This is a genomic window from Mycobacterium sp. IDUB_9, from assembly GCF_055419505.1.
Map to the genome: position 1 here is coordinate 1,308,569 of NZ_JBVAXU010000001.1, position 455,322 is coordinate 1,763,890.

Annotated in this window: 421 protein-coding genes, 7 tRNA genes, 1 other RNA gene, 7 pseudogenes and 1 riboswitch (2 of these 437 only partly in view); of the genes and pseudogenes, 229 read left to right on the forward strand and 207 right to left on the reverse strand. The window is 66.5% G+C overall.

From position 1 onward, the window contains the following. Positions 1-1,105: the 5' portion of a MocR-like pyridoxine biosynthesis transcription factor PdxR gene (pdxR, locus tag ACZY08_RS06350; RefSeq protein ID WP_463743700.1), read on the reverse strand. The gene continues 308 nt to the left of window position 1, outside the view; only the first 1,105 of its 1,413 coding nucleotides appear in the window; the start codon lies at positions 1,103-1,105; its stop codon lies beyond the left edge, outside the window. 49 nt (positions 1,106-1,154) lie between these two features. Between pdxR (ACZY08_RS06350) and ACZY08_RS06355 the strand changes: the two genes are divergently transcribed. Then, positions 1,155-1,625, forward strand: coding sequence for a carboxymuconolactone decarboxylase family protein (locus tag ACZY08_RS06355; protein ID WP_463743701.1), 471 nt, complete (start codon positions 1,155-1,157; stop codon positions 1,623-1,625). Positions 1,626-1,645: 20 nt separating this feature from the next. Continuing rightward, positions 1,646-2,425, forward strand: coding sequence for a phosphotransferase family protein (locus ACZY08_RS06360; RefSeq protein WP_463743702.1), 780 nt, complete (start codon positions 1,646-1,648; stop codon positions 2,423-2,425). Here the strand turns inward: ACZY08_RS06360 and ACZY08_RS06365 are convergent. After that, the gene (locus ACZY08_RS06365) at positions 2,383-2,718 is read right to left on the reverse strand and encodes a TFIIB-type zinc ribbon-containing protein (protein ID WP_463743703.1); all 336 of its coding nucleotides are present in this window, start codon (positions 2,716-2,718) and stop codon (positions 2,383-2,385) included. The two genes, ACZY08_RS06360 and ACZY08_RS06365, sit on opposite strands and share 43 nt — an antisense overlap. 624 nt (positions 2,719-3,342) lie before the next feature. Here ACZY08_RS06365 and ACZY08_RS06370 point away from each other — a divergent pair. Together ACZY08_RS06370 and ACZY08_RS06375 are read left to right on the forward strand one after the other, a co-directional pair. Then, entirely contained in the window at positions 3,343-3,978 is a 636-nt protein-coding gene (locus tag ACZY08_RS06370; protein WP_463743704.1) for an MspA family porin, read from the forward strand. A gap of 139 nt (positions 3,979-4,117) precedes the next feature. Beyond that, positions 4,118-4,537 carry a pyridoxamine 5'-phosphate oxidase family protein gene (locus ACZY08_RS06375; RefSeq protein WP_463743705.1) on the forward strand — a complete coding sequence of 140 codons (420 nt, stop codon included), beginning with the start codon at positions 4,118-4,120 and terminating at the stop codon, positions 4,535-4,537. Between the two features lie 4 nt (positions 4,538-4,541). Here the strand turns inward: ACZY08_RS06375 and wzm are convergent, their stop codons facing one another. The 5 genes from wzm to ACZY08_RS06400 all read right to left on the reverse strand — a co-directional run bounded on the left by wzm (position 4,542) and on the right by ACZY08_RS06400 (position 9,673). Then, positions 4,542-5,372: a galactan export ABC transporter permease subunit Wzm/RfbD gene (gene wzm, locus ACZY08_RS06380; RefSeq protein ID WP_463743706.1), complete on the reverse strand. Its 831-nt coding sequence runs from the start codon at positions 5,370-5,372 to the stop codon at positions 4,542-4,544. Then, on the reverse strand, positions 5,369-6,271 hold the full coding sequence (gene glfT1, locus ACZY08_RS06385; protein ID WP_463744176.1) for a galactofuranosyltransferase GlfT1: 903 nt from the start codon (positions 6,269-6,271) through the stop codon (positions 5,369-5,371). The genes wzm and glfT1 overlap by 4 nt, the downstream gene beginning before the upstream one ends. Before the next feature lie 88 nt (positions 6,272-6,359). Continuing rightward, positions 6,360-7,154 carry a galactan export ABC transporter ATP-binding subunit Wzt/RfbE gene (wzt, locus tag ACZY08_RS06390; protein ID WP_463743707.1) on the reverse strand — a complete coding sequence of 265 codons (795 nt, stop codon included), beginning with the start codon at positions 7,152-7,154 and terminating at the stop codon, positions 6,360-6,362. An 8-nt stretch (positions 7,155-7,162) separates the two neighbouring features. Next, positions 7,163-7,681 (reverse strand): bacterial proteasome activator family protein, encoded by a 519-nt coding sequence (locus ACZY08_RS06395; RefSeq protein WP_463743708.1) that lies wholly within the window; start codon positions 7,679-7,681, stop codon positions 7,163-7,165. 30 nt (positions 7,682-7,711) lie between these two features. Continuing rightward, entirely contained in the window at positions 7,712-9,673 is a 1,962-nt protein-coding gene (locus ACZY08_RS06400; protein WP_463743709.1) for a DUF6541 family protein, read from the reverse strand. A 125-nt stretch (positions 9,674-9,798) separates the two neighbouring features. Between ACZY08_RS06400 and ACZY08_RS06405 the strand changes: the two genes are divergently transcribed. After that, on the forward strand, positions 9,799-10,995 hold the full coding sequence (locus ACZY08_RS06405; RefSeq protein ID WP_463743710.1) for a cysteine desulfurase-like protein: 1,197 nt from the start codon (positions 9,799-9,801) through the stop codon (positions 10,993-10,995). Here the strand turns inward: ACZY08_RS06405 and ACZY08_RS06410 are convergent. After that, positions 10,962-11,969, reverse strand: coding sequence for an NAD(P)H-quinone oxidoreductase (locus tag ACZY08_RS06410; RefSeq protein WP_463743711.1), 1,008 nt, complete (start codon positions 11,967-11,969; stop codon positions 10,962-10,964). The genes ACZY08_RS06405 and ACZY08_RS06410 overlap by 34 nt on opposite strands. Before the next feature lie 67 nt (positions 11,970-12,036). Here ACZY08_RS06410 and ACZY08_RS06415 point away from each other — a divergent pair, with 67 nt between their 5' ends. The 6 genes from ACZY08_RS06415 (at position 12,037) to ACZY08_RS06440 (ending at position 16,432) form a co-directional block, all read left to right on the forward strand. Continuing rightward, on the forward strand, positions 12,037-12,549 hold the full coding sequence (locus ACZY08_RS06415) for a MarR family winged helix-turn-helix transcriptional regulator (RefSeq protein ID WP_463743712.1): 513 nt from the start codon (positions 12,037-12,039) through the stop codon (positions 12,547-12,549). Positions 12,550-12,568: 19 nt separating this feature from the next. Further along, positions 12,569-12,658 (forward strand) — tRNA-Ser (locus tag ACZY08_RS06420). 320 nt (positions 12,659-12,978) lie between these two features. After that, complete coding sequence (locus ACZY08_RS06425; protein WP_463743713.1) at positions 12,979-13,257, forward strand: hypothetical protein; 279 nt, start codon at positions 12,979-12,981, stop codon at positions 13,255-13,257. Beyond that, on the forward strand, positions 13,254-15,533 hold the full coding sequence (locus tag ACZY08_RS06430) for a hypothetical protein (protein WP_463743714.1): 2,280 nt from the start codon (positions 13,254-13,256) through the stop codon (positions 15,531-15,533). The genes ACZY08_RS06425 and ACZY08_RS06430 overlap by 4 nt, the downstream gene beginning before the upstream one ends. A 17-nt stretch (positions 15,534-15,550) precedes the next feature. Further along, positions 15,551-16,273: a hypothetical protein gene (locus ACZY08_RS06435; RefSeq protein ID WP_463743715.1), complete on the forward strand. Its 723-nt coding sequence runs from the start codon at positions 15,551-15,553 to the stop codon at positions 16,271-16,273. Between the two features lie 30 nt (positions 16,274-16,303). After that, positions 16,304-16,432, forward strand: a complete 129-nt coding sequence (locus ACZY08_RS06440; RefSeq protein ID WP_463743716.1) for a hypothetical protein — start codon at positions 16,304-16,306, stop codon at positions 16,430-16,432. 102 nt (positions 16,433-16,534) lie between these two features. On the opposite strand, the pseudogene ACZY08_RS06445 reads toward ACZY08_RS06440, so the two are convergent. The 4 genes and pseudogenes from ACZY08_RS06445 to ACZY08_RS06460 form a co-directional block, all read right to left on the reverse strand. Then, a pseudogene (locus ACZY08_RS06445) lies at positions 16,535-17,095 on the reverse strand (hypothetical protein); the annotation flags it as partial. Between the two features lie 103 nt (positions 17,096-17,198). Next, positions 17,199-17,480 (reverse strand): hypothetical protein, encoded by a 282-nt coding sequence (locus tag ACZY08_RS06450; protein WP_463743717.1) that lies wholly within the window; start codon positions 17,478-17,480, stop codon positions 17,199-17,201. 60 nt (positions 17,481-17,540) lie between these two features. Then, a complete protein-coding gene (locus ACZY08_RS06455) occupies positions 17,541-17,819 on the reverse strand; it encodes a hypothetical protein (RefSeq protein ID WP_463743718.1) in 279 nt (92 codons plus the stop codon). A 142-nt stretch (positions 17,820-17,961) separates the two neighbouring features. Next, complete coding sequence (locus ACZY08_RS06460; protein WP_463743719.1) at positions 17,962-18,270, reverse strand: hypothetical protein; 309 nt, start codon at positions 18,268-18,270, stop codon at positions 17,962-17,964. 115 nt (positions 18,271-18,385) lie between these two features. Between ACZY08_RS06460 and ACZY08_RS06465 the strand changes: the two genes are divergently transcribed. Beyond that, entirely contained in the window at positions 18,386-19,015 is a 630-nt protein-coding gene (locus tag ACZY08_RS06465) for a hypothetical protein (RefSeq protein ID WP_463743720.1), read from the forward strand. A 6-nt stretch (positions 19,016-19,021) separates the two neighbouring features. On the opposite strand, the gene ACZY08_RS06470 is transcribed toward ACZY08_RS06465, so the two are convergent. After that, positions 19,022-19,534 carry a DUF1990 family protein gene (locus tag ACZY08_RS06470; RefSeq protein WP_463743721.1) on the reverse strand — a complete coding sequence of 171 codons (513 nt, stop codon included), beginning with the start codon at positions 19,532-19,534 and terminating at the stop codon, positions 19,022-19,024. Further along, the gene (locus tag ACZY08_RS06475) at positions 19,531-20,553 is read right to left on the reverse strand and encodes a linear amide C-N hydrolase (RefSeq protein WP_463743722.1); all 1,023 of its coding nucleotides are present in this window, start codon (positions 20,551-20,553) and stop codon (positions 19,531-19,533) included. The genes ACZY08_RS06470 and ACZY08_RS06475 overlap by 4 nt, the downstream gene beginning before the upstream one ends. A 230-nt stretch (positions 20,554-20,783) precedes the next feature. Here ACZY08_RS06475 and ACZY08_RS06480 point away from each other — a divergent pair, with 230 nt between their 5' ends. From ACZY08_RS06480 to ACZY08_RS06490, 3 genes are all read left to right on the forward strand, one after another. Then, positions 20,784-21,701 carry an acyl-ACP desaturase gene (locus ACZY08_RS06480; protein WP_463743723.1) on the forward strand — a complete coding sequence of 306 codons (918 nt, stop codon included), beginning with the start codon at positions 20,784-20,786 and terminating at the stop codon, positions 21,699-21,701. A 140-nt stretch (positions 21,702-21,841) separates the two neighbouring features. Further along, positions 21,842-22,567, forward strand: a complete 726-nt coding sequence (locus tag ACZY08_RS06485) for a cutinase family protein (RefSeq protein WP_463743724.1) — start codon at positions 21,842-21,844, stop codon at positions 22,565-22,567. 58 nt (positions 22,568-22,625) lie between these two features. Continuing rightward, positions 22,626-22,775, forward strand: a complete 150-nt coding sequence (locus ACZY08_RS06490) for a hypothetical protein (RefSeq protein WP_463743725.1) — start codon at positions 22,626-22,628, stop codon at positions 22,773-22,775. Between the two features lie 13 nt (positions 22,776-22,788). On the opposite strand, the gene pdxR (ACZY08_RS06495) is transcribed toward ACZY08_RS06490, so the two are convergent. Continuing rightward, on the reverse strand, positions 22,789-24,186 hold the full coding sequence (pdxR, locus tag ACZY08_RS06495) for a MocR-like pyridoxine biosynthesis transcription factor PdxR (protein ID WP_463743726.1): 1,398 nt from the start codon (positions 24,184-24,186) through the stop codon (positions 22,789-22,791). A 46-nt stretch (positions 24,187-24,232) separates the two neighbouring features. Between pdxR (ACZY08_RS06495) and ACZY08_RS06500 the strand changes: the two genes are divergently transcribed. After that, positions 24,233-24,655: a hypothetical protein gene (locus tag ACZY08_RS06500; protein WP_463743727.1), complete on the forward strand. Its 423-nt coding sequence runs from the start codon at positions 24,233-24,235 to the stop codon at positions 24,653-24,655. Next, on the forward strand, positions 24,656-25,564 hold the full coding sequence (locus ACZY08_RS06505; RefSeq protein WP_463743728.1) for an NAD-dependent epimerase/dehydratase family protein: 909 nt from the start codon (positions 24,656-24,658) through the stop codon (positions 25,562-25,564). Here ACZY08_RS06505 and ACZY08_RS06510 read toward each other — a convergent pair. Beyond that, positions 25,551-26,366, reverse strand: a complete 816-nt coding sequence (locus tag ACZY08_RS06510; RefSeq protein ID WP_463743729.1) for a crotonase/enoyl-CoA hydratase family protein — start codon at positions 26,364-26,366, stop codon at positions 25,551-25,553. The two genes, ACZY08_RS06505 and ACZY08_RS06510, sit on opposite strands and share 14 nt — an antisense overlap. A gap of 19 nt (positions 26,367-26,385) precedes the next feature. On the opposite strand from ACZY08_RS06510, the gene ACZY08_RS06515 reads away from it, so the two are divergent. After that, positions 26,386-26,931 carry a TIGR03086 family metal-binding protein gene (locus ACZY08_RS06515; protein ID WP_463743730.1) on the forward strand — a complete coding sequence of 182 codons (546 nt, stop codon included), beginning with the start codon at positions 26,386-26,388 and terminating at the stop codon, positions 26,929-26,931. On the opposite strand, the gene ACZY08_RS06520 is transcribed toward ACZY08_RS06515, so the two are convergent. Both ACZY08_RS06520 and hisC read right to left on the reverse strand, forming a co-directional pair. After that, a complete protein-coding gene (locus ACZY08_RS06520; protein WP_463743731.1) occupies positions 26,928-27,389 on the reverse strand; it encodes a DUF4334 domain-containing protein in 462 nt (153 codons plus the stop codon). The two genes, ACZY08_RS06515 and ACZY08_RS06520, sit on opposite strands and share 4 nt — an antisense overlap. Then, a complete protein-coding gene (gene hisC / locus ACZY08_RS06525; RefSeq protein WP_463743732.1) occupies positions 27,386-28,468 on the reverse strand; it encodes a histidinol-phosphate transaminase in 1,083 nt (360 codons plus the stop codon). The genes ACZY08_RS06520 and hisC overlap by 4 nt, the downstream gene beginning before the upstream one ends. Before the next feature lie 88 nt (positions 28,469-28,556). On the opposite strand from hisC, the gene ACZY08_RS06530 reads away from it, so the two are divergent. Both ACZY08_RS06530 and ACZY08_RS06535 read left to right on the forward strand, forming a co-directional pair. Beyond that, positions 28,557-28,648 (forward strand) — tRNA-Ser (locus ACZY08_RS06530). Positions 28,649-28,685: 37 nt separating this feature from the next. Continuing rightward, a tRNA-Arg gene (locus ACZY08_RS06535) sits at positions 28,686-28,758 on the forward strand. Positions 28,759-28,910: 152 nt separating this feature from the next. Here ACZY08_RS06535 and ACZY08_RS06540 read toward each other — a convergent pair. Both ACZY08_RS06540 and ACZY08_RS06545 read right to left on the reverse strand, forming a co-directional pair. Continuing rightward, the gene (locus ACZY08_RS06540) at positions 28,911-29,324 is read right to left on the reverse strand and encodes a hypothetical protein (RefSeq protein WP_463743733.1); all 414 of its coding nucleotides are present in this window, start codon (positions 29,322-29,324) and stop codon (positions 28,911-28,913) included. A 107-nt stretch (positions 29,325-29,431) separates the two neighbouring features. Continuing rightward, positions 29,432-29,788, reverse strand: a complete 357-nt coding sequence (locus ACZY08_RS06545; protein WP_463743734.1) for a Fe-S protein — start codon at positions 29,786-29,788, stop codon at positions 29,432-29,434. A gap of 94 nt (positions 29,789-29,882) precedes the next feature. Here ACZY08_RS06545 and ACZY08_RS06550 point away from each other — a divergent pair, with 94 nt between their 5' ends. Continuing rightward, positions 29,883-30,383, forward strand: a complete 501-nt coding sequence (locus tag ACZY08_RS06550) for a metallophosphoesterase family protein (RefSeq protein WP_463743735.1) — start codon at positions 29,883-29,885, stop codon at positions 30,381-30,383. A gap of 17 nt (positions 30,384-30,400) precedes the next feature. On the opposite strand, the gene ACZY08_RS06555 is transcribed toward ACZY08_RS06550, so the two are convergent. After that, the gene (locus tag ACZY08_RS06555) at positions 30,401-30,739 is read right to left on the reverse strand and encodes a winged helix-turn-helix transcriptional regulator (protein ID WP_454792813.1); all 339 of its coding nucleotides are present in this window, start codon (positions 30,737-30,739) and stop codon (positions 30,401-30,403) included. Between the two features lie 103 nt (positions 30,740-30,842). On the opposite strand from ACZY08_RS06555, the gene ACZY08_RS06560 reads away from it, so the two are divergent. From ACZY08_RS06560 to ACZY08_RS06580, 5 genes are all read left to right on the forward strand, one after another. After that, positions 30,843-31,718 (forward strand): NAD(P)-dependent oxidoreductase, encoded by an 876-nt coding sequence (locus ACZY08_RS06560; RefSeq protein WP_463743736.1) that lies wholly within the window; start codon positions 30,843-30,845, stop codon positions 31,716-31,718. Continuing rightward, positions 31,715-32,590 (forward strand): NAD(P)-dependent oxidoreductase, encoded by an 876-nt coding sequence (locus ACZY08_RS06565; RefSeq protein ID WP_463743737.1) that lies wholly within the window; start codon positions 31,715-31,717, stop codon positions 32,588-32,590. Before ACZY08_RS06560 ends, ACZY08_RS06565 begins: the two co-directional genes overlap by 4 nt. Before the next feature lie 88 nt (positions 32,591-32,678). Next, complete coding sequence (locus tag ACZY08_RS06570; protein WP_463743738.1) at positions 32,679-33,821, forward strand: TIGR03364 family FAD-dependent oxidoreductase; 1,143 nt, start codon at positions 32,679-32,681, stop codon at positions 33,819-33,821. A gap of 29 nt (positions 33,822-33,850) precedes the next feature. Continuing rightward, positions 33,851-34,549, forward strand: a complete 699-nt coding sequence (locus ACZY08_RS06575) for a phosphonatase-like hydrolase (RefSeq protein ID WP_463743739.1) — start codon at positions 33,851-33,853, stop codon at positions 34,547-34,549. A 176-nt stretch (positions 34,550-34,725) separates the two neighbouring features. Further along, positions 34,726-36,060 carry an MFS transporter gene (locus tag ACZY08_RS06580; RefSeq protein WP_463743740.1) on the forward strand — a complete coding sequence of 445 codons (1,335 nt, stop codon included), beginning with the start codon at positions 34,726-34,728 and terminating at the stop codon, positions 36,058-36,060. Between the two features lie 50 nt (positions 36,061-36,110). On the opposite strand, the gene ACZY08_RS06585 is transcribed toward ACZY08_RS06580, so the two are convergent. Together ACZY08_RS06585 and ACZY08_RS06590 are read right to left on the reverse strand one after the other, a co-directional pair. Then, a complete protein-coding gene (locus tag ACZY08_RS06585; protein ID WP_463743741.1) occupies positions 36,111-36,857 on the reverse strand; it encodes a GntR family transcriptional regulator in 747 nt (248 codons plus the stop codon). A 59-nt stretch (positions 36,858-36,916) separates the two neighbouring features. Further along, positions 36,917-37,672: an SDR family NAD(P)-dependent oxidoreductase gene (locus ACZY08_RS06590; RefSeq protein WP_463744177.1), complete on the reverse strand. Its 756-nt coding sequence runs from the start codon at positions 37,670-37,672 to the stop codon at positions 36,917-36,919. 48 nt (positions 37,673-37,720) lie between these two features. Here ACZY08_RS06590 and ACZY08_RS06595 point away from each other — a divergent pair, with 48 nt between their 5' ends. Together ACZY08_RS06595 and ACZY08_RS06600 are read left to right on the forward strand one after the other, a co-directional pair. Continuing rightward, positions 37,721-38,362 (forward strand): histidine phosphatase family protein, encoded by a 642-nt coding sequence (locus ACZY08_RS06595; protein ID WP_463743742.1) that lies wholly within the window; start codon positions 37,721-37,723, stop codon positions 38,360-38,362. A gap of 9 nt (positions 38,363-38,371) precedes the next feature. Continuing rightward, on the forward strand, positions 38,372-39,394 hold the full coding sequence (locus ACZY08_RS06600; protein WP_463743743.1) for a phosphotransferase family protein: 1,023 nt from the start codon (positions 38,372-38,374) through the stop codon (positions 39,392-39,394). Between the two features lie 4 nt (positions 39,395-39,398). Here ACZY08_RS06600 and ACZY08_RS06605 read toward each other — a convergent pair whose 3' ends face one another. After that, positions 39,399-39,797, reverse strand: coding sequence for a LapA family protein (locus tag ACZY08_RS06605; RefSeq protein ID WP_463743744.1), 399 nt, complete (start codon positions 39,795-39,797; stop codon positions 39,399-39,401). Between the two features lie 118 nt (positions 39,798-39,915). On the opposite strand from ACZY08_RS06605, the gene ACZY08_RS06610 reads away from it, so the two are divergent. Genes ACZY08_RS06610 through ACZY08_RS06630 form a run of 5 tightly spaced genes read left to right on the forward strand, consistent with a single transcriptional unit; the run spans position 39,916 to position 43,992 of the window. Continuing rightward, a complete protein-coding gene (locus tag ACZY08_RS06610) occupies positions 39,916-40,848 on the forward strand; it encodes an ABC transporter substrate-binding protein (protein WP_463743745.1) in 933 nt (310 codons plus the stop codon). Next, a complete protein-coding gene (locus ACZY08_RS06615; RefSeq protein WP_463743746.1) occupies positions 40,845-41,951 on the forward strand; it encodes an ABC transporter ATP-binding protein in 1,107 nt (368 codons plus the stop codon). Before ACZY08_RS06610 ends, ACZY08_RS06615 begins: the two co-directional genes overlap by 4 nt. 3 nt (positions 41,952-41,954) lie before the next feature. Further along, positions 41,955-42,626, forward strand: coding sequence for an ABC transporter permease (locus tag ACZY08_RS06620; protein ID WP_463743747.1), 672 nt, complete (start codon positions 41,955-41,957; stop codon positions 42,624-42,626). Further along, a complete protein-coding gene (locus tag ACZY08_RS06625) occupies positions 42,623-43,405 on the forward strand; it encodes an ABC transporter permease (RefSeq protein ID WP_463743748.1) in 783 nt (260 codons plus the stop codon). The genes ACZY08_RS06620 and ACZY08_RS06625 overlap by 4 nt, the downstream gene beginning before the upstream one ends. Beyond that, positions 43,402-43,992, forward strand: coding sequence for a putative glycolipid-binding domain-containing protein (locus ACZY08_RS06630; protein WP_463743749.1), 591 nt, complete (start codon positions 43,402-43,404; stop codon positions 43,990-43,992). Before ACZY08_RS06625 ends, ACZY08_RS06630 begins: the two co-directional genes overlap by 4 nt. On the opposite strand, the gene ACZY08_RS06635 is transcribed toward ACZY08_RS06630, so the two are convergent. Continuing rightward, the gene (locus tag ACZY08_RS06635) at positions 43,955-44,899 is read right to left on the reverse strand and encodes a prephenate dehydrogenase (RefSeq protein ID WP_463744178.1); all 945 of its coding nucleotides are present in this window, start codon (positions 44,897-44,899) and stop codon (positions 43,955-43,957) included. The genes ACZY08_RS06630 and ACZY08_RS06635 overlap by 38 nt on opposite strands. Before the next feature lie 98 nt (positions 44,900-44,997). Here ACZY08_RS06635 and ACZY08_RS06640 point away from each other — a divergent pair, with 98 nt between their 5' ends. From ACZY08_RS06640 to ACZY08_RS06650, 3 genes are all read left to right on the forward strand, one after another. Further along, complete coding sequence (locus ACZY08_RS06640; protein WP_463743750.1) at positions 44,998-45,504, forward strand: tRNA adenosine deaminase-associated protein; 507 nt, start codon at positions 44,998-45,000, stop codon at positions 45,502-45,504. Then, the gene (locus ACZY08_RS06645; RefSeq protein WP_463743751.1) at positions 45,501-45,956 is read left to right on the forward strand and encodes a nucleoside deaminase; all 456 of its coding nucleotides are present in this window, start codon (positions 45,501-45,503) and stop codon (positions 45,954-45,956) included. The genes ACZY08_RS06640 and ACZY08_RS06645 overlap by 4 nt, the downstream gene beginning before the upstream one ends. A 71-nt stretch (positions 45,957-46,027) precedes the next feature. Further along, positions 46,028-46,118 (forward strand) — tRNA-Ser (locus tag ACZY08_RS06650). A gap of 180 nt (positions 46,119-46,298) precedes the next feature. Here ACZY08_RS06650 and ACZY08_RS06655 read toward each other — a convergent pair. Further along, a complete protein-coding gene (locus ACZY08_RS06655) occupies positions 46,299-47,171 on the reverse strand; it encodes an SAM-dependent methyltransferase (protein WP_463743752.1) in 873 nt (290 codons plus the stop codon). Between the two features lie 106 nt (positions 47,172-47,277). On the opposite strand from ACZY08_RS06655, the gene ACZY08_RS06660 reads away from it, so the two are divergent. Beyond that, positions 47,278-47,835: a TetR/AcrR family transcriptional regulator gene (locus ACZY08_RS06660; protein ID WP_463743753.1), complete on the forward strand. Its 558-nt coding sequence runs from the start codon at positions 47,278-47,280 to the stop codon at positions 47,833-47,835. A 24-nt stretch (positions 47,836-47,859) separates the two neighbouring features. Here the strand turns inward: ACZY08_RS06660 and ACZY08_RS06665 are convergent, their stop codons facing one another. The 6 genes from ACZY08_RS06665 to ACZY08_RS06690 are packed head-to-tail and all read right to left on the reverse strand — an operon-like array spanning position 47,860 to position 53,718. Continuing rightward, positions 47,860-48,324 (reverse strand): DoxX family membrane protein, encoded by a 465-nt coding sequence (locus ACZY08_RS06665; RefSeq protein WP_463743754.1) that lies wholly within the window; start codon positions 48,322-48,324, stop codon positions 47,860-47,862. After that, positions 48,321-49,736, reverse strand: coding sequence for a Dyp-type peroxidase (locus tag ACZY08_RS06670; protein ID WP_463743755.1), 1,416 nt, complete (start codon positions 49,734-49,736; stop codon positions 48,321-48,323). Before ACZY08_RS06670 ends, ACZY08_RS06665 begins: the two co-directional genes overlap by 4 nt. Next, positions 49,733-51,082 (reverse strand): hypothetical protein, encoded by a 1,350-nt coding sequence (locus tag ACZY08_RS06675; protein WP_463743756.1) that lies wholly within the window; start codon positions 51,080-51,082, stop codon positions 49,733-49,735. Before ACZY08_RS06675 ends, ACZY08_RS06670 begins: the two co-directional genes overlap by 4 nt. Before the next feature lie 5 nt (positions 51,083-51,087). Further along, positions 51,088-51,558: a hypothetical protein gene (locus ACZY08_RS06680; RefSeq protein ID WP_463743757.1), complete on the reverse strand. Its 471-nt coding sequence runs from the start codon at positions 51,556-51,558 to the stop codon at positions 51,088-51,090. After that, on the reverse strand, positions 51,555-53,348 hold the full coding sequence (locus ACZY08_RS06685; RefSeq protein WP_463743758.1) for a peroxidase family protein: 1,794 nt from the start codon (positions 53,346-53,348) through the stop codon (positions 51,555-51,557). The genes ACZY08_RS06680 and ACZY08_RS06685 overlap by 4 nt, the downstream gene beginning before the upstream one ends. Then, positions 53,308-53,718 (reverse strand): hypothetical protein, encoded by a 411-nt coding sequence (locus tag ACZY08_RS06690; protein WP_463743759.1) that lies wholly within the window; start codon positions 53,716-53,718, stop codon positions 53,308-53,310. Before ACZY08_RS06690 ends, ACZY08_RS06685 begins: the two co-directional genes overlap by 41 nt. 122 nt (positions 53,719-53,840) lie before the next feature. Here ACZY08_RS06690 and ACZY08_RS06695 point away from each other — a divergent pair, with 122 nt between their 5' ends. From ACZY08_RS06695 to ACZY08_RS06710, 4 genes are all read left to right on the forward strand, one after another. Further along, complete coding sequence (locus ACZY08_RS06695; protein ID WP_463743760.1) at positions 53,841-55,196, forward strand: WS/DGAT/MGAT family O-acyltransferase; 1,356 nt, start codon at positions 53,841-53,843, stop codon at positions 55,194-55,196. A gap of 87 nt (positions 55,197-55,283) precedes the next feature. Beyond that, positions 55,284-57,503 carry a propanediol/glycerol family dehydratase large subunit gene (locus tag ACZY08_RS06700; protein WP_463744179.1) on the forward strand — a complete coding sequence of 740 codons (2,220 nt, stop codon included), beginning with the start codon at positions 55,284-55,286 and terminating at the stop codon, positions 57,501-57,503. Next, positions 57,500-57,832: a diol dehydratase small subunit gene (locus ACZY08_RS06705; protein WP_463743761.1), complete on the forward strand. Its 333-nt coding sequence runs from the start codon at positions 57,500-57,502 to the stop codon at positions 57,830-57,832. Before ACZY08_RS06700 ends, ACZY08_RS06705 begins: the two co-directional genes overlap by 4 nt. A gap of 2 nt (positions 57,833-57,834) precedes the next feature. Beyond that, positions 57,835-59,535 carry a diol dehydratase reactivase ATPase-like domain-containing protein gene (locus tag ACZY08_RS06710; protein WP_463744180.1) on the forward strand — a complete coding sequence of 567 codons (1,701 nt, stop codon included), beginning with the start codon at positions 57,835-57,837 and terminating at the stop codon, positions 59,533-59,535. On the opposite strand, the gene ACZY08_RS06715 is transcribed toward ACZY08_RS06710, so the two are convergent. The 3 genes from ACZY08_RS06715 to ACZY08_RS06725 form a co-directional block, all read right to left on the reverse strand. Continuing rightward, the gene (locus ACZY08_RS06715; protein ID WP_463743762.1) at positions 59,532-61,304 is read right to left on the reverse strand and encodes a penicillin-binding transpeptidase domain-containing protein; all 1,773 of its coding nucleotides are present in this window, start codon (positions 61,302-61,304) and stop codon (positions 59,532-59,534) included. The two genes, ACZY08_RS06710 and ACZY08_RS06715, sit on opposite strands and share 4 nt — an antisense overlap. Positions 61,305-61,326: 22 nt before the next feature. Further along, the gene (locus ACZY08_RS06720; protein WP_463743763.1) at positions 61,327-62,583 is read right to left on the reverse strand and encodes a PE-PPE domain-containing protein; all 1,257 of its coding nucleotides are present in this window, start codon (positions 62,581-62,583) and stop codon (positions 61,327-61,329) included. Between the two features lie 105 nt (positions 62,584-62,688). After that, positions 62,689-63,189 carry a lipoprotein LpqH gene (locus tag ACZY08_RS06725; RefSeq protein ID WP_463743764.1) on the reverse strand — a complete coding sequence of 167 codons (501 nt, stop codon included), beginning with the start codon at positions 63,187-63,189 and terminating at the stop codon, positions 62,689-62,691. Positions 63,190-63,326: 137 nt separating this feature from the next. Between ACZY08_RS06725 and ACZY08_RS06730 the strand changes: the two genes are divergently transcribed. After that, on the forward strand, positions 63,327-64,235 hold the full coding sequence (locus ACZY08_RS06730) for a haloalkane dehalogenase (protein ID WP_463743765.1): 909 nt from the start codon (positions 63,327-63,329) through the stop codon (positions 64,233-64,235). On the opposite strand, the gene ACZY08_RS06735 is transcribed toward ACZY08_RS06730, so the two are convergent. Continuing rightward, a complete protein-coding gene (locus ACZY08_RS06735; RefSeq protein WP_463743766.1) occupies positions 64,222-64,674 on the reverse strand; it encodes a lipoprotein LpqH in 453 nt (150 codons plus the stop codon). The two genes, ACZY08_RS06730 and ACZY08_RS06735, sit on opposite strands and share 14 nt — an antisense overlap. Positions 64,675-64,740: 66 nt before the next feature. Between ACZY08_RS06735 and tgt the strand changes: the two genes are divergently transcribed. Beyond that, on the forward strand, positions 64,741-65,985 hold the full coding sequence (gene tgt / locus ACZY08_RS06740) for a tRNA guanosine(34) transglycosylase Tgt (protein WP_463743767.1): 1,245 nt from the start codon (positions 64,741-64,743) through the stop codon (positions 65,983-65,985). Here the strand turns inward: tgt and ACZY08_RS06745 are convergent. Continuing rightward, positions 65,915-67,126: an MFS transporter gene (locus tag ACZY08_RS06745; RefSeq protein ID WP_463743768.1), complete on the reverse strand. Its 1,212-nt coding sequence runs from the start codon at positions 67,124-67,126 to the stop codon at positions 65,915-65,917. The genes tgt and ACZY08_RS06745 overlap by 71 nt on opposite strands. A gap of 119 nt (positions 67,127-67,245) precedes the next feature. On the opposite strand from ACZY08_RS06745, the gene ACZY08_RS06750 reads away from it, so the two are divergent. From ACZY08_RS06750 to ACZY08_RS06760, 3 genes are read left to right on the forward strand one after another with little or no spacing between them, the layout of a single operon-like run. Further along, positions 67,246-68,559: an acetyl-CoA hydrolase/transferase family protein gene (locus tag ACZY08_RS06750; protein ID WP_463743769.1), complete on the forward strand. Its 1,314-nt coding sequence runs from the start codon at positions 67,246-67,248 to the stop codon at positions 68,557-68,559. Positions 68,560-68,618: 59 nt separating this feature from the next. Beyond that, positions 68,619-69,968, forward strand: coding sequence for a hydroxysqualene dehydroxylase HpnE (gene hpnE, locus ACZY08_RS06755; RefSeq protein ID WP_463743770.1), 1,350 nt, complete (start codon positions 68,619-68,621; stop codon positions 69,966-69,968). Continuing rightward, complete coding sequence (locus ACZY08_RS06760) at positions 69,965-70,552, forward strand: TetR/AcrR family transcriptional regulator (protein ID WP_463743771.1); 588 nt, start codon at positions 69,965-69,967, stop codon at positions 70,550-70,552. The genes hpnE and ACZY08_RS06760 overlap by 4 nt, the downstream gene beginning before the upstream one ends. Here the strand turns inward: ACZY08_RS06760 and ACZY08_RS06765 are convergent. The 4 genes from ACZY08_RS06765 to ACZY08_RS06780 are packed head-to-tail and all read right to left on the reverse strand — an operon-like array spanning position 70,549 to position 74,090. After that, positions 70,549-71,313 carry an amino acid ABC transporter ATP-binding protein gene (locus ACZY08_RS06765; RefSeq protein ID WP_463743772.1) on the reverse strand — a complete coding sequence of 255 codons (765 nt, stop codon included), beginning with the start codon at positions 71,311-71,313 and terminating at the stop codon, positions 70,549-70,551. The two genes, ACZY08_RS06760 and ACZY08_RS06765, sit on opposite strands and share 4 nt — an antisense overlap. Next, positions 71,310-72,782, reverse strand: coding sequence for an ABC transporter permease subunit (locus ACZY08_RS06770; RefSeq protein ID WP_463743773.1), 1,473 nt, complete (start codon positions 72,780-72,782; stop codon positions 71,310-71,312). Before ACZY08_RS06770 ends, ACZY08_RS06765 begins: the two co-directional genes overlap by 4 nt. Before the next feature lie 44 nt (positions 72,783-72,826). Beyond that, positions 72,827-73,708, reverse strand: coding sequence for a tRNA glutamyl-Q(34) synthetase GluQRS (gene gluQRS, locus ACZY08_RS06775; protein WP_463743774.1), 882 nt, complete (start codon positions 73,706-73,708; stop codon positions 72,827-72,829). 13 nt (positions 73,709-73,721) lie between these two features. Continuing rightward, a complete protein-coding gene (locus tag ACZY08_RS06780; RefSeq protein WP_463743775.1) occupies positions 73,722-74,090 on the reverse strand; it encodes a hypothetical protein in 369 nt (122 codons plus the stop codon). Positions 74,091-74,140: 50 nt separating this feature from the next. Between ACZY08_RS06780 and ACZY08_RS06785 the strand changes: the two genes are divergently transcribed. Further along, a complete protein-coding gene (locus ACZY08_RS06785) occupies positions 74,141-75,442 on the forward strand; it encodes a carboxylesterase family protein (protein ID WP_463743776.1) in 1,302 nt (433 codons plus the stop codon). A 73-nt stretch (positions 75,443-75,515) separates the two neighbouring features. Continuing rightward, entirely contained in the window at positions 75,516-78,323 is a 2,808-nt protein-coding gene (locus tag ACZY08_RS06790) for an ATP-binding protein (RefSeq protein WP_463743777.1), read from the forward strand. Here the strand turns inward: ACZY08_RS06790 and ACZY08_RS06795 are convergent. Further along, positions 78,320-79,593 (reverse strand): annotated as a pseudogene (locus tag ACZY08_RS06795) (HNH endonuclease signature motif containing protein). The gene ACZY08_RS06790 and the pseudogene ACZY08_RS06795 sit on opposite strands and share 4 nt — an antisense overlap. A 100-nt stretch (positions 79,594-79,693) precedes the next feature. On the opposite strand from ACZY08_RS06795, the gene ACZY08_RS06800 reads away from it, so the two are divergent. Then, entirely contained in the window at positions 79,694-80,545 is an 852-nt protein-coding gene (locus ACZY08_RS06800; RefSeq protein WP_463743778.1) for a hypothetical protein, read from the forward strand. Here the strand turns inward: ACZY08_RS06800 and ACZY08_RS06805 are convergent, their stop codons facing one another. From ACZY08_RS06805 to ACZY08_RS06835, 7 genes are read right to left on the reverse strand one after another with little or no spacing between them, the layout of a single operon-like run. Then, positions 80,546-81,619 (reverse strand): ATP-dependent DNA ligase, encoded by a 1,074-nt coding sequence (locus ACZY08_RS06805; RefSeq protein WP_463743779.1) that lies wholly within the window; start codon positions 81,617-81,619, stop codon positions 80,546-80,548. Between the two features lie 47 nt (positions 81,620-81,666). Continuing rightward, a complete protein-coding gene (locus ACZY08_RS06810; protein WP_463743780.1) occupies positions 81,667-82,911 on the reverse strand; it encodes an NADH:flavin oxidoreductase/NADH oxidase family protein in 1,245 nt (414 codons plus the stop codon). Continuing rightward, on the reverse strand, positions 82,908-84,374 hold the full coding sequence (locus ACZY08_RS06815) for a class I adenylate-forming enzyme family protein (protein WP_463743781.1): 1,467 nt from the start codon (positions 84,372-84,374) through the stop codon (positions 82,908-82,910). The genes ACZY08_RS06810 and ACZY08_RS06815 overlap by 4 nt, the downstream gene beginning before the upstream one ends. Continuing rightward, positions 84,371-85,291, reverse strand: a complete 921-nt coding sequence (locus ACZY08_RS06820; RefSeq protein ID WP_463743782.1) for an alpha/beta hydrolase — start codon at positions 85,289-85,291, stop codon at positions 84,371-84,373. Before ACZY08_RS06820 ends, ACZY08_RS06815 begins: the two co-directional genes overlap by 4 nt. Next, a complete protein-coding gene (locus tag ACZY08_RS06825) occupies positions 85,288-86,253 on the reverse strand; it encodes an enoyl-CoA hydratase/isomerase family protein (RefSeq protein ID WP_463743783.1) in 966 nt (321 codons plus the stop codon). The genes ACZY08_RS06820 and ACZY08_RS06825 overlap by 4 nt, the downstream gene beginning before the upstream one ends. Beyond that, positions 86,250-87,170 (reverse strand): SDR family oxidoreductase, encoded by a 921-nt coding sequence (locus ACZY08_RS06830; RefSeq protein WP_463743784.1) that lies wholly within the window; start codon positions 87,168-87,170, stop codon positions 86,250-86,252. Before ACZY08_RS06830 ends, ACZY08_RS06825 begins: the two co-directional genes overlap by 4 nt. Next, a complete protein-coding gene (locus ACZY08_RS06835) occupies positions 87,170-88,684 on the reverse strand; it encodes an amidase (RefSeq protein ID WP_463743785.1) in 1,515 nt (504 codons plus the stop codon). The genes ACZY08_RS06830 and ACZY08_RS06835 overlap by 1 nt, the downstream gene beginning before the upstream one ends. Positions 88,685-88,782: 98 nt before the next feature. Here ACZY08_RS06835 and ACZY08_RS06840 point away from each other — a divergent pair, with 98 nt between their 5' ends. Next, positions 88,783-89,352: a TetR/AcrR family transcriptional regulator gene (locus ACZY08_RS06840; RefSeq protein ID WP_463743786.1), complete on the forward strand. Its 570-nt coding sequence runs from the start codon at positions 88,783-88,785 to the stop codon at positions 89,350-89,352. On the opposite strand, the gene ACZY08_RS06845 is transcribed toward ACZY08_RS06840, so the two are convergent. Then, a complete protein-coding gene (locus tag ACZY08_RS06845; RefSeq protein ID WP_463743787.1) occupies positions 89,337-89,894 on the reverse strand; it encodes a TetR/AcrR family transcriptional regulator in 558 nt (185 codons plus the stop codon). The genes ACZY08_RS06840 and ACZY08_RS06845 overlap by 16 nt on opposite strands. A 91-nt stretch (positions 89,895-89,985) precedes the next feature. Here ACZY08_RS06845 and ACZY08_RS06850 point away from each other — a divergent pair, with 91 nt between their 5' ends. The 6 genes from ACZY08_RS06850 to ligD all read left to right on the forward strand — a co-directional run bounded on the left by ACZY08_RS06850 (position 89,986) and on the right by ligD (position 95,741). Further along, on the forward strand, positions 89,986-90,825 hold the full coding sequence (locus ACZY08_RS06850; RefSeq protein WP_463743788.1) for an SDR family oxidoreductase: 840 nt from the start codon (positions 89,986-89,988) through the stop codon (positions 90,823-90,825). A gap of 29 nt (positions 90,826-90,854) precedes the next feature. Beyond that, positions 90,855-91,724 (forward strand): alpha/beta fold hydrolase, encoded by an 870-nt coding sequence (locus ACZY08_RS06855; RefSeq protein ID WP_463743789.1) that lies wholly within the window; start codon positions 90,855-90,857, stop codon positions 91,722-91,724. Next, complete coding sequence (locus ACZY08_RS06860) at positions 91,721-92,413, forward strand: SDR family oxidoreductase (RefSeq protein WP_463743790.1); 693 nt, start codon at positions 91,721-91,723, stop codon at positions 92,411-92,413. The genes ACZY08_RS06855 and ACZY08_RS06860 overlap by 4 nt, the downstream gene beginning before the upstream one ends. Further along, complete coding sequence (locus tag ACZY08_RS06865; RefSeq protein ID WP_463743791.1) at positions 92,410-93,411, forward strand: NADP-dependent oxidoreductase; 1,002 nt, start codon at positions 92,410-92,412, stop codon at positions 93,409-93,411. Before ACZY08_RS06860 ends, ACZY08_RS06865 begins: the two co-directional genes overlap by 4 nt. 217 nt (positions 93,412-93,628) lie before the next feature. Continuing rightward, positions 93,629-94,687, forward strand: coding sequence for an ATP-dependent DNA ligase (locus ACZY08_RS06870; RefSeq protein WP_463743792.1), 1,059 nt, complete (start codon positions 93,629-93,631; stop codon positions 94,685-94,687). A 1-nt stretch (position 94,688) separates the two neighbouring features. After that, the gene (gene ligD / locus ACZY08_RS06875; RefSeq protein ID WP_463743793.1) at positions 94,689-95,741 is read left to right on the forward strand and encodes a non-homologous end-joining DNA ligase; all 1,053 of its coding nucleotides are present in this window, start codon (positions 94,689-94,691) and stop codon (positions 95,739-95,741) included. Between the two features lie 5 nt (positions 95,742-95,746). Here ligD and ACZY08_RS06880 read toward each other — a convergent pair whose 3' ends face one another. The 3 genes from ACZY08_RS06880 to ACZY08_RS06890 form a co-directional block, all read right to left on the reverse strand. Beyond that, positions 95,747-97,414, reverse strand: coding sequence for a hypothetical protein (locus tag ACZY08_RS06880; RefSeq protein ID WP_463743794.1), 1,668 nt, complete (start codon positions 97,412-97,414; stop codon positions 95,747-95,749). Between the two features lie 123 nt (positions 97,415-97,537). Next, the gene (locus ACZY08_RS06885) at positions 97,538-98,554 is read right to left on the reverse strand and encodes an aldo/keto reductase (protein ID WP_463743795.1); all 1,017 of its coding nucleotides are present in this window, start codon (positions 98,552-98,554) and stop codon (positions 97,538-97,540) included. Next, entirely contained in the window at positions 98,551-99,417 is an 867-nt protein-coding gene (locus tag ACZY08_RS06890) for an SDR family NAD(P)-dependent oxidoreductase (protein ID WP_463743796.1), read from the reverse strand. Before ACZY08_RS06890 ends, ACZY08_RS06885 begins: the two co-directional genes overlap by 4 nt. A 152-nt stretch (positions 99,418-99,569) precedes the next feature. Here ACZY08_RS06890 and ACZY08_RS06895 point away from each other — a divergent pair, with 152 nt between their 5' ends. Continuing rightward, positions 99,570-100,142, forward strand: coding sequence for a TetR/AcrR family transcriptional regulator (locus ACZY08_RS06895; RefSeq protein ID WP_463743797.1), 573 nt, complete (start codon positions 99,570-99,572; stop codon positions 100,140-100,142). 21 nt (positions 100,143-100,163) lie between these two features. Here ACZY08_RS06895 and ACZY08_RS06900 read toward each other — a convergent pair whose 3' ends face one another. The 7 genes from ACZY08_RS06900 to ACZY08_RS06930 form a co-directional block, all read right to left on the reverse strand. Next, positions 100,164-100,727 carry a TetR/AcrR family transcriptional regulator gene (locus ACZY08_RS06900; protein WP_463743798.1) on the reverse strand — a complete coding sequence of 188 codons (564 nt, stop codon included), beginning with the start codon at positions 100,725-100,727 and terminating at the stop codon, positions 100,164-100,166. Between the two features lie 25 nt (positions 100,728-100,752). Continuing rightward, the gene (locus ACZY08_RS06905) at positions 100,753-101,217 is read right to left on the reverse strand and encodes a GreA/GreB family elongation factor (protein ID WP_463743799.1); all 465 of its coding nucleotides are present in this window, start codon (positions 101,215-101,217) and stop codon (positions 100,753-100,755) included. 98 nt (positions 101,218-101,315) lie between these two features. Beyond that, the gene (locus tag ACZY08_RS06910) at positions 101,316-102,566 is read right to left on the reverse strand and encodes an NAD(P)/FAD-dependent oxidoreductase (RefSeq protein ID WP_463743800.1); all 1,251 of its coding nucleotides are present in this window, start codon (positions 102,564-102,566) and stop codon (positions 101,316-101,318) included. Positions 102,567-102,641: 75 nt separating this feature from the next. Then, positions 102,642-104,210, reverse strand: a complete 1,569-nt coding sequence (locus tag ACZY08_RS06915; protein ID WP_463743801.1) for a PucR family transcriptional regulator — start codon at positions 104,208-104,210, stop codon at positions 102,642-102,644. 3 nt (positions 104,211-104,213) lie between these two features. After that, the gene (locus ACZY08_RS06920; RefSeq protein WP_463743802.1) at positions 104,214-105,236 is read right to left on the reverse strand and encodes a S1C family serine protease; all 1,023 of its coding nucleotides are present in this window, start codon (positions 105,234-105,236) and stop codon (positions 104,214-104,216) included. 50 nt (positions 105,237-105,286) lie between these two features. Further along, complete coding sequence (locus ACZY08_RS06925) at positions 105,287-106,063, reverse strand: hypothetical protein (protein ID WP_463743803.1); 777 nt, start codon at positions 106,061-106,063, stop codon at positions 105,287-105,289. An 84-nt stretch (positions 106,064-106,147) separates the two neighbouring features. After that, positions 106,148-106,233: transfer RNA gene (locus ACZY08_RS06930), tRNA-Ser, on the reverse strand. 69 nt (positions 106,234-106,302) lie between these two features. On the opposite strand from ACZY08_RS06930, the gene ffs reads away from it, so the two are divergent. Then, positions 106,303-106,397, forward strand: an RNA gene (ffs, locus tag ACZY08_RS06935) — signal recognition particle sRNA small type. A 34-nt stretch (positions 106,398-106,431) separates the two neighbouring features. Then, positions 106,432-107,712 (forward strand): aspartate aminotransferase type Ic, encoded by a 1,281-nt coding sequence (locus tag ACZY08_RS06940; protein ID WP_463744181.1) that lies wholly within the window; start codon positions 106,432-106,434, stop codon positions 107,710-107,712. Between the two features lie 51 nt (positions 107,713-107,763). Here the strand turns inward: ACZY08_RS06940 and ACZY08_RS06945 are convergent. Further along, positions 107,764-108,655, reverse strand: a pseudogene (locus ACZY08_RS06945) (DUF559 domain-containing protein). A 198-nt stretch (positions 108,656-108,853) separates the two neighbouring features. Here ACZY08_RS06945 and ACZY08_RS06950 point away from each other — a divergent pair. Then, positions 108,854-110,917 (forward strand): DNA polymerase III subunits gamma/tau, encoded by a 2,064-nt coding sequence (locus ACZY08_RS06950; RefSeq protein ID WP_463743804.1) that lies wholly within the window; start codon positions 108,854-108,856, stop codon positions 110,915-110,917. Here ACZY08_RS06950 and ACZY08_RS06955 read toward each other — a convergent pair. After that, positions 110,914-112,227, reverse strand: coding sequence for a class I SAM-dependent methyltransferase (locus ACZY08_RS06955; RefSeq protein WP_463743805.1), 1,314 nt, complete (start codon positions 112,225-112,227; stop codon positions 110,914-110,916). The genes ACZY08_RS06950 and ACZY08_RS06955 overlap by 4 nt on opposite strands. A gap of 13 nt (positions 112,228-112,240) precedes the next feature. Beyond that, positions 112,241-113,632 (reverse strand): FAD-binding oxidoreductase, encoded by a 1,392-nt coding sequence (locus tag ACZY08_RS06960; protein ID WP_463743806.1) that lies wholly within the window; start codon positions 113,630-113,632, stop codon positions 112,241-112,243. 65 nt (positions 113,633-113,697) lie between these two features. Between ACZY08_RS06960 and ACZY08_RS06965 the strand changes: the two genes are divergently transcribed. Further along, complete coding sequence (locus tag ACZY08_RS06965; RefSeq protein WP_463743807.1) at positions 113,698-114,138, forward strand: SRPBCC family protein; 441 nt, start codon at positions 113,698-113,700, stop codon at positions 114,136-114,138. Between the two features lie 24 nt (positions 114,139-114,162). Here ACZY08_RS06965 and ACZY08_RS06970 read toward each other — a convergent pair whose 3' ends face one another. Continuing rightward, positions 114,163-114,951 (reverse strand): Rv3717 family N-acetylmuramoyl-L-alanine amidase, encoded by a 789-nt coding sequence (locus ACZY08_RS06970; RefSeq protein ID WP_463743808.1) that lies wholly within the window; start codon positions 114,949-114,951, stop codon positions 114,163-114,165. Between the two features lie 114 nt (positions 114,952-115,065). On the opposite strand from ACZY08_RS06970, the gene ACZY08_RS06975 reads away from it, so the two are divergent. From ACZY08_RS06975 to ACZY08_RS06985, 3 genes are all read left to right on the forward strand, one after another. After that, the gene (locus ACZY08_RS06975; protein WP_463743809.1) at positions 115,066-115,398 is read left to right on the forward strand and encodes a YbaB/EbfC family nucleoid-associated protein; all 333 of its coding nucleotides are present in this window, start codon (positions 115,066-115,068) and stop codon (positions 115,396-115,398) included. Next, entirely contained in the window at positions 115,399-116,010 is a 612-nt protein-coding gene (gene recR, locus ACZY08_RS06980; RefSeq protein WP_463743810.1) for a recombination mediator RecR, read from the forward strand. Between the two features lie 114 nt (positions 116,011-116,124). Continuing rightward, entirely contained in the window at positions 116,125-116,832 is a 708-nt protein-coding gene (locus ACZY08_RS06985) for an MBL fold metallo-hydrolase (protein WP_463743811.1), read from the forward strand. On the opposite strand, the gene ACZY08_RS06990 is transcribed toward ACZY08_RS06985, so the two are convergent. Together ACZY08_RS06990 and ACZY08_RS06995 are read right to left on the reverse strand one after the other, a co-directional pair. After that, positions 116,829-117,563, reverse strand: a complete 735-nt coding sequence (locus tag ACZY08_RS06990; protein ID WP_463743812.1) for a type 1 glutamine amidotransferase — start codon at positions 117,561-117,563, stop codon at positions 116,829-116,831. The two genes, ACZY08_RS06985 and ACZY08_RS06990, sit on opposite strands and share 4 nt — an antisense overlap. Continuing rightward, positions 117,560-118,780 carry a MurT ligase domain-containing protein gene (locus ACZY08_RS06995; RefSeq protein ID WP_463743813.1) on the reverse strand — a complete coding sequence of 407 codons (1,221 nt, stop codon included), beginning with the start codon at positions 118,778-118,780 and terminating at the stop codon, positions 117,560-117,562. Before ACZY08_RS06995 ends, ACZY08_RS06990 begins: the two co-directional genes overlap by 4 nt. Before the next feature lie 73 nt (positions 118,781-118,853). Between ACZY08_RS06995 and ACZY08_RS07000 the strand changes: the two genes are divergently transcribed. After that, complete coding sequence (locus ACZY08_RS07000; protein ID WP_463743814.1) at positions 118,854-119,843, forward strand: DEDDh family exonuclease; 990 nt, start codon at positions 118,854-118,856, stop codon at positions 119,841-119,843. A gap of 38 nt (positions 119,844-119,881) precedes the next feature. On the opposite strand, the gene ACZY08_RS07005 is transcribed toward ACZY08_RS07000, so the two are convergent. Together ACZY08_RS07005 and leuA are read right to left on the reverse strand one after the other, a co-directional pair. Continuing rightward, positions 119,882-120,268, reverse strand: coding sequence for an SHOCT domain-containing protein (locus ACZY08_RS07005; protein ID WP_463743815.1), 387 nt, complete (start codon positions 120,266-120,268; stop codon positions 119,882-119,884). Between the two features lie 126 nt (positions 120,269-120,394). Next, entirely contained in the window at positions 120,395-122,233 is a 1,839-nt protein-coding gene (gene leuA, locus ACZY08_RS07010) for a 2-isopropylmalate synthase (RefSeq protein ID WP_463743816.1), read from the reverse strand. 321 nt (positions 122,234-122,554) lie between these two features. On the opposite strand from leuA, the gene ACZY08_RS07015 reads away from it, so the two are divergent. Beyond that, positions 122,555-122,770: a hypothetical protein gene (locus ACZY08_RS07015; RefSeq protein ID WP_463743817.1), complete on the forward strand. Its 216-nt coding sequence runs from the start codon at positions 122,555-122,557 to the stop codon at positions 122,768-122,770. A gap of 14 nt (positions 122,771-122,784) precedes the next feature. Here the strand turns inward: ACZY08_RS07015 and ACZY08_RS07020 are convergent, their stop codons facing one another. The 7 genes from ACZY08_RS07020 to ACZY08_RS07050 form a co-directional block, all read right to left on the reverse strand. Then, positions 122,785-123,429 (reverse strand): helix-turn-helix domain-containing protein, encoded by a 645-nt coding sequence (locus ACZY08_RS07020; RefSeq protein ID WP_463743818.1) that lies wholly within the window; start codon positions 123,427-123,429, stop codon positions 122,785-122,787. 11 nt (positions 123,430-123,440) lie between these two features. Next, positions 123,441-124,634 carry an NAD(P)/FAD-dependent oxidoreductase gene (locus tag ACZY08_RS07025; RefSeq protein ID WP_463743819.1) on the reverse strand — a complete coding sequence of 398 codons (1,194 nt, stop codon included), beginning with the start codon at positions 124,632-124,634 and terminating at the stop codon, positions 123,441-123,443. Next, the gene (locus tag ACZY08_RS07030; protein ID WP_463743820.1) at positions 124,631-125,923 is read right to left on the reverse strand and encodes an FMN-binding glutamate synthase family protein; all 1,293 of its coding nucleotides are present in this window, start codon (positions 125,921-125,923) and stop codon (positions 124,631-124,633) included. Before ACZY08_RS07030 ends, ACZY08_RS07025 begins: the two co-directional genes overlap by 4 nt. Continuing rightward, positions 125,923-126,621 carry a protein glxC gene (locus tag ACZY08_RS07035; protein WP_463743821.1) on the reverse strand — a complete coding sequence of 233 codons (699 nt, stop codon included), beginning with the start codon at positions 126,619-126,621 and terminating at the stop codon, positions 125,923-125,925. The genes ACZY08_RS07030 and ACZY08_RS07035 overlap by 1 nt, the downstream gene beginning before the upstream one ends. Continuing rightward, positions 126,609-127,478: a class II glutamine amidotransferase domain-containing protein gene (locus tag ACZY08_RS07040; RefSeq protein WP_463743822.1), complete on the reverse strand. Its 870-nt coding sequence runs from the start codon at positions 127,476-127,478 to the stop codon at positions 126,609-126,611. The genes ACZY08_RS07035 and ACZY08_RS07040 overlap by 13 nt, the downstream gene beginning before the upstream one ends. Positions 127,479-127,489: 11 nt before the next feature. Further along, on the reverse strand, positions 127,490-128,803 hold the full coding sequence (glnT, locus tag ACZY08_RS07045) for a type III glutamate--ammonia ligase (protein WP_463743823.1): 1,314 nt from the start codon (positions 128,801-128,803) through the stop codon (positions 127,490-127,492). Between the two features lie 133 nt (positions 128,804-128,936). Continuing rightward, complete coding sequence (locus ACZY08_RS07050; protein ID WP_463743824.1) at positions 128,937-130,190, reverse strand: ammonium transporter; 1,254 nt, start codon at positions 130,188-130,190, stop codon at positions 128,937-128,939. Between the two features lie 188 nt (positions 130,191-130,378). On the opposite strand from ACZY08_RS07050, the gene ACZY08_RS07055 reads away from it, so the two are divergent. The 3 genes from ACZY08_RS07055 to ACZY08_RS07065 are packed head-to-tail and all read left to right on the forward strand — an operon-like array spanning position 130,379 to position 133,079. Further along, positions 130,379-131,674 carry a cytosine permease gene (locus ACZY08_RS07055; RefSeq protein WP_463743825.1) on the forward strand — a complete coding sequence of 432 codons (1,296 nt, stop codon included), beginning with the start codon at positions 130,379-130,381 and terminating at the stop codon, positions 131,672-131,674. Continuing rightward, a complete protein-coding gene (biuH, locus tag ACZY08_RS07060) occupies positions 131,671-132,360 on the forward strand; it encodes a biuret amidohydrolase (protein WP_463743826.1) in 690 nt (229 codons plus the stop codon). The genes ACZY08_RS07055 and biuH overlap by 4 nt, the downstream gene beginning before the upstream one ends. After that, entirely contained in the window at positions 132,357-133,079 is a 723-nt protein-coding gene (locus ACZY08_RS07065; RefSeq protein ID WP_463743827.1) for a GntR family transcriptional regulator, read from the forward strand. Before biuH ends, ACZY08_RS07065 begins: the two co-directional genes overlap by 4 nt. A 1-nt stretch (position 133,080) precedes the next feature. Here ACZY08_RS07065 and ACZY08_RS07070 read toward each other — a convergent pair whose 3' ends face one another. Genes ACZY08_RS07070 through ACZY08_RS07080 form a run of 3 tightly spaced genes read right to left on the reverse strand, consistent with a single transcriptional unit; the run spans position 133,081 to position 137,499 of the window. Beyond that, positions 133,081-134,451, reverse strand: coding sequence for an alpha/beta hydrolase (locus ACZY08_RS07070; protein ID WP_463743828.1), 1,371 nt, complete (start codon positions 134,449-134,451; stop codon positions 133,081-133,083). After that, positions 134,448-135,620 (reverse strand): lipase family protein, encoded by a 1,173-nt coding sequence (locus tag ACZY08_RS07075; protein ID WP_463743829.1) that lies wholly within the window; start codon positions 135,618-135,620, stop codon positions 134,448-134,450. Before ACZY08_RS07075 ends, ACZY08_RS07070 begins: the two co-directional genes overlap by 4 nt. Further along, positions 135,613-137,499, reverse strand: a complete 1,887-nt coding sequence (locus ACZY08_RS07080) for a hypothetical protein (protein WP_463743830.1) — start codon at positions 137,497-137,499, stop codon at positions 135,613-135,615. The genes ACZY08_RS07075 and ACZY08_RS07080 overlap by 8 nt, the downstream gene beginning before the upstream one ends. A gap of 338 nt (positions 137,500-137,837) precedes the next feature. On the opposite strand from ACZY08_RS07080, the gene ACZY08_RS07085 reads away from it, so the two are divergent. The 5 genes from ACZY08_RS07085 to ACZY08_RS07105 are packed head-to-tail and all read left to right on the forward strand — an operon-like array spanning position 137,838 to position 144,759. Beyond that, positions 137,838-139,343, forward strand: a complete 1,506-nt coding sequence (locus tag ACZY08_RS07085) for a sugar transferase (RefSeq protein WP_463743831.1) — start codon at positions 137,838-137,840, stop codon at positions 139,341-139,343. A 32-nt stretch (positions 139,344-139,375) separates the two neighbouring features. Further along, positions 139,376-140,626 (forward strand): hypothetical protein, encoded by a 1,251-nt coding sequence (locus ACZY08_RS07090; protein ID WP_463743832.1) that lies wholly within the window; start codon positions 139,376-139,378, stop codon positions 140,624-140,626. 24 nt (positions 140,627-140,650) lie between these two features. After that, positions 140,651-141,868, forward strand: a complete 1,218-nt coding sequence (locus ACZY08_RS07095; protein WP_463743833.1) for an MATE family efflux transporter — start codon at positions 140,651-140,653, stop codon at positions 141,866-141,868. Between the two features lie 31 nt (positions 141,869-141,899). Beyond that, positions 141,900-143,186 carry a hypothetical protein gene (locus tag ACZY08_RS07100; protein ID WP_463743834.1) on the forward strand — a complete coding sequence of 429 codons (1,287 nt, stop codon included), beginning with the start codon at positions 141,900-141,902 and terminating at the stop codon, positions 143,184-143,186. Positions 143,187-143,235: 49 nt separating this feature from the next. Beyond that, complete coding sequence (locus ACZY08_RS07105) at positions 143,236-144,759, forward strand: glycosyl hydrolase family 28-related protein (RefSeq protein WP_463743835.1); 1,524 nt, start codon at positions 143,236-143,238, stop codon at positions 144,757-144,759. 39 nt (positions 144,760-144,798) lie between these two features. On the opposite strand, the gene ACZY08_RS07110 is transcribed toward ACZY08_RS07105, so the two are convergent. The 5 genes from ACZY08_RS07110 to ACZY08_RS07130 all read right to left on the reverse strand — a co-directional run bounded on the left by ACZY08_RS07110 (position 144,799) and on the right by ACZY08_RS07130 (position 150,223). Continuing rightward, a complete protein-coding gene (locus tag ACZY08_RS07110; RefSeq protein ID WP_463744182.1) occupies positions 144,799-145,908 on the reverse strand; it encodes a glycosyltransferase in 1,110 nt (369 codons plus the stop codon). Beyond that, the gene (locus ACZY08_RS07115; protein WP_463743836.1) at positions 145,908-146,849 is read right to left on the reverse strand and encodes a UTP--glucose-1-phosphate uridylyltransferase; all 942 of its coding nucleotides are present in this window, start codon (positions 146,847-146,849) and stop codon (positions 145,908-145,910) included. Before ACZY08_RS07115 ends, ACZY08_RS07110 begins: the two co-directional genes overlap by 1 nt. A gap of 34 nt (positions 146,850-146,883) precedes the next feature. Next, positions 146,884-148,368, reverse strand: a complete 1,485-nt coding sequence (locus ACZY08_RS07120; RefSeq protein ID WP_463743837.1) for a glycosyl hydrolase family 28-related protein — start codon at positions 148,366-148,368, stop codon at positions 146,884-146,886. Positions 148,369-148,457: 89 nt separating this feature from the next. Further along, on the reverse strand, positions 148,458-149,588 hold the full coding sequence (locus ACZY08_RS07125; protein WP_463743838.1) for a glycosyltransferase family 4 protein: 1,131 nt from the start codon (positions 149,586-149,588) through the stop codon (positions 148,458-148,460). Between the two features lie 35 nt (positions 149,589-149,623). Beyond that, on the reverse strand, positions 149,624-150,223 hold the full coding sequence (locus ACZY08_RS07130; RefSeq protein ID WP_463743839.1) for a nitroreductase family protein: 600 nt from the start codon (positions 150,221-150,223) through the stop codon (positions 149,624-149,626). Positions 150,224-150,310: 87 nt separating this feature from the next. On the opposite strand from ACZY08_RS07130, the gene ACZY08_RS07135 reads away from it, so the two are divergent. The 12 genes from ACZY08_RS07135 (at position 150,311) to egtE (ending at position 161,592) form a co-directional block, all read left to right on the forward strand. Continuing rightward, a complete protein-coding gene (locus tag ACZY08_RS07135; RefSeq protein ID WP_463743840.1) occupies positions 150,311-151,576 on the forward strand; it encodes an aspartate kinase in 1,266 nt (421 codons plus the stop codon). Position 151,577: 1 nt separating this feature from the next. After that, positions 151,578-152,612 (forward strand): aspartate-semialdehyde dehydrogenase, encoded by a 1,035-nt coding sequence (locus ACZY08_RS07140; RefSeq protein WP_463743841.1) that lies wholly within the window; start codon positions 151,578-151,580, stop codon positions 152,610-152,612. A gap of 74 nt (positions 152,613-152,686) precedes the next feature. Then, entirely contained in the window at positions 152,687-153,754 is a 1,068-nt protein-coding gene (locus ACZY08_RS07145; protein ID WP_463743842.1) for a DUF4185 domain-containing protein, read from the forward strand. A gap of 182 nt (positions 153,755-153,936) precedes the next feature. After that, a complete protein-coding gene (locus ACZY08_RS07150; RefSeq protein WP_463743843.1) occupies positions 153,937-154,380 on the forward strand; it encodes a hypothetical protein in 444 nt (147 codons plus the stop codon). A gap of 50 nt (positions 154,381-154,430) precedes the next feature. Then, positions 154,431-154,871, forward strand: coding sequence for a Fur family transcriptional regulator (locus tag ACZY08_RS07155; RefSeq protein WP_463743844.1), 441 nt, complete (start codon positions 154,431-154,433; stop codon positions 154,869-154,871). Positions 154,872-154,994: 123 nt separating this feature from the next. Then, positions 154,995-155,531 (forward strand): LppU/SCO3897 family protein, encoded by a 537-nt coding sequence (locus tag ACZY08_RS07160; protein WP_463743845.1) that lies wholly within the window; start codon positions 154,995-154,997, stop codon positions 155,529-155,531. Positions 155,532-155,548: 17 nt separating this feature from the next. Beyond that, a complete protein-coding gene (locus tag ACZY08_RS07165) occupies positions 155,549-156,190 on the forward strand; it encodes a sensor domain-containing protein (RefSeq protein WP_463743846.1) in 642 nt (213 codons plus the stop codon). Positions 156,191-156,265: 75 nt separating this feature from the next. After that, positions 156,266-157,537, forward strand: a complete 1,272-nt coding sequence (egtA, locus tag ACZY08_RS07170; protein WP_463743847.1) for an ergothioneine biosynthesis glutamate--cysteine ligase EgtA — start codon at positions 156,266-156,268, stop codon at positions 157,535-157,537. Then, positions 157,534-158,823 (forward strand): ergothioneine biosynthesis protein EgtB, encoded by a 1,290-nt coding sequence (gene egtB, locus ACZY08_RS07175; RefSeq protein ID WP_463743848.1) that lies wholly within the window; start codon positions 157,534-157,536, stop codon positions 158,821-158,823. Before egtA ends, egtB begins: the two co-directional genes overlap by 4 nt. Beyond that, positions 158,823-159,518, forward strand: coding sequence for an ergothioneine biosynthesis protein EgtC (gene egtC, locus ACZY08_RS07180; protein ID WP_463743849.1), 696 nt, complete (start codon positions 158,823-158,825; stop codon positions 159,516-159,518). The genes egtB and egtC overlap by 1 nt, the downstream gene beginning before the upstream one ends. Further along, positions 159,515-160,480 (forward strand): L-histidine N(alpha)-methyltransferase, encoded by a 966-nt coding sequence (gene egtD, locus ACZY08_RS07185; protein ID WP_463743850.1) that lies wholly within the window; start codon positions 159,515-159,517, stop codon positions 160,478-160,480. The genes egtC and egtD overlap by 4 nt, the downstream gene beginning before the upstream one ends. Beyond that, positions 160,477-161,592 (forward strand): ergothioneine biosynthesis PLP-dependent enzyme EgtE, encoded by a 1,116-nt coding sequence (gene egtE, locus ACZY08_RS07190; RefSeq protein ID WP_463743851.1) that lies wholly within the window; start codon positions 160,477-160,479, stop codon positions 161,590-161,592. The genes egtD and egtE overlap by 4 nt, the downstream gene beginning before the upstream one ends. 140 nt (positions 161,593-161,732) lie before the next feature. Here the strand turns inward: egtE and ACZY08_RS07195 are convergent, their stop codons facing one another. Both ACZY08_RS07195 and ACZY08_RS07200 read right to left on the reverse strand, forming a co-directional pair. Beyond that, positions 161,733-162,416: a class I SAM-dependent methyltransferase gene (locus tag ACZY08_RS07195; protein WP_463743852.1), complete on the reverse strand. Its 684-nt coding sequence runs from the start codon at positions 162,414-162,416 to the stop codon at positions 161,733-161,735. Between the two features lie 18 nt (positions 162,417-162,434). Next, positions 162,435-163,904 (reverse strand): glutamate-cysteine ligase family protein, encoded by a 1,470-nt coding sequence (locus ACZY08_RS07200; RefSeq protein ID WP_463743853.1) that lies wholly within the window; start codon positions 163,902-163,904, stop codon positions 162,435-162,437. A 48-nt stretch (positions 163,905-163,952) separates the two neighbouring features. Here ACZY08_RS07200 and ACZY08_RS07205 point away from each other — a divergent pair, with 48 nt between their 5' ends. Next, positions 163,953-165,110, forward strand: a complete 1,158-nt coding sequence (locus ACZY08_RS07205; RefSeq protein ID WP_463743854.1) for an acyltransferase family protein — start codon at positions 163,953-163,955, stop codon at positions 165,108-165,110. On the opposite strand, the gene ACZY08_RS07210 is transcribed toward ACZY08_RS07205, so the two are convergent. Then, positions 165,084-165,782 carry a DUF5336 domain-containing protein gene (locus ACZY08_RS07210; protein WP_463743855.1) on the reverse strand — a complete coding sequence of 233 codons (699 nt, stop codon included), beginning with the start codon at positions 165,780-165,782 and terminating at the stop codon, positions 165,084-165,086. The genes ACZY08_RS07205 and ACZY08_RS07210 overlap by 27 nt on opposite strands. Positions 165,783-165,797: 15 nt before the next feature. Beyond that, positions 165,798-167,516: a type VII secretion protein EccE gene (gene eccE / locus ACZY08_RS07215; RefSeq protein ID WP_463743856.1), complete on the reverse strand. Its 1,719-nt coding sequence runs from the start codon at positions 167,514-167,516 to the stop codon at positions 165,798-165,800. Positions 167,517-167,578: 62 nt separating this feature from the next. Here eccE and eccB point away from each other — a divergent pair, with 62 nt between their 5' ends. Continuing rightward, on the forward strand, positions 167,579-169,078 hold the full coding sequence (gene eccB, locus ACZY08_RS07220; RefSeq protein WP_463743857.1) for a type VII secretion protein EccB: 1,500 nt from the start codon (positions 167,579-167,581) through the stop codon (positions 169,076-169,078). Positions 169,079-169,087: 9 nt separating this feature from the next. On the opposite strand, the gene eccD (ACZY08_RS07225) is transcribed toward eccB, so the two are convergent. After that, positions 169,088-170,593, reverse strand: a complete 1,506-nt coding sequence (gene eccD / locus ACZY08_RS07225; protein WP_463743858.1) for a type VII secretion integral membrane protein EccD — start codon at positions 170,591-170,593, stop codon at positions 169,088-169,090. A gap of 45 nt (positions 170,594-170,638) precedes the next feature. Here eccD (ACZY08_RS07225) and eccCa point away from each other — a divergent pair, with 45 nt between their 5' ends. The 13 genes and pseudogenes from eccCa to ACZY08_RS07290 all read left to right on the forward strand — a co-directional run bounded on the left by eccCa (position 170,639) and on the right by ACZY08_RS07290 (position 198,929). Then, a complete protein-coding gene (eccCa, locus tag ACZY08_RS07230; protein ID WP_463743859.1) occupies positions 170,639-174,676 on the forward strand; it encodes a type VII secretion protein EccCa in 4,038 nt (1,345 codons plus the stop codon). Continuing rightward, positions 174,673-176,115, forward strand: a complete 1,443-nt coding sequence (eccD, locus tag ACZY08_RS07235; protein ID WP_463743860.1) for a type VII secretion integral membrane protein EccD — start codon at positions 174,673-174,675, stop codon at positions 176,113-176,115. Before eccCa ends, eccD (ACZY08_RS07235) begins: the two co-directional genes overlap by 4 nt. Next, positions 176,115-177,497 (forward strand): type VII secretion-associated serine protease mycosin, encoded by a 1,383-nt coding sequence (gene mycP, locus ACZY08_RS07240; RefSeq protein WP_463743861.1) that lies wholly within the window; start codon positions 176,115-176,117, stop codon positions 177,495-177,497. Before eccD (ACZY08_RS07235) ends, mycP begins: the two co-directional genes overlap by 1 nt. Positions 177,498-177,614: 117 nt before the next feature. Further along, positions 177,615-179,042: pseudogene (locus ACZY08_RS07245) on the forward strand (MinD/ParA family ATP-binding protein); the annotation flags it as partial. A gap of 255 nt (positions 179,043-179,297) precedes the next feature. Then, on the forward strand, positions 179,298-179,762 hold the full coding sequence (locus tag ACZY08_RS07250) for a YbaB/EbfC family nucleoid-associated protein (protein WP_463743862.1): 465 nt from the start codon (positions 179,298-179,300) through the stop codon (positions 179,760-179,762). Positions 179,763-179,766: 4 nt separating this feature from the next. Further along, a complete protein-coding gene (locus ACZY08_RS07255) occupies positions 179,767-180,063 on the forward strand; it encodes a WXG100 family type VII secretion target (protein ID WP_463743863.1) in 297 nt (98 codons plus the stop codon). 56 nt (positions 180,064-180,119) lie between these two features. Next, positions 180,120-195,089, forward strand: a complete 14,970-nt coding sequence (locus ACZY08_RS07260; RefSeq protein WP_463743864.1) for an alpha/beta hydrolase — start codon at positions 180,120-180,122, stop codon at positions 195,087-195,089. Continuing rightward, on the forward strand, positions 195,086-195,343 hold the full coding sequence (locus tag ACZY08_RS07265; protein WP_463743865.1) for a DUF7161 family protein: 258 nt from the start codon (positions 195,086-195,088) through the stop codon (positions 195,341-195,343). Before ACZY08_RS07260 ends, ACZY08_RS07265 begins: the two co-directional genes overlap by 4 nt. Positions 195,344-195,345: 2 nt before the next feature. Then, positions 195,346-195,582: a hypothetical protein gene (locus ACZY08_RS07270; protein WP_463743866.1), complete on the forward strand. Its 237-nt coding sequence runs from the start codon at positions 195,346-195,348 to the stop codon at positions 195,580-195,582. Between the two features lie 5 nt (positions 195,583-195,587). After that, positions 195,588-197,126 (forward strand): hypothetical protein, encoded by a 1,539-nt coding sequence (locus ACZY08_RS07275; RefSeq protein WP_463743867.1) that lies wholly within the window; start codon positions 195,588-195,590, stop codon positions 197,124-197,126. Between the two features lie 116 nt (positions 197,127-197,242). Then, the gene (locus tag ACZY08_RS07280) at positions 197,243-198,187 is read left to right on the forward strand and encodes a WXG100-like domain-containing protein (protein ID WP_463743868.1); all 945 of its coding nucleotides are present in this window, start codon (positions 197,243-197,245) and stop codon (positions 198,185-198,187) included. 2 nt (positions 198,188-198,189) lie between these two features. After that, positions 198,190-198,636: a YbaB/EbfC family nucleoid-associated protein gene (locus ACZY08_RS07285; protein ID WP_463743869.1), complete on the forward strand. Its 447-nt coding sequence runs from the start codon at positions 198,190-198,192 to the stop codon at positions 198,634-198,636. Continuing rightward, on the forward strand, positions 198,633-198,929 hold the full coding sequence (locus ACZY08_RS07290) for a hypothetical protein (RefSeq protein WP_463743870.1): 297 nt from the start codon (positions 198,633-198,635) through the stop codon (positions 198,927-198,929). Before ACZY08_RS07285 ends, ACZY08_RS07290 begins: the two co-directional genes overlap by 4 nt. A 4-nt stretch (positions 198,930-198,933) precedes the next feature. Here the strand turns inward: ACZY08_RS07290 and ACZY08_RS07295 are convergent, their stop codons facing one another. The 13 genes from ACZY08_RS07295 to ACZY08_RS07355 form a co-directional block, all read right to left on the reverse strand. Then, positions 198,934-200,703, reverse strand: coding sequence for a hypothetical protein (locus tag ACZY08_RS07295; RefSeq protein WP_463743871.1), 1,770 nt, complete (start codon positions 200,701-200,703; stop codon positions 198,934-198,936). Between the two features lie 2 nt (positions 200,704-200,705). Next, a complete protein-coding gene (locus tag ACZY08_RS07300; protein WP_463743872.1) occupies positions 200,706-201,038 on the reverse strand; it encodes a hypothetical protein in 333 nt (110 codons plus the stop codon). Between the two features lie 21 nt (positions 201,039-201,059). After that, the gene (locus ACZY08_RS07305; RefSeq protein ID WP_463743873.1) at positions 201,060-202,004 is read right to left on the reverse strand and encodes a 3-oxoacyl-[acyl-carrier-protein] synthase III C-terminal domain-containing protein; all 945 of its coding nucleotides are present in this window, start codon (positions 202,002-202,004) and stop codon (positions 201,060-201,062) included. A 76-nt stretch (positions 202,005-202,080) separates the two neighbouring features. Next, positions 202,081-202,869, reverse strand: coding sequence for a hypothetical protein (locus ACZY08_RS07310; RefSeq protein ID WP_463743874.1), 789 nt, complete (start codon positions 202,867-202,869; stop codon positions 202,081-202,083). 96 nt (positions 202,870-202,965) lie between these two features. Then, positions 202,966-203,256, reverse strand: a complete 291-nt coding sequence (locus ACZY08_RS07315; protein WP_463743875.1) for a hypothetical protein — start codon at positions 203,254-203,256, stop codon at positions 202,966-202,968. A gap of 20 nt (positions 203,257-203,276) precedes the next feature. After that, positions 203,277-203,546, reverse strand: coding sequence for a hypothetical protein (locus ACZY08_RS07320; RefSeq protein WP_463743876.1), 270 nt, complete (start codon positions 203,544-203,546; stop codon positions 203,277-203,279). 76 nt (positions 203,547-203,622) lie between these two features. Continuing rightward, a complete protein-coding gene (locus ACZY08_RS07325; protein WP_463743877.1) occupies positions 203,623-204,435 on the reverse strand; it encodes an ESX secretion-associated protein EspG in 813 nt (270 codons plus the stop codon). Continuing rightward, positions 204,432-205,514 (reverse strand): PPE domain-containing protein, encoded by a 1,083-nt coding sequence (locus ACZY08_RS07330; RefSeq protein WP_463743878.1) that lies wholly within the window; start codon positions 205,512-205,514, stop codon positions 204,432-204,434. Before ACZY08_RS07330 ends, ACZY08_RS07325 begins: the two co-directional genes overlap by 4 nt. A 48-nt stretch (positions 205,515-205,562) precedes the next feature. After that, entirely contained in the window at positions 205,563-205,856 is a 294-nt protein-coding gene (locus ACZY08_RS07335; protein ID WP_463743879.1) for a PE domain-containing protein, read from the reverse strand. Positions 205,857-205,881: 25 nt separating this feature from the next. Further along, positions 205,882-206,946, reverse strand: coding sequence for a hypothetical protein (locus tag ACZY08_RS07340; protein WP_463781776.1), 1,065 nt, complete (start codon positions 206,944-206,946; stop codon positions 205,882-205,884). Between the two features lie 249 nt (positions 206,947-207,195). Continuing rightward, positions 207,196-207,366, reverse strand: a complete 171-nt coding sequence (locus tag ACZY08_RS07345; RefSeq protein ID WP_463743881.1) for a hypothetical protein — start codon at positions 207,364-207,366, stop codon at positions 207,196-207,198. Between the two features lie 382 nt (positions 207,367-207,748). Continuing rightward, a complete protein-coding gene (locus ACZY08_RS07350) occupies positions 207,749-208,102 on the reverse strand; it encodes a YbaB/EbfC family nucleoid-associated protein (RefSeq protein ID WP_463743882.1) in 354 nt (117 codons plus the stop codon). Next, a complete protein-coding gene (locus ACZY08_RS07355; RefSeq protein WP_463743883.1) occupies positions 208,099-208,416 on the reverse strand; it encodes a hypothetical protein in 318 nt (105 codons plus the stop codon). The genes ACZY08_RS07350 and ACZY08_RS07355 overlap by 4 nt, the downstream gene beginning before the upstream one ends. 67 nt (positions 208,417-208,483) lie before the next feature. On the opposite strand from ACZY08_RS07355, the gene eccA reads away from it, so the two are divergent. Together eccA and ACZY08_RS07365 are read left to right on the forward strand one after the other, a co-directional pair. Beyond that, positions 208,484-210,292: a type VII secretion AAA-ATPase EccA gene (gene eccA, locus ACZY08_RS07360; RefSeq protein WP_463743884.1), complete on the forward strand. Its 1,809-nt coding sequence runs from the start codon at positions 208,484-208,486 to the stop codon at positions 210,290-210,292. A 55-nt stretch (positions 210,293-210,347) separates the two neighbouring features. Continuing rightward, a pseudogene (locus ACZY08_RS07365) lies at positions 210,348-211,337 on the forward strand (MinD/ParA family ATP-binding protein); the annotation flags it as partial. Positions 211,338-211,343: 6 nt separating this feature from the next. Here the strand turns inward: ACZY08_RS07365 and ACZY08_RS07370 are convergent. Further along, entirely contained in the window at positions 211,344-212,108 is a 765-nt protein-coding gene (locus tag ACZY08_RS07370) for a class I SAM-dependent methyltransferase (protein ID WP_463743885.1), read from the reverse strand. 101 nt (positions 212,109-212,209) lie between these two features. Here ACZY08_RS07370 and glpK point away from each other — a divergent pair, with 101 nt between their 5' ends. Next, entirely contained in the window at positions 212,210-213,676 is a 1,467-nt protein-coding gene (gene glpK / locus ACZY08_RS07375) for a glycerol kinase GlpK (protein ID WP_463744183.1), read from the forward strand. A gap of 1 nt (position 213,677) precedes the next feature. On the opposite strand, the gene ACZY08_RS07380 is transcribed toward glpK, so the two are convergent. The 3 genes from ACZY08_RS07380 to ACZY08_RS07390 all read right to left on the reverse strand — a co-directional run bounded on the left by ACZY08_RS07380 (position 213,678) and on the right by ACZY08_RS07390 (position 215,698). Next, the gene (locus ACZY08_RS07380; protein ID WP_463743886.1) at positions 213,678-214,358 is read right to left on the reverse strand and encodes a hypothetical protein; all 681 of its coding nucleotides are present in this window, start codon (positions 214,356-214,358) and stop codon (positions 213,678-213,680) included. A 19-nt stretch (positions 214,359-214,377) separates the two neighbouring features. Then, the gene (locus ACZY08_RS07385) at positions 214,378-215,109 is read right to left on the reverse strand and encodes a PadR family transcriptional regulator (protein ID WP_463743887.1); all 732 of its coding nucleotides are present in this window, start codon (positions 215,107-215,109) and stop codon (positions 214,378-214,380) included. A 70-nt stretch (positions 215,110-215,179) separates the two neighbouring features. Then, the gene (locus ACZY08_RS07390) at positions 215,180-215,698 is read right to left on the reverse strand and encodes a PadR family transcriptional regulator (RefSeq protein ID WP_463743888.1); all 519 of its coding nucleotides are present in this window, start codon (positions 215,696-215,698) and stop codon (positions 215,180-215,182) included. A gap of 59 nt (positions 215,699-215,757) precedes the next feature. Between ACZY08_RS07390 and ACZY08_RS07395 the strand changes: the two genes are divergently transcribed. The 3 genes and pseudogenes from ACZY08_RS07395 (at position 215,758) to ACZY08_RS07405 (ending at position 218,521) form a co-directional block, all read left to right on the forward strand. After that, entirely contained in the window at positions 215,758-217,068 is a 1,311-nt protein-coding gene (locus tag ACZY08_RS07395) for a carotenoid oxygenase family protein (protein ID WP_463743889.1), read from the forward strand. Between the two features lie 9 nt (positions 217,069-217,077). Beyond that, positions 217,078-217,360, forward strand: a pseudogene (locus ACZY08_RS07400) (hypothetical protein). 9 nt (positions 217,361-217,369) lie between these two features. Then, positions 217,370-218,521: a cation:proton antiporter gene (locus ACZY08_RS07405; protein WP_463743890.1), complete on the forward strand. Its 1,152-nt coding sequence runs from the start codon at positions 217,370-217,372 to the stop codon at positions 218,519-218,521. A 65-nt stretch (positions 218,522-218,586) separates the two neighbouring features. On the opposite strand, the gene ACZY08_RS07410 is transcribed toward ACZY08_RS07405, so the two are convergent. Then, positions 218,587-219,513: an AraC family transcriptional regulator gene (locus tag ACZY08_RS07410; RefSeq protein ID WP_463743891.1), complete on the reverse strand. Its 927-nt coding sequence runs from the start codon at positions 219,511-219,513 to the stop codon at positions 218,587-218,589. Between the two features lie 16 nt (positions 219,514-219,529). After that, positions 219,530-220,282, reverse strand: coding sequence for a class I SAM-dependent methyltransferase (locus ACZY08_RS07415; RefSeq protein ID WP_463743892.1), 753 nt, complete (start codon positions 220,280-220,282; stop codon positions 219,530-219,532). A 97-nt stretch (positions 220,283-220,379) separates the two neighbouring features. Between ACZY08_RS07415 and ACZY08_RS07420 the strand changes: the two genes are divergently transcribed. Next, a complete protein-coding gene (locus ACZY08_RS07420) occupies positions 220,380-220,859 on the forward strand; it encodes an anthrone oxygenase family protein (RefSeq protein WP_463743893.1) in 480 nt (159 codons plus the stop codon). Here the strand turns inward: ACZY08_RS07420 and lfrA are convergent. The 3 genes from lfrA to ACZY08_RS07435 are packed head-to-tail and all read right to left on the reverse strand — an operon-like array spanning position 220,850 to position 223,860. Next, a complete protein-coding gene (gene lfrA, locus ACZY08_RS07425) occupies positions 220,850-222,376 on the reverse strand; it encodes an efflux MFS transporter LfrA (protein WP_463743894.1) in 1,527 nt (508 codons plus the stop codon). The two genes, ACZY08_RS07420 and lfrA, sit on opposite strands and share 10 nt — an antisense overlap. A gap of 25 nt (positions 222,377-222,401) precedes the next feature. Beyond that, a complete protein-coding gene (locus tag ACZY08_RS07430; protein ID WP_463743895.1) occupies positions 222,402-222,977 on the reverse strand; it encodes a TetR/AcrR family transcriptional regulator in 576 nt (191 codons plus the stop codon). 52 nt (positions 222,978-223,029) lie between these two features. After that, entirely contained in the window at positions 223,030-223,860 is an 831-nt protein-coding gene (locus tag ACZY08_RS07435) for an RDD family protein (protein ID WP_463743896.1), read from the reverse strand. Positions 223,861-223,892: 32 nt separating this feature from the next. Here ACZY08_RS07435 and ACZY08_RS07440 point away from each other — a divergent pair, with 32 nt between their 5' ends. Next, positions 223,893-224,885 (forward strand): stage II sporulation protein M, encoded by a 993-nt coding sequence (locus tag ACZY08_RS07440; RefSeq protein ID WP_463743897.1) that lies wholly within the window; start codon positions 223,893-223,895, stop codon positions 224,883-224,885. On the opposite strand, the gene ACZY08_RS07445 is transcribed toward ACZY08_RS07440, so the two are convergent. Genes ACZY08_RS07445 through ACZY08_RS07465 form a run of 5 tightly spaced genes read right to left on the reverse strand, consistent with a single transcriptional unit; the run spans position 224,882 to position 229,859 of the window. Next, complete coding sequence (locus tag ACZY08_RS07445; RefSeq protein WP_463743898.1) at positions 224,882-226,204, reverse strand: DUF58 domain-containing protein; 1,323 nt, start codon at positions 226,202-226,204, stop codon at positions 224,882-224,884. The two genes, ACZY08_RS07440 and ACZY08_RS07445, sit on opposite strands and share 4 nt — an antisense overlap. Beyond that, entirely contained in the window at positions 226,204-227,178 is a 975-nt protein-coding gene (locus ACZY08_RS07450) for an AAA family ATPase (RefSeq protein ID WP_463743899.1), read from the reverse strand. Before ACZY08_RS07450 ends, ACZY08_RS07445 begins: the two co-directional genes overlap by 1 nt. Next, a complete protein-coding gene (locus ACZY08_RS07455) occupies positions 227,175-228,302 on the reverse strand; it encodes a DUF4350 domain-containing protein (protein ID WP_463743900.1) in 1,128 nt (375 codons plus the stop codon). Before ACZY08_RS07455 ends, ACZY08_RS07450 begins: the two co-directional genes overlap by 4 nt. Next, on the reverse strand, positions 228,299-228,886 hold the full coding sequence (locus ACZY08_RS07460; RefSeq protein WP_463743901.1) for a DUF4129 domain-containing protein: 588 nt from the start codon (positions 228,884-228,886) through the stop codon (positions 228,299-228,301). Before ACZY08_RS07460 ends, ACZY08_RS07455 begins: the two co-directional genes overlap by 4 nt. Position 228,887: 1 nt before the next feature. Next, entirely contained in the window at positions 228,888-229,859 is a 972-nt protein-coding gene (locus ACZY08_RS07465) for a DUF7847 domain-containing protein (protein WP_463743902.1), read from the reverse strand. A 40-nt stretch (positions 229,860-229,899) separates the two neighbouring features. Between ACZY08_RS07465 and ACZY08_RS07470 the strand changes: the two genes are divergently transcribed. From ACZY08_RS07470 to ACZY08_RS07480, 3 genes are read left to right on the forward strand one after another with little or no spacing between them, the layout of a single operon-like run. Beyond that, on the forward strand, positions 229,900-230,577 hold the full coding sequence (locus tag ACZY08_RS07470) for an SIMPL domain-containing protein (RefSeq protein WP_463743903.1): 678 nt from the start codon (positions 229,900-229,902) through the stop codon (positions 230,575-230,577). 19 nt (positions 230,578-230,596) lie between these two features. Next, positions 230,597-231,061, forward strand: coding sequence for a GatB/YqeY domain-containing protein (locus ACZY08_RS07475; protein ID WP_463743904.1), 465 nt, complete (start codon positions 230,597-230,599; stop codon positions 231,059-231,061). A gap of 52 nt (positions 231,062-231,113) precedes the next feature. Continuing rightward, positions 231,114-231,278: a hypothetical protein gene (locus ACZY08_RS07480; protein WP_463743905.1), complete on the forward strand. Its 165-nt coding sequence runs from the start codon at positions 231,114-231,116 to the stop codon at positions 231,276-231,278. A 31-nt stretch (positions 231,279-231,309) separates the two neighbouring features. Here the strand turns inward: ACZY08_RS07480 and ACZY08_RS07485 are convergent, their stop codons facing one another. The 3 genes from ACZY08_RS07485 to ACZY08_RS07495 are packed head-to-tail and all read right to left on the reverse strand — an operon-like array spanning position 231,310 to position 233,337. After that, positions 231,310-231,972: a phosphodiesterase gene (locus tag ACZY08_RS07485; RefSeq protein ID WP_463743906.1), complete on the reverse strand. Its 663-nt coding sequence runs from the start codon at positions 231,970-231,972 to the stop codon at positions 231,310-231,312. 42 nt (positions 231,973-232,014) lie between these two features. After that, positions 232,015-232,803, reverse strand: a complete 789-nt coding sequence (locus ACZY08_RS07490) for an acyl-CoA thioesterase (RefSeq protein ID WP_463743907.1) — start codon at positions 232,801-232,803, stop codon at positions 232,015-232,017. Positions 232,804-232,839: 36 nt separating this feature from the next. Next, positions 232,840-233,337 (reverse strand): SRPBCC family protein, encoded by a 498-nt coding sequence (locus ACZY08_RS07495; RefSeq protein WP_463743908.1) that lies wholly within the window; start codon positions 233,335-233,337, stop codon positions 232,840-232,842. 77 nt (positions 233,338-233,414) lie between these two features. Here ACZY08_RS07495 and ACZY08_RS07500 point away from each other — a divergent pair, with 77 nt between their 5' ends. Beyond that, positions 233,415-234,545: a serine/threonine-protein kinase gene (locus ACZY08_RS07500; RefSeq protein ID WP_463743909.1), complete on the forward strand. Its 1,131-nt coding sequence runs from the start codon at positions 233,415-233,417 to the stop codon at positions 234,543-234,545. Positions 234,546-234,664: 119 nt separating this feature from the next. Then, on the forward strand, positions 234,665-234,919 hold the full coding sequence (locus tag ACZY08_RS07505; RefSeq protein WP_463743910.1) for a hypothetical protein: 255 nt from the start codon (positions 234,665-234,667) through the stop codon (positions 234,917-234,919). Between the two features lie 270 nt (positions 234,920-235,189). On the opposite strand, the gene ACZY08_RS07510 is transcribed toward ACZY08_RS07505, so the two are convergent. The 4 genes from ACZY08_RS07510 to ponA2 form a co-directional block, all read right to left on the reverse strand. Further along, positions 235,190-235,263: transfer RNA gene (locus ACZY08_RS07510), tRNA-Pro, on the reverse strand. Between the two features lie 264 nt (positions 235,264-235,527). Further along, entirely contained in the window at positions 235,528-236,634 is a 1,107-nt protein-coding gene (cds1, locus tag ACZY08_RS07515; RefSeq protein ID WP_463743911.1) for an L-cysteine desulfhydrase Cds1, read from the reverse strand. Further along, on the reverse strand, positions 236,631-237,575 hold the full coding sequence (locus ACZY08_RS07520; RefSeq protein WP_463743912.1) for a metallophosphoesterase: 945 nt from the start codon (positions 237,573-237,575) through the stop codon (positions 236,631-236,633). The genes cds1 and ACZY08_RS07520 overlap by 4 nt, the downstream gene beginning before the upstream one ends. Positions 237,576-237,602: 27 nt before the next feature. Beyond that, positions 237,603-240,053, reverse strand: coding sequence for a transglycosylase/D,D-transpeptidase PonA2 (gene ponA2 / locus ACZY08_RS07525; protein ID WP_463743913.1), 2,451 nt, complete (start codon positions 240,051-240,053; stop codon positions 237,603-237,605). A gap of 325 nt (positions 240,054-240,378) precedes the next feature. On the opposite strand from ponA2, the gene ACZY08_RS07530 reads away from it, so the two are divergent. Next, the gene (locus ACZY08_RS07530; RefSeq protein WP_454792607.1) at positions 240,379-240,708 is read left to right on the forward strand and encodes a WhiB family transcriptional regulator; all 330 of its coding nucleotides are present in this window, start codon (positions 240,379-240,381) and stop codon (positions 240,706-240,708) included. A 39-nt stretch (positions 240,709-240,747) separates the two neighbouring features. On the opposite strand, the gene bagB is transcribed toward ACZY08_RS07530, so the two are convergent. After that, positions 240,748-241,851 carry an ATPase BagB gene (bagB, locus tag ACZY08_RS07535; protein WP_463744184.1) on the reverse strand — a complete coding sequence of 368 codons (1,104 nt, stop codon included), beginning with the start codon at positions 241,849-241,851 and terminating at the stop codon, positions 240,748-240,750. A 26-nt stretch (positions 241,852-241,877) separates the two neighbouring features. Then, positions 241,878-242,909: an ATPase BagA gene (gene bagA, locus ACZY08_RS07540; RefSeq protein ID WP_463744185.1), complete on the reverse strand. Its 1,032-nt coding sequence runs from the start codon at positions 242,907-242,909 to the stop codon at positions 241,878-241,880. A gap of 44 nt (positions 242,910-242,953) precedes the next feature. Between bagA and ACZY08_RS07545 the strand changes: the two genes are divergently transcribed. Genes ACZY08_RS07545 through ACZY08_RS07555 form a run of 3 tightly spaced genes read left to right on the forward strand, consistent with a single transcriptional unit; the run spans position 242,954 to position 244,370 of the window. Next, positions 242,954-243,115: a DUF4177 domain-containing protein gene (locus ACZY08_RS07545; RefSeq protein WP_075908995.1), complete on the forward strand. Its 162-nt coding sequence runs from the start codon at positions 242,954-242,956 to the stop codon at positions 243,113-243,115. Then, positions 243,112-243,567, forward strand: coding sequence for a RidA family protein (locus ACZY08_RS07550; protein WP_463743914.1), 456 nt, complete (start codon positions 243,112-243,114; stop codon positions 243,565-243,567). Before ACZY08_RS07545 ends, ACZY08_RS07550 begins: the two co-directional genes overlap by 4 nt. Further along, the gene (locus tag ACZY08_RS07555) at positions 243,564-244,370 is read left to right on the forward strand and encodes an MBL fold metallo-hydrolase (RefSeq protein WP_463743915.1); all 807 of its coding nucleotides are present in this window, start codon (positions 243,564-243,566) and stop codon (positions 244,368-244,370) included. Before ACZY08_RS07550 ends, ACZY08_RS07555 begins: the two co-directional genes overlap by 4 nt. A gap of 67 nt (positions 244,371-244,437) precedes the next feature. Here the strand turns inward: ACZY08_RS07555 and crp are convergent, their stop codons facing one another. Further along, positions 244,438-245,112: a cAMP-activated global transcriptional regulator CRP gene (gene crp, locus ACZY08_RS07560; RefSeq protein ID WP_003883807.1), complete on the reverse strand. Its 675-nt coding sequence runs from the start codon at positions 245,110-245,112 to the stop codon at positions 244,438-244,440. A gap of 504 nt (positions 245,113-245,616) precedes the next feature. On the opposite strand from crp, the gene nth reads away from it, so the two are divergent. From nth to marP, 4 genes are read left to right on the forward strand one after another with little or no spacing between them, the layout of a single operon-like run. Beyond that, complete coding sequence (nth, locus tag ACZY08_RS07565) at positions 245,617-246,297, forward strand: endonuclease III (RefSeq protein WP_463744186.1); 681 nt, start codon at positions 245,617-245,619, stop codon at positions 246,295-246,297. A 7-nt stretch (positions 246,298-246,304) separates the two neighbouring features. Continuing rightward, the gene (locus ACZY08_RS07570; RefSeq protein ID WP_463743916.1) at positions 246,305-246,958 is read left to right on the forward strand and encodes a TlpA family protein disulfide reductase; all 654 of its coding nucleotides are present in this window, start codon (positions 246,305-246,307) and stop codon (positions 246,956-246,958) included. Between the two features lie 10 nt (positions 246,959-246,968). Next, positions 246,969-247,754, forward strand: a complete 786-nt coding sequence (locus tag ACZY08_RS07575) for an NUDIX hydrolase (RefSeq protein ID WP_463743917.1) — start codon at positions 246,969-246,971, stop codon at positions 247,752-247,754. Positions 247,755-247,765: 11 nt separating this feature from the next. Further along, positions 247,766-248,956 (forward strand): acid resistance serine protease MarP, encoded by a 1,191-nt coding sequence (marP, locus tag ACZY08_RS07580; RefSeq protein ID WP_463743918.1) that lies wholly within the window; start codon positions 247,766-247,768, stop codon positions 248,954-248,956. Here the strand turns inward: marP and ACZY08_RS07585 are convergent, their stop codons facing one another. Together ACZY08_RS07585 and ACZY08_RS07590 are read right to left on the reverse strand one after the other, a co-directional pair. Beyond that, the gene (locus tag ACZY08_RS07585; protein ID WP_463743919.1) at positions 248,957-249,967 is read right to left on the reverse strand and encodes an alpha/beta fold hydrolase; all 1,011 of its coding nucleotides are present in this window, start codon (positions 249,965-249,967) and stop codon (positions 248,957-248,959) included. Then, positions 249,967-250,473 carry a phage holin family protein gene (locus ACZY08_RS07590; protein WP_463743920.1) on the reverse strand — a complete coding sequence of 169 codons (507 nt, stop codon included), beginning with the start codon at positions 250,471-250,473 and terminating at the stop codon, positions 249,967-249,969. Before ACZY08_RS07590 ends, ACZY08_RS07585 begins: the two co-directional genes overlap by 1 nt. Positions 250,474-250,629: 156 nt before the next feature. Between ACZY08_RS07590 and ACZY08_RS07595 the strand changes: the two genes are divergently transcribed. Continuing rightward, positions 250,630-251,283 (forward strand): S1 family peptidase, encoded by a 654-nt coding sequence (locus ACZY08_RS07595; RefSeq protein WP_463744187.1) that lies wholly within the window; start codon positions 250,630-250,632, stop codon positions 251,281-251,283. A 15-nt stretch (positions 251,284-251,298) separates the two neighbouring features. Here ACZY08_RS07595 and acs read toward each other — a convergent pair whose 3' ends face one another. Then, positions 251,299-253,260, reverse strand: a complete 1,962-nt coding sequence (gene acs, locus ACZY08_RS07600) for an acetate--CoA ligase (RefSeq protein ID WP_463743921.1) — start codon at positions 253,258-253,260, stop codon at positions 251,299-251,301. Positions 253,261-253,386: 126 nt separating this feature from the next. On the opposite strand from acs, the gene ACZY08_RS07605 reads away from it, so the two are divergent. Then, positions 253,387-254,127: a Fic family protein gene (locus ACZY08_RS07605; RefSeq protein ID WP_463743922.1), complete on the forward strand. Its 741-nt coding sequence runs from the start codon at positions 253,387-253,389 to the stop codon at positions 254,125-254,127. Between the two features lie 427 nt (positions 254,128-254,554). Here ACZY08_RS07605 and ACZY08_RS07610 read toward each other — a convergent pair whose 3' ends face one another. After that, positions 254,555-255,412, reverse strand: a complete 858-nt coding sequence (locus ACZY08_RS07610; RefSeq protein WP_463743923.1) for an HAD-IB family hydrolase — start codon at positions 255,410-255,412, stop codon at positions 254,555-254,557. 420 nt (positions 255,413-255,832) lie between these two features. On the opposite strand from ACZY08_RS07610, the gene ssd reads away from it, so the two are divergent. The 7 genes from ssd to ACZY08_RS07645 are packed head-to-tail and all read left to right on the forward strand — an operon-like array spanning position 255,833 to position 260,338. Further along, complete coding sequence (ssd, locus tag ACZY08_RS07615) at positions 255,833-256,912, forward strand: septum site-determining protein Ssd (protein ID WP_463743924.1); 1,080 nt, start codon at positions 255,833-255,835, stop codon at positions 256,910-256,912. Beyond that, a complete protein-coding gene (locus ACZY08_RS07620) occupies positions 256,909-258,069 on the forward strand; it encodes a TadA family conjugal transfer-associated ATPase (protein ID WP_463743925.1) in 1,161 nt (386 codons plus the stop codon). The genes ssd and ACZY08_RS07620 overlap by 4 nt, the downstream gene beginning before the upstream one ends. Continuing rightward, positions 258,066-258,851: a type II secretion system F family protein gene (locus ACZY08_RS07625; RefSeq protein WP_463743926.1), complete on the forward strand. Its 786-nt coding sequence runs from the start codon at positions 258,066-258,068 to the stop codon at positions 258,849-258,851. Before ACZY08_RS07620 ends, ACZY08_RS07625 begins: the two co-directional genes overlap by 4 nt. Continuing rightward, positions 258,848-259,429, forward strand: coding sequence for a type II secretion system F family protein (locus ACZY08_RS07630; protein ID WP_463743927.1), 582 nt, complete (start codon positions 258,848-258,850; stop codon positions 259,427-259,429). Before ACZY08_RS07625 ends, ACZY08_RS07630 begins: the two co-directional genes overlap by 4 nt. A 27-nt stretch (positions 259,430-259,456) precedes the next feature. Further along, entirely contained in the window at positions 259,457-259,660 is a 204-nt protein-coding gene (locus tag ACZY08_RS07635; RefSeq protein ID WP_463743928.1) for a DUF4244 domain-containing protein, read from the forward strand. An 8-nt stretch (positions 259,661-259,668) separates the two neighbouring features. Further along, complete coding sequence (locus ACZY08_RS07640; RefSeq protein ID WP_463744188.1) at positions 259,669-259,995, forward strand: TadE family type IV pilus minor pilin; 327 nt, start codon at positions 259,669-259,671, stop codon at positions 259,993-259,995. Positions 259,996-260,038: 43 nt separating this feature from the next. Beyond that, positions 260,039-260,338 carry an Rv3654c family TadE-like protein gene (locus ACZY08_RS07645; RefSeq protein ID WP_463743929.1) on the forward strand — a complete coding sequence of 100 codons (300 nt, stop codon included), beginning with the start codon at positions 260,039-260,041 and terminating at the stop codon, positions 260,336-260,338. Between the two features lie 11 nt (positions 260,339-260,349). Here ACZY08_RS07645 and ACZY08_RS07650 read toward each other — a convergent pair whose 3' ends face one another. Both ACZY08_RS07650 and ACZY08_RS07655 read right to left on the reverse strand, forming a co-directional pair. Further along, the gene (locus tag ACZY08_RS07650; protein ID WP_463743930.1) at positions 260,350-261,375 is read right to left on the reverse strand and encodes a PAS domain-containing protein; all 1,026 of its coding nucleotides are present in this window, start codon (positions 261,373-261,375) and stop codon (positions 260,350-260,352) included. A gap of 293 nt (positions 261,376-261,668) precedes the next feature. After that, the gene (locus tag ACZY08_RS07655) at positions 261,669-264,005 is read right to left on the reverse strand and encodes a DEAD/DEAH box helicase (RefSeq protein ID WP_463744189.1); all 2,337 of its coding nucleotides are present in this window, start codon (positions 264,003-264,005) and stop codon (positions 261,669-261,671) included. Between the two features lie 301 nt (positions 264,006-264,306). On the opposite strand from ACZY08_RS07655, the gene ACZY08_RS07660 reads away from it, so the two are divergent. The 3 genes from ACZY08_RS07660 to topA all read left to right on the forward strand — a co-directional run bounded on the left by ACZY08_RS07660 (position 264,307) and on the right by topA (position 268,113). Beyond that, positions 264,307-264,510, forward strand: a complete 204-nt coding sequence (locus tag ACZY08_RS07660; protein ID WP_006243848.1) for a cold-shock protein — start codon at positions 264,307-264,309, stop codon at positions 264,508-264,510. A gap of 95 nt (positions 264,511-264,605) precedes the next feature. Further along, a complete protein-coding gene (locus ACZY08_RS07665; protein WP_463743931.1) occupies positions 264,606-265,199 on the forward strand; it encodes a hypothetical protein in 594 nt (197 codons plus the stop codon). 103 nt (positions 265,200-265,302) lie between these two features. Beyond that, positions 265,303-268,113, forward strand: a complete 2,811-nt coding sequence (topA, locus tag ACZY08_RS07670) for a type I DNA topoisomerase (protein WP_463743932.1) — start codon at positions 265,303-265,305, stop codon at positions 268,111-268,113. Between the two features lie 6 nt (positions 268,114-268,119). On the opposite strand, the gene ACZY08_RS07675 is transcribed toward topA, so the two are convergent. Next, positions 268,120-269,727: an adenylate/guanylate cyclase domain-containing protein gene (locus tag ACZY08_RS07675; RefSeq protein ID WP_463743933.1), complete on the reverse strand. Its 1,608-nt coding sequence runs from the start codon at positions 269,725-269,727 to the stop codon at positions 268,120-268,122. Positions 269,728-269,809: 82 nt separating this feature from the next. Between ACZY08_RS07675 and ACZY08_RS07680 the strand changes: the two genes are divergently transcribed. From ACZY08_RS07680 to ACZY08_RS07690, 3 genes are all read left to right on the forward strand, one after another. Beyond that, the gene (locus ACZY08_RS07680; RefSeq protein ID WP_463743934.1) at positions 269,810-271,018 is read left to right on the forward strand and encodes a DNA polymerase III subunit delta'; all 1,209 of its coding nucleotides are present in this window, start codon (positions 269,810-269,812) and stop codon (positions 271,016-271,018) included. A 92-nt stretch (positions 271,019-271,110) separates the two neighbouring features. Beyond that, positions 271,111-271,186: transfer RNA gene (locus tag ACZY08_RS07685), tRNA-Thr, on the forward strand. A gap of 52 nt (positions 271,187-271,238) precedes the next feature. Further along, a complete protein-coding gene (locus tag ACZY08_RS07690) occupies positions 271,239-271,769 on the forward strand; it encodes a hypothetical protein (protein WP_463743935.1) in 531 nt (176 codons plus the stop codon). On the opposite strand, the gene ACZY08_RS07695 is transcribed toward ACZY08_RS07690, so the two are convergent. The 4 genes from ACZY08_RS07695 to ACZY08_RS07710 form a co-directional block, all read right to left on the reverse strand. Continuing rightward, entirely contained in the window at positions 271,766-272,131 is a 366-nt protein-coding gene (locus ACZY08_RS07695) for a carboxymuconolactone decarboxylase family protein (RefSeq protein WP_463743936.1), read from the reverse strand. The two genes, ACZY08_RS07690 and ACZY08_RS07695, sit on opposite strands and share 4 nt — an antisense overlap. A gap of 287 nt (positions 272,132-272,418) precedes the next feature. Next, positions 272,419-272,901, reverse strand: a complete 483-nt coding sequence (locus ACZY08_RS07700) for a hypothetical protein (protein WP_463743937.1) — start codon at positions 272,899-272,901, stop codon at positions 272,419-272,421. A gap of 225 nt (positions 272,902-273,126) precedes the next feature. Then, positions 273,127-275,496 carry a TPR repeat domain-containing protein gene (locus ACZY08_RS07705; RefSeq protein WP_463743938.1) on the reverse strand — a complete coding sequence of 790 codons (2,370 nt, stop codon included), beginning with the start codon at positions 275,494-275,496 and terminating at the stop codon, positions 273,127-273,129. Between the two features lie 56 nt (positions 275,497-275,552). Continuing rightward, complete coding sequence (locus tag ACZY08_RS07710; RefSeq protein WP_463743939.1) at positions 275,553-277,316, reverse strand: hypothetical protein; 1,764 nt, start codon at positions 277,314-277,316, stop codon at positions 275,553-275,555. 56 nt (positions 277,317-277,372) lie between these two features. On the opposite strand from ACZY08_RS07710, the gene ACZY08_RS07715 reads away from it, so the two are divergent. Genes ACZY08_RS07715 through ACZY08_RS07725 form a run of 3 tightly spaced genes read left to right on the forward strand, consistent with a single transcriptional unit; the run spans position 277,373 to position 280,719 of the window. After that, positions 277,373-278,314 carry a GDP-mannose 4,6-dehydratase gene (locus ACZY08_RS07715; RefSeq protein ID WP_463743940.1) on the forward strand — a complete coding sequence of 314 codons (942 nt, stop codon included), beginning with the start codon at positions 277,373-277,375 and terminating at the stop codon, positions 278,312-278,314. Positions 278,315-278,353: 39 nt separating this feature from the next. Further along, complete coding sequence (locus ACZY08_RS07720) at positions 278,354-280,135, forward strand: N-acyl-D-amino-acid deacylase family protein (protein WP_463743941.1); 1,782 nt, start codon at positions 278,354-278,356, stop codon at positions 280,133-280,135. Positions 280,136-280,137: 2 nt separating this feature from the next. Beyond that, complete coding sequence (locus ACZY08_RS07725; RefSeq protein ID WP_463743942.1) at positions 280,138-280,719, forward strand: TetR/AcrR family transcriptional regulator; 582 nt, start codon at positions 280,138-280,140, stop codon at positions 280,717-280,719. Here the strand turns inward: ACZY08_RS07725 and ACZY08_RS07730 are convergent. The 5 genes from ACZY08_RS07730 to ACZY08_RS07750 form a co-directional block, all read right to left on the reverse strand. After that, the gene (locus ACZY08_RS07730) at positions 280,716-281,057 is read right to left on the reverse strand and encodes a DUF2304 domain-containing protein (protein ID WP_463743943.1); all 342 of its coding nucleotides are present in this window, start codon (positions 281,055-281,057) and stop codon (positions 280,716-280,718) included. The genes ACZY08_RS07725 and ACZY08_RS07730 overlap by 4 nt on opposite strands. Continuing rightward, positions 281,054-281,752, reverse strand: a complete 699-nt coding sequence (locus tag ACZY08_RS07735; RefSeq protein ID WP_463744190.1) for a glycosyltransferase family 2 protein — start codon at positions 281,750-281,752, stop codon at positions 281,054-281,056. Before ACZY08_RS07735 ends, ACZY08_RS07730 begins: the two co-directional genes overlap by 4 nt. Before the next feature lie 57 nt (positions 281,753-281,809). Continuing rightward, positions 281,810-282,994, reverse strand: a complete 1,185-nt coding sequence (locus ACZY08_RS07740) for an MATE family efflux transporter (RefSeq protein ID WP_463744191.1) — start codon at positions 282,992-282,994, stop codon at positions 281,810-281,812. A 128-nt stretch (positions 282,995-283,122) separates the two neighbouring features. Further along, the gene (locus ACZY08_RS07745) at positions 283,123-284,460 is read right to left on the reverse strand and encodes a M1 family metallopeptidase (protein ID WP_463743944.1); all 1,338 of its coding nucleotides are present in this window, start codon (positions 284,458-284,460) and stop codon (positions 283,123-283,125) included. Next, positions 284,457-288,389, reverse strand: a complete 3,933-nt coding sequence (locus tag ACZY08_RS07750; protein WP_463743945.1) for a Pls/PosA family non-ribosomal peptide synthetase — start codon at positions 288,387-288,389, stop codon at positions 284,457-284,459. The genes ACZY08_RS07745 and ACZY08_RS07750 overlap by 4 nt, the downstream gene beginning before the upstream one ends. Before the next feature lie 228 nt (positions 288,390-288,617). Between ACZY08_RS07750 and ACZY08_RS07755 the strand changes: the two genes are divergently transcribed. Further along, complete coding sequence (locus ACZY08_RS07755; protein ID WP_463743946.1) at positions 288,618-289,586, forward strand: TerC family protein; 969 nt, start codon at positions 288,618-288,620, stop codon at positions 289,584-289,586. A 55-nt stretch (positions 289,587-289,641) separates the two neighbouring features. Next, positions 289,642-290,061, forward strand: coding sequence for a hypothetical protein (locus ACZY08_RS07760; RefSeq protein ID WP_463743947.1), 420 nt, complete (start codon positions 289,642-289,644; stop codon positions 290,059-290,061). Here ACZY08_RS07760 and ACZY08_RS07765 read toward each other — a convergent pair. The 4 genes from ACZY08_RS07765 to ACZY08_RS07780 all read right to left on the reverse strand — a co-directional run bounded on the left by ACZY08_RS07765 (position 290,043) and on the right by ACZY08_RS07780 (position 293,598). Beyond that, positions 290,043-291,182, reverse strand: a complete 1,140-nt coding sequence (locus ACZY08_RS07765) for a serine hydrolase domain-containing protein (protein ID WP_463743948.1) — start codon at positions 291,180-291,182, stop codon at positions 290,043-290,045. The two genes, ACZY08_RS07760 and ACZY08_RS07765, sit on opposite strands and share 19 nt — an antisense overlap. A gap of 298 nt (positions 291,183-291,480) precedes the next feature. Then, positions 291,481-292,431 (reverse strand): 2-hydroxyacid dehydrogenase, encoded by a 951-nt coding sequence (locus ACZY08_RS07770; protein ID WP_463743949.1) that lies wholly within the window; start codon positions 292,429-292,431, stop codon positions 291,481-291,483. Positions 292,432-292,516: 85 nt separating this feature from the next. Next, on the reverse strand, positions 292,517-293,032 hold the full coding sequence (locus ACZY08_RS07775) for a 2-oxo-4-hydroxy-4-carboxy-5-ureidoimidazoline decarboxylase (protein WP_463743950.1): 516 nt from the start codon (positions 293,030-293,032) through the stop codon (positions 292,517-292,519). A 77-nt stretch (positions 293,033-293,109) separates the two neighbouring features. Further along, positions 293,110-293,598, reverse strand: coding sequence for an inorganic diphosphatase (locus ACZY08_RS07780; protein ID WP_463743951.1), 489 nt, complete (start codon positions 293,596-293,598; stop codon positions 293,110-293,112). Between the two features lie 127 nt (positions 293,599-293,725). On the opposite strand from ACZY08_RS07780, the gene dacB reads away from it, so the two are divergent. Genes dacB through ACZY08_RS07805 form a run of 5 tightly spaced genes read left to right on the forward strand, consistent with a single transcriptional unit; the run spans position 293,726 to position 300,006 of the window. Then, positions 293,726-295,108 (forward strand): D-alanyl-D-alanine carboxypeptidase/D-alanyl-D-alanine endopeptidase, encoded by a 1,383-nt coding sequence (dacB, locus tag ACZY08_RS07785; protein ID WP_463743952.1) that lies wholly within the window; start codon positions 293,726-293,728, stop codon positions 295,106-295,108. Further along, positions 295,096-296,172, forward strand: a complete 1,077-nt coding sequence (locus ACZY08_RS07790) for a zinc-dependent metalloprotease (protein WP_463743953.1) — start codon at positions 295,096-295,098, stop codon at positions 296,170-296,172. Before dacB ends, ACZY08_RS07790 begins: the two co-directional genes overlap by 13 nt. Continuing rightward, positions 296,151-297,110: a tRNA lysidine(34) synthetase TilS gene (tilS, locus tag ACZY08_RS07795; protein WP_463743954.1), complete on the forward strand. Its 960-nt coding sequence runs from the start codon at positions 296,151-296,153 to the stop codon at positions 297,108-297,110. Before ACZY08_RS07790 ends, tilS begins: the two co-directional genes overlap by 22 nt. Positions 297,111-297,156: 46 nt before the next feature. Continuing rightward, a complete protein-coding gene (gene hpt, locus ACZY08_RS07800; RefSeq protein ID WP_463743955.1) occupies positions 297,157-297,735 on the forward strand; it encodes a hypoxanthine phosphoribosyltransferase in 579 nt (192 codons plus the stop codon). A gap of 45 nt (positions 297,736-297,780) precedes the next feature. After that, complete coding sequence (locus ACZY08_RS07805; protein WP_463743956.1) at positions 297,781-300,006, forward strand: molybdopterin oxidoreductase family protein; 2,226 nt, start codon at positions 297,781-297,783, stop codon at positions 300,004-300,006. An 81-nt stretch (positions 300,007-300,087) separates the two neighbouring features. Here ACZY08_RS07805 and ACZY08_RS07810 read toward each other — a convergent pair whose 3' ends face one another. The 4 genes from ACZY08_RS07810 to ACZY08_RS07825 are packed head-to-tail and all read right to left on the reverse strand — an operon-like array spanning position 300,088 to position 303,945. Further along, positions 300,088-300,816: an SIMPL domain-containing protein gene (locus ACZY08_RS07810; protein WP_463743957.1), complete on the reverse strand. Its 729-nt coding sequence runs from the start codon at positions 300,814-300,816 to the stop codon at positions 300,088-300,090. Positions 300,817-300,836: 20 nt separating this feature from the next. Beyond that, positions 300,837-301,847 (reverse strand): zinc-binding dehydrogenase, encoded by a 1,011-nt coding sequence (locus tag ACZY08_RS07815; protein ID WP_463743958.1) that lies wholly within the window; start codon positions 301,845-301,847, stop codon positions 300,837-300,839. Then, complete coding sequence (locus tag ACZY08_RS07820; RefSeq protein WP_463743959.1) at positions 301,847-303,022, reverse strand: LLM class flavin-dependent oxidoreductase; 1,176 nt, start codon at positions 303,020-303,022, stop codon at positions 301,847-301,849. Before ACZY08_RS07820 ends, ACZY08_RS07815 begins: the two co-directional genes overlap by 1 nt. Next, positions 303,019-303,945, reverse strand: a complete 927-nt coding sequence (locus ACZY08_RS07825; protein WP_463743960.1) for an alpha/beta fold hydrolase — start codon at positions 303,943-303,945, stop codon at positions 303,019-303,021. Before ACZY08_RS07825 ends, ACZY08_RS07820 begins: the two co-directional genes overlap by 4 nt. A gap of 194 nt (positions 303,946-304,139) precedes the next feature. Between ACZY08_RS07825 and ftsH the strand changes: the two genes are divergently transcribed. The 17 genes from ftsH to ACZY08_RS07910 all read left to right on the forward strand — a co-directional run bounded on the left by ftsH (position 304,140) and on the right by ACZY08_RS07910 (position 320,837). Beyond that, the gene (gene ftsH, locus ACZY08_RS07830) at positions 304,140-306,470 is read left to right on the forward strand and encodes an ATP-dependent zinc metalloprotease FtsH (protein ID WP_463743961.1); all 2,331 of its coding nucleotides are present in this window, start codon (positions 304,140-304,142) and stop codon (positions 306,468-306,470) included. A 19-nt stretch (positions 306,471-306,489) separates the two neighbouring features. After that, positions 306,490-307,107 carry a GTP cyclohydrolase I FolE gene (gene folE, locus ACZY08_RS07835; RefSeq protein WP_463743962.1) on the forward strand — a complete coding sequence of 206 codons (618 nt, stop codon included), beginning with the start codon at positions 306,490-306,492 and terminating at the stop codon, positions 307,105-307,107. A gap of 44 nt (positions 307,108-307,151) precedes the next feature. After that, a complete protein-coding gene (folP, locus tag ACZY08_RS07840) occupies positions 307,152-307,961 on the forward strand; it encodes a dihydropteroate synthase (protein WP_463744192.1) in 810 nt (269 codons plus the stop codon). Next, entirely contained in the window at positions 307,954-308,325 is a 372-nt protein-coding gene (gene folB / locus ACZY08_RS07845; RefSeq protein WP_463743963.1) for a dihydroneopterin aldolase, read from the forward strand. The genes folP and folB overlap by 8 nt, the downstream gene beginning before the upstream one ends. Beyond that, complete coding sequence (gene folK / locus ACZY08_RS07850; RefSeq protein ID WP_463743964.1) at positions 308,322-308,858, forward strand: 2-amino-4-hydroxy-6-hydroxymethyldihydropteridine diphosphokinase; 537 nt, start codon at positions 308,322-308,324, stop codon at positions 308,856-308,858. Before folB ends, folK begins: the two co-directional genes overlap by 4 nt. Then, positions 308,858-309,334: a DUF3180 domain-containing protein gene (locus ACZY08_RS07855; RefSeq protein ID WP_463743965.1), complete on the forward strand. Its 477-nt coding sequence runs from the start codon at positions 308,858-308,860 to the stop codon at positions 309,332-309,334. Before folK ends, ACZY08_RS07855 begins: the two co-directional genes overlap by 1 nt. Before the next feature lie 79 nt (positions 309,335-309,413). Further along, positions 309,414-310,886, forward strand: coding sequence for a DUF6779 domain-containing protein (locus ACZY08_RS07860; protein ID WP_463743966.1), 1,473 nt, complete (start codon positions 309,414-309,416; stop codon positions 310,884-310,886). A gap of 80 nt (positions 310,887-310,966) precedes the next feature. After that, entirely contained in the window at positions 310,967-311,938 is a 972-nt protein-coding gene (locus ACZY08_RS07865; protein ID WP_463743967.1) for a Rossmann-like and DUF2520 domain-containing protein, read from the forward strand. After that, positions 311,935-312,879, forward strand: a complete 945-nt coding sequence (gene panC / locus ACZY08_RS07870; protein ID WP_463743968.1) for a pantoate--beta-alanine ligase — start codon at positions 311,935-311,937, stop codon at positions 312,877-312,879. Before ACZY08_RS07865 ends, panC begins: the two co-directional genes overlap by 4 nt. Further along, positions 312,879-313,295 carry an aspartate 1-decarboxylase gene (gene panD / locus ACZY08_RS07875; protein ID WP_463743969.1) on the forward strand — a complete coding sequence of 139 codons (417 nt, stop codon included), beginning with the start codon at positions 312,879-312,881 and terminating at the stop codon, positions 313,293-313,295. The genes panC and panD overlap by 1 nt, the downstream gene beginning before the upstream one ends. After that, positions 313,295-314,107 carry a type III pantothenate kinase gene (locus ACZY08_RS07880; protein WP_463743970.1) on the forward strand — a complete coding sequence of 271 codons (813 nt, stop codon included), beginning with the start codon at positions 313,295-313,297 and terminating at the stop codon, positions 314,105-314,107. Before panD ends, ACZY08_RS07880 begins: the two co-directional genes overlap by 1 nt. A gap of 134 nt (positions 314,108-314,241) precedes the next feature. Next, entirely contained in the window at positions 314,242-315,765 is a 1,524-nt protein-coding gene (gene lysS / locus ACZY08_RS07885; protein ID WP_463743971.1) for a lysine--tRNA ligase, read from the forward strand. 131 nt (positions 315,766-315,896) lie between these two features. After that, positions 315,897-316,238, forward strand: a complete 342-nt coding sequence (lsr2, locus tag ACZY08_RS07890) for a histone-like nucleoid-structuring protein Lsr2 (protein ID WP_036442478.1) — start codon at positions 315,897-315,899, stop codon at positions 316,236-316,238. A 291-nt stretch (positions 316,239-316,529) separates the two neighbouring features. Continuing rightward, entirely contained in the window at positions 316,530-319,058 is a 2,529-nt protein-coding gene (clpC1, locus tag ACZY08_RS07895; RefSeq protein ID WP_463743972.1) for an ATP-dependent protease ATP-binding subunit ClpC, read from the forward strand. Between the two features lie 208 nt (positions 319,059-319,266). Next, positions 319,267-319,482, forward strand: coding sequence for a CbtB domain-containing protein (locus ACZY08_RS07900; protein ID WP_463743973.1), 216 nt, complete (start codon positions 319,267-319,269; stop codon positions 319,480-319,482). A 25-nt stretch (positions 319,483-319,507) separates the two neighbouring features. Beyond that, positions 319,508-320,272: a CbtA family protein gene (locus tag ACZY08_RS07905; protein WP_463743974.1), complete on the forward strand. Its 765-nt coding sequence runs from the start codon at positions 319,508-319,510 to the stop codon at positions 320,270-320,272. Positions 320,273-320,288: 16 nt separating this feature from the next. Continuing rightward, on the forward strand, positions 320,289-320,837 hold the full coding sequence (locus ACZY08_RS07910; protein WP_463743975.1) for a histidine phosphatase family protein: 549 nt from the start codon (positions 320,289-320,291) through the stop codon (positions 320,835-320,837). An 18-nt stretch (positions 320,838-320,855) separates the two neighbouring features. Here ACZY08_RS07910 and ACZY08_RS07915 read toward each other — a convergent pair whose 3' ends face one another. Then, complete coding sequence (locus tag ACZY08_RS07915; protein ID WP_463743976.1) at positions 320,856-322,220, reverse strand: serine hydrolase; 1,365 nt, start codon at positions 322,218-322,220, stop codon at positions 320,856-320,858. After that, positions 322,195-322,512 (reverse strand): antibiotic biosynthesis monooxygenase family protein, encoded by a 318-nt coding sequence (locus tag ACZY08_RS07920; RefSeq protein WP_029108325.1) that lies wholly within the window; start codon positions 322,510-322,512, stop codon positions 322,195-322,197. The genes ACZY08_RS07915 and ACZY08_RS07920 overlap by 26 nt, the downstream gene beginning before the upstream one ends. 39 nt (positions 322,513-322,551) lie before the next feature. Between ACZY08_RS07920 and ACZY08_RS07925 the strand changes: the two genes are divergently transcribed. Further along, positions 322,552-323,313 (forward strand): alpha/beta fold hydrolase, encoded by a 762-nt coding sequence (locus tag ACZY08_RS07925; protein ID WP_463743977.1) that lies wholly within the window; start codon positions 322,552-322,554, stop codon positions 323,311-323,313. Here ACZY08_RS07925 and ACZY08_RS07930 read toward each other — a convergent pair. Beyond that, entirely contained in the window at positions 323,296-323,526 is a 231-nt protein-coding gene (locus ACZY08_RS07930) for a hypothetical protein (protein WP_463743978.1), read from the reverse strand. The genes ACZY08_RS07925 and ACZY08_RS07930 overlap by 18 nt on opposite strands. A 71-nt stretch (positions 323,527-323,597) precedes the next feature. Here ACZY08_RS07930 and ACZY08_RS07935 point away from each other — a divergent pair, with 71 nt between their 5' ends. Beyond that, positions 323,598-324,569 (forward strand): helix-turn-helix domain-containing protein, encoded by a 972-nt coding sequence (locus ACZY08_RS07935; protein WP_463743979.1) that lies wholly within the window; start codon positions 323,598-323,600, stop codon positions 324,567-324,569. A 4-nt stretch (positions 324,570-324,573) separates the two neighbouring features. On the opposite strand, the gene ACZY08_RS07940 is transcribed toward ACZY08_RS07935, so the two are convergent. Both ACZY08_RS07940 and ACZY08_RS07945 read right to left on the reverse strand, forming a co-directional pair. After that, positions 324,574-324,840 (reverse strand): hypothetical protein, encoded by a 267-nt coding sequence (locus ACZY08_RS07940; protein WP_463743980.1) that lies wholly within the window; start codon positions 324,838-324,840, stop codon positions 324,574-324,576. A gap of 100 nt (positions 324,841-324,940) precedes the next feature. Further along, positions 324,941-325,813 (reverse strand): HhH-GPD family protein, encoded by an 873-nt coding sequence (locus ACZY08_RS07945; RefSeq protein ID WP_463744193.1) that lies wholly within the window; start codon positions 325,811-325,813, stop codon positions 324,941-324,943. A gap of 25 nt (positions 325,814-325,838) precedes the next feature. Between ACZY08_RS07945 and ACZY08_RS07950 the strand changes: the two genes are divergently transcribed. Then, a complete protein-coding gene (locus ACZY08_RS07950) occupies positions 325,839-326,459 on the forward strand; it encodes a carbonic anhydrase (protein WP_463743981.1) in 621 nt (206 codons plus the stop codon). A gap of 73 nt (positions 326,460-326,532) precedes the next feature. Continuing rightward, a complete protein-coding gene (locus ACZY08_RS07955; protein ID WP_463743982.1) occupies positions 326,533-327,297 on the forward strand; it encodes a hypothetical protein in 765 nt (254 codons plus the stop codon). A gap of 3 nt (positions 327,298-327,300) precedes the next feature. On the opposite strand, the gene disA is transcribed toward ACZY08_RS07955, so the two are convergent. The 3 genes from disA to ACZY08_RS07970 all read right to left on the reverse strand — a co-directional run bounded on the left by disA (position 327,301) and on the right by ACZY08_RS07970 (position 330,514). Beyond that, positions 327,301-328,380, reverse strand: coding sequence for a DNA integrity scanning diadenylate cyclase DisA (disA, locus tag ACZY08_RS07960; RefSeq protein WP_463744194.1), 1,080 nt, complete (start codon positions 328,378-328,380; stop codon positions 327,301-327,303). Positions 328,381-328,480: 100 nt separating this feature from the next. After that, the gene (gene radA / locus ACZY08_RS07965; protein ID WP_463743983.1) at positions 328,481-329,872 is read right to left on the reverse strand and encodes a DNA repair protein RadA; all 1,392 of its coding nucleotides are present in this window, start codon (positions 329,870-329,872) and stop codon (positions 328,481-328,483) included. A 66-nt stretch (positions 329,873-329,938) separates the two neighbouring features. Next, positions 329,939-330,514 carry a copper chaperone PCu(A)C domain-containing protein gene (locus ACZY08_RS07970; RefSeq protein ID WP_463743984.1) on the reverse strand — a complete coding sequence of 192 codons (576 nt, stop codon included), beginning with the start codon at positions 330,512-330,514 and terminating at the stop codon, positions 329,939-329,941. Positions 330,515-330,787: 273 nt separating this feature from the next. On the opposite strand from ACZY08_RS07970, the gene carD reads away from it, so the two are divergent. Genes carD through ACZY08_RS08000 form a run of 6 tightly spaced genes read left to right on the forward strand, consistent with a single transcriptional unit; the run spans position 330,788 to position 335,455 of the window. Then, positions 330,788-331,276, forward strand: coding sequence for an RNA polymerase-binding transcription factor CarD (gene carD, locus ACZY08_RS07975; RefSeq protein WP_003930663.1), 489 nt, complete (start codon positions 330,788-330,790; stop codon positions 331,274-331,276). A gap of 3 nt (positions 331,277-331,279) precedes the next feature. Further along, positions 331,280-331,960, forward strand: a complete 681-nt coding sequence (gene ispD / locus ACZY08_RS07980) for a 2-C-methyl-D-erythritol 4-phosphate cytidylyltransferase (protein ID WP_463743985.1) — start codon at positions 331,280-331,282, stop codon at positions 331,958-331,960. Further along, positions 331,957-332,433, forward strand: a complete 477-nt coding sequence (gene ispF, locus ACZY08_RS07985; RefSeq protein WP_463743986.1) for a 2-C-methyl-D-erythritol 2,4-cyclodiphosphate synthase — start codon at positions 331,957-331,959, stop codon at positions 332,431-332,433. The genes ispD and ispF overlap by 4 nt, the downstream gene beginning before the upstream one ends. Positions 332,434-332,452: 19 nt before the next feature. Further along, positions 332,453-333,889, forward strand: a complete 1,437-nt coding sequence (cysS, locus tag ACZY08_RS07990; protein WP_463743987.1) for a cysteine--tRNA ligase — start codon at positions 332,453-332,455, stop codon at positions 333,887-333,889. Further along, positions 333,890-334,831, forward strand: a complete 942-nt coding sequence (rlmB, locus tag ACZY08_RS07995; RefSeq protein WP_463743988.1) for a 23S rRNA (guanosine(2251)-2'-O)-methyltransferase RlmB — start codon at positions 333,890-333,892, stop codon at positions 334,829-334,831. 3 nt (positions 334,832-334,834) lie between these two features. After that, positions 334,835-335,455, forward strand: a complete 621-nt coding sequence (locus ACZY08_RS08000; RefSeq protein ID WP_463743989.1) for a GIY-YIG nuclease family protein — start codon at positions 334,835-334,837, stop codon at positions 335,453-335,455. 10 nt (positions 335,456-335,465) lie between these two features. Here ACZY08_RS08000 and ACZY08_RS08005 read toward each other — a convergent pair whose 3' ends face one another. The 4 genes from ACZY08_RS08005 to mrf are packed head-to-tail and all read right to left on the reverse strand — an operon-like array spanning position 335,466 to position 339,063. After that, positions 335,466-336,707, reverse strand: coding sequence for an SLC13 family permease (locus ACZY08_RS08005; protein WP_463744195.1), 1,242 nt, complete (start codon positions 336,705-336,707; stop codon positions 335,466-335,468). Beyond that, the gene (locus tag ACZY08_RS08010) at positions 336,698-337,618 is read right to left on the reverse strand and encodes an MBL fold metallo-hydrolase (RefSeq protein ID WP_463743990.1); all 921 of its coding nucleotides are present in this window, start codon (positions 337,616-337,618) and stop codon (positions 336,698-336,700) included. Before ACZY08_RS08010 ends, ACZY08_RS08005 begins: the two co-directional genes overlap by 10 nt. 15 nt (positions 337,619-337,633) lie before the next feature. Continuing rightward, entirely contained in the window at positions 337,634-337,888 is a 255-nt protein-coding gene (locus ACZY08_RS08015; RefSeq protein ID WP_463743991.1) for a type B 50S ribosomal protein L31, read from the reverse strand. Next, complete coding sequence (mrf, locus tag ACZY08_RS08020; RefSeq protein WP_463743992.1) at positions 337,885-339,063, reverse strand: ribosome hibernation factor-recruiting GTPase MRF; 1,179 nt, start codon at positions 339,061-339,063, stop codon at positions 337,885-337,887. The genes ACZY08_RS08015 and mrf overlap by 4 nt, the downstream gene beginning before the upstream one ends. Positions 339,064-339,135: 72 nt before the next feature. On the opposite strand from mrf, the gene rpmB reads away from it, so the two are divergent. The 8 genes from rpmB (at position 339,136) to ACZY08_RS08060 (ending at position 343,712) form a co-directional block, all read left to right on the forward strand. Continuing rightward, entirely contained in the window at positions 339,136-339,372 is a 237-nt protein-coding gene (gene rpmB / locus ACZY08_RS08025; RefSeq protein WP_463743993.1) for a 50S ribosomal protein L28, read from the forward strand. Continuing rightward, entirely contained in the window at positions 339,372-339,536 is a 165-nt protein-coding gene (gene rpmG / locus ACZY08_RS08030; protein WP_029108302.1) for a 50S ribosomal protein L33, read from the forward strand. The genes rpmB and rpmG overlap by 1 nt, the downstream gene beginning before the upstream one ends. After that, a complete protein-coding gene (gene rpsN / locus ACZY08_RS08035) occupies positions 339,536-339,841 on the forward strand; it encodes a 30S ribosomal protein S14 (RefSeq protein ID WP_463743994.1) in 306 nt (101 codons plus the stop codon). Before rpmG ends, rpsN begins: the two co-directional genes overlap by 1 nt. Then, positions 339,841-340,104 (forward strand): 30S ribosomal protein S18, encoded by a 264-nt coding sequence (gene rpsR / locus ACZY08_RS08040; RefSeq protein WP_463743995.1) that lies wholly within the window; start codon positions 339,841-339,843, stop codon positions 340,102-340,104. Before rpsN ends, rpsR begins: the two co-directional genes overlap by 1 nt. Continuing rightward, a riboswitch (cobalamin riboswitch) is annotated at positions 340,105-340,237 on the forward strand. It begins immediately after the preceding gene. 43 nt (positions 340,238-340,280) lie between these two features. Further along, complete coding sequence (locus tag ACZY08_RS08045; RefSeq protein WP_463743996.1) at positions 340,281-341,252, forward strand: ABC transporter substrate-binding protein; 972 nt, start codon at positions 340,281-340,283, stop codon at positions 341,250-341,252. Continuing rightward, positions 341,252-342,268, forward strand: a complete 1,017-nt coding sequence (locus tag ACZY08_RS08050; RefSeq protein WP_463743997.1) for a FecCD family ABC transporter permease — start codon at positions 341,252-341,254, stop codon at positions 342,266-342,268. The genes ACZY08_RS08045 and ACZY08_RS08050 overlap by 1 nt, the downstream gene beginning before the upstream one ends. Continuing rightward, positions 342,265-343,050, forward strand: coding sequence for an ABC transporter ATP-binding protein (locus ACZY08_RS08055; RefSeq protein WP_463743998.1), 786 nt, complete (start codon positions 342,265-342,267; stop codon positions 343,048-343,050). Before ACZY08_RS08050 ends, ACZY08_RS08055 begins: the two co-directional genes overlap by 4 nt. Then, the gene (locus ACZY08_RS08060) at positions 343,047-343,712 is read left to right on the forward strand and encodes a (2Fe-2S)-binding protein (RefSeq protein WP_463743999.1); all 666 of its coding nucleotides are present in this window, start codon (positions 343,047-343,049) and stop codon (positions 343,710-343,712) included. Before ACZY08_RS08055 ends, ACZY08_RS08060 begins: the two co-directional genes overlap by 4 nt. Positions 343,713-343,715: 3 nt before the next feature. On the opposite strand, the gene ACZY08_RS08065 is transcribed toward ACZY08_RS08060, so the two are convergent. From ACZY08_RS08065 to bluB, 4 genes are all read right to left on the reverse strand, one after another. Next, positions 343,716-344,444 (reverse strand): TIGR03943 family putative permease subunit, encoded by a 729-nt coding sequence (locus ACZY08_RS08065; RefSeq protein ID WP_463744000.1) that lies wholly within the window; start codon positions 344,442-344,444, stop codon positions 343,716-343,718. Next, on the reverse strand, positions 344,441-345,400 hold the full coding sequence (locus ACZY08_RS08070) for a permease (protein WP_463744196.1): 960 nt from the start codon (positions 345,398-345,400) through the stop codon (positions 344,441-344,443). The genes ACZY08_RS08065 and ACZY08_RS08070 overlap by 4 nt, the downstream gene beginning before the upstream one ends. 67 nt (positions 345,401-345,467) lie before the next feature. Next, positions 345,468-346,229 carry a LamB/YcsF family protein gene (locus ACZY08_RS08075; protein WP_463744001.1) on the reverse strand — a complete coding sequence of 254 codons (762 nt, stop codon included), beginning with the start codon at positions 346,227-346,229 and terminating at the stop codon, positions 345,468-345,470. A 9-nt stretch (positions 346,230-346,238) separates the two neighbouring features. Next, positions 346,239-346,898 carry a 5,6-dimethylbenzimidazole synthase gene (bluB, locus tag ACZY08_RS08080; RefSeq protein ID WP_463744002.1) on the reverse strand — a complete coding sequence of 220 codons (660 nt, stop codon included), beginning with the start codon at positions 346,896-346,898 and terminating at the stop codon, positions 346,239-346,241. 98 nt (positions 346,899-346,996) lie between these two features. Here bluB and aztD point away from each other — a divergent pair, with 98 nt between their 5' ends. Further along, positions 346,997-348,178 (forward strand): zinc metallochaperone AztD, encoded by a 1,182-nt coding sequence (gene aztD / locus ACZY08_RS08085; RefSeq protein ID WP_463744003.1) that lies wholly within the window; start codon positions 346,997-346,999, stop codon positions 348,176-348,178. Positions 348,179-348,386: 208 nt separating this feature from the next. Here aztD and ACZY08_RS08090 read toward each other — a convergent pair whose 3' ends face one another. Next, positions 348,387-349,517 (reverse strand): GTP-binding protein, encoded by a 1,131-nt coding sequence (locus tag ACZY08_RS08090; protein ID WP_463744004.1) that lies wholly within the window; start codon positions 349,515-349,517, stop codon positions 348,387-348,389. 57 nt (positions 349,518-349,574) lie between these two features. Here ACZY08_RS08090 and ACZY08_RS08095 point away from each other — a divergent pair, with 57 nt between their 5' ends. The 4 genes from ACZY08_RS08095 to ACZY08_RS08110 are packed head-to-tail and all read left to right on the forward strand — an operon-like array spanning position 349,575 to position 353,294. Continuing rightward, a complete protein-coding gene (locus ACZY08_RS08095) occupies positions 349,575-350,525 on the forward strand; it encodes a metal ABC transporter solute-binding protein, Zn/Mn family (RefSeq protein ID WP_463744005.1) in 951 nt (316 codons plus the stop codon). Further along, on the forward strand, positions 350,525-351,301 hold the full coding sequence (locus tag ACZY08_RS08100; RefSeq protein ID WP_463744006.1) for a metal ABC transporter ATP-binding protein: 777 nt from the start codon (positions 350,525-350,527) through the stop codon (positions 351,299-351,301). The genes ACZY08_RS08095 and ACZY08_RS08100 overlap by 1 nt, the downstream gene beginning before the upstream one ends. After that, positions 351,301-352,182 (forward strand): metal ABC transporter permease, encoded by an 882-nt coding sequence (locus tag ACZY08_RS08105; protein ID WP_463744007.1) that lies wholly within the window; start codon positions 351,301-351,303, stop codon positions 352,180-352,182. The genes ACZY08_RS08100 and ACZY08_RS08105 overlap by 1 nt, the downstream gene beginning before the upstream one ends. Before the next feature lie 11 nt (positions 352,183-352,193). Continuing rightward, the gene (locus ACZY08_RS08110; RefSeq protein WP_463744008.1) at positions 352,194-353,294 is read left to right on the forward strand and encodes a LacI family DNA-binding transcriptional regulator; all 1,101 of its coding nucleotides are present in this window, start codon (positions 352,194-352,196) and stop codon (positions 353,292-353,294) included. A 39-nt stretch (positions 353,295-353,333) separates the two neighbouring features. Here the strand turns inward: ACZY08_RS08110 and otsB are convergent, their stop codons facing one another. Then, a complete protein-coding gene (otsB, locus tag ACZY08_RS08115; RefSeq protein ID WP_463744009.1) occupies positions 353,334-354,113 on the reverse strand; it encodes a trehalose-phosphatase in 780 nt (259 codons plus the stop codon). A gap of 3 nt (positions 354,114-354,116) precedes the next feature. After that, positions 354,117-354,722, reverse strand: coding sequence for a cholesterol catabolism transcriptional regulator KstR (gene kstR, locus ACZY08_RS08120; RefSeq protein WP_164480958.1), 606 nt, complete (start codon positions 354,720-354,722; stop codon positions 354,117-354,119). 273 nt (positions 354,723-354,995) lie between these two features. Between kstR and ACZY08_RS08125 the strand changes: the two genes are divergently transcribed. Then, positions 354,996-357,137, forward strand: coding sequence for an acyl-CoA dehydrogenase (locus ACZY08_RS08125; RefSeq protein WP_463744010.1), 2,142 nt, complete (start codon positions 354,996-354,998; stop codon positions 357,135-357,137). An 89-nt stretch (positions 357,138-357,226) separates the two neighbouring features. On the opposite strand, the gene ACZY08_RS08130 is transcribed toward ACZY08_RS08125, so the two are convergent. Then, entirely contained in the window at positions 357,227-357,844 is a 618-nt protein-coding gene (locus ACZY08_RS08130; RefSeq protein ID WP_463744011.1) for a TetR/AcrR family transcriptional regulator, read from the reverse strand. A gap of 60 nt (positions 357,845-357,904) precedes the next feature. Here ACZY08_RS08130 and ACZY08_RS08135 point away from each other — a divergent pair, with 60 nt between their 5' ends. After that, positions 357,905-358,366: a hypothetical protein gene (locus ACZY08_RS08135; RefSeq protein ID WP_463744012.1), complete on the forward strand. Its 462-nt coding sequence runs from the start codon at positions 357,905-357,907 to the stop codon at positions 358,364-358,366. Positions 358,367-358,373: 7 nt separating this feature from the next. On the opposite strand, the gene ACZY08_RS08140 is transcribed toward ACZY08_RS08135, so the two are convergent. Continuing rightward, positions 358,374-358,943 (reverse strand): hypothetical protein, encoded by a 570-nt coding sequence (locus ACZY08_RS08140; protein ID WP_463744197.1) that lies wholly within the window; start codon positions 358,941-358,943, stop codon positions 358,374-358,376. Between the two features lie 28 nt (positions 358,944-358,971). Beyond that, a complete protein-coding gene (locus ACZY08_RS08145; RefSeq protein WP_463744013.1) occupies positions 358,972-360,033 on the reverse strand; it encodes a 2Fe-2S iron-sulfur cluster-binding protein in 1,062 nt (353 codons plus the stop codon). Positions 360,034-360,201: 168 nt separating this feature from the next. Between ACZY08_RS08145 and hsaA the strand changes: the two genes are divergently transcribed. The 6 genes from hsaA to ACZY08_RS08175 all read left to right on the forward strand — a co-directional run bounded on the left by hsaA (position 360,202) and on the right by ACZY08_RS08175 (position 366,429). Continuing rightward, a complete protein-coding gene (gene hsaA, locus ACZY08_RS08150; RefSeq protein WP_463744014.1) occupies positions 360,202-361,392 on the forward strand; it encodes a 3-hydroxy-9,10-secoandrosta-1,3,5(10)-triene-9,17-dione monooxygenase oxygenase subunit in 1,191 nt (396 codons plus the stop codon). A 3-nt stretch (positions 361,393-361,395) separates the two neighbouring features. Beyond that, the gene (gene hsaD / locus ACZY08_RS08155) at positions 361,396-362,262 is read left to right on the forward strand and encodes a 4,5:9,10-diseco-3-hydroxy-5,9,17-trioxoandrosta-1(10),2-diene-4-oate hydrolase (RefSeq protein WP_463744015.1); all 867 of its coding nucleotides are present in this window, start codon (positions 361,396-361,398) and stop codon (positions 362,260-362,262) included. Between the two features lie 3 nt (positions 362,263-362,265). Then, positions 362,266-363,165: an iron-dependent extradiol dioxygenase HsaC gene (gene hsaC, locus ACZY08_RS08160; protein WP_463744016.1), complete on the forward strand. Its 900-nt coding sequence runs from the start codon at positions 362,266-362,268 to the stop codon at positions 363,163-363,165. Between the two features lie 13 nt (positions 363,166-363,178). Next, the gene (hsaB, locus tag ACZY08_RS08165) at positions 363,179-363,748 is read left to right on the forward strand and encodes a 3-hydroxy-9,10-secoandrosta-1,3,5(10)-triene-9,17-dione monooxygenase reductase subunit (protein WP_463744017.1); all 570 of its coding nucleotides are present in this window, start codon (positions 363,179-363,181) and stop codon (positions 363,746-363,748) included. 171 nt (positions 363,749-363,919) lie between these two features. Then, a complete protein-coding gene (locus ACZY08_RS08170) occupies positions 363,920-365,419 on the forward strand; it encodes a hypothetical protein (RefSeq protein ID WP_463744018.1) in 1,500 nt (499 codons plus the stop codon). 170 nt (positions 365,420-365,589) lie between these two features. Continuing rightward, the gene (locus ACZY08_RS08175) at positions 365,590-366,429 is read left to right on the forward strand and encodes a mycofactocin-coupled SDR family oxidoreductase (protein ID WP_463744019.1); all 840 of its coding nucleotides are present in this window, start codon (positions 365,590-365,592) and stop codon (positions 366,427-366,429) included. Here ACZY08_RS08175 and ACZY08_RS08180 read toward each other — a convergent pair. Beyond that, positions 366,422-367,015 (reverse strand): TetR/AcrR family transcriptional regulator, encoded by a 594-nt coding sequence (locus tag ACZY08_RS08180; protein WP_463744020.1) that lies wholly within the window; start codon positions 367,013-367,015, stop codon positions 366,422-366,424. The two genes, ACZY08_RS08175 and ACZY08_RS08180, sit on opposite strands and share 8 nt — an antisense overlap. Before the next feature lie 141 nt (positions 367,016-367,156). Here ACZY08_RS08180 and ACZY08_RS08185 point away from each other — a divergent pair, with 141 nt between their 5' ends. Together ACZY08_RS08185 and ACZY08_RS08190 are read left to right on the forward strand one after the other, a co-directional pair. After that, on the forward strand, positions 367,157-367,393 hold the full coding sequence (locus tag ACZY08_RS08185) for a ferredoxin (RefSeq protein WP_463744021.1): 237 nt from the start codon (positions 367,157-367,159) through the stop codon (positions 367,391-367,393). A 3-nt stretch (positions 367,394-367,396) separates the two neighbouring features. Continuing rightward, positions 367,397-368,674, forward strand: coding sequence for a cytochrome P450 (locus ACZY08_RS08190; protein WP_463744022.1), 1,278 nt, complete (start codon positions 367,397-367,399; stop codon positions 368,672-368,674). Here the strand turns inward: ACZY08_RS08190 and ACZY08_RS08195 are convergent. From ACZY08_RS08195 to ACZY08_RS08215, 5 genes are read right to left on the reverse strand one after another with little or no spacing between them, the layout of a single operon-like run. After that, complete coding sequence (locus tag ACZY08_RS08195; RefSeq protein ID WP_463744023.1) at positions 368,671-369,225, reverse strand: ankyrin repeat domain-containing protein; 555 nt, start codon at positions 369,223-369,225, stop codon at positions 368,671-368,673. The two genes, ACZY08_RS08190 and ACZY08_RS08195, sit on opposite strands and share 4 nt — an antisense overlap. 12 nt (positions 369,226-369,237) lie before the next feature. After that, the gene (locus tag ACZY08_RS08200; protein WP_463744024.1) at positions 369,238-370,623 is read right to left on the reverse strand and encodes an aldehyde dehydrogenase family protein; all 1,386 of its coding nucleotides are present in this window, start codon (positions 370,621-370,623) and stop codon (positions 369,238-369,240) included. Further along, the gene (locus tag ACZY08_RS08205) at positions 370,620-371,417 is read right to left on the reverse strand and encodes a carboxymuconolactone decarboxylase family protein (protein WP_463744025.1); all 798 of its coding nucleotides are present in this window, start codon (positions 371,415-371,417) and stop codon (positions 370,620-370,622) included. Before ACZY08_RS08205 ends, ACZY08_RS08200 begins: the two co-directional genes overlap by 4 nt. Further along, positions 371,414-372,217: a mycofactocin-coupled SDR family oxidoreductase gene (locus tag ACZY08_RS08210; protein ID WP_463744026.1), complete on the reverse strand. Its 804-nt coding sequence runs from the start codon at positions 372,215-372,217 to the stop codon at positions 371,414-371,416. Before ACZY08_RS08210 ends, ACZY08_RS08205 begins: the two co-directional genes overlap by 4 nt. Continuing rightward, entirely contained in the window at positions 372,214-373,044 is an 831-nt protein-coding gene (locus tag ACZY08_RS08215; RefSeq protein WP_463744027.1) for a mycofactocin-coupled SDR family oxidoreductase, read from the reverse strand. Before ACZY08_RS08215 ends, ACZY08_RS08210 begins: the two co-directional genes overlap by 4 nt. Before the next feature lie 86 nt (positions 373,045-373,130). Here ACZY08_RS08215 and ACZY08_RS08220 point away from each other — a divergent pair, with 86 nt between their 5' ends. Then, on the forward strand, positions 373,131-373,697 hold the full coding sequence (locus tag ACZY08_RS08220; protein WP_463744028.1) for a TetR/AcrR family transcriptional regulator: 567 nt from the start codon (positions 373,131-373,133) through the stop codon (positions 373,695-373,697). Here ACZY08_RS08220 and ACZY08_RS08225 read toward each other — a convergent pair. From ACZY08_RS08225 to ACZY08_RS08240, 4 genes are read right to left on the reverse strand one after another with little or no spacing between them, the layout of a single operon-like run. Continuing rightward, a complete protein-coding gene (locus ACZY08_RS08225) occupies positions 373,694-374,464 on the reverse strand; it encodes an alpha/beta fold hydrolase (protein ID WP_463744029.1) in 771 nt (256 codons plus the stop codon). The two genes, ACZY08_RS08220 and ACZY08_RS08225, sit on opposite strands and share 4 nt — an antisense overlap. A gap of 57 nt (positions 374,465-374,521) precedes the next feature. Then, entirely contained in the window at positions 374,522-374,950 is a 429-nt protein-coding gene (locus tag ACZY08_RS08230) for a TA system VapC family ribonuclease toxin (protein ID WP_463744030.1), read from the reverse strand. Beyond that, positions 374,937-375,185 carry a ribbon-helix-helix domain-containing protein gene (locus tag ACZY08_RS08235; protein ID WP_463744031.1) on the reverse strand — a complete coding sequence of 83 codons (249 nt, stop codon included), beginning with the start codon at positions 375,183-375,185 and terminating at the stop codon, positions 374,937-374,939. The genes ACZY08_RS08230 and ACZY08_RS08235 overlap by 14 nt, the downstream gene beginning before the upstream one ends. A 28-nt stretch (positions 375,186-375,213) precedes the next feature. Further along, positions 375,214-376,002, reverse strand: a complete 789-nt coding sequence (locus ACZY08_RS08240) for an IclR family transcriptional regulator (RefSeq protein ID WP_463744032.1) — start codon at positions 376,000-376,002, stop codon at positions 375,214-375,216. 163 nt (positions 376,003-376,165) lie between these two features. Here ACZY08_RS08240 and ACZY08_RS08245 point away from each other — a divergent pair, with 163 nt between their 5' ends. From ACZY08_RS08245 to ACZY08_RS08255, 3 genes are read left to right on the forward strand one after another with little or no spacing between them, the layout of a single operon-like run. Continuing rightward, positions 376,166-376,933, forward strand: coding sequence for a CoA transferase subunit A (locus tag ACZY08_RS08245; RefSeq protein WP_463744033.1), 768 nt, complete (start codon positions 376,166-376,168; stop codon positions 376,931-376,933). Then, positions 376,930-377,586: a 3-oxoacid CoA-transferase subunit B gene (locus tag ACZY08_RS08250; protein ID WP_463744034.1), complete on the forward strand. Its 657-nt coding sequence runs from the start codon at positions 376,930-376,932 to the stop codon at positions 377,584-377,586. Before ACZY08_RS08245 ends, ACZY08_RS08250 begins: the two co-directional genes overlap by 4 nt. Positions 377,587-377,625: 39 nt before the next feature. After that, a complete protein-coding gene (locus ACZY08_RS08255) occupies positions 377,626-379,002 on the forward strand; it encodes an MFS transporter (protein WP_463744035.1) in 1,377 nt (458 codons plus the stop codon). 10 nt (positions 379,003-379,012) lie between these two features. On the opposite strand, the gene ACZY08_RS08260 is transcribed toward ACZY08_RS08255, so the two are convergent. From ACZY08_RS08260 to fadD3, 5 genes are all read right to left on the reverse strand, one after another. Further along, positions 379,013-380,170, reverse strand: a complete 1,158-nt coding sequence (locus tag ACZY08_RS08260) for a pyridoxal phosphate-dependent aminotransferase (RefSeq protein ID WP_463744036.1) — start codon at positions 380,168-380,170, stop codon at positions 379,013-379,015. Between the two features lie 105 nt (positions 380,171-380,275). Beyond that, a complete protein-coding gene (ipdE2, locus tag ACZY08_RS08265; protein ID WP_463744037.1) occupies positions 380,276-381,211 on the reverse strand; it encodes an acyl-CoA dehydrogenase IpdE2 in 936 nt (311 codons plus the stop codon). Then, positions 381,208-382,164: an acyl-CoA dehydrogenase family protein gene (locus ACZY08_RS08270; protein WP_463744038.1), complete on the reverse strand. Its 957-nt coding sequence runs from the start codon at positions 382,162-382,164 to the stop codon at positions 381,208-381,210. Before ACZY08_RS08270 ends, ipdE2 begins: the two co-directional genes overlap by 4 nt. Beyond that, positions 382,161-383,303, reverse strand: a complete 1,143-nt coding sequence (locus ACZY08_RS08275) for an acyl-CoA dehydrogenase family protein (protein WP_463744039.1) — start codon at positions 383,301-383,303, stop codon at positions 382,161-382,163. The genes ACZY08_RS08270 and ACZY08_RS08275 overlap by 4 nt, the downstream gene beginning before the upstream one ends. Continuing rightward, positions 383,294-384,877 (reverse strand): 3-((3aS,4S,7aS)-7a-methyl-1,5-dioxo-octahydro-1H-inden-4-yl)propanoate--CoA ligase FadD3, encoded by a 1,584-nt coding sequence (fadD3, locus tag ACZY08_RS08280; RefSeq protein ID WP_463744040.1) that lies wholly within the window; start codon positions 384,875-384,877, stop codon positions 383,294-383,296. The genes ACZY08_RS08275 and fadD3 overlap by 10 nt, the downstream gene beginning before the upstream one ends. A 47-nt stretch (positions 384,878-384,924) precedes the next feature. On the opposite strand from fadD3, the gene ipdE1 reads away from it, so the two are divergent. The 12 genes and pseudogenes from ipdE1 to ACZY08_RS08340 all read left to right on the forward strand — a co-directional run bounded on the left by ipdE1 (position 384,925) and on the right by ACZY08_RS08340 (position 396,129). Beyond that, positions 384,925-386,073 (forward strand): acyl-CoA dehydrogenase IpdE1, encoded by a 1,149-nt coding sequence (gene ipdE1 / locus ACZY08_RS08285; protein WP_463744041.1) that lies wholly within the window; start codon positions 384,925-384,927, stop codon positions 386,071-386,073. Beyond that, complete coding sequence (gene ipdF / locus ACZY08_RS08290) at positions 386,073-386,864, forward strand: (5R,7aS)-5-hydroxy-7a-methyl-1-oxo-2,3,5,6,7,7a-hexahydro-1H-indene-carboxyl-CoA reductase (protein WP_463744042.1); 792 nt, start codon at positions 386,073-386,075, stop codon at positions 386,862-386,864. Before ipdE1 ends, ipdF begins: the two co-directional genes overlap by 1 nt. Before the next feature lie 464 nt (positions 386,865-387,328). Further along, positions 387,329-387,994, forward strand: coding sequence for a response regulator transcription factor (locus ACZY08_RS08295; RefSeq protein WP_463744043.1), 666 nt, complete (start codon positions 387,329-387,331; stop codon positions 387,992-387,994). Between the two features lie 19 nt (positions 387,995-388,013). Further along, a complete protein-coding gene (locus ACZY08_RS08300) occupies positions 388,014-389,033 on the forward strand; it encodes a HAMP domain-containing sensor histidine kinase (protein ID WP_463744198.1) in 1,020 nt (339 codons plus the stop codon). Next, positions 389,030-390,586, forward strand: a complete 1,557-nt coding sequence (locus ACZY08_RS08305) for a DUF4153 domain-containing protein (RefSeq protein WP_463744044.1) — start codon at positions 389,030-389,032, stop codon at positions 390,584-390,586. Before ACZY08_RS08300 ends, ACZY08_RS08305 begins: the two co-directional genes overlap by 4 nt. Before the next feature lie 65 nt (positions 390,587-390,651). Then, on the forward strand, positions 390,652-391,410 hold the full coding sequence (locus ACZY08_RS08310; protein WP_463744045.1) for a cysteine hydrolase family protein: 759 nt from the start codon (positions 390,652-390,654) through the stop codon (positions 391,408-391,410). Next, complete coding sequence (locus tag ACZY08_RS08315; protein ID WP_463744046.1) at positions 391,410-392,057, forward strand: AmiS/UreI family transporter; 648 nt, start codon at positions 391,410-391,412, stop codon at positions 392,055-392,057. The genes ACZY08_RS08310 and ACZY08_RS08315 overlap by 1 nt, the downstream gene beginning before the upstream one ends. Before the next feature lie 185 nt (positions 392,058-392,242). Then, positions 392,243-392,572, forward strand: a pseudogene (locus ACZY08_RS08320) (DNA alkylation repair protein); the annotation flags it as partial. A 32-nt stretch (positions 392,573-392,604) separates the two neighbouring features. Continuing rightward, positions 392,605-393,222, forward strand: a complete 618-nt coding sequence (locus ACZY08_RS08325) for a TetR/AcrR family transcriptional regulator (protein WP_463744047.1) — start codon at positions 392,605-392,607, stop codon at positions 393,220-393,222. Next, entirely contained in the window at positions 393,215-394,363 is a 1,149-nt protein-coding gene (fadA6, locus tag ACZY08_RS08330) for a steroid 3-ketoacyl-CoA thiolase FadA6 (protein WP_463744048.1), read from the forward strand. Before ACZY08_RS08325 ends, fadA6 begins: the two co-directional genes overlap by 8 nt. An 83-nt stretch (positions 394,364-394,446) precedes the next feature. Continuing rightward, positions 394,447-395,421 carry a cation diffusion facilitator family transporter gene (locus ACZY08_RS08335; RefSeq protein ID WP_463744049.1) on the forward strand — a complete coding sequence of 325 codons (975 nt, stop codon included), beginning with the start codon at positions 394,447-394,449 and terminating at the stop codon, positions 395,419-395,421. A 72-nt stretch (positions 395,422-395,493) separates the two neighbouring features. Continuing rightward, positions 395,494-396,129: a DUF1345 domain-containing protein gene (locus ACZY08_RS08340; RefSeq protein ID WP_463744050.1), complete on the forward strand. Its 636-nt coding sequence runs from the start codon at positions 395,494-395,496 to the stop codon at positions 396,127-396,129. 3 nt (positions 396,130-396,132) lie between these two features. Here ACZY08_RS08340 and narI read toward each other — a convergent pair whose 3' ends face one another. The 10 genes from narI to echA20 form a co-directional block, all read right to left on the reverse strand. Next, positions 396,133-396,876, reverse strand: coding sequence for a respiratory nitrate reductase subunit gamma (gene narI, locus ACZY08_RS08345; protein ID WP_463744199.1), 744 nt, complete (start codon positions 396,874-396,876; stop codon positions 396,133-396,135). A gap of 11 nt (positions 396,877-396,887) precedes the next feature. Beyond that, complete coding sequence (gene narJ / locus ACZY08_RS08350) at positions 396,888-397,559, reverse strand: nitrate reductase molybdenum cofactor assembly chaperone (protein WP_463744051.1); 672 nt, start codon at positions 397,557-397,559, stop codon at positions 396,888-396,890. Beyond that, positions 397,556-399,151 (reverse strand): nitrate reductase subunit beta, encoded by a 1,596-nt coding sequence (gene narH, locus ACZY08_RS08355; protein ID WP_463744052.1) that lies wholly within the window; start codon positions 399,149-399,151, stop codon positions 397,556-397,558. Before narH ends, narJ begins: the two co-directional genes overlap by 4 nt. Before the next feature lie 12 nt (positions 399,152-399,163). Further along, positions 399,164-402,811, reverse strand: a complete 3,648-nt coding sequence (locus tag ACZY08_RS08360) for a nitrate reductase subunit alpha (protein WP_463744200.1) — start codon at positions 402,809-402,811, stop codon at positions 399,164-399,166. A gap of 352 nt (positions 402,812-403,163) precedes the next feature. Next, a complete protein-coding gene (locus tag ACZY08_RS08365) occupies positions 403,164-403,289 on the reverse strand; it encodes a hypothetical protein (protein WP_463744053.1) in 126 nt (41 codons plus the stop codon). 433 nt (positions 403,290-403,722) lie between these two features. Further along, entirely contained in the window at positions 403,723-404,427 is a 705-nt protein-coding gene (locus ACZY08_RS08370; RefSeq protein WP_463744054.1) for a class I SAM-dependent methyltransferase, read from the reverse strand. 130 nt (positions 404,428-404,557) lie between these two features. After that, a complete protein-coding gene (gene ipdC, locus ACZY08_RS08375; protein WP_463744055.1) occupies positions 404,558-405,628 on the reverse strand; it encodes a (3aS,4S,5R,7aS)-5-hydroxy-7a-methyl-1-oxo-octahydro-1H-indene-4-carboxyl-CoA dehydrogenase in 1,071 nt (356 codons plus the stop codon). A 3-nt stretch (positions 405,629-405,631) separates the two neighbouring features. Continuing rightward, positions 405,632-406,381: a cholesterol ring-cleaving hydrolase subunit IpdB gene (gene ipdB, locus ACZY08_RS08380; RefSeq protein ID WP_463744056.1), complete on the reverse strand. Its 750-nt coding sequence runs from the start codon at positions 406,379-406,381 to the stop codon at positions 405,632-405,634. Beyond that, positions 406,378-407,265, reverse strand: a complete 888-nt coding sequence (ipdA, locus tag ACZY08_RS08385; RefSeq protein ID WP_463744057.1) for a cholesterol ring-cleaving hydrolase subunit IpdA — start codon at positions 407,263-407,265, stop codon at positions 406,378-406,380. Before ipdA ends, ipdB begins: the two co-directional genes overlap by 4 nt. Continuing rightward, on the reverse strand, positions 407,262-408,020 hold the full coding sequence (gene echA20, locus ACZY08_RS08390) for a (7aS)-7a-methyl-1,5-dioxo-2,3,5,6,7,7a-hexahydro-1H-indene-carboxyl-CoA hydrolase (RefSeq protein ID WP_463744058.1): 759 nt from the start codon (positions 408,018-408,020) through the stop codon (positions 407,262-407,264). The genes ipdA and echA20 overlap by 4 nt, the downstream gene beginning before the upstream one ends. 59 nt (positions 408,021-408,079) lie before the next feature. Here echA20 and ACZY08_RS08395 point away from each other — a divergent pair, with 59 nt between their 5' ends. Then, positions 408,080-408,862 carry an SDR family oxidoreductase gene (locus ACZY08_RS08395; RefSeq protein WP_463744059.1) on the forward strand — a complete coding sequence of 261 codons (783 nt, stop codon included), beginning with the start codon at positions 408,080-408,082 and terminating at the stop codon, positions 408,860-408,862. A gap of 21 nt (positions 408,863-408,883) precedes the next feature. Further along, the gene (locus ACZY08_RS08400) at positions 408,884-409,789 is read left to right on the forward strand and encodes an SDR family oxidoreductase (RefSeq protein ID WP_463744201.1); all 906 of its coding nucleotides are present in this window, start codon (positions 408,884-408,886) and stop codon (positions 409,787-409,789) included. Positions 409,790-409,859: 70 nt separating this feature from the next. Here the strand turns inward: ACZY08_RS08400 and ACZY08_RS08405 are convergent, their stop codons facing one another. From ACZY08_RS08405 to ACZY08_RS08430, 6 genes are all read right to left on the reverse strand, one after another. Then, positions 409,860-411,149 (reverse strand): histidine phosphatase family protein, encoded by a 1,290-nt coding sequence (locus ACZY08_RS08405; RefSeq protein ID WP_463744060.1) that lies wholly within the window; start codon positions 411,147-411,149, stop codon positions 409,860-409,862. 211 nt (positions 411,150-411,360) lie between these two features. Then, on the reverse strand, positions 411,361-412,782 hold the full coding sequence (locus tag ACZY08_RS08410; RefSeq protein ID WP_463744061.1) for a histidine phosphatase family protein: 1,422 nt from the start codon (positions 412,780-412,782) through the stop codon (positions 411,361-411,363). Between the two features lie 248 nt (positions 412,783-413,030). Continuing rightward, positions 413,031-414,494, reverse strand: coding sequence for a histidine phosphatase family protein (locus tag ACZY08_RS08415; RefSeq protein ID WP_463744062.1), 1,464 nt, complete (start codon positions 414,492-414,494; stop codon positions 413,031-413,033). A gap of 196 nt (positions 414,495-414,690) precedes the next feature. Further along, complete coding sequence (locus ACZY08_RS08420; RefSeq protein WP_463744063.1) at positions 414,691-415,170, reverse strand: nitroreductase family deazaflavin-dependent oxidoreductase; 480 nt, start codon at positions 415,168-415,170, stop codon at positions 414,691-414,693. A 10-nt stretch (positions 415,171-415,180) separates the two neighbouring features. Next, positions 415,181-415,579: a DUF8021 domain-containing protein gene (locus ACZY08_RS08425; protein ID WP_463744064.1), complete on the reverse strand. Its 399-nt coding sequence runs from the start codon at positions 415,577-415,579 to the stop codon at positions 415,181-415,183. Then, complete coding sequence (locus tag ACZY08_RS08430; RefSeq protein ID WP_463744065.1) at positions 415,579-416,730, reverse strand: steroid 3-ketoacyl-CoA thiolase; 1,152 nt, start codon at positions 416,728-416,730, stop codon at positions 415,579-415,581. Before ACZY08_RS08430 ends, ACZY08_RS08425 begins: the two co-directional genes overlap by 1 nt. A 167-nt stretch (positions 416,731-416,897) precedes the next feature. Between ACZY08_RS08430 and ACZY08_RS08435 the strand changes: the two genes are divergently transcribed. The 8 genes from ACZY08_RS08435 (at position 416,898) to ACZY08_RS08470 (ending at position 424,919) form a co-directional block, all read left to right on the forward strand. Beyond that, a complete protein-coding gene (locus tag ACZY08_RS08435) occupies positions 416,898-418,148 on the forward strand; it encodes a cytochrome P450 (protein ID WP_463744066.1) in 1,251 nt (416 codons plus the stop codon). A 53-nt stretch (positions 418,149-418,201) separates the two neighbouring features. Next, on the forward strand, positions 418,202-419,206 hold the full coding sequence (locus tag ACZY08_RS08440; RefSeq protein WP_463744067.1) for an acyl-CoA dehydrogenase family protein: 1,005 nt from the start codon (positions 418,202-418,204) through the stop codon (positions 419,204-419,206). Continuing rightward, positions 419,206-420,369, forward strand: coding sequence for an acyl-CoA dehydrogenase FadE29 (gene fadE29, locus ACZY08_RS08445; RefSeq protein ID WP_463744068.1), 1,164 nt, complete (start codon positions 419,206-419,208; stop codon positions 420,367-420,369). The genes ACZY08_RS08440 and fadE29 overlap by 1 nt, the downstream gene beginning before the upstream one ends. Before the next feature lie 14 nt (positions 420,370-420,383). After that, positions 420,384-421,361: a bifunctional MaoC family dehydratase N-terminal/OB-fold nucleic acid binding domain-containing protein gene (locus tag ACZY08_RS08450; protein ID WP_463744069.1), complete on the forward strand. Its 978-nt coding sequence runs from the start codon at positions 420,384-420,386 to the stop codon at positions 421,359-421,361. Continuing rightward, positions 421,358-421,768, forward strand: a complete 411-nt coding sequence (locus ACZY08_RS08455) for a MaoC family dehydratase (RefSeq protein ID WP_463744070.1) — start codon at positions 421,358-421,360, stop codon at positions 421,766-421,768. The genes ACZY08_RS08450 and ACZY08_RS08455 overlap by 4 nt, the downstream gene beginning before the upstream one ends. Before the next feature lie 2 nt (positions 421,769-421,770). After that, positions 421,771-422,925 (forward strand): lipid-transfer protein, encoded by a 1,155-nt coding sequence (locus tag ACZY08_RS08460; protein ID WP_463744202.1) that lies wholly within the window; start codon positions 421,771-421,773, stop codon positions 422,923-422,925. A 75-nt stretch (positions 422,926-423,000) separates the two neighbouring features. Next, on the forward strand, positions 423,001-424,110 hold the full coding sequence (locus ACZY08_RS08465) for a hypothetical protein (protein WP_463744071.1): 1,110 nt from the start codon (positions 423,001-423,003) through the stop codon (positions 424,108-424,110). After that, positions 424,107-424,919 (forward strand): hypothetical protein, encoded by an 813-nt coding sequence (locus ACZY08_RS08470; RefSeq protein WP_463744072.1) that lies wholly within the window; start codon positions 424,107-424,109, stop codon positions 424,917-424,919. Before ACZY08_RS08465 ends, ACZY08_RS08470 begins: the two co-directional genes overlap by 4 nt. Positions 424,920-424,925: 6 nt before the next feature. On the opposite strand, the gene ACZY08_RS08475 is transcribed toward ACZY08_RS08470, so the two are convergent. From ACZY08_RS08475 to kstD, 4 genes are all read right to left on the reverse strand, one after another. Next, positions 424,926-425,663: an ANTAR domain-containing protein gene (locus ACZY08_RS08475; RefSeq protein WP_463744073.1), complete on the reverse strand. Its 738-nt coding sequence runs from the start codon at positions 425,661-425,663 to the stop codon at positions 424,926-424,928. A gap of 58 nt (positions 425,664-425,721) precedes the next feature. Further along, the gene (locus ACZY08_RS08480) at positions 425,722-426,330 is read right to left on the reverse strand and encodes an ANTAR domain-containing protein (RefSeq protein WP_463744074.1); all 609 of its coding nucleotides are present in this window, start codon (positions 426,328-426,330) and stop codon (positions 425,722-425,724) included. A gap of 659 nt (positions 426,331-426,989) precedes the next feature. Further along, entirely contained in the window at positions 426,990-427,850 is an 861-nt protein-coding gene (locus tag ACZY08_RS08485) for a MaoC family dehydratase (RefSeq protein WP_463744075.1), read from the reverse strand. Then, positions 427,851-429,533 carry a 3-oxosteroid 1-dehydrogenase gene (gene kstD / locus ACZY08_RS08490; RefSeq protein ID WP_463744076.1) on the reverse strand — a complete coding sequence of 561 codons (1,683 nt, stop codon included), beginning with the start codon at positions 429,531-429,533 and terminating at the stop codon, positions 427,851-427,853. A gap of 73 nt (positions 429,534-429,606) precedes the next feature. On the opposite strand from kstD, the gene ACZY08_RS08495 reads away from it, so the two are divergent. The 3 genes from ACZY08_RS08495 to dmpG are packed head-to-tail and all read left to right on the forward strand — an operon-like array spanning position 429,607 to position 432,373. Next, positions 429,607-430,392 (forward strand): 2-keto-4-pentenoate hydratase, encoded by a 786-nt coding sequence (locus ACZY08_RS08495; protein ID WP_463744077.1) that lies wholly within the window; start codon positions 429,607-429,609, stop codon positions 430,390-430,392. Positions 430,393-430,403: 11 nt separating this feature from the next. Next, complete coding sequence (locus tag ACZY08_RS08500) at positions 430,404-431,324, forward strand: acetaldehyde dehydrogenase (acetylating) (protein ID WP_463744078.1); 921 nt, start codon at positions 430,404-430,406, stop codon at positions 431,322-431,324. Further along, a complete protein-coding gene (gene dmpG, locus ACZY08_RS08505) occupies positions 431,321-432,373 on the forward strand; it encodes a 4-hydroxy-2-oxovalerate aldolase (protein WP_463744079.1) in 1,053 nt (350 codons plus the stop codon). The genes ACZY08_RS08500 and dmpG overlap by 4 nt, the downstream gene beginning before the upstream one ends. On the opposite strand, the gene ACZY08_RS08510 is transcribed toward dmpG, so the two are convergent. After that, positions 432,370-434,256 carry an alpha/beta hydrolase gene (locus tag ACZY08_RS08510; protein WP_463744080.1) on the reverse strand — a complete coding sequence of 629 codons (1,887 nt, stop codon included), beginning with the start codon at positions 434,254-434,256 and terminating at the stop codon, positions 432,370-432,372. The genes dmpG and ACZY08_RS08510 overlap by 4 nt on opposite strands. A 158-nt stretch (positions 434,257-434,414) precedes the next feature. Between ACZY08_RS08510 and ACZY08_RS08515 the strand changes: the two genes are divergently transcribed. The 3 genes from ACZY08_RS08515 to ACZY08_RS08525 all read left to right on the forward strand — a co-directional run. Continuing rightward, positions 434,415-436,490 carry a RecQ family ATP-dependent DNA helicase gene (locus ACZY08_RS08515; protein WP_463744081.1) on the forward strand — a complete coding sequence of 692 codons (2,076 nt, stop codon included), beginning with the start codon at positions 434,415-434,417 and terminating at the stop codon, positions 436,488-436,490. A 1,260-nt stretch (positions 436,491-437,750) separates the two neighbouring features. Next, the gene (locus ACZY08_RS08520) at positions 437,751-437,966 is read left to right on the forward strand and encodes an MbtH family protein (protein WP_463744082.1); all 216 of its coding nucleotides are present in this window, start codon (positions 437,751-437,753) and stop codon (positions 437,964-437,966) included. A 60-nt stretch (positions 437,967-438,026) separates the two neighbouring features. Beyond that, positions 438,027-455,322 carry the 5' portion of an amino acid adenylation domain-containing protein gene (locus ACZY08_RS08525; protein WP_463744083.1) on the forward strand. Its footprint extends 2,315 nt past the window's final position, so 17,296 of the gene's 19,611 nt are visible here — the first part of the coding sequence; its start codon is at positions 438,027-438,029; the stop codon falls past the right edge of the window.

The window sequence follows — 455,322 nt, forward strand, 5'->3', positions numbered from 1 at the left end:
TGCGCATCCGCCGGATGTGCCGGTCGTAGCCGCCGCTGTGGATGAAGTCGGCCAGGGTGAGAGCGCTGAGCGCGTCGACGTGGTACTGCGCTCCGCCTGCCGCTGCGATCACCGGATCGATCAATGCGTCGGGCAGCACCATCCAGCCCACCCGCATCACCTGGGCCATGCTTTTGCTGGCCGAGCCCAGGTAGACGACCCGTTCAGGGTTGAGTGTCTGCAGGGCGCCGACCGGCTGGCGGTCGTAGCGGAACTCGCCGTCGTAATCGTCGTCCACCGCATATCCGCCGGTGCGGTGCGCCCAGTCGACGACCGCGGTGCGGCGCGCCGGGTGCAGGGCCATCCCGAACGGGCTCTGATGTGCGGGGGTCAGCAGCACTGCCGGAGTGTCCAGCCCGTCCAGATCGGTGATCACCGCGCCGTGTTCGTCGACGCCGATCGGCGTGGTCGGTACGCCCAGAGATGCGAGCGCGTCGCGAAAGATGAACAGCCCATAGGCCTCCACAGCGATCGGCCGCCGGGCGCCCAGCACCCGGCCCAATAGGTCGACGCCGTCGCGAACCCCGGAGCAGATCACGATCGACTCCGGGGTGGCCCGCACTCCACGCGCCCGGCCGAGATATTCGGTGAGAGCCTCGCGTAGTGCCAGCGGTCCGCGTGGATCGCCCATTCGCAGTGCGGAGACCGGCGCGTTCGTGATGGCCCGGCGGGCCGACGCCAACCAGGCCGACCGCGGAAATTCAGACACGTCGGGCGAGCCTGGCATCAGGTTGTGCCGTGGGACGGCAGGAATGCGGCGCGGGCGCACCACCGGTCGCGGGCCGGTGGTGCGCGCGACCCAGGTGCCCGCGCCCTGGCGCGAGGCCAGCCAGCCTTCGGCAACCAGTTCGGCGTATGCCTCGGCGACCGTGTTGCGGGCCAGCCCCAAATCGGAGGCCAGCACGCGTGACGGCGGCAGCCGCGTGTCCGTGCTCAGTCTGCCGCTGCGAATCCCGTCCCGGAGGGCGGTGATCAGCTGCTCGCGCGCGGTGCGGCTGCCGGGCTCGATGCTCGCGCGCAGCTCGAGATGCAGGTCCCGGCTCCCTGAATTGGCCCGCGAAGTCACGGCAATATTGAACCATCTAGGCGGTGTTTTCCCGTCTAGCGTTGAGGGCATGACACAGACACTCGAACCCACCAAGGCGATCGACCGGCTCAAGATCTACAAGGTCTCGCCCGAGCTCTACGACGCGATGATGACGCTCTCGAACGCCGCCGCCAAGGATGTCGATCCCACGATCGGCGAGCTCGTCAAGATCCGGGCGTCGCAGATCAACCACTGCGCGTTCTGCCTCGACATGCACACCCACGACGCCCGCAAGCTGGGCGAGACCGAGCAGCGGCTCGCGCTCATCGCAGCCTGGCAGGAGGCGGGTGACCTGTTCACCGAACGTGAGCAGGCCGCGCTGGCCCTGACCGAGGCCATCACCGAACTGGGCAACGGCCACGTTCCCGACGCCGTGTACGCGCGTGCGGCCGCCGTGTTCACCGAACGCGAGCTCGGTCAGGTGATCGCGATGGCCGTCACCATCAACGCGTGGAACCGGATCAACGTCACCGTGCGGATGCCTGCCCCGCGGCGTTGATCTCGCGGGAAACTGGAGGTGTGGAGACCCGGTCAGGTGCAGACATCACGGTGCACGGCGCCGTGGTGCACAAGCTGCACCGGCCGGGCACCGATCCGCGCGCATTGCGGGTCCGGCTCCACGCCGCCGGCCGCATCGATGCCCTGCTGAGCCCGGTTTCAGAAGTACCCGATGCGGTGGATGGCCGCTGGTTGACCCGTTGGCCGCGTGTCGAAACCGTTGTGGTGCAACCGGAATGCGTGCCATGGGCCGACATCGGGCGGCTGCTGGCGGCGTTGCACCTCGAACCGGTCACCGAAGGTCTCCCACCGCACGGCTGGCCGGCGAGGCTGCGGCGGGCGGTCGACCGGGCGCGGCGCCACGGTCACCGCGTGGTGTTGCGGGCCGCGGCGGGCCTACCCGTCGATGCGTGGCGGCCGGGTTCACCGGACCGACCACGCACCCTCGTGCACGGCGACTTTCACCTGGGCCAGGTGGGGCGGCGGGACGGGTGCTGGCAGCTCATCGATGTCGATGACCTCGGATTGGGCGATCCGGCTTGGGATTTGGCGCGTCCGGCCGGGTTCTGGGCGGCCGGGCTCATTCCCGATGCCGATTGGTTCCAGTTCCTCGACGCCTACCGGGCAGCCGGTGGACCCGCCGTGCCGCCCGGGGATCCGTGGCCTGTGCTGGAACCGTTCGCCCGGGCCGCCGTCATCCAGTCCGCCGCCGGCGATCCCGACGACGAACTGCTGGCGGCGGCCTGTGCGCGGATGCCTCAGCTGGAGAAGAACAGCCGGCCGAAGCCCTGCTTGCGGTAGTGCTTGTTGCCGCGGTGACCCCAGCCCGGCCCGTAGTCCGAATAGCCCTGGTTGTATCCCGGTTGCGCCGGCGGCGGCGGTGGCGGCGCCTGGACGAACCGGTTCTCCATTTGGGTCAACGACTCGAGCTCGCCGAAATCCAGGAAGATGCCGCGGCACGTGTCGCATTGCTCCAGGTGGATGCCGTTGCGCTCATAGGTCGTCATCACCCCGGCACACTTCGGACACAGCAGGGTATTGCCGACGCCAGGCGACGGAGGAGACTTCGGGGGCTCATATGGCGGGATGCTCATATCGCCATAACGTCCAATCCCGCTGTGGAGTGCCTGTGAGGAAGGCGCTCCCGCCACCGCTTCAAGTGTGATGTCGGTCACAAATCGGAATATCGGTCGCGGCACCATCGAAGGATCTTCGGCGGTTCAGTTAATCCCGGCGTTGGGTAGCGCGTAACGGGCCGTTTACACAGCAAGCGCAAACCCGGAGTGGCCGGCGGGCCGGTTCGCGATATTGACGATAGTGACGGCAATCTTTCCGCTCAGCGTGATTGACTGGCAGACCTTCCGTGGAAATGGCGAAACAGCAGTTGGGGCGCCATGGCAATGTCTTGCCTCGGTCTCCTTGCGCCGGTGACATGCGGCCGGGACGCCCCGCGCTCACAGGTGACGGACAGCGAAGGTGTGACGCAATCCGATGTGGTTCTAGCAAATATTGTACCGAGGTTTGTCTGCTCGATGGCCGGAAACCGTTGCCGTTGCTGCCCCGGTGTTGCCCGGTTACGTTTTCTCCTGCCAATCATGAGCAACGCATGAGAACCGGATGTGACCTCCCTAATCGGGAGTGGATCGCCCAAGTATCTCTGGGGTCGGGACCCTGGTTGGTGAAGAACGAATCGGATCACCGACACAGCTAGGGAGAACATGAAGGCATTCAGTCGGGTGCTGGTCGCCATGGTGGCAGCCATCGCGGCGCTGTTTACGAGCACGGGTATTTCTCATGCGGGTCTGGACAATGAACTGAGCCTGGTCGATGGTCAGGATCGGACTCTGACTGTTCAGCAGTGGGACACCTTCCTCAATGGTGTGTTCCCGTTGGACCGCAACCGGTTGACCCGTGAGTGGTTCCATTCCGGCCGCGCCAAGTACGTGGTGGCCGGCCCGGGGGCCGAGGACTTCGAGGGCACCTTGGAGCTGGGTTATCAGATCGGCTTCCCCTGGTCGCTGGGTGTGGGGATCAACTTCTCCTACACGACCCCCAACATCCTGATCGACGATGGTGACATCACCGGCCCGCCCTTCGGCTTGGAGTCGGTCATCACCCCGAACCTGTTCCCGGGTGTGTCGATCAGTGCCGATCTGGGCAATGGCCCGGGTATTCAGGAAGTGGCGACGTTCTCGGTGGACGTCAAGGGTCCGGCCGGTGGTGTGGCGGTGTCCAACGCGCACGGCACGGTGACCGGTGCTGCCGGTGGTGTGTTGCTGCGTCCGTTCGCCCGTCTGATCGCCTCGACCGGTGACAGTGTCACCACCTACGGCGAGCCCTGGAACATGAACTGAGCACATGAACTGAGCAACGTTCTGAACGCCACGTTCTGAACGCCCGTAGTCGGTTTCCCAGTCGGCGCGTCCCGCTTCTCGAAGAGCGGGGCGCGCCGATTGCCATTTCTGCTTGCCATTTCGGCGCTACGGTGGCCTCATGACGCCGCAGGGCCCGGTCTCGGTGCTCGGGGACGACGAGTGCTGGCAGCTGTTGTCCAGCGTGACCCTGGGTCGGCTGGTCACGACGATCGGCACCCGGCTGGAGATCTTCCCGGTCAACTTCGTCGTTCAGCGCCGCACCGTGTTGTTCCGAACCGCCGAGGGCACCAAGCTGATCAGCGCCCTGTGGAACAACCGGGTGCTGTTCGAAGCTGACGATCACACCGTCTCCGATGGGTGGAGTGTGATCGTGCGGGGTGAACCGCAGCTTCTCGAGACCCCGGACGAGATCGCCGAGGCCGAGAATGGCCAACTGCTCTCGTGGATCGCCACCACGAAACGCCGCTACGTACGGATCCACCCGAAAGAGATCTCCGGACGCAGTTTCGTGTTCGGCTCCGAACCAGAGGATATGTAGCGGCCTACACCCAGTACGGGACGCGGGCCCGGTACTGGCGCATCGCGATCGCCGCGAAGCCCCAACCGATCGCTGTCAGGACCAGCACCACAATCCAGTGCCGCGCCTCCTGATCGGCGCCCAGCAGCGGCGCACGCACGATGTCGAGGTAGTGCAGCAGCGGATTGAGCTCGACGATCTTGGCCCACGAGCCGGCGCCCTGCTGCTGCAGTGTCGACTCGTTCCAGATGATCGGAGTCATGAAGAACAGCAGCTGCACCACCGAGGCCAGCAGCGGACCGATGTCGCGGTAGCGGGTGGCAAGGATGCCGAAGCAGATCGATACCCATACGCAGTTCAGCACGATCAGCGCCAGGGCCGGGATGACCGCCAGGTCGATCCATTTCCACGGCTTCGGATACACGATCGCGATCACCACGAAGATGACGATGTTGTGGCCGAACAGGATCAGCTGCCGCCAGACCAAGCGGTACACATGGACCGACAACGGGGTCGGAAGTTGTTTGATCAGACCCTCGTTGGCGATGAACACCTCGGAGCCCTCGAGGATCGAGGCGTTGATCAGGTTCCAGATGATCAACCCGAGCGTCACGTACGGCAGGTGCTCTTCGAGGGGGAGCTTGAACAGTTTTGAGTACAGCAGGCCCATCGCCACCGCGGTGGTGCCGGTGGCGATCGTGATCCAGAACGGCCCGAGCACACTGCGGCGGTAGCGCTGCTTGATGTCCTGCCAGCCCAGGTGCAGCCACAGCTCGCGCTTGTGGAAGCCGTCGGACAGATCGCGCACAGCCCGGGCCATGGTCTTGGAGTCGGACGCCGCGTCGGTGAACGTCATCGGGAGAACCTTTCGCGTCTGCCCAACCGCCGCAGGCGGATCCATTCGCGCAGACCTGCCGGGTCGCGGCGTGAGACCAGAAAGTACCAGCCGAACCGCAGCCACTCCTGCGGCAGCAGTTTGCGCAGACCTGGCTGGGACAGCAGATAGCCGCGGTTGCGGTAGGTGAAGTACCGCTTCGTCTCGTCGTCGGGATACTGGGTGTGCATCCGGCCGCCGAGGATCGGTTTGAACTCATCGGTCCCGCACGGGTGCAGATAGCTTGCGGTCAAACAAGTTCCGAACGGCAGGCCGGAGCGCGCCAGACGCCGGTGCAGTTCGACCTCGTCGCCGCGGACGAACAGGCGCAGATCCGGGACACCGACGGACTCCACCGTCGCAGCCCGGAACAGGGCGCCGTTGAACAGTGAGGCGATACCGGGCAGCAGGTCACCCTCACCCTCGGTGCGTAACTCGCTGACCAGTCGCCGCCACACCAGCCCGCGGCGCAGCGGGAATGCCAGGCGGTCGGGGTCATCGAGGTTGCACACCATGGGTGAGACCTCGGCCAGGCTGTACTGCTCGGCACAGGCCAGCAGGGTGGACAGGACGGTGTTGTCGGCGGGGCGGCCGTCGTCGTCGGCCAGCCAGATCCAGTCGGCTCCCTGAGCCAGGGCGTGCAGCATACCCAGCGCGAAACCGCCTGCGCCGCCGAGATTTCGGCGGGAACCGAGATAGGTCGCCGGTACCGGCTGGTCGAGGACCAGATCGCGTACGGCCTCGTCGTCGTCGTTGTCGACCACGATCAGGTGATCGGGTTTACGGTCCTGGTTCACCACGGCGGTCAACGACGTGGTGAGCAGTTCACGACGTCGGTGCGTGACGATCACGGCAACTACTGACTCAGGCGCTGTGCTGATCGGATCCTCGCGCAAGCGCTCGTCAGTGTTTGTCGGTTCCTCGCGCAAGCGCTCGTCAGTGTTTGTCGGTTCCTCGCGCAAGCGCTCGTCAGCCACGGGCCGTCTCTTCCAGCACCTCACGCACATGCCGGGCCGCATCCGGACCTTCGTAGGCGCCGACGACCTCCTCGATGCCACCCGTCATCTTGATGGTGCCGTGGTCGATCCACATCGCGGTCTTGCAGAGTCTGGCCAGGAACTCGTTGGAATGGCTTGCGAACACCAGGATTCCGGACCGCTCCACCAGACTTTGCAGGCGTGACTGCGCCTTCTTGAGGAATTCCGCGTCGACAGCGCCGATGCCTTCGTCGAGCAGCAGGATCTCGGGGTCGATGCTGGTGACCACGCCCATCGCCAGGCGCACCCGCATACCGGTCGAGTAGGTGCGAAGCGGCATCGACAGGTATTCGCCCAGTTCGGTGAACTCGGCGATCTCGTCGACCTTGGCCAGCATCTGTTTGCGGGTCTGCCCGAGGAACAGACCGCGGATGACGATGTTCTCGAATCCCGAGATCTCGGGGTCCATCCCGACGCCGAGGTCGAACACCGGAGCCACCCGGCCGCTCACCGTGGCTGAGCCTCGTGTCGGCTCGTAGATGCCCGAAAGTAGCCGCAGCAGTGTGGATTTACCGGCACCGTTGTGGCCGACCAGTCCGACCCGGTCACCCATTTTCAGCGACATCGTGATGTCGCGCAGCGCTTCGATGACGACGACGTTGGACTCGTTGCGTCCGATGGCGCCGCCGGCCTTGCCGAGGAACGCCTTCTTCAGCGAGCGCGTCTTGGCATCGAAGATGGGGAACTCCACCCATGCTTCGCGCGTCGAGATAAACGGATCAGACAACAGGCAACCTACAGATACTGGCCGGTGCCGGGGTGCGAGCCGCCGCGCTGACCGCCCGGGACCTGAATTCCTGGCGGAAGGGCGCCCTGGCGCATCTGCTCGAGCTGGGCACGGGCCGCCATCTGCTGGGCGAACAAGGCTGTCTGGATACCGTGAAACAGGCCTTCGAGCCAGCCCACCAGCTGTGCCTGCGCAACGCGGAGTTCGGCATCGGACGGCACGCTCTCCTCGGTGAAGGGCAGGGTCAGCCGCTCGAGTTCTTCACGCAGTTCGGGGGCCAGGCCGTCCTCGAGTTCGCGGATGCTGGTCCGGTGGATGTCGCGCAACCGGTTGCGGCTGGCATCGTCGAGCGGTGCCGCGCGCACCTCCTCGAGCAGCTGCTTGATCATGGTGCCGATGCGCATAACCTTCGCCGGTTGTTCGACGAGGTCAGTCAACGCCTTGCCGTCGGCGTCGGCATCGGCATCGGTCTCTTCGGCCGCCCTGGCCAGGATCTCGATGTTGTCATCGTCGGGGTTGATGGTCATCGCCTTTCCTTCAGTCAGTTCTGGGTCGTGTCAGTTCGCCGCTTTGACCGCCGCGTTCTCGCCGTTCCAGCGGTAGATGCGGTCCTCACCGTTGTCGTAGATCTTCTCCCACGACCGTGAGCTGTCTAGCGACACTAGTCCGTCGGGCATGACGAACCCTCGCACCACCGGTGTACTGGTGATCACGTAGCGAATGTTGAGCGCCTCGATCGCTTGGGCAACTCTGGGATCGGTATCGGCATCATCTGCGTATGCCCAGAAGATGAACCGGTGATACCCCGGCCCTTGTTGTACGGGGTAGTCGTAGTGGGTCCACAGCGGGTGCAGGCCCGAAACCGCGTACATCCAGGCGGTGCCGTCGGTGTTGGCGTCGCCGATGAGTGTGGTCCGGGCGTCGGGGAGCTCGGCCAGGTAGGCGAAGGCCTCGAGGTCCTTGGCGCCGATCATCACCGAGTCGTACTTCTGTCCCAGCAGGTACTTGTGCCGGGGGAAGTAGTGCCAGGCCAGCCCCACCGTGGTGGCGATCAGTGCGACGGCAGCCGTCGCGCGGATCCACACCGGCCGGGCGCCGGTCCGGCGCAGGGCAGCGGCACCCAGCAGGACCAGCGCGCCCAGACCGATGGCCGCCATCGGTGCGTACAGCATGGTGACCACCGCCGACAGTCGACGCGGATCGCTGTAGAACAGGTCGCTGAACTTGCCGGTGAGGGCGCCGAGCGGCCCGCCGAACGGGGCGCCGGAATGCACGATCGACGCGATCAGGAGCAGCCACACCGCCAGCGGCCACCAGATCTTCCTCACCAGCATGACCAGTCCGCCGATGGCCGCCAGCGCGATGAGTGCGTTCTGGATCGGGAAGTCGTTGAGGTGACGGGTGTGCTGGACGATGGCTGCGAACAGCGAGTGTTTCTTGCCGAGGTGGTTGACGAAGGCGTGGCCGACGATGATGTCGGCCTGCTGAAGGACCCCGAGAAACTGGGGCAGCAGGATCAGCAGGGTCGGCACCGCGACGCCGGCCAGTGCCAGGAAGTCGGACAGTCGGCCGCGCACCGGCCGCCACAACGCATCCGCCAGCCACCAGACGGCCACCAGCAGCGCCGTCACCACCCCGCCGGTGAGGTGTACCGAGAAGACACCGACCGTGGCGAGTACGGCCAGGCCGATGCGGTCGCGATGGGCCGGCGTCGAGGCGATCAGGACGAACACCGGTACCGCGAGCCCGTAGGCCACCAGATTGGGCATCGCCGCGACATCGAATTCGACGTAGGGCACCGCGGTGAACGACGCGGCGAGTGCCGCGGCTGTGCCCGCTGCGACTGCGGTGTGCATCTCGCAGGTGTGCGGGCGGAGCATCTTCCACGTCAGCACCGCGGCGCTGACCGGGAACAGCCACACCGCAGCGGTGACCGAACTCACGGTGTACGCGGTGGTCGCGGCGGCGCCGGTGAGCTGGCAGTAGACGGCGGCCAGCGCGTGGAAGGCCGACGGGTAGTAGAGCGCCTCGTGGGTCTCGACGTTGCGCAGTTCGCCCATGTGGGTCGGCGAGGCCTGACCGGTGTCGAGGATCCATCGGATGGTGTTGGCGTGCCACACCGAGTCCCAGGTGCTGGGGATGGATTGCCAGTGCACCAGGCCGGCGAAGGCCGCGGCAGCAATCAGTGCGGCGCCCAGCAGCACTCCCACCGCAACCACCGCTGCGGGCCGCCGCGCCATGGCGGACGCCTCGGCGTCGCGGTCACGGAAGCGGGCAAGGAGCCGGCGCAGGCCGGCCGCAATGGCAGCAACGACAGCTACAGCAAACAACGCCGTCCACGCGTTCCACGGCACGCCGATGGCCCCGAGGGGAACGATCGTCAATGCGACGGTGCCGTAGGTCAAGGCTGGACCCACTGCGACCGCCATCGAAACGGTCAGTCCGCCCGCCCTGGCTATCAACGCCCCGGGTATCACCAGCAACAACAGTGCGATTAGCACTCCGAACCCGAAGCCCACTGGACTAGTATGGCTGCCCAGGGTGACCCGGTCCGAGCACGGTCTCTTCTAGTGGAAACGTGCGGTCGGGCACCCACCAAATCGTGTCGGTTTGTGATATCCGCGGACGCTCTAAGGTGGCTGGCATGGCATACGACGTCGCCCGGGTGCGGGGGTTACACCCGTCATTGGGCGATGGGTGGGTCCACTTCGATGCCCAGAACGGCATGCTGGTGCCCGATTCCGTCGCGACGACGGTATCTACTGCCTTCCGCGGCTCGATGCCGTCCGCTGTCGGACCCCACCCATCGGCACGCCGCAGCGCGGCTGTCCTCACCGCTGCCCGGCAAGCAGTCGCAGACCTGGTCAACGCCGATCCGCGGGGGGTGGTTCTGGGTGCCGACCGCGCCCAGCTGCTGACCGCGCTGGCCGAGGCATCTTCGAGCCGGGTCGGGCTCGGCTACGAGGTGGTGGTCACCCGCCTGGACGACGAGGCGAACATCGCGCCCTGGTTGCGGGCTGCGAATCGCTATGGCGCCAAGGTGAAGTGGGCCGAGGTCGACATCGAGACGGGTGAGTTGCCGTCCTGGCAGTGGGAAGGGCTGATCGACAAGCCGACCCGACTGGTGGCGATCGCGTCGGCGTCATCGACGCTGGGGACGGTCACCGATCTGAGCGAGGTGACAAAGCTCACGCACGAGGTCGGCGGAATGGTGGTGGTCGACCACTCGGCTGCGGCCCCGTACCGGCTCATCGACATCAACGAGATCGACGCCGACGTCCTCGCCCTCAACGCGGTGCCGTGGGGTGGCCCGCCGATCGGTGCCCTGGTGTTCCGCGACCCGTCGGTGATCGACTCGCTGGCCTCGGTCTCGTTGAATCCCCAGGCGACCGGTCCGGCCCGCCTCGAGGTGGGCATGCACCAGTACGGCCTGCTGGGTGGCGTGGTGGCCAGCATCGAGTACCTGTCGAACCTCGATGATTCGGCCAGCGGCTCGCGGCGCGAACGGTTGGCCGTGTCGATGCAGTCGGCGAATGCGTACCTGGACCGGCTGTTCGAGTACCTGGTGGCCTCGCTGCGCTCGTTGCCGTTGGTGATGGTGATCGGCAGGCCGGAGTCGCAGATTCCGGTGCTGAGCTTCGTGGTGCGCGACATCCCGGCCGAGCGGGTGGTGCAGCGGCTGGCCGACAACGGCATTCTGGCCATCTCGAACGCCAGCTCCCGCGTGCTCGACGTGATCGGCGTCAACGACATCGGCGGCGCGGTGACGGTCGGGCTGTCGCATTACTCGACGGGCGCCGAGGTCGATCAGCTGGTGCGGGCGCTGGCCTCGCTCGGCTGAACCGTCAGCACGATCTTCCCCGACACCTCGCCGGAGGCCAGCAGTTCGTGGGCGCGCTGCGCCTGCTGGATGGGCAGTTCGGCGCCGATGATGGGCCGTACCCGCCCGTCGGCGATCATCGGCCAGACGTTGTCGAGCACAGCCCGCACGATCTCGCCCTTGCCGCCGGGTCCGTCGACGGGCCGCGGGCGCAGCGAGGTGGCGATGACGCCGGCCCGTTTACCGAGCAGTTTGGCGATGTTGAGTTCGGCCTTGATCCCGCCCTGCATTCCGATGATCACCAGGCGCCCGCCGGTGGCCAGGGCGTCGACGTTGCGGTCCAGGTAGGCGGCTCCCATGATGTCGAGGATCACGTCGGCGCCCGCGCCGCCGGTCTCGGCCCGGACCCGCTCGACGAAGTCCTCGTCGCGGTAGTTGATGGTGACGTCGGCGCCCAGGTCGCGGCAGAGGGCGAGTTTGTCGGCGGAGCCCGCAGTCACCGCCACCCTGGCGCCGAGCGCGCGGGCCACCTGGGTGGCGTGGGTGCCGATGCCGCTGGCGCCGCCGTGCAGCAGGACGAGCTGACCGGCCGTCAGGCCTGCGGTCATCACGAGGTTCGACCACACCGTGGAGGCCACTTCGGGCAGTCCTGCGGCGTCGCTCAGAGCAACGCCATCGGGCAATGGCAGCACCTGGGCGGCGGGTACCGCGACGTATTCGGCGTAGCCGCCGCCGGCGAGCAATGCGCATACCGGTTGCCCAACTGACCAGTCGGTAACATTCGCGCCGAGCTCCGCGACGGTGCCTGACACCTCCAGTCCGATGACCTCACTGGCCCCTGGCGGGGGCGGATACTTGCCCGCCGCTTGCAGCAGATCGGCCCGATTGACGCCCGCAGCGTGAACCCGAATCAGAATCTCGTCGTTTGCTGGAGTGATATCAGCGACGTTTTCCCAGGTCAGATGGCCATCGGCGGAAGCGGCGATTGCATGCATTTATTCAACGCTACAAGCCTGCTAATTTGCGCGCGCAGCAATACTGACGTCGCTTACGATTGCGCCCATGGTGGGGATGATTGCGGGGCGCACGGCGGGTGACATGCCGGGCCTGGACATCGCCGAGCAGAGGTCATGGCAGAACTACCTCGATTCGGCTTTGCGAATGTATGCGACTTTGAACCGGTCGCTGGTAGATGCGCATCATCTGACGCTGAATGATGTGCGCCTGCTCGACATCTTGGACAAGTCGTCGACCGGGTCGGCGCGGATGGGCGACTTGGCCGAGCGGCTGATGTCTCTGCCCAGCCGGGTGACCCGGCAGATCCGACGGCTGGAAGTTCAGAACCTGGTGACCAGGTGCGCCAGTCCCGACGACGGGCGCGGAGTGGTCGCCGCCATCACCGAAGAAGGCAGGGTCGCGGTCCGCGAGGCGATGGTGACGTACGGGCAGGGCGTCCGCTCGCACTTCCTCGGCAGGCTCTCACGTCCGCAGATCGCGGCGATGGGGGAGAACTGTCGCCGCATCAGCGTCGCGCTGAAGAACGGATCGCCTCCCGCCCACATCGGCAGGGTGTGAAACCCGTACGCTTGTCGGCGGTGGCGTGGCAGAGCGGCCTAATGCACTCGCCTTGAAAGCGAGAGACGGCTAACACCGTCCGGGGGTTCAAATCCCTCCGCCACCGCCATCAGGGTGGTTTCCGGCGTTGAGCCTCACGCCGGGCACGCCTTCAAGGTGCATCGGCTCGCAACGGCTGTTACAAGTCGTGGCAGGCGCGCCGTGATCTGCTTGAAGGGCTGTTCGCCCCAGTTCAAGCGGAGCTGGATCGGCAGGGGGACGCGCAGTTCCGCTCCGTGAACGCCGAGGCTGTATCGCCGCACACGACGACGGGCTGGCCGAAGGTGGACGAGGAGCTCGCCGAGCTTCGTCGGCGCGCTTCCGCACCGGCACCACGACGCAATCCTGAGGTAGCCTCACGGCCAGGTGTTCGCCGGTTGGGGGATTGGCATGGCAAACGGATTGGAAGTCGACGCACGCGGTCTGCGGGTAGCCGCTGCCGCCAGTGACGGTTTCGCCGCGGGGCTCACGAGTGGGTCCTTCGACTCCGCGCTCTCGACACAGCCGAGCGGCGCGGGCGTGGCCGCCGTGAACGCCGCGCTCACCTCCGTGCGTAGCCGCCAGTCGGCGCGGATGACCGGCCAGGCCGATGACCTCTCGGTGAGTAGCGCCCGCTACGACAGCACCGACACCGATGGCGGGGACGCCATCACCGCGGTGTCGGTGTGAGCCCTGCGGCCTTGCCCGCTCCCTTACCCACGAAGTCGGAGATCGAGGAGTGGAGCACCTCGCACCTCTCCGAGGCGGCAACCACCTGGCGGACCGCGGCCACAGGATCCGAGAACGCCTTCGATGAGCACCGGCAGAACGTCTCGTCTCCCGGCGGCACCACGTGGGAGGGCAACGCGAAGGATGCCGCCCTCGACCGGGTGACGGCGGATATTGGCGTGGTGGGCCGTCAGAGCGGTGTTCTGCGTGAGGCTGCCGACCTAGCCGAGAACGGAAGCTACGACGTCCAGGCCGCCCAGGACAAGGCCGTCGAGGCGATCACCGCCGCCGTGGACGACGGGTTCAACGTCGCCGAAGACTTGTCGGTGACCGACTCCCGCAGCTACGACATCAACACGGTCGCCGACCGGAACAAGGCTGCCGCGGAGCACGTCGAAGACATCCGCTGGGCAGCCCAACAACTCGTGCAGGCAGACCAGCTCGTCGGCAACCAATTGGAGGCGAAAGCCGCTGATCTGGAAGGGATCCGGTTCGACGGCGAAGGTGAGGACAACTCGTCCGGCCGTGTGTTTCTGGCCGACCACGAGGTCAAGCACGACGCTGAGGGCAAGGGCCAGCCGGGCGAGAAGAAGCCTGAGGTTCCCGCTCAGACACCCGGTCAGATCGGTCCGTTCGCGGTGCCCAAGTCGGTGCAGGATGCGGCGAAGAAGCCCGGGGACAAGCCCGCTACCACCGGGGACGTCGGGGGCGACCTCGGAGACCTGCTGGGCGCCCACGATCCTGCGACCGCAGGGGCAGAGCCGAAACCCACCGCGGCGGCGCAGATAAGCCCGCAGCAGGTCGAGCAGTTCAAGAGTCAGGCTCGGAACCTGTTGCGGCAACAGGGTGTACCGCCCGACCAGATCGAGTCGCGGGTCACCGCGATGGTTGCCGATGCGCAGCGGGTGAACGCCGCGCTCGCGGACTCAGCTGCTCACACGCCGACCAAGCCGGACACCACGCCGGGTCCCGCGCCCGCCGACACTCGCAGCTTGGGCGAGAAGCTCGGCGACAAGTTCAACAACTTCGTCAACGAAGCCCACGACCAGTTCTACAACCGGCTCGACTCCACGGTGGAGACGCTGCAGAACCTCACCGGCACCGGAGGGGAGGGCCACCCCGGCGTCGCCGAGTCGTGGCAACAGCTGGGGGAAGCGGCCGTCCAACACCAGAAGGAAGACCCGCTGCATCTGCGCAGCCCGATCGGGCCGCTGGGACCGTGGGGCGCCGTCAACGACGTCGTGCACGACATACCGGAAATGATCGACAACCCAGGAAAATACGCCGGCGACAAGATGTTCGACGCCACCGCCATGGCCGCCACGGCACCTCTGGGGGCGGAGGGGTTGCTGGGCAAGTCGGTGCTGCCCGAGCTCGGTGCGCTGGAACGTGGTGCGCTGCCGGGGGCCGCGCACACCCTGGAACATGGGGCGCCACCGGTCGTTCCGCACACACCCGAGTCGCCGGTGGTCCCCCGCACTGCCGAACCGGTCGTTCCCCACACCGCGGAACCGCCTCCCGTCCCGTACACGGTGGAGCCGGTGGTTCCCCACAGTGCGGAGGCACCTCCCATCCCGCACACGGCAGACCCGCCTGCCGGGCACCACACGCCTTCCGCCGACGCACCGGTGGAACACCCTGCCCCGGCGCCTGACACCGCGGCACACCACGTGCCCGACGCGGTGCCGTCACATCCGCTCCCTCCTCCGGACGTGTTCGACCCGCACCAGGGGATGCACTACAACTCTGGTGATCCTTACCACCCTGGTGGATGGCCCCCAAGCACTCCTGATCCGACGTGGACCAAGGGCGACACCACACCTGGCTGGGATCACATGAACCGCGGGCCGGAGAAGCCGTGGATGCCCTACCAGGAGCAAATCACCGGTATCGAACGGACGCCCGACGGACGGATCCCTGAATACGTTCTGATCGACCCGGATACGGGCGCACCGGTCAGAATGGACAGCGGCCCGATCATGCGGGGCGATCAAGAGGTGTTCCTCGACGCAAAGCGTGAATACGAGCCGCTGTTCAAGCACCCGGAAGCGACGTGGGTCGCCAGCATCCGCGAGGGTCTTGTCGACGAGGCACAGCGGCAGCTCGATGCGTTGCCCGCTGGGGCGATTCTGGAGTGGCATGTCGCGAATCCGCAGAGCGCGGCGATCATGCGCGACCTCCTGGAGAGCCGCGGGCTGTACGACGTCCGCGTCGTCTACACCCCTCAGAAGCCATGAAAGTAGGGTCGACAGCCATGACATCCACGTCTCCCGTACAGCCCGTGTGGGCGGGCGCCGCGTTCGTGAACTCTGCTTGGGTCGCGACCGGTGAGTCTCCCGAGTGGATCGCCGGGCGCACTGATGCGCTTCTGACGCAAATGGGGGAAGCCCTGGGGATCACGCGGTGGGACACCGCTAGGGGTGATCGCTGGGAAGGTACCGCCGAGGCGTTGGCCGACATCGTCCGCAGAAACCCGGTGCACGAGGCGCTCCCCGAAGGCGAGGAGGGTGGTGAGGTCCTTCCAACCGAGGGCTACTCAATGGTTCTGATCGGTGCCAGTCCGTCGGTCTCCGTGAACGTATCGGTACATGCCGGGTCCATCGGTGTCGGCAGAAGGGTGCCCAAGCACAATCTCCATATCGACTTGCGGGAGATCTCGTCCGGCGGCATCACCAGCGAAGTGGGCGACGCGGTATGCGCGGCCGTCGCGTCCGCCTGGCGACCTGCGACGCTGACACTGACCGACTCCGCCGCCAATCGCCTTGCGCGCCGCGGCGGTTGGAAGATCGGAGCCGGCTACCGCACCTGGATCAGCGCCGAGGTGGGAACCGTCAGTCGGGTCGCCAGTGGGCTGACGGCAACGGAACTGGCTGGGGGAACGTTGATCTCGGCGCCTGACGACTGGCCGGCCGAGCGGGTCGTCACCGCGATGGTGGAGACGCTGAGCGCCAACGGTCTCGACGACGTGCCTCACTGATCTGCTCCGAGGGGGATGACGATGGCCTACATGGCGGGACAGCTGCTCTTCTTCGCGCTGATCGCGGCGCTGATCGGCGGCGTGATCTGGACGGTGTCGGTGATGCGAAAGCCGCGCCCGCCGCTTGAGGAAGCGGACGACGAAGACGACGAGTGGTGACGCGGGTGGTGTCGGTCGCATACACGAAGTTGATGCAGACACTGTCGGATCCGGGTTCGGACGCGCAGGCGTTGTTCGAGGACGCCCGGGAGTTGTCGGCGTCGACCCCCATGCGTTCTCCGCGGCGGAGGCGGCTTCTTTGTCGGCTTCGAGCCGGGCCAGCCAGATCCGGAACGCGGCCGCGATCCTCGACGCCTGCTCGTCCGGGGTCCGTGCATCGATAGCGACTGACGTGCCGCAGTAGCCGTCGCCGTCGCCGATGCGGAATGTCGTCGGATAGATCTCGCACAGGACACCGCGGGCCGGCGGGAAACCTCGCCGCTCCTGACGGGTTCTCCACTGCCTATGCGTGATCCACAGCGCCGGTCCCGAGACCAGCAGCACGATCCCGGAGATCCACTGCACGACCGCGGAAGTGCTGCGCCCGCTCAGCGGGAACACCCCGGCGAGCAGTCCTCCGAGGAGGACCGCCCCGACCACCGTGAGGACGAGCGCGATGGTCGGTACGAACACGCGCTGTCGGCGCATGTTCTCCGCAATCTTCTCAAGCGGCTTGATCGACGGGGGATCGCCGTACCGTGCCGTGGGCACCGGAGCTGCGACTGCCTGTGCCCATGCGGACGCGGGATCGGCGGGCCAGTGTTGTGGCTCAATCGGACTCATCTCGTACCGCCGTCCTCCCATGCCTTCACCTACCACGACGAGTCACCAACGATGCGGGCGACTCTCGCAGTGGCGAATCGCCTCCCGGGAAGCTCGACGAGCCTCACCCGAACACTGGCACGCCGTTCGGCCCGATCTGCAGCGGCGGCATGAAGCACGGCGGGATGCCCGGCGCGTACGGTGGCACACACGGCTGCGGGAAGCACGGCTGCCCATTCCAGTACGTCGACTGGTTCGGCGGGCACACCGTCATCGGTTCAGCATCGGCTGGGGCGGCAACGGGTAGGGCCACGGCAGCGACGAGCGCGGCGGTGATCACTGCGATGACTGCGCGCGGCTTTGCCGCAAAGGCGCGAAACGGCCTAACCCACGTCGTGGGACGCATGTTGTTGAACAATAGCGGGTAACTGCTTCGCGTCGGCGCGCTCGGGGGGGGGGGGGGCAGTTAGATCGCGTCCCCGGGAACGTTTGTGCCGACCTGGAGGCCATCCTCGTTGAACCCGCCGCCACCGTGATACTCGTTGAGGTACTCCCCGTGCCACCGGGGCCAGTCCAGGTAAACGGCTCCCGCGACCGCACGGTAGCGCCGGTACTGCCCGCGAGCAGTGCGCAGCGAACGTCGAGCCTCCCGCGCAGCTCGCCGGGCCGCGTTCCTGGCCGAGGACTCCTGCGCGGAAGTTAAATCGATGGGCGAGTCCCGGAAGATCTGTACGTTGCTGAACATAGGTTGGAGTGTATGTCTCTGCACTTAGAATCGCATGACGGAGCGAATAGCAACGTTGCTGTCTATGGTGGTGTCCCACCGTTCGACGTTGTCCCGCGACTTCTGCGCCCGAGTGCGCGCTGCGCCTGGACGTCCCCGTCGATCAGAACACCAAAAGCAGTGTGAAGAGTGACAGGAACCCGAACGGTGCGGAGGCGATGAGCACCAAGACGATCGGGATCACCGCGCGGCCCGCGATCACGGACGCCCACGCACCTACAGCGGCGAGGACACTCGCGACGGCCGTGACACGAAGGCCCATCACGTCAGTCCCCGGCGGCGCGACACCGTTCTCGAACTTCGACGCCAAGCCCGTATCGGAGAGCACGGTGAAGGCCAGCAAGTATGCGATGACCATCGCCACAAACCCCATCATCGATAGCCCAGGGTTGCGGCGCCGTTCGGGACTCATGGCTCCATCCTGGGCCGCGCGGACGGCCTGCCGGATCAGTAGAACTACGTGAACCTAGGCGAGTCACCGTCGGCGACGCAGCCGCGTCACGCATGTCCTGTGGAAGCATTCGGTGATGACCGCGATGGAACCCGAACCGGACGCATCACAACCGGACCACCGGGCGAAGTACGTCGCTGTCGTCGTCGCCTCGGTTCTCGTGGCCATCGCCGCGGTGGTCGTGGTCGTCGGCGACGTTCCCGGCCGGATCAGCCGTGCGCTAGGCGGCACCAGCGAGGACCTGTTCTCCTCGCAGCGGATGGACGCGGAGCTGGACTTGGTGCGCGCACGGCTCGGCGACCTGCCGCTGCGGCGAGTGGACGTGACCTCGAACTTGGTCTCGGTCGAGGCTGTCGCCACCGACGGCCAGCTGCACCTCTACTGGGTGCGCGACGGCGAGGTGGAGGACATGAACTCGATGCCCGACCTGCACGCGGGCGAGACGGCGTTCACCGCGGCGGATCTGTCGGGGCAGCGGATACGAGCAGCGGTGACCGATGTGCGGGCTCTCGGGAAGCCCGGTGACATCGAACTCGTCTCCTACATTTTCCGCCCGGGGCATCCGTTGTCGGTGGCCGTGTGGATCCGGCACGACCCCGTCAGCTCGATATTGCACTTCGATCCGCGGGGCGGCAGCGCCGTGGTGCGGGAGGAATCGATCGAGACCGATGAGCACACCTCATCGTTCGGCGGCTGCTGGTGTTGACAAGGTTCAGGCGGTGAGTGCCTGCAGGTAGCGGTGACGGAAGTACCGCTGTGCGATCAGCAAGGCCGGAAACAGCAGCCGCCAGGGGCCATCGGGTGCTGGTCGCGTGAGGGAACGTAGTGTCAGAAATACTGTGCCGGTGGTGTTTCGGTGCACGATGAATGCCTCTTCGCCGCTGACCGGGTGGCCGCGTTTGGTGCCGTAGGCGAACCCGCAACGATCGTTTTCGTTGACGACAGCGACCACCCGTACCGGCTCACGCACGACGACTGGCCCCCACCTTGCCGTGATGAGGTAGTCGGCACCCTCAGATGCAACATTGTCCGGGGTGACCTGAAAACCGCTGCGCCGCTTGATGCCCCATCTCATCAGTTCGGCCGTCGCGAAATTCCACACGTCATCTCCGTGGCCGACGACGATCGTGCATTCGAAGCGGCGGAAGCCCGGTGGGCTGGCTGTCCAGTTTTCGCACGCTGGATCGGTGAGGCCTGCCCAGCCATACGTCAGTTCGGCACTCACCCCTTTTTCGCCGCCGCCTCCAGCGTCTCCATGATCTTCGCGGACAGGAAGGTCATGGGGCCCTTGTCCACGAACTTGTCGGCCACGTTGCCGGCGATTCCGCCCTGCACCGCGAGCTCGCCGATCAGGTCGAGCTTGAGCTGCGGGCTGCCCTCGGAGAAATCGAGATCCGCCAGGTCGATCCACACGATGTTGGGCCGGGTCGTCGACTCGTAGACGTAGCGCTTGTTGGTGAGGTCGAGCACCACCTGCCAGATGGTCTGCGAGGCATCGGGTTTGCCCGGGTCCGGGATGCGGAAGGGCTGCGCGGCGTTGCGGATCACCGAGAACATGCTCGCGATGGCCTCCACCTGGCTGGACGGTGTGGGCAGCCGGCTCGCGTAGTAGGTGGCCCGAGCGAAGCGGTCACTGGCCAGGGTCGAGCCCGGGATCGGTTGGTCGCCGCCGAGGCCGGTGAACGACTTCACCAGTTCCAGCTGTTGGTCGAAGGTCGGTGAATTGGTCATCACTGTGTAGGCCTTCGAGTGATAGACCCTGGCCTTGCCGTCGACGTACTCGATGATCGCCGAGTCGCCGGCCGCGTCGTCGAGAGCCAGGTGCAGGCCGGGCCGGACGCCGCCAGTGGGATCGTCCATCTGCACCACCTGTACATCGGTCTCCTCGACCCACGCGACGGCCTCGGCGACGGTGGTGAAGTTGTCCAGGAAGTACTGCAGCCAGATGGCCTGGCCGAGCTGGGTGCGCGAGGCATCGGGTTCGCCATAGGTCGATTCGGCCAGCCACAGGATGTGGCCGGCCAGCCCGGCCTCGTTCATGCCGTCCACCGAGGTGAGGTCGAACGCGGTCGCGATGACGCTGCCGTACTTCGAGGTCCAGGTGAGCTTGCCGGAAACCGCGTCGTCGCGCTCGACGCCCCGGGGTTGCTTCCACAGGTTGGTCATCAGGTCCTTGTGGAAGTCCATGTTCCTGCCGACCAGGACGGCATCGCCCGCTTCGGGCCAGATGACTCGTGTGCACATGCCCGCGAGCCTAGTGCGGCGCTCTGTCACCGGCGGTATGTCACCGAAACATAAAGTGTGGCAGGCATTTTCGCTGGTCCCGGTCGTCGGCGGCGCTGATTGCCCATGGTGGCCGAAAACTGAGGACCATTCTTACCGAAAATTAACCTACGGTTCCGTAACCTACGCTACCGTAGGTTACGGATGTCTCGCTGACGTCGACGCGCTGCCACACACGTTGGGAGGACTGAATGGACACCGAGAGCGGAGTGCTCCACGAACTGGAGCCGGTTGTCGCGAGCAACCTCGACCGTCATCTGTCGATGGCGCGGGAGTGGTTTCCCCACGACTACGTTCCGTGGAGCCGCGGACGCGACTTCGCCTTCTTGGACGGAGAGGACTGGCAACCCGAGGATTCGCCGTTGAGCCACGTCGCCAAGGTGGCCATGACGGTCAACCTGCTGACCGAGGACAACCTGCCTTCCTATCACCGTGAGATCGCCACGCGGTTCTCCCGTGACGGCGCGTGGGGCACCTGGGTCGGGCAGTGGACAGCCGAAGAGGGCCGCCACAGCATCGCGTTGCGCGACTACCTCGTCGTCACACGTGGAGTGGATCCCGTTGCCCTGGAACGTCTTCGCATGACCCATACCGTGGCCGGGTACGACTCTGGTGACAAGACGCCGCTTGCGGCGATGGCGTATGTGTCGTTCCAAGAGCTGGCCACCCGGGTGTCGCACCGCAACACCGGGCGGGCGTCCGGTTGCCCCATCGCCGATCAGTTGCTCGCGCGGGTTGCCGCCGACGAGAACCTGCACATGGTCTTCTACCGCAATCTCATGGCAGCGGCGCTGGATATTTCGCCGGACGCCTCGATGACCGCGATCCGCGACGAGGTGATGAACTTCGCGATGCCGGGTATCGGGATGGCCGACTTCGCGCAGAACGCGATCACCATCGCCAAGGCCGGCATCTACGACCTCCGTGTCCATCACGACGACGTGGTGCAGCCGGTGCTGCGCTTCTGGCGGATCTTCGATCGCACCGATTTCGGGCCCGAAGGTGAGAAGGCGCGCGACGAGCTAGCTCAGTTCCTCGAGGCGGTCGACGAACGGGCCCGGTTCTACGAGGAGAAACGCGAGCGTCAGCGCGTCGGGGCCGCGTCGTAGCAACGAGAACACCTCCGCCGCGTCCGCTAAACGTGTCGTACATCACACACCCGGGTGGATTCGCCCGGCCTTGATCTTGGGTATCGAGGAGTAGTCGGTACGAAAAGTTGTCGCGGGTCGGAACGAGTGTGGGGTCGAGAATGAACCGGATTGGTCGTTGGTTGGCGGTGGTGGCATCGTCGGCGTTCGTGGCGGGTGGGTGCATCGCCGCAGCCGGTCAGGCTTCCGCGGAATCGTGTGCGGACGTGCAGGTCGTCTTCGCGCGGGGGACGTTCGAGCCACCGGGCGTCGGTGGCGTCGGGGACGCGTTCGTGAATGCGCTGCAGGCCAGGACGGGCGGGAAGTCCATCGATGTCTACGCGGTGAATTACCCAGCGTCACTTGACTTTGCGACTGCAGCAGACGGCGTCGCCGACGCGAGCAACAAGGTCAGAGCCACGGTGGCCGCGTGTCCCGACACCAAGATCGTGCTGGGCGGTTTCTCGCAGGGTGCTGCGGTGGCTGCTTACCTTACCGAGGATGCCGTGCCGCAGGGGTTCGTGCTGCCGCCGAGCATCAGTGGCCCGCTGCCCGCGGACGTGGCCGATCACGTCTCCGCAGTGGCCCTGTTCGGCAAGCCGTCGAGTGGCTTCCTGCAGATGATCTACACCGGTGCACCGCCGATCACGGTCGGTTCCCGGTACACGGGCAAGACCGACGATCTGTGCATCCCGGAGGATCCGGTGTGCTCGCCCACTGGCAGTGACAACAATGCGCACAACTTGTACGCCGCCAATGGGCTGACCGATCAGGCTGCCGATTACGTGGTCGGCAAACTGGGCATCAAGCCCGCCGACCGCAGTGTCGATCAGGCCGCCGGGCGGTAGGAGCTCCCAAGCTGACGCACGCTAGTGTTCGGGCACGTTCTCGGATAGGGGAGAGTCAGTGACGGAACAAGAGCAGCAGTTGACGCCGGGCCAGAAGGCCAAGCTCTACCTTCAGGCCGCAGGTGCGTTCGCGCGCAATCCCAAGGCGTTGGTCGCTCTGGTGAAGTACAAGCTGGCAGAGCGGAAGTCGGCCAAAGAAGCAGGCTGACACGGCGTTACGGTCAGGCCGCGCCCAATTGGCGCGCGGCCTGACCGAGCATTTCCACACCGGTCGCGATCTGGGTTTCGGTGAGGTTGGCATAGCCCAGGATCAGCCCGGGTGGTGCAGTGGTGGGATCGGCGTAGCACGGGGCCAGGGGCTCCAGCCGGATGCGTAACTCGGCCGCGCGACGCGTCAGGTCGTCGATGGGGAAGCCGGCCGGGAACCGCACGGTCAGGTGTAGGCCTGCGGCCGCACCGAGAACCTCGGCCTGCGGTAGGTGCCGCGCCAAGGCCGCCAGCAGCGCATCGCGTCGGGCCGGATAGCGCCGGCGCATCTGACGTAGGTGACGGTCGTAGCCGCCGGAGGTTACGAACTGGGTGAATGCGATCTGATCCATCACCGAGCTCCCGGTATCGGCCAGGCTTTTGGCGGTTCTGACCCGGTCGATCAGATGGGCGGGCACCACCATCCAGCCGATGCGAAGGCCGGGCGCCAGCGTCTTGCTGGTCGAGCCGAGGTAGACCACCCGGTCCGGCGCGACCCCCTGCAGTGCGCCCACCGGCGCCCGGTCGTAGCGGTACTCGGCGTCGTAGTCGTCCTCGATGATCAACCGCCCGGGCTGGGCCCATTCGAGAAGCGCGGTGCGCCGCGCGGTCGAGAGCACCACCCCGGTAGGTGATTGGTGGGCAGGCGTGGTCAGCACAGTGGTCGTGGGACTGGCGGCCAGCGCCCCGACGTCGATGCCGTTGTCGTCCACCGGGATCGGCGCCGGATCGACACCGTGGTGCCGTAACACCATTCGATGCAGCCAGAATCCGGGATCCTCCGTTGCTACCGGGCCGTCCAGGCTTTGGGCGAGCAGGGCGATGGCTTGCGTTGCGCCCGAGCACAACACGATGAGGCGGGGGTCGGCGACCACGCCACGGGTACGGCGGAGGTAGTCGGCCACCGCGGTCCGGGCGGCCGGCAGTCCGTGTGGTGCCACGTAGCCGAATGCGCTGGATTCGATCTCGGCCAGGCCCTGACGCATGGCCCGAAGCCAGGCCTGACGCGGGAAGCTGGCGAGATCCGGTGAGCCCGGGGCGAAGTCGGTGTCGAAGCGGGGGCGTGCGCGATCGGGATCGGAGCGGCCTGCGGGGACGGGGTCGACGGCGGCGACGCGGGTGCAGCCACCCTGGCTGCTGTGCAGGAACCCCTCGGCGGCCAACTGGCTGTAGGCCTCGACCACCAGGCGGCGTGACACCCCGAGGTCGGCCGACAGCACGCGGGTGGACGGCATGCGGGAGGCGGGGGTCAGGCGGCCGGAACGGATGGCGTTGCGTAGCCCGTCGGCGAGTTGGCGATGCAACGGCTGCTTACTGTCCCGGTCCAGTTCGACCAGCAGCTCCGGACCGGCACTGGTACCCGAAATTGCCATGGAATTGGAGCCTACTCGGAGACCACCTCGGCGTTAGCGTGATGACATGGCCAACGCCGTGCCGCCGGTGACGCGCACCCGGCGCTACCCCGAAGTGGTCCTCGCCGTGTTCGGCATCTACTCGGTGACCCTCGGTCTGTTCATGCTGTTGGCGCCGGGCGTGTTTTTCGACACGATCGGCGCATTCGGCGTGCGCAACGATCACTTCATCCTCGACAACGCGTCGTTCGAGTTGCCGCTCGGGTTGATGATGCTCGCGGCGCTCAAGTGGCCGCGCTGGCGGGTGCCCGCGCTGGCTTTCGCCACTGCGCACTGGGCCCTGCATTCGTTGAGTCACCTGATCGACACCAACCACGCCGCCGGCAGTTGGGTCGGCTGGCTGGAGGCCGCGGGCCTGGTGGTGACCACGGTGCTGTTGGCAATTGCGTTGCGTACCAGTGTGTCCGACGAGAAAGCGGGAGAACGATAGATGCGTGTCCTGGTGGCCGGTGCGACGAGTGTTCCCGGAATCCCGTTGCTGCGTGAGCTCAACCGGCGCGGCCACGAGGTGATCGGGGTGACCCGCTCAGCCGGCAAGACCGCCCAGATCTCTGAGGCCGGGGCCAAGCCCGTGGTGGCTGATGTACTCGACAGAACGCAGATCGATGCCGTGCTCAGCGAGTTCGCGCCCGAGACGGTGGTGAGCCTGCTGACGACGCTGCCCAAGTGGGGACCGAAGCGGCCCAAGGATTTCGGCCCCGCGACGCAACTGTGGAGCCGCGGAGCCCCGAACCTGGTGGCAGCGGCCCAACGCGCGGGCGTGCGCCGCGTGGTCGCGGAATCGGTGGTCTTCGCCTACGGCTATGGCGCAGGCGGGCCGGCGCTGATTGACGAGACCGATCCCTATCCCGGGCCGCCACCGCCGCACGGAGCTGAGTTCCTTGAGGCGTTGCGGGGGATGGAACGCACCGTGCTGAGTTCGGGTGAACACAGCGGCACCGAGGGAATCGTCTTGCGCTACGGCGTTTTCTACGGGCCTGGCGTCACCCACGACGAACTGTTCACCCGGCTGGCGAAATGGTGGGCGATGCCCGCGCTGACCGGCCCCGGAATCGTGTCGTGGGTACACATCGATGACGTCGCCCGGGCCACCGCGGACGCCCTCGACCGGGGACGCGGTGGCCAGATCTACAACATCGTCGACGACCGTCCGCAGTCGTTCGGCGACTACGTCCGAGAGCTGAGCCGCAAGCTGCACCGGCCGCGACCGGTGCCGATCTCGCATCGGCTGGTCGGATTGGTCGCCTCGTACCCGGCCACCGCGTTCGGGCGGGCCTGGCTGCCCTTGTCGAACGCGAAGGCCAAGGCCGAGCTCGGCTGGACGCCTATTCCCCGGTGAACTGGGGCGGGCGTTTCTGGAACATCGCGGTGACCGCTTCGGCCAGATCCTTCGACGGCAGGAACGCCGAATTCCACGCGGCCACGTACCGCAGGCTCTCGGCGACGCGGGCGGTGCGCTGCTGGTCCAGCACGTCCTTCACCCCCGCGACGGTCAGCGGCGGGTTGGCGGCGATCTCGGCGGCCGTGGCGTGCGCGGCCGCTAGCGAGGCGTCGGCGTCGGGGTGGACTTCGTTGACCAGGTTGATGCGCGCGGCATGCGCGGCGTCGATGTCCTTGCCCGTCAGGACCAGCTCCCGCAGATGTCCGTCGGACAGGATGAGCGGCAGGCGGGCCAGGCTGCCGACGTCGGCGACGATGGCCAGCTTGGTCTCACGCACCGAGAACTTGGCATCGGTGCTGGCGTAGCGGATGTCGGTGGCACTGATCAGGTCCACACCGCCACCGATGCACCAGCCGTGGATGGAAGCGATGGTCGGGGTGCGGCAGTCGGCGACGGCCGTGATGGCGCCCTGCATCTTTCGCAGCGTGGCGTGGAAATCGGCCCGGGCCTTCGCGCCGGCGTCCAGACCGGGCAGCGTCGCACCCATGGCAGGCAGGTCGAGGCCGTAGCTGAAGTTCTTGCCGGAACCGGTCAGCACGATTGCGCGCACCTCGGGGTCGGCGTCGAGGGTGCCGAACACGTCGGGTGTCTCGGACCAGAACGCCGGGCCCATCGCGTTGCCCTTGCCGGGACCCAGCAGCGTCACCTGGGCGACGTGGTCTTTGATCTCGACGGAAACGGACTCGTACGTGTCAGACATGGGGTGGACACTACCGAGTATGGATGAACTCGATAGTGCCGAGGCCACCCTCGACGTGCTGCAACGCGTGCTGAGTGGTGTCACCGCGGATGATCTGTCCCGTCCGACACCGTGTCGCGAGTTCGACGTGGCGGGGCTGACCGACCATCTTCTGAACTCGATCACGATGATCGGCTCGGCCGCGGGTGCGCAGCTTCCTGAACGCGACGCCGCCGCCTCGGTGGAGGATCAGGTCCTCAGCGCGGCGCGGCCGGCCGTGGCGGCATGGCGACGACGCGGGGTCGACGGCACTGTGCCGTTCGGGCCGGGCGAGGCGCCGGCGCAGATGATGGCTCGGATCCTGTCACTCGAATTCCTGGTGCACGCCTGGGATTACGCCGCGGCCACCGGGCAGACGGTCGACGTTGCCGATCAGCAACCGGAGTGCGTCCTGGGGTGGGCGCGGGAGATCATCACGCCGGACGGGCGCGTGCGCGCCGGTTTCGATGACCCGGTCGAGATCGGCGCAGACGCACAGCCGCTGGATCGACTGCTGGCCTTCACCGGCCGCAGGCCAACGCTTTAGACGCGCTGCAGGTAGAAGTACAGGTAACGACCGTCGGCCACGGCACCCTTGCCGTTCATGATGCCCATGACGGTGTTGTCGTCGACCACCTTGAAGTGGTCGTGCACGGGCCGGCCGTCGTAGACCATGGTCGCGGTCACCTCGCCGCGGAACTCCTCCAGCCACAGGCTGGCCTCGCCGTTCATGGCCTCGGTGTTGGAGAACTTGTTGCCGTCGGCATCCAGGCACACGAGTGGCTGGGCCTCGGTGGCCGAGCGGAACGTCTTTCCGAACCAGTTGAGCCGGTTCATGAATCCGTTGGCCTTGTGTCCGGTCTGGAACTCGCCGCCCTTCCACTCGCCCAGCATGAAGTCGATGCCGGCGGGCCGGAGCAGCGCCCAGAACGCGTCGAGTTCAGCGTCGGGGATCTGCCCCTCGCGGCTGACGAATCGGTCGAACGTGCCGCCTGCGTCGCTCACTTGGTATCTCCTGTCCGAGTCCCGGCGTCACCCGCGATCCAGCGTCGGGCGAACTCCAGAAAGGCGTCGTTCTCGTGCGGGGCCCCGATGGTGACCCGCACGCCGTCCTCACCGTACGGGCGCACGATGATGCGGTTGTCGGCGGCCCTGGCCACGAAGTCCAGGGTGCGTTCGGCCAACGGCAACCAGACGAAGTTGGCCTGCGAGGGCGGGAGCTCGAATCCCGCGTCACGCAGGGCCGTGCTGACGCGGATGCGCTCGGCGACGACGGCGTCGGTGCGGGCCAGGAGTTCGTCGGCGGCCTCCAGGCAGGCGATGGCGGCGGCCTGGGACACGCTCGTCGCACTGAACGGCACGTAGACCTTGCCCAGCGCGGTCACGATCTCAGGGTCGGCGACCGCGTACCCGACCCGCAGGCCCGCCAGCCCGTAGGCCTTCGAGAAGGTGCGCAGAACAACCACATTGCGGTGCGAGCGGACCAGGCCGAGGCTGTCGGGCAGCAGCCCGTCGCGGATGTACTCCACGTAGGCCTCGTCGAGCACGATCAGGATGTCGTCGGGCACCGCCGCCACGAACCGGGCCAGCGCCTCGGGTTCGACCACGGTGGAAGTCGGGTTGTTCGGGTTGCAGACGAAGATCAGCCGGGTGCGGTCGGTGATGGCCGCGAGCATGGCGTCGAGATCGTGAGTCTCGTCACGCAACGGCACGGGGACGCCCGTCGCGCCGGCGGTGCGGATCTGCAGCGGATAGATCTCGAAACTGCGCCACCCGTACACGACTTCGTCGCCGGGAGCGGATGTGATTTGTATCAACTGCTGGCACAAGCTCACCGAACCGCAGCCCACGGCGATGTTCTCCGGCGCGAAGCCGACGTGCTTGGCCAGGTGTTCGCGCAGGTCAAGATAACCGTTGTCGGGGTAGCGGTTGATGTTCTCGGTGGCCCGCAGGATCGCTTCGCGCACGCTGGGAAGCGGCGGGAACACCGTTTCGTTGCTCGCGATCTTGATTGCGCCGGCAACGGTTTTGCCTGGTGCGTACGCCGGGAGGTCGGCCATTTCGGGGCGCAATCGGATACTCACTTGGCCAGAATAGGGGAGGCTGTGTACTGTGTGCCCTCGGCGGTTTCGGGCGACAGGACGGAGTCCGGTACCCTCACAGAAGTTCGAAGGAGGCGTGCCAGAGCGGCCGAATGGGACTCACTGCTAATGAGTTGTCCCCCTTAAAGGGGACCGGAGGTTCAAATCCTCTCGCCTCCGCCACGGTTGACTTGTCAACCGCACAACTGAATAACGCTAGGCGCCCGTAGCTCAACGGATAGAGCATCTGACTACGGATCAGAAGGTTAGGGGTTCGAATCCCTTCGGGCGCACTTTAGAAAAATCGAGGCGCGGTCATCAGACCGCGCCTCGATTTGTTTGTTCGACGGCCTTGGTGCATCGAGATCGACATCAGGGCTGCGATTTCGGCGACACAACGACCCTGGCGTCGATCTCGGCGCATCGGCGCCAGGGACCGCCGGGCTTACTCGGAGGCGACGGCTGCCGCGATGTCGACGGCCATCTCGCGCAGTACGTCGTCGGTGACGAACTGACGCGCGGTCTGACGGTCCAGCCGCAGCACGGAGACCAGGAGTTCGATGTGGCCGGCCACCTGGACCCGGGCCAGCTCCGGCGGGAGGTGCAGCCCGTGCAGATCGGCGAGGAAGCCGCGCAGCACGGTGACGCGATCGTTCATCCACGGGGACCGGCCCGCCACTGCGAATGTCGAGGTCTTCAGCTGCCCGATGTAGCGCCGTTGCCGAGGCCTCTCGAACACGCCGTGGTGGGCTTGACGTGCGGACTCCGCGGGACGCGTCCTGGCCCGGGCATGGATCTCACCGCGCGGTGTATCGCATCCGGTGAATGCCGCCGTGCGCATGACCCTGGCGGTTGCCATGGCGTGTCTGTGACCCATCGTTCCCGTACCTGCCGACAATTGTTGTTTGCCAGTTAACTTTACGGGAAGGTCTCAGGTTCAGCTCAGGTTCGGCCCTGGCCTGGGGCTCAGTTCCACAGCACCGCGATCGCCGACGCCAGTAGTGGCAGCACGCCGGCGGCGACGAACAGTCCCATGACCGGTTGGCCGCCTGCGCGACGCTGCCGTGCGGTGCCGATGCCCAGTACCGCGCCGAGCGCGATCAGGATGACCAGCTTGGTGCCGAGCTTGGGGTAGTTCAGGACGATGCCGGCGGGCCACGGCGCGGCCAGGGCCAGGCCGGTGATGAGAGACAGCGTCATGCCGTACGTCATCACCGGGGTGATCAGGAATCGTCGGGCCGCAGCCTCGGCGATCCAGGCGCCGACCATGACTGCGAAGCCGAGCAGATGCGCATAAACAACTACGTTGCGTAGTAGATCCATGGTCGGAGTGTAAGCGCCGCGACAGCGCGGGACGCTCGAACCCGCCGATCTGCTTCCCGGGCCCGTTGGCCGCGGTCACGTAGGCTCGGCTGGCATGCGGCTGCTACTGATCGCCGACACCCATGTACCTAAGCGCGCCAAGGATCTGCCGGCTCAGGTATGGGACGAGGTGGACCAGGCGGATGTCGTTGTCCACGCCGGTGATTGGGTCGACCTCGCCCTGCTCGACGCGCTCAGCTCGCGTGCGGCGCATCTCGTCGGCTGCTGGGGCAACAACGACGGAGCCGAGTTGCGCAGGCGACTGCCCGAGCGTGCCGACGTGACCTTGGGCGGGCTGCGGCTGACCGTCGTGCATGAGACCGGTGCGGCCACGGGGCGGGAGGCCCGGATGGCCAGGGACTACCCCGGAACTGACGTCCTGGTCTTCGGGCACAGTCACATTCCGTGGGACACGACCGCGAAAACCGGTCTACGCCTGTTGAATCCGGGATCGCCGACCGACCGCCGACGTCAGCCGTACTGCACGTACATGACGGCCCGCATCGCCGCCGGAGTGTTGTCCGACGTCAGCCTGCACACTCTCGACCGGCCGTGACCGAACCCGGCGCCCACCTATCCGGCCTCGTCGGCGCAAATGAGTTCGATGTGCTTGGTGGCCCAATCGCCCAGTGGTTCAAGTGATTCGAGTAGCTCCTGGCCCGCGGGCGTCATGGAGTACTCCACCCGAGGGGGCACCTCGTGGTAGCTCTCCCGATGCACCACGCCGTGACGCTGGAGTTCCTTGAGGTGCTGCGTCAGCATCTTCTGGGATACCCCGGGCAGGCTGCGGTGCAGCGCGTTGAACCGCTTCGGTCCGGCTTGAAGTTCCCAGAGGATGAGCGGTTTCCACTTTCCGTCGACCACGGCGAACGCCGCATCGAGTCCGCAGGTGTACTTGCCCAGCTGGCTCATGACAGAATCCTCGCAGTTCAAGGCCAATAGTTTCAAAAAGGTAAGTATCCCACTTTTTAGTGGGTACTTGTCCTGCAGTCAGTGGCTCTCCAACGATGGTGGCATGACAACCACACGCCATTCGGTCAGTTTTCTCGGTCTGGGTGCGATGGGCTCAGAGCTGGCCCGCAGAGCCATCAACGCGGGGCACCCGACCGTCGTCTGGAACCGCACGGCCGCGCGGGCGGGCGCGCTCGTCGAGGAGGGCGCCACCTCAACGGACGATCTGGCCGAGGCTCTCGACGCGGACCTCGTGGTGGTCTGCCTGTTCGACCAGGCTTCGGTGCACGAGGTTCTCGATCCGATCGCGCACCTGCTGGCGGGGCGCCGGCTGGTCAACCTGACGACGACATCGCCGGAAGGTGCGCGCGAGCTGGCCGGGTGGGCTGCCGGCCACGGGGCCGACTACCTCGACGGGGGCATCATGGCGACGCCCGAGATGATCGGAACGGCGCAGTCGGCGATCCTCTACAGCGGCTCGGCAGCGTTGTTTGAGGACTATCGCGCGTTCCTCGAACTGTGGGGTAGCACTGAGTATTTCGGTGACGACGCGGGCATGGCGTCGTTGTACGACCTGGCACTTCTTTCCGCGATGTACGTGATGTTCGCCGGGTTCTTCCACGGTGCTGCGATGGTGGGGGCGGCCGGAGTGCCGGCGAAAGAGTTCGCCGCGCGCACCGCCGCGTGGCTGCCGGCGCTGATGCCCTCCATCGCTGAGTACGCGACCGTCATCGACGGTGGGGATTACACCGTGCCCGGCCAGCAGAGCCTCAATTTCTCCGACATCAGCGACATCGTCAACGCGAGCCGGGACCAGGGCATCAGCACAGAAGTCGTCGATGTCGTGCAGCGGCTGATCCACCGACAGATCGATGCGGGCCATGGCAGCGACGGCTTCGCCCGGGTGATCGAGAGCATCAAGAACGGGACCGCCGCATGACCACCACTGTCAGCGTGCTCGGCCTCGGGCCGATGGGACAGGCACTCGCCGCGGCACTGTTGGAGGCGAATTACCCCACCACCGTGTGGAATCGGACGGCTGCCAAAGCCGGCGCATTGCGTACCCGCGGCGCGGTGTGGGCCGACACACCTGCCGAGGCGGTCGCCGCCGGCGATCTCATCCTCATCAACGTCGTCGATCAGTCCGTGGTGGATGCGGTGTTGGACGCCGCGGGAGACGCGGTCGCGCGCCGGGTGATCGTGGGCCTGGCCTCCGACATTCCCGATTCGGCACACCGTACGGCGGAACGGGTGGCCGCGCGCGGCGGACGCTACCTGGACGGCGCGATCATGACACCCACCGACACCATCGGAACGCCCAGCGCCAGTATCCTTTTCGCCGGACCACGAGATCTGTTCGAAGCGCACCGGCCGGTCTTCGATGCGCTCGCGACTGTCAGCTGGGTCGGTGCGGACGTCGGACGTGCCGCAGCTTTCGACATGGCGCTGCTCGACGTGTTCTGGACGTCGGTCAGCGGTTTCGTGCATGCCTTGGCGGTGGCCGGTGCACATGGCATCGCGCCCGTTGAGTTGCTGCCGCATGCGGGGAACATCGCCGCGATCCTGCCGCCGGTATTCGGTGAGATCGCCGAGCGCATCGAGGCGGATCGGCACGGTGATGCCAGTGCGTCGGTGTCCTCGGTGGCTGCCTCGGTCCGGCATCTGATCGCGGCGTCACGGTCGGCAGGCTTCGATGCCGGTGCGTTGGAGGCATTCCGTGGCTACGTGGACGCCACTGTCGCCGCTGGGCACGGCGCCGACGAGATCAGTCGGATCATCCCGACCCGAACTTCAACGTCGTCACGCCGCTGAGGTGAACGGGACTTTACATATATAGACACGAGGTAAAAACAACAAACTTGTATTGACAAGTTGTGGTGATGTGGACCACAGTATCCGCATGGGAAATCACAGCTACGACGTCGTCGTCGTCGGTGCAGGCATCGTCGGCCTGGCGCACGCCTATCACGCGCGTCAGCGGGGACTCAGCGTCGCCGTTGTCGATCACGCCGACGGTGTCGTCGGTGCGTCGGTCCAGAACTTCGGTCACGCCTGCATCACCGCCCAGTCCGGCGAAGCGCTCGAATACGGACGTGCCGGGCGTCGGCACTGGCTGGACCTGTCCCGCAAGGCAGGGTTCTGGTCGGCGGAGGCCGGAACCTTCTGCATCGCCCGCCACGACGACGAACTCGCCGTGATGGATGAGTTCGCCGCCACGCGAGAGGCCGACGAGGTGCGGCTACTGAGCCGCGAGCAGATCCTCGAACAGATCCCGGTACTGGCGTCCGGCGTCACCGGTGGTATGTACCTGCCGAACGACCTGCAGGTCGACCCGCGCACGGCAGCGCCGTCGATCGCGCGGTGGCTCGCCGGTGAGGGCGTCGACTTCCATTGGCGGACCGCGGCTTCCGGATTCGAACCGGGAATCGTGCACACGTCGCGCGGACCGCTCCGCGCGGGAACGACGTTCGTCACGGTCAACTACGACGTAGACAGATTGTTCCCGGCGCTGGCCGAACGCGACGGCCTGCTGAGATGCCGGCTGCACATGTTGCGGGCTCGGCTACCGCTGGGCTTCGCCCTTCCCGCGCCGCTGTTCACCGGCTGGTCGTTGCTGCGCTACGCCGGTTTCGAGAACCTGCCTGCCACCGCGGCCGTGGCCGAGCGGTTGCGCGCCGAACATCCCGACTACGTCGCCATCGACCTGCATCAGATGTACACCCCGCAGCCCGACGGTTCACTGCTCATCGGCGACACCCACTACCGTGACGTCTCCGCGCCGCCGTTCCAATCCGAGGAGGGGTTTGCCGTTCTCCTCGAAGAGGCCCGGAAACTGTTCGGGGTCAATGACATCGAGGTCACCGAGCGCTGGCAGGGCGTCTACACCTCCGCGCCCGGAAAAGAGTTCCTGATCGAACAGCCCATCGAGGGCACCCACGTCGTCACCGTCACGACCGGCATCGGCATGACCACCAGCATGGGCCTCGCCTACAGCACCGTCGGCAATGCCCTGGACCGCGACAAAGTTGTCGCACACGCCTGAACGATCCACCTGAACAGAAGGGACAACCAATGAGCATCAACGCAACTGACTCAATCAGCCTCGTCGTATTCGACATGGCCGGAACCACTGTCGAGGACACCGGGCTGGTCCAACAGTCGTTCCTGGCGGCCGACAAGCACGCTGGTCTGTCGAAGACCGACGCCGACCGCGAGGAGATGCTGCGTTACGTCTCCGACACCATGGGGCAGTCGAAGATCGTGGTCTTCCGTCATCTGGCGAAAGGCAACGAGGAGCAGGCGCAGGCCGCGAACAAGGAGTTCGAACGCTGCTACGCCCAGCTGGTCGCCGAGGGTAACTGCAGCCCCATCCCCGGCGCCGAAGATGTCATTACATCTTTGCGCTCCAGCGGCATCAAGACCGCGCTGACCACCGGATTCGCCAAGGAGACGCAGTCGGCCATCATCGAGACGCTGGGCTGGCAGAACCTCGCCGACGTGGTGCTGTGCCCGTCGCCGGGAGTGCGGGGCCGGCCCTACCCGGACATGCCGCTCACCGCACTGATGCAGACCGAAACCGATTCGGTGCGTTCGATGATCGTGCTGGGTGACACTTCTTCCGATGTCATCAGCGGATTGCGCGCGGGCGCGCGGGCCTCGATCGGCGTGCTGACCGGTGCGCACAACCAGGCCCAGCTCTCCGAGGCGGGCGCCACGCACATCCTCAACAGCGTCGCCGATCTTCCATCGCTGGTGGCAGCGCTGCGGTAACTCAACAGAACAGCTCTTGCGGCGGTCGGTCGTAGGCCTGCCTCCCGACCGCCGCACCGCTCTCACGTCGTTCTCTTTCGAGAAACCTGCTCTTGACGTTCGGCCACAGTCTCTCGGCAATCTGCCCCGGCCCGTCAGCACACCGCCTGCAGCACGCCCACATTAGGTGCATTCTCATGACCCAAATAACGACGCCCGCCAGTCCGACTATCGCTCCGCGCTACAAGCGCTGGCGTATCCAGATCTTCGCCGTCACCTGGATCGCCTACGCCGGCTTCTATTTCACCCGGCAGGCCTTCTCGGTCGCCAAGCTGGGCATTCTCGAAGATCCCATCCTCTCTATCAGCCTGACCAAAAGCACCCTGGCCAACCTCGACGCCGCCTACCTCGCGGCCTACGCCGCCGGCCAGTTTGTGTGGGGCCAGGTCTCGGACCGCTTCGGTCCGCGAGTGGTCATCCTCGGCGGCCTGGCGATATCGGCCATCGCCACGGTGTTCATGGGCCTGCTGCCCGCGCTGGTGTTCCTCTTGCCGCTGATGATCGTGCAGGGCCTGGCCCAGTCCACCGGCTGGTCCCCGACTCTGAGCAATATGGCCCAGTTCTTCTCGATCGGAGAACGGGGTCGCGTACTCGGATTGTGGAGCACCAACTACGCATTCGGCGGCCTGGTGGCCGCTCCGATTCTGGGCTGGGCCGCCTACGACGTGTTCGGCTCATGGCGCGCGTCGTTCTTCACTGGTGCCGCCGTGGTGGTCGGGGTGTTCGTGCTCGTGCTGTTGTTCCAGCGCAACCGGCCGCAAGATGTCGGGTTGCCGCCGATCGAGGAGTACCGGGCCTCGGCGGACGCTCGAGAGGGTGTCGAGCTCGATGACTCGCCCGAAGCAGAGGCTGTTGCCGAGCCGAAGCCCTCGTGGCAGGAATCGCTGAAGGCGGTGCTGAGTGACCGGATGGTGAGAACCCTTGGCGCGTCGTACTTCCTGCTCAAGCCGGCCCGCTATGCGATCCTGCTGTGGGGCCCGGTGATCGTCGCCGAGCGCCTGGTTGACGGCGACAAGTTCCAGGCCGTCGCCATCCCGGTGGCGTTCGGTGTCGCGGGTGTGGTCGCCCCGATCCTGCTCGGCCGGATCTCCGATCGGGTGTTCAGTGCGCGCCGGGTGCCGGCCTGTGTGATCAGTCTGGGAATCCTGGTGGCGGTGCTGGCACTGTTCGGTCCGCTCACCGCGACCGGTAGTCCCTGGGTCATGGTCGTGGTGCTCGGTCTGATCGGCCTGAGCGTCTATGGCGCCGACGCGATGATCTCGTGTGTCGCGGCGGTCGACTTCGGTACCTCCAAGCACGCCGGGACCGCGGCCGGTCTCATCAACTGCTGTGGTTCGGTCGGCGCGATCCTGGGCGGGTTGCTGCCCGGCTACCTGAACACGTCGACACTGTTCTACGGATTCGCCGGCGCCGCTCTGCTTTCCATGCTGCTACTGATCCCGCACTGGAATCGGATGCCTGCCGCCGACTGATCCCGCGAGCAGACACAAAACTGTCCCTTTCCGACGTGAAAGGGGCAGTTTTATGTCTGTTCGGCGGAGGAAAATTTGGTGCGGGCGTTGACGATACTGAACGCCACCATGTCCGGCCGGTAGCGGTCGTCGGCGCATTCGAAGACGACGCCGTGCTGATCGCGTGAGACGCGGCGCTCACGGAGCAACGGGCTGCCCGGCGCGATGCCGAGGTTCGCGGCATCGTCGGGGCCGGCGGCCACGGCGTCGAGCACGTGCTCCATGGAGTCGAAGTAGACGCCGCGGCTGGCGAGGTAGTCGGTCATCGAGCCCGAGTCGGTGTCGAACTCGAACAGCAGGGAACCCACGGAATCGATGAACGTGCTGCGTTCGAGCATCGCGGGCTCGCCGTCGAGCAGGCGTACGCGCAGCACTTCGACCACGAAGTCGTCGGCCGTCAAACCCAGTGCCTCGATGGTGGTTTCGGAGGCGCGTCGGCGCGCCACCTCAATCGTGCGGTTACCCGCGGTACGTCCGGCGCGCTCGGCCCACTGGGTAAACGGTGTGAACGTGTCGAGCGTCTGTGTGGCATCGTGGCTGCGCACCACCGCGGGTTTGCCGCGCGAGACCCGGATCAGGCCTTCGTTCTTCAGGGTGGCCAGGGCCTGGCGTACCGGACCGCGGGACACGTCGAACTCGGCGCACAGCGCACTCTCGGTCGGCAGCGGCGCTCCGATGGCGTAGTCCCGGCGCCTGATGCGCCGGCGCAGTTCGGCGGCGACGTGCTCGTGGCGCGAAACCGGCCCCGCCATCCGCATCACCCTTCGGTCAAGTTGTCATGACAAGTTTGCTATCCAGCTACATTACCGTGCCGCGCTCAGGGCAATCCGCCGTCCACCCGCAGGACGGATCCCGTGGTGAAGCTGGACGCATCCGACATCAGAAACAGTGCGGCGCCGACGATCTCGGTGGGGTTGCCGGCCCGCTGTAGGGCGAGGTGTCCGAACGGGTCACCGGCCATGTCCCAGGCCTTGCTGACATCGGTGAGGAACGGCCCGGCCATCAGGGTGTTGACCCGCACGGTGGGGCCGAATGCCTTGGCCAGCCCTTCGGTCATGGCGTTCAGCCCGGCCTTGGCCGCGGCGTAGGGCAGCATGTACTGGTCGGGCCGCAGCGATCCGGATGAGCTGACGTTGATGATCGCCCCGCCGCCGTCGGCCACCATGCGATCACCGAGCAGGGCCGAAAGCCGGAACGGCCCTTTGAGATTCAGATTGAACACCGAGTCGAAGAGCTTCTCGGTGACCGATCCCAGCGACTCGTACAGCGGTGACATGCCGGCGTTGTTCACCAACACGTCCACCTTGCCGAACCGCTCGTAAGTGGCCTCGACCAGACCGTCTAGTTGATCCCACCGGCCCACATGAACCTGATAGGGCAGGGCGGCGCGGCCGGTGGCGGCGGTGATCTCGTCGGCCGCGGCCACACAGGAGTCCAGATTGCGGCTGGCGATCACGACGTCGGCGCCGCAGCGCGCGGCACCCATCGCGATCTCACGGCCCAGTCCGCGGCTGCCACCGGTGACCAGCACCACCCGATCGGTGAGATCGAACAGTTCGTCGGCATAGCCCATGTCGCAGCCCTCTCCGGCCGTCCCGCACCGCGGCCCTATGGTGACACGGTGCAACTGCTTCTCGTCCGACATGCTCTACCGCTCCGCAGCGAGCCCGGTCAAGGGTCCGATCCCGATCTGTCCGCCGAGGGCATCGCCCAGGCGCAGCGCCTGCCCGCCGCCCTGGCCCGGTTTCCCATCAGCCGGCTGGTCAGTAGCCCACAGCGGCGCGCAATCCAGACCGCGGGACCGCTGGCCGAGGAACTGGGGCTGCAGGTCGAGGTCGACGAGCGGCTCGCCGAGTACGACCGGGACATGTCGCACTACGTGCCGATCGAGGAGATTGCCAAGGAGAACCCCGAGGAGCTGGCTCGACTGGTGAACGGTCACCTGCCCAGCAGCGTGGACGAGGATGCCTTCATGGCGCGGATCGGCGCGGCGGTCGAGGACCTGGTGGCAGCCGGCGACCATGACGGCACCGTCGCGGTGTTCAGCCACGGCGGGGTGATCAACGTGCTGCTGCACCAGATCCTGCAGACCCAGCGGCTGCTGTCCTTCCACGTCGACTACGCATCGGTCACCCGGCTGCTGTCGTCGCGCTCGGGCAAGCTGGCCGTCGCGTCGGTCAACGGCACCGAGCATGTGTGGGACCTGCTGCCCAGAAATCGTCCCGATGAGCGCTCGCGCGAAGAGCAACAAGCCGAGTGGTAAACAGTGACGGTGACAAATCTGGAGGGCCTCGACCTCACCGCCCTGGACCGGCATCTGCGTTCGGAGGGCATCGCCCGCAGCGGTGATCTCCGTGCCGAACTGATCGCCGGTGGTCGCTCCAACCTGACCTTCCGGGTGTGCGACGACGCGTCCGCATGGGTGCTGCGCCGCCCGCCGCTACATGGGCTCACCCCATCCGCGCACGACATGGCCCGCGAGTACAAGGTGGTGGCGGCGCTGGCCGGCACCGCCGTTCCGGTGGCCCGTGCGGTGACGATGAGCAACGACGACTCCGTGTTGGGTGCTCCGTTCCAGATGGTCGAGAACGTAGACGGCCTGGTGGTCCGCAGCGCCTCGGAACTTGAGGCACTCGGTGACGAGCAGGTGATCAGCGACAGCGTCGACGCCCTGATCCGGGTGCTGGCCGACCTGCACGCGGTGGACCCCGAGGCGGTCGGTCTCGGCGATTTCGGCAAGCCCGCGGGTTATCTGGAGCGCCAGGTGCGCCGGTGGGGTTCGCAGTGGGACCTGGTCCGGCTCCCCGACGATCCCCGGGACGACGACGTCAAGCGCCTGCATCAGGCCCTGGCCGATTCTGTTCCGGCGCAGAGCCGCAACTCGATCGTGCACGGCGACTACCGCATCGACAACACCATCCTGGACACGCAGGATCCGACGAAGGTCCTTGCGGTGCTGGACTGGGAACTCTCGACGTTGGGCGACCCGCTCAGCGATGCCGCGCTGATGTGCGTCTACCGCGACCCGATGTTCAATCTGATCCTGAGCATGGAAGCCGCGTGGAGTTCACCGCAGATGCCGCCGGCCGACGAGTTGGCCAACCGCTATTCGCTGCAGTCCGGCCAGGAGCTGGCGCACTGGGACTTCTATATGGCGCTGGCCTACTTCAAGGCAGCGATCATCGCCGCGGGTATCGACTTCCGCGCCCGCCAGGGTTCTGAATCGCCGGGTGGTTCCAGCGTCGGCGAGGCGGTGGCCCCGGCGATTGCCTCGGGTCTGCGCGCCATCGGCTGACGCGTCAGCTGCGCTGGGCGGCCTTGAAGTTCTTCTTGGCCGCGCGGCGCAACTGGAAGATCCGTGCCGACCCGGCGGCGACGGTCAGTAACCCGCCGGCCACGGCGGCACCGAGGATCGCCACGCCCGTCGGCAGCGACCAGTGCCAGCTGAGGAACGTCATCGGCACCGGATCGGTGTTCTGCGCGATGAAGATCAACAGCACGATCAGCACCAGGAAGCCCAGGATCAGTGCTGACCACAAAGCTCCGGCGCGGGTGAGTTTGGGCTCGGTGGCCTTACCCGTTTTGGCCGGGGTGTTCTTACCGGGTTCGGGCGCTTTGGCCGGGTCGGGCGCCGCCGGGTCCGGTATGGCCGCAGTGGGCTCGGGCAAATCGGGCGATGCAGACGGATCGCTGGTCATGTAGTCATCTTTGCCCGTCGAGGCGCCAAAGCAAACCACCGTGGGTTAAAGCGCGGCGGCATGTCGGGTGTGCCGTTAGGGTCTGGAGAAAGGCTGAACACGCCGAAAGGACGTGCGGATGCAGCGCAAAACCCTGGCAATACTGGCGACTTTGCTTGCACTTTTGTTGTCTGCCTGCGGAAGCTCCAATCCGCTCGGCGGCGGAGAAATCTCAGGTGACCTGAAATCGATCGTCGTCGGATCGGCTGACTTCCCGGAGTCCAAGATCATCGCCGAGATCTATGCCCAGGCTCTGGAGGCCAATGACTTTCAGATCAGAAGGCAGTTCGGTATCGGTAGCCGCGAGACGTATGTTCCTGCGGTGCAGGATCATTCGATCGATTTGATCCCTGAGTACACCGGAAATCTCCTGCAGTACTTCGAGAAGGACACCACTGCCACCACCCCGGACGAGGTGCTGATCGCCCTGTTCAAGGCCCTGCCCGGGGATTTGTCGATTCTGTATCCCTCACCGGCCGAGGACAAGGACACCCTCGCCGTCACCGCCGCGACCGCCCAGCGCTGGAACCTGAAGACCATCGCGGATCTGGCCGCGCATTCGGCGGAGGTGAAAGTCGGTGCCCCATCGGAGTTTCAGACCCGCCAGACCGGGCTGGTAGGCCTGAAGTCCCGGTACGGCCTGGACATCGCGCCGGTCAACTTCGTCGCGATCAGCGACGGTGGCGGGCCGGCCACCGTTGCGGCGCTGAACAGCGGTGCCGTCACGGCCGCGAACATCTTCAGCACGTCACCGGCGATCGGGCTGCACCACCTCGTGCCGCTGGAGGATCCCGAGAACGCTTTCCTGGCCGCCAATGTCGTTCCGTTGGTGGCTTCGCAGAAGATGTCGGATGAACTCAAAACCGTGCTGGATGCGGTGTCGGCCAAACTCACCACCGCAGCCCTGATCGAACTGAACACGGCGGTCGAGGGCAATGCCGGCGTCGACCCTGACGAGGCCGCCGAAAAGTGGATCAGGGACAACGGATTCGACAAGGCGATGATCAAGTGATCACCTTCGAGAACGTCAGCAAGCAGTATCCCGACGGCACGCTCGCGGTCGACAACCTGAATCTGGAAGTGCCGCAGGGCACGCTGACGGTGTTCGTCGGCCCGTCCGGCTGTGGCAAGACGACCTCCATGCGGATGATCAACCGGATGATCGACCCCACCTCCGGAACCCTCACGGTCAACGGGGAAGACGTCAGCACGGTCGACCCGGTCAAGCTGCGCCTCGGCATCGGCTACGTCATCCAGAGCGCCGGGCTGATGCCACATCTGCGGGTGGTCGACAACGTGGCGACGGTGCCGGTGTTGCGAGGCGAGTCACGGCGTAACGCCCGCAAGGCTGCGATCGGGGTGATGGAACGGGTGGGGCTCGACCCCAAGTTGGCCGACCGCTACCCGGCCCAACTGTCGGGCGGGCAGCAGCAGCGAGTCGGGGTGGCCCGCGCGTTGGCCGCGGACCCGCCGATCCTGTTGATGGACGAGCCGTTCAGTGCGGTCGACCCGGTCGTGCGGGAGGATCTGCAGGCCGAAATCCTGCGATTACAGAGCGAATTGCAGAAGACCATCGTGTTCGTCACCCACGATGTCGACGAGGCGATCAAGCTCGGGGACAAGGTCGCGGTGTTCGGCCGTGGCGGAGCGTTACTGCAATATGCCGATCCCGCCTTTGTGTTGTCGAATCCGGCCAACGAACTCGTATCGGGGTTCGTGGGCGCCGACCGCGGGTATCGCGGGCTGCAGTTCTTCCACGCAACCGGCCTGCCACTGCACGAGATTCAACACGTCGACGAGAACGACATCGATGCGCTGAACCTGAGCCCGGGGGAGTGGCGGCTGGTCATCAAATCCGGCACGCCGTTCGCGTGGATCAACGCCGAGGGTGTCGAGGTGTATCGCAGGGGCAACGAGCTCTACGACAGCACCATCGGCGGCGGTTCGTTCTTTCCACCCGACGGCAACCTGCGGCAGGCGCTGGACTCCGCACTGTCCTCACCGAGCGGGCTCGGGGTGGCGGTCGACGAAGACGGCAAGCTCGTCGGGGGCGTGCGTGCCGACGACGTGCTCGCGGCACTCAAGGAGCAGCGCCGCGTCCCGGAGCTGAGGTAGCTCGTGCGATATCTGCTGAACCACCTCGACGACCTGTGGGTGCTGACCATCGTGCACCTGCGGTTGTCACTGGTGCCGATCGTGCTGGGGTTGTTGATCGCCGTTCCGCTGGGCGCGGCGGTTCAGCGCACCACGGCACTGCGTCGGATGACCACGCTCACCGCGAGCATCATCTTCACCATTCCGTCGCTCGCATTGTTCGTGGTGCTGCCGTTGATCATTCCGACCCGCATCCTGGATGAGGCGAATGTCATTGTCGCCCTGACGCTCTACACCACTGCACTGTTGGTGCGGGCGGTGCCCGAGGCGCTCGACGCGGTGCCCGAGCACGTGCGTGACGCGGCGACGGCGATCGGATACCGGCCGCTGGTGCGGATGCTCAAGGTGGAACTCCCGCTGGCCATCCCGGTGTTGGTGGCGGGCCTGCGGGTCGTCGCGGTCACCAACATCTCGATGGTGTCGGTGGGTTCGGTGATCGGTATCGGCGGCCTCGGTACCTGGTTCACCGAGGGTTATCAGTCCAACAAGAGTGACCAGATCATCGCCGGGATCATCGCGATCTTCGTGCTCGCTGTCGTCATCGACACCCTGATCATGTTGGCCGGCAGGGCCATCACACCCTGGACCCGGGCGTCTCACGCACCGAGGATCTCCCGGCTGAAGGCGGCCGCATGAACTTCCTGCAGCAGGCACTCGACTTCATCTTCACCGCCGCCAACTGGGCCGGGCCAGCCGGCCTGACCGCCCGCATCGTCGAGCACCTGCAGTACACGGTCATCGCGGTGGTGGCCTCCGCGGTGATCGCGATCCCGGTCGGACTGCTGATCGGGCACACCGGGCGCGGTACCTTCCTCGTCGTCACCGGGGTCAATGCGTTGCGTGCCCTGCCCACGCTCGGGGTGCTGCTGCTCGGGGTGCTGTTGTGGGGGCTGGGGTTGGTGCCGCCGACGGTCGCCCTGATGCTGCTGGGCATTCCACCGCTGCTGGCCGGGACCTACGCCGGCATCGCGAACGTCGACCGCGCCGTCGTGGACGCGGCCCGGTCGATGGGGATGACCGAGCGGCGGGTTCTGCTGCGGGTCGAGGTGCCCAATGCGCTGCCGTTGATCGTCGGCGGCCTGCGCACCGCGACGCTGCAGATCGTGGCGACGGCGACGGTGGCCGCATACGCGAGCCTCGGTGGGCTGGGCCGCTATCTGATCGACGGCATCAAGGTGCGGCAGTTTCACATCGCGCTGGTGGGTGCGCTGATGGTCACGGCGTTGGCGTTGATTCTCGATGCCGCGCTGGCGTTCGCCGTGTGGCTGTCGGTGCCCGGGAGTGGCCGTTTGAGCGGTCGACGACGGATTCCGCAGCCGTTGCTCGGTGACGAGGTGGAGCTCGAGTCACGCTCGGCGGGGAGTTCCGGAGTCGGCTACGAACGCCGAGCGTCGTCGCATACGGTAGAAGGGTGAGCGACCAGAAGGACGGTGCCTGGCCAGCGGTGTTGACGTGGCAGGCGCACGATGAACCCCGGATGGAGTCCGCGCGGGTTCAGCTGTCGGGCAAAAGGATCAAGGCCTACGGCCGGATCGTGGCCGCCGCCACCGAATCCCACCCGGCGTTCTCGGCCTCCTATGACCTGGTCACCGACGAGACCGGCGCCACCAAGCGGCTTTCGCTCACCGTCACCCTGGCCGAGCGGGAACGCCAGCTCTCCATCGCCCGCGACGAGGAGAACATGTGGCTGGTTCAGGATCACACCCAGACCAAGCGCTCGGACTTCGGTGGTGCGCTCGATGTCGATGTGGTGTTCAGCCCGTTCTTCAATGCCCTGCCGATCCGGCGGACCGGCCTGCATGAGATCGCGACGTCGATCACCGTGCCGGTGGTCTATGTGCGGTTGCCCGACTTCGCGGTGGAGACCGCGAGCATCAGCTATACGAGTGGTGGACCCGACGTTCCCGGGGTGAAGTTGCGCTCACCGCTCTCCGACACCACCGTCACGGTGGATTCCGACGGTTTCATCCTTGATTACCCAGGACTGGCAGAGCGGATCTGATCACCCCGCCGGCTCGTCCGGCGGCAGCGAGCTCGGCCCGCCAGTTGTCCGTGCCCACGACGGTGGTGATGATCTCGGGGCGGCTGAAGCTGTCGTAGCGCATCCGCGCGGCGTGGCCGGTGTCGACCAGCTCGGCCACCGATCCCGTGGCCGCCAGTGTCTTCTTGGCACGGGTCAGCAGTTCGATGCCGTGCTCGAGCGCGGGCAGCAGTTGGTCGACGTTGGCCTCACACATCGCCCGCACCAGGTCCGGCGCGGTGGCTGCGACCCGGGTGCCGTCGCGGAAAGATCCGGCAGCCAGGGCGAAGGCCAGCGGCACCTCGCCGGCGATCACGGCCAGGGTTTCGGCGAACAGGTGGGGCAGGTGCGAGATCGTGGCCGCGGCGGCATCGTGCTCATCTGAGCGGGCCGGCACCACGACGGCATGGCAGTCCAGGGCCAGCTGGGCCACCTGTGACCAGATGTCCGCGTCGACGTGGTCGTCCACGCTGACCACCCACGCGGCGCCGGTGAACAGGGCGGCATCCCCGGCGGACCAGCCGGAGTGCGCGGTCCCGGCCATCGGATGCCCGCCGACGAAGTTCTGCAGCAACCCGAAGTTGCCTACTTCGGTGAGCACCGCGCCCTTGACGCTGGTGACGTCGGTCAACGGGCACCGGGGTGCGATGCTGCGGATGTGGTCGAGCATCTGCGGCAGCGCGGGCATCGGCACCGCCAGCACGATCAGCGCGTTGCAGTCGGCGGCCCGGCGCAGCGCCTCATCGAGGTTCGCCGTGGCATCGAACCCGTCGAACTTGGCCGCCGCGACAGCCTCCATCGACCGGTTGTAGCCGAAGACTTCACGGCCGGCCCCGACGGCGGCGCGCATCAGCGAGCCACCGATCAGGCCGAGGCCCACCACGCACACGGGTGTGTTCGTCACGCATCAAGGTTGGCACACCGGCCCAGCCGGGGCCGAGGGTGTTCCCTGTCAAAATCGCTGGTCGGCGACTACCGTAGGCGGGCATGGAGGCACAGCGTGCACCGGCAGACCTTCCCGATGGCTTCGGGGTGGCCGTTGTCCGGGAGGACGGCAAGTGGCGGTGCGCCCCCATGCGGTCGTCCTCGTTGAAGAGTTTGACCGCAGCCGAGACCGAGCTTCGTGAGCTGCGCAGCGCCGGGGCGGTCTTCGGGCTGCTCGATGTGGACGACGAGTTTTTCGTGATCGTTCGGCCCGCGCCGGCCGGAACCCGGCTGCTGCTGTCGGACGCCACGGCGGCCCTGGACTACGACATCGCCGCCGAGGCGTTGGAGAATCTGGACGCTGACCTCGACGAAGAGGATCTTGAGGACGCGGACCCGTTCGAGGAGGGCGACATGTCGGTGCTGTCCGATATCGGTCTGCACGAGGACGTGCTCGGCGTGATCCTGTCCGAAACCGATCTGTATGCCGACGAGCAGATCGGGCGGATCGCCCGCGAGATGGGCTTCGCCGATGAGCTGTCGGCGGTGCTCGACCGGCTCGGTCGGTGAGTTCTTCCGACGAAACCCTGATCCGCGCTGCGCTTGATGCTGCCCGGACGGCCGGTCCGCGTGACGTACCGATCGGCGCGGTGGTGTTCGCCGCCGACGGCACCGAACTGGCCCGGGCCGCCAATGTCCGCGAGGCGTCCGGCGATCCCGCCGGGCATGCCGAGATCGTCGCGATACGGGAGGCCGCTCGGGTACTCGGAGACGGGTGGCGGCTGGAAGGCGCGACGCTGGCCGTGACCGTCGAGCCGTGCACGATGTGTGCGGGCGCGCTGGTGCTGGCCCGGGTGGCGCGGGTGGTGTTCGGCGCGTGGGAGCCCAAGACCGGGGCGGTCGGCTCGCTGTGGGATGTGGTCCGCGATCGCCGGCTCAACCACCGCCCCGAGGTGGTCGGGGGAGTGCTGGCCGACGAGTGCGCGGCCCTGCTGGAGGAGTTCTTCGCCGCCCAGCGGTGAGTTCTGTGCGTCGCAGCACCCGTGCCGAGCACGATTAGGGCTTGCGGCGCTCGCCCGGTAAGCTGCCACACGGTGGCGTGTCCGAGCGGCCTAAGGAGCACGCCTCGAAAGCGTGTGACGGGTAACCCCCGTCCGAGGGTTCAAATCCCTCCGCCACCGCCATAAACCCGCTTCCTGTTATCGCAGGTAGCGGGTTTTTTCATGCCGACGGATGTGGGTCGCAACCATCGTCCGGCGCACTGTGCCGAACGTGCAGTCTTTGCCGCCTCAGACCCCAGACATCGCGATAATAAGCTGCACGCTCGTCACAGGGACCCGAGCACGACATCACCGACGAGCCCGTTATCGCGCCGGCGCCTCCAACCGCGTGGCGGTGACGGTTCCGCTGCCGGTGTCTGAACCGACGTTGCGGGGATAGCGCGCGGCAAGGTCGGCGAAGCTGTTGAAAGACGTTGACCATCCCAGGCTTTCGATCCAGGGCCGGGCGTCGTCGCCGAGGCCGCGGTCCACGTTGGGCATGTTCCGGTAGAGCTCGGCGGCCCCCTCGACCGATTTCAGGGTGGTGTTGAAGCTCTGGCCGCCCATCGTGGGGTATTCGTAGCGACTGCCCGGTGCGGACAGGCGCGTGACCGACTCGACCCCGGCGCGAGCCGTGGCCCTCGGCAGTGTCATCAGTGCATGGTCGACCCAGTGCGTCGGGATGGCGGGATCAAACCCGTTGGACACCAGGGATTCCGCCCAACCCTCGTCGGAGAGGTCGGCTTCGATGATGTGGCGTTCGCACGTGGCGACGGCGTCGCGCAGTAGCGGCTCCTTGAATGCGAACAGCTGGGGTAGGTCGACCTCGAACAGGCGCACGGGTTCGGGCCAGGTCAGCCGGAACGCGTGGGTGTCCAGCCCGGCCCCGATCAACACGATCTGGGGGCGCCCGGCCGCTGCGGCTTCGGTCAGGGCGTCGTCGACGAGGCGGACGCCGACGGTGCGGGATTCGTACATCACATCGGCCAGCTGCATCACGGTCGCCCAGGTATCGGCGGCGCCCTCCGGCGCGGTCGGGGCGAGATATGCCTGCTGTGCCGCCTCGACGAACCGGGCGGCATACGGATCGGCGTAGAGGCGGTCGTCCCGTTCGGTTTCCCGAGCCCGGATGACGGCGACCCCAACGGCGGTGAGCGGGGGGCCAGTCAGGGTTGTGGGCAGCTGTGATCCGTGCATTGATCCCCCTCGATGCGGCGTATTCATTACTTGACGGCCGGTAAGTAATCGTGCGACCACGCTAAGCTCATCCCTTACCGGGCGTCAAGTAATGAAAGAGGTGCCGATGGCAGGTCGACGGACCGATACCCGCGACAAGATTCGGGCCGTGGCGCTCGAACTGTTCTCCGTCCACGGCTATGACCAGACTTCGATCCGGCAGATCGCTGAGCGCCTCGGGATCACGAAAGCCGCTGTCTACTATCACTTCCCGGCAAAAGAAGACATCGTGGTGAGCCTCGCTGACGATCTGCGTACCGGTGTGGACGAGATCCTGCGCTGGGCCGCCGACCAACCTGCGGGGAAGGAAACGGGCCATGAGGTCCTGCGGCGTTACGGCATGGTGCTGCACGGCACCGGCCGGGCAATGACTCGGTTCATGCACGAGAACTACGCGGCGTTCAATCGGCTCGGGGTGGGAGCTGACCTGCGCTACCAGTTCCGGACCGTGGCGGATGCCATGACCGGCCCCGACCACGATCCTGTCGCGGTGTACCACGCTCGGCAGGCGCTGCTGACGATCTCGTGGAGCGTGGCGATGATGGGTGATCTGCCCCTCACCGACGAGCAGTGCAATGACACTGCCCTCGCGATCGCCTCGGACATCTACGAGCGCAGCGATTAGCTCTGCGGCGGCCGGGGCCTGTGCTCAAGCTCGACCCGAGGTATCCCATTCAGGCTGTCGCTGCGCATGGTGACCTCCTAACTTCCCGGTCAGCGAAAGCCGGCCCGGTCCACTGAGCAACAGGCTGGCCACGCCCGCGAGGATCAGCAGTGCCTCGCGGAAACCGGGCAGCGGGTCACCGCCCGGTAGCGGTTCGGGAATGCCGCCGGCACTGAACCCGAGCACCAGCAGGCCCGCGACGTTGAGAGCGTTGACCACCGTGGCGAGCCGGAAGAAAACACCCAGCAGGATGCCGAGCCCGCCGCCGAACTCGACGACGCCCACGATCCAGCCGACAAAATCGGCGAACGGCACTCCGAGCTGCCCGACGAGGTAGGCGATGTTGGCGTGCCCACCGGACGCGAAGAGTTTGATGCCGCCGTGCAGGATCAGCCCGCCACCGAGGAACAATCGCAAAGGCAGCGGAGCCCATTCCCGCCAGGACGTCATGGCAGGGCCGCGAGATAGCGTGTGGCGGCCACACCGGGCATGAAGAAGTACGCGCCGCCGACGGTGTGAACAAAGCGGGGCAAGCCGGTGACGCGCCGGCGGATCGGCTCCTGCTGGACCGTGAATGTCCCGTTGCCGTTACCGTTTCCATTCCCGCGGGCGCCGATGATCGGATCGTCCTCGGTGTAGCCGCCGTCGAACTTGGTGCTGTTCACCCAGGTGTGCTGGATGAACTCGAACTGGCGCCCGAGTTGGGTGTTGAAACAGATGAAGTGCAGACCGCGCTCGACGCCGTCGTCAGCCGCCCCGATCATGTCGGCGGGCTCCATGGAAGGCGCCAACGGCGGCCCGTAGGCCCGGCCGCGGCGAATGATGCGGTGGCGCTTGCCCACATCGATCGAGCGGTCGGATCCGGGTACGGGATCGAGCGCATCGCGTGGGTTGGACCGCCGCAGGTGCGAGCCGATCGGGCAGCTCAGACCGTCGGAATCTCCAGACCGGAAGTACATGAAGTCGTTGTCGTCGGCAAGTGCCGGATTGTCGGCGGTGGGCGCCTTCACCAGCGGCGCGCCGCTCGGCCAGCGACCCACCATCTTGGTCGCCAACCCCACGCAGGCCGGCACCCGGTCGAGCGTATCGCCGGATCGTTCGGCGAGGCTGTTCCAGAATCCGGCCACATCCTGCTCGAGCTGCCGGAAGACCAGGTAGCTTCCGCTCTTGCCGAGGTCGCGCTGCGCCGGCACGTCGGCAGCGGCGGGCAACAGGTCTTGCGGGTCGGCGGACGGATCGACCAAAACCCGGTCGGTGTACTGCCCATAGGCGTTGGGATACCCGAGCACGAATTCGCCTGGGGCCACCGTGTTTCCCGCCGGTCCGCTCTCGTCGTAGCCGTCGATCAGGGGTTGCGAAATGCCGTCTCGAAAACCGAAGTGCTCCTTGCGTCCAGGGAGCGTCACCGAATCGAGCCGCCTGACGACGCGCATCCCTGAGCCGGGCAGGTCGTGGCTGTCTTCGAGCGCCCCGACCGCGGCAGCGTCACGCGCATAGAGCAGCAACAGCGCGTGGATGTCGTCACCGTTCCATCGCCAACTCGACGGGGAGCTGTCACCGTGGTCGCCGAGAATGCGACGGCGATGCTCGGTGCCGGACATCCCCTCGCGGAACTCACCGGCCAGCATTCCGAGGTGTTCGGGCCCCAGCCCCAGCCGCGCCAGGCCCGACGGCGTGAAGGCGATGTTGGTGCACGTGTCGGTAACCTCGGGCCGGACTGTGCCGTTGCGCAACTCCAAGCTCGACAGCCACCGTTTGGCCGCCGCGACGTCGTCGATCGTCATAAGCAGGAACGCCGCGTCGTCCAGCGCGCCATAGCCATGCAGGATGACGCCCTGAATGTCGTCCAGTTGGAGTGTCATAGCCGGTCCCAGGGAATGCTGTCGAGCTTTCGGGCCGCCCAGTTGGACTCGGGAAGGTCATTGCCGCAACCGAACCGGCGCAACCAGCGCCGCGTCCCGGCATCGTCCATGTGGTCGGAGAGGCCCTGCCGGATGGCTTCGTTGTTGGCGATGTTCTTGGTGGTCAGATGTGGGTAGGCGCTGTACCAGACATTGCTCGGGGCTTGACGGGTGGGCAGCAGCTTCTTGTAGGCCTTCTCGTCGGTGATGCCGCCGAGGAACAAGAATCGTGTGCGCGGGAAACCGTCGCCGTTGCTGAAGATGGCGTTGAGCCCCCAGAACGCCTTGTCGATGAAGTCGTTCATGTAGCTTTCCAGGCTGCCGTCGTAGTTGCTCGAGAAGAACAGGCCGCGGTTGCCGTTCATCCGTACCCACCGCGCGAAATGAATTGTGTTGAGCCCGGACAGCGTTCCGCGGTTGTAGATATGGCGGGTTGCGTAGTCGGTGAGAAACAGGATGGCGGTCGTGGTCAGCCGCCGGAACATCCCGGGTTTGAGAAATCCGACGGCCACGATCTGGTTGTGCGCCCAGTAGTCCTCGTCGTCGCGATAGGCCCGGACCACCTCGGGTGCGGCCCCGCGGGTGTCGGGGATGTCGCGCTTCTCGTGGTGGCGCAGCGCGAGGACGAACACCCCGAGCCCCAGCAGCACCAGCGGCAGGAACAACACCGTCGCCACGGCCAGTACCGCGATCCAGAAGTACTGGTGGAACGTCTCTTTGGCCCGCCACCGGAGGGACGGCCCCTCCGCCTGTTTCAGGGCCCAGGCCAGATCCTTGCGGTCGCGCACAAAGTCGACGATCGCGCTCTTGATCTTCCCCGGATCCAGCGACCCGAGGTCGCCTGCATCCAGGAACCGGTTGATCTCACGCTGCAGCAGATCCTCCTGCCGGATCTGGCTGACTGATCTGCCCCGTCGGTTGATGTGTGCCGCAGCGGTTTTGACCTGGTGCCCCCGCAGGAACGCCCGCCGCGCAGATTCTGACGTGACGTCCGGGTATCCGACGCAGTGGGAGAACACCGCGTCGAGCCCGGCGCCGCAGAGGGTCGTGAGTTCGTCGAGATGCCCGCGCAGTGGCGCGTCGACATCGGTCAGCAATGCGAGTTGAGCAGGTACCGGACGGCCGTCGAGATCCTCAGCTGGGTCGAACAGGACGAGTCTGGCGAAGTGCAGACCACTCAGCTTCTCGAACGGCAGCACGTCCCACCGTTCGACGTGGTCGGGGATGCGTCCCAGCAGGTCTCGCAGTGATGCCAGCCGGTCGCCGCTCACCTCGGCGAGCACGGTGAAAGCTTCCTGGTGTGGCATCGGGATCACCCGGTCGATGCAATGGTGAACCACCCGATGCGTTTCCGCCCCAGCCATACGACGCCGAGGTAGAAGCCGGGACCGACCTGGCGGATCTCGTCGCGCACCATGCGGGCCAGGAACGACGTCTCGGAGTAGTCGATGAGCACGCAGTCACCGCAGTCCACCCAGCTCGAAGCGATCGAGAGCCGGGCTTTGACAAGCCGCAGGCCGAACGGGGTGACCTTGTTGCGCAGTACCCCCTCGCGACGGTCGAGCACCTTGCCCTGCCAGATGAGCACGCGGACCAGCCGGGCAAGTGGCTTCGCCAGCCACGTCCCCGGCCAGGCCAGCAGCGTGCCCCGGGTATCCCCGTCGGGGATGGGTCCGGCCTTCGACTGCCGGAACAGCAGGTCCAACGCGCTGTTGGGGTAGGCGAGCAACAGCGACTCGTCGAGGCTCGCCGCCCGGCTCAGCTCCGGATCGGGTCGTGTCATCGTCGTTCCTGACTCAGGCGGGGCCACGGTGCGAATGCGTTGCCGTGCCCGCGCAGCACCGGTTCCAGCTCGGGATAGTGGCGGATGAGCACCGAGCACATATCGTTGTCGGCAATCCACGCGATGCCCTCTGGTGTGTAGACCCGCGGGGTGAAGTCGGTCGTGAAGAACCGGTCACTCTTCAGTCGCCGGGTCGCCATCAGCACGAAGATGCGGAATGCGGTGTCGCTGAAGCCGAATCCGGCCGGCAGCTTCTCACCGAACATGCCGACCATGGCATCGACCTTCTCGATGTCACCGCCGTAGATCTCGCTCATCTTGAGGGCGGTGTCGCGGTCCCCTCCGCTGACCTCATCGAACGATGTCGCCGGGTTCAACCGCAGCCTGCGGCGGAACTCGTTGTAGCGCGGCACGCCCCGCTCGCGGGAGCGGATGATGTCGGTCGAGATCATGTCGATGACGTGGCCGTCGGTGCGGTCCAAGCGGCGCATGAAGTTCGGGCTGTTGTGCAAGGTGACCGCGCCGGGATGCGCGACGCCCAGCGAGTAGATGCAGTTCGACACCCCCATGCTCTTGAGTGCGCCGCGCGAGTTGGCGCCGCCGTGGATGCTGTCGAACGAAAGCTGCTGCGGCTCGGCATTTCCGGCGAGGTTGAGAAATTCGTAGTCGTCGGGCACCAGTGGGTGCATGCGATAGACGGTGACGAAGTCTTCGGTGATGGAGTACGGCGCGGTGTGGTGATCGGTGGCCGATCCGACGACGCCGCTGATCGCCTCGCTCGAGCTGATCCGCCCGAACAGTTGCTTGACGCGTTCGCCGGCGAGCCCGAACCAGTTGGCCCGCATACCGATCTGCAGCGTCGGGTGGCCGAGGATCGCCGGCGTCCACTCGATGGTGTGGATCTTGGCGATCAATGCGGCGTTGATCATCCGCGCCTTGTTGAAGATCTGGTCGCCGGTCCACGTCGGGTAGGCGGCCTTCAGCCGGTCACAGATGGCGTTGTGTTCACGCAGGAAGATCGTGCCCATGAGCTCCAGGCCGAGCCACCATCCGTCCGCACCGCCGGAGGCACCGAGCATCGCCGGATCCAGATCGATGAAGCCGTCGGCGTCGATACGTACCTTGCCGTCATTCGAGTTCTGCGTGCGGATCGCGTCCTGGAACAGCTGGTTGCTGCCGTAGATCTGCGACGCATCCCACCAATGGGTCTCGGTGTTGATGAACGTGGTCTCGCCGGGTGTCGGGTTCGGGTCCGCGGGTGTGGACGGAATCCGGATTGTCGCCTCGTCCCAGTCATCGCCCTCGGGCACGGGGATCTCGATCATCTTGCTGGGGTCGGTGTCGTGGCTGAACCAGTCGCGGGTCTCGAACTGCAGCCAGGCCGCCGCCAGGACGTTGAGTGTGGTGGCCGGCTTGAACGTGTCGCGGCGCAGCAACTCGTTGCTGATGGTGCGCGGGTTCGGATCCATCAGGTGTGGCGGTTGCTCGGCGTGCCCCTCGTCGAGCGGCACGTTGCGGCCGAACCGGGTCGTGGCCATACCCATCGAGGGGGCGGACAGGTCGTTGTAGGAGCCGTCGACTGTCCGGACGGTGAGGTACTCGGCTGGGGTGTGGCTCGGCGCCGCCGGGGGTTTGCCCCGATACGCGTCGTAGAGGTTGTGTTCGCGCAGTGCGTCGCGAACCCCGATCAGAACGCCGAGTCCGAGCCAGGGCGGGAGCTTGTCCCACCCGATCCGGCGGTCGACGACCTCAGTGGCTTTGAGGAACCACCTCGTGAGTAGTGACGGCATCCCGGCCTCCTTTCCATGCGGTGACGGCAAGTGTGGTGTTGATCGCGGAGATGACGATGGTCATCAGCCCTTGTTTGCGGGGCAGGTCGCCGCGGGCGGCGGTGACGGTGGCCGAGACGGTGTCGGCGGCGTGGATGAGAACCGCGAGCCTTTCGGCGCGACGCAGTTCCTCGCCGTGCAGCACCAGGAGGTCGAGCCCGATGAGGACGGTTCGGATTCCGAACATCCGGAAGGGGTAGGTGCCAGAACGATCCTGGGCCGTATCGACGCCCAGGCGGCCGAGCAGTTTCTCGGGCGCGAACAATCCGGCCGCTCCGTTGACGATTCGGATCACGGCGAGCGCCTTGCGTGCTGCGGTTGGGACCTGCACCGTGACACCTCCACTCAACGACGGGGCTGTGGATAGATCGTGCTGCTGATTCCGGGTGCGTGCGCGAGTAGTCGGCTACTTGTTTTGTCGCCCCGCGACCCGGGTGCGCGTTGAATGGGTCCATGGACCTGATGTCGCCGACCGATTCGATGTTTCTGATCGCCGAGACACGGGAGCACCCGTTTCACGTCGGCGGCCTCGCGCTCTATGAACCACCGGCGGGTGCGGGCCGCGAATTCGTGCGGGAGTTGTACGACGAGATGGTCGCCCACACCGACGTCGAACCGGTGTTCCGCAAGCACCCGGCGACGATTCTGGGCGGCATCGCGAACGTCGGCTGGACCTACGACAACGAGGTCGATCTGGACTACCACCTGCGCCGCTCGGGGCTGCCGTCGCCGGGCCGGGTCCGTGACCTGCTCGAGCTGACCTCGCGCCTGCACGGCAGCCTGCTCGACCGGCACCGTCCACTGTGGGAGGCGCATCTGATCGAGGGGCTTGCCGACGGCCGGTTCGCGGTCTACACAAAGATGCACCACTCACTGATCGACGGGGTGTCGGCGCTCAAACTGTTGACGCGCACGCTGTCGGAGGATCCCGGTGACACCGAGGTGCGGGTGCCGTGGGCGCTGCCGCGCAGGAAGCGTCCGCGTCAGAGTTCGTCGCTGCTGCGGACGGTCACCGATGCGGCCGGGTCGGTCGCGGGGCTGGCGCCGTCGACGCTGCGGCTGGCCCGGTCGGCGCTGCTCGAACAGCAGCTCACCTTGCCGTTCGCGGCACCCAAGACCATGTTCAACGTGAAGATCGGCGGTGCCCGTCGGGTCGCGGCGCAGTCCTGGCCGCTGGAGCGGTTCCAGCGGATCTCACGGGCGGCCGGGTTCACGGTCAACGATGTGGTGCTCGCGGTGTGCGCCGGTGCGTTGCGCGCCTACCTGTTGGAGCAGGAGGCACTGCCGGACCAGCCGTTGATTGCGATGGTTCCGGTGAGCCTGCGCACCGAACACGAGGCGGACGCCGGCGGTAATCTGGTCGGCACGGTGCTGTGCAATTTGGGTACCGACATCGAAGATCCAGCGGATCGGCTGAACGCGGTCGCTGAGTCGATGCGGGGCAACAAGAAGGTGTTCTCCGAGCTGCCGCGGGTTCAGGCTCTGGCGCTGTCGGCGATGATGATCGCCCCGCTGGGCCTGGCTGCGGTCCCCGGGTTCGTCAGGGCCACGGCGCCGCCGTTCAACCTGGTCATCTCCAATGTGCCCGGGCCACGACAACCGTTGTACTGGAAGGGCGCTCGGCTGGACGGCAACTACCCGCTGTCGATCGCCCTGGATGGCCAGGCCATGAACATCACCTTGGCCAACAACGCCGACAACCTGGATTTCGGTTTGGTCGGCTGCCGGCGCAGTGTGCCGCATCTGCAACGCATGCTCAGCCATCTCGAGGACTCCCTCAAGGCGCTTGAGGTCGCGTCCGGGGCCTGATTCAAAAGGCGTAATGGGTAGACCAAATAGCGTTCGTCCCGCAAAATGGTCGCCGTGACGGATGACGGCGGGGCCTACCTCGGCAGGATGCGGATCCTCGATGCGAAACCGGTGAACCTCGACGGGTTCAGTGTCGCGAACCCTGAGCTCGGCCTGGTCGCGATGCGCAGTCCGAACGATCCGGAACCGTCGCTGGTCATCTGTGACGGAAAGGTCGTGGAGCTGGACGGCAAGGCCGCCGCCGACTTCGACGTGATCGACGAGTTCATCGCCCGCTACGGCCTGGACCTCGACGTCGCGGCCGAGGCCATGGCCTGCTCCGACGTCGAACTGGCGCGCAAGACTGTCGACCTCAACGTGCCGCGCGCCGAGGTGGTCCGGTTGATCGGCGGCACCACGCCCGCCAAACTGGCGAGGGTCATCGCCGTACTGACGCCGGTCGAGATGCAGGTGGCGATGACAAAGATGCGGGCGCGGCGCACCCCGAGCAATCAGGCCCACGTCACCAATCAGCTCGACGATCCGATGCTGATCGCCGCCGACGCGGCCAGCGCGGTGGCCTACGGGTTCCGGGAGGTCGAGACGACGGTGCCGGTGCTCGGCGATGCCCCGTCGAATGCCGTTGCGTTGCTGATCGGTTCGCAGGTCGGGACCCCGGGTGCGATGGCGCAATGCGCGATCGAGGAGGCGCTGGAACTGCGGTTGGGTATGCGCGGGCTGACCAGTTATGCCGAGACCATTTCCATCTACGGCACCGAGCAGGTGTTCGTCGACGGCGACGACACCCCGTTCTCCAAGGCGATCCTGACGAGTGCGTACGCGTCGCGTGGCCTGAAGATGCGGGTCACCAGCGGCGGCGGCGCCGAGGTGCTGATGGGCGCGGCCGAGAAGTGTTCGATCCTCTACCTGGAATCGCGTTGCGTGTCGCTGGCCCGGGCGCTCGGTTCGCAGGGTGTGCAGAACGGCGGTATCGACGGGGTCGGTGTGGTGGCCTCGGTGCCCGAGGGCATGAAGGAACTGCTCGCTGAGAACCTCATGGTGATGATGCGCGACCTGGAATCGTGCGCGGGCAATGACAACCTGATCTCCGAATCCGACATCCGCCGCACCGCCCACACCCTGCCGGTCCTGCTGGCCGGCGCGGATTTCATCTTCTCCGGGTTCGGCTCGATCCCGCGCTACGACAACGCCTTCGCACTGTCCAACTTCAACTCCGACGACATGGACGATTTCCTGGTCCTGCAACGGGATTGGGGAGCCGACGGCGGTCTGCGCACCGTATCGCCCAAGCACCTGGCCGCGGTGCGGCGGCGGGCCGCGACGGCCGTGCAGGCGGTGTACCGCGATTTGGGCCTGGCGGATTTCGCCGACAGCCACATCGAGGAGGTGGTGGTCGCCAACGGGTCACGCGATCTGCCACCTGGCGACCCGAAGGCCGTGGCGGAAGCCGCCAATGCCATCGAGGCCAAACAGCTCACGGTGTTCGACGTGGTGGCCTCGCTGAAGCGCACCGGTTACGACGACGAGGCCGAGGCCATCATGCGGCTCACGGCAGAACGTCTGCGCGGCGACCAGTTGCAGACCTCGGCGATCTTCGACGAGCAGTTCCGGGTGCTGTCCAAGATCACCGATCCGAACGATTACACCGGTCCCGGAACGGGTTACACGCTGACCGACGCGCGCCGCGCCGAGATCGACAACATCCGCCAACAGCGCAACTCCACCGAACTCACCGCCGACCAGACCGCGCATGCCGGCCACATCACGGTCACCGACCTCGAACCCGCCCGGCAGGGCAGCGATCCGCGGGAAGTGTGCATCGGCCTCTCGCCGGCGCTGGGCCGCAGTGTGTGGCTGAGCCTGTGCGGCCTGCCGATCGGGGAGGTGATCCGCCAACTCTGCGCCGGACTGGAGGAGGAGGGCTGTGTGCCACGGTTCGTGCGGGTGCGCTCGACCATCGACGTCGGCCTGATCGGCCTGACCGCGGCCAAGCTGTCCGGGTCCGGGATCGGAATCGGATTGCAGGGCAAGGGTACTGCGCTCATCCATCGTCGGGATCTGGCGCCCCTGGCCAACCTCGAACTGTTCAGCGTGGCCCCGTTGCTGACCGGGCGCAACTACCGCGAACTGGGCCGTAACGCGGCCCGTCACGCCAAGGGCATGGCGCCGGTGCCGATCCTCACCGGCGGTACCGACGAGTCGATCTCGGCGCGCTATCACGCCCGCGCCGTCGCGCTGGTCGCATTGGAGCGTGAGGCCAGTGAACCGGGCCAGGCACCGGTCACGGTGGAGGTGACGCGGGCATGAGCGACAAGATATCTGTTGCGGCCGCCGTTGACGGCAAGCTCGACCTGTCGGATCTGCGGATGGACCCGACGACGCTGGCGCACCAGGCCGTCGTCGCCGAGGAGAACGGCAACCCTCAGCTGGCCGAGAATTTCCTGCGCGCGGCGGAATTGGCGACCATCGACGACGAAGAGGTGATGGGGCTGTACGAGGCGCTGCGCCCGCACCGCTCCACGGCCGCCGAACTCGATGCATTGCAGGCATCGCTGGAAACCCGTGGAGCCGCGCGGTGCGCGGAACTGGTGCGGCAGGCGGCCGCGGTCTACGCCCGGCGGGGCCTGTTGCGGTGACGGTGCCCGAACGCATCGTCGCCGGGATCGACGTCGGCAACCACACCACCGAGATCGTGCTGGCCCGCATCGTGGACGGCGGGGTGCAACCACTGAGCCACGGACAGGCACCGACTCGGGGCCGCAAGGGATCCCGGGACTCTCTGGAGGGGGCGGCTGCGCTGCTGCACCGCATCGAAGTCGAGGCTCAGGTATCGGCCGATGAGTTGGCACTCTCGGCGATCCGGCCGGTCGACACCGAAACCGCCCCGCTGGCTCCGGCAGCGTCACCGCGCTCGCCGGTGCGCAGCCTGCGCCGGCCCGACGCCAGTACCCCGGCCGGTGCGGGTTACGCGGTCGGGCGACATGTGGCGCTGGCGGAACTGGCCGGCCAGGCCCAGCCCGGCCCGGTGGTCGTCTCGGTGGACGGCGACACCGATTTCGAGGTCGCGGCGGCTGCGATCACCCAAGCGGTGTCGCGGGGTTGGACTATCGCGGGTGTGCTGGCCGCCCAGGACGATGCGGTGTTGATCCGCAACCGGATTCCGCTCGACGTTCCGGTGGTCGATGAGGTGATCCTCGACGGTTTGGCGGCCGGTGCGCTGGTCGCGGTGGAGGTGGTGGCCGAGGGTCGCGCCTACCGGGCCCTGGCGGATCCGATCGCGCTGTGCGCGGCATTGCAGCTCGGGCACGATCAGATCCACGATGTCGCCGAATTCACCAGGGAGCTCTCGGATTCTCCGGCCATCGCCGTCACGGCGCGGACCGAGCTGCCGGAACCGCCTGCGGTGGACGATGACTATGTCGAGTTCAGGATCAACGGCGCGCCCGTACGGTATTCGCCGGCCCAGGCACACGCCATCCTGCGCCGCGAACCGCCGGGCAGCGTGGTGCGGATCCGGTTGCGCTCCGTCCCGACCACCGATCATGAGATCGCCGTCGACGACGCCTTTTTCACCGATCTTGCTGCCCTCGACAGCGGAACGTGGCTGCGCCGTGGCGTTGCCGATGCCCGCGGCACGGTCGTGGCGCTGCTCGCCGCCGATCACGTCGAGGATGCCGCGTCGACGCTCACCGAACTGACCGGGCGTCTGGCCCGCACCATCGCCACCGAACCCGAAGCGGCTGCCCGTGGCGCGCACACCACGCCGGGCCTGCCGCCGGATTCGGTGGTGTGCGATATCGGCGGCGGCACCATCGATCTGATCGGTGCCGATCGCACGGTGACGGCCGCGGGCGCGGGGGAGACCATCACCGTGGCGGTGGCGCGGATGCTCAACATCCCCCGGGCCCTGGCCGAACGGGTCAAGCGCACCCCGGCGATCCGGGTCGAGGGCCCGCACGTGGCGCACGAGGAGGACGGGCGGCGGCTGTTCCTCGACACGCCCGCCCCGGCTGATGCGATCGGCAGGCTCTGCACCCGCGGCACCGCCGGGCTGGTGCCGTTCTCCACCAAACTGGCTGCCGAGGAATGGCGCAGCCTACGGCTGGCGATCAAACAGGAGACCGTGGCAGCGAACATCGCCCGCTGCCTGGCTGCCTTCGAGAAACCCCCGACGGCGTTGGTGCTGGCCGGCGGCGGCGCGCTCGATGACGAGCTGCTGCGCACGGTCGGCGAATCTCTGCGTAGCGCGGGAGTTGTGGTGGGGCGAGCCAACATCGACGGGGTGCACGGTCCGCGGTTTGCGGTGGCATCAGGGCTGGTGCACCTCTCCGCGATCTAGCGGGTAGCCCGCAAGAAATCGCCCGAGATCTTCACCGCGGGTGTCGACGAGTCCCCGCCGACCACCAACGTGGCGAACGCGATGTCCCCGGCAATCCCGGCGAACCACCCATGCGAGTGTGTGTTGTCGCCGAATTCCGCCGTGCCTGTCTTGCCGCCGAGGTCGGGGACGTCGCTCAATTGGCTTGCGGTGCCCTCGGTCACGGTCTTGCGCATCATGTCCCGCAGCGCGGTGGTGACCGGGGCCGGCAGCGGCTCGGAGGCGGTATCGGCGGTCACCTTCTCGCCGTCGACCAGGCTGGGCAGGATGGTCGAGCCGTGCGCCAGGCTGGCCTCGGCGACCGCGAGTCCGAACGGGCTGACGGTCACGGTGCCCTGGCCGATGCCGTTTTCCACTCGCTGGGCGGCGGTGTCGGCGTTGGGAACCCGGCCGGTCACCGTGGTGAGTCCGGGAATGGTGAAGTCCACCCCGATGCCGAATGCGCGGGCCGTGTTGGTCAGCGCATCAGCGGGCAGCTTGTCCGACAGCGCCGCCATGCTGGTGTTGCACGAATGGGAGAACGCTGACGACAAGGGCACTGTGCCGAGGTCGAAGTCGTCGTCGTTGGGAATGGTGCGGTTCTCGATGGTCAACTGCCCCGGGCAGGCCACCGGAGTGTCCGGGGTGGCCAGACCGGCCTCCAGCGCGGCCGCGGTGGTGATGGTCTTGAATGTCGACCCTGGCGGGTAGAGCCCCGAAAATGCAATGGCACCTTGGGGATCCGCGGCCGTGTTCTGCGCGGCGGCCAGAATGCCGCCGGTCGTACCGGAGATCGCGACCAGCACCGCGGGCCGGGCCTCCTGGGCGACGGCCTGTTGGGCGAGCAGTTGCAGCCGCAGGTCCAGGGTGGTGCGCATCGGGTCGGTCGGCGCGGGCGGTTGGGCAGTGAGCCGCTGCGCGGGTGCACTGTCCCCGGCGACCAGGTAGACCGACCACCCGGCAGCTTTGGTGATCCGGTCGTGCCACAGCTGGGCCAGCCCGCCGATGGCCGGCGACGACAGCTGGCGGTCCGTGGTCAGCAGGTCGCCCTGCTCGGCGACGGTGATGCCGGGAATCTGGGTCAGTTGGTCGCGTACCTGGGCGAGGTCGTCTTCGCGCAGTTTCATCACCGTCACGCGATCGTCGGTGTTCGACGTGAACTGTGCGCCGATGGAATCCGCGGTAGTGCCGGCATCGAAGCGGTTCAGCGCCGCGGCGAGCGGCGCGGCGGAATCGAGGTGGGCGCGGTCCAGCGAGATCACGCCGACGGTCTGCCACGTCATCAACGGCTGGCCGGCCCGGTCGAGCACCGGAGTCTGCAGGTCGCTGTCGGTGCTGTATTGAAATCGCAGGCCGTCCCGCAGGTCTCGGTGCAACAGCGTCGGCGTCCAGGTGATGAGCCAGTCGTCACCGGTCTTGGCCGCGGTGCCGGCGGTGTCGTAGCCGAAATCGTGGCCCTCACCCCAGGACCACTGATACTTCAGGGTCGCGCCGTTGCGATCATCGGGTTCGGCGCTGACCTTGACCGAGGCGGCGTCGCCCATGCCGTTGAACATCGAGGTGATTGCCGGCTCGGCCGCTGCGGGGTCGTTGGTCTGCGCGGCCGCCCCGTGGGCGTCTTTGCGTTGCACGGCATCGGCAAAGGCGGCGAATCGGTCAGCCGGATCCGGGGCAGACGAGCATCCGACGACCGGGAGGAACAGGCCGAGCAGCAGGAACCAGACGATGGCGGGATGGTGCCGTCGAGTCATGTCCCCAGCATGACATCAGAGCCTAAGCGGCCTTGTCCGTGCCCGACGCCCGGTGCGGCTTGGCCCGGTGCTTGGGCTCGGACTTGGGCCCAGGCTTGAGTCTGTCCTTGACGGTCTTCCCGACGTCGGACATGGCGTTGCGCACGTCGTCGTGCCGCTGTGTCGGGGTGCGTTTGACGGGCTTCTTCGGGGCCTCGGCCTTGTCTGTCACCGAAGGTGATGTCTTAGAAGGCAATCCGCCCCTGAAGTTGTCCGCACCCTGTTGCAGGGCGTCGGGCAGCTGATTCAGGGTTTCGGCAATCCGCTTCGGTGGCGTGATCAGCGAGAAGCGCGTCGGTGTTGCGGGGTCGGAGTAGTCGCGATCGGTGTAGCCCATGTCGACGGCGAGCTTGAGCGTCGGCTCGATCGCGCCGAGCACCGGCTCGGTGAATTCCGTGGTGTGCAGCGCGGTCGACACGTCGCGGATCGGCTGCAGCAGGGGCAGATGTTCGGTCTTGACCAGGATGTAGGTGTCGTTGCCGCCACCCGGTGTGTTGACCGTCTTCACGATGACTGCGTCCGGGTCGTTGAGGTCGGTGGCGTCCGGGGTCGGATCGCCGTGCAGATAGAAGAAGCCGGCCGCGGCGTTGGCCACAGACAGTGGGTTGGCGTAGGCCGGGAAGTCGCCGACGGGGTCGTACTCGATGGTGATGAAAGTTTCGTCGTACGGCGACTGTTCGGCTGCGCCGGTACTGGTGAATCCGAGCAGACCGAGTGGTCCCAGATCGGGGAAGCGGGCGTAGATACCGCCGTTGGGAACCGTGGGCGCTGCGATGTACACGAACTTCAGCGCGTCGGTGCCGTGGCCGCCCTGGGCGTCGAGTTCGCGCTTGTATTTCTCGGCGAGGATGGTGCCCTCGGAGTAACTGACGATATAGACGGTGCCGTCCTCGCCGACGTGGTCGCGCGCCACGCCCACTTGCTGGATCAACGGCTCACGGCCCTGCGCCACACTGTCGTCGATCGGCAACGTGGCCGGATAGTTGACGCCGTAGAAGCGACCGTCAGCCGGTTCGGCGTACCCACCGTTGTACGGCACGTAGTTGCGCTGGAACTTGTTCTGGATCCGGTCGCTGGTCGGATTGTTCGCCCCGCCGACGCCGACGACGGCATAGCTGCCCGGAAGGGTGGCCGCCAGCGCGTCGGCGACATGTCCGAACGTGAGTACCGCCGCCAGGCCCGCGGTGGCACCCGCCACTACGGCGGCGGATGAACGCGCGCGCTTCCGGTGACTGGCCACGTTGCTCCTCATGTCGTCCGGGTGAAACGACTGAGAACGGAGCGTGGGCCCGGGATCAGTCCGGGCCCACACTATGCCAGATGTTTGCCAAAAATGACCCGATCGCTACGGGCAGGAGACTTCCAGCTCGAAAGGCTTGGTCACCTGGTTCATTCCGTCCAGACCCGTTGCCTCACCCTTGACCGTGTACTTGTTGCCATCCTTGGTGGCTTCGGCGCTGCCGCCGGGCACACCGGGCGTGTAGCCGAGGCTGACGCCGTCGATATTGCCGAGTGCCACTGCGGTCACCGACGGCTGGTCGCCCTCGCTGAGCGTGGCGCTGACTCCGGACATGCCCTGTCCCACCGTCAGGCTGACATTGCCCGCAACCGTGGCGCACACGACCGTGCCCTCGAGCTTGTGGTCCGTGCCGTCGATGGAGACCCGCGCGGTGCCCGCACCTGTGGTCGCCTTGGCATCGCCGGCCTCGACCGATGCGGTCGCCGACGCCGATGCGGTCGCCTTCGTGTCGCTGGAGCTGTCTTTCTTGTCGCTCGATGAACAGCCGGACAGGCCGGCGATGACGATCGCGGCGCCGCCGACGGCTACCAGGAACTCACGCTTCACCAGGATCTCCTCAGGGTTGCGCAGCCCGCTTTCAGTGGCGGGCTGTCAGGCAGAAGTATTGGGGTTCGTGCAGGTCGTGGGCATGCGATTGGTCGAATTGTTCGCAACGGCCGCGGGCTGGTCGTAAGTTCAGCACCATGCAGACGTTGCGCACTCCAGACGACCGGTTCGGTAACCTGCCTGAGTTTGCTTATCTACCAGAGTATTCCGAGGTCGATGACGGCGACGGTGGTCGATTGCGGGTGGCCTGGGTGCAGGCCGGTCCACCGGAGGCCGACCCGGTGCTGTTGTTGCACGGGGAACCATCCTGGTCGTTTCTGTACCGGCGAATGATCCCGATCCTGACCGCGGCGGGCCATCGCGTCGTATGCCCCGACTTGGTCGGCTTCGGCAGATCGGACAAACCCACGCGCATCGAGGATCACACCTATGCCCGGCACGTCGAGTGGATGCGGACGCTGGTCTGCGATGTCCTGGACTTGCGGCGGGTGGCCCTGGTCGGTCAGGACTGGGGTGGTCTGATCGGGCTCCGCCTGGCGGCCGAGAATCCCGACCGGTTCGCCAATATCGTCGTCGCCAACACGGGACTGCCCAGCGGTGACATTCCCATGCCGGAGATCTGGTGGCAGTTCCGCACGGCCATCCAGAACCTGCCGACGATCGACGTCGGCAGGTTCGTGGAGGCGGGGTGCCGTCGCCCGGTCAGCGACGAGGTCAGGGCAGCGTACGGCGCCCCGTTCCCGGACGACACCTTTTGCGCGGGTCCGCGCGCGATGCCCGGTCTGGTTCCCACCACACCCGACGACCCTGCTGCCGCCGCCAACCGGTCAGCTTGGAAAGCGTTGGCGGCCAGTGAAACCCCGATGCTGGTGGCGTTCAGCGACGGTGACCCGATCACCGGAGCCATGGCGCCCATCTTCCAGCGGGAGATGCGCGGCGCGCAGGGTATCGAGCACCCGGTGATCGCGAATGCCGGTCATTTCCTGCAGGAAGATGCCGGCGAGGAGCTCGCCGGGGCGATAGTGACCTTCCTCAGGGGCAGGTGACGGCGATGTCGAACGGCATGTCCACCGGCGCGCCCGGTTCGTTGGGATCGATGCCCATGCCGTTGCCGGTGATGGTGTAGCCCTTGCCGTCGCGCGCGGCCACGACCGGCGCGCTCGACAGGCCGGAGAGGTAGGTCAGCGAAGCGCCTTCACCGTTCACATCGCCGATGTTCACCGACTGCACCACCGGTGCTTCCCCGTCGGTCAGCGCCACGGAGGCCGGCATGTTGCCGTTGATGCTGATCGTGGTCAGTCCTTCCTTGGTCTCACAAGCGACGCTGGTGACCGGGCCGGCGTCGTTGGGACCGAAGGTGACCCGGCCCCCGCCGGATTTCCCTGAAGAAGAACCCGATTCCTGCGACGAGCATCCGGCGACTGCGGCCAGACAAACAGCAAATCCGGCGGCGATGACAATGGGGCGGCTCAGGACCAAATTCACGTCCGCAGTATGGACGCGTCCGCCCCCGTGACGGAAATCGGACGCGCATCCGGTTGAATACCTGGTGTGGACCAGCCGTATTTCACCGTGGAGGCCGAGTTGCCCGGCCGACTCGGCCGGGTCGGGACCATTCACACTCCGCATGGCGATATCCGCACCCCGGCGTTCGTTGCGGTCGGCACCGCGGCCACCGTGAAATCGGTCCTTCCCGAGACCATGAAACAGCTTGGTGCCCAAGCGGTCCTGGCCAACGCCTATCACCTGTACCTACAGCCGGGCCCGGACGTCGTGGCCGAGGCCGGCGGGCTCGGGGCGTTCATGAACTGGCCAGGCCCGACCTTCACCGACAGCGGCGGCTTCCAGGTGATGTCGCTGGGTGTCGGGTTCAAGAAGGTCCTGGCGATGGACACCGCACGGCTGAAGAACGACGACATCATCGCCAAGGGCAAGGAACGGCTGGCTGTCGTGGACGACGACGGCGTCACGTTCCGCTCCCACCTGGACGGTTCGAAACACCGGTTCACCCCGGAGGTGTCGATCGGCATCCAGAACAAGCTGGGTGCCGACATCATCTTCGCGTTCGACGAGCTGACCACGCTGGTCAACACCCGGGCCTACCAGGAAAGCTCGGTGCAGCGCACCCATGAGTGGGCGGCGCGGTGCCTGGCCGAGCATCACCGGCTGCAGGCTCTGTCGCCGGAGCGGCCGCGTCAGGCGTTGTTCGGGGTGGTGCAGGGTGCCCAGTACGAGGATCTGCGCCGGCAGGCCGCGAGTGGCCTGGCCGCGATCGGGCAGGAGGCCGGGCCGGCCGAGGGGCTCAGCTTCGACGGCTACGGCATCGGCGGCGCGCTGGAGAAGCAGAATCTGGCGACCATCGTCGGTTGGGTCAGCAGTGAACTGCCCGCTGACAAGCCCCGGCACCTGCTCGGTATCAGCGAGCCCGATGACCTGTTCGACGCGGTGGCCGCCGGGGCCGACACCTTCGACTGTGTGTCGCCGTCGCGAGTGGCGCGCAATGCGGCGGTGTACTCGGCGACGGGGCGGTACAACATCACCGGGGCCCGGTACAAGCGGGACTTCACCCCGATCGACGCCGAATGCGATTGCTACACCTGCGCCAACTACTCGCGCGCCTATATTCGCCACCTGTTCAAGGCCAAGGAGATGTTGTCGGCGACGCTGTGCACGATCCACAACGAGCGGTTCGTGATCCGGCTGGTCGACCGGATCCGGGCGTCGATCATCGCTGGTGAGTTCGATGAGCTGCGGGCTGATGTGCTGGGTCGGTACTACGGGACGTCTGTGCGCTGAGCAGTATCGCGAGAGCGATCGCCGCGGCGGTGACACCTGCGGTCGCCGGCCAACCCAGCCAACCGACGGCGGCTGCGCCGAAGGCCGTACCGAGGCTGCCGCCCACGAAGTACACCACCATGTAGGCGCTGTTGAACCGGGCGGGCGCGGCAGGGTCGATTGCCAGAACAGTGCTCTGATTGGCCACCTGGGCGGCGAACAGTCCGGCGTCGAACACGGCGAGACCGGCAAGAGTGACCACCGGATTCGACAGATCTACGGCGAGGACGACCGCGGCCGAACCGGCGAGGATCAGCCCGACCATCGTGACCAGTCGTGCGCCGACCCGGTCGGTCCAGACACCGGCGATGCGGGTGGCGACAATGCCGAGCAGGCCGGCAAGGGCGTACAGGCCGATCCGTTCGGCCGAGTAGGAGTACGGCGGTTGTGCCAGCGCGACTGCGAGGCCGGCCCACACCGCGCAGAAAGCGAAGAACCAGAGCGCGCCGCGCACCGCGGCGATGCGCAACGTCGGGAACCTCAGGTACAGGCCGGGCAGACTACGAAGCGTCTCCAGGTAGCTGCTGGTGGCCGAACCGGCCGTGGCGGGCAGTGTCCGCAATGCGACCACCGCGGCGGCAGCGCATGCGAGCGCGAAGGCGAGCAGGCCGCCACGCCATCCCGCCACTTCCGTCAGCCAGCCGCCGGCGATTCGGCCACCGATGATCCCGGCCGAAATGCCCGCTGTCACAACGCCCAGCGCAGTTGCCCGACGGCCCTCCGGGACGAAGCGCGCCGTGATCGAACTCAACTGTGCGCCGACGGTGGAACAGGCACCGATGATGCCGACCGTGAGCCCCAACATCCACAGACCGCCTGCGGCGGCGTTGGCCGCCAAGGCTGCGGCCAAGGCGCCGAACTGTGCAGCCAGAAGGTAGTTCGGTCGGAATCGGTCGACGAGCGGTACCAACGTCGCGAGCCCCAGCAGGTAGCCGACGGGACCGCACGCCAGCGCGACGCCGACCTGGGCCACCGAGATGTCAAGACTGCCAGCGACATCGGATATCGCCGGTTGCAGAGGATAGCTGGCGGCGGTGCCCAGTGCTGCGGCAATCGCCATGAACCACACGGTGATTCGGCGCATTTCAGGCTGCGGTGTCATGCCGCTGACGTTATGAGTCCACGCGCGGGGGTGCTGGCGGGATTCGGACGATGCGGTGTGGCAAGCCTGAGGCGTTCGGGCGGGTGTACAAATGCGGTGGCTCACGGAAGAGTGACGCCATGCCGGAAGAGCTCACCGCCCAACAGGCCGCCACCCGCCTGGCGCCCGCCGACACGCTCGGGATCCCACTGGGGCCCGGCCAGCCTCCGGCGTTCCTGCGGGCCCTCGGCGAGCGCACGGATTGGACGGACCTGCGCGTCTACGGTGCGCTGCTCGGGGTCGGCACCGAACTGTTCACCCGTCCGGGCGTCCATTACCTATCCGGCTTCTACGGTCCTTTCGAGCGGATGCTGCGGGATATGGGCGCCGATGTGGAGTTCGCGCCGGCGGACTTCCGTCGGTTCGCCCCGCTGCTCCAGAGCCAGGCGCCGCGCGTGGTGACGACCGTTGCGGCGCCGCCCGACGCGGATGGTTGGTGCTCCCTGTCGCTGCACGCGGGGGCCACGGTCGGCGAATTGCGCCGCGCGGGTGCCGATCCGCAACGGCTACTCGTCGTCGAGGTGTCCGATGCCTATCCACGAACGTTCGGCCTCGACGATTACCGCCATGCACTGCACGTCGACGAGATCGACATCCTGGTGCAGTCCACCGACGCACCGCTCGCGCTGCCCGCGGCCTCGCCCACCGACGTCGACAGGGCGATCGCGAGGCACGCCGTCGCGTACATCCCGTCCGGCGCGACGCTGCAGACGGGTATCGGCTCAATTCCCAGCCAGATCGCGGCACTGCTCGCCGACGGGGACGGGGGAGGTTACGGGCTGCACAGCGAGATGTTCACCGATGGGTGCATGCAGTTGCACCGTGCGGGCAAGGTCACCAACGTCGGGAAAGGCCTGTACGAGGGTGTGAGCGTGACGACCTTCGCGTTCGGCTCGACCGAGCTCTACGCGTGGCTGGACGGCAACTCCGACGTCGCGTTCCTGCCGGTCGAGATCGTCAACGCGCCGGAGGTGATCGGCGCCAACAACGACATGGTCACGATCAACGGCGCGCTCGGGGTCGATGTCCACGGCCAGGTTGTCGCGGACACCATCGCCGGCGACCAGTTCAGCGGGATCGGTGGCGCCGAGGATTTCGTGGCCGGTGCCGGCCTTGAGCTGTCGGATCGTTCGTTGATCTGCCTGCCCTCGACGTTCGAGAAGGACGGGGTGCTCCAGTCGCGGATCGTGCCGTGGTTCGGCCCCGGGGCGGTGATCACCACTCCGCGGCATCAGGTCGATGTGATCGTCACCGAGTACGGCGCAGCCGAACTGGAGGGCAGGACGGTCCGCGAGCGCGGCGAGGCCCTGGCCGCGATCACACACCCGCGGTTCCGAGACGAAATGTTGGCCGCCGCTGAGCGTGCGGCGCAGGGACGTTCGCCCGTCCGATAACGCCCGCGTGCCCGGCGACTAACTTACAATTTGTAACTTAGTCGACGGAGGGCTGCAGCATGGGCGAACGCTATGTGGTGATCGGCGGTGGGCTGGCGGGATTGGCTGCCGCGGTGTGGCTGAGCGAAGCTGGAAAAAACGTCACCCTGCTCGAGCGCCGTGGCCGGCTGGGCGGACGCACCCACGCGATGCGGGCCGACGAGGTCGACGATGTCCCCGACAACGGGCAGCACGTGATCGCCAGCGGCTACCAACACCTTTACCGATACCTGACCAGCGTCGGCACCCGGCAGCACATCGCCTTCCCGAAATCGTCGACATTGCGGTGGCCTGACGGGCGCAAGGTCACCATGCAGACCACGGGCGCCGGGGCGGTCCGCACCCTGCTCGGGGTTCACCCCGACGCGAGCTGGGCCGACCGGTTGCGCGCCGCCCGTGCCACCTTGCGGCTCGGCTGGCAGGCCCTGCATCAGCCGGCAGACATGGCCGACCTCACCACGGAACAGTGGTTCGAGCGCGTCGGCATGCCCGCCCCCGCACGAGAAGCTTTGTGGGACTGGCTTGCCCTGGGTATTGCCGCCGAGCCGGTGGCCCGCGAATCGGCCAAGGTCTTCGCCAACGTGATGGCCACCGGTATCCGCCTCGGGATCGCCCACCGCACGCCCGTCACCATCGGCTACCCCACGGTCGACCTCGACACCCTCTACGTCGACGGAGCGTTGAAGGTCTTCGCCGAACGCGGTGTCGACGTGCGCTACCGCGCGGTCGCACGACGGATCCGCATCGAGAACGGCACCGTCACCGGCGTGCTCCTTGCCGACGGTACCGAGGTACCCGCCGACGCCGTGGTCTGCGCGGTTCCGAACTCCAACATCGGCGGCCTGCTCGACGACCTGCCGGAGCATCCCGAGATCTATGCGGCTGCAGACAAACTCGGTTACACACCCATCGTCAGCACCAATCTCTACCTCGATCGTCCGTTGGGCACCGAGTCGGCGTTCGAGGGGCTGATCGGCGGAACCGGGGTGATCGACGAGGTGTTCGACCGCCAGATCATGCATGGCCGTAACACCGACCGGTCCTGGCTGTACTGCCTGACCACCAGTGGCGCCTACGAGCAGATCCACAAGAGCAACGACGAGATCGTCGACGAGCAGGTGGCGTTGTTGCGCCGGTACTACCCGGCGGCACGGGAGGCGAAAGTGCTTCAGGCTCAGGTGGTCAAGATGCCGAAGGCGACCTTTTCGCAGGTGGTCGGCACGGACGGGCTGCGCCCGCCGCAACGGACCTCGGTGCCGTCGTTGGTGCTGGCCGGCGACTGGACGGCCACCGACTGGTCGGCGACCATGGAGAGCGCGGTGCAGAGCGCGGCGAATGCGGTAGCCCTGTTACTGGAATTCCGGCAATGACCCGCCGCCGGCTCAGCGGCGCGGACCGCAGGGCACAGCTGCTCGACGTCGCGCGCGACATCGTCGCCGAAGGTGGCTACCCCGCATTGACCGTCGAGCAGGTTGCGAGCCGGTCGGGGATCACCAGAACCGTTGTCTACCAACAGTTCACTGATCTGGCCGGGCTCACCACCGCGCTTCTGGACCGTGAGTCGGCGGTCGCGTTCGCCGGCATGAGTACCGTGGACCAGCCCGACCTCGATCCCGAGCAGCTCGGCAGGGGGATTCTGGCCTACCTGCATGATGCGCCGACGAGTTGGCGCATCATCTTGCGGCCGCCCGACGGCGCGCCCCCGCAGGTGCGCGAACGCATCGAAGTGGGCCGCCGTTACGCCAGGAAGGTCGCGGCGCGGCCGCTCTCGGTGGCTGCCGGCGTGGACGTCGACCCGGACGGGACCACGGTGCGAATCCTGTTGTCGGCGATCGAGGAGCTCGCCCGCGTACACCTGGAGGATCCGGGCGACCATCCTGACGACGAGGTGCTGAGCTATCTGCGCTCGATTGTCGAGTGGGCGGTCGCCGTTGAACGGGTACCGAACGGCTAGAGCGGATTGAGGATCCGCTGCAGGAACTGGCGGGTGCGCTCTTCCTTGGGGTCTCCGATCACGGCGGCCGGTGGCCCCTGCTCCAGGATCACGCCGCGGTCGGTGAACAGCACCTGATCGGAAACCTGTCGGGCGAACTGGATTTCGTGCGTGACGATCACCAGCGTCCAGCCTTCGACGGCCAGGTCCCGGATCACCGCGAGCACCTCGCCGACCAGTTCGGGATCCAGTGCCGAGGTCGGTTCGTCGAACAGCACCACTTTCGGTTTCAACGCGAGTGCCCGGGCGATCCCGACGCGCTGTTGCTGGCCACCCGAGAGCTGGTACGGATACTTGTCCTGGTGGTCGGACAGCCCGACCTGACGCAATAGCTCGGTAGCCTCGGCCAGCACCTCCTCCCGCGGCCGTTTCTGCACGACGAGCGGCCCCTCGGTGACGTTCTGCAGCACGGTCTTGTGCGGAAACAGGTTGTGGGACTGGAACACAAAGCCGCTCTGCGCCCGGTAGCGACGCAGCTGATCCTTGGGTACCGGCTTGGCGAAATCGAGTTCGCTGTCACCGACCCGGATCACGCCGGAGTCGGCGACATCGAGCGCGTTGAGGGTGCGCAGCAGCGTGGTCTTCCCCGAACCCGAGGGGCCGATGACCGTCGTCACCGTGCCGCGCGGCACGGTGAACGAAACACCCTTGAGCACCTGGACGTCGCCGAACGCCTTGTGCACGTCGGCGGCGACGATCCGGTCTTCGCGTTCTGTGGTCATCGCGCAACGTGCCTTTCCAGTCGGCGCTCGAGGCGACTCTGGCCGAACGACAATACGAGGCAGATCACCCAGTAGTAGATCGCGGCCGTGCCGTAGAGGGCGAAGAACTCGAACGTCGGTGCCGCGACGATCTGGGCCTGCCGCAGCAGTTCGGTCACCAATATTGTTGAGGCCAGGGAAGTGTCCTTCACCAGCGAGATCAAGGTGTTCGACAGCGGTGGCACCGCGACCCGGGCCGCCTGCGGCAGAATGATGCGCCTTAGGGTGCCGGTGTAGTTGAGGCCGATCGTCTCGGCGGCCTCCCATTGTCCCTTCGGGATGCTCTGGATCGCCGAGCGGATGATCTCGGCCGCGTAGCCGCCGACGTTGAGGCTGAACGCGATCACCGCCGCCGGGAACGGGTCGATCTTGACCCCGAACTCGGGCAGCGCAAAGAACACGATGAACAACTGCACCAGCAGTGGGGTGCCGCGGATGATCGAGATGTAGAAGCGGGCGATGTTGCTCAGCACCACATTCGGCGACAGCCGGGCCAGTGCCACGGCCAGGGCGATGACCAGGCCGATGGCGAAGCTGATGATCGTCAACGGAATGGTCATCGTCAGAGCCGCTTTGGCCAGCGGCCACAGGTTGTCGGCGATCAGCTGCCCCGTCGAATGTGTGCGCGCGGGTGCACCTTCTTCGGGTGCCCCCGAAGCGTTGGCCTTGAGGTATTTCTGCGAGATGGCGGCCAGGGTGCCGTCGGCCCGCAACTGGTCGAGTGCGGTGTTGAGTTCGGGCAGCAGGCCGCTGTCCTTGCGCGCGGCGAAGCCCTGTTCGCTCTTCTCTCCCACGGTGCCTGCGATCTTCACCGACTTGTCGTTGGTCTCGGCCAGATATGCGTAGACGGCGATGCTGTCGTTGACCACGACATCGACCCGGCCCTGGTTGAGGAGCTTGATGGCCTGGGTGAACCCTTCGACCGCTTCCACCCGGGCGCCGGCCTTACGAGCGATCTCCGACCAGTTGCTGGTGGCGTTCTCGGCGGCGACCTTGCCTTTCAGGTCCGCGAGCGACTTGATCGTGTTGTCGTCGGCGCGGGTGACGATCACGCCTTCGCCGATCGAGTAGGGCTGGGACAGATCATATTTGGCCTGCCGTTCGGGCGTGATCGTGACCTCGTTGGCCACCACGTCGAACCGGTTGGCCTCGAGCGCGGCGAAGATGGAATCCCACGGTGTCTCGACGAATTCGACTCTTACGCCGAGTTTGTCGCCAACCGCGCGGGCGACGTCGACGTCGTAGCCGACGAGTTGACCCGTGGCGGTGTCGTGGTAGCTGAACGGCGAGTACACGCCTTCGGTGCCGACCCGCAGCACGCCGGCCGAACTCAGCGGTTCGTCGGTATTGCCCGTCTTCGGCCCGCAGGCGGCCAGCAGTACCGCGACGATCAGCAGGAGCCCCAGCAGTGGAATTCGTCGGGAGCGCACTGCCGGACGCTAACAGGGGCGCGAGCTGTTCTGCAGGTTTCTGCTCAGCCCGGCTGGTATATCCACGGATGCCGTGGCAGCGCGCCCGGGTCGAACCGGTCGAGCATGCCGTCGACGTCTAGCGCGGGCCATCCCAGCGACGCGCTGATCTGCTCCAATGCCCGGTCGACGCCGATCTCGGCCAGGGTGACCGCCCCGTCGCGTTTGGCCAGCCGGGCGCCGTCTTCGTTGAGCACCAGCGGAACGTGGGCGTAAAGGGGTTCCGGGTAGTTCAGCAGCCGGGCCAGATATGCCTGGCGCGGGGACGAGCTCAACAGGTCGTCGCCCCGCACCACCTGGTCGACGCCGGAGGCGGCGTCATCGACCACCACGGCCAGGTTGTAGGCGGGCACGCCGTCGCCGCGACGTACCACGAAGTCGTCGATGATCCCGGTGTATGTGCCGTGCAGCAGGTCGGTCACGGTGCCGACGAATGTTTCGGTGCGGAGCCGCAGCGCGGGCGGACGGCCGGTTTCGGCTCGGCGCTGTGCGCGTTCGGCCTCGGTGAGGTCCCGGCAGGTACCCGGGTACGCGCCTTCGGGGGCATGCGGAGCCCGCGGCGCTTGCGCGATATCTTTTCGGCTGCAATAGCATTCGTACACCGCGCCACGTTCGGACAACTCGCCGATCACCGCGTCGTAGCGGTCCTGGTGGCCGGTCTGCCACTCCGGTGGCTCGTCCCACGTCAGCCCGATCGCGGCCAGGTCGGCCACTTGCCGCGTACCGATCTCGGGAAACGTGCGGTCATCGAGATCCTCGACCCGCAGCAGGAACCGGCGCCCGGTGGACCGGGCGAACAACCAGGCCAGCACCGCGGTGCGCAGGTTGCCGATGTGCAGGTCGGCCGACGGGCTCGGCGCAAACCGCCCGGCGGGGGTTGGGCTCACGCCCGCAATCTAGCTAATCGCGGTCCCAGGGCGCAGTCTCGCCCATCTTCTTGTAGTACTTCGCCAGGTGGCTTTTCACCCGGTCGATGTCCTCCTTGGGAAGATCGACACCACCGCGGGCGCCGTCCATGATTCCGCCGGCAGCCATCACCCCACGCGGCACGGCCTCGAGCTTGCCGCCGACCACGTCGGCGATCAGCAGCTTGTACGCGGTGAAGTTGTCCTTCTCGTCCTTGTCGTACCAGACATGCGCGTCGCGGTATTTCTGGTTGGGTTCGTCCTGCGCATCGGCCCATTTGCGGACCCGTTTGTCGGCGGCGTCGCCGTCCCACTCCCGGTCCCGATCAGCCAGCGGCAGGTCCTGAAATGCGGTTACAGACATGCTGTTGGCATGCCCGGCTACGGGCGCCGGTAAACGCTAGCGTTGGGCGGGTGCGGGAGCGACACATCACAGGCGGCACGATCCAGGTTGAACACGAGGACGGGCTGGTACGTGCGCGGGGCGTGCGCTACGGCACGGCCAGACGATTCGCGGTCGCCGAACCGCCCGCTGCCTGGTCGGGGGTTCGGGACGCCACCCAGTCGGGTCCGGCCTGCCCGCAGCGGCCGTCGCGGCTGGGTTGGGTGACCGGCAACGTGCTCGATGGCCTGTCGACGGACGAGAACTGTCTGGTGCTGACCGTCACGGCACCGGCCGATGCGCAGCGGCTCCCGGTCATGGTGTGGTTCCACGGCGGTGCCTACGTCGCGGGCAGTGGAGAGTCGGCCAAGTACGACGCCGGTGCCCTGGCCCGCGCCGGCGACGTGGTGGTGGTCAATGTGAGTTACCGGCTCGGCATCTTCGGCTATCTGGCGCCACCCGGGGCAGGTGAGGACAACCTGGGTCTGCGTGACCAGATCCTGGCGCTGCGCTGGGTGCACGACAACATCGCCGCGTTCGGCGGCGACGCAGCCAACGTCACCGCATTCGGTCAGTCGGCGGGCGCCCACTCCGTGTGGTCGTTGATGTTGTGCAAGGACGCGGCCGGGCTGTTCCACCGCGCGATCCTGCAGAGCGCCCCGCTGGAACTGGACCGCGGGCGCGACGACATGGCGCAGAAGATGGGCGCGGCCATGGCCACCTCGCTCGCCGGTGCCGATCCGGCCGAGGTGAGCGTCGACCGGTTGCTGGCCGCCGAAGGCGCTGCAGTGGCCGCCGCGCAGGGGTTGGGTCTCCTCAGCGGTCTCGCGTTCTCGCCGCGGCTCGGCCGGGGGCCGCTGCCGGACCCCGGGGACGTGCCCGACGCCATCGCCGACGCTGCCGGTCGCATCGAGCTGCTGATCGGCTATACGAAGGATGACGCCGCGCCGTTCGTCGCGATGGATCCTCGGGTGGCCAGGCTCAACCGGGTGCCTGTCCTCGGCAGGGTCGCGGTCCGGGCCGGTTCGAAATCGATCACGAAACAGGCGTTCGCCGGCCCCTCCGAACGCCTGGCCGAGGCGTGGCAGACGCACGGCGGCCGGGTGGGCACCTATCGTTTCGACTGGACACCTGAGGGTGCCCCGCTGGGCGCCTGCCATTGCATGGAGTTGCCGTTCCTGTTCGGTTCACCCCAGACCTGGGCGGATGCCCCGATGCTCGGCCCGCAGCGGGCGATCGACAAACAGCTTTCCACCGAGATGCGTACTCGCTGGACACAATTCGCTCATCACGGCGTCGAATCGTTGAGCGCGCCGTCGCTGCGGTTCGGCTGAGCCGGTGGTCGCCGGATCGGCTGAACCTCTCCTGCCTTGATAAGGTCACCGCAAAATTCGGAGCGGTGGTGTGATGGCGATTATGGGCGCAGTCCCGTCACTACGTGGCCGCGTCAGCGAATGCGCAGCACTTCGGGCACTGGTATCGGGTGGCCGTTCGGGCGGCAGCGCGGTGCTGGTGGTGCGTGGTGAGGCGGGCGTCGGTAAGACGGCGCTGCTCAACTATGTCGTCGAACAGGCGCCGGCCTTCCGGGTGACCCAGGTCGGTGGGGTCGAGTCCGACATGGAACTGGCCTTCGCGGGGTTGCATCACCTGTGTGCGCCGCTGCTGAACCATCTCGACAAACTTCCCGAACCGCAGCGCGACGCGCTCTCGGTCGCTTTCGGTCGTGGTGTCGGGCCGGTGCCCGATCGCTTTCTGGTCGGCCTGGCGGTGCTCAGCCTGCTGGCCGCCGCTGCCGAGGACCAGCCGCTGCTATGTGTGGTCGACGACGCGCAGTGGCTCGATCAGGTTTCGGTGCAGACCTTGGGTTTCGTCGCGCGGCGGCTGCTGGCCGAGCCGGTTGTCTTGGTGTTCGGGGTCCGCGATGGTCATGACGGACCCGCCGACGTGCTGCCCGGTCTGCCCGGCCTGCCCGAGCTGCGGCTCGAAGGTCTGTCGGACAGCGATGCCAGAGACCTGCTGGACGCAGTCGTTCTGGGGCGGCTCGACGAGCGGGTACGCGACCGGCTCATCGCCGAATCCCGCGGTAATCCGCTGGCCCTGTTGGAAGTGCCGCGCAATGTCTCGGCTGCGGAGCGGGCCGGTGGCTTTTGGATTGCGGGGACGCGGCCGTCGGTCGGGCAGGTCGAGGAAGGCTTTGTCCGCAGAATCCAGGCGCTGCCCGCGGATACTCGTCAGTTGGCGCTGCTCGCGGCGGCGGATCCGGTCGGTGATCCGGTGGTGTTCTCGCGTGCCGCAGGGCATTTGGGTATCGGAATGGATGCGCTCGCGCCGGCCGAGGCCGCGGGGTTGATCGAGTTCGGCCCCCGTATGCGGTTTCACCACCCACTGGTCCGGTCGGCGGCCTACCGGGCCGCGGACGTGGCCGACCGCCGGGCGGTGCACCGGGCGCTGGCCAGTGCCACCGATCCCGAACTCGATCCCGATCGCCGCGCCTGGCATGCGGCCAATGCAGCAGCCGGCCCCGACGATGCGGTGGCCGCCGAGCTGGAAGCCTCGGCGTGGCGCGCACAGGGCCGCGGCGGAATTGCCGCTGCGGCAGTCTTTCTCGAGCGTGCCGCGGTCCTGTCCGCCGATCCGGCCCTGCGCAGTTCCCGCGCGATCGCGGCGGCCGAGGCGAAACGCGAAGCTGCCGCGCCGACAGCTGCCTACGAGCTGCTGGCACTGGCCGAACTGATCCCGATGACCGAATTGCAGCAGGCCCAGGTGGGCCGGCTACGGGCGCAGATGGATTTCACCAGCAGCCGGGGCGGCCTGCCCGGATCGCCGCCGGTCCGGCATGCGGCCGCGCTGCTGCTAGAGGCCGCCAAGCGGCTGGAGAACGTCGACGACGAGTTGGCACGGGAGACGTATATCGAGGCGCTGGCGGCCGCGATGTTCGCCTCGCGCAGCGAACCGAAGGCCCTGGTCGTGGCCGCCGAGGCGGCACGTGCGGCGGTCGAGGGAATCGTGGCGCCCTCCAGACCGATCGACTTCCTGCTCATCGGGATGGCCAATCTGATCACCGACGGCCTGCCCGCGGCGGTCGATCACCTGCGTAGCGCGCTGGAGCTGTGGTGTGAGCACGCCCGGCGCCATGACGGTAGGGCGCTGCGCTGGTTGGCGTTGGCCTTCCCGATCGTGCAGGAATCCGCCGGCCACGAGATATGGGATGACGAGTTGGTCGAGCGGCTCGCCACCGACATGATCGGCTATGCCCGAGCCACCGGAGCATTGGCCGTCTTGCCGCAGGCGATCGCCTATAAATCCGGCGTGCACGTTCACAAAGGCGAATTCATCACGGCGGCAAGGCTTATGGAAGAGGCGGGCTCGATCTCGGAGGCCATCGGTCATCGCCCGATGAGGTACCACAAGGTGGAGCTTGCGGCCTGGCGCGGTGATCTGGACGAGGCCGGCAGTCTGATCGAGGCCGGGATCGCTGAGGGCACCGCCAAGGGCGAGGGCCGGCTGCTGGGAGCCGCCGGGTATGCCGCCGCGGTGCTCTACAACGGGCTGGGCCGGTATCAGGAGGCGTTTGACGCCGCCCAACAGGTCTGCCAGTACAACGATCTGGGGTTCTACACCTGGACGCTGATTGAGCTGACCGAGGCGGGAGTTCGCGTCGGCGCGCGGGATGCCGCGGAGGATGCGGTACGCCGGTTGGAGACGGGCGCACGCGCCAGTGGTACCGATTGGGGTCTGGGTGCGCTGGCCAGTGCACGGGCCCTGATCGTCGACGACGCCGAAGCCGATGCGCTGTTCAACGAGGCTCTCGATCGGTTGGGCCGCACTCGGATCCGGGTTCAGTTGGCCCGAACCCACCTGCGCTACGGGGAATGGTTGCGTCGCCAGAAGCGGCGCACCAGCGCGCGTGAGCACCTCAACACCGCCTACGAGATGTTCACCAAGATGGGCGCGGACGCGTTCGCCGAGCGTGCCCGTCGTGAGCTGACCGCCACCGGGGAGAAGGTGCGCAAACAGCCGTTGGCCTCGGGCGATCAATTGACCGCGCAGGAGGCACAGATCGCCCAGTTGGCCCGCGACGGGCTGACGAATCAGGAGATCGGTGCGCAGTTGTTCATCAGCACGCACACCGTCGAATGGCACCTGCGCAAGGTCTTCGTCAAGCTCGGGGTCCGGTCGCGCAGGCAACTGCGCTCGGTGTCGTGGAGTAGCTAGTTCGTCGACGGTGGGGGTTGGGGTTGGAAGGGTGTGTACCACCACCAGTCGGCGCGTTCTCCGGTGGGTCCGGGGCAGGGTGGGACGTCGGGTGGGGGTGTGGTCGGTGGTCGGGCCAGGGATCCGCCCGGTAGGGGTTTTCCGGCACTGTCGGTGACGACGAGTTGGTCGGCGGGCCCGGTGATAGTGATGCCGCCGTGGTGGTGCAGGCGGTGGTGATAGGGGCACAGCAGCACGAGGTTGTGTAGTTCGGTAGGGCCGCCATTTTCCCAGTGCACGAGGTGGTGGGCGTGCAAGCCGCGGGTGGCCGCACAACCGGGGACCACGCAGCAGTGGTCGCGGTGCTCCAGCGCGCGGCGTAGCCGGCGGCTGATGGTCCGCGTACTGCGTCCTACGCCGATGGGTTGGCCGTGGCGTTGGAACCAGGCTTCCAGGGTGGCTTCGCACAGCAGGTACTGGCGTTCGGCGTCGGTGAGCAGTGGCCCCAGGTGTAGCGAGGCGACGGGCGTGTCAGCGTCGAGGTTCAGGTGCACGTTGACGGTGGTTTGTTGGCCGTGGGGGCGGCGGGCGGCCTCGTTGTCCCAGCCGGCCTCGATGAGGCTCATGAACGCGTCGACTTGGTTGGGAAACGGCCGCACCTGCTCGTCCTCGACCTGAGCACCGGTGTCGTCGGTGTCGTGGTCGCGTTTCCAATCCGCGACCAGCCTGTCGTGATGCGACCGCAGGCCGGCGTCGAATTTGGCGGCTTCGAGGCGGGCCAGGCGGATGGTGTAGGTGGTGTAGTCGTCGGCTTCGGTGCGGGTAAATGACCGTGGCGGTTCGGGTTCGGGTTTGGGCGTGGTTGGGGGCGTGGTTCGAGTTTGACTGCGGTGCGTAGTTGTTCCACCGTGGCTACGGGGGCGAGTTGCGCGTAGTGCTCATCGGATCCGTCGGCGGCTTTCGTGGCGATCACTCCGACCTGATCCAGGGATAGGCGTCCTTCGCGCAGGGCTTGGGTGCAGCGGGGGAATTCTTCGATGCGGCGGGCGATGGCCACGGCGGTTTCGGCGTTGCGGGGGCTGACCCCGGTTTTCCAAGCCACCAACGCTTTCATGGAGCGGGCACCGGTCGCTCCGCACAGTTCGTCGCGGTCCAGTTCGGCGACGATCTCCACGACGCGGCCGTCGATCGCGTTGCGTTGACCGCACAGCTCCGACAACTCCGCGAACAACACCTCCGTACGCTGCGCCGGGCTCGCCTCGGCGGCGAATGTGGCTGCGGTGGAGGACATGACCCCATCATCACAGAGGGGTACGACATCAAATCCACACGACGCCAGACCACGGGTTTTCAAGGGTCCCAGACATGACTGCAGCCGTCAGGCTCATCAAATGGCGACCATCCTGCTGCAGACCACGATCACGGAGAGTTCCGACGATTGGGATGTCAGCCGATTCTCGATGCTGGCCGCCGAGCTTCGCGCCGACGGGCACGAGGTCCTGGCCCGTAATCGGCCCGATCGCGTCGTGCAAGATCCGGTGCTCAGCCATCTCGATGAGCTCGGATTCGACCAGCTGTGGTTGATGGCGGTCGACGTCGGCAACGGTCTGACAACTGACGAATGTGCGGCGATCGGCAGGTTCCGCGGGCTCGGTGGTGGGGTGCTCACCGCGCGTGACCACCAGAACCTGGGCAGCTGCCTGCTTGGGCTGGGCTCGTTGGGGCAGGTCAACGAGTTCCACGACACCAGCCTGGACCCCGCGTCACGGTGCGACGACCAGGACAATCCCGACATCTCGTGGCCCAACTACCACTCGGGCGCCAACGGCGACTACCAGCCGGTGTTGGCCGAGGAGCCGGTGCACCAGCTGCTGCGCACCAGCCGGACCGCCAGTGGGCGCATCGAGTGGTTCCCGGCCCATCCTCACGAGGGATTGGTGGCGGCGCGAGTGCCGTTCGCGACGGTGGTGGCCCGGGGGCGCAGCACCGCCACGGGCAGGGAATTCAATCTCGCGGTGGCGCTGAACGGTGAGCGCACGCCGGCGGGCAGACCGATGGGCCGGGCCGTGGCCGAGTCGACGTTCCACCACTTCGCCGATTACAACTGGGATCTGGACTGTGGCGCGCCGTCGTTCGTCACCGATCGGCCCGGCTGGCAGATACGGGCCGATCCATCGCGTCTGGGGGTGTTCAAGGATTACGTCCGCAACATCGCCACCTGGCTGCAGCCGCCGGAGCACTGACTAGCGGTGACCCAGACCGGGAACGATGTCGTCGAGCCGGAAGGTGACCGGTTGTTCCAGTTGGGCGTAGGTGCACGACCGCGGGTCGCGGTCGGGCCGCCAGCAGTTGAACTGGGCGGTGTGACGGAAACGCCGGCCCTCCATGTGGTCATAGCGGACCTCGACGACGCATTCGGGTCGCAGCGGCACGAACGACAGGTCCTTGCCGGCGTTCCAGCGTGACCCGCCGCCATACCTGCGCGCGAGGTCCGGATCAGCGGCCACCTGTGCGGCCCAGTTCCAGGGGTGGTTCTCGAACTCGGTGACCAGGGGCTGCAATTCGGCGAACAGGGCCCGTCGTCGCTCCATCGGGAACGCGCCGATGACGCCGACGGATGCCAGCTCGCCGTCCTCGGTGTACAGCCCGAGCAGTAGCGATCCGATCGCATCAGGGCCCGACTTGTGGAGCCGATAACCGGCGACCACACAGTCGGCGGTCCGCTGGTGCTTGATCTTCACCATCACCCGTTTGTCAGGCTCATAGGTGAGGGTGAGCGGTTTGGCGATCAGCCCGTCGAGCCCGGCTCCTTCGAACTCGTCGAACCAGCGCCGCGCGGTGGCCACGTCGGTGGTCGCCGGGGTGACATGGAACGACGGGCCTGAACCCAGCGCATCCACCAGGGCGGCGCGACGTTCACTGAACGGTCGGCCCATGAGATCCTCCTCCCCGAGGGCGAGCAGGTCGAACGCGATGAAGCAGGCCGGTGTCTGTTCGGCCAGTAGACGCACCCGGGACGCCGCCGGATGCAGACGCAATTGCAGGGCCTCGAAATCCAGGCCACCATCAGTGGGCAGGACGATCTCGCCGTCGACAACGCATCGGGGTGGGAGCTCGGCCTTGGCGGCCTCGACGAGTTCGGGGAAGTACCGCGTCATCGGGCGCTCGTTACGGCTGCCCAACTCGACTTCGTCGCCGTCGCGGAACACCAACGCCCGGAAGCCGTCCCACTTGGGTTCGTAGGACGCGTCCGGTGGAATCACAGTTGCCGGCTTGGCCAGCATCGGCGAGACGGGCGGCATCACGGGTAACCGCATGAGACCAGTATTCACCCAGCCGGCGGCCGGCTCCGGTCCTCTCCACGTCAAAGACCACGCTTGCGTCCGACTGACACAGTGCCGTTACGGCGCAGCATCGCAAACATGGTGGCGATGCGACCCCGCTTGAGGTCGGGCTTCAGGCCGGCGCCAACCCGGTGCAATTGGTCTGTGTGCCAAGAAAGTTCGAGAATCCCGTCGAGAGACTTCAGATCGATGAACCGGCCGAGGACACCCCGCATTCCGGCGCGCAGTGAGTGTGAAGCCAGTGTCTCGGCGCGGCCGGCCAACACCGCATCTGCGGCGTCGGGCGTGGTGGCGGTGGGCCGGCCCAAACCGATGACGTCACACTCACCGGAATCGACCGCCTCTGCCATCGCGCCACGTGAACGGAAGCCACCTGTTACCGCCAGTGGGATATCGCCGGCAAGGTCGCGGACCGTGCGGGCATACTCCAGGAAGTAGGCCTCGCGCGCCCGGGTGCTGTCGGCGGCCTTGCCCATCATGGCGGGCTGCTCGTAGCTGCCGCCGCTGACCTCGATCAGGTCGAGGCCCTCACGTGCCAACGCCGCCACCACCAGGCGTGATTCGTCTTCGGTGAACCCGCCACGCTGGAAGTCGGCCGAGTTGAGCTTGATGCCTACCGCGAAGCTCGGTGCCACCCGCGCGCGGATGCGGCGCACGACTTCGACCACGAAACGCATCCGGCGCTCCGTGTCACCGCCCCATTCGTCGGTGCGCTTGTTCGACAACGGCGACAGAAACTGTGCGACCAGGTAGCCGTGCGCGCCATGGATCTGCACGCCGTCGAAGCCCGCCGTCTCGCATACCGCCGCCGTGTTCGCGAAACGTTCGATGATGTCTTCGATCTCGCCGGCTGTCAGCTCCCGCGGTGTGGTGGCGCCGGGGAACTTGAGCGCCACCGGACTGGGCGCGACGGGCGTGTGGCCGAGCGCGAGTGGGTTTGACTGCCGCCCTGGATGGTTGAGCTGAACCCAGATCGGAACGCCGGCGTCCTTGGTGGTCTTGGCCCAACGTGACAACGCATCCAGGTCGCGCTCGTCTTCGATGACGACATTGCCCGGCTCCCCGAGCTGTGTGCGGTCGACCATCACGTTGCCGGTGACGATCAGACCGTAGCCGCCGTGGCTCCAGCTCGTGTAGAGCCGCTCCAGGCGCTCGTCGGGGGCGTTGTGCTTGTCGCCGAGCCCTTCGCTCAACGCGGCCTTCATGATTCGGTTGGGCAGTACCTGGCCGCACGGTAGTGTCAGCGGGTCGTGCAGGGAAGTCATATGGATGTTCCTTTCAGGTGGGCAGCGCGCAGCGGTGCCTTGTCGGGCTTGCCGACAGCGTTCTTGGGGATGGCGTCCACCGCGGTGATCGAGGTGGGCCGCTTGTAGCCGGCGAGTTTACGAGAGCAAAGGTCTTGCAGCGCTGCGAGATCGATGGCGAGGCCAGGCCGGGGTTGGACGTACGCGGCGACGGTCTCACCCCATTTGTCGTCGGGAACACCGATGACGGCGGCCTCCAGGACATTCGGGTCACCGGTGAGGACGTCCTCGATCTCCTTGGGGTAGATGTTCTCGCCACCGCGGATGATCATGTCCTTGGACCGGCCTACCAGTGTCAGGTAGCCGTCGGTGTCGACATGACCGATGTCACCGGTGTGCAACCAGCCGTCGATGACGACGCGGGCGGTCTCGTCGGGGCGACCGAGATAGCCGCGCATGACATTCGCGCCGGCGATGAGCACCTCACCATCGGCCCCCGGCGCCACATCCGTGCCGAGTTGGTCGACGATGCGGATCTGCTGGCCCGGAAACGCGATTCCCACTGTGCCGGCGCGTCGTTCGCCGGCGACCGGGTTGATGGTGGAGGCACATGTCGCTTCGGACAGGCCGTAGCCCTCGACCAGCGGAAAACCGAAGCGCGCCTCGAAGCGGTCCAGCAATTCTGCTGACGCTGGGGCGGCCCCACAGATGCCGAACCGCAACGACGATGTGTCGGGTGTGACGTCGTCGGGCAGTGCCGCCAGCATGCGGTAAATGGTCGGCACTGCCGAGAAGAACGTCGGCCTGTGGCGTTCGACGACGCCGAAGAAGGAGTGCGGATCGAACTTCTCGGCGATGACGACGCTCGCTCCCGCGAGCAGCGGCATCAGGACACTGACCACAATGCCGTTGACGTGGAACAGCGGCAGGATCAGCAGACAGCGATCCGTTGGGTCGATGTGAAGCGCCTGCCGTCCCATCTCTGCCATGGCATCGAGGTTGGCGTGGTCGAGCATCACGCCCTTTGGCACACCGGTGGTGCCACTGGTGAAGATCAGCAGGGCCAGCGCCGAAGGATCAACCAGCGGTGGCTCCTCCTGCCCCGGCGCCTCCGGGTAGAGATCCCCGACGGTCAGCGTCGCAACCCCGGCCGGTCCGCTGTCCCCGTCCTCGACCACGAGCAGTCGCGTCCCGGAGGTGTGGATCTGCAGCGTGACCTCGCCGTCGGTCAGGCTCGGGTTGACCGGTGTGACAGTGGCGCCCAACCGCCACGACGCGAACAACAGCACCACGAACTCAACCCGATTACGCAACTTGAGCGCCACCACATCATCGGCGCCGACGCCCAGCTTGTGAAGATGGTGCGCTGCCGCCCGCACCCGCTGCAGCAGCATGGCATTGGTGAGCGGCCGGATGCCGTCGGACACGGCGGCCCCGTCCGGATCCAGATCTGCCCGTCGGTCGGGCAACGACGCAAAATTCATGAAACGTGCGCTCTCGCCGGCTGCAGGTGGCGAGTGAGGAACTCGACCTGATCACGGACCAGCGCGTCGAAGGGCGCACCGAGGTAGAAGTCGAAATGGCCGGCGTCGTATCGCTTGATCTCGCCTCTGGGTGCGGTGCGTGCGTACCGCAGGGTTTGGGCCGGAGGCGTCACGCTGTCGGTATTGCTGACGCAGAACAGGATCGGAAACTTGATCTTCTTCGCCGAACGGCCGGGCCGATACGTCGCTATCGTTGGAGCGACCCGTGCGGCTACCTCGTTCCGGAAAGTCGTGTCAGGCGGTAGTAACGCCTGGTAGCCGGGAAGCGCGTCGGGTGCATTCATGAGGGCCACGGCGCCCGGGGAACCGGCGAGGGGAATCATCGCGGGCGGCCTGCGCAGGACGATGGCGGCGTAATCTTTTGCGACCAACGGCAACACCTTCAGGGATTCAGCCGGGCCCAGTGCGAGCGCGGAGGCCAAGCCGTCGGTGAACGGGCATTGAGCCAATGCCGCCTTGAGCTCTGGATGGCGCGACGCGACGGTGATGGCGTGCCCCCCGCCGAAAGAGCTGCCCCAAACGGCAACCCGGGAGCTGTCCAGGCCGTCACGATTCTTCACCCACGCGATGGCGGCATCCCAATCGGCGAGCTGTCGTTTGATCGACAGAAGCTGGCGGGGTTCGCCGCTGCTGTCGCCGAAGTGGCGGTAGGTGAACGCCAAGGCGGCGATCCCGGCTTGCGCGAACCGCTCGGCGAAGGCGTCCAGGCGCATCTCGCGTGTCGCGCCGAGACCGTGCCCGAGAATGACCACGGGCGGTGACGTCACTCCGGTGGGCAGGTAAAGCCACGCGGCACAGGTGTCCCCGCCGGAAGTGAACGATACGTCGTGGCGGGTGAAAGGCTGTGCGGCGCTCACTTCTTCACCGCTCCATTGGCCGTATCGACCGCGGGCACCCGGCCCGATGCGAGCGCTTGTGCGTAGGTGTCGGGGCGGTAGAGCGGCAGCTCGCCGGTGGTGTCGGTATCCGCAAGGTACTGCACCATCAGCTCCTGACCGGCCGTGGACTGATCGGTGGGGAAGAACTCGGTCCGCTCGACGTGGAGACCTTCGGCCAGTGACATCGAGCCGCCGAAGTAGACCGCCCTCTTGATGCCCTCGACCGACGCTTTCGTCCTCTTTCCGAAGTACTCGGCCAGCTCGGTCGCCCGCGCGAGCACTTCGTCAGGTACGACGACATCGTCGACGGCACCATTGGCCAGCGCCTGCGCAGGTGTGAACGGCTTGCCCTCGAGGATCGCGACCAATGACCTGTGGGTGCCGATCAGGCGTGTGAGCCGTTGCGAGCCACCACCGCCCGGCATGATGCCGAGGAGGACTTCCGGCTGGCCGATGAAGTAATCCCCGTCGGCCATGACACGCAGATCGCACGCCCACGCGAATTCCGCTCCCAGGCCCAGGGCCGAACCGTTCAGCGCCGCCACGAAGATGACGCCGCTGGCATTCATCTTCATGAACGTCGCGTGCAGCCGGTCGAGCTGGCCGGCGCCGCTCAGCGGAGTCTTGTCCACAACCGGGCCCGGGACACCGGCACGGTCGATGCCTCTGGCCAGTCGCAGGGCGGCCGAGGCGCCGCGCCGGCCCAGCTTCGGTTTCACCGCTCCGCCTTCTTGCAGCCACCGGACGTCGGCGTGGCTGACGAACCGGCCGGGGCGTGCCCCGGTGAACACGACGGCGTGGACGCTTGGATCACGGTCGACCCGGTCGACCAATTCGTCGAGCTCGTTGGCGATCTCGACTCCGAACAGGCTGTGCGGGCCGCCGTCGACTCGCACGATCATGGTGGCGCCGCGGTCTTCGATCTGGAGGTGCTGTGTCATGGCTTTGCTTTCGTTGTGATTTCGCCGGGAGGAAAGATCAGCGCGGGTGACTGCGGGGACGGCACGAGTTGGTCGTGCCTTCCCAGCGCCGCGACCTCACGCTCGAGCGCCGGTGCCACCTCGGCTGCGAAGCGCCTCATCCATGGCCACGCGGCCGGCGAGTTCAGCGCAGCCTTCGCCCAGTTGGCCGCGACAACAGCACGCGGCACGTATATCCGGCTGCGCCGGCGCACCAGTCCGCGCACGATTGCAGTAGCCGCGCGATCGACACTCGTAGTGACATTGCCTGGGTAGGGGAGCCGCCTGCGAAGCTCTTGGAACGACGGGAGATCCGTCTCGGCGCCTCGGACCAGATCGGTGTCGATCCACGAGGGATGGACAAGTCCCACGGTCACTCCGAGGTGTGCCACCTCTTGACGGTAGGCGAGGGCGAGCATCTCGACGCCTGCCTTGCTTGCGGCGTAAGAGGCCAGCCCGGCAATCGGCGTGAAGGATATCGCCGAGGCGATGACCATCGCATGGCCTCGACTCTGTTCCAGGTGAGGTGTCGCGTACTTGAGCGTGCGGAAAACGCCGTTCAGGTTGATGTCCAGGACTCGCTCGAACGACGCCTCGTCAGCCTGGCGCACCGTTCCGTACGCGGCAACCCCGGCATTGGCGACGACGAAGTCGATGCCCCCCATGGTGATTGCGCAATTGTCGATCGCCGACCGCAAAGCGGTGCCGTCGCGCACATCGGCTTCCTCCCATGACGCACCAGGGCCAAGATCGTCGGAAAGTGCGCGCAGCCGTTCGGGCTCGAGTCCGATGAGGGCGACGCGAGCACCGCGGGCGGCGGCAAGACGTGCGACCTTCTCCCCGATACCCCGTGCGGCTCCGGTGATGACCAGCTTCTGGCCCGACAAGTTGCGCCGCATCAGGCGACGCTCGTCACGTGTGAGCGGTAGTTCTGCGGGATGCGGTAGCCGCCGAGAGCCTCGGTGAGCAGGGCCGCGAATTCGACGGTGGTGCGGTCGCCGCCGGCGGGGCCCATCGCCTGGATGCCGACGGGTAGGCCCGTTGCGGTGGTCGTGATGGGCATCGTCGTGGCCGGAGCTCCGGCGATGTTGGCCAATGCGCTCCATTTGGTTTGGTCCCAATAGGAGCGGGTGACGCCGTCGACGTCGATGGTGCGGCCGAAGCGGTCGTGGTCCTTGTTGTGGTGGCCGGGGGCCGCGGTGGGCGTGACGGGTAACAGTAGGACGTCGAATTCCTTGAAGAATCCCACCCATCGGTGCGCGGTTTCCCGTCGCGCCGCATCGCGGAACAACCACGCCCGGTGGCTTTGGATCGTCCCGCGCAGCGCGGCGGCAGCGTCACCGCGCGGGCTCATCAGTGAGCGTAGGGCAAGGGCACCGGCGAACTGCGGGCTCATGGTCGACCGGTCAACCGAGAACGCGGCCATCACCAAGCTCAGGAACAGGTCATGTGACGCGGTCAGGTCCACCGGGATGCTCGCGGGTTGCTCTGTGACCCGAGCCCCCGCGTCGCGCAGGGCGGTGACGGCGTCGTCCATGGCTCGACGGGTGTCTGTGTCGATGGGGCAGGCGGGATCGTCGGCCCATACCGCGACGCGGAAATCCTTGAGCGCGCTCGCGCGCGGCGGGGCGAGTGCGTACGAGAATCCGCCGTCGGGGTTCAGCGGCCCGACGGTGGCTTCCAGTGCAGGGATGATGTCGCGGGCGCCGCGTACCTGCACTCCGGCGCAGGCCATGTCGGCCTCGCCCCACCGCCCGGGATTGCCTGGCGCGCTGGGGATATGGCCGACCAACGGAACAGACTGCCAGGTCGATTTGTGGCCGTAGAGGCCGCAGAAGTGGGCCGGAATCCGGGTGGAGCCACCGATTTCGGACCCGAAGTCGAAGCTCGTGAGACCGGCCGCGGTGGCGGCGGCCCCACCACCAGCAGAACCACCGGAGGTGCGTGACAGATTCCAGGGGTTGTTCGTCCGGCCGAACACCGGATTACTGGCCTGCACGTCTGCGTTGCCGGTCGGCATGTTGGTCTTGCCGAAAACGATGGCCCCTGAGCGGCGTAGCCGGGCGACGGCCTCAGCGTCCTGCGTCGGTACGTAATCGGCGAGGTCCGGCCGGCCGCAGACCGTGCGCATGCCTGCTGTCTCATAGCTGTCTTTGACGGTGATCGGCAGGCCGTGCAGCGGACCGAGCGCACCTCCACGCGAGCGCGCCGCATCGGCCTCTTTTGCGGCCAGCCGCGCTGCAGCCGCGTCGATCGTGACGATCGCGTTGAGCGACGCGTTGTGTGCATCGATACGCGACAGGTAGAGGTCGACCAATTCGGTGCTGGATACCTCCCGAGCGTCCAGGGCCGCCAGTTGTTCGGTCGCCGGCAGCCAGGCGAAATCGTCAGGAGCCATGGAGGACACAGTCATCTCTTTTCTTTGGCAGAGTTGGCCAGAGATCCGCGAGGTATACCAATCGGTCTACTGGCAATAGCGACGGTAGTACACCGAATGGTATAGTGCAAGACATGAGTGCGCGGGAACGTCTGATGTCGGCCACGGCCACCCTGATGCAGAAGCAAGGTGTGGCCGGGACTGGGATTGCGGAGATCCTGTCGACCAGCGGCGTGACGCGACGATCGATCTATCTGAACTTTCCCGGCGGCAAGTCCGAATTGGTGGCCGCTGCAACGCGTGCCTCGGGGGACGAGTTGACCGCTGTATTGCGCGACTGCATCGCGCAGCGTGATCCGATCGGCGCGTTTACCCGTGTGTGGACCGAGATGCTGGTCACCACGGACTTCGAGGGCGGCTGCCCCATTGTGGCGGCGGCGTTCAGCCGTGGCGAAGCTCCCGAGGCTGCCGACACCGCGGCCGATGTGTTCGCCGAGTGGGGTCAGCTGCTGGCTGACAGGCTGACCGAAGACGGCATCAGCCGGGCTGTGGCGCAGTCATTGTCGACGACTGTCGTGGCCGCGCTCGAAGGGGCGGTCATCCTGTCCCGCGCCGCGCGTTCGACCAAGCCGCTGACGCAGGCCGCCCGGCACCTCAAGGAACTGATCGCCCAGCACCGCCCACCTGGTCAGCGCACCGCCTGATCGAGCAGCGCCGCAGCGGCCTTACGTGCATGTGTCCAGCAGGCGGGGTCGTCGAGTGAGGTCGACAGTGCGGCTGCACCTTCGTACAGAAGGGCGAGTTGATTGCCCAGCAGTGTCGGGTTGGTGGCACCGGCTTGGCGGGCCAGCTTGATCAGCCCCTGGATGTAGCTGCGCTTGTGTTCGTGGACGATGTCGTGAATTTCCGGCATCGCCTCGGCGGCTTCGACGGCCGCGTTGTGGAAGGGGCAACCGCGCATCTGCCCGTCCGGAGACGGGGTGGCGAACAGCGCGAGAATGCGCTCGCGAGGTGTGCGGTTCGAGGCATCCGGTCCGGGTCGGATTGGGTCGTCGACGAGTTGCCGGATGCACCGTAGGTACTCTTCGACCACCGCGGTCTTGCTCGGAAAGTGTTGATACAGAGTCCGTTTGGAGACCGATGCTTCATTGGCGAGTCGCTCGACGCCGGTGGCATTGATGCCTTCGCGGTAGAACAGGTCGATGGCGGTGTTGAGGATGCGCTCCCGAGCGCCGCGGCCGGTCATGACTCAAGTATACCGATAGGTTTACATCGCCGGCAAAGGCGTGTAGCGTCAGCGATCAGCAAGTACACCGATCGGTATACGAGGAGTCGGTATGAATCAGCAACGTCCCGGTTCGGTACTGGTTACCGGAGCAGGCCGGGGAATCGGTCTGGCGATCACCGAGCATATGAGCCGACGAGGTTGGGACGTGTACGCCACGGCGCGATCCGAGGCTGCCCTGCGCAGCCTCGAGCGCTTGCCCAATGTGCACGCGGTAGCGCTCGACATCACCGACAGGTCTGCGATCGCCGCGCTTCCCGATAGGCTTCCCGCTGAGCTCAACGGCGTCGTCAACAACGCGGGGATCATCGTCAACGGGCCGGTCGAGGGGCTGTCCCTCGATGATCTGACGCAGCAGTTGAACGTCAATGTGATCTCGCAGATCGCAGTGACCCAGGCGGTGCTGCCGAACATCCGTTCCGCCGGCGGCCGAGTGGTGTTCATGTCCTCGGTCAGCGGGTTGATCACCACACCGGGCACCGGTGCCTACACCGCATCGAAGTACGCGATCGAATCCCTGGCCGATGCGCTCCGGATGGAGTTGCGCCCGTGGCGAATTCCGGTGTCGCTCATCGAGCCGGGTCCGATCCGGACCGACATGTGGGCTGACGTGCTCGACGACTACGACCACATGACCAAACAACTCAGCGACGAGCATCGCCGACTGTATGCGTCGCACCTCGCCGGCAGCCGGAAATTGCTGGGACGTCTGCAGAAGCTGGCTGCTGATCCCAGCAGGGTCACCAAGGCCGTCGACCACGCGCTGACATCGAGGCGTCCGAAGCGTCGCTATCTACTCGACATCGTCAGCCGGACCCAGAAAGCCGTCGCCGCAATCGCGCCCACCGCGGTCAACGACGCGGTACTGGCCGCGGCAACCACATCCAGATGAAGCACACCGGTTTACCAAGGAAGGCAATCATGGCAGGCAATCGAAGTACCCGAAATGGCGTGTCGTACAAAAACGCGCCGACGAAATCGGTGTCCGTGAAGGGCGCTCGATTCGTCTACCGGGAGCTGGGCATCGATACCGGGGTGCCGGTGGTCTTCCTCCATCACCTGGCGGCCAACCTCGACAACTGGGACCCGAGGGTCGTCGACGGTATCGCGGCGAAACACCGCGTGATCACCTTCGACAATCGCGGTGTCGGTGGTTCCGAGGGCAAGACGCCCGACACCGTCGAGGCAATGGCCCACGACGCCGTGGCGTTCATCCGTGCGCTCGGACTCGAGCAGGTCGATCTCCTCGGGTTCTCGCTCGGCGGCATGGTCTCGCAGGTGATCGCCCAACAAGAGCCCGCACTGGTGCGGAAGATCATCCTCGCGGGGACGGGACCTGCGGGAGGCGAAGGCATCGCCAACGTGACAAGACTGACCTACCTCGACACGCTTCACGCATTCGCCACGTTCAAAGATCCCAAGGAACTTCTCTTTTTCACGAGAACAGACCACGGCAAGTCGGAAGCCAAGGCATTCATCAAGCGGCTGAAGGAACGCACCGACGATCGGGACAAGGCGATGGCGCTCGGAGCATTCCGAACACAGCTCAAGGCGATTCACGCCTGGGGCCTTGAGAAACCGGCCGATCTCGCGACCATCCGTCAGCCCGTCCTGGTGGCCAACGGTGATGACGATCGCATGGTACCCACGCGGAACTCCTACGACCTGGCTCAACGGCTGCCCGATGCGACGCTGCGCATCTACCCCGACGCAGGACACGGCGGCATCTTTCAGGCCCACGAGCGGTTCGTTCCCGAGGCGCTCGAGTTCCTGGGAGCATCGATCTCATGACCTCACTCACCGAGCAGACCGTGTTGGTCACCGGAGCCAACCGCGGCATGGGCCGCGAATACGTCGCGCAGCTCCTCAACCGTGGCGTGACGAAAGTGTATGCAGCTGCCCGTGATCCGCGGACGATCGACGTCATCGATCCGCGCGTCGTCCCGCTTGAACTCGATGTCACCGATGCGACGTCCGTGGCCGAGGTGGCTGAGGCAGCGTCCGATGTCAGCGTGCTGATCAACAACGCCGGCATTGTGCGCGCAGCCTCGGTGCTCGACCACGACAGCTCCGGTCTGCGGGAACAGATGGAGACCAACCTCTTCGGTCCGCTCGCGATGGCTTCCGCTTTCGCCGATCGGATTGCGGAAAAGTCCGGCGCGATCGTCAACGTATCGTCGGTGCTCGCGTGGATGCCCATCGGCGCCAGTTACGGGGTGACCAAGGCCGCGCTGTGGAGCGCCACCGACTCGATGCGGCTTGAACTCGGGTCACGTGGCGTGCAGGTGGTCGGCGTCTACATGGGCCTGGTGGACACCGATATGGCCACGTTCGCCGATGCTCCCAAGTCCGACCCGGCCGACGTGGTGCGTCAGGTTCTCGACGGAATCGAGTCCGGTGCGGACGAGGTGCTGGCCGATGAAATGACCCGCGGTGTCCGGGCGCAGATGGACAAGCCCGTCCAGGAGCGTTTGCGATGAGAGCCTTCGCGATCGACCGATACAAGAGCAAGGACGGCGGCCGTATCGTCGACCTGCCGCAACCCGACGTCGGCGACAAAGACGTACTCGTCCAGGTCCATGCGGCCGGGGTGAACGTCCTGGATACAAAGATCGCCGCCGGCGAATTCAAGATTTTCCTGCCCTATCGATTCCCGCTTGTTCTCGGCAACGACGTGGCCGGCGTCGTGGTGCAGGTCGGAGCCCAGGTGCGGCGCTTCAAGCCCGGCGACGAGGTGTATGCGCGGCCGGACAAGGACAGGATCGGCACCTTCGCGGAGTTCATTGCGATGGACGAAGCCGACGTCGCGCTCAAGCCCAGAGAGCTCAGCATGGTGGAAGCGGCGTCCGTTCCGCTCGTCGGCTTGACCGCGTGGCAGGCGCTCGTCGAGAAGGCGAACGTACAACCCGGGCAGAAGGTCTTCATCCAGGCAGGCACCGGCGGGGTGGGGACGTTCGCCATCCAGCTGGCCAAACACCTGGGTGCCACCGTCGCCACCACAGCCAGTGCCGCCAACTTCGAACTGGTCAAAGCCCTCGGGGCAGATGTCCTGATCGACTACAAAACCGAGGACTTCGAGACGAAACTGCGGGGCTACGACGTCGTTCTGCACAGTCAGGACTCGAAAACCTTGGACAAATCCCTGCGGGTACTCAAGCCAGGCGGGGCCCTCATCTCCATATCCGGGCCACCAGACCCGGCCTTCGCGGACGAAGTCGGCGTGCCCTGGTATGTCAATCCCATCATGCGCGCGTTGAGCTTTGGGGCGAGGCGAAAGGCCAGGCAACGCAACGTGACGTTCTCGTTCCTGTTCATGCGGGCCAACGGCGAACAGCTGAGCGAGATCACCTCCCTCATCGACCAAGGCATCATTCGCTCAGTTGTCGAAAAGGTTTTCCCGTTCGAATCGACCAAGGAAGCCCTGGATTACATCGAACGAGGACGGGCAAAAGGCAAGGTCGTCGTCAACCTGATGTAGCGATGCCCACGGAGGGTGTGAAATACCGGCGTTTTGGCTACTCGTATGGTGCGACAACGCCGGCCGAGTCGCGAGGCAAGAGCGGGAACACAGGGTTTCAGGCGGCCCCCACGGCATGCGTCAAGCAGAGCGTGACTGGTCCCACCCGCCGCCGGCGTCGGCGCGATGAGTTGGTGGCGGCGCGGCGGTCTAGATCCAGGACACCCGATGAACCAGGATGGAGCCCGTGGACCTACCCGTAGAGCCGCCGATCGAACCGATGCTCGCCAAAGCCCAGGTGAAAGTACCCGACGAGGGCGGGGTGTGGTCCTACGAGCCGAAATGGGACGGCTTCCGCGCGCTGGTCTTCCGTGACGGCGACGAGGTGGTGCTGCAGTCGCGCAGCGGAAAGGAACTCGGGCGATACTTCCCCGAACTGCTCGATGTGCTGCGTGACGAACTCGCCGACCGCTGTGCCCTCGATGGCGAGGTGGTGGTGCCTCGACAGATCGACGGGCGGGTACGTCTGGACTGGGAGTCGTTGTCACAGCGCATCCATCCCGCCGAGTCGCGGGTGCGGATGCTCGCCGAACAGACACCGGCGCACTTCATCGGTTTCGACGCGCTGGCAACCGGCGACCGGTCATTGCTCGACGAGCCGTTCCGGGTGCGCCGTGAAGCCTTGATCGACGCCGTCAAATCCAAGCAGTGGTGCCACGTCACGCGAACCACCACCGATCCCGAACTCGGGGCGCAGTGGTTGCAGACCTTCGAGGGTGCGGGGCTCGATGGGGTGATCGCCAAGAAGCTCGACGGGCAGTATCTGCCCGGGAAGCGCGAGATGATCAAGGTCAAGCACCATCGCGACGCCGACTGCGTGGCCATCGGCTACCGCATCCACAAGAGCGGGGAAGGTATCGGCTCGATCCTGCTCGGCCTTTACCGCGCCGACGGCGAGCTGCAGATGGTCGGTGGCGCAGCGTCGTTCAGCGTCAAGGACCGGCTCAAACTGCTGGCCGACCTGGAACCGCTGCGCGAGGGCGACGAAGTCCGCGACGGTGACCCGAGCCGCTGGAACTCGGCCGCCGACAAGCGCTGGATTCCGGTGCGCCCGGAGCGGGTGTGTGAGGTGGCCTATGACCAGATGGAGGGTAACACCGTGAACGGCAGGCGATTCCGGCACGCGGTGAAGTTCATGCGCTGGCGCCCCGACCGGGGACCCTCGAGCTGCACGTTCGACCAGCTCGACGTGCCGCTGAACTACGACCTGTACGACGTGCTTGAGGGAGACAGTTGACATGGCTGAAAAAGCTGGAGGAGCAACCGAACTCGACGTCGACGGGATCAAGGTGCGGTTCACCAGCCCGGACAAGGTGTACTACCCGAAGCTCGGCTCGGCCGGGACCAAGGGCAAGTTGATGGAGTACTACCTGTCAGTGGCCGACCGGATGGTGACGCTGTTGAAAGACCGGCCGACGCACTTGCAGCGCTTCCCCGACGGCATCGAGGGTGAGGAGATCTATCAGAAGCGAGTGCCGCAGAAGCACCCCGACTATCTGGAGACCTGCGTCGTCACGTTCCCGTCCGGGCGCACCGCCGACGCGCTCAAGGTGACTCACCCGGCGGCCATTGCGTGGGCCGCGCAGATGGGCACGATCACGTTGCACCCCTGGCAGGTTCGATGCCCGGACACCGAACATCCCGACGAGCTGCGTATCGATCTGGACCCACAGCCCGGCACCGGTTTCGCCGAGGCCGCCGCGGTCGCGTGCGATGTGCTCAAGCCGCTGCTCGACGAACTCGGCCTGGTCGGCTATCCCAAAACGTCGGGCGGTCGGGGCGTGCACATCTTTCTGCGGATCAAGACCGACTGGGATTTCATCGAGGTGCGCCGGGCCGGGATCGCCTTGGCCCGCGAGGTCGAACGCCGTGCGCCAGACGCGGTCACCACCTCGTGGTGGAAGGAAGAGCGGGGCGAGCGGATGTTCATCGATTACAACCAGAATGCCCGCGACCGCACGTTCGCCTCACCTTATTCGGCGCGCAAAACCCCGATCGCGACGGTGTCGACGCCGTTGTCCTGGGACGAGCTCCGCACGGCCAATCCTGACGACTACACCATCGCCACCGTGCCGGATTTCCTTGCCGGACGGGTTGATCCATGGGCCGGCATCGACGACGACAAGCAGTCCCTGCAGCCGCTGCTGGACCTGGTGGCCGCCGATGAGGAGCGCGGCCTCGGGGATCTGCCGTACCCGCCGAGCTATCCGAAGATGCCGGGCGAGCCGCCGCGGGTGCAGCCCAGCAAGAAGGTCGCCGAGAACTGGGACGAGCAGGGCAATCGTCGCTGACGCAGTCAGAGCAGCCGGAGCAGAGCGAAGTCTGACGGTGGCCGGGGAGCCACCGGCGCGGTGGCAAGCATCGGCTGGAATGCGGTGGTGATCAGTGCCGGGGCGGAACTGCCGATCACGACGGCGCTGGTAGGTCCGGCCGGTGTCGGCAGGTTGAGCGTCTGGCCCGGCTCGCCGTAGATGCCCGAGCAGTCAACGCCTTCACAGGCTCCGGTGGACGCATCGATCCGGCCCGCGAACATGTCATCCACCCAGCCGGTGATGAGGGTCTGTGAGGCCGCCTTGTTCGGCTCCGTGGAGAACCCGTAGAACAGGTACGACAGGAGCTGGATGGCCGGGCTCCCACCCTGCATGGCATCCAGGTGTTGGCCGTCAGCCAGCACTACGCCGTTGAACATGTCCGGTCGATGCTCGATCAGCGCCGCATCGACCCGGCGTACTTCCTTGGGTGCACCCAGTTCCAGTACCGGGACGTAGGTATCCAGCCCGTCCAGTTTGTCCAACGCATCCGGCAGTACGTTCTCCGGCGGCGCCCCGTCGAGCAGTACCACGCCGGCCAGATGGTTCTCTGCCCCAGTCGATTTGACGGCATCCGCGTAGTAGCCCGCGGCGCCGGCCACCACACCCGCGCCCAGCGAGTGCCCCACCAGGACGAACGTTTCCGGAAGGGGTACGTCGGCACCGTACCTTGCGGCGTATCCGGCTGCCTGCGCGCTGGCGGTCAACGCCTCGCGGTCACCGAGGAACAGCTCGGCCGTTGCGCGATAGACCTGATCGTCACCCAACCAGAACCCGTCCCGGACAAACCGATTCGACGAGTAGGTCGGCACCACCACGACGCTGTTGGTGCGCTCGGCCAGGTTTGCCGCGGTGTAGCTGTACATCGCACTCACGCCGAGGAACCCGTGCTGCAGCAGGATGATCCGCTCTGGCGGTTCGTCGCCCTCCGGGTAGTACCAGTCAGCGGGTACGTTGCGGCCTTCCGTGATCTCCAACGAGGAACTTCGTACCGTGACGTTGCTGCCGGCGGGAACCCTGGGCGGACCCGCGATGGCGGTGACGGCCACACCGACGAAGTCGAAGACGAATGACTGGATTTGGTCGGGCAGTGACAGCGACGGCGCCGCGGTTGGCGGCACCGGCAAGGTGGGCGCCGCGGCCTGTGGATCTGGCGCTGCGAACGAGGCCGCGACGCGCTTGAAGACGTGTCGCAGCATCGGCGCGGCTTGCTGCTCATTGGTTTCGACGGACTCGACGGGCTCCGCGGACGCCACCGGTGCGGTGGGTGCAGCGCTCGGCTGTGCCTTCGAGAGGAAGTTGACCAATGCGGTCTTGCGTTGCGTGGCACGGGTTTCGCGTCCGCTTGCGCCAGGTACTGCCGCCGGGGTGGGCCGGGACGCGGCTATCTTGGCGGGCTTGATCGCCTTCTTGCCCATGACGTCCCGATCGGCGTCAGCTGACCGGGCTGAATGACGTGTCCGGTTGGGGCTGCGACGTGGACCGGCCCGGTGGCCCTTGCTCGACGGACTTGCGCTGGCAGCGGACTCGGATGCCTTCGGGCCGTCGGAACCTGATCCAGTGTCGGCAGTCGCCACATCGGCTCCGGCGACCATTGCCGCAGAAACCCCGGCCGCCACCGCGCCTGCCCCGAGCCAAACCGATAGTCGCGCCACAGTGTCTCCTGCCCCGAGAAGCGTCGATTCTCGAGCGTCAATGTATGACACGCGCAGGTCGCAGTAGACAGTTTTCGCAATCTGCGCACGATCGGCTCGGAACCGTTCAACGTCCCAGCGGCCTCATCGAATGGTTCGGGCGTGAACCGGGGCGTAGCGCTCGCCGGCGACTCGGTCCGGTGCGAAGATCTTGGCCAGAAGCGCCACTTCGTTTGCGCTGATCGCAACATCGGTGGCAGCGATGTTCTCCCGGACGAACGGAATCCGCTTGGTTCCGGGAATCGGCACTACATCGAGCGGCTGTGCCAGCAGCCAGGCCAACGCCAGTTGTCCCGGGCTGCAACCCTTCTCCGTCGCGATGGCCTGAAGTTTCTCGACTGGCTCGAGGTTGACCGCGAGGTTCTCGGCGGAGAACCTCGGGTTCGTGGCGCGGAAGTCGCTTGCAGCGAAGGTGCTACCGGCCTTCACGGATCCGGTGAGCGCCGAGCGGCCCAGGGGGCTGTAGGGCACAAGGGTGATGTCCAATTCCCGGCATGTCGATGTGATGCCGTCCTCTACGTGCCGTTCCCACAGTGAGTACTCGGATTGCAGCGCGGTGATCGGGTGGGTGGCGTGTGCGCGACGGATCTGATCTGGGCCGACCTCGCTGAGTCCGATGGCACGGACTTTGCCCGCCGTGACGAGTTCGGCCATCGCTCCCACGGTTTCCTCGATCGGCACGCTCGGGTCGAGGCGATGGTAGTAGTACAAATCGATGACGTCGGTACGCAAGCGGCGCAGACTGGCCTCACATGCCGACCGCACATACTCGGGCCGGCCGTCGATCGCGATCCCGTCGGCAGAGTCGTTGACCTTCGCCGCGAACTTGGTAGCCAACACGATCTCGTCCCGGTGCCCGGCGATCGCGCCGCCGATCAGTTGCTCGTTGTGGCCGAAGCCATGGATCGGCACACCGAAGGTGATGTCGGAGGCGCCATAGACATCGGAGGTATCGAGGAAATCCACCCCGAGCTCAAGTGCGATGCGAATAGTGGCTGCCGATTCGCTGTCGTCCGCTTCGCCGTAGGACTGCGACATTCCCATGCAGCCCAGGCCGATCGGGCGCACCGTAAGATCGGAATGCCCGAGGGTTGTCCTCATTTGGCCGCTCCCAGGGGGTCGACCTGATCGGCGGTGACATCGTCGGCCGCGGTGGAAAGGCTGAGGGACTCCCACTTCTCGTCGTCGGCGAGCAGGTCGTGTCCGGCGGAGGTCGCGTAGCGGTAGGCATCGGGTCCGACGAGCAATCGCTCTGGGGGATCACTCATCTCGGCGATGGTGAGGACGAGTCCGGCCACCTTGGCGGGGTCGCTGGCACCGAGGTTCTCCGGTGTGCTCTGAGCGATCGACGCACCGACGGTGCCGGCGTACTCCTCGCGGACCGAGGCGGCCCGCATCGACGATCCGGCCCAATCAGTGCGCATACCACCGGGTTCGAGCACGGTGACCTTGATTCCGAGAGGCTCGACTTCTTTTGCGAGCACGCCGGAGAATCCGGTGACTGCCCACTTGGCGGACTGGTAGGCGCCCAGGCCGGCGCGCACGAGTCGCCCGCCCACCGATGAGATCTGGACGATGTGGCCGGCGCGCTGGGTGCGCATGACGGGCAATGCGGCTTGGGTCAGCCGTACGACGCCGAAGAAGTTGGCGTCGATCTGGGCACGGAAGTCGTCGAATTCGAAGTCCTCGATGGCGGCCATGTTCGCGTAGCCCGCATTGTTGACCAGCACGTCGAGTCGGCCGAACCTCTCGACCGCGGTGGCCACGGCCGCGTGTACCTGGGCGTCGTCCGTCACGTCGAGTTCGACGACGGCGAGGCGATCCGGCTCCTGCTCGGCAAAGTCGGCCAGGGCAGTGGCGGAGCGGACTCCGGCGACGACGCGGTGCCCTGCGTCCAACGCGGCTTCGACGATGGCGCGACCCAGACCCCGGGATGCGCCGGATACCAGAAACACGTTCGACATTGCGTTACCTACTTTCGGTTGACATATCTGGGTGGAGTAATGGTTCAGGCGACAACCCGAGATCCATGACCCACTCCCATGTCTACGTCTGTATACATTCGATAGGTATACAGACGTAGACTTGCGCCCGGATATTCCCTAGCGTTCTCGGCATGGGTTCCTCACGACCACGCAATGCTGCAGGCACGCGCGAAGCGATCCTGCAATCGGCGATCCGCCACTTCGCGCTGTCCGGCTATGACGGTGTCGGCGTTCGTGAGATCGCACGAGACGCCGGGGTCACCGCGATGCTGGTGAACCGCTACTTCGGGTCCAAAGAGCAGCTGTTCGCCGAGGCGGTCGAAACCTCCTTCGCACCACCGGCGATCGTCGCCGAGGAACCGGACGCCCTCGCGCGCGACATGGCCACCGCGCTGGTCCAGCGCTCCGACCCGGATGCAGACCCACTGGAGCCGTTCCTGATCATGCTCCGCTCTGTCTCGAACCCGGTCGCGGTGAACATCGTGCGCGACGCGATCGCGCGCCACGTCGGCCGGCGGTTGGGCCGCCAGCTCCCCGAGCCCGGACGGCAGCTCCGCACCGACGCGATGCTGTCGGTGGTCAGCGGTGTCCTTCTGATGCGCCGGGTGATGCGAAGCCCGGGCTTGACCGACTGCGATACCGGCCAATTGACCGCTCTGTTCGAGCGCCTGTTCGCCACGATCATCGATGCTGACCTGGACTGAGCCCGGCGCCAAGGCCGAGCGTCAGCTCCCCAGCATCAGATCCAGAAAACGCTCGTACCTGTCGGCGGTGGTCAGGGCGTCGGCCGAGTCCATCAGATGCAGCACTCCGATACCCGTCGCGAAGGTGGCCTGGCCGCGCAGCGCCGCGTTCTCGGGGCTGAACCCGTAGTCGGCATACGCCTTGGTGACCGCGACCAGAACGCGATGGTCGGCCGCCCGCACATTGGCCGCGGCGACGTCGTCGGATCTGGCCCACTCCCGCATCGCGCGCTCCAAGGTCCAGTGGCGCGGGGACAGCAGTTGCTTCATCATCGTCGACAGCCGCTCGCGCGGCGGCAGGTGTTCGAGTTCGGCAAGTGAGCGCCGGTCCTGTTCCAGGAACACATTCCACGACGCGACCAGGGCGGCCCGATAGCCCTTCATATCGGTGAAGTGCCAGTAGAAGCTGCCCCGGGTCGCGCCGATCTGCTCGCAGAGGCGTTCGATCTTCAGTGCCCGCATCCCGTCGGAGGCCAGCAGGGCGTACCCGGCCTGCACCCAGTCATCGGCGGTCAAGCTGCCGGGCGTGCCTTTGCGTTCGGCCATCCGAACAGGGTAGGACGGATGCGCCCTATCCCGCGGCCGGCAGGTGCATCCCGAACGGCACCGCGCTGATCAGAGTGACCGGCACGGCCTCGCCGCTGGGCACCGGGTAGCTGCGGTGCTCGCCGGGACGCGCACCGACGATGGCCTCGCCCAACGGTGAGTTCACCGAATAGACCTCCAGGTCGCCGTATTCGGCGCCCCGGACACCCAGCAGGAATGTCTCGATCTCACCGGTCTGGTCGTAGCGCACCGTCAGCACCATGCCCGGCTCCGCCACTCCGTCGTCCGGCGGATCCTCACCGACGACGGCGTTGAGCAGCAGATCGTGGATCTGCTGGATGCGGGTCTGCCGGGCCCGCTGGATGGCCACCTCGTTCTCGTCGGAGTCGGAGGCTGCTTCTCCTGCGATCAGATCACGTAGCGTCGACAGTTCGACCTGCAGGCGCTCGTAGGCCTGCGGTGATAACCAAACACGTTGGCTGACAGTCATTGTGGTTTCCTTCCGATGATGCTCCAGTTGCCGTCAGGGGCGGGTTGTGCACCGCCCCTGACGGCTTTGGGGGCCCGTCAGGGCAAGGTCGTGAATCGTCAGCGCAGGGGATCGAATTCCCGCAGCGCCTCGGGTTGCTTCCCGGTGGTCATGTATTCGGCGAGCAGTCGGCCGGTGACGGGGCCGTGCGCCAGCCCCCACATACCGTGCCCGCCTGCCACGTAAATGCCTTGTGCCACTGCGCCTATCAGTGGACGCCCGTCGGGGGTGACGGGCCGCGGGCCCACCCACGCATCGGTGCGGGCTTCCCAGTCCACCCCATCGAGCAGCGGGGCGGCCGCGGCGATGATCGCGTCGACCCGCGGCGGTTGCAGCGGATCGTCGGGGGAGCGGAACTCCATAGTTCCGGCCACCCGCAACCGGCCTTGATACGGCGTGCAGGCGACACGGGCGTCGGGCAGATAGATGGGACCGAGAACCGGGCGGTCCACCGGCACAGTGAACGAGTAACCGCGTCCGGCCTGCACCGGCGTGTGGACCCAGGGCTTCGCCAGCTTCGACAGCCACGCCCCGGTGGCGATCACCGCGGTCTCGGCGCTCAATGTTCGGTCCGTCAGGTCTACCTTCACGTCGGCACCCACAGCGCGCACGTCGGTCACTTCCCCGATGACCAGCTCCGCGCCCCTGGCGGTGACGGCGTCGCCGAGCGCCTGGACGAACCGGCCCGGGTCCACGAAGCGCTGGCCTTCCACACTGATGCCCGCGGTGATCGCCGACGACGCCAGCGGGACATGGTCGCGCAGCATCTCACCGGACAGGCCGGTGACCGTGACGGTCTGTCCGACGGCGGCCATCCGGCGCAGTTCGGTCATCAGATGTTCGGCTTGGTGGGAGTCTTCGAACAGCGCGGTGATCGGACCGTCAGTGGTGGGTACCGACACCCCGTTGGAAGTCAGCACGTCGTAGGCCTCGAGGCATTCCTCGTTGAGCGGCACGTTGGCTCTGGCGACCCTGGTCCAGGTCGAGAGCCGGCAGTTCATGGCGAACCGGGCCAGGAACGCCAGCAACCGGGGGCCCGATGTCAGCGGGATGTGCAGGGGAGCGGCCGGGTCGAAAAGGGACCGGAGGCCGTAACGCAGCACTGCCGGATCGTTGAGCGGGATCGTCAGCGTCGGCGAGACCCAGCCGGCATTGCCCCATGACGCACCTGCGGCGACCCCGGTGCGGTCGACAACGGTGACCTTGACCCCATGCTCCTGGAGAAACCATGCGGTGGACAGGCCGACGATGCCTGCACCCACGACAACCGCTGACCGCGGTGCACCGTCAATGCGCTCGACCCCATACATGTCTTCCATGGTGGGGCCGCTCACCCGTTCGGTATTTGCGCCAGCTCGACAAACAGCAGGTGAGAGATTGTCGAGCTACGACAACTCTTCGGTCGCGGCCAGCTCGATCATCATCGCCAGCCGCTTGCGTGCATCGGCCAGGTCCAACTGGGTGAGTTCGATCATCTTGCGTAACCGGTAACGCACGGTGTTCTCGTGCACACCCAGCGTCCGCCCGGCCGCGGCCAGATCGCCCTGGGCTTCCAACCAGGCCCGCAGCGTGGCCGCGTACTGCGTGCCATTGGCCTGGTCGTGGGCCCGTAGCTCGGCAACGGGTCCGCGCTGCGGCGCCCGGCCGGCGCGGGCAGCGATCCGCAGGCGCTGCAGCAGGATCTCGTCCCAGGCCTCGTCGTAGACCGGCACCCTGTCATCGAGGCCGAGGGCACCTTCGTGCCGGACCTCGTGCAGGACTTCGTGCAGGGCCAGGCATTCGTCGGCCTCACTGCGGGCCAGCGCCAACTCGACGGCAGTGGCCGGACCGCTGATGCCGGCCAGCACGGTCACCGGCTCGGGCAACGCGGCGCGCAGCCCCGCCACCCACCGGCTCGCGGCGTCGGCCTCGGCGCCGGGCAACACGGTGTAGACGGTGTTGCCGGCCAGGGCGCTGCGCCCGGGACGTGACCAGCCGAAGCCCGCGGTCGCCCGCTCGAAGGCCAGCAGCAGCGCGGCGTGCCGCTCGTCGGCGGTCCGGGCACGCAACGCGATCACCCGCAACGGCGTCTGCGGCAACCCGAGCCGGCTGGCTGCCGTGGTGGCATCGGCGGCGCCCTCGAGGAGACGGATGACGAGCTCCGACTCCACCTGGCGTTCCAGATCGGCGCTGGCGCGGGAGCGAAGCAGATGCAGGGCGACCATGCGGGCACCGTCGGCCAGCGCGGCCCGGCGCGCGTCGGGCAACGGAGCGGTACAGGCCACCCAGATCGAACCGAGCAGTTCGCGACCAGCCCGGGCAGCCACCACCATCCGCCCGGTCAGGCCGAGCTCGTGATCGCCGTCGACGAACATCGGCTCGTCCGATTCGGCCAGGTGCCGGAACACCCCACGGGTCTCGAACAGGGTGCGCAGCGGTTCGGGTGCCCCACGGCTCAGGATCGTCTCGGCGCGAGCCGGATCGGCATGCTGCTGCAGCCGCGAGTACGCCAGCACCGCGCTACGCCGGTCTTCGATGGTGACCGCGCCACCCACCGCATCGGCGAGGCTGTCGGCCAGTGCGAACAAATCGGTTGGGCCGCGCCCGGATTCGGTCTCCCGGCCTTCCAGCACGACGCCGTAGACCACGGCCGCCAGCTCGCTCCAGGAGACTTCGGGCTCGACCGTCATCACCGCGATGCGGTCGTCGGCTGTCAGTCCGTCGTCATCGGCGGGGCCGTTCGAGCCGCGGACCAGGACGACCACGGCGCGCGCTGCCTTCGCCCACCGCACCGCCTCGGCCACCGACCCGGCCCCGACCGCCAGCAGGACATCACCGATGACCTGGCCGGGTTCGTGCATCACCACGCTGCGCAGCTCGGTCGAGCGCGGCGCCGGACCGAGTCCGTGTGCCGGGGCGCGCAGCCGCACCCCGTAGCCGCCCAGGACGTTGATCAGGCGGTCGAGCGTGACCACGGATTACGGCCCGGCCGCCAGCGTGGCCTTGCCGGTGTGCTGCTGGCCGCCCTGGTCGAACCAGGTCAGGCCGATCACGTCGCCCGGGTAGTGCCGATCGAGCACCAGCGTCAGAGTGCGCGCCGAATCCAGCGGGGTGCTGTCGATATTGGTGAGCACGTCGCCCGGGATCAGGCCGGCCGCATCGGCCGGGCCGCCGGCGATGACGTCCTGGACGATCACGCCGCCGCTCTGGCGCTGCGCGGTACGGACGCCGACGCCGAGCAGGGTCGGCGGTCCGATGTGCACCGAGCCCGACGGGGTGCGGGCGCGGATCTGCCCGGCGATGGCCATCGCGTCGTTGATCGGAATCGCGAACCCCTTGCCGCCGGGGCCCATCCGGAAGTTCACCGACGCGGCAGTCGTCATACCCACGACCTGGCCGGCGTCGTTGACCACGGGTCCGCCGGAGTCACCGGCACGCACCGGTGCGGCGAACTCGAACAGGCCGTTGATCTCGTCACTGGTGCCGGTCAGCTCGTCTTCGGCGTTGACGGTGCGGTTGAACGCGCTGACGGTGCCGACCTCGTGGGTCAGGGGCGAGCCGGTGCCTCCGGCATTGCCGAGTGCGACGACGGGGTGGCCCGGTGCCAGTGCGGCCGAATCGCCGATCGGTGCCGGCGCGAGGCCGGCCGCACCGTGCAGTTGCAGCACCGCGATGTCGTTCTGACGGTCGTATCCGACCAGGTCCGCGGGGAATCTCTGGCCACCGACCGTGGCGCTGATCGAGTTGGCCCCTTGCACGACGTGATAGTTGGTCAGCACCTCGCCGTTCGGCGACAGCACGATGCCGGTGCCGATGCCGTAGGCCTGTTGGTAATCCACAACGGTGTCGATGCGGGCCACCGACGGTTCGACCTGGGCGGCCACCGTGTCCGGATCACCGGGTGCGGCGGCGGCAGGTGCAATAGGGGCGATAACGGCCGTCGCGGCGGCCACTGCCACCGCGACGATCGTTCTGAACGGATGTGAGCTCACTTTGCTCATATACCCATCTTGGCTGGATAAGTACCCGATGTCGACGCGATTGGCGTGCGTCAGTCCTCGGCAGTGACTTCGCCGCGCGAGCGCCGGCCCCGCCGCTTGGTGCCGCTCTTGCTCGACGGCCGCCGGTTGCGCAGGGAGTTGCCCTCGCTCGGCTCGGCTTCCTCGGCCGTGGACTGAGGCTCTTCGGCGCCGGACTCTTCGGCCTGGTCCTCGGTCTCTTCCGCCTCGTCAGCGTCGTCCTCGGACTCGACCTCAGTGGACTCTTCGGTCTCGTCGACCGCTTCGGCCTCTTCAGTCTCCTCGGACTCGTCCGCCTCATCAGCTTCTTCATCCTCGGCGACGGCCTTCTTGCGCCCGCGGCGTTCGGCCTTCTCGCGGGTCTTGACCGGCTTCGGCGGCGGGGGCGGCAGCTCGGCGACAAAGGCCAGGTAGAAGGCGAAGATGCCGAGGAGCGCGATCGCGGCGGCGGCGCCGTAGATTCCGAACAGCCACGGCCCGAAGCTGTCCAAGGACAGCCAGATCTCGGAGACCGCGGTACCGACGATCAGCACTGCGGCCAGCACGTGCAGGGCGATCGAGGCGGTCCGCAACCGCAGCGCCATCTCGGGGGTGGACAGCTCGGGACGCTTGGTCCGCTGCAGCGTGAACACCACCGGCAGGGCCGCGAGACCGATCAACGCACCAGTGACGATGCGCAGGATCAGCCCGAGCGTCGGCGAGGTCTGGCCCATGAGTTCGGGCCAGCGCGGAAGAACGAAAAAGAAGAACAGGCCGGCGGCCACGATCGAAAACGACACGTGCCAGATCACCGCGACGGTGCGGCCCATACTCCTCCTCGGGGTACTTAATTGGGCCGGGGTGCGAGCTGCTGATCAGGGTTGATTCAGCAGGTCGCACCCCGGACCCGAGCGCGGAGGATAGGGGATTTGAACCCCTGAGGGCTGTTAACCCAACCCGCGTTCCAGGCGAGCGCCATAGGCCACTAGGCGAATCCTCCGTCGGCAATCGTAGCCGACGCTCGAACCGGTCCCGTAAACGCGGGGGACAGGGCGGGTATTACACTCGCCTTGGACCCCGCGCGGCGTCCATCCTGTGAACTCCCCCAGGGCCGGAAGGCAGCAAGGGTCAACGGGCTCTGGCGGGTGCGCGGGGTCCCCTTATGTCCAGCTCGTTCCGCTTCTGTGAAAGGCGCGCGGTGTCGTTCCAGTCTCTTGGCCGCGACGATCTGCTCGCGCAGCACGAAGTCCAACGGCGCAACTACACAGAGCTGCAGGCGAAGAAGCTGAGCTTGGACCTGACCCGCGGCAAGCCGGCCCCCGAGCAGTTGGATCTGTCCAATGCGCTGCTGTCGCTTCCCGGCTCGGAAAAAGATTCCTTCCGCGACCGCACGGGCACCGATACCCGCAACTATGGCGGCCTGCACGGCCTGCCTGAGCTGCGGGAGATCTTCGGCGAGCTGCTCGGCATCCCGGTGCAGAACCTGATCGCAGGCAACAACGCGAGCCTGGAGATGATGCACGACGTAATCGTGTTCTCGCTGCTGCACGGCGGGGTGGATTCGGTGCGGCCCTGGATAAAAGAACCCGTCGTGAAGTTCCTGTGCCCTGCACCGGGCTACGACCGCCACTTCGCGATCACCGAGTCTTTCGGTATCGAGATGATCCCGGTGCCGATGCGCGAGGACGGACCCGACGTCGATCTGATCGAGGAACTCGTCGCGGCCGACCCTGCGATCAAGGGCATGTGGTGCGTCCCGGTGTACGGCAACCCGACGGGCGTCACCTACGCCTGGGAGGTCGTCCGGCGCCTCGTCCAGATGCGGACGGCGGCAAACGATTTCCGGCTGATGTGGGACAACGCGTATGCGGTCCACACCCTCACCGGCGAATTCATCCGTCAGGTCGACGTGCTGGGGCTGGCCGAGGCGGCGGGCAACCCGAACCGTCCGCTGGTGTTCGCCTCGACCTCCAAGATCACCTTCGCCGGGGCGGGGGTGAGCTTCCTGGGCGGCTCGCTGGGCAACATCGCCTGGTACCTGCAGCACGCGGGTAAGAAGTCGATCGGACCGGACAAGATCAACCAATTGCGCCACCGGATCTTCTTCGGCGACGCCGATGGCGTGAAATTGCAGATGCAGCGTCACCGCGAGTTGATCGCGCCCAAGTTCGCTCTCGTCGCCGAGATCCTCGAGGACCGGTTGGGTGAGTCGAAGATCGCGTCGTGGACGGATCCCAAGGGCGGCTATTTCGTCAGCCTCGACGTGTGGCCCGGCACGGCGAAGCGCACCGTCGCATTGGCCAAGGACGCCGGGATCGCGGTGACCGAGGCGGGTGCGTCGTTCCCGTATCGCAAGGACCCCGAGGACAAGAACATCCGCATCGCCCCGACGTTCCCGTCGCCGTCCGATCTGCGTGAGGCGATCGACGGTCTGGCCACCTGCGCGCTGCTGGCGGCGACCGAGCAGCTTCTGCGTTGACTTAGAACTGACGGTGCATTTGTGCGAGTAGCGGTGTGCGTGGTTTCAAAGTCAACAACCGAGTTCCAGCGGGGGACCGCCGAGGGGCGGCCTCCGCGGCGTGATCCCGAGCTCTGGCCGCCAAAGTCGATCCCATTCACGCTCTACCCGGATGAGGATGGCGGGCCGTCGGTGTCCCGCGGCCACTCTCACGTGGGTCCAACCGGCTCGCGTGATGTAGTCGGCACGCACGATGTCATAGCCGAGCTGATCGGCGTGCTGCGCACCCTCGTATTCGACCGCCAGCATCAGTTCTTCCCAACCCATATCGAGGAAGTACCTCCGGTAGCCGTCGGGCCCGGGCACCGGTATCTGTGTCTGCGGCCGCGGAAAACCTGCGTCGACGAGCATCAGCCGCAGCCAGGTCTCTTTCGGGGACTGTCCGCCGGGGTCGAACAGGTCCAGCGCCCGTTCGAGTTGCCGCAGGCCACGGGCGTGGGTGCGCGGCGAGCGTCAGCACGTCGCCCGCCGTTACTCCGGTGGCACGAGCAAGTGCGTCGAGCCGCGCGACGGCCGCCCCGATCAACCCGCGGCGCCCAAGGTCAAAAGCAGTGCGCTCGACGCTCGTGACCGACAGACCGTCGATGCGCACAACCTCCCGGTCGTAGATCAGGTCCTGTCGCGTGATCACCTTCTCGGGTGGCTTGGTCTTGGCGCTGATCAACTCGATGGGAACGTCGTCGGCCACCCACTTCGCGCCGTGGAGCGCCGATGCGGCGGCTCCTGCGATCACCGCGTTACGGCCTGACCACAACCATGCCGCAGTACTTCGTTGCCGCAGCGACACGGCAGTTCGCTTGTCCACGTAGATGTTGGGCAGGATCGTGCGGTGATAGCGGCTGAGCTGGTAGCGGTTGACGACGCCGGCCGCCAGGGCTTCGGTGCCGATGAAGGGCTCACTCATTCGGCGAGAGTCGCTGGTATCGGGGACAAAGATGGGTGTGTGCCAGCGCCGGCGTCGCCACCTGTGGATGAATCGAACTCTGTGCAGAACTCTGCGTCGACATTGAACTGACGCTGAATTTGTGCGAGTAGCGGTGCGCGTGGTTTCAAAGTCAACGGGCACCCGCGCGGCGTCAGAGCCAGTCGGTAGCCTTCTCCCGTGGCTCTCTACCGCAAATACCGGCCGGCAAGCTTCGCGGAAGTCGTTGGCCAGGAACATGTCACCGAGCCGCTATCGACCGCGCTGACCGCCAACCGGATCAACCACGCGTATCTGTTCTCCGGACCGCGCGGCTGCGGTAAGACATCGTCGGCCCGTATCCTGGCCCGCTCGCTCAACTGTGAGCAGGGGCCTACGCCGACCCCGTGCGGGGTGTGCGATTCGTGCGTTGCGCTGGCGCCCAACGGCCCGGGCAATGTCGACGTGGTCGAACTGGACGCGGCCAGCCACGGCGGTGTCGATGACACCCGTGAACTGCGTGACCGCGCGTTCTACGCGCCGGCCCAGTCGCGGTACCGCATCTTCATCATCGACGAGGCGCACATGGTCACCACGGCCGGCTTCAACGCGCTGCTCAAGATCGTCGAGGAGCCACCCGACCACCTGATCTTCGTCTTCGCCACGACCGAGCCGGAGAAAGTGCTGCCGACCATCCGGTCACGCACCCATCACTACCCGTTCCGGCTGCTGGCTCCGCGCACCATGCGCCCGCTGCTGGAGCGCATCTGCGCCGAGGAGGACGTCGACGTAGATGACGCGGTCTATCCGTTGGTCATCCGCGCCGGCGGCGGTTCACCCCGCGACACCCTCTCGGTGCTCGATCAGCTGCTGGCGGGCTCCGAGCAGGGGGCCAACGGCAACCACATCACCTATCAGCGGGCGCTGGCCCTGCTCGGCGCCACCGACATGGCGCTCATCGACGCCGCGGTCGAGGCACTGGCCGCCGGGGACGCGGCCGCGCTGTTCGGCGCCGTGGAGGCCGTCATCGATGCCGGCCATGATCCGCGGCGGTTCGCCGTCGATCTGCTCGAGCGCTTCCGCGATCTGATCGTGCTGCAGGCCGTGCCCGACGCGGCCACCCGCGGTGTCGTGGATGCACCGGCCGACGTGCTGGAACGGATGCGTGAGCAGGCCGCCCATGTCGGCGCCGCCACGCTGGCCCGCTACGCGGAGGTGGTGCACGCCGGCCTCGGCGAGATGCGTGGCGCGACCGCCCCACGGCTGCTGCTGGAAGTGGTGTGCGCCCGGCTCTTGCTGCCCTCGGCGCATGACACCGAATCGGCGCTGCTGCAGCGCATCGAACGCATCGAGACCCGGCTGGACATGTCGATCCCGGCCGGCGAGGCATCGTCGTCATCGGCGGCTCGGTCTGTCGAGCCCGCCGAGCCGGCCAAGACCTTCACCCGCCGCAGCCAAGCCGCCCCGGACGCCGCCCCGGACGCCGCCCCCGCTGAGGCTGTTGCGCCTACGCCTGCACCTGAGCCGCCCCCGGCTGCTCCTGAACCAGAGGCCGCGCCGCAGCCGGTGGCCACCCCAGAACCGGTCTCTGCGCCCGAACCTGTTTCCGCACCTGAACCTGTCTCCGAGCCCCCGCCTCCGCCCCCGGCGCCGGAACCCGAGCCCACGCCGCCGTTGCCGCCCGAGCCCGACTTCGAGCCCGAGCCCGCCCCGGAACCTGAGCCTGAACCCCAGCAGGCGCAGCCACCGGTGGCCACCGGTGGTGAGCCCAACGCAGCAGCGGTGCGCTCGATGTGGACCACCGTGCGGGAGAAGGTGCGCGAGCGCAGCCGTACCACCGAGGTCATGCTGTCGGGTGCCATCGTGCGGGCGGTCGAGGACAAAACCCTTGTGCTGTCCCATGACTCGCCGCCGTTGGCCAAGCGGCTCACCGAGTCGCGCAATGCCGATGTGATCCGCGATGCGCTGAAGGATGCGCTCGGGGTGGACTGGCAGATCCGGTGCGAGGTGGGCACCGCGGAGGCGGCCCCGCCGCCCCCGCCGAAAGCTGCGAAGCCCCCGCCTCGGGTGCCGACCCGGCCGGGCCGAGTCATTCCCGAACCTGAACCGGTGCCGGATCCGGAACCGCCCTCGTCCCCCGAGGAGGAAGAAGAAGCGATGCTCGCCGAGGCTTCACAGAGCGAAGCCGGGCCGCGTCGTGACCCCGAAGAGGTCGCGCTCGAGCTGCTGCAGAACGAACTGGGCGCGCGGAAGATCGAGAGCTAAGGCGTCCACCACGGCCGCAGCGGCAGGCCACCGTCGCTCCCGCGCTCGTCGAGTTTGACGGCCAGAACCTGGTGCAGCTGAACCACATTCGTCTCGAAGCCGAGCCGGGATCCGGCCATGTACAGGCCCCATACCTTGGCGGTGGGCAGCCCGACCTCGGCGACGGCCTCATCCCAGTGCTCGACGAGGTTGGCGCACCAGTCGCGCAGCGTCATGGCGTAGTGGTTACGCAGGTTCTCCTCGTGCATGACCTCAAGGCCCACGTCCTGCACCTCGGCGATGATCCGCCCGGAGCCGGTCAGCTCACCGTCCGGGAACACGTAGCGGTCGATAAAGCCTCCGGCAACCGCGTTCGACCGGTTGTCGTGGCGGGTGATGCAGTGGTTGAGCAAGAGCGCGCCGGGGCGCATCTTCGACTTCAGGAAGCCGAAGTACGCCGGGTAGTTGTGCACACCGATGTGTTCGGTCAGGCCGATCGAGGACACCGCGTCGAACCCGGTCTCGGCGATGTCGCGGTAGTCGCCGTGGCGCACCTCGGCCAGGTCCTCGAGCCCCTCTCTGACGATGGCTTCCTGTGCCCAGCGCGCCTGCTCCTTGGACAGCGTCACACCGAGGGCCCTGACGCCGTGGCGGGCCGCGTAGCGCACCATGCCACCCCAGCCGCAGCCGACATCGAGCAGCCGGTCGCCCGGCTCCAGCCGCAGCTTCTCCAACACCAGCCGGTACTTGTTGTCCTGTGCCTCTTCCAGGCCGGCATCCGCATCCGGGTAGCACGCGCAGGTGTAGGTCATCGACGGCCCGAGCACCCACTCGTAGAACGTGTTCGACACGTCGTAGTGGTGGTGGATCGCCTCGGCATCACGGGTTTTGCTGTGCCGCAACCCCTCGACCACCCGCCGCCACCTGGGCAGCGCCTCCTGGGGAGGCGGAGCGATGGGCTTGAGGTGCTCGATGCCGATGGATCGCACAATGTTCGCCAGCACCAGGGCCGACGGACGCTTGAACGCCATCTTCTCAGCCAGTGCGCACAGGAGCGGGTAAGGATCACCGGGGTGCACCCCGTACATTTCCAGGTCGCCGGAGATATAGGCGCGCGCCATACCCAGATCACCCGGGGCTGTGGCCAGGTACGTGGTGCCGCGTGGGGTCTTGAGGTCCAGGCCCAGCGTGGCATCGGCGGGGCCGGCCGAACTGCCATCGTAGGCAGTGAATTTCAGTGGCAGCCTGCCTGATGCGAAGATTTCCAGGATCTCGGCCAGACTCAGCTTGCCGTCGGTGGGGTGCGTCGAGTGCTCTTTGAAGGTGGTCATCGCTGTTCTCCATTCATCGGCGCAAAACGGCTTTCGAATACAGGTCAAACAGGCGTGAATCGGGGTCGTAGGATTTCTTGACCGTCTTGTAGGCCTCGCCGCCGTAGAGTTCGTCGAAATCCTCACGCGCATAATAGGAATCCGAATACAGGGACTTGTGACCTTCGAGCTCGCTGACCTTGGTCTCGATCAGCTTGTTGGTGTGGCCTTCGACCGGGCCGACCGGCACCGATGACCAGAATCCGACGTTGACGTATGTGTGGTGGGGCCGCAGCGGGTACAGCGGCCAGCCCGCACCCTTGCGGTCATCGTCGCGTAACCGCAGAGGGCACAGCCAGATCGGTTCGATCGGTACATTCCCCAAGAACCACGCCAGGAAACCTTCGCAGTTCTCGAGTGGCACCTCGATGTCCTGCACCACCCGCTCGCGGGGTGGGCGGCCGTGCCGTTTCTCGATCCGGTCGGCGATGTTGAACCGCTGGTCGTAGGCGATGAGCTTCCAGTAGAAGCTGCTGCGACGCAGCTTGCGCGGCCAGAATCGCCGGATCGTCGGGTTCTGCGCGCCGAATGCCCGTGAGCACCAGAACCAGTCGGTGTCCCACCGCCACAGATAGTCGTGGATGGTCAGCCGGTCGTGCTTTTCACCCTGCGCGTGTTGGATCGAGCGGTAGTAGATGTCCTGGCCGGTGTAGTCGCTGACCGGTCCCGGTGTCGTCGTCTTGAACCCGACGCACAGATAGCTTTCGTCGGCGCTGAACACGACGCCGTCGAGGTAATCGACCGGCTCGCCGTCGAGGCCGCCGGTCTCGATGATCCGATCCATCGCCGAGACAAGCTCGGTCAGCGAGTGAAAGCGCAGGTGGCGCAGTGCCACAAACGGTGTGACGGGCTCCAGCTCGATGCGTAGCCGGGTCGAATAGCCCAGCGTGCCATAGGAATTGGGGAAGGTTCGAAAGAGTTCGGAGTGCTTGTGGGGTGTTGCGGTGACTATTTCGCCTGCCCCGGTGAGGATGTCCATCTCGAGCACCGATTCGTGTGGCAGACCATTGCGGAACGACGTCGACTCGATGCCGAGCCCGGTGACCGCGCCCCCCAGCGTGATGGTCTTGAGTTGCGGCACCACGAGCGGGGCCAATCCGTGCGGCAGCGTCGCGGCCACCAGATCCTCGTAGGTACACATACCGGCCACGTCGGCGGTGCGGGCTTCGGCGTCGACAGCGATCACATTGGTCAGACCCGTTACGTCCAAACCTTTGACATCGCTGCGATCGCGCGCACGGAAGAGGTTCGACGTGGGCTTGGCAAGCCGCACCGTCGAATTGGGCGGTATGGCGCGGTAACTGTCCAACAGGCGCTGCACGCCCATGGCATGGACAGCTTGTGCGTCAGTCGCAACAACAGACACACATATACGCTAGTCGGAGGTTGCCGACGATGCGACCGCAGACACGAGTTGAAGGAGTTTCATTCATGGGACAGGTCAGTGCGGTCAGCACGGTTCTGATCAACGCCGAGCCGGCCGCTGTGTTCGCCGCGATCGCGGACTACCAGACCGTGCGCCCGAAGATCCTCTCCTCGCACTACCGCGACTTCCAGGTGCTCGAGGGTGGCCAGGGCGCGGGCACGGTGGCCAGCTGGAAGCTGCAGGCCACCGAGTCGCGGGTGCGTGACATCAAGGCCTCGGTGGACGTGGCAGGCCACACGGTGATCGAGAAGGACGCGAACTCCAGCCTGGTGACCAACTGGACTGTCGCCCCGGCGGGCAGCGGGTCCTCGGTCAACCTCAAAACCAGCTGGACCGGTGCCGGCGGGGTCAAGGGCTTCTTCGAGAAGACGTTCGCACCGCTGGGCCTGCGCAAGATCCAGGACGAGGTGCTGGCAAACCTGAAGAAGGAAGTGGAGGGCGCGTAGCGCCCGACCATCTGGTGCGGCGGGCTAGCGCGCCGGGGTACCGGCCTGGGTTCCCAGATAGGCCACGACGCCCCGGGCGATGGCCTCGGCGTACTTCTGCTGGCCGTCCGGGGTCTTCATCAGACTGGAGTCGACCGGGTTCTTCATGTTGCCGCACTCGACGAGGATGGACGGGAACTGCGCCAGGTTCAGCCCGGCGATGTCCGAGCGGGCGTCGAGGCCACCCGACCCGATGTAGGTGGCGGGCGGGATACCCGACGCGGACAACTGATCGCGCATGGTCTTGGCGAACTGCACCGACGGTCCGGCCTGCACATTGTTCAGCGGCGGCGACGAGTAGAGCACGTGGAAGCCGCGACCGTTGGCCGGGCCGCCGTCGGCGTGGATGGAGACGATGGCGTTGGGTCGCAGCGCGTTGGCCATCGACGCGCGTTCGTCGACGCACGGTCCCAGCGCGTTGTCGTTGCCGCGCGACATCGCGGTGCGCACACCCATCTGGGTCAGGATGGCGCGGACCCGCAGGGTGGTGTCCCACGTGAAGGTGTGCTCGGGGAATCCGTCCTCGGTGGATGTGCCGCTGGCCTGGCAGTCCTTGGTACCGCCGCGGCCGGTCGGCACCTGGCGGCTGATCGACCCGTCGTTGGCGCCGTTGTGGCCGGGATCGAGGAAGACGATCATGCCGGCGACGTTCGAGGGGGCGGCGGTGGCGTGGGGGGCGTCGACGATCGCGGAGGCGGTCGCAGCGACAAGAACGCAGATGGCTGCTCGGCTTGCTCGGGCGGCGCCGACACGCACGCGGACTGGAACTCGCACGGGCGTCACGCTAGCCCGCACGCCGACTAGGCTGAAAGCTCAAATCGCCGCCGACAGGCGAGAGCAACCAAGTCGAGACCAAGACGCAATCAACACGGCAAGGGGATCCAGTCGATGCAACCCGGAGGCACGCCCGACATGTCGGCCCTGCTGGCGCAGGCGCAGCAGGTACAGCAGCAGCTCATGGAGGCGCAGGAGGCGCTCGCCAATTCCGAGGTGCACGGTCAGGCCGGTGGCGGATTGGTGCAGGTCACGGTCAAGGGCAGCGGTGAGGTGGTCGCGGTGGCCATCGATCCCAAGGTGATCGATCCGTCCGACCCGGAGACCCTGCAGGACCTCATCGTCGGCGCGCTCGCTGATGCCTCCAATCAGGTGAACACTCTGGCGCAGAGTCGGCTGGGACCGCTGGCCGGCGGTTTGGGCGGATTCGGACTTCCGGGACTGTGAGTGTTTGAGGGCCCGGTTCAGGATCTGATCGATGAGCTCGGCAAGTTGCCGGGGATCGGGCCCAAGAGCGCGCAGCGGATCGCTTTCCATCTGCTGAGCGTCGAGCCGCCTGACATCGACCGGCTGACCGCGGTGTTGGGCCGCGTCCGTGACGGTGTCACGTTCTGTGCGGTGTGCGGCAATGTCTCCGATGAGGAACGCTGTCGCATCTGTAAAGACCCGCGCCGGGACGCGTCACTGGTGTGCGTGGTCGAGGAGCCCAAGGACGTGCAGGCCGTCGAGCGCACCCGTGAATTCCGCGGTCGTTATCACGTGCTGGGCGGGGCGCTGGATCCGTTGTCCGGCATCGGGCCCGATCAATTACGCATCCGCGAACTGCTGAACCGGATCGGTGAACGCGTCGACGGCGTCGACGTGGCCGAGGTGATCATCGCGACCGATCCGAACACCGAGGGTGAGGCCACCGCCACCTATCTGGTGCGGATGCTGCGCGATATCCCTGGATTGAGCGTCACCCGCATCGCCTCGGGCCTGCCGATGGGCGGTGACCTGGAGTTCGCCGACGAGCTCACCCTGGGCCGGGCCTTGGCCGGCCGCCGCGCCATGGCCTGATTCGCGGCTCGCCGCGGTGGCTTGATTCGCGGCTGATCGCCTGCACGTTCGCCCTAGTGCGCTGTGAGCGAAGTGGGAACCTGTACTGGCCACGGCGCCACTAACGTCGGAGTCATGCCCGACCTACTCCAGATGGCGGATTCGCTCTATCGACTGCGCATCCCCGGCGGCCAGGCTCATCTACTCAACAGTTACCTGTGGACCGAGCCGGACGGGGTGACGTTGATCGACACCGGCTGGCCGGACAGTGCCGAGTTGATCGACGACGCGCTGACCGCATTGGGCCGGCGTCGCATTCACGTCAAGCGCATCGTGCTCACCCACTTCCACGAGGATCACTGCGGTGCGGCCGCCGAAATCGCCGGCTGGTCCGATGTCGAGGTCATCGCCGGCTCGGGCGACGCCGAGTTCGTACGCGGTGCGCCGGGTCCGGTGCCGGTGTTGACTGCGGGTGAGCGCACGCTTCGTCCCGACCTTGTCGAGCCGCCGAACGGGCCGCCGTGTTCGGTGGACCGCGTGGTCGGTGACGGCGATGTCCTCGAATTCGCCGACGGTGCCCGGGTCGTCGGCGTGCCCGGGCACACTCCGGGCAGTATCGCGCTGTATCTCCCCGCTGCCGACACCGTGCTCACCGGCGATGCGATAGCCGAGTTCCACGGACAGGTGATCCTCGGGGTGTTCAACACCGACCGGGCGGGCGCCTCACGTGCGGCGGGGATTCTCGCCGCCACGGGTGCGCAGCGCGCCGGGTTCGGGCACGGCGAGCCGATCCTCGCCGACGCCGCAGCGCGTATCGGCGCAGCTGTCGACGCTTTCGCCTAGGCCCGACGCGGGGCCGTCAACCGTTCGCGGCGCAGCAGATCCACCTCGGGCAGCTCCAGCGGCGGCAGTTCACCGACGACCTGAGCGAGCAGATGGTCGGCCAGTTCCGGATTGCGCGCCAGACACGGTCCGTGCAGGTAGGTGGCCATCACGCTGCCCTGCACGGCCCCGTCGTATCCGTCGCCCAAGCGGTTGCCCGCGCCTTTGGTGACTGCCGCCAGCGGCCTGGCATCGGGGCCCAGAACCGTTCCGCCACGGTGGTTTTCGAATCCCGTCAACGGCTGCGTCAGCCCATCCAGGAGAGGTCTGGAGGCTACCTCGCCGATGGTGCGGGTCTCCTGCGGTGACGTCGTGACATCGAGCAGCCCGACACCTTCGACCCGTTCACCGGCCGAGGTCTCGTACCAGTGGCCGAGTACCTGGATGGCCGCGCAGATGGCCAGCACCGGTGCGCCCCGCGAAACCGCCTGTTGCAGACCGGGATACCGGATCAGGTGTTTGGTGGCCAGCCGCTGCGCGTAGTCCTCGGCCCCGCCGAGGGTGTAGAGGTCCAGGGAGTCGGGCACGGGATCGTCCAGCGTGATCTCCACGATCTCGGCGTCGATACCCCGCAGCCGCAGCCGTTGCCGCAGGACCACCGCGTTGCCGCTGTCGCCGTAGGTGCCCATCACGTCGGGCAGCACCAGCCCGATGCTGACCGTTGAACTGCTCCTCGCGTGCACACCCGTCATGAGATCCGCCGATTCAGTTGCAGGAATGCGGTGTAGTTGGCGATCACCTCGACGTGCCCGGGTGGGCAGGCGTCGATCGCGCCGACGGTGTCGTGCACCAGGGAGTGTTCGACGCCCGCGTACCCGAGCCGCACCGCGAGGTCGGTACCGCGCTCGCCGGCGGCCACCACTTGAGTGTCGTCAAAGTGCTCGAACCGAACATCCCACAACCAGGACAGATCCTCCCCGTCGGGGACCTGCCCGTTGACCGAGATGACGACGCCGGCCGCGTGCTTGTCGACCATCGACAGCGCCTCCTGCCACCCGGCCGGGTTCTTGGCCAGCAGGATCCGGGCGGTGTGTGAGCCGATCTGCACCGTGCGGTACCGCCCGGCAACCTCGTCGACGCCGGAGACCGCAGCCACCGCGGCGGCCGGGTCCGCGCCGAGTGCCACGGCGGCCGCGACAGCCTGGGTGGCGTTGCCGCGGTTGACGGCGCCGGGCAGGGCCAGCGTCATCGGCAGCGCGAGGCCGTCGGGCCCGTGGATGTGGGTGTCGTCGAACCACCACTGCGGGCTGGGACGCTTGAAGTCGGTGCCCGTCGAGTGCCAGTCCCGCCCGTCACGCACGATGATCTCGCCGGACCGTGGGCAGCTCACCGAGTCACCCGACCAGCTGCCGCCGGCGGCCACCCACACCACGTTTGGGCTGTCGTAGGCGGCCGAGGTCATCAGCACGTCGTCGCAGTTGGCCACGATCACCGCGTCGCGGTGGCGGGCCAGGCCGCCGCGCAGGGTGCGCTCGATGTGGTTGATCTCACCGACCCGGTCGAGCTGGTCGCGGGACAGATTCAGCAGAACGATGACCGACGGGTCCACGGCGTCAGACACATGTGGGACGTGCATCTCGTCGACTTCCAGGGCGGCCAGCTCGGCGTCGCGCGCCGAGGCCAGCGCCGCCACCAGCCCGGCGTCCATGTTGGCGCCCTCGGAGTTACTGGCCACCGGGCCGAGCGTCGCCAGGGCGGCCGCGGTCATGCGGGTGGTGGTCGACTTGCCGTTTGTGCCGGTCACGACCACGCTGCGGCGGCCCTGGCCGAGCTGGCTCAGGATCGAACGGTCCAGCGTGATGGCGACCAGTCCGCCGATCATCGCGCCCGCACCGCGGCCGGTAACCCGCGACGCCCAGCGTGCGGTTGCTCCGGCGGCCAGTGCGGCGCGCCCACGGATGGTCAGCATCCGGCGATTTTAGGGGCACGACACGCAAGCGTGCCGGGCGACTCTGTCGGGCCCGCGTGCCATCCTGGCGAATATGAGCAGCGCGTGGGGCAGGCCGGCGGAGGAGCCGGGAGCGGGCTGGGCGGTCGTCGACGTGGAGACCACAGGGTTTCGGCCCGGGCAGGCTCGCATCGTCAGCGTCGCCGCACTGGCGGTCGGGGATGACGGCAATGTCGAGCGCAGCGTCGCCTCCCTGCTGAACCCGGGTGTGGATCCGGGGCCCACCCACGTGCACGGGCTGACCGCCGAGATGCTGGAAGGCCAGCCGACCTTCGGCGACGTCGTCGGCGAGCTGAGCGACATCCTGCGCGGACGCACGATGGTCGCGCACAACGTGGGCTTCGACTACAGCTTCCTGGCCGCCGAGGCCGAACTGGTCGGGGCGGAGCTGCCCATCGACAGCGTGATGTGCACTGTGGAACTGGCCCGTCGGCTGGCTCTGGGTACCGAGAATCTGCGGCTGGAGACGTTGGCGGCGCACTGGAGCGTGAGCCAGATGCGGCCGCACGATGCGCTCGACGACGCGTTGGTGCTGGCACAGATCCTGAAACCGACGCTGGCCAGGGCCCGCGACCGCAAGGTCTGGCTGCCGCTGCGCGAAGTGAGCCGACGCCGTTGGCCCAACGGCCACGTCACCCACGAAGAATTGCGGCCGCTCAAGGTGCTGGCCTCGCGGCTGCCGTGCGAGTACGCCAACCCGGGCGTCTACGTGCCGGGGCGGCCGCTGGTGCAGGGCATGCGGGTGGCGCTGTCGGCGGAGGTGGTGCGCACCCACGAGGAGCTCGTCGAGCGCATCCTGCACGCCGGGCTGTCCTACACCGACCTGGTGGACCAGCAGACCTCACTCGTGATCTGCAATGAGACCGCACCGAGTCAGGGCAAGGGTTACCAGGCCGCCGAGTTGGGGGTGCCGCTAGTCGACGACGAGACGTTCATGGGTCTGCTGACCCACATCGTCGGTGGCGCCGATATCGAGGAGTTCTGCGACACCCCCGCAGAGAGCGATCAGTACACGCTCTTCTGATTCGCGGCTCGCCGCGGTCTTCTAACTCGGCTCGTCTTTCAGCCCAGCGCCTTCGCCTTCAGCCCGTCGAACTCCGCCTGCGTGATCGTGCCGGCGTCCAGCAGAGCCTTGGCGTCGGCGATCTCCTGAGCCGGAGACCGGCCTGCGGCCTGCTTGATGTAGTCGTCCGTCTCCTTCTTGGCCGCCAGCGCTGCCGCCTGGGCGCGTTCGGACATGCCCTTGCCCCGGGCGATCAGGTACACCAGCGCGGTGAGCCACGGAATCAGGATCAGGAAGATCACCCACACGGCCTTGACCCAGCCGGAGGTCTTGTGATCACGCCAGAACAGGTCCGTGAGGATTTGGAACAGGACCAGCAAATAGGCGATCCAGGCGAAGATGATCAGGAAATGCCACAGGAAATCCCAGGTCGAACCCCAGTCCATAACCGCTCCTTGACGTTGTCGTTCGCGTAGTGATCTACGCGAACGTCAGCTAACCACGCGCGGATGGCCCACGCCGGGCGACTCGGCGCGCGATTCGGTGGTGAGAGGTGGTGAGGGGTTGTGGAGTCAGCCCTGCGCCGCGCGGTTCACCGCGGACACCACGGCCCGCAGCGATGCCGTGGTGATCGACGTCGCGATGCCGACGCCCCAGACGGTCTTGCCACCGATCGACGCCTCGACGTAGGCCGCGGCCTGGGCTTCTTCGCCCGAAGACATGGCGTGCTCGGAGTAGTCCAGGACGTTGATGTCGTAGCCGATCGCCCCCAGGGCATCGACGAACGCCGCCAACGGGCCGTTGCCCGCACCGACGATCTCGCGCTCGACACCGTCGATCTTCACGATCGCCGTGATGGTGTCGGTGCCACCGTCGACCTCGGAGGCCACCACCTTCTGGCGGATGCGCTCCAACGGGGTGATCGGGGCCAGGTACTCCTCGGAGAACACGTCCCAGATCGCCTTGGGCGACACTTCGCCGCCCTCCCCGCCGGCCCCTTCGGCGAGCTGCTGGACTGCGCGGCTGAACTCGATCTGCAGCCGGCGCGGCAGGACCAGACCGTGGTCGGCCTTCATGATGTAGGTGACGCCGCCCTTGCCGGACTGCGAGTTCACCCGGATCACCGCCTCGTACGTGCGGCCGACGTCTTTGGGATCGATCGGCAGGTATGGGACCTGCCACAGGATTTCATCGACGTCCGAGTCCATGTCGTCCGCGTCGAACTTCATCTGGTCCAGGCCCTTGTTGATCGCGTCCTGGTGACTGCCGGAGAACGCGGTGTAGACCAGGTCACCGCCGTAGGGGTGACGTTCGTGCACGGGCAGCTGGTTGCAGTACTCGACGGTGCGACGGATTTCGTCGATGTTTGAGAAGTCGATCTGCGGATCGACACCGCGGCTGAACATGTTCAAGCCCAGGGTCACCAGGCAGACATTGCCGGTGCGCTCGCCGTTGCCGAACAGGCAGCCCTCGATCCGGTCGGCGCCGGCCTGGTAGCCCAATTCTGCTGCGGCAACACCGGTTCCGCGGTCGTTGTGCGGGTGCAGGCTCAGGATGATCGAGTCACGTGGGGTCAGGTGCCGGCTCATCCACTCGATCGAGTCGGCGTAGACGTTCGGGGTGGCCATCTCCACGGTGGCCGGCAGGTTGACGATCAGCGGCCAATCCGGAGTGGGCTTGACCACGTCGGCAACCGCGTTGCACACCTCGACGGCGTACTCCAGCTCGGTGCCCGTGTAGGACTCGGGGGAGTACTCGAAGCGCCAGCGGGTCTGCGGGTACTTCTCGGCCTCCTCGACGCACATCTGGGCGCCGTCGGTGGCGATCTTCTTGACGGCGTCGCGGTCGGCGCGGAACACCACGCGGCGCTGCAGGATCGACGTCGAGTTGTAGAAGTGCACGATGGCCTGCGGGGCTCCCGCGCACGCCTCGAACGTGCGCTCGATCAGCTCGGGCCGGCACTGCGTCAGCACCTGGATTGTCACGTCGGCCGGGATGGCGCCGTCCTCGATGATCTCGCGGACGAAGTCGTAGTCGGTCTGGCTGGCCGAGGGGAACCCGACCTCGATCTCCTTGTAACCCATCCGGACCAGCAGGTCGAACATGCGGCGCTTGCGCGCCGGGCTCATGGGATCGATCAGCGCCTGGTTTCCGTCGCGCAGGTCGACCGCACACCACATGGGGGCCTTGTCGATGACGCGGTCCGGCCAGGTGCGGTCGAACGGAACGTCGGTACCGAAGGCCGGGCTACCGCCGGGGACCTCCTCGGCGAAGCTGCGATAGCGGCTGACCGGCATGGACGAGGCGCGCTGGGTGTTCCAGACGGGCTGACCGGGGTTGGGTGCACCGGCCGGCGTATTGATCGCGCGAACCGAACTGAAGGCATCTGCAGAGATGTCGGGCGTGGTCATGATGTTTGCTCCGGGAGTTTGAGTGGGGGACTCGACCGGCGCATCGCAAAAACCCGCGACGGGAAGCCGGTCTGGTCAGACCCCGTCGCGGCGTCCGAGAAGGAGCACCCGCTGCACGCGGTCAACTGTACTCCGCGTCAAACCCAGGCCAAAACCCACGGCTGACGTGCACTTCCCCCGATTGGGGGAACGCAACTTCACCCACCGCACCGCCCGATCGACGGACAGACTCCGAGCCGTCCGAGCCGCACTCTTGTCTCAGTGGCCGAACAAGCCGCCAAGCAAATCGAAAAGCTAACTGAGACAGAAGGATTCACGATCATGACGAAGTTCACCAAGGCTCTGGCACTGCCCATCCTGTCCGCAGGCGTCTTCGGCGCCGTCGCGCTCGGCCTGGCCGGCACGGCCGTGGCTCAGACACCGCAGGGCTCGGGCAACCTCTACAGCCCGGACACCTACGCCACCCCGGCCCCCGGAATGAAGCCCGGCTGGCACAACCACCACGGCCCGCAGCGGATCACCAGCATCTACGAGTAGACCGAAGCGTTGACTCACACCTGCGAATCGGGGAAGGCGATCACCGAAAGGAACCGGATCGGCAGTTCGATCAGGTCAACCGGTCCGTGAGCGCCTTCCCCGTCAATCTGTAGCGAGTCGCCCGGCTGCAGCCGATACACCGAGCGGCTGTGGCTGTAGTCCATGACGCCTTCGAGCATGTAGAGGAACTCGGTACCGGGATGCTGGAAGAGCGGGTAGGTCTGGCTCTTCTCGGTCAGCGTGACGTGCAGGCATTCCAGGCGTTTGTGCTCACCGCGCAAAGAGCTGAGCAGTTGATATTCGTGGCCCTGTTTGGTGCCGTTGCGCACGATCTCCGGGCCGGTGCCCGCCTTGACGAATGCCGCCGGCCGTTCGACGTCGGCCCCACGGAACAGGCTGGTCACCGGGACGTCGAGACCTTTGGCCAGCAGTGCCAGGGTAGACAGGCTGCACGAGGTCTGGGCGTTCTCGATCTTGGACAGCATCGCCTTGGAGATGCCCACCCGGGCGGCCATGTCGGCGACGGTGAGCCCGTGCTGCTGCCGCAGCTGACGCACATTGCGTCCGATCGCCGCCTCGAATTCCAGTTCCTCGACGGGCGCGTGCGGATCCCGCTCGCGGGCCGTGCCGGCATTGCGGAGCAGGGGCAGGTCGCTCACGGCACTCCTGTCTAGCGCATCTCCCCGGCACCGACGTACGGATACCGGCTCTTGAGCAAATTGTCCTCCGCGAACCGGGTCAGCCGGAAATCCGTCTCAGGTATCCGCGGGTCGGAGCTGCGGCCCTCGGTCACCAGGTCGGCGACGAGCCTGCCGACGGCGGGCGCGATCTTGAAGCCGTGCCCGCTGAATCCGGCCGCCACGATCAGGCCGTCGATACCGGTCGCGGAGATGACCGGGTTCCAGTCCGGGGTGACGTCGTAGCAGCCCGCGTAGCTGCCGGTGATCGCCGCGTCGGGGAAGCCGGGAAACCGGGTACCGACCTTGTCGACGGTCAGATCGATGAACCCGTCGGTCGCCCGGTTCAGATAGTCGTCGGGGTCGGCGGGCTCGCAGTGCGCCAGATCGCTGTTGCCGAACAGGATCTCCCCGCCCAATTCGGGGCGGACGTACTGCAGTGACACCAGGTCGGAGAACACCGGGACCGCTCCGATCGGCACTCCGGGTTTGATCGTCACGATCTGCTCCCGAACCACGCGGATCGGTACGTCGAGGCCGTAGCGGGTCAGGAACGGCCGGGTCCATGCGCCGGTGGCCACGACGACGGTGCCTGCCGAAACCTTTGTGCCGTCGGCCAATCGGACGCCGGTGACCCGGTCTCCCTCGAGTACCAGTTCGGTCACGTTGGCGCCCTGGCGGATTCGCACTCCGGCGGCCCTCGCCGACACCGCGAACGCCTGCGCGGTCTGGTAGGCGTCGCCGTATCCGCCGCGAGCCTCCCAGCCGAAGGCGGCGAACGGTTCCAGATCGGCCCACGGCCAGAGTTCGGCCACCTCGGAGCGGTCGATCTCCTCGGTCTGCACCCCGACCTCGCGTTGGGCGGCCAGGCTCCTGCGCATCGCCTCGACATTGGGTTCACCGACGCCGACGACATAGCCGGTCTGCCGGAATCCGATGTCTTGTACCTGATCTGCCAAAAATTGTTGAGGGTTCTCGAACACCTCGAGGCCGACGGTGGCCATGGCGGCCAGCGAGCTGACCCCGTAGTGGCAGCGCACGATCCCGCTGGATTTCCCGGTCATCCCGGAGCCGACGGTATTGCGTTCCAGGACAGTCACCTCGGTGACGCCACGTCGACTCAACGCCCAGGCCGCGGCGGCCCCCTCCAGGCCGCCGCCGACGATGACGACGTCGGCAGTACTCATGTCCCAGGTATCCAGTTCGTGCCGGCCAGCGGAACCCGCGCCATCGCCGCAGCCTCGATGGTGATCGCCACCAGGTCCTCGGGCTCCAAGTGGCACACATGGGCCTTCCCGCAGGCCCGGGCGATGGTCTGTGCTTCCATGGTCAGCACCCGTAGGTAATTGGCCAGCCGCCGGCCGCCCTCGACCGGGTCGAACCGGGCCGACAGTTCCGGGTCCTGGGTGGTGATGCCGGCCGGATCGCGTCCCTCCTGGAAGTCGTCGTAGAAACCTGCCGCGCTGCCGAGCTTTTCGTACTCGGCGGTGTAGCGGGGGTGGTTGTCGCCCAGTGCGATCAGTGCGGCGGTGCCGATCGCCACGGCGTCGGCACCCAGTGCCAGTGCCTTGGCGACGTCGGCGCCGGAGCGGATGCCACCGCTGACGATGAGCTGGACTTTCCTATGCACGTCCAGTTCCTGCAGCGCCTGCACCGCCTGTGGGATCGCGGCCAGGGTCGGGATACCCACGTGCTCGATGAACACCTCCTGGGTGGCGGCCGTGCCGCCCTGCATTCCGTCGACCACCACCACGTCGGCCCCGGCGTGCACGGCCAGCTTCACGTCGTAGTACGTGCGGGTGGCGCCCACCTTGACGTAGATGGGCTTCTCCCAGTCGGTGATCTCCCGTAGCTCGTTGATCTTGATGGTGAGGTCGTCGGGCCCGGTCCAGTCCGGATGACGGCACGCGCTGCGCTGGTCGATCCCTTCGGGCAGGGTCCGCATTTGCGCGACGCGAGGGGAGATCTTCTGCCCCAACAGCATTCCGCCGCCGCCGGGTTTGGCGCCTTGGCCGAGCACCACCTCGATGGCGTCGGCCTTGCGCAGATCGTCGGGATTCATCCCGTAACGCGAGGGCAGGTACTGGTACACCAGGTGCTTGCTCTGCCCGCGCTCTTCGGGTGTCATGCCGCCGTCGCCGGTGGTGGTCGAGGTGCCGGCCTCGCTGGCCCCGCGGCCCAGGGCCTCCTTGGCCGGCCCGGACAGCGCGCCGAAGCTCATGCCCGCGATGGTGACCGGAATGTCGAGGTGCAAAGGATGTTTGGCGTGCCGGTCACCGAGGATCACGTCGGTGCCACAGCGTTCCCGATAACCCTCCAAGGGGTAACGCGACATCGACGCGCCCAGGAACAGCAGATCATCCAAATGCGGCAGCCGACGCTTGGCTCCCCAGCCGCGGATGTCGTAGATGCCGGTCTCGGCGGCCCGTTGGATATCGGCGATCGTGGATCGATCGAAGGTGGCGGATTCGCGCATCAGTACTCGCTCGCATTGTCGACGTGGAAGTGGTAGAGGTTTCGGGCCGAGCCGTAGCGGGTGTAGGACGCGGTGTCGTCGTCACGGAATCCACTGGCCGCCAACAGCTCCGCCAGCTCGGCATGGTGTTCGGCACGCATCGGCTTGGCGATGCAGTCCGCACCCAGTGAAGCCACCTCGCCGCGCACGTAGATGCGGGCCTCGTAGATCGAATCGCCCAGCGCCTCGCCGGCGTCGCCGCGAACCACCAGCCGGCCGGCCTGCGCCATGAATGCGCTCATGTGGCCGATGTTGCCGCCCACCACGATGTCCACGCCCTTCATCGAGATTCCGCAGCGGGCAGCCGCGTCGCCCTCGATGACCAGCAGCCCGCCGTGCGCGGTGGCGCCCGCGGACTGCGAGGCGTTCCCGGTGACGCGGACCGTGCCGCTCATCATGTTCTCGGCGACCCCGGTCCCGGCGTTGCCGTTGATGGTCACCTCGGCGAGTTGGTTCATCCCGGCGGCGTAGTAGCCGACGTGGCCCTCGACGGTCACCCGCACAGGGGCGTCGAGGCCGACGGCCACGTTGTGCGCGCCGTCGGGATGGGCGATGACGTACTCGCCGTCGACGCCCGGCCGGTGCAGCGCCGCATTGACCTCACGTAAAGGCGTTGTGCGTAAATCGAACCCAACTAAAGTGGCTGTTACCTGGTCCATGCGTAGACCACCTCCGGTTCCGGTTCCCAAATGCGTGCCTGCTCGACCCCTGGTAGCCCGGCCAGGGCCCGGTACTCACTGGCCATCGCCACCCAGTCGGCGGTTTCGGCGATCACGGCGGGCTTGCAGGCGATGGCGTCACGCACCACTGCGAACGAGTCGTGATCGGAGACCAGCAGGGTGTAGAAGCCGTCAAAGGTGGCGCACAGTTCCTTGAGCGCGGTGGCCACATCGCGGCCGGCGGCCAGCTGTTCGGCCACGAACCGGGCGCCCACCTCCGTGTCGTTCTCGCTGTCGAACGCCACGCCGGCCCGGCGCAGCTCGCGGCGGATGGTGGCGTGGTTGGCGAAAGATCCGTTGTGTACCAAGCACTGTCCCGGGCCGACGGTGTACGGATGGCAGCCCGACGGCGTCACCGCAGACTCGGTCGCCATCCGGGTATGGCCGACGCCCTGCCAGCCCTGCGCTTTCGACAGGCCCCAGGCGTCGGTGAGCGAGCGGGGATGACCGACTCCTTTGAGCACCGCCAGGTCGGCGCCGAACCCGGAGATCAGAGCGGTCGGGTACGCGGCCCGGACGAGGACGAGCAGTTCCTCGGAATCCATATCGGCCGACAGCAGATAGGTCGAATCAACCTGCACCACATCCACATCCGGACCCAGGTCGGGTGGTTCCGGGACATCTGTCACCGAGACGCAGCCCTGTCCGTACGGCGACCACTCCGGGTCTCCGTAGACCGCGATCCCCGCCGAATCGGCACCGCGGTCGGACATCTCGCCCAGCATGGCGGCCAGCAGTTCGCCGAGGCGCGGATACAACTCTGGGCTACGCAGATGCAGCCCGACGATTCCACACATAATTTCTCCTCTCAGAACGCCGTCAGGTATTGGTCGATTTCCCACGGTGAGACGGTGCCGTGGTAGGCGAAGAACTCCGCGCGTTTGACGTCGGCGAAGTAGGAGGCGACGCCGTCGCCTGCGACGTCGAGCACGCCGGTGACGATCGAATCGGTTTCCAATGATTCGATGGCATGCAGCAGCGTGGGTGGCAGTGCCGCCGGTCCCTGGGCGCCCACCGCCCCCGGGTCGAGGCTGCGTTTGACGCCGTCGAGCCCCGCGCCCAGCGACGCGGCGATCGCGAGATACGGATTGGCCGACCCGTCACCGCCGCGCAATTCGATACGTTGACTGTCGGGCACCCGGATGTAGTGGGTGCGGTCGTTGCCACCGTAGCTCGGCTTGCGTGGGGCCCACGAGGCGCCCGACGCGGTCGAGGTGGCACCGGTTCGCTTGTAGGAGTTGACGGTTGGGGCGACGACGGACTGCAGCGCACAGGCGTGGTCCAGGATCCCGCCGATGAAGGCGTACGCCGTCTCGGACAGGCCGAGGCCCCGCTCGTCGGAATCGGCAGATCCTGCAGGGAACACCGGATTCCCACCGCTGGTCAGCGACATGTGCAGGTGCAGGCCGCTGCCGGTGCGATCGGAGAACGGTTTGGGCATGAAGGTGGCCACCATGTCGCGTTGGGCAGCGATCATCGACAACAGGTAGCGCAGGGTGATCACCCGGTCGGCGGTGGTCAGAGCGTCGGAGAATTCGAAGTTCTGCTCGAACTGTCCGTTGCCGTCCTCGTGGTCGTTGGCGTAATTGGACCAGCCCAGCGTGTTCATCGCGGTGGAGATCGCGGTGAGGTGGTCATACATCCGGGTGACGCCGCGCGCGTCGTAACAGGGCTGGGCGGCCGTGTCCGCAGCGTCGGCCGTGGCCAGCGCGCCATCGGCGTTGCGGCGCAGCAGGAAGTACTCGACCTCGGCGCCGACCCAGGGTTCGAATCCGGCGTCGGCGGCACGCTGGATCAGTCCCTTGAGGATGACCCGCGGTGCGTACGGCCACGGTGTGCCCTCGACGTGGGGGTCGCAGTGCACCAGGGCCAGGCCCTCTTTGATGAACGGTATCGGGGTGAAGGACGCCGGATCGGGGATCGCGATGAGGTCGGGGTCTTTGGGTTCCTGGCCCATGGCGCCGACCGCGTAGCCGGCGAAGCCGACGCCGTCGGTGGCCAGCAGCTCTACCGATTCAACGGGAACCAGTTTGGCGCAAGGCTTTCCGCGCAAGTCTACGAACAGCGCGAGGATGAACTTGGTGCCGGATTGTTCGGCGAGGGTGGCGAGATCGGAGGGCATAGCACCAGCACTTTCGTCTCTTTATATGAATCAAAGTATCACAGTAGGAAACATCGGCAAGCCGAGGAATCCCCGGTCACCGGCTGCCGTGGGAGCGGTCCACGGCAGCCGGGCCGGGGAATCGAACTGACTGTCAGGCGAATTCGAGCTCGTAGGCCGAATCTCGGTGGAACGCGGCGTCGATACCCTTCTCCTCTTCCTCGGAGGAGATCCGGATACCTATGGTCTTCTTGAGGACGAACGCGATGGCGAAGGCGACCACGAACGAATAGGCCATTACCGCACCGGCCGCGATCGCCTGCTTCCACAGCTGGTCGAATCCGCCGCCGTAGAACAGGCCGTTGGTGGCGTTGGGCATGCCCTCGCTGGCGAAGAAGCCGATCAGCAGGGTGCCGACCACGCCACCGACCAGGTGTACACCGACCACGTCGAGCGAGTCGTCGTAGCCCAGCTTCTCCTTGAAGCCGACGGCGTAGACGCAGATCGCCCCGGCGATGGCACCGACGAAGATCGCGCCGATCGGGGTGACCGCACCGCAGGCCGGGGTGATGGCGACCAGGCCGGTGATTGCGCCCGAGGCGGCGCCCACGCCGGTGACGTGGCCGTCCTTGAGCTTCTCGACGCCGATCCAGGCCAGGGTGGCCGCACAGGTGGCGACGAAGGTGGTCACCATTACGATCGCCGCGGAATTGCCTGCGGCCAGGGCGGACCCGCCGTTGAAGGCGTACCAGCCGGCCCACAGCATGCCGGCGCCCAGCAGGGTCAGCGGAACGTTGTGCGGCTTACGCAGCTGGCCGAACATCGCGGACTTGCCGAGCACGATCGCCACGGCCAGGGCGGCCGCGCCGGCGTTGATGTGCACGGCGGTGCCGCCGGCGAAGTCGATGGCGTGCAGCTTGTTGGCGATCCAGCCGCCGACCGAGTTCTCGGTGACGACACCGTCGAAGGCGAACACCCAGTGGGCGACCGGGAAGTACACCAGGACCGCCCAGGCGGCGGCGAAGATCATCCAGGCGCCGAACTTCATCCGGTCGGCGACCGCGCCCGAGATGAGCGCGACGGTGATGGCCGCGAACAGGGCCTGGAAGATGGAGAACAAACTGACCGGAAGCCCTGCGACCGTGGTCATGGGTTCCATGAGGTCTTTCATGCCGGCGAATTCGGTGACGCTGCCGACGAATCCGCCGTAGGACGTCCCGAAGACCATCGAGAATCCGAACAGCACCCACAGCACACCCACCAGGGCGACTGCGCCGAACGTCATCATCATCATGTTGGTCGAGCTCTTCACCGAGACCATGCCGCCGTAGAACAGGGCAAGGCCGGGGATCATCAGCGTGAGGCCGATGATGCAACACAGCATGAACGCCGTGGTTCCTGTATCCATCAACATCTCCTGGGGGTGGCGGCCCGGGCGGGCCGATCACTGGGAGTTGACGACGTTTCTGTTACGTGGACCGGCTCGTTGTGTTGCGGTGACGTAAAGCTCGGTGCCGCGCGGCGGTGAGCACCCCGTTACGGAACGTTCATCGACAGAAACGCCGGAGAAATCCGTATACCGCACCGTATACAGCCATGGATACAGCGCACGCCGAACAACACTCGGCGCTCGGTGAGGAGTACGAGAACCAGCCCGTCCCGGTGTCGGCCCGCAAGTCACTGTTCGCGGTGTCCGCGGTGTGGGTCGGGTTTCCGATGATCATGACCTCGGCCGTGTTCGCCGGCATCGTGGTCTACAACCTGGGCTTCGCCATGGGCATGGTCGCCATCGCAGTCGGCGACCTGATCCTGATGGGTTATGTGGGCATGCTGAGCTACCTCGCCGGGCGCTCGGGCAAGAACTTCGCACTCACTGCGGCGGACACCTTCGGAACCAAAGGCTTTCGCATCGTGTCGGCGTTCCTGTCCGCATTGGTGATCGGCTGGTTCGCCTTCCAGACCGGCATGGTCGGTTCCACGCTCAACCTGTCCATGGGGTGGAGTGCACCGTGGATCACCCTGCTGGCGGGGGTGTTGTTCGTGGCGCTGACGTTCGTCGGGATCCGGGCCATCTCGTGGATCGGGGTGGTGGCGTCGGTGCTGTTCATCCCGCTCGGCATCGTCGCCGTGGTGTTGGCGGCGGCCGATCACGGTATCGGCTCCGCGCGCTCCTATGGCGGCGGCGCCGGGGTGGGTGCCTTCGGCTTCGGTGTCGCCGTGACAATGGTTTTCGCGTGCTTCGCCGATTCCGGGACCATGACCGCGGACTTCACGCGATGGGCGCGCAACGGCAGGGAAGCCGCGCTGGCGGCGTTCTCCGCTTTTCCGATCGCCTACCTGATCGCTCAGTTGGCCGGGGCGTTCGTGGTCGCACTCGGTGCCGCGGCCGCACCAGGTACGGCAGGTGGTGACTTCCTGCACGTGCTGGTCGGTGGCGGCGGCATCCTGGTGCCTCTGGCGATCGTGTTCGTGTTCGTCAACCTCGGGAGCGTGTGCGCGCACTGCCTGTACAACGGTGCAGTCGGATTCGGCAACATCACCGGAAAGACCATGCGCCAGTTGACGATCGTGCTCGGTGTGGTGGGAACCGTCGCGGCCGTCGCCGGCATCTGGGCCTACTTCGCTACGTGGCTCAACATCCTCGGTGTGCTGGTGCCCCCGATCGGCATCGTGCTCATCCTCGACCAGCTGGTGTTCGCGCACCGGCGGGCCATCGCACCGCTGTGCTGGAAACCGTTCGCGGCGTGGGCAATCGGAGCTGCAGGAGCGTTGCTGACGCACTTCTATGCGCCTCAGCTCTCCGACGCGGTGGTGGCGATGGTGATCGGCGGCCTGGCATTCACCGCCCTCACCTATCTGCCGGTACGGTCGGCCGTGGTGCAGCCGGCATGACCGTCACCATCAAGGCCGCGCCCTATGTCTGGCCGTACGACGGCGATATCCCCGCCGGCCGGACCGCATTGATCAACATCGACTGGCAGGTCGACTTCTGTGGGGAGGGCGGCTACGTCGACACCATGGGGTATGACCTGTCGCTGGTGCGAACCCCGCTCGGTCCGGCGCAGGAGGTATTGGCTGCGGCCCGCGCGGCGGGATTGTTCGTCATCCATACCAGGGAGGGGCACCGGCCCGACCTGTCCGATCTGCCGGCCAACAAGCGCTGGCGTTCGGCCCAGATCGGAGCCGAGATCGGATCGGCGGGCCCGTGCGGCCGGATCCTGACCCGCGGTGAACCGGGTTGGGAACTGGTCCCCGAGATGGCCGCCCTGCCAGCCGAACCCGTGATCGACAAGCCGGGCAAGGGCAGCTTCTACGCCACCGATCTGGAGCTGGTGCTGCGCAGCCGCGGCATCACCCACATCATCTTGACCGGCATCACCACCGACGTGTGCGTGCACACCACCATGCGCGACGCCAACGACCGCGGATACGAATGCCTCGTCGTCTCGGACGCCACCGGCGCCACCGATTACGCCAACCACGTTGCGGCGCTCAACATGATCACGATGCAGGGCGGTGTCTTCGGGGCGCACGCCCCGAGCTCCGATGTGGTGGCCGCGCTCAAGGAACTGCAGTGACCGGCACGCGGGTCGAGCAACCGGTATCGCTGCGCGACCGGGTCTATGTGGACCTGGGAAAGAAGCTCATGGTCGGTGAGATCGACCACTGCACCCGGCTTGTCGAGTCCCAACTCTGCGGGACGCTCGACGTCAGCCGAACACCGCTGCGTGAAGCCCTGGTCCGGCTGCACGCCGATGGCATGCTCGAGCGGCGCTCCGACGGGTACTACCCGGTGGCCCTGGACATCGCGGGCGTCCGAGACCTCTACGAGCTGCGCATCACGATCGAACTTCGCGGCATCGCCCGAATTCTGGAAACCGACGAGCTGCGCTACGACAAGGACCGGTTGGCCGCGCTGCGGGCCGAGTGGGCCGTACTGGAAGCCAGTCCACCACCGCCAGAGGCAGACATGGTGTTGATGGACGAGTCGTTCCACATCTCGTTGTGCACTGCATCGGGCAATTCGGCGATGGTCGCCGCGCTCGACAACGTCAACCGGCGCATCCGGCTCATCCGGATGTACGACTTCGTCACCGAGGAGCGGGTGGCCGCCACCATCACCGAACACCTCCAGATCGTCGATCTCCTGTTGGACGATCAGCTCGATGCCGGCCGCAAGGCCTTGCACGAGCATGTCGGGGCGAGCTTCGAGGTCGTCGAACGGCGTGCCCTGCGGGCCTTGAGTGCCCGAGCACTCGGTCAGTCGGTCACCTCGCTGGAGGTGTTGTGGGGGTGAGCTACTTTCCGTCCGCCCCGGGCAGCGCCCTGTCCCGCGCATAGGGAGTGCCGAGCTCACTGGCTAGCCAGGGCAGGGATGCCTCGAAGGCCGCGCCGGCCGACTGGAAGTCATGGTCGCCGGTGTAACCCACAACCGAGCATTCGATGTTGTAACCGCTGAGCAGGGTGCACAGCTTATTGGCGTTGGGAGCGTGTTCCTCCGAGAAGGTGTCCCAATCCTCGACGGCGTCAGGGGGCGGTGGAGTGGTACCGGCGTCGCGGTGGACGGTCGGCGTGTCATCGGCGACGCCGAGCCAGGCCGCCATGTTGTCGTACGGGCCGTGTTGGGTGATCACGGTCTTGGGGTCGTACGCTGCCCAGGCCTTCTCGTCTCCACCGAAAAGCCGTGCGACAGTTTGGTCCTTGGTGCCTGCGTTGGGGCCGAGGGTGCCGTCGAGCCAGACGATGGCGCTGAACATGTCGGGGTTCCGAACCGCAGTGACCAGGGAGCAGGTCGCGCCCGATGACCAGCCGGCCAGACCCCAATTCTCGGCCTTCGGGCTGACCCCGAAACGCGAGATCATGTACGGAACCAGGTCTTTGGTCAGATGTGAGGCAGCATTACCGCGGGTGCCGTCGACGCATTCGGTGTCATTGCTGAACTTACCTGAGATGTCGGGAAATACGAAGATGGGCGCGTTGCCGTGATGCAGCGCGGCGTAGTCGTCCAGTGTTTGCAGGGCGCTTGTCGACTGGAGCCAGTCGTTGGGATGATTGAACTCGCCACCCATCATGATCACGGCCGGCAATTGCGGTGGTGGATTGCTGGCGAACCAGGCCGGCGGGAGATACACCACTTCGGTGCGGTGCGCGAAACCTGATGCATCGGCGGGAATGTCGACTCGCACCACGGTTCCGCGGGTCGGTACCTCTCCCTTCTGTTGAAGTGCGGCGAGCTGGGATTCATCGATCCACTGTTCGGGCTCGGTTTGAGTAATCCGAAGCCAAGCTGCCTTGACGGTAGGCAGGTAGCCGGTGGCGGTGTTGAGCGCGGCGAACCCGCACACGACAACCAACACCACGGACAGCACCGATACCAGCCGGCGCCACCACGCACTGCCGCCCCAGCCGGCGATCAGGATCGTTGCGCTGAATCCCAGCATCGCCGTCCAGAACACGGTTCCGAAAGCGATGGCCTCGGCGGACCAGCCTTGGTCGCGTACGAAAAGTCGAGCGGCGGCGGCGAGGCCCACGCCGACAAGTACGGCTGTGAGCAGCCAGCGCCGCATCCACTCCCGGGACCGGCCGCGGCCGATCGACACCACGATCGCGATCAGGGCAAGCAGTTGGAGGGTTATCGGGATCAAGCCGTTGGTCAGGGACAGGTTCATTTGGTTCGGCCCTCACAATCGTTCGGGGCTGCCTCCGATTTGAATCGGTCACCGATCCAAGCCAGTGTCTCGGCTGAATCAGGCTGTGGCTGTGGGTTTTTCCGGATCGTGATGGTGTCGCCCAACTTGCACGCCGCCGTGAGCGCGGTATCGGTCCACGTACCCGGGCTGAAAGGATCGCCATCGTTGTAGACCACGAGCATCGGCGCTCGTGTCGGCCCCTGCGGCAGAGTGGCCTTGGATAGGAAACCCTGCAGCGTAGATGCGGCATCTGCGTCGGCCGGTTGCAGGTCCGTGGCCGGGATCTGTCCGGCGACCTGCTCCGCGGTCGGATCGGACTGGCAGGCTAGAAGCGCGTCCCAGTGCTGTTGGGCGGCGCCGCGGCGAAACTCGTCGAGGTGGATCGCGTCCGGGTACGCGGCTTCCAGGCCGGCAAGGAATCTCGCGAGCATCACCTTCTGCTCGTTACTCAACGTGGCGTTCTTCGCGGCTTCCAAGAGTCCGTCGATGTCAGATATCGGCGAAATGCTGACTGAGCCGGCGAGTTCGAGCTCGTAGGAGTAGTTGTCCGCGAGCTCATTGGCCGCCCAGGCGGCTTGCCCGCCCTCTCCGATCCCCATCGGCAGCCAGGACGCCGACGACTGCGGCACCGCGACATGGGCTGCCTGGACCGCGTCAACAATGTTGTAGCCGGCGGTAGTCGAATCCAGATACGGGTTGTATTGGTTGCCGTCGTCCTCATCGGAAGGCTTGCCCAGACCCTGGAAGTCCGGAACCGCCACGACATAGTGTGCCTTCAGCAACGCCTCTATCGTTGGCGCGAGACCCAGCAGCGTGGGTGAAAGAGACGGCGCGCATTCCGGTGCAATGCCGGTAGTTCTGTTGGACAGCGCGACGATCGGGAATCCGCCCTCCGGCGCATCGCCCTTTGGGACGAAAACCGAAGTTGTCACCTGGGATTGAGTGTCATCGATGCCCGAGCGCGAGATGTGAGTGACGACGTCCATCGATGCAGCGGCGTTGCGCACAGGGTCGACGACATTCGTCAGCGGAACAGAGCCGAGGTTGTGCGGCGCCTCCTCCCCGGAATCCGAATTGGGTTTGGACGGCGATCCACAACCAGCGAGCACCACCATGGCGGCGGAGAGCAACACCAATCCCTTACGCATCAACAGATCTCCTTGTTCTGCGCCGCCACAACCCAATTCCGGCAATCGCCGCCAGCGCGACCAGTGCTACGCCCCCGGCGATCTCGAGTGCGTGGCTTCGGCCATCCGACGGGGTGAGCCTGGATCCGTTGTCATCATCGCGGATGGACGCGGCGACCGGGACGCCCGCCGCCCCGGCGGCCAGCACATCCCCGGTGAGGTGCGACCAGCCGATGTCCGGTCTGTCGAGGTAGTCGATCAGTGGATCCACCAGGGTCCACGCATCAGTGGTCGTGATCAGCGCGACGGTTCGGTTGCGAGGTTCGTCGGCAAAAACCTGAATCGAGCCGAGGCCCCGATTGATGTCCGCGCGCAACTGCGTAGGCAGTTCGACGGTGATCGCCGAGCCCGTGCCGCCCAACGGTGGGTTCAGCGTTGTCTGCTTGAGGGTGTTGGCGTTTGCCACGATCAGCGCCGAGTCGGAAGCTCCGGCGGCCGCCTTGATGTCCACGACCTGAGGCATCAGTTGGGCTTTCGTTTGGCGAGCCAGATCAGTGAGCACGCGCGTGGCGTAGCTGAGCTGGTTCGGACTGGTCCCGTCGAGCGCCACGTAGAACTTCGGGCTGAACTCTGATGGCAGGGAATCGAACCCGCCGGGCGCCGGCCCGCCGCGCTTTACGGTCACGCTCGACTGCTGGTCGACCTGAAAGGTGAGGGGCGCGATCATGGGCCCACACAACTGACGGGGGCTGTAGGTGAGGGCGAAATCGAGGGCGACCTGTTGTGTGAGCGTCCGCTGTGGCAGGTCGAAGGTTGTATCGAGCCTGCCGGTTGGATCGAGGGCCTGGGTGTGGACGACGATGCCGTTGGCGCGCACCAGCACCGTCGCGGCGTCTTCTTTGGCCACCGGTGTGTAGTGGGCGAGCAGATGCACCCGGGCACTCTCGATACGGCCGGCGCCCAGGGCGGCGCGATCGGTGCTGACGGCGATGTTCCCGGACCGGAGCACCTCGGCCCGACCCTTCATGCCCAGTTGGTCGAACGTCATGGTGTCGATGGTGGGCTTGGCGTCGCTGCCTGCTTGGTAGACCCTGGCGGTGTCGACCTGCGCCAGCGCCTGCAGTTCGTTGACGATCAACGATGTCTGTGCGGTCAATTCATCGCCGCGACCTGACAACCGGAGAAATACTCCGGGGGTACCGGGATTGGTGACAGTGAGGCCGGCAGGACCACGTTCGACGACAACGGCGCGGGTGAACTGACCGGACGGCGGCGGGGTCGCCCCGCGCGCTTGGCTGACGACGGTGATGCCGAGGGGTTGGGGCGCGTATTCCCGCACCAGGGCCGACGCCAGGGTGAGCACTGCTTGTTGTTCGGAAGCGTCGGCGTCGTTCGGCGCATAGACCGTGACGCGCTGTAGCACGGGCGGAAAGAACGTGCCGACCGTCGCGGGCGCCGGCTCCGTTCCGGTGAAATCGGCCTCCAGATCGCTGATCTGCAGCTGTTGCATGGGTCCACAGATCTGGCCGGTGCCATCCACCTGGCGCACCGTGAACGACAGTCCGATCGCTGAACTCCGAACGCGCGCAGCCGAAATGTCAACGGTGAAGGGCGTGACGGCCTGATTGGCCGCCACCGGCGGCAAATTCACCGCACCCAGAAAGCCGCCGTTCGGGTCGGAGACCTCCAGGAAACCTGCGCCGAGATTCACCGGGGCATGGATCAGGCCGTGCAGCCTGACGGCGGCGAGCCCGGCAGGTACCGGCACATCGAAATCTTGGTTGCTGTTCGGGGCGTTGAGGTTGATGGTGCGGGGCAGGCCCAGGGACGGCCAGGACAGTGTGACGGTGCCGGGCTCGGTGTCCGCCGCCGCCGGCGCGGCGAGGGCACTCGCGGCCACGAGCAGCGCGAAGATCAGCCGGAATGTTTTTATCGGGAGCGTAAACCGCCGCGGAGCGGCGGTCCGCCCAATGTGCGGCAGGTAATCCGAATCGGGCGAGGACGATGTACGGATCGGATTCACGATTCTCCCGTTTTGCGGAAACCCACACTGGCGTCGGACTATACCGGCGAGTGGCGGGCCAAGCGGTCGGGTTCGCCCGGATGTTCGGCAACCGAAATCGTTGTCGAGCCAAAACTTACGGGCCATAATCACGGGACGTAATGTGGCGGGTGAAGGAGACGGCCACATGTCATATGCCGAGTTTTCGTCCCGACCCAACGTCTGGTGGACCGCCGATGAATGAGCATCTGACCACGTCACCCGAGGTGAAGGCCAACTCTTTCGGCAGTCCGGATGTCGCACCCGCGCAGGCGCGGGCCCAAGCCCGTAGGTGGCGAACCGCGTATCACCGGCGGGTGGTGCTCGCCGACGTGTTGGTCCTTGTGGCTACCGGCATTCTTGCCGAATGGCTCGGATCGTTGCGGCATACCCGCGGGTTCGCTGACACTCTGCATTCAACGATTTTTGCCGCGTTCGTCGGCATCCTGTGGTTCGCTGCGCTCAGTTACACGCAGTCGCGTGATCTTTCGTTGGTGGGTCAGCAGGCCGAGGAGTTTCGGCGTGTTGCGGTGGCCACGTTCGCGACCTTCTTCTTGACCGCGACGGCCGACGTATTCCTCTCCAACCCGGTTTCGCGTCTGCAGTTCGCCGCGTTCGCGTTCGGGGCCCTCGGCCTGACCCTCGCCAGGTTTCTGTTGAGAGCCGACGTGCGCCGACGCAGGAAACACGGCGAGTACATCTCCCGCGTCGTGGCGTTGGGCGAACCCGGCGCGGCGCGTACGTTGAGTGAATACTTTGCTCGTTCGCCGAGTGCCGGGTACCGGGTGGTTGGCGTATGTTTCCCCGACGCCGGTGATCGGATCGGACAAAATGTCGATTTGCCCGCCGGATCCGTTCCCATCCTCGGTTTCAACGACGACAGTGAGATCGAGGCCGCGGTGGAATCCGCGGGAGCCGACACTCTCGCGGTGGTCTATTCCGGGCATTTGGCGCCCGAGCGGGTCAAGTTCTTGGCGTGGCGAATGCAGGCGATCAACACTGAATTCATCGTCGTCCCAGGATTGACCGAGGTGGCCGCCCACCGGCTGCACTTGCGACCGCTTGAGAATTTGCCGTTGTTCGTTGTCGAAGAGCCCACCCATGACGCCATGTCGATGGTTTCCAAACGAGTGCTGGATGTCGTCCTGTCGGTCATTGGATTGGTAGTGGCGCTTCCGGTCATCGCGCTCGCCGGGCTGGCCATCAAACTCGATGACCGGGGCCCCGTCTTCTACAAACAGCAACGGGTGGGAATGAATGGCAAGCCGTTCAAGATCATCAAGTTGCGAAGCATGTACGTGGATACGGATAAGACGGCGCAGCCGGAAAGCCACCGGCACGGCAGCATGTTCCACAAACGAACCTCCGATTCATGTGTGACGAGGGTCGGCAAGGTTCTCCGAGCCACGAGTATCGACGAGTTACCCCAGCTGTTCAATGTGCTCGGGGGGTCGATGAGCGTCGTCGGGCCCCGGCCGCTGGCCGTCGGAGAAGCGGGATCGGACGCGGCCTTCATCGAGCACCGGGAACATGTCAAACCTGGAATGACGGGGTTGTGGCAGGTGTCTGGGCGGTCGGACCTGGAGGACAAGGACCGGGTCCGGCTCGATGTGTCGTATGCCGGCAACTGGTCGGTCGTTGGGGATCTGGTGATCATCTGGCGTACCGTTGGCGCTGTTCTGAAGCGTAAAGGTGCATATTGACCGCAGTGAACGTATCGGCCTCAGCAAATGCTTTGACGACTGCCAAGAAGTTCGAGGCACGCGACTGGTTCACGCAGTTGCTTGCCGGGGCACTCGTCGGCGTTGGAATTGGTGCGATTCTCGGTGCCTTTCTGTTCGGCGCGATGGCGGCGGACACGACGGCAACGGCGCTCGTGCGGATCAAGGAACCGCCGGACCTGGTGGCCATTGCCGGCGGGGCGGTCCAATCGACACCCGTCCTTCCCGACAACACAGAACGGTATGTGGCAGGCGAGGTGGCCTACCTGACAGGCGATGGGTTTGCGCAGGCGGTCGGCGCGCGGCTCGGCCTCACCAAGCCCCCGAAACTGAAGGTGGTGCAGGAGGGGCGCTCATCGGTGGTGTCCATCACCAACACCTCCCCTTCGCGCCCCGACGCGATCAGGGCAGTGCAGACAACCATCGACCTGTATGGGCAACAGGTGGCGGCGCGAACCGATCGGCAGCTGCAGACCATCCTTCCGCGACTGGACCAGTCGGAGCAGGCCGCGAACAATCCGGACGAAATCCAGAAAATACGGGAGGTGCGCGACCGGATTCGGCTGCAGGCCGCGCAGGCCGGCACGCTGCCAGTGCTGGAGCCGCCGACACCTGACTATGTGAGCTCCCACCGGTTGCTGATCGGTGCGGTCCTCGGCGGCTTCTTGGGTGGCGCGCTGGCCCCGTTGATACTTATGGCCCGCAGAAAGCGGTCCGGACGCGTGACGCTGGCTTCGGGTGCATCTGGCCTGGCCGATTCTGTCGACCGCATCCTCATTCCGGTGGTCGATCTCCAACAGCCACCCCGCTCGGAGTGGGGCGACAACCAAATCACCCTCGGTCGCAAGCTGTATGCGCAACTGGGCGCACCGGCCGCAGGCCGGACGATTGTCCTCATCGGCGCTTCGCCTTCGTCGGGGACCTCCACAGTGGCGGCAGTGCTGGAATTGGCCGCAGCCGAGCGCGGGCCGGTGCATCTGACGAACGTTCTGGGCACCCGGCCGGATCCCGAGACGACCGTCATCGTGAAGGCCGGGCCGATAGGTGCATCGGAATCGATTCCCGAGGCGATCGCCTCGGCCACCGACCTTGTCCTGGTTTCCCGCCTCGGCGTCGACACCGATGAGCAAGTTCACCTCGCCCTCTCGTCGGCGGCATCGAGCGACGCCCCCCTGAGCGCAGTCTTCACCTCGCTGCCGTGGTGGTACTTCCGCCGTATGTCGGATCGGGGACCGGTACACCATGCTGACAGCCCCGACGACTAAGTGTCCGGCCGCTCGTAACGGGAGGTGTCCTTGACCGGAAGGTTGCTTGAGAGCAAGGCGTTCCATGCAGTGGTGCAGGTCATCGCCGGACTGGGCCTGAACATCTTTCCCGCTATCTTCATCGCCGTCTACGCCCGGCTCGCGCCGATCGAGGTGCAGGGTTTTCTGGCGCTCGCGCTGACCGTGGGCGTATATGTAGCCCAGTTGATCAATGCGTTCATCATCGAAGGACGTCTCGCCACACCGGGAGCCGACCAGAACTTCTGCCTGCCGATATGGGTCGCCTTGGTGAGCGTGGGATCGGGGGCGCTACTGATCTTCGGGCCAGCTGTCGCGATACCGGCCGTGCTGATCATCAGCGCGATCGGGTTGATGACCGGCATGCTGGTGGGCCGCTCGATCGGAATGGTCAGCGGCAGATGGAAACGCGAAGCGGTGGCCTCGATGACCCTGATCGTCTCCGGTGTGATTGCGCTGGTACTCGCTATCGGACACAACGGCCACAGTGTTCGGGTATTGGCGGCGGGTGCCGTTGCCGCGACATTGATGCGCTACCTGCCACGTACCCCGTTCGGGCGTTCGGGGATGCCACCTGACCTCGGCAAGGCCAGTTGGGTCACGGCAGAGACGGCGGTGGTGGGCGCCGTTGTGCCGGCCATGACGTCTGCCGTGCTGGTTGCCATGGGCCCGGCGTCCTCGGTGGCGTTTCGAGTCATCTCGACGGTGTCGGGTGCCTTGGAACCGATCATCGCCTACGGCAGATACCGCCTGCTGTCCCACGCGAACATGCGTGAGGCAGCCATGGTCGGCGTGATCTTCGTGGCGGGTCTTGTCGCTGTCCTCATCGCAGCCTTCGGTGGGTTCGGTCGGCTCGTCTTCGGACCCGCCTGGAGCAATGTCGGAGTGATCGCCCTGCTGCTGGCTTGCCTGTGGAAGGGCTTGATGCTGCTGTCCACCGTTCCGTTCGCTGCCTTGCGAAAAGCGGGGGAGACCACCGTCGTCTTCTGGTGCCGCGCGGTCAGCACAGTGGCATATCTCGCGATCGGGCTGGCGTTCATGTTTGTCTGGCACTCGACTATCGCCATCTTCCTCGCGTTCGTGATCGCCGAGATCTTCACCGGCATGTTGTACCGCCAGGTGGCGCGCAGATATATCGCTGATTTCGAAGGGGCCGTCGATGTGGTGGCCCGCAAGCTGCGATCCGGTCGGCGGTCGGCAAACGGCGGCGATGGTGTTCAATAGTGAATTAGGCTCGGCTGCAACAACTTCGGTCATGCCGAGGTGGTTCACCCCAGCCTTGTTCATCCTGGGCCCGGTCGCAATGTCCTTCACCGCATGGGTAGCGTTGGCGGCCTGGCGCAACCGCTCATACCGCTTCGGTCCGTTCGACGAGCTCTCAGGCTGGCAGATACCCTCATCGGTCGAGCCGAAAGGTATTGTCCTGCTGGTGCTGTGGTATGCCACCATGGTCGCGGTGGCGACCCTGGGCTGGCGGATCGGTTCGGCGGGCCGGCCACCCAGCCAAAGGGTGATGGCAGCGACGGCCAGTCCACGCTTCGAAAAGCGATACTTCCTGCTGATATCGGCCATCGCAACCGTCGGCGTCGGCTACACCTACGTCCAGATCGCGAGCGCCACCTCGATCCTCGGCGCACTGACCTCCCAGCAGGCAAATGCGTTCAGCCAGTCCATCTCCCAATCCGCTGGCATCGGAACACTTCGCTACGCCCCTATCCTCGCCGCTCCACTGGGCATCTACCTGTGGCGGAAGAAAGTCATCGGTTGGCCGTTGATGACCGCTGGTGTAGCTCTGCTGTTGTTGGACGCGGTGATATCGAGTCGGTTGTCGTTATTGATGGCAACCGTCGTTTACCTCGTGATCTGGGCAAAGACAGCGAGTCCCTCACGCCGGCCCGGTGGCCGGCGTCGCCTTTGGATGGCGATGATCGCGATTCTCGTCGTCGGGTTCTCTCTCCTGGCGGCGCTCAACTATTTCCGTAATGCCAATTACTATCGCGATGCCGGCATCACCAATCCGGCGGAGATGAACTTCTTCCAGATGGGTGCATACCTGTCTGTTCCCGCACAGGTGTCGCTCGGGGGTGCGGGTGCGATCATGCTGGGAACCTGGGAGAAGAACGGTGATCCGGTCGATTCCTTCAACGCAATCGAGCCGACGTTCCTGCAGTTCAACAAGGTGTCCAAGGACAACAGCTGGAAAGGTGACGAGGTCTACGGCTACTCCGCGTCATTCGGACCCAGTTTCTTCACGAACTCCGTATTCGCCGACACCTATGCCGATTTCGGGGCATGGGGCTGGTACTACACATTTCTCCTCTACGGATTCTGCGGATTCCTGTTGGCCAAGATTGTCCGCTACAACACCATGATCGCAGCATCGGGCGGCGTCTTGGCCTACTGCTTCTCCGAGGTATGGCGCATCCAGATCGTGAGCTACGGCTTCGTCATCTTCCTGCTGCTGTCGACGGTGGGCTGTGCGGTGATCGCGGCACGCTGGCCGTTCGGGTCGAAGCGGAACACAGCCGCTGGTATGAGTTGACAGACGGAGCGAAGCGGTGAGCATCCCCCGACGATCGGTGCTATCCGCGGTGGCGTTGGCAGCATTGGCGGGGTATGTGCCGGCAACGAGGGAGTTTTCAGTCAACGTGCGCGACTACGGCGCCACCGGAGATGGTGAGACCGACGACTCAGCGGGAATCCAGGCGGCGGTTCGAGTGCTGAGGTCGGGCGACACCCTGTACTTCCCGAGCGGGAAGTACAGGTTCGCCGAGCAGAACCCGCCCGGCATGGCCGCGATTTCGATCACCGGAATCTCCGATGTAGCGATCGAATTCGACAGTGGTGCAGAACTGGTCATGGACAACCTCGATGAGGACGACGGCACAGGGACCAGCCACGGAATCCTGATCACCGGTCCGGCTTCGCGCATCGCACTACGCAATGTGAAGATTCGGTGGTCATCCCGGCCGCCGCGCTCACTGGGCGACGGGATCAGGATCATCGGCTATCCGATCGGGCTTGACAGCCCACCGCGCGGCTGGAGTGGAGAGCCGGCGCCAGTCAGCAATGTGGTCGTATCTGGTTGCGAGATCCGATCCAGTCCTCAGGCAGGGATGATCCTCATCGGCGTGTCGGAAATCGAGATGACCGATGTGCAGGTGCATGACACAGCGGCCGACGGGCTGCATTTCAACGCGTGCCGTCGCGCGCGCATCCAGCGACTGACCGTCACCGACAACGGGGACGACGGACTCGCGCTGGTGACTGAGTATTCCGATCCACCTCTCTTCAAAAAGGATGAGCAGACCTTCGCCTTCCCGGAACTGACGGATTGGTCTAATGCCGATTTCGAGATCACGGATGTCAAAATTTCCGGTGGACGAGCCAACGGAGCTCGACTTTCTGGGGCCAATCGAGTGCAGCTCCGGAAGCTGAACGTGTCCGAGAAGCGCGGCGGAGCAGGTGTCATGGTCGACTCGACGGCAGCCATCACCGCGGAAAGCGAGTGGCAGCATGTGGCCTCTCGCCGCGTGCGGCTGGAAGCCATCTCCGTTTCCGGCTGTGAGATGGGTATCCAGGTGCTTGCGCGTCCGGGTTCCCGCGCGGACGACCGGTTCACGGATTTCGACGTGACCGCGAGCAACGTGGATATTCGCGATTGCACCAACTGGGCGGTACGGGCGGAATCACTGACGGCGCAACCTGTCACCGGATTTGGACTCTCCACATGTACCGTCGGCGCGAAATCGGTGTCCGAGGGCAACGGTGGCGTGGGACTCGGCAACACGCGTGGGCTGACTCTCGACAGAGTTTCGGTTACCCATTCCCAACTAGCCGTCTTATTCCTTGCGGAGAACACACACGGCCTGGCGGTCGACACCCTGAAGCTGGCCGTTACCCAGTCCACCCAACCCGAGGATCTCTCGATACCGTGCGCGTACTTCGACAATTGCGAGGGCAGGATCACCTCGATGGAGGTCAGTTGGCCGCAGGCACCCGCATCCTGGATTCCGGTTCAGCTCACCATGGAGACGTTCAAGGCGCATTCGTTGGAGATAGCGGCGCTGATGGTGACACCGGCCTCGGTCACCAATCATCTGGGCATCGGTTAGGGCTTGGCGCGGCTCACTCGACGCCCGAAGGTGGATACGTCAACCCAGCACTTCGTCCAAGACTTTTTGCATCTTCGCCCGGAAGTTGGCCTCCGAGAATCCTTCTGCCCACTTTCGGATATGGGCGCCGTCGTACGCCGAAGGATCGAAAGTCTTCATGGCCGAGACGAATCCGTCGATGACTTCGTGATCACTACCCGGAGTGACGAGCGCCCCAGTGGACTCCGGGATGACGCTGTCGAGTGCGCCCCCTGCCCCGAGTGCGATCACGGGCGTGCCGGTTGCCATCGACTCGACCGGCACGATCCCGAAGTCTTCGATCCCCGGCATGAGCAATGCGCGCGCACGGCGGTGCAAGCTGAGCAACTGGTCGTGTGGGACTCTGCCGAGGAACGTCACGTTGGGACCCGCAAGGTCTTGGCACTGCTTCATCGATCGCCCGTCTCCGGCGACCACGAGCCGCGCACCAGCTCGGGTTGCCGCGGCGATCGCGAGGTCCGGTCGCTTGTACGGCACCAGCCTCCCGGCGAGGAGGAAGAAGTCCTCGCGTTCGACCGACGGGTCCGGGGTAAACCCCTCGGTGTCGACAGGTGGGTGAACCACCGTCGAATCACGGTTCCACCATTGGCTGATTCGCTGGGCTACCGCCGTCGAATTGGCGACGATGTGGCGCAACTTCGGTGCGGCCGCACTTTCGCCTCTCTTGGCAATGCGACCCAGAACAGCGAGGGCGGCCGCGCCGGCCCGCCCGCCCGCCTCTTGGGCGCGCATGGAGGGTTCCCATGCCCACCGAGCCGGGCTGTGCACGTAGGCGATGACCGGAGCATCCGTTGCGAACACCGCTTGAGTGGCAAAGGCATGATGGCTCACCACCACGACGTCGAAGTCGTGCAGATCCATGTGGCGGAAAGCTGCCGGAATCAGCGGCGCAAGCGGCGCATACGAGCGTTGCCCGAGAAGGCGGTAGCCGGAGTTCAGCCACGTTGCATGCGGAGGTCGGGTGATGCCGTCCGGGATACTGCCTGGTTTGGTTATCGCGGCGAAGATTTCAGCATCAGGCCATTGCAGCGCTAGTTGTTCGACTACTTGCTCCGACCCGGCGATCTCGGTGAAGCGCTCGTGGACAATGGCGATTCTGCTGTCCGACATCACCTGTCCCCTCCGATTTCGTGTGCGATCGTGTGCAACAGCGGTCCGTCGAGTTGCGACGCCAGATCGCGGAGGACCGGGCCGTATTCGGGGTGGGCCAACGCGAAAGCGAACTGGGCGACCAGATAGTCGGCGGGGTTGCCGGTATCGCACCAATGTCCCTGGATCACTTGGCCGTAGACGGCACGGTCCTTGGCGTACGCGTTGATGGCGTCGGTCAGGTAGATCTCCCCGGTCTGGTCGCCCTCGTACCAGCGTTTGGTCTGCTCGCGTAGTTCGTCGATGACGCCGGGCGTGATGACGTAGCCACCGATTGCGGCGTAGTCGGACGGAGCCTCGTTCGGCTGCGGCTTTTCGACGATGCCGGTGATCCGCAGCAGCCCGTCGTCCAGATCCTCTTTGATGACCGGCACGCCGTACCGGCGTGAGTCCTCGGGGGCCATAGGCATCAACGCCAACACGGGGGATGCCGTCTGCTCGTAGGCCCGGATCAGCTGCTGGGCGCGGGGCACTTCGGCGACGAACACATCGTCGGGCCAGAGCACGAGCACCGGCTCATCGCCGAATGAGCGTGAGGCGTTGAGCACTGGGGTGCCGTTGCCGTATGGACCGTGCTGATGGAGATAGGTGATGTGGCCGCGGGCGGACAGCTGCCCGACTTCTTCGACGGCGTCGGCGTATGCGTCTTTTCCGTCTCTTCGCAGCTGGTCCCTGAGCGTCGCATTCGGACGAAAGTGCTCCTGTATCAATGTTTTCTCACCGGAGACCACGATGGTGATGTCGGTGATGCCGGAGTTGATCAGCTCTCGCACCGTGTGTTCGATGACAGGCTTGTCGCCGACCGGCAACATCTCCTTGGGGATGGCTTTGGTCAGGGGCAGCAGGCGTGAACCGATGCCGGCCGCGGGAATGACGGCTTTGCGGATGGTCTGTTGTGCCATGTGTTTCCTCTCCGTCAGGTGTCGTGGGGACGACCTAGGTCGTGCGCACGTGGTTGACCACAGTGGTCGGATGCACCAAGAGCTTCCTGATGGCGACCGGCTGTGCCGTAACTGTCCGGTCGACAACATTGGCTTGTTTCTTGATCTGTACGGGCGTCCATGACGTGGGCGCCCCTGGCCAACTGACTCGCATCGTGTGGATCGCGCCTTCGCAATTGTCGAAGATCGCGCTCGGCGTCGGAGCGTCGTCGGATTGACCGACCCGGCTGATGGAGAGTTGCAGTGCGGAGATCGTCAGATTGCTCGTGTCGTTCGCGCTGAAGGTGACAATCGGCTGAGAGTGCGTGACCGAGATCTTGCCGAAACTGATGTCTCGGGTGTGGCCCAAGCCGATTCCACCGTTGCCGCCGGTGGTGGACGTAGCGTCCACGACACAGTCGGTCAGTCGGAAGCCGGTGATCGATTGGTCGGTAAGGGACTCGGCCCGCACGGCCCAATTGCTGCAATTGTGGATGCTCGCGTCGACGACGGAAACGCCGAACTCGGTGAATCTGCTGTCGCCGCCAGCCCCTGACCGTGCCAGTACCTGTACGCCCATTTCGCAGTCGGCGATTGTGACTCCCTCAAGTTTCAGGCCGCGGGAAGCCACGTACCGCCAATCGGTGCCGGAGTCGATCTCTGCACTTGAGTCCACTACGACTCCGGCTCCATACGTCTTTCCCCGAACGGTCAGGCCGCGGAGTACCACACCGTTGGCGCCTGCGAATCGAGCGCCGTTGGCGCGTCCGCCGGAAACGGTGACATTTTTGATCGTGAAATCGGTATTTGACCACGCGGTGAGGCCCGGGAAAGCAAACGTCTGTGCTGCGCTGTCGTATGCCGGCTGATCGGAATAGTAGGTGACCAGTGCCAGGCCGTCGTCCCCATTGTCGGTGACCGTATAACCGTCGACATGTCCCCGGCGGCACGCGTTGAAATGCAAACCGTCGGCAGCTGTGTCGTGGACCCGCAGGTCGGTGACGCTGACGTCGGAGACCGCCATGAGGATGACGCCTGCCTGCGGGCTGGACTGGACCTCGCAGTGGGAGATCCGGACGTTGCCAACCGGTGCAGGCGGACCGGTCCAGCCAATGGGCGACGTGTTGTCGACGGGGTATCCGACGATACGGATGCCGTCACCCATCGACCGGGGCGCCTTTGTCGCCCAACGAATCTTTACGTTGCTCAGAGAGATGTGCGACGCCGGACCCTGTATCAGGATTGCGTGGCCTGCTCCCATGCCCTTGTCGTCCAGGTTGTCCATGAGGAGCTCGGCACCGGTATCGAATTTGATCTCTACGTTCGAGATTGCCGAGATGGCAACTGCGGCCGCACCATCGGGATTTGGCTCCGCGAACCGGTAGCGCCCCTTAGGGAAGTACAAGATGCTGCCCGGTCGCACTGCCCGGACAGCGGCCTGGATTGCGGTTGAATCGTCGGTATCGCCGTCACCTTTGGCCCCATAATCACGGACGTTCACCACGGACCGCGCGGCCGACGCCCTCGGTGCCAAACCCGCCATTGCTGTCAGAGCTGGCAGGACGGAGAGGACCGATCGCCTGGGAATGGTCACCGCCCCGTCCCGAGAAGTTCTGCGCAGATGGTTTCCGCCGCGGTGGTGGGCTTGATCTGACACTGCCTGCTGTTCACGTGAGCCCACCCCCGCTCAACCAAACCTGACCTGGCGGTGTCGTCGCGGCAGTATGTGCGGAGAAGCTCAGCCAGTGTTCGGTAGGCGTAGGGGTCGAAGTACTCGGCGCCATCGCCGCAAGTTTCCCGCAACGAAGGGATGCTCGACGCCAAAACGGCTGTGTGGGATGCCATCGCCTCGAGCGGTGGTAGTCCAGCACCCTCGTAAAGGGAGGGCATTACCAATAGATCTGCGCCTGCGACCATCGCCCGTAGCGTCTCGAACTCCAATCTCCCGATCATCTGAACCCGGTCGGCCAGCTCGGTCGCGTAGCCCACAAGGCGCTCGTCGAGGTTTCGGACCGACTCACCTGCGCCTGCGATCACCAGCTTTTGCGGGATCTCCGAGGCGATCTCTCGAAACGCCTCGAACAGGATAGGAAGGTTCTTGTGCCATTTGGCATTGCCGACGAAGAGGATGTACCTGCCCTCCACGGGGGTCAACGCAGCGTCCGAAGAGGTGAGCCAGGCTTCTCCGACCGGGATCGGCGTCACTACCGTCTGCGCTTTCGGCGATACCTCGGCCAAAGCCTTCGCGGTCGCCTGTGACGGTGTGAAGATCTTTCTGCACCTCCGTGCATCCATGGAGATCATCGCGCGCGCGTAGGCGCGGTACGCGAAATTCTTCCCGGAGACACTCTGAGGTTGCAGATGCAAGATGTCGTGAATCGTGACAAATAGTTTCGTATGGCTGTTGCCACGGCCGAGAATTGCAAGTGGAAAGGGGTAGTGCGGTAGCCACAACGCCCTCGGGCGAAGGCTTTTCAAGGCGTGACGCCACACCTGCTGCTCGCCCGCCGAGTACATCCCCGCGTTCGACGGCTTCGCGAATGCCACTGTGGTGCCGCCGTCCAGTGGCGGTTCCTTACCCTCGTCGATGAGCACGCCGAGCGAAAGACCTTGTTGGGCCAGCGTCTTCTCTACGGTCGGCAACTCGGTCCGGATATATGTGCCGATACCGCTCTGATTGATATGTCGGGCGTCGAGCAGTAGGTCGATGTGCTCTGCCATGGATCCAACGGTAGCGTCAATCCTGTACGAATTTGTCAGTCGAGCGGAATTCCCCAACGCGTGCCAAATGTGATCTGCTCCAGCGGCAACCGCTCCCGGGGTCGGCCGTCGCGCTCGGCAATTTCTTCTCCCATTTCGGAATAGTCACCCAACGTCCCCACCGCAACCACGGCAAGCGGTCGCACGCCTTCCGGGATGCCGAACGCTGCCCGGGCGCCCTCGACGTCGAAGCCGGCCATCGGATGGACGACGAGCCCGCGGGACACCGCCTCGACGGTCAGTTGCGCGATCGCCGCTCCGGCGTCGACTGCCGCATATAAGGCCGTCCTCGCATCTTCTCCCTGGTCCGTACACACCAGAACCAGCGCCGAGGCCGCATGGGCGTAGCTGTTGCCGCGCTTGAGCAGGCCGGCCAGTGTGGTGAATGTCTCGTCATCTCTGATCCCGACCACGAACCGCACCGGCTGGCGGTGGCCCCAGCTGGCTGCCCAGCGCGCGGCCTCCAGAAGTGCGGTGAGCTGGTCAGCGTTGATGGAGGCGTCGGGGTCGAAGGCCCGGGGGCTCCAACGGGCCGCGAGGTCGGGGTGGATCGGCACGCTGGTGCTGGCCAGGCGGCCGTTCGGCGTGTCAGGCACATCAGCCAAGCTACCGGCGGGGAAAACCGCGTGCGCGTCTCCCTTATCCTGTGTGGGACTCAATCCAGCTTTCTGAAGGGTTAGACAGTGGCGCTCGTCGTACAGAAGTACGGCGGATCCTCGGTATCGGATGCCGATCGGATCCGCCGCGTGGCCGAGCGCATCGTCGAGACGAAGAAGGCCGGCAACGATGTCGTCGTCGTGGTCTCCGCGATGGGCGATACCACCGACGACCTCCTCGACCTGGCCCGTCAGGTCTCCCCGGCCCCGCCCGCGCGTGAGATGGACATGCTGCTCACCGCGGGTGAGCGCATCTCCAATGCTCTGGTCGCGATGGCCATCGAGTCCCTGGGCGCGCAGGCCCGCTCGTTCACCGGCTCGCAGGCCGGCATTGTCACCACCGGCATCCACGGCAACGCCAAGATCATCGACGTCACCCCCGGCCGCCTGCGCGATGCGCTGGACGAGGGCGTCATCGTGCTGGTCGCCGGGTTCCAGGGCGTCAGCCAGGACAGCAAGGACGTCACCACCATGGGCCGCGGCGGCTCCGACACCACCGCCGTCGCGCTGGCCGCCGCCCTCAAAGCCGACGTCTGCGAGATCTACACCGACGTCGACGGAATCTTCACCGCCGACCCGCGCATCGTGCCCAATGCCCGCCACCTCGACACCGTCTCCTTCGAGGAGATGCTCGAGATGGCCGCGTGCGGCGCCAAGGTGCTCATGCTGCGCTGCGTGGAATACGCCCGCCGGTACAACGTTCCGATTCACGTGCGCTCGTCGTACACGGACAAGCCCGGCACCATCGTCAAAGGATCGATCGAGGACATCCCCATGGAAGACGCCCTTCTGACCGGAGTAGCCCACGACCGCGGGGAGGCCAAGGTCACCGTCGTCGGCGTCCCGGACGTGCCCGGCTATGCCGCCAGGGTGTTCCGCGCGGTCGCCGACGCCGACGTGAACATCGACATGGTGCTGCAGAACATCTCCAAGGTGGAGGACGGCAAGACCGACATCACCTTCACCTGCCCGATGGACAACGGGCCTGGCGCGGTGCAGAAGCTGACCTCGCTGCAGGACGAAATCGGGTTCAGCCAGGTGCTGTACGACGACCACATCGGCAAGGTGTCGCTGGTCGGCGCGGGCATGCGCAGCCATCCCGGCGTCACCGCGAAGTTCTGTGAGGCGCTGGCCGAGGTCGGCGTCAACATCGACCTGATCTCCACGTCGGAGATCCGCATCTCGGTGCTGGTGAAGGACACGGATCTCGACACCGCTGTCTCCGCCCTGCATGACGCCTTCGACTTGGGCGGCGACGACGAGGCCGTGGTCTACGGCGGAACGGGGCGCTGAGATGGTTTCGATCGGTGTCATCGGTGCTACCGGCCAGGTCGGCCAGGTCATGCGCGCCCTGTTGGAGCAGCGGAACTTCCCGGCCAGCTCGGTCCGGTTCTTCGCTTCAGCCCGTTCCGAGGGCAAGAAGCTGACGTTCCGCGGCCAGGAGATCGAGGTCGAGAACAGCGAGACCGCCGACCCGTCGGGTCTCGACATCGCCCTGTTCTCCGCCGGTGCGACGATGTCGCGCGTGCAGGCCCCGCGGTTCGCCGCGGCGGGCGCCGTCGTCGTCGACAACTCGTCGGCGTGGCGCAAGGACCCCGAGGTACCCCTCGTCGTCAGCGAGGTCAACTTCAAGCGCGACGGCGGCAACCGCCCCAAAGGCATCATCGCCAACCCGAACTGCACCACCATGGCCGCGATGCCGGTGCTCAAGCCGCTGCACGAGGAGGCCGGGCTGACCCGGTTGATCGTGTCGAGCTATCAGGCGGTGTCGGGCAGTGGGCTGGCCGGTGTCGAGGAGCTCGCGTCGCAGACCCGCGCGGTGGTCGACGGTGCCGAGCAGCTGGTGCATGACGGCTCGGCTCTGCAGTACCCGCAGCCGGTGAAATACGTCGCGCCCATTGCGTTCAACGTGATCCCGCTGGCCGGTTCACTGGTCGACGACGGCTCCGGCGAGACCGACGAGGACCAGAAGCTGCGCAACGAGAGCCGCAAGATTCTCGGCATCCCCGAGCTCTTGGTCAGCGGTACCTGTGTGCGGGTTCCGGTGTTCACCGGACACTCGCTGTCGATCAATGCCGAGTTCGCTCAGCCGCTTTCGGTCGAGCGCGCCAAGGAACTGTTGGGCGCTGCGCCGGGTGTGAAGCTGGTCGATGTGCCGACCCCGTTGGCCGCCGCCGGTATCGACGAGTCCCTGGTCGGCCGGATCCGGCAAGACCCGGGTGTGCCCGAGGGGCGTGGCCTTGCATTGTTCGTGTCCGGCGACAACCTGCGAAAAGGTGCTGCGCTGAACACGATTCAAATCGCCGAGTTGCTGGCCGCCGAGCTCTAAGCGTCGCCTTGCGCCGAAACCGCATTCCAGCAGGCGTTCTCTCGATCTTTCTCTGCTGGAATGCCATTTCGGCGATGCCGGCAGCAGGTGCGACCCCGGGCTTCGGGGATCTCGTCGTGCCGCCGCTGGCTCCGGGTCAGGTGTTGCGGATCGGCCCGAGTGCCGGAACCGGTACGCCCACCCGTGATTACGGTATCGGCGCGACGGATCTGTGTGAGTTCATGGAGTTCCCCAGCCGGGTGCTCCAGGTGTGCGGTGACAGCTTCGCGGGACAGGCCGTGGGCTTCGGCGGCTGGCACTCGCCGGTGGCGTTGCACGTCGATGCCGATTCGATCGAGGATGCCGGCGGCGTGCGCTACCGGGGCGTTACCGGGGTGGACAAACCGCTGCTGGCCGACGCCGCGCCGGCCGGTTCGTCGCAGTTGCCTGCCGGCGTGATCTCCATCAACCGCGAGAACTACATGTTGGTGACCACCACCAAGGATCTCCGGCCGCAGAGCTCCCGATTGGTGAAAGCCGATGCAGCGCAGCCAAATTGGCCGACGGTGCCCGGTTCGGTACGTGATGCCAAGTACCAGGGCGGGGCCCAGACGCAGATCACCGGTTACTACGACCCGGTCCCGGCGCCGGACTCACCGAGCGGGTGGGTGTACATCGTGGCCAACAATTTCGACCGCAGCGGTCCGCCTTTCCTGTACCGGGCCAGCCCGAAGACCTTCACCGACCGTGCGAGCTGGCAGGGTTGGTCGTCGGCGGGTGGCTGGGGCAAGCCCCCGACCGCGTTGTTCTCCGACCGGGTGGGCGAGATGAGCATCCGCCAGATCGATGGCAAGCCGGTGCTGTCCTACTTCAACGCCACCAACGGAAACATGGAGGTGCGGGTCGCCTACGACCCCACGGGTTTGGGTACCGCACCCGTGACCACAGTGGTGTTCGCCAGCGCCTGGCCTGACCCTGTCGACGCGTTGCCCCCGCCGGAGATCAACGAGTTGGCCCAGCCCTACGGCGGCTACATCTCACCGGGATCCACGCTGGATCAGGTCAGGGTCTTCATCAGCCAGTGGAACACCATGGCCCGCGGCGGCACCCCGTACCGCGTGATCCAGTACGCGGTGAATCCGTTCAAGCCTTGGGGGCAGTAGCCGGGCACGCTTGGCACGCCTTACGCCGTTTTCTACCGTGGGGCTGTGGTTCGTGCGTCCGCGCAGCCGTGGTGTGGAAAGCGGCGGCGCGGACCCACCTGAGCAGTAGCTCCCGGGACTTTCAAAGCTGATTCACAGCCAATTCTTGATCTGCACCTCAGCAGTGCTCGCATGCTCGTGACATGACTGAAACACCTTCCGATCCTGCGACCGAACCAGTCGCGGCAGCGCCGGCGACCGTGGTCGTCCCTCCCGCCCCGCCCGCCGAGAACAAGCCGAGCCGGCTCATGCAAGCGCTCGCGTGGGTGGGCATTGCCGCCGGCAGCGTTTTCATCGTGGCTGTCGTCTTCGGCACCGGCTTCTTCCTCGGCGCACATTCCGGTGGGGGCGGGCATCACCATCGCGGCGGCCATGACCGTGGCGGCATGATGATGTTCCACCACGGTGGACCCGGAGGTGGTCCGGGGCAGATGGGGCCGCGCCACGGAATGATGCCGCCGTGGGGTCCGGGTGGCCCCGGCGGGTTCGGTCCAGGTGGGCAGGGTGGTCCCGGTGGACCTGGTCCGGGCAACGGCTCTGAGCGCACTGAGACCCCGCCGACACCCGGGCAGCCCGCGCGACCATAATCACAGCCCACTCTTTTGGACTGACTCCAAAGAGCGCGCATACTGGAGCCGTGACCACGGTGCATCAACACGACCCCAAGGCCCTGTTGCGGGCTGCTGGGCTGCGCGTGACTGCACCGCGGGTCGCGGTTCTCCAGGCGCTGGCCGACCATCCGCATTCGACTGCAGACGATGTGGCCGGGCTGGCCCGCGAGAACCTCGGTTCGGTGTCGACCCAGGCGGTCTACGACGTCCTGCGGGCCTGCGTCAACGCGGGCCTGGTCCGTCGGATCGAACCGGCCGGTTCCTCGGCACGTTATGAGACGCGCGCCGGCGACAATCATCATCACCTGGTTTGCCGGGTGTGTGGTGTGGTTGCCGATGTCGACTGCGCGGTGGGGGAGGCGCCCTGCCTGGAGCCGTCTGACCTGGCCGGTTTCGCCGTCGATGAGGCGGAGGTCGTGTTCTGGGGAATCTGTGCCGATTGCCAGAAGGCCGCCGTCACCACATAAGACCACTCTGCAGCCCAACGGACGCCCCGGCCACCTCCCCTTGTGGCCGGGGCGCCTTGGTATTCGGCGGTATTCGGCCAAGCGCTGGGCAGGCGACTGGGAATCGTGAGATTCTCGCTAACCATGACGCGCAATCGGCTGGTGGTGGTTGCCGCACTGGTCGCGGTGCCGGTGCTGGCCGCCGGCTGCGGTGCGGGCGCCGAATCCGAACCCGAGCGCGGCGCGGCCATGGTCTTCGCTGTGGGTGATTGCGTGAGTGTCCCGGCCACCACACCAGCAGCCCCCGAAGTGACCCGGGCCGGCAAGGTGTCCTGCAACGTCGACCCCAGCTACACCGTCGGGGCCATCGCCGACGGCACCGGGGCCTGCCCGAGCGCCGAGTATCAGCATCTGCCTGCCGAACTCGCCGACCCGTCGACCGCGCGGCTGTGTCTGGTTCCCAATCTGGTGGCCAATCACTGTTATGAACTCGGCATGCCCGCGGGCGTGGTGGAGCTGGCTGATTGCGCGGTGCGCTCCGACCGTGGCCCGGGTGTGATGGTCGAGGTGACCAGGCGTCTCGACGTGCGGGACGGTTCGGCCTGTCCCGCCGAAACCGGGCACTACGCCTGGCCTTATCCGTCGCCGGCGCGAACCTACTGCACGCGCACGGTTCACTAACTGGCATGATCGAGGCCATGCGTGCCCTGACTGTCGGTTTCGGGCTGGCCGGTCTCGCGCTGGCATTGGCTGCACCTGCTGGTGCGCGTCCCTCGGATCCTGGTGTGGTGTCTTATGCCGTCATGCCGAAGGGTTCGGTGGGCAACATCATCGGTGCCCCGATGACGTGGGAGTCCGAGTTCACCGTCCCCTTCCAAGGCTTCTCGGTCGAGAACCCGGTGTGCAACAACTGGGCCGATATCGGCCTGCCCGAGGTGTACAACGATCCGGACCTCGCCTCGTTCAACGGCGCCACCACGCAGACGGCGGGTGACGACCAGAGTCATTACGTCAAGCAGGCCGTCGGGGTGTTCGCCACACCGGAGGCCGCTGAGCGCGCGTTCCATCGGGTGGTGGACCGCACCAACGGGTGCTCGGGCCAGACCACCGCGATGCACCTGGACAACTTCGTCACCCAGGTGTGGACCTTCACCGGCGGCCCGGCGAGCGCCACCGACGCCGATTGGGTGAAACAGGAAGCCGGCACGGACCGTCGCTGTTTCAACACCACCCGCAAACGGGAAAACGTCCTGCTACAAGCCAAGGTATGCCAGTCCGGCAACGCCGGCCCCGCGGTCAATGTCCTTGCCGGTGCCATGCAGAACACCTTGGGGCAGTAGAAGTTGTCGGTGCTATCTGGATGATGGAACACAACCGAGCCGTTTGAGACGGTGACGTCCGGGAGGGTGGTGGCCATGGCAGAACCCGTCAGGGCTGGTCCGGCTCGGCTCACTCCCGTCGAGTTCACCAGCGCCGAACAGGCCGCTGACTTCATCGAAGCCTGCTGTCTGGACGACGTACCGGTCGGGCAGGTGGGTCTGGAGATCGAGGCGCATTGTTTCGACGTCGAGGATCCGCTGCGGCGCCCGGGCTGGGATGAGCTCTCCGAGGTCATCGCTTCGATTCCCGCGCTGCCCGGTGGCAGTCGCATCACCGTCGAGCCGGGCGGTGCGATCGAACTGTCCGGACCGCCTGCCGACGGTCCTTCGGCAGCGATCACCGGACTGCTGGCCGACCGAGCCGTGCTGCGTTCGGAGTTCGAACACCGCGGTCTGGGCCTGGTCCTGCTGGGCGCCGATCCGGTACGGCCCACCCAACGGGTCAACCCCGGCCCGCGCTATGAGGCCATGGAGCAGTTCTTCGCGGCCAGCGGATCGGCCGATGCGGGCGCTGCGATGATGACGTCGACCGCGTCGGTTCAGGTCAACCTCGACGCCGGCCCGCGGGACGGCTGGGCTCAGCGGGTACGGCTGGCCCACGCGCTAGGTCCGACGATGATCGCCATCACCGCGAACTCGCCGATGCTCGGCGGACAGTTCACCGGCTGGCAGTCCTCTCGGCAGCGGGTGTGGGGGCAGCTGGATTCCGCGCGCTGCGGGCCGATCCTCGGCGCCGACGGCGATGATCCGGTCAGTGACTGGGCGCGCTATGCGCTGCGGGCGCCGGTGATGCTCGTCAACACCCCGGATGCCGTCCCGGTGACCAACTGGGTCCCGTTCGCCGACTGGGCCGACGGACGCGCGGTGCTCGGCGGCCGCCGTCCCACCGAAGCGGACCTCGAGTACCACCTGACCACGTTGTTCCCGCCGGTGCGGCCGCGGCGCTGGCTGGAGATCCGCTATCTCGACAGCGTGCCGGACGCCTTGTGGCCCGCCGTGGTGTTCACGCTGACCACTCTCCTCGACGATCCGGGGGCCGCCGCGATCGCGACCGAGGCGACGGCGCCGGTGGCCACCGCATGGGACCGGGCCGCCCGCATCGGACTGGCCGATCGCCGGCTGCAGGAATCGGCGGTCGCATGTGTGTCGGCCGCGGCGCAGCGGGCCCCGGCGGGGTTGGCGGAATCGATGGCGCAGTTGACGCGTTCGGTCCAGGAGGGACGCTGCCCGGCCGACGATTTCGCCGATCGGGTGGTGGCTCACGGAATCGCTTCTGCGATGGGCCTACTGGTGAAGGGTGAGCTTTGACCACACGCGAGGCGCTGGCTCAGCAGCTCACCAGAGCGCGGGAACGCACCCTGCGCCTGGTCGACTTCGACGATGCCGAACTGCATCGCCAGTACAGCCCGTTGATGAGCCCGTTGGTCTGGGATCTCGCCCACATCGGTCAGCAGGAGGAGTTGTGGCTGCTGCGGGGCGGCAACGCGGACCGTCCGGGCATGCTGGCCCCGGAGGTGGACCGGCTCTACGACGCCTTCGTGCACTCCCGCGCCAGCCGCGTCGAACTTCCGCTGCTGCCACCGACAGACGCACGAACCTATTGCGCGACGGTCAGATCGCGTGCACTCGACGCGCTCGATTCCCTGGACGCCGATGACTCCGGGTTCAACTTCGGTCTGGTGATCAGCCATGAGAACCAGCACGACGAGACCATGCTGCAGGCACTGAACCTGCGGTCCGGGCCGCCGCTGCTCGACGCCGGCAGCGCGTTGCCCACCGGCCGGCCCGGGCTGGCCGGCACCTCGGTGCTGATCCCGGGCGGGCCGTTCGTGCTCGGCGTCGACGAACTGACGGAACCGCATTCACTGGACAACGAGCGTCCGGCGCATATCGTCCAGCTGCCTCCCTTCTATATCGGGCGCGTCCCGGTCACCAATGCCGAATGGCGCGAATTCATCGACGACGGCGGCTATCAGCAGCCCCGTTGGTGGTCTTCGCGCGGGTGGGCGCATCGCCAGGAGGCCGGTCTGACCGCACCTCAGTTCTGGGGTCCCGACGGCACCCGTACCAGGTTCGGCCACATCGAGACCATCCCGGCCGACGAACCGGTCCAGCACGTCACGTTCTTCGAGGCCGAGGCGTACGCCGCCTGGGCCGGAGCCCGGCTGCCCACCGAAGTCGAATGGGAGAAGGCCTGCGCCTGGGATCCGGTGGCCGGCGCGCGACGCCGGTTCCCGTGGGGCACTTCCGAACCCACCGAGGCGCTGGCCAACCTCGGGGGTGAGGCGCGTCGGCCCGCTCCGGTGGGGGCGTATCCGGCCGGCGCGTCAGCCTACGGCGTCGAGCAGATGTTGGGTGATGTCTGGGAGTGGACCACGTCGCCGCTGCGGCCGTGGCCAGGCTTCACCCCGATGGTCTATGACCGCTACACCGAGCCCTTCTTCGACGGCAATGGGGCCGGCGACTACCGGGTCCTGCGCGGCGGTGCGTGGGCGGTGTCCGCCGATATCCTGCGACCGAGCTTCCGCAACTGGGACCATCCGATCCGGCGGCAGATTTTCTCGGGTGTACGCCTGGCCTGGGATGCTCTCTGATGTGCCGGCATATCGGGTGGCTGGGCGCGCCGCGATCGGTGGCCTCGCTGGTGTTGGATCCGCCGCAGGGACTCCTGGTGCAGTCGTATGCACCGCGTCGCCAGAAGCACGGGTTGATGAACGCCGACGGTTGGGGTGCAGGGTTTTTCTCGCCTGACGGTGTGGCGCGTCGGTGGCGCAGTGACAAACCGCTGTGGGGCGACACGTCGTTCGCCTCGGTGGCGCCGGCGTTGAGCAGTGGATGCGTGGTCGCGGCCGTGCGTTCGGCGACCATCGGCATGCCGATCGAACCCTCGGCCTCGGCGCCGTTCACCGACGGGCAATGGCTGCTGTCGCACAACGGAGTGGTGGACCGTGCGGTTCTGCCGCTGACCGGGGAGGCCGAATCCGTCGTGGACAGCGCGGTGCTGGCGGCGCTGATCTTCGCCCGTGGCCTGGATGCGCTGGGGCAGACGATTGCCGAAGTCGGCGCGCTGGATCCGAATGCCCGGCTGAACATCTTGGCCGCCAATGGTTCTCGATTGGTGGCCACCACCTGGGGCGATACCCTGTCGATGCTGCAACTGCCGGACGGCGTCGTGCTCGCGAGCGAACCCTACGACGACGATCCCGGCTGGTCCGACATCCCGGACCGCCACCTGGTGCACGTCTCTGACTCGCATGTCGAGCTCACCCCACTGAAAGGTTCGGTATGACGCTCAGCCTGTCCAACTATCTGGCCGCCGATTCGGCGGCCACCGCGCTGCGCCGCGATGTGCGCGACGGGCTGGCGCAGTCGCCGAAGATGCTGCCGCCCAAGTGGTTCTACGATTCGGTGGGCAGCGACCTGTTCGACCAGATCACCCGGCTGCCCGAGTACTACCCGACGCGCACGGAGGCGCAGATCCTGCGAGACCGCTCTTCGGAGATCACCGCGGCCGCCGGGGCGGACACTCTCGTCGAGCTGGGTAGCGGCACCTCGGAGAAGACCAGGATGCTGCTCGACGCGATGCGCGACGGCGGGCAGTTGAGTCGCTTCATCCCGTTCGACGTCGACGCCGGTGTGTTGCGGGCTGCCGGCGATGCCATCGGTCAGGAGTATCCGGGAATCGAAATCGATGCGGTGTGTGGTGATTTCGAAGAACACCTGGGCAAGATTCCGCCGGTCGGGCGCCGCCTGGTGGCGTTCCTCGGTTCGACGATCGGCAATCTGACGCCCGGTCCGCGGGCTGATTTCCTCGCATCGCTGGCCGAGACCCTGCAGCCCGGTGACAGCGTGCTGTTGGGCACCGACCTGGTCAAGGACGCCGACCGGTTGGTCCGCGCCTACGACGACAGTGCAGGCGTCACCGCGGCGTTCAACCGCAATGTGTTGTCGGTGGTGAACCGCGAGCTCGACGCCGATTTCGACCTCGACGCCTTCGAGCATGTCGCGAAGTGGAATGCCGACGAGGAACGCATCGAGATGTGGCTGCGGGCAGACGCGCCACAACAGGTCAGGATCTCCGGCTTGGATCTCGACGTCGCATTCGACGCCGGTGAGGAGATGCTGACCGAGGTGTCCTGCAAATTCCGGGCTGACGGAGTTGCCGATGAACTGGCGAAAGCCGGTTTGCGGCAGACTCATTGGTGGACCGATGAAGCCGGTGACTTCGGCTTGTCGCTGGCGGTGAAATGAGCCTCGCCCAGCAGTGGGCCGAAGCCCGCCCCAAGGTCGCCGGCCTGCATTTCGACAGCGGTGCCTGCTCGCGGCAGAGCCTTGCGGTCATCGATGCCGTCGCCGCGCATGCTCGCCATGAGGCCGAAGTCGGCGGGTATGTGGCCGCCGAAGCGGCTGCACCTGTGCTCGCGGCGGGGCGGGCAGCGGTCGCGGCACTGACCGGACTCGACGCCGCCGATGTGGTGTACACGTCGGGTTCCAACCACTCATTGGACTTGCTGCTCGGCAGTTGGCCGGGGGAGCGCACCCTTGCCTGCCTGCCCGGCGAGTTCGGGCCGAACCTCGCGGTCATGGCCGCCAACGGTTTCCAGGTGCGTGCGTTGCCCGTCGACGGGGACGGCCGCGTTGATGTCGACGTGGCGGCCCGCCAGTTCGCCTCTGATTCACCAGCTTTGGTGCACTTCACGGCGCTGGCCAGCCATCGCGGGGTGGCCCAGCCGTTGGCCGCGATGGTCGCGGTCTGCCGCGCGGCGGGCGTTCCTATCGTGGTGGATGCCGCGCAGGCGTTCGGGCATCTGGACTGCAACGTCGGTGCCGATGCGATCTACTCGTCGTCGCGCAAGTGGCTGGCCGGACCGCGCGGCGTGGGATTCCTCGCGGTGGCGCCGGAACTGGTTGCGCGGCTGCAGCGGCGGGTGCCGCCGGCGTCGTGGGACGTGCCGGTGACGGTGCTGCAGAGCTTCGAACACGGTGAGCACAATGCCGCGACCCGCATCGGCTACTCGGTTGCTCTGGGAGAACATCTGGCAGCTGGGCCGGAACTCGTCCGGGGTCGGCTTGCCGAGGTGGGTCGCGCGGCGCGGCAGGTGTTGGCCGGGGTGCCGGGATGGCGGGTCGTGGAACCCGTCGATGAGCCCACCGCGATCACTACTTTGGAACCCACTGCCGGCGCCGATCCGACCGCGGTGCGGGCCTGGTTGATCGCCGAGCGCGGAATCGTCACCACCGCATGTGAAATCGCGCGGGCACCGTTCGAGATGACCAAGCCGGTGCTGCGGATCTCACCGCATGTCGACACGACTGCCGAGGATTTGGAGCAGTTCGCCGGGGTGCTGCGGGACGCACCTTAGAGTCGCGTCGTGATGACGGCCTGATGGTTCCGTCAGATATCGCGAATCGGCGGCAAGCTCCGCGTGAGTAACGCTGTGGCGATTCTGGGCGCGGATCTCCGCCAGTGCGTTACTCACGCGAACACCAAAGGGTGGTGGCCTCAGCCTGCCTTGTGCGCAGTCAGCAGGAATGCCGGGAACTTGATCCGGCCCTTGTCATCGAGGTCGTGTTCGGGCAACTCGAAGGGGACATCGGCGGGCAGTGCCATGGCATTGGCGTGGATGAAGGCCGGCCGGATGTCGTCGACCTCCCAGTACTTCGACACTGCGGCGCGCAATTCTTCTTCGGACACCTCGTTGGGCTTGGTCTCCAACTCGGCAGGGAACGCGCCCTTGGCGAACACCAGCACGTAGTAGTGCGCACCCGGCGCGGAGGCCCGGCGAATCGACTGCAGGTATCCGTCACGGCCTTCGACCGGCAGGGAGTGGAACAGGGTCGAGTCCACGACGGTGTTGAAGCGGCCGTCGTATCCGGTGAACGAGGTGATGTCGGCCTGGGCGAAACTGGCCGTCGACAGCCCGCGCACCTGTGCGGCATTGTTGGCCGCGGCGATCGCTGTCGGGCTCAGATCGAGCCCGACGACGGTGTAGCCGTCGGACGCGAGTGCCAATGACAACTCGGCATGCCCGCAGCCCGCGTCGAGGACATCGCTCTCGAACTTCCCGGCCCGGTGCAGCGCCGCAAGCTCGGGTTGTGGCTCACCGATATTCCACGGCGGCTGACCCTCGAAACCTGCTTCCCCCTTGTACGCGCCGTCCCAGTCCAGAACCTGTTCAGATGACATGATTCCAACGTACGCGTCTCAATCCCAGGTGTGGACGGGCTCATTGCTGTGCATCAGCTGCACATATCGCCGCAGCATCTCGGCCAGCGCCTCGGGCCTGGTCAACCCCCGTGACTGGAGGTCTTGCACCGTCGCGACCTGCCAGGTTGACCCGGTCTGGCCGGTCTTCGCCCGGCCTTCGATGACCCCCAGATAGCGGTCGCACACTTCGCCGGCCACACCCCAGCGGCGTAGCCCGTCGTGCGCCATCGGCAGTAGCCTGCGGAGCACCAATTCGTCCGGTGTCACCTCGCCCAGACCGGGCCAGTACAGCCGCGCGTCCAGGCCGTGCTGGGCGCCCTCGACGAAGTTGTGGTGGGCCGCGGCGAAGCTCATCTTGGTCCACAACGGCCGGTCTTCCTCCGACAGTGTCCGCAGCAGCCCGTAGTAGAAGGCCGCATTGGCCAGCATGTCCACGACGCTCGGCCCGGCCGGTAGCACCCGGTTCTCCACCCGCAGGTGGGGGACACCATCGACCACGTCGTACACCGGCCTGTTCCACCGGTAGATGGTCCCGTTGTGCAGCCGCAGCTCGGCCAGTTGCGGTGCCCGGCCCGCGGCGAGCTCGGCCACCGGATCCTCATCGGACAGCTCGGGCAACAGCGACGGGAAGTACCGCACGTTCTCTTCGAACAGGTCGAAGATCGAGGTGATCCACCGCTCGCCGAACCAGACCCGCGGCCGCACGCCCTGCGCCTTGAGCTCATCGGGTCGGGTGTCGGTGGACTGGGTGAACAGCTCGATGCGGGTCTCGGCCCACAGTTGATGGCCGAAGAAATAGGGCGAGTTGGCGCCCACCGCGAGCTGCGGCCCGGCCAGCACCTGGGCGGCGTTCCAGTTGCGGGCGAAGTCGGCCGGGGACACCTGCAGGTGCAACTGCATGCTGGTGCATGCGGACTCCGGTGCGATGGACGCCGACTGCAGGCTGAGGCGTTCCGGTCCGGAGATGTCGATGGGCATGTCCTCGCCGCGGGCGGTGAAGATCGAGTCGTTGAGGGCCTGATACCGCGTCGATTGGCTCATCCAGCCGTCGGACAGATGCTCGGGCATCAGAGTCGGCAGGATGCCCACCATCACGATGTGCGCGCCGTCCTCGCTGGCCTTGATCTCGGCGGCATTGAGGCTGCGCCGCACCTCGTCCTCAAGGTCCAGCGCCGCCCGGCCCGGCAGTGGACGTGGTGGGACGTTGAATTCGATGTTGTAGGCGCCCAATTCGGTCTGATAGGCCGGATCGGCGATGGAGGCGAGCACCTCCTGGTTGGTCATCGCGGGCTGGTACTCGTTGTCGACGAGGTTGCATTCGATCTCCATGCCGGTGAGCGGACGCTCGAACTCGAAACTCGACTGAGCCAGCATGGTCTCGAATACGTCCAGGCACAGCTGCACCTTGCGCCGGTACTCCTGCCGGTGCGCGCGGCTGAACTCGGTGTTCCGGACCTCTTCACCCACACCGCGATGCAACAACGCGAATGGTGGTGCGCGCAGCAGAATGGCCAAATGGCTTCAGGGGCGGAGGCGGGCCGACCAATGATCACGGAGGACGATCAGGGCGGGCTCGAGCAGGTCTCGCACGCGGATCGCATCGCCGGGCTCACCGGGGTGCGCGCGGTGGCGGCGCTGACGGTCATGGGAACCCATGCGGCGTATGGCACCGGTCTGCTCTCGCAGGGATACCTGGGCCTGATGAGCGCACGCCTCGAGGTCGGCGTGGCAATCTTCTTCGTGCTGTCGGGGCTGCTGCTGTTCCGTCCCTGGGTCCAGGCCGCCGCCACAGCCGCCGATGCGCCGAGCACTCGGCGTTATGTGCGAAATCGGTTCCGCCGCATCATGCCCGCCTACATCGTCACCGTCCTGCTCGTCTACGGCATCTACGAACTCCGGCCCGTGCAACCGAATCCCGGGCACACCTGGACAGGTCTGTTGCGCAATCTGACGCTGACCCAGATCTACAGCGACAACTACTTCACGGCCTACCTGCACCAGGGGTTGAGTCAGATGTGGAGCCTCGCGGTCGAGGTCGCCTTCTACGCGGTGTTGCCGCTGCTGGCCAATCTGTTGCTGGTGGTGTTGTGTCGCAGACGTTTTCGGCCGGTCCTGCTGTTGGTCGGGTTGGCGAGCCTGGCGGCGATCAGCCCGCTCTGGCTGGTACTGCTGCACAACACCGACTGGCTGCCGGTGGGCGGCGGGGCCTGGCTACCGCACTATCTGGTCTGGTTCGTCGGGGGAATGATGCTGGCGGTACTGGCGAGGATGGGCGTGCGCTGCTACGCGATGGCGGCGTTGCCCCTGGCCCTGGCCTGTTACCTGGTGGTCTCGACCCCGATCGCGGGTACCACCACGGCGCTCACCCTCGGCCTGGGCGAGGACGTGGCCAAGACCATGTTCTACGTGCTGATCGCCACGCTGGTGGTGGCACCGCTCGCGCTGGACGGCGACGGACTCTACGCGCGGGTGATGGGTAGCCGGCCGATGGTCGCCCTCGGCGAGATCTCCTACGAGATCTTCCTGCTGCACGTGGTCGCCATGGATCTGGTGATGGAGTTCGTGTTGGGCTGGAACGTGTACACCGGTTCGGCGACCGTGTTGTTCGTCGTGACCTTGGTGGTCACGGTGCCCTTCGCCTGGCTGCTACATCGGTTGACCCGGCCGCGCTGATTCGTCGGCGCGTTGCGGCACGTGCGGGACGGGCGACTGGGCCGGTCCCGCCCCGGCGCGCCCCGGCGGCGCGACGGACGCACTGGGCTGGGCCGGCGCTGCGGCCGCGGCCCGACCGTAATCCTGTTGCGGCGACAGCAGATCGGCGTAATCGCCGTACTGAGGTGTCGCCGGCGCCTGGGCGTGGGACTGGGCATAAGCCTGGCCATAGGCCTGCCCGTAGGCGCTGCGCTGCGCCGAATCCGGTTGTGCCACAGCGCTCTGCTGGTAGTACTGCTGCACCGCCTGGTTGTAGTAGTCGAGGTAGGCCTCGTACCCGCCGTCGGCGGTGGCCGCCGTCGGCTCCGGCGTGAGCCACAGGACCGCGGCGGCGGCCGCCATCTGTAATCCGTTGAGTATCACGATCGTGGTCAGCACCCACCCGGACTGATCGGTCACGACGCGCGACAGCGCGTCGAGGAAACCCGCAGCGGCCAGGAGGACGGTAAGCCATGGGCGGCCGGTCTGCTTGGGCAGCAATCCGAGAGCGGCAGTCAGGCCCGCCAGGACGGCGAACCGGACGTGCCAGTCGTTGCCACCACCGGCGGTCGCCGGTCCGAAGCTCACGCAGTAGCCGGCCAGGCCCAGCACCACCACCAGGATGGCCAGGTTGCGGGGAAGCGGATTGACCACGATCACTCCTTTACCTCAGTCGATGCTGTTCGCGGATGCTCTCAGATAACGCATCTCGTCGTCGGTGGCGACCATCGTGACGACCGCCGAGCCGGCCTGGGTGCTGACCTTGACGGTGTCGTGTTCCAGCGAGATCAGGTCGAGCACCACGTCGGCCTGTTCGGATGCCCGGGTGTTCGGCGGGGCGACGACCATGGCCGTGACCCCGATCCGCACCGACTGCTCCGGTACGCCGTCGAACACCTCGACGGTGTAGTTGCGCTCCGCGCCGGCCTGGATGGTGCGCCGATTGAAGTCGGCGACCCACAGCAGGTCATGGCGCCCGACCGCCTCGACCATGTCGCGCCAGAAGGCCGGACGCCGGCTGTGGACCAGCACCCGGGCACCCAGCGCCAGCGAGCGCAGCACCACCTGTTGGGCCAGGTGCAGGGTTCCCACGATCGCCACGCGGCGGATCTGCGGACCGAACAGTGGCAGTGCCACCGCACGTCCCTCCTGGTCTGCGCCGATCACCTGACCGCAGCCTGAGGCGGGCAGCGCCAGCTCACTCAGCGCGTCGACACGAAGGCCGGACGCCCAGTGCTCGATCTGCCCAGCCCCGGGAACAGCCGGAATCGGCAGGGTGGCGGCCAGTGCCGAGAACTGCTGGCCGTGCAGCGGCGTGAGACCACGCAGCTGGGTGGGGACGCGCACGTCACTGTCGAAGCGCACCAGTCCGCGCACCTGGACCACGTCCTGTTCCCCGCCGTGATCGGGGGCCTCACGCAGCGACAGGCACACCGTGGTGGAGTAACTGGGCACCGTCCACAACAACCCCAGGCCGGCCGTGGTCAGCATGTTCGGCTGCACGGCGAAGCTGGACAGGCGGAACTGACCTTCGCGGCAGTCCTCCCAGGTCTCCTCGACCGTGCCGAGACCCACCCCGTCGCTGAGCTGGTTGGTCGCCGCCGCGATGCCGCTCGCAGACAGGAATTGGGGCTGCAGGCCCGCCTCGGCCAGGCGATTGGCGACGCGCCGGGTGGCGGTGGTCGCGGCGCGCAGGATGCCGTCGCGGTCGCCACCTCGGCGCCGGACGGCCTCTGCGCAACGTGACGGGTTGAACCGCACGGCGATCCACACGGTGCGCTGCGCAATCGCGGGCAGCGGCCCCAGCACGGAGTCATACACCGCGGCGACATCGGTGTGGCCGGCCGAGCGGGCGCCCTGGCTGATGATGTCGATGGATTCCAGCGTGATGTCGAACTGGCGTAGGCAGTCCAGCAGGGCCTGCACCGGGACCATCTCGCCGGAAACGGTGACCCCCGGCTCCAAAACCGTCAGAGCCCTGGGGTTTTCGTCGATCTTGAGCAGCGACAGCAAAGTCGCGCCATTCCAACGGAATCCGATCTGTAGACCGTCGGGGGTGGGAACGTCGAACGGGTCGACAGGTAGGGAAGCGGGCCCGGTCTTACCGGTGCGCTTAGCTGTGCGCCGTCGTCGATTACGCAGAAACCTCCCGCGCACCGCCAGCGCCCGAGGCGCTGTCGCGCCTTTGGCTATCGGGGCGACGAGCAGCAAAGCGATCACCAGACCCGCGACCGCGCCCTGCCAGCCGGGCCGGTGCAGCCCCAGCGCGACGACGATGCCGACGACGACGAGTATTTGCAGGGCGATCAGGTCGGCCAGGGGGACGACCCGCTGCGGACCGGTATCGCCGGCGGCGGTCAGCTTTGCTGCGAAAGCCAATGGACGCATCGCATTTCAAATGGCCCCTCGGTTGTCATGTCGAGGTGGTGCGGACGTGCTATACCCTACGCATGCCAGCGCAAGTTACCACTCGCGCCCAGGTGAACGGCTACCGTTTCCTGCTCCGCCGGCTCGAGCACGCGCTCATCCGGGGCGATTCGCGGATGATCCACGACCCGATGCGGGGCCAGACCCGGGCACTGATCGTGGGGGCGGTGATCGCTGTCCTGATCACCGGGGCGGCGGCCGTGATGGCGTTCTTCAAGCCCGCTCCCAGTCTCGGCGATGCGCAGATCGTGCTGAGCAAGTCCAGCGGTGCGCCGTTCGTGCGGATCGGCGACCAGATCCATCCCGTGCTGAACCTGGCGTCGGCCCGTCTGATCGTCGGCAAGAACGACAGCCCCAAGCAGGTCGATGACAAGTTTCTCGACGCCGTACCCCGCGGCCCCATGGTCGGTATCGTCGGTGCGCCCGCCAGCATCAACCGTGGCGACGACATGGCGAAGTCGTCGTGGACAGTCTGCGACAACCTGCTGAGCCCGGCCGTCACGGAGACCACCGGCGCCCCCAGCCTGCAGACCACCGTGCTGGCCAACGACCCGGTGCTCGATGACGCAATCCGCCCGGTCGATCCCGCCGAGGCGATCCTCACCGAAACCGGCGGGACCACCTACCTGGTCTACCGCGGCGTGCGGGCTCCGATCGACGTGTCAGATCCGGTGCTGGTCAACGGACTTCACCTCCAAGGGGCGGCTACCCGGCCGATGTCGTTGTCGCTGCTCAACACCTTTCCCCTGGCCGATCCGATCCTGCCGGTGCAGATCCAAGGCTCGGGGGAGCCCGGCCCGCTGGGGCCCGACCATCCCGTCGGCGCCATCGTCAAGTCGGTCGACTCCCGAGGCGAACAGCTCTATGTCGTGTTACGCGAAGGTCTGCAGCCGGTGTCGCAGGCCACGGCCGACATCATCCGATACGGCGCGTCCGGCGAGGTGGCCACCGGGCAGGCCGCCGAGATCTCCCCGGCGACGCTGGCCGAGGTGCCGACCGTGCACCGATTGCCGGTCGACCACTACCCGCTGGTGTCCCCCCGGATCGTGTCGCCCAATCCCGATCGGGTGGCATGCATGGGCTGGCAGCGGTCCAACACCGATGCGCGGGCCGAGGTGCGGCTGCTGATCGGGCACCGTCTGCCCACCGCAGAGGGGGCGCAGACGGTCCGGCTGGCCAGTGCCGACGGCAGCGGGCCGGCGGTGGACTCGGTGTACCTGACCCCAGGGGCCGGGGAGTATGTACAGGCGACCGGCAACGACCCGGACAGCCGCTCGACGGGACAGTTGTTCTACGTCTCCGACACCGGAGTGCGGTACCACATCAAGGATTCGCCAACAGCCGAGGCGCTGGGGGTGGGTGGAGTCAAGGTTCCCGACGGCCCCGCCAATGCCCCGCAGTGGGCGCCGTGGCCGGTGGTATCGCTGCTACCGCCCGGGCCGGAACTGTCGCAGGAGGCGGCGCTCGTCGCGCACGACGGCATGGCCGCCGACCCGGACAGCACGAAGGTGTCGGCGGGCTGACCAGCCGTTCTACAGGCGCATCTCGCGGAAGAACGCGTAGACCCGGATTATCCAGAAGCACAGTGGGAAAAGCGATCCGACGGCGATGTACTCGAGTATCTCGACCTGCCGGCGCATCACCGGAGAGAACTCGCGCAATGGCGCGGCCAGCCCGCACGCCAGGATCAGCACCATCAGCGCGAGCAGCACGACCACCGCTCGGACCTGCCAACCCTCGACGGTCACCGCGGTCTTGAGGACCACGACGACCGCGATCGTCAACCCGCTGCCGATCAGTGTCGCCGATTGCACCAGGTCATGGTGGCCGCGGCCGCGCAGACACAGCACTGTCGCCACCATGACGGCGAAAACCGTCCCTTGCCAATAGAACCCATTGCTGACATCCACCGCCAGGTAGCAGCCCACCACGGCGGCCAGTGCGGCGGCGACCAGAATGCCGGTGAGGTGCTGGTTGGCCCGCCGCACCCGGCTGATCAGATCCTCTTCGGTGGGGATGATCTGCTTGCCGATCGCGTTGACGCCCTCGACGGTGGGGCCGCCCTGGGTCTCGATGTCGTCGAGTGGTTCGCCTGCCGTCGGAACCCGCGGGATCGGCAGTTTCGACAAGCCGATCGTCACCCGCGGGGCGAGGTAGACGACGATAACGGCAATGGTTGCGAGCAAAGCGCCCACCGTGCGGAAGGGCGGTTGCCACAGCAACATTGCCGCAGAACTGACGCCGCCGAAAATGCATGCCGCGATGATCGCGGTGTACACGGCGGATCCGGTTCCCGAAACCAGGAGCACCAGCAGGGCACCGAACGCGGTGAGGGCGAACGCCATCGGTAGGGAAGTGGTGCCGGAACCGTCGGGCACCACGAACAGTGCTCCCGCGAAGACCAGCGGCACCGACACGGCGGTGGTCCAGGCCGGTGCTGCGGTCACCGGCGACCGGTGCCCGACCAGGCAGGCCAGCAGCATCCCCAGCACACCGAGGGCCAGCACCGCTGCGGGCACCGCGGGCCGGCCTGCCCAGTGCGACAACACCGAAGCGAGCGTGACGGCGGCGGCCGCGGTGACCCCGAATCCGGCCAACGTGGGCGCATTGCCGGCGAACCAGCGACGTACCGCTCCCTGCTCGACGTCCTGGGTGTCGTCGACGTCGTCGAACAGCAGTGGACTGACCGGCTGGTTTGCCGCGCAGATCATCAGCAGATCGCCGTCGTGGATCCCTGCCTCGCCGAGTGAGAGGTGTGGGGCGATCGGTGCGCCGCCCAGCGGGGCCAGCGTCCACTGCCCGTCGGCAGCGTCAAATTCGATGATCGCGTCATTCGCGGAGATCTGTTCATTCGCGATATCGATGACATCGGGGATGTACTGGGCGATGCTGACGTGTGCAGGCAGCCCGACGTCGAGGTTCAGCTCGCCGACGACCAGCGTCAGCCGGCTGAGTTCGGGTTCAGCTTCGGGTTCGAGCTCTGACTCAAGTAGGGTCACAATCCGGTCGGCCTCCTGCGCAATGGGATTGCTCGACACGAACAATACCCAGCATCCGGCTCCGTGGCTTCCGGGGAGGGCAGGTTGAGTACGCAGGGATTCGTCCGCCGACTTCGGGTGGCGCCGCCGAGGATGCCCGGTGGCGAGGTCAGCCTGGCCCCACCGCCCGAGGTTCCGCGGTCCATCCCGGGCAACCTGGCGATGCGCCTCATGCCGTTCGTGATGCTGGTCGCGGTGATCGGCATGATCGCGTTGATGGTCACCGTCGGTGGCCGCGACATGGCCAGAAGCCCGATGTTCCTGCTCTTCCCGATGATGATGATCATGTCGATGGTCGGCATGTTCATGGGCGGCGGGAAGGGCAATGGCAAAGCCGCCGCCGAGCTCAACGAGGAGCGCAAGGACTACTTCAGTTACCTGGCGAATCTTCGCGAGGAGGCCGATACCACCGGGGCCGAACAACGTACGGCACTGGAGTGGAGTCATCCCGATCCGCGGGCGTTGACCGATGTGGTGGGCACCCGGCGGATGTGGGAGCGGCGGCCCAGTGATGCGGACTACTGCCACATCCGGGTCGGTATCGGGACCCACCGGTTGGCGACCCGGTTGATGGCGCCCGAGACCGGCCCGCCCGAGGACCTGGAACCGGTGTCGACCGTGGCGCTGCGCCGGTTCGTCAAGACCCATTCCGTGGTGCACGCGCTGCCGACCGCGGTGTCGCTGCGGGCGTTTCCGACCATCAGCTTCGAAGGGGAACGCACGCTCGCACGGCAGTTGGTGCGCTCGATGGTGTTGGAACTGTGCGCCTTTCACGGACCCGACCATGTGCAGGTGGCGATCGTCACGGCCAACCCGGATGGTGAGAGCTGGAGCTGGGTGAAATGGCTCCCGCACGCGCAACATGCGTCGACCCGCGACGGCATGGGCTCGATGCGGCTGCTGTTCCCCACGCTGGAGCTGATGGAGACGGCACTCTCGGCGGAGCTGGCCGAACGCGGCCGGTTCACCCGCAACGCGCAACCGACCCAGGGACTCAAACAACTCGTGGTCGTGCTCGACGACGGATTCGTCACCGGCGACGAGCAGCTGGTCACCGATGCCGGGTTGGACAGTGTGACGCTGCTCGACCTCAACGGCCTGCGCCCCGGCGGTTCGGCCCGCCGCAGCCTGCAGCTGGTCGTCGAGGGTGATGACGTGGCCGCGCGCACCGCGGTGGGCGTCGAACGATTCGCCACCCCGGACACGATCACGATCCCCGAAGCCGAGACCACGGCCCGGCGGATCGGGCGCTACCGCCCGGCCAACGCCGCGCACATCGTCAGCCTGGAAGCCGATTCGCGGGCGGTCGACCCCGGCCTGATGTCGCTGCTGAAGATTCCCGACGCCGCCGGGATCGTGCCCGAGCAGGTGTGGCGGCAGCGATCCCCGCGCGAGCGTCTGCGGGTTCCGATCGGTATCACCCCGAACGGTCAGCCCATCGAACTCGACATCAAGGAGGCCGCCGAGGGCGGGATGGGCCCGCACGGGCTGTGTATCGGCGCCACCGGATCGGGAAAGTCGGAATTTCTTCGCACCCTGGTGCTTTCGATGATCACGTCGCACTCGCCCGAGCAGCTCAACCTGGTGCTGGTCGACTTCAAGGGCGGGGCGACGTTCCTCGGCCTGGACGGCATCGCCCACATCGCGGCCATCATCACCAACCTCGAAGACGAGCTGACCATGGTGGACCGCATGCGCGATGCACTGGCCGGTGAGATGAACCGCCGCCAGGAACTGCTGCGCTCTGCCGGAAACTTCCCGAACGTCACTGAATACGAGCGCGCTCGGGCCGCGGGTGCCGACCTCGATCCACTGCCCGCACTGTTCATCGTGGTCGACGAGTTCTCCGAGCTGCTCTCCCAGAAACCGGATTTCGCCGAGCTGTTCGTGATGATCGGCCGGTTGGGCCGCTCCCTGCACATGCATCTGCTGCTGGCCTCACAGCGCCTGGAGGAGGGCAAGCTGCGCGGCCTGGACTCGCACCTGTCCTACCGGATCGGTCTCAAGACGTTCTCGGCCGGTGAATCGCGCAGTGTGCTCGGCGTCCCCGACGCGTACCACCTACCCAGCGTGCCTGGTTCGGCGTTCCTGAAATGCGATGCCTCCGAACCCATCCGGTTCAACGCTTGCTATGTCTCGGGGGACTACGTCAAACCACGGATATCGGCGCGTACCGGGCGGGTGACCCAGTTGGGGGCGCTGGCGCCGAAGCTGTTCACCGCGACACCGGTCAAGAAGGATCCGGTACCCGCGAGAATGCCGTTGCCGCACGATGTTGCGGAGGTCGAGCCGGAAAGGGCGAGTTCCGGACCTAGCAAGACCACGTTGCTGGACATGGTGGTCAGCCGGTTGCGCGGCCACGGCAGGCCCGCCCACGAGGTGTGGCTGCCGCCGCTCGACGACAGCCCCGCGGTGAACGAACTGCTGCCGGAATCGGATTGGTCGGCACCGGCCAACGTCAACGGCCGGTTGTGGATGCCGATGGGCGTGGTGGATCGACCCTACGATCAGCGCCGCGACGTGCTCATGGTGGACCTGTCCGGCGCCCAGGGCAATGTCGCCGTGGTCGGCGGGCCGCAGTCGGGCAAGTCCACCGCACTGCGCACACTGATGCTGTCCGCGGCCGCGACCCACAGTCCCGAGCAGTTGCAGTTCTACTGTCTGGACTTCGGCGGCGGCACCCTGACCAGCCTGGCCAAGTTGCCGCACGTCGGCGGGGTGGCCGGCCGGATGGACGCCGACGCGATTCGGCGCACCGTCGCCGAGGTGGCCGGGGTCCTGAGGTCCCGCGAGCAACTGTTCCGTGAACTCGGTATCGAATCCATGCGGGATTTCCGTCAGCGCAAGGCGCGGCTGGCCACGCTCCCGCCGGCCGAGGCCGCGCAAGATCCGTTGAGCCAGGACAACTTCGGCGACGTGGTGCTTGTCGTCGACGGCTGGGCGTCGATCAAGAGCGACTTCGAGACACTCGACCCCGTGATCCAATCGCTGGCCATCCAGGGCCTCTCGTACGGCGTTCACGTGGCGATCACGGCGTCGCGCTGGATGGAGATCCGGCCTGCGGTCAAGGACATGCTCGGCACCCGGGTCGAGCTCCGTCTGGGCGACCCGATCGACAGCGAGGTGGCGCGGCGGTCCGCTGAGCTGGTGCCGATCGGGCGGCCCGGACGCGGCATCAACTCCGAGCGGCTGCACATCCTGATCGGATTGCCCCGGCTCGACTCCAGTTCTGCGGTGGAGGATCTGCCCGCCGGGGTGGCCGGCGCCGTCGAGGCGGTGCGCGCGCACTATCAGGATCGCGAGGCGCCGAAGGTGCGGATGCTGCCGCATGACGTGAACCGCGACAACGTCGTGCGGGTGGCCCGCGATGCCGGGCAGTTGAGCAAGGCCCGAATTGCGATCGGTATCAACGAAGAAGAACTGGCCCCCGTCGTACTGGACTTCGATTCTCAGCCACACCTGGTGGCCTTCGCCGACACCGAGTGCGGAAAGACCGGTCTGCTGCGCAACATCGCAGCCGGTGTGATGGAGAACGCCAGCCCTGTCGAGGCCAAGATCATCCTGGTCGACTTCCGTCGCTCGATGCTCGGTGTCGTCCCCGACGAATACCTCGGCGGCTATGCCACGGCCCCGCAGTCCTGCAACGATCTGATGACAGCACTGGCCGGTGCGCTCAAAGATCGCCTGCCTCCCGACGACATCACCCAGCAGCAGCTCAAGGAACGCTCCTGGTGGTCGGGGCCGGATCTGTTCGTGATGATCGACGACTACGACCTGATACCCGGCGGATCGCTGAGCCATCCGCTCGGACCGCTGGTGGAGTATCTGCCGCAGGCGCGTGACATCGGTCTGCGCGTCGTGGTCGTCCGACGCAGCGGTGGTGCCGGGCGGGCGATGATGGATCCGATCATCGGGCGTCTGAAAGACCTGTCCTGCAACGGTTTGGTCATGAGCGGCAGCAGAGATGAGGGCGGATTGTTCGGCGGATACAAGGCCGGCCCGATGCCTCCCGGCCGCGGCATGCTGGTTTCCCGGACCACCCGTAGCGGCGTAGTCCAACTGTCCCGGATGCCCGACCTGTGACCGGGGTCGAGGAGCTTCGCGAGCTACACGTGGTATCCGCGGCGCCCGAGGCGATCCGGGTGTCGGTGGTGGGCGGTCGCACCCAACTCGATGTCGCGCTGCCGGCCGATGTCCCGGTGGCGGCGTTCCTGCCGGAGTTGGCCCGGTTGGTCAAATCCCGCGACGCCGAACGCGACGACGACCTGGCCGACCGCGACGAGCGACGGACGTTCTGGGTGCTCAGCCGTGCCGGCGGAGCCGGTGCGCTGGAGCCCGATCGGACTCTGCGCGCCGCGGGTGTGGAAAACGGTGAACTGCTGCATCTCTCGGCTCGCCGGGCGTTGTCCCCACCCACTCTGTACGACGATGTGGTGGACGCGGCCGCCCGGCTGAACCGAGCCTCATACGCGGCCTGGAGTGCCACCGCGGCGCAGACGATGGCCTTCGCCGGGTTGTGGCTGTGCTCGGCGGTATGGGTGGTGCTCCTGCTGGCGCCCGCTTTGTCGGCGCACCGGCCGGTGGTCATGGGCGCGACGGCGCTGACGATCGCGGCGCTGGTCGCAGGCGGCGCACTCGTGCGACGGACGCTGGCCCGGGCCGACATCGCCGCAGCGGTGGGGCCGCCCGTGATCGCCATCGGCGCCGCCGCGGCCTGGGTGCTGGCCGCGCCGCGCGGGGCGATCGGCCTTGCCTGCGGATGCGCAGTGTTGTTGGGGCTCACCGCGATCTGTTACCGCGTGATCGGTACGGGCCACTGGTCGTACGTCGCGGCGGCGGTCGTCCTGGGCTTCGGGACGGTGGCGTTCGCGGGCCGCGCGTTGGGCGCGCCCGTCGCGGCTGTGGCCACGGTCGTCGCGGTGGTTGCGGTGTTCGGCTGCCTGGCCGTGCCGGGGCTGACGGCGCGGCTCGACCAGTACCCGGTGGCGTCGGCCGACACATCACGTACCGACGACCCATTCACGACGTCGGCAGGACAGGTCCCTTCGGGCACCCCGATGCCCAGCGCCGAGCAGGTATGGGCCAGGGTTCACTCGGCTGTGCTGACCCGGTCAGGCCTGTTGGCCGGCGCGGCAACGGTGGCGCTGATCGCCGCGACGGCGCTGATGCGGGTCGAGACAGGTTGGCCGGCATTCGCTTTCGCTCTGATCTGCGCCTCGGTGCCGGCGTTGCACGCCCGCCGGGCGGCCACCTGGCCGGAGCGTGTTGCGCTAGCGGTGCCCGCCCTGGGGCTCGCGCTGATCACCTGCGTGCAGGCCCAGACCGGAGGGTGGCCGTTGCAGCTCACCGGCGTGGTGGTGCTCGCCGCGCTGGCAGTCGGCGGCGTGGGCGCGGTATTACCGGCTGCCCCGCAGATCCGCCGGTTGCACATGGCTGCGGTTTATCTGGAGTATCTGGCCGTGGCGGCGGTGATACCGCTGGCACTGTGGCCGCTGGGGCTGTACGAACGGCTGGGCCGGTAGTGAGCGCCCGACGGTGCGCGGCAGTCGCGACGGTCATCGTGACGGTCGCCGTGGCCGGCTTCGGAGCACCCCCGGCCGGTGCCGTGACACCGCCCGTCGTCGAACCCGGTCCGCCGCCGAGTGGGCCCGTCGCACCGGCGCAGCCCACCGAACTGAAGGCGATCTGCGGTATTCCCACCGGTGTGCTGCCGGGCACCGACTTCACCAAACAGACCAGCGCCGAGGCGATGCTCGAATATCGCCGGGCCTGGCGCTTTTCCCGCGGCGCGGGGCAGAAGGTGGCGGTGATCGACACGGGTGTCAACCGTCATCCGCGACTGCCCGCGCTCGAGCCCGGCGGCGATTATGTGTCGAGCAGCGACGGCCTTGTCGACTGCGATGCGCACGGCACCCTGGTCGCCGGGATCATCGCTGCGGTCCCCGCCGACGGTGACAGCTTCGCCGGGGTAGCCCCGGAGGCCGCGATCCTGTCCATCCGCCAGAACAGCGGTGCCTACAGCGTCGCAGGCACGAGTAGCAGCCAGAACGACGATCCCAATGCGACGTCGATCGGCTACGGCAACACGCACACCCTGGCGCTCGCGATCACCCGCGCGGTGGATCTCGGCGCCACGGTGATCAACCTGTCCGAGGTGGCCTGCGCGCCCGTTTCGGCCGGGTTGGACGACCGCGAACTCGGACGCGCGGTGCGATACGCCTACGAACGCAATGTCGTGGTGGTGGCTGCTGCGGGCAACTTCAACAGCCAGAGCATGTGCAACGCGCAGAACAACATGAACGATCCGAACCAACCGCTGCACAACGGATGGAACAGTGTCAGCACCATTGCCAGCCCGGCCTGGTTCGCCGACTATGTCCTGACGGTCGGCGCAGTGACCACCTCGGCCACTCCCGCTGACTTCAGCCTCCACGGTCCGTGGGTGGCGGTGGCCGCCCCGGGGGAGCGGGTCACCTCCCTGGATCCGGGCGGGCCCGGACTGAGCAATGGACAGCTCGGCCAGCAGGGGCTCGCTCCGCTGAACGGAACGAGCTTCGCGGCGCCGTTCGTCTCGGGTGTGGTGGCGTTGATCCGGTCGCGGTATCCCGGTCTGACCGCCGGCGAGGTCAAAGATCTCGTTGAACGCACCGCCCGTACTCCCGGGAATGGACCCAACCAGGCCACGGGTTACGGAGTTGTGGACCCAGTCGCGGCACTGACCTACCAGCTCTCACCTGCGGCCGACGGTCGCGATGTCACTGCCTCTTCACCGATCAGCGGGCCACCGCAACCTGATCCAGGTAATGTGCGGGCCCGCAGGATCGTCTTCACCGTCACCGCGGCATGTCTTGCGTTGATGGTGGCGGCGGTAGCGGTTGCTGCTGCCCGGCGACGGACCAGGTGAGTTAGGGGAAAGATGCCGGACGAGAATCGGCCGATCGGCGAGCCCAGATCGCTCGACGACTTGGCTCCTGGTGAATTGGACGAGGTGGAGGCCCGGGCCGCCGCGTTGCTGGAACAGATTGCGGCGCAACGATCAGCCCGGCAGATCCATACCGCGACGTCGCCCGCCGATGACGTGACCGATGCCTTTACGAAGCCGGCTCCCGAGCCCGAGCCCGAGCCCCCCGCCGAGCCGCCGGCCGCCGCGCCGGCCCGTAGGCTGGCCCCGCCGCCGTGGCAGATGCACAGCTCGATCGGATCCAGGGAATTCGCCGAGCGGTTCGACCTGGACGAGCCACGGCGCCCAGAGCCGGAACCTGCGCCTGAGCCCCCGGCGCCTGAGCGCCCGGAACCGCTGGTGCCCATTCCGCCGCTGCCGGAGGCGGCAAGACATTCACCGCTGCCGGAGGCGGCAAGACATTCACCGCCGCCGGAGGCAACGAGGCCGCCACTGCCGCCCCCGCCCCTGCCGCCGTTGCCACCGCCACCACCGGGTTTCATGCCGCCATTGCCGCCTCCGCCGCTGCCACAGCCGCCGGGCGCGGTCCAGCCACCGCAGTACTCGCCAGTGCCGCCTTCGCTTGATGACGCCGGGATCCTCAACCGTTCCCGCACCGCGCCGCATTCCGGATGGCGCCGTGCCGTACACCTCGCGAGTGCTGGACGGGTCAGACCTGGTGAATCACGCAAAGAGCGGGAGCACGAAGACCTGCTGGCCCAGATTCGTCAGCCGATTGCCGGCGACTTCCGGATCGCCGTGCTGTCGATCAAGGGCGGGGTCGGAAAGACCACCACCACCTTGGGATTGGGCTCGGCGCTGTCGATGATGCGCCATGACCGGGTGATCGCGGTGGATGCGAACCCGGACCGCGGAACGCTCGCCGAACGGGTGCGGGACGTGTCCAGTGAGTCCACGGTGCGCGACCTGCTGTCGGATCCCGATATCCAGCGCTACGCCGACGTACGGAGCCACACCCGGATGGCGGGCAGCCGTCTGGAAGTACTGGCCAGCGAGCAGGAGCCCGCGGTTTCGGAAGTGTTCGGCGAATCCGACTACCGACGCACCGTCAGCATCCTGCGTCGCTACTACAACATCATCCTCACCGATTGTGGCACCGGCATCATGCATTCGGCGATGGCGGGCGTGCTCGATCTGGCGCATGCGATCGTGCTGGTCAGCTCGCCGGCGATCGACGCGGCCCGCAGCGCGTCGGCAACGTTGGATTGGCTCATGCAGCACGGACACTCGGCGTTGGTCCGCGAAGCCCATGTGGTGCTCAGCGCTTCCCGCCCCGGCTCGGCCAAGCTCAAGCTGGACAAGGTCTACGAACACTTCGAGGCCCGATGCCGCTCGGTGCACATGATCCCGTTCGATCCGCACCTGGCCGAGGGGGCTGACGTCGACTTCGACCTGCTGGAGCCGGCCACCCTCCAGGCCTATCTGGAACTTGCCGCGGCAGTTGCGGAGAAGTTTCCCAGACTCCGTGGCGGACCTCAGTACCGGTGACGGCGCCCGAACCGGCCCGGGGTTGAGGCAAAGAACTCGCGGATCGGTCGACGGCATGAGAGCTATCGCCGGGGGATGCGGACTGTCGAGTAAATCTCGGTTATCTACGCGACGGTGGCAAATTGCGGTGTGAGTGGCGTTGCAACGATGGCAATTTCACAAACGTAATTGTTCATGCACTCAAATATGGTCGGTCGTAATCGAATTCGGCAAAGAACGTGGCGGCGCCTTTGTGGATCTGGAACACTTGTCGGAATGAGTAACGATGCCCTCCGGCATCAGATGACCGAGGTGCTCGCCTTGGTCTCCGAGCAGATGGCCGATATCGCTGCAGTGCAGCGCGAGCAGGCGCAGCTCACTGCGACTGCCGAGGAGGCCGACGGCTTGGTCCAGGTGACGGTCGACGCCCGTGGTCATGTCGTCGAAACCGTGATCGACGAGACATATCTCGACGAATACGAACTCGAAGAGCTCGGTGGCCACGTGACGGCGGCCGCGCAGTCCGCGGCGCACGTCGTGGCGCAGCGGTCGGCCGCGCTGATGATGCCGATCGAAGAACGGCGCCGGATGATGCCGGCACTGTCCGACATCGCCGACAGTGCACCCGATCTGCGCGACCTGACCAGATCCGTGTTCGGCAATGACGATGCAGGTGTCGAGGCGGGCGAGCCAGAGGACACCGACCGGGACGAATCCGCATTCCCCACCGTGAGGAGCTGAATCGATGGCTGACGAGCTCGGTGTCGGACCTTCTGACCTGCGGGCAACCTCGAGGAACCTGAACGATGTCAGCGTCAGGATGAAAAACGTGCTGTCCACCCTGCAAGCCAATCTGGCGGCCGAAGGTGCCGCGTGGGGTGACGACAAGATGGGTGACGGGTACGCGAAAGGCAGTGCGGGGTATTTGGCGCAAAAGGACTGGGTCGACGGCTCGGTGGCGATAAAGACCGATCTGCTCGACTACTACTCGGACGGTTTGAAGGGCTCTGCGGACTCCTTCGAACAGAACGACCAGCCGTAGCCGTCAACCGGACGGGGTGGTGCGCCGCGTAGGCCCGTTGCCACACCAATTCGCCTATGGACATCCAGATCCCACCCGAACTCCAGTGGGTGTCATATCTCGCGGGTGGTGAGTGGCCGCAAGGCAGCGAAACCCGAACCCGCCGAATCGGCGAGCATTATCAAGCTGCGGCCGAAGCACTGCAGGACCTCGTCCCGGATCTGAACAGGGTCCGTGGTGAGACGATGTCGGTACTGACCGGCGACACCGCCGACGCAGCGGATCAACAGTTCGCCATGCTGTTCGACGGCGACTACACGGTGGACAAACTCTCCCAAGGCATCTCGGGAATGGGTGAGGGCGCCACCAATTTCAGCTCCGAGATCGAATACAGCAAGCTGTCGATCATCGTCGGGCTGGCACTCGCCGCCGCCGAGATTTCGTACAGCCTTGCCATGGCGGGTCCCACCTACGGGGCGTCGACGGCTGCGATTCCCGTCATCGAGACAACGACCATCGCGTGGATACGCGCACTCGTGATGTGGGCGATCAGGCGTCTCGGCGAGAAGATGGCCGAACTGCTGACCAAGACGATGATGAAGAGGCTCCTGCACGAAGGCTGGACGGAAGCCTTGGAGGAGCTGGGGCAGGGTCTACTCCAAGAAGGGATTGTCCAGGGCATCCAGGCCAACAACGGACATTCCGCTTACCGGTGGGACCGGTTCCAACAGACGGCGATCTCCTCCGTGGTCGGTGGCGGAGCGGGCGGAGTCACGGCCGTGCCGGTTGCGCATGGGCTCGGACCCGCTCGCAACCGGTTAACCGCGGCGACCAAGGGCGCAACCACCATGTTCACCGCCGGGGTGTCGGGCAACGTGGCCGGCACATTGGCGGTGGGCGGCGAATTCGACACGATCTCGATCCTTGCCAGTTCCACCAGCACCAGCATCGGTGGTCTGAAAGGTATCGGCGGAGGCCACACGCCGCAGCAGAACAACCAGACCAATCCGGCAGGTCCCCCGCGGCCCGATGCCCCGAACGTCGGGCTGCGGGGTGAGAATCCGGATGCGGAGCTCGACACCGGCCGGCAGGACAGCGATGACGACGGTGAGAATGACACCAACCGAACTGCGCCGAACGATTCCGCCGGGCAGCCGGCCGCTCCCGCCAAGTCGAGTCCGGGACGCGCCGGCGCCGGCCAGACGAATAACACCACACCGCAATCGGATTCGAAATCTGCGTCCCGCAACGGCGAACAGCACGCCGCGGCCGGCAAGCCGACGGTCCAGGACTCCGACCAGACGCCGGATCAGGCAGACACCGATACCGACACCGATACCGACACCAAGGACGAATCCGACGATGCGCCCGCCGTCGCGCCGGAAGGGCAGCACTCACCGAATACGCAGCATGACAACAACGACTCGGCTGACATTCCCGCCGATGAGCCGGCGCACACTGCCACGCTGAGCTCGGACCAGGATGTCGCCAATCCCGCGGCCAACGTTGCGACGACGGACGTGCCGCATGCCGCAGTCGCCGCAGAGCCGGTGTCGGTCGATACCGGGCAGGTCGACGGGACACCGGTCGGTAGTACGCAGGATGTCGCTCAGGTCGCAGACGTCGCACAGCAACCTGCTGATCCGGCGCAGCAGGCTTCCGTGCCGGACGCTCCCGAACAGCAGGCCCCGGCTGTCGGTGCCCCCGCCGCACCGTCATCGCCGAGCACGGTGTCGTCGGTGCCCACTTCGCAGACCCCGGTCACCACTACGCCGAAGACACCCGAGCAGAGCGCCAAACCGACTGCAGCGAAACCAGATTCAAAGTCAGCCGACCCCAAGCAGGAAGCTCCGACCGCGCGGCCCGCCGGGCCGGAGGCGCAGGTGGCGGGCGTGCCGGCCGCGCAGGTCCAGGACACCGCCCAGCCTACGAATCAGAGCGCCGCCCAGGACATCAACGAGGACGTCACGCCGGCGGGTGTGGCGCCCGAGGTCACCGACACCGGCGGTCCGCCGCATGGCGATCGGAACTGTCTGCTCGATGCGGCCGACGATCTGTCCCAGCACTTCCGCAAGCAGTACCAGGTCGACGGGGAGCCGACGTCCACCGGAATGCCGGCGCGGTCCCTCTATCAGGCGATCCGGTCGCGGGCCGACTTCGCCACTTACCGCGAGATCGAGGCCACGCTACGCAGCATGAAACCTGGTTCGGCCGCGGTCATCACGTCGGCGTGGGCCGGCGACGGGCAGCGTCAGGGCGGGCACGCCTACGTAGCGGTCTTCGACGGTAAAGACGTGTACCTGCTCCACCGCGGCGAGCGGAAGGGGTGGCCGCCGTCGTGGGGTGAGCACGCGGTATCGACGACCGCGGTCGGTTTCCTTGATTCACAGGGCGATCCGGTCGACGAGCTCGGGCTCCGCCCCGATGATCTCGATGCCGCGATCGCAGTCGGCGACGTACAGGGCACGCCGGACCAGACCCCGGGTGAGCAGTGGCAGGGCGTCACCCGCCAGAGCGATCTCGCCGATCAGGCACTCGCCAAGCGAGATGGCGAGCTGCGAAATCCGTTGGGGTTGATGGAGTCTGCTGACGCGCGGGCGCGCGCCAACGCGGCCTGGTGGGCCGCGCTCTCGGGGGAAGAGCAGCGTGCCGTGATCGACGTGCACCCGCAGCAGATCAGCAACGCCGAGGGGATCTCGCCGAAGGCGCGCCATGAGGCGAACACCAAACTGCTCGAAGGCGAGCGCAACCAGTTGAAGTCCTGGCGTGACAGCGGTCATCGCCTCACCAGAGCGCAGAGCAAGATGCTGGCGCGGCTGGAGCGGATTCAGAGCTCGCTGACCGAGGCGCAGACCCAGGCTCGGGAAGCGGGCATCGACGGTCCGCTGCTGTTGGCTTTCGATGCGTCGGAGTTCGGTGGTCGCGGTCGCGCGGTCGTCAGCTTCGGCACCGATCCGTATCAAGCGAATTCGGTGTCGTGGCATGTGCCCGGCCAGGGGGTGACGATCGACCGGATCGGTGCCACCATGGCCGACGCGCTCAACCACCTACAGGCTGTCCAACAGGGCAATCCGACCCAGACGGCTGCCGCGATCGCGTGGCTCGGTTACGACACCCCCAGCGGCTGGAACCGTTGGCGCGCGGTCGGACACCAGCTCGCCCGTGAAGGCGGAGCGATCCTCTACAGCGATATCCGGGCGTTCAACGCCGCGCGTGACACCTTGGCCGCCGACGGTGGACACTTCAACGAGAACCACATCTTCGCGCAGGACTACGGCACCACCGCGGTCAGTTATGCCGGTCGAGATGGCCGGTTGGCACACGATATTCGCGCCATCAGCTTCACCGACTCGCCAGGGACGGGGCCGGTACGCCATGCCTCCGAGTTCGGCCTCGGTACCGGCAACGTCCGAGTCGCATCGTCGGCGCGAGAGCTGCCCGCCGTGCTCGCCGGGCGCACGCCGATCGTCGAGGTGAATCTCGGCACCGATCCCGCCGGCGAAGCGTTCGGGGCGAATTCTGAGACCGAGACTCCGGCCGATCCTCCCGAGCACACCACCGTTGAACCCACCACTCGCACGACCGCGAATGAGGCTCTGGCGCAACGAGAGCCAGCGGTCGGCATCGACGAGGTGGTCAATCCGCTGGGCCGGGCGGACGATGCCGTGACCCGGGCCGAGGACAACGCCCGGTGGTGGGCGAGCTTGTCCGAAGCGCAGCGCCAAGCGCTGATAGAGACCTATCCCAGGCAGATCGGTAACTCCGAGGGGATCACACCGACGGCCCGCGACAAGGCGAACCGTCTTGCCATGGAGCGCGCCCGAGATTTTGTGCAGAACAAGATCGATCGTGGTGAGAAGCCCACCAAGGGCGAATTCAAATTGCTGCGACGCATGAACAACCTTCGCAACGCGTTGGCGACGATGAAGAGCGAAGCGGCGGCGGCCGGGATCGACCCACCACTGGTCCTGGCGTTCGACTCTCCGGCGTTCGGCGGTGACGGGCGGGCGGTCGTGAGCTTCGGGGCCGACCCGTACGTGGCGGATTCGGTGTCGTGGCTGATCCCTGGGTTCGCGACGACGATCGACAAGCTTGAAGGCAACATGCGCAACGCGCTGAACCATCTGCAGTCGACGCAACAGGAGAATCCGGACCTGGCAGCGGCGTCGATCGCCTGGATCGGCTATGACGCGCCCAATGATGCGGCCATCCCTCGCGTCGCCGCGCGTGGATTGGCACGCAAGGGCGGGGAGATTCTCTACAGCGACATCCGGGCGTTCAATGCTGCGCGCAACACGCTGGCCGGGGACGGGCCTCGATTCAGGAACAACCACATCTTCGCGCACTCCTACGGATCGACCACTGCGAGCTACGCCGGTAAGGGCAGTCGGCTGGCCGAGGACATCAACACGGTGACATTGCTCGGTTCGCCGGGTGCGGGTCCGATACGGCACGCCCGGGGATTCGGGATCGGCGCTCAGAACGTTTTCGTCGCATCGTCGTCGCTGGATCCGGTTACCGGGTTGGGCGGGCGTTCACCGGGACAGAACGGCCGGTTCCTCGGACGGGGACTGGGCCTCGATCCGGCGATGAAAGACTTTGGTGCGGTGCGGATCACCGCGCAATTCCCTGATTCGATGAACGACTTGAGTGCGGTCGGGACGCACCGGAGCTACTACCAGTACATGCCGGGCGACGCCGATCCGCGGGTACGCACCGAATCGCTGGCCAACTTCGGTCGGATCGCCGCCGGGCACGCCGAGAGGCTGCACACGGAGAGATACCGGCGGGTTGTCGATGGGCGCACCGTGGATCCGGCTGCCGGACGGCCGCTGCGGCTGGACAGTGATACAGACACCGAACAGGCGAAGGAACTGCGCCGCTGGAACCCGCGGTGGCATCCGGGCGAGGTCACCCGCACGACCGACCCACTCGTGGCTGACGCTCTGCGACAACGGAATCCGCAGGTATCCATCGACGGGATGACCAACCCGCTGGGAGACGAGCCGCAGGCCGCGGCTCGGGCCCGTGCCAACGCGGAGTGGTGGTCGGGATTGTCGCCGGATCAGCGGCAAGCGCTTCTGAACGCGCATCCCTTCCAGATCGGCAATGCCGAAGGCATCCCCGCCGACGTGCGCAATGACGCCAATCGCCGTGTGCTACAGCGCTATCTGGATCGCGCGGCCGGTATTCAGGAGCTGATCGACGCCGGCACCAAGCCGAACGACGCGCAGCTGGACTTCCTGCTGCGGGTGAAGAAGCTCGAGAGCACCCTGGCGCGCGCGGGCGAGGCGGCCCGGCAGGCCGGGGTGGGAGAGCCGTTGATCCTGGCTTTCGATCCGCCGGCCTTCGGCGGCGACGGCCGGGTGCTGGTGAGCTTCGGGGCCGATCCGTATGTGGCGGATTCGGTGTCGTGGTACGTGCCCGGGTTGGGAGCGCAGGTCGACAAGCTCGACTACGTCATGCACTGCGCATTGAACATCCTGCAGTCGACGCGGAGTGAGAACCCGTCGCTCTCGGCGGCCTCGATCGCTTGGCTGGGCTACGACGCGCCGAACGGTTCGGCGACGCTCAAGGTCGGGAGCACCGATCTGGCGGAAGCCGGCGGTGACATCCTGCACGCCGACATCAGCGCGTTCAACGCGGCGCGGGATGCGTTGGCCGGTGACGGCAGCCATTTCAAGGGCAATCATGTGTTCGGGCATTCGTACGGTTCGACGACGACCAGTTTCGCGGGCCGCAATGGCCGACTGGCCGACCACATCGAGTCGGTGACGCTGATCGGTTCACCGGGTGCCGGCCCGCTGAGCCATGCCCGCGATTTCGGCATCAGCACCGACCGGGTCTTCGTCGCGTCGTCGTCCCGGGATTTCGTCACCGGCCTGGGCGGGCGGACATCGGACTCGCACGGCCGTCTCGGACGCGGGCTGGGCACGGACCCGGCGATGGATACCTTTGGCGGACAGCGAATTCGTGCCGAGTTCCCGGCGTCGATGGACCGCAAGGACACCACCTCCACTCACAACGCGTATTTCGACTTCCAGGAGACGGACGGGCCTGGTACGCGGCAATGGCTGGTCACACCTTCGCGTGCGGTCCCCTCGGAATCGCTGGCCAACCTCGGTCGCATCGCTTCCGGAAACCTGGACGGGCTCCAGTTCGAAGAACACCGCACCGTGGCCGAGCGGCCGGGACGTTTGTTCGGCACTCGCCGCGAGACCGTCGAACCCGCGGCGACCCGCAGCGGTAGCCAGCGGCGCAATTGGTGGAATCCGCGGTGGCGGGCATCCGACATAGACGTCGATCCGCAGCAGACCGTTGCCGAGCCCGACTGGTCGGAGACCGAGGACAGCAGTGAGGCCCACCGCAGGGAAGTCCTCGCGGCTGCAGACAGGTTGTTGCAGCAGCGGATTCCGCCGGTCGCCATCGACGGCATCGTCAACCCGCTGAACGGGTCCGGCGATGCCGTGGCACGAGCCGAAGCCAACGCGCGATGGTGGTCGTCTCTGGACGTCGACCAGCAGCAGACCCTGATCGATGCGTATCCGACCCGGATCGGCAATGCCGAGGGTATTCCGCCGGTGGATCGTGATGCGGCGAACCGTCTTGCGATCGACCGCTTCCAGAACCACATGCAATCGATGATCGATCGTGGTGTTCGGCCGAGCGACGCCGAGCTGAATTACCTGCTGCGGGTCAACCGGTTGGAGGCCGGCTTGCAGCAGATGGGGCGCGAAGCATCGGAGGCCGGACTTGACGCGCCGCTGGTGCTGGCGTTCGATCCCCCGGCGTTCGGGGGCGACGGTCGCGCGATCGTCAGCTTCGGTGCCGACCCGTACCAGTCGGATTCGGTGTCGTGGTTGGTGCCGGGGTTCGCCACGACGATCGACAAGCTCGAAGTGAACATGCGCAATGCGTTCAACCACGTGCAGTCGACGATGCGTGCCGCTCCGGGGCTGACGGCAACCTCGATCGCCTGGATCGGCTATGACGCACCCAACGGTTCAGCTGCCGGTCGGGTGGTCGGCCCTGAGCTCGCGCGCCGTGGCGGCGAGATTCTCCACAACGACATCCGGGCATTCAACGCCTCGCGTAATACCTTGGCCGGAGACGGAAGCAGATTCCGGGGCAACCACGTCTTCGCCCACTCGTACGGTTCGACCACGGCAAGCTACGCGGGCAGTGACGGCCGACTGAAACACGACATCACCACAGTGACACTGGTGGGCTCACCGGGAACGGGACCGATTCGGCACGCAGGCGCATTCGGCCTCGATCCTGGCAACGTGTTCGTCGCGTCTTCCTCGCTGGACCCGGTGACTGCATTCGGCGGGCGTACTCCCGACGAGGATGGTCGGGTCGCCGGGCGCGGGCTGGGTATGGACCCGGCGATGGAAGAGTTCGGTGCCGTGCGGGTGGCCGCTCAGTTCTCCGATGCGATGAACACCCCGCGCACCTTCGGTACCCACAAGAGCTACTTCCACCACCACGCGGATGATGGTGCCGGCCCGCCGGTGCGTACCGAATCGGGGGCCAACTTCGGGCGGATCGCGGCGGGCCGAACCAACGATCTGCAACTGGAAGAACCTCGCCGGTTGGTCGACGGGCGCACCGTGGAACCGGCCACCGGACGCATGTTGCGCCTGGATGGGGACATCCAAGTGGATCAGGGCGAGCGCCGCGCGTGGAATCCCCGATGGCGTCCGGGCGAGGCGCCGCCGTCTGACGTCCAGGTAGCGGCGGATGAGCTACTGCACCAACGGAATCCGCGAATGACTGCCGCGGACCTGGTTCACCCGTTGGGCACCGGTCCCGAGGCAGTGGCGCTGGCCCGGCAGAACGCGGCCTGGTGGGCCGGGCTGGAAGAGGGGCAGCGCCAGATTCTGGTGCAGGCGTACCCGCAGGAGATCGGCAACGCCGAGGGCATCCCTTCCGCCGTCCGAGACCACGCCAACCGCGAGGTACTGCGGCAGCACGCCCGGGAGGCCGCCGAGGTGCAGGCCAAGATCGACGCGGGCCAGAAAGCCACTCCGAAGGAAGAAGCCTTCCTGGTCCGGATCAACCGGCTAGAAACTGCGATGCAGCGGGCCGACGACGCCTCCCAGGTGGCCGGGGAAGGCCGGCCACTGTTGCTGGCACTCGACATGGGTGCGTTCGGCGGTGATGGCCGTGCGCTGGTGAGCTTCGGGGCGGACCCGTACACGGCGGACTCGGTGTCGTGGTACGTCCCCGGCCTGGGCTCACAGCTGGACAAGCTCGACTACATCATGCACTGCGCGTTGAACATTCAGCAGTCTGTGCACGCCGAGAACCCGTCGTTGTCATCCGCCTCGATCGCCTGGCTGGGCTATGACGCACCGAACGGATCGGCGTCGGCACGGGTGGCGGGTACCACTTTGGCGCAGCGTGGCGGCGAGATGCTCTACACCGACGTCAGCACGTTCACCGCGGTCCGGGATGCATTCGCCGGGGACGGAAGCCATTTCAATGGCAACCACGTATTCGGCCACTCGTACGGCTCGACCACCACGAGCTACGCCGGGGTCGACGGGCGCTTGGCTCCCCACGTCACGACGGTGACGCTGGTCGGTTCACCGGGTACCGGCTCCTTGCAGCATGCCGGCGATTTCGGCCTCGACGAGGGCAGGGTTTTCGTGGTCTCCTCGTCGCGGGACTTCGTCACCGGCCTGGGCGGTCGGACGCCGGGTTCGATGGGGCGCTTCGGGACCGGCCTCGGCACCGACCCGGCGATGGACACGTTCGGTGCGCGACGCGTCAGCGGCGAGTTCCCGGCGTCGATGGATCGCAAAGACACCCTGACGACCCACAACGCGTACTTCGACTTCCTCGAAACCGACGGCCCGGGTACCCGGCAGTGGTTGGTCACCCCGTCACACGCGGTGCGTACCGAGTCGCTGACCAACATCGGCCGCATCGCCGCCGGAAACTACGACGACGTTCACACCGAACCGCACCGTACGGTCGACGGAAACCGTTCCCGCACCATCGAACCCGCGGCGGCCCGGCCGGTCATGCGGCTCGACGACGATCCCGGTGTCTTTCACCCGACCGATACCCACCAACGGAACCGCGTCCCACGCTGGGCCCGGGGCGGCGACTGCGCGCAGGTCCTGACACAAGAAGTATCGGCACGGACCGGCCGAAACATCCAGCTCGACGTCGCGCCCTCACGCCGTGGCACGCCCGCGCGCGCGATGTTCAAAGCGTTCGGCTCCAGCGCCCATTTCGCGACGTACGCCGATATCGAACGGACGCTGCTCGGCAGGCCCTCGGGCTCGATGGCGGTGATGGCGTCGCGCTGGAGCGGGGGACAACCCGTCGGGCATGCGTACATGGCGGTCAACATCAACGACCGGGTGTATCTGTTCGACCCGCACACCCGGCAGTATTCGGGTTGGCCCCCGCACTGGGGCCAGGACGCGGTGGCCCAGACCGCCGTCGGCTACCTGGACAAGAACGGCGTTCCCGTGGAACGCGGGCGGTGGTACAACCAGTTCGCCGCGGCCGCCATCGGCCGGGTGCAGGGGCTTCCCGACGGCCTGGCCGACGGAAACATCGACACCAGAACGGCAGTCGACCGGGATACCGCGAGTCGTGCTGCGCTGCAGCACTATCGAGACCGGGCCGACCATATCCGGACAAAGCTCGACCAGTTCGGCTCGACCACCCGTGAAGAGCGTGCCTTCCTGGAGCGCATAGATCGGCTCGACCTCGCGGTGCGAAAGGCCGACGCCGACGCGGCGCGGGCAGGCCTCGACGCCCCGCTGGTGCTCGCGTTGGACACCTCGGCCTTCGACGGCGGTGGGCACGCCGTCATCAGCTTCGGCGCTGACCCGTTCCACGCTTCGAACGTGACCTGGCAGACTGCCCGTGGATCGATCGAGCAGCTGGGCACCGTCACGGCCCGCGCGCTCGACGGGCTGCAGGGATCCCAGGATTCGGCGGCCATCGCGTGGATCGGCTCGGACACCGGGGCACTGCATCAACAACTGGCCGAATTCCACGCCACCCGGCAGTCGTTGGGGGAGCCTGGGCCGTTCACTGGGAATCACGTTGTCACCCAGGCTGACTCGCGGATTCCCGCGGAGCGGCCCGCGACCCAGGTGGTGGCTCATCGGGGAGCGTCCCACGACTTCCCGGAACAGACCCGGGCCGCGTACACCGAAGCGCTGCGGCAGGGGGCGGATGCCCTCGAATGTGATGTCCGGCTCACCAAAGACGGTGAACTGGTGCTCATCCATGACAAGACCGTCGACCGCACCTCGAACGGGACCGGTCGCGTCGGCGACATGACGCTGGCCGAGCTGCAGGCGCTCGACTTCGACGGTCACGGCATTCTCACCCTCGACGAGTTCATCCAGCTCGCCCAAGACGCAGAGCAGCCGGTGACGTTGTTCATCGAGACCAAACATCCTGCGCAGCAGGGCTTGAAGATCGAGCGCGAAGTGGTCGCCGCGCTGGAACGGCATGGGCTGACCAACCCGGGGCCGGACCAGTTGGTCAAGGCGGCGGTGATCTCGTTCAACCCCGATGCGCTGGTGCGGGTCCGCATGGCCGCCCCGAACGTCCCCACCGTCCTGTTGGGCCCGGCGGCCCGGTACCTGGCCGGCATAGTGGGCGCCACGGCGATCGGCCCGTCGATCGAAACGCTGCGTAACAACCCCGAACTCGTCGGGGCGGCGGCCGCGCGAGGATTGGCCACCTACTGCTGGACGGTCAACAACGAAGCCGACGTGCAGTTCGCGCGGGATCTCGGCGTGGACTGGGTCGCCACCGACCACCCGGGCCGCACCGACGCCATCTTGGGGGATGCGCCTATCCGCCCACAGGCGGAGCACGAAAGTACGAACACTGCAACAGAGCCCGCTCACAGCGAGGCGGTTCGGCAGCTGGCCGATGACGCCCTGTCGCGGCGGATACCGCCCGTGCGGCCCGACGAGCTGCGCAACCCACTCGGTCCGGCCGAGGAAGCCTCCGCGCGTGCGACCAACAACGCTCGTTGGTGGGCCGGCCTGAACGAGGAACAGCGCAACGCCCTCGTCGAGACATACCCGCAGCACATCGGCAACGCCGAAGGCATCGCGGCGGCGGACCGTGACCGCGCGAACCGCCATGTCCTGCAGCAGATGCGCGAACAATCGGATGCGGTCCGGTCGAAGGCGGACCGGGGAGAACGGCCGACGCGCGCCGAGCGGCAACTGCTGCGCCGCATGGACAAACTCGACCTCGCGATACGCAAGGCTGATGGCGATGCGGTGCAGGCCGGGCTGAAGCCTCCGAGGCTGCTGGCGCTCGACGTCTCGGCGTTCGGCGGCGACGGACGCGCCGTACTCAGCTACGGTGCTGATCCGTACACCGCGGAATCGGTGTCGTGGCATGTGCCTGGAGTGGCCAGCTCGGTCGACTCGTTGCTGGGCTTCAACACCACGTCCGCACTAAATCATCTGCAGGCAGTGCAGCAGGAGAATCCAGGGTTGTCGGCGGCTTCGATCGCCTGGATCGGATACGACGCCCCGAGCGGCTGGAGCATCTTGCGTGCTGCCGGTCACGGCATGGCCCGCACCGCCGGCGACATCCTCTACAGCGACATCAGAGCATTCAATGCCGCCCGTGACACGCTCGCCGGCAACGGCAGCCACTTCGCGGGTAACCATGTCTTCGGTTACTCCTACGGATCGACCACCGCCGGATACGCCGGGCAGAACGGAAGATTCGCCGGCCACGTCCGAACCGTGTCCCTGGTTGGCTCGCCGGGCGCGGGCCCGGTGCGTACCGCCGGCGAGTTCGGAATCGGCGCCGACAGCGTGTTCGTCGCCTCCTCGGCACGAGATGTGGTCACCGCGTTGGGCGGACGTACCTCGGGCTCCAATGGACGGGTCTTCGGCATCGGTCTCGGCACCGACCCGGCCATGGATTCCTTTGGTGCCGTGCGCGTCACCGCCGAACCGTCGGTGTCGATGAATCGTTTGCTCACGGGCGGCACCCATCACACCTATTTCCTGAACACGGAGGCGACGACAAACCTCGGTCGCATTGCCGCCGGGCGTACTGACGCCGTCACCACCGAGCAACACCGCACCGAGCTGGGCCGGAGTCGGCACGCGCCGGCGCTGCGTACGGTCGAACCCGCCGGAGATCGGGTGGGGGGCAATCGGTTCTGGAATGTGCTGTGGCGTCGACCACCCAACTGTGCGGTCACCGTCACTGAAGAGTTGTCCTCTTTGTTCGAGGGCCGCAAGTTCGGGTTGGATGCCAGGCCGTCACGGCGCGGTGTACCCGCGCGGGCGCTGTTCCAGGCGGTCGGCTCCGATGCGCGGTTCGCGACATACGACGAGGTCGAAGCGACTCTGCTGGGCGATCCGTCGCTGCGGGTGGCCGTGCTGACCTCACAGTGGGCCGGTGGGCGACAGGGCGGTCACGCCTACCTGGCCGTGAAGGTCGACGGTCAGGTGCAGCTGTACGACCCGCACACCCGGAAGTACTCGCCGTGGCCCCCGCACTGGGGACAGCACGCGGTGACGCAGACCGCCGTCGGCTATCTGCAGACCAACGGCGATCCGGTCGGCCCGATGACCGTCGACGTCCCACTGCAGCTGGACGCAGCCGATGCGGTCGGCAATGTGCGAGGCCCGCAGACTGATCCGGACTTCACCCGGCGGCAGGCCGAATACCGCGCACAGGATCCGGCCACCCGTCTCGTGGACACGCGCTACGCCGAACCGCTGGGTGACGTGGTCGACAATGCCGCCGACCGGGCCCGGGTTCATCAGCTCGCCCAGGACCTGTCCGGCAGGTACGGCCCGTACTTCGTTCAGATGGAAGCCGAGGACTTTACCCGTTCGGTCCAGCTGACTGGCGACATCTTCGACGGCAACAAGAAGATCGGCACCATCATCCGGGAGTTCGTGCGGGATCCTGACGGCACCCTCGTCGCCGTGCACAGCGGCCTGCACATTGATGATAAGAAATTGCGTGGCAAAGGGTTCTCCAAGGCCGTGACCTACGAGCTGGAACGCTTGTACGTGCGCTCCGGCTTCGACCGCATCGAGGTGACGACCCACGACAAGGGCACCTTCGCCTTCGCCAGACGCGGCTACGCGTGGAATCCCCGGCCCGACCAGCTGCTGCAATCGCTGGACCGGGTGAAACAGTCGGCCGGCAAGCTACGTGAGACCGTCAGCGACGAAGCCAAGGATCTTCTGGATCAGGTTGTATCACAGTTGGATCCGAGTAATCCGCGCCTGTCGGAACCCATCGACCTGGCAAGCCTGGCCACCCGCGAGGAACCGGATCTGGGCCAGCGCCTGCTGGATGGTGCGGCCGGGAAACACACCAACGCCGTGAACTACGTCAAATACCTGGACTTGGCATCGGTCCCGTCAACCCGGACCGGTCTGAAGGGGTGGCTGCAGAACCTGTTCGGGCGCGACTCTGCTTCGCGTCTGACCGACGACAACTGCGCCTATGACGTGGCCGGCGAGTTGTCGCGGATCTATCCCGGGCGCTTCGATCTGACCTATCCCCCCTCGAGCACCGGCGTGCCGGCCTGGGCCCTGTTCCAGGCGGCGCAGTCCCGCTCCGAGTTCGCGACCCATGACGACATCGAGGCCGAGCTGCTGGGCAGGCCTGCCAGATCGTCGGCAATCGTGGTGTCGCGGTGGGCATCCGATAGTGGCCGACAGGGTGGGCACGCCTACCTCGCCGTCACCGACGGCCGACAGGTGCAGCTCTACGACCCGAAGACCAGGCAGTATTCGCCGTGGCCACCGGAGTGGGGCGACGCGGTGGACCTCACCGCCGTCGGCTACCTCGACGAGAACGGCGAGGCGATCCGACCGCTGCACGACGTGCCGCTGCAGCTGGGCATGCGCGCCGCCGATTCGGTTGGGGATGTCAAGGGGCATCCCGAACCAGGTCCGGACGGTTTCGATACCGATCCGGTCCGCGTCCTCGGCCTGCCCGCCCACGCATCCGGGACGCTGTCGGAGGGCCAGTCAATCGCGGCGTTCAGCCAGGGTGAAGCGCGGATGCGTGACCTCAACGACCAGCTCAGTCGCGACGGCGTCAACGCCGAGGAACGCGCGCGTAGGCTGTCGGAACTGCGGAACTCATTGCGCGCGTGGGCCTATGACCTGATGAGCAACCGAGAGGCCGCGGAGTTCCTGGCGCGCGCCACGGTCAACCCGACCTTCGAGGATCTAGTTGCCCGGAACGTGGAACGCGGTCTGACGGGCGACGCGGTCTTCGAGGCGATCATCGACAGCTCGACGCACAGCCGCCTGGCTCCGGGCAGCCTGACCGACATCGAAACCGGTGCGGTGTACTCGCAGTTCGAGCTCGGACTGCGGGCGCTCAACGAGCAGATGGTCAGTGACGGCGTCAGTGCCGAAGAACGGGCCAGGCAGCTGTCCGGGTTGCGCAGTTCGTTGCGGTCCTGGACCCGGGAACTGATGGAGAACCGCCCGGCGGCGGACTGGATGGCGGCCAACGAGAGCAACCCCAGCTTCGAAGACCTCGTCGCCCGGTACGAACGCAAGGGGCTCACCGGTGACGACGTCTACAACGCCATCATCGACGGGGCCACCCACAGTCACTACTCGGCGGGGACCCTGAGCAACGAGGAGACCCGCACCGTCTACACCAACTACGAGCTGCGGATGCGGGAACTGCGGGACCAACTTCTGCGCGATGGCGTGAGCGTCGAGGAACGAGCCAGGACCATGTATGGGATGCGGGCAACCATCCGCAGCTGGACCCGGTCCCTGATGGCGGACCGCGCGACGGCCGACTGGCTGAACGAGAACGAGCAGAATCCGACGTTCGAGGCGCTCGTGGAGCGAAACCGGGCGAAGGGCCGCGTCGGCGATGAGATCTACGAGGCCATCATCGCCAGCTCCACGCGCAGCCGTGGCAGTGTGAACGAAGATCTCGGCATCGATCCGGAGAATCCGCCCGATCTGCCGCCGATGAGAGGGCCCGACGACGACGGCCCGCAAGATCAAGATCAGGAAGGTGACACGACATGAGCAGCGAGCAGCCCACGCCGTTGCGCTTCGACCAGTCGGGGCTGCGCGGTAGGCGCGCGCGCGTGCTCGTCGACGAGCCCACCGACGAGATCGACTGGCCGGCGAACCTGCCCGCAGGGATCAAAACCGTTGTCATCGTGGACGACACGCCGAACCCGCACCACACGCTGCGGGTGCATCCGGTCGACGATCCCGATCAGGTCGCCCTCGTGGTGTTCGACCAACTGGCGTTGGATCAGGACGGTGGGGAGTAGGCATGGACCCACGAAGAATCGAGCTCAACCGCAGACACAGCCGGGAGATGAGTGCGCTGTTCACGCAGTTCCACGACGCTCATCCTGACATCGAATCCGAGCTCGACGACGGCCAGATGACTCCGGAGCAGGGTGCGGAGTGGACGGCGTTCAGCGCACCCCTCCTGGCCAGACACCAGGCCGAACGCGCTGCACTCGCCGATGTGATCGAAGCCGAGCAGAAGAACACGGGAAGGTAGACGCGATGGAAGCGGTACAGGCGATCTCGTTGGTCGCAGACTGGATCAGGTCGCGGGGGCTCGACTATCCGACCGAAGGTCTGGCAGCCGATCGCTTCGACAAGGGCTGGAGCGTGTACGCACCGGTCGAGATCGACGACAGCGATCCGATGGCGTTCCTGGACATCCCGGTCGGGCGGTCGATCTTCCTGGTGGGTGATTCCGGACGCATCGAAGAGGTGTCGTCGTCGATTCCACCGCAGCAGGCGCGCGAGGCGTTCAGCGCTCAGGAACCCGCGGCCAAGTCGAACGGTGCGGCCAAGCCGAACGGCGACGACTCCGACGAAGCGGCATTCATGGCCGAGTTCGAGCGGCAGTTCCGGCTGGCTGCCGCCGACGACCCGGACGTGATCGCCGACTTCACGATCGTCGACGACGCGCCCACGCCCGTCGGCGACGCGCCGACGAGTGCAGACGCCGCGAGCGCCGAGGAAGCATCCCGCCTCATCGACTCGATCGTGCAGCAGCTGGCTCAGCTCGGCCCAGAAGGTTGGGACGAGTTCTCCGCGGTGTTCGCCTTCACCGTCACCTCCCAGATCGCCCAGCTGCAGTTCTGGGCCCAGGACCGCACCGGCCTGGTCCCGGTGCCGCAATCGATCGCCGACCTGGTGCGCCAACAACGAGAGGTCTCGGCCCGCATGAGTGCCGGACCGTGGTGGCGACTGCTGTTGAACGTCACCAACACCGGTCAGGCGACGGTCGACTACGACTACGGCGACGAGCCGTTCCCGGACGACCAGATCGTTGCGGCAGAGCACTACCGCAACGACCTCGACACCTACCCGCGTAGGCAGGTGCCGGTGTGGTTGGCCGGCTACACCGCCGGGCCCGATGCGCAGGGGCGCGACGCGGCCCGGGCTGCGGATGCGGCCCGGGCCGACGAGGCCGCAGGCCGCGCCGCCGTCGTCACCGACCAGATCCCGCCGCTTCCCGACCTGGTGGCGCGGTGGGCGGTGTTGTCGGCCGCCTACGTCGGAATCGGGTCGGACTGGGGCCCGCGTATCTATCCGGGGTATGCCTGGTTCGAGAGCGATGCCCGCAGCGGGTCGACGCTGTACCTGCTGCCCGGTGACCGTGCGGTGCTCTCCGGTGGCAAGTGGAACTCCGGGTTGCTGGAGGCTGCCTACAACGGCGGTGGTCCGCTACCCGATCTCTACGGCGGAGCCCCTGCGTGGGTCAACGACTCCGTGTTGAACACCCGAAATCGCAACGGACTGCTGAGTTTCTGCTTCTGGTGGTGCAACGGTCAGTGGCATCGCGGTGCGACCGACACCTCCGGCGAACTCGACGTACCGGTTCCGGCTGTCTGGACACCGGAGGAAACAGTCGCGGCCATGGTGTCTCAGACCGGGGCGGACACGCTCGATCGTTGCCAGGCCCTGTTGGAGGTCGCCACCGAGGGCGCCGCCACGGTCGACGACGTGGCGGCAGTGTTCGACGACCACCCCGACGCACAGGTGTACGCCGCGGCCAACCAGTTGAGCCTGGCAGGTCTGTTGACCTAGAACTGGCGGGTAGCTGAACTCTCGGCGAACAAGGCCGTCAGAAATGGCGGTCTGCGGTACTGCGCAATAACGTGAATTGCGATGCTGCACGGAACTTTTCGCCGATGGGGGATCGGATGACCCTGCAGATTCCCGGTCCGCTGCAATGGGTGTCCTACCTGGTCGGCTCGCAATGGCCCAAGGGTGACGAAGACGCCATGTACCGCATCGGCGGTGAATGGGGCAACCGCGCCGAGCAATTGAGAGAGCTGATACCCGAACTGAACCGGATGCGGGCCAGCACCAGTGCTGTCCTGCAGGGCGTGACCGCCGGCACCGCCGACCAGCAGTTCGCGTTGCTGTTCGACGGTGACGCCACGGTCGACAAACTCGCCGATGCGATGGTGGCGCTCGGTGAGCTCGCCGAAAGTACCGGCAAGAACATCGAATACACCAAGTTGCAGATCTTGACTTCCCTGGCGATCGCGGCGTTCGAGATCTCCTGGGCGCTGGCTCAGACCTCGGTGACATTCGGAGCGTCGGCGGCCGAGATCCCGCTCATCGAAGTGTCGACCTCCGCCGCGATCCAGCGGATGGTGTCCGTGCTGCTCAAAGATGTCATGACCGACCTGGGCAAGGCAATGACGAAGACGACGGTGCACCGCATCATCAAGAAGTCCGGCGTCGAGGCCGCTGAGGCTCTCGGGCAGGAACTGTTCATCCAGAACATCCAGCAGTCCAAGGGACATCAGAACGGCTACGACTGGGACCGGCTGGGAACCGTCGCACTCGCCAACTCCGTCGGCGGGGCCACCCAGGGCACGGTCAGCATCTACGGCCAGCGGCTACTGGGTAATTCGGCGGTCAAGGGTGCGGCCGTCGGATACGTCGCAGGCATGTCCAAGAAGGTGACCGGAGCGCTGGCCACCGGCAGCCAGATCGACCCTGTTTCGGTCCTCGGATCGGTGCCTACTGCCGTGACCGGCGGGGTGCGCGGCCGAGCCGCGGCACACAGCAGCAAGGCGTCGACGGCGGACGGGGGCGGTGCCTCCGCGGCGGCCGGCGGGGGAGACGGGGACTAGACATGGACAACGACGCGGCACGCCATGAACTCATCGACGCGCTTGCCCTCCTGCAGGAACAGTTCGCCGATCTTGCCGCAGTAGAGACCGCGCGAGCGGAGTTGTACTCAGCGGCAAGTACCGCTCACGGGACCGTCACGGTGACCGTCGACGCGCACGGCGTCGTCATTGCGACCGCCGTCAGCGAATCCTATTTCGATGAGCACGATCTGGGCGATCTCGGAAGCTACATCACCGCCGCGGCCCAAGACGCCACCCGCGACGTCGAGCGGAAAGTCGCCGAACTCCTTGCACCACTGGCGCAGCGCCGTGCGGAGATGCCTTCCTTGTCGGACATCATCGACGGTGCCCCCGACATCAGGGTGCTGCTGTCCAACCCGGCGCCGCCGCCGGCTGGCGACGGCGTAGAAGAGCCAGGCGGCTACCCCACTGTGAGGAGTGCGCGATGACCGTTCCGCTGGGTGTCACGCCGGCCGACCTGCGTGGCACCGCGCGATACCTCGCCTCTGTCAGCAATGACATGAAAGCCGTGCAGTCGGCGCTGATGCACATGCTCAGCGGTGAAGGCGAGGCCTGGGGGCACGACAAGATCGGCAAGCAGTTCGCCGACGGCGGCAAAGGCTATAAGGCCCAGTTGGATTGGGTCGACGGGTCGATCACCGCGAAGACCGACCTGCTCGACTACTACGCCGACGGCCTTCAGCTCACCGCCGACGCCCTGGAGCAACAAGACAAGCCCTGACGCCTCACTCTGAACGCCCCGGCGTGAATTGCTGCCCCCGGGCCGGACGCGCCGGTCCTGGCTGGACACCCGAGTCGGGCTGCCAGGTGGGGGTGCCCCGCTGCGGAATGCGGCGGCGAGACTCGGGCTGCTCGGGCTTCGCGCCCTCCGACTGCTCGGCTTCCTCGTCGGCGCCGACCACGGGTACCGAGGCCTCCGAGTCGCCCATGACGTCTTTGCCGTTCTTCTTGCGTCGCAACGCCTTGTTGACCTGGTGGCCCTTGCCGTTCTGATCGCCGGCGCGCTGGCCCGCGGCCGGAGCACCTGCTCCGGGGCTGCCCGCGCCCGCACCGAGACCGGCCCCGGCCCCGGCGGCTCCGGCGGGCATCTTCGCCGCCGCAGTCGCGGGTGCTCCCGTCGGAAGGCCACTTGGCAGGCCCCGCAATGGAACTCCGCCACCGGCGCCGCCTGCACCCTTTCCGGCGCCCGCACCACCGAGCCCTTGCGGCCCGAGGCCGAGGACCCCCTCGGGCGGGCCTCCCATCCCTGACCCAAGCGGGTTCTGCTGGGCGGCGTTCTTGGCGGCGTCCATGGCCTGGCCCATCGCGTCCTTGGCGGCGTTGGTTGCCGTGTCCAACGCCGACTTGGCGGGGTCGGTCAGGCTCTCGAGAGCATCCTTCGTGGGGTCGGTCGTGGAATTTTGATCAATGGGCTTTTGGTCGACTGGTTTCAGCTTGTCGAGGTCGGTCGGCTTGTCGGGGTTCAGCTTGTCGAAGGCCGACTTGTCGAAAGGCTTGATGCCTCCGGGGCCGCCGCCCGGGCTGAACGGGCTCGTACCACCCGGTCCGCCTGGCCCGCCGGGGCCGGTGGGATCGCCGGTGGGAGCTTCGAACTTCATGTTCGGCAGCGGAGGAAGATTGGGGAAGTTCTGGGCTACCGCTTCGATGGCCGGCTGGTAGGTGCCTTCAAAGAGTTGCACCGCCTCGGTGTAGTCCTTGATTGATTGCTCGACCCGTTCCTTGTCCTTGACGGCGGTGTCTACGTTCACATACTGGCCATTGTCGAGCCTCAGAGCGCCGTCGGAATCGAAATGGTATCGGTTGTTGTATGCCACAATCTCGGCATTGACCCCCTGCAAATTCTTCGAATCAAAATCCTTGACCACGTCATCGCTTGCAGAGTTGGGGAAATGTTCTTGGACATAGTCGAATGCGGTATAGAGCACCTTCAGCCGGTCGGAGATCTCTTCCGACGACGGCGTGAAATCGTAGATCGAGGTCTTGGTGACCTGCTTGGACGCGGCTTCCGCCGCCGTCGCGCTGTCGCCGGACCACTTTCCCTCGATTGCCTTGTCGACTTTGTCCTTGAAGGTCTCGGCATGTTCCTTCAGGTTGTCCCCGTGAGTTGTCCAGGCCGTGGCCAGGGCATCGATCGCGGTGAGGTTCGACTTCAACGTGGACTTTTCGTCGCGGAGATCTTTGAATGTCCAGCTCTCGAAGTTGATGGCCTTGCCGCCGGTCGTGGCGGCAGTCACCGCATCCTGAACGGTTCGGTCTGGGGTCATTCCCGGAATTGCGTCGAGCGTGGAGGTGTCCGGCGCTCTCTCTTCCGTCTCGATTCCATCTAGCTCGTCCATCCCCTGGACGGGCTTGTTTTCAAATTTGTCGGTTTGGTAGTCGGGCTGCTCCTGGTTGCCCATCAGGGTGTTCCACTCTGATTCGGTCCAAGAAGGGGCATAGGAGGTGAAATACTCGCCGCCGAACACGGCACCCACGTAGTTTCCGAAACCGCTCATGGCTAGTCGGCTTCGTGCTTCTTCAGCGCATCCGCCGCGTCGTGCGCCGTCTTGATGAAATCCGATGTCTGGGCCAGCTGTTCCCTGACGTAGTCGGTCAGCGCCTTGCCCTTTGCGTTGAAGGCGGTCTCCATGGCCTTGGCCAGGTCGTTGTTCGGATTTTTGCCGAAGTAGCCCGTGGTGTCATCCAGGGCATTGTCGATGATCGCCTGCAACTTCGCCTCGTAAGGATCGAAGGCACTCGTCTCGAGTTCGGTGACAACACCCGGTTCGAGGTGGAGGTAGAGCTTTCCGTCGGTGGTAGCAGCGTCCAGGCCGGGCCAGGGACTAGTCATGATTCTCCTCTGCGGCGATCGTCACGGTTGTGCTGAATCTGATTGTGCTGCATTGAACGGCAACGTCACCTCTTTCTCGATTCGAAGCAGGACCGCGGCCGAGTTGACGAAATTCCCGGCAGCGAACAGCATGACCAGGTCGCCCGGTTTGGCGATCTTGTGATTCATCAGATAGGCGAGGCTCACCCCGAAGTCCGAGACCGTCAGATGCCCGAACTGTGCCGCGAAGTCACGCAGACCGGGGGCCGGCCGGAGTCGGGCGTGCATGGCGAGGGCGTCCGTGACCTGTCTCGGCTCGATGAATGACGGTGCGAACCAATCGATGTCGTCTGGCTTGAGACCGGCGCGTTCGTAGCATTCGATCACGGTTCCGACAGCTACCCGAAAACTGGCTATTGCATTGTCTTTCACGGTCCCGGAACCTCGCCGGTCATAGTTCTCCCACCTGGCGATCCAATCCGCCAAGGTCGGAAACGTCGGATCGTCGATGGCGCCGTCAGTTCTGCCGTGCATCATGCCGGCCGACGGATTGTGCGAACGTGCCGCGGCGGACACGATCCGGGCGAACCCTTCGGTTCTGTTCAGAAGTGCGCAGAAACCGCTGTCGCCCAGCAGGGAACCTTCGGTCGCCGGGCTGGCCGCGTACTCGTGCCGGTCGAAGTAGAAGATGCTGTCGCCGCCGGTCACCATCGCGTTGTCCCCGGCCCAACCCGCCTGGAGCACTGCGTCAGCGAGCATCACTCCGTACAGTCCGCCGGAGCAGAATTGCCGGATCTCTGTCGCGGAACCGGTGGATGTCTTGCCCAGCAAGGACTGTTGGAGTGAATTCTGTATCGGCCAGAAATGCTCGCCCTGGTACAACGTGCCGCAATGAAAGGACGCGGCCATGCTGTCGGCCGCCGCAGACAGCGCGGAGCCGTCGATCTGGCGCCCGGCCATCTCCACCATTTCGTGGACCGACTGCATCTCCTCCGCTGCGGTCGCGAGGTGTTTCGGTCGACCGGCGCTGTCCGTGCCGCCGGGTATGTACGTCGAAACGGTGCTAAGGAAGGCCATTGAACTCTTGTTCTGTCCGCGCTGCGGTGAGTCTGTCCTCCGCTGTCTTGACGTGTGCAGTCTCGATCTTCTTGAAGGCGGCCAGCAGGTTCGGGACACTGGCCGGAATGATCTGAAACGAACTGATGCCCTCGTTCACCACGTACGCGCCGTCGTCGGCAACGTTGATCAGGGTCAGGTGGTTCTCGTTGCGCAGGGCGTAATCCTTGGTGAATTCCGAGGAGCCGGACAGCAGAATCGAACCGGTGATTCGCACGTCCCGTAGCACCTGCGCGGGCGTCTCGTCCTCGAACTGACCATCCTTGCGTGGCCTGCTGCCGGGCTTGTAGTCCGGCAAGGCCTCGAGGACCACCTGCGGGAAATCCACGTTCACGCACCCGATGATCTGGACGTCTTCACCGAAGATGGTTTCTTCGCTGGGATCCTGGGTTACGACGGCGCAGTATCCCGACGCTCCGATCACCCCGAACAGGCGATACAAGCGCGTCCCTGCGCGGTCTTCGATCTGTCCGAACCCCTGCAGCAGGAACACCGGCGTGCGCAGAGCGTCGAGTATGCCAAGTCGGGTAGGAGTCATGCCCGCGCGCTGCCGGGCCAGCGCGGTCTGCCGATCGGCCTCGAGTTCAGCCTTGTACTTCTGCTGGCTGTTTCGATAGGCCAGGGGGAACGGCAGCCGGTCGAGGCCGATCACCTCACACAAGCAGCGGAAGTCGAAGCCGCTCATGAACCACGGTTCGACGTCATGGCGGATTGGGGCCACTTTGTCGGTGATCACGTTGAGCTGCTTTCTCTCTGACTGCTGGAAACTGAACGCGTAAGCGGGCTCGGTCGCGATGGAGTCATCGACCGAGCCCGCCGACGAACGGGCTTGCTAGAAGCCGCCCGCAAGATGCCTGTCGAGTGCCGCGGCGTCCTCCTGCGACTGATTTCCCCCGGACCGGGTCTGGGTGATCTCGTTGAGGATCGCGTCCATCTGCTGCAGGATCTGCGTCTGCTGCGTGTGCAGCGTCGCCGCGGCGTCGCCCTCGTACACGCCCTGCAGCGCGGCGAACACCTGGCTGACTTCCTCACGCATCTGCATCGCGTTGTTGGTCGTCCCCTGAATGTCGTCCAGGGAAGCGTAGTTGGCGCCGTACTGGTACCGAATGCTATCCGTATCCATTGATCAAAACCTTTCGATGTCTAGTCGGCGTCGTGGGTGACGAGTGCGTTGATGTCCGACTTTCCTTTGTCGACGATGTGCTGCAGGTTGTTGATGACGTAGTTGAAGTCCTCGTGATGCTGCGTCATGATGCCGCGGAACTTCGCCGCCTTCCCGCCGGTCCACGAGCTGGCCGTCATCGACTCGGTGGAATCGAGGATCTGGGAAGCCAGCCGCCTGACATCCATCATCTGTTTGTCGATGTTCTCGATCTTGCTCTGGGCTTCCGCGGGCGTCAGATGGAGCGTCATGCCTTACCTCTCTTTGTCAGAACCGGCATGAATCGCCGGACGGTGGTTGAGAATTCGCTTTGAACACGGAGCGGATCTAGCAGTCCCCCCATCTGTAGCCGGACAGCTCGACAAGCTGGCCGATGGCCTGCTTGATCGTGTGATCCGACCCTGGCTTGAGGGTGGTCCACAGCTGGCCGCTGGGTGAGGAGCTCGGGGCGCCGACGATACGTCCGCGTTTGGTGTAGAACACGCCGACCGCCCCGGCGGAACGTGAGACGCGGTCCACGTCCTCATCGAGTGCGTAGTAGACGATCTCGGCGAAGGCCAATCGTGCAGCCAGCGCCGAGCCCAGCGTCATCGCGGTTCGGGTGTCGGCTCCGAGGGCCCGGATCCGGTCGGACAACTCGGTGGCGTCATGGGTGTCCGACAGTGCCTGGGCGACCTCGGTCAGTGGGGCGCCGACGGGGCCGATCTCAGCCGGGACCGACGCCGGGAGCCGACGCAGCAGGGCACCGGTGGCGCTGGGCAGCTTCGCTCCGTCGTCGACCAGGTCCAAGGTGATCTCATTGCCGACCCGGCAGGCCGAGATGCATTGTGTGCCATGGCGGACGACCGTGACGCGGGCCAGGCCATCGGGAGTGACCAAACGCATCGCGAGTTCGCGATCGGGCCGTTGCAACGATTGCACGACCACGGCGAGGTCGGCGCTGACCTCACCGGCCGACAGCAGGCCGCGCTCGGTCAGGCTCCGGGCGGCCACACCGGCGGCCTCGCTCTGTGCGGATTCGGTCGGGTGTCGCGATCGGAGGTCCAGCACCAATGGCAGCGCTTGGACTCCCAGACGTAGCGCCAGAACGTGCATTTCATCGTCTGTGACGACGAAATGTGGAGCAAGAGATGTCGTCATAGGTTGAGCCCTCGGTCGACGCCGATCACCGGGGGAGTGACCCAGCGGTTGTCCACCTGTTCGAGCGTGCGCTCCGGTTCGTCGGCAAAGCCCTCGCCGGCGGGCACCTCGGGGGTCGCGAGTTCGTCGAACACCGCGGTGTCCGGGCCCCAACTGACGTTCGACACCATGAACGGTGCATCGTTCTGCTGCGCGGCGGGAAGCCAGGACTGACCGGCGTCGGACACTCCGGCACCCGGTTCGCCGGCCCCGTCCAGGGTCGCCGCGGGTTGCACCGATTCGTAGTCGCGGCTCTGGTCGTTGCGGCCCATGGCGCCCATCGGCGCATAGGGCGCGCCACCCATTCCGCCGTTGCCCGAGGAACCGCCGGTGCCGGCGAATCCGGTCTTCTGCAACGCCTTCGGGTCGGTAGTCGACTTGATGCCCGGTGCGAACATCGGTGCCAGCGGCGGTGGCGGTACCGCAGGAGCGCCGGCTGCCGCGCCGCCGCCACCGGGTGCGCCTTCGCCGCCCTGTTCGGCCGCCAGGGCATTGCCTTTCGACACCTGTGGAGGTGGGGGCTGGTCCCACGGCTGGGCCAGGGGAGCAGCAGCTTCTTCGTACTGCTGCATGACGGCCGCAGCGCTGGCCGCGTCGGCGGTTGCGGCTGCGTCGAACTCGGCGAACGTCCCGGTCAGCACGGCCCCGTTGTAAGCGGACAGGGAGGCCATCATGTCCTGGGCGGTCTTCGCCTCGATGGCCTCCGACACGCTCGGCATGGCCAGCACCGCCACGGTGTTGGCGACCGCGGCTTCCTCGGCGCGTTGGCCGTTGCCTGCCGCGCTGAGACTGATCGCCTGCAGCCACTTGCCGAATTCTTCGAGGCGCTGTGCCGCCGCGCTGGAGGCCTGGCTGTCCCAGGCGGTCCGCAGGCGTGCCACGAGCTTGTCGAAATCAACGGAGACATTGGCCAATTCGTTGGCGACCCGGATCCAGGCCGCGCCGGCACCGCCGACCGATGCCGGACCGGGCCCTTCGGTGAGGTCTCGCGCCAGCTGCTCGGTGCTACGTGACTCCCACGCAACGTCGGTGAACCCCACGCCCAGAAACCTCCCCTCGCAGAACAGAACCAGATGTATGTGTGATGGTCAGCCGGCGAAGTCCTCCGAGGCGGCAATGTTGGACGAATGACCGCGCAGTGTCGCAGCCACCTCGTGGACCTCGGCCATACCCTGATCGGTGGAGGTACCGAACGAGGTGTGGACCTCGTTGAGGGTCTGGGCAATTCGTTGTGACACTTCGTCACGGGCCGACGGCGTCACGGTGAGGTTGGGCGCCTCATCGGTCATCACCCGCTGTACCCGGTTGGCGAGTTCGTCGAGTTGGCGGCTGACCTCCTGCACCTCTGCGGGCTGGATGGACATTCCGTCGCTGTCGGCCATGACCGTTCTCCTTGGTTGGGGATCACTAGATCCGGAGTTCGACGTCCGGAGGCTGATACGGGTCGGCCTCCCCGAGGACCGGGGGTGCCGCAGTGCCGAGATCGCCGACGATCTCGCTGCCTTGGTCGGTGGTGTGCAGGAAGGACGCCGAGGTGTGATTGTTGCTCGACGAGGCGTTCGCGCCCTGGCCGGCGCCCATCGCGCCCATGGGTGCACCCCCCATCATGCCGGGCGAGCCGACACCGCCGACGCGCGGTGCGGCTGATTGTGCTGGTGCGCCGGCACTTTCGGCCTGGAGCATCGCTGACATCGGTAGCGACCGGGGTGCAGGTGTTCCGCTGCCACCGACCCCGCCGCCGAGACCGCCGGCACCCATTCCCCCGCCCGCGAGCGCGGGGTCGCCTTCACCTTCTCCCGCCGCGTCGGCGGTCGGGTCCATTGGATCGATCGCTGGATTCGCGGCGTTCTGGCTGGCTGCGGAGGCCGCTCCGGTGCCGGCCTGCACTCCGGCCTCGGCGCCTTTCATCGCCATCGGCATCAGCGGCGCCAGGCCGGCCAGTGACGACGCACCCTCGGGTGCGGCGGTGACGCCCACCGGCGCACCGGCCGCGGTGACCTCGGCGGCCTGGGTGGCGAGTGAAGTCTGGAGTTCGGTCATCACCTCGGCAGTGGTGGCAATTGCCTTGTTGGCAGCGGCGATTGCCGCGGCCCAGCCCCACGGGAAGATGATCATGGGCCCGATGGCCGCGATGGTGGCGGCGAACTCGGTGATGGTGGCGATGAGCCGGACCCTGGCCTGGCCGACGTTGGCGGCGGCCGCGGTCAGACTGCTACTCAGGGCATCGGATTGGGCACCGACCTCGGCTCCGTTGGAAATGGCGGTCGTCGTCTTGGCTGCCGCGGCAGTGCCGGACGCGCCCTGCCAGGCGTCACCCGCCGCACTGACCGACTTCGCCATGGGGCCGCCGGTGGACTGGAACATCTTGGTGATGGCCGGCAGCATCGTCGTCGGATCCACCCCCTCGAACATGCCGCTGCCCAGCGTGCTGAGCGCATCGGTGACCGGGCTGATCAACGCGCTCGGATCCATGGGGTTGGCGGGGGGCTGCTGCTCGGGTTGGCCTTCGGGAGGCGGTTCTTCTCCCGGCTTTTGATCCGCTATGGGCGGCAAACCCAGGCGATCAAGAATTTGTTGGACTGGCAAATTCAGAAAGTCTTGCAAGTTCTGTTCTTGAGCAGCGATAACCGGTGTGGCGTCGTAGCCGGGAACGCGTTGAGCCAACTGTCCGACCGGTGTTACCGGCTGTGGAGGCAAAACCGTAGGCATGGGGCGTCCGGCCTAAGCGTCGTCGTTGGACAGGACGGCGGACCGGGACACTTCGGTGGCGGCTCCAGTGGCGGCATGCACTCCGCCCACCAGTAGTGTGCCGGCCAAATTATTGGCTTGAGCTGGGCCGAACGCTGCGAGATACACCGCACCGATCGGCCCGAGTGCAGTTGCCGCGGACATCAGCATCGCAGCTGAGTCGGCCGATCCAGCTGTGGTTATCGCGGATGCAGCCGCTTCATTCGCAGCGGAAAAGGTAGCCATCCCCGAGGGTTGGGCGGCGAAAATGTCGCTCATCGTGCTGATACCTTTCCAGCTGGACGCGGGGGCTGTGCGGGCACGAGACCAATAAACTATAGCCGCGCCCACCCCTCCCAGCTAACTGAATTTTCCGCGAATAATGCGTGTAAATCGTTCGGTTTGTTAATTAGCGCAATGGCAAAAATTGCTGGATAAACGATTTTCGTGCGCATCCCGCCGGCGTCACGGGTGTTCCGTTGCAGTTCAGGTGCCAACCGGTTGGTCGGGTCGCTCGGGTTGGTTACGGTTTGCCGGCGAGGGGTCGCTAGCCCCGCGGTTCGAAAGCGGTGCCGTCCCAGCGCGTCAGCGGCGCCTGGTTCAGTTCCTGCATCCGCTGCGCGAATTCCTGGGACAGATACTGCTGGCGGGCCGCCGCGACCTGCGCGGCAGCGCCGGCGGTCTCGACAATCAGCTTGGCCAGCGCGTCCGCACCCAGCTTGTGCGCGGCGGGCCCGAGCCACAGCCCGGTCATCGCGCCCAGGCCGTCGACCTCTGCGCTGACGTTCCCGTCACGGCTGGTGACGCGCGCCGAAATCGATTGGCAGTGCTCATCCATCGCTTGTACCAGGTCACGCTGCTTACGGATGCGGCCGAGGAGGGAGCCGGCGAGCCCGGTCATACCGACCTGCCCCAGGTGGGCGGGAGTTCGCCCTCCTCGCCGAGGACCTCGTCCTCGGCGCGACTCAGCTCCTCCTCGGTCGCCAGCTGCAGCGGATCGATGACCGATGTGCTGTAACCCTTTTCGGCCAGGTCACGCCTGCGCTCGACCTGGGCGCGGGCCGCCGACAGGCGGCACAGCGCCATGATCTCGTCGGCCAGTTGTGTGGGCGGCTTCTTCAACTCGACGGGATCGAGGCGAAGCGCTACCGGCAGACCGCGCTCGGTGGTGTGCACCGAAATCGTTCCACCAGCTGACTGCACCGGCTGTGCCATTCTGCTCAACTTAGTACACTCGCGGGCGTCCGTCCGGACCGTGCAGTGAGGAGATGTGTCACCTCCGATGAGTGGATCCACCGATGCGCAGCGGGTTTTCGATGCCGGAGTGCTGTCGCTCGGCATTCCCATCGACGGATTGGAGACCGAGCGCGACCTGCCGTACGCGGCGCTCGCGTTCCGCCGGGCCACGGAGTATGACCCGGATATGTGCGATGCGTGGTTGGGTCGCGCCGCCACCGGTGACACCAGCTCCGAGGTCATCTATCACCTGTACCGAACCAGCACACTCTCGTTGTTCCGCGAGCAGCGCCGACTCGGTCTGCCGCAACGGTCTTTGAGTGGACGCTTCCAGACCGGCCTCTACCTCGACTATCCGTTGAGCACCAAGACCGAGATGTGGCTCGCCTACGCGGCCAGCATGATCGGGGCAAGGGATTTCGACGAGGCTGAGCAGGTGCTCGACAAGCTGGAGCAGACGACGGCCGGACCGGACGGCGACACCGGCGAGATCTGCGCGTATATCCGTGGCGTACTGCACTTCACGACGCAGCGATGGCCCGACGTACTGAGTGCGCTGAGCCGGTCGGGATCATTCACCGACAACTACATCGGCGCCGGTGCAGATCTGATGGTCGGCTCGGCATGTGCGCAGATGGGATTGTTCGGGGAGGGCATCCGCCGACTCGACCGGGCCATCGAGGGCCCGGTTCCGGGAGCACGGCGGGCCGCGGAGTTCTGCAAGGGGCTGACCCTTCGGGAGATGGGCGAAGAGCAGGACGCCCGGGTGATCTTCGAAAGGATCTACAGCGAGGACCCCGGATTCGAGGCGAACGCCGCAGCATTGGCTGATCCCAAGTACCGGCTGGTGGTCACCTCGAAGGAGATCGTCGACTCACGCTCTGACCGTTGGGACCCGGCCAGCGTGCCGTCGGCGGAGGACCTCCTGGCCGACGATCTCTCGGAGCGGGGCAACGAATACCTGCAGGCGGCGCAGCAGGAACTGGATCGCCAGATCGGCTTGTCAGAGGTCAAACTCCAAGTCGCCAAACTGAAGTCGGCGGCGATGCTGGCAAAGGTCCGTGGGGACAAGGGGCTCAGTTCGGCGGCGCGCAGTCTGCACCTGGCGTTCACCGGCCCGCCCGGCACCGGCAAGACCACGATCGCCCGCGTGGTGGCACAGACGTATTGCGGCCTCGGTCTGCTGCGCACGCCCAACATCGTGGAGGCCAAACGCCACGACTTCGTCGGCCAGCATCTCGGCAGCACCGCGATCAAGACCACCGCGCTGATCGACTCGGCCATGGACGGAGTGCTGTTCATCGACGAGGCCTACACGTTGATCCAGACCGGGCTGTCCGGCGGCGACGCATTCGGCCGTGAGGCCGTCGACACCCTGCTGGCCCGCATGGAGAACGACCGCGACCGCCTCGTCGTGATCATTGCCGGCTACGACGCCGAGATCGATCGCTTCCTGGCCTCCAATGACGGTCTGGCGTCGCGGTTCACGAAACGAATCCGATTCGGCTCCTACGGACCGCACGAACTCGCTGACATCGGCAAGCTCGTCGCCCGCACCCGGGACTCGGAATTGTCCGAGGCCGCCTACGAAGAACTTGTCTCCGCGTGCGTCACGCTGTGCCAGAGCGAGGCGCTCGACCAGTCGGGACAACTGCGCCCCGGGATCGACCTGGCCGGTAACGGGCGGTTTGTGCGCAACGTGATCGAAGCCGCCGAAGAGGAACGCGAATACCGGCTCAGTGAGGTCCACGGCATGAATCTGTCGGATCTCGACGAGGCGCAGCTGATGCGGATCGAACCGGTGGACATGCGGGCCGCGCTCAAACAGGTGCTCGGCATGACGGCATCGAGTTGACAGGAGGGAAGTAGCCATGACCGACAGCGACGACGAGCGGTTGAGCGTCGGGCCCCCGGAGCCGACTCCGTTCACGTCCATCAAGCCGCGGACCGCAGATGGACAGCGCCCGTCCGTGGTGCCCAGCAACGGCGAACTCGGCCTCATCCGTGCCGCGCCCACGCCGAAGTCAGGTTGGCGCAAGGCCGTCTACCGGGCCACCGGTATGAATCCCGGTGTCTCCGAACAGGAGTCGGCCCACAAGACGCTCATGGATCGGGTCAACCAGCCGGTGGTGGGCGGGCCGTTCAACATCGCCCTGCTGTCCCAGAAGGGCGGGGTCGGCAAGACCACCACCACCGTCGGGTTGGGGGCCACACTGGCCGCGACCCGCGGTGATCGCGTGATCGCGGTGGACGCCAACCCGGACTTCGGGACGCTCGCCCAGCGCGGACCCAACGAATGCCATTCCACCGTGCGCGACGTGCTCCTCGACGACGGCATATCGCGGTACTCCGACATCCGCCGCCACACCTCCCAGAGCACCAGCCGCCTGGAGATCCTGGCCTCCGAGCGCGACCCGGCCACCTCGGAGGCGTTCTCGGAGCACGACTATCGCGGCGTGCTGAGTGTCTTGCAGCGCTTCTACAACATCATCCTGACCGACTGTGGCACCGGACTGGTGCACTCGGCGATGGCGGGAGTGCTCGATGTGGCGGACGCGATCGTGATCGTGGCATCGCCTGCCATCGACTCCGCGCGTAGCGCCCTGGCGACGTTGGATTGGCTTGAGCGCAACGGCTATTCACACCTGGTGCCGAAGGCGGTGGTGGTGGTCAGTGCCTCGCGACCCGGTGCCCTGGGGCTCGACATGGGGCAGCTGTCCAACCATTTCCTGCCCAGGGTGCGGGCCCTGCACGTGATTCCGTTCGACGATCACCTCGCCGAAGGTGCCGAGGTGGACCTCGGTTTCCTCAGCCGGCCCACCCGGCAGGCGTTCCTGGAACTGGCCTCCACCGTCGCCGACCTGTTCTCGGTGGCGCCACAGGTCCAGAGGCGCGCCTGACGGGATTCACCGGCCGCGTCTGGCAATGACGATCTGAGGCTGGTTCAGCCCGCTACGCAGCGTGAGCTCGATCGACGGGTCGGCGTGCCGCGCCAGGCTGCGCAATGCCGATGGGCTGTAGCTGCGCAGTGAGCTGATGACGCCGTCGTGCGCGAACGGAAGCAGCACCGCCGCCGGGAGCATCGTCGCCAGGCGCAACAGGTGCAGTGGAGCCGGCGGCCGGGGGAGGTCGATGATCAGCAGCGTGTCGGCGACCCGGGTGCCCTCGGCGAACACCCGCGCGGCCTGCACCGGGTGCAGATGGTGGAACGAGAGCGCGAACAGGACCAGGTCGTAACTGTCGTCGGCGGCGTCGATCGCGGTGGCGTCCAGCTGGCGGACCTCGGCCCGGGGATGGTTGCCGAGATCGCTCGCGGCGATGCGGGCCACCGATTCCGCGTCGAGGTCGGTGACGGTGACCCGCGCCGACGGGTGATCGGCCAGCAGTTGACGCGACACCCCGCCGTGCCCGGCACCCAACTCCAGGATTCGTGGATCGGGCACATCAGCGACCAGGTCGAGCGCGATCGCGGCAAAGCGCTGATGGTTCTTGAAGAACCGTCCGGTCCAGTCCAGGGCCCCGATCACCTGATGCTTGACCGAAACGCTGACGTCGTCGCGGTCGAGGTACTCCAGCCGGTCGGTCTCGAGCAGGCGGTCCAAACACGAGGCGCGGAACCCGCCCCGTGGCATCCGGTCGATATCTGGGGGGTCGGGAGCCATGTAAGCCATGATGGACGTTTCGGAGGGCAGAAGCGACAGCGACCCGGGAAAGGGGCACAGTGGCCGACTTCGTAGCTGCGATCGACCAGGGCACCACCAGCACCCGGTGCATGATCTTCGATCATGCCGGTGCCGAGGTGGGCCGCCATCAGCTCGAGCACCAGCAGATCCTGCCCCGGGCCGGGTGGGTGGAACACAACCCGGTCGAGATCTGGGAACGCACCTCTGCGGCGATCATGACCGCACTGAACAAGACCAACCTGGTGTCCGGAGACCTTGCCGCACTGGGCATCACCAACCAGCGGGAGACCACGCTCGTCTGGAACCGCCACACCGGCCGGCCGTACCACAACGCCATCGTCTGGCAGGACACCCGCACCGACCGCATCGCGGCCGCGCTGGACCGAGACGGCCGCGGGGACGTGATCCGGCGCAAGGCCGGGTTACCGCCCGCGACGTACTTCTCGGGCGGCAAGATTCAGTGGATCCTCGACAACGTCGACGGGGTGCGGCGCGATGCGGAGAACGGCGACGCGATCTTCGGAACGTCCGACACGTGGGTGACCTGGAACCTCACCGGCGGCTACCGCGGTGGCGTGCACGTCACCGACGTCACCAACGCCAGCCGCACCATGTTGATGAACCTGGAGACCCTGGACTGGGACGATGAACTGTTGTCCTTCTTCTCCATTCCGCGGCAGATGATGCCCGAGATCAAGCCGTCGTCGTACCCGGCCTCGTTCGGGATCACCCGGGACAACGGCCCGCTGGCCGGGCAGGTGCCGGTGACGGGAATTCTGGGCGACCAGCAGGCCGCCATGGTGGGCCAGGTGTGCCTGGAACCGGGGGAGGCCAAGAACACTTACGGCACAGGAAATTTCCTGCTGCTCAATACGGGCGAGAAGATCGTGCGGTCGGAGAACGGACTGCTCACCACGGTGTGCTACCAGTTCGGTGACTCGAAACCTGTTTACGCCCTTGAGGGTTCGATTGCGGTGACCGGGTCCGCAGTGCAGTGGCTGCGTGATCAGTTGGGCATCATCAGCGGGGCGGCGCAGAGCGAGGCACTGGCCAGGCAGGTCGCGGACAACGGCGGCGTCTACTTCGTCCCCGCCTTCTCCGGGCTGTTCGCCCCGTACTGGCGCTCGGACGCCCGGGGCGTGATCGTCGGGCTGTCCCGCTTCAACACCAACGCCCACCTGGCGCGGGCCACTCTGGAGGCGATCTGTTATCAGAGCCGCGACGTGGTAGAGGCCATGGAAGCCGATTCCGGTGTGCACCTTGAGGTTTTGAAGGTCGACGGCGGCATCACCGCCAATGCGCTGTGCATGCAGATCCAGGCCGACGTGCTGGGAGTCGACGTGATCAAACCCGTGGTGGCCGAGACCACGGCGCTGGGCGCGGCATATGCGGCCGGGCTCGCGGTGGGATTCTGGGCGAGCCCCGACGATCTACGGGCCAACTGGCAGGAAGGTCAGCGCTGGAGCCCTCAGTGGGATGACGCGCAGCGCTCCGGGGGTTACGCCGGTTGGCGCAAAGCCGTTGAGCGCACCCTGGACTGGGTCGAGATCGACTGACCTACTGCCGCTGACACTTGGCGATGATCGCGTTGAGCTCGTCGAAATACTGCGTGCCGAGAATTGCGTGCGTGGCCTTGTCTTTGTTGCGGACGGCGTCGGTGATCTGCCCGGCGAGCTCGCCTATCCGGTGGGCGTGCTGCGCGGTCTCGCCGTCGGTCACCTGGTCGGCCGCCTCACGGATCAGTTTCGACCAGTTCTCGTAGTCACCCACCGTCGGACCCTGATTGGTGTCGAACGCAGGCATGACCGCGCCGGAGCTCGCGCGGGTGTAATCCACCAGTAGCTGGGCTTGCCGGCAGCCCTTGTTTCCGGTGTACGTCAGTGCGGTCACTCCCACGATCACCAGGACCGCGCACGCGGCCGCGGCGGTCGCGATCGCAATGTTGCGGGGCTCGGCATCGGGGACGCGTCGCCGCCACATCACATGGGCGACGATGACGGCACCCACGCCGACCACCGCCATGATGATGGCTTCCCGCAGGTCGCCGGTGCCGACACCGGACGCCGAGCCGACGGCCCCCATCGTCGCGGCGGCGGCGAGCAGGACCAGAAGCCACTGCCAGATGCCGCGCCGGCGCTCGTAGGCGTCGACATCACGGAATTGAAGTCCGATGACCGCGCCGGCCGCGGTCAGAACTGCGACGACGGCCGGCGCGATGATTGTGACGAGGCTGCTCACACAGGCAGCCTACGGGCCGCTACTCCTCGCCGAGGACCTGGTAGACCTCGCGGCGGGCGTTGTTGACGATGTCGAGGATGCGCTTTTGCTGGTCCTCGCTGGCGGTGAAGCTCGACTGCCCGACGGCGGCCATCAACTGGCCGAGCGCGCCGCGGAGGTTCATCGCAGCCGGGTCGGCGTCTTCGGTGATCTGTTCCCAGGGTGGTGTTTCGATGGCGGCCGCGGCCTGACGCCCTTCGTCGGTCAGCTCGAAAGTCTTCTTGCTGCCCTCGGTTTCGGTCGGGGCGATCAGGCCTTCGTCTACCAGCAGTTGCAGGGTGGGGTACACCGAGCCCGGGCTGGGCTTCCACAGGTTGTGGCTGCGGGCGGCGATCTCCTGGGTCATCTCATAGCCGTGCATGGGCCGTTCGGCCAGCAGGGTCAGGATGGCTGCGCGGACATCGCCGCGTCGACCGCGTCGACCGCCACGTCCGCGGTGCCCGCCGAACGGTCCGCCCAGGGGGCCGCCAAGGGGTCCGCCGAGGGGGCCGGGCCCGAATCCGAAGCCGAGCCCTCGCCCGCCGCGCGGGTCGAAGCCGAATCCGGTCTGGCAGCTGGCGTCGACGCCCTCACGGGCGGCCTCTGCCTGGGCGCGCATCTGTTGGCGCATGTCGCGGCGTGCGGCACGGGCCTGGTGGAACATGAGGCGCGCTTCTTCGCGGCCGAGGGGTACGAAGCCGAAGCCGCCGGGTGAATTGAATGCGTTGGTCATTGGGATAGGTCCTTCGTTGTCGTGGAGGAGCGCTGTCAGCGCTTCCGATGCGTCAACGATATATCGGGATCTATCGGTTGTCGAGTGTCTTCTTGAGCCAATGTGCCCACTCGGCTTGCATCCTGTTGAAGCGCAGGCCGTACTCCAGGGCTGCGTGCCCGTACCGGTCCTCGTCGGTGTCGGCCCAGGAAATGGCTGCTTCCAGTTCTCTGAGCCGTGTCACTTCGGATTCGGACTGGGCGGCCAGTGTGGCGAGATGGTCGAGCGCCTGGTCGCGGGGCAATTCTCCGAGCAGGAACACCCGTAGCAGTCCGGCGCTGCGCTCGGGCGGATCGTCGGCCGGGTTGGTGATCCAGCGCCTCAGTTCGGTGCGGCCGGCCGGGGTGACGCGGTACTCCTTGCGGCCGCGCGGACCGATGGCCGAGACCTCGATGAGGCCGGATTCGGCCAGCTTGTTGAGCTCGCCGTACAGCTGGCTCTGGGTGGCGGGCCAGACGTTCGCCATCGATTTCTCGAACCGCCTGAGCAGGTCGTACCCGCTGCCGGGGTGCTGTGCCAACAGGCCAAGTGCCGCCATGCGCAGACTCATGCCCGCGAGTCTACATTTCACTATTGACATGTCAGTTATGGAATGTCACCGTGGGGTGCATGACTTCAGCCCTGCCCATCGGCGAACGCGACTTTTTCCGGCGCGGCAACTACGCTCCCGTCGCCGACGAACTCACCGAACACGACCTGCCCGTCGAAGGCGCCATTCCCGCCGAACTCGAGGGCTGGTACCTGCGCAACGGGCCCAACCCGCGTCAGGCAGGAGAGCACTGGTTCACCGGCGACGGCATGATCCACGGCATTCGCATCGAGAAGGGCGCGGCCAAGTGGTACCGCAACCGCTGGGTCCGGACCGACAGCTTCATCAAGGACTTCCCGCTGTACAACCAGGACGGCACCCGCAACCTGCGCTCCGCCGTCGCCAACACCCACGTGGTCAATCACGCGGGGAAGACCCTGGCGCTCGTGGAATCCTCACTGCCCTACGAGATCACCAATGACCTGGAAACCGTGGGCGCCTACGACTTCGGCGGCAAGCTCGTCGACTCGATGACGGCGCATCCCAAGATCTGCCCGACGACCGGCGAGCTGCATTTCTTCGGCTACGGCAGCATCTTCGAGCCCTACGTCACCTATCACCGTGCCGACGCCGACGGTGCACTGACGATCAGCCAGCCGATAGACGTCAAGGCGCACACCATGATGCACGACTTCGCGATGACCGCGGACCACGTCGTCTTCATGGACCTGCCGGTGGTGTTCGACCTCGACATCGCGGTCAAGGGTGAAGGTGACATGCCCTACCGCTGGAGCGATGACTACGGCGCCCGGTTCGGCGTACTGCGCCGGGACGATCCCGCCGCACTGATCCGGTGGTTCGACATCGATCCGTGTTACGTGTTCCACGTCGTCAATGCCCACGACGAGGGTAATTCGATTGTGCTGCAAGCAGTTCGCTACCCCGAGCTGTGGCGAAACGACGGCGGGTTCGACGTCGAGGGAGTGTTGTGGGAATGGCGGATCGACCTGAACGCCGGGACGGTGCGCGAACGCCCGCTCGACGACCGCGGGGTGGAGTTCCCGCGCATAGACGATCGGCTGGCGGGTCTGCCTGCGCGGTACGCGGTCTCCGTCGCGGCCAACGCCTGGATCCGTTACGACCTGACCACCGGCGCAGGCGTGCGGCACGAACTCGGATCCGGCGGACCGGGGGAAGCCGTGTTCGTCCCCGGCGCGGGTCCGGCCGACGAGAGCAACGGGTGGTACCTGGGCTACGTCTACAACCCCGAGCGGGACGGCAGTGATCTCGTGATTCTGGATGCATCGGACTTCAGCGGAAAGCCCGTCGCCACCATCAAACTGCCGCGCCGAGTGCCCTACGGGTTCCACGGGAACTGGATCAGCGCCTAATCTGGGCCAATGGCCGTGAAGTGGCTCGATTCTCCCGAGGAGCACGACTATGACGCCGCCGCCGACTATCTCAGCCTGATCGCCGAGACCGCTGCCGTGACGGACACGGTGGCGGCTCTGCAGACGGCGGAGGTGGTGTACCGCAAGGCGAAAGACATCCTGCGAGCCGCGCGGCCAGGCGGTCGGCGGTGTGCTGTTGCAGATCGCCGACGGCTATCACCGGGTGTGCGCGAGCTATGTCACCGACGAGAACACCCCGATACCGTGCCATCTGGTTTCCTGGCAGGTATGACGGGCTGAGGTGGCAGGGTTCGGGTTCGACACACTGGCGCTGGTCGCGGTCATCGGCCTGACCGGACCGGCGCTGGCGACCGTGCCGCGGTTGCGCATCCCCGTGGTGATCGGTGAGTTGATGGCTGGGATCGTAGTTGGCAGAACCGGATTCGGAATCGTCGATTACAGTGACCCGACGTTCACCCTGCTGGCCAACATCGGCTTCGCCTTGGTGATGTTTGTCGTCGGCACCCATGTCCCGGTGCGCGACAGGACGCTGCGTACCGCGATCCCCGGGGCGCTCCTGCGGGCTGTCTTCGTCGGTGTGGTGGCCGCGGTGCTCGGCGTCGTGATCGCGCGCGCGTTCGGCACCGGGCACGCGGCGCTGTACGCCGTGGTCATGGCGTCCTCGTCGGCAGCCCTGGCGCTGCCCGTCATCGACGGGCTACGGCTGGAGGGACCACCCGTGCTGTCCGTCACCGCGCAGATCGCCATCGCCGACACCGCATCGATCATGTTGCTGCCGTTGGTGATCGACATCCAGCGAGCCCCCCGTGCCGCCATGGGGGCGCTGGCCATCGCGGGCTGTGCGGGCGCGCTCTTCCTCGTATTGCGGGCCGGGTATGCGCGGGGTCTGCGTCGCCGCGTGCACCACTACTCAGCGAAGCACAAGTTCGCGCTCGAGCTTCGGTTCAGCCTGATCTTCCTGTTCGGACTTTCGGCGGTCGCGTTGACCACCCACGTCTCGATCATGCTCGCCGGATTCGCGCTGGGCCTGGTGGTGTCGGCGATCGGGGAGCCCCGCCGGCTGGCCAGGCAGTTGTTCGGTATCACCGACGGGTTCTTCGGCCCGTTGTTCTTCGTCTGGCTCGGCGCCTCGCTGCAGGTGCGCGAACTCGGTGACCATCCCGAATTCATCGCGCTCGGCGTGGCATTGGGCCTCGGCGCGGTCCTCGCACACTGCGCTGGCCGGCTGTTCGGCCAGCCGGTGACACTCGCGGTGTTCTCAGCTGCCCAGCTCGGCGTCCCGGTCGCGGCCGCCACTCTGGGCACCGAGCAGCACCTGTTGGCGCCAGGCGAGCCCGCGGCCCTGATGCTCGGCGCGCTGCTGACCATCGCGACCACGTCGATCGCCGGCGCGGTGGCGGCCCGGGCCAATCGGCCTGCAGCTCCTAGTTGATCCCGCCAGAGTGACGCCAGGGTCGCTGCGCGTCGCAAATCGCGACCGTAGCGTCACTTTCGCGATCAAACCGCCCGATGCTCGTTCGGGCTGACTCCGTACGAGCGCTTGAACGCGCTGCTCAACGCGAAAGGTGTGGAGTAGCCGACCTGTCGGGCGACGGCGGCGATCGTGGACTCGCTGCCCCGCAGCAGGTCGGCCGCCAATGCCAGGCGCCAACCGGTGAGGAACGCGATAGGCGGTTCACCGACCTGATCGGCGAACCGACGCGCGAACACCGCACGCGAACAACCCACTGCCGCAGCGAGATCGGACACCGTCCAGGGATGCGCCGGGTTGTTGTAGATCAGCTTGAGCGCAGGCCCGACGACGGCATCCTGTTCGGCCTGCCACCAGCGCGGTGCATTGCCGTCCCGGTCGAACCAGGTGCGCAGGACCGCGATCAGCAGCAGGTCGAGCAGTCGATCCAGATAGGCCTCCTGCCCGGACCCGTCGCGGCCGGCCTCGGCCGACAGCAGATCGATCAGCGGGGTGTCCCACTCTTCGGCGCGCAACACCAGTACCGCAGGCAGCGCGTCGAGGAGGCGGGCGCTGACCTCGCTGCGGCCTTCGTAGGCGCAGACGATCGACTCCGCGGCCCCCTCGACGCTGTTGCCCCAGCTGCGTAGCCCGAGCGACATCTCGAAATGCAGATCCTCCCCGGACAGCGTGGTGCACTGCTGTCCGGGATTGATGATCACGCTGGGCGGCGTGGCCGGATCGTCGGCGAAGACGTAGTTCTCGGTGCCGCGGGTCACCGCGACGTCGCCGGGGCCGAGCCGGAACATGCCGCTGTGCTCGCCGACGATGACGGCGTCGCCGCGCGTCTGGCAGATCAGAGCCAGCGGGGCTTCGTCGCGGATGGCGAGTGACCACGGCGAATCCATGCGGAGCCGCAACACGAATGCGCCCCGTGCGCGTACGCCGTCGAGCAATCCGACCAGGGCGTCCACCCCGGTAGGGTAACGCTCAGTCCGGCTTTCGCGCCTCGATCAGATGCCGCGATGAGTGCGCGACGAACGATCCGTCGGCCTCGATCTGCTGGTGCAGCGCGGCGAGCCTGTCACGATGGGCCGCGACGGTGAAGCCGGGCACGATCCAGATGACCTTGCGCAGGAAATACACCACCGCGCCGATGTCGAAGAACTCCATACGCAGCCGCTCGGCACGCAGGTCGACGATGTCGAGGCCGGCGTCGCGCGCGGCGGCACATTCGACGTCGGGATCACGGGCCCGACGGGCCTGTGGCTGCGGGCCGAGGAAGAACTCGGTGAGCTCGAAAACGCTTGCCGGGCCGACGTGTTGGGCGAAGTAGGTGCCGCCGGGGCGCAGTACGCGCGCGATCTCGTCCCACCACACGGTGGCCGGATGCCGGCTGAGGATCAGCTCGAACGCCGCATCGGCGAACGGCAGCGGCGGCTCGTCGGGATCGGCGACCACGACGACTCCGCGCGGGCCGAGCAGCCGGGTCGCGCGGTCCAGGTTGGGCGGCCAGGATTCGGTGGCCGCCATGGTCGGTGGGAACGCCGCCGCACCGGCGAGCACCTCACCGCCGCCGGTCTGGATGTCCAGCGCCGAGGACACGGTCGTCAAACGACGGCTCATCAAACGCTGATAGCCCCACGTCGGCCGGGCCTCGGTAGCCCGACCCCGCAGCCACGAGAAGTCCCAGCCGTCCACGGATGCCGCATCCGCTTCGGCCACCAACTCGTCGAACGTCATGGACTCATCTTGACACCCGGGTAGTGCGAGACGATCACGTATGGAATCGGGAGTCTCGGCCATGGAACGTCTCGAATCGACGCCGTTGACTGAAACCATGACCAGCACCCCCGTCGTCGTACTCACCGCAGCTGCCGCTCTCGGAAGTGCCGCCGCCGGCGGAATCTTCTACGCGTTCTCCACCTTCGTGATGCGCGGCCTCGACCGCACCGGGCCGGCCGCCGCGATCGCCGCTATGCGCGGTATGAACGCCGAAGCCAACACCAACGCGCCGTTCCTGCTGTTCCTGCTGGGCTCCGCGCTGCTCTCGTTGACCGTCGGCGTGATCGCGGTGGCCCAGATCGGCCGCCCGGGCAGTTGGTACCTACTGGCCGGTGCGGTCTTCGGGGTCCTCGGCATGGTGGTCACCATGGCGTTCAACGTGCCGCTCAACAACCACCTCGACCAGGTCGACCTGGCGGATGCGGCCGCCGAATGGGAGTCCTACTTCGCGACCTGGACGGCGTGGAACCATGTCCGCACCGCCACCGGGTTCGTCGGTTCGGCGCTGATGTTGGCTGGGCTTGCCTACCGCTGAGCCTGCTTGCGGAACGCAGCCGTGACGATCCCGGCAGCGGCCAGCGCGAGCGTTGCCGCGATGATCGCTGTCGGTGCGATGCCGGAGTCGAACGCCGTGCGGGCCGAATCCATCAGCACGTCAGCGGTCTTGGCGGGCAACTCGGCGGCCACCGACACCGCCCCGCCGATGCTCTCACCGGCATCGGCCGCCTGCTCCGAACTCAAGCCGGCCGGTAGCGCAATGTTGTTGCGGTAGAACGCAGTGAAGATGGTGCCGAGCGTGGCGGTGCCGATCACGGCACCCAGCTCGTAGGCGGTCTCCGAGACTGCCGACGCGGCACCGGCTTTGGCGGCCGGCACCGAGGCGACGATGGTGTCGTTGGACACTGTCTGCGAGATGCCGACACCGAGCTCGAGCACGATGAACGAGACGATGATCGCCATCACCGTCAGGTCGTGCCGGAACGTCAGGATCATCAGGAAGCCGAGCGCGACGAAAATCAATCCGGTGGTCATCAACGCCTGCGGGGAGAACCGCTTGGCAGCCTGCACCACCCCGATACCGGCGACCATCGACACCAGGGCGCCGGGCAGAGTCACCAGGCCGGCCGCCAACGGGGACAGGCCGAGCACCAACTGAAGATGCTGCGAGATGAAGAAGATGAAGCCGATCAACCCCACGATGGACAGGAAGTTCGCCAGGATCGACGAGCTGAACGGTGCGTAGGAGAACAACCCGAGGTCGAGCATCGGTGTGGCACTTCGCTTCTGGCGACGCACAAACAGCACGCCCGACGCGACACCCACCACAAGGGCCAACCCGACCAACAATGACAGCCCGTCGTGGGCAGCGGTCTTGATCGCCCACACGATCGGCAGCATGGCGGTGAAGGACAGCGCCACGCTGACCAGGTCCAGCGGACCCGGATTGGGGTCACGGGATTCCGGGATCAGCTTCGGCCCCAGGATCAGCAGCGGCAGCAGGATCGGCACTGCCACGAGAAACACCGAACCCCAATGGAAATGCTGTAGCAAGGCGCCGCCGACGATGGGGCCGAGGGTCGATCCGGCGGTGAAGCAGGACGCCCAGATCGCGATCGCCAGCCGGCGTGCGGAGGCCTCGGTGAAGATGTTGCGGATCAGCGACAGCGTGGAGGGCATCAACATGGCGCCGAACACGCCCAGCACCGCGCGGGCCAGCACCAGGTACTGCGCGCTCGGTGCGAAGGCGGCCGCCACCGACACCACCGCGAAACCGGTGGCGCCGATCAACAGCATCCGGCGCCGGCCCAGCCGGTCGCCGAGGCTGCCCATGGCGACCAGCAGTGCGGCCAGCACCAGCGAGTAGACGTCGACGATCCACAGTTGAGTGGATGCCGCGGGCCGGAAATCCTCGGCGATCGCCGGGAGGGCGAACGCCAGCACGGTGTTGTCGACCGCGATCAGGAGTACCGGCAGCGCCAGTACGGCGAGTGCCAGCCAGGCGCGTTTGGGCGTTGAGTTCACCGACGGTGAGCCGTCGAGGCAGGTGGACATGCGGGGAGCTCCAAGGAAGTTTCGTTCAGCCGCGCGGGAGACGGATGGTGCCCGCGGTCAGGCTGGTCATGATGGCGTCGACGATTTGATGGCGGGGGGTGCCGTCCTGCTTGGCGGCTTCGTAGCCGGCGTCCAGCAGGGCCCAGAACACCCGCCGTGCCCATCCTGGGGGATATTCGGGCCTGTCGACAGAGGCCCGGTTGAGCACCTCGACGATCGCCTCGTCGCCGGTGTCCAGGTAGGCCGCCAGTTCGGGATCGGCCAGGATCGTCGGCTCGCTGTAGACGAAGATCACGATGGGGCCCAGGTCGAGTTGGCTTTCCACGACGCGGCGCAGTGCCGCATCGGCCGGACCGTGAGTGGGATCCGCGCGGTCGATCGCCGCGTTGCTGAGCTCGTGGACATGCCGAGCCAGGGCGCACAGCAGATCGGAGCGTTCCGGGTAGTAGCGGTGCACGGTGCTGCGGCCGACGTCGGCGGCGGTGGCGATATCGCTGAGGGAAGCCGACGGGTTGTCGGCCAGGACCGTCATGGCGGCATCGAGAATCGCCTTGCGGGTGCGCTCACGCGGGCCGCTGTGCGTCGACGCCGAATTGGTCATGAATCAAAATGTAGCACATTTGGGCCAAAATGGGACACATGTGTCCCACTATCTAGCCGGGAGGGGCGAATCCGCTGGTGGGAGGCGACGGATAGGTCGGGTACTGCGAGGGATAGGGCATCGGTTGGGCCTGCGGCATCAGCCGGGCAAGGGCTCGACGGTGCCGCTCGGCCAGCACCGCGGCCAGCACGTATTCGACCGGCGCGCCCGGTGGCGGCGGGGGTGAGATGCGCGAGGCCACCTCGGCGAAGATCCGGTGTCCCATCTCATGGCGTATCCGCGGATCGAGTTGGGCCGAGCGGGACAGGAACTGCCTGGCCAGTTCGGCCTGCTCGGGGCCGAGCCCCGACAGTTCCAGCGAGCCGGCCCACCAGGCCAGCGCCGGCGGCATGACCGGCGGTGGGTTCAGCCTGGGCCCGCGCTCGCTGATCACCACGGTCCCGGCGAAGATGTCGCCGAGGCGTTTGCCCTTGGCAGACACCAGGCTGCAGATCACCGCGGGTCCACCGGTGAGCATCCAGATCTCGATGAATCCGGCCAGGCCGCGAAACAGGGCCTGGCGGAAACGTTCCGGGCCGCCGTCGTCGGCCACCACCCGAAGGCCCAAGGCCATCTTGCCCAGCGACCGGCCACGGGTCGCGGTCTCCATCACCACCGGATACCCCACCAGGGTCAGCACCGTGAAAATGATCAGGATGGCCGCCGACAGCGCGTCGTCGAGCTGACTCAGAGTTATCGACCACAGCACGAGCCCCGTCACATAGCCGACGGCGATCACCAGAATGTCGATCAATGCGGCCAGCGTGCGCACCGGCAACTGGGCGATCGCCACGTCGAGGACGACGGCGTCCCCGGTCACCACCGGCGCGGGCTGCCAAACCATACCGACACACGCTACCGACTACGCTTTGCCACGTGGATGTCGATGCGTTCGTCGTGGCCCATCGCCCCACCTGGGACCGCTTGGAACAGTTGATAAAACGACGCCGACGGTTGACCGGCGCCGAGGTGGACGAGCTCGTCGACCTCTATCAGCGGGTCTCCACGCACCTGTCGATGGTGCGGTCGGCATCGCAGGATTCGGTTCTGGTGGGGCGGCTGTCCGGGCTCGTGGCCCGGGCACGTGCCGCGGTCACCGGAGCGCACGCCCCGCTCTGGCGCGAATTCGTCCGGTTCTGGACCGTGTCCTTCCCGGTGGTCGCCTACCGGTCCTGGCGCTGGTGGCTGGGATCGGCAGTGGCGTTCTTCATCGTGACCGTGGCGCTGGCGCTGTGGGTGTCGGGCAACCCGGATGTGCACGCGGCAATCGGAACCCCCAGCGAGATTGACGAATTGGTCAACCATGACTTCGCGTCGTACTACAGCGAGCACCCCGCCACATCATTTGCCCTGCAGGTTTGGGTGAACAACTCCTGGGTGGCCGCGCAGTGCATCGCCTTCGCGATCCTGCTCGGTCTGCCCATCCCGTACGTGCTGTTCCAGAACGCGGCCAACCTCGGCCTGATCGCCGGGCTGATGTTCAGCGCAGGCAAAGGCGATCTGTTCCTCGGCCTGATCACGCCGCACGGACTGCTGGAGATGACCGCAGTGTTCCTGGCCGCCGCGGTGGGGATGCGGCTGGGCTGGACGGTGATCGCGCCCGGTGACCGACCGCGGTCGCAGGTGCTCGCCGAACAGGGCCGGGCGGTGGTGGCGGCCGCGATCGGGCTGGCCGTCGTCCTGCTGGTATCTGGTCTGATCGAGGCCCTGGTGACCCCGTCGCCGTTGCCCACCTGGATGCGGATCGGAATCGGTGTGGCCGCCGAACTCGCCTTCCTGGGTTACGTGTTCCACTTCGGGCGCAAGGCCGTACGGGCCGGGGAGAGCGGCGACCTCGAGGACGCCCCCGACGTGGTGCCGACGGGTTAGAGCTTGCCCGCGGCCTTCATCGCCAGATAGTGGTCGGCCAGCGCCGGCGCCAGGTCTTCGGGGCGGGCATCGACCACGTCGACGCCGTGGCCGCGAAGCCGCGACGCGATGGCCCGGCGATCGTTGCGGGCCCGCTCGGCGGCAGCAGCGTCATAGATCTGCGCGGCGTCGGAGCGACCCGCCGCCAACTGGTCCACCCGCGGATCGGACACCGCGGCCAGCAGAAGCTGATGGCGCGCCGACAGTAGCGGCAGCACCGTCATCAACCCCTCGTCGAGCGCCGAGGCGTTCAAATCGGTCAGCAGCACCACCAGCGCCCGGCCCCGTACCCGGCGCGAGACCGCCGAAACCATCGCGGTTGCATCGGATTCCACCAGCGCAGGCTGCAACGGAGCCATCGCAGCGACCAGCGCGGCCAGCAGTTCGGTGCGCGAGGCGCCCCATACCCCGGCGCGCGTGACCCGGTCGATGGCCAGGAAGTCGACGTGATCCCCGGCGCGGGCGGCCAGCGCGGCCAGTAGCAGCGCCGCGTCCATCGACCAGTCCAGTCGTGGCCACCCGCCCGGATCCAGTGCGGTCGGATCCACCCCGACCCGGCCCGCCGAGGTGCGTCCGGTGTCGAGCACGATCACCACCCGCCGGTCGCGCTCCGGGCGCCAGGTGCGCACCACCACGTCGGCCCGCCGGGCCGTGGCGCGCCAGTCGATCGAGCGGACATCGTCACCGACGACATATTCACGCAGTGAATCGAATTCGGTGCCCTGGCCGCGGATCAGCACCGGGATTGCACCGTCCAGCTGCCGCAGCCTGGCCAGCCGGGACGGCAGGTGCTTGCGGGACAGGAAGGGTGGCAGGACCCGCACCTGGCCGGGCAGCCGCTGCGCACGCTGGCGGCCGGCCAGCCCGAGCGGGCCGATCGAGCGCACCGTGACCAGCTCGCAGCGCTGATCGCCGCGGCGCACCGGACGCAACCGGGTGACCAGGGATACCTTTTGTCCCGCATCGATGTTCACGCGGTGCTTGCGCGGTTGCGCCGACGCGCTGGGCGGCCAGGCATCGCGAACCGCACCACGCACTGCCCGTCGTCCGGTGTTGTGCACGGTGAGCACGGCGTCGACGGTCTGGCCCAGGCGGGTGGTCGACTCGCCGCCGCGGCTGATCTCCAATCCGCCGATGCGGCCGGCGAGCGCGACATCGGCTGCCACGGCCCCGGCCAACAGCGCCGCCAGCACTACGAAAGCCATTGCCGGCCATGGGGCCAACGCGATCGGCAGCACGCACACCAGTGCCACCAGACCGGCGCGGCCGGTGAGAACCATCAGCGTGGCACCGGGACGGCGGCCAGGATGCCGTCCAGCACTCCGTCGGAGGTGGCGCCTTCGAGTTCGGCCTCCGGACGCAGCGCCACCCGGTGGCGCAGCGTGGACCTGGCCATCGCCTTGACGTCGTCAGGGGCGACGTAGTTGCGGCCGGACAACCAGGCCCAGGACCGTGCCGTGGCCAGCAGAGCAGTCGCACCGCGTGGTGACACGCCGAGTTGGAGCGACGGGGAATGCCGGGTGGCCCCGACGATGTCGACGATGTAGCCCAACACCTCGTCACCGACCAGCACCTGGCGCACCGCCTCGCGCCCGGCGGCCAGCTCGGCAGCCCCGGCCACCGGCCGCACGGCCGACAGGTCGCGCGGGTCGAAGCCCTGTGCGTGCCGGCTCAGGATCGCGATCTCCTGATCCCGCGGCGGCAACGGCACCGTGAGCTTGAGCAGGAAACGGTCCAGCTGGGCCTCGGGCAGCTGATAGGTGCCCTCGTACTCGATCGGGTTCTGCGTGGCCGCCACGATGAACGGATCGGGCAGCAGCCGGGGTGTGCCGTCGACGCTGACCTGACGCTCCTCCATGGCCTCCAGAAGCGCCGCTTGGGTTTTCGGCGGTGTCCGGTTGATCTCATCGGCCAGCAGCAGGTTGGTGAACACCGGACCGGCGCGGAACTCGAACTCGGCGGTACGCGCGTCGTAAACCAGGGAACCGGTGACGTCGCCGGGCATCAGGTCCGGCGTGAACTGCACGCGCTTGAACTCCAACTGAAGGGCCGCCGCCAGGGTGCGCACCAGCAGGGTCTTGGCCACCCCGGGCACACCCTCCAGCAGAACATGCCCGCGGCAGAGCAGCGCGACCACGAGTCCGCTGATCACCGCATCCTGACCGACCACCACCTTGGCGATCTCATTGCGCAGGGCCAGTAGTGCTTCACGGGCGTTTTTCGAGGCGGTGGTCTCCGGGTTGGGCTGAGTCACGACTGCGCGACCTGCCTTTCGATGTCGTCGAGTTGATGTGCGAGGTGGACGAGTTCGGCGTCGGTGGCAGGCGGTGGGCCGAACAGGATGTGACCGACCGTGTTCGACGCGGTGCCGCAGCGCGCGGCGACAGCGGCCGCGACGGCGTGCGGTGCCGCGGCGGAGGTCAGGCCGAGCCTCGGCAACAGGCGACCCAGCACCGCGGTGCGTAACGCGTCGGCGGCGCGGTCCCGCGCGCGGCGGGAGCGGTACAGCCGTCCACGTCCCTCGACCGTCTCCGAAGCGCGGACCACCACCGGCAGGGATTCGGCGACCAGCGGACCGAGGCGTCGCGCCTGCGCCACCGCCAACAGTGCGACCACCAGACACAGCTGCAGTACGATCCACCGGACCTGCGGCGGCATCAGATCCGACAGCGTGCCGTCCCCGGTCGACTCGGCCTCGAAATGCTGTGGCGCATACCAGATCATCCGCGGAGCAGCCCCGGCCAGATTCATCGCCAGTGCCGCGTTGCCCTCTTTGAGCAGGCGCGAGTTCGTCATGAAGGAGCCGGTGCCGATCACGGTGACGGTGCGCCGGCCATCGCGGTAGCGGACCAGCGCGCCGTCGTAGCACGATGTCAGCGGTATACCGTCGGCCGCGGTGTAGGTATCGGTGGTGCCGAGCTGCGTTGTTCCGGCCCGGTTTGCCTCGGGCAGTTCACAATCCGGCTCGTCGCCGCCGAACTCCGTCGGTTTCCCGAGCCGGATCTGCGGGGCCAGCTTCTCCCGCGTGAGCCCGGACGGCGCGATCAGCAGCAGATCCCCGGGGGTATCGATGAGCCGGTCCACGGTCTTGTCGCTGGACAGGAACATCGTCTGCGCCACCACCAGCAAGGTGCCGGGCCGGGCGGCGCGTTTCACCGCGTCGACATCGTCGGCGGTGATCACTTCGACACCGCGATCCCGCAACAGACTGACCAACGCGTGCGTGCCCTCCGGCGACGTCGACTCGGGATCCATCGCGCCACCCGGGCGCGGTGCGGTCAGATACACCGTCGCCACGGCCACCGCGACGATGACGGCGAATGCCAACAGGACCCAGCGTGCCGTGCGGAATCGGTGTTTGACCGAAGCAGTGGTCATGGCACCCGGGCCTCGTCGAGCGCGGCGATCTGCCGGTAGGCCGATTCGGTACCCGGTTGTTCGCCGTAGGTGACGTCGTTGAATGTGGTGGCCGCGCTGAAAAGTTGGGCCGACAGACCCGGTAGCGCCGCCGCGGCGTCGCGCGCGAGTTCGGTGGCAGTACGACCCGGGACCGCGTCGAGAACCCCGGTCTCCTCAAGGCGACGGGCCAGGGTGCGGACCCGGTGGCGAATCGCGGACGACCAATCTCCTTGTGCGGCATATTGTTCAGCGATGGAGCGGTGCTGCGCGGCGCTGAGCTCCGCGCTGCCGAACAGGGCACGGTCCGCGCCGCGCGCAGTACGCATGGTGCGCCGTGCGATCCGCACCGCCACCACGACGGCCACCACGAGCAGGATGGCAAGCACCGAGATGGTGAACCAGCCACCGGGGATCGTGGATCCTGCGGCGGTGATCCGGTACAGCAGATCCTTGAGCCAGTCCCCGATCTGATCGGTCGGTGAAGCCCGGGGGTAGATCGGCTTGGTCAGCTCGTTCTGCGCAGCGTCGTGCGCAGCGTCGCGGTCGATGTCGATGCCTGTCACCTCAGACGTACCGCGGCAGCCATAGTTGGTCGGCAGTTTCCACCGGTGCACCCGCACCCGTCTGCAACATCAGGTCGAACGCCTCGGCCCGGAACCGCCGGTCGGCGTAGAGCAGGACCACCACGCCCGCACTGAACGGCGCGGTGACGATCTGCCCGATCGCGGCGCCGACGGCACCGAGGATCAGCGCCGGCACCGTCGGGCCGTCGGCGACCATCGACATGATCTGCCCGGCCACGTTGAACGGCGCACCCACCCCCCAGGCGATCACCGAGGCCACGATCGAGGACAGCACCCAGATGCCGAAGACGCGCCAGAAGTCCTTGTTCACCAACGCGAATGACCGTTTGACCGCATCGACGATGCCGCGGTGTTCCAGCACGATCACCGCGGGGGCGAACAGCAGAACCGTCGACACGTAGAGCACACCGACCAGGGTGAGCAGCACCAGCGGCGCCCCGACGGCGAACGCCGCCAGCCCGCCGCCGAGCGCGTCTGCACCGACGATCACGACGGCGACCCCGCCGGCGAAGACGACCAGGGCCAGGGCCTGCAGCACCGTCAACCCGATCAGCGCGGGTAACCGTCCGCGGAGCCGCCGCCAGGCCTCACCGATGGTGATGCTCCCGCCGAATACCGAGCGACCGATCACCACCGTGAGCATGCCGCTGAGCAGAAGCGAGGCAAGCGTCGTGACGACGATGCCGACGAACGCGCCGGTGGCGAACACCGCGAGCGTCCCGGGCGACGGCGCCTCACCCTGCACCGTCGAGTCGAATTCGCCGAGTGCCGACAGTGGCCCGACTTGCAGTGCAAGCGTGATGATCTGCGACGCGAGAACGACCACGGTGGCCAGACCCAGCGTCGCTTTCGGATTGGTGCGGACGTAGGCGACGGCTCCGTTGAGGATGTCGGTCAGGCTCAACGGGCGAAGCGGAATGACACTCCCCAAATATGGCCGACCGCTCGTCATCCTTTCACCGTAGTTCCCGCCAGCAACTACGGTGGACCCCATGCCGACCGAGATCATCGTGCAGGGCTCTTTTTCCGCTTTTCAGTCGCCCGAACGTGCAACGGTCCACGCGACGCTCGGCTACGAGGGGCCGGCGATCGAACCGGTCTACGAGCGGGTGGTCCGTGATCTGGACACGGTGAAATCCACTATCACCCCACTGCACCAGCCCGATGCCGGCCCGGTCACGTGGTGGTCCACCGGCCAGGTGCGCACCTGGGCCAACCGGCCCTGGAACAACGAGGGCAAGCAGCTGCCGCTGGTGCACCATGCCAGCGTCGACATCAAGGTCAAGTTCAGCGACTTCACCGCCCTGTCGCGATGGGTCGGCGGCCACGTCACCGAGACGGGCGGCTTTTCGTTGTCGCGGATCGAATGGGCCCTGACCACCGAGCATCGCGATGAGCTCGTCGCCCAGGTACACACCCGCGCCGTGCAGGACGCCGTCATCCGTGCCCAGCGCTACTCCGATGCGCTTGCTCTCGGTCCGGTGCGGCCGGTGGCGATCGGCGACGCCGGAATGTTGGGGCACAGCCCCGCGGGGGCGTCCGGGCCGGGATTCGTGCGGGCCATGGCGGCGCCCGCAGGCGGCGGCGGGGCACCTCAACTCGAATTCGCGCCCGCCGATATCGAGGTCTCGATGTCGGTCGACGCCAAATTCGTGGCGGGCGAGAACTGATCGCAGCTAGGTTGACGCTATGGCCGACCTCAAGGACAAGCTGCGCGCGGATCTGACCGGCGCGATGAAGTCGCAGGACAAACTGCGCACCGCCACCCTGCGCATGGTGCTGGCGGCGATCCAGAGCGAGGAGGTCTCGGGTAAACAGGCCCGCGAACTGTCCGACGCCGAGGTGATCGCGGTGCTGGCCCGTGAATCGAAGAAGCGTGGCGAGGCGGCCGAGATCTACACCCAGAACGGCCGGGGGGAACTGGCGGCTGGGGAACACGCCGAGGCCCGGGTCATCGACGAATACCTGCCCACCCCGCTGACCGATGCCGAGCTGGCCGACGTCGCCGACACCGCCATCGCGCAGGTCGCCGAGCAGATCGGGGAACGGCCGGGCATGCGCCAGATGGGCCAGGTGATGAAGGCCGCCACAGCCATTGCCGCGGGCAAGGCCGACGGTGCGCGGTTGTCGGCAGCGGTCAAGGCGCGGCTTTAGGTCCTGCCCCGGCCATCGGGTTGAAACTCATGGCGACGGGTATCTCAGCTAGATGCCAACGGGTAAAGGGATCTACGACGGAGAGCACGGGGCGGATCACGGCGGCAAAGGCGACAAAGCTGATGCCGCCGCACGGCGGGCTCGGGTCAAGAATGTGCCGGAGGACACCCCGGACGTGGACACCACCGAGAGCACCAGCCAGGAACCACCCGACTGAGCCTGACTCCGGGCAGTGTCACGCCGCGAGGCTATTCAGCGGAACGCCCGACACGGCTGCTGTGATACGCGGTGCGTCGAACGTCGGCCAGCCAGTTGGGCACCAGGCGGACACCGTCGGCCTCGTGCAGCGCGGGGTCGAACGAGACGTCGCGGCCGTGCGGGAGCTTCTCGAGCAGTGACAACCGGGCCAATGGCTCGAATTCGCCGGTGACGGGGGATTGTTCGATGTCCAACTGGACCCCACCACGTTCCAACTGACTGTTGACGCTGTCGAGGCAGAGCCCGCCGCCGTCGAACTCGGTGGTCAGGCGAGCTCGCAGCCACCACAGTGCACCGCCGAAACGCAACGGCATCACGCTCGAGAACGTGATCCCCGCCCAGGAATTGGCCGGCCACAACACAAATCGATTGCCGGCCAGGGTCGAGGCCAGCAGTACATCCCGCGGTGTGCCGGACAGTTGCGGTGGCATCCGCCAGGCCAGGCCGGCAATGTCCGGCACGGAATCGGGTGTACCGATCCCTTTGGACAATCGCCCGACGACGTCACACGAGTAGAGCGGCAGCCCCCTGCTGGAGGGCGCGGTGCGCTCGAGGGCGCCGCGTGCCAGCACGCCGTTCGGGTGGAACAGCCGCCGGTGCCGCACCGCAGCACCGAACTCGATCGGCCAGGACGCGACATCGGAGATCTTCATGCCACCGACTGCCCGCCGCGGCGGCCTTGCAAACGTGCCGGGCTAGATCCGCCAGAGTGCTTCTTGGGTGACGCTGGCGATCAGCGTGGAGTCGGCGTCATAGAGGGAACCGACCGCCAGACCCCGCGAGTCGTTGTGGTTGGCCGGCCGGATCTCATAGCGGTGCCAGTGCTCCGGGTGGAACGGGCGGTGAAACCAGATCGAATGATCCAGGCTGGCGGCGAAGCCGAGGTCCGACCGTAGCGGCACCGTCGGAGGTAGTGCCGAGGGCACCGGACCGAGATCGGACATGAACGTCAGCGTGCAGGCGCGGATCAGCGGATCGTCCTCGATCGGGGTGCTGGCCCTCACCCAGAACGGCGGGATGGCGAACTCCGAGGCGTCGTCGTGAGTGGTGCGCAATTCGAACTTGTCACCGAAATCCAACACCTCGGCCTTGGGGACCGCCGTGGCGAACTCCAGCGCCGGCGGTGCATCCGGGAACCAGTCGAGTCCCGGTTCGGGATGGTGGAACGACGCGATCATCTCCAGGATCACCGCCCCGCCCTGGCTGGCGGTGACATGGCGGGTGGCGAACGCGCGTCCGTCCCGAATGCGGTCGACGTGGAACTCGACGTCGGCGTCGTAGCGTCCGCCGCGGACAAAGTAGGCGTGCAGCGATTGCGGGAGTTTGCCGTCGTCGACCGTGGCTCCGGCCGCCGCCAGTGACTGCGCCGCGATCAGGCCGCCGAACAACCGCTCTACCGCACCTCGGCGCGGCTCGCGAACGCAGAAGTCATCGCCGTGACGATCGAACTGCAACAGTTGGGCGATCCAGCTCAGCGCGGCCATCGGCCGAGGCTATCAACTGCTTGGTTGGGACCGCGCTCACACCTGCTCGGCGAAATAGCGCCGGCCATCGGAGGCCAGCCGCCCGAACGCCGCTTTGACCACCGGCGCCAGCCCCTTGAACGGGATCGCGAACAGCGGCTTCGGTTCGATCGCGACGATCCAGGTGAACTGCGTCTGCCCGTCGCCGGCGGGTTCGACCAGGTAATCCTCGGCGAACCGGCGCAGCGACGGAATGCTGGCGTGATCGACGGTGAACGAATACCGGCGGCCGTCCTCCCACCGGAAGAACGTCTCGTGCACCCGGACCACCCCGGGCGCCAGCGTCACCTCGCGGGAGGTGCCGACGCCGAACGGCCGCGGCGCCAACCAGGTCACGTCCTTGACCGACGGCCCCCAGGCGGCCAGGGACTCATCGGATACGAGCGACTCCCATACCTTTTCCGGCGGTGCCGCGAAACGCTTCCGATAGGTGAAGATGTGCGGCGCGGTCGTGAAGAAGTCCGAGTCGGCGGGTTCCAGCGTGAACCGGGGCATGGTGCCAGCATGCCCTGGAATGCCCCGGCACGTCACTGCGGGATACTCGGATACACGCGCATACCGGAGGGAGACCTATGACGGCGGCGCTCGCCGACCGCTACGAGCTACGTGGCGTGCTCGGCCGCGGCGGCATGGCCGAGGTGCGTGACGGCTGGGACACCAGGCTGTCGCGTCCGGTCGCGATCAAACTTCTCTATCCGGCCCTGGCCGCCGACGAGTTCACGCGTCGGCGATTCGAGGACGAAGCGCGGGCCGCTGCCGCACTCAACCACCCCAACATCGTCGCGGTCCACGACAGCGGTGAAGACCACGGCACGCCGTACATCGTGATGGAACGACTGCCCGGGCCCACCCTGGCCGAAGAGATTGCGGCCGGACCACTTTCAGCCGACCGCGTGCGCTGGGTGCTGGCCGACCTCCTCGGCGCGCTGACAGCCGCCCACGGTGCAGGCATCCTGCACCGCGACATCAAGCCCGGCAACGTTCTCATCACCGCATCCGGCTCCGCCAAGCTTGCCGACTTCGGTATCGCCAAGACCGCCGGAACCGCCCACACCCACGCTGGAACGGTCTTCGGCACACCGGATTACCTGAGCCCGCAACGGATTACCGGACAAGCGGCATCCGCCTCGGACGATCTGTACTCCGTCGGTGTGCTCGGCTACGAGGCGCTGACCGGGCGGCGGCCCTTCGCGCGGGACCACCCGATCGCCACCATGCGCGCCGCCGTCGACGAAGCCCCGGTGCCGATCGGCATGCTGCGCCCCGATGTCGATCCTGCTCTGGTTCAGGCGCTGGAGCGTGCCATGGCGCGGGACCCGGCCTACCGTTTCGCCGATGCTGCCGCGATGCGGGCGGCATTGCACGCCGCGCCGCCTGCGCGACCGGCGACCCTGCTTCTGCCGGCCCCGCTGCCGCCTCGTCGGTCGCCGGTCCGGTGGGTGCTGGCGGCCGCGGGTGTCGTCGCTGCCGTCATCCTCGGGGCGATGCTGCTGATCGCCGATCCGCCGCCGCAGCGTGCGCCGGCCGTGACGCCGGTGATCACCTCTGTCGAGCCGACCGTGCCTGCCGCGACGAGCATCCCGACCGTCACGCCGACGCTGCCCGAGGACGAAGGGGACTGGGGCAACTGGAACGGTCACGGCAACGGAAATGGCAATGGGAATGGCAAGGGCCACGGCAAGAAAGGCCATCCGCATGGCTGACGGCGCCTGACCCGCTTGGCGATCCGTCTGGGGACAGGCCCGAGGTTGGGAATAGACGCCGGGGCCGCGACGTTCCCTGATGCATAGGAAAGCTATGCGTTCAATGGATTGGTTCGATTATGAGTAAACTCGGCATCAAGGTCGCCACCGTGATCGGTGGGTGCGCTGCCGTTGCACTGAGTGTCTTCGGGGTCGTCGGGGGTCAGCAGAGTCATCCCGTCTCTCTTCTCGGGTTCGAGCCGTCATCTCCGATGCAGACCGGGGTAACCATCACGCCATCCAACCCGGCGCAGGCACCCGAGATCCCCATGGCTACTCCGGGAATCAAGGGACCTGCTCCACTGCCGCCGGAAGAACAAGGACTACCGGGATAGGCGAGCTGTACCAGCTGTCGACGCACCGTCGATGATCGGGGCTACCGCGTCGTATATCGGCCAGGCGTCAGGCGCGGCGTAACTGACTGGGTACCTTGCGATTTCGGGAAAGCCGCCCCCGGCGCGGTCTGCATGCACTCACCGATCTCGCCGGCGCAATGGCGAATCAGGAATGCTCTGAAATCCGCTACCGGACCAACTGCGGACCAGAAAGCAAGAAGGCCCTGAACCGGATAACCAGTCAGGGCCTCTCACTTGCGGACACACGAGTCGGGGTGGCGGGATTCGAACCCACGACCTCTTCGTCCCGAACGAAGCGCGCTACCAAGCTGCGCCACACCCCGCGTGAAGCTCCGACAGCGTATCGCACCGGGTACCTCGAAAGCCAAACGGCCATGTCTGCGCCGACGCGCCACGGATCGTAGTCGTTTTCCACTTGAGGGTTGTTGGCGGGACGTTTCACAGCCCTCAGGTAGAAATCGGCGACAAACCGGGAAGCAACGAGCTATCGGTGGCGTTATTCACATCATGACCGTCCTGGGCGCCACCATCTACCTGGGGTTTTTCGCCCTGGCAGCGTTTTGGCTGTTCCTGACGGCCGAGACGGATCAGGACCAGCTGCCTGAGCACTCGAACTCCGAGAGCACCTCCGCGGACTCCGACAGGTCCAGTCCCTGGGCGCTGAGCCAGTCCGCATCGAAGTAGGTATCCGCGTAGCGGTCGCCGCTATCGGCCAGCAGGGTCACCACCGACCCGCTGCGGCCGTGCGCGATCATCTCGGCCAACAGGCCGAACGCACCCCACAGATTGGTGCCGGTCGACGGCCCGACCCGACGGCCCAATACCCGGCTGGCGTGATGCGCCGCGGCGACTGATCCACAGTCGGGGACGGCAATCATCCGGTCGACCACGCCGGGCAGGAACGACGGCTCCACGCGCGGCCTGCCGATGCCCTCGATACGTGAGGACGCACCCGTGACGACGTCATCGCGGCCCTGCGCATAGCCGGGGAAGAACGCCGAATTCTCCGGATCGACGACACACAACTGCGTGGCATGCCTGCGGTAGCGGATGTAGCGACCGATGGTCGCACTGGTGCCGCCCGTGCCGGCCCCCACGACGATCCACTCCGGAACCGGATGTGGTTCGAGACGCATCTGCTCGTAGATCGACTCGGCGATGTTGTTGTTGCCGCGCCAGTCGGTCGCCCGCTCGGCATTGGTGAACTGGTCCAGATAGTGCCCGCCGGTCTCCTCGGCCAACCGTTGGGCCTCGGCGTATACCTGCGAGGACTGGGCGACGAAATGGCAACGGCCACCCTGGGCTTCGATCAATGCGATCTTGGAGCCACTGGTCGAGGCCGGCACGACTGCGATGAACGGCAGCCCCAGCAGCGCTGCGAAGTAGGCCTCGGACACGGCCGTCGACCCCGAGGACGCCTCGATGATCGTGGTGCCCTCACCGATCCAGCCGTTGCACAACCCGTACAGGAACAGGGACCGGGCCAGCCGGTGCTTGAGGCTGCCGGTGATGTGCGTCGACTCGTCCTTGAGATACAGCGCGACGTCAATGTCGTCGCGCCAGACCGTCGGCAGTGGGTAGCGCAGTAGATGGGTGTCGGCGCTGCGCTTGGAATCGGCCTCGATCAGCCGCACCGCATTGTCGACCCACCGGCGTGGCCGGGGACGCGAGGCGGTGCAGCCCGGCTGGCTCACCGGGCCGAGACGGCGGGGCTGGACTGCCCGGCCCTGATCCCGACGTGGCCGCCGCCGGTCGGCGCCGCGACGAGCGTCAACAAGGTGGCCTCGGGACGGCAGCAGAACCGTACCGGTGCGAACGGCGATGTGCCGATTCCCGCCGACACATGCAGCTGCATGTGCGATCCCCACTTCGAGGCGCCCTTGGCCCGGGACCGGTCCAGCTCGCAGTTGGTCACGATGGCGCCGTAGAACGGCAGGCACAGTTGCCCGCCGTGGGTGTGCCCGGCCAGCACCAGCTGATAGCCGTCGGCTGCGAAGCGGTCCAACACCCGCGGTTCGGGGGAGTGCGTGAGCCCCAACGTCAGATTCGCCGCACCGTTGGCCCGGCCGGCGATGGTGTCGTAGCGGTCGCGTTTGAGATGCGGATCGTCGACCCCGCCCACCGCGATGTGCTGCCCGGCCACCTCGACGTCGCGACGGATGTGGGTCATGTCGAGCCAGCCGCGTTCGGTGAACGCCGCGCGCAGGTCCTGCCATGGCAGCGGCTCACCGTGCGTCCGGTGCTGCGGGTTGGTGACGTAGTTCAGCGGGTTCTTCAGGCGCGGCGCGAAATAGTCGTTGCTGCCGAACACGAACAGGCCGGGCGCCGAAAGCAGATCGCTCAGTGACTGCACCACCGCGGGCACTGCCTTGGGATGGGCCAGGTTGTCGCCGGTGTTGACCACCAGATCAGGCTCAAGGCGCGCCAAATCACGCAACCAGGCCTGCTTGCGGCGCTGATTGGGACGCATGTGCAGATCGGACAGGTGCAGCACTCGCAGGGGCGAGGAGCCAGGCGCCAGTACCGGCATGGTCGCTTCCCGCAGCACGAACGCATTGCGCTCGATCACGGACGCGTAGCCGATCCCGGCGACCAGCGAACCGGCGGTGATGGCCGCTGCCTTCTTGACTGACATGCAGGCAAGCCTACTGCGAACGTGTCCTCACGGGGGCGGTGGAGGCCCGAGCACCGGAACGGTGATCGGCGGCAGTCCCGGGATCTCGACAACCGTCTGACCGATCTCGGGCGGCGGGCCGCCGGGGAACGGGAATGCCACTGGGGGCGGCGGTGGGGCCGGCGGAATCCCGTTGCTGATCTGGATCGTGATGATCGAGCCCGGAATCGTCTGTCCGCTGGGCGCCGTGCCGACCACTGTCCCGTAGCGCGAACTGCTGTTGACCGAAGCGGCGCCGTCGGCCACCTGGAATCCGGACTCCTTGAGCCGCTGACGCGCGGCCGTCTCATCCAGTCCCGTCACGGTCGGCACCACCGAGCCGGGGCCGCCGTCGACGTAGCGCGGATCCGTCGGCGGCATGACCACCGGGCCGAAGCTGTTCGCGATCGGTTTCAGCGCCGTGAACCAGGTGCGGGCCGGCTCGTTTCCACCGAACAGGTCGCCGTCCCCGCACTGGCGCAGGGGGAACGAGCACAGCTCGCCGGGACTGGTCGAATCGTCGTAGATGTAGTTGGCCGCGGCGTACTGGTTGGTGAAGCCCAGGAAGCCCGACGAGCGGTGGGCCTCGGTGGTGCCGGTCTTACCCGACATCGGAAGGTCCCAGCCCACCGAACCGGCCGAACCGGAGGCGGTGCCGCCGGCCTGGTCGTCCTTGCTCATCGCGTTGGCCAGCGTGTTGGCCAGGCCCTCGGGCACCGCCTGATCGCAGGTCTCGGTGGTCACCGACACCTCCTGACCGTGGCGGTCGAGCACCTGGGCGATCGGGTTGGGCGGGCACCAGGTGCCGCCGGAGGCCAAGGTGGCCGCCACATTGGACAACTCGAGCGCGTTGACCTCGATGGGGCCCAGGGTGAAGGAGCCGATGTTCTGGCGCTTGACGAAGTCGGCCAGGCTCTCGTTGCTCTCCGGGTCGTAGTCGCGGGCGGTGCCGGGCAACGCGTAGGACCGCAGCCCCAGCTTGACCGCCATGTCGACCGACCGCTGGACGCCGATCTGCGAGATCAGCTTGGCGAATGCGGTATTCGGCGAGGTGGCCAGGGCATCGGTGACACTCATCGAACCCCGGTAGCCGCCGGCGTTCTTCACACACCAGGTGTCCTTCGGGCAACCCGGGGTGTCGCTGCTGCCCAGCCCCTTGGCCTGGAAGAATCCGGGCACCGCCAGTTGGGTGTTGATGCCCATTCCCATATCCATGGCCGCGGCCGTGGTGAAGATCTTGAAGATCGACCCGGCACCGTCGCCGACGAGCGAGAAGGGCTGCGGCTGCATGGTCTCGCCGGCGTCGGTGTTCAGACCGTACGTGCGATTGCTGCCCATCGCCAGGACCGGATGGGATTCTTTGCCCGGCTTGATCACGCTCATCACGCTGGCGATGCCCGGCGCATCCGGGCGGGCGATGCTGTCGATCGACGACTTCACCGAACCCTGCACATCGGGATCCAGCGTGGTCTTGATCAGATAGCCGCCCTTGGCCACCTGCTCTTTGGAAAGCCCGGCGCGGGCCAGGTACTCCAGCGCGTAATCGCAGAAGAACGCCCGGTCACCGGCGGCGATGCAGCCGCGCGGCAACTCGTTGGGCTGCGGCAGGATGCCCAGCGGCTGCTGCTTGGCGGCGCGCAGGGCCTCGGCCTCCTGGGGGATGTTGTCGATCATGGTGTCCAGCACCAGGTTCCGGCGGGCCAAGGCGCCGTCGGGGTTGGTGTAGGGGTTCAGCGCACTGGTGGACTGCACCATGCCGGCCAGCAGCGCGGCCTGCTGCCAGTTCAACTCGGAGGCGTTGACTCCGAAGTAGGTCTGTGCGGCGTCCTGGACGCCGAACGCGCCGTTGCCGAACGAGACCAGGTTGAGATAGCGGGTCAGGATCTCGGGCTTGGTGAACGTCTTGTCCAACGTGAGGGCCATCCGGATCTCACGCAGCTTGCGCGCCGGGGTGGTCTCGATGGCGGCGCGGCGCTCAGCCTCGGTCTGGGCGATCACCAGCAGCTGGTAGTTCTTCACATACTGCTGCTCGATCGTCGAACCGCCGCGGGTGTCCGAGTCGCCGCGCATGTATCCGGTCAGGCCGGTCAGCGTGCCCTGCCAGTCGACGCCGTTGTGTTCAGCGAAACGCTTGTCCTCGATGGAGACCAGGGCGAGCTTCATCGTGTTGGCGATCTGGTCGCTCGGCACCTCGAAGCGGCGCTGCGAATACAGCCACGCAATGGTGTTGCCCTTGGCGTCGACCATGGTCGAGACCTGCGGAACCTCACCGTCGACCAGGGCGGCCGAGCCATTGGCGACCACGTCGGAGGCCCGGTTGGACATCAGGCCGAATCCACCCACCAAGGGGAACATGAACGTGGCCACCAGCACGCTCGCCAGCAGGCAGCACCAGGCGAGCTTGATGATGGTGACCGCTTGGGGTGGCTGCGCGGGCGGTCGTGTCGGCGGCTCCGGCATGGGTACAGAGTAGCCAGCTCGCCGAGCGGCACTTTCTGAGAGCAGGCCCCTGGGCACATCCCGCTTGCCTGCAGAAACACCGCAGTGCGCCCAAATGCCGGTCAGACGGGACGGCCGTCCCAAAAAAGTGGTCCACAAACTGTTGCGTTAATACCCTCTGACCACCTAGCTTGGACACACAGTGCGATCCAGGTAACACGGGCTGGCGCAATGTGGCGTAGATCGCAATGGCGTTCTACACCGGAAGGTTCAAAGCCCGCCATCTGGGGAGATGGCAGGAACGAAGGGATCGCTGGTGTCAGGTACACGAACTGTCGCAGACAACATGAACGCTTCCGCCCCCGCCACCAACCTGGTCCACCGAGGTGAGGGTGAAGCCCGGATCGCGTGGGTTTCGCAGGCGCGCTGCCGTCAGGCCGATCCGGACGAGCTGTTCGTCCGCGGTGCTGCGCAACGCAAAGCCGCGGTGATCTGCCGGCACTGCCCCGTGATCCTCGAGTGTGGTGCCGACGCGCTGGACAACCGCGTGGAGTTCGGCGTCTGGGGCGGAATGACCGAACGTCAGCGTCGTGCCCTGCTCAAGCAGCACCCCGAAGTCAATTCGTGGGCCGAGTTCTTCGCCGCCCAGCGCAAGCACCACCGCAGCGCGGTCTGACCGCGCCGATCCGGCAATCCCCGCAGAGCCCGCCTGATATCAGGCGGGCTCGGCCACTCCGGTGATCTGATCGGCAATCGCGCGCAGCGCGTCGAGATCGGATACATCGAACGGCAGCGACGGCACCCCGACGATCGCCACATGCGGATTGGCCCCGGTGAACCGGGACAGCAGCCGCACCTCGCGCTTGGCGGTGTGTGCCCGGTCGGCGTGGATGCGCAGCACGGCTGCGGCCAGCGAATTCGGATCCTCGGCCGCCAACTCGTCGGCGGCTTCCTCGGCCTTGTCGGCGTGAAGTTCGCACAGCGTGGGATGGGTGCGGTTGAGGATCAGACCGGCCAGCGGCATGTGCTCGTTCGACAGTCGGTCGACGAAGAACGAGGCCTCGCGCAGCGCGTCGGGCTCTGCCGCCGACACCACCACGAACTGGGTTCCGCGGCGCTTGAGCAATTCGTAGGTGCGGTCGGCCTTCTCGCGGAACCCGCCGAAAGTCGCGTCCAGTGATTGGACGAAACCTGCTGCATCGGAGAGCATTTGCGATCCCAGCACAGTGGACAGGGCCTTCATCGCGAGCCCGACGGCGCCGGTGACCAAGCGGCCGATCCCGCGCCCGGGCGCCAGCAGCATCCGCCACAGCCGGCTGTCCATGAAGCTGCCCAACCGCTTCGGAGCGTCGAGGAAGTCCAGCGCGTTGCGTGACGGCGGGGTGTCCACCACCACCAGATCCCACTTGTCCTCGGCCAGCAGCTGGCCGAGTTTCTCCATCGCCATGTACTCCTGCGTGCCGGCCAGCGAGGTCGCCACGGTTTGGTAGAACTGGTTCTCCAGAATCGAATCGGCGCGGTCCGAGCCGGAGTACTGCACCACCATCTCGTCGAATGTGCGGCGCATGTCCAGCATCATCGCGTGCAACTCACCGGTGACCTCCGGGGCCAACGGAACCCGCTGCGGGGTGTTTCCGAGATCCTTGATCCCGAGCGCCTGGGCCAATCGCTTGGCCGGGTCGATCGTGAGTACCACGACGGTGCGGCCGTACTCGGCGGCGCGCAACGCCATCGCGGCCGCAGTGGTGGTCTTGCCGACTCCGCCTGCGCCGCAACAGACTACGACGCGGTTGGCGGTGTCGGACAGGATTGTGTGCATGTCAAGGGCGGGCGGTTTGGTGCTCACTATCTGACCCCCTGCTGTTCGAGTGCTTCGGCGAGTTCGTACAGGCTGCCCAGGTCCACGCCGTCGGCCAGCGCCGGCAACTCCAGGCGGGGTACATCGATGGCGTCGAGCAGTTCGGCACTCTCGGCACGTGCCGAGATCCGGGTGGCGTGCTGGATGGACTCGGTAAGAAGGCCGGCGAAATCGTTGTCCGCCAACGTAATACCGGTCTTCCGCAGGCCTGCCTGGACGGCGTCGGCATCAATGTCACCCTCGGCGGCCTTGGCCAGATCCTCGGCGGGTAGGTACGCCGGGATGTTGCGGTTGACGATGACGCTGCCGATCGGCAGTCCCATCTCGGTGAGCTCGTCGATCGCCTCCAGGGTCTCCTGGATCGGCAGCGCTTCCAGCAGCGTCACCAGATGGATCGCCGTCTGCTCGGAGTGCAGCAGCTTGACCACGCCATCGGCCTGCGAGTGCACGGGCCCACCCTTGGCGAGGTCAGAGACCGCCTTGGTGACGTCCAAGAATCGCGGAATACGGCCGGTGGGAGGGGAATCCACCACCACGGCGTCATAAACGCCGCGCTTGCCCTTTGCGTCCTTGGAAGTGCGCGTCACGATCTCTTTGATCTTGCCGGTGAGCAGCACGTCACGCAGACCGGGCGCGATCGTGGTCGCGAACTCGATCGCCCCGATGCGGCGCATCGCCCGGCCGGCCAGGCCCAGGTTGTAGAACATGTCGAGGTACTCCAGGAATGCGGCCTCGATGTCGATCGCGAGCGCGTTGACCTGGCCACCGCCATCGGCGGTGGCCACCTTGACTTCCTCGTACGGCAGCGGCGGCACGTCGAACAGCTGCGCGATGCCCTGACGTTCCTCGACCTCGACCAGCAGCACCTTGCGGCCGCCGGCCGCCAAGGCCAGTGCCAATGCCGCCGCGACGGTGGACTTGCCGGTGCCGCCCTTGCCGGATACGAAATGGAGCCGGGCCTTTGTCAGCCTTGACGGCCAGCCGACGTGTTTGGCGCCGCTCTCTGTGGTTGCCACCAGTGCATGCTAACCAAGCCTGAGCGTCCGCCCGATAGGCTCGGGTCATGAGCGAACCAACCCGGTGGGAATACGCCACGGTGCCGTTGTTGACCCATGCGACCAAACAGATCCTCGATCAGTGGGGTCAGGACGGATGGGAGCTGGTGTCGGTGCTGCCGGGCCCGACCGGTGAGCAGCATGTCGCCTACTTGAAGCGGCCGAAATGACGGTCACCGCGAAGCTGGCCGAACTCGGGATCGAACTGCCCGACGTGGTCGCGCCGCTGGCCGCCTACGTGCCCGCGGTACGAACCGGCAACCTGGTCTACACCGCCGGTCAACTGCCGATCCAGGCCGGTGAGCTGCTGGCCACCGGCAAGGTTGGCGCGGACATCAGCCCGGAGCAGGGTCACGAACTGGCCCGGGTCTGCGGCCTCAACGCGTTGGCCGCCGTGCATGCGCTGGTCGGCATCGACTCCGTCGTCCGAATCATCAAGGTGACCGGGTTCGTCGCCTCCGCACCCGGATTCAGCGGACAACCCGGCGTCGTCAACGGCGCCTCCGAACTGTTCGGCGAGATCTTCGGCGAGGCGGGCGCTCATGCGCGTTCGGCCGTCGGCGTGTCGGAACTGCCGCGTAACGCGCCGGTCGAAGTCGAGATCATCGCCGAAACGGCGTGACGGCAGCCGAGCACCCGGCCTACGGGCTGTTGCGGCCGGTCATCGAAACGGATGCGGTGTCGGCTTCCGTACTCCTCTGCGACAACCCGGGGCTGATGACCTTGGAAGGCACCAACACGTGGGTCCTGCGCGGCCGGGGCAGCGACGAGATCGTCGTCGTCGACCCCGGTCCCGACGATGAGGCGCACATCGCCCGCATCGCCGAACTGGGCACCGTCGCGTTGGTATTGATCAGTCACAAGCACGAGGACCACACCGGCGGCATCGACAAGCTCGTGGACCTGACGGGCGCCACCGTCCGCTCGGTCGGTAGTGGCTTCCTGCGAGGCCTCGGCGGCCCGTTGAGCGACGGCGAGGTGATCGACGCGGCCGGTCTGCGGATCAAGGTGATGGCCACGCCCGGCCACACCGTCGACTCACTCAGCTTCGTGCTCGACGACGACAACGGACCAGGGGCGGTGCTGACCGCCGACACCGTGCTGGGCCGCGGCACGACCGTCATCGACACCGAGGACGGCAGCCTGCGTGACTACCTGGACTCGCTGCGCCGGCTGCAAGGCCTGGGCGCCCGCCCGGTACTTCCCGGCCACGGACCCGACCTTCCCGATCTTCATGCGGTGACCACGATGTACCTGGCGCACCGCGAGGAGCGGTTGGACCAGATCCGGGCAGCACTACGAGAACTCGGCGAGGACGCCTCGGCCCGTCAGGTCGTCGAGCACGTCTATACCGATGTCGACCAGAAACTTTGGGATGCCGCCGAGAAGTCGGTGCAGGCTCAGTTGGATTACCTGACGGCCTAGCGGACAGACAGAAAACTGCCCCTTTTCCAATGAAAAGGGGCAGTTTTGTGTCTGCTCGGCGGAGAGGCTAGCGCGCGCGGCGCGCCAACCTCTCGCTGTCGCTGATCAGGACGCTCTTGCCCTCCAGCCGGATCCAACCGCGGTGGGCGAAATCGGCCAGTGCCTTGTTGACGGTCTCGCGGGAAGCGCCGACGAGCTGGGCGATCTCTTCCTGCGTGAGATCGTGCGTGACGCGCAGCGCGCCGCCCTCCTGGGTTCCGAACCGCTGGGCCAGCTGCAGCAGCTGCTTGGCCACCCGGCCGGGAACGTCCGTGAAGATCAGGTCGGCCAGGTTGTTGTTGGTGCGGCGCAGACGACGCGCGAGCACCCGCAGCAGCTGCTCGGCGATCTCAGGACGGTCGGCGATCCACGCGCGCAGCGCGTCGCGGTCCATCGACACCGCGCGCACCTCGGTGATGGTGGTGGCGCTCGAGGTACGAGGCCCCGGGTCGAAGATCGACAGCTCACCGAACATGTCCGACGGCCCCATGATGGTCAGCAGGTTCTCCCGGCCGTCCGGTGAACGGCGGCCGATCTTCACCTTGCCGGAAATGATGATGTACAGGCGGTCGCCGGGCTCGCCCTCGGCGAAGACCGTATGCCCGCGCGGAAAGTCGACGGGCTGCAACTGCTTCGTCAGCGCCGAAACGGCGGTCGGTTCGACGCCCTGGAAGATTCCGGCCCTGGCCAGGATCTCGTCCACGTTGCCCCTTAAGCTATTGGGTGTGTTGTCCTCTTACTGATATTTCCTGCTCAGTCTAGAGGTACGCGGTTTCGCGACTAGCCCACGCTACACACGATTGACAGGTCGAGACGCAGGAAACCCGGTATTTATGGCCTGCGGTTCGTAGTAGCGCGTCGGCAAACGCTCACTCTCGACGTCGAGGAGCACCGGCTTGACCCGCGGCACGGCCGCCGCCGGCACGGGCTTTCGGTCCAAACCCGATTCCAGCCGCTCGAGCCCGAACGCCGCCAGCATGAGCAACCCCGGAATGAGCGCTACCAGCAACCACGACACAAGGCAGTAGTTAACACGGCGTAGGTCTCAGTGGGGTCACGAATCATCACCGGTCCGCGCAGGAGAATGTCCGGCGAGGTCAGTACGCTGATCGACGTGACTGAAGCTGCCGCCCCAACAGGGAAAACGCGCCGGTCCAAGAAGTGGGACACCGAAACCCACCTGGGCCTGGTTCGTCGGGCTCGACGGATGAATCGTGAACTCGCTCGGGCATTTCCACACGTCTACTGCGAGCTGGACTTCACCAATCCGCTGGAGCTGGCGGTCGCGACCATCTTGTCGGCACAGAGCACCGATAAACGGGTGAACCTGACGACGCCCGCCCTGTTCCTCAAATACCGCACGGCACTGGACTATGCGCAGGCCGATCGCACCGAGATGGAGGAGCTGATCCGGCCCACCGGGTTCTACCGGAACAAGACCAACTCGCTGATCCGGCTGGGCCAGGAGCTGGTGGCCCGGTTCGACGGCGAGGTGCCCGACAACATCGAGGACCTGGTGACGCTGCCCGGGGTGGGGCGCAAGACCGCCAACGTCATCCTGGGCAACGCCTTCGACATCCCCGGGATCACCGTCGACACCCATTTCGGACGGCTGGTGCGCCGCTGGCACTGGACCGCTGAGGAAGACCCGGTCAAGGTCGAGTTCGCGATCGGTGAGCTCATAGAACGCAAGGAATGGACCCTGCTCAGCCACCGGGTGATCTTCCACGGCCGCCGCGTCTGCCACGCCCGCAAGCCGGCATGCGGCGTGTGCGTACTGGCCAAGGACTGCCCGTCGTTCGGGCTCGGGCCCACCGATCCGCCCACAGCCGCCGCACTGGTCAAAGGTCCCGAAACCGAGCATCTGCTGGCGCTGGCCGGGCTGTGAACACACGATGAGTCGATCGGCCCGCTGGACCGTCGTGGTGCTGGTGATCCTGGTGGCGCTGGGCGCCGCGTTCTGGATGGAATTGCGTGACGAGCCCGCACCGCAGGCCGGGGCCGGGCAGTCCACGTCCCGTGATCACCGCGATGCCGATACGCCCGAGGCCCTGGCCGGCCCCCGGGCCCGCGCGGATCTGCCGCCGTGCCCCGGACCGGGGAACGGGGCCGGGCCCGATTCTGGGGCGCTGCGCGGCATCACCCTGGAATGCGCCGGTGACGGGAAGTCCGTGGATGTGGCCCGCGCGCTGGCCGGCCGGACCGTGGTGCTCAACCTCTGGGCGTACTGGTGCGGGCCATGTGCCGACGAGCTCCCGGCGATGGCCGCATACCAGCGTCGCGTCGGCGACGACGTGCTGGTCGTGACCGTGCACCAGGACGAGAACGAGACGGCGGCGCTGGTGCGTCTGGCCGAACTCGGAGTACGGCTGCCGACTCTGCAGGACGGTCGCCGACTGATCGCGGCCGCCCTCAAGGTGCCCAACGTCATGCCTGCGACGGTGGTGCTGCGCTCGGACGGTAGCGTGGCCGGGACCCTACCCCGATCCTTCGTGAGCGCCGACGAGATCGCGGCGGCGGTCGACGAGAAGATCCGCTCTAGCCGATAGGAGCACCGGGGTGAGATCGACGCGCGATGGGCTGTTCCCGGGTGCCGCTCCGGCCTGGCTCAAACCGCTGGTGGACAACCTCGACCGGGTGCCGGACGCCTACCGGCGACGGGTTCCCCCGGAAGTGCTGGCGGGCATCGTCGAAGCCAACAATCAAGCCGCCCAGGCCGGTGCGCGGCGCGACGCCGCAGTGCTGGTGCTGTTCTCCGGTCCGGCGGGCCCGTCCGGGGGCACGCCCGCGATCCTTCCCGAAGACGCCGACCTGCTCGTGACGGTCCGCGCCTCGACTCTGCGTCACCACGCCGGCCAGGCCGCGTTCCCCGGCGGGGCGACCGATCCCGGCGACGACGGGCCGGTGGGCACGGCCTTCCGTGAGGCGTGGGAAGAGACGGGCATCGACACCAGCCGGCTCGCCCCGTTGGCGACGCTGGAGAAGATGTTCATCCCGCCGTCCGGGTTCCATGTGGTCCCGGTGCTGGCCTACTCGCCCGACCCAGGGCCCGTCGCCGTGGTCAACGAATCCGAGACCGCCGTCGTCGCCCGGGTTCCGGTGCGCGCCTTCATCAACCCGGAGAACCGCCTCATGGTGTATCGGGAGGCCAACACCAGCCAGTTCGCCGGGCCCGCGTTCCTCCTCAACGAGATGTTGGTATGGGGTTTCACCGGCCAGGTCATCTCGGCGATTCTCGACGTCGCCGGTTGGGCCAAACCGTGGAACACCGACGACGTGCGCGGACTCGACGACGCAATGGCCCTTGTCGGGCATCACAACGGTTACGGTGAAGCCCAATGTTGAAGTGGATATAGATGACACCTTCGGTCTGGCTCGATTTCGCCATCCTCGGCATCGGGTTCGTCGCAGCCATCTCCGGCTGGCGTTCCGGCGCACTCGGCTCCCTGCTGTCCTTCATCGGGGTGGTGCTGGGTGCGGTGGCAGGCGTGCTGTTGGCACCGCACGTGATCCCTCACGTCAGCGGCGACCGCACCAAACTGTTCGCCACCCTGTTCCTCATCCTCGCCCTCGTGGTGATCGGTGAGATCGCCGGCGTGGTGCTGGGCCGTGCCGTGCGCGGCACCATCCGAAACCCCTTGTTCCGGGTGTTGGACTCGGCGGTCGGCGTCAGCCTGATGCTGGTCGCCGTCCTCGTCGCGTCCTGGTTGCTGGGTAGCCTGCTGACCTCCTCCGATCAGCCGAATCTCGCTGCGGCCGTGAAGAATTCGCGGGTGCTCACCGAGGTCGACAAGGTGGCGCCGGACTGGCTGCGCTCAGTGCCCAACCGATTGTCGGCGTTGTTGGACACCTCCGGGCTGCCCGATGTGCTCGAACCGTTCAGCCGCACCCCGATCGTCAACGTCGACGCCCCGGACGCCGCGCTGGCCACCGACCCGGTGGTGACGACCTCCCGGGCAAGTGTGGTCAAGATCCGCGGTGTCGCGCCGAGTTGCCAGAAGGTGCTTGAGGGCAGCGGGTTCGTGGTCGCCCCCAACCGAGTGATGTCCAACGCCCACGTGGTCGCCGGTGCGGACAGCGTCACCATCGAGGCCGACGGCAAGACCTACGACGCGGGCGTGGTGTCCTACGACCCCAACGCCGACATCTCCATCCTCGACGTTCCGGATCTGCCGATCACCCCGCTGCAGTTCGCCGAACAACCGGCTCCGAAGGGCACCGACGCCGTGGTGATGGGTTACCCGGGCGGCGGTGACTTCCTGGCCACCCCGGCCCGCGTGCGCGAGATCATCGAGCTCAACGGACCCGACATCTATCGCACCACCACCGTCACCCGTGAGGTCTACACGGTCAGGGGCACGGTGCGGCAAGGCAATTCGGGCGGGCCGATGATCAACCGGGCCGGCAAGGTGCTGGGTGTGGTGTTCGGTGCGGCAGTCGACGACGCCGACACCGGGTTCGTACTGACCGCCAAGGAAGTCGAACATCAGTTGGCCAAGATCGGCAACACCCAGCGCGTCGCGACCGGAACCTGCATCAACTCCTGATCAGTTGGCGTGCAGCTGGGCCAGGAACCGGCTCAGCTGCTCGTTGACCGCGTCCGGCTGTTCTTCATGGCCGAAATGCCCTGCGCCCGTGATCGATACGTACCGTCCATGCGGCGCATAGCGCTGCGTCCGGTGTACCGGGTCGGCAAGCACATACGGGTCGGCGTCACCGCGCATGTGCAGCACCGGCACGTTGACCGGACGCTTCATCGAGCGCATGAACCGTCGGCCCTCGCCGCGTAGTTGGCTGCGCACCGCCCACCGCTGGTACTCCAGTGCACAATGCGCGGCCCCCGGGATCTGGATGGCCTGACGCAGGTGGCCCATGGTGAGGGAGAAGTCTTGGCTGGTCTGCCATTTGGCTCCGGCCCGGCTACGGACCAGATGCTCCAACTCCGCGCCGTCGTGGCGGGTCAGCGCGTGTTCCGGCCACCCGGGCAGCTGGTAGCGCAGCATCGACGGCAACAGGGCGCGCCCCTGGTCACGACGGGTCAAGGTGGAGGCCCGCAGCGCCGCCGGGTGCGGCGAGCTGACGAGGGCGATCGCGTTGACCACACGCGGATGCAGCACCGCGGTCGCCCAGCACACCAGGCCACCGTCAGCGTGCCCCACCAGCGTCGCGGTCTTGTGCCCCAGTGCGCGCACCAGCCCGGCGGTGTCCCCGGCCAGGGTCCAGCCGTCGTAACCGCGAGGCGGTTTGTCACTGTCGCCGTAGCCGCGAAGGTCGACCGCCACCACCCGGGCGCCGGTCAGCCCGGTGAGTTGGTGACGCCACGACCACCAGAACGAGCCGAAACCGTGCAGCAGAATGACCAGCGGGCGGTCCGCCTGAGAGAGCTCACCGGCCTCGCCCTCTCTCACACGGTCGGGCTGCGAGCGCTCGCCCTCTTTCACACGGTCGGGCTGCGAGCGCTCGCCCTCCACCAAATGAAACCGAATACCGTTGGCGTGCACCTGCAGATGCCGCCACGGCCCCTCGATCCTGGCGACCGACGGGGCGGGTGGAGCCATTACCAGCCTGACGGGTCGGAGGCCGGTGTGGTCTGGATAGCGGGCAGCGCGGCCTTGTCATGGCCGGGCGTCAGTGCCTCGCGCGTCTCCTTGACCGATTCGATGGTCTGTTGCGGGCCCTTGATCCGTCGCACCTTCAGGAAGCCGAACACCGCAAGCGCACCGGTGGTCAGCACCATCAGGCCGAACACGATCAGGAAAGCCACCCAGCGCCACAGCCAGGTGTCCAGCAGCTCGGCCAGGAAGAAGAAGAAAAAGAAGGTCGAGTAGAACAGGACCACCAGGGCAGCGATGAAGAACACGCTGCCGGTCAGGCCCTTCTTCACATCCCGGGTGATCTCGGCCTTGGCCAGCTCCACCTCGGCGCGCAGCAGGGTGGAGACCTGCGCGGTGGCGTCCTTGACCAGGTCACCGATCGAGGGGTCCGGCTTGGGGGCATGCGGGTCGACGAGCGGAATCGAGGTCACCGTCGTCGGAACGCCGTCCCTGCGGTCGCCAGTGCTCATGGCGTTCATGTTGCCATGCGGCGAAGCCGTTAACGATCCCGGCCGACATCCGGCTCTTAGTAGACTGACCCCATTCTTGAGTTGCGCGGGTCGGGCGCGTCGATCGGAGGACACTTGACGAGCAGACACCGCTGGCAGTTGCACATTGGTGCGCCGATCATCGCCCTCCTTGCGTTGTTGACTTCGGCCCCTGCACACGCTGATCCGCCGGTGGTACTGGGTGGTGGCTCGGGGATCGTCGTCAACGGCGACGCGTTCTGCACCCTCACAGCGATCGGGCACGACAACGCCGGCCGGCTCATCGGCTTCACCTCGGCACACTGCGGCGGGCCGGGTGCCACTGTGTCGGCTGAAGGTGCCGACAGCGCCGGAGTGGTGGGCACGATGGTGGCCGGCAATGAGGGGCTGGACTACGCCGTCATCCAGTTCGATCCGGCCAAGGTGACGCCGACCAACAACGTCAACGGTTTCCAGATCGACGGGCTCGGGCCGGACCCGGCGTTCGGTGAAGTGGCCTGCAAGCTCGGCCGAACCACCGGCTATTCGTGTGGCGTCACCTGGGGTCCGGGCAAGGACCCGGGCACCATCGTCAACCAGGTGTGCGGCCAGCCGGGAGACTCGGGCGCGCCCGTCACGGTCAACAACCGGCTGGTCGGCATGATCCACGGCGCCTACAGCGAGGAATTGCCCACCTGCGTGGTGAAGTTCGTGCCCCTTCACACGCCCGCAGTGACGATGTCGTTCAACACGCAACTGGCCGACATCACCGCCAAGAACCGACCGGGAACGGGTTTCGTCCCGATTCCGTGATCCCGCTCGGCAGAGTTACTTGCCGGCGCGGATCGCCTCGAACACGCTCGGGTCGACCAGGGTTGAGGTGTCACCGAGTTCGCGGCCCTCGGCCACATCGCGCAGCAGCCGGCGCATGATCTTGCCGCTGCGGGTCTTCGGCAGCTCGGGCACCACGTGGATCTCTCGCGGCTTGGCGATCGGGGATATCTCGGTGGCCACCTGGGCGCGCAGTTCCTCGATCATGGTGTCGGCCCCGCCGTGCGCGGAGGCTTTGAGGATGACGAACGCGCAGATCGCCTGTCCGGTGGTGTCGTCGCTGGCGCCGACCACGGCCGCTTCGGCTACCCCGGAGTGGCCGACCAGAGCTGATTCCACCTCGGCGGTCGAGATGCGGTGCCCGGAGATGTTCATGACATCGTCGATGCGGCCCAGTACCCAGATGTTGCCGTCGGCGTCATAGCGGGCGCCGTCACCGGCGAAGTACCAGCCCTGTTCGGAAAAGCGTGACCAGTAGGTGTCTTTGAACCGCTGGGGATCGCCCCAGATGCCGCGCAGCATCGCCGGCCACGGCTTGTCCAGCACCAGGTAGCCGGTGACGTGCTCGGCTTCGTCGGCGCCGGGCACCAGCTCGTTGCCGTCGTCGTCGACGATCTTGGCCGAGATGCCGGGCAGCGGGGTCATCGCCGAGCCGGGCTTGGCCGCGGTGACACCGGGCAACGGGGAGATCATGATCGCGCCCGTCTCGGTCTGCCACCAGGTGTCCACGATCGGAGTCTTGTTGGCGCCGATGACTTCCCGGTACCAGCGCCAGGCCTCCGGGTTGATCGGCTCGCCCACCGAACCCAGCAGCCGCAGGCTGGACAGATTGTGGTCGGCCGGGATCTGCCGGCCCAGCTTCATGAAGGTGCGAATCAACGTGGGCGCGGTGTAATAGATTGTGACGCCGTACTTTTCGATGATCTCGAAGTGACGGTGCTCGGTCGGCGAGGTGGGGGTGCCCTCATAGACCACCTGGGTCGCGCCGTTGGCCAGCGGGCCATAGGTGATGTAGGTGTGGCCGGTGACCCAGCCGATGTCGGCGGTGCACCAGTACACGTCGGTCTCGGGCTTGAGGTCGAACACGTTGTAGTGGGTGTAGGCCGCCTGGGTCAGGTAGCCGCCCGAGGTGTGCACGATTCCCTTGGGCTTGCCCGTGGTGCCGGAGGTGTACAGCAAAAACAGCGGCTGTTCGGAGTCGAATGCTTCCGGGGTGTGTTCGGCCGACGCCTTGTCGACGGTCTCGTGCCACCACAGGTCGCGACCCTCGGTCCAGTTCACGTCGATGCCGGTGCGGCGCACCACCAGCACATGCTCGACGGACGGCTGGTCCGAGACGGCATCGTCGACGGCGTCTTTGAGCGAGGCGGCCTTACCGCGCCGGTACTGGCCGTCGGTGGTGATGACGAGCTTGGCCTGCGCGTCCTCAACCCGCGCCTTGAGAGCCGACGCTGAGAACCCGGCGAACACGACGCTGTGCATGGCGCCCAGGCGCGCGCACGCCAGCATCGCCACGATCGCCTCGGGCACCATCGGCATGTAGATCGCGACGCGGTCGCCGGCGGTCAGGCCGAGGGCGGCCAGCGCATTGGCGGCCTTGCTGACTTCGTCCTTGAGTTGGGCGTAGGTGATGTCGCGGGCGTCGCCGACCGGCTCGCCCTCCCAGTGGATCGCGACCCGGTCGCCATTGCCCGCCTCGACGTGACGATCCACGCAGTTGTAGGCCACGTTGAGCTTGCCGCCGGTGAACCACTTCGCGAACGGAGCCTCCGACCAGTCCAGCACCTCGGTGAACGGGGTCTGCCAGCTCAGCCGGTTGGCCTGGGCAGCCCAAAACGCCAGCCGGTCCTTCTCGGCCTCGGCGTACAACTCGCCCGTCGCGTTGGCATTGGCCGCGAAATCGGCAGGCGGCGGATAGGCTGACGGAACTTCGATAGGCGTCGCTGGCGCGTTTGACATGGGTGTGAGCGTAGTCACCAAACGTTGCACCGGCGTTGGGACGTCACAAGATGCCGGGTGGGCGGCGGTCCTGATGCGCCCAACGGTCGGCGTGACGGAGTTCAGCGGTCCGCTAGCGTTTCGCGTATGACCGATCCACTCGCACCGCTGGTCGACCTGCCCGGTGTTTCTGCGGCCAGCGACGAGGCGCGTGAGGCCCTGGGCCGGGCGCATCGACACAAGTTCAATCTGCGCGGCTGGCCGCAGACGGCGTCCGAGGCCGCCATGCGTGCGGCGCGGGCCTCCGCAGTGCTCGACGGCGGGGCCCTGCAGTTGTCCGCCGACGGTGAACCCGATTCGGTGACCGCAGGCGCCATCCGCGTCGCCGAGGCGCTGGAAGGTGGCGCTACCTCGCTTGTCGGTGTGTGGCAGCGGGCGCCGATGCAGGCGCTGGCCCGGCTGCACGCGTTGGCCGCGGCCGACCTCACCGATGACGAGCATCTGGGCCGGCCACGGACCGACCCCGACGTCGGACGCCGCCTCGAGCTGCTGACCGAGATCGTGGCCGGCGGCTCCAAGGTGCCTGCTCCGGTGCTGGCCGCGGTCGCCCATGGCGAACTCCTCACCCTGGCTCCATTTGGGACCGCCGACGGGGTGGTGGCACGCGCGGTGTCGCGCCTGGTGACCATCGCCAGCGGGCTGGATCCGCACGGTCTTGGTGTCCCCGAGGTGCACTGGATGCGGAAGTCGGGGGAGTACCGGGCTGCTGCACGGGGATTCGCCTCCGGGACAGCGGACGGGCTGACCGCGTGGCTGCTGCTCAGCAGTGAGGCACTGAAGGGCGGTGCGCGCGAGGCGTTGCAGATCGCCCAGTCGGCGGCAGGCTGAGGCTGCCGCTCGAACTACTGGCAGCAAACGAAAGCGGGCGACGGTCCGAAACAGTGTCTCGGCTCGTCGCCCGCTAGCACGGATACCGGTTACCAAGCGTGCCAACGTGGGTTGCGTGGGTGGCCTCGGCGTCCTTGCGATGCGCTTCGGCTGCAACCCTACCCAAAGGGCCGTCGTGGCCGTCCGCTCCTCGCAATCACGCAGGCCCGCAACACTTTTGCCTATTCCGCGGCATGTGCTCCGCGTGGGTGCCGGACCCGTGCTAGGGAGCCTGGTTCGGGAGATTTAGCCTTCTCTTCCGGCTACACCTTGGCCTCATCCAAGCTTCCGTGGTTCCTTTGTACTACGTGACCACGGTCACAGCAAGGGTGAAATGCACCCGAGTTCCGATCGTTACGCCTGGGTTTCAGCTACTACATGCAGTAGCTCAGGAAGTGAAGCGGCGCAGCAGCGAGTACGTCAGGGCGCCGGCCGCCAAGGCGCTGATGCCGACGGCCGCGGTGGTGGCGACAGCGGCCCCCGACGGCGCCGGGAACCGGTCGCGCAACGACACCGGCCGGGTGAAGGTCAACACCGGCCAGCCGCGTGAAGCGGCCTCCTTGCGCAGTCCCCGGTCGGGATTCACCGCGGTGGGGTGGCCCACCGATTCGAGCATCGGAACGTCGGTGATCGAATCCGAGTAGGCGTAACAGTGGTCGAGGGAGTAGCCCTCACGTGCGGCCAGAGCGCGGATCGCCTCGACCTTGCCCTCGCCGTAGCAGTAGAACGCGATCTCGCCGGTGTACCGACCCTCTTCGACCACCATCCGGGTGGCCATCGCATGGGTGGCGCCCAACGCCCTGGCAATCGGCGCGACGATCTCCTCGCCCGAGGCCGAAACCACCACGACGTCGCGGCCACACAGCTTGTGGTCGGCGATCAGCTCGGCGGCCTCGGCGAACACCAGGGGGTCGACGATGTCATGCAAGGTCTCGCCGACGATCGACTTGACCTGCTCGACATCCCAACCGGTGCACATGTTGGTGATGTAGCTGCGCATCCGGTCCATCTGATCGTGGTCGGCACCGGACATCAGGAACAGAAACTGGGCGTACGTCGACTTGAGAACGGTGCGCCGGTTCAGCAGACCCTGATTGAAGAAAGGTTTGCTGAAAGCGAGTGTGCTGGACTTGGCGATGACGGTCTTGTCGAGGTCGAAAAAGGCCGCTGTGCGTACCGGCCGACCGTCGAGCGGCCCGGATTGCTGTGCGATCAATTCCCCGGCAGCCCGATCGGATGCGGTCACAAGCGCCAGCATAGAGGCACGTGCGACCAGTTATCCGACCGGCAACGCAAAATGGCAGTTCAAGACACATTCTTTCGGACGGTGATTGCCGGATCACCGCGGTAGCCCGCAGCGGTGTCTCTTGCATGTTTTGGCAGTTCCGTGTGTATAGTGAGCATTACTCGGCTTATGCCGAGGGTGTATCAGCCCGACCCCCCGGGGCTGATACACGACGACCTCCGCCTCCTCCCCCCCTGGCGGGGGTCGTCCCTTTTCTGGGGGGAAAATTCTTCCCGGCCCGGCCTCGGTGGTTGCGGAATAGCATTTTCAGCGTGTCGCCCGGCGTGTTCTGCGCTCGGGATTGATCCACAGCGCGCAATTCATCCACAATCCGTGAATTGGTGATGGTGCCGACCCCGTCGTTGCCCGCAGGGTGGGCACATGGCCACTCCGATCGCCTCGATCACCCCGTCCGGCACCGTGCTGGCGCTGATCGGCGACCCCCAGCTGCGTGAGGACGTGTCCCGGGTGGCCGCTGCCGCGGGCGTCGGGCTCGTCGTCCTCGACGACCCGTCCGGGCGCAAGGCCTGGACGGCTGCCGCCGCGGTGCTGCTCGATGCCGCGGCCGCCCTGCGGTGCGCCGCCCGGGGGCTGCCCCGTCGCACCCGGGTGGTCCTCGTCGGTCGTGACGACCCGCGGCCCGACGACTGGCAGGCCGCCATCTCGGTCGGCGCACAACACGTGGTGACACTGCCGGCCCAGGACGCCGACCTGGTGGCGGCCCTGTCCGAGGCGGCCTGCTGCGACGACGGCGGTCGCGGCCCCGCGGTGGCAGTGGTGAGCGCAAGAGGCGGTGCCGGGGCATCGGTGTTCGCGGTGGCTCTGGCTCAATCGGCGCCGGCCGCGTTACTGATCGAGGCCGACCCGTGGAGTGGGGGGATCGACCTGGTGGCGGGCAGTGAGCACCTTGCCGGCCTGCGTTGGCCGGACCTGGCCCTGCAAGGCGGGCGGTTGGGCTATCCGGCACTGCGCGACGCGCTGCCCTGCCGTGACGGGGTCAGCGTGCTCTCCAGCGGGCGCTCGGGAGCCGATATCGAGGCCGGGCCGGTGGCGGCGGTCATCGAGGCGGGGTGCCGGGGCGGCGTCACGGTGGTGTGCGATGTGCCGCGGCGCGCCACGGAGGCGGCCGAAACCGCTTTGAACGCAGCAGATCTCGTGGTGCTGGTGACACCGGCCGACGTGCGGTCGTGTACCGCCGCAGCTGCCGCACGGCCGTGGGTGCTGGCCTGCAACCCGAATGCCGGTGTGGTGGTGCGCGGCCCGTCACCGGGCGGGCTGCGGGCGGCCGAGGTGGCCCGCATCGTGGACCTGCCGCTGCTCGCTGCGATGCGACCACAGGCCGGTATCGCCGAGGTGTTGGAGCGTGGCGGCCTACGGGTGCGGTCACGATCGCCACTCGGCTCGGCGGCGCGGCGGGTGCTGTCGGTCCTGGCCCGGCACCCGGTGCAGGAGCCGGCGTGAACACCTCGCTGATCGACCGGGTACGCGAACGGCTGGTGGCCGAAGCCTCTCCACTCAGCCCCGGCGTGGTGGCCGCGGCGATCCGGGCGGAGTCCGGCGGCCTCCTCGGAGATACCGAGGTGCTGAGCAATCTGCGGCTGTTGGAGACCGAACTGACCGGGGCCGGCGTCCTGGAACCACTGTTGTGCGCACCGACCACCACCGATGTTCTCGTCACCGCCCCCGACGCGGTGTGGGTGGACGACGACAGCGGGTTGCACCGCAGCGCAGTGTGTTTCCCCGACGAGAGCGCGGTCCGCAGGCTGGCCCAACGGTTGGCGCTGCTGGCCGGGCGCCGTCTCGACGAGGCACAGCCCTGGGTGGACGGTCAACTCTGCGGCATCGGCCCGTTCACCGTGCGGCTCCATGCGGTGCTGCCTCCGGTGGCGTCCGAGGGAACCTGCCTGTCGCTGCGGGTGTTGCGCCCGGCCACTCAGAACCTCGACACCCTCACCCGTTCCGGCGCGATCCCTGCACACGCTGCCGATCTGGTGCGGGCGATCATCCGGGCGCGGTTGGCATTCCTGATCTCGGGCGGCACCGGCTGCGGTAAGACCACTCTCCTGGCCGCGGCACTCGGTGCCGTTCCCGCCCACGAACGCATCGTGTGTGTCGAGGACGCCGCGGAACTGGCTCCGCCGCATCCCCATCTGGTCAAGCTGGTGGCCCGGGGCGCCAACATCGAGGGCGTCGGTGAGGTCACCGTGCGCGATCTGGTCAGGCAGGCGTTGCGGATGCGCCCAGACCGCATCGTCGTCGGCGAGGTTCGCGGAGCCGAGGTGGTGGATCTGCTGGCCGCGCTCAACACCGGGCATGACGGCGGGGCGGGCACCGTGCATGCCAACAACCCGGCCGAAGTTCCGGCCCGGCTGGAGGCCCTCGGCGCACTCGGCGGTCTGGACCGTGCGGCGCTGATCAGTCAGTTGGCCGCCGCCGTGCAGGTGCTGCTGCATGTCGGGCGTGACGGCGCCGGGCGGCGCAGGCTCGCCGAGATCGCGGTCCTACGCCGATCGACCCGGGGTGATCTGGAGGTGGTCACTGCCTGGCACATCGACACCGGGTTGGGCTGCGGCGCAGAGACTCTCCATGGTCTCGTCGAACAGCGGGTGTCGCCGTGACGGCGAGTGCACTGGCGTTGGCTGCCGCGCTTCTGCTGTGGCCGGCCACGCCCCGGCGGGCGGCCGCGCTCCGGCGAACGGATGCGCCGGGTCAGCGTCGACTGCGCGCAGCACCCGTCGTCGTGGTGCTGGGAGTCGTTCTGGCCTGGCTGGTTTCACTGCCGCCCGCCGTGGCCACGGCTCTGGTGTCCGGGACGGTCGTGGTACGCCGCAGGCGTCGCGCTGCACTGCGGCAGCGGCAACAGGAATCCGCGGCGCTGCAGGCCGCGTTGGACGTGTTGGTGGGTGAACTTCGCACCGGAGTGCATCCCGTCAACGCCTTCGGCACCGCGGCCGGCGAGGTGACCGGACCGGTACGCCGGGGCATGGGAGCAGTCGCCGCACGGGCCCGCCTGGGCGCCGATGTCGCGGCCGGTCTCGAAGATGTCGCGGCGGCGTCGCAATTGCCGATGCACTGGGAACGGCTCGCGGTCTGCTGGCGGCTGGCCCACGCATACGGACTCTCGATCGCCACCCTGATGCGCACCGCGCAGCGCGACATCGTTGAGCGCGAACGCTTTTCCAGTCATGTCGAAGCGGCGATGGCGGGCCCGCGGGCGACGGCGGCCGTGCTGGCCGGGCTGCCCGTGGCCGGGATTGCACTGGGTCAGCTGATCGGCGCGCAGCCCCTGGCGTTTCTGTGCGGCCCGGGCGCGGGTGGTTGGCTGCTGGTCATCGGAGCGCTGCTGGCCTGTGCCGGACTGATGTGGTCGGATCAGATCACCGAGAAGGCATTGAGATGAGCTGGGCGGCACTGCTTCTCGCTGCTGCACTGCTGATCGGTGCAGATCCGGGCCAGGTGCGATCCCGCGCCGCACCCGCACCGGTGACAAGGGCAAACCCCCGAAGCCGGCGCACCGATGACCCGCTCGCTGCGGCCTCGACATTCGACTTGTTCTCCGCATGCCTGGCTGCGGGGATGGCGGTGTCGACCGCGGCTGCGGCCGCCACCCCATCGGCCCCACCGTCACTGGCGCCGATGCTGCGGCGCGCAGCCGAGCTCCTCGCGCTCGGGGCGGACCCGGCCCGAGCCTGGTCCGGCAGCACTGACGCGGTACCGCAGGACAAAAATGCCGAGGCACTGTTGCGGCTGGCTCGTCGGTCGGCCGCCTCGGGCAGCGCCTTGGCCGACGGGGTGGCCGAGTTGGCTGCCCAGGCCCGACACGATGCCATCGCCGCGGCCGATGCGGTGGCAGAACGTGCCTCGGTACTGGTCGCCGGGCCGTTGGGGCTGTGTTATCTGCCGGCGTTCCTGTGCCTCGGTGTCATCCCGGTAGTCGCCGGTTTGGCCGGTGATGTGCTGGGTTCGGGTTTGTTGTGATTACACATCGCAGAGGGAGGAAATTTCATGGCAGGAAACATGATTCGGCAGACGAATGCCAGGGTGGCGCTGTTGATGCTCGACGAGTCGGGGATGAGCACCGTCGAATATGCGATCGGCACGATTGCTGCTGCGGCGTTCGGGGCGATCCTGTACACCGTGGTCACGGGGGATTCGATCGTGAGTGCGCTGACCAACATCATCAGCCGGGCGCTGAACACGAACGTCTAGATGACCGGCTGGACGACCGGGGTGCGGTCACTGTCGAGGCGGCCTTCGCCATCGCATCGTTGGTGGTTGTCCTGGTGTTGTGCGTCGGCGGCCTCGGCGCGGTGGGCATGCAGATCCGGTGTATCGACGCGGCGCGTGAAGCCGTCCGCCTGGCGGCACGCGGTGAGGGGGAAGCGGCGGCGGCCGCCGCTCGCCGGGTCGCCCCGTCCGGGGCAGTGGTGCACGTCGGCCGCGATGGCGGTCTGGTGGTGGCCCGGGTCAGCGCCGCCACAGCGCTGCCGGGCTTCACGGTGTCGGCCGAGGCGGCCGCGGCCCCCGAACCCGGCGCGCAGTGAGCGCGGGTCGGCCACGCTGCTGGCTGCGGCGATGATCGCGGTGGTGATCGCATTTGCGGCCGGCGGCGCCTATCTGGGCGCCGCCGTCACGGCCCGGCACCGGGCCCAGGCCGCGGCGGATCTGGCCGCTCTGAGCGCAGCCGGCGCCGTGGTCTCCGGGCCGGATGCGGCATGCGCGCAGGCCACCCGGATCGCGGTACGGATGCGTTCGGTCCTCGGCGCCTGCCGGATCGAGAGGCTCGACGTGGTGCTCGAGGTATCGGTTCCGGTCCGCCTCGGGCGGTGGGGCATAGGTCCGGCCCGGGCGGTGGCGCGCGCGGGCCCGGTGGATCTCGTCGTTTAGTCGAAGGTGGCCTAGTCGAGCTGGTCGAGGTCCGCGGCGGCGACCTCGTCGTCGGTCGGCAACCGAAAGGCGATCAGGCCCGCGAAGGTGTCCTCGGCGAGTTCGATCCGGTTGATCGTCATGTGCACCGGTCGCCAGCCGCCGTCGTCGGCGCGCATCCGCAACACAGCCGTGGTGACGCCGTCGGAGAAGTCCGTGGTCATACGCGCCATGTGCCGGGCATCGGCCGGGTTGATGCGCGACGCTCCGCCGTCGCGGTTACTCCAGTCGAAGAACGGTGCCGGCTCGTCGAGCCATTTCAGCAACTTCCAGTCGTCGAGGCCCACCAGGGCCCGGTGCACGCCGGGACAAGCCAGCCCGTCGAGAATGCGTTGGGCCAGGTTGTCGACGGGTGTCGCGGGACCCTCGCGCTCGCTGCGCCAGTTCATCGCCCGGGAGATCAGCCGGTCGGAGCCGTCGTCATGGGGTTCCAGGGTCACCCGGGCCACGAATCCCACCGTGATGGGATCGCCGCGGTGGTCGGTGACATCCCAGGTGGTGCACAAGGTGCTGCCGACGACCGGCTTGACGGTCATGGCCAGCACTTTGGCCTCGCTGCCGTTGAGGTCCCGGGCCGGTAGGTCGTCGGCGAAGGTTCGGCCGTGGGTGGCTTCGGTTTCCGGGTTCATTCCACTGTTGCGCAGTGATTCTGCGGTGTCGGTGGCCACGCCGGCGGTCAGGTCCCAGATCAGTGGGCCGGGAATGGGCCGCTCGGGCGCGTCGACGTCCGTCGGCCCGATCCAGAGGTGCACCCCGTGGATGCGCCCGTCGGACATTCGCACCACTTCGGTGCGGATTACGCGGTCGTGCTTGGGTGTGATGCTGCTGAGGCCCTGGCCGGCCTGCACGGTTTCCCTGATGGCGCTCTGAATAGCCATCAGGTGCGGATTTCGTCGTAGAAACACACTGATGGGGACGAGGTTCTTCGTTTGCAGACCTCGTGCGACCACAACAGGCTCGCTACCCAGTGTCTCCACGAGCAGCCAGTCGTGGGTCATGTGCGGCATTTTACCGGGGTGCGCGTAGCTGTATTCGCGCGCAGCGACGACGTAATCCGCAGCAGAAACCTGCGGATTACGGTCGCGGATATCCGAAGTACGGCCGTTCGGGTTGCAAACATGAGTGAGTTCACGTAATTTGCCACTGCGCCCGGCCTCCGGGATTGGGAACGGATCGCGTTGTCCGACCGTTCGTCGCACCGTCTGTGTGTTCGGCGTGGCCGAATGCAGCCACGCAGTTGTAGATCCGCGTAGTCGGCCGTCGAGGGGTCGGTCGTCAACGCGGTCGGGGGTCACGCTGAGGAAGTACTCAGCGCGCCGAGCACCAGGCGGAGTACTTGTACTGCACCAGATTTGTCCAACGGGTCGTTGCCGTTGCCGCATTTCGGTGACTGCACGCACGAGGGACAACCTTGTGGGCACTCACACGCTTCGATCGCGTCGGCCGTCGCTCCCCACCAGGTACTGAGATTGCGGAATCCGCGGTCGGCGAAACCTGCGCCGCCGGGATAGCCGTCGTAGACGAAGATCGACGGCAGGCCGTCCACCGGTCCGACGGCCGTCGAGACCCCGCCGATGTCACCGCGGTCGCAACTGGCCACCAGGGGCAACAGGCCGATGGCCGCGTGTTCGGCGGCATGCAGGCTTCCCGGCATGGATAGCAGATCAATGCCATTGTCCTGCAATGCTTCCGGGGTGACAGTGCACATCACTGCCATGGTGTCCAGGGTGCTGGGCGGCATGTCCAGCTCCACGAAATCGATGACCTCGCCGTCCATCCGTCGGCGCAGGTAGCCGACCACGGTGTTGGTCACCGACACCGGCACCAGACCGACGGTGACCGGGCCGAAGGTGCTGCGCTCGCCGGGACCGGTGACCGAGATGTCGGTCAGTTCCCTGGCGAACGTGCTGTAGCCGGGATCGGCGGCATACACGAATGCCACCCCGTCCTCGAAGGACAACGACTCGACCAGATAGGTCTCACCTTGGTGCAGGTATACCGCGCCGGGATGCAGTGCCGCCGCCGCTTGCCCGGCGCCGGTGTTGCCCAGCATCCTGCCGGTATCGACCTCCAGGATCGCGATCTGACCGCCGCTGGAGCCGCGGATGTCCACGGCGGGGTGCGGATCGACTCCAGGAGTGGGGAAGTAGCCGCTGGGGCGTTTCCGTAGCAGTCCGTCGTCGACCAGGGTTTCGGCCACTGCCTCGGCGTTCCACAACCGGACCTCGGCCGCGGTGAGCGGAAGCTCGGTTGCGGCACAGAGCAATTGCGGGCCCAGCACGTGCGGATTCGTCGGGTCGATGACCACCCGCTCGATCGGCTTGTCCAACAGCGCCGCGGGATGGTGCACCAGATAGGTGTCCAGGGGATCGTCGCGGGCGATCAACACGATCAGCGCGCCCTGCCCACGCCGGCCGGACCGGCCGGCCTGCTGCCAGAACGAGGTGACGGTGCCGGGAAACCCCGCCAGCACCACCGCATCCAGCCCGGCAATATCGATGCCGAGCTCCAGCGCGTTGGTGGTGGCCAGCCCGCGCAGCTGGCCGTCGGTCAGTGCGTGTTCCAGCTCGCGGCGGTCCTCGGCGAGAAAACCGGCCCGGTAGGACGCCACCAGATCGGCCAACTCGGGTGCGGTGTCTTCCAGCCGGGCCCGGGTTCTCAGCGCGGTGAGTTCCGCACCGCGCCGGGACCGGACGAAGGTCAAGGTCCGTGCGCCCTCGGTCATCAGGTCGGCCATCACCCGGGCGGCCTCGGCGCCGGCCGAACGCCGCACCGGCGCGCCGTTCTCGCCGGTGAGATCGTCCAGCAGCGCCGGTTCCCACAGCGCGATCGTGCGCGCGCCCTGCGGTGAGCCGTCCTCGGTCACCTCGGCGACGGTCTGCCCGATCAATTCCGCGGCGGTCTCTGCAGGTGACGCCGTGGTGGCGCTGGCGAAAATGACTGTCGGGACCGAGTCATCAGGGGAGTATCGCGCGCACAACCTCAGCAGCCGGCGCAGCACCATAGCCACGTTGGAACCGAAAATGCCACGGTAGTAATGACATTCGTCGACAACGACGTACTTGAGGTGACGCAGGAACACCGCCCAGCGGGCATGGTTGCGCAGGAGGGACAGATGGATCATGTCCGGGTTGGAAAAAATCCACCTGGACCGCTCCCGGGCGAACCGGCGCACTTCGGTGGGACTGTCACCGTCATACGGTGCCGGTGCGACGTCGCGCAGGGCAGCGACGGTCTCGGTCAGGCTCTGCGCCGTGCGCAGCTGGTCGTGACCCAGCGCCTTGGTCGGTGACAGGTAGAGCACGCGAGCCTGCCGGTCCTCGGCCAAGGCCGTCAGGATCGGCAGCTGATAGGCAAGGGACTTGCCCGATGCAGTTCCGGTGGACACCACGACATGCCGACCGCCGTGGGCCAACTCGGCGGCGTCGAGTTGATGTGACCACGGCGCGGTGACGCCGCGATCCCGCAACGCCTGCACGATCTCTGGAGGGGCCCATTGCGGCCACTGATGGGGTTTGCCGTGTCGCGGAGGGATATCCGCGACATGGCGTAGCGGATTTTCGTCCGACGGGGTGCCTTCGACAACGCAAGCGAGCAGCTCACGGCCGAAATCTGACCCCTGCTCCAGCACTGTCTGTCCTCCTACGATCCACCCCGCCGTCGTCGGCCCGGATTTGTAAACGAATTGTTCACCACGCGCCGCAAACCGAGACTGTCGCAGTCGCCCCGAACATGATTGACTAATCGCGGTCGCAGCTTCTGTGTTTGTACTCGCACTCGCAGGATCGTCGTTGCGATCGCGGTTCCTGCGAGGGTTGTAGGTCGGGTCAGTTCCGGCGGCTCGCGCGTTGGTATGGCGGTCGGAACGGGCCCGGTGCACCGGAAGTCGGTGGACCGCACCCGGTTGAAAGAGAAGGAAAGAACAAAAGATGCCACAGGGAACTGTGAAGTGGTTCAACGCGGAGAAGGGCTTCGGCTTCATCGCTCCGGAGGATGGCTCTGCCGACGTGTTTGTCCACTACACGGAAATCCAGGGCAGCGGATTCCGCACCCTGGAGGAGAACCAGAAGGTTGAGTTCGAGGTTGGCCAGAGCCCCAAGGGGCCGCAGGCCACGGGTGTTCGGGCCGTCTGAGACAAAAACCCAACACAGACACCCCCGCTGAGTCCGTACCGGACACCGCGGGGGTGTTCTCGTTTTTGCGGCCTGCGCTGGCCTAGTGTCGATTTGTGAGCCAGCTGTCGTTCTTCTCGGCCGAGTCGTTGCCGCCCGCGGTAGCCGACCTGACCGGCGTTCTTGCCGGGCCGGGACAGATCGTCCTGGCGGGCACCGGCGATCGGCAGGCGGCCCGGATCTCGGTGGTCGTCGACGAGCTGTGGCGGGCCCAGGGCCTGGCCGAGATGATCAGTGACGCCGGTCTGGTGCCGGAGATCTCCCGCACCGACGAGAACAACCCGCTGGTGCGTACCGAGCTGGAGCCGCAGTTGATGCTGATCGCCAGGGAGTGGACCCGTGGCGCGGTCAAGACGGTGCCGCCGGGATGGCTGCCCGGCGCCCGTGAGTTGCGGGCCTGGACGCTGGCGGCGGGTACGCCCGAGGCCGACGACCGTTATGTGCTGGGGCTCGACCCGCATGCGCCCGATACCCACGCGGCGCTGGCCGCGGCGATGATGCGGGTGGGAATCGCCCCGACGTTGATCGGGACCAGAGGCGCTCATCCGGCCCTGCGAATCGGTGGGCGGCGACGGCTGTCACGCCTGGTAGAGAACGTGGGGGAACCGCCCGGGGAGGCGGCGGCGTTGGCGCAGTGGCCACGTATTTAATGGTGGACATACGGAGAGCCGGTTTGCGTAGGCTCGTGCGTAATGCGAAATTGTCAGTTGCCGGGCGTGGCGCGGCAACTATAGGAGTGGAGCGTAAGCACAGGTGGCTGGCGATAATGGCGGCAGCGGAAGCAAGGGACCCGTCCGGCGACTCGTAATTGTCGAGTCGCCGACAAAGGCGCGCAAGATAGCCGGCTACCTCGGTTCCAACTACGTGGTCGAATCCTCCCGCGGACACATTCGCGACCTGCCGCGCAATGCCGCTGACGTGCCCGCCAAGTACAAATCCGAGCCGTGGGCGCGCCTCGGGGTCAATGTCGACGACAACTTCGAACCGCTCTATATCGTCAGCCCGGAGAAGAAGAGCACCGTCACCGAGCTCAAAGACCTGCTCAAGGGTGTCGACGAGCTCTACCTTGCGACGGACGGTGACCGCGAGGGTGAGGCGATCGCCTGGCATCTCCTGGAGACGCTGAAGCCCAAGGTGCCGGTCCGGCGGATGGTGTTCCACGAGATCACCGAACCCGCCATCCGGGCCGCCGCGGAAAATCCCCGTGACCTGGACATCGCCCTGGTCGACGCACAGGAAACCCGGCGCATCCTCGACCGTCTCTACGGCTACGAGGTCTCACCCGTGCTGTGGAAGAAAGTGGCGCCGAAGCTGTCCGCAGGCCGGGTGCAGTCGGTGGCCACGCGCATCATCGTGCAGCGTGAGCGGGAGCGCATGGCGTTCCGCAGCGCCGGGTACTGGGACGTCAGTGCTGAGTTGGACGCGTCGGTCTCCGACCCGCAGGCCACGCCACCCAAGTTCACCGCCAAGCTCAACACCGTCGACGGCCGCCGGGTCGCCGCCGGTCGTGACTTCGACTCGCTGGGCCAGCTGCGCAAGCCCGACGAGGTGCTCGTGCTCGACGAGGCCAGCGCCGGGGCCCTGGCCGCCGGTCTGCGTGGCGCCCAGTTGGCCGTCAGCTCCGTCGAGCAGAAGCCGTACACCCGCAAGCCCTATGCGCCTTTCATGACGTCCACGCTGCAGCAGGAGGCCGCCCGCAAGCTGCGGTTCTCTTCGGAGCGCACCATGAGCATCGCCCAGCGGCTGTACGAAAACGGCTACATCACCTACATGCGTACCGACTCCACGACGCTATCGGAGTCCGCGATCAACGCCGCGCGCAACCAGGCCAGGCAGCTCTACGGCGACGAGTACGTGCATCCGTCGCCGCGGCAGTACACCCGCAAGGTCAAGAACGCCCAGGAGGCGCACGAGGCGATCCGCCCCTCGGGGGACGTGTTCCAGACCCCGGGCCAGCTGCACAGCGCTCTGGACACCGACGAGTTCCGGCTCTACGAGCTGATCTGGCAGCGCACCGTGGCCTCGCAGATGGCCGACGCGCGCGGCACCACGCTGTCGCTGCGGATCGCCGGAGCCGCCAGTTCGGGCGAGCAGGTCGTCTTCAACGCCTCCGGCCGCACCATCACGTTCGCGGGCTTCCTCAAGGCCTACGTCGAGAGTCTCGACGAGCAGGCGGGCGGTGAGGCCGACGACGCCGAGAGCCGCCTGCCGAACCTGACCCAGGGGCAGCGCGTCGATGCTGCCGATCTGACGGCCGACGGACACACCACCAGCCCGCCGGCCCGTTACACCGAGGCCTCGCTGATCAAGTCCCTCGAAGAACTCGGCATCGGCCGCCCGTCGACCTACAGCTCGATCATCAAGACCATCCAGGACCGCGGCTACGTGGTCAAAAAGGGCAGTGCGCTGGTCCCGTCGTGGGTCGCCTTCGCTGTGATCGGCTTGCTCGAGCAGCATTTCGGCCGGCTGGTGGATTACGACTTCACCGCGGCCATGGAGGACGAGCTCGACGAGATCGCCAACGGTCAGGAGCAGCGCACCAACTGGCTGTCGAATTTCTACTTCGGTGGTGAGCACGGCGTCGAGGGCTCGATCGCGCGGGCCGGTGGACTCAAGCACCTGGTCGGCGGGAACCTCGAAGGTATCGACGCGCGAGAAGTCAACTCCATCAAGCTCTTCGACGATTCCGAGGGCCGTGCTGTGGTGGTCCGCGTGGGCCGCAACGGGCCGTACCTGGAGCGCATGATCGCCGACCCTGACAATCCTGGGGAGCTGAAGCCGCAGCGCGCCAACCTCAAGGATGAGCTGACCCCTGACGAGCTGACCCTCGAGCTGGCCGAAAAGCTTTTCGCCACACCGCAAGAGGGCCGGGTGCTGGGTGTCGACCCGGTGTCCGGGCACGAAATCGTGGCCAAGGACGGACGGTTCGGCCCCTACGTCACCGAGATTCTCCCCGAGCCGCCCGAGGACCCGGATGCCGGGACGACGGCCAAGAAGGGCAAGAAGCCGACCGGGCCCAAGCCGCGCACTGGTTCCCTTTTGCGCTCAATGGATCTGGAGACCGTGACGCTGGACGACGCGCTCAAGCTGCTGTCGCTGCCGCGCGTGGTCGGCGTCGACCCGTCGAACAACGAGGAGATCACCGCGCAGAACGGCCGTTACGGCCCATATCTCAAGCGTGGCACCGACTCTCGTTCGCTGGCCAACGAGGAGCAGATGTTCACCATCACCCTCGACGAGGCGCTGAAGATCTACGCCGAGCCGAAACGCCGTGGGCGCCAGGCTGCTGCGGCCCCGCCGCTGCGTGAGCTGGGCACCGACCCGGCCTCGGGCAAGCCGATGGTGATCAAGGACGGCCGATTCGGCCCCTATGTCACCGACGGTGAGACCAACGCCAGCCTGCGCAAGGGCGATGACGTTCAGTCGATCACCGATGAGCGTGCCTCGGAACTGCTGGCCGATCGTCGGGCCCGCGGGCCGGTGAAGAAGGCTGCCAAGAAGGCCCCGGCGAAGAAGGCAGCCAAGAAGGCTCCGGCGAAGAAGGCTGCGGCCAAGAAAGCCTGACCTGCTCTAGCCGGTCAGGTCGCTCTCGGCGTCATCGCGCTCCAGATCGCGGGGGAGCACCAGGTTCATCGGCCGGGCCAGCTGGGTGGGCCCGGTGCGCCCACGCAGCTCGACGATCTCGCCGACGTCCCAGCTCAGTGCCTCGGCATCCAGTGCGCCGCTGACCGCGATCGCGGAGGCCAGCACGTGGCCTTCCTCCAGCTTGGCGAGCTCGGTGAGGCGCGCAGCCTCGTTCACCGGGTCGCCGATCACCGTGTACTCGAATCGGGCCTGAGCGCCGATGTGGCCGGCGATCGCGCGGCCGGCCGAGACCCCGATGCCGAACTCGGTATCGGTGCCCAGAACGCTGAGCAGCTCGTCGTGCAGTTCACGGGATGCCGCCAGCGCGCCGCCGGAGGCGTCGGGGTGTTCGATGGGGGCACCGAAGATGGCCAGGGCTGCGTCACCCTGGAACTTGTTGACGAACCCGCCGTGACGGTTGACGGTGTCGACGATGACCCGAAAGAACTCGTTGAGCAGGTTCACCACGTCACCAGCGGGGATCGTCGACGCCAGATGCGTCGAACCCACGAGGTCCACGAACAGCACCGCCACGTCCCGTTCCTGGCCGCCGAGCTCAGTGCCGCGTTCCAGGGCGCGTCGGGCCACGTCCTCACCCACGTAACGGCCGAACAGGTCACGTAGCCGTTGCCGCTCGGCCAGCTCGCGCACCATGTCGTTGAACCCGGCCTGCAGCAGGCCCAGCTCACTGGCGTCGTAGATCTGCATGTGCGCGTTGTAGTTACCGCGCTGCACCTCGCCCAGCGCCCAGCGCAGCTGGCGCAGCGGATCGGCGATCGACATCGCCACCAGCACGGTGCCGGACAATCCGATCACCAGCGCGGCGATGGCCAGCAGCAACAGTGGGGTGATCAGCCGGTCCGCGGATGCGGAGAGGATCGAGAACTTGCTGGCCACCAGGGCCAGGACGATGGCCAGGACCGGCACACCCGTCGAGAGGACCCAGGTCAGCACCTGTCGCAGGATCACCCCGGGGGCGCGGAAGTTCTCCGGCACCCCACCGCGCAGCGCGGCGACCGCCACCGGCCGCAGCACCCGTTCGGACTGCAGGTAGCCGATGATCGCGGTCGCGGTCGCGCCAAGCGCCGTGGCAACCAGTACCACCGGAGCTGACTTGCTGGCCACCGGCCAGCTGGCCACGATGAACACGATCGAGCCCAGGAACCAGTTCGTGACGCTGATCATGGTCCGGTAGAACGGCATTTTCAGCGTCCGCACCCGCGCCAGCTCGGTGATGGCGGGGTCGGACTTGGACAACAAGGTGTCGCGGCGCTGCCACCGGATGATGGGGATCAGCAGCCGCAGTGCCAGGTAGGCGCCGACCGTGAACGACACGAACAGGTACCCCAGGAAGATCGCCAGGTTGGCCACCGGAAGGTCCTGGAGCTGGATGCGGTCCTCCGGCGGCAGGCCGAAGCGCAGGAAGCCCAGCACGAAAAGCGCGCCGATGATGTCGGCCTGCAACATGCCCAGCGTGAACACCGGCCACGGGGTACGCGCCACCCAGCGCGCGAATGCACCGATTCGCGCGACGGGTATCGGCTCCGTGGTCACCCGTTCACCGTATCGGGCCGCAGGGACGTTCAGCGCCTGCTGTGACGTGGTTGTGTCGGCTTGACCACTACTGTTGGGGACGATGAGCGGGGTCTTTACGCGGCTGGTGGGCCAGCACGCGGTGGAACAGGAGCTGGTGGCGGCCGCGTCGGCGGCCCGCGGTGATTCGCCACACAGTGGCACCACGGTCGGGACCATGACACATGCCTGGCTGATCACGGGCCCGCCCGGATCGGGGCGTTCGGTGGCCGCGTTGTGTTTCGCGGCGGCCTTGCAGTGCACGTCAGAGGGGACGCCGGGGTGCGGTGAATGCCGGGCCTGCACGACGACGATGGCCGGCACCCACGCCGACGTGCGCCGCATCGTGCCCGAGGGGTTGTCGATCGCGGTCAAGGAGATGCGCGACATCGTCCAGATCGCGTCGCGCCGTCCCGGGACCGGACGCTGGCAGGTTGTGGTGATCGAGGATGCCGACCGGCTCACCGAGGGTGCCGCCAACGCACTGCTCAAGGTGGTCGAGGAGCCGCCGGCATCGACGGTGTTCCTACTTTGCGCACCGTCGGTAGACCCCGAGGACATCGCGATCACGCTGCGCTCACGCTGCCGACACGTGGCGCTGACCACGCCGTCGGTGGACGCCATCGCCGACGTGCTGATCTCCGGAGACGGGCTGCCGGAAGGCGACGCCCGCTGGGCAGCCTCGGTGAGCGGCGGCCACGTGGGCCGGGCTCGACGGTTGGCGACCGATCCGGAGGCCAGAGAGCGTCGCAAGCGCGCGCTCGGGCTGGCCCGGGACGCTGCGACGCCGGCGCGGGCGTTCGCGGCTGCCGAGGAGATGGTGGCCGTCGCCGAGTCCGAGGCACTGGCATTGACGGCGGGGCGCAACGAGACCGAGACCGAGGAGCTCAAGACCGCCCTCGGCGCCGGCGGGACCGGAAAAGGCACCGCCGCCACCACCCGCGGGACCGCCGGTGCGCTCAAGCAGCTGGAGAATCGGCAGAAGTCACGACGGACGCGGGCCAATCGCGATGCTTTGGACCGGGCCCTGATCGACCTCGCCACGTACTTCCGCGATGCGCTGCTGGTGTCCTCGGGAGCCGGCGGAGTCACCGCGAACCACCCGGACATGGCCGAGAAAGTGGATGCCATGGCCGCCCACGTGCCGCCCGACCGGCTGCTGCGCTGCATCGAGGCGGTGCTCGAATGCCGCGAGGCGCTGGCGATCAACGTCAAACCGAAGTTCGCCATCGATGCCATGGTGGCGACGGTCGGGCAGGCGCTGCGTGGGTGAGGTCCGGCGGGCAGGAGCGCAGCGACTCGGGGATCAAGTTGGGTCCTGGGTGGCGTCTGCCGTAAAGTGGTGCCGCCCGGTTCACCGGGTGCGCCGCCTTAGCTCAGTCGGTAGAGCATCTCACTCGTAATGAGAAGGTCGGGGGTTCGATTCCCCCAGGCGGCTCCATTTTTTTTTCGCGTCGCATGCCACTCGAGCAATCGGCGATAGGCTCACCGCCATGGCACGGATCGTGGTGGGTGCGGCTCTCCTGGCAGCGGTTTCGCTGACAGCTCCGGTGGCGGGGGCTGATCCGGGGCAAATTCCTGATCTCGGTGGTTACACCGCGGTGGATGTTCACCCCTACAGCACGTATTACAACTACCCGACGACCAACGGCGCGCAGTTCGTCAGTCCAGACGGATACCGATGCCGGATCACCTACACCGGCCGCGCCAATCCACCTATGAAGCAGGCCAGCTGCTGGGGCGAGCTGCCTGGTACATCGAGCAACATGGTCAGCGTCTTCGCGGCCATGTCACTTGATCCGGCGACCTTTTCCACCGGAGATCTGGCTGCCATGGAGAAGTACACGGACTACAAGGCGCCGCGTGACCGCACAGTTGATCCGGCCGACTACAAGCTGCTTCCCGCGGGCAGCAAGCTCATCTACCCCGATACCGGAACATGTGCCGTCACCGACGTGAGCACGGTCTGCGTGGTGGGCGACCACGGCTTCGAGCTGTCGGGGCAGGGAAGCCGCGTCTTCTAGTCTCTGGTCAGTACATCGCGGGCGACGTTGCGGGCTGTATTCGCAGCAGGGAATCCCGCGTAACCGCTGGCGTGGTAGATGACTTCGGCGATCTCGTCCTCGGTGAGGCCGTTGCGGAGGCCGATCCTGACGTGCGACTCGAACTCATCGGTGGCACGCAGGGCGATCAAGATGCCCATGGTGACCAGGCTGCGGTCACGCCGGCTCAACCCGTCACGGCTCCACAACCGGCCGAAGACATTGTCGACGCCGATCGCCAGCAGCTCATCGCCGAAGCTGCCGTCGGGTTCGACAACGTCGGCCGGCAGGTGCGGCACCATCTCTCGGAGGACACGCAGACCCTGTTCACGTACGTCAGTCATGCCTGCCAGCTTGGCATGTGCTCCGAATCAGTCGTCAGCCTCCAAGGGAAACGGCGACGGGTGCGCCGGTGCCGGGCTCTGAGGTTCGGTGCCGGGTTCTGCGATCTGTTAGGTACGTGGCCTGCGATCTGTTAGAGAGGGTCGGACGGCGCTGTGCCTGGCTACGCAGAGGACATCGTTCGCTCTGGATTTCCGGGATCTGCCTCTGCGAGTCCGCCGAGCGCACCACGTTCGGCCAGTAATGCCTGTGCATTCATGTGTGTCGTATCGCCGAAGGCTCTCGTTGTTCAGCGCGTGGTCGGCGTTGGTGTCGCGGCGGTCGGGTCAGGTGGTCTCTGGATGAACGGATCGGGTTTGAAGGGATCGCACACGGCGCCGATCTCTTCCTCCGTAATGTCGAGCAGGACCCCGGAATCCACTAAAAGCCATCGAGGCCCAGCAGGAGTAGGACCGGTTGCAGCCTTCTGCGCGGTCCACTTCACCTGCGGACGCCACAGCCCATCACTGCCGCCCGGAGGTTTGACCAAAGCGCCGTCTTTCTTCATGGCGTACAGACCGGGAGTGTCGTACAAGCAGATCGACACCTCGATGGCGCCGTCAGGCAGCTCGCGAGCGGCTACCGCGCGTTGCAGTGCACCACCCGTCTGGCCGACGTAGACGTCATGGATCCGAATCCCCGGGTTGTCGATCTCAGGCACGATCTGGCTGCGATAGCGCTGGTAGAGCTCTTCTTCGTCAGGATCGTTACTTAGTCGACCGTCGACGGTCACCTGTAATGCGAATCTGGCAGCGTCTGCGAGCAGAGGTTGGAGTGGCACCGCAACATCAGTGCGAATCGCAAACGGCGGGTAAGGGAATGGCGGAGGTGTGGACGTGGGGATTTCGGGCGACGCACCGTTGTCCGTCTGACATGCGCTGACAAGGAGCGTCAGCAGGGCGGCTGAGATGACAACCCCTGCCCACTTCAAGATCATGCGCGGTGCCATGCCGGGATCCTATTCATCGTCATCCGATTTGTCGGCCTCTGGTGCAACAGCGTCCGCGTAGCTTTGTCCATAATCCGTGACGTAGTGGGTCAAACCATGGTTGATCAAGTAATTCTGTAGCTCGGTCCACTCCCGGCTCCCGACTGCCATTCCTGCGACATCAATGGGATGTCCGTTGGGGTTCAGAACGGTCGGCAGGAGTCCGGCTCGGTGAGCTGCCTCGACGATCGCCTGTTGCGCTTGCCGAGTCGATGCTGCTTCAAGGTCAGCCGTCTCGGGAACCTCGATCGCCTGATATTCGGGTTTGCCAATCCAGTCTTTGATTACTTTTTCAACGGCTTCGCCGGGATCGACGCCTGTCGCGCCGGTTGCGATATCGGCGTGCGGAATCCTGCCGGCGAGTTCGCCGGTGGCAATTCCGGCGACCTCTGCGCCCAGAAGTTTCGCTCGGTATACCGCATCTTTTGCTTCGAGATCGGACTGAAGTACGTCGTTCTGATGATCGATTGCTCCGAGCATGGCCTGGTCGATGCGACCCGACAAGTGGCCTCCCGGACTGTTTGCGAGCTGGGCGTCGAGTTGGCCTTCTGGATTGTTGCGCAACGCCGCTTCGAGTTCGTCGATGCGCGCCGTCTCGGCAGCACTGGCCAGGGTGACTCTGCCTTCTTCGGAGTAGCTACCAAGCTCGAGTAGCCGGTTGCCGTCGGCGGCGCCGAATACGGGATGCCCGAGCGCGTCCAGCTTCGTTTGCGCGAAGCCTTGCTGACTGCCCGCACCGGCCAAAGAGTCGGTATTAGTCGCGAGGAGCTGGCTCATCTCTGTCGAGATAGCGTCATTGCGTGCGAATGCATCGCGCATGGTCGAATACACCGGATCGTCGGGACCCGGAGCCAGCAGGTCCGGGATCTCGGTCATTGCCAGCCGAGCTCGATCACCCATGGGGTCGCCGATGGCCCGTTGTGAATCCTCGGTCATCCAATCGAGCAGGGTCGCAGCTCCATTTCCCTCACCGCCACTCTGTGACCAATCGTGGCCGATGAGTGTTCGGACCGTTTCCTCGCGGTTGTATCCATCGGGCAACCCGTCGCCGGTTCCAGACCAGATTCGGTACGAGGCTTCATCATTGCGACCGGCAATTTCAGCGAGTGAGCTCGCAGCGCGCTCGTACGACTCCGGCGGAGTATCGGTCATGCCCCACCCGCCTAGAGAGTGCTCGACCATGTCAGCGGATTTCAGATACATCTCGGTGCCTAGTCGTGATCCTGGCTGATATCCGGGATTGGATTCGCCCATGAGCTCACTGAACTGCACTACGTCAGCCACGTGCTGGTTCTTTGCTTCTGCCGGGCCCACGGTCTCCCAGCCTGGATAAGTTGGATCGCCGCGCCGCGTCTCGAGCATGTCCCGCAAATCAGAAGGCAACTGGTCGTATCCCCCACGGGATGCAACTGAGCCGTCCGGATTGCGGTCCACAACGTTTTCGTTGCTGGTTACCGTCAGGCCGTTGGCCAGCCTGTCCCGCTGATCGCTTGCTTCTCGATTGCCCGAGGCTTCCTGCGATTCGAGATGGCGATCCAACAGCAACAATCCATCTTTGCCCGCAGTCTTGAAGAAGTCGCGATAGTAGTCGAGTGTTTCCTTTGGGACGCTGCTGACTTCCTTGCCTTCAGCCAGCGCCTGCATCTCCTCCTCGAGTAGCGGACTTGGTGGGAGATTCTTCGCCACACGGTCCAGGACTTCGGGGTCCCGATTTGCCGAACCGAGCGCCGCCTGGTCGGCTAATGCTTGACCGTCTTCTTTTCCGTTGGGCTTCTTCTCGTCGCCATCGGCTTTGCCGTCTCCGTTCTGGTCCGTCTTTTCGCTACCCGGTCCGAACTTTTGGTTGCCCGTCAGCGCGTCCCACTCACCTTTGAGGCCGGTGATGCGCCCAGCGATGATGTTCATGTCTGTGTTGGCGGTGCTGACGATGGTGTTGACTTGGCCGATGCCTTGGTTGGCAATCGGGATCAGCTTGCGTTCTCGATCTTGGGCGCTGGTAGGGGGCAGTGCCTGGACGGCGCTGTCTACCCAGCTCTTCGCGCTGTCAAGTTTGTTGCGCCCGTTGGTCACCACTTCGGAGGCGTTGGTAACTTCGTTGGCGATCCTGCTGTCGAGGTCTGCGAGTTTCTGGTAGACGGCCGCGTGTTCTTTGTTGGCCGCGGCGTAGGCTTCGGCGCCCTTTCCTTGCCAACCATCGTGCTGGGCGGCCGATTCGACCATGCCCTTCATCCTCAGCAGTTGGGAGCTTCCGTCGTGCTGGGAGCCGTCGACGGGCGTGCCGACTCCGAACGTTGCCCGCGCTTTGTTCCACGTGGAATAGAAGCCATCAAGCGCGCTCACAGAACGTCCCCCCACCAGGATCCCGACAGTCAACCGTCAGTATCTCAGCAGCTGAACTACTTCGGTGCCAGGAATCCCACAGGTCCGGGGGAGATGCAGACCGACAGCGCGGCGGTGTTGGCCTGCACGGCAATCGACTGGCCGGCCCCGGGCAGCCGGACGAAGACCCGGTTGAGCCCGGGGCGCACCGGCACCTTCACCTCGGGGCCTTCGGCCAGGGCCATGGTCAGCGAGCCGTCGCTGTTGGCCAGGTAGTTGATCTCGGCGGTCCAATCGGCAGGCAGCAGTGGCCCGTCGAGCGGCATGACCACGGGTTCGTCGGGCTGCACCAGGAAGCCGCACCTGGGCGCCGGGCCCTCGACGATGGTGCGCACCCAGGTCACTTTGGCGGGGAGAAGCGTGCCGGTCCGGTCGAACATCCGCAGATCGGTTGTCGCCGAGGCAAATTCGGGCCGTGGTGACGCGAGCGCGAACATGTGGCTGGCCAGGTTCTCCGGAGCGGCCACCCGTTGCAGTATCAGCGGATCGACCTCCTGGTCCAGTAGCGGTGCGGCGGATGAGGTGGAAGCCAGAGATGCGCGGGCATTGTTCAGATACGCCGGCACCGGGTTGTCCTGCCACACCTTCAGGAAGGTGAACGTCGAATAGAGACTGCTCACCACGAAAAGTACCGCGACACCGACACATACAGCAGTGCGTGTGCGTGACGCCGAGAGATAGGACGCGAACCGTGAATCCCGGTTCGGCGCACAGAATCCCACCGCCGCCAACAGCGCCAGCACCACCACGAGGTCCGGCAGATAGCGCAGCGTCTGCGCCAGCTCCAACGCCGTGAAACGAGACGAGCGCATCAGATAGATCGGGATCTGGCACGCGACGGCGTAGCCCAGGGCCACGACCAGAACCGGCCAGATGCGGTTCTTGCGCACGAGCACCACCGCGACAGCGACAACGAGCACGACCCAGCCCAGCACCATCACCGAGACGGGCGGGGTGGCCCACGGGGACGCGGGCGCCCAGCGTTGCCAGGACCACGGCCCGCCTACGATCCCGGGCACGATGCCGTGGGTAAACGATCGGCTCAGCAGGTCCCAGGTCATCGCCAGGTCGAAGCTCCACCGCTTCTGATCGACGACGACGAGGTACACCCCGATCCATGCCACGGTCAGTCCCAGGCACCCGACCCACAGCCGAAGGCCGCGTCGCCACACGTCACGCAAGCCGAAAGTCCCCGTGACGTACCCCAGAAGGGCGACGACGGCGAACGCGACGAACGGGATCACCGCGGCCTTCTCGAAGAACAACAGGCCGCCGAAGAACACCAGTATGCCGAGGACCGCGTGCCGGGTAGCTCCGGTCCGCACCAACAGCACGGCCTCACCGCAGACCCACGCGAGGGCGGCCAGCATGGGCAGGGAGTTCAATGCGGCCGCCCACCAGGCGAACCCGGGCAACGCCAGCGGCGTGAACAAGGCAAAGGTCAGCGGGATCAGCAGCACCGGGCGCCAGCCGAGGATCACCCACAGTGCCCGCAGCAGCGCCAGCGAGGCCAGCAGTTGCATCACCACCAGGCTCACCGCTGCCAGCACCCAGGAGAACGGCGCCACCCGCGTGACGGCGCCGGACACCAGGAACGCCGCGGGCATGACGTGGCCGTCGTGATCGTCGAAGAGGTATGACGGCGACAGCAGATCCTGGGTCCCGGCCCGGCCGATCAGGATCAGATCGTCCCAGTAGAAATAGCCGCCGAATGCGAGTACCGCCCGGACCACCAGGTGCAGCGCGATGAGCGCGGCGGCGATGCGGGCGACCTTGTTCACTCTTGCCGACTGTACGGACCCAGCGGGGGCTAATCTGCCGTCGGTATGGTGAGGCCGTGCGAACACTGGTTACTGGAGCGGCAGGTTTCATCGGATCGACGCTGGTTGACCGGCTGCTGGCGGACGGACACAGCGTCGTCGGGCTCGATGACCTCAGCACGGGCCGGGCGGAGAACCTCAGCAGCGCCGACAACAATGACAACTTCGAGTTCGTCAAGGCAGACATCGTCGACGCGGATCTGCTGGGCCTGTTCAAAGACACCCAGCCTGAGGTGATCTTCCATCTGGCCGCGCAGATCTCGGTGAAGCGTTCGGTGGACGACCCGCAGCTGGACTCCACGGTGAATGTGGTGGGTGTGGTCCGGTTGGCCGAGGCAGCCCGGCAGTCGGGCGTGCGCAAGGTGGTGCACACGTCGTCAGGCGGCTCGGTGTACGGCACTCCGCCGTCGTACCCGACGAGTGAGGACACTCCGACGGATCCGGCGTCGCCGTACGCGGCGAGCAAGGTGGCCGGCGAGGTGTACTTCAACATGTTCCGCAATCTGTACGGCCTGGATTGTTCGCACATCGCGCCGGCCAACGTCTACGGCCCGCGCCAGGATCCGCACGGCGAAGCCGGCGTGGTGGCGATCTTCGCGCAGGCCCTGCTCGCCGGGCGGCCCACCAAGATTTTCGGTGACGGCAGCGACACCCGCGACTATGTCTATGTCGATGACGTGGTGGATGCCTTCGTGAAGGCCTCGGGGTCAGCGGGCGGTGGCCAGCGGTTCAACGTCGGCACCGGGGTGGAGACCTCGACCCGCGAAATGCACACGGCGATCGCCTTGGCCGTCGGCGCCGCAGACGACCCGGAGATGCACCCGCCGCGGCTCGGTGACCTGCGCCGTTCCCGTCTGGACATCACGCGGGCGCGTGAGGTGCTGGGCTGGCAGCCCCAGGTGGATCTGGCCGCGGGAATCCCCAGGACTGTCGAATTCTTTCGGAGTAATTCCCGTTAAAAGATTGTGAGTACTCACTTTCTGTTCTAGCGTTGCGTCATGTCCTACGACGTCATCGTTCGCAACGGCCTGTGGTTCGACGGCACCGGCACCCCGCCGCAGGTCCGTACGCTGGGAATTCGCGACGGGGTGGTGGTCGCGGTATCGGCCACACCGCTCGACGAGACCGACTGCCCGGATGTCATCAACGCCGGCGGCAAATGGGTGGTGCCCGGCTTCGTCGACGTGCACACGCACTACGACGCCGAGGTCCTGCTCGACCCGGGCCTGCGGGAATCCGTGCGTCACGGGGTGACCACTGTGCTGCTCGGCATGTGCTCGCTGTCGACCGTGTATGCCGACGCCGAGGATGCCGCCGACCTGTTCAGCCGCGTCGAGGCGGTGCCGCGTCAGTTCGTGCTGGGCGCCTTGGAGCAGCACAAGACCTGGTCGGGTCCAGCCGAGTACGTGAAGGTCCTCGACGACCTGCCGCTGGGCCCGAATGTCGCGTCGCTGCTGGGGCATTCGGACCTGCGGGCCTCGGTGCTGGGACTGGACCGGGCCACCACCCGTGGCGTCACCCCGACCGACGCCGAACTGGAAACCATGGCGGCCAAGCTCGACGAGGCCCTCGACGCCGGCATGCTCGGGATGTCCGGGATGGACGCGGCGATCGACAAGCTCGACGGGGACCGGTTCCGGTCCCGCGCATTGCCGTCGACGTTCGCGACCTGGCGTGAGCGCCGGCGTCTGATCAAGGTCTTGCGTAAGCGCGGCCGGATGCTGCAGAGCGCGCCGAATGTGGCGAAAGTTCATGAGGCACTGAACTTCTTCCTGGAGAGCAGCGGCCAGTTCGGCCGACGCCGGGATGTACGGATGAGCCTGCTGGTATCGGCCGACGCCAAGTCCTCGCCCGGAGCGGTGCGTGTGCTCGGGCCCGGCGTCCGGCTGCTCAACCGGATCCTCGGTGCCAAGGTGCGCTTCCAGCACCTGCCTGTGCCGTTCGAATTGTATTCGGACGGAATCGATCTGCCCGTGTTCGAGGAGTTCGGTGCAGGTACCGCGGCCCTGCACCTCAAGGATCAGTTCGAGCGCAACAAGCTGCTCGCCGACCCCGAGTACCGCCGCCGGTTCCGCAAGTCGTTCGACCGACGGGTGCTCGGACCGACCTTGTGGCACCGCGACTTCCACGACGCCAGGATCGTCGAATGCCCTGACAAGGCGCTGATCGGCAAGAGCTTCGGGCAGATCGCCGACGAGCGCGGCATTCACCCGCTCGACGCCTTCCTCGACGTGCTGGTCGACAACGGTGAACGCAACGTTCGCTGGACCACCATCGTGGCCAACGACCGGCCGAAGTTCCTCGACAAGCTGGCCACGGAACCGTCGGTGCACATGGGTTTCTCGGATGCCGGTGCGCACCTGCGCAACATGGCGTTCTACAACTACCCGGTGAAGCTCCTCAAGCGGGTGCGTGACGCTCAGTTGGCCGGACGGCCGTTCATGACGACCGAACATGCCGTCCACCGGCTGACCGGCGAGGTGGCCGACTGGTTCGGTGTCCCGGCCGGCACGCTGCGTCAAGGTGATCGTGCCGACTTCGTGGTGATCGACCCGGCCGGCCTCAACGACACAGTGGAGGCCTACCACGAGGAGTCGGTCCCGTTCTACGGCGGGCTGAGCCGCATGGTGAATCGCAGCGACGACGCCGTCGTCGCGACCGCCGTCAACGGTGCGGTGGTGTTCCGCAACGGCCAGTTCCGCGATGGCTACGGCGAATCGGTGAAATCGGGCCGGTACCTGCGGGCCGGTGCCGAGCAACTGGACCGCACGCCCGTCTAGTCATGGCGAGAACCCAGCAGCAGCGTCGTGAGGAAACCGTGGCGCGCCTACTCGACGCCGGCATCGACACCATTGTCGAGGTGGGGTACGCGCGGGCGTCGGCGGCGGTGATCGCCAAGCGAGCCAAGGTTTCCGACGGTGCGCTGTTCCGGCATTTCCCCACCATGAGCGACTTCATGGCGGCCACGGCGCGAGAGGTGGCGCGCCGTCAGTTGGAGTTGGGAAGCAAGCTGATAGCAGACATCGCCGCCGAGCAGCCGCCGTTGCCGGCGGTGCTGACGATTCTGCGGGATATCGCGGGCAGCGACACCAACACCGTGTGGCATGAGCTGCTGATGGCGGCCCGCACCGATGAGAAGCTGCGGGGCCCACTGCAAACCGTGCTTGCCGAATACATCGAGAACATCCACGAAGTCGCCAAGACCACGCCGGGGGTCGATCAATTCCCCGAGGACTCGTTCAGCGTCATACTGGCCGTCCTGCTCAACACGTTCGACGGTGCGGCCATGGTGCGCCGCGTGCTGCCACTGCCCGAACTCGAGGACGCCCGGATCGCCATGCTGGCGGCGTTGCTCAGCCGCTAGATTTCGTCGGGCACCCGCACGTTCTGCAGGGCCACGGCCCGGGCCAGCCGGGCATAGCGCAGCTCGAGATCCTTGATCCGCAGGTACGTCGACAGCGTGACGAATACGAACGCGATGATGAGCATGTACTCCATCAGGTCCGTACCGCGGTCCACCCCAAGCCAATTGGCCACCACGGTGGTGTCGTCGGGTCGCAGGATCGCGTAGATTCCCGCCGCCACGAACAACACGAAACCGACCTTCACCCACGCCTTGGAACGGGCGCTGCGCCGCGACCCGAGCAGGTACGCCAACAGCACCAGCACCGCGACGATCAGTAGTGCCTGAATCCAGTTCATCGGGACATCCTTCTGCGTAACAGCCCGTCGAAGAGGATGTTCACCCCGTTGAGCAGTGGTTGCCCCTTGGACTTCGAGTAGTCGGTGTAGAGGATCTCGACCGGTTCCTCGAGTACGCGCCAACGGTTTTCGTACGCCAGCGAGATGAACTCACCCGCGTGGCTCATGCCGTTCATGGTGAGGTTGAGCTCGTCGGCCACCAGCTTGTTGAACACCCGTAGGCCGTTGTGCGCGTCGGTGAGTCCGAAGGCGCGGCTCTGCGGGCTCAGGAATGCCGCTGCCCGCAGGATGATCCGCTTCAGCGGCGGGGTGTGCGTCACCGCGTGGGCATCCGGGTTGGCGAACCGGGTGCCCACGACCAGATCGGCACCGTCGGTGTCGAGCCGGTCGATCATCCGCACCACGTCCTTGACCTGGTGCTGACCGTCGGCATCGAAGGTGGCGAACACGCGGGCGCCGGGCCGGCTGCGCGCGTACTCGACGCCGGTCTGGATTGCCGCACCCTGACCGAGATTCACCGGATGCGGGACGACGTGCGCGCCGGCCCGCACGGCCAGGTCGGCAGTGCCGTCGCGGCTGCCGTCGTCGACACAGACCACGTTAGGGAAAACCGAGCGCACGTCGGAGATGACGTCGCCGATGATGCTCGCCTCGTTGAAGGCGGGGATGATGATCCAAATGTCGTGAAAGCGCATGTCGATGGGCACCAAACTACACCGCGGCCTCATGCCCCGGCCGGAGCCGCTCCGTCATCACCCACGCCCCGCACGGGCGAGCGCGCCCAGGTGAACCGCGATCCCGACGAGCGGTCCGCACAGCAGCGCGATGACGGTACGCATCTCCAGCTCCACCGGTAGCAGCAGCAGTGCGACGGCCGCGACGGTGGCGAGGATCCAGCCCAGGGCGTAGGCCCGGTGCAGGGCAGCGGCGACGGTCGCGGCACCGGTCAGGGTGAGCATCGCGATGGCGACGGCGGCGGCGGTCAGCCAAGCCAGCAGGGGACCGCCGGCGCGGTACTCGTCGCCGAACCCCACCCGCAGCAGCCACGGACCCAGGAGTCCGGCCGCGGCCACGCCCACGGCGCCCAGCGCGGCCACGGCAGCAGCGGGGGCCAGCAACGCCCGCAGTCTTTTGTCGCGTTGGTCGACAAAGTGCGCGATCAGGTTGCCCTGCATCGCGGTCAGCGGAACGAGCAGCGGCGCACGCGTCAGCGTCACGGCCAGGATCACCACACCGCCGGCCGCGCCCAGATCACCCGAGGTGGCCTTGAGCAGCACCGGGAACCCCATCACCAGGATCGCGCCGGCGCCGGCCGCGGCGATCGAATGCGCCGTCCCACGCAGGAACGTCGCGGGGCTGCCCGCGGTGAGCAGCCCGGCGGCCAGACGCGCTGCCGGCGCGGCGATCAGCATGATCAGCCAGGCCACCGCGCCGGCGACAGTGGCCCACAGGAACCCCGCCAGCCCCCAGCCGAGCACGAACGTCGCGGCGGCGACGGCCACCCGGATTCCGGCGTCGGTGACCATCAGGGCGCCGTACTCGGTCCAACGATTCACTCCGGCGAGCATGCCGAGCAGGGTGGCGTGCAGACAGAATCCGGCCAGCCCGACGCTGAGCAGCACGATGCTCAGCGCCCGAGACTCGGCGAATACGTGCGCGCTCCACAGCGGTGAGCTGAGCGCGATCACAATGGCCGCGGCGATGCCGACCAGCGCGGCGATTCGCATCGGGTGGGTGGTGGGTGCGCCGCTCAGGTCCCGGTGCCGAGAGGAACGGACTTCTCGGGTGGCCTCCTGCAAGAGACCGTTTGCGGCGCCGGTCACCAGGCCGAATGCGCCCCAGAACACGCTGAAGATCGAGAAGCCGGCCGGCTCGAGGTCACGGGCGGCCAGGTACAGCACGGCGTAACCGCACAACGCGCTGATCGCCGTCGCCAGTCCGACCCGGGCGACACTGCTGCGCGTGACAGGGCCGGTGGCCGATGAGCCGCTTGCGCGAAGAGCATCGAACTCCGATGAGCCGCTTGCGCGAAGAGCATCGAACCCGGGGGCGCCGCCGGCATCGGTCACAGGTCCGGCAGCTCTTTGGAATACAGCCAGGCCTGCCACAGCGGCTGCAGTGGCTCGTCGGTGTAGCCGGCGGCCAGCCCGGTGAAATCGTCGGTGAATGCGGTGCTGTGGCGGTAGCGGGCCGTCCAATCCCTCAGCAGCGCAAAGAAATTGCGATCACCGATCAGGCTGCGCAGCGCGTGCAGCGTCAGTGCCCCGCGTTTGTAGACCCGGTCGTCGAACATGTCCTCGGGCCCGGGATCGGACAGGAGCAGGTCCTGGGGCTTGTCGCGCAGCCGCGCGTGATAATGCTCGGCCCACTCCGCGGCAGTGTGCCCGCCGCTGTGTTCGGACCACAGCCACTCCGCGTAGCAGGCAAATCCCTCGTGCAGCCAGATGTCCCGCCAGCGTCGCGCCGTCACCGAGTTGCCGAACCACTGGTGGGCCAGTTCATGGGCGATCAGCCGCTCGGCGCCGCGGTGCCCGTCGCAGTGGTTGGCCCCGAAGATCGAGATGCCCTGGGCCTCCAGCGGTATCTCGAGATCGTCTTCGGTGACGACCACGGTGTAGCCGCTGGCCAGCGGATAGGGGCCGAACATCTTGATGAAGAGCTTCATCATCTGCGGCTGATCTTCGAAGTCGTGGTCGAAATTGCGGCGCAAGCGGGCAGGCAACACCGCGTGCATCGGTACCGGCGTCTTGGCCAGCCGCTGGCTCTCGTACTGCCCGATCTGCAGGGTGATCAGGTAGCTCGACGTCGGTTCTGCCTGCTCGTAGGTCCACACCGTGTGGCCGGCGCGGGCTTTCCGGGAGATCAACTCGCCGTTCGCCAGGGCGTAGTACGGGCTGTCGGTGCTGATCTGGATCCGGTAGCTGGCCTTCGAGCTGGGATGGTCGTCGCACGGGAACCAGGAGGCCGCCCCGTTGGGTTGGCCGGCCACCAGGGCGCCGTTCGACAGTTCCTCGAAACCTACTTCACCCCAAAAGGATTCGATGGGGCGCGGGGTTCCGTTGTAGCGGATGACGACGGTCATCGCGGCGCCGGCCGGCAGTGCCGAGGACATGGTGACCGACAACTTCCCGCCCGAACATCGGTACTGGGCGGGGCGGCGGCCGTTCACCGAAACCCGCGACACCGTGAGTGCGTCGGACAGGTCGAGGGTGAAGGTGCGCACCGCGGCCAAGGTCACCGCGGTGATGGTGGCGGTCCCGGCCAGCCGGTTGATCGCCACCTTGTATTCCAGGTCGAGTTCGTAGCGCGACACCCGGTACCCGAAGTTGCCGTTGTTAGGCAGATAAGGATCGATGACTGGTGCGGGCGTCACTTTCTTTGCGGCCTTCTTCGATCGGGTCACGCGGCAGGGTCTTCTGTCTTCTTGGCAGTCTTGTCCGAGGCTTTGTCGGCGGCACGTTTCTTGCCGAACATGTTCCACGGGGCGATCGGGTTGCCCTGCCAGCGGGTCGAAGGTGGTACCTCGTCGCCCCGCATCACCAGTGAGCCCGGCCCGACCGTGGCGCCGGAACCCAGGCGCGCCGCGGGCAGTGCCACGCAGTGCGGTCCCAGCGTCGAACCCTCTTCGAGCACAACGCTGTCCAACCGCATGATGCGGTCATGGAACAGGTGGGTCTGCACCACGCAGCCGCGGTTTACGGTGGACGCGGTCCCCAGCGTCACCAGATCGGCTTCGGGCAGCCAGTAGGTTTCGCACCACACGCCGCGCCCGATCGAGGCGCCCAGCCCACGCAGCCACAGGTTCATCACCGGGGTGCCGCTGGCGGCCCGGGCAAACCAGGGTGCGGCGACGGTCTCGACGAACGTGTCTGACACCTCGTTGCGCCACACGAACGACGACCACAGCGGATGCTCGACCGCGCGAATCCGGCCGACCACCAACCACTTTGCGATCACCGCGATGGTTCCGGCCACCGCGCCGGCGGCCAGCAGAACCACGCCGGCGGACAATGCCGCCCACAGGAAGCCGAACCGGATCGTCACCGCCTGCATCGCACCGAGCACCGCGATGCCGATCGCGAAGGTGACGATCACCGGGATCAACCGGCAGGTCTCGACCGCCGAGCGCATGATCTTGAGCCGGACCGACGGATGGAACGTGCGCAGCGCGTCGGCGGCGGTGGCGTTGCGGCGCAACCGGACCGGTGGGCTGCCCAGCCAGGACGAGCCGGCCTTGGCCTTGTGCGGCGTGGCCGACAGCACGGCCACCAGTCCGTCGTTGGGCACCTTGCGGCCCGGCTGCGTGATGCCGGAGTTGCCGAGGAAGGCCCGCTTGCCGATCGTGGCTTTGGCGACATGGATCCAGCCGCCGCCCAGTTCGTAGGAGGCCACCATGGTGTCGTCGGCCAGGAACGCGCCGTCCTGCACCTCGGTGAACTTCGGGGTGAACAGGGCCGTCGAGATCTCGGTGTCCTTGCCCACTTTCGCTCCGAGCAGGCGCAGCCACCAGGGGGTGAGCAGGCTGGCGTAGATCGGGAAAAGGTAATTGCGGGCCGCGTCCATCAGGCGTTCGGTGGTCCACAGCTGCCAGCCCACCCGGCTGCGCACGGGGTGGTAGCCCTCCGACAGATGCACCGAGAGCAGACGCACCCCGATCACGGTCAGCGCGGCGTAGGTCAGCAGTGAAACCAACGCTGCGGCCGGAGTCCACGCCAGGGCAGGCAACAGGGCATCGGCGGGTGAGGCGGTGCCGTGCACGCCCCACGCGATCACGGCGAGACCGGCGGCCAGTGCCAGCAGCGGCAGGCCGGCCAGCAGCAGGGAGGTCACCCCGTACACCGCGACCCACACCGGAGCGCGGCCCGGCCGGTGATCGGGCCACGGGTGGCGGGCCTTGCCGGATTTCACGGCGGGTGAGCCCTTCCAGAACTGACCGTTCTTGACCTTGCCGGTCACTGCTGAGCCGGGTGCGACATCGGCGTTCTTGCCGATGCTCGCCCCGGGGAGCAGCGTGGTGCGGGCGCCGATCGTGGCGTCGTTGCCGATGGAGACCGGCCCGACGTGGAACAGGTCTCCGTCGATCCAGTGCCCGGTGAGGTCCACCTCGGGTTCGACCGACGCGCGGTGGCCCATCTTGAGCATTCCGGTGACCGGCGGAGCCGAGTGCATGTCGACGCCCTTGCCGACGCTGTTGCCCAGGGCGCGGGCGTAGTAGACCATCCACGGCGCACCGGCGAGGTTCTCCGCGCCGCTGGCGTCGGCCAGTCGCTCGGCGATCCAGACCCGGAGGTGGACCGCGCCGCCGCGGCGGTAGGTGCCGGGCTCGAGCCCGCTCAGCAGCATCCGGGCGAACAGCACCGCGATGCCCATGCGGCCCAGCGGCGTGACGAACAGCAGGAACCCGGCCAGCACCCACCACCAGCTGAGGGGGTGTGCCCACGACACGATTCCCGAGACGGCGGCCAGGTTGTTCAGCAGCGCCAGCCACACAACCCACTGCATGCCGGTCAGGGTGGCCAACGGCAGCGACAGTGCGACCTGTGCGGCCTGGGTCGGCAGCGGGGTCGGTTTCACCTCGCGGGTGTGGATCTGCGGCGGCGCCTTGAGCTCGTCGAGATAGCCGGCCAGTGAACCGAGCCGGGGGTGGTCGTAGAGGTCCGCGACGGTCACCAGCGGGTAGCGCCGGCGCAGCGCGGCCACCAACTGTGCCGCGGACAGTGAGCCGCCGCCCAGCGCGATGAAATCGGCCTCCGGACCTTCGACTGCCGTGCCCAGCACGTCACGCCACAATCCGGCCAGCCAGCCCATGGTGCCGTCGAGTTCGGGGGCGGTCTGATCGGCACCTCCGGGCGGCGGCCACGGCAGTGCGTCGCGGTCTACCTTGCCCGACGTGCGGGTCGGCAGTTCGTCGAGCAGCACCAGGCGGGGCACCAGCGCGGCCGGCAGCGACTCGGACAGTGCGGCCCGCGCCGCGGACAGGTCGAAGTCCGGATCGGCACTGGCTATATAGCCGACCAGTAGCGGGGTGCCGCTCGCGGTCTTGCGCACCGCGGCCGCGCCGCCGCTCACCCCGGGCAGATGCACGAGCGCGTTGTCGACCTCACCCAGCTCGATGCGCCGCCCGCCGACCTTGACCTGGTCGTCGGCGCGGCCCTGGAAGTACAGGCCGTCGGTCTCCAACCGCACCAGGTCGCCGCTGCGGTAGGCCCGGCTCCAGCCCAGTGTCGGCATAGCCGCGTATTTCTCGGCGTCCTTCTCCGGGTCGAGGTAGCGGGCCAGCCCGACGCCGCCGATCACGAGCTCGCCGACGTCGCCGATCGCCACCGGCAGTCCGTCTTTGTCCACCACCGCGAGGTCCCAGCCGGCCAGCGGCAGGCCGATGCTGACCGGGCCCTGGCCGTCCAGCTGTGCCGCGCACGCCACGACGGTCGCCTCGGTGGGGCCGTAGGTGTTCCACACCTCGCGGCCGTCGACCGCCAGCCGGGCGGCCAGCTCGGGCGGGCAGGCCTCGCCCCCGAAGATCAGCAATCGGACCGCTTCCAGCGCCTCGGCCGGCCACAGCGCGGCCAGCGTCGGCACCGTCGACACCACGGTGATGTCCCGGCTCACCAGCCACGGGCCCAGATCCATGCCGCTGCGCACCAATGAGCGTGGGGCGGGCACCAGGCAGGCGCCGTGCCGCCAGGCCAACCACATCTCCTCGCACGATGCGTCGAACGCGACGGACAGCCCGGCAAGCACCCGATCGCCAGGTCCAATCGGGTTGTCCTGCAGGAACATCCGTGCTTCGGCGTCGACGAACGCGGCAGCGCTGCGATGGGTGACGGCCACACCCTTAGGGGTGCCGGTCGAGCCCGAGGTGAAGATGATCCAGGCGTCATCGCGCCCCAGCGGCTCGGCGGCGCGCCAGCCGCGCGACGAACCCGGTCCACGGACCAGCCCCTGCTCGGTGATCACGCCGACCACGTTGGCCTCGCCGAACACCAGCTCAGCCCGTTCATCGGGGTCGTCGGCGTCCACCGGCACGTAGGCGGCGCCGCAGGCCAGCACCGAAAGGATCGCCACGTACAGCGCATAGCTGCCCGAGGGCATCCGGATCCCGAGCTTGTCGCCGCGGCCGATACCGCGCGCCGCCAACCAGGCCACGCTGTCGGAGACATCGGCGATCAACTCGGAGTAGGTGAGCTGCACGGAGCCGTCGTCGAGGGCCGGCGCATCGGGAAAACGCCTGGCCGTGTCCTGCAGGATGTCGACAAGCGTGCGTGGCTCGGGGGCCAGTGGGGATAGCACGTATTGCGGTGGAATCTCGTGTGCACTGGCGGCAGCTGTCACGACTACAAACTACTAAGCCCGTGGCGCGACGGCTCGCCGGTCGGTGCGGCGTGCCGGTTCGATTTCGATTCGAGGGTCCGGTCAGGCAGACTGGTCGGCGGAGGGGAGTATTCCTTCGCTGCGATGTCGTCATCACGTCGGTCGTCTATGGATCGATCGGTGTCGCGGGCCGGTGCCGGTCACCGGTGGAAGAGACCTCCGGCGTTTTGACGACCGGAGGATTTCTCGATGCAGGTAACCCAGCTGGAATGGATCATCACCCTGGCGGTGACGATCGCCGTTCTGCTGTTCGACGTCGTCGTGATCGGGCGACGCCCACACGAACCCACCACCCGCGAGACCGCGACATACCTGTCGATCTACATCGGCATGGCGGTGGCCTTCGGCGTATGGGTGTGGTTCTTCCACGGCAGCCAGTTCGGGCTGGAGTTCTTCGCCGGCTGGCTCACCGAATACAGCCTGTCGGTCGACAACCTGTTCATCTTCTTGATCATCATGGCCAGCTTCAAGGTGCCGAGGATCTACCAGCAGCAGGCCCTGCTGGTCGGCATCATCCTGGCGCTGATCTTCCGCGGCATCTTCATCGCGCTCGGCGCGGTGGCGATCAACGAGTTCTCCTGGGTGTTCTACATCTTCGGTGCGTTCCTGGTGTACACCGCGGTCAACCTGGTGCGCGACACCAACCACGACGACGACGGCGACAACGGTGTGGTGCGGTTCGCCCGTAAGCACCTGCGCACCACCGACAAGTGGGACGGCCTGAAGCTGTGGGTGCATGACAACGGGCAGCGGCTGATGACACCGATGTTCCTGGTGATCGTGGCGCTCGGCACCACCGACCTGCTGTTCGCCCTGGACTCGATCCCGGCGATCTACGGGCTGACCCAGGAGCCGTACCTGGTGTTCACGGCCAACGTGTTCGCCCTGATGGGTCTGCGGCAGCTGTACTTCCTGCTCGGTGACCTGCTCAAGCGGCTGGTCTACCTGTCGCAGGGGCTGGCGTTCATCCTGGCTTTCATCGGCGTGAAGCTGGTGCTGCACGCGCTGCACGAGAACGAGTTGCCGTTCATCAACGGCGGCGAGCCGGTGCATGTACCGGAGATCCCGACCCTGGCGAGCCTCGGCGTGATCATCGTGACGCTGGCGATCACGACCGCCGCGAGCCTGTACAAGACCCGGGTGCGGGACGCCCGGTAGTCCCTTGGATTCCGGCTGAACGTAACTATTCGGCCCGGCACGACGTATCTCTATCGTGGCCGGGGTGCGGATATTCGTGGCTGAGGCCGAGGCGTGGACCGAGCTGACCGATGGTGAGGCGCCGACGGCGCGGATCTCCGCGCCCGACCTGGCCCAGGCGCGCCGGATCCGATCCGGTCTCAAGTCCGAGCACGACGACGTCTCGGTGATCCTCGACGTCACCGTCGCGGTGGCCAGAGAGTTCAGCTCCGCCTACCGCTCGGTGCGCAGATGGCTCGAGCTGGCCGGCCCCGAGGCGCAGGTGCGCTACATCGGGACGGTTGACGGCCTGGCCGGCTTGATCGCCGACATCGAGGCCGCCGAGGTGGCCGACGGCGTCACCCTGATCCCGGCTGCCGGCGGGCAGGATGTGCAGGCGCTGGGCACCGAGGTGTTCCGGCGGCTGGAGCTGCGTTCTCAGGCCAGAGCTTCGTAAAACAGGTTGAGGTAGCGGGCCGTGCGTTCGGATCCTTCGACGCCGGGACCCATCCTGTTCATCACATAAGCGAACGTGGCGCGGTGATCGGGGTTGCACGTCTCCCACGAGCCACCCCAGCCGCCCCAGAAGCAGATCTTGCCGTCAGGGACATAGGACACGGTTTTCGTTTCCGGCAGACCGAACCCCAGTCCCCAGCGCAGCGGGTGGCCGAGCAGCACCAAATCGGGACCTTCGAGCTGCGGCTCGAAGATCGACTCGACGGTCTCGGGTTTGAGCAGGGCGATGCCATCCACCGTGCCACCCAACGAGATGGCCGACAGGATCCGGGCCAGCGACCGCGCATTACCGTGCCCGTTGCCCGCACCGATGTCGGCGGCGCGCCAGGCCGCGGTGTTCGCGATCTCCGGTGACGGCGTCCCCACGAAGGTCTTGAGCGCGATCTCGGAGATCTGGTCGAGTGGAATGTCGAGGGGTTCGTCGGCGGCGATGATGTCAGCAGTGCGGTGGTGGTCTTCGGGTTGCGCGCCGATCTGGAAGTCGGCGCCCAAGGGGCCCGAGATTTCTTCGCGGACAAACTCTTTCAACGTCTTTCCGGTGACCCGCCGCAGCACCTCGCCGATCAGGTGGCCGTGGGTCAGGGCGTGATAGCCCGACGCGGTCCCCGGCTCCCACCACGGCGCCTGGGCGGCCAGCACGGCCGTGGACTTCTCCCAGTCGTAGCTGTCTTCGATGCTGAACGGCTGGTCCCATCCCGACAGCCCTGAGCTGTGGGTCAATAGATGTCGAAACTCGATGTCCTGCTTGCCGTTTGCGGCGAACTCGGGCCAGTGGTCGGCTACTTTTGTGTCGGCGGTGATCAGGCCACGGTCGATCAGCATGAGTCCGGCCAGTGCCGTCACCGTCTTGGTGGACGAGAAGACGTTGACGATGGTGTCGGCGTCCCAGGTGCGGGTCCGCGCAGCGTCGGCGTGCCCGCCCCACATGTCGACTACGAGTTCACCGTCGATGTCGATCGCGATGGCTGCGCCGGTCTCCTCTCCGCCGGCGATCGCCGCTGCCAACGCGTCACGGATCGGAGTGAAGCGGTCGTCGCAGTGGCCGTGTACGAGGTCATCCATCGGGACATCATCGCCGGACCGATAGCCGTCGCGGGCGCGATTGCGGCGAAGACGAATCCGCCTGTGTCGGGGGCGCCGGCAGCATAGCCTCTGTATAGACCGAAGTCAGCGAGGGGAGCCACTCATGCCGCGTCGTGATCGCCCGCGTCGAGACCGGGACGTCGATGTTTTCTACCCGCCGCAGCCCGCGGTCCGGCCGCAGTCCAAGGTCGCCTGCGGGTGTAGCTGTGGCTCGTGCAGTTCCGGCGCGCACTGCCACAACATGGGTACCGGCTGCAACGTGCGCTAGAGCCGCGTTTCAGCGAACCGGCGTGACCAGCTGACCGGATTGCAGAAAACGGTCCAGATTCGCCAGGACCAGGGCCTCCATGGCCGCCCGCGTTTCCACGGTGCCACTGCCGACATGGGGCAGCAGCACCACGTTGTCCAGTTTCGTCAACGCCTCGGGGACGTTCGGTTCGTCGGTGAACACGTCCAACCCCGCGCCGGCAAGCCGGCCCAGCGTCAACGCTTCGACCAGGGCGTCCTGGTCGACCACGGAGCCGCGCGCGATGTTGACCAGATAGCCGTCGGAACCCAGCGCATCGAGCACCTCCCGGTCGACGAGGTGACGGGTACCGGGACCGCCCGCCGCGGCGACCACCAGCACCTTGACCTGGCGGGCCAGCTCGACAGGCGAGTCGACGTAGCGGTACGGGCTGTCGGGGATCTGCCTGCGGTTGTGATAGCTGATCGCACAGTCGAACGCCGTCAGCCGGGTGGCGATCGCCCCACCGATCCGGCCGAGACCGAGAATGCCCACCTGGGATCCCGAAACCTGTTGCGTGAGGGGATAATTACCGTCCACTGCCCAGCGTCCGGCCCGCAGATAACGGTCGGCGGCCGAGAATCGGCGCAGGGTGTCGATGAGCAGGCCCACCGCGGTGTCGGCGACGCAGTCGTCGAGCACGTCGGGGGTGTTGCTGACGCCGATACCGCGGGCGGTGGCCGCGGCCACGTCGATGTTGTCGTACCCGACGCCGAAGTTCACCACCGCTTTCAGATTCGGCAGCGCCGCCATCAGATCCGGGTCGACGCGGGTGACACCCGAGACCACCGCCGCGGTGACCTCGGCAGCGTGTTCGGCCAGAAACGCACCGCGCTCGTCTCCGTTGGGCAGGGAGTAGGCCTGGTAATCGGTGCGCAGGGTCACCGCGAGTGACGGCTTCAGCGGGCCGATCTGCAGGATGCGGTGTGCGGAAATGGGCATGGCTGTCCTCGGTCGGTGCGCGTCTGGCTTGTGAAATCGCCTCTGCTGCACCACGCTACGTCAGACGTCACCGGGGTAGCGCCGGCTACCAGTTGTAGTAGCCGCCCTCGGGCCCGAGCATGCGCTCCAGCCGGGCCCGGTTGATGCGGGCCAACTCGTTGCGGACGACCTTGCGTTCGGTCTCATGGTCGTTGTGCAACCGGTCGGAGATACCGGCCATGGCCCGCTGCGCGCAGCAATCCTCGACGAACATCACGAAGCCGAATCCGAACCGTTCGCCGTAGTGGACGACCTCGGTGTTGAGCTGGGTCATCACCGCGGGATCGTCGTCCCACACCGAGCACTGTTCGCACACCGACTTCGGGCTGCGGGGGCGCCGCCCGATGTGCGGATAGGCCTGCAGTACGCGGTCGATGGAATCCTCACCGAGACTGAACAGCAGGGCATCGGCCTGCCGGAACAGCGCGGCATGGTCGGCGAACGGCCGTCCACCGGCCAGATCGGTCGCGAGCACCACGCTGTAGCAGCACTCGTACACCGCGTGCACCGCACGCCGTGTCGGCAATGCGTTGTACGCCTCAAGCCTCAGGCCCTGATGCATCAACACCTTGTCAATCATCGGGCGCGGATGGGGCGCCCAGGTTACCTCGTGTTACGGCGAGGCTAATTCAGGCCGGATCAGTGGCCTTCGGTCTTGAACCGCTCGATCGAACGCTGCAGCTCGGCTTCGGCCTCTTCGCGGCCCACCCAGTCGGCGGTCTTGACGAACTTGCCCGGCTCGAGGTCCTTGTAGTGCACGAAGAAGTGCTTGATCGCGTCGAGTTCGAACTGCGACACGTCTCCGAGGTCCTGGATGTGGTCCCAGCGCGGATCCCCGGCGGGCACGCACAGCAACTTGTCGTCGCCGCCGGCCTCGTCGGTCATCTTGAACATCGCCACCGGGCGGGCCTCGACGGTGCAGCCGGGGAACACCGACTCGGGCAGCAGCACCAGCGCATCCAGCGGATCGCCGTCCTCGCCGAGGGTGTCCTCGAAGAACCCGTAGTCGGCGGGGTAACCGAACGATGTGTAGAGGTAGCGGTCGAGCTTGACCCGGCCGGTCTCGTGGTCAACCTCGTACTTGTTGCGCGAACCCTTCGGGATCTCGATGACGACGTCGAACTTCACCGTCGCGGCTCCTTCGCATCTGCGGTCAGTCTTTGGTCGTCGGGCGACGACGCGGGTCAACCCTAATCGAGCGATAGTCTGGGCTAAACGGGTGGCTCGTCCCCACCACCGGCAGAGCAGGAGAAATATGCGGCCCACTCGGTGGCGGCAGTCCACCCATGTGGCGGTTGGCGTCGTGGTCCTGGTGCTGGTCGCCGGCGTCGTCGCGCTTGCTGCCGTGCTCACCGGGCACCGCTCCAGCGATGCCGCGGCGGTCACTCCTGCTCCTCCGCCGGCAACCGCCAGCCCGGAGATCGTCCCGGTGGACATGTCGGCGCCGACTCCGACCGTGGGCGGCCTGGCCGCGGCGTTGGCACCGGCGCTGGCGAATCCGGATCTCGGTCAGGTGACCGGCCGGATCACCGACGGCGAGACCGGCGCCGAACTGTGGGAACAGAATTCCGGGCTGCCGATGCAGCCGGCCTCGGTCAACAAGGTGCTGACGACGGCCGCCGCACTCCTCACGCTGGACCGCAACGCCCGGCTGGCCACCACGGTCGTGGCCGTCGACTCGCAGCCCGGGCTGGTGGTCCTCAAGGGCGGCGGGGACACCACGCTCTCGGCGGCGCCCGATGACACCGACACCTGGTACAAGGGTGCGGCCCGAATCAGTGACCTGGCCCAACAGGTACGCGGCAGCGGGGTCACGGTCACCGCGGTGCGGGTGGACACCAGCGACTACAGCGGCCCGATGATGGCGCCCGGCTGGGATCCCGCTGATATCGAGGGCGGCGACATCGCACCGATGGAACCGGTGATGCTCGACGGCGGGCGTATCCAGCCGACGACGGTGGAATCCAGACGGTCGACGACACCGGCGCTCGACGCCGGCAGGGCCCTGGCCACCGCACTCCGGGTGGACCCCGCGACGGTGACGGTGCTGCCCTCCGAGGTCTCGGGCGGCAGGCAGATCGCCGCGGTGCAGTCCGCCCCCCTGATCGAGCGGCTGCGTCAGATGATGAACGAATCCGACAACGTGATGGCCGAGTCGATCGCCCGCGAGGTCGCCGCCCAACTGCACCGGCCGCAGAGCTTCGACGGCGGCGTCGACGCGGTGACGAGCCAACTCGAGGGCGTCGGCATCGACATGTCGGCCGCCAAGCTGGTCGATTCCAGCGGCCTGTCGACCGACGACCGGCTGACCGCCCGGATCCTCGATGAGGTGGTCAATATCGCGGCAGGCAACACCGAACCCGCCATGCGGCCGCTGGTGGATCTGCTGCCCATCGCCGGCGGCAGCGGCACGCTGTCCAACCGCTACCTCGACACCGACGCCGGACGTGACGCCGCGGGCTGGCTACGGGCCAAGACCGGATCGCTGACCGGCACCAATGCGCTGGCCGGCATCGTCACCGACTACAACGGCCGGGTGCTGACGTTCGCACTGATCTCGAACAACGCCGGCCCGACCGGACGTACCGCGATCGACGACCTGGCCGCGGTGCTGCGGTCGTGTGGATGTGGCACGTGAGCGATCGGGTCGAGATGACCGCGGGCCGCGCGGTCGACTGGGACTTCGCCGCGACGGTCGGGGCGAAGCTGGCCCGGTCGTCCCCGCCGTCCACGGACTACACCCGCAACCAGGTGATCGAGCAGCTCTCGGTGAGTTCGAAGGCCGCCGAGCTGCCGGTGCGGGAGGTGACGGGTCTGATCGAGGGCGCGGAGGTACCCGAGGCCCGCGTGGTCGACCGTCCGGAGTGGATCCGGGCGGCCACACGGTCCATGCGGGTGATGACCACCGGAGCCCCATCCGGTGACGAAAGTGACACGCACAAACCAGGATTCATCACCGGGCGGGTGACCGGCGCACAGACCGGTGCGGTGTTGGCCTTCATCTCCACGGGCATCCTCGGCCAGTACGACCCGTTCGGCCCCGACGGTGGCGAGCTGCTGCTGGTGTATCCCAACGTCATCGCGGTGGAACGCCAGTTGCGTGTCTCCCCAGCCGATTTCCGGCTGTGGGTGTGCCTGCACGAGGTCACCCACCGGGTGCAGTTCCGGGCCAATCCCTGGCTGGCCGACCACATGTCACAGGCCCTGGCGGTGCTGACCCAGGATGCCGGCGAGGACGTCACCGAGATGGTGGGGCGACTCGCGGAGTTTGTCCGGAATCAGCGCAATGGGGCAACGCCGGATCCCAATTCGGCCGGTGTGCTCGGCCTGATGCGTGCCGTGCAAGCTGAGCCCCAGCGTCGTGCACTGGATCAGCTACTGGTGCTGGGCACCCTGTTGGAAGGCCACGCCGATCACGTGATGGACGCGGTGGGCCCGGCGGTGGTGCCCACGGTCTCGACCATCCGCCGTCGCTTCGACGAACGCAGGCAGCGCAAACAGCCACCGCTGCAACGCTTGGTGCGCGCCCTGCTGGGCTTTGACGCCAAGATCAGCCAGTACACCCGGGGTAAGGCGTTCGTCGACCATGTCGTGGGAGCCGTGGGCATGGCCCGGTTCAACACCATCTGGTCGAGCGCCGACACCCTCCCGCAGCCCGAAGAGATCGACGAACCACAACGATGGATCGAACGGGTGCTGTAGCCGCGCTGCGGCAAGCGGTGGCGGCCGCCGGCGAGCGGATCGACGGCGAGAACTGGTGCGTGGCGCTGTCCGGCGGCCCGGATTCCCTGGCCCTGGCCGCAGTCGCGGCGGGCCTGCGACCAACCACTGCGCTGATCGTCGACCACCGGCTGCAGGCGGGTTCGGATGCCGTCGCCGACACTGCGCGCGGCCAGGCGTTGGCGCTGGGATGTGTTACAGCTCAGGTTATTTCGGTCGAAGTCGGGCGTGCCGGCGGCCCGGAGGCCGCCGCGCGTCAGGCGCGCTACGCGGCGCTGGACGCGGCTCGTGACGGTGCCCCGGTCCTGCTCGGCCACACCCTCGACGACCAGGCCGAGACGGTGCTGCTGGGACTGGGCAGGGGATCCGGTGCGCGCTCGATCGCCGGCATGCGCCCCCACGACCCGCCGTGGCACCGGCCGCTGCTGGGCGTGCGTCGCACTCTGACCCGTGCGGCCTGCGAGGAACTTCGCCTCAGTCCGTGGCAGGACCCCCACAATGCCGAACCCCGGTTCACCCGGGTGAGGTTGCGGCACGAGGTGCTGCCGCTGCTCGAGGACGTGCTCGGCGGTGGGGTGGCCGAGGCCCTGGCCCGCACCGCCACCGCGCTGCGGGAGGACACCGAGACACTCGACACCCTGGCCGGTGAGGCCCTGGCCGGGACGCGCACCGAGACCGGCGGTCTGGACACGGCCCGGTTGTCGGCATTGCCCGACGCACTGCGGCGCCGGGTGATCCGGGCCTGGTTGCTCGACGGCGGTGCGTGTGATCTGACCGACATCCAGATCCGTGCGGTGGACCGGTTCGTGACGGCCTGGCGTGGACAGGGCGGGGTGGCCGTCGGGTCCGGGCTGCGCAAACAGCGGTTGTTCGCGGCGCGGCGCGGCGGCGTGCTGAGAATGCACACCGAACCGGTCTAGCGATCCGCGTTGGAATGCGGCCCCCTCGCATGGCACGCTGTTCGGTGTGGCTGTCGACTCTGCCGAGCTGTACGCGGGAGACATCAAATCGGTGCTGTTGTCCGAGGAACAGATCCGGACCCGCACCACCGAACTCGCCGAGATGATCGCTGAGCAATATCGAGACAACCTGGGCAACGACGACCTGCTGTTGGTCACCGTCCTCAAGGGCGCGGTCATGTTCGTCACCGATCTGGCCCGGACCATCCCGCTGCCCACGCAGCTGGAGTTCATGGCGGTCAGTTCTTACGGTTCGTCCACCTCGTCCTCGGGCGTCGTACGCATCCTCAAAGACCTCGACCGCGACATCAATGACCGTGACGTGCTGATCGTCGAGGACATCATCGACTCGGGGCTGACCCTGTCCTGGTTGCTGCGCAACCTGGCCACCCGTCATCCGCGCTCGCTGCGGGTGTGCACGCTGCTGCGCAAGCCCGAGGCCGTCAAGACCGAACTCGACGTCGCCTACGTGGGCTTCGACATCCCCAACGAGTTCGTCGTCGGCTACGGTCTGGACTTCGCCGAGCGCTACCGCGACCTGCCCTACATCGGAACTCTCGATCCAAAGGTGTACGAAGGGCCGTAAGCCGGAGGCTTACAAATGGCCGAGGACCGGCGCACAATCGCAGGCATGGCTGATACCCGCACGGCCCTTCGGATCTGCCCCTTTTGTGAGGCCACCTGCGGTCTGACACTCACCATCTCCGACGGTCGGGTGACCGCTGCCCGCGGAGATCGTGACGACGTGTTCAGCGCGGGATTCATCTGTCCGAAGGGCGCCAGTTTCGGCGAGCTCGACAACGACCCTGACCGACTGACGCGCCCCTTGATCCGGCGCGACGGCGCGCTGACCGAGGCCACCTGGGATGAGGCCTACGCCGTCATCACCGAGCGCCTCGGCGCGGTGATCGCCGAGCACGGCGGCGGTGCGGTCGGGGTGTATCTGGGCAATCCGAACGCACACACCATCGCCGGCAGCCTGTATGCGCCGCTGATCATCAAGGGCCTCGGCACCCGGCAGGTGTTCAGCGCGAGCACACTCGATCAGATGCCCAAGCACGTCGCACTGGGCCTGATGTTCGGCAGCCCGGTCGCGTTCACCGTCCCCGATCTCGACCGCACCGACTACCTCGTGATCATCGGCGCGAATCCGATGGTGTCCAACGGGAGCCTGGCCACTGCCGCCGATTTCCCCGGCAAGCTGCGGGCACTGCGCAAGCGCGGTGGCCGGCTCGTCGTCATCGACCCGGCCCGCACCCGCACCGCCGAACTGGCCGACCGCCACCTCGCGCCGCGGCCGGGCACCGACGCGGCACTGCTGTTCGCGATCGTGCACGTGCTGTTCGGTGAGGACCTCGTCGACCTCGGTGAGTTGGCCGAGCACGTCGCCGGTGTCGAGGAGATCCGCGCGCTGGCCGACGAGTTCTCACCCGAGGCCGTCGCCGCGGCCTGCGGGGTGGGCGCCGACGAGATCAGGGAACTGGCCCGCGAGCTCGCGGCAGCTCCGACGGCGGCCGTCTACGGCCGGATCGGGACGTCCACGGTCGAGTTCGGGACCATCGGCAGCTGGCTCGTCGACGTGATCAACATTCTCACCGGCAACCTCGACCGTCCCGGCGGGGCGATGTTCGCACTCGGCGCGGCAGCCCCCGCGCCGCGTCCGCCGAAACCGGGTCGCGGCTTCAGGACGGGACGGTGGGCGAGCCGGGTCTCGGGATATCCCGAAGTGCTCTCCGAGTTGCCGGCCGCCGCACTCGCCGAGGAGATCGACACCGCGGGCGAAGGGCAGATCAAGGCGATGATCACCATCGCCGGAAATCCGGTGCTGTCCGCGCCCGACGGTGACCGGCTGGACAAGGCGCTCGACAGCGTCGAATTCATGCTGAGCGTCGACCCCTACCTCAACGAGACCACCCGCAACGCCGATGTCATCCTGCCGCCGCCCCCGCCGGCCTGCAGCGCCCACTTCGACGTCGCGCTGAACAACCTCGCGGTCCGCAACAACGTGCGGTACTCGTCGCCTGCGCTCCCACTCGACGGCCGGCCCGACGAGCCCGAGATCCTGTCCCGGCTCGCCCTCATCCTCTACGGCATCGGCGCCGACGGTGATCCCGCACTTGTCGACGCACAGGTGATCGCGACGACTCTGGCGAAAGAGACGGGCAACCCCGATTCGCCGGTGGCCGGGCGCGACGTCAAGGAGCTCACCGCCATGCTCTATCCGGGACCCGGGTATGAGCGTCGGCTCGACATGATGCTGCGGCTCGGTCCCTACGGCGACGCCTTCGGCGCCAAACCCGACGGGCTCACCATGGAGCGGCTGAAGGCCACCCCGCACGGCATCGACCTGGGCCCGCTGCGTCCGCGCATCCCCGAGATCCTGCGAACTCCGAGTGGCCGGATCGAACTCGCGCCGGAGCCGATCGTTGCCGATGTGGCGCGGCTACGCGACGCTCTCGACCGCTCTGCGGGGGGCTTCCTCTTGATCGGCCGGCGTCATCTGCGCTCCAACAACAGCTGGATGCACAACCTCCCCGCGCTGTCGGGCGGCTCCAATCGCTGCACGCTGCAGATCCACCCCGACGATGCAGCGGAGCTGGGGCTCACCGAGATCGCGGTGATCAAGGGCCCCGGCGGCGAGCTGCTGGCCCCGATCGAGGTGGACGACGGCATGCGGCGCGGCGTGGTCTCGCTACCGCACGGCTGGGGTCATGACCGGGGCGGTACGGGTCAGGAGCTCGCGGCGAGCCGGCCCGGGGTGAACGTCAATCAGCTCAACGACGGAACTCATCTGGACCCACTGTCGGGCACCGCGGTGCTCAACGGCATTCCCGTCGACATCGCGCCCGCCGGCTGAGCCCCCCTTTTTGCGCCGAAACCGCATTCCAGCCGTGCCTCACTCGCACTTTCGCTGCCGGAATGCCGTTTCGGCGGAAAATTAGGTGAGCTCCCAGATCACCGTCACGGAGAAGTCGACCGTCTGCTGACCGGGTTCGAGCGGGACGGCCTGCATCGCGGCACGCGGCATCGGGGTGGGCGTGGGCGGGGTCGAGCCGCCGGACTGTTCGGAAATCGAGATCACCTTGCCCAGATTGAGTCCGGACAATCCGGCGTACTGCTCGGCGCGGTTCTTGGCGTCGTCGAACGCCCGGGCGCGGGCGTCGCGCACCAGGTCCGAATCGTCCTCGATCGAATAGTCGACCGAGTTGATGCGGGTGGCATCTCCTCCGGTACTCGCGATCAGGGCGAGGGTCTGCGAGGCCTTGGCGGTATCCCGGATCTTGACCTTGATGGCATTGCCGGCGCGGTAACCCGAGATCGTGTTGTCGTTGAATTGAGGTTGCACGCTGACCTGGGTGGTGCTGATGTCCTTGCGGTCGATGCCCGATCCGACCAGCGCATCGATCACGGCCTGCTGCCGTTGGCTGGACTGGTTGAGGGCGCCGGACACATCCGGGGCGATGAACTCCATCGCCACGTCGGCGGTCAGGGTATCCGGCACGCCCTGCACCTGGCCGGATCCGACGACCGTCACTTGCCGGGCCCCGTCAGGTGCGCCCCCGGCGGCAGGACCCGAGGTGGCATCGCACGCGCTTGTGCTGACGGCGATCAATCCCGCGGCGGCAAGACCGAGTACCCGTAATTTCGCATTCCCAGCGATCGGCATGCCCGAACCCTACCGGGACGTCACGGCGTCACCAGGACTTTGCAGTGCCGGTCAAGGGAGGCGAGCTCGTCGAACGTGGCGCTCACCGCGTCGAGTCCCACGTTCCCGGTGATCATCGGTGCGACGTCGATCTCACCCTCGGCGATGGCGCGCAGCGAGTTCGCGAACTCGGTCGGGTCGTAGCCGAAGACGAACTGGATGCTGATCTGTTTGGTGATCGCGTAGAACGGGTGCACGGTATCGGGCTGCATGCACACTCCGGCCACCACCAGCCGGATGCCCGCGGGTGCGCGACGCAATACGTCGTCGATGATCCCGGGTGCGCCGACTGCCTCGAAGACCACCGCGGGCGTGCAGTGATGGAACGGTGAGTCCTCCGTTGGATCCAGCGTGACGTGGGCGCCCATGGTGGCAGCGAGGTCGCGTCGGACGGCGGAGAAGTCCGACGCCACAATCGTTTCCACGCCCCGAAGTTTCAGGGCCGCGATGATCGCGACGCCGACGGGGCCGCAGCCGACGACGAGTGCCGTCTCGCCGGGTTCGATGCGCGACGCATTGACTGCATGCAGACCGACGGCCATCGGTTCGGTGAGTGCGGCGTGTTCAGCGCTCAGTCCGTTCGGGACCGGCAGTAGCAGCGGTGCCGACAGCAGCATCTTCTCGGCGTAACCGCCGACGGTGGTGTTGCTGTACACGATCGGCGCGATCCCGCCGGCGGAGATCAGTACCGGTACCGAGGTCACCAGGGTGCCGGCGGCGGGGGCCTCGGTTCCCGGTCCGGCATCGAGGATCTCGGCGCTGAACTCATGGCCCATGAAGACGTCGCCGGCCAGGTCGATGTCCATGTCGGGCACACCCTCCAGATCGGCGCCTGCGGCCAGCATGTCGGCGCCGTGGGTGGCGAAATGCAGGTCGGACCCGCAGATTCCGCAGGCCTTCACCTTGACCAGCACCTGCCCCGGGCCGGGCACCGGTTCGGGCACGTCATCGCGAACGATCATCCGGCCGTCACGCAGCACCGCGGCGCGCATCAACTCTTCCCCTCGGTGGTGTGTTCGGTGATCGCGTTGACGATGGCCTGTCCGGCGCGACCCAACAGCTGATCCCGCATGCCCTTGGCCCAGTCGTGCGACGCCCGCGCGGCCGTGAGCTGGCCCTTGAAATGCGGGATCACCTCACGGGCGAACAGTTCGTAGGAATGGAAGGTGGCCGCAGGTGGTGCCCAGTCGTGGCCGAGGAGCAGGAGGGTGCCGAACCCGCCGGAGCGGTCCAGCAGGTCCTGGATGTAGGCGATCGCGTCGGCGGTGGTGCCGATACAGCAATTGCCGCCTGCCGCATAGTTTTCCACGAACTCGTAAGCGGAATCCGTCGCCTCGGTCTTCTCGGACAGCGGCACGAAGCCGGCGGCGCCGAAGTAGTTGGCGAAATCCTGCAGGCCGTACGTGCAGTCCGCGATGGCCTGTTCGCGGGTGTCGGCGAGGTGGACGATGCCCAGCACCCGCCAATTGGCTCGGTCCGGTTCGGGCCGATCGGATTTGGCGGCCTGCTCACGCACCGTGTCCCAGGTGGTCTCGATGGCCGCGTAGCCACCGGGCACCGACATCGACAGGGACAGCAACGAGGTGCCCAATGCCCCGGCCAGTCGCGGACCGGAGGGGGAAACCATTGCCGCGGTGGAAATTTCGGGGTAGGGCCAGGTGTAGGGGCGGATGTGCAGCGCGGCGTCGCGCAGGGTGAACCAGTCCGACTTGCGGTCGATCCGCTCATCGGGTGCGGCGCGGAACAACGCCAGGATCGCCTCAAGGGATTCCTGCATCATCGGCCGCTGATCCACCGGGTCGATGCCCATCATGTAGGCATCCGACGGCAGTGCCCCCGGCCCGGTTCCGAACATCACCCGGCCGCGGGTGAGGTGGTCGAGCAACACCCACCGGTCGGCCACCATGAGCGGGTGGTGATACGGCAGCGACACCACGCCGGTGCCCAGCCGGATGTGTCTGGTCCGTTCGGCCGCGGCGGCGATGAACACTTCGGGACAGGCGATGAGTTCGTAACCGCCGGAATGATGTTCGCCGAACCAGGCCTCGTCGTAACCGAGCCGGTCCAGCGCCTCCACCCGGTCCATGTCGTATTGCAGTGCGGTGGTCGGGGATTGGCCGACCGGGTGAAACGGTGTGATGAAAACGCCGAAATTCAACGGACTCACTTCAGGCCCTCCAAGAACTCCAACAGCACCTTGTTCACCTCATCGGGACGTTCCTGCTGCAGCCAGTGCCCGGCGCCGTCGAGCAGCACCTCGCGGTAGTCACCGGTGGCCACGTCCCGCACCCGGTCCCGCGGCGTGAAGCCCAGCACCGGGTCGGCGGTGCCGGCCACGAACAGCATCGGGACCGTGATGGTCTGGTGCGCGGTGGTTCCCGAATCAGGATCCGTGAGCTCCCAGTTCCGGTCGAAGTTGCGGTACCAGTTCAGCGGCCCGGTGAAGCCGGTCTCGGCATAGGCCTGCACGTAGTGCTCGAACTCGTCGGCGGTGATCCAGTCCGGCAGTGGCGGTAGCGGTCGGTCGGACAGGCTGTCCGGGGGAGCGCTGATGCCTTCCATCGCGATCATGCGGCGCAGCGACTGCCGGACATCGGCGCCCAGTGCGGCGTCGGCGACACCGGGCTCCTGGAAGTACAAGATGTAGAAGAAGTTGTCGCCGACGATCTTGCGCCAGATCTGCGTCGGCGGTCCGGACGCCCGGGGGACCGGGGGCACGCTCAGCGCGGCCACCGCCGCGACCCGATCGGGGAAGAACAACGGGAAGTTGGTGACGACGGGCGAGCCCCAGTCGTGCCCGACGAGCACCGCCCGCTCGGCACCGACATCATCGAGCAACCCCGCGATGTCGGCGGTCAGCTCCACGATGTTGTAGGCATCGATGCTCTCGGGCCGCGACGAGCCACCGTAACCCCGCTGGTCAGGAGCCAGGACGTGATAGCCGGCGGCCGCCAGCGCGGGCATCTGGTGCCGCCACGAATAGGCCAGCTCGGGAAACCCGTGGGCCAGCACGACCACCGGATTTCCGGGCTCACCCGCCTCGATCACCTTCAATGTCACGCCATTGGTGTCGACTAACCGCTCGGTCATGCGGACGCGAGGAGCAATAGGGCGGCGCTCACGCGAGGAGCAATCCGGTGAAATGTGAGCACGATCTCACCCAAGCACAGCGGCCCGCGCTCGGCTAGATACCGTCGGGAACTGCCGGACGTTGGTCTAGCGGTAGCCTAAAACCCTCAACTGCGCACGTTGGAAGGACCGGGCCGAACTCGGCCGAGTGATCGATGAACCGCAAAAATGTGATCCGTACGCTGACCGTGATCGCGGTCGTGCTGTTGCTGGGCTGGTCGTTTTTCTATTTCAGCGACGACACCCGCGGCTACAAACCCGTCGACACCTCGGTGGCGGTGGCCCAGATCGGTGCTGACAACGTCAAGAGCGCCCAGATCGACGACCGCGAGCAACAGCTGCGGCTCGATCTGAAGAGCGGCAAGGACGAGACCGAGAACAGCGACAAGGTCATCACGAAGTACCCGACCGGCTATGCGGTGAAGCTCGTCGACCAGCTCGACGCCAAGCACGTCAAGTTCGGCACCACTGTCAACCAGGGCAGCTTCCTCGGCTCGATGCTGATCTACATGCTGCCGCTGCTGCTGCTGGTCGGCCTGTTCGTGATGTTCTCCCGGATGCAGGGCGGCGGCGGCCGGATGGGCTTCGGCTTCGGTAAGTCGAAGGCCAAGCAATTGGGCAAGGACATGCCCAAGACCACGTTCGCCGACGTCGCAGGCGTCGACGAGGCGGTCGAGGAGCTCTACGAGATCAAGGACTTCCTGCAGAACCCGTCGCGGTATCAGGCGCTGGGCGCCAAGATCCCCAAGGGCGTGCTGCTGTACGGCCCGCCCGGAACGGGCAAGACCCTGCTGGCCCGCGCCGTCGCCGGTGAGGCCGGCGTCCCGTTCTTCACGATCTCGGGTTCGGACTTCGTCGAGATGTTCGTCGGCGTCGGCGCCTCCCGCGTGCGTGACATGTTCGAGCAGGCCAAGGCCAACAGCCCGTGCATCATCTTCGTCGACGAGATCGACGCCGTCGGCCGTCAGCGCGGTGCGGGCATGGGCGGCGGTCACGACGAGCGCGAACAGACCCTGAATCAGCTGCTGGTCGAGATGGACGGCTTCGGCGACCGCCAGGGCGTCATCCTGATCGCGGCCACCAACCGGCCCGACATCCTCGACCCGGCGCTGCTGCGTCCGGGCCGCTTCGACCGGCAGATCCCGGTGTCCAATCCCGATCTGGCCGGCCGTCGCGCGGTGCTCAAGGTGCATTCGGCGGGCAAGCCGATCGCCCCCGACGCCGACCTGGACGGCCTGGCCAAGCGCACCGTCGGCATGTCCGGCGCCGATCTGGCCAACGTCATCAACGAGTCCGCACTGCTGACCGCTCGTGAGAACGGCACCGTCATCACCAGTGCCGCGCTGGAAGAAGCCGTCGACCGTGTCGTGGGCGGCCCGCGCCGCAAGGGCCGCATCATCAGCGAGCAGGAAAAGAAGATCACCGCCTACCACGAGGGCGGGCACACCCTGGCCGCGTGGGCGATGCCCGACATCGAGCCGATCTACAAGGTGACCATCCTGGCCCGTGGCCGCACGGGCGGCCACGCGGTGGCGGTGCCCGAGGACGACAAGGGCCTGATGACCCGCTCGGAGATGATTGCCCGCCTGGTGTTCGCCATGGGTGGTCGCGCGGCCGAGGAACTGGTCTTCCGCGAGCCCACCACCGGCGCGGTGTCCGACATCGAGCAGGCCACCAAGATCGCCCGCGCGATGGTCACCGAGTACGGCATGAGTTCCAAGCTGGGGGCCGTGCGCTACGGCACCGAGCACGGTGATCCGTTCCTGGGCCGCACCATGGGCACCCAGGCCGACTTCGGCCACGAGGTGGCCCGCGACATCGACGACGAGGTGCGCAAGCTCATCGAGGCCGCGCACACCGAGGCCTGGGAGATCCTCAGCGAGTACCGCGACGTGCTCGACACGCTGGCCGGTGAGCTCCTGGAGAAGGAGACGTTGCACCGCGTCGAGCTGGAGGCCATCTTCGGCGACGTGAAGAAGCGTCCCCGGCTGACCATGTTCGACGACTTCGGTGGCCGGGTGCCGTCGGACAAGCCGCCGATCAAGACGCCGGGTGAGATTGCCATCGAGCGCGGTGAGCCGTGGCCGCCGCCGGTGCCCGAGCCGGCGTTCAAGGCTGCGATCGCCGCCGCCAGCCGGGAGGCCGAGCGGGCCAACGAGACCAACGGCTCCGGAGCCAACGGAGCGCCGCCGAACGGGGCGAACCAGAACGGTACGACCCAGCCCGATTACGGCGCACCGGCCGGCTGGCACGCGCCGGGCTGGCCGCCCGCGCCGTCGCAGCCGGGATACCAACCGCCTCAGCAACAGCAGGGCTACTGGTACCCGCCGCCGCATCCGTCGGGATGGCAACAGCCCCAGCCGTACCCCTATCAGCCTTATCCTCATCCCGGCCAGCCCAATACGCCGAACGAGGAGGCGGGTCAGGATCGTGCTCCTGAGCGGCCTGACCGGTCCGACCGGCCCAACCCCCCGGCCCACGGCTGATCCGAGAACGGAGGCTTCGATGGCGCAGTCGTTGCGCGAGCATCACAACAACACTGATACGGCCACGCGGGTGTTCGACCAACCCCGTGCCGAGGCGGCCGTGCGTGAGCTGCTGATCGCCATCGGTGAGGACCCCGATCGTCAGGGTCTGGTGGATACCCCGGCCCGCGTGGCGCGTGCGTACAAAGAGCTGATGGCCGGTCTCTACACCGACCCGGATGCGGTGCTCAACACCACCTTCGACGAGGAACACGATGAGCTCGTGCTGGTCAAGTCGATCCCGTTGTACTCCACCTGTGAGCACCACCTGGTGTCGTTCCACGGGGTGGCCCACGTCGGATACATCCCCGGGGTGGACGGCCGGGTGACCGGTCTGTCGAAGATCGCCCGGCTGGTCGACCTGTACTCCAAGCGCCCGCAGGTGCAGGAACGCCTGACCGCCCAGATCGCCGACGCAATGATGCGCAAGCTCGATCCGCGCGGAGCCATCGTGGTGATCGAGGCCGAGCACCTGTGCATGGCCATGCGGGGCGTCCGCAAGCCGGGTGCGGTCACCACCACCTCCGCGGTACGTGGACAGTTCAAGACCGACAAGGCTTCTCGGGCCGAGGCGCTGGAACTGATCCTGCGGAAGTGAACCCAGCCAGGCCGATGGTCCCTCGCGGAGCGCGCGTGCAGGTCATGGGGGTGGTGAATGTCACCGACGATTCCTTCTCCGACGGCGGCAAGTTCATCGACCGCGACCGCGCCGTCGAACACGGGCTGGCCCTGGCCGCTGCCGGGGCCGCGATCATCGACGTGGGCGGGGAATCGACCCGGCCCGGTGCGGTGCGCGTCGACCCCGCGGTGGAGGCAGCCCGGGTCGCCCCGGTCATCGAAGCGCTTGCCGCCCAAGGCATCACGGTCAGTATCGACACCATGCACGCCGATGTGGCGAAGGTGGCCCTGGAAAGGGGTGCGCAGATCGTCAACGACGTGTCCGGCGGCCTGGCCGATCCCAACATGGCACCGCTGCTCGCCGAGGCGAAGGTGCCGTGGATCCTGATGCACTGGCGTTCGGTCGGCGCCGAGCAGCCGCACCGCGCTCCGGGTTACGGCGATGTGGTGGCCGAGGTTCGGGCCGAGCTGCTGACCGCGGTCGACGCCGCGGTCACTGCGGGTGTCGCCCCGGAGCGGCTGATCATCGATCCGGGTCTGGGATTCGCCAAGACCGCGCAGGACAATTGGGCCCTGCTGCACGCTCTGCCCGAATTCATCGCAACCGGGATCCCCGTGTTGGTCGGCGCCTCACGCAAACGCTTCCTCGGTGCCTTGCTGGCTGGGGCGGACGGGACTCTGCGCCCACCGGACGGTCGGGAGACCGCCACCGCGGTGATCTCGGTGCTCGCGGCCCAGCACGGGGCCTGGGGTGTTCGCGTGCACGATGTGGTGGCCTCCGTAGACGCGCTCGCCGTACTGGAAGCCTGGGAATCTGGAGGTCGGGTTGGCTGATCGAATTGAGTTGCGCGGCTTACGGGTTCGTGGCAATCACGGCGTGTTCGACCACGAGCGCCGGGACGGGCAGGACTTCGTCGTCGACATCACGGCGTGGGTGGACCTGCGCCAGGCAGCAGCCACCGACGATCTCGCCGACACCCTCGATTACGGCGCACTGGCCCAGCGGGCAGCGGATATCGTCGCGGGCCCGCCGCGGAACCTGATCGAGACGGTCTCGGCCGAGATCGCCGACGCCATCATGGCCGACGAGCGTCTGCATGCGGTCGAGGTCGTCGTGCACAAGCCGAGCGCCCCGATTCCGCTGACCTTCGACGATGTCGCGGTGGTCGCCAGGCGGTCCCGACGGGGTTCCCAATGACGTCAACCGTTCTCTCGATCGGGTCGAATCTCGGCGACCGACTGGCCCGGTTGCAGTCGGTGGTCGACGGCCTCGGGAGTGCGGTCCGTGCGGTGTCGCCGGTCTTCGAGACCGACGCCTGGGGCGGCGTCGAGCAGGGTCCGTTCCTGAACGCGGTACTGCTCGCCGACGATCCGGGCCTCGACGGACACGGCTGGCTGCGACGTGGCCAGCAGTTGGAACAGGCGGCGGACCGGGTCCGGGAACAGAAGTGGGGCCCGCGCACCCTCGACGTCGACCTGGTCACGTGCCATGACGGTGACGTCGAGGTGCAGTCTCGCGATGCCGACCTGACGCTGCCGCACCCGCTGGCTCACCTGCGCGCATTCGTGCTGATCCCGTGGCTGGCGGTGGATCCGGATGCCACGCTGACGGTGGTCGGCCGGTCCCGCCGGGTCGCGAACCTGTTGGAGGAGATCGACCCGGCCGAGCGAGCCGGTGTCAGGCGCACTGATCTGGCGTTGGACTTCCGCACCGAACCGGCGGCCGACTGATGGGCCCGACGCGCAAGCGCGACCTGGCCGGCGCGGTGGCGGTCGTCGCCATCGTCGGCTACGTGCTGGTCGGTGTGCTCTACCGGTGGTTCCCGCCGCTCACGATCTGGACCGGACTCTCACTGCTGGCGGTTGCGATCGCCGAGGCGGGCTGGGCGTTCTATGTGCGGGCGAAGATCAACGACGGGCAGATCGGAGTCGGTGCCGGCCGGCTGCACCCGCTGACGGTGGCCCGGTCGGTCGTCATCGCCAAGGCCTCGGCCTGGGTGGGCGCCATCGTGGCGGGTTGGTGGATAGGGGTGCTGGTGTACCTGTGGCCCCGGCGCGGCGACCTGAGGGTGGCCGGCGAGGACACTCCCGGCGCGGTGGTTGCTGCCATCAGTGCGCTGGCGCTGATCGTCGCGGCGGTGTGGCTACAGCATTGCTGCAAGTCTCCCGAGGAACCTCAGGACAACGGTGATACCGCGACCGAGTGAACGATTATCGGCCAGGTAGTTGGCCGAATCGCCGCAGCGGTCCCCAGGTTAGATGACCCGTGACGGGTACAGTCGGCGCATGACCGTTCTGCCCCGCGGTGGTCGGCCACGGCGCGGCGGCCGAAGGCCGGGCTGGCTGCTCTTAACGGTATTGCTGGTGCTCGCCATTCTGGCCAGTTCCGCATTGGTGTTCACCGATCGCGTCGAGTTGCTGAAACTCGCAGTCATCCTGGCCCTGTGGGCCGCCGTCGTGGCGGCCTTCGTCTCCGTGATCTACCGGCGCCAGAGTGACCTCGACCAGGCCAAGGCCCGCGATCTGAAGTTCGTCTACGACCTGCAGCTGGATCGGGAGATCTCGGCGCGGCGGGAGTACGAGCTGACCGTCGAAACCCAGTTGCGCCGGGAGCTGGCCTCGGAGCTGCGCGCCCAGGCGGCCGACGAGGTTGCCGCGCTGCGCTCCGAGCTTGCCGCATTGCGGGCGAATCTGGAGATCCTGTTCGACACCGACCTGGTGCACCGCCCGGCCATCGAGACCGACAAGAGCGCGGTGCGTACCGCGGGCCGGGTCACCGCCAGCCGGTTGGACATACCGCCGGTCGAGGTCACCGACATCCGCATGTCGCGTACCCAGGAAAGCCCGATCATCGACGTCCCGGCCGTGCCGCATCCGCCGGAGAACGACTGGGCGACCTCCGGTGGTGTGCACCGGCTGCCGTCGCGGCCGGTGCCCGCCGGTGAGCAGCCGCGTCGCCGCCGGCGCCAAGCGGACACCGCCCGCCAACCGGACACTGCCCGCCAACCCGATACCCCGCGGCCGCAGGAGCCCAAGGCGCCGCCGCGGCCCGAGCCGCAACCGGTGTCTCGCCCCGAGCCGCAACCTCAATCCCGGCCTGAGCCGCAACCGGCCGCCCGCCGGCAGCCCGAACCCCCGTCGACCTGGGCGCCGCCCCCACCGCCACCGGCCATGCCACCGATGCAGCCGTCACCCACCATCGAAGCCCCGGAACCCGAGCCCCCGAGCACGCCGCCCGCCGCCGAACCCGCGGCCACGGGTTGGGAACCGGCGCCGGCCGAGGGACAGTGGATTCCCGCGGGCGCACCGGGCAGCAACTGGGCTACACCGGTAGCCCAGAACGGCGCCGCAAACGAGTACGTCGGCCGGCGACGTGCCCAAGAATCGACACCCACAGCAGTTCCGGAACCCACGGCCGAATCAACTCCGGCGCCCGAGCCGGCACCTGAGCCAGCGCCGACTCCGGCGCCTGCGATGTCACCGGGTCAGGCTCCCGAGCCGCCGCCCCGTGGCCGTCACTCCGCTGCGGGTGAGGTTGCCGACCTCGGCCGGCACACCCCGGCGCAGCCGTCCCCGGCGTTGGCCACCGAATCCTCGCAACCACCCGAACCGCCGCGGCGGGCTTCGCGGCACCGCAGCGACGACGAACCCGAGCCGCCGAACGGGCACCATGCCGATGGGCAGTCGGTGAATGATCTCCTGGCGCGGTTTCAGACAGCTCCCACCGAAGGCGGCCGTCGCAGGCGCCGCGAGGAGTGAGCTAGTCTCGTGGCGACCGTCCGGTACCCGCAACGCGGGACTGGAACGTAAAACCATTTCAACCTGTGAGGTCGTCTGCGATGCAGCAGCCCCCTGCAAACGGGTGGTCCCCTCCTGAGGGATTGCGTCCGGCCAGGCTCAGCGTCGGCATCATTTCCGCTGGTCGGGTAGGTACTGCGCTGGGCTATGCGCTGGAACGCGTCGAGCATGTGGTGGTGGCGTGCAGCGCGATATCCGAGGCGTCACGGCTGCGGGCGCAGCGCCGGCTGCCCGAAACCTCCGTCCTTCCCATCCCCGAGGTGGCGCAGCGGGCCGAACTGTTGCTGTTGGCAGTCCCGGACGCCGAGCTGACGTCCCTGGTGTCGGGTCTGGCCGCCACCGGTGCGGTCCGGCCCGGCACGATCGTGGTGCACACCTCCGGTGCCAACGGGGTCGGGGTGCTGGCGCCGCTGACCGAGCTGGGGTGCATTCCGCTGGCGATCCATCCGGCGATGACGTTCACCGGGTCCGACGAGGACATCACGCGTCTGCCCGATACCTGTTTCGGCGTCACCGCGGCGGACGAAGTCGGCTATGCGATCGGTCAGTCGCTCGTGCTGGAGATCGGCGGTGAGCCGTTCCGGGTGCCCGAGCGCGCGCGGACGCAGTACCACGCGGCGTTGGCGCATGCCAGCAACCACCTGGTCACGCTGGTGCTCGACGCCGTCGACACGCTGCGGGCCGCGCTGCGCGGCCAGGAACTGCTCGGTCAGGAACTCGTCGGCGATGCGCCCGGCGGTCTGCCCGAGCGGGTGGTGGGCCCGCTCGCTCTGGCCGCACTGGAGAACGCGCTGCAGCGCGGCCAGGCCGCCCTGACCGGCCCGGTGGCCCGTGGTGACGCCGCTGCGGTGACCGCTCACCTGAATGCCCTGCGTGCGCTGGATCCTCAACTGGCCCAGGCGTATCGGGCCGATTCACTGCGTACCGCCCAACGTGCACATGCGCCGGCCGCAGTGCTCGCAGCTCTGTCGGAAACAGGCCCGGAAACCAGTCCCGAAACGAGTCACGGATGACCCCAACCACCACCCCCAAGTTCGTCGCCGGTGAGCTGAACGTCTATTCGGCACCCACCGATGTCGCCGCCGTCACCCGCGCCCTGCGCACGAGTGGGCGTCGGATCACCCTGGTGCCCACCATGGGTGCGCTGCACGAGGGGCACCTGACATTGATCCGGGCGGCCAGGCGGGTTCCCGGCGCGGTTGTGGTGGTGTCGATCTTCGTCAACCCGTTGCAGTTCGGAGCGGGCGAAGACCTCGACGCCTACCCGCGTACCCTCGATGAGGACCTGGCTGCGCTGCGGGCCGAGGGTGTCGAAATCGCGTTTACCCCAACCGGTTCGGGCATGTATCCCGACGGCCCCCGCACCAGTGTCCAGCCCGGGGTGGCCGGCAGCGAACTGGAAGGCGCGTCGCGCCCCGGCCATTTCGCCGGTGTGCTCACCGTTGTGCTCAAGCTACTGCAGATCGTCCGCCCCGACCGGGCCTTCTTCGGTGAAAAGGACTATCAGCAATTGGCGTTGATCCGGCAGATGGTCACCGACCTCAACGTCGACGTACAGATCGTCGGAGTGCCCATCGTCCGCGAATCCGATGGACTGGCGATGTCGTCGCGCAACCGCTACCTCGATGCCGATGAGCGCGAGCAGGCCGGAGCGTTGTCGGCGGCCCTGCTGGCCGGCAAGTACGCGGCGGCGGGCGGGGCTTCGGCGGCCGTGGACGCGGCTCGGGCGGTGCTCGACGAGGTGCCCGCCATCGACGTCGACTACCTGGAGGTACGCGACCCGATGTTGGGTCCCGCGCCGGGCGAAGGTCAGGCCCGGCTGCTGGTGGCCGCCCGGCTGGGCCGAACCAGACTGCTGGACAACATATCTGTCGACATCGGAGCGTCGGCAGGCATCGACGGACACCCCCGCGTCGGTGACGGCGACAATCACGAACTGCCCTGGAGGAACTGATGCAGCGCACCATGCTGAAATCGAAGATTCACCGCGCCACGGTGACGCAGGCCGACCTTCACTACGTGGGCTCGGTGACCATTGACGCCGATCTGATGGAGGCGGCCGACCTGCTCGAGGGCGAGCAGGTGACGATCGTCGACATCGACAACGGTGCCCGCCTGGTGACCTACGCCATCACCGGCGAGCGCGGCACCGGGGTGATCGGGATCAACGGCGCCGCAGCACATCTCATCCACCCGGGCGATCTGGTCATCCTGATCGCCTACGGGGTGATGGAGGATGCCGAGTCTCGTGTCTACCAGCCGCGAATCGTGTTCGTAGACGCGGACAACAAGCAGATCGACCTCGGTGAGCACGGCAACGACCCGGCCTACGTTCCCGTGGACGCGTCCGATCTGATGTCGCCGCGCTGATGCTGCTCGCCATCGACGTCCGCAACACCCACACCATCGTCGGGCTGATCTCCGGTTCGGGCGACCACGCGAAGGTGGTGCAGCAGTGGCGAATCCGGACCGAATCAGAGGTGACTGCCGATGAGCTGGCGCTCACCATCGACGGCCTGATCGGGGATGACTCCGAGAGTCTGACCGGCGCCGCCGGACTGTCCACGGTGCCCTCGGTGCTGCATGAGGTGCGCCTCATGCTCGAGCAGTACTGGCCGACGGTGCCGCATGTACTGATCGAACCCGGTGTGCGTACCGGCATTCCGCTGCTGGTCGACAACCCCAAGGAAGTCGGCGCGGACCGGATCGTGAATTGCCTTGCCGCCTATCACAAATACGGCACTGCAGCGATCATCGTCGATTTCGGCTCGTCGATCTGTGTCGACGTCGTGTCGGCGAAGGGGGAATTCCTGGGTGGGGCGATCGCCCCCGGTGTGCAGGTGTCCTCGGATGCCGCCGCGGCCCGCTCGGCGGCCCTGCGCCGGGTCGAGCTGACCCGTCCGCGTTCGGTGATCGGCAAGAACACCGTCGAGTGCATGCAGGCCGGGGCGGTTTTCGGGTTCGCCGGGTTGGTCGACGGGCTGGTCCACCGGATCCGCCAGGATGTCGACGGATTCGCCGGCGACGACGTCGCGGTCGTGGCGACCGGTTACACCGCGCCGCTGGTGTTGCCGGATCTGCGCACGGTCGAGCACTACGACCCCCACCTCACCCTTGACGGCCTGCGGTTGGTGTTCGAGCGCAACCGTGACACCCAGCGCCGGCTCAAGCCCGCCAAATAGGCCGAACCAATTCGCCGTTGTTGTGAGGTTGTGCACACCTGGGCGGCAGTCTGTCCCCGTCAGGATGCGGATAGGCCCCGCCGGCCCGTCGGGGTGCAATTGTGCGCTCGCGTGTTCATTTAAGCTGGCATTTTGTGAGCCCAGCCGATCGTGACGACGCGTCCCAGTCCCAGGCCGACCTTCCCGAGCAGTTCCGGATTCGTCAGGCCAAGCGGGAGCGGCTGCTGGCCGAGGGGCGCGAACCCTATCCGGTGACCGTTCCGCGTACGCATTCTCTGGCTGAGCTGCGCAGCACCTATCCGGACCTGGCCGCCGACACCCAGACCGGCGCGATGGTCGGTGTCTCGGGCCGGGTGGTGTTCGCGCGCAATTCGGGCAAGTTGTGCTTCGCGACGTTGCAGGAGGGCGACGGCACCCAACTGCAGGCGATGATCAGCCTGGCGCAGGTGGGGCAGGAGTCGCTCGATGCGTGGAAAGCCGACGTGGACCTCGGCGACATCGTGTTCGTCCACGGCGAGGTGATCAGCTCCAAGCGCGGTGAGCTTTCCGTGCTGGCTGATTCGTGGCAGATGGCGGCCAAGGCCCTACGCCCGCTGCCCGTTGCTCACAAAGAGATGAGCGAAGAAACTCGGGTGCGTCAGCGCTACGTGGATCTCATCGTGCGTCCTGAGGCGCGCAGTATTGCGCGTCAGCGGGTGGCGGTGGTGCGGGCGGTGCGGTCGGCACTGGAACGCCGGGATTTCCTCGAGGTCGAGACGCCAATGCTGCAGACCCTGGCCGGTGGGGCGGCAGCCCGGCCGTTCATTACCCACTCAAATGCGCTCGATGTGGATCTGTACCTGCGGATCGCGCCCGAACTGTTCCTCAAGCGCTGCATAGTCGGCGGTTTTGACCGCGTTTTCGAGTTGAATCGGAACTTTCGCAACGAAGGTGTTGATTCCACGCACTCGCCGGAATTCTCGATGTTGGAGACATATCAGGCCTACGGCGACTACAACGATTCCGCGGTAGTCACCCGGGAAATTATTCAAGAGGTTGCAGACGAGGCGATCGGCACCAGGCAAGTGCCATTGCCCGATGGCACTATCTACGATCTCGACGGACAATGGGAGACATTGGAAATGTATCCCTCGTTGTCCGAGGCGCTGGGTGAGGAGATCACGCCGGAGACATCAGTGGACTACTTGTGGGCTATTGCCGATCGGCTCGAGGTGGAGATTCCGCGTGACCGCGGCTACGGGCACGGAAAATTAGTCGAGGAACTCTGGGAACACAGTGTAGGCGAGAAGTTGTGGGCCCCGACGTTCGTCCGCGACTTCCCCGTCGAGACCTCGCCGCTCACTCGCGCTCACCGCAGCATTCCCGGGGTTACCGAGAAATGGGACCTCTACATCAGGCGTTTCGAGCTCGCCACCGGATATTCCGAACTCGTCGACCCGGTAATCCAACGTGAACGATTCGAGGCCCAGGCCCGTGCGGCGGCTGCCGGTGACGACGAAGCAATGGTTCTCGACGACGATTTCCTTGCCGCATTGGAGTATGCGATGCCGCCGACCACCGGCACCGGAATGGGTATCGATCGCTTGTTGATGGCGTTGACGGGGTTGTCTATTCGAGAGACGGTTTTGTTCCCGATTGTTCGTCGTCACGGTAACTGAGTCACCGCACTGAACCTCCGCGATCCACGCGTTGTTGGAAATGTGCGCGTTTTGTGGCACATTGGGGCGCGGATGCAGGATACTCAGGCGTAAGTCACCAATGCGTATGCAGAAGGGTTCGGTGCGGGGTAATGGCTAAGAAAGTGACCGTCACGTTGGTCGATGATTTCGACGGCGAAGCCACGGCCGACGAGACGGTCGAATTCGGCCTCGACGGTGTCACCTATGAGATCGACCTTTCCTCCAAAAACGCCACCAAGCTCCGTAACGACCTGAAGCAGTGGGTGGAGGCCGGGCGTCGCGTCGGTGGGCGTCGGCGCGGACGGGCGGCAGGGCCGGCCCGTGGCCGCGGCGCGATCGATCGCGAGCAGAGCGCCGCCATCCGCGAATGGGCCCGCCGCAACGGGCACAACGTGTCCACCCGTGGCCGCATCCCCGCTGATGTCATCGACGCCTTCCACGCCGCAACATAGACGACCGCAACGTAACCGATAGTTGCCAGCTCCGGACCGGTGAGAATTCCCGGTCCGGAGTTTTTCGCTAGTGGCGAACCCGAATCGACCGGTTTTCGGAAACGAATCGTCTACCGGCGGCGTTGCTCATCTGCAGCACTCGATGTGAACAGCTTGTCCTGGGTCCAACCTCCGCACCCGAGACGGCCGCCCATTAGAGTGGACGGTAGGTACTACGTGCGGGCTATGAGGAAAACCGATAGATGCAGCCGTACGCGGGTATCGCTAGCGATGGAGAGCAGGTAACCACCGATGTTTGAGAGATTCACCGACCGTGCCCGCAGGGTCGTCGTCCTGGCGCAAGAAGAAGCCCGGATGCTCAACCACAACTACATCGGGACCGAGCACATCCTGTTGGGTCTGATTCACGAGGGCGAGGGCGTAGCCGCCAAGTCGCTGGAGTCGTTGGGCATCTCACTGGAAGGTGTCCGCAGCCAGGTCGAGGAGATCATCGGGCAGGGCCAGCAGGCGCCGTCCGGTCACATCCCGTTCACGCCGCGCGCCAAGAAGGTGCTGGAGCTGTCCCTGCGTGAGGCGCTGCAGCTCGGCCACAACTACATCGGCACCGAGCACATTCTGCTCGGCCTGATTCGTGAGGGCGAAGGCGTGGCCGCGCAAGTGCTGGTCAAGCTCGGCGCCGAGCTGACCCGTGTGCGCCAGCAGGTCATCCAGCTGCTGAGCGGCTACCAGGGCAAGGAAGCCGCCGAAGCCGGCACCGGTGGTCGTGGCGGTGAGTCGGGCAACCCGTCCACCTCACTGGTCCTCGACCAGTTCGGCCGCAACCTGACCGCCGCCGCCATGGAGGGCAAGCTCGATCCGGTCATCGGCCGTGAAAAAGAAATCGAGCGGGTCATGCAGGTCCTGAGCCGGCGCACCAAGAACAACCCGGTGCTGATCGGTGAGCCCGGCGTCGGTAAGACCGCCGTCGTCGAGGGCCTGGCGCAGGCCATCGTCCACGGCGAGGTCCCCGAGACGCTCAAGGACAAGCAGCTCTACACGCTGGACCTCGGGTCCCTTGTGGCGGGCTCGCGGTACCGCGGTGACTTCGAGGAACGCCTCAAGAAGGTGCTCAAGGAGATCAACACCCGCGGGGACATCATCCTGTTCATCGACGAGCTGCACACCCTGGTGGGTGCAGGTGCCGCCGAGGGCGCGATCGACGCCGCATCGATCCTGAAGCCGAAGCTGGCCCGTGGTGAGCTGCAGACCATCGGTGCCACCACCCTCGACGAGTACCGCAAGTACATCGAGAAGGACGCCGCGCTGGAGCGTCGGTTCCAGCCGGTCCAGGTGGGTGAGCCGACGGTCGAGCACACCATCGAGATCCTCAAGGGTCTGCGCGACCGCTACGAGGCGCACCACCGCGTCTCGATCACCGACGGCGCGCTGGTGGCCGCGGCCACCCTGGCCGACCGCTACATCAACGACCGGTTCCTGCCGGACAAGGCGATCGACCTGATCGACGAGGCCGGTGCCCGGATGCGCATCCGCCGGATGACCGCTCCGCCAGACCTGCGTGAGTTCGACGAGAAGATCGCCGACGCGCGCCGGGAGAAGGAATCTGCGATCGACGCGCAGGACTTCGAGAAGGCGGCAAGCCTGCGTGATCGTGAGAAGACCTTGGTCGCTCAGCGTGGCGAGCGTGAGAAGCAGTGGCGCTCAGGCGATCTCGACGTTGTCGCCGAGGTCGACGACGAGCAGATCGCCGAGGTGCTCGGTAACTGGACCGGCATCCCGGTGTTCAAGCTGACCGAGGAGGAGACGACTCGGCTGCTGCGCATGGAGGACGAGCTGCACAAGCGGATCATCGGGCAGGAGGATGCCGTCAAGGCTGTCTCCAAGGCCATCCGCCGCACCCGTGCCGGCCTGAAGGACCCGAAGCGCCCGTCCGGTTCGTTCATCTTCGCCGGCCCCTCCGGTGTCGGTAAGACCGAGCTGTCCAAGGCGCTGGCCAACTTCCTGTTCGGCGACGACGATGCACTCATCCAGATCGACATGGGCGAGTTCCACGACCGCTTCACGGCCTCGCGGCTGTTCGGTGCCCCTCCGGGCTACGTCGGTTACGAAGAGGGCGGCCAGCTCACCGAGAAGGTGCGCCGCAAGCCGTTCAGCGTGGTGCTGTTCGACGAGATCGAGAAGGCCCACCAGGAGATCTACAACAGCCTCCTGCAGGTCCTCGAGGACGGTCGTCTCACCGACGGTCAGGGTCGCACGGTCGACTTCAAGAACACCGTGTTGATCTTCACGTCGAACCTGGGTACCTCCGACATCAGCAAGGCGGTCGGCCTGGGCTTCACCCAGGGCGGCGGTGAGAACAACTACGAGCGGATGAAGCAGAAGGTCAACGACGAGCTGAAGAAGCACTTCCGGCCGGAGTTCCTCAACCGCATCGACGACATCATCGTCTTCCACCAGCTGACGCAGGACGAGATCATCAAGATGGTCGACCTGATGATCGGCCGCGTCGGAAAACAGCTCAAGGCCAAGGACATGGCGATGGAGCTGACCGACAAGGCCAAGTCCCTGCTGGCCAAGCGCGGCTTCGATCCGGTGCTGGGAGCGCGGCCGTTGCGCCGCACCATCCAGCGCGAGATCGAGGACCAGCTGTCCGAGAAGATCCTCTTCGAGGAGCTCGGCCCCGGTCAGCTGGTGACGGTCGATGTCGAGGGCTGGGACGGCGAAGGTGCCGGCGAGGACGCGAAGTTCACGTTCGCCGGTGCACCCAAGGCGACCACCCCCGAAGGTCCGGATCTGGCCAAGGCCGGAGCCTCCGCGGAATAACGTCCGACGACAAATGCCCCCACCGTTTCGGTGGGGGCATTTTCGCGCCTACCGGTGGAGGGTTTTCCAGCGGGGATAGTTAGGATGCTGGTGTAATCGACAGGCAATGGAATCTGGTGAGAGTCCAGAACGGCCGCGCCACTGTTAACAGTCAGACCCGACCTGTCACGACACGGACTGGGACGCGAATTCCCGGAAAGGCACGTAGATGACTACCACCGAGGCACGCAAGGTCCACGCCCGGCCGCTCGATCTGTCGGCGACCAAGGCGGTGCTCTGGCTGACGCTGACGGCGTTCGTCGCGCTGCTGGCCCTCTACTTCGTCGGGATGGACCAGGGCGCGACCTCGGTTCTGGGCAACAACACCTACGTGCACGAATTCGTGCACGACGCACGTCACCTGCTCGGTTTCCCCTGCCACTGATACGCAGCGGAGATCGAAGAACAAAATGGAAAAGCAACTCATCGGGCGCGGCATTCTGGCCGGCGCACTCGCCGGCGTGCTCGCCTTCATCTGGGCGAAGCTGCTGATCGAACCGGTCATCGGTCGCGCGATCGACTTCGAGAACGGTGTCGGCGCAGCACATGAGGCCGCCGAACATACGCATGGTGCGGGAGGGCATTCCCATGGCGGTGAGGGCGCCGAGGTGTTCACCCGCGGTGTGCAATCCAACATCGGGATGGGCCTTGGTGTCCTGATCTTCAGCGTCGCGATGGGCGCTCTGCTGGCCGTCGTGTTCTGCGTGGTCTACGGCCGGGTCAACCTCTCGGCGCGGGCGCTGGCCGCCCTGACCGCCGGCGGCATGCTGGTCTCCCTGTGGATCGTCCCGGCACTCAAGTACCCGCCCAATCCGCCCGCGGTCAGCCTCGACGAGACCATCCAGCAGCGGACCCTGCTGTACCTGCTGCTGGTTGTGCTCTCGGCGGGGCTGTTGGTCGGCTCAGTCCTCCTGGCACGTCGTCTCACGCCCAAGCTGGGGGCATGGAACGCCAACCTGATCGGCGCCGCGGACTACGTGGTGTCGATGGCCGTGGTCTTCCTGATCCTGCCGGGTATCCATGAGACCCCGTCGACGTTCCCGGCCGACGACCTCTACGAGTTCCGGCTGTACTCGCTCGGCACCCAGGTGGTGATCTGGGCGACGATCGGGCTGGTGTTCGGTGCCCTGGCGGCGAAGGTGCTCGATGAGAAGAAGCAGTCCGTCAGCGCGTGATTTCGGGTGACTTTCGATGAGTGAGGTCGTCCGGCTGACGTTGGTGTCTCATGCCATGACCGGCGCCACAGCGGCCGGACGATTCCCCACCGACGAGCCGCTGAACCAGTTGGGTCATCGCCAAGCCGATGCGACCGTCGAACTGGGCGTCGTCGACGTTGCGTACTCCGGCCCGGAGAAACGGGCTCGTCAGACGGCCGAACTGTTGGGCTTGCCGGCGGTGGTCGAACCCCGGCTGGCCGATCTGGATTTCGGGAGCTGGCGCGGCGGTGTACTGGGCAGGGTGCAGCCTGCGGATCTGGCGGTCTGGTTGACTGATCCGACCCGGGCGCCACACGGCGGCGAATCCGTGGTCGATCTCGTCAAGCGGGTGCGCGGCTGGATGGACAGCCTGGCCTCGGCGCGGGGACGGCTGGTCGCCGTCACCCACCCTGCGGTGATCCGGGCTGCCATCCTGGTGGCCCTCGATGCCCCGCCAAAGTCGTTCTGGCGCATCGACATCGCACCGATGAGCCGGACCGTGATGCACTTCCGCGGTCAGGCCTGGACACTGCGCAGCAGTTAGCCTGCCGCGCTGCCCGAGCTAGCCCACGGGTGCCATGGCGAACGCCCGTTTGGCGATCTGCAACAACCAGCCCGCGGCAGTGGGGCTACGGAACTTCGGCCAGTTCAGCTGAAAACTGAACACCCACGGCTGTCCGGTGTGGTCCACCGCGTACCAGCTGAAGCTCAGGTCGCCGGGCAGGTTACCGCCCTTGGCGCCGATGTAGCCCCACTTCGCCGGGTCGGGATCGATGCCGGGCAGCGCCGAGAGGATGTCCTTCACCGGTGCGGCCGGTCCGACGGCCGAAGCCTGCAACGCGGCGTGCACCCGGCAGATGTCGGCCGCGGTGGCGAACCACTCGAGGCCGTCATTGGAGGCCGGGGTGTGGGTGCGGTACGGATCCGGCTCATACGGTCGGGAATTGGTCTGCTTGAGTAGCGCCACCCGATCGGCGGCCGACGCGTTCTTCCACTGGTCGCGAAGGTTGGGTTCACCCCAGCCGACCGAGAACACCTCGTGCATGGTCGGGAACGGGGTCATGCTGGCCGGGTCGTGGTGACCGGCGGTGACCAGGGCGTGTTCCACCGCGCCCGTGCCCACGCGCCCGATCAGCAGGTCGGTGGCCATGTTGTCGCTGGCCGAGATCATCTGCTGGGCGGCGGTCCGCACGGTGATCTGCGCCCCCGGCGGCAGCTTGTCCAGCCCGGCCGAGCCAAGCTTCTTGCCTTCCTTGGTGATCGTGAGGTGGTCGTCCCACTTCACCGTGCCGGCCTTGACGGCATCTGAAACTGCAAGCAGCACATAGAGTTTGAAGATCGAAGCCAGCGGCAAGGACAGATCGGTGTTGGTGCCGGCTACCTGCTCGCACTTGCCGTCGACCACTTTGGACACCCGGTAGGAGTAGCGCGCGCCCGACTTGGTCAGCTCGGTGTCGATATCGGACCACTTGTCGATCTTCGGCGGCACCAGCGTGACGTCGAAGCGGTCGACCAGTCCGACGTCGTTGGTCCTCAGTTCGATGTCCTGGGCCACGTTGTACGACGTCAGCACGTGCAAAGTCGCCTGCGCGGCCCCGATGTCCACCGAGGTGAGCTTGAACGGTCGATCCCACCAGATCGAGTCCATCTTGGTGCCGACCAGGTCGACCTTTTCGGGAGCGGCCAGGGTGCGAACGCCGATGGGGCCGATCGGCCAGTCGGAGTTCAGCATGTCCATGGTCTGCTTGGCCCGCAGACCGGGTGGGGTGATGGTGTCGATGTGCGCGCCGTAGGACACTTCAGCCGCGGGCGCGACACTCGGCGAACAGCCACAAGCCAGGGCAGCGGCGACCGCTGTGATGGCCGTCAGGCCAACCGTGCGGCGCAGCGTCCGGCCGCGGCTACGCCTGGGCAGCGGGTCCTGCAACGTCCAGCACAACCTCGAACTCCAGCAGCGATGCGCCGGTGGCCACAGGTTTTGCCTGCTGGCCCTTGTGTGCCTCGACCGCCGGGCCCGAAGCCCAGGCTTGGAAGGCCTCTTCGGTTTCCCACTGCGTCACCACGAAGTAGCGGTCTTCACCCTTGACCGGGCGCAGCAACTGGAAGCCGAGGAAACCGGGCTGACTGTCGACGGCATGTGCACGGTTCGCGAACCGCTTCTCCAGTTCCGGGCCGGCGTTTGGCGGGACCTCGATGGCGTTGATCTTCACGACGGGCATGGTGTTCAGGTTACCGTGGCTGCCCGGCAAGATAACGGGATGGTCACAGATCTTCTCACCGACAGAGGGGGGCGCGGCGAGCCCATTGTCCTGGTGCACGGCCTGATGGGCCGCGGCAGCACCTGGTCACGCCAATTGCCGTGGTTGACCGAGTTGGGCGCGGTGTACACCTACGACGCACCGTGGCACCGCGGGCGTGATGTGGTCGATTCCAGCCCGATCAGCACCGAGCGTTTCGTGGCGGATCTCGGTGATGCCGTGGCCGCGCTGGGTCGGCCGGTGATCCTGGTGGGGCATTCCATGGGTGCGTTGCATTCCTGGTGTCTGGCCGCGGCCCGCCCGGAACTGGTCAAGGCGGTGGTGGTGGAGGACATGGCCCCCGACTTCCGGGGGCGTACCACCGGGCCCTGGGAGCCGTGGGTGCACGCCCTTCCGGTGGAGTTCGGTTCGGCTCAAGAGGTTTACGACGAGTTCGGGCCCGTCGCGGGACAGTATTTCCTGGAGGCCTTCGACCGGACGGCCACCGGCTGGCGACTGCACGGACACCCGCAGTGGTGGCTGGACATCGCCGCTCAATGGGGAACTCGGGACTACTGGCAGCAGTGGCGGGATGTGGGTGCGCCGACCTTGCTCATGGAGGCGGGCAATTCGGTGGCGCCTCCCGGGCAGATGGGCCGGATGGCCGAAATCGGTCAAGACGCAAGGTATCTGCACGTGCCCGGTGCGGGTCACCTCATCCACGACGATGCGCCCGAGGTGTACCGGGAAGCCGTGACGGGATTTCTAGCGACGCTCGCCTAGGACACCCGCGCTCGGCCACGAAGGCCGGCGCTCGAAGCGGCTGCGAATCGCGTCGAGATCGTGGTCCGCGCGGTACGTCTCGTAATCGGGCTGGTCGAGATCGAACAGATCCAGGCGGAAACGCAGGACGTTGCTGCGCTGTGCCGCCCAGCTCACCGCGACGGCCACCGCGAAGGGCGAGAGCAGGATGATCAGGGCTAGTGCAACGGTCATGGCAGTAATTGTTGTGAGGAAAATATACCGCCAACAGTGGCAGCGCTGACACCTTACGATAAAATGCTGCCATGCTGAGAAGTGTCTCCACACTGGTGCTCGACGGCCTGGCGGTTTTCGAGTTCGGGGTCATCTGCGAGGTTTTCGGGATCGATCGGTCCGCTGACGGGGTGCCGAACTTCGACTTCAAGGTGTGCGGGCCCGAAGCGGGTAAACCGCTACGAACATCCGTCGGGGCGACACTTGCCCCCGAATACGGCCTGGATGCACTCCAGGGTGCGGACCTGGTCGCGATCCCCGCGATAGGTGGTACGGACTACCTGCCCGAGGCTCTCGAGGCCGTGCGTGCCGCAGCCGACGCGGGATCGATCATCCTGACCGTGTGCTCGGGGGCGTTCCTGGCCGGAGCGGCCGGCCTGTTGGACGGTAGGCCGTGCACCACGCACTGGATGCACGCCGACGAGCTGGCGCGGAAATACCCAACCGCAAAGGTTGATCGCAACGTCCTGTTCGTCGACGACGGTAATTTGATCACCAGCGCGGGCACCGCGGCCGGCATTGATGCGTGCCTGCACCTCGTTCGCCGTGAGCTCGGCAGCGAGGTCACCAACAAGATCGCCCGGCGCATGGTGGTCCCACCGCAGCGCGACGGCGGGCAGCGCCAGTTCATCGACCAGCCGATTCCGGTCCGATGTTCGGAAGGCTTTGCCCCGCACCTAGATTGGATCATGACCAACCTGGACAAGCCGCACACCGTGACCACGCTGGCCAGGCGGTCGGCGATGTCCACGCGTACCTTCGCCCGCCGGTTCGTCGAGGAGACCGGCACCACGCCCATGCAGTGGATCACCGATCAGCGGGTGCTCTACGCACGCAGATTGCTCGAGGAGACGGATCTGGATGTCGACCGGATCGCCGGGCAGGCCGGGTTCGGTACCGCGACGCTGCTGCGACATCATTTCCGCCGCGTCATCGGACTGACGCCCTCGGACTATCGACGCCAATTCGCCTGTGGTGCAGACGAAGAGGCCGTCACGGCATGATGCGTCAGCCGTCGGGCTGGCAGGCGACGTTGACGTAGACCGTGGTGTGCCGGGACGGATCGATCCGGTACCCGCCCTCGTCGATGTTGGAGTCGGCAAGACCGTGCACGCCGGTCACCCGGCAATTCGACAGGCCTGTGTTGGCGTTGGAGTTGATCTGCACGTGATACCCCCGGCTCTCCAGATCGCGCACGGCGTCTAGGGCCGATCCGGGGCCGGACGGTGCCGCGTTGGCCGGCGCCGCGAGGCCCAGGCCCACTCCAAGGCTCATCGCCGTACACGCAAACGTCGCCAGAATTTTGCTTGACATAGATCCGTTCTATGTGAAGCAGCTCCAAAAGGGTGTGCTGCAGCCCGGATTCATGCCGAGCTCATGTAATTTCGCCTTCGCCCGCCAGCGCGAACAGGCCGTCGGCGGTCTGTTCCACCAGGCCGTCCACCAGTAGTGAGTCCAGCGCCCGGTCGCGCTGGGCGGTATCGGTCAGCCAAGCCACGTCCAGTTTGGCGCGGGTGACCGGAGAACTGCTGTCGCGCAAAACATCCAGCAGCTTGCCACGGACCTGGCGATCGGTTCCGGCGTAACGCTGCACCCGCTTGGCGATCGTTCCGGCGGGGTAACCCGCGGTGCGCCAACGGCACTGGCTCAATGGGCAGCCACCACACTGCGGCGCGCGGGCGGTGCACACCGTTGCACCCAACTCCATCAGGGCGGCCGAGAAGATCGGTGCGGTGGTATCGGGCGGCAGCAGTGCGGCCACGTTGTCCAGGTCGCGGGCCCGGGCGGGCGCGTCGGCCTCGCCGTGCAACACCCTGGTGACGACGCGGCGCACGTTGGTGTCGACCACCGGAACTCTGGCCGAATACGCGAAGCATGCCACCGCACGCGCGGTGTAGGCGCCGATGCCGGGCAGCGTCAGTAGCGTCTCGACGTCGGCGGGTACCTCATCGCCGTATTCGCCCGCGATCACCACAGCACACTCGTGCAGGCGCTTGGCCCGCCGCGGGTAGCCCAGCTTGCCCCAGGCGCGCAGCACTTCGGCCGATCCGGCGGCCGCGGTGGCCGACGGGGTGGGCCACCGCGCGATCCAGGCCAGCCAGATCGGCTCGACCCGGGCAACCGGTGTCTGCTGCAACATGAACTCGCTCACCAGGATCTGCCACGCAGAAACGCCTGGTCGGCGCCATGGCAGGTCACGCTGGGCATTTTCATACCAACCTACTAATTCGCCGGGGTCGATGCTCATCGGCGCCTCATGCAGAATGGCTGGCATGCCCAACTCGAATCCGGTGTCCGCTTGGAAGGCACTCAAGGACGGTAACGCCCGCTTTGTGGCGGGCGAACCGCAGCATCCAAGCCAGGACATCACACGCCGGACCAGCCTGGCCCATGGGCAGAAGCCGACCGCGGTGGTGTTCGGCTGTGGCGACAGCCGCGTGGCCGCGGAGTTGCTGTTCGACCAGGGCCTGGGCGACATGTTCGTCGTGCGCACCGCCGGTCACGTCCTCGACAACGCTGTGCTGGGTTCGATCGAATACGCGGTGTCGATCCTCAACGTGCCGCTGATCGTGGTTCTGGGCCATGACAGCTGCGGCGCGGTCAAGGCTGCCATCAACGCTCTCGACGATGGCGAGATGCCCGGCGGCTACGTGCGCGACATCGTCGAGCGGGTGACCCCGTCGATCCTGATGGGGCGGCATTCCGGCCTGACCCGCGTCGACGAATTCGAGGCCTTCCACGTCAAGGAAACGGTTACCCAGCTTCAGGCGCGCTCGTCCGCGATCGCCATGGGCCTGGCCGCGGGCACCCAGGCCATCGTCGGTGCCACCTACCACCTGTCCGACGGACACGTGGAGCTGCGCAGCCACCTGGGCAACATCGGCGAAGCCTGAGAATTTCGCTGCCGCCCCGACACGCCGGGGCGCCTCGGGCAACTGGGTATGACCTGGGCTTACCGTGAAAGCCGTGTTGGATCTCGAACCTCATGGGCCACTGCCCTCGCAGATTTACTGGCGGCGCCGGGCGCTGGCCATCGGAATCGCGGTAGTCGTCGTGGGGATCGTCGCCGCGATCGTCGCGGTGATCATGACCAGCAGCTCCGGAGCCGAGACGAAGCCCGCCGATGAACCGGCGGCCGCCGCGCCGCCCCCGCTGCCGGGAGAGAACCCCGAGGTCAAGACCCCGGTGGTGCCGCCCGCTCAGCATGCGCCGCCGCCGACGGTCACGCCGACGGCCGCGGTCACCCCGCCGCCGTTGCTCAAGGAAGGCGATGACTGCCCGGATTCGACCCTTGCGGTCAAGGGCATCACCAGTCAGCCCCAGTACGTGGTGGGTGAGCAGCCGAAGTTCACCATGGTCGTGACCAACATCGGCCTGGTCGCATGTAAGCGTGACGTGGGTGCCGCGGTGCTGGCCGCCTACGTGTACGCGCTCGACAACAACCGGCTGTGGTCGAACCTGGACTGTGCGCCGTCCAATGAGACCCTGGTCAAGACCTTCAACCCGGGGGAGCAGGTGACCACCGAGGTGACCTGGACCGGTATGAGCTCGGCGCCGCAGTGCCCGATGCCGCGTCAGCCGATCGGGCCTGGCACGTACAACCTGATGGTGCAGCTGGGCAATCTCAGATCGGCTCCGGTGCCGTTCATCCTGGCCCAGCCCAATCCGCAGCAGCCCGGGCCGCCGGCCGAGGGCGACGCACCGGCTGAGGCGCCGGCGCCGGGTAACTAGCGCTCAGGCCAACCGGTCGGCGATGGTCGACTCGGCCAGCAGGGACAAACCTTCGCGGATGTGCCGGGCCCACATCGACCCGATACCGTCCACCGACTGCAGATCGTCGGCGCTCGCGGCCAGCAGGCCCTGCAGCGAGCCGAACGAGCGGACCAGCAGATCGACGTGGGCGAACTGCAGTCGCGGTATCCCCGCCATCGCGCGGTAACCGCGTGAACTCATCGCCGAGTCCTGGGCCTCTGACGTCGACGGGTATCCGAAAACCCTTGCCAGCGTGGTGAAGTCGAGCAAGTCGCTGTCCGTAAGGGCATCCAGCTCATCGAGTGTCGACGCGACCTGTGCGGCGGTCGGTGGGTCCGGCAGGGCATGGTAATCCCGGACGATGAGCTCCCGCGCGGCCTCGTTGTCGCCGAGGAGTTCGTCGAGCTGCAGTTTGAGCTGGCGTCCGTCGGTACCGAGTTCGACTACATCGGCGTCGATCTCCAGGCTGATCCGGCGCACCATCTCCAGGCGCTGCACCACCGTCATGACGTCGCGCAAAGTCACGAAGTCCTCGATCTCGGCGGTGGACAGCTGCCTGCTCACCTCGTCGAGCCGGCCCTTGTAGCGCTCCAGGGTGGCGATGGTCTGGTTGGCCCGCGACAGGATGGCCGCCGAATCGGGCATCACGTGGCGCTCCCCGGCAACGTAGACCGTCACGATGCTCATCGAATGGCTCACCGAGATCACCGGATAACCGGTCTGGATCGCGGTGCGCTCGGCGGAGCGGTGGCGGGTGCCGGATTCGTCGGTGGGGATCGACGGGTCTGGCACCAATTGGACGTTGGCCCGCACGATCCGGCCTCCGTCGCTGGACAGCACCACCGCACCGTCCATCTTGGAAAGCTCACGCAGCCGGGTGGGGGCGTAACGCACGTCGAGGGCGAACCCGCCGTCGCAGATGGCCTCCACGCTGTCGTCGTAGCCGAGAACTATCAGCGCGCCGGTCTTGCCGCGCAGGATGCGTTCCAGGCCGTCGCGCAGCGGGGTGCCGGGCGCCAGGCGGCCGAGCGTTTCCCGCAACGTCGGCCGCGCCAGGTGCACGACGGTGCGGCTGGTTCTGGCACCGGAGTTCACGGCCATCAATTCTCCTTGGGTCGGCCGCTATTGTCCGTGATCCTATTGATTGCCCGCAATCGTGATCCTATTGATTGCTGGCAATCGCGATGTCCTTGAGTGCCCGCAATGCCGCCCCGATGTGATCGACGGTGATGACGCGCAGCCCAGCGGGCGCGCTGGTGACGCCGGGCGGCACCACGGCAATCGTGAAACCCAGCCGTGCGGCCTCGGCCAGCCTGCGGTCGATGCCGGTGACCCGGCGCAGATCACCGACCAGCCCCACCTCCCCGATCACCACGGCGTTCATCGGCAACGCGATGTCGAGGTAGGCCGACGCGATGGCCACCGCCACGGCCAGGTCCGAGGACGGATCGGTCAGCCGCATGCCGCCGACGGTCGAAACGTAAAGGTCGTGGCCGCCGATCGGCAGTGCGCAGCGCGTCTGCAGCACCGCGCTGATCATCGCCGCGCGGGCCGAGTCGACACCGCTGACCGCCCTCCGCGGCGGGCCGGCCGGCTGTACGGCCAGCGCCTGTATTTCGCCGATCATCGGGCGCTTGCCGTCCAGGGTGACGGTGACTGCGGTGCCGGGAACTGCTGCCGGACGCTGGTCGAGGAACAGACCGGACGGATCGCTCACGCACTCGATCCCGTTGTCGTGCATCTGAAAACAGCCGACCTCGTCGGCGGCCCCGAACCGGTTCTTGACCCCGCGCACGATGCGCAGGCTCGACGTGTGATCCCCCTCGAAGTGCAGCACCACATCGACCAGATGCTCCAGGGAACGCGGGCCCGCGATGGCGCCGTCCTTCGTCACGTGCCCGACCAGGATCATGGCCACCGCCGGGTCCCCGACAGCGGTTTTCGCATAGCCGGTCAGCGCCGTGGTCACCGCGCGCACCTGCGTGACCCCGCCGGTCACCCCGTCAGCTTCGGTGGTGGACATGGTCTGCACCGAATCCACCACCACCAGACTGGGTTTGACCTCGTCGATGTGGCCCAGTGCGATCTGAAGATCGGATTCGCCTGCCAGATACACGTTGTCGTGCGTGCAGCCGGTGCGTTCGGCGCGAAGCCGGATCTGGCCCGCGGATTCCTCACCGGACAGGTACAGCGCGCGGCGGCCGGTGTGCGCCCACCGATTGGCGACCTCGAGGAGCAGGGTGGACTTGCCGACGCCGGGATCTCCGGCCAGCAGCGTGACCGAGCCGGCCACCAGGCCGCCGCCGAGAACGCGATCCAGCTCGCTGACCCCGGTCGGGTAATGCCGGGTGATGCCCGGATCGATCGAGGAGATCGGCACGGCGGGTGAGGTAGGGGCCACCGAGCGGCGGACTGAGCTGCCCACCGAAGCGAGCACCGATACCTCGTCGACCGTGCCCCAGGTGCCGCAATTTGCACAGCGGCCCACCCATTTCGGGGTGGCGTGCTGACACTCCGAGCAGCGGTATTGCGAACGTATTTTCGAAGCGGCCACGCCGTGACAGTAACGGCTGCCGCCGACATCGGCGGTCAGGCACCGCCGGTCGGCAGGGGCCTCGGGTCAGTGACCGCCGGCTTCGCCGCCCTCGGCAGGAGACTCGCCGGACTTGTCGCGCCGTGGCGCTTCGCCTGCCGAGATCGGCACGGCGACAGTGGTCTCACCGTTCTCGAACTTGAACGTGAAGTCGTAGAGCAGGCCGTTGGTGAGCGGCTTGGTCAGGTTGACCTTCGCGGTGACGGCGTCGGCGGCCTCGGTCTTCTCCAGCGGTTTCAGCTGGCCGTCGGGCTCGCCCACCACGAGGACGCCGCCCGCCGGGATGGTCTGGTCCCCGGTCAGTGCCACGTCGCCGACAGTGGTTGTGATCGAGACGAGCTTGTTGGCCTTCTCGGTGGATCCGTTGGCCGCGACGAACAGCAGTTCGGCCTCGGAGCCGGGCTCGACGTAGTCCTTCTGCTGCGGCGCGCGCAGGTGCACATTGCGCAGTGCGATTGCGCCGGACTGTGCGCTGGCGCCGTTGACTGCGGGCTCCTGGGTCGCCGTCTGGGAGACCTGGCCTGCGCTGCACCCGGTGAGAACGGCTGCGGTCAGGCCACATGCGGCGAGACCGGCCGAGGCACGCATTGCGAAGCGGTTCACTCAAGCCTCCTGAGCTGGGTCGGCGTACTTCGACTATGCACAGTAGTAGGTGGCGTCGGCCGGCGGAATGCGAGGGCTCGGCTACGGCCGTCTCGGGCCCGCAACGCCTTTGCGGGGGCAGCCGTTTCGGGTGCTCGGCGCGCCGGGTGGTTGCACGGTTTCGTCACCATGTCAACCCCTGTTCTTCACCTGCAGTGCCCCTGACCTGCATAGTTGGTGCACGTGTGATCTGGGCCCGTGTTAGGATGGACTAGCGAAAGGGGCTCGAATCAGATGATTTTTAAGGTCGGAGACACCGTCGTCTATCCACACCACGGTGCTGCGTTGATCGAGGCGATCGAAACCCGGACTATCAAAGGCGAGCAGAAAGAATATCTCGTCCTGAAGGTTTCCCAAGGGGATCTGACCGTTCGAGTACCCGCAGACAACGCCGAGTATGTCGGTGTCCGCGACGTCGTGGGCCAGGAAGGTCTCGACAAGGTTTTCCAGGTGTTGCGGGCTCCGCACACCGAAGAGCCGACCAACTGGTCGCGCCGCTACAAGGCCAATCTCGAGAAGCTGGCCTCCGGTGACGTGAACAAGGTTGCCGAGGTTGTCCGGGATCTGTGGCGTCGCGATCAGGAACGCGGTCTGTCCGCGGGTGAGAAGCGAATGCTGGCCAAGGCCCGGCAGATTCTGGTCGGCGAGCTTGCGCTGGCCGAGAACACCGATGACGCCAAGGCATCGACCATCCTCGACGAGGTTCTGGCCGCCGCGTCCTGACGCGTGGTGGCAACAACTGTCGCGGTCGTCCCGGCCGCCGGCTCAGGTGAGCGGCTAGGCGCGGGTAGACCCAAAGCGTTCGTCAAACTGGGGGGCAAACCGCTCTTGGAGCACGCCCTCGACGGGTTGCTGGCCTCAGGGGTGATCGACAAGGTCGTGGTCGCGGTTCCGCCCGCGCTCACCGATGAGGCCACCTTGGTCTTCGGTGGGCGTGCGCAGATCGTGGCCGGGGGAGCCGACCGAACCGAATCGGTGGCGCTGGCCTTGGATGCGGTAGCAGCCTCAGGCGACGTCGATTTCGTCCTCGTGCACGACGCTGCCCGGGCACTGACCCCTCCTTCGCTGATCGCCCGGGTGGTTGCGGCATTGGCTGAGGGGCACGCTGCCGTCGTACCCGGCCTTCCGCTGGCCGACACCATCAAGGCCGTCGACGCCAACGGCGCGGTGCTGGGTACGCCCGAGCGGGCCGGTCTGCGGGCGGTACAGACCCCGCAGGGCTTCCACACAGACGTATTGCGCCGCGCCTATGAACGGGCGGGGGCCGGTGTGGTCACCGATGACGCCTCGCTCGTCGAACAGATCGGTACGCCGGTTCAGATCGTCGAGGGCGATCCGATGGCATTCAAGATCACGACGCCGCTGGACCTGTTGCTCGCCGAGGCCGTCATGGCGCGTGCCACGTGAGCATTCCCAGGGTCGGGCTGGGTACCGACGTCCATCCGATCGAGCCGGGACGCCGGTGTTGGCTGCTGTGCTTGGAATTCGAAGGCGCCGACGGCTGCGCCGGCCATTCCGACGGCGACGTCGCTGCCCATGCATTGTGTGACGCGCTGCTCAGCGCGGCGGGCCTCGGCGACCTCGGCGGAGTGTTCGGGACCGACCGGCCGGAATGGCGGGGAGTCACCGGCGCCGACATGCTGCGGCATGTCCGCGGGTTGGTCGAGACGGCGGGCTTCGAGATCGGCAATGCCACGGTGCAGGTGGTCGGCAACCGGCCCAAGATCGGGCCGCGGCGGGAGGAGGCCCAGCGGCTGCTCTCCGAGCTGATCAGGGCGCCGGTATCGGTGTCGGCCACCACTACCGACGGCCTCGGTCTGACCGGCCGCGGTGAAGGATTGGCCGCGATAGCCAGCGCTTTGGTGGTTCCTGCGGAATAGGCCGGTAAGCTGGCACGTCGTGACCGATCGCGCTCAAGCCGTCGCGTCGGGGTTTGCCTCCGATTTGCGGCTGTACGACACCATGGCGGGTGCCGTACGAGACTTCGTACCGCTGCGGCCGGGGCACGCTTCGATCTACCTGTGCGGTGCCACCGTCCAGGGCCTGCCGCACATCGGTCATGTCCGTAGCGGAGTCGCGTTCGACGTGCTGCGCCGCTGGCTGACCGCCAATGGATATGACGTTGCGTTCATCCGCAACGTCACCGATATCGACGACAAGATCCTCAACAAGGCTGCCGATGCGGGCCGGCCCTGGTGGGAGTGGGCCGCGACCTACGAGCGGGCGTTCAGCGCCGCGTATGACGCGCTGGGGGTGCTCCCGCCGTCGGCCGAGCCTCGTGCCACCGGCCACATCACCCAGATGGTCGAGCTCATCGACCGGCTGATCGAGAAGGGCCACGCCTATGCCGCGGGCGGCGACGTCTACTTCGACGTCCTGAGCCTGCCCGATTACGGCGCGCTGTCCGGCCACCGGATCGACGATGTACACCAGGGTGAGGGTGCGGCGACCGGAAAGCGCGATCAGCGTGATTTCACGCTGTGGAAGGGCGCCAAGCCGGGCGAGCCGTCGTGGCCGACGCCGTGGGGTCGGGGTCGCCCCGGCTGGCACACCGAGTGCGTGGCGATGTGCGAGGCCTACCTGGGCGCGGAGTTCGACATCCACGCCGGCGGAATGGACCTGGTGTTCCCGCACCACGAGAACGAGATCGCCCAGGCGCAGGCCGCGGGTGACGGCTTCGCCCGGTACTGGCTGCACAACGGCTGGGTCACCATGGGCGGCGAGAAGATGAGCAAGTCGCTGGGGAACGTGCTCTCGATTCCTGCTGTGCTGCAACGGGTTCGGGCTGCCGAGCTACGTTACTACCTGGGCAGCGCGCATTATCGGTCCATGCTGGAGTTCTCCGAGAACGCGCTGCAGGACGCGGTCAAGGCGTACAGCGGCATCGAGGACTTCCTGCACCGGGTGCGTAACCGGGTCGGCGCCGTTGCCGTCGGCGACTGGACGCCGAAGTTCGCCGCCGCACTCAACGACGACCTCGCGGTGCCGATCGCGCTCGCCGAGGTGCATGCCGCGCGGGCCGAGGGCAACCGTGCCCTCGATGCCGGTGATCACGAGGGCGCGATGTCGCAGGCCACCGCGATCCGGGCGATGATGGGCATCCTGGGTTGTGACCCGCTTGATGAGCGCTGGGAGTCCCGCGACGAGACGTCGGCTGCGCTGGCCGCGGTGGACGAACTGGTGCAGTGGGCATTGGCAGGCCGGGCAGAGGCCCGGACCAACCGGGACTGGGCGGCGGCCGACGCCATCCGAGATCGGCTCAAAGCGGCCGGCATCGAGGTAACCGACACCGCTGACGGTCCTCAGTGGGCACTGGTGGACGGGAACGGAGCATAGATGGCCGGGAATTCGCAGCGGCGCGGCGCAGTGCGCAAGCCGGGGACGAAGAAGGGACCGACGGTCGGGTCCGGCGGTGTGCGTCGCCGTGGGCTGGAGGGCCGCGGGGCCACACCCCGCGCGGATCAGCGTCCGCACCATCCGGCTGCCAAGAAGGCCGCCAAGGTGGCGCGTCAGGCGCAGGGCCGGCACAAGAAGACCGACGACACCGAGTTGGTGCTCGGCCGCAACCCGGTGGTGGAGTGCCTGCGGGCCAAGGTTCCGGCCACCGCGCTGTATGTCGCGCTGGGTACCGAAGCCGATGAGCGCCTCACCGAATCCGTCCAGATCGCCGCTGACCGCGGTATCTCGATCCTTGAGGTGCAGCGCCACGACCTCGACCGGATGAGCTCCAATGCGCTGCACCAGGGACTGGCGTTGCAGGTTCCGCCCTACAACTACGCACATCCGGACGATCTGCTGAAGACGGTCCGCAGTTCCGGGGAGCCCGCTCTCATGGTGGCCCTCGACAACATCTCCGATCCGCGAAACCTGGGTGCCATCGTGCGCTCGGTGGCCGCGTTCGGTGGACACGGCGTGGTGATCCCACAGCGACGTTCGGCGTCGGTGACGGCAGTGGCGTGGCGCACCAGCGCCGGGGCTGCGGCCCGTACGCCGGTGGCGCGGGCGACGAATCTGACTCGGACGCTGAAGAGTTACGCCGATGCCGGTCTGCAGATAGTCGGTCTGGATGCCGGTGGCGACACCTCGCTCGACGAGCTTGAGGGCACCGGCCCGATGATCGTGGTCGTCGGCTCGGAGGGCAAGGGCCTGTCCCGGCTGGTGCGGGAGAACTGCGATGCGGTGGTGTCGATCCCGATGGCGGGGCCGACGGAGTCGCTGAATGCCTCGGTCGCGGCCGGTGTGGTGCTGGCCGAGATCGCCCGTCAGCGCCGGAGTTAGCCGATGTCAAAAGGGCGAAGCGCCAGCAGCCCGGCAGGCTTTCTCGCCTCTCGGCCGTTCAGCCGGGAGGAAGTGTTCAGCGAGCCGTGCCCGGTTCCCGACGAATCCGGTGCCTACGGTTGGTGGTTTCGCACCGTACCTGCGGGCATCGACGCTTCGGCGTGTGAGCAGCGCGACGGCCTGACACTTCTCTACGTCGGGATCAGCCCCACCAGACCGCCGGTGAGCGGGAAGCCGCCGAGCACTCAGAATCTGCGCAAGCGGGTGAAGTACCACTACGGCGCCGCCAACGCCACCGCTGAGGGCTCGACGCTGCGTAAGACGCTCGGCATCCTGCTCTCCGACGAGCTCGGCTTCAAGTTGCGCCGTATCGGCGCTGGCGACAAGCGGACCTTTGCCGCCGGAGAATCCGTTTTGACCCAGTGGATGGCCGAGAATGCCCTGGTGTCGTGGATGATTCACCCCGAGCCATGGTTCGTGGAGGACAAACTGATCGCCGCGTTCGATCTGCCGCTCAACGGCCAGGAGGCCAACAAGAGCAATGCCTTCTACCCGGAACTGAAGCGCCTGCGGCGCGTCGCGATGAACAACGCGAACAAGCTGCGCGTGCTCAAAGAGTGGTGAGCCCGACCTGCTAACCGCCGAAAAGGCGCAGGCCGAGCCACAATCCGAATACCGAGGTCACCAGGGTCAACGGCACGGTGACCAGCCCCACGCGGGTGAACTCGGTGAAACGCGCCGGCAGCCCTTCGCGATGAACAACATTGCGCCACAGCAGGTTTGACAGCGAGCCGACGTAGGTGAGGTTGGGGCCGACGTTGACTCCGATCAGCACGGCCAAGACGGCGGCCGGTCCGGCGCCGGCCACCAACGGAAGCAGCACCAGCACTGCGGGCAGGTTGTTGACCAGGTTGGCCAACACGGCCGCCAGTGCCGCCAGGCCCAACAGCGCGGGCAACGAGTCCCCGGCCGGAAGCGCCCCGCGCATGACGTCGCCGAGGCCGTTCTGCACGACGGCGTCCACCACCACACCGAGGCACAGCACGAACGCCAGGAACGGCACGTTTACCGCGCGTGCGATGCCGCCGATCGTGCTGCGGCGCTGGGCCAGACTGCGCACACCGAGCACGACCGCCCCGGCCAGTGCCGCCCACGCGGGGGACACGTCAATGACTGAGGTGATGACGAATCCCGCCAGCGTCAAACCCAGCACCACGAGCACGAACACCGGAACCTCGGGTGGCGGCGGCGCCACCTCGGCGGCCGGCCGATTCAACTCTTGGCGGAAAAGCCAACGCAGTAGGACGAATTCGACGCCGATCGCGGCCAGCCAGGGCAGCGCCATCACCGCACTGAACTGGGTGAAGGACAACCCCGCCACCGTGAAGGCCAACAGGTTGGTCAGATTCGACACCGGGAACAACAGCGACGCGGAGTTGGCCAGATGCGCACTGGCGTAGGCATGCGGCCGGGGCGGTATCGCCAGGGCGCGGGCAGTGGCCAGCACCACGGGCGTCAGCAGCACCACGGTCGCATCCAGGCTCAGCACGGCCGTCGTCGTCGCCCCGATGACGAACACCCGGGTCAGGAGCCGCCGGGAATCGCCCCTGCTGGCGCGCGCCATCAGCGTGCCCGCGGCGTGGAACAGTCCCTCGTCGTCACAGAGGTGGGCGAGCACCAGGACGGCCGCCAGGAAGCCGACCACGGGTAGCAGGTGATTCACCTCGGCCAGGGCGTCGGCTCCCGAGGTCACCCCGAACGCGATGAGCAGTCCGGCGGCGGGCACCGCCGCGACTGCTTCGGGCCAGCCGTTGGGGCGCGCCATCGCGAAAGCCAGGACCACGGCCAGCGCGACGAGCGCGAAGGTCAGCGCCAGGGGTCGGACCGTTCCCACACGGCCGGCAGGTGCAGGCTCACCCCGTCCTGCTCTGCCAGCCTGGTCAGCAGCCGCATCGAAACATCCAGGTCGTCACCGGCATACGGCAAGGCGCGCAACGGCTTGTGCAGCGGGCGGAAGAAGTCGTCCCAGTGGATCAGCACCACCCGACGTGCCCCGACCGCACGCACCGTGTGGGTCCAGTAGCTCTCGAAATACTGCTCGGACTGCAGCCCGAGCTGGCCGATTCCGAGGTACACGACCTCCGCCCGCTGCCCGTCAAGGGCGCCCGGCACCGCGCCGGCGCTTCCGATGATCAGTAGGCGGCGGTCGCTCGGCCGATGGTGCACCAGGGCGGACCAGGCCTCACCGCACTTGTACGCCGAGACCTTCACCGGCGGCACGACGGGTGCGGTGATGACGCCGGGGAAGCGATCTGGTGGGCAGTGCTCGGATTCGAACAGCGTCACGTCGTAGCTGCCCAGGGGGACGGCTTCACCGGAGGTGACCGTGACGATCCGATCGGGTGCCAGTCCGCCCCCGGCGCCGACCTGAGCGGTCGACGTGCCGCCCACCAGTCGGGCACCGGTGCGCTCGGCCACTACAGCCGAATCCATGGCGTGGTCGAAGTGGGTGTGCACCGGCAGCACCGCTTCGAGCTTGTCGACGCCCAGGCGGGCCAGGCTGCCGTCGATGCGGGGCAGTGACGGTGCCAGCTTGCCCAGGACAACGCTCGGCAGCGCCGGCCGGGAGAAGAACCCGTCGGTCAGCACGGCCGAGGAGTCGTCGGTCACCAGCAGGGTGCTGACCCCGGCCCAGGTGACCGTGACCGCGGATTGCGGTGTGGCCGCCGGCGCATCGAAATACCGCGCATAGGGGGCCAGGGCGGGCCTGCCGGGCTTGAGCCGCATGGCCCCACCCTATGGCTAGCGGCGGCCGTAACGCCGCCGGAACTTCTCCACCTGTCCGGCCGAGTCGATATGGCGGGCCGACCCGGTCCAGAACGGGTGTGAATCGCTGGTGACGTCGACGACGATCAGCGGGTAGGCCTGGATCCCGTCCGGGGTGGGCCACTCGATGGTGCGCTCACTGGTTGCCGTCGACCGGGTGAGGAACTGGGTGCCGGTCGAGGCGTCCTGGAACACCACGGGGTGATAGTCGGGGTGGATTGCTGGTTTCACTGGGATTCCCCTTCCTGATATGCGGATGTAGCCGGTTCGTCGATTCCGGGCTGGCAGGGTTCTTCGTGCCAATCGCCGAAGGGGTCGGGGTAGTCGGTCCACTGCTCGGGCCGCGCCAGCTCGTCGTCGGTGAGCAGTGCGCCGCGTAATGCATCGATGACATCGCCGGGCCGGGCGCCGCAGGCCAGGACCGTCAGCGATACGTGACGATCGCCGAACTTGTGGTGCCAATCGATCGCGGCCATTGCCAGGCGTTCCGGGTCGGTATAGGCCAGCTCGGTGGAATCCATTGCCGCCAGCCACTTTCCGGCGTTGCTGAAGTGCATTCCGCCGCCGGCGGATTCGATCCACATGACATCGGCCGGGCGGTTGGCCAGCCAGGCCCGGCCGCGGGTGCGCACCACGCCGTCGAGCAGGAGGTCTACGGCGTCGTGCAGACGCAGCGGGTGAAACGGCCGGCGCGCGGCGAATTCGACGATGATGACCTCGTCGTCGGGTTCCAGCGGGGGTTCGCCGGCCAGGAGTGGATCGTGCGGAGTGGCGGTGCGTCCGCGCCGGCTGTTCGGCTCCAGATGGGCGAGGCCGAGCTCGACGTGGTCGGGGCCCACGGTGATGCGGGCGCGAGGTGCGAGCCGGCGCAGCACTGCCAGTGTGGTGGCGTCGGGCTCGTTGAGTACCAGCATGTCGGCGAACTCGGCCTGACCGACGACCACCTGGGCGACCGTGCGTCCGTCGGGGAGTTCCTCGTCGCCGACGGACTGTTGCAGCCAGACCGTCGCGTCCAGGCACGCGATCACCGCGTCGATCGCGACGTCCCTGGCGGCGGGTCCGTCGATGTAACCGGGCCCGACGTGCACCCGGATGGTGTTGATCGCCCAGCACACCGCCTCTGCCTCGAGCCACGGCATCAACTGCACGACGATGCGCTCCACGTCGCCTCGACGGTGCAGCCGTCGCAACAGGATCAGCAGGTCGTCGCGGACCGTGCAGGACACGCAACCGTGGGCGAGCTCGAGCGCGAGTTCGGATGTCCCACCGTTGTCGGACACGGTCCGCAGGACCACCTGGCCGTCAAAGGCGTGGCGCACCAGCACTGTTCCGGGCCTGCGTGCCAACTCTTCCGCTACGCCGTCGCTGTCACCTTGGCCGGCGATCAGCACCACAGGGGTTCGCACGGCACCTCCCTGAGAATTTGTTGTTGAAAACGATTATCATTATCGTAAGGCTACCCCATCCGAAGGAGACCGATGTCTGCCCACTGCCAAGTCACCGGGCGCTCGCCCGGGTTCGGCAATACGGTGTCGCACTCGCACAAGCGCAGCCGCCGACGCTGGAACCCCAACATTCAGAACAAGACCTACTACCTGGCAGGCGAGGGCCGCCGGATCCGACTTCGGGTCAGCGCCAAGGGAATCAAGGTGATCGACCGCGACGGCATCGAGGCCGTGGTGGCCCGCCTGCGTAGCCGAGGGGAGAAGATCTGATGGCCAGCACCGATATCCGGCCGATTGTGAAGTTGAAATCGACCGCGGGGACGGGCTACACCTACGTCACCCGCAAGAACCGCCGCAACGACCCGGACCGGATCGTGCTGCGCAAGTACGACCCCGTCGTCCGCCGTCACGTCGACTTCCGCGAGGAACGCTGATGGCCAAGCGATCCAAGATCGTCAAGAACGAGCAGCGCCGGAAACTCGTGGAGCGCTACGCCGAACGTCGGGCCGAGCTCAAGGAGACCATCCGGAATCCCGCTACCTCACGGGCGCAGCGGGCCGCCGCCGTATCGGCGCTGCAACGCCTGCCCCGTGATTCGAGTCCGGTGCGGCTGCGCAATCGCGACGCGGTCGACGGCCGCCCGCGAGGGCACCTACGCAAATTCGGGTTGTCGCGGGTCCGCGTGCGCGAACTGGCGCACCGCGGTGAACTGCCCGGCGTGCGGAAGTCGAGCTGGTGATGGCGGCCAATTCCAGGAAGAACAACAAGAAGCGCCCCCCGGCCGCCGATCTCAAGAAGCCGAAGCGCAATCAGCTGACCGCCCTCGGCGTGACCGAGGTCGACTACAAAGACGTCCACCTACTACGCACTTTCATCAGCGAGCGGGGCAAGATCCGGTCCCGGCGCATCACCGGGCTCACCCCGCAGCAGCAGCGCCAGGTCGCCACGGCGATCAAGAACGCCAGGGAGATGGCGCTGCTGCCGTTCGCCGGCCCGGCCTGATCTACCATCGACGGCGATAGGGCGACTGCGGATCGTGGAAGCCGGTGTGAATCCGGCGCGGTCCCGCCACTGTGATCGATCGACCAGCCTTGCTGGTAGTCGAGAGCCAGATACGCACCGCAGTCGCCACCTCGCACGTACTGGGGCGGATCTCCCCGGAGAGGACGGGTACGCCCATGGGTGCTCGTTGGCTGATCGCCGGACTGGCGTCGGCGCTACTGGTATCGGGGTGCGCCTCGACCACAGCGCCTGAGACCGCGGGCAACGTCCCGCCGGGATTCCCGGTGACCGTGGACAATTGCGGTGTCAGCACCACATACGACCGGCCGCCGACCCGTGCCGTCGCGCTCAATCAGCATGCGATCGAGACGCTGCTGGCGCTGGGCCTGGAGCATTCCATGGTCGGCACGTCCTACCTCGACGACCGGATCCTGCCCGAATATCAGGCCGCCTACGACAGCGTTCCGGTGCTGGCCCAGGAGTATCCGTCCTATGAGTCGCTGCTGGCCGTCGAACCCGATTTCATCTACGGCGGCTGGGACAGCGCGTTCGACGAGAAGGAGGGCCGCGGCAGACAACGGCTGACCGACGCCGGGGTTCACACCTACCTCAACATCGAAGATTGCCGGTCCGAGCCCGTCACGATATCCACGGTGGATGACGAAATCCGAAGCATCGGAACAATCTTCGGCATCAACGACCGGGCCGAGCAACAGATCGAGAAGCTTCATCGTGAGCTGACGCAGGCCGAGGCGAAGCTGCGCGGCGTGCAGCCCGTGCGGGTCGCGGTCTACGACAGCGGCGAGGCGACGGTGTTCACGTCGGGCGGCAAGGGCATCGGAAACCTGATGATCGAGGCCGCCGGTGGTGTCAACGTGTTCGCCGATGTGCCCAAGGTGTGGGGCGACGTGTCGTTCGAGCAGTTCGCCGAGCGGGCGCCTGAGGTCATCGTGATCTATGACTACGGAGACCAGCCGGTCGCCGACAAGAAGCGATTCCTCACCGAACACCCTCTGCTGCAGCATGTTCCGGCTGTTGTTCAGCAGCGGTTCGCGGTGCTCCCGTTGTCGTCGGTGGTGGTTGGGGTCCGGGTAAGCCGGGCGGTGGACGCCCTGGCCCGGCAGCTGCATCCGGACCGGTTTGTGTGATGCCCTACCGGCTGACCCTCGCTGCGCTGGCCGGGGTGTTGGTGATGGCGATGACCGCCGGTGTCGCAATCGGTTCGGTGTCCATCCCGCCGGGGCAGGTGTGGGCCATCGTGGTGCACTCCGTGCATCCGGGTCTCGTCGAGCAGAGTTGGCCTGCGGTACGGGAATCCATCGTGCTCGACGCCCGGCTGCCCCGGGTCGTGCTGGGCGCAGTGGTCGGGGCCGGTCTGGCGGCGTGCGGCATGGCACTGCAGGCCGTGGTGCGCAATCCGCTCGCCGATCCCATGCTGTTGGGTGTCTCCTCGGGGGCATCGGTCGGTGCCGTGGTGATTCTGGTGTTCGGCGCCGGTGCGCTGCAGGCGTTCACCGTGCCGCTGGCGGCCTTCCTCGGCGCCTTCCTTGCGCTCGTCGCGGTGTACTTCCTGGCCCGCTCGGGCGGGCGCATGACGACCGCGCGGTTGATCCTGGCCGGCGTGGCGGTGGCCGAAGTGCTGTCCGCGGTGGCCAGTCTGCTGATCGTCACCTCCGACGATCCGCACAAGACCCAGGCGGCCGTGCGGTGGATGCTCGGCGGGCTCGGCGGCACCACCTGGCGCATGGTCTGGGTGCCCGCGGTGGCGGTACTCGTCGGCGTCGTTGTCCTGCTGGCCGTCACCAGGTCGCTGAACCTGCTCTACACCGGTGAGGAGGCGGCGGCCTCGCTCGGGCTGGACGTGCACCGGTTCCGGGCGGGAATGTTCGTCGTCGTGGCGCTCATGGTCGGAGCCATGGTCGCGGTCAGTGGCACGATCGGGTTTGTCGGGCTGATCATGCCGCATGTGGTGCGTCTGCTGGTCGGTGCCGATCACCGCCGGGCGCTGCCGGCCGCCGCGATGTTGGGCGCAGCGTTTCTGGTGCTGTGCGACATCGTGGCTCGGACCGTGGCCGCACCGGAGGAACTGCCGGTGGGGATTCTGACCGCGCTGGTCGGCGGGCCGTTCTTCCTTTGGTTGATGCGGCGGAAGGCGGAGACGTGACGGCGCGGGTGTCGTTCGAGACGGTCTCGGTGTCGGTGCACGGCAGGCCGTTGATCGCCGACGTCTCGTTGTCGGTCGCCCCGGGTGAGATGCTGGCCGTCGTGGGTCCCAACGGCGCGGGCAAGACCACACTGCTGCGCACGTTGTACCGGGCGCAGCGGCCGAGTGCCGGCCGGGTTCTGGTCGACGGCGCCGACGTGTGGAAGCTGCGGGGCAAGCAGGCCGCGCGCCGCGTCGCCGCGGTGTTGCAGGAAGCGACTGGCGATTTCGGGCTCACCGTGTGTGACATGGTGGCGATGGGGCGGACTCCGTACAAGCGATCCTTCGAGGCCGACAACGTCGAGGACCGCGAGATCATCGGTGCGGCGTTGTCGGCACTGGACATCGCCGAATTGGGCGGAACCGATTACGGGCGGCTGTCGGGAGGGCAGAAGCAACGCGTGCTCATCGCCCGCGCGCTCGCGCAGCGCACCGACGTCATCGTGCTCGACGAACCCACCAACCACCTGGATCTGCGTCATCAACACGAGGCCCTGCATCTGCTGCGGCAGACCGGTGCGACGGTGATCGCCGCGCTGCACGATCTCAATCTTGCTGCGGCATACTGCGATCGGATCTGCGTGCTCGACGGTGGCGGGCTGGTCGCCGCCGGCACACCGGCAGCGGTACTCACCGAGGACTTGCTGTCCGAGGTGTACGAGGTCGAGGCCAGGATCGCCCTTGATCCCGATACCGGCAGGCCGCAGGTCACCGTCGCGCCAAAGGTGGCGGTGAGGCGGTGAACATCGATGCGCAACTCGGCGAGATCGCCTCGTACGGAGGGTTCTTCGCGATCACTGTCGGCGGCGATCCGACCGACTGGATCCCGGTGCAACGCTGCTATGACGAGGGCTGCGCCGACCTCGTCGCCAAAACCGCCGCCGGATACCGCACGACGGATCTTCGGGTCGGTGCCTCCCTGGTGCAGTTCAGTCATGCCTCGCGGCTGTGGTCCCCGCTGCTGGCCTGCGCCCTGCGCCACGGCGTGCTGCCCGACCTCACCGATCTGCAACGCCATACTTCCGGCACCGAGCTCAGGCTGCCGGTGCCGGTCGGCGAACCCGTCGAGCCCGGACAGTCCACCGCGCGGGAGCTGTACCGGAGGGTGGTCACTGAGCACCTCGAACCGCTGGCCGACGGGCTGCGGGTCAAGATGGCGCCGCGGCTGCTCTACGGCAATGCCGCGGCCGCTTTGGTGGCAGCCGCGCATGAGCTGACCCGCGTCAGCCCGGAATTGTGCGACGAGGTCATCGCGGTCACCGAAACCCTCTTGTCCACCGAGGATCTGGCCGGCACCGGAGACCTGAGCGGTCTCACTTTCCGGCGACGCAGCTGTTGCCTCTTCTACCGGGTACCCGGCGGATCGAACTGCGGTGACTGTTCCCTCACGAGACCACGCGGTTAGGTATCAGTAGGCGTAGGGATGCGCCGGGGGATCGGTGCGAGTCACGCTGACCGCCGTCATCATCGGGATGGCCTGTCGGCTCGAATCGCTTTGTCCCGCAGGAATCGTGCCGACCACTTTGATCCAGGTGTTGTCCGGATAGCCGGCCAATTGGGCCGCCGCCGGTCCGGAGAGACGAATGCGGGCCAGTTGAGCATCGGCCGCGCAGCAGATGATCACCACCCGGGCCAGGTCGCTCCGGTCGCCGTCGCTCATGGTGAAACCGGTGACGGTGATCGTGCGGTTGTCGAGGGTGCCCGCGGAGTCCTGTGCCACGCGGATCAATACGTCGGGCAGGGAGATCTCCGGAGCAGTGCCGTCGGGCAGGGGCGGAAACGGACGGCGCAGCACATCGGTGGACACCGCGGTCACCGATGCGGCGCCGGGACGTATCGCGGGCGGTACGACGAAGGCCAGCAGCGCGATCGGGATGAGCAGTAGCCATGCGACGCCGGGGGAGTGCGGGTGATCGTGAGCTTGGTGGGTGCCGTCCTCGCTATCGTCGTCGCGGCGGCCGTGCCGGATATCGCGCACGATCGCAGCGAGGGCCAGCGCGATGAGCAGCACCGCCGTGACGGCCAGGTAAGGCAACAGCCCTGGCTTGACGTAACGGGTGAACGTGCCGGTGATGGCGATGATCGCGGTGCTGACCCCGATCAGCAGCAGCAGTGCGTTCTCGGTCTCGCGGCTCACTGCGGTCCCAGAATCAGCAGGCCGACGCCGGTCGCCACCAGCGTGGCGACCACGAAGGTGGTGGGTGCGAACCGGACGGCGAACGCACGGCCGAACATTCCGGCCTGCATCGCGAACAGCTTGATGTCGACCGCCGGCCCAACCACCAGGAACACCAGTCGGGGCAGCAGCGGCAGCATGGTGAGGCTGGCTGCGACGAATGCGTCGGCTTCCGAACACAACGCCAGCACCACCGCCAGCGCCGCCATGGTGATCACTCCCAGCACGATCTGCCCTGCCAGATGCTCGTACACCCAGGGCGGAACCAACACGTGAAGGGCGGCCGCGGCAGCCGCACCCACCACCAGATACGAGGCCGCCGAAAGGAAGTCGTGACGCGCGGCTTCGGTGAAGACGGCCCACCGTGAACCCTCACCGTCGTGCGACCTCGGCAGGCGGCGGGTGATCCACTCCGGGCTGCCGAACCTGGCCCAGAGCGCTCCCATGATCAGCGCGGTGAACAGCGATGCCCCACACCGGGCGGCCACCATCTGCGGGTGGCCGGGGAATGCGACGGCGGTGGCCACCAGCACGACAGGGTTGATGGCGGGTGCGGCGAGCATGAACGTCAGCGCCGCCGCACCCACGGTGCCATCCTGGGTGTCGTCGCCGAAAAGTCGGCGCGCCACCGGCACCGAACCACATTCGCAACCGGGCAGCGCCGCGCCGCCGACACCGGCAGCCAGGATCGCCGCGCTCCGACGTCGGGGAAGCCAGCGGGCCAGCCGCTCGGGCGTGACGAAAACCGCGATCAGCCCGCTGATCACCACGCCGAGTGCCAGAAACGGCAGCGCTTGGACGAACACGCCGCAGAACACCGTGGCTGCCGTCGCCACATCGGGAGTGCCCTCGACGAACGCCCGCAAGGTGTTGCCCGCCAGTGCCAACGCGATGATTCCGAACACGAGAACCTGCATGGAACTCGGCCGCCACCGCGTCACCGCCGGATTCGCCACCACGCGGCCATCATGCCAGGCGAATCTGTCAGGTGAACGCCCTCAGCTCGACCCCTTCGGAGATCATGCGGTCACGCACTGCCGTGGCGATCTCCACCGCACCCGGCGAATCACCGTGCACACAAACAGATTCCAGTTTCACTCCGATGACAGAACCGTCCACCGCAGTCACCTGGCCGGCGACGACCATCGAGGCCACCCTCTCGGCGATCTCTGAGGGTTCGTGCAGCACTGCCCCAGGTTCGCGTCGTGACACCAGGGTGCCGTCGGATCGGTAGGCGCGGTCGGCGAACGCCTCGGCCACGGTGCGCAGCCCGCGTTGCTCGGCCTCCTCGAAGAACACCGATCCCGACAGGCCGAGTACCGGCAGGCCGGCGTCGACGGCGTGCACTGCGGCCGCCACCGCGGCGGCCTGCTCGGGGTGGCTGACAATCGTGTTATACAGCGCGCCATGGGGTTTCACGTACGTCACCGTCGTCCCCGCCGCATGAGCGATGGCCTGGAGCGCGCCGATCTGATAGATCACGTCGGCTGTCAGGTCTTCTGGTGCGACGTCGATGAACCGCCTGCCGAATCCGGCCAGGTCCCGGTAGCTCACCTGGGCGCCGACGCGTACGCCCCTGGCCGCGGCCTCACGACAGGTGCGCAGCAGCAGTGTCGGATCCCCGGCGTGGAAACCGCAGGCCACGTTGGCGCTGGTGACCAGGCTCAGCATGGCCTCGTCGTCACCGAGTTTCCACGCCCCGAAGCTCTCGCCCAGATCGGCGTTGAGGTCGACGGAGGCGGTCATCCGTCCAGCCTAAGGCGATGCGTCGGTCGGCCAGCCGTTCTCGGCCACGAATTCGGGCAGTGGGCGTCCAACGGTCCAGTGCTCGATCTCCAGCACCGGCCGGTCGGGGAACTCGGGCACCGGGCCGAGGCACAGGATCGCCACCGGTTCGGCGCCGTCGGGCATTCCCATCAACTGTGCGAGCGGTAGCGGCTCGAAGATTGACACCCAGCCCATGCCGAGGCCTTCGGCGCGCGCGGCCAGCCACATGTTCTGGATGGCGCAGGACACCGAGGCCAGGTCCATCTGGGGCAGTGTGCGGCGGCCGAAGATGTGCCGGTCACGGTTCTCGCCCAGGGCGACGACGAACAGTTCGGCGCAGTCGAGGATGCCTTCTACCTTCAGGGCGAGGAATTCGTCGCCGCGGGAGCCGAGTGCGTCGGCGGTGTGGATGCGTTCCTGGTCGACGAGGGCGTGGATCTTGCCGCGCAGCGCGTCGTCGGTGATGCGAATGAATCGCCACGGCTGCATCAGGCCGACGCTCGGTGCCGCGTGGGCGGCCTGCAGCAGCCGGCCGAGGACGTCGGGCGCCACCGTGCTGCCGGGGACGAACCGGCGCATGTCGCGACGTTCGGCGATGGCCCGGTAGACGGCGCGGCGCTCGTCGGGGTTGAAGGCGTGCTCAGACACGGGTCCGAGCTTAGGTGGGCCGCCGGATGTGCCGAGCATCCCGTCTTATTGAAAATGAATGTCATTAATGATAAGAGTTTGGGGACTTGATCGACGCGATGCACGAGGATGGAGAACGAGTGCCGAACTCATCGAGGGTTCTCGCAACGGGCGGCGCCCTGGCGCTGGCGGTGGCGCTGACCGGTTGTGGTGGTGGCGAGACGCCGCAGGCAGCGCACGAACCGATAGCCGATCCGCTGGTGGTCACCTACGACGGCGGGCTGTACGTGTTGGACGGCAACAGCCTTCAGGTCAGGGCCGACGTTCCGCTGGAGGGGTTCTTGCGGGTCAACCCGGCGGGCGACGATGCGCACGTGCTGGTGTCCACCGAGCAGGGTTTTCGGTTGCTCGACGCCTCGGCGGGCGAGTTGACCGACACCACGTTCGTGGCCGAAGAGCCCGGTCACGTTGTCGCGCACGGTGAACACACCGTGCTGTTCGCTGACGGGTCAGGCGAGATCACGGTGCTCGATCCGCACGACATCGCGAAGTCGGCACCGGAGATCAGGAAGGCGCCACAGCCTCATCACGGCGTCGCGGCGGTGCTGGACGATGGGAGTTGGGTGCGTAGCGAAGGCAATCACGACGAGCGCAGCGGTGCGGTTGCCTTCGACGCCTCCGATCGTGAGATCGCCCGCAACAACGAGTGCCCGGGCATTCACGGAGGAGCTGTCGTCGACACCTCCACCTTCGTATTCGGTTGCGAGAACGGCGTATTGATCTACGCCGACGGAGCCTTCGCGAAGATCGCCGCTCCGGACGCCTACGGCCGGGTGGGAACGGTTCGCGGACATGAAGGTTCGCCGGTGGCGCTTGGTGACTACAAAGTCGATCCCGATGCCGAACTAGAGCGGCCGAACCGGTTCGCCCTCGTCGACACCCAGACGGGCAAGCTGCGCCTGGTGCCTCTCCCGCAGTCGGTCAGCTATTCGTTCCGGTCGCTGGCGCGGGGCCCGCACGCGGAGGCGCTGATCCTGGGCACCGACGGCAAGCTCTACGTTGTCGACCCGGCATCCGGGCGCACCATCAAAACCATCGCCGTGGCCGGGCCGTGGACTGAACCCGACGACTGGCAGCAGCCACAGCCGAGCGTATTCGCCCGCGGTCACGACGTGTATGTCACCGACCCCGCCACCAGGCAGATACACACCGTTGACGTCGAATCCGGCGAGAAAGGCATCTCGGTGACACTGGAGCACGCGCCCAATGAGCTCGGCGGTGTGATGGGGCACGCGCACTAGCCGCAAGCTTCGCGTGGGTAACGCTGTGGCGGTTCTGGGTGCAGATCTCCGCCACAGCGTTACCCGCGCGTAGGCCAAAGGCTCGACGCGGCAACGAGATTGCACTCAGGGACGGAAACAGCGCCGATGTTGCCCTGGCTTCAGTTTCGATGGGACCCCCGAGTCGGAGGTGGCCGACGCCCGTCGGGCTATGACTGCCCTAAACCGCTCAGTGCGCGTGGGTGACATTCCAGGCCGGTAGCGGATCGGGATAGCCAACCCAGGCCTGCTTGCCCTCCGCCAGTTCGGTATCGGTCAGCAGCGCCCCCTCGAGTAGCCGGTGGACCTTGTCCCGGTCGAGCTTGATTCCGATGAACACGATCTCCTGGCCCGGCGCGATCTCGGTGCCCGACCAGTACTGCGCCGGTTCGATCGCCAGGTTCGGGCCGGCCTGCGACCAGATGGCAGCGATCGTCGGGCGGCTCGCGATCCAGCAGAATCCCTTGCTGCGCAACACCCTTGTCACCTGACCGAGCGCGTTGCCGAGGCGCTGGGGGTGAAACGGCCGATCGGAGCGGAAGGTCATCGAGCTGATGCCGTACTCCTCGGTCTCGGGTGCGTGGCCCATCGCAAGCTCTTCGTCCCAACCCGGGGTCTGGGCAGCGGCCTCCGGATCGAACAATCCGGTTCCCAGCACCTCGCCGATATCGACGACGCCGTGGTCGGTGCGGATCAGCTTGGCGGTCGGGTTGAGCCTGCGAAGCAGCGTTTGGACGGTGTCGAGGGTCGCGGGGCTCACCAGGTCGGTCTTGTTGAGCAGGATCACGTCGGCGAACTCCACCTGATCGGTGAGAAGGTCGGCGATGCTGCGGGCATCGCTCTCGCCGGCAGCCAGATCCCGGTCGGCGAGCCCTTCGCCGCGAACGATCTCCGTCAGAAACGTCGATGCGTCGACGACGGTCACCAGCGTGTCCAACCGGGCCAGCGCGCCGAGGCTGAATCCGTCCTCGAATTCCCAGCTGAAGGTGGCTGCGACCGGCATGGGCTCGGAGATACCGGTCGACTCGATGACCAACTGGTCGAACCGGTTCTGTCGCGCCAGCGCGCCGACCGCCTCCACCAGATCCTCGCGCAGGGTGCAGCAGATGCAGCCGTTGGTGAGCTCGACGAGCTTCTCCTCGGTTCGGTCGAGGTGGCCCTGCCCGGCGATGAGCGCGGCGTCGATGTTGACCTCGCTCATGTCGTTGACGATCACGGCGACGCGCCGGCCGTCGCGGTTGGCCAGGATGTGGTTGAGAAGCGTGGTCTTGCCGGCGCCGAGAAAGCCGGACAGGACGGTGACGGGCAGCAGGTCGGGCATCGCACTCCTTGTTGAAAATGATTTTCAATAAATCATCATGCGGGCGTGCATCGGCTAATGCAAACGGTTATCGTTATCGCCGTGCTCCTGCCCCCGAATCTTCGCGCCGCGGCCGCTGCGTTGCTGCTGGCCACCCCATTCGCCCTCGCCGCTTGCGGCTCCGACGAGGCCCGACAACCTGAGTCCGCCGGAAACTGCGTGACCACACCGGTCAACGTGGTCGTCAGCGTCGACCAGTGGGGCGACATCGTGTCCGCACTGGGCGGTGACTGCGCGAAGGTGACGACTGTGCTGGCGGGTTCGTCGGTAGATCCGCACGACTTCGAGCCCTCGCCCGCGGACGCAGCCAAGTTCGAGGGCGCGCAGCTGGTCGTGATCAACGGCGGGCACTACGACGAGTGGGCGGCCAAGCTGGCCCAGAGCACCGCGCCGAATGCCATCGTCCTGCAGGCCGTCGGACAGTCCGGCGAGCCCTCGGCCAACCCGCACGCCTGGTACAACCCGGCCGCGGTGACCGGCGTCGCCGACACACTGACCGAGGAACTGGGCCAGTTGGCTCCCGACGCGCGCGATTACTTTGCGCAGCGGCGCGCCGAGTTCACCACCTCGATGCAGCCTTACCAACAGCTGATCACCGACATCAAGACCAAGGCCCCCGGTAAGCGCTACGCAGCCACCGAAGCGGTGTTCGACGACATGGCGGCCGCCGTCGGCCTGGTCAACCAGACACCGGCGGGCTACCAGGCCGCCTCGTCCAACGAGACCGACCCCTCGCCGGCAGATTTGGACGCATTCCTGCGTCTGCTCGCCGATCACGGGGTCGATGTGCTGATCTACAACACCCAGACCGAGGGCTCGCTGCCCAAACAGGTACGGGCTGCCGCCGAGAGCGCCGGAATTCCGGTGGTCGATGTCACCGAAACGGTCGCGCCCGGAGCGGATTCGTTCGAGGCTTGGCAGGTGAACCAACTGACTGCGCTCGCCAAGGCGCTCGGGATCCAGAGCTAGTGCCGGACACCGCCCAACCACCGGCCCTCGTCTTCGACGACGTCAGCGCTGTGCGTGGGGGCCGGCTGATCTGGTCGGAGGGCACCTTTGAGATCCCGACCGGTGGCATCGTCGCGCTGATCGGCTCCAACGGGTCCGGCAAGTCCACGATGCTGCAGGTCGTGCTGGGCCTGTTGCCTGCGGCCTCGGGGGCGGTGCGAGTGCTCGGCGGGGCGCCCGGTGAACACAACGATCTGATCGGTTACGTCCCTCAGGATTACGCGGCAGGTGCCGGGGAGGCCATCCGGGCCCGCGGTGCGGTGACCCTCGGGCTCACCGGCCGGCGTTGGGGTTTCACCCGCACCTCGACGGCCGAGCGGGCCCGGGTCGACGAGGCTTTGGAGTGGGTCGAGGCGACCGGGTTCGCGACCATGCGGCTGTCGGAGCTGTCCGGAGGTCAACGGCAGCGCATCGCCCTGGCCAGTGCCCTTGTCGGACATCCGAAGATGCTGATCCTCGATGAGCCGTTGGCCGCGCTCGACCTGCGCAACCAGCACGAGATCGTGCAGTTGCTGGCCAAACTCAACAGGGACCTGGGCGTGACGATTCTCGTTGTCGCGCATGACCTCAACCCTCTGCTGAGCGTGCTCGACAGCGCCATCTATCTGCTCGACGGGCATGCCCACCACGCCGCCATCGACGAGGTGGTGGACGCCGACCTGCTGACGCACCTCTACGGGACCCAGGTGCAGGTGGCCAACACCCCGCTGGGGCAGATGTACATGAGGAGCGTCTGATGCCGGCGGGTCTGATTGCTGCTGGAACGTTCGCCCAAGGCAATCTGGCACTGGGCTACCAGCACAACTGGTGGCAGATCCTGACGTCGGCGTTCATGCGTAACGCGTTGATCGGCGGCACGTTGGTGGCGCTGGCGGCCGGGCTGATCGGCTATTTCGTCATCGTGCGCAATACCGCGTTCGCCGCCCATGCGTTGGCCCACATCGGTCTGCCCGGTGCCACGGGCGCGGCGCTGCTCGGGCTTCCGGTCGGGTTGGGGCTCGGGGCGTTCTGCGTCGGCGGAGCCCTGGTCATCGGGGCGCTGGGCAGCCGGGCCCACGACCGCGAGGTGGCCACCGGCACGGTGCTGGCCCTGGCCACCGGCTTCGGCCTGTTCTTCAACTCGCTGGCCACCAAGAATTCGTCCACGTTGACCAATGTGTTGTTCGGCAACCTGCTGGCCATCACCCATCAGCAGTTGCTGATGTTCACCGCGCTGCTGGTGGTGTTGGCCGCCACGGTCGTATTCGTCTTCCGCCCACTGCTGTTCGCGTCGGTCAACGCACAGGTGGCCGAGGCCAAAGGGGTGCCGGTCCGCGCGTTGTCGGTGCTGTTCATGGTGCTGTTGGGGATCGCGGTGACGATGGCGGTGCTGGCCGTGGGCACGCTGCTGTTGTTCGCACTGGTCGTCACGCCGGCCGCGACGGCAATCATGGTGACGGCCCGACCGATTCTCGCGATGACGATCTCGACCGCGATCAGCGTGCTGTCGGTCTGGGCGGGGCTCGCGGTCTCGGCGATCTTCAACATGCCGCCGAGCTTCGTGATCGTCACGATCGCGTGCGGAATCTGGCTGGCGGTGTGGACGGTTGACCGGGTGAGGGGTTCGGCGATCAACTAGCCTCGGAAAGCATGCCAAGGAGTCCCTACCCGCCACGGCGGGCCACCTTGGCTTCGTTGGCGGCCGAACTCAAGGTTTCGCGGACCACCATCTCCAACGCGTACAACCGACCTGACCAATTGTCCACAGAGCTGCGCGACCGGATCTTCGATGCGGCCAAGAGGCTGGGCTACGCCGGTCCGGATCCGGTGGCGCGCTCGCTGCGAACCCGCCGGGCAGGTGCGGTGGGCCTGATCATCACCGAGCCGCTCAACTACTCGTTCAGCGATCCGGCCGCACTGGATTTCGTTGCCGGACTTGCCGAATCCTGCGAGGCGGTGGGGCAGGGGCTGCTGCTGGTGGCCATCGGGCCGAACCGCAGTTTCGAGGACGGTTCGGCGGCCGTGCTCGCCGCGGGGGTCGACGGATTCGTGGTGTATTCGGCCTCCGACGACGATCCGTACCTGCCGGTGGTGCGTCAGCGCCAGTTGCCGGTCGTGGTGGTGGATCAGCCCAAAGACGTGCCCGGCGTCTCGCGGGTCGGCATCGATGATCGCGGTGGGATGCGGCGACTGGCCGAACACGTATTGGAGTTGGGCCATCGCGACATCGGCCTGCTGACCATGCGGCTGGGCCGAGACTGGCCGCACGAGAGCACGAAACCCGCACTGGCAGATCCGGATCGGATGCTGTCGCCGCATTTCCATGTGCAGCGGGAACGCATTCACGGCGTGTACGACGCGATGACAGCTGCCGGTCTGGCGCCGGACACGCTGACGGTGGTGGAGAGCTGTGAACATCTGCCGACGTCCGGCGGTGCGGCCGCCGAGGTGGCGCTGGACGCCAATCCCCGCATCACCGCGCTGATGTGCACCGCCGATGTACTGGCGTTGTCGGCCATGGATTATCTGCGCTCACGCGGCATCTACGTGCCGGGGGAGATGACCGTGACGGGGTTCGACGGAGTACCGGAGGCGTTGCGGCGAGGCCTGTCCACGGTGGTGCAGTCCAGTGTGGCCAAGGGGCGGCGCGCCGGTGAGTTGCTGCACAGTCCGCCGCGGTCGGGTCTTCCGGTGATCGAGCTGCTGGAAACCGAGGTGGTGCGCGGGCGGACGTCGGGCCCGCCGGCGTGAGCTACCCGCCGTTCGCCGAAACGGCATTCCGGCAGGCCGCTACTCGGACTTTTCCTGCTGGAATGCGGTTTCGGCGGAGGGGCGCGCGCGAAGCAAGTACTTCAGTGCTGCCGCAACATCTTCGGGCTCGTCGACCCGGTAAGCGGCCAGAGTCTCGCCGGGCCCGACCTTGACGCCGACGTCGCCGTCCCGCAGCCGGCGGAACGCCTTCTCGTCGGTGACGTCGTCGCCGAAGTAGATCACCGCGGACGCCTGGTGCTCGTCGCGCAGGATGTCGATCGCCTCGCCCTTGTCGGTGGTGATCACGGCGAATTCGAGGACGGCCTTGCCCTCGGTCAGCTGCGCATCCCAGGCCTGTGCTGATTCACGTGCCCGCACCAGAGCAGCCTCGGCGTCGGCAGGTTCGGCGTTGCGGACATGCAGGGCCACGCTGGCCGGCTTCAGTTCGACGGTCACCCCGGGCCGATCGGCCGCGATCGCCTGCAGCTCATCGGCGATCGTGTCGAGGAGGGCGCGGTCGATGGGATGGGTGAACCCAGAGTCGAATTCGGCGCCGTGGCTGCCGACCATGTGCACGGCCGCGGGCATCCCCGACAGGTCCCGCAGCACCTCCAGTGCGCGGCCGGAGATCAGGGCGGTCGCCGTGCCGGGCAGGTCGGCGAGTGCGATGAGGGTCTCGGCAGCGTTGCGAAGCGGACGCGCGTCGGCCGGGTTGTTCACGATCGGGGCCAGGGTGCCGTCGAAATCGGATGTGATCAGCAGCCGGGGTATGCGTGCGGCCCGGTCGAGTGCGTCCTTGAGTTCGACAGGAAGGCTCACCCGCTAGATCTTAGGTTTGTCCTCGGCGCCGATCAGCAGCCGCACCGCCAGGTCCAGTCGCTTGCTGACGTCGGTGGCGCTGGCCCGCCTGGTCAGCCAGGCCAGCAGGTTCGACAGCCACACATCCGAGATGACCCGGGCGATGTGGTACTGGTCCTCGGTCGGCTCGCCGTCGCTCATCGCTCGGGCGAACATCGAGTCCATCAGCTTGCCGACGTGGTCGACCTCGCCCGCGGCCGATGCGTCGGCGAAGACGAAGGCCCGCGTCATGGCCTCGGTCAGCAGCGGGTTGCGCTGCATGGCCCGGTTCAGCTTGCCGACCATGAAGCTGAGCCGCTGGTAGGGGGTGCCGCCGGCCAGCGCGGCCCGGTCGGTCTTGGCGTCGATGCGCTCGAACTCCCGGCCGAGGGCCGACACCAGCAGATGGACCTTGGAAGGGAAGTAGCGGTAAAGCGTTCCGACGGCGACATCGGCACGCTCGGCCACGGCCCGCATCTGGACCGCCTCGTAACCGCCCTTTGAGGCAATGGCCAGGGTCGCGTCCAGGATGCGCTTGCGGCGCTCGCGCTGGGCTTCAGAGCCGAGTTCGGATTCGGCGAGAACGGCCACGTTCAGAACCTCACGCGGTCGGGTGTCAGACCCGGACGATTCGCTGCCTGCCTGCTGTGGTGCGCTGGACATGCGGTGTGTGGCCCCCTCTCGTCGCGTACCTCATCGAAAACGATACGCACGGCGATCTCCTTCTACGCACCTCCGCGCCGGTAAACACACGGACGTGTCCTGCTGTGATGCGGGTCGACTTGACGGTCGAACACTGTCACCATTAGAACACGTTCTAGTGGGAAGCACGGACTTCTCGCGTTAGGCACCAGGAGGTCCACCATGTCCGGCGCATCTGCCACCATCACCGACGAGCAGTTTGCCGCCCGTGACCTGGTGCGTAGCTGGGCGGCCTCGGCTGCTACAGCCGCCGCCGTCCGCGAGGCCGAACACGATGCCGACGCGTGGCGCACGCCGTTTCGAGGTCTCGCCGAACTAGGGATCTTCAGCGTCGCGGTTTCCGAGGAGCAGGGTGGCGCGGGCGGCACGGTCGAGGACTTGTGCGCGATGGTCGACGAGGCCGCCGCCGCGCTGGTGCCCGGCCCGGTGGCCACGACGGCCCTGGCCACCCTGATCGTCACTGACGAGGCCGTGCTCGAGGCTCTGGTGTCAGGGGAGCGCACCGCCGGCGCGGCGCTGCGCGCGGACCTGACGTTCGACGGCTCCCTCGAAACCGGCACGGTGTCGGGCACCGCCGACTACGTCCTGGGCGCCGACGCGGCCGGGGTGCTGTTGCTGCCGGCCGGCGATCGCGTGGTGCTGGTCGACGCGAGCGCAGCAGGCGTGAGCGTCGAGCTGCTCACCGCCACCGACTTCTCGCTGCCGCTGGCCCGGGTGGTGCTGGACTCGGCGCCTGCGCGGGTGCTCGAGGTATCGCTGCAGCGGTTCGAGGACATCACCGCGACGGTCCTGGCTGCCGAGGCTGCGGGGCTGGCGCGCTGGACGCTGCAGACCGCCACCGAATACGCCAAGGTGCGTGAGCAGTTCGGCAAGCCGATCGGCAGCTTCCAGGCCGTCAAGCACATGTGTGCCGAGATGCTGCTGCGCTCCGAGCGGATCTCGGTGTCGGCAGCCGATGCGGCGCGCGCTGTGTCGGAATCCGATGACTCCCAGCTTTCGGTTGCCGCGGCGGTGGCTGCTGCCGCGGGTGTGGACGCGGCCGAGGCCAACGCCAAGGACTGCATCCAGGTGCTCGGCGGTATCGGCATCACCTGGGAGCACGAAGCGCACCTGTATCTGCGTCGCGCATACGGTATTTCGCATGCGCTCGGCGGCCGGCGCCGGTGGATTCGCCGGATCTCGGCACTCACCCAGCAGGGCGTGCGTCGTGAACTGCGCATCGATCTGGAGTCGGTGGCCGACCTGCGTCCCGAGATCAGCGCGGCCGTCGCCGAGGTGGCTGCGCTGCCGGTGGAAAAGCGGCAGGTGGCCCTGGCCGATTCCGGCTTGTTGGCACCGCACTGGCCACGTCCCTACGGCCGCAACGCAACTCCGGCCGAACAGCTTCTGATCGATCAGGAGCTCGCCGCTGCCGAGGTCGAGCGCCCTGACCTCGTGATCGGATGGTGGGCCGTGCCGACCATCCTGGAGCACGGCAGTCCCGAGCAGATCGACCAGTTCGTGCCGGCCACGCTGCGCGGCGACCTGTCCTGGTGCCAGCTGTTCTCCGAGCCGGGCGCCGGGTCCGACCTGGCTGCGCTGCGCATGAAAGCTGTTCGGGCAGAAGGCCCCAACGGCGAGGCGGGTTGGAAGCTGACGGGGCAGAAGGTGTGGACCTCGGCGGCGCAGAAGGCCCACTGGGGCGTGTGCCTGGCCCGCACCGACGCCGACGCTCCGAAACACAAGGGCATCACGTATTTCCTCATCGACATGAAGACGCCTGGCATCGTGATCCGCCCGCTGCGCGAGATCACCGGCGACGAGCTGTTTAACGAGGTGTTCTTCGACGACGTCTTCGTGCCCGACGAGATGGTGGTGGGCACCGTCAACGACGGCTGGCGGTTGGCGCGCACCACGCTGGCCAACGAGCGCGTGGCGATGGCCGGCGGTACCGCACTGGGCAATCCGATGGAGGAGCTGCTGCGCACCCTCGGTGAGAAGCCAGAGGTCGATCCGGCCGATCTGGACCGGCTCGGTGAGTTGATCCTGACCGCCCAGGAGGGTTCACTGCTGGATCAGCGGATAGCTCAGCTGGCCGTCGGCGGTCAGGACACCGGCGCGCAGGCCAGCGCCCGCAAGCTGATCGGCGTGCGCTACCGCCAGTCGCTGGCGGAGTTCCGGCTGGAACTGTCCGACGGTGGGGGTGTGGTGCGTAACCGCGAGGTGCACGACTTCCTCAACACCCGCTGCCTGACCATCGCGGGTGGAACGGAGCAGATCCTGCTGACCGTCGCCGGTGAGCGGTTGCTCGGCCTGCCGCGCTAGGACTTTCCCCGCGAGTTCTCCCCGCGAGCAGACGCAAAACTGCCCATTTGCACCCGGAAATGGGCAGGTTTGCGTCTGCTCGCGGAGGGTCAGTGACCCCTCAGGTACCCGGCCAGCATCGTGACGATGCCGTCCTCGAGTTGTTCGGCGTCGGCGGGGTTGTCACATGCCAACAGCCGGTGGGTGAGCGACTCGACGGTCGCTACCACCATGCGAGCCGCGAATGCGGTGTCGGCCACAGCCACCTCAGAATGGTTGTCCAGCAAGGCTTTCGCGGCGCTCACCGCCTGTTCCTCGGTGTGGTGCAGCCGGTTGAGCAAGGAGGGCGATCGCGGCGCTTCCTCGAACAGCACGCGGTGCAGGCGGGTGTCGTCGAGGTGGTTGTCGACGGCTGCCCGGACGAACAGCCGCAGCAGGTCGTCGAGCGACTCGGGCAGACCACCGGCAGCGCGCTCGCGTAGTAGTGCCGCACCGGCGTCGACATGTGCGTCGGTGAGCGCCGAGAGGATCGCGTCCTTGTTCGGGAAGTATTGATACAGCGAACCGATCGACAGATCCGCTGCTTCGGCGATGCGGTTGGTGGTGCCTGCGGCGTACCCGTATTGCGCGAAAACGCGAGCCGCTGCCTGGAGGATGGCCTGCCGGGTTTCGAGGGCGCGTTGCTGTCTGGGCTGCTTACGGGGACGAAACCGGTCGGTCGGGGTCATCGTCGCCTCCGCACGAAAAGCGAGTAGTCAGCCGCCGCGCGCCTCTCGAAAATTGATGACATGCAGCGCATCCATGTTGAAACGATTCTGCCCGCCGACACCGAACGAGTGTGGCAGGCCATGCAACAGGTCCCGACGTTTCTCTACGTCTGCCGCGGCTTGTTCGGCGTGCCGGCGCTGGCCGGACGAACCGAACCGTTCCGGGCCGGGGACCGGGGCACCGGTTGGCTGTTCGCCTTCCACCTGATCCCGGCCTACCGGCACACCATCGAGGTTCGCGATGTCGACGACACCACCCGCACGATCCGCACCCACGAGTACGGCGGGGTGCTGCGGTCCTGGGACCACACACTGCACGTCGAAGCGGTCACCGATCAGTCGTGCCGGTACAGCGACAGCGTCGAGATCGACGCCGGGCGGCTCACTGCTGTGGTGGCGGCGCTTGCCCGCGGGATCTACGCCTACCGGCACCGCCGGTGGCTCAAGCTCGTGGGCAAGCACATGTCAGAACACGACGCGTGAGCGCCGGTTAGAACCCGGTCGTAGCGCAGGCGCTCGGCGTGGTGAGGTTGACTCCGCCCCAGGTCACGTGGATGTCCGAGCAGATGATGAATTTGTCCGCGGTGTTCGGCTGTCCCGTCTGCCATTTGGTGGGTGTCGATACGCCGTCGATGGTGAAGCGTTCGATCGGACCGCCGCCGAAGTAGGTCGCCGAGATCTCGACTTTGTTGACCGACCGGTACAACTTCGACAGGACGTTGTCGTGGTTGGAGCCCTTGATCTCCCGCGGCATCCCAGCCGGGGCACTGTAGGACGCTTCCTGCCACGTGTCCTTGTTGGAACTGCGCAGGGTGATCGTCTGCCGCGCCCAGGCGTCACCGGGGAACCCGGTCGGGCCGTCCGGGGTCAGCAGATTCGCCGAGGTGTTGAAGTTGCACGTGGTGCCCGAACAGTCGGCGTTGACGTGCATCTCGATCGTGCCCTGGGGGCTCGGGATCGAGCTGACGGCCGAGTTGGCGGCGGCCGTGGCCGACGCGGGAAACGCCAGCGCAGCCGCGGTCAGCACTGCTGCCGTGGTCGCTGCGGGAAGCCTGTTGATCGTCATCGTCAAGAAAGGTATCCGCTCGTTACTCGTCGTAGGTGACTTCGACTGAATCCGACACCGGCGTGGCCTGGCAACCCAGGATCAGGCCCTCGTCCAGATCGGACGGTTCGAGCACGTCGTTGATCTTCATCTCGACGTCCCCGGACTTCTTGAGCACCGCGCAGGCGCCACAATGGCCTTCGCGGCAGGAGAACGGTGCGTCCAGGCCCTTGTCCAGCAGGACGTCGAGCAGCGTGGCCGACCGTGGCCAGCGGATCTCTTGGGTGGTGCCGTCCAGGGTGACGATCGCGGTGGCCGGGCCCTGGTCGCTGTCGTCGTCTTCCTCGATCACCACAGCGGCGAACGGGTCGGAATCCAGTGACTTGAACACCTCGATGTGGATGCGCTCGTCGGAGGTGCCGGCCTGCTGCAGCGCCTGCTCGGCTGCCGCCATGAACGGTCCCGGCCCACAGATGAAGGCCTCGCGCGCGGCATAGGGGGCGACGATCCCGGCGAGTGCGGTCGGGCTGGGCAGACCCTGCACGGTTTCCAGCCAGTGCACGACGGTGAACCGGTCGGGGTACTTGGCTGCCAGTTCACGGAGGGTCGCCCCGAAGATGACCGAGTTCTCGTCGCGGTTGGCATAGACGAGGACGACGTTGCCGGTGCCCTCGGCGAGCGCGGACTTGCAGATCGCCATCATCGGGGTGATGCCGCTGCCGGCCGCCAGCAGCAGGAAGTCGGTGTCGAGGTCGCGCGGCACGAAGGTGCCCGACGGGGCCAGCACGTGCATCTTCATCCCGGCATGTACGTTGTCGCACAGCCAGTTCGAGGCGTAGCCGTCGACGGTCCGCTTCACCGTGACGGTCAGCTGATCGTCTGTGACCGGCGAGCTGGAGAGTGAATAGCAACGGGCCACTGAGCCGGTGCGATCGCTCGGCACCCGCAGGGTCAGGAACTGGCCCGGGGAGTAGCGCAGGCGCTCGGCGGGGATCTGGGATCCCTCGGGCACGGCAAACACCAGGGAGCGTGCGTCCGCCGTCTCCTCGATGACCGCACTCACCTGCAGTTCGAGCACATGGCTGCCCAATGGCTCATCAGTCACGACTGGACCCTCTCATCCTTCATAACTAGAACATGTTACAAAAACGTACTTGCCCAGGTCCAGCCCTGCATTACAAGGCCCTACTCGACACAAATCGTAACGTGTTCTAATCTCTGTCTAGGCGGTCAGCTCGCGCTCATCGCAGTCCGATTCTTGGGAGGCATTTCCGTGACATCCATTGAACAGCGTGACGTGCAGGCGGTTCTGGCCGGCATCGACGAACTGCTGCCGACGCTGCGTGAGCGCGCTCAGGAGACCGAGGATCTGCGCAAACTGCCCGACGCGAACGTCAAGGCACTGGAGGACATCGGTTTCTTCAAGCTCCTGCAGCCCGAGCAGTGGGGTGGTCTGCAATGCGACCCGACGGTTTTCTACGAGGCGGTCCGGCGGCTCGCCAGCGCTTGCGGTTCCACCGGCTGGGTGGCCGGCATCATCGGTGTGCACAACTGGCACCTGGCCCTGTTCGATCAGCAGGCCCAGGAGGATGTCTGGGGTGAGGACACCGCGGTGCGGATCTCCTCCTCCTATGCCCCGATGGGTGCCGGTGTGGTGACCGAGGCTGCTGACGGCTACATCGTCAACGGCGCCTGGAACTGGTCCTCGGGTTGCGATCACGCCAGCTGGGCGTTCCTGGGTGGCCCGGTCATCAAGGACGGCCGGCCGGTCGATTTCGGCAGCTTCCTGATCCCGCGCACCGACTACCAGATCGACGACGTCTGGAACGTCGTCGGCCTGCGTGGCACCGGCAGCAACACCGTCGTGGTCAAGGACGTGTTCGTGCCCAAGCACCGCTTCCTGTCCTACAAGGCGATGAACGACGGCACGGCCGGTGGGTACCAGACCAACACGGCTCCGGTGTACAAGATGCCTTGGGGCACAATCCACCCCACCACCATCTCGGCCCCCATCGTCGGTATGGCCTACGGCGCCTACGACGCGCACGTCGAGCATCAGGGCAAGCGTGTCCGCGCCGCCTTCGCCGGTGAGAAGGCCAAGGACGATCCGTTCGCCAAGATCCGGATCGCCGAGGCCGCGAGCGACATCGACGCCGCCTGGCGTCAGCTGTCCGGCAACGTCGCCGACGAGTACGCACTGCTGAAGGCCGGCGAGGAGATCCCGTTCGAGCTGCGTGCCCGCGCCCGTCGCGATCAGGTGCGTGCCACCGGCCGCGCCATCGCCTCGATCGACCGGCTGTTCGAGGCCTCGGGTGCCACCGCGCTGTCCAACGATGCTCCGGTGCAGCGCTTCTGGCGTGACGCCCATGCCGGCCGGGTGCACGCGGCCAACGATCCCGAGCGCGCCTACCTCATCTTCGGCAACAACGAGTTCGGCCTGCCCCCGGCCGACACGATGGTCTGATACATGACTGCTACGCAAGAGATTACGTTCGAATCCACCTCGCGGTACGCGCAGGTCCGCGATGACATGCGGCTGCACTACCACGAGGCCGGTGACCCGAATGCGCAGACCATCGTGCTGTTGCACGGCGGTGGGCCCGGCGCATCGAGCTGGTCGAACTTCGGCCGCAACATCGCGGTGCTCGCCGAGCACTACCACGTGATCGCGGTCGACCAGCCCGGCTACGGACACTCCGACAAGCACACCGAGCACGAGCAGTACAACCGCTACAGCGCCAAGGCACTGCTCGGTCTGTTCGACCACCTCGGCCTGCAGGGCCGGATCCCGCTGCTGGGCAACTCGCTCGGCGGCGGCACCGCGGTCCGCTTCGCGTTGGACTACCCGGACCGCGCGGGCAAGCTGATCCTGATGGGCCCGGGCGGCCTGTCGGTCAACCTGTTCGCGCCGGACCCGACCGAGGGCGTCAAGGCGCTCGCCAAGTTCAACTTCGAACCGACGCGTGAGAACCTCGAAGCCTTCATCCGGATCATGGTGTTCGACCAGAAGCTGGTCACCCCTGAACTGGTCGACGAGCGGTTCGCGATCGCCAGCACGCCGGAGTCGCTGGCCGCCACCCGAGCGATGGGTAAGTCGTTCGCCGGTGCCGACTTCGAGCTCGGCATGATGTGGCGCGAGGTGTACAAGCTGCGTCAGCCCGTGCTGCTGATCTGGGGCCGCGAGGACCGGGTCAATCCGCTCGACGGTGCATTGGTCGCGCTGAAGCAGATTCCGCGGGTTCAGCTCCATGTCTTCGGGCAGTGTGGACACTGGGCTCAGGTCGAGAAGTTCGACGAGTTCAACAAACTCACCATCGATTTCCTTGGGGGTTAGCAGATGAGCATCAAGGCACTCGGCTACATGCGCATCGAGGCCACCGACGTGGCGGCGTGGCGCCAGTTCGGCGTGAAGGTTCTCGGCATGGTGGAGGGCGAGGGTTCCATCCCGGACGCGCTCTACCTGCGGATGGATGACTTCGCGGCTCGTCTGGTGATCGTGCCCGGCGACCAGGACCGGCTGTTGATCTCCGGCTGGGAAGTTGCCGACGCTCCTGCCCTGCAGAGCTTGCGCGAGAGCCTGTCCAAGGCGGGCGTCGATTTCGTCGAAGGCACAAGGGACGAGGTCCGTGAGCGCCGGGTCGAGGGTCTCATCCGGTTCTCCGATCCCGCCGGCAACGTGCTCGAGGCGTTCTACGGTGCGCAGTATCTGGGTCGCCGGTTCGTCAGCCCCTACGGCCACAAGTTCGTCACCGCCGAGCAGGGCCTCGGGCACGTGGTTTTGACGTGCAACGACGACGCCGCGGCCCAGGCGTTCTATCAGGACGTGCTGGGCTTCAAGCTGCGCGATTCGATGCAGCTGCCCCCGCAGCTCGCGGGTCGCCCGGCCGACGGCGATCCGGTCTGGCTGCGCTTCTACGGCTGCAACCCGCGCCACCACGCGCTGGCGTTCATGCCGATGCCCAACCCGACCGGCATCGTCCATCTGATGGTCGAGGTGGAGAACTCCGACGACGTCGGCCTGTGCCTGGACCGTGCCAACCGCCGGAACGTGAAGATGTCGGCGACACTCGGCCGGCACATCAACGACAAGATGCTGTCCTTCTACATGAAGACCCCGGGTGGGTTCGACATGGAATTCGGTTGTGAGGGACTGGAAGTCGAGGATGAGAGCTGGATCGCCCGCGAAAGCGTGGGGATCAGCCTCTGGGGCCACGACTTCTCCGTCGGATTCAAGTGACACAGGCTTTTTCATGACACAGGCTCAGCCGCTCGACCCGCGCACCTTCCGAAATGTGCTCGGCCAGTTCTGTACTGGCGTCACGGTGATCACCACCGTTCACGACGACGTGCCGGTCGGCTTTGCCTGCCAGTCGTTCGCCGCGCTGTCGCTCGACCCGCCGCTGGTTCTGTTCTGCCCCACCAAGCAGTCCCGCGCCTGGCAGGCCATCGAGGCCAGCGGGAAGTTCTGTGTGAACATGCTGCACGAGAAACAGCAGCACGTGTCCGCGCAATTCGGCTCCAAGGCTCCGGACAAGTTCGCCGGGATCGACTGGACGCCCTCGGAACTCGGCTCCCCGGTGATCGACGGGACCCTCGCCCACATCGACTGCAACGTGCACTCCGTGCACGACGGTGGAGACCACTTCGTGGTGTTCGGTTCGGTGCATTCGCTGTCCGAAGTGCCCAAACTCAAGCCTCGGCCGCTGCTGTTCTACCGCGGCGAGTACACCGGGATCGAACCGGACAAGAACACTCCGGCGCAGTGGCGTGATGACCTGGAAGCGTTCCTCACCACCACCACGTCCGATACCTGGCTCTAACTTTTCTTCGTTGACACAGGCTGGGCCCTCTCCTCACGGAGGGGGCCCAGTTCGTGTTTCAGCACATATTTACGTGCCAGAAAGTCAGGGTAGGCATACCTATTGATATTTAGGGAAACCTAAGCTAATTTTTGGTCGTTCCTCAGTCAATTATCAGTTTCAGGAGATTTCGTGCCCCTACCTGCCCTCTCCTCCGGCGACACCCCAGTGGTGAGTCGGAAGGATCGGTTCCTTCTCGCCGGCGTCGCAATGGTGAGTGCCAGCGCTATCGCGGTCACCCCGGTGGCCCAGAACAGCACGGTCATTCAGCAGGCGCAAAGCTTCGCCTATGACCTGACGGCGGCGACGATGGACGCAACCGCCTCGCCGATCGACGTCTACGGGACCCTGGTCAGCAACACATTCGGCAACCTCCAGTCTCTGGGTGCCGCACTCGCGGCGAACCCGGCGCCGTTGCTGAACCAGGTGCTGGAGAACCAGCTGGGTTACGCCGGGAAGTTCGGCGCCGCGTTCGAGGCGATCCCCACCAACCTGCAGAACTGGTACAACGGCCCCAACGGGCAGGAGCGGTTGGCACAGGCCCAGGCCGCACTCGAGGCCGGCGATATCGGTGAGGCGTACCGGTGGTTCAACCACTCCATGCTGTACGCGTTCCAGGGCGCCTTCGGTTCGCTGATCGCTCCCGGATTCATCCTCTCGGGCATTCCGCGTGGCGGGACCGAGTACCTGACCGGGATCCCGGAGCAGATCGCGCAGAACTTCACGAATCTGATCGGCGCGACCTTCACCTCGAGCGTGGTCGTGAGCGCCTTGTTCCAGGGCGCCTTTGCCTCGGTCAGCGGCCCGGCGTTCGAGCTCGCCCGCGTTGCTGAGGCGATCAGCACCAGCGTGGCCGCCGGAGACGCGCAGGGCGCCTTCAATGCCGTCGTCAACACGCCGGGGATCCTGGTCAACGCGGCGCTCAACGGATTCAAGTACGCCGATCCCGACCCTGAGTCGGGAACCGGGGGCTACACCGAGTGGCCGGCCCTGCTCACCTGGGCCGAGCCCGGCGAGCAGGGAGGTGCCCGGGTGGTCGCGGGTCTTCTCCAGAATCTGCTGGTGAACCTGCCGAAGAGCTTCGCCGATGCCATCGACAACACCCCGGAGGTCCCCGCCCCGTCGGCGGTGCCGACGAGTGTGGCGGCGCAGCTGGTTTCCGCGGTTACACCCAAGGCGGCGCTGACTGAGTCGGTCGTCGAGTCTGCGAAGGAAGCGACTCTGGCCGTCGAGGCTCCGAAGGCCGAGACCCCGGCAGTGGAGTCTCCCAAGGTCGCCGTCGAGACCCCGAAGGTCGCAACCCCCGTCGTCGAGGCCGTGAAGGTTGAGACCCCGGTCGCCAGTGCTGTTCCGGCAGCCACGGAAGAGGCCGCCGACAAGTCTGTCGCCACGCCTGCTGCCGACAAGACGGCCGACGCCGATGCCGATGCGAAGACCACGGGCAAGGCCAAGATCACGGACCGGATCAAGGCCAAGGTCCACGAGGCCAAGGAAGCCCGCCAGGCCAAGGCGAAGGAAGCCAAGGAGGCGAAGGCCAAGTCGAAGGAAACCAAGGCCAAGGCCAAGGCGACCAAGGCCGGCGATGCCGGCAAGTCCGGCGACTCCAAGGGGAGCTCGGGCTCTGACTCGTAACAAGTAGCACGATGCGTAGCTGGGCCCCACCCGCCAGGGTGGGGCCCAGTTTCGTTTGCGCCTCGACACGACCGACTATCAGCTTGACCAACTGATCAAAGATGCCATTGACAACCAGGCCCGCGAATGTAACGGTTTGATCGAACGATCAAATCATCGAAAGGATGGCCATGGCAGGCAGAGTCGAGGGCAAGGTAGCCCTCGTTACCGGAGCGGCACGCGGGCAGGGGCGCAGCCATGCGCTGCGATTGGCGCAGGAGGGCGCCGACATCATCGCCGTCGACGTCTGCAGCCCGATCACAGACACCAGTGCGATCCCGGCGTCGACCCCGGACGATCTGGCCGAGACGGCTGATCTGGTCAAGGGGCTGAACCGCCGGATCGTCACGGCCGAACTCGACGTGCGGGATTTCGATGCACTCAAGGCGGCGGTAGACAGCGGTGTCGAGCAGCTTGGCCGCCTCGACATCGTGGCGGCCAACGCCGGTATCGGCAACGGTGGCGATGTGCTGCACGAGACCAAGGAATCCGACTGGGACGACATGATCGGCGTCAACCTGTCGGGTGTTTGGAAGACGGTGAAAGCCGCGGTCCCCCATGTGATTTCCGGCGGCCGGGGCGGATCGATCATCCTCACCAGCTCGGTCGGCGGGCTCAAGGCCTACCCCCACACCGGTCACTACATCGCGGCCAAGCACGGGGTGATCGGCCTGATGCGTAGCTTTGCCGTCGAGTTGGGTCAGCATTCGATCCGGGTGAACGCGGTGTGCCCGACGAACGTGAACACCCCGATGTTCATGAACGAGGGCACTATGAAGCTGTTCCGTCCCGACCTGGAGAACCCGGGCCCCGACGACATGGCCGTCGTCGCACAGCTCATGCACGTGCTTCCGGTCGGGTGGGTGGAACCGGTCGATATCAGTAACGCGGTGCTGTTCCTGGCTTCCGACGAGGCTCGCTACATCACCGGTCTGCCGGTCACCGTGGACGCCGGGAGCATGCTCAAGTAGCAGCCCGGCCGGTGCCGAAGCGGCGGAGGAATCGTTCGACGAAGGCGCGGAACTCGGCGTGGCCCTCGGTCACGCCGACCGCCTCTTCGTTGCACAGGCTGCGGGCGGACTGGGTGAGCAGCATCGACATCACCACCGGCGGAAACTCCTCCATGTCCACGCCGTGGGCGCGCAGCACTCCGGCCATGGCCGTGGCTTCGATGTCGCGGACCCGTTCGGAGTAGGCCTTGAGTTCGGCACCAATTGCCTTGCGGTGATTGGCCAGCGCCATGAACTCCGTGTTCAGCCCCGTCACCCGCGAGTCGGAGTTGATCAACCACAGCGCCCGGAGCGGATCGTCGGTGGTGATGGCCTCGCGCAGTCGCGCCAGGGCGGCGTCGGCGCCGCTGCGCAGCACCGAGATGAACAGGTCGTCGAGGGTGTCGAAGTAGTAGTAGACCAGCGCCGAGCGCACGCCGGCCACGGCCGCGATGCGCCGGGTGGTGGCCGCCGCGTAGCCCTCGTCGCGAATCACCTGGGCGGTCGCCTCGATCAGGCGCTTGCGGGTGCCCGCGTCCTTGTCCTTGACCGCGCGTGCCCCGGCCATCAGCCCAGCCTCCGAAAAACATTGCCGGACAAAGGATGTTTCTGGCCGTCCAAGAACCTTGACCGCCAAAGGCCGGGGGTGGTAAGCATGAGCCATCCTAACGGTTTGATCGATTGATCAAATTCAGAACTGAGGAAACAGATGCCCGATGACGTGAGCGCGGTCCAGGTCCGGGTCGACGCCGGCCTGTGCGAGGGCCATGCGCTGTGCATCCAACTTGCCCCCGAGGTGTTCGACCTGTCCGACGACGAGGTGGCCAGTGCTGCCCGGCCGGAAGGGCAGTGGAGTCAAGGCACCTGGGACAACGTCAAATCCGCCGTCGACGCCTGCCCGCGTCAGGCGATCAGCCTGCTCAACACCAGCATGAAAGGCCAGTGAGCCATGACCGATCTCGCCGCAGTCGACTATTTCGCCGATCCGGCCGTCACTCAGGATCCGTACGACTACTACGAGTACCTACGCAGCAACGGGCCGGTGTTCGCCGAACCGCATCACGGTGTGGTGGCGGTGACCGGTTACCAGGAAGTGATGGCGGCTTTCAAGGACCATGGGTCGTTCTCGGCGGTGAACGCGATCGGTGGCCTGTTTCCGCCGCTGCCGTTCGAGCCCGAGGGCGACGACATCAGTGAGCAGATCGAGGCGCACCGCCACCTGTTCCCGATCCACGAGCACATGGTGGTGATGGACCCGCCGCAGCACGAGCGGGCCCGCTCACTGCTGAGCAGGTTGCTCACGCCGCGGCGCCTCAAGGAAAACGAGGACTACATGTGGCAACTGGTCGATCACCAGATCGACCAGTTCATCGGCAACGGCAAATGCGAGTTCCTGTCCGAATACGCCAAACCCTTTGCGACCTCGGCGATCATCGACCTGCTGGGCGTTCCGGAGCAAGACCGGCCCGAGTTCCTCGCCGAGTTGGGCGCGGGGCCTCCGGAGGGCAACCATGTCGGAGCCCTGGACGGGTCGGCCGTGGGCCGCGATCCGCTGGGGTATCTGGACGACAAATTCGCCGGGTACCTCGCCGAGCGTAGACGCGAGCCGCGCGGAGATGTGCTGTCCGGCATGGCCACCGCCACCTATCCCGACGGCTCGACCCCGGAGCTGCTCGAGGTGGTCAAGCCGGCGACCTTCCTGTTCGCGGCCGGGCAGGAAACCGTCACCAAGCTGCTCACTGCCGCCGTGCAGACGCTGGGTGACTATCCCGAGTACCAGCAGAAGCTGCGCGAGAATCCGGACGGCATACCGACTTTCATCGAGGAAGCCCTGCGCATGCACGCGCCGACGAAGGTCGACTTCAGGCTGGTCCGCAAGACCACCACACTCGGGGGAGTGCACCTGAAGGCCGGCACCATCGTGATGTTGTGCCTGGGTGCGGCCAACCGCGATCCCCGTAAGTTCGAGGATCCACAGGTGTTCCACCCGGATCGCAAGAACGTCCGCGAGCACATCGCCTTCGGCCGCGGCATCCACACGTGCGCCGGGGCGCCGTTGGCGCGGGTCGAAGGGCAGATCACCGTCCGTCGTCTGCTGGACCGCATGCGCGACATCACCATCGATGCATCCGTACACGGCCCGGCCGGGCAACGGAACTACAACTACGAGCCGACGTTCCTGTTGCGGGGACTCACCGAACTGAACATCGAGTTCACCCCAGCCTAGGACTCACCGGAGTACCCGTACTCGGCCATGATTGCCTGCAGTTGGGCATCTCCCACGCGGGCAATGAATCTCAGCACTGCCGGTCCGTTGCCGTCCTCGACCGCGGGGTCGGCCCCGGCCGCCATCAGAGCAGTCACGATGGCGGCACGTTTCCCGGTCGTGTTCCGGACCGCCTGATACAGCGGCGTGTGGTTGTCTTCGGCAACGGCATTCACGTCGGCGCCGGCGTCTAGCAGGATGGTCACGATGTCGACGCTGTCGCTCTGGGCGGCGAAGTGCAACGGTGTCATCCCGACGTTGTCGACGGCGTTGACGTCGGCGCCCAACGCGAGCAGTCGCGTCGTGTTCTCGATCCGAAACTGGTTGCCGATCCGGAAATTCTCGGCCGCAAGCTGAGGGTCCTTCAAAGCGGCGGTGTAGTTCAGGCCGACCGGATCGCTCGTCACGGCGTAGTGCAGTGCCGTCCGGCCCGCACGATCGGTACCGACCGGATCATCGCGCGGCACCACTCGGCGGTCGTTCCGGCGGCCAGGAGTGAACCTGAACTTCACCGGCAAACCGTATCAACGCACGGCGATACGGATGTTCTTCACTTGCTGGAACTCGTTGAGCCCTTCGATGCCTCCGGTCCTGCCGGACCCGCTCTGCTTGTAGCCGCCGTAGGGGCCCTGCGGAGAGATCTGGCTGAACTGGTTGATCCACACCGACCCGGATTCCAGCCGGCGGGCCACGCGATGCGCGCGGTTGAGGTCGGTCGTCTGGACGAATGCGTTCAGACCGTACGGGGTGTCATTGGCGATCCGTATAGCCTCGTCCTCGTCGCGGAACCTCATCACGGAGACCACGGGCCCGAACGTCTCCAGCTGCGCAAGATCCGATGAGTTGTCCACGCCCCCGAACACCGTCGGCTCGACGTAGTAGCCATCGGAGAGATCGCCACCGATCCGCTTGCCGCCCAGCAGCAATTCACCCGCACTACTCGATACCGCGGTGTCGACGGCGGCCAGGATCCGGTCGGCGGCGGCCTGGCTGATCACCGGCCCGAATGTGGTCGAGGGATCCATCGGATCGCCGATCCGGGCCGCACCGACCACCCGGAGAAACCGCTCCACGAATTCGTCGTACACCGCGTCGTGCACCAGTATCCGGCTGGCGCACGCGCAGCTCTGTCCCGCTTGCATCAGTGGGCCCTGATGCGCCGACAGCGAGGCGGCCAGGTCCAGGTCGGCATCGGCGAAGATGAGGTTGGCCGATTTGCCGCCCAGCTCGGTCACCACCGGAGTCAGATTCGTTGCGGCGGCCTGTAATACCTTGCGCGCGGTCGCGCCTCCGCCGGTGAAGGCGATTTTGCCGATACCGGGATGACGTACCAGGGCGTCGCCGCCCTCGGCGTCGGCCGGGACGACGGTCACCAGCCCCTCCGGTAGTCCCGCCTCGAGACACAGCTCGCCGAAGCGTAGCGCCGCGAACGGTGCGAGCTCGGACGGCTTCAGAACCACGGCGTTGCCGGCGGCCAGTGCCGGGGCGACACACGATGCCGTGACGACCAGAGAGCCGTTCCACGGCGTGATGACGCCGACGACCCCGTACGGCTCGCGTTCGACGAGATTGATGTCGAATGACCCGTCGACCGGCGTGGTCACCCCGTGCGGCTTGTCGGCGTAACCCGCGAAGTGTCGGAGGAACCGTTCGAGAAGCGTTGCGGTGCCGGCGAACGAGACCGGCACCGCGTAGTCGGCCACGTTGAGCTTCGCAAGTTCGTCGAGGTGCTCGTGCACCACGTCGGCCAGGTCGATCAGCATGTCCCGACGCCGGTCGACGGTCAGTGAGACCCACTCGCGCTGCGCCTTGGCCGCCGTCTGTACCGCCTGGTCGATCTCGGCCGCGCCGGCCAGATCCACGGTCCCGTTCGGTTGGCCGGTGGCGGGGTAGATGTGCTCGAACTTCATGCTTCGGCTTCCCACCCCTCGAGCGCTCGTTGCTTCTGCTCGCCGATCACCTGGTTCAGGTGCGAGGCCTTGGGCCACCCGTAGTAGGCCGCGAAATGCAGTGCCAGCTCGTCCATTTCCTCGAAGGACACGTCGCGACTCTTCAATGCGGCGTAGACGTGGCTGATGATCGGAATGGGTGCGTCCTGAAACGCCACACATGCCACGGTCACCAGGCGGCGTTCCTTCATGCCGAGCCCGGGACGCAGCCACATCTCCCCGAAGACGAAGTTGAGGATGCCGGCACCTGAAAACGGATTGTCCCGAGTCGGCGTGTATGGCATGCAGTTGACGTCCCGGAAGGACTGCTCGCCGCACAGCAACCGGTCCTCCGGATCACTCGGCGTCGTCAACGGCAGCAACGGCTCGGGCGCAGGCGGGGTCAGGCCACGTTCGCGGTGGATTCTGGCCCACTCCTCGTCGACCACGCCGTTGAACCGTGATGCCTTGGGCCAGCCGGCGTAAACGGCGAAATGCAGGACGGTTTCCCGCATTTCGACGATAGAGACGTCGCCGCTGTTGAGTGCGGCATAGACGTGGTCGCGCAACGGCTCTTCCGCATCGGCATCCGCGACACACGCCAGCGTGACGAATCGCCGGTCCCGACGGCTCAATGCGGTGCGCGGCCAGACCTCGGCGAACACGAAGTCCACGAGGTTGGTGGTCGCCGGGGAATCATCCTCGGGTGCGGCGAACGTCATCACCTCGGCGAACTCGCGGCGTCCGCGCTCGGTCCGGGTATCGGATGCGGTCATCGGATCGTCGCCCCGGCGTCGACCTTGAATTCCAGCCCGGTGACGTGTCGGGCCTCGTCGGAGATCAGGAACAGCACCGCGTTGCTGATATCCAGCGCGTCGGTCATCTGGATCGGCAGCGCGTTCTGGAAGATCGCCCCGAGGTCCTGTCGGGTCTCGTGGATCAGGGTGTGCAGGGTATCCGGCCGCAAGCCCGTGGCGACTCCGGTGGGATGCACTGTGTTGACCCGGACATTCACCGCGGCAAGCTCATTGGCCAAGGCGCGACTGAGGCCGACCACACCGTGCTTCGATGCCGTATACGGGGTATGTAGCGGTGAGCCCTTGATCCCGGCCACCGAACTGACGTTGATCAGGCTGCCGCCGCGTTCCACCAGGTGCGGCAGTGCGGCCGAGCAGGTGTTCCAGGTGCCGATCAGGTTCACGTCCACGACGGTGCGCCATTGCTCGGCGGTGGTGGTGTCCCAGGTGCCCGCGGTCAGCACCCCGGCGTTGGCGATCGAGGCATCCAGACCGCCCAGCTTCTCGACGCCGTCGGCGACCGCGGCGCTCAAAGCCTCGCCGTCACGCACGTCGACCACGTAGGGCAGTGCCTGACGGCCGAGTTCCCGGACGAGACGCGCGGTTTCGTCCAGATCATCGCGGGTCGCCAGTGGGTACTCCACCTGGGGTAGCGACTCACAGATGTCGACGAGGATCACGTCGGCACCTTCCTCGGCCAGGCGTACCGCGTGACTTCGGCCCATGCCGCGTGCGGCGCCGGTGATCAGCACGCGCTTGCCGGCTACTCGCCCGCTCATAGCTTGTTGGTGAAGCCGGCGTCGACGGGAAGAGTGACCCCGGTGACGTACTTGGCGGCGTCGGACACCAGGTAGCTGATGGTCGCGCTGATGTCCTCCGGTTCCAGCAGCGAGACCGGCATCGGATTCTGCAGATGCGGGCCACCGTCGGGGTAGTTCTCCAGGAACGCCGTCATCGCCGGGTTGACCGCCATCATGGTGTTGACCGCGGTGGGGTGCACCGTGTTGACCCGGATGCTGTGTGGGGCAAGGGCATTGGACAGCGTGCGCATCAGCCCGACAATGCCGTGCTTGGATGCCGCATAGCCCAGCCCGCCGCCCTGCATGCCGCCGAAGCCGCGCAGTCCGGCGGTGGAACTGGTGAAGACGATCGATCCGCCCCGTCCACCTTCGATCAAATGGGGGATGGCGGCCTTGGCGGTGTGGAACGAGCCGACCAGGTTGACGCTGACCGCATCGGTCCACATCTCGAGGTCTTCTTCGATGGTCACTTCACGAAACGCTGTGGGGGCAACGCCGGCATTGGCGAGCACGATGTCCAACCGCCCGAACTGCTCGACACCCGCGTCGAGTGCGGCCTTGAGTGCGTGGAAGTCGCGGACATCGGCGACCGTGGCGACCATCTTTCCGCCCGCGGCCTCTACCAGGGCGACCGTCTCGTCGAGTTCGGCGCGGCTGGCCATCGGGTAGGGGTTGGAAGCGATCTCGGCGCAGATGTCCACACCGATGATCGCGGCGCCTTCCTTGGCGAGCGTCACCGCGTGACTCCGGCCCTGACCCCGGGCCACCCCGGTGATGAAGGCGACTTTTCCGTCCAGATTTCCCATTGATCCTCACTCCGCCGAATGGCTGTAACCGTGTTACAGCGGTACGGTAACCTGGTTACTCTCCAACGGCAAGGGTGTTCTCAACAGTGGTGGAAGAACGGGATCGGATCCTCGACATCGTGGTGGAACTCCTCGAGACCGAGGGCTACGACGCGGTGCAATTGCGGGAGGTGGCACGCAGGGCCAAGACCTCACTGGCCACGATCTACAAGCGCTATTCCACCCGCGACGAGTTGATCCTCACCGCCCTTGATTCGTGGATGGCCGAGAACCGGTATTCGGGACTCGCCATGACCGGGCATGCGCTGGAACGTGGCGAGTCGTTGTACGACGGGCTGATGCGAATGTTCCGCACCATCTTCGAACCGTGGGAAAAACACCCCGACATGCTTCGGGCATACTCGCGCGCCAGGGCCGCACCCGGCGGCGACCGTCTGGTGCGCCGCGGTCTCGACACCGTCGTGCCCACGGGTCTGTCCATCCTGTCCGGGGTCGACGAGGAATTCGTGCACGATGTCGACACCATCGTGACCAGCCTGGTGTTCGGCCTGGTCGGCCGATTCACCGCGGGCGAGATCGACATCACCGAGATCCTGCCCAGCCTCGACCGGACGATCTACTGGCTCACCGCAGGGTACGAGGCCGGCCGTTAGCCGATCTGCGCGTCGATGAACTCCACGATGTCCGCTGCTACCTCACGGTGCACGGACTCGTTGAGAATGTCATGGCGGCCGCCGTCAAACTCCTTGAACTGCAACGGTTCTATCTGCTCGGCGTAGGCTTTCACGGGCCCGGCCGGGGCGATGACATCGGCCGAACCGTGCACGGCCAACGTAGGCACCGCGAGCTTGGGCAGTTCCGCACCGAACCGGTCCCAGGCTCGGTCCAACTCGCGGGTGAGCGCGGCTCCGTCGGCGTCGACGAAGGCCAGCGGGTCGTTCTCCAGGCTGTCGAGGTAGAACGGATCGGACGAGAGCCAGTTCGGATCCAGGTCCAATGAGGTGTCCCGGTCCAGCATTTCGGGGTGCGGCACCAGCGGGGCGCCGGAAATGACCCCAGCGCGGTACCGGTCCGGTTGGCCGAGCAAGCGGAACAGGGTCACCACCGAACCGAACGAATGCCCCTGTGCCACCAGCGGTATGCCGGGTGTCTCGTGCTCGGCGACGGCGGTGAGCGCCTCGGCCAGGGACGAACTGTCCTCGATCGAGCCGAAGTCGCCTCGGGCGCCCGGAGTCAGGCCATGGCCGAACTGGTCGACTGCCCACAGGTCGAGGCCGGCGGCGTTGAGGGCGAATCCGTAGCGGTGATAGACCCCGGTGTGCTCACCGAATCCGTGCAGAAAGATCACGGCTGCGCGGGGTTGCGGGGCGGCCCAGTGCCGGTAGTAGGCCCGCCCGCGGTCGTGCTCGATGAATGGCATGTCCACTACTGCACCAAGGTCGGCCCGCAGCCGCAAGGATTTGGCTCAGCGAGCACATCAGTCGAACGGTGGCCGCCAGCGCAGTCCGGGAAACCGCGCGAACGCGCGATCGGTAGTGATCCAAGTGGCGCCGTTCTCGATGGCCAGCGCAGCGTGGAAGGCGTCGGGAACGGCATTCGCCTTCGCGCCGGTATCGGCGCAGAGCGAGTCGAAGATGGCCCAGTGCCGCGGCCCCGGCCGTAGCGGCACCGCCGAGGGTGCCGACCGGATCGCCCGGCACGCATCGAATGCCTGAGCCGTTGAACTCGGTTCGCGGAAGACCCGGTGGTTGGTCAACAGCCGAATCACGCCGGAGAGCACCAGATCGCTGATGCCGACGGGCTCGTCCGCCCTGAGGGCGTCCGAAAGCCATGCGACGTATCGCTCATGTTGGACGCTGTCCTGGCGGATGGCGTAGATCAAAATATTGACGTCAGGGAGAAGCATTGTCGCCCAACAGATCGGCGAGCGCATCCTGGTCGTCGAGGTCGACTCCGGGGCGCAGGCCACCGCTGCCGTGGGTCGGCAATCGAAACTGTGTGGTGCCGCTTTCGGCGCCGATGCGACTCAGCATCTCGCGCAGTGCATCCTCTACTACCGAGCCGAGTGAGCGGGACGTGCGCGCCGCGACAATTTTGGCCTCGGCCAGCAGATCATCGGCAATGTTGACCGTCGTCCGCATGCCATCATCATAACATCAACCATATGCATCATGATGCGTACGGAGGCGTCCTCCGCTTCAGGCGCTGGCCGAGCGCGTGTGCGGCCAGCAGCAACGCCTCACCGAGCGCGGCCTGGCGTCGGGCATCGAAACGCATCTCCACTCCGGTGAGGCTCAGCGCCCACATCGGCTGACCGAGCTCGTTGAACACCGCTGCCCCGATACCCCAGCTGCCCTCGACGATCAGCCCCGGGTTGACCGAGTACCCGCTGGCCCTGGTCTGTTCGATGCGGCGTCGAAGCTGGGCCGGTGAGTGCGCCGCACCCCAATCCGCGGTCAGGTCAACACGATCGAGATACGCCGTGATCTCCGAATCCGGAAGATGCGCGAGCATGACGATCCCGGCCGACGCGACACCGAGGGGGAACCGCTTGCCCGGATACAGCACATGTGAGCGGAGCGGGAAGCTGCCTTCTTCGGCGGACACGCATACCGATTCATCGCCCCGGCGGGCTGACAGGAATGCGCTTTCCCCGGTATCGCGCGTCAGCGTGCGGAGAATGTCGGTGGCCAGCGGCGCGGCGTCATAGCGGGTGGCGGCCACCGAACCCAGCAGGTAGACCTCCGGACCCAGGAACCACAAGCCGGAGTCGGATGCGCGGTCGACGAGGCCTTCGCCGGCCAGCGCGGTGAGCATGCGGTGCGCGGTCGCCCGGGGCATGTCCGTCGTGCGGGCGAGCTCGGTTGTGGTGAGCCCCTCCGACCGGGCGTCGGCGAGGGCACGCAGGATCGCTGCGGCCCGCGTGATCACGGGAGGCCCAGGTGCACCGTCGGTCACAGCCACCCACTCTAGCGTCCACTCAGTGGACGCCGGTGGCGCGTGGTGTCATCTGAGCGGACACAACCCGGCCGGTGCACTGATGGGTCTTGCGTTACCCAGTCCGATGGTGATGTTCTCGCATAGGCAAGTGATCCACTGAACGAACGCGGGAGCATGGAGTATGGCCAGTAAGCAGGTCGCTGACGTCCACGAGGCGGTCGCCGACATCGGTGATGGCGCATCGGTGGCAGTCGGAGGATTCGGGCTTTGCGGGATTCCGGACAGCCTGATCCAGGCCGTGGCCGATTCCGGGGTTCGGGATCTTTCGGTGTTCTCCAACAACTGCGGTGTCGACGGCGTGGGTCTCGGCGTTCTACTCGGCCTGGGGCGTATCCGCCGTGTGACCGCCTCCTACGTGGGGGAGAACAAGGAATTCGCGCGTCAGTACCTCGCTGGTGAACTCGAAGTCGAACTGACTCCCCAGGGCACGCTCGCTGAGCGGTTGCGCGCCGGCGGGGCCGGTATTCCGGCGTTCTACACGCCGGCCGGGGTGGGCACTCTCGTCGCCGACGGCGGGCTGCCGTGGCGCTACGCGGCGGACGGTTCGGTCGCAGTCGCCTCGCCGCCCAAGGAGACCCGCGAGTTCGACGGCAAACGCTACGTGATGGAGACCGGCATCCACGCCGATTTCGCCCTCGTGCACGCCGCGGTCGGTGACACTCACGGCAACCTGCTTTTCGACAAGACTGCGATGAACTTCAACCCGCTCGTCGCCATGGCCGGCCGGATCACCATCGCCCAGGTCGAAAAGCTGGTCGAGCCAGGAGAACTGGACCCTGAGCAGGTCCATCTGCCGGGTGTGTTCGTACAGCGCATCGTCGAGACGGGGCCGCAGGAACAACGTATCGAGAAGCGCACCGTGCGCGAGGAGACAGAGGTGTCCGCATGACGGATTCGGTGATCACCAAAGGCTGGACCCGCGCGCAGATGGCCGCCCGCGCCGCCCGCGAACTGTCCGACGGGCAGTACGTGAACCTCGGAATCGGCCTGCCCACACTGATTCCCGGCTATCTGGACCGCGCCGTCCACGTCACGTTGCACTCGGAGAACGGGATTCTGGGCACCGGCCCGTACCCGAGCCCCGATCAGATCGACGCCAACCTCATCAACGCGGGCAAGGAAACGGTCACTGTGCTCCCCGGCGCGGCGTTCTTCGATTCGGCGTTGTCCTTCGGGATGATCCGCGGCGGCCACATCGATGTCGCGGTGCTTGGCGGTATGCAGGTGTCGCGCTTCGGGGACCTGGCGAACTGGATGGTCCCGGGCAAGATGGTCAAAGGCATGGGCGGAGCGATGGACCTGGTCCACGGGGCCGGCCGGGTGATCGTCCTGATGGAACATGTCGACAAATCGGGGGAGCCGAAGATCGTCGAAAGCTGCACCTTGCCGCTGACCGGAGAACGCGTCGTCCACCGGATCATCACTGATCTGGCAGTCATCGACATCTCCGGCGACGGAACGTTGACGCTTGTCGAGTCTGCTCCGGGTCTCACCTTCGACGAGGTTCAAGCCGCCACCGGCGCGCCACTGATTCACGGTTAGCGCAGCGCGGGCCTGGCTCGGCCTGCATACTCACACACCATGTGTGCCGCCGACCACAAGGGACCCGACGCCCTCGCCGAGATCTCGACAACCACCGGCCTGAAACGTGTCGTCACCGCGTCGATGGCCGGCACGGTCGTCGAGTGGTACGAGTTCTTCCTGTACGGCACGGCCGCGACGTTGGTTTTCAGCAAGGTGTTCTTCGCGCAGTCCGGTAGTGACCTGGACGCCATCCTGGCGGCGTTCGTCACGTACGCGGTCGGGTTCGTGGCACGTCCGTTGGGCGGCATCGTGTTCGGCCATTTCGGCGACAAGTACGGCCGGAAGAAGCTGCTGCAGTTCTCGCTTCTTCTGGTCGGCGCCGCGACGTTCTTGATGGGCTGTCTGCCGACGTACGGGCAGATCGGATATTGGGCGCCGGCCCTGCTGGTGGTGTTGCGGTTCCTCCAGGGATTCGCGGTCGGCGGTGAATGGGGCGGCGCGGTGCTGTTGGTGGCCGAGCACAGTCCCGACCGCAGCCGTGGTTTCTGGGCGAGTTGGCCGCAGGCGGGGGTTCCGGTCGGCAACATTCTGGCCACCGTCGTGCTGCTGGTGTTGACCAGCACGCTCTCGGATCCGGAGTTCCTGTCCTGGGGTTGGCGGGTCGCATTCTGGCTGTCGGCGGTGGTGGTGCTGATCGGCTACTACATTCGCACCAAGGTGACGGACGCGCCGATCTTCGTTGCGGCACAACAGGAAGCCGAAAAGCTCAAGGCGTCGTCGTTCAGCGCCGTGGAGGTGCTGCGGCGCTATCCGCGCGGTGTGCTGACCGCGATGGGGCTGCGCTTCGCCGAGAACATCATGTACTACTTGGTGGTCACGTTCTCGATCACGTACCTGAAGGTGCAAGCGCACGCCGATACCGGTGCGATCCTGCGCTGGTTGTTGGTCGCGCACGCGGTGCACCTCGTGGCCATCCCGCTGGTCGGCAAATTATCGGACCGGATCGGCCGGCGCCCGGTATATCTGATCGGTACCGTTGCCACCGGCACCTGGGGGTTCTTCGCCTTCCCGATGATGGACAGCAAGCACAACATGGTGATCATGTCGGCCGTCGTCATCGGCCTGCTGTTCCACGCCTTCATGTACGCCCCACAGCCGGCGATGATGTCCGAGATGTTCCCGACCAGAATGCGCTATTCCGGTGTTTCCCTTGGCTATCAGGTCACGGCGATCGTCGCTGGATCGTTGGCTCCGATCATCGCGGTAAAGCTCCTGGAGGAGTTCGGGTCGTCGGTGCCGATAGCGATCTACCTGGCCGGCGCCTCGGTGATCACGCTGGTCGCTCTGTACTTCGCCAGGGAGACCAAGGGCATCGACCTGGCCGATGTGGACCGTGCCGACGTGATAGCCGTCGATTCTGCGCTCAGGGCGTGACAGAGTCGAGTCAGCTCAGCCAGGAGCCGATGCGGCGCAACGCTTCTTCGATATCGCTGGTGGGGCCTGCGAAGGACAGTCGCACGTAGGAGCCGCCTCGCACGGTGTCGAAGTCGATACCGGGTGCGATGGCTACGCCGGTGTCGGCCAACAGCTTTGAGCACCAGGCCAGGGAGTCGTCGGTGTAATCGCTGACGTCGGCGTACACGTAGAAGGCGCCGTCGGTCGGGGCCAGCCGATCGATACCGATGCTGCGCAACCCGTCGAGCAGCAGCCTGCGGTTGTCGGCGTAATGGGAGAGCAGGCCTTCAGCTTCGGCCAGTGACTCCGGTGTGAACGCGGCCACCGCAGCATGCTGGGCCAGCGCGGGCGGGCAGATGGTGAAGTTGCCGGTGAGCCGGTCCACTGCGCGTTGCAGTTCTCCTGGCACCAGCAACCAGCCCAACCGCCAGCCGGTCATCGCGAAGTACTTCGAGAAGCTGTTGACCACCACGGCATTCCGCGAGGTCTCCCAGGCGCAGCTGGTCTCCGGCGCGCCGGGGTAGACCAGGCCGTGATAGACCTCGTCGCTGATCAACCGCACGCCCGTCTGGTCACACCAGCGTGCGATCGCGGCCAGTTCCTCGGGGGGGATGACGGTGCCGGTCGGGTTCGCCGGGCTGGCGACGATCACGCCGGCCACCGGAGGATTGAGCGCCTCGAGCATCTCAACCGTCGGCTGGAATCGGGTTTCGGGGCCGCACGGGATCTCGATGACCTCGCAGCCGAGCGCGGTGAGGATGTTGCGGTAACAGGGATAGCCCGGGCTGGCGATCGCGACCCGGTCGCCGACGTCGAAGCACGCCAGGAAGGTCAGCAGGAATCCGCCGGAGGAGCCGGTGGTGAGCACCACTTCGTCGACGCTCACCTCGACGTCGTATCTGCGGTACGACGCGGCGATCTCGGCGCGCAGCTCCGGGATGCCGAGCGCGACGGTGTAACCGAGGGCGCCCCGGTTCAGCGCGGCGACTGCGGCGTCACGCACTGCCGTCGGCGCCCCGGCGCTGGGCTGCCCGGCCGAGAGGTTGACCAGGTCGCCGTGCGAGCGCTGGCGTTCGGCCGCAGCCAGCCACACGTCCATGACGTGAAACGGCGGAATACCGGCTCGCAGTGCGACGTGGTCGGTCATCGAACTGAGGTTAGCAACGTCGCTCCAACCGCCGAAACCGCATTCCGGCAGCAAAAGTGTGAGTAAGGAGCTGCTGGAATGCGGTTTCGGCGAGAGCGGGACAGGTTAGAACACTTCGGCTTCGAGCCGGCGCAGATGCTGACGCGGCGGACCCAGCAATTGGGCGCTGCCATGTGCCCGCTTGAAGTACAGCTGGATGTCGCTCTCCCAGGTGATCGCGATCCCGCCGTGCAGCTGGATGGCCTCGGCGGTCACGGCGGACAGCGCCTCGCTGGCGAAGTAGCGGGCCAGCGAGGCCGACGTGGAGGATGGATCGGCGATGGCGTCGTTGACGACAGCGCGCGCGGACGACACCTTGACGTAGAGGTCGGCCATCCGGTGCTTGAGCGCCTGGAAGCTTCCGATGGCGCGGCCGAACTGCACCCGGTCCTTGGTGTAGGCGACGGTGAGGTCGAGGCAGCGCGAGGCGGCGCCGATCTGTTCGGCGGCCATCAACAGCGCCGCGGTGTCGGCCAGGCCGGGATCGGCGCCGAGGGGAGCGGTGTCACCGGAGATCACCGCGGACAGCCGGCGGGTGAGATCCATGGTGGATTTCGGGGTGGCGGTGAATGTGGTCCAGCGGGTCAGGTTCTCACCGTCGGCAGCGATGACGACATCGGCCACGTCACCGTTGATCACGTAGTCGGCGTCGAATACCACGGTGCCGATCGAGGTGCCTTCAGCCAACCCTTCGAGTGGTTCGTGGTCGTCGACGGCCAGCAGGGCAAGCTCGGCCAGGGTGGTGCCCAGCAGCGGGGTGGGCACCAGGGCCTTGCCGAGTTCTTCGAGAACCACTGCGGCGTCGGCAAGTTCGCCGCCGGCGCCGCCGAGTTCCTCGGGCACCACCAGGGCGGCGGCGCCGACCTGCTCGCATAACAGGCTCCACAGCTTCTCGTCGTAGCCGCGCTCGGATTCCATGGCCGCGCGCACCGCCTCGGGGGAGGCGTGCTTGTCGACCAGTGCGGCGACGGTTTCGCGCAGCAGTTGCCGTTCTTCACTCACGAGAGGACCTCCAGCAGTCGACGCCGATGTGCGGTGGGATCGCCCCAGGAGCTGCGCAGGGCCTGCACGCGCAGCAATGACAGGGACAAGTCGTGTTCCTGGGTGAACCCGATGGCGCCGTGGGTCTGCAGCGCCGAACGGGCGGCCAGTAGAGCGGCGTCGGCGGCAGCGACTTTGGCGGCGCTGATGTCGCGAGCGGTGTCGGATGAATTTTCGGCCAGCGACAGTGCTGCGCCGTAGACCAGCGGACGAGCTAGTTCGACGGCGATGAGCACGTCGGCCAGCTTGTGCTTGATGGCCTGATACGAGCCGATGATCCGGCCGAATTGCGCACGCTGCTTGGCGTATTCGACGGACTGGTCCAACATGGCCTGGCCGGCGCCGACCAACTGGGCAGCGGTCGCCAGGACACCGAACTCATAGGCCCTGGCGGTGTCCGCTGACTGGCTGGCACCGGATGCGCTGACATCGAACAGCTTTCGGGCCGGGTCGACAGAATCGTGAGCAGCGCTTGTGGTGGCCTCGCCGACCTGACCGTCGGAGGCCAGCAGCGTCAGCCCGGCGAAATCGGCATTGACGGCGCGCGGCACCTGCGGCGGCATGGCGACCGTGGCGATGAGCTCGCCGGAGGCGAGCGCTCCCGAGCGCTCGTCGTCCGCGAGCAGGATGGGTGCGACGGCGATGGACTCGGTCACCGGACCGGGCACGGACCAGTAACCCAACCGCTCCAGGGCGACGACGAGGTCGACGGGATGGGCTTCGATGCCGTCGTACTTTTCGGGCACCAACAGCGCGGTGACCCCGAGGTCGGTCAGCTGTGCCCAAACCTTGCGGCCCGGCCCGGTGTCACCTTCGCCCCAGGCTCGTACCGCAGCCGGGACATCGGCGGCGCTCAGTGCCGCGTCGATGCTGGCCGCGAAGTCCCGCTGCTGTTCGTCGATCTCGAAATTCACTTCGGCTTCCCTCCCGATTCACGCGGTAGGCCGAGCAATCTCTCCGCGATGATGTTGCGCTGGATCTCGTTGGTGCCGGCGTAGATCGGACCGCCAAGCGCGAACAGCAGGCCTTCGGTCCAGTGGTCAGCGAGCTCGGCGTCAGGACCCTGCATATCCAGAGCAGTCTGGTTCAGAGCGACGTCCAGGTCGGACCAGAACACCTTGGTCACCGACGACTCGGCACCCAGTTCACCGCCGTTGGCCAGCCGGGTCACGGTGCCGAAAGTGTGCAGCCGGTACGCCTGGGCCTTGATCCAGGCATCGGCCACCCGGTCGGTGAACACCGGATCGGGGTTTGACTTCCACTGGGCGACAAGCCGTTCCGCCGGGGCCATGAAGCGGGCCGGGCTACGCAGCGACATGCCGCGTTCGTTGCTCGACGTGCTCATCGCTGCGCGCCAGCCCTCGTGCACGCCGCCGATCACGTCGTTGTCGGGCACGAACACGTCGTCGAGGAAGATCTCGCCGAATCCGGTGTCTCCGCCCAGCTGGGCGATCGGGCGCACGGTGATCCCGGGAGCCTTGAGATCGAACATGAAGTAGGTCAGACCCTTGTGGCGCTGCGCCTCCGGGTCGGAACGGAACAGACCGAACCCGCGCTCACCGAAGGGCGCCCGCGAGCTCCAGATCTTCTGCCCGTTGAGTTTCCAGCCGCCGTCGACCTTGGTGGCCGTCGAGCGCAGCGAGGCCAGGTCGCTGCCAGACTCGGGCTCCGACCAGGCCTGGGCCCAGATCTCCTCGCCGCTAGCCATTTTCGGCAGCACGCGCTGGAGTTGTTCCTCGGTGCCGTGCGCGAACAGCGTCGGCGCCAGCATCGCGGTTCCGTTGGCGCTGGCCCGACCGGGGGCGCCGGCGTGGAAGTACTCCTCCTCGAACACCACCCACTGCAGCAGGGAGGCGTCGCGGCCGCCGTACTCCTTGGGCCAGGCGATCACCGACAGACCGGCGTCGAAAAGCACCTTGTCCCAGCGGCGGTGCTGTTCGAAACCCTCAAGGGTGTCGTACGACTTCGTCGGGAAGTGTTCCCGGTTGGCCGCCAGGAATTCGCGGACCTCGGCCCGAAAGGCCTCGGTCTCGTCGTCGAATGTCAGGTCCATTGCACCCCTTCTCGGGTCCCTCTGCTGCGCAGCACCGGTTTGATCACCTTGCCGCCGGGATTTCGCGGCAGCACATCAAGAAACTCCACTGACCGCGGCACCTTGAAGTTCGCCAGATGCTCGCGGGTATGGGCGATCACGGCGGCCTCGTCGAGTGTGACGCCAGGCTTGACCACCACATAGGCCTTGCCGACCTCGCCGAGTCGCTCGTCGGGGACGCCGATCACCGCCGACTCGGCCACGCCGTCCAACCGGGCCAGCACCTGCTCGATCTCGGCCGGGTACACGTTGAACCCGCCGCAGATGTACATGTCCTTGAGGCGGTCGGTGATGGTCAGGTTGCCGCGCGCGTCGAGGGTTCCGATGTCGCCGGTGTGCAACCAACCGTCGGTGTCGATCGCAGCCGCGGTGGCCTCGGGGTCATCGAGGTAGCCGAGCATGACGTTCGGCCCGCGCAGCAGAACCTCACCCGAATCATCCAGGCGCAGTTCAAAATCGGCGATGGGCCGGCCGCAGGTGGTGGCCACGGTCACGGCGTCGTCGTCGGCGCTGCACATGGTGCCGAATCCGGCCGCCTCGGTCAGTCCATAGGCGGTCAGCACGATGTCGATGTCGAGTTCGGACTGCATCCGCTCGATCAGGACCACCGGGACCACGGCCGCGCCGGTCACCGAGAAGCGCAGCGAGGACAGGTCGTAGTCGGCGCGGTTGGGATGGTCCAGCAGGGTCTGGAAGATGGTCGGCGGGCCGGGTAGCACCGTGATGCGCTGTTCGGCAATGGTTTTGAGAACCTGTTCGGGCTTGAATGTGAGCACCGGGTACAGCGTCGCGCCGGTCTGCAGGCAGGGCAGGATGCCTGCCTTGTAGCCGAAGTTGTGGAAGAACGGGTTGATGGCGAGGTAGCGGTCGTCGCTGGTGAGCTGCCCGCACTCGGCCCAGGCTGCCGATCCGTCGAGCGATTGGCGGTGCGCGCACCGCACACCCTTGCTGCGTCCGGTGGTGCCGGAGGTGAAGAGGATGTCGGAGACGTCGTCGGGTTCTACCGCCGCGGCGCGTGCGTCCACGGCATCCATGTCGGTCCCGCGGGCAAAGAAGGAGTCCCACGACACGACGGATGCTTCATCCCCAGCTTCGATGGGCACCCGCACGATGTGCCGCAGGGCCGGCAGCGCGTCTCGGTCCAATTCGGCCGCGCGGTCCGAGCCCAGAAATTCCCCCGCGGCGATCAGCAGCGGAGCCTCGGTGCGGGCCAGGATGTCGGTGGCCTCGCTCGCGGTGTAGCGGGTGTTCAGCGGCACCATCTGCGCGCCGGCGTAGTGCGTGGCCAGACAGGCGACCACCCAGTGCCAGGTGTTCGGCGACCAGATCGCCACCCGATCGCCGGGCGCGACACCGAGGTCGATCATCGCCGCGGCGGCTTGGCGTACGTGTGCGCGCAGTTCCCGGTATGTCAGCCGCTGATCTAAGGCTGGATTATCGGCGTCGCCGGCGGTACTGACCAGGGCTTCATGGTCCGAATACTGCACGGCAACCCGGTCGAGCACCGCTGGAACGGTGCGGCGATCGCTCGTCATCGATGCTCCCTTAACAAAGCAAGTGCTTGGTAGGTTAGCCTACAGGGGTGATAGAGGTCCAGGAGTTCCGGGCCGAGGTCCGGCAGTGGCTCGCAGACAATCTCGTTGGCGAATTCGCGGCACTCAAGGGCCTTGGTGGACCGGGGCGTGAACACGAAGCCTTCGAAGAGCGTCGGGCGTGGAATCAGCATCTCGCCGCCGCGGGATTGACGTGCCTCGGCTGGCCGGTGGAGCACGGCGGCCGAGGATTGTCGGTTGCACATCGCGTCGCCTTCTATGAGGAGTACGCCCGCGCCAACGCGCCGGACAAGGTCAACCACCTGGGCGAGGAACTGCTCGGGCCGACGCTCATCGAGTACGGCACCCCCGAACAGCAGAAGCGGTTCCTGCCCAAGATCCTCGACGTCACCGAGCTGTGGAGCCAGGGTTACTCCGAGCCCAACGCCGGCAGCGACCTCGCCAATGTGGCGACGACGGCCGAGCTGGTCGGCGACGAGTGGGTGATAAACGGCCAGAAGGTGTGGACGTCGCTGGCGCACTGGGCGCAGTGGTGCTTCGTGGTGGCACGTACGGAGAAGGGCTCCAAGCGGCACGCCGGGCTGTCCTATCTGCTGGTGCCGCTCGACCAGCCGGGCGTCGAGATCCGCCCCATCATCCAGCTGACCGGGGACTCCGAGTTCAACGAGGTGTTCTTCGACGACGCCCGCACCGACGCGTCGCTGGTGGTCGGTCAGCCCGGTGACGGCTGGCGCGTGGCCATGGGCACGCTGACCTTCGAGCGTGGGGTGTCCACGCTGGGCCAGCAGATCCGCTACGCCCGTGAGCATGCCAACCTGGTCGAGCTCGCCAAGCGCACCGGCGCGGCCGACGATCCACTGATCCGCCAAAAGCTGACCGAGTCGTGGACCGGTCTGCAGGCGATGCGGTCGTACGCGCTGGCCACGATGGATGTCGAGCAGCCCGGTCAAGACAATGTGTCGAAGCTGTTGTGGGCCAACTGGCACCGCGAACTCGGCGAGATCGCCATGGACGTGCAGGGCATGGCCGGGTTGACGCTGCCCGATGGGGAGTTCGACGAGTGGCAGCGGCTCTACCTGTTCTCGCGTTCGGACACCATCTACGGCGGGTCCAACGAAATCCAGCGCAACATCATCGCCGAGCGTGTGCTCGGTCTACCCCGAGAGGCAAAAGGCTGATGAGCGATCTCTCCGTAGCTCCCAAAGAGGTTGAGGGCCACGGCCTGCTGAATGGCAAGGTCGTCTTGGTAACCGCCGCCGCCGGCACCGGCATCGGCTCGTCCACCGCCCGGCGCGCGCTGCTGGAGGGTGCCGACGTCGTGGTGTCCGACTACCACGAGCGGCGCCTGAACGAGACCCGCGACCAGCTGGCCGAACTCGGCCTGGGCCGGGTCGAGGCCGTGGTCTGCGATGTCACCTCCACCGAGGCTGTCGACGCGCTGATCGCCCGGTCGGTCGAAATGGCGGGTCGCCTGGACGTCCTGGTCAACAACGCCGGCCTCGGCGGCGAAACTCCGCTGGTCGACATGACCGATGACGAATGGGACCGCGTCCTGAACGTCACGCTGAACTCCGTCATGCGGGCCACCCGCGCCGCCCTGCGGTACTTCCGCGACGTTGACCACGGCGGCGTCATCGTCAACAACGCCAGTGTTCTCGGCTGGCGCGCGCAGCACTCGCAGTCGCACTACGCCGCCGCCAAGGCCGGAGTCATGGCGCTGACCCGTTGCAGCGCAATCGAAGCCGTGGAGTTCGGGGTCCGGATCAACGCGGTGTCGCCGAGCATCGCGCGGCACAAGTTCCTGGAGCGCTCCGCCGACGCAGCGCTGCTGGATCGGCTGTCCTCGGATGAGGCGTTCGGCCGCGCTGCCGAGCCGTGGGAGATCGCCACCACCATCGCCTACCTGGCCAGCGACTACTCCAGCTACCTGACGGGCGAAGTCATCTCGGTGTCGAGTCAGCGCGCCTGAGGTCACCCCCGTCGCACCGTTAGCCGGGCAGGTCTGACGTGCCCGGCTATCAGCGACAATTCAGCGACAATCGCCCCACCGGCAACATGTGGCACGTCAAACACATTGTCGCTGGATACTTTCGGCTGTCCAGCACCACTGAGCACTTCAGTCTCAGTGGTCCAGTGCCCACCTATCAGCGACTCTGTCGCTCGTAGGTGGGCAACCTGAAAGTTGTTGCCTGCGTGTCTGATTAGGCAAAAGTGGCACGTGTGCTCACCGCGTCTGCGGCAGACGTTGTCGATGCGGCGGATGTGGCGATTGTCGCTGAATTGTCGCTAACAGGCGGGCACGCCGGCACCTCCACGGACCCGGTGCCATCGGGGCATGTGTGACTGGTTCGCCTCCCTTCCGCGCCACAGTCTCCACGGGATCTTCACAATCGCTGCCGATAAGCACCACAACCTGCGCTTACGCTCAGATCCGTGAAGCGAATTCTGGTGGTCGACGACGAGCCGACCATCCTGTCCGCGGTGGCCACCAGGCTGCGCGCCGAGGCGTTCGAGGTCGAGACCGCGGTCGACGGGCCTTCGGCCGTGGCAACCGCCGCGGCAACCCAGCCGGACCTGGTCGTACTCGACGTGATGCTGCCGGGCTTCGACGGACTGGAGGTGTGCCGGCGCATCCAGGCCGAGCGGGTCGTGCCGGTGCTCATGCTGACCGCGCGCAGCGACGAGACCGACATGCTGATCGGTTTGGGAATCGGTGCCGACGACTACCTGACCAAGCCCTTCAGCATGCGAGAACTGGTGGCGCGGGTGAGGGTCCTGTTGCGGCGGGTGGACCGGGTGACCGGTGATCAGCCTCTGTCGGTCGGCGACTACCGCATCGACCTGACCGAGCGCCGGGTCCATCAGGGCGATCAGGAGGTCCACCTGACCCGAACCGAATTCGACCTGTTGGCCTTCCTGGCAGGCCGGCCCAGGGCGGCGGTACCCCGCGAGACGCTGTTGCAACACGTCTGGGGTTGGGCGTCGGAAGTGGAGACCCGAACCGTGGACAGCCATGTCAAGGCACTACGTCGGAAGCTCGGGTCCGAGCTGATCCGGACGGTGCACGGGGTGGGCTACGCCCTCGAGGTTCCGCGATGAGTGGCCCGCGATGAGCGTCATCGCCGAGTTCTGGGACCGGCTGCCCCGGCCGTTGGATCCTTTTGCCTCCTTCAAGGTCAAGACCGGCCTGTTGGTGGGCGGGGCGATCCTTTTGGCCTCGTTCACGTTCTGGATCGGGGCCAGCTGGCAGTTCCGGTATGCGTTGCTGGCCGCACTCGCCACATCGCTGATCCTGACGCAGTTCCTCGCCCACGGCATGACCTCGCCGTTGCGCCAGATGACCGCGGCAGCGCGGGCCATGGCGCGCGGCGACTACAGCCTCCGGGTACGTGCGACTTCCCGTGACGAAATCGGCCAGTTGGCAACGGCGTTCAACCAGATGGCGGCAGACCTCGGCGCCGCCGACGAGTACCGGCGTGGATTGATCGGCAATGTGTCCCACGAGCTCCGTACACCGATCACCGCGTTGCAGGCGGTGCTGGAGAACGTGGTCGACGGGGTGGTCGAACCCGATGCCCAGACCATGCGGATGGCACTGTCCCAGACCGAACGTCTGGGTGAGCTCGTGACCAATCTGCTCGACCTCTCGCGGGTCGAAGGTGGGGCAATTCCGTTGCAGATCAGCCGGTTCGATGTCGACGAGTTTCTGCGTGAGGCCGTCGAGCACGTCTCTGTATCCGCGGCCGACGTACCGGTCGGCATCAGGGTGTCACCGCCCGACTTGAAGGCCGTCGCTGACCCAGCACGGCTACGTCAGGTGGTGGTCAACCTGGTGGACAACGCCATTAGGCACAGCCCGCCTGGTGGCCGCGTGACGGTGCTGGCGACTCGTCAGGTGTCGGGCTTGCGGCTCGAGGTGGCGGATCAGGGCCCAGGTATCGCGCCGGCTGAGCGTGACCGCGTCTTCGAACGGTTCACCCGTGGTGCCACCTCGGACGGGGGCACGGGTCTCGGGCTCGCGATCGCTCGGTGGGCAGTCGAATTGCACGGCGGTGTCATCGAGGTGATGAGTACCGAGTCGGGATGTCGGATCAGGGTCAGCATCCCTGAGTCCGCGATGGGGGAGAGGTCGAGATGACGACAACAGTTCCGGGATTGCCGCCCTATCCGGGGCAGCAGGGGACGCCACCGCTGCTGATCGGGCCGGCGTTGCCGCGTCAGGGTGAGCCGGGTTGGACAGTGTGGTCCCGCCGGGTCTGGCCCACTGCCCCGCTGGCGTCGGCGCCGCGCCGGGTCCTGGCATCCGCCCTGATCGCCGGGCTGGTCGGTACGGCAGCGTGGCGTCTGTCTGTGCTCAGCGTCGGCTACCTGGTGGTCGGTCTGCTGGTCTTCGGCATCGTCTACGGCACCGCGCCGCATCGCCCGAGCCGCACCGAATGGTTCGGAATCGGACTGACGCTGGCCCTGCTCGTCGTACCGGCGTTGCTGGCCGCCGAATGGATGGGCGCGCTGAGTCTGACGGCCGCCTGGATCATCGGCTGGTGCACGATGGTCGGCGGCCGGACCTGGACTGCGGTGTTCACCGGGCCGTTCCTGCCGTGGGTGTTGTTCGGCCGGTTGCGCGGCTGGGTCGAGCAGACGGTCAAGGCCTGGGTGCCGGGTCGCTCGGGTCTGCCCAGCCTCGGCCGCGTCGCCGTGGTGGCCGCACTCACCGTCGGCCTGGTAGTGGTCTTCGGTGCGCTGTTCGCCGCCGCCGACCCGGCGTTCGCGCACCTCGCCGGCAACCTGGTGCCCTCGTTCGATGGGGTCGACCTCGCGGCGCGGGCGGTCGTCTTCGGCATCGTGGTGACGTTCGTGCTGGGCGGTGCTTATCTGGTGCGGTTCCCGCCGCGCCTGGATGCGATGGCCCCGGCGCCGATGCAGCCGGTCCCGCGGTGGGAGTGGGCGCTGCCGCTGGGGGTGCTCGACGCACTGTTCATCGCGTTCGTCGCAGTGCAGGCCACCATGCTGTTCGGCGGGCACACCCATGTGTTGGAGACCGAGGGGTTGACGTACGCCGAATACGCCCGCCAGGGGTTCTGGCAGTTGCTGTGGGTGTCCGCGCTCACGCTGTTGGTGCTCAGCGTGGTGATCCGGGTGGCGGGCCGGGTCAGTGCCGCCGACCGCCGACTGTTGCGGATCCTGGTCGGAATCCTTTGCGTTGCATCGATTGTCGTGGTGATATCGGCGATCCACCGGATGTGGCTGTACCAACAGGCGTACGGGTTCAGCACCGAGAGGCTGATGGTCATCACCACCGAGGTCTGGCTGGGCACGGTCTTCGTCCTCGTCGCGATCGCCGGGATCCGGATGACCGGCCGGTGGCTGCCGCGGGCAGTGCTGGTGGCAGGCATCCTCGCGCTGCTCGGGCTGGCCGCATTGAACCCGGAGCGATTGATCGCTGACCGCAACATCGACCGCTTCGAGCAGACCGGTGCGCTCGACGCCGAGTACCTGTCCGGGCTGTCGTCCGACATCGACCCGGCCCTGGCCCGCTTGCCTGCTTCGGTGCGTGAATGCGTGACCGCGCGGGTCCACGATCCCGACCCCTGGTACACCTTCAACCTGTCGCGGGCACGGGCCGATCGGCCGACGGGTGGGGACCGTCCCGAGCACTGCTCGTCGTACTGGTCGTACCCGCAGTACCGGTAGGGGTCCCAGAATCGCGTCGATCCAAAGGCTGTCAACCTCGGCACCGGCGGTCGAAGGTATCGCGTGTGACCGCACTCGCCCTCGACGGCTCGACTCGAACTACTCCGCTCGCGCCGGTTGCGCTCGATCCCGAAGCGCTCGGTTACCCACCCGACAACCGGGCCGCCATTCCACCGCTGGCCAAGCAGTGGGAACGGCTCGACTTCCGTGAGATCCTCTCGCGGCCGGCGGCTTTCCTGTCGATCAGCCAGTCCAACTCGCTGTACCAGCCGGGCGGGGTCCAGTACGCGGAGGGCCACGCCTTCCGCGGGAGCCTCGAAGCGACCGTGAAGTCGGCGAAGGCCGCGCGCTCGGCCCCGAACTTCGTCTCGTTCAATTGGATCGGGTTCTCGGTATTCCGCGACGACTATCCGAAGACTGAATTCGACCGGGTGCAGTACGACGGCTGGACCGGACACATCGATGCCACGCCCGAGCAGATCGCCTGGGACAACGAACTTGTCGGAGAATTGCGCGAATTGGTCGAGCCCGGTGACAACGAGTTGTACGAGAAGGCACTCCAAACGGCGTTTGTCGGCACAGACCTGCCCGGTGCGCTGAGCCGGCAGCGGGTGGAGGTGTTGGTGCTCACCGGAATCCACCTCGACTGGTGCGTCGAAGGCAACGCGCGTGCCGCGCGCGATCACGGTCTGTTGCCCATCGTGATCGGCGATGCGACCGGTGCGGCACACCCCGACCAGGAGCGGGCAGCGTTCGAGCGGATCAACAACTTCTTCGCACCGGTCATCACGTCGGACCAGTTCGTGGAATGGATCGGCCGCTGATGGGAAACGTCGGGCTGCTTCTCGTCGGCGTAGCGCTGTTCGTCAACGGCCTGGTCTCGGTCGGTCTGGTCACCGGGCGCGGCGCCGCGCCGATCAACCTGTTCGTCGGTGCGGCCCAGGTGGTTCTGCCGACCCTGGTGCTCGTGCAGTCGGACGGCGATCCCGCCACCATCAATGCGACCTGGCCGAGCTATCTGTTCGGGTTCACCTACCTGCGGTTCGCGTTCATCCAGATCTTCGACATCGACCCTCGCGGATTCGGTTGGTACAGCACGTTCGTGGCGGCCATCGCGGCGTACTACGCGATCAAGAGTGTCGGAACCGATCCGGTTTTCGCCGTCATCTGGGCGACGTGGGCGATCATGTGGACGCTGTTCTTCGTGCTGTTGGGGCTCGGGGTCGCCAAGGTCGGCCGGATCGACCTGGGCCACTTCACCGGATGGTTCCTGATACTGCTCGGGATCCCCACCTGCACCGTGCCGGCAATCCTGCTGTTGAACGGTATCTGGCCGACATCGGTGGCGGCGGGCGCGGTGGCGTTGGTGGTGCTGCTGGCGGCCACCGTGGTTTCCGCAGCGTTATCCGGGCGTGCGGCCGCAACGGTTCCCGAGGTCTCGGTCGTCGGGAGCATGCCCCAGCCCGCTTGACCGGCACCGCATGCTGTCCGGGCACGATTCGTTGTCCGGAGCAAGCTGAGCTGCCGGTCGGCGCGCTTTCCCGCCGTAGGCTGAATTCCGCACTCGATCAACGGGAGGCGGATGTGGCCGAGACCAAGCTGGCCGACGTGATGGCGGAGTTGGCAGGGCTCGAAGACCCGAAGATGCGCCAGGTCAACGACCCGGATCCAGTGGTCGCCGGTGCCGGGTGGTCTCTGACCGCCGATCGGGTGGCGAAGAAACCCGACGGTCTCGATCTCGACGCGTTGCTCGATGTCATCGAGGCTGAGATGAACGATGCCCCGGCTCGCCTGCAGTGGGCGATGAACACCTGCTTGGCTCAAATCGGGATCGAGCACGCCGGACATCGCGCTCGGGCTATCGAGATCGGCGAACGCCTGGCGGTACTCAAGGACTACCCGACGTCACCGGGATGTACATCTCCCTATGCACCCGTCTGGATCGCCGAGATGGTGCGTCGGAAGTCGGATTCCCTCCAAGGGTGACCTAGCAAGCGCTTGGTTGCTATGCTGTGTCGATGGAGCCGGATACCCCTGCCCAGCCGGCAAGCCGACGCGACGAGCTTCTGGACCTGGCCGCGACCATGTTTGCCGAACGCGGTCTGAAGGCGACGACGGTCCGCGATATCGCCGACTCCGCGGGAATCCTGTCAGGCAGCCTGTATCACCACTTCAAGTCCAAAGAGCAGATGGTCGAGGAAGTGCTCAAGGACTTCCTGGATTGGTTGTTCACCCGGTACGAGCAGATCCTGGAGCAGGAGTCCAGCCCGCTGGGACGGCTCACCGGGTTGTTCATGACCTCGTTCGAGGCCATCGAGCATCGGCATGCGCAAGTCGTGATCTACCAGGACGAGGCCAAGCGGTTGTCCTCGTTACCGCAGTTCGGTTTCGTCGACGAGCGCAACAAAGAGCAGCGCCGGATGTGGCTGGACATCCTGGAGGAGGGCATGTCCGACGGCTCCTTCCGCCCCGATCTGGACGTCGACCTGGTGTACCGGTTCATCCGCGATACCACCTGGGTTTCGGTCCGCTGGTATCAACCGGGCGGACCCCTCACGGCCGAGCAGGTCGGCCGCCAGTACCTCGCCGTAGTTCTCGGCGGAATCACCCTGTCAAAGGAGACAAACAATGCCTGAGGCATACATCGTCGACGCAGTGCGTACGCCGGTCGGAAAGAAGAACGGCTCGCTGGCAGAGGTGCACCCGATCGACCTCGGCGTGCACGCGTTCCGCGCCATCTTCGACCGCACCGACGTGGATCCGGGTGCCGTCGACGACGTCATCGTCGGCTGCGTCGACGCCATCGGCGGGCAGGCCGGCAACATCGGTCGGCTGACCTGGCTGGCCGCGGGATATCCCGAAGCAGTCCCCGGAGTCACCGTCGACCGGCAGTGTGGCTCCAGCCAGCAGGCCATCTCCTTCGGCGCACAGGCCATCATGTCCGGCACCGCTGACCTGATCCTGGCCGGCGGTATGCAGAACATGAGCTGGATCCCGATCTCCTCGGCCATGGTGGTCGGGAAGGAATTCGGATTCACCTCGCCCACAAACGAATCCAAGAGCTGGCTGCACCGCTACGGCGACCAGGAGATCTCCCAGTTCCGCGGCTCGGAGATGATCGCCGAGAAGTGGGACATCTCCCGCGAGGAGATGGAGGAGTTCGCCTACAACAGCCACCAACGGGCGTTCGCCGCGATCCGGGCCGGCCACTTCGACAACGAGATCGTCCCGGTCGGCGACTTCGGCATCGACGAGGGACCGCGTGAGTCGACGCTGGAGAAGCTGGCGTCGCTGAAGCCGCTCGTCGAGGGCGGCCGGCTCACCGCGGCGCTGGCCAGCCAGATCTCGGACGGTGCGGCGGCGGTCTTGTTGGCGTCGGAAGAGGCGATCAACAAGTACAACCTGAAGCCCCGCGCCCGCATCCACCACATCAGCGCACGCGGTGACGATCCGGTGATGATGCTGACCGGCCCGATCCCGGCCACCCAGTACGCGCTGGAGAAGACCGGCCTGTCGATCGACGACATCGACACCGTCGAGATCAACGAGGCCTTCGCACCCGTCGTGCTGGCCTGGCTCAAGGAGACCAAGGCCGATCCGGCCAAGGTCAACCCGAGCGGTGGCGCCATCGCCCTAGGCCACCCGCTGGGAGCCACCGGCGCCAAGCTGTTCACCACCATGCTCAACACCCTGGAGCGCACCGGCGGCCGCTACGGCCTGCAGACCATGTGCGAGGGCGGCGGCACCGCCAACGTCACGATCATCGAACGCCTCTAGGTTTCACACCCCGAGCACGAGTGCCCCGAAACGCGAGTTTCGGGGCACTTTTGCGTCCGGCCGCCAACGGGTAAGTGTGGGGCATGAGCACGGACGGGGAGGCAACACACAACGAGAGTGCCCTCACCGTCATCGTCGCCCTCGGCGCCAACGTACTGATCGCGCTCGCCAAGACCGTCGTGGCGGGCATCACCGGCTCGGCGTCCATGCTGGCCGAGGCGGCTCATTCCTGGGCGGACACCGGCAACGAGGTCTTTCTGTTGATCGGGACCCGTAAGTCGATGAAACCGGCCGACGCGCAACATCGGTTGGGATACGGACGGGCCGGCTACATCTGGTCGATGTTCGCCGCCTTCGGGTTGTTCACCGTCGGTGCGGTGGTGTCCATCTGGCACGGCGTTGCCTCGCTGGGCGGGGAGGCCGACGCGACGTCGTATGGCTGGGCCTACGCGGTGCTCGGCGTCGCATTCGTGCTCGAAGGCACATCGTTTTTGCAGGCGCTGCACCAGACCAGATCGACTGCGGTGCGGCGACGCATTCACCCGCTGCGCTACATCAGGGTGACGTCGAATCCGATGTTGCGTGCGGTATTCGCCGAGGACCTCTCGGCGCTGATCGGCGTCTCAATCGCGGCGCTGGGCATCCTGGCGCACCAACTCACCGGCAACGCGGTGTGGGATGGAGTCGGCTCGATCCTGATCGGTGTGCTGCTGGGCGGCGTCGCACTGTTCCTCATTGGGCGCAACATGGACTTCCTCACGGGGGAGGCGGTGGCTCCGCCCGCCCGCAACTACGTCCTGCGATCTCTACTCGACCATACCGACATCGAGCGGATCAGCTACTTACACATGGAATGGGTTGGGGCTGACCGGATGTACCTGGTTGCCGCGGTCGACCTCGCGGGTGACGCCGCCGAATCCAATGTCGCAGAACGGCTCAACGCCATCGCCGACGCACTGCAGACCCGACCCGAGATCGTGCGCGCGGTCCTCACGCTGACCCGTCCGGGTGACCCCACCGACTTGCGGCCAGAGGAGCTGCCCGACGGATACCGCTAGTGTGCGTGCCAACAGCGATTGCGGCGCGCAGACTTACCTCATGCCAGATGACATCGCGACCGCGTCCTGCTGATGGACACGACCAGACTGCTCTCCGCGCCCGGCCGGCTCGGCGGTTCGGTGCTCGTGGGAGTCGCCGCCGGCGCCATCACCGGCGGGTTGACCGACGCGCCTCTGGGTGTGCTGGTCGGGATCGCCACCACGGGAGCGATGTTCGTACTCGCCGGCTGGATCCTGTTGTGGCCGATGGACGCCGAGGGCACCCACCATCACGCACACCAGGAAGCCTTCAACCCGGTGGTCGAGGAGCTCGTGATCGTGGCCGCGGCAGTCGGGGCCCTGGTCAGCATCGTCTTCATGCTCGTGCACGGTGGCTCGCACAGTGATCCGACTGCGGCGACCGCGGCGCTGGCCGGGGTCTTCATGGCCTGGGCCGGGATGCACCTGATGTACGCGGCGCGTTACGCGAACCTCTACTACACGCCGCCGGTCGGCGGCATCGACTTCAACTCTCCAGACGCACCGGCGTTCCGCGATTTCTTCTACTTCAGCTACAACCTCGGTATGACGTATCAGGTGTCCGACACCAGCGTCACCGATGCGGTCATCCGCTCGGTGGCACTGCGGCACTGCCTGCTGTCATACCTGTTCGGCACCGTCATCCTGGCGACCACCATCAATCTGGTCGTCGGCATCGTGTCCAGTTGAGGCTCACACCCAGCGGCTGCGCGGAGGTGGTGCCTGCGGTGTCACCCACGCCTTGGAGTAGCGGTTCTTGCCCGCACGCTGCGGGTCCCGGCTGCGATAGATCACGTACGGACGGACCAGATAGCCGATCGGTGCGCTGAACATGTGCACCAACCGCGTGTATGGCCAAAGCCCGAGCAGGGCAACGACTATGAGCACGTGCGCCTGGAACGTCCACGGAGTATCGGCCATCAGCTGTGGTGCCGGGTGCAGCGTGAACAAACTGCGGAACCACGGCGACACGGTTTCGCGGTAGTTGTAGGTCGAGAAGACGTTGGTCAGGGTGTTCAGCATCCCGGTCGCCAGGGCCCCGACGAGCAGCAGGTACATCACTTTGTCGTTGAGGGTGGTCGCCGTGCGCACTTCCGGGACGGCGACTCGGCGGTAGAGCAGGATGGTCACGCCGGCGACGACGGCCACTCCGGCCAGCGACCCCATGCTCACCGACATCAGGTGGTAGGCATGGTCGGAGACGCCCACCGCCGAGGTCCAGGATTGCGGGATCAGCAGTCCGACCACGTGCCCGGCGAGCACCCCGAGGATGCCGAAGTGGAACAGCGGGCTGCCCAGTCTCAGCAGCCTGCTCTCGTAGATCTGCGAAGACCGTGTGGTCCAACCGAACTGGTCGGCCTTGTAACGCCAGATATGCCCGAGCGCGAACGACGTGAACGCGATGTACGGCAAGGTCATCCACAGCACATTGCTCATCGGGTGCGCGCTCATCGGGTTCCTCCGGATGCCATCGGGTCCATCGCGAACGGGTCGAGTCCGACATCCTCGTCGGGCGGGCCCTCGGCGGCGAGCTGAGCGATGCGGCGGCGATCCGCGGTGTTCACCGGAGGTAGAGTGGCGAGGACGGCCGCCAGCAGCCCGGTGTAGTAGGACCCGTTGTCCTGTAGGGAAAGCCGCAGCAGTTCGAGCACGGGGACATGTTCGGCCAGTAGCCGCTCACCCTGAACCTGGTCGACGGTCGCGGCGAACTCCAGCACCATTGGCAGATAGTCGGGCAGCTCTGAGTCCCCGATGTCGATGCCGGACTGGCGGTAGGCGTGCTTGAACCGCAACAAGGCCATGCCCCGTTTGCGGGTGTCGCCGTAGGCGTAATAGGTGAGATGCAGGCTGCTGCGCCGCTGCATATCGAACGTCGCGACGTAGTGCGACGCACGCTGCATCGGGTCGGTTTCGCCGAACTCCCGCAGGAACTCGCTCAGCGGTACTCGGACCCCCTCGGGCAACTCTGCGGCGACAGCGTCGAGTTGTCCGGCAAGTTCGGCTGTTTCGGCTGTCGGGTAGTCGAGCAGCAGCGCAGTCATCCGCCATACCAGACGCTGCTGACGTTCGGACAGGCTCGTACCGGTACCTGTTCTGCGACCCAGAGTGAGTAGTTTCATGTGGTCGGCAGCAACCCATCTGTGCTCCGGCCGTCCCAGTTGAGCAGGTTGACCCGGGTCGGATCGCCTTGTGGAACAGCATCATTGGTATTAGTCAGGTGGAACTTGTCCACCATGGTGTCGTACGCGGTCATTCCCGGCCCGCCGTCACCGTCCAGGCTGCAGCCGGTGGCGATCGCGTCGAGGCGGTGCGCGTCGGACCCGGCCCCGGTCGGGATGACGTAGCGGTCCTGGTATTTCGCGATCGCCAGTAGCCGGTACATCGCCTCGATCTCCTCGCCGCTCAAGCGCACCGATTCCGGGATGGTCTCGTCGAACTCTTCGCCGAGATTGGCCGACCGCATGTAGGCGCGCATCGCCGCCAGCCGCTGCAGCGAGGCCCGCACCGGGCCCACCTCACCGGCGGTGAACAACTCGGCGAGGTATTCGATCGGGATCCGCAGCGTGTCGATGGCGCCGAACAAGTTGTTCTTGTTCTCGCCGTCGTGACCGGTCTCCTTGAGGATGTCCACCACCGGCGAGAGCGGCGGCACGTACCAGACCATCGGCATGGTGCGGTACTCCGGATGCAGGGGCAGTGCCACCTGATAGTCGACGATCAGCCGGTACACCGGTGAATTCTGGGCCGCTTCAATCCATTCGGGTGAGATGCCGGCACGTTCGGCTTCGGCGACCACCCGTGGATCGTGCGGGTTGAGGAACACGCCGAGCTGTGACGGGTAGAGGTCCTTGGCGTCGGTGACCGAAGCCGCCTCCAACACCGCGTCCGCGTCATAGAGCATCACGCCGATGTAGCGCAGCCGCCCGACGCAGGTCTCCGAACACACCGTGGGGATGCCGACCTCGACGCGCGGGTAGCAGAACGTGCACTTCTCGGCCTTGCCGGTCTTGTGATTGAAGTAGATCTTCTTGTAGGGACACCCGGTGACGCACTGTCGCCAGCCGCGGCATTTGTCCTGATCCACCAGTACGATGCCGTCTTCGGACCGTTTGTAGATCGCGCCGGACGGGCATGCCGCCGCACACGCCGGGTTGAGACAGTGCTCGCAGATCCGGGGCAGGTAGAACATGAACGTCTGCTCGAACTCGAGCTTGACCTTCTCGGATACTTCGGCGACCTTGGCCAACAACGGGTCTTGGCCCACCTGCTCGGGCCCACCGCCCAGGTCGTCGTCCCAGTTGGCACCCCAGGTGACCTTGGTATCCCGGCCGGTGATCAGAGATTTGGGCCGCGCGACCGGCGTGGTGTCCATCGCCGGCGCCGACAGCAGGTTCTCGTAGTCGTAGGTCCAAGGATCGTAGTAGTCCGATACCGTGGGCAGATCGGGGTTGGCGAAGATGTTCAGCAGTCGCTTGAGCCGGGAGCCGGATTTCAGGGTGAGTTTGCCGCGCTTGTTGAGCGTCCAGCCGCCCTTCCACTTCTCCTGATCCTGGTACTGGCGTGGATACCCTTGTCCGGGACGGGTTTCCACGTTGTTGAACCACACGTACTCCACACCGCTGCGGTTGGTCCAAGCCTGCTTGCACGTGACGCTGCAGGTATGGCAGCCGATGCACTTGTCGAGGTTCATCACCATCGCGAGCTGCGCCATGACTCTCATGCGTCAGTACTCCACTTCCTGTGAGCGACGACGAATCGTGGTGACCTCGTCGCGTTGGTTGCCGGTGGGCCCGTGGTAGTTCAGGGCGAAGGACTGCTGCGCGTATCCGCCGATCAGGTGGGTGGGTTTGATCATGATGCGGGTCAGCGCATTATGGATACCGCCGCGCTTCCCGTTCTTCTCGGTGCGCGGCACGTCGACCGCTTTGTCCTGGGCGTGGTACATGAACACCAGGCCCTCGGGCATGCGGTGGCTGACGATCGCGCGGGCGTTCACCACCCCGTTGCGGTTGGTGCACTCGATCCAGTCGTTGTCCTTGACCCCGATCTTGGCGGCGTCCACGTCCGACATCCAGATGCACTGACCGCCACGCGACAGCGTGAGCATGTACAGGTTGTCCTGGTAGGCGGAGTGAATCGACCATTTGGAGTGCGGGGTCAGGTACCGCACCGTGATTGAGCGACTGGACGCGTCCCCGACTGTGCTACCTACAACGGGTTCGTCGAACAGCGCCGTCATGTCCAGTGGTGGCCGGAACGTCGGCAGCTGTTCGCCGAGCTCACTCATCCAGTCGTGGTCCAGATAGAAATGCTGGCGGCCGGTCAGCGTGTGCCACGGCTTGAGCCGTTCGGTGTTGATGGTGAAAGGGGAGTAGCGCCGGCCGCCGGTTTCCGACCCGGACCATTCCGGCGAGGTGTTGACGGGGACCGGCCGGGCCTGGGTGTCGGCGAACGTGATTCGCTTGCCTTCGTTCTCCTTGGCCAGGTCGACCAGCTCGGTTCCCGTCCGTCGTTCCAGTGCCTCGAAGCCCTCGACGGCCAGGCGACCGTTCGTGGTGCCCGACAGCGCGAGGATGGTCTCGGCAGCGTGGGTGTCCTTGGCCAGCGACGGGCGTCCGACAGCGACGCCGCTGACCACCGTGCCGTTGACACCGCGCAGGTACTCGACCTCCTCATCGGGATGGGTGGTCACGCCCTTGGTGGTGAGTCCGACGGTTTCCACCATCGGCCCGAGTGCGGCCATCTTCTCGGCGATTGCCGGATAGTCGCGGTCCACCGTGACCAGCCGGGGCATGGTCTTGCCGGGAATCGGTTCGCACTCACCGGCTTTCCAGTCCAGCACGTGACCCCCGGGCTGCGCGGTGGCATCGGCGCTGTCGTGTTGCAGGGGCATGGCCACGATGTCCTTGCGCTTGCCGAGGTGTTTCTCGGCCAGCCACGAGAAGCCGCGGGCGATGCGGTGGAACGCATCGAAGTCGGTCTTGGTCTCCCAGGGTGGGGAGATGGCCGGCGAGAACGCGTGCACGAACGGGTGCATATCGGTGCTCGACAGGTCGTGCTTCTCGTACCAGGTAGCGGCGGGCAGCACGATGTCGGAGAACAACGTGGTGCTGGTGTTGCGAAAATCTAGCGACAGCAACAGGTCGAGCTTTCCAACCGGCGCTTCGTCGCGCCAGCGCACCTCCTGGGGGCGGATGCCGTCCTCGTCGCGCGCGGCCACCGCGGAATCGGTGCCGAGCAGATGTTTGAGGAAGTACTCGTTGCCCTTGGCCGAGGAGCCCAGGAGGTTGGACCGCCACACCGTCAGGCACCGCGGGAAGTTTTCCGGGGCGTCGGGATCCTCGCAGGCGAACTGCAGATGACCCGACTTGAGCCCGTCCACAACGTATTCCGCCGCGTCCTTGCCCATCCGGATGGCTTCATCGGCCAGATCCAGCGGGTTGCGGTTGAAGGTCGGGTAACTCGGCATCCAGCCGAGCCGGGTGGCCAGCGCGATACTGTCCGCCACGGTGCGACCGGCGAAGCGGCCCTCGGCCAGGGGAGAGGCCATCACCTCTGAGGTGAACGGGTCGTAGCGCCACTGATCGGTCGCCAGATACCAGAAGATCGTGCCCTGCATCTGCCGTGCCGGCCGCTGCCAGTCGAGGCCGAATGCCAAGGTGGCCCAACCGGTGACCGGCCGGCACTTCTCCTGGCCGACATAGTGTGCCCAGCCGCCGCCGTTGACGCCCTGACAACCGGTGAGCATGACCAGCGTGAGAAACGAGCGGTAGATCTGATCGGAATGGAACCAGTGGTTGGTGCCCGCGCCCATCAGGATCATCGACCGGCCCTTGGAACGTTCGGCGTTGTCGGCGAACTCCCGTGCGATGCGCTCGGCGGCCTGCGCGGGCACACCGGTGATCTCCTCCTGCCAGGCCGGTGTGTAGGGCTCGGAGGCATCGTCGTAACCGGACGGCCACTGTCCCGGCAGTCCGTCGCGGGCCACCCCGTACTGCGCGAGCATCAGGTCGAAGACCGTCGTCACGCGGTGTCCGGCAACCATTTTCGTCGGCACGCCGCGTTCCAGCACGCCGGGATTGTCGCTGTCGAACCGCGGCAGCGCGACATTCGCGGTGTCGTCGTTGTTGCCGTGCAGGGTCAGCATCGGGTGCACCCCCTGCAGGTCGAGGTTCCAGTGGCCCTCGCCGGACGCGGTGAATCGGTGCCCGAGTGAGCCGTTGGGAACTACGGGCCGCCCGGCCTGGTCCAGCAGCACCGTCTTCGAGGACGCCGCTTCCGTGTCCGCGTGTTCGCCGCCGAGATCGGCCGCGGTGAGGAACTTCCCGGGCAGCACCCGCCCGTCTCGTTCGACCAGGGTGACCAGGAACGGCAGGTCGGTGTACTTCTTGACGTAGTCGGTGAAGTACGGCGTCTGGTTGTCGACGAAGAACTCTTTGAGGATCACGTGCCCCATCGCCATCGCGAGAGCGGCGTCGGTGCCCGGACGGGCCGGAAGCCATTCGTCGGCGAACTTGGTGTTGTCGGCGTAGTCCGGCGACACCACGACCACCTTCTGGCCGCGGTACCGCGCCTCGGTCATGTAGTGCGCGTCCGGAGTTCGGGTGACGGGGACGTTGGAACCCCACATGATCAGGTATCCGGCGTCGAACCAGTCGGCCGACTCGGGTACATCGGTCTGGTCACCGAACACCTGTGGCGAGGCCACCGGCAGGTCGGCATACCAGTCGTAGAACGACAGCATCGACCCACCGAGAAGCGAGATGAACCGGGCGCCGACGGCATGGCTCACCATCGACATCGCCGGGATCGGCGAGAATCCGGCCACTCGGTCCGGACCGTACTTCTTGACGGTGTGGACGTGGGCGGCGGCGGCGATCTCGGCGGCCTCCCACCATTCGGCACGAACAAACCCGCCCTTGCCGCGGGCGGTCTTGTAGCGCTTCGATTTCTCCGGATCATCGACGATGTCGGCCCAGGCCAGCACGGGGTCGTTCAGTCGCTCCTTGGCCTCGCGATAGTACTCCAGCAGCACGCCACGGACGTACGGATAGCGAACGCGCGCAGGCGAATACGTATACCACGAGAATGACGCGCCGCGCGGGCATCCGCGTGGTTCGTACTCGGGCTTGTCCGCACCGACCGACGGGTAGTCCGTCTGCTGCGACTCCCACGTGATCACGCCGTCCTTGACATAGATCTTCCATGAGCAGGACCCGGTGCAGTTGACACCATGGGTCGAGCGGACCACTTTGTCGTGCGCCCAGCGGTCGCGATAGAAGTCATCTGCCGAGCGCCCGCCGACCTTGTGCAGGGTCCGCTGATCGTCGGAGATCTCACCACGGTGGAAGTACTTGCCCAGCCGCAGCAATGCATCGGCAGGTGTTGTGCCGCCTGCGTGTGAATCGACCACGATCCGTCCCTCCAGCCTGTAGAGGGACGAGCGTAAGGGCGGTGCGGAGAGGTTCAAAAGAACGCACTGAGGGTCGCTGACCAGTGTGAAATCGCGTTAACGCGGCAGTTATTTCGCAGGGACATGGCGGCGATGGGCCGGATCGGCAAGGGCCTGGGATTTCCGCCATCTACCAGCAGTGATCGTCAGATTCGAGAGAAATCAAGGGTGCCGGGGACGGGGGCGTGGGCGCTCACACGCCCGGGGTGGAGGTAGATGATTTATCACCGCGGTAACACTTCGCGGAGTGTGCCGGCGGGCGGAATCAGTGCTACTGAGCGGTGGCCGCGCGGCGGCTCCGCCAGCCCGCGATGGCGCGCACGGTCGAGGTGGTGGCCGGGATCAGGACCGGGAACAGCCCGATGAAGAACAGCAGGCAGAAACCGAAGACGGACATGGTGGTGCTCGCTTTCTCGAGTGGATTTTCCGCTGTCGCACCAGGTAGAGGAGCTAGGCGCTGCGGATATGACGTACGTTACGGAGGCGCCGTGAGTGTGACGACGGACTCAGGCAACGAAGAATCGCCTCTGCTTTGTGTTCGGCGTACAAATTGCCCCGGGCGTAGGTCATCGTCGCCTCCTGACGACGCGAATGATCGCGCCACCGACAACGGTCATGATCGCTACCTCACGACCAGCACGCTGCGGGTGAGCCGGCCCGACTCTTCGTCGACCATGTCCAGCGCGACCGGCCTGCTCGTTCCGCGGCACGATCGGCCCAGTCGTGGAACATAGCGGCAAGAAACTTGCCGGCCTCGTCGTTCTCAGCCGCGTAATCCCGCCATATGCAGGAAAACATGTGTCACGCCGCGGGATTCGGGTGCGGTGTCACTACTTCGGCGGGGCGCTGTTGCGCTGAGCCGCCCGGCCGGGTTTCGTCCAGACGATGGTGTGCCGGAAGGCCAATCGGCGGCGCATCTGCGCGCCCGGCATGACGTCGTGGACCATCGCGTGAAGCTCGTCGAAGCTGAGCTGTGGATCCCGCACCGGGAAGGGCGGGGGCAACGGACCGCCGGGCACCGGCCGTGGGTGTTTGATCAGGCCGATGAGCGGGTTGGTCACCGCGGACACCAGATCCCACGCGGTATCCCGGAGGGAGCTGCGGGCGGCCAGCCCGACGGCCAGGAACCGCCCGCCGGGAGCCAGGAGTCGTTGGATGTCGATCAGCGCTCGCTCGACGTCGAGGTGGTGCAGCACCGCGATCATGCTGATCAGGTCGACCGGCCCGTCGAGTTCGGTGAGTTGGCTGTCGTCGATGGTGACGTTGGTCAGGCCGGCACACCGCCGGGCCGCCTCGGCGCGCATGCCCGCATCGAGGTCCGTGCCACGGACCTGTGCGAACTGACCTGCCAGTTGAGCCACCAACCCGCCCTGACCGCAGCCGATGTCGATCGCGGTTCCACGATGCGCGGGCAGGTTCGCCAGGATCCAACTGTGGAAATGGTCGTTGTGGCTCCACGGGTGCCTGCTGTTGAAGTTGTGCAGTCCCTGGGCGGCCCGCCTCACCACGGGGTTCTCGACGCGTCGGATGTCCATGCCTCCACTGTGCCAAGCGCCGACGCTCGGTACTCCCGCGAGCAGTCCCCCGCAAGCGGGAGGGGCCCCCAACAGAACCGCCCCTTTTCACATGAAAAGGGGCAGTTCTATGTCTGCTCGGCAGGGAAGGTTACTGGATGTAGCCCGACGCGGACTGCAGATGCTCGATCGCCTCGTCGACGATCTTCTCGACCAGGTCAGCGCACGACGGCAGGTCGCTGATGATGCCGGCGACCTGTCCCGAGGCCAGCACGCCGGCGTCGGTATTACCCTCCACCAGACCGGCTTTGAGCAGCATCGGGGTGTTGGCCGCCATCACGACCTGCGACCAGGTCAGCTCTTTGCCGTGCCGCATGGCCAGGCCGTCCTTCGCCATCGACAACCAGGTCATGCCCGAGAGCTTCTTGAACTTCTGGGCGTTGCCGATCGCGGCCGCGAAACCGCGTGCCCGCGAGCCGCTTTCCAGCTTCTCCACGAGGCCGGTTCGCAGCACCCGGTGCGGCATGCCGTCGACGCGGGTGGAAACCACGGTGCCGTCCAGCGCCGCCTGCAGATACCGCTCTTTGACCGCGTCGGGCACAGTGGAATCCGAGGTCAGCAGGAACCGGGTTCCCATGGCGACTCCGGCCGCACCGTAGGACAGTGCGGCGGCCAGGCCGCGCCCGTCGAAGAAGCCGCCCGCTGCGATCACCGGCATACCGGTGTCCTTGACGGCATCGAGCACCGAGGGCAGCAGCAGCGTGGTGGCGACCGGACCGGTGTGACCACCGCCCTCCCCGCCCTGCACGATCACCGCGTCAGCGCCCCAGCCGGCCACCTTCTTGGCGTGCTTGGCCGCGCCGACCGACGGGATCACCACGACGCCCGCGTCTTTCAGCTTGGCGATCAGCTCGGGCTTGGGTGCTAGAGCGAAGGAGGCGACTTTGACTCCTTCGCGGATCAGGAGGTCGACGCGCGCACCGGCATCGCCCGCATCGGCACGCATGTTGATGCCGAAGGGCTTGTCGGTGGCGGCCTTGACCTTGGTGACGGCGGTCTGGAGTTCCTCGAGCGTCATCGTCGCGGACGCCAGGATGCCGAGCCCGCCGGCGTTGGAGGTTGCGGCGACCAGTCGTGCCCCGGCCACCCAGCCCATTCCCGTCTGCACGACGGGATGCTCGATGCCGACCAGCTCGGTCAGCGGAGTCTTGAGCTTACCCATTCTTTAGACCTTGACCTCTTTGTCGCGCAATGACTTCGGATCGATGACCTCGCGCAGGAGCTTGAGCTCCTCATCGGTGGCCAGCCGGGTGGTCTCGGCGGCATCGAGGCCGTGCACCTCGAAGGAGGTGTTGTCGGCGACCTGATCGGCCTCGACGCCGGGGTGCAGCGAGACTGCCCGCATCTGGTGGTCGGGACCGTTGAAGTCGAACACACCCAGGTTGGACACCACGCGGTAGATGTTGGCGAACCGGTAGGCCGGGTTCTCGGGATCGATCTTGTCCCAGCCGATTCCGGAGACGATGTCCACCGATTCGGTGAAGACACGCTTGGAGTGGTTGCCCACGAAGTAGCTCGTGGCGTGATTGATCGAGTTGCCCGGGGCGCCGCGGACGCCGAACATCTGCCGGGTCGGGTGCTGGATCGGGCCGAACGCGGAGAGGTTCTGGTTGCCGTAACGGTCGATCTGGTTGGCGCCCATCACCACATGGCGCTTGCCCCAGGCCAGGGTCTCGAAGACCCGGTTGAACGGCATCCAGCCTTCGACGGTGAAGGGGGCGCCGATTGCCGGGGTGTCGGCCAGGATCCGGGCCTCACCGTCGGTCAGCACGATGTCGGGGGAGAAGGTCAGCCGGGCCAGCCGGGCACCGATCTGGACGACGGTGGTCATCGGGCTGGCCATGATCTCGCCGGCGTCGCGGAACAGTTCGGCGCAGGCGACGGCGCACACCTCAGCGCGGGTAACGGCAATCACTTGCTGGCCTCCTGGTCTTCCTTGAACTTCCGGACTGCCGCCTGGTAATCGGCCTCGCTACCGGACAGGTACGTCTTGACGAACTCGGCCCAGGTCTCCTCTGAGCCGGCGGCCTCGGCGTAATGGCGCTGAAACTTCTCGTCGCGCCGGTAATCGGGCTCGTTGGTGGTGAAGTGGGCGCCGTTGGGGGCCTCCACCACAGAATCGACCATCATCCGGTTGATCAGCAGGGACTGCATCGGAACGGCCTTGGCCAGTTCCTCGGTGGAGACCACGCGCTCGACGGACAGGAAGCGGCGCTGTGCCGACATCAGGAAGAGGTCGTCGAAGTACGGGTCGATGCCGGTATAGGCAGCGTTGCCCTGGGCGTCACCGAGATTCATGTGCACGAAGGCCGCGTCGAGGTTCAGTGCCGGCATCGCGACAAGCTCCTCGTAGGCACCGTCGGTCGGGTACGGCGACTTCACGGTCTTGAGTTCGTCGCCCCAGAATGTGCGGACGTCGCTACCGAGGCCGGCGCGGATCGGCAGGAACGGCAGCCGCTGGGCGGCAGCCTGCAGGCCGCAGCGCAGCATGCCCTCGTCCATCTCGCGGGCCTCGATCGCACCGGTGGTGCGGGCCTTGGCGAACCACGGGTCGTAGAACGGCGGCGAGTCCAGGGACACGAAGCCGTAGTAGACGCGCTTGACCTTGCCCGCCGAGCAGAGCAGGCCCAGATCGGGACCGCCGTAGGTGACCACGGTCAGGTCTTTGACGTCGGTGCGCAGCAGGGCGCGCACGAAGGCCATCGGCTTACGCCGCGAGCCCCAGCCGCCGATGCCGATGGTCATGCCGCTCTCGATCGAGGCCACCGCCTCGTCGAGAGTTGTCCTTTTATCTGTCATGCCTTGGATCCCTTCTCGGTTCCGGCGAACGCGTCGCGGTGCTCGTCGGAGACACCGGACAGGTTCAGCTCGAACGTAAAGCCCTGCTCCATGCGGTATCTCGCGTTGACGGGCTGTACGTCGATGAGGTTCAGCGCCTCCTTGGCCGCCCGGATCACCCGGGTGTCCTTGCTGGCGATGTCGCGCGCCACCCGCAATGCCGACTCGTCGAGATCCTCGCGCGGAACCACCTCGTGCACCGAACCGAAGTGGTGCAGCGTCTCGGCGGGAACAGTGGCGGCGGTGAAGAACAGTCGACGCATCAGATGCTGGGGGACCAGGCGGGACAGGTGAGTGGCGGCACCGAGCGCGCCACGCTCAACCTCGGGCAGACCGAACTTGGCGTCATCGGAAGCGACGATCACATCGGCGTTACCGACCAGGCCGATCCCGCCGCCCACGCAGAATCCGTTGACAGCTGCGATGACCGGCACCTCGCACTCGTACACGGACTTGAACGCGTGGTAGCAGCCACGGTTCGCGTCGATGAGCGCGGTGAAGCCCTCGGTGTTCTGCATCTCCTTGATGTCCACACCGGCGTTGAAGCCGCGGCCCTCGGCCCGCAGGATCACCACGTGGGTGCTGCGGTCGCGGCCGGCTGCGGTGATCGCATCGCCGAGTTCGAACCAGCCGGCAGACGGGATGGCGTTGACGGGCGGGTAGTTGACGGTGACCGAGACGATGCCCGGCTCGACTGTCTTGGTGGTGATCGTCATCAATCCACTTCCTGAAGGGGTCGCTACCTAAGCAAGCACTTGCTTGGTACGCTAGCACAGTGACAGTTACGCCAGAAGCCGGTGCCATCAGTTTGGGTTTGGCCGGCAAGGTGGTCCTGGTGACCGGCGGAGTGCGAGGGGTTGGCGCTGGGATCAGCGCGGTTTTTGCCGGTCAGGGCGCCACCGTGGTGACCTGCGCACGCCGTCCGGTTGAGGGATTGCCCTATGAATTCCACGCCTGCGACATTCGGGATGACGAGTCGGTGGCCGGGCTGATCGAGGCCATCGTGGCCAAGCATGGCCGCCTCGATGTGGTCGTCAACAACGCCGGCGGCTCGCCGTATGTGCTCGCCGCCGATGCGTCGGCGAAGTTCAGCACCAAGATCATCGAGCTCAACCTGATCGGCGCGCTCTCGGTGTCCACTCGTGCCAACGCCGTGATGCAGAACCAGGCCTCCGGCGGCTCCATCGTCAACATCTCCAGCGTCAGCGGTCATCGGCCCACCCCGGGAACCGCCGCGTACGGTGCGGCGAAAGCCGGCATCGACAACCTCACCTCGACCCTGGCGGTCGAGTGGGCGCCCAAGGTCCGGATGAACTCGGTGGTGGTCGGAATGGTCGAGACCGAACAATCCGAACTGTTCTACGGTGATGCCGACTCCATCGCGGCCATCTCACGGAATGTCCCGTTGGGGCGTCTCGCCAAGCCGGCCGATATCGGCTGGGCCACAGCATTTCTGGCCTCGGATGCGGCGTCGTACATCAGCGGCGCGTCGTTGGCGGTGCACGGCGGCGGCGAGCCGCCGCACTACCTGTCCACCACGACCGCCGACATCAAGTAACTCGAAAAAGGAGACATGACAATGGGATTGCTCGACGGCCGGGTGGTCATCGTGACGGGTGCCGGTGGCGGAATCGGGCGTGAGCACGCGCTCGCGTTCGCCGCCGAAGGTGCCCGCGTCGTGGTCAACGACATCGGGGTCGGCCTCGACGGTTCGCCGGCCGGCGGTGGCAGTGCGGCGCAGAACGTGGTCGACGAGATCGTCGCTGCGGGGGGCGAAGCCGTCACCAGCGGTGCCAACGTCGCCGACTGGGCGCAGGCCGAAGGCCTGATCCAGACCGCCGTTGATGCCTTCGGCGGCCTCGACGTCCTGGTCAACAACGCCGGCATCGTGCGTGACCGGATGTTCGCCAACGCCACCGAAGAGGAATTCGACGCCGTCACCGCCGTCCACCTCAAGGGCCATTTCGCCACCATGAAGCACGCCGCCGCATACTGGCGGGCCAAGTCCAAGGCCGGCGAGACGGTCGATGCGCGCATCATCAACACCAGCTCGGGCGCCGGCCTGCAGGGCAGCGTCGGGCAGGCCACCTACAGCGCCTCCAAAGCCGGCATCGCCGCATTGACCCTGGTGGCCGCGGCCGAGATGGGGCGCTACGGCGTCACCGTCAACGGCATTGCGCCCTCGGCCCGCACCCGGATGACCGAGACCGTCTTCGCTGACATGATGGCCACCCAGGACGACGCCTTCGATGCCATGGCCGCGGAGAACATCTCCCCGCTGGTGGTGTGGCTGGGCAGCGTCGAGTCGCGTGACGTCACCGGCAAGGTGTTCGAGATCGAGGGCGGCAAGATCCGCGTCGCCGAGGGCTGGGCACACGGACCGCAGATCGACAAGGGCGCCAAGTGGGATCCCGCCGAGCTGGGCCCGGTCGTCAACGACCTGTTGGCCAAGGCTCGTCCCGCGGTTCCCGTTTACGGCGCATAACCCTTCCGCGAGCAGACGCAAAACTGCCCCAAATCAAGCGATTTGGGGCAGTTTTGCGTCTGCTCATGCGTTAGGCGGCGTCCTTCTTGATCGAATCCTTGATGTTGCGCACCGAGGACGAGACCCGGTCACGCGTGTCTTCCACACCTGCGCGAACCTTGTCGCCCGACTCGGTGACGGCCTTTCTGAGGCCGGGAACCGCCTTGTTGCCGCCGGTGAGTTCCGTTGCACCAGGGCGTATCTTGCGCTTGGACTGCAGCTCGGTGACATTCGGCTTGGGGGACTGCTGGGCCTGCTGGGCAGCCGTGTCGACTGCTGCCTCAACATCGTCTTGAACATCGCCGGCCGCCGACGTGACGGTGTTGCTGACGGCCTTCTTCACATCCTCGATTCCCGATGACACCTGATCGCGTAATTGGCTCTCGCTCTTCGGGATTGCCTTGTTCACCCGGTCGATGACCTCGGCGCCGATCGCCCGGTTGAACTTGGCTATGGAGAAGCTGGCGTCGGCGAGGCCACGGTTGATCGCGGTGGCGATGGCTGCCGGGTCACGTGTGTCGAAGGACTGCGCGACACCGTCTGCGGCCTGCTGCAACTGCCTCGACAGCGTGCGCAGCTGACGGAAGGCCTCGACGCGGAACGGGGTTTCGGGCCCGATCTCGGTACCGTTCCAGTTGACGACGCGCCAGCCGTCCTCGGGATTTCCCTCGACCACGACGTACCCGGTATTTCGCAGCGGATTGGTCATCAGCCACATCGGGTCTGCATTTTCTGCATTCAGGAAAACCCAGAACATGATGGCACCGCCATGCGAGAATGCGGCTACGTTCCGGTCACCGTTGTCGTACATCGTCTGTATTGCACCGTCCATACGGGCGTCGAATTCTCGGCCGTTGACAGAGCCGGGAATGCGGGCATCGAGGTCACCCTGCAGCCATTTAAGCGGCGCCTGCAGATAGCCCTTGACGGCATCGGATTCGGGGGTGCCCTCGTAGATTCCGGCCTCAATTTCCTGGAGGCCGGGAACTACCTGGATCGGAAGGCCCAGATACTCGGCCATCGGTGCGGCGGTCAGTTGTGTCCGGACCATCGTCGAGGCGTAGATTGCATCATAGTTGTTGTCACCCAACACTTTGACGATGTCTCGGGCCTGTTGCCGGCCCTTCTCGGTGAGAACTGGACCCGGAACCGAAGAGTCGGCAACGTTCGCTGCATTCGCTGTCGATTCACCGTGGCGGATGAACGTGATGCGCATGACTTCCGCGGCGTGCGCGACCGGAATGGTCAGGAGAAATGCCAGGAACATCATTCCTATGCCTGCAATCGTCGCTCGGATACCCGAGCATCTGAAATAACTCATCTTGCTGCGTTCCCTCCAATCGTTGTGTACAGGTGGAGCGAAATGAACGTATGGCTGAATTATGTGTAATTGTGCAGATGTCCCGGTGTTTGAGACTTGTTATTGCCGCGGCTTGAAAAGCAGACGAATTGGTCGAATTGTTTTCGATGATCCGAATGAAAAAGGTGCCCCAGACCAACAGGTCTGGGGCACCCTCGGCAATGCCGACTGCTCAGGCGGCGTCCTTGTTGCCGGCGGTGTTGCCGGCACCGTCGTTGTCAGCGGCAGCCTTGCCGGGCCGGCCGGTGGCCTTCTTGACGACGTCGCCGAGCTTCTTGAGCGACGACGACACCTGGTCCTGGGCGTCCTTGACGGCGCTCTGAACCTTCTCGCCACTACGGCTGAGCGACTTCGTGACGCCCGGCAGAGCCTTGTTGCCGTCGGACAGATCGGTCGCACCACGAGGCTTGACGATGCCGTCGACGGCGGCCTTGAGCTTCGACTTCGCCCCCGCGATGGGTGCGGAATCAGCCGGTTTCGTTGTGTCCGAGACAGTCTCCGTCTCGGGAGCGGACTGAACCTTCTGCTCGAAGCTGTCCGTGGTCACCTTCAGCGTGCTCTTGACGTCCTCGACCCCGGTGGACACCTTGTCCTGCAGATCGTTGGTATCGCTCGAGAATGCATCGCTGACGCGCTTGATGATCTGCGCGTTGATCGCACGGTTGAACTTGGTGACCGAGAAGGTTGCGTCGGCGACACTGTGGTTGATGGCCGTCGCAATGGTCACGAAGTCGCCCGTCTGGAAGGCTGCCTTGACCTGGTCCGCGGCGGCGGTCAGCTGGCGGGACAACGTCCGGAGCTGGAGTTTCACCTCGTTCCCGAAGGTCGCTTCCGGGCTGAACTGCTTGCCGTTCCAGTTCACCAGGGTCCAGCCGTCCTCGTTGTTGCCCTCGATGACGACATAATCGGTGTTGCTCAACTGGGCGGTCTGCAGCAGCTGGAGCTTCTCCATGACGGTCAGATTGTTCACGTTCATCAACGTCCAGAACATGATCGTGCCGCCGTGCGAGAACACCACGGCGTTGCGGTCGCCGTTGTCGTACATGGTCTGAAGCGCGCCCCTGACCCGTTCGTCGAACACGTATCCGTTGACGCTGGTACCTGGCATGTACGTGCTCTTGTCGAACGGGATCTGCGGGATCACGCCCGGGAGCGCCCACGCGATCGGATACAGCCCGTACCCGCCGGCAGCGTTCGCCTCCGGTGTGCCCTCGAAGACGCCGGCCTCGATCTCTTGGAGACCGGGCAGCACCTGGATCGGTAGGCCGAGGCGCTGCGACATCGGCGCGGCAGTGAGCTGCGTCCGCACCATCTGCGACGCGTAGATGGCGTCGTAGTTGTTGTCACCCAGCTTGTCGGCGACGGCCTGGGCCTGCTGCTGACCCAGGGGAGTGAGAACCGGACCCGGAGTCTTGGTGTCGATCAGGCCGGAGGCGTTGCCCTCCGACTGAGCGTGACGCACGAACGTCACGCGCATGACCTCGGCGGCGTGGGCGACGGGCATCGCCAGAAAGAACGCGAGGAATGCCAGGGCGACACCCCCTAGAAGACTTCGATATCGTGACGCCGGCGCGTCACCCTTGCGGCGGTTCATATGCTTCCTCCATTGCGGCTGTGCGGATTTCACGTGACCTGCCGGTGACGGTTCGCTGGCCGGCCAGATGAATTGTCTGACCGTCCGCTGTGAGGTCGAGCAGTTATCCCAGTGTGCGGGAAGGAATTTCGCTCAAATTTTCAACTCTGTTACGGCCGCGTTCTCGGGGCGTAGATGCCGCTCAGTCCCCCTCCTCGAGCGAGGAGGGGGACCGACCCGGTTGGTATTACCTTGCGCTACCGCCTATTTCACGCGGCGTGTTTGGCCTTGGGCTTGGCCGTGTTGTTGTCCGACTTGTCTGACTTTCCAGCCTTGTCGGCGCCGGCGAGCTTCTTGACGGTCTCACGCGCCTGCTTGGCCGAGGATTCGATCCCGCTGCGCACGTCATCTGAGGCACGGTGGACCCGGTCGCGAACCGCGGAGGCCGCCGTACCCGGCTGTGCCTTGTTGCCATCGGTCAGTTTGGTGGCGCCGATGGTGGGACGCGCCGTGGTGATCTTGGCCCTGGCCGATTCGGCGGTCTTCTCGAGCGCTGTAGTGGGAGCTTCGGTCACGTTCTCGACGGCCGACTTGACCTCCGCCACGACGTTCTCGGTTGCCGGCTTTGCCTTTTCGGCAACATCGTCGGTGACCACGTCGGCCTTGGTGTCGGCCACGGTGCTCACGGTGCTGAGCTTCGACACCTGCGATGTCGACTGGCCCAGTGAGCCGGGGATGCCGCTGATCGCGTTGACGGTGTCGGTAACCGAGTCCGTGACGAACTTGACGCCGGCCTGCGCGACGTCCTGGATGCCTTGGGCGCCCGTGGTGACCATGCCCTGCGCATCCAGCGAGAGAACCGGAATGCGCATGTTGTAGATCGCCTTCTGTGGGGCGACGATGAGATCACGCACATTGACGAACATCTTGGTCGCATAGTCGGCCTCGCCAACCGCTTCGCCGGCCCATTCCTTGAGGGTCCAACTGCCGTCGGCATTCTTCTCCACGACGACCGTGTCGGTGTTGTTCAACTGATGCTGCGCGAACAGCAGCAGGTTCGGGTTGTCGACGTTCATCATCGTCCACATCATGATGGTGGCGCCGTGTGAGAACACCGCGGCGTCAATCTCGCCGTCGCCATTGGTGTCGGTGGTCCCTGACTCCACGTCGGCGAGTGCGTTCGTCACGCGCTCGTTGAACTCCAGGCCGGTCTCGCCGCCGGGTACTGGGACGAACTGCAGGCCCATGGTCCAAGCCAGCGGTGCGAGAATGTAGCCGATGCGGCCGATGCCCTCTTTTTCGGACAGGCCCTCGAAGATGCCGGCGCTGATCTCCTGCACGCCCGACTCCCGCTGGGGACGAGTCGGGTCATAGGCGCCCAGGATTGTGACGGGCAATCCACTCTTTTCGGAGAAGGGCTTCGCGGTCTCCTGGGTGCGGATCATGGTCGAGGCGTAGAGCGCGTCGAACGCGCTGGCGGACTGGCCATCGGCCCAGGCCTGCGCCTGCTCTTCGCCGGTCTCGCCGCCGGTCTGGTCCACCTGGTCGTTGGTCAGATGGGGCCCCGGGGTGCTGGTGTCGATGTATCCCGAGGCGTTGGCTTGCGACTCGGCGTGCCGGATGAACGTCACCGTCATCGCCGCGGCGGGCAGGGTGGCTGCGGCGAACAAAGAACACGCAGTCAGGGTCGTTGCGGCGGCACCGGCAGCCCGGCGTCGATTGGGTCGTTGCATAGGGTCTCCATCGGTTCACGAAAATGTGGGCTGCCGCTCACTCGCTGTTCACTGTGTGCGCGCTCACAGAACATAATCAAATTTCTGTTCACTCGTCAATTCTGCTACGCAGAGTTGCGTAATTGGTCAGCGGCGGGACACCTTGGCAACAGAAAACGCCCCCGGACAATGTCCGGGGGCGTTGCTCGTTCAGCGGTCAGGCTGGATCGCAGATCACGATCGGGATCTTGCGGTCGGTGTAGGACCGGTAGTTCACGAAGTCGGCGTACATGGCGTCCAACTTGGGCCAATACTCGTCGCGCTCGGCGTCGGTGGCGTCGCGCGCGGTGAGTTCCAGGGTCTCGTGCTTGGTCTGGAACTTCACCCGGGGATTGGCCACCAGGTTCAGGTACCACATCGGATTGGTGGCCCGGCCGCCCTGCGAGGCGACCAGCACGATGCGCTTGCCCTCCTGCAGGAACAGCAGGGGGCTGTCACGTTCCTCGCCCGACTTGCGCCCGATCGTGGTCAGGATGCCGACCTCGGCGCCACGCAGGAATTTGTCGCCGAACCGCCCGCCCGTCTTCTTGAAGATCCAGGTCTGGGCGCGCGACATCCACTTGATGGCGGTGCCGGTCGATTTCGCGTTGAGCCGTTCGACCTGTTTGGGGTTCAGCGGGCGAGGGGTGTTGGCCATGCGGTGGACCTTAACGGCTGAGGAACGGGGTCAGGGAAGCGCGGATGTGATGGATCTGCCCGTCGGAGGCGGGAATCAGGAACGTCTCGTCGACGTGCGAGCACACCCGCCATCCGAACAGGCGCGGCTTGGTCAGTACGTCGAACTTGGCGCGGATGTTGTCGCCGTCGACGCTGTATTCCGGTGGCGTCGTCTTCTCGATCAACTTGAACTGCGGCCCGCGATTCAGGCTGCGGCGCAAGTGATCACCGGAACGGCCGGTCTTCAGACCCATCTCGATGCGGATGCAGTCCGCCGTGAACGGAACCGCATCCGCCCGATGGCTCACGAGCGCATCGATATATGCCTGTGCGGCGGCGACGCGCTCGGCCTCTGAAGCAGGCCCAGCGGAAGACTCGGAAGAAGTCACTAGATTCTTTCGATGATCGTGCCGGTGGACAGCGCGCCGCCGGCGCACATGGTGATCAGCGCCGTGCTCTTGTCGGTGCGCTCCAGTTCGTGCAGAGCGGTGGTGATCAGGCGCGCGCCCGTCGATCCGACCGGGTGGCCGAGCGCGATGGCACCGCCGTTGACGTTGACCTTGTCCATGTCGGCGCCGTGGACCTGAGCCCAGGACAGCACCACCGAGGCGAACGCCTCGTTGATCTCGACGAGGTCGATGTCGCCCATCTTCATGCCGGCCTTCTCCAGGACCTTCGCGGTGGACTGGACCGGGCCATCGAGGTGGTAGTAGGTCTCGGCGCCGACGTTGGCCTGGCTGATGATGCGGGCGCGCGGCTTGAGGCCGAGTGCCTTTGCCTTGTCCTCATCCATCCACAGCACCGCCGCGGCGCCGTCGGAGATCTGCGACGACGTACCGGCGGTGTGGATGCCGCCTTCTATCACCGGCTTCAGCCCCGCCAGGCCTTCAGCGGTGGTGTCGCGCAGGCCCTGGTCGCGGGTGACCGTGTTCCATTCGGCGGTCGGCTGCTTGTTCTCGTCGATGACCGGTGCCTCGATGGGGGAGATCTCCCGGTCGAAACGACCCTCGGCCCAGGCCTGCTTGGCCTTCAGCTGCGAGGCCAGACCCAGGGCGTCCACATCGGCGCGGGTGATGCCACGGCGCTTGGCGATCCGCTCGGCGGCTTCGAACTGGTTGGGCAGGTCGATGTCCCAGGACGCGGCGCGGGCGCCGCCGCCGTTGGCGCCGAGTCCGACGCGGCTCATCGCCTCGATGCCGCAGGCGATACCGATATCGATGGCACCGGTAGCGATCAGGCCGGCGACCAGATGGTTGGCCTGCTGGGCACTGCCGCACTGGCAGTCGACGGTCGTGGCGCCGACGTGTTCGGGCAGCCCGGCGACCAGCCAGGACTGGCGGGTGACGTTGTTGCCCTGCTCGCCGTACTGCGTGACGCAGCCACCGATGAGCTGCTCGACGCTGCCGGCATCGATGCCGGCCTTCTCGATGAGGGCCTTCTGGACGGCTCCGAGAAGCTCGGTGGCGTGCAGGCCGGACAACCAGCCGTTGCGCTTGCCGATGGGGCTGCGGGTGGCTTCGACGATGACAGGGTTACCCATGAAGTCAGGCTAGAACACGTTTCATTACTCTGACAAGCGGCGATGTATCACTGCCTTTGATCTGCGGTCAAGCCGTGTTTCAATGGTCTCAATTGGTACTAGACCACGTTGTTTCAAGCATTGCTGGCTATGCGCACGGCTTGCTATCGACACTAGGAGTTAGACACATGGGCTGCCCGAACATCCCCAAGGAATTCGACTTCCTCGATTCCGAGCTCAACCTCAAGGGCCTACCGGTCGAGGAACTTGCCGAGCTCCGCAAGGCCGAGCCGGTGCACTGGGTCGATGTGCCCGGTGGCACCGGAGGCTTCGGCGACAAGGGCTACTGGCTCGTCACCCGCCACGAGGACGTCAAGGATGTCTCGTTGCGCAGTGAGGTGTTCTCGAGCGCGATGAACGGCGCGATCCCGGTTTGGCCGCAGGAGATGCCCCGCGAGGCCGTCGACGTGCAGAGTGCTGTCCTGCTCAACATGGACGCGCCGCACCACACCCGGCTGCGCAAGATCATCTCCCGTGGTTTCACCCCGCGGGCACTCTCGCGGCTCGAGGACGAGCTGAACAACCGTGCGCAGCAGATCGTCAAGAACGCCGTGGCGTCGGATACCGGAGACTTCGTCGAGCAGGTGTCCTGCGAGTTGCCGCTGCAGGCCATCGCCGAGCTGCTCGGTGTGCCGCAGGACGACCGCGACAAACTGTTCCGCTGGTCCAACGAGATGACCGCCGGTGACGACCCCGAATACGCCGACATCGATCCGGCGGCATCGTCGTTCGAGGTCATCACCTACGCCATGAAGATGGCCGAGGAGCGGGGCAAGAACCCGACCGACGACATCGTCACCAAGCTGATCCAGGCCGACATCGACGGTGAGAAGCTCAGCGACGACGAGTTCGGCTTCTTCGTCATCATGCTGGCGGTCGCCGGCAACGAGACCAGCCGCAACTCGATCACCCACGGCATGATCGCGTTCTCGCAGAATCCCGATCAATGGGAACTGTTCAAGCGGGAGCGGCCGAAGACCGCGGTGGACGAGATCATCCGTTGGGCCACGCCGGTTTCGGCCTTCCAGCGCACCGCCAGCGAGGACACCGAGATCTCGGGTGTGAAGATCAAGGCCGGCGAGCGCGTGGTGATGTCTTACCGTTCGGCGAACTTCGACGAGACGGTTTTTGATCACCCCTTCGATTTCAATATCCTGCGTGACCCCAACCCGCACGTCGGGTTCGGCGGCACCGGGGCGCACTATTGCATCGGGGCCAACCTGGCCCGCCTGACGATCAACCTGATCTTCAACGCGGTTGCCGATCACATGCCCGACCTCAAGCCGATCGGTGACCCCGAGCGGCTGAAGTCGGGTTGGCTCAACGGCATCAAGCACTGGCCGGTGGATTTCACCGGCACGTGCCCGGTCAACCACTGATCGCCTGAGCCCACTGAGCGCACTGATCGCCTGACGAATCAAGGAGGATTCGGGTGGATTTCACACCGAACCCGGAACAGCAGGCCGTCGCCGACGTGGTGACGTCCGTTCTGGAACGCGACAACTCTTGGGACGCCCTGGTTTCCGGTGGTGTCGCGGCGCTGGGGGTGCCGGACCGGCTCGGCGGTGACGGTTTGGGTCTGCCAGAACTGTCCACCGCGTTGACCGAGATCGGTCGGCACGGGACCATCGGCCCCGCGCTGGCCACCATCGGCCTGGGTGTGGTGTCGCTGCTCGACCTGGCCTCCGACGCCCAGCAGGACCGGTATCTGGCCGGCGTTGCCACGGGTGCGGTGCTGTCGGCTGCACTCAACGAGCCGGGGCAGTCGCTTCCCGAGCGGCCCGCGACCAACTACGCCGACGGCAAGCTCAACGGCACCAAAGTCGGTGTGCCCTACGCCGAAACAGCGAAATGGCTGGTGGTCACCGCCGACAACGCCGTGGTGGTGGTGTCACCCACGGCCGACGGTGTGACGGTCACCAAGACTCCGACCTCCAACGGTTCCGACGAATACGTGGTCACGTTCGCCGACGTCGCCGTCGACGCGGCCGATGTCCTCGACGGCGCCGGGGCGCACCGGGTCAACCAGCTGGCGCTGGCGGCCACCGGAGCGTTCGCGGCCGGTCTGGTGGCCGGCGCGCTGCGGCTGACCGCCGACTACGTGGCGACGCGTGAGCAGTTCGGCCGTCCGTTGTCGACGTTCCAGACCGTGGCCGCACAGCTGTCCGAGGTCTACATCGCCTCGCGGACAATCGCTCTGTTGTCGACCTCGGTGATGTGGCGGCTGTCCGAGGGCCTGGACGCCGACGAGGATCTGGCCATCCTGGGCTATTGGTTCACCTCGCAGGCCGCGCCGGCCATGCGGTTGTGCCATCACCTGCACGGCGGTATGGGTATGGACATCACGTACCCGATGGACCGCTACTACTCCTCGATCAAGGACCTGACCCGGCTGTTGGGCGGTCCGTCGCATCGCCTCGATTTGGTGGGAGCGTAATGTTCATCGATCTGACCCCGGAGCAGCGCGCGCTGCAAGCCGAACTGCGGGAATACTTCTCGACTGTCGTCACGCCCGAAGAGGCCGCGGCGATGGAGTCCGACCGGCACAACGAGGCCTACCGCGCGGTGATCAAGCGGATGGGCAGCGACGGCAAGCTCGGCGTCGGTTGGCCCAAGGAGTACGGCGGCCTGGGCTTCGGTCCCGTCGAGCAGCAGATCTTCATCAACGAGGCCAACCGCGCCGACATCCCGTTGCCGATGGTCACGTTGCAGACGGTGGGCCCCACCCTGCAGGCGCTCGGAACCGAGGAACAGAAGAAGAAGTTCCTGCCCGGAATTCTTGCCGGTGAAGTGCATTTCGCCATCGGTTACTCCGAGCCCGACGCCGGTACCGACCTGGCGTCGCTGCGGACGACCGCGGTCCGTCACGGTGACGAGTACATCGTCAACGGGCAGAAGATGTGGACCACCGGCGCGCATGATGCCGATTACATCTGGCTGGCCTGCCGTACCGACCCGACCGCGGCCAAGCACAAGGGCATCTCGATCCTGATCGTCGACACCAAGGACCCGGGCTACTCCTGGACCCCGATCATCCTGTCCGACGGCGCGCACCACACCAACGCGACGTACTTCAACGATGTGCACGTGCCCGCCGACATGCTCGTCGGCGAGGAGAACGGCGGCTGGAAGCTCATCACCACCCAGCTCAACCACGAGAGGGTCGGCCTCGGGCCGGCGGGCCGCATCGCCGGCATCTACGACCGGGTGCACACCTGGGCGTCCAAGCCAGGCTCGGACGGTGTCACACCGATCGAGCAGGACGACGTGAAACGCCTTCTGGCGCAGATCAAGTCGATCTGGCGGATCAACGAGCTGCTCAACTGGCAGGTCGCGGCGTCCGGCGAGACGATCGCCGTGGCCGATGCCGCCGCCACCAAGGTGTTTTCCACCGAACGGTTGCAAGAGGTTGGCCGGTTGGCCGAAGAGATTGTCGGCAGTTACGGCAACCCGGCCGACTCGGAGACCGCCGAACTGCTGGTCTGGTTGGACAAGATGGCCAAGCGGAACCTGGTGATCACCTTCGGCGGTGGTGTCAACGAGGTCATGCGCGAGATGATCGCGGCGTCGGGCCTGCGGGTGCCGAGGGTGACCCGGTAAAGCGAAGGGTTGAGATGAGCGATCTGCAGGCCGGCATCGACGAGATCATCGCGGCTGGGCGAAGCAAACCGACGGTGGGCCGGGATCTGGTGAATCAGCCGATGATTCACCACTGGACTGACGCGATCGGCGACAAGAACCCGATCTACGTCGACGCGGAGGCAGCACGAGCGGCCGGGCATCCCGGCATCGTGGCGCCGCCGGCGATGATCCAGGTCTGGACCATGGTGGGCCTGGGTCGCACCCGCTCCGACGATGATCCGCTGGGCCGTGCGATGAAGTTGTTCGACGACGCCGGGTATGTCGGCGTCGTGGCCACCAACTGCGACCAGACTTATCACCGTTACCTCGAGCCCGGCGAGCAGGTGGTGATGAGCGCCGAGATCGTCGGCATCGTCGGCCCCAAGCAGACCGCGTTGGGGGAGGGCTACTTCATCAATCAGAAGATCCGCTGGCATGTCGGTGACGAGGAAGTCGCCGACATGGACTGGCGGATCATGAAGTTCCTGCCGGCCGGTAAGCAGGCCGGCGAGGGGGCACCCGAAACAGAGGTCATCCCTGAGGATCTCGATCCGGATAAGCTGATGCGGCCGTCCTCGTCGCGGGACACGAAGTTCTTCTGGGACGGCATCAACGCCCACGAACTTCGGATTCAGCGTCGCCCGGACGGGACGCTGCAGCACCCGCCGGTGCCTGCGGTGTGGAAGGACTACCAGGACCCGGTGACGGAGTCCGATTACGTCGTGGCATCCGGCAAGGGCACGGTGTTCAGCTACGTCGTGCATCATGCGCCGAAGGTGCCGGGTCGCAGCCTGCCGTTCGTGATCGCCCTCGTGGAACTCGAGGAAGGCGTCCGGATGCTGGGCGAGTTGCGGGGTGTCAGCTCCGATCAGGTGAAGATCGGAATGCCCGTCACCGCAACCTATATCGACTTTCCGGACAGTGAGATCAGTCCGGCTTGGACGCTGTACGCATGGGAGCCGCAAGCATGAGCCTGACTGTTTCCGACGTTCGAGTGGGCACTGCACTCCCCGAGCTCAAGATCTATGGCGACCCGACGTTCATTGTCTCCACGGCCATCGCGACGCGCGACTACCAGGATGTGCACCACGACCGGGACAAGGCGCAAGCCAAGGGTTCCAAGGACATCTTCGTCAACATCCTGACCGACACCGGGCTGGTCGGCCGTTACGTGACCGACTGGGCCGGACCGAACGCGATCATCAAATCGATCAAGCTGCGACTCGGAGTGCCCTGGTACGCCTACGACACGATCGCCTTCACCGGTGAGGTCACGGAGATCGAGGGTGACCTGGTGACTCTGAAGGTGGTGGGCAGCAACAGCCTTGGCAACCATGTCATCGCCACGTCCACCCTCGTTCTGGGAGGCGCACAGTGAGTCTGTCCGGTAAAGCCGCCATCGCCGGTATCGGCGCCACCGACTTCTCCAAGAACTCCGGTCGCAGTGAGCTGCGTCTGGCCGCCGAGGCAGTGCTCGACGCACTCGACGACGCCGGGCTGAAGCCGTCCGATGTCGACGGCTTGGTGACGTTCACCATGGACTCCAACCTGGAGACCGCCGTAGCCCGCTCGACCGGGATCGGGGATCTGAAGTTCTTCAGCCAGATCGGCTATGGCGGCGGGGCCGCGGCCGCGACCGTGCAGCAGGCAGCGCTGGCCGTCGCGACCGGCGTCGCGGAATGTGTGGTGGCATACAGAGCTTTCAATGAGCGCTCGGAGTTCCGGTTCGGCCAGGTGATGACCGGCCTCACCGTCAACGCCGACTCCCGTGGTGTCGAGTACAGCTGGTCCTACCCGCACGGGCTGAGCACCCCGGCGGCGTCGGTGGCGATGATCGCCCAGCGCTACATGCACGAATACGGCGCCACGAGTGCCGATTTCGGCGCCGTGTCGGTGGCCGACCGCAAGCACGCCGCCACCAACCCGAAGGCGTTCTTCTACGGCAAACCCATCACCATCGAGGATCACCAGAACTCGCGGTGGATCGCCGAGCCGCTCCGGCTGCTGGACTGCTGCCAGGAGAGCGACGGCGGCGTCGCCATCGTCGTCACCACACCCGAGCGGGCCAAGGACCTCAAGCACCGGCCCGCGATCATCGAGGCTGCCGCTCAGGGCGCCGGCACCGACCAGTTCACGATGTACTCGTACTACCGCGAGGAGCTCGGCCTTCCCGAGATGGGACTGGTCGGCCGTCAGCTCTGGGAGCAGAGTGGCCTGTCGCCCGACGACATCCAGACCGCGATCCTCTACGACCACTTCACCCCGTACACGCTGATCCAGCTCGAGGAGCTCGGCTTCTGCGGTAAGGGCGAGGCCAAGGACTTCATTGCAGGCGGCGCCATTGAACTCGGCGGCAGGCTGCCGATCAACACCCATGGTGGTCAGCTCGGCGAGGCCTACATCCACGGCATGAACGGCATCGCCGAGGGCGTGCGTCAATTGCGGGGCACCTCGGTCAACCAGGTCGACGGCGTCGAGCATGTGCTGGTCACCGCGGGCACCGGCGTCCCAACCTCCGGGCTGATCCTCGGATAAAGGTGCATCACCACCCCCTTCGGGCACGGTAATGTTTGCTCCGGTTATGCATCACGCGTAGAAGGGGGCCGCGGTATGGCAGTGGAGCGCGACAGTAGCCCGTACGGGTCGCAGACGTTGCTCGGGCCGGGCTGGCCGAGTGTCGATGAAGGGCAACTGACCGCGGCAGCGGCGTCGTACCAGAAGATCGCCGCCAAGATCAGCGGCACCGTCGTCCCGCAACAGACCAGCCAGCTGTCGAAGCTGCAGGGTAATTGGGAGGGCACCGCATCGGTAGCTGCCTCGGGTGAGGCGACCACGATGATCGGCGGACACGAGGCCAATGGCCTACAGGCGCAGGCCATCTCCACGGCGTTGATGAAAATGGCAGCGACCGTGGCGGAGACCAAGACGATCGTGAATGCGGCCGCGCAGGAAGTACAAGCCGAGGTCGAGGCGATCCAGAAACTGGGGCCGCTTGCCGGCCCTAATGTGCAGGCGCTGATCGAGAGCCGGGTCAAGGCTGGGCTGGCGCAGAACACCGCGACGGTCTCGGCCGCCTCCGTTGAAATGGCGGACAGCCTCAGCACGATTGCCAACCTTCCTCAGGTCGGCACCCCGCCGACGGCCCAGGCGCAGCAGGCGGCCCAGAAGGGCGCCGATTCGATGATGCAGCTGATCAGCCAGCTGCCGCAGATGCTCGGGCAGATCCCACAGATGGCCGGCCAGATTCCACAGCAGCTCTCTCAACCGCTGCAGCAATTGTCGCAGCCGCTGCAGCAACTGGTCTCGCAGTTGGGTTCGGGCGGCAAGGGCACCGGTGGTGGGGTCAGCCCGTTCTCGTCGTTCTCGAACCATCCGGCGGCCGGTGGCTCCGGTCCCAGCAGTGGTGCGGGCATGGTCAAGGCCGCGGGTCTGCCCGGGGGCTCGGGTGGCGGCAGCCCCCAGACGCCCTTGCTGGCCAAGATGGTGGGCGGTGGCAGTACTTCGCCGGTCTCGGTCGACCCCGGTGCCAGCGCCGCTGTGGTCGGCGGTGTCGCCCCGGTGGCGGCGGCCAACTCGGCCGGCGGTATGGGTGGTGGCATGGGCATGATGGGCGGCGGTCAGCGCGGCGGTGGCGGTGGGGGCACCGCGACCGGGCTGGCGGTCCCGGCTCCTTTGGAACACGACACGGGGGATGGTGACGATGACTATGACGATTGGTGATCGGTCTCGACGGGAAGGGGATAACCGTGTTCGGTGAGCCGATGAAAATGGCCGAGTCGGGGCTCGGCTGGGAGGCCGCGTCGTTGGAAACGCCCGAAATGCCGCCGATTCAAGGCGGTGAGGACGCCATGAGCGCGACCATCTCCGCCATCCTGCCGACCCTGGCGGCCTCGCTGACCACCAATGTGACGGCGTTGTCGGCCAAGGAAAACATGTTCAACGCCAAGCTGTCGGATGCTCAGGGCGCCTACGAGAAGGCCGATGAGTCCGGTGGTCAGGGCGTCGGTCAGCTCAGCCAGATGATGGGGCAGATGGGCCAGATGGGTCAGATGGCCAGTGCCCCCGCGCAAATGGCGGGCCAGATGGGTGGACAGTTCGGCTCGTTGATGGAGCCGTTGATGAAGGCCATGGAGGGCGCCAAAGGCGGCGGGGAGAACGGCGGCGCACCAGGTGCGGGCCAGCCCGGCGGGCCCGGTGGTCCCGGCGGACCGAACCCTCAACAGCAGCAGGACGAACGCGAAGCCAAGCTCGATGAGCGGGACAAGCAGCAGGACGATCGCGAGACGGCGCAGAACGATCGCGACATTGCGCAGGATCGACGCGACGCCGGCCTCGATGCGCGGGAGACTCAGATGAACGCCCCGACGGGTGGGGCGGCATCGGCGGCTCCGCATGCGGCGCCTCCGGTCACACATTCGGCACCGCCCGCCGCATCCGCACCGGCCGCTCCGCACGCGCCGGCGGCTCCGGTAGCTCCGCATCAGCCGCCGCCGCGTTACGACGATGGTGATCTGTCGCGTCGCATGTAAGAGGTGTCAGCGTTGGGTTGCGGCGCCGGGGTTGAGAATGGCTTCGGTGTCCGCACCGCCGACCACGGCGCGGGCCAGGTCGGCCAGTCGTTGATTGGTTCGCCTGGCGTGTGTGCGCAGCAAAACGAAGGACTCGTCCATCCCGACGGCCCCACGTTCGGCGAGAACACCCTTCGCTTGTTCGATGATGGTCCGGGTGTTGAGCGCACTTTGCAGTTGCTGATTGATGATCTCGGCGCGGGTCAGGATGCGTTGGTGCAGTATCCCTACCGCAGCGACGTCTGCCAATCCCTGTCCGACCGCAAGGTCGCCCGCTGACAGGGCCCCTGGATCGGTGCGAAACAGATTCACCGCACCGATGCGCTCGTCTCGCAACCGCAATGGCAACGCGAACACCGCGGCGAACCCATACTCCGCGGCACGCTCGGCGAACGCGGGCCAACGCTCGCTCTCGTTCGGGATATCGGGTACCAGCACCGGGTTTCGAGTGACGTAGGCCTCCAGGCACGGACCGGCGTTCGCTTCGACCTGCAGCAGTTCGAGCAGCCGGGTGTGTTCGCTACTCGAAGCGAACACGTGGAGGCGTCCGTTCGCGTCACCGAGCATGATGCCCGCCGAGGAAACCGGCAGCAAGGCAGTGAGGTTGTCAACCAGGCGCTGGGCGAACTCGACCACGTCGTAGTCCGCGACGAGGGTGTCCGCCAGCCCGACGAATGTATTTGCGAGTTGCTCGTAACGGTCCATCAGCATCCCCTTACCGGAATCAATCTTTCCCTCTGGCGCCTGCGGTGGTCAACTTTGCTCACAGGGTCACCGACGGATCCGGGTCTGCATCCGGTGCCGGGTCGGAGTCGGCGCCTGGTGTGAATCTCAGCCGGCGATGCACAACCTCATGGGCGACTTCGCTGAGCAAACGCCCGTGCGCGTAGGCGTAGGCCTGCAGGCAGACGTAGGCATTTCGGGCGCTGACCCCCAGCTGCGCGACGATCATGCCGGTGGCCTGGTGAACCTCGCGACTGCCCACGGGTTGGTCCCACACGGATCCGATCGAATCGACCGGGATATCTGTCCGATCCGGACTGAGCAATGTCGCGGTCACCATCTCGGCTACCGCCAAGGCGTTGGCGAAATCGATGGCGGCCAGTTCGGCCGGGGCATCGCGGTACAGATCGAGGACACCTACTTGGATCGCACCGATCTGCAGCGGTAGTGCGTACATTGCGGCGACGCCGATGCCGGCGGCCTCATTGGCGAACGTCGGCCACCGCGCGTCCGGTACGGACAGATCCGCCACCACCACCGGGCCGCCGGATTCGATGGCGTCCACGCCGGGTCCTTCGCCCAATGTGACCTGAGTCCATTCCACGCGTTCGGCGACAGCGTCGCTGGTCCGCAGGACTTCAAGTCCCACACCCTCTACATTGACCGAGATGCCTGCCCGTGTGACCGGAAGGACCGCTACGCATGTCTCGCACAGTCGCTGAGCCGGATCGCCGTCCGGCGAGGTCGTGTGGAAGGCAGCGAGAAACCTCGCACGCACATCCGACGGATCCGACGCATTCACGGAACGCTCCGCTCTGTCCATCGGTCAACTCCGAACCCTCACCGTACCGGCTGACGTGCGGTTCGCGTCCGACCACGGATCGGGGAGGGCGTCGCGTCAACGCGCGGGGCGTTCAATTCTGGGCAGATGTAAACGCAACTAATTAGCTGTGTGAGAAATAGATTCGTTGGGATTGGTATCGGCGCTGAGTATGGGCTGCGGCTCCTCGACCCGCCGGCCTGAGAAGGTGAGTCGCGCGGAGTTCGAGCAGATCTTCCCCGGGCACAGCGTGTTCTACAACTGCGACGGATTCGCCGCCCACACCCACTTCGATTCGCGAAGGGACGCCGCGCAGTTTCTGGCCAACATCGCCCACGAGACGGCGGGGCTCAACCTCGTCGCGGAGGAGGTGAACCGACGCTCGGTCAACAGCTACGCGACCCGACCAGGTGCACAGCCGTGTGGACCAGTACCGCCGGATCACCAACCTGCTGGGCGTCGGCCCGGGCGGCAACCTCTCCTGCTGATCAGGCCGGGACGAGCTCCACGCCCGACAGCACAACGGCGTTGTCCCGCGACGGTGCGGTCAGCACGCCGATGAACTTGCCGTCTTCCTTCCAGATGTTGGCCTGCAGCGTCTCACCCGGGAACACCACTCCGGCGAACCGGGCGCCGTAGGAAGCCACCTGGGAGACATCGCCGTCGAGCAGGTTGTCGACGATGGCCTTGCAGCCGATGCCGTAGGTGCACAGCCCGTGCAGGATCGGCCGGTCGAAGCCTGCCGCCGCGGCGAAGGCCGGGTCGGAGTGTAGGGGGTTGCGGTCACCGCACAGCCGGTACAGCAGTGCCTGCTGCGGCAGCGTCGGCAACGAGATCTCGACATCGGGTGCGCGGTCGGGCAGTTCGGCCGAGGTCGCCGGTCCGCGCTCGCCGCCGAATCCACCCTCGCCACGGGCGAAGATCGACCGCTTGGTGGTCCACAGCACGGTGCCCGACGGATCGGTCACCGTGGACTCGCTGACGATGACGGCGGCCTTGCCCTTGTCCCAGATCTCGGTGAAGCGCTGCACCGACTTCGCGGTTCCGCTGGTCGGGATCGGGCCCGGCACGCTCACTGCCTCGCTGGCGTGCAGCACCTTGGACAGCTCGATGTCGATGCCGGGGAACTGCACCTTCGGCGCCTCGGTCATGTGGAAGCTGACCGCGACGTTGCCGAACGTCGGCAGCACCTGTGGAGTGTCGTCGACGAGGTAGCTCAGTTCGCGCTGATCCATCGGGTCGGCGCCGGCGCCCAGACCCAGGTGGTAGAGCTGGATGTCACTGCTGGTCCAGGAGAACTCGATGGGTTCCAGCTCGGCGCCCAGCGCCTTGTCGAGATCGATTGGCATCTACTTCTTCCCTGCAATGTCGAGTGCTGCGAGGTAACCCCACGTCATGGCGGGACCAATGGTGCCGCCAGGGCCGGGGTAGGTGTGACCCATCACCGGTGAGCTGACGTTACCTGCGGCGTAGAGGCCCTCGATCACGGAGTCGTCGTCCCGCAGCACCCGGCCGACGAGGTCGGTGCGGACACCGCCCTTGGTGCCCAAATCGCCCGGCACCATCTTGGCCGCGTAGTAGGGGCCGTGCTTGATCTCGCCGAGGTTGGGGTTCGGCTTGTTGGTCGGATCGCCGTAGTAGCGGTCATAGGCGCTCTCGCCGCGGTGGAAGTCCTCGTCGACCCCGGAGCGGGCGAAGCCGTTGAATCGGTCGATGGTCGCGCCGAACGCATCGGCGGGCAGGCCGGTCTTGGCGGCCAGCTCCTCGAGGGTGTCGGCCTTGACGATGACGCCGGATTCCAACCACTTCTTCGGAATGCGTTGTCCGGGCTGAAGTCCCGCGAAGATGAAGCGATCGCGGTACTGCTGGTCGAAGATGAGCCAGGCCGGGATGTTCTCGCCCGGGCCGGCACCCTGGCCGTACTCGCCGCCGTACATGTGGTGGCAGGCCTCGACGTACGGCATCGACTCGTTCATGAATCGCTTGCCGGCCATGTTGACGATGATCGAGCCGGGGGAGTTGCGCTCGGACAGCGCGAACCACGGTGAGTCGACCAGCGGGACCGTCGGGCCCCACCACGAGTCCTCCATGAATTCGAGTGCAGCGCCCTGCTTTTCGGCGGCCAGGATGCCGTCGCCGGTGTTGGCCACCGCGCCCACGGTCCACTCGGTAGTGATGGGCGCGCGCTGGTACTTCACCCGCATCTGCTCGTTGTGCTCGAATCCGCCCGAGCCCAGGATGACGGCGCGGCGCGCGCGGATCAGTTGCGGCTCAGCAGTTTCACCCTTGGTGGTGTCACGGACATAGATGCCGCGGACCACGCCGTCCTCGACATAGAGATCGGTCAGCGCGGTGTTCAGCTGTACCGGGACGCCGGCCTGCTGCAGGCCGATGCGCAGCGGCGCGATCAGCGCGCGGCCCATGCCGACCAGGTTCTTGCCGGTGGCGTTGGCCCACACGGAGCGGACGCCCACCTTGATGCTGCGCAGCACGCCGCGGGGATGACGCTTGAGCTGGTTGAGCCGCACGTAGTCCTGCTGCATCACCACCATGTTCATCGGCACCTTGCCGTACGGCGGCTCCAGACCCTTCTCGTCAACGCCGAGCTTCTTCGCGTTGAACGGCTTGGGTTCCACCGAGCGGCCCGTGGGCTTGCCACCGGGCGTCTCCGGGTAGTAGTCGGAGTATCCGGGCACCCAGCAGAGCTTCAGTGGCGAGTGCTTCAGGACGAACGACAGCATCTCCGGCGAGCGGTCGAGGTAGGTGTCGACCTTCTCCGCGGGCACCACGTCACCGATGATTTTGTGCAGGTAGGTGCGGGCGGCCTCGGGGGTATCTTTCACGCCGTCGCGCTTGAGAATCTCGTTGTTCGGGATCCACACCCCACCACCTGACCGCGCAGTGGAACCTCCATAGTGCGGCGCCTTCTCTACGACTACTGTCGAGAGGCCCTGATGGGCTGCGGTGAGGGCGGCGACCATGCCGGCAGCGCCGCTGCCGACCACCACAACGTCGTACTCCTGTCCAGTCATGTAGAACACGTTATAGAATTGCCGGGCCTGTGGACAACTGCGCCGGTCAAAGAAGCGAGGGGAATTCACCAAAATGCTTAGTGTCGAGGTGCGCGACGAGCTCGCTGCCGATCTTGCCGAGGCCGAGCGGAGCCGGGTGCCGATGACGCCGCTGACGGATCGGTACGGCGATATCGACGTGGTGGATGCCTACGAGATCCAGCTGATCAACATCCGGCAGCGGGTCGCCGAGGGTGCGCGCATCATCGGTCACAAGGTCGGGCTGTCCAGCAAGGCGATGCAGGACATGATGGGTGTCGACGAGCCGGACTACGGCCATCTCCTCGACGAGATGGAGGTGTTCGAGAACGTCCCGGTGCCCTCGTCGAAGTTCCTTTACCCGCGCGTCGAGGTCGAGGTCGGGTTCATCCTGGCCGACGATCTGCCCGGGGCCGGCTGCACCGAGGAGGACGTGCTGGCCGCGACGGCCGCGTTCGCCCCGGCGATCGAGCTGATCGACACCCGCATCACCAACTGGCAGATCAAGTTGTGCGACACCATCGCGGACAACGCGTCGAGCGCCGGCTGGGTACTGGGCGAAGCGCGGGTATCGCCCAAAGACGTGGATATCAGAGGCATCGACGCAGTGTTGACCAACCACGGCAAGGTCGTGGCCGAGGGGCGCAGCGATGCGGTGCTGGGAAATCCGGTCACCGCGGTGGCCTGGTTGGCCCGCAAGGTGGAGAGCTTCGGGGTACGCCTGAAGGCCGGTGACATCGTGTTGCCGGGGTCGTGCACGCGTGCGATAGATGCACCTCCGGGCAGCGATTTCGTCGCTGACTTCGCCGGGTTAGGTTCAGTAAGACTGAGTTTCGAATAAGGGAGCCGAATATGGCTGACAAAGCATCAGTTGCCATCGTCGGGTCGGGCAACATCAGCACCGACCTGCTGTACAAGTTGTTGCGTTCGGAGTGGCTCGAGCCGCGCTGGATGATCGGCATCGATCCGGAGTCCGAAGGTCTGGCGCGGGCCCGCAAGCTCGGTCTGGAAACCAGTCACGAGGGGGTGGACTGGCTGCTGGCTCGGGACGAGAAGCCGGACCTGGTGTTCGAGGCCACCAGTGCCTACGTGCACCGTGACGCGGCGCCGCGCTACGCCGAGGCCGGTATCCGTGCCATCGACCTGACCCCGGCGGCCGTCGGCCCCGGCGTCATCCCGCCGGCCAACCTGCGCGCGCACCTCGATGCGCCGAACGTCAACATGGTCACCTGCGGCGGTCAAGCGACCATCCCGATGGTGTACGCCGTGAGCCGTGTGGTGGACGTGCCCTACGCCGAGATCGTGGCGTCGGTGTCGTCGGCCTCGGCCGGTCCGGGCACCCGGGCCAACATCGACGAGTTCACCAAGACCACCAGCGCGGGTGTGCGTGATATCGGTGGGGCCCGCAACGGCAAGGCGATCATCATCCTGAACCCGGCTGAGCCGCCGATGATCATGCGCGACACCATCTTCTGCGCGATCCCCGAGGATGCCGACCACGCTGCGATCACACAGTCGGTCAAGGATGTGGTGGCCGAGGTGCAGACCTACGTCCCGGGCTACCGCCTGCTCAACGAACCGCAGTTCGACGAACCGTCGGTGGTCAACGGTGGAAACCACCTGGTCACGGTGTTCGTGGAAGTGGAGGGTGCGGGTGATTACCTGCCGCCCTACGCTGGAAATCTGGACATCATGACCGCCGCGGCGACCAAGGTCGGCGAGGAAATCGCCAAGGAACTGGCATCAGCGGTTTCAGGAGGTGCGCAAGCATGAGTGACATTTTCTTCAACCCGGTGTGGGACGTCCGGATGACCGACACGTCGCTGCGCGACGGGTCGCACCACAAGCGGCATCAGTTCACCAAGGATGAGGTCGGCGCCATCGTCGCCGCCCTGGATGCCGCCGGTGTCCCGGTCATCGAGGTCACCCACGGCGACGGCCTGGGCGGGTCGAGCTTCAACTACGGGTTCTCCAAGACCCCGGAGCAGGAGCTGATCAAGCTGGCCGCCGAGACGGCCAAGGAAGCCAAGATCGCCTTCCTGATGCTGCCCGGTGTGGGCACCAAGGAAGACATCAAGGAAGCCCAGAACAACGGTGGCTCGATCTGCCGCATTGCGACCCACTGCACCGAGGCCGACGTCTCGATCCAGCACTTCGGGCTCGCCCGTGAGCTGGGCCTGGAGACCGTCGGGTTCCTGATGATGAGCCACACCATCCCGCCGGAGAAGCTGGCCAAGCAGGCCCGCATCATGGCCGACGCCGGCTGCCAGTGCGTGTATGTCGTGGACTCCGCGGGTGCCCTGGTGCTCGAAGGTGTCGCCGACCGGGTGGCGGCGCTGGTCGCCGAACTCGGTAACGATGCTCAAGTTGGCTTTCATGGTCACGAGAACCTCGGTCTCGGCGTGGCCAACAGTGTCGAAGCGGTGCGCGCGGGTGCCAAGCAGATCGACGGCTCGTGCCGTCGGTTCGGTGCCGGTGCCGGCAATGCCCCGGTCGAGGCGCTGGTCGGGGTGTTCGACAAGATCGGCGTCAAGACCGGCATCGACTTCTTCGACATCGCCGATGCCGCCGAGGAGGTCGTCGCCCCGGCGATGCCGGCCGAGTGTCTGCTGGACCGCAACGCGCTCGTGATGGGCTACGCGGGGGTGTACTCCAGCTTCCTGAAGCACGCGGTGCGCCAGGGTGAACGCTACGGGGTGCCCGCCCACGAACTGTTGCTCCGCGTCGGCCAGCGGAAGCTGATCGGTGGTCAGGAAGACCAGCTGATCGACATCGCACTCGAGATCAAGCGCGAGCAGGAAGCTGCGGCCGCCAAGTCCTAGAGGCTGATTGCTTCGTCGGCGTTGTTTTCGAGGATGCCGAGCTGTCGGTAGACATCGTCGCGGTAGTTCGCCGACTGTGAGTTGATCGGGATGGGGCCGCCTTGGGCCCAGTCGTGGATCTGGCCCATCCCGATCACCACGGTGACATCGGCATTCGGATCGGCGTCGACCATTCGCTCGGCGTAGAGCAGCGCACCCGGTGCGGCCTGCTCGCGCGAACCCACGTAGATCGTGGTCGGCGGCATACCGTCGGTCGGTCCGATCATCGGGTTCCAGAGTTCTTCCGGACCGCTGGCCCACGAGCCGTAGTACTCCTTGTCCTCCTCGGTGAGCCATACGACGGGGTCGTTCACCAACGCCACATTGGGGTCGGTGTAGATCTCCTGCCCGCTGAGTCCGGGGGAGAGCAGCACCATGCGGGACGGAACCCGGGCTTCCAGGCACCCGGAGTCCCCGTTGCAATCGCGGACGATCTTCTGCACGGCAAGCGCGGACAGCGTTCCGCCGGCCGAATCTGCGTAGATGCTGACGTTCTCGGCACCGTAGGTCTCGACCTCGTTGGCGATGAAATCGGCCATCGGCGGAACCGAGTTCGCCGCGGTGCCGCCGTCGGGGATCAGCGGATAGCGGGGGACGACGACCGTGGCGCCGGTCTCGCGCGCCATCTGGCTGTAGTCCATCCAGTGAATGATGTTGGGGTCGTAGACGAATCCGCTGCCGTGCACCGCGATGACACGCTCGCCGGTGGGGTTGGGCGGGGTGATCACCCAGACGTCGCCGCCCTCGTAGGTGTCCTTGCTGACCGTGACCCCGATGGTGGTGAACCACGGCGGCGTGGGGGTGGTGATCAACTCGCCGAGCTTCATCGTGATGTTGACGCCGATGACCTGAGAGACCTGCTTGAGCGCCTCCATTCCGAGAACCGTGATCTGATCGGTCAGCGATGGGCCGGGCGTCGCGATCACATGGTCCGCGAGCTCCGGTGGGATGACGATTCCCGGAGCGAGTGCGACTGGCCCCTGCGCGGTCACGGCGCTGGTGAGGGCGTTGACCTGGGTCAGGAGTTCCTGCGGTTGCCGGAGGGCGTGCTCGAACTCGCGGCGTGCGAACGCCAGCATGGCCCAGGCCGCGGGTGGTTCGGCCGGGGATTCAGGAGTGGAGTTCACCGAGAAGGGGTTCAGGACGGTGTTGATCACCGTGGAGATAGCGCCCGTGACCTCGGTTTGTACGTTCTCGACTTTCTCGACCTTCGGCGGTGCGGGAGCCTTCGGTTCCGGGAACTTCGGGCCCGGAGCGGGGATGATCGCCGACAGTGGGTGCAGCGCACTGGTGAGCGCGTCGACCTCGACCGCTACGGGCGCTTCGGGTTCGGTCTTGTCGGGCGCAACGGCAGTGTCGGCCTCGGGTTGTGATGGTGTGGCCGTCCTGGGCAGGAGGCGCGCGACAGTTTTGGCCCCGCGCTTCGTCTTCGCCTTGACGGTGAGCGCCTTCACCGCCGCTCCGTCGTTGTCGCCTGGCCGGTTGGAGGCGACCGAACCCAGCGCGTCACGCACGGCGGTGCGCAGTTCGGCACCCACCTTGTCGATCGCGGCTCTCGGAGTCGACGCGACATCCTCGGAACCGGTGCCGCCGGCGGTGTGGTCCGTCTTGGCTGCAACAGGCTTGCGCGGTTTGGATGGGTGCTGTCGTTTCGCTTTCGCCCGATCAGGCGGCTTGGCCGTCGTTCCCGAGGAGCGAGATGAACCAGATGAAGCAGACGACGTGGACGAGCCCGTCGGATCGGCCGCGGCCACCCCGCACCCGTTGCTCAGCGCCACCGCAGAACCGACCCCCAGGGCCACCGCCAACGCACCGACGTGCCCCACATATCCCCCCATAGGCATGGATCCACGTCTACCGGATGAGTATCGGGCTCTACGGTGTTTCGCGGAAAGTTGACAGAGATTCATGTTTAAGCGAAACGCTTAGTGGGCCTGGGGTTTTCGCTGCCGGCCGGGCTGGTGTGGTGAGGAGTGTCTGCCGGGCCCGGCATGATTGGGCCATGACAACCCGCGAGCAGGCCCAGTCGATCCTTGAACAACTGGCCGGCCCCGGGGCGGTGCTGCGCGATGACCAGTGGTCGGCCATCGAGGCACTGGTGGTCCGGCGGCAGCGCGCGCTCGTCGTGCAACGCACCGGCTGGGGCAAGTCGGCGGTGTATTTCATCGCGGCGAAGCTGCTGCGCGCCGTCGGCCGCGGCCCCACGGTCATCGTCTCCCCGCTGCTGGCGTTGATGCGCAACCAGGTGGCCGCCGCCGAGCGGGCCGGGGTGCGGGCCGCGACGATCAACTCCGGCAATGTCACCGAATGGGACGCGATTCACCGGCAGGTCGCCGACGGCGAACTCGACGTACTACTCGTCAGCCCCGAGCGCCTCAACAATCCCGACTTCCGTGACAACGTGCTGCCCGCGCTGGCCGCCGATGCGGGTTTGGTGGTGGTCGACGAGGCGCACTGTGTTTCGGACTGGGGACACGACTTCCGGCCGGATTACCGCCGAATTCGTACGTTGATAGGCGAATTGGGTTCGCAGGTACCGGTTCTCGCGACAACCGCGACCGCCAACGATCGCGTGGTCAGTGACGTCGCGGCTCAGCTGGGCGTCGGCGGATCGGACACCTTGGTGCTGCGCGGTGGCTTGGACCGCGAGTCGTTGCGGCTGTCGGTGGTGCAGGTGGGTACCCCGGCCCAGCGCGCTGCCTGGATCGCGGCGCACCTGGATTCCCTGCCGGGCTCCGGCATCATCTACACGCTGACGGTGGCGCAGGCGCACGACGTGGCCGCACTATTGGCCGAGCGTGGCCACAAGGTGGCTGCGTACACCGGGTCGACCGATACCACCGAACGTGAACAGCTGGAAGCCGACCTGCTGGGCAATCGGGTCAAGGCGCTGGTGGCGACGTCGGCGCTGGGGATGGGCTTCGACAAACCCGACCTGGGTTTCGTCGTGCATCTGGGGGCGCCATCGTCTCCGATCGCCTACTACCAGCAGGTGGGGCGTGCCGGGCGTGCGACCGACAGCGCCGAGGTGATCCTGCTCCCCGGCACCGAGGATCAGGACGTCTGGAGGTACTTCGCGTCGGTGGCGTTCCCGTCGGAATCGATGGTGCGCCACGTCATCGGCGCACTGGAGACCGACCGCGCACAGTCCACCCCGGCGCTGGAACCGCTGGTCGATCTCAACCGGTCGCGCCTCGAGATGGTGCTCAAGGTGCTCGACGTGGATGGTGCGGTCCGCCGGGTGAAGGGCGGCTGGATCGCTACCGGAGAGCCCTGGAGTTATGACGAGCCCCGGTACCGGGCACTGGACGAGGCGCGCCGCCGGGAGCAACAGGCGATGCTCGACTATCAGGCCACCGACGGCTGCCGGATGGTGTTCCTGCGTGGCCAGCTCGACGATCCTGAGCTCATTCCCGGCGCCCAGTGTGGCCGCTGTGACAACTGCACCGGCCGGCGTTACGAGGCTGCGGTGGCGCAGGACATCCTCACCGATACCGCGCAGCGGTTGTCCCGGCCCGGTGTCCTGGTGGCCCCGCGCAAGCAGTGGCCGTCCGGGCTGGCTGCACTCGGTGTGCCGCTGTCCGGCCGAATCGCCGAGGGCGCGGCGCCGGGTCGGGCGATCGGACGACTCACGGACCTCGGCTGGGGAGCGCGGCTACGGCGCCTTATGGCCGAGCCGGACGGCGAGGTTCCCGACGACGTGATCGACGCGGCCATCGAGGTGCTCAAGGCATGGGATTGGGACCAGCGGCCGGCTGCGGTGATGGGGCTGGACTCCGAGGCGCATCCTCTGCTGATCTCCTCGACGGTGCAGCGCCTGGCGCAGATCGGCCGGCTGACGAATCTGGGCATCCTGACCTACACCCCGCAACGCCGCCCTGTCACCGCCGCGAATTCGGCCTATCGGGTGGCAGCGCTGGACGGTGCCTGGGAACCGCCACGACTCGATTCGAAGGGGCCGCTGTTGTTGGTCGATGACATGACCGACACCGGATGGACGCTCACGATGGCGACCCGGGTGCTGCGTGATGCGGGTGCGTCCGCAGTCCTGCCGTTCGTGCTGGCAAGCGTCAGCTGAGGCGTTCGGTTGGACCCTGGTGGATGTCGCCCTCGAGCGAACTTTTCGGCCACCGGTTTGAGTAGCCTCTGGCGCAAGAAAAATGACGCTGCCAGCAATTGGGTGGGAGATTTCTTTCACTGGTCAACTACCGATGTTTACTGTCTCTGCACGCCCGTGCGCTTGGCGCGTCAATTGGTGCGGGTTTTGGGGCCGGAAGTCGACCCACATCGTGCGGCGATGAAGATCAAGTCGCTGCGACCGAGGGGGCATAGATCGTGGGCCATTTGTTAGCCGGTTATTGCGAACGAAAACTTTGAAATCAAGTGATCTTGATAATGTAAGTAAGGATTGCGTGGCTAACTATTGATCGCATAGTTCTGATCTTGAGTCGCGGCGTCATGAAGTTGCGGACGTTCGCTCAGATTTGCTGACAGCCTTGGCTCCGGGTTTGAACTTCTCTTTGACGGTGTTGAGGCATTGGTGGAGCCCTGGCTGTTTTCCGCCCAGCTTCGCTGGATTGAACTACACGGTTGTGGGGCATCTCTGCGCTGGGTTTTGGTAGCGCTGCATTGGCGCGCGTGGCACGGGCGGAACCGGCGCTCGGTCGCGGGATCTCTGAATCGCCTGCCCCCTGGGTCCGTGAGCGCGGAGAGGTTCCGGGGCTGCCAATGGTGGCAATGGACTCGCTGCGGCACGTCGTCGTGGGGACGGCGAACCCCAATGGCCATTCAGCGTAGGGCCAGGAAAATGCCAGGTAGTGAGGGGCGCGGAGCAGGAGGAACCCGAAAAGGGCGCCGCCTGTGTTGTGTCCGCCGCGTGGATTCCGCGTACTTTCCTCACGCCCACGCCATTCGGACGGTACGAACCACACCACCTTCGTCGGCCGACCATCGGGGTGCCACCACTGGCGACAACATCGACGGACCGCCTTCCGAAGTCGGGGGCCAACGATTTCTGACTTCCCCGCAGCTGCTGACGGTACTGAATCCGCACGAGGGCGGTTTCTCTCGACCGATGTCGCGACTATTTGCTCGATAGTCGCCGATGCGTCGAGTGAGTGGGCGAATACCGTCCAACCAGCAACAGATTATTTGTGGATCGCTAATTTCTGCACCCCCGTCAAGAAGATCTGGATATGCTGGCGCTCTGCAACTAGACACGTCATAGCTGGAGTGGGTCGAGAAGAAACAGACATCGTGAGGACGGGTGCGAGGCTGGACGCCTCGCGTCGGATTTGCGAGCGTTTTACTGGCCTGCTCGACGATGGGGAGGACCAGGGTGAGCATCAATCCGTTTGACGATGAAAACGGCAGATTTCTCGTTTTGATCAACGATGAGGAGCAACACAGTCTGTGGCCGACCTTCGCCGACGTTCCTGCCGGCTGGAGGGTGGTGTTCGGCGAAGCTGACCGCGCTGCGTGTCTGGACTACATCGATCAGAACTGGCCGGACATCCGACCCAAGAGCCTGCGCGACAGATTGGCGCAGAGCTAGGGGTCCCGATAAATCACAGGGCCGGGGGGTTCGCATTTCTTCACGTGGTGGGAGAGTCCGATGCAGCATGTTGAACAGGCGCTGCCGGTAACGCGCGCACAGCTCGACATATGGCTTGCGCAAGACGTCGGTTCCTCCAGTACGGAGTGGCAACTCGGCTTGTTCGTCCGAATCGCAGGTGACGTAGACCGCGATGCCCTTCAGTGGGCGGTCTCCCGTGTGGTCCGCGAGGCCGAACCAATGCGGGCCACGTTCTTCGAAGCCGATGGACAGGTTTTCCAGAGGGCGGTCGAGTACCCGAATGTTGAGCTGGCATTCCATGACCTGACTGGCGCGGCCGATCCGGAGCAGGACGCCCGGGACATGGCGGCGGCAATCCAGCGCACACCAATGTCGATGACAGGACCGCTGTTCAAGTGCGCACTCTTCAAGACTCGCGCCGACGAGCATTTCCTGATCGCGTGCTGTCACCACATAGTCTTGGACGGAACGGGTATCGCTCTCGTCGGCTCGCGGCTCGCTTCGGTGTACTCCTCACTTGTCACCGGTGCGCCGGTACCACCCGCGATCTTCGGTTCACTGTCCGACCTGATCGACTGCGAGTCGGAATACGAAGCGTCCGGCGAATACCTCGACGACCAGGCGTACTGGCATGAGCATCTTCCACCGGATGGCAGCCCGCGCTTCGAGACCACCGACGTTGACGGCGGCCACGAAGCTCATTGGCCCTCGGCCCCAGTGCAATTGGATTCAGACCTGCTTCGCAGGCTCGATGAGTTCGCCGACTCCAAGAACGTTCCCCGCTCCTCGGTCATCACAGCGGCCTGCGCACTCCTGGTGCGTGGCTGGTGTGCAGACGGCTCAGATGTGGTACTCGACTTCCCCGTCAGCCGACGTGTACGTCCCGAATCCCGAACCCTTCCGGGGATGGTCGCGGGCGTCGTGCCGCTGGTATTGACGGCGTCGCCGACAACCTCGATCTCCGATTTCGTCGACCATGTCGAGACTCGAATACAAGAAGCTGTGCAGCATCAACGGTTTCCGGTGCATGCGCTTGAGCGCAAGGTCAATCCGCACGCCGCGGGCCAGATGGCCAATCGGGTGAGCGTGAACTTCCTCCCCTCGACATTCACGTTGGACTTCGGTGGCGCGCCCGCGTCGGCTTCGCTGACCAACGCCGGCGTTGTCGGTGGCTTCGGGCTGATCTTCTCCAGCTCGGGCGATCAGTTGCTGCTCAGCACCATGGGGTCCGGTCAGCCGTTCTCCGAATTCGACGTCGCTGACCTCGCGGCGCGGGTGGAGCGCGTGCTGGCCGGCCTGGTGGCTGATCCCAACGAGCTTGTGGTGTCCGTGGATGTGCTTGATGCGGCTGATCGTGCGGGGCTGGATGAGGTTGGTCATCGGGCGGTGTTGACCGGGTCGGTGGTGGAGTCCTCGATTCCGGCGTTGTTCGCAGCGCAGGTGGAGCGGACTCCGGATGCGGTGGCGGTCTGTTTTGAGGGTCGTTCGTTGTCTTATCGGGAGCTGGATGAGGCGTCGAATCGGTTGGCGCAGTTGCTGGTGGGTGAGGGTGCTGGTGCCGGTGCCTGTGTGGGTTTGATGACTGGTCGTTGTGCTGATGCGGTTGTGGCGATTTTGGGTGTGTTGAAGTCGGGGGCGGCGTATCTGCCGATTGATCCGGTGGTGCCGGATGCGCGGGTGGAGTTCATGCTCGGTGACGCGGCTCCGGTGGCCGTCCTGACGACTGTGGAGTTGATCGATCGCCTGGGCGGATTTGGTGTGGCGGTCATCGACCTGGCTGACCCACGCATTGATTCTCAGCCCGGTACGCCTCTGGTGGTGGGCCCGGCCTCTGATGACATCGCGCACATTATTTATACGTCTGGGACGACGGGTGTTCCCAAAGGTGTTGCGGTTACTCATCAGAACGTGACGCGGTTGTTCGATGGGATGGATGTCGGTTTCGAGATGGGCCCGCGGCAGGTGTGGGCTGCGTGTTCGTCGTTGGCGTTCGATTATTCGGTGTGGGAGATCTGGGGTGCGCTGCTGCATGGTGGCCGTTTGGTGGTGGTGCCCGAGTCGACGACGCGCTCACCGCGGGATCTGGAGGAGTTGGTTGTTGGCGAGGGTGTGACGGTGTTGAGCCAGACGCCTTCTGCGGTGGGTGTTTTGGATCCGGAGAAGTTGGAATCGGTGTCGGCGTTGATGGTCGCGGCCGAGGCGTGTCCGCCCGATGTGGTGGATCGGTGGGCGCCGGGTCGGGTGATGATCAATGGTTATGGTCCGACGGAGACGACGGTGTATGCCACGATCAGCGCTCCGCTGCGAGCCGGGTCGGGTGTGGTGCCGATCGGTGTGCCGGTGCCGGGTGCGGCGTTGTTCGTGTTGGATCGGTGGTTGCGTCCGGTGCCTGCGGGTGTGGTGGGTGAGTTGTATGTGGCCGGTCGTGGTGTGGGGTTGGGTTATGTGCATCGGCCGGGGTTGACTGCTTCGCGGTTTGTGCCGTGTCCGTTCGGCGGGGTGGGCGCTCGGATGTATCGGACCGGGGATCTGGTGTCCTGGGGTTCGGATGGGCAGTTGCGGTATGGCGGGCGTGCTGATGAGCAGGTCAAGATTCGTGGCTATCGCATCGAATTGGGCGAAGTCCAAACAGCTTTGGCTGAGGTGGACGGTGTGCAGCAGGCGGTGGTGATCGTCCGGGAGGATCGCCCGGGTGATAGGCGGCTGGTCGGTTATTTCACCGGCATGGCTGATCCAACTGAGGTGCGGGCAGCGCTGGTACAGCGGTTGCCTTCCTACATGGTGCCCACTGCGATTGTGGTGCTCGATGCGCTGCCGTTGACGGTCAACGGCAAGCTCGACAAACGCGCGCTACCTGTACCCGAATACGCCGACACCGACCATTTCCGAGCGCCGAGCACTGCCACCGAGGAGATCCTGGCCGGGATCTATGCGCAGGTCCTCGGCCTGGAACGCGTCGGTATCGATGACTCCTTCTTCGACCTCGGCGGCGACAGCATCATGGCGATGCGGGTGGTGTCGGCGGTCAACATGACCTTGGATGCCGGCCTGGCGGTGCGCACCCTTTTCGATTCCCCGACAGTGGCGCAGCTGGCGCCACATGTCGGCGAAGATTCGGACCGGCGCGCGCCCTTGGTGGCGGCCGAGCGTCCTCGTCTGATTCCGTTGTCCTTCGCACAACAGCGGCTGTGGTTCCTCAACCGGTTCGAAGACGGGGCGGCGACATACAACATGCCGATCGCGTTCCGGATCAACGGCGCACTGGACCTCGGCGCGCTCGATGCGGCTCTGGACGACGTGATCACCCGTCACGAATCGCTGCGCACAGTGTTCCGCGATGTCGACGGTGTGCCGTCTCAGAAGGTGCTGCCCGCGCAGCCGGGGCTGTGGCGGCGCGGCGGTCCGGCAATGGTGCAGGTTGCAGAAGACGACCTGGCCGGCGAATTGACTGCCCTGGCGGGTTACACGTTTGACTTGGCCAGTGAGATCCCGATCCGGGCCCAGATCTATGCCCTGGGACTCGAACGGTTCGTTCTCGGAATCGTCTTGCACCACATTGCCTTCGACGGCTGGTCGATGGCACCCATGGCCCGGGACGTCGGCGAGGCGTATCGGTCGCGCACCCTCGGCCAGGCCCCCGCCTGGTCACCGCTGCCGGTGCAGTACGCCGATTACACGCTGTGGCAACATGGTTGGCTGGGATCCGAGTCCGATCCCGACAGTGTGCTCGCCAGCCAGTTGACCTACTGGCGTCGGGAATTGGCTGACCTCCCCGAGGTGGTGTCGCTTCCAACGGATCGTCCGCGTCCGCCCGCGCTCAGCTATCGCGGCGATGCGATTGACCTGTGCATCGATCCCGAGTCCTGGGCGGGAATCAAAGCCGTCGCCACGGCGCACAACGCCACGGCGTCGATGGTATTGCAGGCCACGATCGCGGTCGCGCTGCACCGAGCCGGCGTTGGCGATGACATCGCACTGGGGACCCCGATTGCCGGTCGTACGGACCAGGCCCTTGATGAGCTGGTCGGCTTCTTCGTCAACACCTGGGTGCTACGACTGGGCGTTGACCCTGCGCTGCCGTTCAGCGAAGTGTTGGAACGTGTGCGGCAGAAGGCATTGGATGCCTACTCAAATCAGGATGTGCCGTTCGAGCTGTTGGTTGAGCGGCTCAACCCGACGCGATCGACATCCCACCACCCGCTGTTCCAGGTGGCGTTGGCCTTCCAGAACAACGTGCGTCCCGAAATCCAGCTGGATGACCTCGACGTCGAGCCGGTCACTGCCGATATCCATACCGCCCGGTTCGACCTCGAATTCGACCTGCGAGAAATATCCAGCGGGGACTCGAATGCGCTGTTCGATCTGAAGGCAGCGCCTGCCGAAGGCCGCGGTGAGCTGATGGCGGCCGGCACGGTCGCCTATGCCACGGATCTGTATGACCGATCCAGCGTCGAGCGGTTGGTGGGTTGGTTCGGCCGCGTGGTCCACGCTGTGGTGGCCGATTCGTCGGTGGTCGTGGGTGAGATCGGCCTGCTGGATCACGATGAGCAGGATCTGGTGCTGCACAAGTGGTCTGGCGCTGAGGTGAGCCTGCCGGTGGGATTGGCGCCGGATTCGCTGGCTGCGGCGGTTGCCGCTGACCCGGACGCCATTGCGGTAATAGATGGGACGCGCGAGCTGTCCTACCGGGAGCTGGATGAGGTCTCGAACCGGTTGGCTCGGGCGTTGATCGAGGCGGGCGTGGGCCCCGAGCGTGCCGTCGGTGTGGCTATGAGTCGCTGCGCGGAGTTGGTGATCGCATGGTGGGCAGTGCTCAAGGCCGGCGGGGTGTACGTGCCGGTCGATCCAGGCCACCCGGCCGAGCGGATCGCCACGGTACTGGACACCGCCGAGGCTGTTTGCGTGCTCACGCGCGGCATGGGCGGGCTCGAAGGGACCGACGGCCACCTCGTCATTCCGCTTGAAGTGGTCGATCTGTCCGGGTACAGCGCCGAGCGGGTTACTGATTCGGACCGGTTGTCGCCGTTGGATATTGATGATGCGGCGTATGTGATTTTCACGTCGGGGTCGACGGGTACGCCGAAGGGTGTGGCGATCAGCCACGCCGGTGTGCTGGGTGTGGCAGCTGCGCACCACGATTTGCTCGGCGTGGGCCCGCACTCTCGGGTGTTGATGGTGGCTGCGCCGACGTTCGATGCCTCGGTCTTCGAGTGGCTGTGGGCGGTGGCGTCGGGAGCGGCGTTGGTGGTGGCTCCGCCGGATTCCTATGCCGGCGAGGCACTGGCCGAGGTTCTGGCGCGCCAGCGCGTCGATGCGGCTCTGATCACGCCGACCGTGTTGGCCACGCTGGATCCGACTCAGATCGACGGGTTGGATACGTTGGTCACCGGTGGTGAGGCGTGTCCGGCTGAGTTGGTGGCCGCGTGGGCGCCCGGTCGGCGGATGTTCAATGCGTACGGACCGACCGAGGTCACTATCTGGTCGACCTGGAGTGCGCTCTCGGCCGGGGAGCCGGTGCGAATCGGTGCCCCGGTTCCGGGCACCTGCGCGCTGGTGCTGGATGCGCGGCTGAACCCGGCCCCGGTCGGGGTGGTCGGTGAGCTGTATCTCGCCGGGCACGCAGTGGCGCGTGGTTACGTGGGCCGCCCCGATCTGACGGCGGATCGGTTCGTGGCCAACCCCTTTGGCGCTCCCGGGACGCGGCTGTATCGTACCGGCGACCTCGTGCGTTGGACCGATACGGGCTGTCTGGAATACCGGGGACGCGCCGATGCCCAGATCAAGCTGCGGGGCCAGCGTCTGGAACTGGGCGAGATCGAGAACACCCTGCTGACCTGCCCGAAGGTCACGCGTGCGGCTGCGGCCGTGCATCGGGGCAGCACCGGAGTCGATCACCTGGTCGGCTACATCGCCCTAGAGCAGACCAGCAGCGCCGACCACGACGCCGACGTCGTCGACCAGTGGCAAGGCATCTACGACGAGCTCTACGATGCCGAGCTCGACATGGTCGAGTTCGGCAACGATTTCCGGGGGTGGAACAGCAGCTACACCGACGATCCGATCCCGCTCCAGGAGATGGAGGAGTGGCGCTCGGCCACCGTGGACCGGATCCTCGCGCTGCGGCCGCAGCGGGTGCTCGAGCTCGGCGTCGGATCGGGCTTGGTGCTGTCGCAGCTCGCTCCGAAGTGCGTGGAGTACTGGGGCACAGACTTTTCCGCACCGACCATCCAGAAGCTGCAATCGGCGGTGGTCGGCCACCCGTGGGGAGATCGGGTGCATCTGCTCACCCGACCGGCGCACATGACCGAGGAGCTGCCGCAGAACCAGTTCGACATGGTGGTGATCAACTCGGTGGTCCAGTACTTCCCGAGCGCTGGGTACCTGGCCGAGGTGATCGACAAGGCAGTGGATCTGCTGGCGCCGGGCGGCAAATTGTTCGTCGGCGACGTGCGCAACCACAGTCTGCAGGCCGCGTTCCAGACCGGTATTGCGCTGGCGCGCAGCCGGAATGGTACCGATACCGACGAGATCCGCCAGCGGGTACAGCGCGCGATGCTGGGCGAGCCCGAGTTACTGCTTGCCCCGGAGTTTTTCACCACTTGGGCAGCCGACCACCCGTCGGTGGGCGGTATCGCCATCCAGGTCAAACGTGGTGAGGCCGACAACGAGCTGAGCCGGTACCGCTACGACGTGATCATCCACAAGTCGCCCACCCAGGTGTGCTCGCTGACCAGTGCCCCGAACTGGGCATGGGCCGATTGTGCGGGCCTGAATGGGCTGCAGGCCGAGCTGACGGCTCGGCAACCGTCCACCGTGCGGGTCAGCGGCATTCCCCGTGCCGGGGTGATCACCGATGTGGTGACCGAACAAGCCTTGAGCGCCGGACTTCCCATCGTGGAGGCGCTCGTCCACGCCGACACCGGCGCCGCCGATGTCGTCGTCACACCCGAAATGGTGTACCGGCTCGGCGAGGCGGCCGGATACCACGTCGCGGTCACGTGGGGCGCACAACCCGGCACATTGGACGCCGTATTCATCGCCACCTCCGACGGGCAGGCCGTGCCGGCGCTCACCGATCTGTACCAGCCCGCCACCGACTCCCGTCAGCGCGGCGGCTATGCCAATGACCCGCACACCAACTCGAAGGTCACCGCGGTCCGTCAATGGTTGGCCGATCGGTTGCCCGAATACATGGTGCCGTCCCAGATCGTGGTGCTCGACGAGTTTCCGCTGACTTCTTCGGGCAAGATCGATCGCAAGGCCCTTCCTGAACCCACCTTTGTCGCCACCTCATTCCGTGCGCCTGAGGCCGATATGGAAAAGATCGTCGCCGAGGTGTTCACCGAGGTCCTGGGACTCGGCAGGGCGGGGCTCGATGACGATTTCTTCGTCCTCGGCGGCGATTCGCTGATTGCGATCCGGGTCTGTGCGCGTCTACGGTCCGCTCTCGGTAGGGATGTGCCGGTCCGCTACCTGTTTGACGCACCCACAGTCGGTGGGCTGGCCGACTATCTGAATCGGCACCAGGACGGGGTGGCCCGGCCTCCGTTGACCGCGCGGCATCGTCCGGCGATGGTTCCGCTGTCGTATGCCCAGCAGCGGTTGTGGTTCCTGGAGCAGTTGCACGGTCCGTCGCCGATCTACAACATGGCGGTGGCGCTGCGGCTCCGGGGACGCCTGGACGCTGACGCGCTCGGCGCCGCGCTGGCAGACGTCGTGGGCCGGCAGGAGAGCCTCCGCACCGTGTTCACATCGGCCGACGGGGTACCTCAGCAGGTGGTCCTCGGCGTTGAAAAGACTGTCCCGGGGTGGCGAATTGTCGACGCCGACGGATGGCCCGCAGGCCGCCTCGACGAAGCAATCGGTGATACGGCGCGTCACAGTTTTGACCTCACGACTGAGATCCCGATCAAGGCAACGCTTTTCCGTATCGACGAGAACGAGCATGTGCTGGCGGCGGTTGTGCACCATATCGCCGCCGACGGCTGGTCGGTGACCCCTCTGGTGATCGATCTCGCGACTTCGTACGCCAGTCGGTGCGCGGGGCAGGCGCCGGATTGGGATCCCTTGCCGGTGCAGTATGCCGATTACACGCTGTGGCAGCAGGAGTGGTTGGGATCCGTATCCGACCCCGACAGCGTCATCAGCGGCCAGCTGAGCTACTGGGAGGGCGAGCTGGCGGAGCTGCCCGACCGGTTGGAGCTGCCAACGGACCGGGCGTACCCGCCGGTGGCCGACTACCAGGGCTCCAGTGTGACGGTGGTTTGGCCGGCCGAGTTGCAGCAACAGATCGCCCGGGTGGCCCGCGAACGTGGTGCGACGAGTTTCATGGTTGTCCAAGCGGCGTTGGCGGCGCTGATGGCCCAGCTGAGCGCGAGCACCGATGTGGCCGTGGGCATTGCGTCTGCCGGCCGGGGCGAGCCCGCGCTCGACGACCTGGTGGGCTTCTTTGTCAACACGTTGGTGCTGCGGGTGGACGTCGCCGGTGACCCCACGGTTGCCGACCTGTTGGACCAGGTGCGGCGGCGGAGTTTGGCGGCGTTCGAGCATCAGGATGTGCCGTTCGAGGTGCTGGTGGACCGGCTCAATCCGACGCGAAGCCTGACCCATCATCCGCTGGTGCAGGTCATGCTGACTTGGCAGAACCTGCCGTGGCAGCACAGTGATCCCGCTGCCGCGCTGACGTTGGGTGACGTTGGAGTCACCCGGTTGGAGGCCGAAACGCAGACCGCCCGTATGGATCTGGTGTTCTCCCTGGCCGAACGTTTCAACGACGCCGGCACACCGGCCGGTATCGAAGGATCAGTCGAGTTCCGCACCGACGTGTTCGACTCGGCCACCATCGAGACCGTGATCGAGCGGTTGCAGCGGATGCTGGTGGGAATGACGGCCGATCCGACGCAGCGGTTGTCGGCGGTGGATGTGCTTGATGCGGCTGATCGTGCGGGGCTGGATGAGGTTGGTCATCGGGCGGTGTTGACCGGGTCGGTGGTGGAGTCCTCGATTCCGGCGTTGTTCGCAGCGCAGGTGGAGCGGACTCCGGATGCGGTGGCGGTCTGTTTTGAGGGTCGTTCGTTGTCTTATCGGGAGCTGGATGAGGCGTCGAATCGGTTGGCGCAGTTGCTGGTGGGTGAGGGTGCTGGTGCCGGTGCCTGTGTGGGTTTGATGACTGGTCGTTGTGCTGATGCGGTTGTGGCGATTTTGGGTGTGTTGAAGTCGGGGGCGGCGTATCTGCCGATTGATCCGGTGGTGCCGGATGCGCGGGTGGAGTTCATGCTCGGTGACGCGGCTCCGGTGGCCGTCCTGACGACTGTGGAGTTGATCGATCGCCTGGGCGGATTTGGTGTGGCGGTCATCGACCTGGCTGACCCACGCATTGATTCTCAGCCCGGTACGCCTCTGGTGGTGGGCCCGGCCTCTGATGACATCGCGCACATTATTTATACGTCTGGGACGACGGGTGTTCCCAAAGGTGTTGCGGTTACTCATCAGAACGTGACGCGGTTGTTCGATGGGATGGATGTCGGTTTCGAGATGGGCCCGCGGCAGGTGTGGGCTGCGTGTTCGTCGTTGGCGTTCGATTATTCGGTGTGGGAGATCTGGGGTGCGCTGCTGCATGGTGGCCGTTTGGTGGTGGTGCCCGAGTCGACGACGCGCTCACCGCGGGATCTGGAGGAGTTGGTTGTTGGCGAGGGTGTGACGGTGTTGAGCCAGACGCCTTCTGCGGTGGGTGTTTTGGATCCGGAGAAGTTGGAATCGGTGTCGGCGTTGATGGTCGCGGCCGAGGCGTGTCCGCCCGATGTGGTGGATCGGTGGGCGCCGGGTCGGGTGATGATCAATGGTTATGGTCCGACGGAGACGACGGTGTATGCCACGATCAGCGCTCCGCTGCGAGCCGGGTCGGGTGTGGTGCCGATCGGTGTGCCGGTGCCGGGTGCGGCGTTGTTCGTGTTGGATCGGTGGTTGCGTCCGGTGCCTGCGGGTGTGGTGGGTGAGTTGTATGTGGCCGGTCGTGGTGTGGGGTTGGGTTATGTGCATCGGCCGGGGTTGACTGCTTCGCGGTTTGTGCCGTGTCCGTTCGGCGGGGTGGGCGCTCGGATGTATCGGACCGGGGATCTGGTGTCCTGGGGTTCGGATGGGCAGTTGCGGTATGGCGGGCGTGCTGATGAGCAGGTCAAGATTCGTGGCTATCGCATCGAATTGGGCGAAGTCCAAACAGCTTTGGCTGAGGTGGACGGTGTGCAGCAGGCGGTGGTGATCGTCCGGGAGGATCGCCCGGGTGATAGGCGGCTGGTCGGTTATTTCACCGGCATGGCTGATCCAACTGAGGTGCGGGCAGCGCTGGTACAGCGGTTGCCTTCCTACATGGTGCCCACTGCGATTGTGGTGCTCGATGCGCTGCCGTTGACGGTCAACGGCAAGCTCGACAAACGCGCGCTACCTGTACCCGAATACGCCGACACCGACCATTTCCGAGCGCCGAGCACTGCCACCGAGGAGATCCTGGCCGGGATCTATGCGCAGGTCCTCGGCCTGGAACGCGTCGGTATCGATGACTCCTTCTTCGACCTCGGCGGGGACTCGCTGTCGGCCATGCGGCTGATCGCTGCTGTCAACTCCAGCCTCGACGCTGATGTGGGTGTTCGCGCCCTGTTCGACGCACCGACAATTGCTCAGCTGGCACCGCACATCCAGGCAGGCTCGGGCGGGCGTCAGCGGTTGACCCCGCAGCAACGTCCCGACGTCGTCCCGTTGTCCTATGCGCAACAGCGGTTGTGGTTCCTGGAGCAGCTGCAGGGGCCGTCGGCGATCTACAACATGGCCGTCACGCTCCAGTTGCGTGGGGATCTGGATGCCGACGCGCTGGGGCAGTCGTTGACGGATGTTGTGGGCCGCCACGAGAGCTTGCGGACCGTGTTCGGCGCTGTCGACGGGACTCCGCATCAAATCCTGGTGCCCACCGAGCGGGCGGAACTCGGTTGGCAGGTCGTTGACGCCACCGGTTGGTCTGCAGACCGACTGAAGGACGCCGCCGAGGCGGTCGCGCGGCGCCCGTTTGACCTGACTCACGAAATACCGTTGCGGGCCACTCTGTTCCGGGTTGCTGAGGACGACCATGTTCTGGTTGCGGTGGTGCACCATATCGCCGCCGATGGTTGGTCGATCACCCCGTTCATCGCGGATCTGGGTGCCGCCTATGCGAGCCGTTGCGCCGGCCAGGCCCCGACGTGGGCGCCGTTGGCCGTGCAATACGCCGATTACACGTTGTGGCAACAAGAATGGTTGGGGTCGGAGTCCGATCCGGACAGCGTTATCGCCACGCAGTTGGCGTACTGGGAACAGGTGCTGGCGGATCTGCCCGAGCGCCTCGAGTTGCCCACCGATCGGCCCTATCCGCTGGTGGCCGATTACCAGGGTTCCAGCGTGACGATCGATTGGCCGGCCGAGTTGCAGCAGCAGGTGGCGCGGGTGGCTCGTGAGCACAATGCGACGAGCTTCATGGTGGTGCAGTCCGCACTGGCGGCCCTGCTCGCGCAGTTGAGCGCCAGTTCCGATGTGGCGGTGGGTATTGCGACGGCAGGTCGCAGCGATCCAGCGCTCGATGACCTTGTCGGCTTCTTCGTCAACACCCTGGTTCTACGGCTCGACCTAGTCGGTGATCCCACCGTCGCCGACCTGTTGGGCCAGGTGCGTCAGCGCGGGCTTGCGGCGTTCGAACATCAGGATGTGCCCTTCGAGGTACTGGTGGAGCGACTGAATCCGGCTCGCAGCCTGACCCATCATCCGCTCGTCCAGGTGATGGTGTCCTGGCAGAATTTCGCCGCGGAGCAAGCCTCCAGTCTGGCGCTCGGAAATGTCGAGGCCACTCCGTTGGACGCCGAATCCCGGACCGCTCGTATGGATCTGGTGTTCTCCCTGGCAGAACGGTTCAGCGAGACCGGTGCACCGGCCGGCATCGGCGGGATCGTCGAGTTCCGTACCGACGTATTCGACGCCACCACCGTCAACACGCTGGTGGAGCGGCTGCAGCGGGCATTGGTGGTGATGACCTCCGACACCGGGCAGCGGTTGTCGGCCGTCGATCTGCTCGACGCAGCTGACCGTGCGCGGCTGGACCAGATTGGTCATCGGGCAGTACTGACGCAATCGGTGCAGGAGACATCGATTCCGGCGTTGTTCGCGGCGCAGGTGGAGCGGGCGCCGGGCTCCGAGGCGGTCAGTTTCGATGGTCGTACGCTGAGCTACCGGGAACTCGACGAAGCGTCGAACCGGATGGCACACATGTTGATCGACCGGGGCGCTGGTCCCGGCGAGTGTGTGGCGTTGTTGCTCGAGCGCTCGGCGCAGGCGGTTGTCGCGATCCTGGGTGTGCTCAAATCGGGCGCGGCGTATCTGCCGATCGATCCGGCGGTACCAGACGCCCGCATCGAGTTCATGCTCACTGACGCCAAGCCCGTCGCGGCAGTCACCACGGGTGGTTTGGCCGAGCGGCTCGACGGGTCAGGTGTGCCGGTGGTCGAGGTCGACGATCCGCGCATTGATGTGCAGTCGGCCACCCCGGTGTCGTTGCCGGCGCCGGGGGACATCGCGCACATCATCTACACCTCCGGGACGACCGGTGCTCCCAAAGGCGTTGCGGTCACGCACCAGAACGTGACCCGGCTGTTCGACGGGATGGACGTCGGCATCGAGATGGGGCCGCGGCAAGTGTGGGCCCAATGTTCGTCGCTGGCCTTCGATTATTCGGTGTGGGAGATCTGGGGTGCGCTGCTTTTCGGCGGCCGGCTGGTGGTGGTGCCCGAGTCAACGACGCGCTCACCGCAAGACCTGCACGCCCTCCTCGTCAATGAACATGTCACCGTGGTGAGTCAAACCCCTTCGGCGGTGGGCATGTTGCCGTCAGAGGGGCTGGAGTCCGCGGCGTTGATGGTGGCAGCCGAGCCTTGCCCCGGCCAGGTCGTGGACCACTGGGCACCGGGCCGGGTGATGATCAACGGTTACGGTCCGACCGAGACGACGGTGTATGCCACGATCAGCGCTCCGTTGGTCGCAGGTTCGAATACCGTGCCGATCGGTGTGCCGGTGCCGGGTGCGGCGTTGTTCGTGCTGGATCGGTGGTTGCGTCCGGTGGCACCCGGTGTGGTGGGTGAGTTGTATGTGGCCGGCCGCGGGGTGGGGCTGGGTTATGTGCGGCGCGCCGGATTGAGTGCGTCTCGGTTCGTCGCCTGCCCGTTCGGCGGGGTGGGCGCCCGGATGTATCGGACCGGGGATCTGGTCTCCTGGGGGTCGGACGGGCAGTTGCGGTATGCCGGGCGTGCTGATGAGCAGGTCAAGATTCGCGGGTATCGCATCGAATTAGGTGAAATTCAAACAGCTCTCGCCGATCTGGGTGGTGTCGACCAGGCAGTGGTGATCGCTCGGGAGGACCGTCCGGGTGATAAGCGGCTGGTCGGGTACATCACCGGCACCGCCGATCCGTCAGACATCCGGGTACGCCTTTCACAGCAGCTGCCCTCGTACATGGTGCCCGCGGCGGTGGTGGCGCTCGACGCGTTGCCGTTGACCGTCAACGGCAAGCTCGACAAACGCGCCCTACCCGCACCCGACTACGCCGATACCGATCACTACCGGGCTCCGAGCACTGCCACCGAAGAGATCCTGGCCGGCATCTACGCCGATGTCCTCGGCCTGGAACGGGTCGGTGTCGACGACTCCTTCTTCGACCTCGGCGGGGACTCGTTGTCGGCCATGAGGTTGCTCGCTGCCGTCAACAGCCGCCTGGACGTCGACCTTGCGGTGCGCACTCTGTTCGACGCACCCACAGTCGCTCAGCTCGCCTCCCGTCTGGGCTCGGGCACGAGTGGACGCCGGCCGCTGATCCCGCAGCAGCGTCCAGCCGTCATCCCGTTGTCGTACGCGCAACAGCGGCTGTGGTTCCTCAACCGGTTCGAGGGCGGGGTCGCCACCTACAACATGCCGATCGGCTTCCGGATCAACGGTGCGGTGGACGTCGAAGCTCTGGGATCAGCGCTTGACGACGTCCTCGCCCGGCACGAATCGCTGCGCACGGTGTTCCCTGACGTCGATGGCGTGCCGTCGCAGAAGGTGATGCCGGCACAGGATGGCATGTGGCGCCGCGGCGGTCCGGCTGTGGTGCAGGTACCCGAGGACCAAGAAGACGCTGTCATCGGCGAGTTGATCGCGTTGGCGGGGTACCGGTTCGACCTGGCGACCGAGATCCCGATCCGTGCGCAGATCTACGCCGTGGGGCCCGAGCGGTACGTCCTCGGAATCGTCCTGCACCACATCGCGTTCGACGGTTGGTCGATGGCGCCGATGGTCAAGGATGTCGGGATCGCTTACGCGGCTCGATGCGGCGGGCAGGTTCCTGACTGGTCACCGCTGCCTGTCCAGTACGCCGATTACTCGCTGTGGCAGCGTGAACATCTGGGAGACCTGGAGGATCCGGACAGTCGGATCGCGGAACAGTTGTCCTACTGGCGTAAGGAGCTGGCGGACCTGCCCGAGGTGGTGTCGCTGCCCACCGATCGGCCACGTCCGCCAGTGCCCAGCTACCGCGGCGACGGGGTCCAGCTGCGCATCGACTCCCAAACCTGGGCCGGAGTCAAAGCGGTTGCCGCACAACACAACGTCACCACGTCGATGGTGTTGCAGGCCGTCATGTCTGTCGTGCTGCACCGGGCTGGGGTCGGTGAGGACATCGCGCTGGGGACGCCGATCGCCGGACGCAATGACCAGGCCCTGCAGGAGTTGGTCGGGTTCTTCGTCAACACCTGGGTTCTGCGGGTCGGTTTGAACTCTCAGCACAGGTTCAGCGATGTGCTCGATCAGGTGCGCCAGAAGGCGCTGGACGGGTACACGAATCAGGACGTGCCCTTCGAGTTACTGGTGGAGCAGCTCAACCCGACGCGGTCCACATCGCACCATCCGCTGTTCCAGGTCGCCCTGGTCTTCCAGAACAACGTGCGTCCCGAGGTGGCCTTGGAGGGTGCCGGCATCGAGCCGATGTCAATGGTTACCCGCACCGCCAAGTTCGATCTCGATGTCGACATCAGAGAGGTACCCGACGAGCGTTCGGGCGCACCGATGGCTGCCGGTGTGTTGACCTACGCCACGGACTTGTTCGACCGGTCCACGATCGAACGCTTGGTGGGTTGGTTCGACCGGATGGTCCAGGCCGTGGTGGCCGACTCGTCGGTGATGGTGGGCGAGGTGGCTCTCCTGGACCACGACGAGCGAGATCTGGTGTTGAACAAGTGGTCTGGCGCCGGATTCGATGCCCAGGTGGGGCTCGCTCCGGAGCTGTTGACGGCTGCGGCCGCCGCTGATCCGGACGGCCTGGCGTTGGTCGATGACCCGCGGGAGTTCACCTACCGGCAGCTCGACGAGGCCTCCAACCGGTTGGCGCGGGTGTTGATTGGCGCGGGGGTGGGCCCTGAGCGCGCGGTCGGTGTGGCGATGGGCCGGTGCGCTGAGTTGGTGATCGCGTGGTGGGCGGTGCTCAAGGCCGGAGGTGTGTATGTCCCGGTGGACCGGACGCACCCGGCCGAGCGGATCGCCACGGTGCTGGATGCCTCCGAAGCGGTATGTGTGCTGACCCGGGGCGACGACTCCGTGGCCGGAGCCGGGACGCGCGCGGTCATGGACATGGACTCACTGGATCATTCGGCAGCTTCGGCGGCGCCGATCACCGATACTGATCGGTTGGCGCCGTTGGCTGTTGACGATGCGGCGTATGTGATTTTCACGTCGGGGTCGACGGGTACGCCGAAGGGTGTGGCGATCACCCATGCCGGGGTGCTGGGTGTGGCTGCGGCCACGCGCAATTTGTTCGGTGTGAGCGCGGGTGCGCGCGTGCTGATGGTGGCCGCACCGACGTTCGATGCCTCGGTGTTCGAGTGGTTGTGGGCGGCGGCTTCGGGGGCGGCGTTGGTGGTGGCACCGCCGGATTCCTATGCGGGTGAGGCGCTCACCGCAGTCATCGAGGATCAACATGTCGAAGCGGCGTTGATCACACCGTCGGTGGTGGCAACGCTCGACCGTACCCGGTTGGGCGCGCTGACCACCTTGATCACCGGCGGTGAGGCATGTCCGGCGGAGTTGGTGGCGGCGTGGGCTGCATCCGCACGCGAGGAGGGAAATAGGACAACCCGGCGGATGTTCAATGCGTATGGCCCGACAGAGGTGACGATCTGGGCGACGTGGAGTGCGTTGTCGGCCGGGGAGCCGGTGCGTATCGGTGCTCCGGTGCCTGGCACGTCTGCGTTGGTGCTGGATGTGCGGCTCAATCCCGTTCCGGTTGGTGTGGTGGGTGAGTTGTATGTGGCTGGTCCGGTGTTGGCGCGGGGTTATGTGGGCCGGCCGGACTTGACCGCGGATCGGTTTGTGGCCAATCCCTTTGGTGCTCCGGGGACGCGGTTGTATCGCACGGGTGATCTGGTGCGCTGGAACTCCGACGGCAGTCTGGAGTATCTCGGTCGTGCTGATGCGCAGGTGAAGTTGCGCGGGCAGCGCCTTGAGTTGGGTGAGATCGAGAACACGCTGCTCGCCTGCCCACCGGTCGCGCGCGCCGCTGCCACGGTTTACCACCGTGATGCCACGGACCACCTGGTCGCCTATGTCGCGTTGGAACGGACCAGCAGTGCCGACAAAGATGCCGAGGTTGTCGATCAGTGGCAACACGTCTACGACGAGTTGTATGACGCCGATCTCGAAGTGGTGGAGTTCGGCAGCGACTTCCGTGGGTGGAACAGCAGTTACACCGGGGATCCGATCCCGATCGATCAGATGCGTGAATGGCGCTCGGGTGCGGTCGATCGAATCATGGCGCTGCGGCCGCAGCGGGTACTCGAGCTCGGTGTGGGTTCGGGCCTAGTGCTTGCCGAGATCGCTCCGAACTGCGTGGAGTATTGGGGCACAGACTTTTCCGCACCGACCATCCGCACGCTGGAATCAGCGGTGGCCGGCCAACCGTGGGGGGACCGCGTTCGGTTGCGCGTACAGCCCGCGGATGTGGTCGACGGGCTGCCGGTCGGATACTTCGACACGATCATCGTCAACTCGGTCATCCAATACTTCCCCAACGCCGGGTATCTCACCGAGGTCGTCGACAACGCCATGGGACTGTTGGCCCCGGGCGGGACTCTGTTCGTCGGCGATGTGCGCAATCACAGCCTTCAAGGCGCCTTCCAGACCGGTATCGCGCTGGCCCGCAGTGGATCGGGTGCCGACACCGACGACGTCCGCCAGCGTGTGCAGCGCGCCGTCCTCGGAGAGCCGGAGTTGCTCTTGGCGCCAGAGTTCTTCACCAGCT

Bases quoted from the DNA above. Each gene is read 5' to 3' on its own strand.
- ACZY08_RS06355 (WP_463743701.1), top strand. From the start codon at position 1,155: ATGACACAGACACTCGAACCCACCAAGGCGATCGACCGGCTCAAGATC.
- ACZY08_RS06365 (WP_463743703.1), bottom strand. From the start codon at position 2,718: ATGAGCATCCCGCCATATGAGCCCCCGAAGTCTCCTCCGTCGCCTGGC.
- ACZY08_RS06370 (WP_463743704.1), top strand. From the start codon at position 3,343: ATGAAGGCATTCAGTCGGGTGCTGGTCGCCATGGTGGCAGCCATCGCG.
- ACZY08_RS06375 (WP_463743705.1), top strand. From the start codon at position 4,118: ATGACGCCGCAGGGCCCGGTCTCGGTGCTCGGGGACGACGAGTGCTGG.
- wzm (WP_463743706.1), bottom strand. From the start codon at position 5,372: ATGACGTTCACCGACGCGGCGTCCGACTCCAAGACCATGGCCCGGGCT.
- ACZY08_RS06395 (WP_463743708.1), bottom strand. From the start codon at position 7,681: ATGACCATCAACCCCGACGATGACAACATCGAGATCCTGGCCAGGGCG.
- ACZY08_RS06405 (WP_463743710.1), top strand. From the start codon at position 9,799: ATGGCATACGACGTCGCCCGGGTGCGGGGGTTACACCCGTCATTGGGC.
- ACZY08_RS06410 (WP_463743711.1), bottom strand. From the start codon at position 11,969: ATGCATGCAATCGCCGCTTCCGCCGATGGCCATCTGACCTGGGAAAAC.
- ACZY08_RS06415 (WP_463743712.1), top strand. From the start codon at position 12,037: ATGGTGGGGATGATTGCGGGGCGCACGGCGGGTGACATGCCGGGCCTG.
- ACZY08_RS06425 (WP_463743713.1), top strand. From the start codon at position 12,979: ATGGCAAACGGATTGGAAGTCGACGCACGCGGTCTGCGGGTAGCCGCT.
- ACZY08_RS06435 (WP_463743715.1), top strand. From the start codon at position 15,551: ATGACATCCACGTCTCCCGTACAGCCCGTGTGGGCGGGCGCCGCGTTC.
- ACZY08_RS06440 (WP_463743716.1), top strand. From the start codon at position 16,304: ATGGCGGGACAGCTGCTCTTCTTCGCGCTGATCGCGGCGCTGATCGGC.
- ACZY08_RS06450 (WP_463743717.1), bottom strand. From the start codon at position 17,480: ATGCGTCCCACGACGTGGGTTAGGCCGTTTCGCGCCTTTGCGGCAAAG.
- ACZY08_RS06455 (WP_463743718.1), bottom strand. From the start codon at position 17,819: ATGTTCAGCAACGTACAGATCTTCCGGGACTCGCCCATCGATTTAACT.
- ACZY08_RS06460 (WP_463743719.1), bottom strand. From the start codon at position 18,270: ATGAGTCCCGAACGGCGCCGCAACCCTGGGCTATCGATGATGGGGTTT.
- ACZY08_RS06465 (WP_463743720.1), top strand. From the start codon at position 18,386: ATGACCGCGATGGAACCCGAACCGGACGCATCACAACCGGACCACCGG.
- ACZY08_RS06475 (WP_463743722.1), bottom strand. From the start codon at position 20,553: ATGTGCACACGAGTCATCTGGCCCGAAGCGGGCGATGCCGTCCTGGTC.
- ACZY08_RS06480 (WP_463743723.1), top strand. From the start codon at position 20,784: ATGGACACCGAGAGCGGAGTGCTCCACGAACTGGAGCCGGTTGTCGCG.
- ACZY08_RS06485 (WP_463743724.1), top strand. From the start codon at position 21,842: ATGAACCGGATTGGTCGTTGGTTGGCGGTGGTGGCATCGTCGGCGTTC.
- pdxR (WP_463743726.1), bottom strand. From the start codon at position 24,186: ATGGCAATTTCGGGTACCAGTGCCGGTCCGGAGCTGCTGGTCGAACTG.
- ACZY08_RS06500 (WP_463743727.1), top strand. From the start codon at position 24,233: ATGGCCAACGCCGTGCCGCCGGTGACGCGCACCCGGCGCTACCCCGAA.
- ACZY08_RS06505 (WP_463743728.1), top strand. From the start codon at position 24,656: ATGCGTGTCCTGGTGGCCGGTGCGACGAGTGTTCCCGGAATCCCGTTG.
- ACZY08_RS06510 (WP_463743729.1), bottom strand. From the start codon at position 26,366: ATGTCTGACACGTACGAGTCCGTTTCCGTCGAGATCAAAGACCACGTC.
- ACZY08_RS06515 (WP_463743730.1), top strand. From the start codon at position 26,386: ATGGATGAACTCGATAGTGCCGAGGCCACCCTCGACGTGCTGCAACGC.
- ACZY08_RS06540 (WP_463743733.1), bottom strand. From the start codon at position 29,324: ATGGCAACCGCCAGGGTCATGCGCACGGCGGCATTCACCGGATGCGAT.
- ACZY08_RS06545 (WP_463743734.1), bottom strand. From the start codon at position 29,788: ATGGATCTACTACGCAACGTAGTTGTTTATGCGCATCTGCTCGGCTTC.
- ACZY08_RS06550 (WP_463743735.1), top strand. From the start codon at position 29,883: ATGCGGCTGCTACTGATCGCCGACACCCATGTACCTAAGCGCGCCAAG.
- ACZY08_RS06555 (WP_454792813.1), bottom strand. From the start codon at position 30,739: ATGAGCCAGCTGGGCAAGTACACCTGCGGACTCGATGCGGCGTTCGCC.
- ACZY08_RS06560 (WP_463743736.1), top strand. From the start codon at position 30,843: ATGACAACCACACGCCATTCGGTCAGTTTTCTCGGTCTGGGTGCGATG.
- ACZY08_RS06565 (WP_463743737.1), top strand. From the start codon at position 31,715: ATGACCACCACTGTCAGCGTGCTCGGCCTCGGGCCGATGGGACAGGCA.
- ACZY08_RS06570 (WP_463743738.1), top strand. From the start codon at position 32,679: ATGGGAAATCACAGCTACGACGTCGTCGTCGTCGGTGCAGGCATCGTC.
- ACZY08_RS06575 (WP_463743739.1), top strand. From the start codon at position 33,851: ATGAGCATCAACGCAACTGACTCAATCAGCCTCGTCGTATTCGACATG.
- ACZY08_RS06580 (WP_463743740.1), top strand. From the start codon at position 34,726: ATGACCCAAATAACGACGCCCGCCAGTCCGACTATCGCTCCGCGCTAC.
- ACZY08_RS06585 (WP_463743741.1), bottom strand. From the start codon at position 36,857: ATGCGGATGGCGGGGCCGGTTTCGCGCCACGAGCACGTCGCCGCCGAA.
- ACZY08_RS06590 (WP_463744177.1), bottom strand. From the start codon at position 37,672: ATGGGCTATGCCGACGAACTGTTCGATCTCACCGATCGGGTGGTGCTG.
- ACZY08_RS06605 (WP_463743744.1), bottom strand. From the start codon at position 39,797: ATGACCAGCGATCCGTCTGCATCGCCCGATTTGCCCGAGCCCACTGCG.
- ACZY08_RS06610 (WP_463743745.1), top strand. From the start codon at position 39,916: ATGCAGCGCAAAACCCTGGCAATACTGGCGACTTTGCTTGCACTTTTG.
- ACZY08_RS06625 (WP_463743748.1), top strand. From the start codon at position 42,623: ATGAACTTCCTGCAGCAGGCACTCGACTTCATCTTCACCGCCGCCAAC.
- ACZY08_RS06640 (WP_463743750.1), top strand. From the start codon at position 44,998: ATGGAGGCACAGCGTGCACCGGCAGACCTTCCCGATGGCTTCGGGGTG.
- ACZY08_RS06655 (WP_463743752.1), bottom strand. From the start codon at position 47,171: ATGCACGGATCACAGCTGCCCACAACCCTGACTGGCCCCCCGCTCACC.
- ACZY08_RS06660 (WP_463743753.1), top strand. From the start codon at position 47,278: ATGGCAGGTCGACGGACCGATACCCGCGACAAGATTCGGGCCGTGGCG.
- ACZY08_RS06665 (WP_463743754.1), bottom strand. From the start codon at position 48,324: ATGACGTCCTGGCGGGAATGGGCTCCGCTGCCTTTGCGATTGTTCCTC.
- ACZY08_RS06670 (WP_463743755.1), bottom strand. From the start codon at position 49,736: ATGACACTCCAACTGGACGACATTCAGGGCGTCATCCTGCATGGCTAT.
- ACZY08_RS06675 (WP_463743756.1), bottom strand. From the start codon at position 51,082: ATGCCACACCAGGAAGCTTTCACCGTGCTCGCCGAGGTGAGCGGCGAC.
- ACZY08_RS06680 (WP_463743757.1), bottom strand. From the start codon at position 51,558: ATGACACGACCCGATCCGGAGCTGAGCCGGGCGGCGAGCCTCGACGAG.
- ACZY08_RS06685 (WP_463743758.1), bottom strand. From the start codon at position 53,348: ATGCCGTCACTACTCACGAGGTGGTTCCTCAAAGCCACTGAGGTCGTC.
- ACZY08_RS06695 (WP_463743760.1), top strand. From the start codon at position 53,841: ATGGACCTGATGTCGCCGACCGATTCGATGTTTCTGATCGCCGAGACA.
- ACZY08_RS06700 (WP_463744179.1), top strand. From the start codon at position 55,284: ATGCGGATCCTCGATGCGAAACCGGTGAACCTCGACGGGTTCAGTGTC.
- ACZY08_RS06705 (WP_463743761.1), top strand. From the start codon at position 57,500: ATGAGCGACAAGATATCTGTTGCGGCCGCCGTTGACGGCAAGCTCGAC.
- ACZY08_RS06715 (WP_463743762.1), bottom strand. From the start codon at position 61,304: ATGACTCGACGGCACCATCCCGCCATCGTCTGGTTCCTGCTGCTCGGC.
- ACZY08_RS06730 (WP_463743765.1), top strand. From the start codon at position 63,327: ATGCAGACGTTGCGCACTCCAGACGACCGGTTCGGTAACCTGCCTGAG.
- ACZY08_RS06745 (WP_463743768.1), bottom strand. From the start codon at position 67,126: ATGACACCGCAGCCTGAAATGCGCCGAATCACCGTGTGGTTCATGGCG.
- ACZY08_RS06750 (WP_463743769.1), top strand. From the start codon at position 67,246: ATGCCGGAAGAGCTCACCGCCCAACAGGCCGCCACCCGCCTGGCGCCC.
- hpnE (WP_463743770.1), top strand. From the start codon at position 68,619: ATGGGCGAACGCTATGTGGTGATCGGCGGTGGGCTGGCGGGATTGGCT.
- ACZY08_RS06760 (WP_463743771.1), top strand. From the start codon at position 69,965: ATGACCCGCCGCCGGCTCAGCGGCGCGGACCGCAGGGCACAGCTGCTC.
- ACZY08_RS06765 (WP_463743772.1), bottom strand. From the start codon at position 71,313: ATGACCACAGAACGCGAAGACCGGATCGTCGCCGCCGACGTGCACAAG.
- ACZY08_RS06780 (WP_463743775.1), bottom strand. From the start codon at position 74,090: ATGTCTGTAACCGCATTTCAGGACCTGCCGCTGGCTGATCGGGACCGG.
- ACZY08_RS06790 (WP_463743777.1), top strand. From the start codon at position 75,516: ATGGCGATTATGGGCGCAGTCCCGTCACTACGTGGCCGCGTCAGCGAA.
- ACZY08_RS06800 (WP_463743778.1), top strand. From the start codon at position 79,694: ATGGCGACCATCCTGCTGCAGACCACGATCACGGAGAGTTCCGACGAT.
- ACZY08_RS06805 (WP_463743779.1), bottom strand. From the start codon at position 81,619: ATGCGGTTACCCGTGATGCCGCCCGTCTCGCCGATGCTGGCCAAGCCG.
- ACZY08_RS06810 (WP_463743780.1), bottom strand. From the start codon at position 82,911: ATGACTTCCCTGCACGACCCGCTGACACTACCGTGCGGCCAGGTACTG.
- ACZY08_RS06815 (WP_463743781.1), bottom strand. From the start codon at position 84,374: ATGAATTTTGCGTCGTTGCCCGACCGACGGGCAGATCTGGATCCGGAC.
- ACZY08_RS06825 (WP_463743783.1), bottom strand. From the start codon at position 86,253: ATGACACAGCACCTCCAGATCGAAGACCGCGGCGCCACCATGATCGTG.
- ACZY08_RS06830 (WP_463743784.1), bottom strand. From the start codon at position 87,170: ATGCGGCGCAACTTGTCGGGCCAGAAGCTGGTCATCACCGGAGCCGCA.
- ACZY08_RS06835 (WP_463743785.1), bottom strand. From the start codon at position 88,684: ATGACTGTGTCCTCCATGGCTCCTGACGATTTCGCCTGGCTGCCGGCG.
- ACZY08_RS06840 (WP_463743786.1), top strand. From the start codon at position 88,783: ATGAGTGCGCGGGAACGTCTGATGTCGGCCACGGCCACCCTGATGCAG.
- ACZY08_RS06845 (WP_463743787.1), bottom strand. From the start codon at position 89,894: ATGACCGGCCGCGGCGCTCGGGAGCGCATCCTCAACACCGCCATCGAC.
- ACZY08_RS06850 (WP_463743788.1), top strand. From the start codon at position 89,986: ATGAATCAGCAACGTCCCGGTTCGGTACTGGTTACCGGAGCAGGCCGG.
- ACZY08_RS06855 (WP_463743789.1), top strand. From the start codon at position 90,855: ATGGCAGGCAATCGAAGTACCCGAAATGGCGTGTCGTACAAAAACGCG.
- ACZY08_RS06860 (WP_463743790.1), top strand. From the start codon at position 91,721: ATGACCTCACTCACCGAGCAGACCGTGTTGGTCACCGGAGCCAACCGC.
- ACZY08_RS06865 (WP_463743791.1), top strand. From the start codon at position 92,410: ATGAGAGCCTTCGCGATCGACCGATACAAGAGCAAGGACGGCGGCCGT.
- ACZY08_RS06870 (WP_463743792.1), top strand. From the start codon at position 93,629: ATGGAGCCCGTGGACCTACCCGTAGAGCCGCCGATCGAACCGATGCTC.
- ligD (WP_463743793.1), top strand. From the start codon at position 94,689: ATGGCTGAAAAAGCTGGAGGAGCAACCGAACTCGACGTCGACGGGATC.
- ACZY08_RS06885 (WP_463743795.1), bottom strand. From the start codon at position 98,554: ATGAGGACAACCCTCGGGCATTCCGATCTTACGGTGCGCCCGATCGGC.
- ACZY08_RS06890 (WP_463743796.1), bottom strand. From the start codon at position 99,417: ATGTCGAACGTGTTTCTGGTATCCGGCGCATCCCGGGGTCTGGGTCGC.
- ACZY08_RS06895 (WP_463743797.1), top strand. From the start codon at position 99,570: ATGGGTTCCTCACGACCACGCAATGCTGCAGGCACGCGCGAAGCGATC.
- ACZY08_RS06900 (WP_463743798.1), bottom strand. From the start codon at position 100,727: ATGGCCGAACGCAAAGGCACGCCCGGCAGCTTGACCGCCGATGACTGG.
- ACZY08_RS06905 (WP_463743799.1), bottom strand. From the start codon at position 101,217: ATGACTGTCAGCCAACGTGTTTGGTTATCACCGCAGGCCTACGAGCGC.
- ACZY08_RS06910 (WP_463743800.1), bottom strand. From the start codon at position 102,566: ATGTATGGGGTCGAGCGCATTGACGGTGCACCGCGGTCAGCGGTTGTC.
- ACZY08_RS06920 (WP_463743802.1), bottom strand. From the start codon at position 105,236: ATGAGCAAAGTGAGCTCACATCCGTTCAGAACGATCGTCGCGGTGGCA.
- ACZY08_RS06925 (WP_463743803.1), bottom strand. From the start codon at position 106,063: ATGGGCCGCACCGTCGCGGTGATCTGGCACGTGTCGTTTTCGATCGTG.
- ACZY08_RS06955 (WP_463743805.1), bottom strand. From the start codon at position 112,227: ATGACCACCTTCAAAGAGCACTCGACGCACCCCACCGACGGCAAGCTG.
- ACZY08_RS06965 (WP_463743807.1), top strand. From the start codon at position 113,698: ATGGGACAGGTCAGTGCGGTCAGCACGGTTCTGATCAACGCCGAGCCG.
- ACZY08_RS06975 (WP_463743809.1), top strand. From the start codon at position 115,066: ATGCAACCCGGAGGCACGCCCGACATGTCGGCCCTGCTGGCGCAGGCG.
- ACZY08_RS06985 (WP_463743811.1), top strand. From the start codon at position 116,125: ATGCCCGACCTACTCCAGATGGCGGATTCGCTCTATCGACTGCGCATC.
- ACZY08_RS06990 (WP_463743812.1), bottom strand. From the start codon at position 117,563: ATGACGGGTGTGCACGCGAGGAGCAGTTCAACGGTCAGCATCGGGCTG.
- ACZY08_RS06995 (WP_463743813.1), bottom strand. From the start codon at position 118,780: ATGCTGACCATCCGTGGGCGCGCCGCACTGGCCGCCGGAGCAACCGCA.
- ACZY08_RS07000 (WP_463743814.1), top strand. From the start codon at position 118,854: ATGAGCAGCGCGTGGGGCAGGCCGGCGGAGGAGCCGGGAGCGGGCTGG.
- ACZY08_RS07005 (WP_463743815.1), bottom strand. From the start codon at position 120,268: ATGGACTGGGGTTCGACCTGGGATTTCCTGTGGCATTTCCTGATCATC.
- leuA (WP_463743816.1), bottom strand. From the start codon at position 122,233: ATGACCACGCCCGACATCTCTGCAGATGCCTTCAGTTCGGTTCGCGCG.
- ACZY08_RS07015 (WP_463743817.1), top strand. From the start codon at position 122,555: ATGACGAAGTTCACCAAGGCTCTGGCACTGCCCATCCTGTCCGCAGGC.
- ACZY08_RS07025 (WP_463743819.1), bottom strand. From the start codon at position 124,634: ATGAGTACTGCCGACGTCGTCATCGTCGGCGGCGGCCTGGAGGGGGCC.
- ACZY08_RS07030 (WP_463743820.1), bottom strand. From the start codon at position 125,923: ATGCGCGAATCCGCCACCTTCGATCGATCCACGATCGCCGATATCCAA.
- ACZY08_RS07035 (WP_463743821.1), bottom strand. From the start codon at position 126,621: ATGGACCAGGTAACAGCCACTTTAGTTGGGTTCGATTTACGCACAACG.
- ACZY08_RS07040 (WP_463743822.1), bottom strand. From the start codon at position 127,478: ATGTGTGGAATCGTCGGGCTGCATCTGCGTAGCCCAGAGTTGTATCCG.
- glnT (WP_463743823.1), bottom strand. From the start codon at position 128,803: ATGCCCTCCGATCTCGCCACCCTCGCCGAACAATCCGGCACCAAGTTC.
- ACZY08_RS07050 (WP_463743824.1), bottom strand. From the start codon at position 130,190: ATGGATACAGGAACCACGGCGTTCATGCTGTGTTGCATCATCGGCCTC.
- ACZY08_RS07055 (WP_463743825.1), top strand. From the start codon at position 130,379: ATGGATACAGCGCACGCCGAACAACACTCGGCGCTCGGTGAGGAGTAC.
- biuH (WP_463743826.1), top strand. From the start codon at position 131,671: ATGACCGTCACCATCAAGGCCGCGCCCTATGTCTGGCCGTACGACGGC.
- ACZY08_RS07070 (WP_463743828.1), bottom strand. From the start codon at position 134,451: ATGAACCTGTCCCTGACCAACGGCTTGATCCCGATAACCCTCCAACTG.
- ACZY08_RS07075 (WP_463743829.1), bottom strand. From the start codon at position 135,620: ATGCGTAAGGGATTGGTGTTGCTCTCCGCCGCCATGGTGGTGCTCGCT.
- ACZY08_RS07085 (WP_463743831.1), top strand. From the start codon at position 137,838: ATGAATGAGCATCTGACCACGTCACCCGAGGTGAAGGCCAACTCTTTC.
- ACZY08_RS07100 (WP_463743834.1), top strand. From the start codon at position 141,900: ATGCCGAGGTGGTTCACCCCAGCCTTGTTCATCCTGGGCCCGGTCGCA.
- ACZY08_RS07110 (WP_463744182.1), bottom strand. From the start codon at position 145,908: ATGTCGGACAGCAGAATCGCCATTGTCCACGAGCGCTTCACCGAGATC.
- ACZY08_RS07115 (WP_463743836.1), bottom strand. From the start codon at position 146,849: ATGGCACAACAGACCATCCGCAAAGCCGTCATTCCCGCGGCCGGCATC.
- ACZY08_RS07125 (WP_463743838.1), bottom strand. From the start codon at position 149,588: ATGGCAGAGCACATCGACCTACTGCTCGACGCCCGACATATCAATCAG.
- ACZY08_RS07140 (WP_463743841.1), top strand. From the start codon at position 151,578: ATGGTTTCGATCGGTGTCATCGGTGCTACCGGCCAGGTCGGCCAGGTC.
- ACZY08_RS07145 (WP_463743842.1), top strand. From the start codon at position 152,687: ATGCCGGCAGCAGGTGCGACCCCGGGCTTCGGGGATCTCGTCGTGCCG.
- ACZY08_RS07150 (WP_463743843.1), top strand. From the start codon at position 153,937: ATGACTGAAACACCTTCCGATCCTGCGACCGAACCAGTCGCGGCAGCG.
- ACZY08_RS07160 (WP_463743845.1), top strand. From the start codon at position 154,995: ATGACGCGCAATCGGCTGGTGGTGGTTGCCGCACTGGTCGCGGTGCCG.
- ACZY08_RS07165 (WP_463743846.1), top strand. From the start codon at position 155,549: ATGCGTGCCCTGACTGTCGGTTTCGGGCTGGCCGGTCTCGCGCTGGCA.
- egtA (WP_463743847.1), top strand. From the start codon at position 156,266: ATGGCAGAACCCGTCAGGGCTGGTCCGGCTCGGCTCACTCCCGTCGAG.
- egtC (WP_463743849.1), top strand. From the start codon at position 158,823: ATGTGCCGGCATATCGGGTGGCTGGGCGCGCCGCGATCGGTGGCCTCG.
- egtD (WP_463743850.1), top strand. From the start codon at position 159,515: ATGACGCTCAGCCTGTCCAACTATCTGGCCGCCGATTCGGCGGCCACC.
- egtE (WP_463743851.1), top strand. From the start codon at position 160,477: ATGAGCCTCGCCCAGCAGTGGGCCGAAGCCCGCCCCAAGGTCGCCGGC.
- ACZY08_RS07195 (WP_463743852.1), bottom strand. From the start codon at position 162,416: ATGTCATCTGAACAGGTTCTGGACTGGGACGGCGCGTACAAGGGGGAA.
- ACZY08_RS07205 (WP_463743854.1), top strand. From the start codon at position 163,953: ATGGCTTCAGGGGCGGAGGCGGGCCGACCAATGATCACGGAGGACGAT.
- eccE (WP_463743856.1), bottom strand. From the start codon at position 167,516: ATGCGTCCATTGGCTTTCGCAGCAAAGCTGACCGCCGCCGGCGATACC.
- eccB (WP_463743857.1), top strand. From the start codon at position 167,579: ATGCCAGCGCAAGTTACCACTCGCGCCCAGGTGAACGGCTACCGTTTC.
- ACZY08_RS07250 (WP_463743862.1), top strand. From the start codon at position 179,298: ATGAGTAACGATGCCCTCCGGCATCAGATGACCGAGGTGCTCGCCTTG.
- ACZY08_RS07255 (WP_463743863.1), top strand. From the start codon at position 179,767: ATGGCTGACGAGCTCGGTGTCGGACCTTCTGACCTGCGGGCAACCTCG.
- ACZY08_RS07260 (WP_463743864.1), top strand. From the start codon at position 180,120: ATGGACATCCAGATCCCACCCGAACTCCAGTGGGTGTCATATCTCGCG.
- ACZY08_RS07265 (WP_463743865.1), top strand. From the start codon at position 195,086: ATGAGCAGCGAGCAGCCCACGCCGTTGCGCTTCGACCAGTCGGGGCTG.
- ACZY08_RS07270 (WP_463743866.1), top strand. From the start codon at position 195,346: ATGGACCCACGAAGAATCGAGCTCAACCGCAGACACAGCCGGGAGATG.
- ACZY08_RS07275 (WP_463743867.1), top strand. From the start codon at position 195,588: ATGGAAGCGGTACAGGCGATCTCGTTGGTCGCAGACTGGATCAGGTCG.
- ACZY08_RS07280 (WP_463743868.1), top strand. From the start codon at position 197,243: ATGACCCTGCAGATTCCCGGTCCGCTGCAATGGGTGTCCTACCTGGTC.
- ACZY08_RS07285 (WP_463743869.1), top strand. From the start codon at position 198,190: ATGGACAACGACGCGGCACGCCATGAACTCATCGACGCGCTTGCCCTC.
- ACZY08_RS07290 (WP_463743870.1), top strand. From the start codon at position 198,633: ATGACCGTTCCGCTGGGTGTCACGCCGGCCGACCTGCGTGGCACCGCG.
- ACZY08_RS07295 (WP_463743871.1), bottom strand. From the start codon at position 200,703: ATGAGCGGTTTCGGAAACTACGTGGGTGCCGTGTTCGGCGGCGAGTAT.
- ACZY08_RS07300 (WP_463743872.1), bottom strand. From the start codon at position 201,038: ATGACTAGTCCCTGGCCCGGCCTGGACGCTGCTACCACCGACGGAAAG.
- ACZY08_RS07305 (WP_463743873.1), bottom strand. From the start codon at position 202,004: ATGCAGTCGGTCCACGAAATGGTGGAGATGGCCGGGCGCCAGATCGAC.
- ACZY08_RS07315 (WP_463743875.1), bottom strand. From the start codon at position 203,256: ATGGATACGGATAGCATTCGGTACCAGTACGGCGCCAACTACGCTTCC.
- ACZY08_RS07320 (WP_463743876.1), bottom strand. From the start codon at position 203,546: ATGACGCTCCATCTGACGCCCGCGGAAGCCCAGAGCAAGATCGAGAAC.
- ACZY08_RS07325 (WP_463743877.1), bottom strand. From the start codon at position 204,435: ATGACGACATCTCTTGCTCCACATTTCGTCGTCACAGACGATGAAATG.
- ACZY08_RS07335 (WP_463743879.1), bottom strand. From the start codon at position 205,856: ATGGCCGACAGCGACGGAATGTCCATCCAGCCCGCAGAGGTGCAGGAG.
- ACZY08_RS07340 (WP_463781776.1), bottom strand. From the start codon at position 206,946: ATGGATCCGAGCGCGTTGATCAGCCCGGTCACCGATGCGCTCAGCACG.
- ACZY08_RS07345 (WP_463743881.1), bottom strand. From the start codon at position 207,366: ATGTCCGCGGCAACTGCACTCGGGCCGATCGGTGCGGTGTATCTCGCA.
- ACZY08_RS07350 (WP_463743882.1), bottom strand. From the start codon at position 208,102: ATGACCGGGCTCGCCGGCTCCCTCCTCGGCCGCATCCGTAAGCAGCGT.
- ACZY08_RS07355 (WP_463743883.1), bottom strand. From the start codon at position 208,416: ATGGCACAGCCGGTGCAGTCAGCTGGTGGAACGATTTCGGTGCACACC.
- eccA (WP_463743884.1), top strand. From the start codon at position 208,484: ATGAGTGGATCCACCGATGCGCAGCGGGTTTTCGATGCCGGAGTGCTG.
- ACZY08_RS07370 (WP_463743885.1), bottom strand. From the start codon at position 212,108: ATGGCTTACATGGCTCCCGACCCCCCAGATATCGACCGGATGCCACGG.
- glpK (WP_463744183.1), top strand. From the start codon at position 212,210: ATGATCTTCGATCATGCCGGTGCCGAGGTGGGCCGCCATCAGCTCGAG.
- ACZY08_RS07385 (WP_463743887.1), bottom strand. From the start codon at position 215,109: ATGACCAACGCATTCAATTCACCCGGCGGCTTCGGCTTCGTACCCCTC.
- ACZY08_RS07390 (WP_463743888.1), bottom strand. From the start codon at position 215,698: ATGAGTCTGCGCATGGCGGCACTTGGCCTGTTGGCACAGCACCCCGGC.
- ACZY08_RS07395 (WP_463743889.1), top strand. From the start codon at position 215,758: ATGACTTCAGCCCTGCCCATCGGCGAACGCGACTTTTTCCGGCGCGGC.
- ACZY08_RS07415 (WP_463743892.1), bottom strand. From the start codon at position 220,282: ATGACGTTCGACGAGTTGGTGGCCGAAGCGGATGCGGCATCCGTGGAC.
- ACZY08_RS07420 (WP_463743893.1), top strand. From the start codon at position 220,380: ATGACCAGCACCCCCGTCGTCGTACTCACCGCAGCTGCCGCTCTCGGA.
- lfrA (WP_463743894.1), bottom strand. From the start codon at position 222,376: ATGTCCACCTGCCTCGACGGCTCACCGTCGGTGAACTCAACGCCCAAA.
- ACZY08_RS07430 (WP_463743895.1), bottom strand. From the start codon at position 222,977: ATGACCAATTCGGCGTCGACGCACAGCGGCCCGCGTGAGCGCACCCGC.
- ACZY08_RS07435 (WP_463743896.1), bottom strand. From the start codon at position 223,860: ATGGTTTGGCAGCCCGCGCCGGTGGTGACCGGGGACGCCGTCGTCCTC.
- ACZY08_RS07445 (WP_463743898.1), bottom strand. From the start codon at position 226,204: ATGGTTCTCACCGGCCGCGCCGGTCTGGTGGCACTGGTGTGCGTGCTG.
- ACZY08_RS07455 (WP_463743900.1), bottom strand. From the start codon at position 228,302: ATGACCACTGCTTCGGTCAAACACCGATTCCGCACGGCACGCTGGGTC.
- ACZY08_RS07465 (WP_463743902.1), bottom strand. From the start codon at position 229,859: ATGACGAGCGGTCGGCCATATTTGGGGAGTGTCATTCCGCTTCGCCCG.
- ACZY08_RS07470 (WP_463743903.1), top strand. From the start codon at position 229,900: ATGCCGACCGAGATCATCGTGCAGGGCTCTTTTTCCGCTTTTCAGTCG.
- ACZY08_RS07475 (WP_463743904.1), top strand. From the start codon at position 230,597: ATGGCCGACCTCAAGGACAAGCTGCGCGCGGATCTGACCGGCGCGATG.
- ACZY08_RS07480 (WP_463743905.1), top strand. From the start codon at position 231,114: ATGCCAACGGGTAAAGGGATCTACGACGGAGAGCACGGGGCGGATCAC.
- ACZY08_RS07485 (WP_463743906.1), bottom strand. From the start codon at position 231,972: ATGAAGATCTCCGATGTCGCGTCCTGGCCGATCGAGTTCGGTGCTGCG.
- ACZY08_RS07490 (WP_463743907.1), bottom strand. From the start codon at position 232,803: ATGGCCGCGCTGAGCTGGATCGCCCAACTGTTGCAGTTCGATCGTCAC.
- ACZY08_RS07495 (WP_463743908.1), bottom strand. From the start codon at position 233,337: ATGCCCCGGTTCACGCTGGAACCCGCCGACTCGGACTTCTTCACGACC.
- ACZY08_RS07500 (WP_463743909.1), top strand. From the start codon at position 233,415: ATGACGGCGGCGCTCGCCGACCGCTACGAGCTACGTGGCGTGCTCGGC.
- ACZY08_RS07505 (WP_463743910.1), top strand. From the start codon at position 234,665: ATGAGTAAACTCGGCATCAAGGTCGCCACCGTGATCGGTGGGTGCGCT.
- ACZY08_RS07520 (WP_463743912.1), bottom strand. From the start codon at position 237,575: ATGTCAGTCAAGAAGGCAGCGGCCATCACCGCCGGTTCGCTGGTCGCC.
- ponA2 (WP_463743913.1), bottom strand. From the start codon at position 240,053: ATGCCGGAGCCGCCGACACGACCGCCCGCGCAGCCACCCCAAGCGGTC.
- ACZY08_RS07530 (WP_454792607.1), top strand. From the start codon at position 240,379: ATGAACGCTTCCGCCCCCGCCACCAACCTGGTCCACCGAGGTGAGGGT.
- bagB (WP_463744184.1), bottom strand. From the start codon at position 241,851: ATGCACACAATCCTGTCCGACACCGCCAACCGCGTCGTAGTCTGTTGC.
- ACZY08_RS07545 (WP_075908995.1), top strand. From the start codon at position 242,954: ATGAGCGAACCAACCCGGTGGGAATACGCCACGGTGCCGTTGTTGACC.
- ACZY08_RS07550 (WP_463743914.1), top strand. From the start codon at position 243,112: ATGACGGTCACCGCGAAGCTGGCCGAACTCGGGATCGAACTGCCCGAC.
- nth (WP_463744186.1), top strand. From the start codon at position 245,617: ATGAATCGTGAACTCGCTCGGGCATTTCCACACGTCTACTGCGAGCTG.
- ACZY08_RS07570 (WP_463743916.1), top strand. From the start codon at position 246,305: ATGAGTCGATCGGCCCGCTGGACCGTCGTGGTGCTGGTGATCCTGGTG.
- marP (WP_463743918.1), top strand. From the start codon at position 247,766: ATGACACCTTCGGTCTGGCTCGATTTCGCCATCCTCGGCATCGGGTTC.
- ACZY08_RS07585 (WP_463743919.1), bottom strand. From the start codon at position 249,967: ATGGCTCCACCCGCCCCGTCGGTCGCCAGGATCGAGGGGCCGTGGCGG.
- ACZY08_RS07590 (WP_463743920.1), bottom strand. From the start codon at position 250,473: ATGAGCACTGGCGACCGCAGGGACGGCGTTCCGACGACGGTGACCTCG.
- acs (WP_463743921.1), bottom strand. From the start codon at position 253,260: ATGTCAAACGCGCCAGCGACGCCTATCGAAGTTCCGTCAGCCTATCCG.
- ACZY08_RS07605 (WP_463743922.1), top strand. From the start codon at position 253,387: ATGACCGATCCACTCGCACCGCTGGTCGACCTGCCCGGTGTTTCTGCG.
- ssd (WP_463743924.1), top strand. From the start codon at position 255,833: ATGGCCACTCCGATCGCCTCGATCACCCCGTCCGGCACCGTGCTGGCG.
- ACZY08_RS07630 (WP_463743927.1), top strand. From the start codon at position 258,848: ATGAGCTGGGCGGCACTGCTTCTCGCTGCTGCACTGCTGATCGGTGCA.
- ACZY08_RS07635 (WP_463743928.1), top strand. From the start codon at position 259,457: ATGGCAGGAAACATGATTCGGCAGACGAATGCCAGGGTGGCGCTGTTG.
- ACZY08_RS07650 (WP_463743930.1), bottom strand. From the start codon at position 261,375: ATGACCCACGACTGGCTGCTCGTGGAGACACTGGGTAGCGAGCCTGTT.
- ACZY08_RS07660 (WP_006243848.1), top strand. From the start codon at position 264,307: ATGCCACAGGGAACTGTGAAGTGGTTCAACGCGGAGAAGGGCTTCGGC.
- ACZY08_RS07680 (WP_463743934.1), top strand. From the start codon at position 269,810: ATGAGCGGGGTCTTTACGCGGCTGGTGGGCCAGCACGCGGTGGAACAG.
- ACZY08_RS07690 (WP_463743935.1), top strand. From the start codon at position 271,239: ATGGCACGGATCGTGGTGGGTGCGGCTCTCCTGGCAGCGGTTTCGCTG.
- ACZY08_RS07695 (WP_463743936.1), bottom strand. From the start codon at position 272,131: ATGACTGACGTACGTGAACAGGGTCTGCGTGTCCTCCGAGAGATGGTG.
- ACZY08_RS07720 (WP_463743941.1), top strand. From the start codon at position 278,354: ATGTCCTACGACGTCATCGTTCGCAACGGCCTGTGGTTCGACGGCACC.
- ACZY08_RS07725 (WP_463743942.1), top strand. From the start codon at position 280,138: ATGGCGAGAACCCAGCAGCAGCGTCGTGAGGAAACCGTGGCGCGCCTA.
- ACZY08_RS07730 (WP_463743943.1), bottom strand. From the start codon at position 281,057: ATGAACTGGATTCAGGCACTACTGATCGTCGCGGTGCTGGTGCTGTTG.
- ACZY08_RS07735 (WP_463744190.1), bottom strand. From the start codon at position 281,752: ATGCGCTTTCACGACATTTGGATCATCATCCCCGCCTTCAACGAGGCG.
- ACZY08_RS07755 (WP_463743946.1), top strand. From the start codon at position 288,618: ATGCAGGTAACCCAGCTGGAATGGATCATCACCCTGGCGGTGACGATC.
- ACZY08_RS07765 (WP_463743948.1), bottom strand. From the start codon at position 291,182: ATGGATGACCTCGTACACGGCCACTGCGACGACCGCTTCACTCCGATC.
- ACZY08_RS07770 (WP_463743949.1), bottom strand. From the start codon at position 292,431: ATGCCCATTTCCGCACACCGCATCCTGCAGATCGGCCCGCTGAAGCCG.
- ACZY08_RS07775 (WP_463743950.1), bottom strand. From the start codon at position 293,032: ATGCATCAGGGCCTGAGGCTTGAGGCGTACAACGCATTGCCGACACGG.
- dacB (WP_463743952.1), top strand. From the start codon at position 293,726: ATGCGGCCCACTCGGTGGCGGCAGTCCACCCATGTGGCGGTTGGCGTC.
- ACZY08_RS07790 (WP_463743953.1), top strand. From the start codon at position 295,096: ATGTGGCACGTGAGCGATCGGGTCGAGATGACCGCGGGCCGCGCGGTC.
- tilS (WP_463743954.1), top strand. From the start codon at position 296,151: ATGGATCGAACGGGTGCTGTAGCCGCGCTGCGGCAAGCGGTGGCGGCC.
- ACZY08_RS07805 (WP_463743956.1), top strand. From the start codon at position 297,781: ATGGCTGATACCCGCACGGCCCTTCGGATCTGCCCCTTTTGTGAGGCC.
- ACZY08_RS07810 (WP_463743957.1), bottom strand. From the start codon at position 300,816: ATGCCGATCGCTGGGAATGCGAAATTACGGGTACTCGGTCTTGCCGCC.
- ACZY08_RS07815 (WP_463743958.1), bottom strand. From the start codon at position 301,847: ATGCGCGCCGCGGTGCTGCGTGACGGCCGGATGATCGTTCGCGATGAC.
- ACZY08_RS07825 (WP_463743960.1), bottom strand. From the start codon at position 303,945: ATGACCGAGCGGTTAGTCGACACCAATGGCGTGACATTGAAGGTGATC.
- ftsH (WP_463743961.1), top strand. From the start codon at position 304,140: ATGAACCGCAAAAATGTGATCCGTACGCTGACCGTGATCGCGGTCGTG.
- folE (WP_463743962.1), top strand. From the start codon at position 306,490: ATGGCGCAGTCGTTGCGCGAGCATCACAACAACACTGATACGGCCACG.
- folP (WP_463744192.1), top strand. From the start codon at position 307,152: ATGGGGGTGGTGAATGTCACCGACGATTCCTTCTCCGACGGCGGCAAG.
- folK (WP_463743964.1), top strand. From the start codon at position 308,322: ATGACGTCAACCGTTCTCTCGATCGGGTCGAATCTCGGCGACCGACTG.
- ACZY08_RS07855 (WP_463743965.1), top strand. From the start codon at position 308,858: ATGGGCCCGACGCGCAAGCGCGACCTGGCCGGCGCGGTGGCGGTCGTC.
- ACZY08_RS07860 (WP_463743966.1), top strand. From the start codon at position 309,414: ATGACCGTTCTGCCCCGCGGTGGTCGGCCACGGCGCGGCGGCCGAAGG.
- ACZY08_RS07865 (WP_463743967.1), top strand. From the start codon at position 310,967: ATGCAGCAGCCCCCTGCAAACGGGTGGTCCCCTCCTGAGGGATTGCGT.
- panC (WP_463743968.1), top strand. From the start codon at position 311,935: ATGACCCCAACCACCACCCCCAAGTTCGTCGCCGGTGAGCTGAACGTC.
- panD (WP_463743969.1), top strand. From the start codon at position 312,879: ATGCAGCGCACCATGCTGAAATCGAAGATTCACCGCGCCACGGTGACG.
- ACZY08_RS07880 (WP_463743970.1), top strand. From the start codon at position 313,295: ATGCTGCTCGCCATCGACGTCCGCAACACCCACACCATCGTCGGGCTG.
- lsr2 (WP_036442478.1), top strand. From the start codon at position 315,897: ATGGCTAAGAAAGTGACCGTCACGTTGGTCGATGATTTCGACGGCGAA.
- clpC1 (WP_463743972.1), top strand. From the start codon at position 316,530: ATGTTTGAGAGATTCACCGACCGTGCCCGCAGGGTCGTCGTCCTGGCG.
- ACZY08_RS07900 (WP_463743973.1), top strand. From the start codon at position 319,267: ATGACTACCACCGAGGCACGCAAGGTCCACGCCCGGCCGCTCGATCTG.
- ACZY08_RS07905 (WP_463743974.1), top strand. From the start codon at position 319,508: ATGGAAAAGCAACTCATCGGGCGCGGCATTCTGGCCGGCGCACTCGCC.
- ACZY08_RS07910 (WP_463743975.1), top strand. From the start codon at position 320,289: ATGAGTGAGGTCGTCCGGCTGACGTTGGTGTCTCATGCCATGACCGGC.
- ACZY08_RS07920 (WP_029108325.1), bottom strand. From the start codon at position 322,512: ATGCCCGTCGTGAAGATCAACGCCATCGAGGTCCCGCCAAACGCCGGC.
- ACZY08_RS07925 (WP_463743977.1), top strand. From the start codon at position 322,552: ATGGTCACAGATCTTCTCACCGACAGAGGGGGGCGCGGCGAGCCCATT.
- ACZY08_RS07930 (WP_463743978.1), bottom strand. From the start codon at position 323,526: ATGACCGTTGCACTAGCCCTGATCATCCTGCTCTCGCCCTTCGCGGTG.
- ACZY08_RS07935 (WP_463743979.1), top strand. From the start codon at position 323,598: ATGCTGAGAAGTGTCTCCACACTGGTGCTCGACGGCCTGGCGGTTTTC.
- ACZY08_RS07940 (WP_463743980.1), bottom strand. From the start codon at position 324,840: ATGAGCCTTGGAGTGGGCCTGGGCCTCGCGGCGCCGGCCAACGCGGCA.
- ACZY08_RS07945 (WP_463744193.1), bottom strand. From the start codon at position 325,813: ATGAGCATCGACCCCGGCGAATTAGTAGGTTGGTATGAAAATGCCCAG.
- ACZY08_RS07950 (WP_463743981.1), top strand. From the start codon at position 325,839: ATGCCCAACTCGAATCCGGTGTCCGCTTGGAAGGCACTCAAGGACGGT.
- carD (WP_003930663.1), top strand. From the start codon at position 330,788: ATGATTTTTAAGGTCGGAGACACCGTCGTCTATCCACACCACGGTGCT.
- rlmB (WP_463743988.1), top strand. From the start codon at position 333,890: ATGGCCGGGAATTCGCAGCGGCGCGGCGCAGTGCGCAAGCCGGGGACG.
- ACZY08_RS08000 (WP_463743989.1), top strand. From the start codon at position 334,835: ATGTCAAAAGGGCGAAGCGCCAGCAGCCCGGCAGGCTTTCTCGCCTCT.
- ACZY08_RS08010 (WP_463743990.1), bottom strand. From the start codon at position 337,618: ATGCGGCTCAAGCCCGGCAGGCCCGCCCTGGCCCCCTATGCGCGGTAT.
- rpmB (WP_463743993.1), top strand. From the start codon at position 339,136: ATGTCTGCCCACTGCCAAGTCACCGGGCGCTCGCCCGGGTTCGGCAAT.
- rpmG (WP_029108302.1), top strand. From the start codon at position 339,372: ATGGCCAGCACCGATATCCGGCCGATTGTGAAGTTGAAATCGACCGCG.
- rpsN (WP_463743994.1), top strand. From the start codon at position 339,536: ATGGCCAAGCGATCCAAGATCGTCAAGAACGAGCAGCGCCGGAAACTC.
- rpsR (WP_463743995.1), top strand. From the start codon at position 339,841: ATGGCGGCCAATTCCAGGAAGAACAACAAGAAGCGCCCCCCGGCCGCC.
- ACZY08_RS08045 (WP_463743996.1), top strand. From the start codon at position 340,281: ATGGGTGCTCGTTGGCTGATCGCCGGACTGGCGTCGGCGCTACTGGTA.
- ACZY08_RS08050 (WP_463743997.1), top strand. From the start codon at position 341,252: ATGCCCTACCGGCTGACCCTCGCTGCGCTGGCCGGGGTGTTGGTGATG.
- ACZY08_RS08070 (WP_463744196.1), bottom strand. From the start codon at position 345,400: ATGCAGGTTCTCGTGTTCGGAATCATCGCGTTGGCACTGGCGGGCAAC.
- ACZY08_RS08075 (WP_463744001.1), bottom strand. From the start codon at position 346,229: ATGACCGCCTCCGTCGACCTCAACGCCGATCTGGGCGAGAGCTTCGGG.
- aztD (WP_463744003.1), top strand. From the start codon at position 346,997: ATGCACGAGGATGGAGAACGAGTGCCGAACTCATCGAGGGTTCTCGCA.
- ACZY08_RS08090 (WP_463744004.1), bottom strand. From the start codon at position 349,517: ATGCCCGACCTGCTGCCCGTCACCGTCCTGTCCGGCTTTCTCGGCGCC.
- ACZY08_RS08095 (WP_463744005.1), top strand. From the start codon at position 349,575: ATGCAAACGGTTATCGTTATCGCCGTGCTCCTGCCCCCGAATCTTCGC.
- ACZY08_RS08105 (WP_463744007.1), top strand. From the start codon at position 351,301: ATGCCGGCGGGTCTGATTGCTGCTGGAACGTTCGCCCAAGGCAATCTG.
- ACZY08_RS08110 (WP_463744008.1), top strand. From the start codon at position 352,194: ATGCCAAGGAGTCCCTACCCGCCACGGCGGGCCACCTTGGCTTCGTTG.
- ACZY08_RS08125 (WP_463744010.1), top strand. From the start codon at position 354,996: ATGTCCGGCGCATCTGCCACCATCACCGACGAGCAGTTTGCCGCCCGT.
- ACZY08_RS08130 (WP_463744011.1), bottom strand. From the start codon at position 357,844: ATGACCCCGACCGACCGGTTTCGTCCCCGTAAGCAGCCCAGACAGCAA.
- ACZY08_RS08135 (WP_463744012.1), top strand. From the start codon at position 357,905: ATGCAGCGCATCCATGTTGAAACGATTCTGCCCGCCGACACCGAACGA.
- hsaD (WP_463744015.1), top strand. From the start codon at position 361,396: ATGACTGCTACGCAAGAGATTACGTTCGAATCCACCTCGCGGTACGCG.
- hsaC (WP_463744016.1), top strand. From the start codon at position 362,266: ATGAGCATCAAGGCACTCGGCTACATGCGCATCGAGGCCACCGACGTG.
- hsaB (WP_463744017.1), top strand. From the start codon at position 363,179: ATGACACAGGCTCAGCCGCTCGACCCGCGCACCTTCCGAAATGTGCTC.
- ACZY08_RS08175 (WP_463744019.1), top strand. From the start codon at position 365,590: ATGGCAGGCAGAGTCGAGGGCAAGGTAGCCCTCGTTACCGGAGCGGCA.
- ACZY08_RS08180 (WP_463744020.1), bottom strand. From the start codon at position 367,015: ATGGCCGGGGCACGCGCGGTCAAGGACAAGGACGCGGGCACCCGCAAG.
- ACZY08_RS08185 (WP_463744021.1), top strand. From the start codon at position 367,157: ATGCCCGATGACGTGAGCGCGGTCCAGGTCCGGGTCGACGCCGGCCTG.
- ACZY08_RS08190 (WP_463744022.1), top strand. From the start codon at position 367,397: ATGACCGATCTCGCCGCAGTCGACTATTTCGCCGATCCGGCCGTCACT.
- ACZY08_RS08200 (WP_463744024.1), bottom strand. From the start codon at position 370,623: ATGAAGTTCGAGCACATCTACCCCGCCACCGGCCAACCGAACGGGACC.
- ACZY08_RS08205 (WP_463744025.1), bottom strand. From the start codon at position 371,417: ATGACCGCATCCGATACCCGGACCGAGCGCGGACGCCGCGAGTTCGCC.
- ACZY08_RS08210 (WP_463744026.1), bottom strand. From the start codon at position 372,217: ATGAGCGGGCGAGTAGCCGGCAAGCGCGTGCTGATCACCGGCGCCGCA.
- ACZY08_RS08215 (WP_463744027.1), bottom strand. From the start codon at position 373,044: ATGGGAAATCTGGACGGAAAAGTCGCCTTCATCACCGGGGTGGCCCGG.
- ACZY08_RS08225 (WP_463744029.1), bottom strand. From the start codon at position 374,464: ATGCCATTCATCGAGCACGACCGCGGGCGGGCCTACTACCGGCACTGG.
- ACZY08_RS08230 (WP_463744030.1), bottom strand. From the start codon at position 374,950: ATGCTTCTCCCTGACGTCAATATTTTGATCTACGCCATCCGCCAGGAC.
- ACZY08_RS08235 (WP_463744031.1), bottom strand. From the start codon at position 375,185: ATGCGGACGACGGTCAACATTGCCGATGATCTGCTGGCCGAGGCCAAA.
- ACZY08_RS08245 (WP_463744033.1), top strand. From the start codon at position 376,166: ATGGCCAGTAAGCAGGTCGCTGACGTCCACGAGGCGGTCGCCGACATC.
- ACZY08_RS08250 (WP_463744034.1), top strand. From the start codon at position 376,930: ATGACGGATTCGGTGATCACCAAAGGCTGGACCCGCGCGCAGATGGCC.
- ACZY08_RS08255 (WP_463744035.1), top strand. From the start codon at position 377,626: ATGTGTGCCGCCGACCACAAGGGACCCGACGCCCTCGCCGAGATCTCG.
- ACZY08_RS08260 (WP_463744036.1), bottom strand. From the start codon at position 380,170: ATGACCGACCACGTCGCACTGCGAGCCGGTATTCCGCCGTTTCACGTC.
- ACZY08_RS08275 (WP_463744039.1), bottom strand. From the start codon at position 383,303: ATGGACCTGACATTCGACGACGAGACCGAGGCCTTTCGGGCCGAGGTC.
- fadD3 (WP_463744040.1), bottom strand. From the start codon at position 384,877: ATGACGAGCGATCGCCGCACCGTTCCAGCGGTGCTCGACCGGGTTGCC.
- ipdF (WP_463744042.1), top strand. From the start codon at position 386,073: ATGAGCGATCTCTCCGTAGCTCCCAAAGAGGTTGAGGGCCACGGCCTG.
- ACZY08_RS08305 (WP_463744044.1), top strand. From the start codon at position 389,030: ATGACGACAACAGTTCCGGGATTGCCGCCCTATCCGGGGCAGCAGGGG.
- ACZY08_RS08315 (WP_463744046.1), top strand. From the start codon at position 391,410: ATGGGAAACGTCGGGCTGCTTCTCGTCGGCGTAGCGCTGTTCGTCAAC.
- ACZY08_RS08325 (WP_463744047.1), top strand. From the start codon at position 392,605: ATGGAGCCGGATACCCCTGCCCAGCCGGCAAGCCGACGCGACGAGCTT.
- fadA6 (WP_463744048.1), top strand. From the start codon at position 393,215: ATGCCTGAGGCATACATCGTCGACGCAGTGCGTACGCCGGTCGGAAAG.
- ACZY08_RS08335 (WP_463744049.1), top strand. From the start codon at position 394,447: ATGAGCACGGACGGGGAGGCAACACACAACGAGAGTGCCCTCACCGTC.
- ACZY08_RS08340 (WP_463744050.1), top strand. From the start codon at position 395,494: ATGGACACGACCAGACTGCTCTCCGCGCCCGGCCGGCTCGGCGGTTCG.
- narI (WP_463744199.1), bottom strand. From the start codon at position 396,876: ATGAGCAATGTGCTGTGGATGACCTTGCCGTACATCGCGTTCACGTCG.
- narJ (WP_463744051.1), bottom strand. From the start codon at position 397,559: ATGAAACTACTCACTCTGGGTCGCAGAACAGGTACCGGTACGAGCCTG.
- narH (WP_463744052.1), bottom strand. From the start codon at position 399,151: ATGGCGCAGCTCGCGATGGTGATGAACCTCGACAAGTGCATCGGCTGC.
- ACZY08_RS08365 (WP_463744053.1), bottom strand. From the start codon at position 403,289: ATGTCCGTCTTCGGTTTCTGCCTGCTGTTCTTCATCGGGCTGTTCCCG.
- ACZY08_RS08370 (WP_463744054.1), bottom strand. From the start codon at position 404,427: ATGGACATCCGACGCGTCGAGAACCCCGTGGTGAGGCGGGCCGCCCAG.
- ipdC (WP_463744055.1), bottom strand. From the start codon at position 405,628: ATGGGTAAGCTCAAGACTCCGCTGACCGAGCTGGTCGGCATCGAGCAT.
- ipdA (WP_463744057.1), bottom strand. From the start codon at position 407,265: ATGACAGATAAAAGGACAACTCTCGACGAGGCGGTGGCCTCGATCGAG.
- echA20 (WP_463744058.1), bottom strand. From the start codon at position 408,020: ATGACGATCACCACCAAGACAGTCGAGCCGGGCATCGTCTCGGTCACC.
- ACZY08_RS08400 (WP_463744201.1), top strand. From the start codon at position 408,884: ATGGGATTGCTCGACGGCCGGGTGGTCATCGTGACGGGTGCCGGTGGC.
- ACZY08_RS08405 (WP_463744060.1), bottom strand. From the start codon at position 411,149: ATGAGTTATTTCAGATGCTCGGGTATCCGAGCGACGATTGCAGGCATA.
- ACZY08_RS08410 (WP_463744061.1), bottom strand. From the start codon at position 412,782: ATGAACCGCCGCAAGGGTGACGCGCCGGCGTCACGATATCGAAGTCTT.
- ACZY08_RS08415 (WP_463744062.1), bottom strand. From the start codon at position 414,494: ATGCAACGACCCAATCGACGCCGGGCTGCCGGTGCCGCCGCAACGACC.
- ACZY08_RS08420 (WP_463744063.1), bottom strand. From the start codon at position 415,170: ATGGCCAACACCCCTCGCCCGCTGAACCCCAAACAGGTCGAACGGCTC.
- ACZY08_RS08430 (WP_463744065.1), bottom strand. From the start codon at position 416,730: ATGGGTAACCCTGTCATCGTCGAAGCCACCCGCAGCCCCATCGGCAAG.
- ACZY08_RS08435 (WP_463744066.1), top strand. From the start codon at position 416,898: ATGGGCTGCCCGAACATCCCCAAGGAATTCGACTTCCTCGATTCCGAG.
- fadE29 (WP_463744068.1), top strand. From the start codon at position 419,206: ATGTTCATCGATCTGACCCCGGAGCAGCGCGCGCTGCAAGCCGAACTG.
- ACZY08_RS08450 (WP_463744069.1), top strand. From the start codon at position 420,384: ATGAGCGATCTGCAGGCCGGCATCGACGAGATCATCGCGGCTGGGCGA.
- ACZY08_RS08455 (WP_463744070.1), top strand. From the start codon at position 421,358: ATGAGCCTGACTGTTTCCGACGTTCGAGTGGGCACTGCACTCCCCGAG.
- ACZY08_RS08465 (WP_463744071.1), top strand. From the start codon at position 423,001: ATGGCAGTGGAGCGCGACAGTAGCCCGTACGGGTCGCAGACGTTGCTC.
- ACZY08_RS08475 (WP_463744073.1), bottom strand. From the start codon at position 425,663: ATGGACCGTTACGAGCAACTCGCAAATACATTCGTCGGGCTGGCGGAC.
- ACZY08_RS08485 (WP_463744075.1), bottom strand. From the start codon at position 427,850: ATGCCAATCGATCTCGACAAGGCGCTGGGCGCCGAGCTGGAACCCATC.
- kstD (WP_463744076.1), bottom strand. From the start codon at position 429,533: ATGACTGGACAGGAGTACGACGTTGTGGTGGTCGGCAGCGGCGCTGCC.
- ACZY08_RS08495 (WP_463744077.1), top strand. From the start codon at position 429,607: ATGCTTAGTGTCGAGGTGCGCGACGAGCTCGCTGCCGATCTTGCCGAG.
- ACZY08_RS08500 (WP_463744078.1), top strand. From the start codon at position 430,404: ATGGCTGACAAAGCATCAGTTGCCATCGTCGGGTCGGGCAACATCAGC.
- dmpG (WP_463744079.1), top strand. From the start codon at position 431,321: ATGAGTGACATTTTCTTCAACCCGGTGTGGGACGTCCGGATGACCGAC.
- ACZY08_RS08510 (WP_463744080.1), bottom strand. From the start codon at position 434,256: ATGCCTATGGGGGGATATGTGGGGCACGTCGGTGCGTTGGCGGTGGCC.
- ACZY08_RS08515 (WP_463744081.1), top strand. From the start codon at position 434,415: ATGACAACCCGCGAGCAGGCCCAGTCGATCCTTGAACAACTGGCCGGC.